At 62.4% G+C, this 449787-nt stretch carries 430 protein-coding genes, 8 tRNA genes and 1 pseudogene (2 of these 439 cut by a window edge); 257 read left to right on the forward strand and 182 right to left on the reverse strand.

All coding sequences use genetic code 11. From position 1 onward, the window contains the following. The 4 genes from lysM to I2H36_RS01765 form a co-directional block, all read left to right on the forward strand. On the forward strand, nt 1-277 hold the 3' portion of the coding sequence (lysM, locus tag I2H36_RS01750; protein WP_196262164.1) for a peptidoglycan-binding protein LysM. The gene continues 170 nt to the left of window position 1, outside the view; the window shows 277 of its 447 coding nt (coding positions 171-447); its start codon lies off the left edge, out of view; the stop codon is at nt 275-277. Between the two features lie 66 nt (nt 278-343). Beyond that, nucleotides 344-661: a rhodanese-like domain-containing protein gene (locus I2H36_RS01755; RefSeq protein ID WP_196262165.1), complete on the forward strand. Its 318-nt coding sequence runs from the start codon at nt 344-346 to the stop codon at nt 659-661. A 137-nt stretch (nt 662-798) separates the two neighbouring features. Further along, nucleotides 799-1236, forward strand: a complete 438-nt coding sequence (locus I2H36_RS01760; RefSeq protein WP_196262166.1) for a c-type cytochrome — start codon at nt 799-801, stop codon at nt 1234-1236. Nucleotides 1237-1430: 194 nt separating this feature from the next. After that, complete coding sequence (locus I2H36_RS01765; protein WP_196262167.1) at nt 1431-2363, forward strand: c-type cytochrome; 933 nt, start codon at nt 1431-1433, stop codon at nt 2361-2363. Nucleotides 2364-2388: 25 nt separating this feature from the next. On the opposite strand, the gene I2H36_RS01770 is transcribed toward I2H36_RS01765, so the two are convergent. From I2H36_RS01770 to I2H36_RS01780, 3 genes are all read right to left on the reverse strand, one after another. Continuing rightward, nucleotides 2389-3006 (reverse strand): helix-turn-helix domain-containing protein, encoded by a 618-nt coding sequence (locus tag I2H36_RS01770; RefSeq protein WP_196262168.1) that lies wholly within the window; start codon nt 3004-3006, stop codon nt 2389-2391. A 119-nt stretch (nt 3007-3125) separates the two neighbouring features. Continuing rightward, on the reverse strand, nt 3126-4169 hold the full coding sequence (locus tag I2H36_RS01775; protein WP_210330888.1) for a DMT family transporter: 1044 nt from the start codon (nt 4167-4169) through the stop codon (nt 3126-3128). Between the two features lie 15 nt (nt 4170-4184). After that, nucleotides 4185-4433: a CBU_0592 family membrane protein gene (locus I2H36_RS01780; RefSeq protein WP_196262170.1), complete on the reverse strand. Its 249-nt coding sequence runs from the start codon at nt 4431-4433 to the stop codon at nt 4185-4187. A gap of 155 nt (nt 4434-4588) precedes the next feature. Between I2H36_RS01780 and I2H36_RS01785 the strand changes: the two genes are divergently transcribed. Continuing rightward, nucleotides 4589-5401: a UDP-2,3-diacylglucosamine diphosphatase gene (locus tag I2H36_RS01785; RefSeq protein WP_196262171.1), complete on the forward strand. Its 813-nt coding sequence runs from the start codon at nt 4589-4591 to the stop codon at nt 5399-5401. After that, nucleotides 5401-6408, forward strand: a complete 1008-nt coding sequence (locus I2H36_RS01790) for a glycosyltransferase family 4 protein (RefSeq protein WP_281432960.1) — start codon at nt 5401-5403, stop codon at nt 6406-6408. Before I2H36_RS01785 ends, I2H36_RS01790 begins: the two co-directional genes overlap by 1 nt. A 142-nt stretch (nt 6409-6550) precedes the next feature. On the opposite strand, the gene I2H36_RS01795 is transcribed toward I2H36_RS01790, so the two are convergent. Next, a complete protein-coding gene (locus I2H36_RS01795) occupies nt 6551-7084 on the reverse strand; it encodes a hypothetical protein (protein WP_196262172.1) in 534 nt (177 codons plus the stop codon). 113 nt (nt 7085-7197) lie between these two features. Between I2H36_RS01795 and I2H36_RS01800 the strand changes: the two genes are divergently transcribed. Next, a complete protein-coding gene (locus I2H36_RS01800; RefSeq protein ID WP_196262173.1) occupies nt 7198-8379 on the forward strand; it encodes an MFS transporter in 1182 nt (393 codons plus the stop codon). Here the strand turns inward: I2H36_RS01800 and dgcA are convergent. Next, complete coding sequence (gene dgcA / locus I2H36_RS01805; RefSeq protein WP_196262174.1) at nt 8349-9332, reverse strand: N-acetyl-D-Glu racemase DgcA; 984 nt, start codon at nt 9330-9332, stop codon at nt 8349-8351. The two genes, I2H36_RS01800 and dgcA, sit on opposite strands and share 31 nt — an antisense overlap. A 121-nt stretch (nt 9333-9453) precedes the next feature. On the opposite strand from dgcA, the gene I2H36_RS01810 reads away from it, so the two are divergent. The 4 genes from I2H36_RS01810 to I2H36_RS01825 are packed head-to-tail and all read left to right on the forward strand — an operon-like array spanning nt 9454 to nt 13638. Then, nucleotides 9454-10563 (forward strand): ABC transporter permease, encoded by a 1110-nt coding sequence (locus I2H36_RS01810; RefSeq protein WP_196262175.1) that lies wholly within the window; start codon nt 9454-9456, stop codon nt 10561-10563. Between the two features lie 4 nt (nt 10564-10567). Then, nucleotides 10568-11374, forward strand: coding sequence for an ABC transporter ATP-binding protein (locus tag I2H36_RS01815; protein WP_196262581.1), 807 nt, complete (start codon nt 10568-10570; stop codon nt 11372-11374). Nucleotides 11375-11376: 2 nt separating this feature from the next. Then, nucleotides 11377-12954 (forward strand): MlaD family protein, encoded by a 1578-nt coding sequence (locus I2H36_RS01820; protein ID WP_246718596.1) that lies wholly within the window; start codon nt 11377-11379, stop codon nt 12952-12954. A 54-nt stretch (nt 12955-13008) separates the two neighbouring features. Next, nucleotides 13009-13638, forward strand: coding sequence for an ABC-type transport auxiliary lipoprotein family protein (locus I2H36_RS01825; RefSeq protein ID WP_246718597.1), 630 nt, complete (start codon nt 13009-13011; stop codon nt 13636-13638). 311 nt (nt 13639-13949) lie between these two features. Here I2H36_RS01825 and I2H36_RS01830 read toward each other — a convergent pair whose 3' ends face one another. Continuing rightward, nucleotides 13950-18731 (reverse strand): apolipoprotein A-IV repeat region-like domain-containing protein, encoded by a 4782-nt coding sequence (locus tag I2H36_RS01830; RefSeq protein WP_196262177.1) that lies wholly within the window; start codon nt 18729-18731, stop codon nt 13950-13952. Nucleotides 18732-19047: 316 nt separating this feature from the next. On the opposite strand from I2H36_RS01830, the gene I2H36_RS01835 reads away from it, so the two are divergent. Continuing rightward, on the forward strand, nt 19048-19368 hold the full coding sequence (locus I2H36_RS01835; protein ID WP_196262178.1) for a 2Fe-2S iron-sulfur cluster-binding protein: 321 nt from the start codon (nt 19048-19050) through the stop codon (nt 19366-19368). Between the two features lie 15 nt (nt 19369-19383). Next, a complete protein-coding gene (locus I2H36_RS01840; RefSeq protein ID WP_196262179.1) occupies nt 19384-19809 on the forward strand; it encodes a universal stress protein in 426 nt (141 codons plus the stop codon). Between the two features lie 63 nt (nt 19810-19872). Here I2H36_RS01840 and I2H36_RS01845 read toward each other — a convergent pair whose 3' ends face one another. From I2H36_RS01845 to I2H36_RS01860, 4 genes are all read right to left on the reverse strand, one after another. Next, nucleotides 19873-20442: a hypothetical protein gene (locus I2H36_RS01845; RefSeq protein WP_196262180.1), complete on the reverse strand. Its 570-nt coding sequence runs from the start codon at nt 20440-20442 to the stop codon at nt 19873-19875. 61 nt (nt 20443-20503) lie between these two features. After that, entirely contained in the window at nt 20504-21679 is a 1176-nt protein-coding gene (locus I2H36_RS01850; protein ID WP_196262181.1) for a vWA domain-containing protein, read from the reverse strand. A gap of 61 nt (nt 21680-21740) precedes the next feature. Next, nucleotides 21741-23534: a cation:proton antiporter domain-containing protein gene (locus tag I2H36_RS01855; protein WP_196262182.1), complete on the reverse strand. Its 1794-nt coding sequence runs from the start codon at nt 23532-23534 to the stop codon at nt 21741-21743. 240 nt (nt 23535-23774) lie between these two features. Further along, on the reverse strand, nt 23775-25061 hold the full coding sequence (locus I2H36_RS01860; RefSeq protein ID WP_196262183.1) for a cystathionine gamma-synthase family protein: 1287 nt from the start codon (nt 25059-25061) through the stop codon (nt 23775-23777). Nucleotides 25062-25165: 104 nt separating this feature from the next. Between I2H36_RS01860 and I2H36_RS01865 the strand changes: the two genes are divergently transcribed. Next, nucleotides 25166-26014: an AAA family ATPase gene (locus tag I2H36_RS01865; protein ID WP_196262184.1), complete on the forward strand. Its 849-nt coding sequence runs from the start codon at nt 25166-25168 to the stop codon at nt 26012-26014. Beyond that, complete coding sequence (locus I2H36_RS01870) at nt 26014-26538, forward strand: SixA phosphatase family protein (protein ID WP_196262185.1); 525 nt, start codon at nt 26014-26016, stop codon at nt 26536-26538. The genes I2H36_RS01865 and I2H36_RS01870 overlap by 1 nt, the downstream gene beginning before the upstream one ends. On the opposite strand, the gene I2H36_RS01875 is transcribed toward I2H36_RS01870, so the two are convergent. After that, nucleotides 26535-27056, reverse strand: coding sequence for a GNAT family N-acetyltransferase (locus tag I2H36_RS01875; protein WP_196262186.1), 522 nt, complete (start codon nt 27054-27056; stop codon nt 26535-26537). The two genes, I2H36_RS01870 and I2H36_RS01875, sit on opposite strands and share 4 nt — an antisense overlap. 150 nt (nt 27057-27206) lie before the next feature. Between I2H36_RS01875 and I2H36_RS01880 the strand changes: the two genes are divergently transcribed. From I2H36_RS01880 to dksA, 4 genes are all read left to right on the forward strand, one after another. Then, nucleotides 27207-28280 carry a hypothetical protein gene (locus I2H36_RS01880; RefSeq protein WP_196262187.1) on the forward strand — a complete coding sequence of 358 codons (1074 nt, stop codon included), beginning with the start codon at nt 27207-27209 and terminating at the stop codon, nt 28278-28280. Between the two features lie 68 nt (nt 28281-28348). Then, nucleotides 28349-29797 (forward strand): YcjX family protein, encoded by a 1449-nt coding sequence (locus I2H36_RS01885; protein WP_196262188.1) that lies wholly within the window; start codon nt 28349-28351, stop codon nt 29795-29797. Next, nucleotides 29794-30780, forward strand: coding sequence for a YcjF family protein (locus tag I2H36_RS01890; protein WP_196262189.1), 987 nt, complete (start codon nt 29794-29796; stop codon nt 30778-30780). Before I2H36_RS01885 ends, I2H36_RS01890 begins: the two co-directional genes overlap by 4 nt. Before the next feature lie 151 nt (nt 30781-30931). Beyond that, nucleotides 30932-31351, forward strand: a complete 420-nt coding sequence (dksA, locus tag I2H36_RS01895; protein WP_036350657.1) for an RNA polymerase-binding protein DksA — start codon at nt 30932-30934, stop codon at nt 31349-31351. Between the two features lie 79 nt (nt 31352-31430). On the opposite strand, the gene I2H36_RS01900 is transcribed toward dksA, so the two are convergent. Continuing rightward, nucleotides 31431-32675, reverse strand: coding sequence for a hypothetical protein (locus I2H36_RS01900; RefSeq protein ID WP_196262190.1), 1245 nt, complete (start codon nt 32673-32675; stop codon nt 31431-31433). 388 nt (nt 32676-33063) lie between these two features. On the opposite strand from I2H36_RS01900, the gene cckA reads away from it, so the two are divergent. From cckA to alaS, 3 genes are all read left to right on the forward strand, one after another. Next, nucleotides 33064-35595: a cell cycle histidine kinase CckA gene (cckA, locus tag I2H36_RS01905; protein ID WP_196262191.1), complete on the forward strand. Its 2532-nt coding sequence runs from the start codon at nt 33064-33066 to the stop codon at nt 35593-35595. A gap of 171 nt (nt 35596-35766) precedes the next feature. Next, nucleotides 35767-36861, forward strand: coding sequence for a recombinase RecA (gene recA / locus I2H36_RS01910; RefSeq protein ID WP_196262192.1), 1095 nt, complete (start codon nt 35767-35769; stop codon nt 36859-36861). 192 nt (nt 36862-37053) lie between these two features. After that, nucleotides 37054-39723, forward strand: coding sequence for an alanine--tRNA ligase (alaS, locus tag I2H36_RS01915; RefSeq protein WP_196262193.1), 2670 nt, complete (start codon nt 37054-37056; stop codon nt 39721-39723). A gap of 59 nt (nt 39724-39782) precedes the next feature. On the opposite strand, the gene I2H36_RS01920 is transcribed toward alaS, so the two are convergent. The 3 genes from I2H36_RS01920 to I2H36_RS01930 all read right to left on the reverse strand — a co-directional run bounded on the left by I2H36_RS01920 (nt 39783) and on the right by I2H36_RS01930 (nt 42163). Further along, on the reverse strand, nt 39783-41066 hold the full coding sequence (locus I2H36_RS01920; protein WP_196262194.1) for a PQQ-dependent sugar dehydrogenase: 1284 nt from the start codon (nt 41064-41066) through the stop codon (nt 39783-39785). Further along, nucleotides 41063-41497 (reverse strand): DUF2231 domain-containing protein, encoded by a 435-nt coding sequence (locus tag I2H36_RS01925; RefSeq protein ID WP_196262195.1) that lies wholly within the window; start codon nt 41495-41497, stop codon nt 41063-41065. The genes I2H36_RS01920 and I2H36_RS01925 overlap by 4 nt, the downstream gene beginning before the upstream one ends. Nucleotides 41498-41692: 195 nt before the next feature. Then, on the reverse strand, nt 41693-42163 hold the full coding sequence (locus I2H36_RS01930) for a GFA family protein (RefSeq protein WP_246718599.1): 471 nt from the start codon (nt 42161-42163) through the stop codon (nt 41693-41695). 173 nt (nt 42164-42336) lie between these two features. On the opposite strand from I2H36_RS01930, the gene I2H36_RS01935 reads away from it, so the two are divergent. After that, on the forward strand, nt 42337-43230 hold the full coding sequence (locus tag I2H36_RS01935) for a hypothetical protein (RefSeq protein ID WP_196262196.1): 894 nt from the start codon (nt 42337-42339) through the stop codon (nt 43228-43230). Nucleotides 43231-43368: 138 nt separating this feature from the next. Here I2H36_RS01935 and I2H36_RS01940 read toward each other — a convergent pair whose 3' ends face one another. Both I2H36_RS01940 and I2H36_RS01945 read right to left on the reverse strand, forming a co-directional pair. Then, entirely contained in the window at nt 43369-44583 is a 1215-nt protein-coding gene (locus I2H36_RS01940; protein WP_196262197.1) for an NADP-dependent isocitrate dehydrogenase, read from the reverse strand. Between the two features lie 109 nt (nt 44584-44692). After that, nucleotides 44693-44938: a phospholipase A2 family protein gene (locus I2H36_RS01945; protein WP_196262198.1), complete on the reverse strand. Its 246-nt coding sequence runs from the start codon at nt 44936-44938 to the stop codon at nt 44693-44695. A 388-nt stretch (nt 44939-45326) separates the two neighbouring features. On the opposite strand from I2H36_RS01945, the gene I2H36_RS01950 reads away from it, so the two are divergent. From I2H36_RS01950 to rpsD, 5 genes are all read left to right on the forward strand, one after another. Beyond that, entirely contained in the window at nt 45327-45614 is a 288-nt protein-coding gene (locus tag I2H36_RS01950; RefSeq protein WP_196262199.1) for a hypothetical protein, read from the forward strand. Nucleotides 45615-45757: 143 nt separating this feature from the next. Beyond that, nucleotides 45758-46492, forward strand: coding sequence for an RNA methyltransferase (locus tag I2H36_RS01955; protein WP_196262200.1), 735 nt, complete (start codon nt 45758-45760; stop codon nt 46490-46492). A 64-nt stretch (nt 46493-46556) separates the two neighbouring features. Then, nucleotides 46557-47759, forward strand: a complete 1203-nt coding sequence (locus I2H36_RS01960; protein WP_196262201.1) for an alpha/beta hydrolase family protein — start codon at nt 46557-46559, stop codon at nt 47757-47759. A gap of 9 nt (nt 47760-47768) precedes the next feature. Beyond that, nucleotides 47769-48641, forward strand: coding sequence for a glutamate racemase (gene murI / locus I2H36_RS01965; RefSeq protein ID WP_196262202.1), 873 nt, complete (start codon nt 47769-47771; stop codon nt 48639-48641). 219 nt (nt 48642-48860) lie between these two features. Continuing rightward, complete coding sequence (gene rpsD, locus I2H36_RS01970) at nt 48861-49478, forward strand: 30S ribosomal protein S4 (protein WP_036350633.1); 618 nt, start codon at nt 48861-48863, stop codon at nt 49476-49478. A gap of 66 nt (nt 49479-49544) precedes the next feature. On the opposite strand, the gene I2H36_RS01975 is transcribed toward rpsD, so the two are convergent. The 5 genes from I2H36_RS01975 to rpe all read right to left on the reverse strand — a co-directional run bounded on the left by I2H36_RS01975 (nt 49545) and on the right by rpe (nt 54181). After that, a complete protein-coding gene (locus I2H36_RS01975; RefSeq protein WP_196262203.1) occupies nt 49545-50132 on the reverse strand; it encodes a Spy/CpxP family protein refolding chaperone in 588 nt (195 codons plus the stop codon). A gap of 96 nt (nt 50133-50228) precedes the next feature. Further along, nucleotides 50229-50780 carry an RBBP9/YdeN family alpha/beta hydrolase gene (locus I2H36_RS01980; protein WP_196262204.1) on the reverse strand — a complete coding sequence of 184 codons (552 nt, stop codon included), beginning with the start codon at nt 50778-50780 and terminating at the stop codon, nt 50229-50231. A 32-nt stretch (nt 50781-50812) separates the two neighbouring features. Further along, a complete protein-coding gene (locus tag I2H36_RS01985) occupies nt 50813-52063 on the reverse strand; it encodes a cyclopropane fatty acid synthase (RefSeq protein ID WP_196262205.1) in 1251 nt (416 codons plus the stop codon). A gap of 74 nt (nt 52064-52137) precedes the next feature. After that, complete coding sequence (gene purB / locus I2H36_RS01990; protein WP_196262206.1) at nt 52138-53451, reverse strand: adenylosuccinate lyase; 1314 nt, start codon at nt 53449-53451, stop codon at nt 52138-52140. 58 nt (nt 53452-53509) lie between these two features. Further along, complete coding sequence (rpe, locus tag I2H36_RS01995) at nt 53510-54181, reverse strand: ribulose-phosphate 3-epimerase (RefSeq protein ID WP_196262207.1); 672 nt, start codon at nt 54179-54181, stop codon at nt 53510-53512. A 213-nt stretch (nt 54182-54394) separates the two neighbouring features. Here rpe and I2H36_RS02000 point away from each other — a divergent pair, with 213 nt between their 5' ends. Continuing rightward, nucleotides 54395-55636 carry an NAD(P)/FAD-dependent oxidoreductase gene (locus tag I2H36_RS02000; RefSeq protein ID WP_196262208.1) on the forward strand — a complete coding sequence of 414 codons (1242 nt, stop codon included), beginning with the start codon at nt 54395-54397 and terminating at the stop codon, nt 55634-55636. A gap of 145 nt (nt 55637-55781) precedes the next feature. Here I2H36_RS02000 and I2H36_RS02005 read toward each other — a convergent pair whose 3' ends face one another. Then, nucleotides 55782-56234: a hypothetical protein gene (locus I2H36_RS02005; RefSeq protein ID WP_196262209.1), complete on the reverse strand. Its 453-nt coding sequence runs from the start codon at nt 56232-56234 to the stop codon at nt 55782-55784. Between I2H36_RS02005 and I2H36_RS02010 the strand changes: the two genes are divergently transcribed. After that, a complete protein-coding gene (locus I2H36_RS02010) occupies nt 56208-56891 on the forward strand; it encodes a hypothetical protein (RefSeq protein WP_196262210.1) in 684 nt (227 codons plus the stop codon). The genes I2H36_RS02005 and I2H36_RS02010 overlap by 27 nt on opposite strands. 3 nt (nt 56892-56894) lie before the next feature. Here I2H36_RS02010 and I2H36_RS02015 read toward each other — a convergent pair whose 3' ends face one another. Continuing rightward, on the reverse strand, nt 56895-57908 hold the full coding sequence (locus I2H36_RS02015; RefSeq protein ID WP_196262211.1) for a P1 family peptidase: 1014 nt from the start codon (nt 57906-57908) through the stop codon (nt 56895-56897). Nucleotides 57909-58004: 96 nt separating this feature from the next. On the opposite strand from I2H36_RS02015, the gene I2H36_RS02020 reads away from it, so the two are divergent. Together I2H36_RS02020 and I2H36_RS02025 are read left to right on the forward strand one after the other, a co-directional pair. Beyond that, complete coding sequence (locus tag I2H36_RS02020) at nt 58005-58733, forward strand: cytochrome c biogenesis CcdA family protein (RefSeq protein ID WP_196262212.1); 729 nt, start codon at nt 58005-58007, stop codon at nt 58731-58733. A gap of 71 nt (nt 58734-58804) precedes the next feature. Further along, the gene (locus I2H36_RS02025) at nt 58805-59272 is read left to right on the forward strand and encodes a DUF1203 domain-containing protein (RefSeq protein WP_196262213.1); all 468 of its coding nucleotides are present in this window, start codon (nt 58805-58807) and stop codon (nt 59270-59272) included. Nucleotides 59273-59274: 2 nt separating this feature from the next. Here I2H36_RS02025 and I2H36_RS02030 read toward each other — a convergent pair whose 3' ends face one another. The 7 genes from I2H36_RS02030 to I2H36_RS02060 form a co-directional block, all read right to left on the reverse strand. Beyond that, a complete protein-coding gene (locus I2H36_RS02030) occupies nt 59275-59688 on the reverse strand; it encodes an ACT domain-containing protein (protein ID WP_246718600.1) in 414 nt (137 codons plus the stop codon). 59 nt (nt 59689-59747) lie between these two features. Then, entirely contained in the window at nt 59748-60875 is a 1128-nt protein-coding gene (locus I2H36_RS02035; RefSeq protein WP_196262214.1) for a branched-chain amino acid ABC transporter substrate-binding protein, read from the reverse strand. Nucleotides 60876-61002: 127 nt separating this feature from the next. Continuing rightward, nucleotides 61003-61365 (reverse strand): DUF6867 family protein, encoded by a 363-nt coding sequence (locus I2H36_RS02040; RefSeq protein WP_196262215.1) that lies wholly within the window; start codon nt 61363-61365, stop codon nt 61003-61005. Beyond that, nucleotides 61365-62141, reverse strand: coding sequence for an ABC transporter ATP-binding protein (locus I2H36_RS02045; RefSeq protein WP_196262216.1), 777 nt, complete (start codon nt 62139-62141; stop codon nt 61365-61367). Before I2H36_RS02045 ends, I2H36_RS02040 begins: the two co-directional genes overlap by 1 nt. Next, entirely contained in the window at nt 62138-62980 is an 843-nt protein-coding gene (locus I2H36_RS02050; RefSeq protein ID WP_196262217.1) for an ABC transporter ATP-binding protein, read from the reverse strand. The genes I2H36_RS02045 and I2H36_RS02050 overlap by 4 nt, the downstream gene beginning before the upstream one ends. Further along, the gene (gene livM / locus I2H36_RS02055; protein WP_196262218.1) at nt 62980-64392 is read right to left on the reverse strand and encodes a high-affinity branched-chain amino acid ABC transporter permease LivM; all 1413 of its coding nucleotides are present in this window, start codon (nt 64390-64392) and stop codon (nt 62980-62982) included. Before livM ends, I2H36_RS02050 begins: the two co-directional genes overlap by 1 nt. 14 nt (nt 64393-64406) lie before the next feature. Then, entirely contained in the window at nt 64407-65327 is a 921-nt protein-coding gene (locus tag I2H36_RS02060; RefSeq protein WP_196262219.1) for a branched-chain amino acid ABC transporter permease, read from the reverse strand. 298 nt (nt 65328-65625) lie between these two features. On the opposite strand from I2H36_RS02060, the gene I2H36_RS02065 reads away from it, so the two are divergent. Together I2H36_RS02065 and I2H36_RS02070 are read left to right on the forward strand one after the other, a co-directional pair. Next, entirely contained in the window at nt 65626-66144 is a 519-nt protein-coding gene (locus tag I2H36_RS02065) for a flavin reductase family protein (protein ID WP_196262220.1), read from the forward strand. A gap of 604 nt (nt 66145-66748) precedes the next feature. After that, entirely contained in the window at nt 66749-68710 is a 1962-nt protein-coding gene (locus tag I2H36_RS02070; RefSeq protein WP_196262221.1) for a PAS domain-containing sensor histidine kinase, read from the forward strand. 224 nt (nt 68711-68934) lie between these two features. Here I2H36_RS02070 and I2H36_RS02075 read toward each other — a convergent pair whose 3' ends face one another. Further along, nucleotides 68935-69783: a formyltransferase family protein gene (locus tag I2H36_RS02075; protein WP_196262222.1), complete on the reverse strand. Its 849-nt coding sequence runs from the start codon at nt 69781-69783 to the stop codon at nt 68935-68937. Between the two features lie 206 nt (nt 69784-69989). Between I2H36_RS02075 and I2H36_RS02080 the strand changes: the two genes are divergently transcribed. Continuing rightward, nucleotides 69990-70259, forward strand: a complete 270-nt coding sequence (locus I2H36_RS02080) for an usg protein (protein ID WP_196262223.1) — start codon at nt 69990-69992, stop codon at nt 70257-70259. 70 nt (nt 70260-70329) lie between these two features. Continuing rightward, complete coding sequence (locus tag I2H36_RS02085) at nt 70330-70926, forward strand: exopolysaccharide biosynthesis protein (RefSeq protein WP_196262224.1); 597 nt, start codon at nt 70330-70332, stop codon at nt 70924-70926. A gap of 44 nt (nt 70927-70970) precedes the next feature. On the opposite strand, the gene I2H36_RS02090 is transcribed toward I2H36_RS02085, so the two are convergent. The 3 genes from I2H36_RS02090 to map form a co-directional block, all read right to left on the reverse strand. Next, complete coding sequence (locus tag I2H36_RS02090; protein ID WP_196262225.1) at nt 70971-71429, reverse strand: PRC-barrel domain-containing protein; 459 nt, start codon at nt 71427-71429, stop codon at nt 70971-70973. A 66-nt stretch (nt 71430-71495) separates the two neighbouring features. Continuing rightward, the gene (gene radC, locus I2H36_RS02095) at nt 71496-72179 is read right to left on the reverse strand and encodes a RadC family protein (protein ID WP_196262226.1); all 684 of its coding nucleotides are present in this window, start codon (nt 72177-72179) and stop codon (nt 71496-71498) included. A 397-nt stretch (nt 72180-72576) separates the two neighbouring features. Next, nucleotides 72577-73386, reverse strand: coding sequence for a type I methionyl aminopeptidase (map, locus tag I2H36_RS02100; RefSeq protein ID WP_196262227.1), 810 nt, complete (start codon nt 73384-73386; stop codon nt 72577-72579). Nucleotides 73387-73530: 144 nt separating this feature from the next. Between map and I2H36_RS02105 the strand changes: the two genes are divergently transcribed. Continuing rightward, complete coding sequence (locus I2H36_RS02105) at nt 73531-74361, forward strand: FkbM family methyltransferase (RefSeq protein WP_196262228.1); 831 nt, start codon at nt 73531-73533, stop codon at nt 74359-74361. A gap of 7 nt (nt 74362-74368) precedes the next feature. Here I2H36_RS02105 and sfsA read toward each other — a convergent pair whose 3' ends face one another. Continuing rightward, a complete protein-coding gene (gene sfsA / locus I2H36_RS02110; RefSeq protein ID WP_196262229.1) occupies nt 74369-75088 on the reverse strand; it encodes a DNA/RNA nuclease SfsA in 720 nt (239 codons plus the stop codon). A gap of 950 nt (nt 75089-76038) precedes the next feature. On the opposite strand from sfsA, the gene I2H36_RS02115 reads away from it, so the two are divergent. The 5 genes from I2H36_RS02115 to I2H36_RS02135 all read left to right on the forward strand — a co-directional run bounded on the left by I2H36_RS02115 (nt 76039) and on the right by I2H36_RS02135 (nt 80805). After that, on the forward strand, nt 76039-76785 hold the full coding sequence (locus tag I2H36_RS02115; RefSeq protein WP_196262230.1) for a competence/damage-inducible protein A: 747 nt from the start codon (nt 76039-76041) through the stop codon (nt 76783-76785). A gap of 38 nt (nt 76786-76823) precedes the next feature. Continuing rightward, nucleotides 76824-77330 (forward strand): xanthine phosphoribosyltransferase, encoded by a 507-nt coding sequence (gene gpt, locus I2H36_RS02120; RefSeq protein ID WP_099511328.1) that lies wholly within the window; start codon nt 76824-76826, stop codon nt 77328-77330. Between the two features lie 18 nt (nt 77331-77348). Further along, complete coding sequence (locus I2H36_RS02125) at nt 77349-78905, forward strand: AMP-binding protein (RefSeq protein ID WP_196262231.1); 1557 nt, start codon at nt 77349-77351, stop codon at nt 78903-78905. Nucleotides 78906-79015: 110 nt separating this feature from the next. After that, entirely contained in the window at nt 79016-79309 is a 294-nt protein-coding gene (locus I2H36_RS02130; RefSeq protein WP_196262232.1) for a hypothetical protein, read from the forward strand. Between the two features lie 275 nt (nt 79310-79584). Further along, a complete protein-coding gene (locus I2H36_RS02135) occupies nt 79585-80805 on the forward strand; it encodes a porin (protein ID WP_196262233.1) in 1221 nt (406 codons plus the stop codon). Between the two features lie 646 nt (nt 80806-81451). Here I2H36_RS02135 and I2H36_RS02140 read toward each other — a convergent pair. Both I2H36_RS02140 and I2H36_RS02145 read right to left on the reverse strand, forming a co-directional pair. Further along, complete coding sequence (locus tag I2H36_RS02140) at nt 81452-81604, reverse strand: hypothetical protein (RefSeq protein WP_196262234.1); 153 nt, start codon at nt 81602-81604, stop codon at nt 81452-81454. A 106-nt stretch (nt 81605-81710) separates the two neighbouring features. Next, a complete protein-coding gene (locus I2H36_RS02145) occupies nt 81711-81899 on the reverse strand; it encodes a hypothetical protein (RefSeq protein ID WP_196262235.1) in 189 nt (62 codons plus the stop codon). A gap of 429 nt (nt 81900-82328) precedes the next feature. Between I2H36_RS02145 and I2H36_RS02150 the strand changes: the two genes are divergently transcribed. Continuing rightward, nucleotides 82329-82724 (forward strand): response regulator, encoded by a 396-nt coding sequence (locus I2H36_RS02150; protein WP_196262236.1) that lies wholly within the window; start codon nt 82329-82331, stop codon nt 82722-82724. 112 nt (nt 82725-82836) lie between these two features. On the opposite strand, the gene I2H36_RS02155 is transcribed toward I2H36_RS02150, so the two are convergent. Next, the gene (locus I2H36_RS02155; RefSeq protein ID WP_196262237.1) at nt 82837-83016 is read right to left on the reverse strand and encodes a hypothetical protein; all 180 of its coding nucleotides are present in this window, start codon (nt 83014-83016) and stop codon (nt 82837-82839) included. Between the two features lie 229 nt (nt 83017-83245). Beyond that, nucleotides 83246-83470 (reverse strand): NepR family anti-sigma factor, encoded by a 225-nt coding sequence (locus tag I2H36_RS02160; RefSeq protein WP_196262238.1) that lies wholly within the window; start codon nt 83468-83470, stop codon nt 83246-83248. Between the two features lie 252 nt (nt 83471-83722). Here I2H36_RS02160 and I2H36_RS02165 point away from each other — a divergent pair, with 252 nt between their 5' ends. After that, complete coding sequence (locus I2H36_RS02165; RefSeq protein WP_196262239.1) at nt 83723-83890, forward strand: hypothetical protein; 168 nt, start codon at nt 83723-83725, stop codon at nt 83888-83890. A 510-nt stretch (nt 83891-84400) separates the two neighbouring features. On the opposite strand, the gene I2H36_RS02170 is transcribed toward I2H36_RS02165, so the two are convergent. From I2H36_RS02170 to I2H36_RS02185, 4 genes are all read right to left on the reverse strand, one after another. After that, nucleotides 84401-85528: a calcium-binding protein gene (locus I2H36_RS02170; protein ID WP_196262240.1), complete on the reverse strand. Its 1128-nt coding sequence runs from the start codon at nt 85526-85528 to the stop codon at nt 84401-84403. 204 nt (nt 85529-85732) lie between these two features. Beyond that, nucleotides 85733-85818 (reverse strand) — tRNA-Leu (locus tag I2H36_RS02175). Nucleotides 85819-85885: 67 nt separating this feature from the next. Continuing rightward, complete coding sequence (locus tag I2H36_RS02180; protein WP_196262241.1) at nt 85886-87073, reverse strand: FAD-dependent oxidoreductase; 1188 nt, start codon at nt 87071-87073, stop codon at nt 85886-85888. Beyond that, entirely contained in the window at nt 87074-87337 is a 264-nt protein-coding gene (locus I2H36_RS02185) for a zinc-finger domain-containing protein (RefSeq protein WP_196262242.1), read from the reverse strand. A gap of 146 nt (nt 87338-87483) precedes the next feature. Between I2H36_RS02185 and I2H36_RS02190 the strand changes: the two genes are divergently transcribed. Continuing rightward, a complete protein-coding gene (locus tag I2H36_RS02190) occupies nt 87484-88248 on the forward strand; it encodes an alpha/beta fold hydrolase (RefSeq protein WP_196262243.1) in 765 nt (254 codons plus the stop codon). 58 nt (nt 88249-88306) lie between these two features. Next, the gene (locus tag I2H36_RS02195; RefSeq protein ID WP_196262244.1) at nt 88307-88798 is read left to right on the forward strand and encodes a class I SAM-dependent methyltransferase; all 492 of its coding nucleotides are present in this window, start codon (nt 88307-88309) and stop codon (nt 88796-88798) included. 2 nt (nt 88799-88800) lie between these two features. Here I2H36_RS02195 and I2H36_RS02200 read toward each other — a convergent pair whose 3' ends face one another. Continuing rightward, nucleotides 88801-89601, reverse strand: coding sequence for an enoyl-CoA hydratase (locus I2H36_RS02200; RefSeq protein ID WP_196262245.1), 801 nt, complete (start codon nt 89599-89601; stop codon nt 88801-88803). Nucleotides 89602-89679: 78 nt separating this feature from the next. On the opposite strand from I2H36_RS02200, the gene cysE reads away from it, so the two are divergent. The 3 genes from cysE (at nt 89680) to I2H36_RS02215 (ending at nt 91409) form a co-directional block, all read left to right on the forward strand. Next, nucleotides 89680-90516, forward strand: a complete 837-nt coding sequence (cysE, locus tag I2H36_RS02205) for a serine O-acetyltransferase (RefSeq protein ID WP_196262246.1) — start codon at nt 89680-89682, stop codon at nt 90514-90516. Nucleotides 90517-90606: 90 nt separating this feature from the next. Beyond that, complete coding sequence (locus I2H36_RS02210; protein WP_196262247.1) at nt 90607-90819, forward strand: DUF3126 family protein; 213 nt, start codon at nt 90607-90609, stop codon at nt 90817-90819. Between the two features lie 59 nt (nt 90820-90878). Further along, on the forward strand, nt 90879-91409 hold the full coding sequence (locus I2H36_RS02215) for a gamma carbonic anhydrase family protein (protein WP_196262248.1): 531 nt from the start codon (nt 90879-90881) through the stop codon (nt 91407-91409). 72 nt (nt 91410-91481) lie between these two features. Here I2H36_RS02215 and I2H36_RS02220 read toward each other — a convergent pair whose 3' ends face one another. Further along, the gene (locus tag I2H36_RS02220) at nt 91482-92165 is read right to left on the reverse strand and encodes a transglutaminase-like cysteine peptidase (protein WP_196262249.1); all 684 of its coding nucleotides are present in this window, start codon (nt 92163-92165) and stop codon (nt 91482-91484) included. Between the two features lie 281 nt (nt 92166-92446). On the opposite strand from I2H36_RS02220, the gene I2H36_RS02225 reads away from it, so the two are divergent. Continuing rightward, nucleotides 92447-93262 carry a rhomboid family intramembrane serine protease gene (locus I2H36_RS02225; RefSeq protein ID WP_196262250.1) on the forward strand — a complete coding sequence of 272 codons (816 nt, stop codon included), beginning with the start codon at nt 92447-92449 and terminating at the stop codon, nt 93260-93262. A gap of 136 nt (nt 93263-93398) precedes the next feature. Then, the gene (locus I2H36_RS02230) at nt 93399-93830 is read left to right on the forward strand and encodes a CBS domain-containing protein (protein WP_196262251.1); all 432 of its coding nucleotides are present in this window, start codon (nt 93399-93401) and stop codon (nt 93828-93830) included. 1 nt (nt 93831) lies between these two features. Here I2H36_RS02230 and I2H36_RS02235 read toward each other — a convergent pair whose 3' ends face one another. The 4 genes from I2H36_RS02235 to folE all read right to left on the reverse strand — a co-directional run bounded on the left by I2H36_RS02235 (nt 93832) and on the right by folE (nt 97222). Next, nucleotides 93832-94842 carry a patatin-like phospholipase family protein gene (locus I2H36_RS02235; protein WP_196262252.1) on the reverse strand — a complete coding sequence of 337 codons (1011 nt, stop codon included), beginning with the start codon at nt 94840-94842 and terminating at the stop codon, nt 93832-93834. Nucleotides 94843-94928: 86 nt separating this feature from the next. After that, nucleotides 94929-96083: an MFS transporter gene (locus I2H36_RS02240; RefSeq protein WP_196262253.1), complete on the reverse strand. Its 1155-nt coding sequence runs from the start codon at nt 96081-96083 to the stop codon at nt 94929-94931. Nucleotides 96084-96166: 83 nt separating this feature from the next. Then, nucleotides 96167-96577: a phosphoribosyl-AMP cyclohydrolase gene (gene hisI, locus I2H36_RS02245; protein WP_196262254.1), complete on the reverse strand. Its 411-nt coding sequence runs from the start codon at nt 96575-96577 to the stop codon at nt 96167-96169. A gap of 9 nt (nt 96578-96586) precedes the next feature. Continuing rightward, entirely contained in the window at nt 96587-97222 is a 636-nt protein-coding gene (gene folE, locus I2H36_RS02250; protein WP_196262255.1) for a GTP cyclohydrolase I FolE, read from the reverse strand. A 180-nt stretch (nt 97223-97402) separates the two neighbouring features. On the opposite strand from folE, the gene I2H36_RS02255 reads away from it, so the two are divergent. The 3 genes from I2H36_RS02255 (at nt 97403) to thrS (ending at nt 100303) form a co-directional block, all read left to right on the forward strand. Continuing rightward, complete coding sequence (locus I2H36_RS02255) at nt 97403-97849, forward strand: iron-sulfur cluster assembly scaffold protein (RefSeq protein ID WP_196262256.1); 447 nt, start codon at nt 97403-97405, stop codon at nt 97847-97849. After that, nucleotides 97850-98179, forward strand: coding sequence for a membrane protein insertion efficiency factor YidD (gene yidD / locus I2H36_RS02260; protein ID WP_196262257.1), 330 nt, complete (start codon nt 97850-97852; stop codon nt 98177-98179). 78 nt (nt 98180-98257) lie between these two features. Continuing rightward, nucleotides 98258-100303: a threonine--tRNA ligase gene (gene thrS, locus I2H36_RS02265; protein ID WP_196262258.1), complete on the forward strand. Its 2046-nt coding sequence runs from the start codon at nt 98258-98260 to the stop codon at nt 100301-100303. Between the two features lie 108 nt (nt 100304-100411). On the opposite strand, the gene I2H36_RS19865 is transcribed toward thrS, so the two are convergent. The 3 genes from I2H36_RS19865 to I2H36_RS02285 all read right to left on the reverse strand — a co-directional run bounded on the left by I2H36_RS19865 (nt 100412) and on the right by I2H36_RS02285 (nt 105247). Next, nucleotides 100412-101794 carry a CBS domain-containing protein gene (locus tag I2H36_RS19865; protein ID WP_246718601.1) on the reverse strand — a complete coding sequence of 461 codons (1383 nt, stop codon included), beginning with the start codon at nt 101792-101794 and terminating at the stop codon, nt 100412-100414. A 107-nt stretch (nt 101795-101901) separates the two neighbouring features. Next, nucleotides 101902-102783, reverse strand: a complete 882-nt coding sequence (locus I2H36_RS02280; RefSeq protein ID WP_196262259.1) for a hypothetical protein — start codon at nt 102781-102783, stop codon at nt 101902-101904. A gap of 19 nt (nt 102784-102802) precedes the next feature. Next, the gene (locus tag I2H36_RS02285) at nt 102803-105247 is read right to left on the reverse strand and encodes a glycosyltransferase family protein (RefSeq protein ID WP_196262260.1); all 2445 of its coding nucleotides are present in this window, start codon (nt 105245-105247) and stop codon (nt 102803-102805) included. A gap of 293 nt (nt 105248-105540) precedes the next feature. On the opposite strand from I2H36_RS02285, the gene I2H36_RS02290 reads away from it, so the two are divergent. Next, entirely contained in the window at nt 105541-106104 is a 564-nt protein-coding gene (locus I2H36_RS02290; protein ID WP_196262261.1) for a nitroreductase family protein, read from the forward strand. A gap of 4 nt (nt 106105-106108) precedes the next feature. Continuing rightward, on the forward strand, nt 106109-106717 hold the full coding sequence (locus I2H36_RS02295) for a flavin reductase family protein (RefSeq protein ID WP_196262262.1): 609 nt from the start codon (nt 106109-106111) through the stop codon (nt 106715-106717). 116 nt (nt 106718-106833) lie between these two features. Here the strand turns inward: I2H36_RS02295 and I2H36_RS02300 are convergent, their stop codons facing one another. From I2H36_RS02300 to I2H36_RS02315, 4 genes are all read right to left on the reverse strand, one after another. Then, the gene (locus I2H36_RS02300) at nt 106834-109311 is read right to left on the reverse strand and encodes an Ig-like domain-containing protein (RefSeq protein WP_196262263.1); all 2478 of its coding nucleotides are present in this window, start codon (nt 109309-109311) and stop codon (nt 106834-106836) included. 312 nt (nt 109312-109623) lie between these two features. After that, nucleotides 109624-110496, reverse strand: a complete 873-nt coding sequence (locus I2H36_RS02305) for an HpcH/HpaI aldolase/citrate lyase family protein (protein ID WP_196262264.1) — start codon at nt 110494-110496, stop codon at nt 109624-109626. Continuing rightward, nucleotides 110496-110975: a MaoC family dehydratase gene (locus tag I2H36_RS02310; RefSeq protein WP_196262265.1), complete on the reverse strand. Its 480-nt coding sequence runs from the start codon at nt 110973-110975 to the stop codon at nt 110496-110498. The genes I2H36_RS02305 and I2H36_RS02310 overlap by 1 nt, the downstream gene beginning before the upstream one ends. A 56-nt stretch (nt 110976-111031) precedes the next feature. Beyond that, nucleotides 111032-111805 carry an NAD kinase gene (locus tag I2H36_RS02315; protein WP_196262266.1) on the reverse strand — a complete coding sequence of 258 codons (774 nt, stop codon included), beginning with the start codon at nt 111803-111805 and terminating at the stop codon, nt 111032-111034. A gap of 49 nt (nt 111806-111854) precedes the next feature. On the opposite strand from I2H36_RS02315, the gene cutA reads away from it, so the two are divergent. Further along, complete coding sequence (cutA, locus tag I2H36_RS02320) at nt 111855-112184, forward strand: divalent-cation tolerance protein CutA (protein WP_196262267.1); 330 nt, start codon at nt 111855-111857, stop codon at nt 112182-112184. Here the strand turns inward: cutA and I2H36_RS02325 are convergent. Further along, a complete protein-coding gene (locus I2H36_RS02325) occupies nt 112181-113167 on the reverse strand; it encodes an MBL fold metallo-hydrolase (protein ID WP_196262268.1) in 987 nt (328 codons plus the stop codon). The two genes, cutA and I2H36_RS02325, sit on opposite strands and share 4 nt — an antisense overlap. A 92-nt stretch (nt 113168-113259) precedes the next feature. Then, the gene (locus tag I2H36_RS02330; RefSeq protein ID WP_196262269.1) at nt 113260-114066 is read right to left on the reverse strand and encodes a TrmH family RNA methyltransferase; all 807 of its coding nucleotides are present in this window, start codon (nt 114064-114066) and stop codon (nt 113260-113262) included. Between the two features lie 164 nt (nt 114067-114230). On the opposite strand from I2H36_RS02330, the gene I2H36_RS02335 reads away from it, so the two are divergent. Next, nucleotides 114231-114407, forward strand: a complete 177-nt coding sequence (locus I2H36_RS02335) for a hypothetical protein (protein WP_196262270.1) — start codon at nt 114231-114233, stop codon at nt 114405-114407. Between the two features lie 385 nt (nt 114408-114792). Here the strand turns inward: I2H36_RS02335 and I2H36_RS02340 are convergent, their stop codons facing one another. After that, nucleotides 114793-115977, reverse strand: a complete 1185-nt coding sequence (locus tag I2H36_RS02340) for a calcium-binding protein (protein WP_196262271.1) — start codon at nt 115975-115977, stop codon at nt 114793-114795. Nucleotides 115978-116335: 358 nt separating this feature from the next. Continuing rightward, entirely contained in the window at nt 116336-116812 is a 477-nt protein-coding gene (locus tag I2H36_RS02345; protein WP_196262272.1) for a MarR family winged helix-turn-helix transcriptional regulator, read from the reverse strand. 192 nt (nt 116813-117004) lie between these two features. On the opposite strand from I2H36_RS02345, the gene I2H36_RS02350 reads away from it, so the two are divergent. Further along, entirely contained in the window at nt 117005-117358 is a 354-nt protein-coding gene (locus I2H36_RS02350; protein ID WP_196262273.1) for a hypothetical protein, read from the forward strand. Nucleotides 117359-117482: 124 nt separating this feature from the next. Here the strand turns inward: I2H36_RS02350 and I2H36_RS02355 are convergent. Further along, a tRNA-Thr gene (locus I2H36_RS02355) sits at nt 117483-117557 on the reverse strand. Between the two features lie 140 nt (nt 117558-117697). On the opposite strand from I2H36_RS02355, the gene I2H36_RS02360 reads away from it, so the two are divergent. Continuing rightward, nucleotides 117698-118003 (forward strand): hypothetical protein, encoded by a 306-nt coding sequence (locus tag I2H36_RS02360; protein ID WP_196262274.1) that lies wholly within the window; start codon nt 117698-117700, stop codon nt 118001-118003. 75 nt (nt 118004-118078) lie between these two features. Here the strand turns inward: I2H36_RS02360 and I2H36_RS02365 are convergent, their stop codons facing one another. Beyond that, nucleotides 118079-119797, reverse strand: a complete 1719-nt coding sequence (locus I2H36_RS02365) for an MFS transporter (protein WP_196262275.1) — start codon at nt 119795-119797, stop codon at nt 118079-118081. Between the two features lie 239 nt (nt 119798-120036). Next, entirely contained in the window at nt 120037-120861 is an 825-nt protein-coding gene (locus I2H36_RS02370) for a TrmH family RNA methyltransferase (RefSeq protein ID WP_196262276.1), read from the reverse strand. A 191-nt stretch (nt 120862-121052) separates the two neighbouring features. Here I2H36_RS02370 and I2H36_RS02375 point away from each other — a divergent pair. From I2H36_RS02375 to rpoC, 14 genes are all read left to right on the forward strand, one after another. Next, nucleotides 121053-121137: transfer RNA gene (locus tag I2H36_RS02375), tRNA-Tyr, on the forward strand. 17 nt (nt 121138-121154) lie between these two features. Next, a tRNA-Gly gene (locus tag I2H36_RS02380) sits at nt 121155-121228 on the forward strand. A gap of 120 nt (nt 121229-121348) precedes the next feature. After that, nucleotides 121349-121879 carry a hypothetical protein gene (locus I2H36_RS02385; RefSeq protein WP_210330891.1) on the forward strand — a complete coding sequence of 177 codons (531 nt, stop codon included), beginning with the start codon at nt 121349-121351 and terminating at the stop codon, nt 121877-121879. 67 nt (nt 121880-121946) lie between these two features. After that, nucleotides 121947-123137 (forward strand): elongation factor Tu, encoded by a 1191-nt coding sequence (gene tuf, locus I2H36_RS02390; protein ID WP_196262278.1) that lies wholly within the window; start codon nt 121947-121949, stop codon nt 123135-123137. A gap of 43 nt (nt 123138-123180) precedes the next feature. Continuing rightward, nucleotides 123181-123257: transfer RNA gene (locus I2H36_RS02395), tRNA-Trp, on the forward strand. 161 nt (nt 123258-123418) lie between these two features. Continuing rightward, nucleotides 123419-123619, forward strand: a complete 201-nt coding sequence (gene secE / locus I2H36_RS02400) for a preprotein translocase subunit SecE (protein ID WP_036350572.1) — start codon at nt 123419-123421, stop codon at nt 123617-123619. Between the two features lie 12 nt (nt 123620-123631). Further along, on the forward strand, nt 123632-124165 hold the full coding sequence (nusG, locus tag I2H36_RS02405; RefSeq protein WP_183450861.1) for a transcription termination/antitermination protein NusG: 534 nt from the start codon (nt 123632-123634) through the stop codon (nt 124163-124165). 172 nt (nt 124166-124337) lie between these two features. Continuing rightward, entirely contained in the window at nt 124338-124766 is a 429-nt protein-coding gene (gene rplK / locus I2H36_RS02410) for a 50S ribosomal protein L11 (protein ID WP_099511377.1), read from the forward strand. 10 nt (nt 124767-124776) lie between these two features. Then, nucleotides 124777-125478, forward strand: a complete 702-nt coding sequence (rplA, locus tag I2H36_RS02415) for a 50S ribosomal protein L1 (protein WP_196262585.1) — start codon at nt 124777-124779, stop codon at nt 125476-125478. A 114-nt stretch (nt 125479-125592) separates the two neighbouring features. Then, nucleotides 125593-125718: a hypothetical protein gene (locus I2H36_RS20270; RefSeq protein ID WP_281432962.1), complete on the forward strand. Its 126-nt coding sequence runs from the start codon at nt 125593-125595 to the stop codon at nt 125716-125718. Nucleotides 125719-126239: 521 nt separating this feature from the next. Beyond that, complete coding sequence (gene rplJ / locus I2H36_RS02420) at nt 126240-126758, forward strand: 50S ribosomal protein L10 (protein WP_196262279.1); 519 nt, start codon at nt 126240-126242, stop codon at nt 126756-126758. 52 nt (nt 126759-126810) lie between these two features. Next, nucleotides 126811-127185, forward strand: coding sequence for a 50S ribosomal protein L7/L12 (gene rplL, locus I2H36_RS02425; RefSeq protein ID WP_196262280.1), 375 nt, complete (start codon nt 126811-126813; stop codon nt 127183-127185). 240 nt (nt 127186-127425) lie between these two features. Continuing rightward, nucleotides 127426-131556, forward strand: a complete 4131-nt coding sequence (rpoB, locus tag I2H36_RS02430; protein ID WP_196262281.1) for a DNA-directed RNA polymerase subunit beta — start codon at nt 127426-127428, stop codon at nt 131554-131556. A 103-nt stretch (nt 131557-131659) separates the two neighbouring features. Beyond that, nucleotides 131660-135835, forward strand: a complete 4176-nt coding sequence (rpoC, locus tag I2H36_RS02435; RefSeq protein ID WP_196262282.1) for a DNA-directed RNA polymerase subunit beta' — start codon at nt 131660-131662, stop codon at nt 135833-135835. A 64-nt stretch (nt 135836-135899) separates the two neighbouring features. Here rpoC and I2H36_RS02440 read toward each other — a convergent pair whose 3' ends face one another. After that, nucleotides 135900-137543 carry a glycosyltransferase gene (locus tag I2H36_RS02440; protein WP_196262283.1) on the reverse strand — a complete coding sequence of 548 codons (1644 nt, stop codon included), beginning with the start codon at nt 137541-137543 and terminating at the stop codon, nt 135900-135902. Between the two features lie 452 nt (nt 137544-137995). On the opposite strand from I2H36_RS02440, the gene rpsL reads away from it, so the two are divergent. The 35 genes from rpsL to I2H36_RS02615 all read left to right on the forward strand — a co-directional run bounded on the left by rpsL (nt 137996) and on the right by I2H36_RS02615 (nt 161276). Next, the gene (gene rpsL / locus I2H36_RS02445; RefSeq protein WP_009764294.1) at nt 137996-138367 is read left to right on the forward strand and encodes a 30S ribosomal protein S12; all 372 of its coding nucleotides are present in this window, start codon (nt 137996-137998) and stop codon (nt 138365-138367) included. A gap of 33 nt (nt 138368-138400) precedes the next feature. Next, the gene (rpsG, locus tag I2H36_RS02450; RefSeq protein WP_036350590.1) at nt 138401-138871 is read left to right on the forward strand and encodes a 30S ribosomal protein S7; all 471 of its coding nucleotides are present in this window, start codon (nt 138401-138403) and stop codon (nt 138869-138871) included. Nucleotides 138872-138890: 19 nt separating this feature from the next. Then, entirely contained in the window at nt 138891-140966 is a 2076-nt protein-coding gene (gene fusA, locus I2H36_RS02455) for an elongation factor G (RefSeq protein WP_196262284.1), read from the forward strand. A 44-nt stretch (nt 140967-141010) separates the two neighbouring features. Then, nucleotides 141011-142201, forward strand: a complete 1191-nt coding sequence (gene tuf, locus I2H36_RS02460) for an elongation factor Tu (protein WP_196262278.1) — start codon at nt 141011-141013, stop codon at nt 142199-142201. Nucleotides 142202-142269: 68 nt separating this feature from the next. Continuing rightward, nucleotides 142270-142578 (forward strand): 30S ribosomal protein S10, encoded by a 309-nt coding sequence (gene rpsJ, locus I2H36_RS02465; RefSeq protein WP_009764298.1) that lies wholly within the window; start codon nt 142270-142272, stop codon nt 142576-142578. Nucleotides 142579-142624: 46 nt separating this feature from the next. Then, nucleotides 142625-143353: a 50S ribosomal protein L3 gene (gene rplC / locus I2H36_RS02470; protein ID WP_196262285.1), complete on the forward strand. Its 729-nt coding sequence runs from the start codon at nt 142625-142627 to the stop codon at nt 143351-143353. Continuing rightward, nucleotides 143353-143973, forward strand: a complete 621-nt coding sequence (rplD, locus tag I2H36_RS02475; protein ID WP_196262286.1) for a 50S ribosomal protein L4 — start codon at nt 143353-143355, stop codon at nt 143971-143973. Before rplC ends, rplD begins: the two co-directional genes overlap by 1 nt. Next, nucleotides 143970-144266, forward strand: coding sequence for a 50S ribosomal protein L23 (locus I2H36_RS02480; protein ID WP_196262287.1), 297 nt, complete (start codon nt 143970-143972; stop codon nt 144264-144266). Before rplD ends, I2H36_RS02480 begins: the two co-directional genes overlap by 4 nt. Before the next feature lie 20 nt (nt 144267-144286). Continuing rightward, nucleotides 144287-145123 carry a 50S ribosomal protein L2 gene (gene rplB, locus I2H36_RS02485; protein WP_196262288.1) on the forward strand — a complete coding sequence of 279 codons (837 nt, stop codon included), beginning with the start codon at nt 144287-144289 and terminating at the stop codon, nt 145121-145123. Nucleotides 145124-145138: 15 nt separating this feature from the next. Further along, nucleotides 145139-145417 carry a 30S ribosomal protein S19 gene (rpsS, locus tag I2H36_RS02490; RefSeq protein ID WP_036352963.1) on the forward strand — a complete coding sequence of 93 codons (279 nt, stop codon included), beginning with the start codon at nt 145139-145141 and terminating at the stop codon, nt 145415-145417. A gap of 1 nt (nt 145418) precedes the next feature. Then, the gene (gene rplV / locus I2H36_RS02495; RefSeq protein ID WP_036352967.1) at nt 145419-145799 is read left to right on the forward strand and encodes a 50S ribosomal protein L22; all 381 of its coding nucleotides are present in this window, start codon (nt 145419-145421) and stop codon (nt 145797-145799) included. Between the two features lie 11 nt (nt 145800-145810). Beyond that, entirely contained in the window at nt 145811-146515 is a 705-nt protein-coding gene (gene rpsC, locus I2H36_RS02500) for a 30S ribosomal protein S3 (protein WP_036352970.1), read from the forward strand. A 24-nt stretch (nt 146516-146539) separates the two neighbouring features. Then, a complete protein-coding gene (rplP, locus tag I2H36_RS02505; RefSeq protein WP_196262289.1) occupies nt 146540-146953 on the forward strand; it encodes a 50S ribosomal protein L16 in 414 nt (137 codons plus the stop codon). Between the two features lie 10 nt (nt 146954-146963). After that, nucleotides 146964-147176, forward strand: a complete 213-nt coding sequence (rpmC, locus tag I2H36_RS02510; RefSeq protein WP_190846515.1) for a 50S ribosomal protein L29 — start codon at nt 146964-146966, stop codon at nt 147174-147176. Between the two features lie 12 nt (nt 147177-147188). Next, nucleotides 147189-147428, forward strand: a complete 240-nt coding sequence (gene rpsQ / locus I2H36_RS02515; RefSeq protein ID WP_099511396.1) for a 30S ribosomal protein S17 — start codon at nt 147189-147191, stop codon at nt 147426-147428. Between the two features lie 163 nt (nt 147429-147591). Continuing rightward, nucleotides 147592-147960 (forward strand): 50S ribosomal protein L14, encoded by a 369-nt coding sequence (gene rplN / locus I2H36_RS02520; RefSeq protein WP_009764309.1) that lies wholly within the window; start codon nt 147592-147594, stop codon nt 147958-147960. After that, nucleotides 147960-148277, forward strand: a complete 318-nt coding sequence (rplX, locus tag I2H36_RS02525) for a 50S ribosomal protein L24 (protein WP_196262290.1) — start codon at nt 147960-147962, stop codon at nt 148275-148277. The genes rplN and rplX overlap by 1 nt, the downstream gene beginning before the upstream one ends. After that, nucleotides 148270-148836: a 50S ribosomal protein L5 gene (gene rplE / locus I2H36_RS02530; protein WP_036352985.1), complete on the forward strand. Its 567-nt coding sequence runs from the start codon at nt 148270-148272 to the stop codon at nt 148834-148836. The genes rplX and rplE overlap by 8 nt, the downstream gene beginning before the upstream one ends. A gap of 39 nt (nt 148837-148875) precedes the next feature. Then, complete coding sequence (gene rpsN / locus I2H36_RS02535; protein WP_036352989.1) at nt 148876-149181, forward strand: 30S ribosomal protein S14; 306 nt, start codon at nt 148876-148878, stop codon at nt 149179-149181. A 13-nt stretch (nt 149182-149194) separates the two neighbouring features. Next, entirely contained in the window at nt 149195-149590 is a 396-nt protein-coding gene (gene rpsH, locus I2H36_RS02540) for a 30S ribosomal protein S8 (protein WP_036352993.1), read from the forward strand. A gap of 36 nt (nt 149591-149626) precedes the next feature. After that, nucleotides 149627-150160 carry a 50S ribosomal protein L6 gene (rplF, locus tag I2H36_RS02545; protein WP_196262291.1) on the forward strand — a complete coding sequence of 178 codons (534 nt, stop codon included), beginning with the start codon at nt 149627-149629 and terminating at the stop codon, nt 150158-150160. A gap of 12 nt (nt 150161-150172) precedes the next feature. Further along, nucleotides 150173-150535, forward strand: a complete 363-nt coding sequence (gene rplR / locus I2H36_RS02550; RefSeq protein WP_196262292.1) for a 50S ribosomal protein L18 — start codon at nt 150173-150175, stop codon at nt 150533-150535. Between the two features lie 64 nt (nt 150536-150599). Next, entirely contained in the window at nt 150600-151169 is a 570-nt protein-coding gene (rpsE, locus tag I2H36_RS02555) for a 30S ribosomal protein S5 (RefSeq protein WP_099511403.1), read from the forward strand. Nucleotides 151170-151183: 14 nt separating this feature from the next. Further along, entirely contained in the window at nt 151184-151390 is a 207-nt protein-coding gene (gene rpmD, locus I2H36_RS02560; RefSeq protein ID WP_183450887.1) for a 50S ribosomal protein L30, read from the forward strand. Between the two features lie 10 nt (nt 151391-151400). Next, entirely contained in the window at nt 151401-151874 is a 474-nt protein-coding gene (rplO, locus tag I2H36_RS02565; protein WP_196262293.1) for a 50S ribosomal protein L15, read from the forward strand. Nucleotides 151875-151980: 106 nt separating this feature from the next. After that, complete coding sequence (gene secY, locus I2H36_RS02570; RefSeq protein ID WP_196262294.1) at nt 151981-153318, forward strand: preprotein translocase subunit SecY; 1338 nt, start codon at nt 151981-151983, stop codon at nt 153316-153318. Nucleotides 153319-153372: 54 nt separating this feature from the next. Next, nucleotides 153373-153954 (forward strand): adenylate kinase, encoded by a 582-nt coding sequence (locus I2H36_RS02575; RefSeq protein WP_196262295.1) that lies wholly within the window; start codon nt 153373-153375, stop codon nt 153952-153954. Between the two features lie 197 nt (nt 153955-154151). Continuing rightward, nucleotides 154152-154520 carry a 30S ribosomal protein S13 gene (gene rpsM / locus I2H36_RS02580; RefSeq protein WP_036353015.1) on the forward strand — a complete coding sequence of 123 codons (369 nt, stop codon included), beginning with the start codon at nt 154152-154154 and terminating at the stop codon, nt 154518-154520. Between the two features lie 78 nt (nt 154521-154598). Beyond that, nucleotides 154599-154988 carry a 30S ribosomal protein S11 gene (rpsK, locus tag I2H36_RS02585; protein WP_196262296.1) on the forward strand — a complete coding sequence of 130 codons (390 nt, stop codon included), beginning with the start codon at nt 154599-154601 and terminating at the stop codon, nt 154986-154988. Between the two features lie 89 nt (nt 154989-155077). Continuing rightward, a complete protein-coding gene (locus I2H36_RS02590) occupies nt 155078-156100 on the forward strand; it encodes a DNA-directed RNA polymerase subunit alpha (RefSeq protein WP_425523264.1) in 1023 nt (340 codons plus the stop codon). Nucleotides 156101-156224: 124 nt separating this feature from the next. After that, complete coding sequence (gene rplQ, locus I2H36_RS02595) at nt 156225-156647, forward strand: 50S ribosomal protein L17 (protein WP_196262298.1); 423 nt, start codon at nt 156225-156227, stop codon at nt 156645-156647. Nucleotides 156648-156792: 145 nt separating this feature from the next. After that, the gene (locus I2H36_RS02600; protein WP_196262299.1) at nt 156793-158199 is read left to right on the forward strand and encodes a Do family serine endopeptidase; all 1407 of its coding nucleotides are present in this window, start codon (nt 156793-156795) and stop codon (nt 158197-158199) included. Nucleotides 158200-158261: 62 nt separating this feature from the next. Further along, nucleotides 158262-159584 carry a replication-associated recombination protein A gene (locus I2H36_RS02605; protein WP_196262300.1) on the forward strand — a complete coding sequence of 441 codons (1323 nt, stop codon included), beginning with the start codon at nt 158262-158264 and terminating at the stop codon, nt 159582-159584. Nucleotides 159585-159587: 3 nt separating this feature from the next. Further along, nucleotides 159588-159974: a fluoride efflux transporter CrcB gene (gene crcB, locus I2H36_RS02610; RefSeq protein WP_196262301.1), complete on the forward strand. Its 387-nt coding sequence runs from the start codon at nt 159588-159590 to the stop codon at nt 159972-159974. Nucleotides 159975-160016: 42 nt separating this feature from the next. Continuing rightward, nucleotides 160017-161276 carry an RluA family pseudouridine synthase gene (locus I2H36_RS02615; protein ID WP_196262302.1) on the forward strand — a complete coding sequence of 420 codons (1260 nt, stop codon included), beginning with the start codon at nt 160017-160019 and terminating at the stop codon, nt 161274-161276. 23 nt (nt 161277-161299) lie between these two features. Here I2H36_RS02615 and I2H36_RS02620 read toward each other — a convergent pair whose 3' ends face one another. Next, nucleotides 161300-161839 (reverse strand): hypothetical protein, encoded by a 540-nt coding sequence (locus I2H36_RS02620; protein WP_246718602.1) that lies wholly within the window; start codon nt 161837-161839, stop codon nt 161300-161302. 259 nt (nt 161840-162098) lie between these two features. Here I2H36_RS02620 and I2H36_RS02625 point away from each other — a divergent pair, with 259 nt between their 5' ends. From I2H36_RS02625 to ftsH, 4 genes are all read left to right on the forward strand, one after another. Continuing rightward, entirely contained in the window at nt 162099-162560 is a 462-nt protein-coding gene (locus I2H36_RS02625; protein ID WP_196262304.1) for a hypothetical protein, read from the forward strand. A gap of 124 nt (nt 162561-162684) precedes the next feature. Next, nucleotides 162685-163275, forward strand: coding sequence for a GNAT family N-acetyltransferase (locus tag I2H36_RS02630; protein ID WP_196262305.1), 591 nt, complete (start codon nt 162685-162687; stop codon nt 163273-163275). Between the two features lie 161 nt (nt 163276-163436). Then, nucleotides 163437-163721: a GNAT family N-acetyltransferase gene (locus I2H36_RS02635; protein WP_196262306.1), complete on the forward strand. Its 285-nt coding sequence runs from the start codon at nt 163437-163439 to the stop codon at nt 163719-163721. Between the two features lie 157 nt (nt 163722-163878). Next, nucleotides 163879-165603, forward strand: a complete 1725-nt coding sequence (gene ftsH, locus I2H36_RS02640; RefSeq protein WP_196262307.1) for an ATP-dependent zinc metalloprotease FtsH — start codon at nt 163879-163881, stop codon at nt 165601-165603. Nucleotides 165604-165891: 288 nt separating this feature from the next. Here ftsH and I2H36_RS02645 read toward each other — a convergent pair whose 3' ends face one another. Both I2H36_RS02645 and I2H36_RS02650 read right to left on the reverse strand, forming a co-directional pair. Then, the gene (locus tag I2H36_RS02645) at nt 165892-166746 is read right to left on the reverse strand and encodes an alpha/beta fold hydrolase (protein ID WP_196262308.1); all 855 of its coding nucleotides are present in this window, start codon (nt 166744-166746) and stop codon (nt 165892-165894) included. Between the two features lie 129 nt (nt 166747-166875). Next, nucleotides 166876-167934: a LacI family DNA-binding transcriptional regulator gene (locus tag I2H36_RS02650; RefSeq protein WP_246718604.1), complete on the reverse strand. Its 1059-nt coding sequence runs from the start codon at nt 167932-167934 to the stop codon at nt 166876-166878. A gap of 261 nt (nt 167935-168195) precedes the next feature. Here I2H36_RS02650 and I2H36_RS02655 point away from each other — a divergent pair, with 261 nt between their 5' ends. The 11 genes from I2H36_RS02655 (at nt 168196) to I2H36_RS02705 (ending at nt 180385) form a co-directional block, all read left to right on the forward strand. Then, nucleotides 168196-169269: an ABC transporter ATP-binding protein gene (locus I2H36_RS02655; RefSeq protein ID WP_196262309.1), complete on the forward strand. Its 1074-nt coding sequence runs from the start codon at nt 168196-168198 to the stop codon at nt 169267-169269. Between the two features lie 66 nt (nt 169270-169335). After that, nucleotides 169336-170595 (forward strand): ABC transporter substrate-binding protein, encoded by a 1260-nt coding sequence (locus I2H36_RS02660; protein ID WP_196262310.1) that lies wholly within the window; start codon nt 169336-169338, stop codon nt 170593-170595. Nucleotides 170596-170673: 78 nt separating this feature from the next. Beyond that, nucleotides 170674-171612, forward strand: a complete 939-nt coding sequence (locus I2H36_RS02665) for a carbohydrate ABC transporter permease (RefSeq protein ID WP_196262311.1) — start codon at nt 170674-170676, stop codon at nt 171610-171612. Between the two features lie 5 nt (nt 171613-171617). Continuing rightward, the gene (locus I2H36_RS02670; protein ID WP_196262312.1) at nt 171618-172469 is read left to right on the forward strand and encodes a carbohydrate ABC transporter permease; all 852 of its coding nucleotides are present in this window, start codon (nt 171618-171620) and stop codon (nt 172467-172469) included. Between the two features lie 12 nt (nt 172470-172481). Continuing rightward, nucleotides 172482-174215 (forward strand): L-arabinonate dehydratase, encoded by a 1734-nt coding sequence (gene araD, locus I2H36_RS02675; RefSeq protein WP_196262313.1) that lies wholly within the window; start codon nt 172482-172484, stop codon nt 174213-174215. Nucleotides 174216-174225: 10 nt separating this feature from the next. Further along, a complete protein-coding gene (locus I2H36_RS02680) occupies nt 174226-175035 on the forward strand; it encodes an HpcH/HpaI aldolase family protein (RefSeq protein WP_196262314.1) in 810 nt (269 codons plus the stop codon). 69 nt (nt 175036-175104) lie between these two features. Next, a complete protein-coding gene (locus I2H36_RS02685; RefSeq protein WP_343234393.1) occupies nt 175105-175944 on the forward strand; it encodes an aldose 1-epimerase in 840 nt (279 codons plus the stop codon). After that, nucleotides 175941-176822: an SMP-30/gluconolactonase/LRE family protein gene (locus I2H36_RS02690; RefSeq protein ID WP_196262316.1), complete on the forward strand. Its 882-nt coding sequence runs from the start codon at nt 175941-175943 to the stop codon at nt 176820-176822. Before I2H36_RS02685 ends, I2H36_RS02690 begins: the two co-directional genes overlap by 4 nt. Nucleotides 176823-176834: 12 nt before the next feature. Further along, entirely contained in the window at nt 176835-177599 is a 765-nt protein-coding gene (locus I2H36_RS02695) for an SDR family NAD(P)-dependent oxidoreductase (RefSeq protein WP_196262317.1), read from the forward strand. 8 nt (nt 177600-177607) lie between these two features. Continuing rightward, nucleotides 177608-179611, forward strand: coding sequence for an alpha-glucosidase (locus tag I2H36_RS02700; RefSeq protein ID WP_196262318.1), 2004 nt, complete (start codon nt 177608-177610; stop codon nt 179609-179611). 3 nt (nt 179612-179614) lie between these two features. Continuing rightward, entirely contained in the window at nt 179615-180385 is a 771-nt protein-coding gene (locus tag I2H36_RS02705) for a sulfite exporter TauE/SafE family protein (RefSeq protein WP_196262319.1), read from the forward strand. A 611-nt stretch (nt 180386-180996) separates the two neighbouring features. Here the strand turns inward: I2H36_RS02705 and I2H36_RS02710 are convergent. From I2H36_RS02710 to I2H36_RS02720, 3 genes are all read right to left on the reverse strand, one after another. Further along, on the reverse strand, nt 180997-182247 hold the full coding sequence (locus tag I2H36_RS02710; RefSeq protein WP_246718606.1) for a Gfo/Idh/MocA family protein: 1251 nt from the start codon (nt 182245-182247) through the stop codon (nt 180997-180999). 198 nt (nt 182248-182445) lie between these two features. Next, nucleotides 182446-182655, reverse strand: a complete 210-nt coding sequence (locus I2H36_RS02715; protein WP_196262320.1) for a hypervirulence associated TUDOR domain-containing protein — start codon at nt 182653-182655, stop codon at nt 182446-182448. A 453-nt stretch (nt 182656-183108) separates the two neighbouring features. Continuing rightward, nucleotides 183109-185592, reverse strand: coding sequence for a glycogen/starch/alpha-glucan phosphorylase (locus I2H36_RS02720; protein WP_210330892.1), 2484 nt, complete (start codon nt 185590-185592; stop codon nt 183109-183111). Between the two features lie 301 nt (nt 185593-185893). Between I2H36_RS02720 and otsA the strand changes: the two genes are divergently transcribed. From otsA to glgB, 4 genes are all read left to right on the forward strand, one after another. Next, nucleotides 185894-187495: an alpha,alpha-trehalose-phosphate synthase (UDP-forming) gene (gene otsA / locus I2H36_RS02725; protein WP_196262321.1), complete on the forward strand. Its 1602-nt coding sequence runs from the start codon at nt 185894-185896 to the stop codon at nt 187493-187495. A gap of 257 nt (nt 187496-187752) precedes the next feature. Further along, on the forward strand, nt 187753-191010 hold the full coding sequence (locus tag I2H36_RS02730) for a maltotransferase domain-containing protein (protein WP_343234383.1): 3258 nt from the start codon (nt 187753-187755) through the stop codon (nt 191008-191010). Nucleotides 191011-191015: 5 nt separating this feature from the next. Next, the gene (treS, locus tag I2H36_RS02735) at nt 191016-194330 is read left to right on the forward strand and encodes a maltose alpha-D-glucosyltransferase (RefSeq protein ID WP_196262323.1); all 3315 of its coding nucleotides are present in this window, start codon (nt 191016-191018) and stop codon (nt 194328-194330) included. Beyond that, nucleotides 194327-196552 (forward strand): 1,4-alpha-glucan branching protein GlgB, encoded by a 2226-nt coding sequence (gene glgB, locus I2H36_RS02740; protein WP_196262324.1) that lies wholly within the window; start codon nt 194327-194329, stop codon nt 196550-196552. Before treS ends, glgB begins: the two co-directional genes overlap by 4 nt. A gap of 3 nt (nt 196553-196555) precedes the next feature. On the opposite strand, the gene I2H36_RS02745 is transcribed toward glgB, so the two are convergent. Beyond that, on the reverse strand, nt 196556-196783 hold the full coding sequence (locus I2H36_RS02745; protein WP_196262325.1) for a hypothetical protein: 228 nt from the start codon (nt 196781-196783) through the stop codon (nt 196556-196558). A 216-nt stretch (nt 196784-196999) separates the two neighbouring features. Between I2H36_RS02745 and I2H36_RS02750 the strand changes: the two genes are divergently transcribed. Further along, a complete protein-coding gene (locus I2H36_RS02750) occupies nt 197000-197356 on the forward strand; it encodes a DUF2934 domain-containing protein (protein ID WP_196262326.1) in 357 nt (118 codons plus the stop codon). Nucleotides 197357-197442: 86 nt separating this feature from the next. Here I2H36_RS02750 and I2H36_RS02755 read toward each other — a convergent pair whose 3' ends face one another. The 4 genes from I2H36_RS02755 to I2H36_RS02770 all read right to left on the reverse strand — a co-directional run bounded on the left by I2H36_RS02755 (nt 197443) and on the right by I2H36_RS02770 (nt 204144). Beyond that, nucleotides 197443-199500, reverse strand: a complete 2058-nt coding sequence (locus I2H36_RS02755) for a S8/S53 family peptidase (RefSeq protein ID WP_196262327.1) — start codon at nt 199498-199500, stop codon at nt 197443-197445. 38 nt (nt 199501-199538) lie between these two features. Next, nucleotides 199539-200747: a phosphatase PAP2 family protein gene (locus I2H36_RS02760; RefSeq protein ID WP_196262328.1), complete on the reverse strand. Its 1209-nt coding sequence runs from the start codon at nt 200745-200747 to the stop codon at nt 199539-199541. Nucleotides 200748-200780: 33 nt separating this feature from the next. Further along, nucleotides 200781-202358, reverse strand: a complete 1578-nt coding sequence (locus I2H36_RS02765; RefSeq protein ID WP_343234384.1) for an adenylate/guanylate cyclase domain-containing protein — start codon at nt 202356-202358, stop codon at nt 200781-200783. A gap of 451 nt (nt 202359-202809) precedes the next feature. Then, on the reverse strand, nt 202810-204144 hold the full coding sequence (locus I2H36_RS02770) for an alpha/beta hydrolase family protein (RefSeq protein WP_210330894.1): 1335 nt from the start codon (nt 204142-204144) through the stop codon (nt 202810-202812). 233 nt (nt 204145-204377) lie between these two features. On the opposite strand from I2H36_RS02770, the gene I2H36_RS02775 reads away from it, so the two are divergent. The 3 genes from I2H36_RS02775 (at nt 204378) to fdhD (ending at nt 208751) form a co-directional block, all read left to right on the forward strand. Next, on the forward strand, nt 204378-205460 hold the full coding sequence (locus I2H36_RS02775; RefSeq protein WP_196262330.1) for a D-TA family PLP-dependent enzyme: 1083 nt from the start codon (nt 204378-204380) through the stop codon (nt 205458-205460). A gap of 154 nt (nt 205461-205614) precedes the next feature. After that, the gene (locus I2H36_RS02780) at nt 205615-207927 is read left to right on the forward strand and encodes an FdhF/YdeP family oxidoreductase (protein WP_196262331.1); all 2313 of its coding nucleotides are present in this window, start codon (nt 205615-205617) and stop codon (nt 207925-207927) included. Next, complete coding sequence (fdhD, locus tag I2H36_RS02785; RefSeq protein ID WP_196262332.1) at nt 207924-208751, forward strand: formate dehydrogenase accessory sulfurtransferase FdhD; 828 nt, start codon at nt 207924-207926, stop codon at nt 208749-208751. Before I2H36_RS02780 ends, fdhD begins: the two co-directional genes overlap by 4 nt. Here the strand turns inward: fdhD and I2H36_RS02790 are convergent. From I2H36_RS02790 to aldA, 7 genes are all read right to left on the reverse strand, one after another. Beyond that, nucleotides 208743-210431 (reverse strand): GMC family oxidoreductase, encoded by a 1689-nt coding sequence (locus tag I2H36_RS02790; RefSeq protein ID WP_196262333.1) that lies wholly within the window; start codon nt 210429-210431, stop codon nt 208743-208745. The genes fdhD and I2H36_RS02790 overlap by 9 nt on opposite strands. A 42-nt stretch (nt 210432-210473) precedes the next feature. Then, nucleotides 210474-211562: a mandelate racemase/muconate lactonizing enzyme family protein gene (locus I2H36_RS02795; RefSeq protein WP_196262334.1), complete on the reverse strand. Its 1089-nt coding sequence runs from the start codon at nt 211560-211562 to the stop codon at nt 210474-210476. Between the two features lie 43 nt (nt 211563-211605). After that, entirely contained in the window at nt 211606-212580 is a 975-nt protein-coding gene (locus I2H36_RS02800; RefSeq protein WP_196262335.1) for an ABC transporter permease, read from the reverse strand. Beyond that, nucleotides 212577-213578 carry an ABC transporter permease gene (locus tag I2H36_RS02805; protein WP_196262336.1) on the reverse strand — a complete coding sequence of 334 codons (1002 nt, stop codon included), beginning with the start codon at nt 213576-213578 and terminating at the stop codon, nt 212577-212579. Before I2H36_RS02805 ends, I2H36_RS02800 begins: the two co-directional genes overlap by 4 nt. Beyond that, complete coding sequence (locus tag I2H36_RS02810; RefSeq protein WP_196262337.1) at nt 213571-215100, reverse strand: sugar ABC transporter ATP-binding protein; 1530 nt, start codon at nt 215098-215100, stop codon at nt 213571-213573. Before I2H36_RS02810 ends, I2H36_RS02805 begins: the two co-directional genes overlap by 8 nt. 71 nt (nt 215101-215171) lie before the next feature. Continuing rightward, nucleotides 215172-216152, reverse strand: coding sequence for an ABC transporter substrate-binding protein (locus tag I2H36_RS02815; RefSeq protein ID WP_210330895.1), 981 nt, complete (start codon nt 216150-216152; stop codon nt 215172-215174). Nucleotides 216153-216229: 77 nt separating this feature from the next. Then, the gene (gene aldA, locus I2H36_RS02820) at nt 216230-217702 is read right to left on the reverse strand and encodes an aldehyde dehydrogenase (protein ID WP_210330896.1); all 1473 of its coding nucleotides are present in this window, start codon (nt 217700-217702) and stop codon (nt 216230-216232) included. 374 nt (nt 217703-218076) lie between these two features. Between aldA and I2H36_RS02825 the strand changes: the two genes are divergently transcribed. Both I2H36_RS02825 and I2H36_RS02830 read left to right on the forward strand, forming a co-directional pair. Further along, nucleotides 218077-218814: an FCD domain-containing protein gene (locus I2H36_RS02825; protein WP_196262338.1), complete on the forward strand. Its 738-nt coding sequence runs from the start codon at nt 218077-218079 to the stop codon at nt 218812-218814. A 105-nt stretch (nt 218815-218919) separates the two neighbouring features. Then, entirely contained in the window at nt 218920-220068 is a 1149-nt protein-coding gene (locus I2H36_RS02830) for a glycerophosphodiester phosphodiesterase (RefSeq protein WP_196262339.1), read from the forward strand. A gap of 65 nt (nt 220069-220133) precedes the next feature. Here I2H36_RS02830 and I2H36_RS02835 read toward each other — a convergent pair whose 3' ends face one another. The 9 genes from I2H36_RS02835 to I2H36_RS02875 form a co-directional block, all read right to left on the reverse strand. Next, nucleotides 220134-220592 (reverse strand): YbaK/EbsC family protein, encoded by a 459-nt coding sequence (locus I2H36_RS02835; protein ID WP_196262340.1) that lies wholly within the window; start codon nt 220590-220592, stop codon nt 220134-220136. 123 nt (nt 220593-220715) lie between these two features. After that, entirely contained in the window at nt 220716-221570 is an 855-nt protein-coding gene (locus I2H36_RS02840; RefSeq protein ID WP_196262341.1) for an oxidoreductase, read from the reverse strand. Nucleotides 221571-221664: 94 nt separating this feature from the next. Next, on the reverse strand, nt 221665-222636 hold the full coding sequence (locus I2H36_RS02845; protein WP_196262342.1) for an isoaspartyl peptidase/L-asparaginase family protein: 972 nt from the start codon (nt 222634-222636) through the stop codon (nt 221665-221667). Between the two features lie 25 nt (nt 222637-222661). Then, the gene (locus tag I2H36_RS02850; RefSeq protein WP_196262343.1) at nt 222662-223696 is read right to left on the reverse strand and encodes a DmpA family aminopeptidase; all 1035 of its coding nucleotides are present in this window, start codon (nt 223694-223696) and stop codon (nt 222662-222664) included. Then, nucleotides 223696-224592, reverse strand: coding sequence for a polysaccharide deacetylase family protein (locus I2H36_RS02855; protein ID WP_210330897.1), 897 nt, complete (start codon nt 224590-224592; stop codon nt 223696-223698). Before I2H36_RS02855 ends, I2H36_RS02850 begins: the two co-directional genes overlap by 1 nt. Nucleotides 224593-224639: 47 nt before the next feature. Then, nucleotides 224640-225395, reverse strand: coding sequence for an SDR family NAD(P)-dependent oxidoreductase (locus I2H36_RS02860; RefSeq protein WP_196262344.1), 756 nt, complete (start codon nt 225393-225395; stop codon nt 224640-224642). Further along, nucleotides 225392-226408, reverse strand: a complete 1017-nt coding sequence (locus I2H36_RS02865; protein ID WP_196262345.1) for a ketopantoate reductase family protein — start codon at nt 226406-226408, stop codon at nt 225392-225394. Before I2H36_RS02865 ends, I2H36_RS02860 begins: the two co-directional genes overlap by 4 nt. Further along, nucleotides 226408-227103, reverse strand: a complete 696-nt coding sequence (locus I2H36_RS02870) for a creatininase family protein (RefSeq protein ID WP_196262346.1) — start codon at nt 227101-227103, stop codon at nt 226408-226410. Before I2H36_RS02870 ends, I2H36_RS02865 begins: the two co-directional genes overlap by 1 nt. Further along, on the reverse strand, nt 227100-228176 hold the full coding sequence (locus I2H36_RS02875; protein ID WP_196262347.1) for a GntR family transcriptional regulator: 1077 nt from the start codon (nt 228174-228176) through the stop codon (nt 227100-227102). The genes I2H36_RS02870 and I2H36_RS02875 overlap by 4 nt, the downstream gene beginning before the upstream one ends. Before the next feature lie 96 nt (nt 228177-228272). Between I2H36_RS02875 and I2H36_RS02880 the strand changes: the two genes are divergently transcribed. The 6 genes from I2H36_RS02880 (at nt 228273) to I2H36_RS02905 (ending at nt 235390) form a co-directional block, all read left to right on the forward strand. Beyond that, nucleotides 228273-229853, forward strand: a complete 1581-nt coding sequence (locus I2H36_RS02880) for an ABC transporter substrate-binding protein (RefSeq protein ID WP_196262348.1) — start codon at nt 228273-228275, stop codon at nt 229851-229853. A 144-nt stretch (nt 229854-229997) separates the two neighbouring features. Further along, nucleotides 229998-230972, forward strand: a complete 975-nt coding sequence (locus tag I2H36_RS02885; protein WP_196262349.1) for an ABC transporter permease — start codon at nt 229998-230000, stop codon at nt 230970-230972. Further along, nucleotides 230969-231880, forward strand: coding sequence for an ABC transporter permease (locus tag I2H36_RS02890; protein WP_196262350.1), 912 nt, complete (start codon nt 230969-230971; stop codon nt 231878-231880). The genes I2H36_RS02885 and I2H36_RS02890 overlap by 4 nt, the downstream gene beginning before the upstream one ends. Next, nucleotides 231877-232896, forward strand: coding sequence for an ABC transporter ATP-binding protein (locus I2H36_RS02895; protein ID WP_196262351.1), 1020 nt, complete (start codon nt 231877-231879; stop codon nt 232894-232896). The genes I2H36_RS02890 and I2H36_RS02895 overlap by 4 nt, the downstream gene beginning before the upstream one ends. Next, a complete protein-coding gene (locus tag I2H36_RS02900; RefSeq protein ID WP_196262352.1) occupies nt 232848-233852 on the forward strand; it encodes an ABC transporter ATP-binding protein in 1005 nt (334 codons plus the stop codon). Before I2H36_RS02895 ends, I2H36_RS02900 begins: the two co-directional genes overlap by 49 nt. A gap of 14 nt (nt 233853-233866) precedes the next feature. After that, nucleotides 233867-235390, forward strand: coding sequence for a carboxypeptidase M32 (locus tag I2H36_RS02905; RefSeq protein WP_196262353.1), 1524 nt, complete (start codon nt 233867-233869; stop codon nt 235388-235390). Between the two features lie 13 nt (nt 235391-235403). Here the strand turns inward: I2H36_RS02905 and I2H36_RS02910 are convergent, their stop codons facing one another. The 11 genes from I2H36_RS02910 to I2H36_RS02960 form a co-directional block, all read right to left on the reverse strand. Next, the gene (locus I2H36_RS02910; RefSeq protein ID WP_196262354.1) at nt 235404-235883 is read right to left on the reverse strand and encodes an opioid growth factor receptor-related protein; all 480 of its coding nucleotides are present in this window, start codon (nt 235881-235883) and stop codon (nt 235404-235406) included. Nucleotides 235884-235928: 45 nt separating this feature from the next. After that, nucleotides 235929-236780 carry a sulfite exporter TauE/SafE family protein gene (locus tag I2H36_RS02915; RefSeq protein WP_196262355.1) on the reverse strand — a complete coding sequence of 284 codons (852 nt, stop codon included), beginning with the start codon at nt 236778-236780 and terminating at the stop codon, nt 235929-235931. Between the two features lie 79 nt (nt 236781-236859). Then, a complete protein-coding gene (locus I2H36_RS02920; protein WP_196262356.1) occupies nt 236860-237579 on the reverse strand; it encodes a DUF1028 domain-containing protein in 720 nt (239 codons plus the stop codon). A 12-nt stretch (nt 237580-237591) separates the two neighbouring features. Beyond that, on the reverse strand, nt 237592-239385 hold the full coding sequence (locus I2H36_RS02925; RefSeq protein WP_196262357.1) for a gamma-glutamyltransferase family protein: 1794 nt from the start codon (nt 239383-239385) through the stop codon (nt 237592-237594). Nucleotides 239386-239408: 23 nt separating this feature from the next. After that, the gene (locus I2H36_RS02930) at nt 239409-240284 is read right to left on the reverse strand and encodes an ABC transporter permease (protein ID WP_196262358.1); all 876 of its coding nucleotides are present in this window, start codon (nt 240282-240284) and stop codon (nt 239409-239411) included. Next, entirely contained in the window at nt 240281-241228 is a 948-nt protein-coding gene (locus I2H36_RS02935; protein ID WP_196262359.1) for an ABC transporter permease, read from the reverse strand. The genes I2H36_RS02930 and I2H36_RS02935 overlap by 4 nt, the downstream gene beginning before the upstream one ends. An 80-nt stretch (nt 241229-241308) precedes the next feature. Further along, nucleotides 241309-242808: an ABC transporter substrate-binding protein gene (locus I2H36_RS02940; RefSeq protein ID WP_196262360.1), complete on the reverse strand. Its 1500-nt coding sequence runs from the start codon at nt 242806-242808 to the stop codon at nt 241309-241311. 38 nt (nt 242809-242846) lie between these two features. Further along, nucleotides 242847-243950, reverse strand: a complete 1104-nt coding sequence (locus I2H36_RS02945; RefSeq protein ID WP_196262361.1) for an ABC transporter ATP-binding protein — start codon at nt 243948-243950, stop codon at nt 242847-242849. Then, nucleotides 243947-245008, reverse strand: coding sequence for an ABC transporter ATP-binding protein (locus I2H36_RS02950; protein ID WP_196262362.1), 1062 nt, complete (start codon nt 245006-245008; stop codon nt 243947-243949). The genes I2H36_RS02945 and I2H36_RS02950 overlap by 4 nt, the downstream gene beginning before the upstream one ends. Beyond that, on the reverse strand, nt 244998-245774 hold the full coding sequence (locus tag I2H36_RS02955; RefSeq protein ID WP_196262363.1) for an FCD domain-containing protein: 777 nt from the start codon (nt 245772-245774) through the stop codon (nt 244998-245000). Before I2H36_RS02955 ends, I2H36_RS02950 begins: the two co-directional genes overlap by 11 nt. Nucleotides 245775-245989: 215 nt before the next feature. Beyond that, complete coding sequence (locus I2H36_RS02960; protein ID WP_196262593.1) at nt 245990-246877, reverse strand: SDR family oxidoreductase; 888 nt, start codon at nt 246875-246877, stop codon at nt 245990-245992. A gap of 209 nt (nt 246878-247086) precedes the next feature. Here I2H36_RS02960 and I2H36_RS02965 point away from each other — a divergent pair, with 209 nt between their 5' ends. Next, nucleotides 247087-248235: an amidohydrolase gene (locus tag I2H36_RS02965; protein WP_196262364.1), complete on the forward strand. Its 1149-nt coding sequence runs from the start codon at nt 247087-247089 to the stop codon at nt 248233-248235. 15 nt (nt 248236-248250) lie between these two features. Here I2H36_RS02965 and uxuA read toward each other — a convergent pair whose 3' ends face one another. Both uxuA and I2H36_RS02975 read right to left on the reverse strand, forming a co-directional pair. Next, nucleotides 248251-249447: a mannonate dehydratase gene (uxuA, locus tag I2H36_RS02970; protein ID WP_196262365.1), complete on the reverse strand. Its 1197-nt coding sequence runs from the start codon at nt 249445-249447 to the stop codon at nt 248251-248253. A gap of 44 nt (nt 249448-249491) precedes the next feature. Then, nucleotides 249492-250220, reverse strand: a complete 729-nt coding sequence (locus tag I2H36_RS02975) for a GntR family transcriptional regulator (RefSeq protein ID WP_196262366.1) — start codon at nt 250218-250220, stop codon at nt 249492-249494. A gap of 123 nt (nt 250221-250343) precedes the next feature. On the opposite strand from I2H36_RS02975, the gene uxaC reads away from it, so the two are divergent. From uxaC to I2H36_RS03005, 6 genes are read left to right on the forward strand one after another with little or no spacing between them, the layout of a single operon-like run. Continuing rightward, a complete protein-coding gene (gene uxaC, locus I2H36_RS02980; RefSeq protein WP_196262367.1) occupies nt 250344-251747 on the forward strand; it encodes a glucuronate isomerase in 1404 nt (467 codons plus the stop codon). A gap of 49 nt (nt 251748-251796) precedes the next feature. Beyond that, on the forward strand, nt 251797-252984 hold the full coding sequence (locus I2H36_RS02985; protein ID WP_196262368.1) for an ABC transporter substrate-binding protein: 1188 nt from the start codon (nt 251797-251799) through the stop codon (nt 252982-252984). A 20-nt stretch (nt 252985-253004) separates the two neighbouring features. Beyond that, a complete protein-coding gene (locus I2H36_RS02990; protein ID WP_196262369.1) occupies nt 253005-254090 on the forward strand; it encodes an ABC transporter ATP-binding protein in 1086 nt (361 codons plus the stop codon). Beyond that, on the forward strand, nt 254090-255001 hold the full coding sequence (locus I2H36_RS02995) for an ABC transporter permease (protein WP_196262370.1): 912 nt from the start codon (nt 254090-254092) through the stop codon (nt 254999-255001). The genes I2H36_RS02990 and I2H36_RS02995 overlap by 1 nt, the downstream gene beginning before the upstream one ends. 4 nt (nt 255002-255005) lie before the next feature. Further along, a complete protein-coding gene (locus tag I2H36_RS03000) occupies nt 255006-255845 on the forward strand; it encodes an ABC transporter permease (RefSeq protein ID WP_196262371.1) in 840 nt (279 codons plus the stop codon). A 7-nt stretch (nt 255846-255852) separates the two neighbouring features. Beyond that, the gene (locus I2H36_RS03005; protein ID WP_196262372.1) at nt 255853-257331 is read left to right on the forward strand and encodes a mannitol dehydrogenase family protein; all 1479 of its coding nucleotides are present in this window, start codon (nt 255853-255855) and stop codon (nt 257329-257331) included. A gap of 74 nt (nt 257332-257405) precedes the next feature. On the opposite strand, the gene I2H36_RS03010 is transcribed toward I2H36_RS03005, so the two are convergent. After that, nucleotides 257406-257849, reverse strand: coding sequence for a RidA family protein (locus I2H36_RS03010; RefSeq protein WP_196262373.1), 444 nt, complete (start codon nt 257847-257849; stop codon nt 257406-257408). A 193-nt stretch (nt 257850-258042) separates the two neighbouring features. On the opposite strand from I2H36_RS03010, the gene I2H36_RS03015 reads away from it, so the two are divergent. Beyond that, nucleotides 258043-258741: a TetR/AcrR family transcriptional regulator gene (locus tag I2H36_RS03015; protein ID WP_196262374.1), complete on the forward strand. Its 699-nt coding sequence runs from the start codon at nt 258043-258045 to the stop codon at nt 258739-258741. 37 nt (nt 258742-258778) lie between these two features. Here the strand turns inward: I2H36_RS03015 and I2H36_RS03020 are convergent, their stop codons facing one another. Continuing rightward, nucleotides 258779-259201, reverse strand: coding sequence for an SET domain-containing protein (locus I2H36_RS03020; protein ID WP_196262375.1), 423 nt, complete (start codon nt 259199-259201; stop codon nt 258779-258781). A gap of 207 nt (nt 259202-259408) precedes the next feature. On the opposite strand from I2H36_RS03020, the pseudogene I2H36_RS03025 reads away from it, so the two are divergent. Further along, nucleotides 259409-260785, forward strand: a pseudogene (locus I2H36_RS03025) (cytochrome P450). 94 nt (nt 260786-260879) lie between these two features. Here I2H36_RS03025 and I2H36_RS03030 read toward each other — a convergent pair. Further along, entirely contained in the window at nt 260880-261263 is a 384-nt protein-coding gene (locus I2H36_RS03030) for a response regulator (protein WP_196262376.1), read from the reverse strand. Nucleotides 261264-262054: 791 nt separating this feature from the next. On the opposite strand from I2H36_RS03030, the gene I2H36_RS03035 reads away from it, so the two are divergent. After that, nucleotides 262055-262642: a cold-shock protein gene (locus I2H36_RS03035; protein WP_196262377.1), complete on the forward strand. Its 588-nt coding sequence runs from the start codon at nt 262055-262057 to the stop codon at nt 262640-262642. Nucleotides 262643-262690: 48 nt separating this feature from the next. On the opposite strand, the gene I2H36_RS03040 is transcribed toward I2H36_RS03035, so the two are convergent. Next, a complete protein-coding gene (locus I2H36_RS03040) occupies nt 262691-263425 on the reverse strand; it encodes a PhoH family protein (RefSeq protein ID WP_210330898.1) in 735 nt (244 codons plus the stop codon). Nucleotides 263426-263836: 411 nt separating this feature from the next. Here I2H36_RS03040 and I2H36_RS03045 point away from each other — a divergent pair, with 411 nt between their 5' ends. Beyond that, nucleotides 263837-264772 carry a ribokinase gene (locus I2H36_RS03045; RefSeq protein ID WP_196262378.1) on the forward strand — a complete coding sequence of 312 codons (936 nt, stop codon included), beginning with the start codon at nt 263837-263839 and terminating at the stop codon, nt 264770-264772. Here the strand turns inward: I2H36_RS03045 and I2H36_RS03050 are convergent. From I2H36_RS03050 to xylB, 8 genes are all read right to left on the reverse strand, one after another. Beyond that, nucleotides 264769-266019, reverse strand: coding sequence for an AGE family epimerase/isomerase (locus I2H36_RS03050; protein WP_196262379.1), 1251 nt, complete (start codon nt 266017-266019; stop codon nt 264769-264771). The two genes, I2H36_RS03045 and I2H36_RS03050, sit on opposite strands and share 4 nt — an antisense overlap. Nucleotides 266020-266036: 17 nt before the next feature. Beyond that, entirely contained in the window at nt 266037-266987 is a 951-nt protein-coding gene (locus I2H36_RS03055) for a carbohydrate kinase family protein (protein ID WP_196262380.1), read from the reverse strand. Nucleotides 266988-267027: 40 nt separating this feature from the next. After that, nucleotides 267028-268638 carry a ribulokinase gene (locus I2H36_RS03060; RefSeq protein ID WP_196262381.1) on the reverse strand — a complete coding sequence of 537 codons (1611 nt, stop codon included), beginning with the start codon at nt 268636-268638 and terminating at the stop codon, nt 267028-267030. Nucleotides 268639-268696: 58 nt separating this feature from the next. Further along, the gene (locus I2H36_RS03065; protein ID WP_281432963.1) at nt 268697-269392 is read right to left on the reverse strand and encodes an L-ribulose-5-phosphate 4-epimerase; all 696 of its coding nucleotides are present in this window, start codon (nt 269390-269392) and stop codon (nt 268697-268699) included. 79 nt (nt 269393-269471) lie between these two features. Then, on the reverse strand, nt 269472-270407 hold the full coding sequence (locus I2H36_RS03070) for an ABC transporter substrate-binding protein (protein ID WP_196262382.1): 936 nt from the start codon (nt 270405-270407) through the stop codon (nt 269472-269474). A 117-nt stretch (nt 270408-270524) separates the two neighbouring features. After that, entirely contained in the window at nt 270525-271556 is a 1032-nt protein-coding gene (locus I2H36_RS03075) for an ABC transporter permease subunit (RefSeq protein ID WP_196262383.1), read from the reverse strand. Continuing rightward, nucleotides 271553-273082: a sugar ABC transporter ATP-binding protein gene (locus I2H36_RS03080; protein ID WP_196262384.1), complete on the reverse strand. Its 1530-nt coding sequence runs from the start codon at nt 273080-273082 to the stop codon at nt 271553-271555. The genes I2H36_RS03075 and I2H36_RS03080 overlap by 4 nt, the downstream gene beginning before the upstream one ends. Before the next feature lie 240 nt (nt 273083-273322). Further along, nucleotides 273323-274792, reverse strand: a complete 1470-nt coding sequence (gene xylB, locus I2H36_RS03085; protein ID WP_196262385.1) for a xylulokinase — start codon at nt 274790-274792, stop codon at nt 273323-273325. Nucleotides 274793-274971: 179 nt separating this feature from the next. Here xylB and I2H36_RS03090 point away from each other — a divergent pair, with 179 nt between their 5' ends. Next, entirely contained in the window at nt 274972-275691 is a 720-nt protein-coding gene (locus I2H36_RS03090; RefSeq protein WP_196262386.1) for a sigma-70 family RNA polymerase sigma factor, read from the forward strand. A gap of 227 nt (nt 275692-275918) precedes the next feature. Further along, the gene (locus I2H36_RS03095; protein ID WP_196262387.1) at nt 275919-276350 is read left to right on the forward strand and encodes a hypothetical protein; all 432 of its coding nucleotides are present in this window, start codon (nt 275919-275921) and stop codon (nt 276348-276350) included. 132 nt (nt 276351-276482) lie between these two features. Here I2H36_RS03095 and I2H36_RS03100 read toward each other — a convergent pair whose 3' ends face one another. Beyond that, nucleotides 276483-276776 carry a hypothetical protein gene (locus I2H36_RS03100; protein ID WP_196262388.1) on the reverse strand — a complete coding sequence of 98 codons (294 nt, stop codon included), beginning with the start codon at nt 276774-276776 and terminating at the stop codon, nt 276483-276485. Between the two features lie 193 nt (nt 276777-276969). On the opposite strand from I2H36_RS03100, the gene I2H36_RS03105 reads away from it, so the two are divergent. From I2H36_RS03105 to I2H36_RS03115, 3 genes are read left to right on the forward strand one after another with little or no spacing between them, the layout of a single operon-like run. Beyond that, the gene (locus I2H36_RS03105) at nt 276970-278679 is read left to right on the forward strand and encodes an ArnT family glycosyltransferase (RefSeq protein ID WP_196262389.1); all 1710 of its coding nucleotides are present in this window, start codon (nt 276970-276972) and stop codon (nt 278677-278679) included. A gap of 7 nt (nt 278680-278686) precedes the next feature. Continuing rightward, complete coding sequence (locus I2H36_RS03110; protein ID WP_196262390.1) at nt 278687-279421, forward strand: glycosyltransferase family 2 protein; 735 nt, start codon at nt 278687-278689, stop codon at nt 279419-279421. Next, nucleotides 279421-279786, forward strand: a complete 366-nt coding sequence (locus tag I2H36_RS03115; protein ID WP_196262391.1) for a lipid-A-disaccharide synthase N-terminal domain-containing protein — start codon at nt 279421-279423, stop codon at nt 279784-279786. The genes I2H36_RS03110 and I2H36_RS03115 overlap by 1 nt, the downstream gene beginning before the upstream one ends. Nucleotides 279787-279804: 18 nt before the next feature. Here I2H36_RS03115 and metC read toward each other — a convergent pair whose 3' ends face one another. Then, entirely contained in the window at nt 279805-281001 is a 1197-nt protein-coding gene (gene metC / locus I2H36_RS03120) for a cystathionine beta-lyase (protein ID WP_196262596.1), read from the reverse strand. Between the two features lie 227 nt (nt 281002-281228). On the opposite strand from metC, the gene I2H36_RS03125 reads away from it, so the two are divergent. From I2H36_RS03125 to I2H36_RS03145, 5 genes are all read left to right on the forward strand, one after another. Continuing rightward, nucleotides 281229-282248, forward strand: coding sequence for an amino acid ABC transporter substrate-binding protein (locus I2H36_RS03125; RefSeq protein ID WP_196262392.1), 1020 nt, complete (start codon nt 281229-281231; stop codon nt 282246-282248). Nucleotides 282249-282383: 135 nt separating this feature from the next. Continuing rightward, nucleotides 282384-283586, forward strand: a complete 1203-nt coding sequence (locus I2H36_RS03130) for an ABC transporter permease subunit (protein ID WP_196262393.1) — start codon at nt 282384-282386, stop codon at nt 283584-283586. A gap of 8 nt (nt 283587-283594) precedes the next feature. After that, nucleotides 283595-284914 carry an ABC transporter permease subunit gene (locus I2H36_RS03135; protein WP_196262394.1) on the forward strand — a complete coding sequence of 440 codons (1320 nt, stop codon included), beginning with the start codon at nt 283595-283597 and terminating at the stop codon, nt 284912-284914. A gap of 78 nt (nt 284915-284992) precedes the next feature. Continuing rightward, nucleotides 284993-285709, forward strand: a complete 717-nt coding sequence (locus I2H36_RS03140) for an amino acid ABC transporter ATP-binding protein (RefSeq protein WP_425523269.1) — start codon at nt 284993-284995, stop codon at nt 285707-285709. A 46-nt stretch (nt 285710-285755) separates the two neighbouring features. After that, nucleotides 285756-285899: a hypothetical protein gene (locus I2H36_RS03145; RefSeq protein ID WP_196262395.1), complete on the forward strand. Its 144-nt coding sequence runs from the start codon at nt 285756-285758 to the stop codon at nt 285897-285899. Here the strand turns inward: I2H36_RS03145 and sseA are convergent. From sseA to I2H36_RS03165, 4 genes are all read right to left on the reverse strand, one after another. After that, nucleotides 285896-286750, reverse strand: coding sequence for a 3-mercaptopyruvate sulfurtransferase (sseA, locus tag I2H36_RS03150; RefSeq protein ID WP_196262396.1), 855 nt, complete (start codon nt 286748-286750; stop codon nt 285896-285898). The two genes, I2H36_RS03145 and sseA, sit on opposite strands and share 4 nt — an antisense overlap. A 29-nt stretch (nt 286751-286779) precedes the next feature. Continuing rightward, nucleotides 286780-287502 carry an alanyl-tRNA editing protein gene (locus I2H36_RS03155; RefSeq protein ID WP_196262397.1) on the reverse strand — a complete coding sequence of 241 codons (723 nt, stop codon included), beginning with the start codon at nt 287500-287502 and terminating at the stop codon, nt 286780-286782. A gap of 102 nt (nt 287503-287604) precedes the next feature. Further along, a complete protein-coding gene (locus tag I2H36_RS03160) occupies nt 287605-289086 on the reverse strand; it encodes a cryptochrome/photolyase family protein (protein WP_196262398.1) in 1482 nt (493 codons plus the stop codon). An 84-nt stretch (nt 289087-289170) separates the two neighbouring features. Further along, nucleotides 289171-289245, reverse strand: a tRNA-Asn gene (locus I2H36_RS03165). A 209-nt stretch (nt 289246-289454) separates the two neighbouring features. On the opposite strand from I2H36_RS03165, the gene I2H36_RS03170 reads away from it, so the two are divergent. The 5 genes from I2H36_RS03170 to I2H36_RS03190 all read left to right on the forward strand — a co-directional run bounded on the left by I2H36_RS03170 (nt 289455) and on the right by I2H36_RS03190 (nt 295316). Further along, nucleotides 289455-289528: transfer RNA gene (locus I2H36_RS03170), tRNA-Cys, on the forward strand. 22 nt (nt 289529-289550) lie between these two features. After that, nucleotides 289551-290213 carry a protein-L-isoaspartate O-methyltransferase family protein gene (locus tag I2H36_RS03175; protein ID WP_196262399.1) on the forward strand — a complete coding sequence of 221 codons (663 nt, stop codon included), beginning with the start codon at nt 289551-289553 and terminating at the stop codon, nt 290211-290213. A gap of 239 nt (nt 290214-290452) precedes the next feature. Then, nucleotides 290453-291811, forward strand: a complete 1359-nt coding sequence (locus I2H36_RS03180) for a TolC family outer membrane protein (RefSeq protein ID WP_196262400.1) — start codon at nt 290453-290455, stop codon at nt 291809-291811. A 156-nt stretch (nt 291812-291967) separates the two neighbouring features. Next, nucleotides 291968-292516 carry a PopZ family protein gene (locus tag I2H36_RS03185; protein WP_196262401.1) on the forward strand — a complete coding sequence of 183 codons (549 nt, stop codon included), beginning with the start codon at nt 291968-291970 and terminating at the stop codon, nt 292514-292516. 91 nt (nt 292517-292607) lie between these two features. Continuing rightward, nucleotides 292608-295316, forward strand: coding sequence for a valine--tRNA ligase (locus I2H36_RS03190; protein ID WP_196262402.1), 2709 nt, complete (start codon nt 292608-292610; stop codon nt 295314-295316). Between the two features lie 129 nt (nt 295317-295445). Here I2H36_RS03190 and I2H36_RS03195 read toward each other — a convergent pair whose 3' ends face one another. Then, nucleotides 295446-296792: an Nramp family divalent metal transporter gene (locus tag I2H36_RS03195; RefSeq protein ID WP_196262403.1), complete on the reverse strand. Its 1347-nt coding sequence runs from the start codon at nt 296790-296792 to the stop codon at nt 295446-295448. Nucleotides 296793-297018: 226 nt separating this feature from the next. On the opposite strand from I2H36_RS03195, the gene I2H36_RS03200 reads away from it, so the two are divergent. From I2H36_RS03200 to I2H36_RS03220, 5 genes are all read left to right on the forward strand, one after another. Then, nucleotides 297019-298995 (forward strand): acetyl/propionyl/methylcrotonyl-CoA carboxylase subunit alpha, encoded by a 1977-nt coding sequence (locus I2H36_RS03200; protein WP_196262404.1) that lies wholly within the window; start codon nt 297019-297021, stop codon nt 298993-298995. A gap of 53 nt (nt 298996-299048) precedes the next feature. Continuing rightward, the gene (locus I2H36_RS03205) at nt 299049-299486 is read left to right on the forward strand and encodes a DUF1489 family protein (protein WP_196262405.1); all 438 of its coding nucleotides are present in this window, start codon (nt 299049-299051) and stop codon (nt 299484-299486) included. Between the two features lie 368 nt (nt 299487-299854). After that, complete coding sequence (locus I2H36_RS03210) at nt 299855-300211, forward strand: hypothetical protein (protein ID WP_196262406.1); 357 nt, start codon at nt 299855-299857, stop codon at nt 300209-300211. A 93-nt stretch (nt 300212-300304) separates the two neighbouring features. Further along, entirely contained in the window at nt 300305-301012 is a 708-nt protein-coding gene (locus I2H36_RS03215; RefSeq protein WP_196262407.1) for a glutathione S-transferase N-terminal domain-containing protein, read from the forward strand. Nucleotides 301013-301095: 83 nt separating this feature from the next. Next, on the forward strand, nt 301096-301806 hold the full coding sequence (locus I2H36_RS03220) for a DnaJ domain-containing protein (RefSeq protein ID WP_196262408.1): 711 nt from the start codon (nt 301096-301098) through the stop codon (nt 301804-301806). 79 nt (nt 301807-301885) lie between these two features. Here I2H36_RS03220 and I2H36_RS03225 read toward each other — a convergent pair whose 3' ends face one another. Next, the gene (locus I2H36_RS03225) at nt 301886-303484 is read right to left on the reverse strand and encodes an SPOR domain-containing protein (protein WP_196262409.1); all 1599 of its coding nucleotides are present in this window, start codon (nt 303482-303484) and stop codon (nt 301886-301888) included. Between the two features lie 256 nt (nt 303485-303740). Between I2H36_RS03225 and I2H36_RS03230 the strand changes: the two genes are divergently transcribed. From I2H36_RS03230 to I2H36_RS03245, 4 genes are all read left to right on the forward strand, one after another. Next, complete coding sequence (locus tag I2H36_RS03230; protein WP_196262410.1) at nt 303741-304073, forward strand: phasin family protein; 333 nt, start codon at nt 303741-303743, stop codon at nt 304071-304073. A 272-nt stretch (nt 304074-304345) separates the two neighbouring features. Further along, on the forward strand, nt 304346-304750 hold the full coding sequence (gene clpS, locus I2H36_RS03235; protein WP_210330899.1) for an ATP-dependent Clp protease adapter ClpS: 405 nt from the start codon (nt 304346-304348) through the stop codon (nt 304748-304750). Nucleotides 304751-304778: 28 nt separating this feature from the next. Then, the gene (gene clpA, locus I2H36_RS03240; RefSeq protein WP_196262411.1) at nt 304779-307241 is read left to right on the forward strand and encodes an ATP-dependent Clp protease ATP-binding subunit ClpA; all 2463 of its coding nucleotides are present in this window, start codon (nt 304779-304781) and stop codon (nt 307239-307241) included. Continuing rightward, nucleotides 307238-307489, forward strand: coding sequence for a hypothetical protein (locus I2H36_RS03245; RefSeq protein WP_196262412.1), 252 nt, complete (start codon nt 307238-307240; stop codon nt 307487-307489). Before clpA ends, I2H36_RS03245 begins: the two co-directional genes overlap by 4 nt. A gap of 20 nt (nt 307490-307509) precedes the next feature. Here the strand turns inward: I2H36_RS03245 and I2H36_RS03250 are convergent, their stop codons facing one another. Beyond that, nucleotides 307510-309522, reverse strand: coding sequence for a PAS domain-containing sensor histidine kinase (locus tag I2H36_RS03250; RefSeq protein WP_196262413.1), 2013 nt, complete (start codon nt 309520-309522; stop codon nt 307510-307512). Between the two features lie 235 nt (nt 309523-309757). Between I2H36_RS03250 and I2H36_RS03255 the strand changes: the two genes are divergently transcribed. After that, nucleotides 309758-310336 (forward strand): NADPH-dependent FMN reductase, encoded by a 579-nt coding sequence (locus tag I2H36_RS03255; protein ID WP_196262414.1) that lies wholly within the window; start codon nt 309758-309760, stop codon nt 310334-310336. On the opposite strand, the gene I2H36_RS03260 is transcribed toward I2H36_RS03255, so the two are convergent. From I2H36_RS03260 to I2H36_RS03270, 3 genes are all read right to left on the reverse strand, one after another. Continuing rightward, on the reverse strand, nt 310333-311508 hold the full coding sequence (locus I2H36_RS03260) for a GNAT family N-acetyltransferase (protein ID WP_196262415.1): 1176 nt from the start codon (nt 311506-311508) through the stop codon (nt 310333-310335). The genes I2H36_RS03255 and I2H36_RS03260 overlap by 4 nt on opposite strands. Nucleotides 311509-311571: 63 nt before the next feature. After that, nucleotides 311572-312324 (reverse strand): glycerophosphodiester phosphodiesterase family protein, encoded by a 753-nt coding sequence (locus I2H36_RS03265; protein ID WP_196262416.1) that lies wholly within the window; start codon nt 312322-312324, stop codon nt 311572-311574. Then, entirely contained in the window at nt 312321-312791 is a 471-nt protein-coding gene (locus I2H36_RS03270; protein ID WP_196262417.1) for a RidA family protein, read from the reverse strand. The genes I2H36_RS03265 and I2H36_RS03270 overlap by 4 nt, the downstream gene beginning before the upstream one ends. Before the next feature lie 125 nt (nt 312792-312916). Here I2H36_RS03270 and I2H36_RS03275 point away from each other — a divergent pair, with 125 nt between their 5' ends. Next, a complete protein-coding gene (locus tag I2H36_RS03275) occupies nt 312917-313756 on the forward strand; it encodes a cell envelope integrity EipB family protein (protein WP_196262418.1) in 840 nt (279 codons plus the stop codon). 17 nt (nt 313757-313773) lie between these two features. On the opposite strand, the gene I2H36_RS03280 is transcribed toward I2H36_RS03275, so the two are convergent. After that, nucleotides 313774-315042 (reverse strand): DNA polymerase IV, encoded by a 1269-nt coding sequence (locus I2H36_RS03280; protein WP_196262419.1) that lies wholly within the window; start codon nt 315040-315042, stop codon nt 313774-313776. Nucleotides 315043-315052: 10 nt separating this feature from the next. Further along, the gene (locus tag I2H36_RS03285; protein ID WP_196262420.1) at nt 315053-315343 is read right to left on the reverse strand and encodes a DUF3572 domain-containing protein; all 291 of its coding nucleotides are present in this window, start codon (nt 315341-315343) and stop codon (nt 315053-315055) included. A gap of 99 nt (nt 315344-315442) precedes the next feature. On the opposite strand from I2H36_RS03285, the gene I2H36_RS03290 reads away from it, so the two are divergent. Both I2H36_RS03290 and I2H36_RS03295 read left to right on the forward strand, forming a co-directional pair. Next, nucleotides 315443-315826, forward strand: a complete 384-nt coding sequence (locus tag I2H36_RS03290) for a response regulator (RefSeq protein ID WP_036353343.1) — start codon at nt 315443-315445, stop codon at nt 315824-315826. A 514-nt stretch (nt 315827-316340) separates the two neighbouring features. Further along, a complete protein-coding gene (locus I2H36_RS03295; RefSeq protein WP_196262421.1) occupies nt 316341-318182 on the forward strand; it encodes an adenine deaminase in 1842 nt (613 codons plus the stop codon). Nucleotides 318183-318279: 97 nt separating this feature from the next. On the opposite strand, the gene I2H36_RS03300 is transcribed toward I2H36_RS03295, so the two are convergent. The 4 genes from I2H36_RS03300 to I2H36_RS03315 form a co-directional block, all read right to left on the reverse strand. After that, complete coding sequence (locus tag I2H36_RS03300) at nt 318280-319401, reverse strand: FUSC family protein (RefSeq protein WP_196262422.1); 1122 nt, start codon at nt 319399-319401, stop codon at nt 318280-318282. Between the two features lie 191 nt (nt 319402-319592). Then, nucleotides 319593-319772 (reverse strand): hypothetical protein, encoded by a 180-nt coding sequence (locus I2H36_RS03305; RefSeq protein ID WP_196262613.1) that lies wholly within the window; start codon nt 319770-319772, stop codon nt 319593-319595. Nucleotides 319773-319842: 70 nt separating this feature from the next. Further along, the gene (locus I2H36_RS03310; protein ID WP_196262423.1) at nt 319843-320217 is read right to left on the reverse strand and encodes an SPW repeat domain-containing protein; all 375 of its coding nucleotides are present in this window, start codon (nt 320215-320217) and stop codon (nt 319843-319845) included. Between the two features lie 10 nt (nt 320218-320227). Further along, nucleotides 320228-320491 (reverse strand): glutathione S-transferase N-terminal domain-containing protein, encoded by a 264-nt coding sequence (locus tag I2H36_RS03315; RefSeq protein ID WP_196262424.1) that lies wholly within the window; start codon nt 320489-320491, stop codon nt 320228-320230. 175 nt (nt 320492-320666) lie between these two features. Here I2H36_RS03315 and I2H36_RS03320 point away from each other — a divergent pair, with 175 nt between their 5' ends. Further along, nucleotides 320667-320930, forward strand: coding sequence for a hypothetical protein (locus tag I2H36_RS03320; RefSeq protein ID WP_196262425.1), 264 nt, complete (start codon nt 320667-320669; stop codon nt 320928-320930). A gap of 20 nt (nt 320931-320950) precedes the next feature. On the opposite strand, the gene I2H36_RS03325 is transcribed toward I2H36_RS03320, so the two are convergent. After that, on the reverse strand, nt 320951-321205 hold the full coding sequence (locus tag I2H36_RS03325; RefSeq protein WP_196262426.1) for a hypothetical protein: 255 nt from the start codon (nt 321203-321205) through the stop codon (nt 320951-320953). 153 nt (nt 321206-321358) lie between these two features. On the opposite strand from I2H36_RS03325, the gene I2H36_RS03330 reads away from it, so the two are divergent. From I2H36_RS03330 to I2H36_RS03340, 3 genes are all read left to right on the forward strand, one after another. After that, the gene (locus I2H36_RS03330) at nt 321359-321739 is read left to right on the forward strand and encodes a response regulator (protein WP_196262427.1); all 381 of its coding nucleotides are present in this window, start codon (nt 321359-321361) and stop codon (nt 321737-321739) included. After that, nucleotides 321736-322320: an SGNH/GDSL hydrolase family protein gene (locus I2H36_RS03335; RefSeq protein WP_196262428.1), complete on the forward strand. Its 585-nt coding sequence runs from the start codon at nt 321736-321738 to the stop codon at nt 322318-322320. The genes I2H36_RS03330 and I2H36_RS03335 overlap by 4 nt, the downstream gene beginning before the upstream one ends. A 254-nt stretch (nt 322321-322574) precedes the next feature. Then, nucleotides 322575-323144 (forward strand): hypothetical protein, encoded by a 570-nt coding sequence (locus tag I2H36_RS03340; protein ID WP_196262429.1) that lies wholly within the window; start codon nt 322575-322577, stop codon nt 323142-323144. A 98-nt stretch (nt 323145-323242) separates the two neighbouring features. Here I2H36_RS03340 and rpmG read toward each other — a convergent pair whose 3' ends face one another. The 4 genes from rpmG to rnr form a co-directional block, all read right to left on the reverse strand. Further along, nucleotides 323243-323410, reverse strand: coding sequence for a 50S ribosomal protein L33 (gene rpmG / locus I2H36_RS03345; protein ID WP_190845683.1), 168 nt, complete (start codon nt 323408-323410; stop codon nt 323243-323245). A gap of 168 nt (nt 323411-323578) precedes the next feature. Then, complete coding sequence (locus tag I2H36_RS03350) at nt 323579-324304, reverse strand: NUDIX hydrolase (RefSeq protein ID WP_210330939.1); 726 nt, start codon at nt 324302-324304, stop codon at nt 323579-323581. A gap of 29 nt (nt 324305-324333) precedes the next feature. Beyond that, nucleotides 324334-324756, reverse strand: coding sequence for a DUF983 domain-containing protein (locus tag I2H36_RS03355; protein WP_246718607.1), 423 nt, complete (start codon nt 324754-324756; stop codon nt 324334-324336). 14 nt (nt 324757-324770) lie between these two features. Next, nucleotides 324771-327080, reverse strand: coding sequence for a ribonuclease R (gene rnr, locus I2H36_RS03360; RefSeq protein ID WP_425523265.1), 2310 nt, complete (start codon nt 327078-327080; stop codon nt 324771-324773). A gap of 516 nt (nt 327081-327596) precedes the next feature. Here rnr and I2H36_RS03365 point away from each other — a divergent pair. Continuing rightward, nucleotides 327597-329483 (forward strand): calcium-binding protein, encoded by a 1887-nt coding sequence (locus tag I2H36_RS03365; protein ID WP_196262431.1) that lies wholly within the window; start codon nt 327597-327599, stop codon nt 329481-329483. A 123-nt stretch (nt 329484-329606) separates the two neighbouring features. Here the strand turns inward: I2H36_RS03365 and parE are convergent, their stop codons facing one another. Further along, nucleotides 329607-331670, reverse strand: a complete 2064-nt coding sequence (gene parE, locus I2H36_RS03370; protein ID WP_196262432.1) for a DNA topoisomerase IV subunit B — start codon at nt 331668-331670, stop codon at nt 329607-329609. Between the two features lie 246 nt (nt 331671-331916). Here parE and I2H36_RS03375 point away from each other — a divergent pair, with 246 nt between their 5' ends. Then, a complete protein-coding gene (locus I2H36_RS03375) occupies nt 331917-332105 on the forward strand; it encodes a hypothetical protein (protein ID WP_196262433.1) in 189 nt (62 codons plus the stop codon). Here I2H36_RS03375 and I2H36_RS03380 read toward each other — a convergent pair. The 3 genes from I2H36_RS03380 to I2H36_RS03390 form a co-directional block, all read right to left on the reverse strand. Next, a complete protein-coding gene (locus I2H36_RS03380; protein WP_196262434.1) occupies nt 332094-332597 on the reverse strand; it encodes an MgtC/SapB family protein in 504 nt (167 codons plus the stop codon). The genes I2H36_RS03375 and I2H36_RS03380 overlap by 12 nt on opposite strands. A gap of 5 nt (nt 332598-332602) precedes the next feature. Then, nucleotides 332603-335311 (reverse strand): type I DNA topoisomerase, encoded by a 2709-nt coding sequence (topA, locus tag I2H36_RS03385; RefSeq protein WP_196262435.1) that lies wholly within the window; start codon nt 335309-335311, stop codon nt 332603-332605. 138 nt (nt 335312-335449) lie between these two features. Further along, nucleotides 335450-337084 carry an isovaleryl-CoA dehydrogenase gene (locus I2H36_RS03390; protein WP_196262436.1) on the reverse strand — a complete coding sequence of 545 codons (1635 nt, stop codon included), beginning with the start codon at nt 337082-337084 and terminating at the stop codon, nt 335450-335452. Between the two features lie 111 nt (nt 337085-337195). Between I2H36_RS03390 and I2H36_RS03395 the strand changes: the two genes are divergently transcribed. The 5 genes from I2H36_RS03395 (at nt 337196) to dprA (ending at nt 341742) form a co-directional block, all read left to right on the forward strand. Continuing rightward, entirely contained in the window at nt 337196-338143 is a 948-nt protein-coding gene (locus I2H36_RS03395; protein ID WP_196262437.1) for an aspartate carbamoyltransferase catalytic subunit, read from the forward strand. A gap of 61 nt (nt 338144-338204) precedes the next feature. Next, entirely contained in the window at nt 338205-338648 is a 444-nt protein-coding gene (locus I2H36_RS03400; protein ID WP_196262438.1) for a DUF559 domain-containing protein, read from the forward strand. Continuing rightward, nucleotides 338645-339940: a dihydroorotase gene (locus I2H36_RS03405; protein ID WP_196262439.1), complete on the forward strand. Its 1296-nt coding sequence runs from the start codon at nt 338645-338647 to the stop codon at nt 339938-339940. The genes I2H36_RS03400 and I2H36_RS03405 overlap by 4 nt, the downstream gene beginning before the upstream one ends. 10 nt (nt 339941-339950) lie before the next feature. Next, entirely contained in the window at nt 339951-340553 is a 603-nt protein-coding gene (gene plsY, locus I2H36_RS03410) for a glycerol-3-phosphate 1-O-acyltransferase PlsY (protein ID WP_196262440.1), read from the forward strand. Nucleotides 340554-340557: 4 nt separating this feature from the next. Then, entirely contained in the window at nt 340558-341742 is a 1185-nt protein-coding gene (gene dprA, locus I2H36_RS03415) for a DNA-processing protein DprA (RefSeq protein WP_196262441.1), read from the forward strand. Here the strand turns inward: dprA and I2H36_RS03420 are convergent. Both I2H36_RS03420 and I2H36_RS03425 read right to left on the reverse strand, forming a co-directional pair. Next, nucleotides 341739-341981 (reverse strand): hypothetical protein, encoded by a 243-nt coding sequence (locus I2H36_RS03420; protein WP_196262614.1) that lies wholly within the window; start codon nt 341979-341981, stop codon nt 341739-341741. The genes dprA and I2H36_RS03420 overlap by 4 nt on opposite strands. A 106-nt stretch (nt 341982-342087) precedes the next feature. Then, a complete protein-coding gene (locus I2H36_RS03425) occupies nt 342088-343014 on the reverse strand; it encodes an AEC family transporter (RefSeq protein WP_196262442.1) in 927 nt (308 codons plus the stop codon). A 157-nt stretch (nt 343015-343171) separates the two neighbouring features. On the opposite strand from I2H36_RS03425, the gene arfB reads away from it, so the two are divergent. Beyond that, nucleotides 343172-343594, forward strand: coding sequence for an alternative ribosome rescue aminoacyl-tRNA hydrolase ArfB (gene arfB, locus I2H36_RS03430; protein ID WP_196262443.1), 423 nt, complete (start codon nt 343172-343174; stop codon nt 343592-343594). Nucleotides 343595-343658: 64 nt separating this feature from the next. Here arfB and I2H36_RS03435 read toward each other — a convergent pair whose 3' ends face one another. The 3 genes from I2H36_RS03435 to epmA all read right to left on the reverse strand — a co-directional run bounded on the left by I2H36_RS03435 (nt 343659) and on the right by epmA (nt 346209). Continuing rightward, nucleotides 343659-344027, reverse strand: a complete 369-nt coding sequence (locus I2H36_RS03435) for a hypothetical protein (RefSeq protein WP_196262444.1) — start codon at nt 344025-344027, stop codon at nt 343659-343661. Nucleotides 344028-344098: 71 nt separating this feature from the next. Further along, nucleotides 344099-345148, reverse strand: coding sequence for a lysine-2,3-aminomutase-like protein (locus I2H36_RS03440; protein WP_196262445.1), 1050 nt, complete (start codon nt 345146-345148; stop codon nt 344099-344101). Beyond that, nucleotides 345145-346209 (reverse strand): EF-P lysine aminoacylase EpmA, encoded by a 1065-nt coding sequence (gene epmA, locus I2H36_RS03445; RefSeq protein ID WP_196262446.1) that lies wholly within the window; start codon nt 346207-346209, stop codon nt 345145-345147. The genes I2H36_RS03440 and epmA overlap by 4 nt, the downstream gene beginning before the upstream one ends. A gap of 141 nt (nt 346210-346350) precedes the next feature. Between epmA and efp the strand changes: the two genes are divergently transcribed. The 5 genes from efp (at nt 346351) to I2H36_RS03470 (ending at nt 351282) form a co-directional block, all read left to right on the forward strand. Continuing rightward, a complete protein-coding gene (gene efp, locus I2H36_RS03450) occupies nt 346351-346917 on the forward strand; it encodes an elongation factor P (RefSeq protein WP_196262601.1) in 567 nt (188 codons plus the stop codon). A 201-nt stretch (nt 346918-347118) separates the two neighbouring features. Beyond that, nucleotides 347119-348303: an aminotransferase gene (locus tag I2H36_RS03455; RefSeq protein WP_196262447.1), complete on the forward strand. Its 1185-nt coding sequence runs from the start codon at nt 347119-347121 to the stop codon at nt 348301-348303. A gap of 228 nt (nt 348304-348531) precedes the next feature. Further along, entirely contained in the window at nt 348532-349539 is a 1008-nt protein-coding gene (locus I2H36_RS03460; protein WP_196262602.1) for a Ppx/GppA phosphatase family protein, read from the forward strand. Then, entirely contained in the window at nt 349536-350246 is a 711-nt protein-coding gene (locus tag I2H36_RS03465) for an SAM-dependent methyltransferase (RefSeq protein ID WP_196262448.1), read from the forward strand. Before I2H36_RS03460 ends, I2H36_RS03465 begins: the two co-directional genes overlap by 4 nt. Before the next feature lie 100 nt (nt 350247-350346). Then, a complete protein-coding gene (locus I2H36_RS03470; protein ID WP_196262449.1) occupies nt 350347-351282 on the forward strand; it encodes a Gfo/Idh/MocA family protein in 936 nt (311 codons plus the stop codon). 141 nt (nt 351283-351423) lie between these two features. Here I2H36_RS03470 and I2H36_RS03475 read toward each other — a convergent pair whose 3' ends face one another. The 3 genes from I2H36_RS03475 to I2H36_RS03485 all read right to left on the reverse strand — a co-directional run bounded on the left by I2H36_RS03475 (nt 351424) and on the right by I2H36_RS03485 (nt 354232). Beyond that, nucleotides 351424-351714, reverse strand: coding sequence for a GIY-YIG nuclease family protein (locus tag I2H36_RS03475; RefSeq protein WP_196262450.1), 291 nt, complete (start codon nt 351712-351714; stop codon nt 351424-351426). 187 nt (nt 351715-351901) lie between these two features. Then, entirely contained in the window at nt 351902-352759 is an 858-nt protein-coding gene (locus I2H36_RS03480) for a dienelactone hydrolase family protein (protein WP_196262451.1), read from the reverse strand. Between the two features lie 36 nt (nt 352760-352795). Further along, nucleotides 352796-354232, reverse strand: coding sequence for a DHA2 family efflux MFS transporter permease subunit (locus tag I2H36_RS03485; protein ID WP_196262452.1), 1437 nt, complete (start codon nt 354230-354232; stop codon nt 352796-352798). A 174-nt stretch (nt 354233-354406) separates the two neighbouring features. Between I2H36_RS03485 and guaB the strand changes: the two genes are divergently transcribed. Together guaB and I2H36_RS03495 are read left to right on the forward strand one after the other, a co-directional pair. Next, nucleotides 354407-355900: an IMP dehydrogenase gene (guaB, locus tag I2H36_RS03490; protein WP_196262453.1), complete on the forward strand. Its 1494-nt coding sequence runs from the start codon at nt 354407-354409 to the stop codon at nt 355898-355900. Between the two features lie 21 nt (nt 355901-355921). Next, nucleotides 355922-356353 carry an MAPEG family protein gene (locus tag I2H36_RS03495; RefSeq protein ID WP_196262454.1) on the forward strand — a complete coding sequence of 144 codons (432 nt, stop codon included), beginning with the start codon at nt 355922-355924 and terminating at the stop codon, nt 356351-356353. Nucleotides 356354-356395: 42 nt separating this feature from the next. Here I2H36_RS03495 and I2H36_RS03500 read toward each other — a convergent pair whose 3' ends face one another. Continuing rightward, entirely contained in the window at nt 356396-356545 is a 150-nt protein-coding gene (locus tag I2H36_RS03500; protein ID WP_196262455.1) for a hypothetical protein, read from the reverse strand. A 123-nt stretch (nt 356546-356668) separates the two neighbouring features. Between I2H36_RS03500 and I2H36_RS03505 the strand changes: the two genes are divergently transcribed. The 4 genes from I2H36_RS03505 to I2H36_RS03520 all read left to right on the forward strand — a co-directional run bounded on the left by I2H36_RS03505 (nt 356669) and on the right by I2H36_RS03520 (nt 362611). Continuing rightward, complete coding sequence (locus I2H36_RS03505; protein WP_196262456.1) at nt 356669-357967, forward strand: RsmB/NOP family class I SAM-dependent RNA methyltransferase; 1299 nt, start codon at nt 356669-356671, stop codon at nt 357965-357967. Between the two features lie 239 nt (nt 357968-358206). Further along, nucleotides 358207-359430 carry a calcium-binding protein gene (locus I2H36_RS20275; RefSeq protein ID WP_196262457.1) on the forward strand — a complete coding sequence of 408 codons (1224 nt, stop codon included), beginning with the start codon at nt 358207-358209 and terminating at the stop codon, nt 359428-359430. A gap of 180 nt (nt 359431-359610) precedes the next feature. Beyond that, complete coding sequence (guaA, locus tag I2H36_RS03515) at nt 359611-361167, forward strand: glutamine-hydrolyzing GMP synthase (protein ID WP_196262458.1); 1557 nt, start codon at nt 359611-359613, stop codon at nt 361165-361167. A gap of 628 nt (nt 361168-361795) precedes the next feature. Then, nucleotides 361796-362611 (forward strand): DNA-methyltransferase, encoded by an 816-nt coding sequence (locus I2H36_RS03520; RefSeq protein WP_196262459.1) that lies wholly within the window; start codon nt 361796-361798, stop codon nt 362609-362611. Nucleotides 362612-362856: 245 nt separating this feature from the next. On the opposite strand, the gene I2H36_RS03525 is transcribed toward I2H36_RS03520, so the two are convergent. Then, a complete protein-coding gene (locus I2H36_RS03525) occupies nt 362857-363120 on the reverse strand; it encodes a YegP family protein (protein ID WP_343234395.1) in 264 nt (87 codons plus the stop codon). Nucleotides 363121-363225: 105 nt separating this feature from the next. Beyond that, nucleotides 363226-363753: a hypothetical protein gene (locus I2H36_RS03530; protein ID WP_196262461.1), complete on the reverse strand. Its 528-nt coding sequence runs from the start codon at nt 363751-363753 to the stop codon at nt 363226-363228. 152 nt (nt 363754-363905) lie between these two features. Between I2H36_RS03530 and I2H36_RS03535 the strand changes: the two genes are divergently transcribed. The 4 genes from I2H36_RS03535 (at nt 363906) to I2H36_RS03550 (ending at nt 365908) form a co-directional block, all read left to right on the forward strand. Further along, entirely contained in the window at nt 363906-364265 is a 360-nt protein-coding gene (locus I2H36_RS03535) for an ArsC family reductase (protein ID WP_196262462.1), read from the forward strand. Between the two features lie 83 nt (nt 364266-364348). Next, the gene (locus tag I2H36_RS03540; RefSeq protein ID WP_196262463.1) at nt 364349-365038 is read left to right on the forward strand and encodes a helix-turn-helix transcriptional regulator; all 690 of its coding nucleotides are present in this window, start codon (nt 364349-364351) and stop codon (nt 365036-365038) included. A gap of 70 nt (nt 365039-365108) precedes the next feature. Then, nucleotides 365109-365480 carry a VOC family protein gene (locus I2H36_RS03545; protein ID WP_196262464.1) on the forward strand — a complete coding sequence of 124 codons (372 nt, stop codon included), beginning with the start codon at nt 365109-365111 and terminating at the stop codon, nt 365478-365480. Next, complete coding sequence (locus I2H36_RS03550) at nt 365477-365908, forward strand: EVE domain-containing protein (RefSeq protein ID WP_196262465.1); 432 nt, start codon at nt 365477-365479, stop codon at nt 365906-365908. Before I2H36_RS03545 ends, I2H36_RS03550 begins: the two co-directional genes overlap by 4 nt. 63 nt (nt 365909-365971) lie before the next feature. Here the strand turns inward: I2H36_RS03550 and I2H36_RS03555 are convergent, their stop codons facing one another. Together I2H36_RS03555 and I2H36_RS03560 are read right to left on the reverse strand one after the other, a co-directional pair. Further along, on the reverse strand, nt 365972-367864 hold the full coding sequence (locus I2H36_RS03555) for a TRAP transporter large permease (protein ID WP_196262466.1): 1893 nt from the start codon (nt 367862-367864) through the stop codon (nt 365972-365974). 36 nt (nt 367865-367900) lie between these two features. Continuing rightward, the gene (locus I2H36_RS03560; RefSeq protein ID WP_196262467.1) at nt 367901-368527 is read right to left on the reverse strand and encodes a TRAP transporter small permease subunit; all 627 of its coding nucleotides are present in this window, start codon (nt 368525-368527) and stop codon (nt 367901-367903) included. A 290-nt stretch (nt 368528-368817) separates the two neighbouring features. Here I2H36_RS03560 and I2H36_RS03565 point away from each other — a divergent pair, with 290 nt between their 5' ends. The 3 genes from I2H36_RS03565 to der all read left to right on the forward strand — a co-directional run bounded on the left by I2H36_RS03565 (nt 368818) and on the right by der (nt 371531). After that, on the forward strand, nt 368818-369408 hold the full coding sequence (locus I2H36_RS03565) for an NnrU family protein (RefSeq protein WP_196262468.1): 591 nt from the start codon (nt 368818-368820) through the stop codon (nt 369406-369408). 85 nt (nt 369409-369493) lie between these two features. Further along, on the forward strand, nt 369494-370168 hold the full coding sequence (locus I2H36_RS03570) for a tetratricopeptide repeat protein (protein ID WP_196262469.1): 675 nt from the start codon (nt 369494-369496) through the stop codon (nt 370166-370168). A gap of 19 nt (nt 370169-370187) precedes the next feature. After that, entirely contained in the window at nt 370188-371531 is a 1344-nt protein-coding gene (gene der / locus I2H36_RS03575; protein WP_196262470.1) for a ribosome biogenesis GTPase Der, read from the forward strand. A 27-nt stretch (nt 371532-371558) separates the two neighbouring features. On the opposite strand, the gene I2H36_RS03580 is transcribed toward der, so the two are convergent. Further along, nucleotides 371559-373937 carry a bifunctional diguanylate cyclase/phosphodiesterase gene (locus I2H36_RS03580; protein ID WP_343234385.1) on the reverse strand — a complete coding sequence of 793 codons (2379 nt, stop codon included), beginning with the start codon at nt 373935-373937 and terminating at the stop codon, nt 371559-371561. Nucleotides 373938-374251: 314 nt separating this feature from the next. Beyond that, complete coding sequence (locus I2H36_RS03585) at nt 374252-375160, reverse strand: DMT family transporter (protein WP_196262472.1); 909 nt, start codon at nt 375158-375160, stop codon at nt 374252-374254. Between the two features lie 104 nt (nt 375161-375264). On the opposite strand from I2H36_RS03585, the gene I2H36_RS03590 reads away from it, so the two are divergent. From I2H36_RS03590 to I2H36_RS03605, 4 genes are all read left to right on the forward strand, one after another. Beyond that, entirely contained in the window at nt 375265-376677 is a 1413-nt protein-coding gene (locus tag I2H36_RS03590) for an aminotransferase-like domain-containing protein (RefSeq protein ID WP_343234386.1), read from the forward strand. Between the two features lie 276 nt (nt 376678-376953). After that, nucleotides 376954-377529 carry a YdeI/OmpD-associated family protein gene (locus I2H36_RS03595; protein ID WP_196262473.1) on the forward strand — a complete coding sequence of 192 codons (576 nt, stop codon included), beginning with the start codon at nt 376954-376956 and terminating at the stop codon, nt 377527-377529. A gap of 401 nt (nt 377530-377930) precedes the next feature. Then, complete coding sequence (locus I2H36_RS03600) at nt 377931-379865, forward strand: ATP-binding protein (RefSeq protein ID WP_196262474.1); 1935 nt, start codon at nt 377931-377933, stop codon at nt 379863-379865. 442 nt (nt 379866-380307) lie between these two features. Continuing rightward, entirely contained in the window at nt 380308-380571 is a 264-nt protein-coding gene (locus tag I2H36_RS03605; protein ID WP_196262475.1) for a hypothetical protein, read from the forward strand. A 66-nt stretch (nt 380572-380637) separates the two neighbouring features. Here I2H36_RS03605 and I2H36_RS03610 read toward each other — a convergent pair whose 3' ends face one another. Then, nucleotides 380638-381207, reverse strand: coding sequence for a calcium-binding protein (locus I2H36_RS03610; RefSeq protein WP_210330900.1), 570 nt, complete (start codon nt 381205-381207; stop codon nt 380638-380640). Nucleotides 381208-381394: 187 nt separating this feature from the next. On the opposite strand from I2H36_RS03610, the gene I2H36_RS03615 reads away from it, so the two are divergent. Then, the gene (locus tag I2H36_RS03615) at nt 381395-382705 is read left to right on the forward strand and encodes an NAD(P)H-dependent oxidoreductase (RefSeq protein ID WP_196262476.1); all 1311 of its coding nucleotides are present in this window, start codon (nt 381395-381397) and stop codon (nt 382703-382705) included. Here I2H36_RS03615 and I2H36_RS03620 read toward each other — a convergent pair whose 3' ends face one another. The 13 genes from I2H36_RS03620 to rpsF form a co-directional block, all read right to left on the reverse strand. Next, on the reverse strand, nt 382706-383479 hold the full coding sequence (locus I2H36_RS03620; RefSeq protein WP_196262477.1) for an SDR family oxidoreductase: 774 nt from the start codon (nt 383477-383479) through the stop codon (nt 382706-382708). It abuts the gene before it with no gap. A 39-nt stretch (nt 383480-383518) separates the two neighbouring features. Further along, nucleotides 383519-384262, reverse strand: coding sequence for an SDR family NAD(P)-dependent oxidoreductase (locus I2H36_RS03625; RefSeq protein ID WP_196262478.1), 744 nt, complete (start codon nt 384260-384262; stop codon nt 383519-383521). Nucleotides 384263-384268: 6 nt separating this feature from the next. Continuing rightward, nucleotides 384269-385756 carry an amidophosphoribosyltransferase gene (gene purF, locus I2H36_RS03630; RefSeq protein ID WP_196262479.1) on the reverse strand — a complete coding sequence of 496 codons (1488 nt, stop codon included), beginning with the start codon at nt 385754-385756 and terminating at the stop codon, nt 384269-384271. 147 nt (nt 385757-385903) lie between these two features. Further along, a complete protein-coding gene (locus I2H36_RS03635) occupies nt 385904-386509 on the reverse strand; it encodes a CvpA family protein (RefSeq protein ID WP_196262480.1) in 606 nt (201 codons plus the stop codon). Between the two features lie 149 nt (nt 386510-386658). After that, complete coding sequence (locus tag I2H36_RS03640) at nt 386659-387675, reverse strand: zinc-binding dehydrogenase (protein WP_196262481.1); 1017 nt, start codon at nt 387673-387675, stop codon at nt 386659-386661. Between the two features lie 183 nt (nt 387676-387858). Next, nucleotides 387859-388986 carry a cadherin domain-containing protein gene (locus tag I2H36_RS20280; protein WP_343234387.1) on the reverse strand — a complete coding sequence of 376 codons (1128 nt, stop codon included), beginning with the start codon at nt 388984-388986 and terminating at the stop codon, nt 387859-387861. Nucleotides 388987-389204: 218 nt separating this feature from the next. Continuing rightward, nucleotides 389205-390614, reverse strand: a complete 1410-nt coding sequence (radA, locus tag I2H36_RS03650) for a DNA repair protein RadA (RefSeq protein ID WP_196262482.1) — start codon at nt 390612-390614, stop codon at nt 389205-389207. Beyond that, entirely contained in the window at nt 390614-391780 is a 1167-nt protein-coding gene (alr, locus tag I2H36_RS03655; RefSeq protein ID WP_196262483.1) for an alanine racemase, read from the reverse strand. The genes radA and alr overlap by 1 nt, the downstream gene beginning before the upstream one ends. Further along, complete coding sequence (locus tag I2H36_RS03660) at nt 391777-393270, reverse strand: replicative DNA helicase (RefSeq protein WP_190848167.1); 1494 nt, start codon at nt 393268-393270, stop codon at nt 391777-391779. Before I2H36_RS03660 ends, alr begins: the two co-directional genes overlap by 4 nt. Before the next feature lie 257 nt (nt 393271-393527). Beyond that, nucleotides 393528-394094 (reverse strand): 50S ribosomal protein L9, encoded by a 567-nt coding sequence (rplI, locus tag I2H36_RS03665; RefSeq protein ID WP_196262484.1) that lies wholly within the window; start codon nt 394092-394094, stop codon nt 393528-393530. A 23-nt stretch (nt 394095-394117) separates the two neighbouring features. Further along, entirely contained in the window at nt 394118-395077 is a 960-nt protein-coding gene (locus I2H36_RS03670; RefSeq protein ID WP_196262485.1) for a DUF2232 domain-containing protein, read from the reverse strand. Nucleotides 395078-395203: 126 nt separating this feature from the next. Beyond that, nucleotides 395204-395464 (reverse strand): 30S ribosomal protein S18, encoded by a 261-nt coding sequence (rpsR, locus tag I2H36_RS03675; RefSeq protein WP_036353512.1) that lies wholly within the window; start codon nt 395462-395464, stop codon nt 395204-395206. 2 nt (nt 395465-395466) lie between these two features. Next, entirely contained in the window at nt 395467-395874 is a 408-nt protein-coding gene (rpsF, locus tag I2H36_RS03680) for a 30S ribosomal protein S6 (protein ID WP_190848164.1), read from the reverse strand. A gap of 547 nt (nt 395875-396421) precedes the next feature. Here rpsF and I2H36_RS03685 point away from each other — a divergent pair. The 5 genes from I2H36_RS03685 (at nt 396422) to era (ending at nt 400168) form a co-directional block, all read left to right on the forward strand. Next, complete coding sequence (locus tag I2H36_RS03685; RefSeq protein ID WP_196262486.1) at nt 396422-397180, forward strand: pyridoxine 5'-phosphate synthase; 759 nt, start codon at nt 396422-396424, stop codon at nt 397178-397180. Continuing rightward, nucleotides 397177-397575, forward strand: coding sequence for a holo-ACP synthase (gene acpS, locus I2H36_RS03690; protein ID WP_196262487.1), 399 nt, complete (start codon nt 397177-397179; stop codon nt 397573-397575). The genes I2H36_RS03685 and acpS overlap by 4 nt, the downstream gene beginning before the upstream one ends. Before the next feature lie 198 nt (nt 397576-397773). Further along, on the forward strand, nt 397774-398550 hold the full coding sequence (gene lepB / locus I2H36_RS03695) for a signal peptidase I (protein ID WP_425523266.1): 777 nt from the start codon (nt 397774-397776) through the stop codon (nt 398548-398550). A gap of 3 nt (nt 398551-398553) precedes the next feature. Further along, nucleotides 398554-399264: a ribonuclease III gene (gene rnc / locus I2H36_RS03700; protein WP_196262488.1), complete on the forward strand. Its 711-nt coding sequence runs from the start codon at nt 398554-398556 to the stop codon at nt 399262-399264. Then, on the forward strand, nt 399251-400168 hold the full coding sequence (era, locus tag I2H36_RS03705) for a GTPase Era (protein WP_196262489.1): 918 nt from the start codon (nt 399251-399253) through the stop codon (nt 400166-400168). Before rnc ends, era begins: the two co-directional genes overlap by 14 nt. Here era and I2H36_RS03710 read toward each other — a convergent pair. Then, nucleotides 400165-401910, reverse strand: coding sequence for a methyl-accepting chemotaxis protein (locus I2H36_RS03710; protein WP_196262490.1), 1746 nt, complete (start codon nt 401908-401910; stop codon nt 400165-400167). The two genes, era and I2H36_RS03710, sit on opposite strands and share 4 nt — an antisense overlap. Before the next feature lie 230 nt (nt 401911-402140). On the opposite strand from I2H36_RS03710, the gene I2H36_RS03715 reads away from it, so the two are divergent. Further along, complete coding sequence (locus tag I2H36_RS03715) at nt 402141-403916, forward strand: adenylate/guanylate cyclase domain-containing protein (protein WP_196262491.1); 1776 nt, start codon at nt 402141-402143, stop codon at nt 403914-403916. Between the two features lie 51 nt (nt 403917-403967). Here the strand turns inward: I2H36_RS03715 and I2H36_RS03720 are convergent, their stop codons facing one another. Then, a complete protein-coding gene (locus I2H36_RS03720; RefSeq protein ID WP_210330902.1) occupies nt 403968-405860 on the reverse strand; it encodes an OmpA family protein in 1893 nt (630 codons plus the stop codon). Between the two features lie 196 nt (nt 405861-406056). Between I2H36_RS03720 and recO the strand changes: the two genes are divergently transcribed. The 3 genes from recO to I2H36_RS03735 all read left to right on the forward strand — a co-directional run bounded on the left by recO (nt 406057) and on the right by I2H36_RS03735 (nt 409573). After that, complete coding sequence (recO, locus tag I2H36_RS03725; RefSeq protein ID WP_196262492.1) at nt 406057-406788, forward strand: DNA repair protein RecO; 732 nt, start codon at nt 406057-406059, stop codon at nt 406786-406788. 66 nt (nt 406789-406854) lie between these two features. Then, the gene (gene parC, locus I2H36_RS03730) at nt 406855-409101 is read left to right on the forward strand and encodes a DNA topoisomerase IV subunit A (protein ID WP_196262493.1); all 2247 of its coding nucleotides are present in this window, start codon (nt 406855-406857) and stop codon (nt 409099-409101) included. Between the two features lie 73 nt (nt 409102-409174). Further along, nucleotides 409175-409573, forward strand: coding sequence for a hypothetical protein (locus tag I2H36_RS03735; protein ID WP_196262494.1), 399 nt, complete (start codon nt 409175-409177; stop codon nt 409571-409573). Nucleotides 409574-409595: 22 nt separating this feature from the next. Here I2H36_RS03735 and I2H36_RS03740 read toward each other — a convergent pair whose 3' ends face one another. From I2H36_RS03740 to hemB, 5 genes are all read right to left on the reverse strand, one after another. After that, nucleotides 409596-410342 carry an arginyltransferase gene (locus I2H36_RS03740; RefSeq protein ID WP_196262495.1) on the reverse strand — a complete coding sequence of 249 codons (747 nt, stop codon included), beginning with the start codon at nt 410340-410342 and terminating at the stop codon, nt 409596-409598. 235 nt (nt 410343-410577) lie between these two features. Continuing rightward, entirely contained in the window at nt 410578-411057 is a 480-nt protein-coding gene (locus I2H36_RS03745; protein ID WP_196262496.1) for an RDD family protein, read from the reverse strand. Nucleotides 411058-411067: 10 nt separating this feature from the next. Continuing rightward, on the reverse strand, nt 411068-412309 hold the full coding sequence (locus I2H36_RS03750) for a threonine ammonia-lyase (RefSeq protein ID WP_196262497.1): 1242 nt from the start codon (nt 412307-412309) through the stop codon (nt 411068-411070). A gap of 29 nt (nt 412310-412338) precedes the next feature. Next, entirely contained in the window at nt 412339-413694 is a 1356-nt protein-coding gene (locus I2H36_RS03755) for a branched-chain amino acid ABC transporter permease (protein WP_196262498.1), read from the reverse strand. A gap of 26 nt (nt 413695-413720) precedes the next feature. Continuing rightward, nucleotides 413721-414764: a porphobilinogen synthase gene (gene hemB, locus I2H36_RS03760; RefSeq protein WP_196262499.1), complete on the reverse strand. Its 1044-nt coding sequence runs from the start codon at nt 414762-414764 to the stop codon at nt 413721-413723. 188 nt (nt 414765-414952) lie between these two features. On the opposite strand from hemB, the gene I2H36_RS03765 reads away from it, so the two are divergent. From I2H36_RS03765 to I2H36_RS03820, 12 genes are all read left to right on the forward strand, one after another. Further along, on the forward strand, nt 414953-416005 hold the full coding sequence (locus I2H36_RS03765; protein WP_196262500.1) for an enoyl-CoA hydratase/isomerase family protein: 1053 nt from the start codon (nt 414953-414955) through the stop codon (nt 416003-416005). Next, nucleotides 416005-416463, forward strand: coding sequence for a DUF6163 family protein (locus I2H36_RS03770; RefSeq protein WP_196262501.1), 459 nt, complete (start codon nt 416005-416007; stop codon nt 416461-416463). The genes I2H36_RS03765 and I2H36_RS03770 overlap by 1 nt, the downstream gene beginning before the upstream one ends. A 268-nt stretch (nt 416464-416731) precedes the next feature. Continuing rightward, entirely contained in the window at nt 416732-418003 is a 1272-nt protein-coding gene (locus I2H36_RS03775) for a L,D-transpeptidase family protein (protein WP_196262502.1), read from the forward strand. Between the two features lie 374 nt (nt 418004-418377). After that, entirely contained in the window at nt 418378-419682 is a 1305-nt protein-coding gene (gene glyA / locus I2H36_RS03780; protein ID WP_196262503.1) for a serine hydroxymethyltransferase, read from the forward strand. Nucleotides 419683-419696: 14 nt separating this feature from the next. Continuing rightward, on the forward strand, nt 419697-420206 hold the full coding sequence (nrdR, locus tag I2H36_RS03785; RefSeq protein ID WP_196262504.1) for a transcriptional regulator NrdR: 510 nt from the start codon (nt 419697-419699) through the stop codon (nt 420204-420206). Between the two features lie 182 nt (nt 420207-420388). Beyond that, entirely contained in the window at nt 420389-421519 is a 1131-nt protein-coding gene (gene ribD / locus I2H36_RS03790) for a bifunctional diaminohydroxyphosphoribosylaminopyrimidine deaminase/5-amino-6-(5-phosphoribosylamino)uracil reductase RibD (RefSeq protein ID WP_281432972.1), read from the forward strand. Beyond that, nucleotides 421519-422154: a riboflavin synthase gene (locus tag I2H36_RS03795; protein ID WP_196262506.1), complete on the forward strand. Its 636-nt coding sequence runs from the start codon at nt 421519-421521 to the stop codon at nt 422152-422154. The genes ribD and I2H36_RS03795 overlap by 1 nt, the downstream gene beginning before the upstream one ends. Before the next feature lie 248 nt (nt 422155-422402). After that, nucleotides 422403-422891 (forward strand): 6,7-dimethyl-8-ribityllumazine synthase, encoded by a 489-nt coding sequence (gene ribH, locus I2H36_RS03800; RefSeq protein ID WP_196262507.1) that lies wholly within the window; start codon nt 422403-422405, stop codon nt 422889-422891. A gap of 2 nt (nt 422892-422893) precedes the next feature. Continuing rightward, on the forward strand, nt 422894-423376 hold the full coding sequence (gene nusB, locus I2H36_RS03805) for a transcription antitermination factor NusB (protein ID WP_196262508.1): 483 nt from the start codon (nt 422894-422896) through the stop codon (nt 423374-423376). Nucleotides 423377-423401: 25 nt separating this feature from the next. After that, nucleotides 423402-424391 carry a thiamine-phosphate kinase gene (gene thiL / locus I2H36_RS03810; RefSeq protein WP_196262509.1) on the forward strand — a complete coding sequence of 330 codons (990 nt, stop codon included), beginning with the start codon at nt 423402-423404 and terminating at the stop codon, nt 424389-424391. Next, entirely contained in the window at nt 424366-425604 is a 1239-nt protein-coding gene (locus tag I2H36_RS03815; protein ID WP_196262510.1) for an MFS transporter, read from the forward strand. Before thiL ends, I2H36_RS03815 begins: the two co-directional genes overlap by 26 nt. A gap of 149 nt (nt 425605-425753) precedes the next feature. Continuing rightward, a complete protein-coding gene (locus I2H36_RS03820; protein WP_196262608.1) occupies nt 425754-427880 on the forward strand; it encodes a sodium-translocating pyrophosphatase in 2127 nt (708 codons plus the stop codon). Nucleotides 427881-427996: 116 nt separating this feature from the next. Here the strand turns inward: I2H36_RS03820 and I2H36_RS03825 are convergent, their stop codons facing one another. Next, the gene (locus I2H36_RS03825) at nt 427997-428458 is read right to left on the reverse strand and encodes an outer membrane protein assembly factor BamE (protein ID WP_196262511.1); all 462 of its coding nucleotides are present in this window, start codon (nt 428456-428458) and stop codon (nt 427997-427999) included. A 101-nt stretch (nt 428459-428559) separates the two neighbouring features. Here I2H36_RS03825 and I2H36_RS03830 point away from each other — a divergent pair, with 101 nt between their 5' ends. The 8 genes from I2H36_RS03830 to I2H36_RS03865 all read left to right on the forward strand — a co-directional run bounded on the left by I2H36_RS03830 (nt 428560) and on the right by I2H36_RS03865 (nt 433661). Continuing rightward, a complete protein-coding gene (locus I2H36_RS03830; RefSeq protein ID WP_196262512.1) occupies nt 428560-429090 on the forward strand; it encodes a ubiquinol-cytochrome C chaperone family protein in 531 nt (176 codons plus the stop codon). Between the two features lie 12 nt (nt 429091-429102). Continuing rightward, nucleotides 429103-429618 (forward strand): YceD family protein, encoded by a 516-nt coding sequence (locus I2H36_RS03835; protein ID WP_196262513.1) that lies wholly within the window; start codon nt 429103-429105, stop codon nt 429616-429618. 140 nt (nt 429619-429758) lie between these two features. After that, the gene (gene plsX, locus I2H36_RS03840; RefSeq protein ID WP_196262514.1) at nt 429759-430793 is read left to right on the forward strand and encodes a phosphate acyltransferase PlsX; all 1035 of its coding nucleotides are present in this window, start codon (nt 429759-429761) and stop codon (nt 430791-430793) included. A 91-nt stretch (nt 430794-430884) separates the two neighbouring features. Next, nucleotides 430885-431862 (forward strand): beta-ketoacyl-ACP synthase III, encoded by a 978-nt coding sequence (locus I2H36_RS03845; RefSeq protein WP_196262515.1) that lies wholly within the window; start codon nt 430885-430887, stop codon nt 431860-431862. A gap of 126 nt (nt 431863-431988) precedes the next feature. Beyond that, a complete protein-coding gene (locus I2H36_RS03850) occupies nt 431989-432300 on the forward strand; it encodes an integration host factor subunit alpha (RefSeq protein WP_009491113.1) in 312 nt (103 codons plus the stop codon). A gap of 20 nt (nt 432301-432320) precedes the next feature. Next, complete coding sequence (locus I2H36_RS03855; protein WP_196262609.1) at nt 432321-432821, forward strand: MerR family transcriptional regulator; 501 nt, start codon at nt 432321-432323, stop codon at nt 432819-432821. A 152-nt stretch (nt 432822-432973) separates the two neighbouring features. Continuing rightward, nucleotides 432974-433050, forward strand: a tRNA-Asp gene (locus I2H36_RS03860). Nucleotides 433051-433232: 182 nt separating this feature from the next. After that, nucleotides 433233-433661 (forward strand): low affinity iron permease family protein, encoded by a 429-nt coding sequence (locus tag I2H36_RS03865; RefSeq protein WP_196262516.1) that lies wholly within the window; start codon nt 433233-433235, stop codon nt 433659-433661. Nucleotides 433662-433730: 69 nt separating this feature from the next. Here the strand turns inward: I2H36_RS03865 and I2H36_RS03870 are convergent, their stop codons facing one another. After that, nucleotides 433731-434633: a hypothetical protein gene (locus I2H36_RS03870; protein WP_196262517.1), complete on the reverse strand. Its 903-nt coding sequence runs from the start codon at nt 434631-434633 to the stop codon at nt 433731-433733. A gap of 346 nt (nt 434634-434979) precedes the next feature. Between I2H36_RS03870 and I2H36_RS03875 the strand changes: the two genes are divergently transcribed. From I2H36_RS03875 to nuoN, 14 genes are all read left to right on the forward strand, one after another. Continuing rightward, the gene (locus I2H36_RS03875; protein WP_196262518.1) at nt 434980-435345 is read left to right on the forward strand and encodes an NADH-quinone oxidoreductase subunit A; all 366 of its coding nucleotides are present in this window, start codon (nt 434980-434982) and stop codon (nt 435343-435345) included. Further along, entirely contained in the window at nt 435336-435920 is a 585-nt protein-coding gene (locus I2H36_RS03880; protein ID WP_196262519.1) for a NuoB/complex I 20 kDa subunit family protein, read from the forward strand. The genes I2H36_RS03875 and I2H36_RS03880 overlap by 10 nt, the downstream gene beginning before the upstream one ends. A 14-nt stretch (nt 435921-435934) precedes the next feature. Continuing rightward, nucleotides 435935-436537 carry an NADH-quinone oxidoreductase subunit C gene (locus tag I2H36_RS03885; RefSeq protein WP_196262520.1) on the forward strand — a complete coding sequence of 201 codons (603 nt, stop codon included), beginning with the start codon at nt 435935-435937 and terminating at the stop codon, nt 436535-436537. Between the two features lie 20 nt (nt 436538-436557). After that, nucleotides 436558-437748 (forward strand): NADH-quinone oxidoreductase subunit D, encoded by a 1191-nt coding sequence (locus I2H36_RS03890; protein WP_196262521.1) that lies wholly within the window; start codon nt 436558-436560, stop codon nt 437746-437748. 292 nt (nt 437749-438040) lie between these two features. Further along, nucleotides 438041-439099, forward strand: coding sequence for an NADH-quinone oxidoreductase subunit NuoE (gene nuoE, locus I2H36_RS03895; protein WP_196262522.1), 1059 nt, complete (start codon nt 438041-438043; stop codon nt 439097-439099). A gap of 14 nt (nt 439100-439113) precedes the next feature. Then, the gene (nuoF, locus tag I2H36_RS03900; RefSeq protein ID WP_196262523.1) at nt 439114-440415 is read left to right on the forward strand and encodes an NADH-quinone oxidoreductase subunit NuoF; all 1302 of its coding nucleotides are present in this window, start codon (nt 439114-439116) and stop codon (nt 440413-440415) included. An 8-nt stretch (nt 440416-440423) separates the two neighbouring features. After that, on the forward strand, nt 440424-442502 hold the full coding sequence (gene nuoG / locus I2H36_RS03905; RefSeq protein WP_196262524.1) for an NADH-quinone oxidoreductase subunit NuoG: 2079 nt from the start codon (nt 440424-440426) through the stop codon (nt 442500-442502). Between the two features lie 12 nt (nt 442503-442514). Further along, complete coding sequence (gene nuoH / locus I2H36_RS03910) at nt 442515-443540, forward strand: NADH-quinone oxidoreductase subunit NuoH (RefSeq protein WP_196262525.1); 1026 nt, start codon at nt 442515-442517, stop codon at nt 443538-443540. A gap of 12 nt (nt 443541-443552) precedes the next feature. Then, nucleotides 443553-444041: an NADH-quinone oxidoreductase subunit NuoI gene (nuoI, locus tag I2H36_RS03915; RefSeq protein WP_183451378.1), complete on the forward strand. Its 489-nt coding sequence runs from the start codon at nt 443553-443555 to the stop codon at nt 444039-444041. 137 nt (nt 444042-444178) lie between these two features. After that, nucleotides 444179-444793, forward strand: coding sequence for an NADH-quinone oxidoreductase subunit J (locus I2H36_RS03920; protein WP_196262526.1), 615 nt, complete (start codon nt 444179-444181; stop codon nt 444791-444793). An 11-nt stretch (nt 444794-444804) separates the two neighbouring features. Further along, entirely contained in the window at nt 444805-445113 is a 309-nt protein-coding gene (nuoK, locus tag I2H36_RS03925) for an NADH-quinone oxidoreductase subunit NuoK (protein WP_027316571.1), read from the forward strand. Between the two features lie 25 nt (nt 445114-445138). Further along, nucleotides 445139-447172 carry an NADH-quinone oxidoreductase subunit L gene (gene nuoL, locus I2H36_RS03930; protein WP_196262527.1) on the forward strand — a complete coding sequence of 678 codons (2034 nt, stop codon included), beginning with the start codon at nt 445139-445141 and terminating at the stop codon, nt 447170-447172. After that, nucleotides 447172-448683 (forward strand): NADH-quinone oxidoreductase subunit M, encoded by a 1512-nt coding sequence (locus I2H36_RS03935; RefSeq protein ID WP_196262528.1) that lies wholly within the window; start codon nt 447172-447174, stop codon nt 448681-448683. The genes nuoL and I2H36_RS03935 overlap by 1 nt, the downstream gene beginning before the upstream one ends. A gap of 7 nt (nt 448684-448690) precedes the next feature. Next, a protein-coding gene (nuoN, locus tag I2H36_RS03940; RefSeq protein WP_196262529.1) for an NADH-quinone oxidoreductase subunit NuoN crosses the window boundary here: on the forward strand, nt 448691-449787 show its 5' portion. Its footprint extends 343 nt past the window's final position; only the first 1097 of its 1440 coding nucleotides appear in the window; the start codon lies at nt 448691-448693; the stop codon falls past the right edge of the window.

A 449787-nucleotide genomic window follows, 5' to 3' on the forward strand; every position in this document is an offset into this window, starting at 1 on the left:
GACCCAGGAGGAGGCCGAGAAGATCATCCTCTCCCTCGGCAACACCTACGGGGTCGCGGAAGTCGATACCTCGGGTCTTCAGGTTCAGCAGCCTTCAGCCGAGTCTACCATGTACACGGTCCAGAAGGGTGACACCCTCTGGGAGATCGCCGAGAAGCATTACGGCAAGGGCAAAGGCGCAAAGTACACGGAGATCGTCAAAGCCAACTCGCCGCCGGTCAAGGATCCCGACATGATCCAGCCGGGCTGGGTCCTGCGGATCCCGCCGCTTTCCTGATCGCTGCCGGATTGCACCCTTCCCTGTCATGCCGCTATGAGACAGCTATGACAGGGAGGATTATTCATGACGGAAGCGCCGCAGGTTATTGATCTCGATCATGAGGCCATCAAGCAGGGGCTGCGCGAGGGCTCCTTTCTGCTAGTCGACGTCCGCGAGCCGCATGAGTTCGCGGCCGGGCATATTCCGGGCTCCGTCTCGCACCCGCTTTCGGTCTTCGATCCCTCGAGCCTGCCCGAGGGCAAGCGAATCGTCTTTTCCTGCGCGGCAGGAGTCCGGTCCGTCCGGGCCATCGAGTTCGCTCAGGCGGCGGGTCGTAATATCCGTGAACACTACAAGGGCGGGTTCAAGGAATGGGCTGCAGCGGGGGAGTCTGTTGAGTAAGGCGCCGTACCTTGGGCGATCACATAGATGTGTTCTAAAGTAGAGTGCTCAAGCTTGTGGAGTTGTGCGCTAATGTCGCCCCGCCGAGGGCGGTTCGTAGGAAAACCGTCTATCGCGCCCACGAGGGAAACACATAGATGAAGCGTACGATGTTTGTCGCCAGCCTTCTGGCGATCGGAGTGACTGCCGCCATTGCCCAGAGCAATGTGGTCGAGCAGCGTCAGGCTCTGATGAAGGAAATGGGTGCGCAGACGCGGCCCGTCGGCGCCATGATGCGGGGCCAGGAACCCTTCGACCTCGCCAAGGTCCAGGCCGGCTTGAAGGTGTTCGCTGAGAACCCCAAGAAGTTTGTCACCCTTTTCCCTGAAAACACGAAGGATGCGCCCAAGACCGAGGCCCTGCCGACGATCTGGGAGAACAAGGCTAAGTTCGAGTCGCTTGGCAACAAGATGAGCCAGGACGCTCAAACTGCGATGGCCGGTATCAAGGACGAGGCCTCCTTCAAGACCGAGATGCCGAAGGTGCTCCAGAACTGCGGCGCCTGCCATAACGAGTTCCGCAAGAAGACCTCCTGATCGAACCTTGCTGAGTCATGGGCGGCCTAAAGCATCGGACCCAAAAGTGGACTTGCACTTTTGGGATCCATCCGATGCTTTCTTCTTGGATGAGAGCATCGTGTGACCGGAAAACCGGGTCCACTTTTCGCTAGCGCGGCCCGCTGGGTCCGCACGATGCTCTAGGCCGCCTATTTCATTTGGGAGAAGAGGCGATGCGTAAGGCGCTCATCGGGCTGGTCGCCCTGATCATTCTCGGCGTGATCGGTTTTCTGGCCCTCACATCGCCATCGGCCTATCGACTCATCCGCGCCGAGGCATCCACTCCTGATACCAGCCGGACCCCCAATGCCGAGAATGGCCGCGTGCTGTTCTTCGCCGGAGGCTGCACCTCCTGCCATGCGGTGCCCAACAATCCCGACAAGCTGCGCCTCGGCGGCGGCTATGCCCTGAAATCCCCGTTCGGCACCTTCCACGTCCCGAACATCTCATCCCACAAGCAGGATGGCATCGGCTCCTGGACCACGGCCGACTTCATCCGCGCCATGCGCGAGGGCCTATCCCCGGATGGGCGCCACTACTATCCGGCCTTTCCCTACACGTCCTATCAGCGCATGAGCCCAGGGGATCTCTCCGACCTCTTCGCCTTCATGCAGACGCTGCCCGCCGTGGAAGGACGCGCTCCCGATCACGAACTGCCGTTCCCCTTCAACATCCGCCGGGGCGTGGGGCTTTGGAAGCTGGCCTTTCTCGACGGAAAGGTCTTCACGCTGGATGCGTCGAAATCGGCCAGCCTGAATCGGGGCGCCTATCTGGTGAACGGACCCGGCCACTGCGCCGAGTGCCACAGCGAGCGCAATGTTGCCGGCGCCATCATCGAGGAGCGCCGCTTTGCCGGCGGTCCCGACCCGGAGGGCAGAGGCATTGTTCCCAACATCACGCCGCACCCGTCGGGGATCGGCGGTTGGACCGCAACTGACCTCACCACTCTGTTGAAGACGGGGGAAACGCCCAACTTCGACACGGTCGGCGGACCCATGGGTGCCGTCGTCGCTAACACGGCCCAACTGCCGGATGCGGACCGTCAGGCCATGGCGGAATACCTTTTATCCCTGGCACCGAAGCAGGGCTTCAAGAAACCTGAGTAAATTTCGGAAAGGTTGAGGACAGGCCTCAATCCATCACGGCTGCTTTGAGGATGCAGACCATCGTGGCGCGGCCAGGCCTGTCGCCGATGCAGCGCACGGAATGGGGTCGGTCGCAGCGGTATCGCAGGCTTTCGCCGGCCTTCGCCTGCTGGACGACGCCGCCGACCTCGACCTCGAACTCGCCCTCGAGAACCGACAGGCATTCCACCGAGCCGCGCTGGTGGCTGTCGGAGTCGAGAACGCCGCCGGCCTCCGACTGCACGTCGTACCATTGCAGCCACTCGATGGTCTTGATCCAGCCGATGATGGCAAGCCGCATCTTGCCGTCTTCGGATACGAGGATCGGCGTGTCGGCCTTGGACGACTTCTCGATGAACGGCTCTTCGTCCCCGGATGCGAGAACCCCCTCGATGGAGACGTCGAGAGCCTGGCTCAGCCGCCAGATGGTGGCCAGCGTCGGGTTGGTCTCGTTGCGTTCGATCTGGCTGATGATGGACTTGGCAACCCCGGACTGCTCGGCAAGCTCCGACAGGGAGAGGTTATAGGCCTTGCGCAGGCGCTGGATTGTCTTGCCCATGTTGCCGGACAGAACCTGTGCGCCTGTTTCCAGCTCCCGGTTCCGTTCTTTGCCCTCGACGCCCATCGCTGCCTCTGTTCTGAAAAACCGTACGCTCGTTCCTCAAAACGGTTGTGGGGTAATCGGCAGGGCGGGTCAAGCGCCGGTGCCGCTGCGGTCTTTGTGTTTTCCCCTTCGCAGCCTTTTCACACGCTGGGCCGCTGAGGTGCGGCCTGGAATTCCTTGGTGCGCAGCAACCCGAGCTGGTGCTCGCGCCAGACGATGAACAGGCCGGTCGCCGCCACGATCGTAGCGCCGGTGAGCACGGTTGCGGTAGGCAGATCCCCGAACACAAACCAGCCGAACAGAAGCGCCCAGATCATGGTGGTGTACTCGAAGGGGGCGATGACGGACGTGTCGGCGAAACGGTAGCTCTGGGTAAGCAGGATCTGCCCAATCCCGCCCAGGATCCCGGCGACCACAAACAGGGCCCAGTCCTGGGCATCAGGCATCCGCCAGCCGAACACGATGGTGCAGAGGGAAAGCGCTGACGCCAGGATGAAGAAATAGAACACGATGGCGCCGGTCTTCTCGGTGGCCGTCAGGCGCCGCACCTGGATCATCGCGCCCGCGGAGCAGAAGGCGCCGGCGAAGGCACAGAGGGCGCCGAGGGTCGGCCCGGCAGCCAGACCGCCGGAGAAGGTTTCGAGTTTCAGATAGGGCGAAAGCATGATCAGAACGCCCACGAGCCCTATGCCGACCGCTGTCCAGCGATAGGCCCTAACCTTCTCGTTGAGGAGAAGGGCTGCCAGGATCACGACGATCAGCGGCGATGCATAGCCGATGGCGATGGCATCATGGAGCGGCAGGTAGGACAGGGCCGCAAAGCCGAGATACATGCCACTCGTGCCGATGAAGCCGCGCTTGAAATGCCCGACAACATTCGTCGTCCTCACCGCGTTGATGAGGTCTCCCTGCCATTTGAGCCATACCAGAAGCGGCAGCAACGCAAAGGCCGACCGGAAGAAGACGACTTCTCCGATCGGATAGCGGACCATCATCGTCTTGAGCGTTGCCGACATCATCGTGAAGACCAGGGCAGACAAGACTTTGAGGGATATGCCTAGGAGAGGTTTCACAGGAGGCGCATCATCACGGGTGGGTCGCTTGGGGGAGGGGATGCAGACAACCACGGTAAGGCGGATCCGTGAAGCCTCATTCGGGGCGATTAGCCCCTGCGCAGGGTGCATGGACCCGCTTCCGCCTCAGACAGTCCGGCCTTTCATGCGCGAGCGTATGTAGCCGAGAGGGGTCAGAACCAGCCACGCGGCTTGGGTCACGAAGGACGCCAGATTGAAATCGAAGATCAGCGAATAGAGGATCAGGAGGGCCCCGAGCGCATTAAGGACTGCATAGCGCAGATCCTCCGCCTTCAGAATTCCCAGTTGCAACAGGCCATAGGCCGACAAATAGGCCACAACTCCGGCCAGTCCTATGATGTCGGGCACGCTCATCCATGGTCTCCGTCTGATCCGCGCCGGAGCCTCTAGGGCAAATCACACCGTCTTGGAACCGGATTTCCGCGCCGTCACAAATCTGCAGGCAAACCGTCATGGGGACGAGATGCGAATCCGGTTGTCTGGAATTCGCAAGCTCGTCGGGGAGGCCCATGGCTCAGGATGCAGATCCCATTCGCGTGCGAACGCTGTTTCTGTCGGACCTCCATCTGGGCACCCGGGGGTGCCAGGCACACGCTTTGCTCGATTTTCTCAAGGCCTACGATGCCGATACCATCTATCTCGTCGGCGACATCGTCGATGGATGGAAGCTGAAAGCGGGCTGGTATTGGCCCCAAGCCCATAACGACGTGGTGCAGAAGCTCCTGCGCAAGGTCCGGAAGGGGGCTCGCCTCATCTACCTTCCCGGCAACCACGACGAGTTCCTGCGCGACTATCTCGGGGTCAATCTTGGCGGCATCGAACTGGCGGATTACGCCCTGCACGAAGCCGCCGACGGCAAGCGCTACCTCGTGATCCATGGGGACCAGTTCGATCTCGTGGTCCGGCACGCCCGCTGGCTGGCACTCCTCGGAGACGGGGCCTATACGGCCGCCCTCTTCATCAACACCCATCTCAACATGATCCGGCGGCGCCTCGGCCTCACCTACTGGTCCCTGTCGTCCTGGGCCAAGCTGAGGGTCAAGAACGCGGTCAACTACATCAGCCGCTTCGAGGAACTGCTCGCCGCCGAGGCCGAGCGCCATCAGGCAGACGGGGTGATCTGCGGCCACATCCATCATGCGGTCATGCACGAGCAGTTCGGCGTGGCTTACGTGAACACCGGCGACTGGGTCGAGTCCTGCACCGCCGTGGTGGAGCATTACGACGGCTCCTTCCAGCTCGTCCGGTGGACGGACGTCCAGCTGGAAAAGGCTGCGGAACAGAATGCCATTATGCCCACGGTCAACGAGAAGGCGGCCTGATGCGCGTGCTGATCGCCACCGATGCCTGGCGGCCCCAGATCAACGGCGTGGTACGCTCATTGGAGCATATGGCCGAGGAGGCGCCGCGCTTCGGCGCCGAAGTCGTCTTTGTAACGCCGGAGCGCTTCCGCGCCTTCCCCATGCCGACCTATCCGGAGATCCGTCTCTCGCTGACCCGACCGGGGGTCATCGCCCGCATCCTCGACGAGGTGAAGCCCACCCACGTCCACATTGCGACCGAAGGACCGATCGGCCTTGCCATGCGCCTCGTCTGCTCACGTCAGAGGCGGGCTTTCACCACCAGCTATCACACGCGCTTTCCCGAATATGTTGCGGCCCGAACGCCGATCCCGGAATCCTGGTCCTACAGGGCGCTCCTGCGCTTTCATCAAAGCGCGCGCGCCATGATGGTCAGCACGCCTTCTCTCGAACGGGAGCTGGCCGGGCGCGGCTTCAGGAACATCATGCGCTGGACGCGCGGCGTCGACACAACCCTGTTCCGGCCGCGCAACGAGCGGGTTCTGGACTCGGCAGTGCCCATCTTCCTCTATGTCGGCCGCATAGCCGTTGAAAAGAACCTGGAGGCTTTCCTGGAGCTGGATCTTCCCGGCACCAAGGTCGTCGTCGGCGATGGCCCTTCTCGCCTGGAGCTGGAGGCGAAGTACCCGGCGGTTCGCTTCCTCGGCCCGCTGACGGGTAAGGATCTCGCGCGGGTCTATGCCTCGGCGGATGTGTTCGTCTTCCCGAGCCTCACCGATACCTTCGGTATCGTCTTGCTCGAGGCGCTCGCCTCGGGGCTGCCGATCGCGGCCTTTCCGGTGACGGGACCCACGGATGTGATTGGCACGTCCGGCTGTGGAGTTCTCAAGGAGGATTTGCGGGAGGCAGCCCTCAAGGCGCTCGACATCCCAAAGGATAGGTGCCGCGCCTATGGGGAGACTTTCACCTGGCAGGAGAGTGCCCGGCAATTCTTCTCGAACATCGAGACCGCCCACGCGGAGCCTTAGCGCATCGTGCGGACCCAGCGGGCCGCGCTAGCGAAAAGTGGATCCGGTTTTCCAGTCCACACGATGCGCCACTCAACGGATTTAGCATCGGACTGATCCCAAAAGTGCAAGTCCACTTTTGGGTCCGAGGCTCTAGCCGTCCCTACATCAAAAAGGCAGGGTGAGGATGGAGGTCCCGGGCCTTCTCACCGTCGAAAGGGTCGGATTCCAGCGAGACCTCAGTGCGCTCGATCTCGACCCTGTCGAGGTCGACCATGTGCTGGATTTGGCCTTCGAGATAGAGCAGCGTCCTGATCATCTGCCGGACGCGCTGTTCGGCGGCCTGCTGAAGCTCCGTTTCCGACAGGTCGGCCAACGCGCTTGCCGGGAAGGATCGCACCTCCTCCATGGTCCGCCGGATGGTGGTGGCCATCTCCTCCAGATGGGCCTTGAGGGGGGCCACGGTGCTGGCGTCGAGCGGCCTGTCCTTCAGCTTGTACAAGGCTTCCAGCACGGCCTGCGTATCCGAGTTGCGGTTGCGCCTGGCATATTCCTTCAGGAACCACCGGCCGCGGGCCGTTTCCATGACGGCGGCTTCGATGGTGTCGAAATCCAGGTCACTGAGCGTGACGTCTGTCTCTTCATCGGGCATGGTGCCGGGATCCATCTGCGCCAGGGTCTGATTCCACTCTCCCATCAGATGGGTCCAAACCGGCTGCACGCTCAACCCCTCTAACGCTTTAGAGAGGGCATCTTGCACCGTATTCTTGTTGATTTAAGCCATTTTTGCCCTGGAAGACCCTGCCTGCGATGCGTCCGATCAGAGCTCTCGAACTTCGGCTGGGCGCCCTTCAGGCCGCCAGCTTCACCAGCCATGGGATGTACCTGCCGTTCTTCCCGCTCTGGCTCCAGAGCAAGAACCTGTCTCCGACGCTCATCGGGTTCGTCGTCGCCATCCCCATCGTGGTGCGCATCCTGGCGACTGCGCCGCTCATGAGCCTCGCCGATCGCACGCTTGGAGCGCGGCGGCTTCTCCTGGCAAGCCATCTCGGCCAGCTGATCGGCTTTCCCCTGTTCCTGCTCAGCGACAGCAGCGTCGCGATCATCGCCCTCGTGGCCCTCGTGGCCGTTGCGCAGTCCTGCATCATCCCTGGCAACGATCTCGTCTCCACCAATGCTGTCCAGAAGCATCCCGGCCTCAACTACGGCCGGATCCGGGGTGCCGGCTCGGTGGCCTTCTTCATCACCAACATCATCGGCGGCTATCTGGTGGGGGCCTTCGGACCGGATGCGGTCATCGTTGCCCTGACGCTCATCCCGATCCTCGGAACCGTCGCCACCTTCACGGTGGTTCCGCGGGATGTCCACGAACATCCGGTCGAGGATGAGCCCAGGACCGACCGAGCCGCCCCGAAGCTGTCTCTCATCCTCTGGATCGTGCTGATTGCAGGTGCCGCGACCCAGGGGAGCCATGGCGCGCTGAATGCTTTTGCCAGCATCTACTGGCGCTCCATCGGGTTCTCGGACGAGGTCATCGGCTATTTCTGGGCCGCTGGTGTGATCACCGAGATCCTGGTCTTCATCTTCCTGGGCCGGGCTGTCGGGCGCGGATCGGGCGTGGGGCTCATTCTGGTCGGATCGGCCGCGGCGGCGATCCGCTTCACGATCATGTCGCTCCAGCCCGGCGTGGAGGTCATGTTCGTGCTCCAGGCCATGCACGCCCTGTCCTTCGCTGCGACCCATATCGGCACCATGGCGGCCCTGACGGCGCTTGCCCCCAGGCAGGCGAGGGGACGGGCGCAGGGAATCTATGGGTCCCTTGCCGCTCTGACGACGGCTGCCTCCACGGTGGTAAGCGGCCTGATCTACAGCGAAGTGGGGGCAGGAGTCTTTGCCGCGATGGCTCCGTTGGGAGCCATCGGAGTCGTCCTGATGCTGGTCGTTATTCGTTTACAGAGGCATCAACCCCAAAGGGCGGGCTCCGGCGGATAGACGATGCTGCCCTCATAGCGCAGGCCCGGCTCCCGGTCCTTGGCCAGCAAGAGCGGGCCGTCGAGATCGACGAAGCGGGAGCGGGGCGCGAGCACCAGGGCGGGCGCCATGGCGAGCGAGGTTCCGACCATGCAGCCGATCATGATCGAGAAGCCCTTGGCCTCCGCCGCATCGGCGAGAGCCAGAGCCTCCGTCAGGCCGCCGGTCTTGTCGAGCTTGATGTTGACGAGATCGTAGAGCCCCACCAGCCGGTCCAGGCTCGCCCGGTCGTGCACGCTCTCGTCCGCCAGGATCGGCACGGGACGGGAGATCCGGCTTAAGTAACCGTCTTCCTTGGCGGGCAGCGGCTGCTCGACCAGGGCGTAGCCGGCCTCGGCGCAGGCGGCGAGGTGCCGCTCGATATTGGCTTCGGTCCAGCCCTCGTTGGCGTCAGCGATCAGCGTCGCCTGGGGAGCGGCCCGGCGCACCGCCCTGATCCGCTCGATGTCGCCGTCGGGAGCCCCGAACTTCACTTTGAGGATCGGCCGCTCCGCGGCCTTCGCGGCAGCCTCCGCCATACCGTCTGGTGTGTCGAGGCTGATCGTGTAGGCGGTCGTCACCGGCGGCCAGCGGGTGAGGCCTGCAGTCACATGGGCGCGGATGCCGGAGCGCTTGGCGTCGAGATCCCATAGGGCGCAATCGACCGCATTCCGGGCCGCGCCAGCCGGCATCAGGCTCTGGAGAGCCTCGCGGGTCAGGCCTTCCTCGATCTGAGGGCGGAGGGCTTCGATGGCCGCCGCCACGCCCTCGACCGTCTCACCGTAGCGTGGATAGGGCACGCATTCCCCGTGCCCGACGGCCTCACCTTCCTTGATCGTGGCGGTGACCACAACGGCCTCGGTGCGGGAGCCACGGGCAATGGTGAACTTCCCGGCGATGGGGAATCGGTCGATGGAAACGGTGAGATGACGCATTCTCTTGGCTTCTCGTGATGAAGTTCGTCTCGACTTGTGGCGCAATGACACGCTATCACCAAGCGGAATCAATGCCGAAAGGACAATCGTGGCGCAGGGCACCCTGGCTCAAGGGCCGGACATGACGATCGACCGCGCAGGCGGGCAGACGACAATCCGTCTGTCCGGCCCCTGGACGGCGCCGCATGCCCAGCGGGTCGAGGCTCTCGTGGGCGAGATCGAGGCGGAAGCCGATCACTTCCCCGTGCTCTTCGATCTCAGCGGCGTCGAGCGCCTAGACACCCTCGGCGCCTGGACCCTCGACAGGACCCGCCATGAGCTCTCGGCCAAGGGTCAGGCCGATTTCGCCAATGCCTCGCCGGAGCAGAAGATCCTCTTGGAGGAGGCGGCCTATCGCGACTTCGAGGGCGAGCCGAAGCCCCGGCATGCCCGGTCGGTCGATTTCCTCGTCGATGTGGGGCAAAGCGTGGCCGGTGCCGGCAAGGATCTGGTCGGTGGCGTCGGATTCTTAGGGGAACTCGTTGCCGCCATGGTGCGCGTGGTCATCCATCCCCGCCGCTTCCGGGGCACTGCGGTGATCAACCAGCTGGAGCAGATCGCTTATCGCGGCGTGCCCATCATCGTGCTGATCTCGTTCCTGGTCGGCTGCATCGTCTCCCAGCAGGGCATCTTCCAGCTGGTCAAGTTCGGCGCGACGCCCTTCGTCGTCGACCTCATCGGCATCCTGGTCCTGCGCGAATTGGGCGTGCTGCTCACCTCCATCATGGTCGCGGGCCGTTCCGGCTCGGCCTTCACGGCCGAGATCGGGTCCATGAAGATGCGCGAAGAGATCGATGCCCTGCGGGTCATGGGCCTCGATCCCATTGAGGTCCTGATCGTCCCTCGCATCCTGGCCCTCATCATCGGCCTGCCGCTCCTAACCTTCATCGCCTCCATCGCGGCGCTGGTGGGTGGCGGGCTGACGACCTGGGTCTATGGCGGCATCAGCCCCGACATCTTCCTTGATCGTCTCAGGGCTGCGGTCGGCATGAACACCTTCCTGGTCGGCCTCATCAAAGCCCCCTTCATGGCAGTGGTCATCGGGATCATCGCGACCCTGGAAGGCATGGCGGTCGCCGGATCCGCCGAATCGCTCGGCCGCCACGTGACCTCTTCGGTGGTGAAGGCCATCTTCATGGTCATCGTGCTCGACGGCCTTTTCGCCATGTTCTTTGCAGCGATCAATTACTGAGATGATGCTCGAGCGCCGCCACCCGGACCTGACGAAGAACCGCGAGGTGATCATCCGCGTTCGCGGCGTGGAGGTCGGCTTCGGGGAAAAGACCATCCTGAAAGGCCTCGATCTCGATGTGTATCGCGGCGAGATCCTGGGCTTTGTCGGCGGCTCCGGTCAGGGCAAGTCGGTCCTGACCCGCGCGATCTTAGGGCTCGTGCGCAAGCGCGCCGGCACCATCGAAGTGCTGGGCCGCAACCTCGACGAGCTGTCCTCGGACGAGCGCCGGCAGCTGGAGCGTCATTGGGGTGTGCTGTTCCAGCAGGGCGCGCTCTTTTCGGCCCTGACCGTCAAGCAGAACATTCAGGTGCCGATGCGCGAATATTTGCACCTGTCGGACCGCCTGCTCGACGAATTGGCCATGCTCAAGATCGAGATGGTGGGGCTCAGCCCCGACGCCGCCGACAAACTGCCCTCCGAGCTATCGGGCGGCATGATCAAGCGCGCGGCCCTAGCCAGGGCTCTGGCCCTCGACCCGGAAATCGTCTTCCTCGACGAGCCGACCTCCGGACTCGACCCCATCGGCGCCGGCGAGTTCGACGACCTGATTGCGACGTTACAGCGGACTTTAGGCCTGACCGTATTCATGGTAACGCATGACCTGGACAGCCTCTACTCGGTCTGCGACCGGATAGCGGCTCTGGGCGAGGGGAAAATCCTCGCGGAGGGTCCTATCGAGGCGATGCTGGCCTCGGACCATCCGTGGCTTCGCTCTTATTTTCATGGGAAACGGGCACGCGCGGTCATGACCGGCGGCGCGCAAGGGTAACGATGGAAACGCGTGCAAATTACGCCTTGATCGGCCTTTTCACCCTGGCGGTGATCGCAGCGGCCTTCGGTTTCGTCTACTGGTTCTCCGGTGGCGAACGCGGTCAGGCGCGCCAGACGATCCGCATCGTGTTTTCCGGCTCTGTCTCGGGTCTTTCTCAGGGCTCTAGCGTGTCCTTCAACGGCCTGCGGGTCGGCGATGTCTCAAGTCTTGAGCTTCTGCCGGAGGATCCGCGCCGGGTGGTGGCCATCGCGTCGGTCAACAGCAGCACGCCGATCCGAGCCGACACCCGCGCCCGCCTGGAATACCAGGGCCTGACCGGCGTCGCGAATGTGGGTCTCACCGGCGGCGAGGCGGGGGCGCCTCCGCTGGTCGCCGGCCCCGGCCAGCCCATGCCGACGATCTTCGCCGACCGCTCCGACTTCCAGGATCTCATCGAAAGCGCCCGCAACATCGCCCGCCGGGCCGATGACGTGCTGGAACGGGTGGGCCGCGTCGTGACCGACAACGAAGGCGCCATCAGCCGTACGATCCAGAACGTGGAGCGCTTCTCTCAGGCCCTGGGCGAGAACGCGGAGGGCATCGACCGCTTCCTGGCCCAGGTCGGGCAGGCAGCAGAGAAGGTCGGGCCTTTGGCCGAGAAGCTCGAGACGCTCGCCACCAATGTGGACGAGGTGGTGCGCGCGGTCGACCCGCAGCGGGTGACGCGCATCGTCGAGAATGTGGAAGGCTTCACCCAGGCCCTGGGCGAAAGCCGGCAGGCGGTCGAGAGCACCCTGCGCAATGCCGATAGCCTCGTGGCTCGCCTCAACGAAACTGCGCCCAAGCTCGACAGCGCCATAGGGGACATCTCGAACGTGGCGAAGGCCATCGATCCAGTCAAGGTCGGCCGCACGGTCGACAAGGTTGAGGAGCTGGCGAACTCCATCGACGGGCAGCGGGTGTCCCGGATCGTCGAGAACACGGACAACTTCACCAGGGCTCTCGGCGAAAACCGCGAGACGATCAACAATGCCCTCCGGGATGCCGCGAGCCTGATTGCGTCTCTCAATGTCACCGCGCCTAAGCTGGACAGGGCTGTGAGTGAGATCACCGAACTGGCCCAGGCCGTTGACCCTGCCAAGGTCGGTCGCACGGTCGACAACATCGACACATTCACCCAGACCCTGAGCCGCCGCAGCCCTGACGTGGACAAGGCGATCCAGGAGGCACGCTCGATCACCGAGAAGCTGAACAAGTCGGCGGACCGCATCGACGGCGTTCTGGCAGGGGCAGAGAAGTTCCTGGGCTCGGCATCCGGCGAGGCAGGCAAGGGCGCCTTCGATGAGATCCGTGCTGCCGCCGTCTCCGTGCGGGAGTTGGCCGACGATCTCAACCAGCGCACTGAGGGCATCCAGGGCGTCTTGTCCGGCGTGGGTCGGTTCACGGATTCGGGCTTGCGGGAATACGAGGCGCTGGCCGTCGAAGGTCGCAGGACCTTGGGCGATATCAGCCGCGCGGTGCGCAGCATCGAACGTAATCCACAGCAGTTTCTTTTCGGTGGCCGTTCGAACCTCCCCGAGTACAATGGACGTCGTTAAGTAACCAGTATGCGTGGATCCTCCGTGTTAACTCCCGTGACTGCACGAGCCTGCATGCTCCGGCGCCTTGCCCCGGTGGCGGTTCTGGCTGCCCTGACGGGCGCCTGCTCGTCGGGCCCTGCGCCCGCGACCTTCGATCTTTCGGCGCCGTCCGCCCGGATCCGGGGGGCTTCCGGCGTTCAGGTTCTGGTGAACGAGCCCGCAGCTCTGCAGCAGCTCTCGACCCAACAGATCCTGGTCAAAGATGCCAGCGGCTCCGTGTCGTTCATCGGAGGAGGGCAGTGGGCCGACAACCTGCCCCGCCTGATCCAGACCCGCCTGATAAACACCTTCGAGAACGCCTCCCAGCTGCGCGGAGTCTCCCGACCGAGCAGCGGTGCGGTGGCCGACGTCCAGCTCATCTCCGAGCTGCGGCGCTTCGAGATCGCGACCCCCGATAATCAGGCGGTCGCCGAAATTTCCGTGAAGATCGTCAGCGACCGCGATGGCCGCATCGTCAATGGCCGGATCTTCCGCACCAGCGTTCCAGCCAGCGCCGTCGACGCCCCGAACGCGGCACGCGCCCTCGACGAGGCGCTCTCCGTGGTCATGCTCGACATCGTCCGCTGGGTGAGCGGCAGCCAGCTGCCCCGCCGCGAGGATCCGGGCACCGCTGCGGCGGGTGAAGACAAGGCACCGGCTTAGAGAGCCATTCAGCACAATATCGACCATTTCGTTTGTCATCACCGGCCTTGTGCCGGTGATCTCGTTTCGGAAGGGCGCATACGCTTTTCACAATCGGGATAGCCGGAACAAGCCCGGCCATGACGAAGAGGGTGTCATCCCCGGCGAGCATCAGCGAGGGAAGGGGATCCATGGCGCTCAGGGTATGACTGAATTCCTTTCCCCTCCGCTGCGCTCCGGCCGGGAATGATTCCGGCGCATTAGCAGACCATCGACAACGAAAAACGCGGCCTTAAGGCCGCGTTTTTCGTATTCAATTGAGTCTAGACGGCTCAGTCGAACCGGCCGCTCGCATGGGCCAGCATGGTGTAGACCTTGCCGGTCTCAGACGTGAGGTAGGTCTTCGTCAGCATGGAGTCGCGGTCGTCACGGGAGACCTCGGCGAGCAGGCGCTCGAACTCTTCCACATACCGGTCCACCGTCTGCCGGAACTCGTCGTCACGGCCGTACTTGCGGCGGATCTCGTCGAAGGTCTGCTGACCCTGCAGCGTATAGAGCCGGCGGGTGAACACGTTGCTCTCGCCGCGGCGGTAGCGGTCCCAGAGCTCCACGGCCGCGTCGTGATCGATCATGCGGGCGATATCGACCGAGATCGAGTCGAGCGACTCGAGGCTGTTGGTGCGGGCGCGATCGGGACGACCTGCAGTGCTGCGTGCCGGCTCCACAGCGTCCTCGCGTGAGGCGCGGTTGAGAAGATCCGACAGCCATCCGCCACGGGCACCAGCCTCTGGGGCGGGGGCCTCCTGACGGCGCGGGGCCGGGCGCTCAGCCGCAGGCGGGGCCTGGCGCACGGGAGCCGGGGCAGGCGCAGGCTTCGGTTCCGCCTGACGCGCCAAGGGAGCCGGAGCAGGGGCGGGCGTCGGGGCAGGCGCCGGAGCAGGTGTTTGGGCGATACGTTGCTCGACCGCGGCGGCGACCGCCGCCATGGTCGCGGCAACCGGGGTTTCGTTGACGGCGGCCTTGCGCGGCTGGGCCGCAGGAGCCGCGTCGACCAGGCGGTTCGAGCGTGACACGAGAGCCGAAAGCTCGTTCAGAGCCTTGATCTGGTCGGCGACGACACGGCGCATGTTGGCGGTAGTTTCCTGGGTCTCCTGCGGCAGCTCGACGACGCCGCGGCGGAGTTCGGCGCGGGTGGCCTCCAGCTCGCGCTGGATGTGGCCTGTCATGCCGCGCAGCTCGCCCATGGCATCGCGGAACTTCGCGGTGGCGTTGCCCAAGGCCTCGGCCATCTCGGCTGTCGCCTGCTCGTAGCTGGCGCGCAGGGCTTCCGCCGTCCGCTCGCTTTCTGCACCGGTGGTGGCACGGATGCGCTCGAACTGCTCGCCGATGGCGGCCGTGGTGGTGTCGGCCGCCGAGGACAGGACCGAGCCGATCTGGCGCGCCTTGGCTTCGGCATTCTGGAGAGAGCCCTCCAGGAGGGTGGTGAAGGAACGGGTGACGGATTCGAGATCTTGCGAGCGCTCGCCGATCCGGGTCAGGAGCTCATCCAGGGCCTGCTGGCGGCTCGAGAGGGCCTCGTTCATGCGCGCTTCCACGCGCTCCAGGGCGGTCGCCGCCTCGGTGAGGGTGCGCATCTGCTCACCTGTGGTGCTGGTGAGCGCTTGGCCACGCTCTTCGAGGCTGCGGGCCAGTTCCAGCGCCTGCTGGATCGCGCTGGACGACACGTTGCGCAGTTCGTCGACCTGTTCGGCCACCTGATCGGAGGCGCGGCCGGTCTGTGTGGCAATCTCGGACAGGAGCGTTTCGATGTGCTGGACGCGCCCGGCGAGACCGTCTTCGACAGCCCCGAGATTGCTGCTGGCAGAAGCTGCCACCTGCTGGAGCATGCGGTTGGCGTCGGTCAGGCGGCCGAGCACGTCGGTGAGTTCACCGCGCAGGCGCTCGTTGGCACCGGTGAGGGCCTCCACCGTCTGCTCGGTTCCCTCGTTGATGGACGCACGCACGGCTTCCGTCGACTGCAGGTAGGAGGCGGTAAGCTCCATCGTGCGCTCTTGGAGCGACGAAAGGAGGGTGGTGCTGCGTTCTTCAAGACTGCGCAAGGTCGCGTCGCTGATGGCGGCAACCTCACGGCCGATGACATCGCCACGGCTGCCTAGGCTCTCGACGAGCGCTGCGCCCTGGGTGTCGAAGATCGAGCGGATCTCGCCGATGCGGCCAGTGAGCGAGCCGAGCACGGCCTGGCCGCGCTCGTCGATGGTCTCGGCAGCGCCGGTCAGGCGGTTGACGACGCTGTCCTCGAGCATAGTGACGCTCTGGTTGAGAGCGGCCGCGAGTTCTTCGGTGCGGCTGCCCAGCGTCGCGGCAATTTCTTCCGCGCGGCTGCCCAGGGTCTGGTTGATCTCGAAGGCACGGGCGCCGAGGGTCTCGGAAATCTCGTCGGCGCGGGTGCCCAGAACCTCGTTGATCGCCGTGATGCGACCGTCGAGGGACTGGCCGATCTGCTCTGCCTTGGAAGACAGGGTGTCGGCAATGGCATTGGTCTTGGCCGTGATCGCCTGGCTGATCTCGTCCACGCGGGCCTGGAGGGCTGTGGCCACGTCGCGGCCGCCTTCGGCCATGACGCGGGCCATCTCTCCGGTGCGCACGACGAGGGCCTCGTTGAGAGCCGTCGAGCGGGCGCCGAGCACGCTGTCGACCCGCTCGACGATGGTGTCGAAGTTGGCCGCGATCTCGGTGGTGCGGCGGGAGGCATGGTCCTCAAGGGCCGAAAGCTGCGTCTCGATGGCGGTGGTCGCCTCGCGGGCACGCTCGGTGAAGGACTCGGCCACGGTGCGGCCCTGTACGGTGATCAGGCGGTCCATCTCTTCGAGGCGACCGGTGATGGTCTCCGTCATGCTGCCCACATCGCGGGAGATGCGCTCGGCCACTTCGCTGCCGCGGGTGGTGACGTCCTCCAGGGCCGTAAGGCGGGCCACAAGGGTCTCTTCCATCTCGCGGGTGCGGGTGTCGACGGTCGTGGACAGGGTCTCGGCCGTGCGGTTGAGGGCCTCGTTGACGCGCGAGCCCTGGCTCGCGATGGCGAGGACGATGTCCTTTGCGGTGTTGGCGAGGCGGGTCTGTGCGTCCTCGGTATGGAGCGACAGGGTCTCGGAGAATTCCTGGCCGCGGTTTTCGAACGCGGAGCGGAATTCCACGACCTGTGTTCCCATGAGGGTCGACAGGCGCTCGCCGGCCTGGGTGAGGCTCGTCTCGAGGGCTTGACCCTGAACAGTGACGGATTCGCTGACGCGCAGGCTGGCGGTCTCAAGCCGGCTGGCGAGATCCTCGACACGGGTGCCGATGGACTCGTCGGCGAGGCGCACGGCGCTCTCCAGGTGCTCGCGCACCTCGCTGCCGCGCTGGCTGATCTCGCGGGTGACGTCGCCGGCCGTGGTCGCCAGGCTCTCGCGGAATTCGTTGCCGCGCAGCACGATCTCGTCGACAACGCCGGTGCCGGTGCTGGCGAGCTGCTCGCGCAGGGAGCTGCCACGGGTGGCAAGCTCTTCGATGAGCGAGGAGGCCGTAAGGGAGAACTCCTCGCGCACGGTGCCGCTGCTGGTGGTGAGGGCCTGAACCAGGGTGGCGCCGGTCTCGGAGAGCTGCTCGCGCACCTGGGTGCCGCGGGTCACGATCTCTTCGCTCACGGAGGTGCCGGCCGCCGCGATCTGGTCGCGCATCTCGGCCGTGCGGGCGGAGATGTCGTCCGCGATCACACCGCCGGTGGCGGCAAGCTTCTCGGTGATTTCGGATCCGCGCTGGGCGAAGCTGTCTTCCAGGGTACGGGCGGTCTGCTCGAAGGCTTCGCGCACGTCGTTGCCCTGCTGGGCGAGGGCGTCGATCACGCCGCGGCCGGTCTCGGCCAGCGTGCGGGTGACCTGGCTCGCACCTTCCTGCAGATGGCGGGTCAGGAGATCGCCGGTGCGCTCGAAGGCGCCGGTGATGTCCTGGGCTTTGCTCTCGAGAGCTGTCGTGATGGTGACGCCCACCTCTGCGATACCGTTCTTGATCTCGTCGCTGGAGCCTGCGAGGCGGTCGACCAGCTCGACGCCGCGGCTCGCCATCTCCTCGACGACACGCTCGCCGGCGCGGCCGAGAGCCTGGGTAATGTGATCGCCCTGCTTCTCGAGCGAGGCGGTGACCTTATCGCCCGCGCCGCTGACGGCGGACACGACGCGCTCGCTGGCGCCGTCGAGATCCTGGATCAGGTTCTGGTGCACGCCGTTGATCGAGCCGCGCACGCGCTCCGCGTTCGACACGATGGCCTCACGCTGTGCCACAAGCTCGTCGATGAGCGAGCGAATGCGGATCTCGTTGTCCGAATAAGCGCGCTCCAGAGTGGAGATTTCGCTGCGCACCAGGGTCTCGAGTTCGCCGGCGCGGGCCAGGGCCCGCTCGACGCCATCGCCCACGGCCGCCACTTCACGGCGCACAGCCTGCGAGACGGAGAGGACCGCATCGGTAGAGAAGCTCTCGGGCTGGGCAAGGCGCGTGGCCACTTCGCCGATTGCGCGGGCCACCATCTTCATCTCCTGCGACCGGACGGTGAGCATGGCGGCGATGAAAAACAGGAAGATCGGCCCGACGAGCCCAACGGCGCCGAGCGCCAGCTGGGACATGGAGAACGTAGCCAGCAATTGCTCGGGCGTGGTGACGCCTCGGGTGTAGACGAGGGCACCGATGCCACCGAGCCAGAGCAGGGAGAGAAGCGTGGCCATCCAGTAGGCCCGACGGGAGGGGCGTACCTGCAGGGCCTGCAGCATCACGCCGACATTCTGGCGGTCGTCATTGGCAACGGCATTCCGGTCAGGGGCGACGAAACCGGAACGGGCCCTATCGTCGAGCCGCGGATCGTGGTCGTCGGCGTGAGCGGAGAGGGAGTCGGAGCCAAGCCCGAAGGGGCCTCTGGTGAAGTCGTGATCGTCGATGTCGGGCAGCTTGGGCTCGTCGCCGAAGGGCTTGTCACCCGGCCGAGACGGGGTGTGGATCACGAAAGTCTCGTCAAGGTTGAGTGCCTGCTCCACAGCCGTGAGGGCTGCTTCAGCCGGGTCCTTCATCTTCTTGTTCTCGGTCGCCATGATCCGCCCTCGTGACGCAACTGATGATTCTGAAGCCGCACTCTCTTCACGAAAAGCAAGGTGAATGCATGGCCACAGCCGCTACGGCCGACCCTAAGAGGGACTTCCGCACGGTAATCTGTCATTTACCAAGCAAGTCTAGCGGCCGATCTGAAACAAGGAAACCAATTGTCCCCTGTCACTTGCGAACGTCGTTAACGGCTTAGTAACCTGCACTACGGGGCACAATGCGGCAAAAAGACGGCATATGCCGCGCCCGTCTCTCGTCTTCCGGCGCAGTCTGGCATAAATATGCGCCAGCAAGCAGAGGCCCGCAATGATCCAGATTACGTTCATCGATAACGAGGGAACCTCCCGCACCGTCGAGGCGGAGGAAGGCGCAACCGTTATGGAAACCGCCATCCGCAATGGCGTTCCCGGCATCGAGGCCGAATGCGGCGGTGCCTGCTCCTGCGCGACCTGCCATGTCTATGTCGCCGAGGAGTGGGAAGCCGCCACCGGCCAGCCTCAGCCCATGGAGGAGGACATGCTCGACTTCGCCTATGATGTGCGCCCCAATTCGCGGCTCTCGTGCCAGATCAGGGTGCGGCCGGAGCTCGACGGTCTCGTCGTTCACACTCCCACCCGGCAGGGCTGAACCTGGAGGCAGATCATGTTCAAGACCATTCTCGTTCCCGTCGATCTCGGCGAAGTCGAAGCAGCCAAGCCTGCGATCGATAAGGCGGTCGAACTCGCCAGGAGTTCAGGCGGCTCCCTGCGGCTGATTTATGTGCGGGCCATTGTGCCGGTCACATACATGGAGTTCATGCCCCCGGCCTTCGACGAGGAGCAGCAGGGCGAGGCGGAGGTCAAGCTTGCTGACATGGCGGCCGGCGTCGCGCTGCCGGCCGAGCGCGTCTCGGCGGTGGTCCGTCTCGGCTCCGTCTACGCCGAAGTCCTGGACGAGGCCGAGCAGACCGGCGCCGACCTTGTCGTGGTCGGCTCGCATCGGCCCACTATGGCAACCTATCTCATCGGCTCCAACGCCTCCACCATCGTGCGGCACGCCCGATGCTCGGTGCTGGTGGTGCGGGCTTAGGGTTAAGCTCCGCTGTCATTCCGAGGCGACCATAGGTCGAGCCCGGAATGACAGGTGCAGAGATTAAGATGCCTTCGGCAGCAGCTCTTCCGGCAGCGCTTCCGAGCGGAAGGGGCGGGGCTTGTTGAGGCGGATCATCGGCTCGATCTGCCAATAGCCCACGATGGCAAGAAGAATTCCCAGCAGCGCCACGGAGGTCGCCCCCATCTGGAACGCCTGCCAGATCAGGTAGGCCATGGCCAGGAGGGATGCGATGGCGAGGCCTGATGTCGGCAGCCACAGGCCCATCGGCTTGCCGGCCACGAACTGGACCTCGGGATTCGCCCGGATGATGGCCTCGCACAGGGTCTTCACGAAGGCGCGGTATTCCTTTGTCATCTCCTGGGCCTCCACGAGGCTCTTCCAGTCGAGGGAGTTGAAGGTGAAGGACTTGCCGTCCTTCATGACCACCTTCGTGCGGTAAGACTTATTGGCCAGCCGTCCGGGCTCGAAGGTCATGCGCACGGTGTCCACCGCGCCGAGCTGGACCTCATGCACCTTGCGGCCGGAATCAACCGTAAGCGTGCTACCCTCCAGGGTGAATGAGATCGGCCCGCCGAAGGGCTTGGGGCTGTGGGTGTAGGTCTGGGTCATGAGGCTTCTTAAACGGGTGCTGTCGTTCCGGCAAACAGGTCCCCGGAATGCGGGCTGATCCCTATCGTACCAGTTCGCGCACGGCGTGGTCGATGCCTTCGAGATTGAGCGGATACATGCGCTCACCGAAGGTCTGCTGGATCAGATTGATTGATTGCGTGTAGCCCCAATGCGGCTGTGGCACCGGGTTCAGCCACACGGCCTTGTGGAAATGGTCGAGGATGCGCCGCAGCCAGACTTGGCCGGATTCCTCGTTCCAATGCTCCACGGATCCGCCGGGATGGTTGACCTCATACGGGCTCATGGAGGCATCACCGACGAAGACCACGCGGTAGTCGGACGGATAGGTGCGGATCACGTCGAGCGTAGAGATCTTCTCGTCGAAGCGCCGGCGGTTCTCCTTCCACACGTTTTCATAGACGCAGTTGTGGAAGTAGAAGTGCTCGAAATGCTTGAACTCGAGTCTAGCTGCCGAAAATAGCTCCTCGGCAATCTCGATGTGCCAGTCCATGGAGCCGCCGACATCGAGGAAGAGCAGCACTTTCACGGCGTTGCGCCGCTCGGGCCGCAGGCGCACATCGAGATAGCCTTTGTGGGCGGTCTCGTGGATCGTCTCGTCGAGGTCGAGTTCCTCAGCCGAGCCGGTGCGGGCGAAGCGGCGCAGGCGGCGTAGCGCGATGCGCATGTTGCGCACGCCGAGTTCGACGCTGTCGTCGAAATCCTTGAACTCGCGCTTGTCCCACACCTTCACGGCGCGGAAGTTGCGGTTCTTGTCCTGGCCGATGCGGATGCCTTCCGGGTTGTAGCCATAGGCGCCGTAAGGCGAGGTGCCGGCGGTGCCGATCCACTTGTTGCCGCCTTGGTGGCGGCCTTTCTGCTCCTCGAGGCGCTTTTTCAGGTTCTCCCAGAGCTTGTCCCAGCCCATCGCCTCGATCTGGCGCTTCTCCTCGTCGGTGAGGTAGCGCTCCGCAAGCTTGCGCAGCCATTCCTCCGGGATCCCGGTCTCCTCGACGGCGCGGCCCATGCTCTCGAGGCCCTTGAACACATGGGCGAAGACCTGATCGAACTTGTCGAAATGCCGCTCATCCTTCACCAGGCAGACGCGGGACAGATAGTAGAACTCCTCCACGCTCTTGTCGGCGAGGTCCAGGTCGAGCGCCTCCAGAAGGGCGAGATACTCCCGGAAGGAGACCGGTACCTTGGCTGCGCGCAGCTCTGTGAAAAACGTCAGGAACATCCGGCCAATGTCGGGCACTGGCTGGCGAGGTCAAGCGCCAATCGCGCTCCCGCCGCAGCGTTCATTTCCCAACGGTCCGGCGCGCCCGGAACTCAGAGCGGTCCGGTTTGCGGGCATTCCTCCTCTTGAGAACCTCCCGGAACTCGTCGCGCCGTTCGTGGATCGAGGCGATCACGAGTCCCATAGGAACGCCGATATCCGCCAGCACCGCTTCGCTCAACTGCAGGGAGGCTTCGATGGTTTCAGGCACCGCATCGTCCACGCCCATGTCGTAGAGCTGGGCCGCATGCTTGTCGTCGCGGGCGCGGGACACGATGGTGATGTCGGCCCGCTCTTGCCGGGCCGCCGTCACGACGGCCCCGATGGAGCTCGGCGTGTCCAGGGTGATGACGAGAGCCCTGGCCTGCTCAATCCCGCAGGCGCGCAGGAATTCGGGATGGGAGCCGTCGCCGAAATAGACCGGCTTTCCGGCTCTGCGCTGCTCGGCCACGCGGGCGGGATCCATGTCGATGGCGAGATAGGGCACCTTGTGGCGTTGGAGCATGTCGCCCACGAGTTGGCCGACGCGGCCATAGCCGGCGACGATGACCCGTCCGCGCTCCTCCGGCGGGGGGAGGACAGCGATGGCAGGATCGACGGGGCGCTTCTTCTCGAGTCGGCGGCTCAGGCGGCGCCCGAGGCGTGCGAAGAACGGGATCGCCACCATGGTGAGCGTGGTGACCAGCAGGAGGTTCTGCCCGACATTGCTAGGGACTAGCCCGGCCACCATGGCGCTGCCGAGAATGACGAGGGCGAATTCGCCTCCGGGGCCGAGGAGCAGCCCCGTCTCGGCGGCTTCGGCCGCATTCAGGCCGAACGGGCGGCTTAGCCAGAAGATAATCGCGCTTTTGACCGCGATCACGAAGGTGGCCACCGCCAGGATCGTCAGAGGAGCTTCCAGCAGGTGGAAGACGTCGAGGCTCATGCCCACCGAGACGAAGAAGACGCCGAGCAGCAGGCCTTTGAAGGGCTGGATCGTCGTGTCGACGGCGCGCCGGTATTCGGTTTCCGAGAGGAGGATGCCGGCGATGAAGGCCCCTAGCGCCATGGAGAGCCCGCTCACGGCCGCGATCAGGCTCGTGACCATCACCACGAGCAGGCACGCTGCCATGAAAAGCTCCGGGCTCCGCGTGGCAGAGACGAGCTGAAAGAAGGGGCGGAGGATGACGCGGCCGAGGCCAATGATCACGACAAGCGCAAGGACGGCCTGAAGCAGCAGCAGGACGAAGGAGGACAGCGTGACATCGGGTTTGCTGGTGTCGAGCACCGCGATGGTGAACAGGATCGGCGCGACTGCGAGGTCCTGGAAGAGCAGCGCGGAGAAGCTGGCGCGTCCGGCGGAGGTATTCAGGCGTTTCTGCTCCGCTAGTACGGGCAGAACGATTGCGGTCGAAGACAGGGCCAGCGCAATGCCGATGAGCACGGCTGCCGTGATGGTATTGACGATCTTCAAGGCAAAAAGGCTCAGGGCCAGGGTGCAGAGCACCACCTGGAGGGTGCCGAAGCCGAAGACCAGCCGGCGCAGGATGCGCAGGCGCTGCCAGGACAGCTCGATGCCGATGGTGAAGAGCAGGAAAACGACGCCGAATTCGGCGAGCCGCGATGTGCCTTCCGGATTGGTGAAGGTGAGCCAGTCCACCCAAGCGTATTCGGGAATGAGGCGTCCAAGGCCGAAGGGCCCCAGCAATGCGCCGGCAGCCAAGAACCCCAGCACCGGGCTGATCCGCAGCCTGTGGAACAGGGGGACGACGATAGCGGCCGTTGCCAGGAAGAGGATCGGTTCCTGATAGGCGTAGAGGTCTATCGCAGCGGCCATTGCTTCCTTCCGGTCGAGGATATTGTCGTTCTAGCCGCGAGGAATGCGCAAGAGGTTAATGCTGCTTGAGGTGGATGGCGGGCGCGACATGAACGCATGGAAGCGGCCATGATGCAGCGGGTGTCATACCCGGCGCGCCGAAGGCGAGGGAAGGGGATCCAAAGCGCCGAGCGCGCGAGTGGATTCCCTTCCCCTCCGCTGACGCTCCGGCCGGGAATGACACGGAGCGTCTAAACATGTCTAACCCAACGTCGACAGCGCCTGCGACAGATCGGCCACGAGATCGTCCGGGTGCTCGATACCAATCGAAACACGGATGGTGGCGTCCGAGACGCCGAGGCGGTCGCGGGTCGCCTTCGGCACGCCGGAATGGGTGGTGGAAGCAGGATGCGAGATTAGGGATTCGGTGCCGCCCAGGCTGACTGCCAGCTTGAACACCTGGAGCGCGTTGAGCACCCGGAAGGCTTCGGCCTCGCCGCCCTTTACGTCGAAGGAGAAAGTAGAGCCGGGGGCGTCGCACTGCTCCTCATAGACCTGACGGGCCCGGGAGCCCTCGGGCAGGTAGGCGAGGTGATGGACCTTCACGACGCTCGGGTGATCGTGCAGGAATTGGGCGACGATCTCCCCGTTGCGGTTCGCCGCGTTCATGCGCAGCGCCAGGGTCTCCAGCGAGCGGCCGAGCATCCAGCAGGAATGCGGATCGAGCTGGGTGCCGATAGAGGAGCGCAGGAGGCGTACGGTCTTCATCAATTCCTTGGAGCCGAGCGCTGCGCCGGCGATGAGATCCGAGTGGCCGCCTACATATTTCGTCAGCGAATAGACCGAGATGTCGGCGCCGTTCTTCAGGGGCTTCTGGAAGACCGGACCCAGCAGGGTGTTGTCGCAGACGATCACCGGCCGGTGTCCCTGAGCCTCGCCGATCTCGTCCGCGACGGTGCGCATGAACGCGATATCTACGAGGGTGTTCATGGGGTTAGAAGGGGTCTCGATCTTGATCACCGAGACACGCCCCTTGGCCATCGCCTCCTTGGCGGCGACCCTGATGCCCGCCTCGTCGACGCCGTCGCCGAAGCCGACGGCTCCGATGCCCATGTTGGCGAGTGTCTTGGCGATCAGGGTCTCAGTGCCGCCATACAGCGGCTGCGAGTGCAGGATCACGTCGCCGGGGCGGGCGAAGGCCAGGATCGTGGTGGCGATGGCCGACATGCCGGACGAGAACAGGAGGCCTGCCTCTGCCTCCTCGTAGATCGCGAGCCTGTCCTCGACGATCTCGGAATTCGGGTGGTTGAAGCGGGAATAGACGAGGCCGGCGGCTTCGCCCTGAGGCGGCTCACGCCTGCCTGCCACGTAGTCGAAGAATTCCTTGCCGTGCTCGGCGCTGTTGAACACGAAGGTGGAGGTCAGGAAGACCGGGGGCTTCACCGCGCCTTCCGACAGGGTCGGATCATAGCCGTAGCCCAGCATTAGGGTCTCGGGCTTCAGCTTATGATTGCCGATGCGGTCCTTGTGATAGCGGTTATGAGCCATAGGTCATTGTCCTCCTGATTTGTTTGTCATGGGCTTAGCCTATGAGGACGATTGCCGAAAGGCCGGGGCAGGACTTAGGGTCTGATAAAGCGAGGAAGAGTGGAATGGCGCGTTTCGCCGGAACCGAATCGTATGTGGCCACCGAGGACCTGACAGTTGCCGTCAATGCGGCCATCACCCTTGAGCGTCCGCTCCTGGTCAAGGGCGAGCCCGGCACGGGCAAGTCGGTCCTGGCGGAGGAGATCGCAAGGAGCCTGAACGCTCCGCTTATCACCTGGCACATCAAGTCCACCACCAAGGCCCAGCAGGGTCTCTACGAGTACGATGCCGTCTCCCGCCTGCGGGACAGCCAGCTCGGCGACCCGCGCGTCTCGGACATCCGCAACTACATCAAGCGCGGCAAGCTGTGGGAGGCCTTTGCCTCGGACGAGCGGCCGGTGCTCCTCATCGACGAGATCGACAAGGCCGATATCGAGTTCCCGAACGATCTCCTGCTCGAGCTCGACCGCATGGAGTTCTTCGTCTACGAGACCGGTGAGACGGTCAAAGCCGCCCGGCGTCCCATCGTGATCATCACGTCCAACAACGAGAAGGAGCTTCCGGACGCTTTCCTGCGCCGCTGCTTCTTCCATTACATCAAGTTCCCCGATCCGGACACCATGGGGCGCATCGTCGAGGTGCATTACCCCGGCATCAAGCACCGGCTGGTCGAGGAGGCGCTCAAGATCTTCTTCGATGTGCGCGAGGTCCCGGGCTTGCGGAAGAAGCCCTCCACCTCGGAGCTGCTCGACTGGCTCAAGCTGCTCCTCTCCGAGGACATTGGACCCGAGCAGCTGCGCGAGCGCGACACCCGCAAGCTCATCCCGCCGCTCCACGGGGCGCTATTGAAAAACGAGCAGGATGTGAGCCTGTTCGAGAAGCTGGCCTTCATCGCCAGACGGGAAGGACGCTGATGCTCCGCCTTCTGCTCCTCCGCCATGCCAAGTCCAGCTGGCCGCCCGGCATCCTCGATGTCGACCGTCCGCTCGCGAAGCGGGGTCAGGAAGCCGCCCTCGTCATGGGCGATTACCTGAAACGGGAGCGGCTCGCGCCCGATCTCGCCATCGTATCCTCGGCCCGGCGCACGCAGGAAACCTGGGAACGTGTCCAGCCAATCCTCGGCGAGATCAAGATGCGGCTGGACGGGCGCATCTATGAGGCTCCCGTCGGGCGACTGCTAGAGGTGGTCCGCGAGGTGAAGCCGGAGATCGGCACGCTTCTGCTCATCGGCCACAATCCAGGCTTCGAGGAACTCGCCAAGCTGCTCATCGGCGAAGGCGACATGGACGGCATCCTGCGGCTCGGCCAGAAATACCCGTCCGCCGGCCTCGCCGTGATCGATTTCAGGCTGGCGAGCTGGAGCGACGTCGCTAAGAAAACCGGTCGGCTCGATCGATTCGTAACCCCGAAATCGCTGGGCAGCGGCGAGGACGATTAGGCGTCTTCGGATTGCGGCAGGTCGAGATAGAGCAGTTCTTCGTCGTAAAACGTGTCGCCGACTCGAAGGGCCTTGCGCTGAACCCCATAGGGCCTGAAGCCGAGCCCGTGATAGGTGCTCCGGGCGCTATCGTTCGTGAGCCCCACCACGGCTTCGAGCATTATTACATGTCGACAGGCGTGGTCGATGACGCACTGAACGAGCCTTTTGCCCACCTGGTGCCCGCGCCATTCCGCCTTCATGTAGACACCCCACAGAACACCCCTATGGCGGGCTTTGACCCGGTCATGGACGGCAAAGCCCGCCACGCCGATGAGAGCGTGATCGGCAAAGGCCCCGAAGACCACGTTCGGGCTTGTGGACAGATGCGCTCGCATCGCCTCAAGCGGTATCGAGGCTTCTTCCTCGTAGCTCGCGCCGAAGGCCTCGGGCGCGACGGTGAGCGCCTCTAACCTCAGGTCGCGAAACGCCTCAGCGTCGGTTTGTTCGAGAACACGGATCAGGACGTCGGAGGTCATGAATACCTGCTGCCGCTGAAGGGGCTACTTGTTAAATACACGATCCTCATGATCAAGAGAGGGGTTTGAGGATGAACCTATCGGCCCCACCATCGTTTGGCCTGAAACCTCATCGATTGTTTCCGGCCGAAGCAGGGGCTGATCCTCACCATGGTGCCTCAAACCTTTTATGCGCTCGTCCTTGCGGCTCGCGCGCTCCTGCCCGGCGACTCAGGTTCCGCCAGCGATACCTTCCGGCCCGATCCGCAGGCCGTTGCCGCCCGATACGAGCCCTCTAGCCGCGAGGTCACCAACTGGCGCTCCGAAGCCATGGACGCTCTGGAGCCGAAGCCCGTGGTGGCCATGGCTGCCCTGTTCCGCGCCGAGCGCCCCTTCGTCGCCCGCTGCGTCAAGCTCAACAATTACTGGTGCATCAAAAGCGCCCGGTGGAACGGGGAGCTCGCCACCGACAGCGAGGGCCATGTGGGTTTCATCTCGGCCGATCACAGCGCCGATGCCGCCGCTACCCTGCTCCGGCGCTACTACCTGGAGTTCAACCGCAAATCCGCGCTGGACATCGTGCGCCGCTGGGCGCCGGCCGAGTGCAACGTGGCGACGGGTATCGGCGGCATGGCGATGCTGGCCGTAAGAGGGATCGGCGGCACTGTCCGGGCTCAATATCTCGCCTCGCGCAGGCAAAAGGGCGGTGCGGTGCGCTACACGGCGAAGGCTGGTCCGGGCGGCAAGCCGGGCCGGGTCTCCATGGTGATCCCGATGACCTCGAAGACGCCCCAATACCGCGTGCCGAGCATCGCCGCTGGCATGGGCGAGAAGCCGAAGCCGGCCAAGCCGCCGGAGCCGCTCGTCGCAACCCGCCGCAAGCCCGCGAAGGAGGCCGCCACCATCGCCTCGGCCGCGCCGAAGCCTGCTCAGAAGGTTCAGGTTGCCGCGGCCTGCCCCTCCGAGGAGCAGCGCCACCGCAACTATGCGGGCCGGATGGTCGAGGGGCTGGGCTTGGGCCCAAGCGACGACCTGAAGCTGTTCGCGGCCGACGGCACGCCCCAGCCCAACCTCACCCAGGTGATGCTTGCCATGTCGGCTTTTGAGCTTGGTACCCTGCGCGCGAGTCCCGAACTCGTTGAGGGAGCGATCGAGCGGGCGATCGCGAAAGTGCAGGAGAATGCGCAGGCGGCTGCGCAGAAGGCCCAAGCGTTCAGGAATGAACCGACGGGCGTGGAGCGCTAGAGCGCCTTGCACGTTAGGATTTCAAGCCCCACCTACGAGCTTGGCTTGAGAGCATTAGGTTCATCTTCGTGTCCGTCATCACCGATCTCGCCTCCCGCGCCGGGTCTGCTGCGCAATCGCTCTGGGAGGCCTCCGGCCAGCTGGTCCAGCCCTCTCTCCGCCTTGGCGTCACGGGTCTTGCCCGCTCCGGCAAGACCGTCTTCACCACCGCTCTCGTGCATCACCTGACCCGTGGCACGAGCCTGCCGGCCTTTCGGGCCTCGGCCGAGGGGCGGATCCGGCGGGCGCAGCTGGCTCACCAGCCGGACGATGCGGTGCCGCGCTTTCCCTACGAAGAGCACATGGCGGCCCTGACGGAAGGCCGCCGCTGGCCGCAATCCACCAATCGGATCAGCGAGCTGCGGGTGGACATCGACTACGAGCGAAAAGGCGGGTGGCGCACCGGGCCGGCAACACTTGCCCTCGACATCGTGGATTACCCGGGCGAATGGCTGCTCGACCTGGCGCTTCTCGATGCGGGCTATGCGGAATGGTCCCGCCAGACCATCGAGGCAAGCCGCAAGCGTGATCGGGTGTCCATGGCAGACCGTTGGCATCAAACGTTGAAAACCCTCGATCCGTCAGGCGCTTCCGACGAGATGCTCGCATCGAAGGCAAGCGAAGCCTTCAAGGAGTACCTCACGGCCCTGCGTGCCGGATCCGAGGCGGTGGCGACGACCCCGCCGGGGCGGTTCCTCATGCCCGGCGATCTTGCCGGTTCGCCGGCGCTCACCTTCGCGCCGCTCGATCTACCCCAGGGCCAGCCCATCGCGGCTGGGAGCTTTGCGGCCCTGATGGAGCGGCGCTTCGAGGCCTACAAAACCCATGTGGTCCGGCCGTTCTTCCGCGATCATTTCCAACGCATCGACCGCCAGATCGTGCTGGTGGACGTGCTCGCCGCCATCGATGCCGGGCCTGTGGCGCTCGCCGAGCTGGAGGAGGCGCTGGATCAGGTGCTCATGGCCTTCCGGACCGGGCGCAACACCCTCCTGTCCCGCCTGTTCTCGCCCCGGGCCGACCGGGTGCTGTTCGCAGCCACTAAGGCCGACCACATCCACCACACCGATCATGACCGGCTCGATGCCATCCTGCGCCTGCTCGTGAACCGGGCCTCGCGCCGGACCGAGGCCGCTGGGGCGCGGGTGGGCACGGTGGCGCTCGCCTCGGTGCGCGCCACCCGGGAGACCACCATCCGCGAGGGACGCGAGACCCTGCGGGCCGTTGCCGGCATTCCCGAAGCTGGCGAGCGCGTCGGCGACGAGGTCTTCGACGGCGAGGCAGAGGCCGCGATCTTTCCAGGCGAGCTGCCGGAAACTGCGGAGGCGGTGTTTCAGGGAGCGGTGCCGCCCGGCTCGTTCCGGTTTCCGCGCTTCCGTCCGCCGAAGCTGCCCGTCGATGCGGCGGGCCGCATGGCCAAGATGCCTCACATTCGTCTTGACCGGGCCCTTGAGTTCCTCCTGGGGGATCGCTTCACATGAGCCGCCAACCTCGCGCCTACCGTCTCGACGATCCGAACATCACTGCCGGCGCCGTACAGGTCACGGAAGAGCCATTCGATGCCATCGAGGCCGCCGACGGCGTCGTGGTGCCGATGGGAGTGAAGCGCCGGGCGCCCTGGGTCGGTATTCTGCTGTCCGCTTTGTCGGGGCTGCTTCTGCTGGGTCTCGGTCTCGCCGTCGAGAACCTGATCGTCGATCTCTACCGGGTCGCGCCATGGCTCGGCTGGGTGGCCCTCGCCCTGGCCGTGATTGCGCTGCTGGCTTTCCTGGCCATCATCGGGCGGGAGGTTTCGGGGATCTGGCGCGAGCAGAAGATCGAGAGCCTGCGCGAGGCCGCGGTCGATGCGCTGGCCGTCAAGGACCACAAGGCCGCCAAAGGCATCGTCCAGGATCTCATCGGCCTCTACGGCGGCCGGGCAGCGGCTGCGCAGGGGAGCGCCCGTCTTAAAGGGCTCACCGACGAGATCATCGATGCCGACGACCGTCTCGCCATTGCGGAGCGCGAGCTGCTCGCGCCTCTCGACATGCAGGCCAAGCGCGCCATTGCCGGGGCGGCCAAGCAGGTCTCCCTCGTGACGGCCGTGAGCCCCCGGGCCATCGTCGATGTGGCCTTCGTGATCTTCGCGGCCGTGCGTCTCCTGCGGACGCTGGCCCGGATCTACGGCGGCCGGCCCGGCTTCCTCGGCTTCCTGCGGCTCGCCAAGGCCGCCTTCAACCATCTTGCGGTCACCGGCGGTGTGGCGGTTGGGGACAGCCTCATGCAGCAGGTGCTGGGTTTAGGTCTCGCAGCTCGAATATCCGCCAAGCTTGGCGAAGGAGTGTTGAACGGGCTCATGACCGCCCGGTTCGGCCTGGCTGCCCTATCGGTCTGTCGGCCGCTTCCCTTCATCCGGGAGGAGGCGCCCAAGATCGGCGATGTCGCCGGGGAGCTCATCAGCCGGGCGGAGGCAGCCGCCTCCTGATGGTGCGACATATCGTTCGGCTTGCGCCTATCCAAGGCTCTTAAGGGGTGCCGGGGCTCATTAGACAAATCGATGACGCTTAATCTCGTTGTCGCGATCCCTCCTTGCCTATATAGGGGCGCCACGGTTCATCGGGGAAGAACGGCTGAACATGACAGATAGCGTGATTGATGAAGGCTACCGTCCGACAGAAGACGAGCCTTTCATGAATGAGCGGCAGAGGGAGTATTTCAGGCGCAAGCTGATCCGCTGGAAGCACGACATCCTCAAGGAGGCTCAGGAGACCCTCGCGACGCTGCAGAGCGAGAACGAGAATCACCCTGACCTTGCGGATCGCGCCTCGTCGGAAACGGACCGCGCCATCGAGCTTCGCGCCAGGGATCGTCAGCGCAAGCTGATCGCCAAGATCGATGCCGCGCTCGCGCGGATCGAGGACGGCTCTTACGGCTATTGCGAGGAGACGGGCGACCCGATCTCCCTCAAGCGCCTGGAGGCCCGCCCCATTGCGACGCTCTCCCTCGAAGCTCAGGAGCGCCACGAGCGCAACGAGCGGGTCTACCGGGACGACTGATCCGGTCCTGCATTGAACATGAAAAGGGCTCCGCTAGCGGAGCCCTTCTTCGTTTGTCGTCAGGGGCAGAGGCCTTGCCTCACCCCTTCTTGTTCGGGTCGAGGGGGCGCCCCAGTAGCCGGGCGAATTCTGCCTCGATATCCTCGACCGAGAACGGATCGGCGGCTTTCTCCGCCGAGGCCGTTTCCTTGGCCTGAGGCGGAAGGGGGGCCGACGCCGGCTGAGGAGGCGCTAACGGAGCGGTCCGGACCGGCTCGACAGGCGGTGCGGGTTGGGCCGGAGCGGGGGCTTCAGGCTCATCGGCGAGATCTTCTTCCTCCGCGGGCTCGTCGAAGGACGTGATGGGCTCCTCGTCGGCCGAGGTCGGCTCGAGAGGGGCGTCTTCCTCGTCGCTGATGTCCTCATGCACTGTCGGAGATGCCATGCTGACGGGAGCCGGCGCAGCAGCCACCGGCGGCGGAACAGGGCTCGCCGGGCGCTTCAGGGCTTCTTCGAGCTGCTTGGCCATATCCGAGAGCAGGGTGGCATCGGGGGCCGCTCGCTCGCTCGTTGCCGGCTCGGGTGGCCGGACGGGCTCAAGCGGTTGCACGGGCGGCGCCGGCGGCACAGGGGTTGCCCGTGACTGGAACGGCGGTGGGGTGAAGGGGGGACGCGGCTCCGGGCGCTCTGCCGGAGGAGGTGCGGGAGGGGTGGGGGGCGTGTTCTGGAACGATGGCGTCCGTGCCTCGGCGCGCAGGCCCTGGATGGCAGGAGATGCGGAGACCGCGACGGCGTCCGGCTTCAGGACCGGTTCGGGATGGGCCGGAACCGGCGCACTGACGGTCGCCACCGGAGAGAGCTCCTCCTCGAGGTCGGATTCCTCCGACGGACGACGCACGAAGGACCCAAGCTGGGCGGCGAGCTGGCTTTCGATGGAAGGCCTGCCGTTGGATTCGACCTGGGGGGCGCGAGGCGACTGATCCAGCGAGGGCTCGAAGCGTTCCGCGCCCATATCGACGGCAGGAGCAGGAACGCGCGCGCCGGAAACGCGGACGATATTGGTCTCGATCACCACGTCGTTAGGCCCTCCGATGAGGAGGAGGTGCTCGACATTGTCCCGACGGAGCAGCAGAAGCTGCCGCTGCCGGTCGAGATCATACACATCCACGATGCCCAGTCGCGGCTGACGGCTGCGGCCGCCACGATCGCTGCCCGGCATGATCAGGCGGCCACCCCAGACCTTGCGCAACACGAGTCCTAAGAGCACGAGCAGGATCAGAATGATCGCGAAGGCGATTGCAAATTGAACTGCCCGCGGTGCTTCGAGACCGAAAAGAGATGACACGATGAACTCTCAAACGTTGACTGGCCTTCGCAGGCCACTTCTGTGTTGGTTGTACCACATTGACCGCCAAAGCCACCGGCAAGGTTAACAGATGGTTAACGCAAGCCTGGCTTCGACATGAGGTCGAGAACACAGGAACGGCTCTCTGTGATCTGTCCAAGATGGTGCTGCCGGCTGTTACATCAAGGAAAATAAGGATTTCCTGTGACGGCTCTCATGGATGAGGCCTGCACAGCCCGGACCGGCGCTTGCATCCGCCGGTGGTGGCACCTTAGAGGTCGATCAATAAATACCGTGTAATATGATCGGAAAAGATCGAGCGGTTGGCTGCAACCCTGCAGCCGATGCCGTGAGGCACATCCGCCTCCGTTGAGGATGTTGATATTCCATGGCTTACGAAGCCGATACGCCAAAGGGTTCGGCCATCGACCGCTCCGACCGTCACGGTCATATCGGATGGGTGCTGCTCCTGGCTGGCCTCATCGTCGGCGCGACGCTGAGCCTGCGTTTTCTCGGCATCGAGCAGGCCCAGCCTCTGATCCTCATGCTGCTCGCGTTCTTCGCCATGGCGGGCGTCTTTTTTCTCTTTGCGATGGCAATCGGCGTCGTTCAGTTCTCCGGTCAAACGGCTCGCAACGATATCACTAAGCTTATGGCAGACACGTCAGGTGACGGACTCGTGGTGGTTGAGGATGATGGGCGCATCACCTACGCGAACGAGGCCTATCTTGCCTTTGCCGGATTGCAGGGCGGCGAGGTGCTGCCGGTCGAACGCCTATTCATTGGTGCGCCCGAAGTGTCGGAGGCCATCTACCGGCTCGCGCAGGCGGCACGCGAGCATCGTACGGGCACGGAGGAGGTCCGCCTGTCGCCCTCGCTCAACAACGCGCGGGAATTCGGCTGGTACCGGGTGCGCGTGCGGCCCGTGCCGCGGCCGAAAGGTCGGCAGGCGGCACTTTGGGCCATTTCCGAAGTGACCCATGAACGCGAGCGCCAGGAGAACGTCTTCCAGGAACTGCAGCATGCCATCGACTATCTCGATCATGCCCCAGCGGGCTTCCTGTCCGTCGATCCCGGCGGCTCCATTGTTTATTTGAACGCGACGCTGGCGTCTTGGCTCGACTACGATCTCGCGCAGGTCGGCTCCGGCGGTTTGAAGTTAACCGACATCGTGCCGGGCAATGTCGCATCGATGATGACGTCGTTCTCCGGCGAGCCGGGCAGCGTGCGCACCGAGACCTTCGATCTCGATCTGCGCCGGCGCAACGGCCAGTTCCTGCCGGTGCGCCTGTATCACCGCATCGCGTTCGGCCAGGACGGTGGCATGGGCGCATCGCGCACGCTCGTTCTCAACCGCTCGGCCGGAGGAGAGATCGACGAGGGACAGCGCGCCGCTGAGGTGCGTTTCGCGCGGTTCTTCAACAACACCCCAATTGCCATCGCGACCGTTAATCGTGCGAGCCGCATCGTCCATGCCAATGCACCGTTCTCCAGGCTCTTCGGCGCGCTGCCACGCACGGGGGAGAACGGGGCGGACGGCCCATCGATCCCCGATGCATTCCGCGAGCGAGAGGCCATCGAAGCGGCCCTCAAGGCAGCGGCCGCGAACAAGGGAGACATCCCACCCCTTGAGTTGCAGACGGTGGCCGAAGGCGGCGGTTCTGTTCGTGTCTGGGTGACGCCCGTCGGCGACACGGGCGCGGACGGGGAGACGGCGATCCTCTACGCCCTCGACACCACGGATTTCCGTAAAGTGGAAGAGCAGCTGGCTCAGGCCCAGAAGATGAATGCTGTCGGTCAGCTCGCCGGCGGCGTCGCGCATGACTTCAACAACGTGCTGCAGGCCATCATCGGCTACAGCGACCTGCTGCTCGCAAACCACCGGCCGACGGATCCGTCCTTCCAGGACATCATGCAGATCAAGCAGAATGCGAACCGGGCCGCCGGCCTCGTGCGCCAGCTGCTCGCCTTCTCGCGCCGTCAGACCCTGCGGCCGGAGGTGCTGAACCTCAACGACCAGCTCTACGATCTTTCCATGCTGCTCAAGCGCCTTCTCGGCGAGCGGGTAGCGCTGGATCTCAATCACGGGCGCGACCTGTGGTTCGTGAAGGCGGATGTGAACCAGTTCGAGCAGGTGGTGGTGAATCTCGCGGTGAATGCCCGCGATGCCATGCCTGGTGGCGGCAAGCTTGCCATCCGCACAGCGAATGTCACTGCGGCCGAGGCGGAGCGGCTCAATGTGAGCGCCATGCCGCCGGCCGAATACGTGATGGTCGAAGTCTCCGATACCGGCTCCGGCATGACGCCGGAAATCATCGAGAAGATCTTCGAGCCGTTCTTCACTACCAAGGAAGTGGGCAAGGGCACCGGTCTGGGATTGTCCACCGTGTTCGGCATCGTCAAGCAGTCCGGCGGCTACATCGACGTGGATTCGACCCCGGGCCAGGGCACGACCTTCCGCATCTACCTGCCGCGGCACATTCCGGCCGTGCAGGAGATGCCCGAGGAAGTGAAGCCGGAGGTGATCAAGAAGCCGGCCGCCGACATGACCGGGCAGGGTACGATCCTTCTGGTCGAGGACGAGGATCCCGTTCGAGCCGTGAATGCCCGCGCACTCTCCGCCCGCGGCTATACCGTGCTGGAAGCGGCTTCCGGCGTCGAGGCCATGGAGATCATCGAGCAGCGCGGCGCGCCGGTCGATCTCGTGGTCTCCGACGTCGTCATGCCGGAGATGGACGGCCCGACCCTGCTCGGCGAGTTACGCAAGCTCTATCCGGACCTCAAGGTGATTTTCGTCTCCGGCTATGCCGAAGAAGCCTTCCGCAAGAACCTGCCCGAAGGGGAAGAGTTCAACTTCCTGCCCAAGCCCTTCAGCCTGCGGCAGCTGGTTGAGACGGTGAAGCAGGTGATCGACCATTAAGTTTCTGTTTTAACTAGTCTTTAATTCTGCGTCATCGTGCCCCGCGCGGGATCTGTGAATTCCCGAATGAGAACGAAAAAAGAACTTGTACGGGGGAACAAAGTGAGTACATATATTCTCTCAACACCGCGTTGAGATTCACTCTTCCTCCTGCCATAAGGATGTTAGGTCATGTCACAGTCCTCCCTGAGACTGGTGGAAAGCTCATCAATGGATAAAGAAAAAACCAAAGCTCTCGACGCGGCGCTGTCCCAGATCGAGCGTGCCTTCGGCAAGGGTTCGATCATGCGGCTCGGCAAGGGCCAGCAGCCGGTTGAAATCGAAACCGTTTCGACGGGTTCCCTCGGCCTCGATATTGCGCTTGGCGTCGGCGGTCTGCCCCGTGGCCGCATCGTCGAGATTTACGGGCCGGAATCCTCGGGCAAGACCACCCTTGCCCTGCACACCATCGCCGAAGCCCAGAAGAAGGGCGGCGTCTGCGCCTTCGTAGATGCGGAACACGCGCTCGACCCGGTTTATGCCCGCAAGCTCGGGGTCAACCTGGACGATCTCCTGATCTCGCAGCCCGACACGGGCGAGCAGGCGCTTGAGATCTGCGACACCCTGGTGCGCTCCGGTGCCATTGACGTGCTCGTCATCGACTCCGTGGCGGCTCTGACCCCGAAGGCCGAGCTCGACGGCGAGATGGGCGACGTGCAGCCGGGCCTCCAGGCCCGTCTCATGAGCCAGGCCCTGCGCAAGCTCACCGGCTCGATCTCCCGGTCGAAGACCATGGTGGTCTTCATCAACCAGATCCGCATGAAGATTGGCGTCATGTACGGCTCGCCGGAGACCACGACGGGCGGCAACGCCCTGAAGTTTTATGCCTCCGTGCGCCTCGACATCCGCCGCGTCTCGACCCTCAAGGATCGTGACGATCCGATCGGCAACTCGGTTCGCGTCAAGGTCGTCAAGAACAAGGTCGCTCCGCCCTTCAAGCAGGTCGAATTCGACATTATGTTCGGCGAGGGCGTCTCGAAAGTGGGCGAGCTCATCGATCTCGGCGTCAAGGCCGGCATCGTCGAGAAGTCGGGTGCCTGGTTCTCCTATGACAGCCAGCGCCTGGGGCAGGGTCGTGAGAACTCGAAGCAGTTCCTGCGCGACAACCCCGAGGTCGCCGACAAGATCGAAAGTCTCATCCGCCAGAATGCCGGCCTCCTGGCCGACCGCATCCTGGATCAGGCGACCCCGACCGCCGACGACCTGGACGAAGGTTCCGCCGACTAAGCTTTGCTCTCCTTCAAGGGCAAAGAAAGGCCGTCGCGAGAGATCGCGGCGGTCTTTTCGTTTGGGGAGTGGCAGGGACGGAGGCAAGCCTGTCCGAAACGCCGCCTCGACAGCGCGGGCGTAGGCAGCTAAAACCGGCCACCATCATACCTTTCGGGCCCTGAAAAGCCCTTACCTTAAGCTTGAGAACCCATGAGCGGCGCCAACGAACTTCGGTCCATCAACGCAATCCGGTCGACCTTCCTCGATTACTTTGCCAAGAACGGCCATGAGGTCGTGGCCTCGAGCCCGCTCGTGCCGCGCAACGATCCGACCCTGATGTTCACGAATGCCGGCATGGTGCAGTTCAAGAACGTCTTCACGGGCGTCGAGAAGCGCCCCTACAGCACGGCCGCGAGTTCACAGAAATGCGTGCGGGCAGGCGGCAAGCACAACGATCTCGACAATGTTGGCTACACGGCGCGCCACCATACTTTCTTCGAGATGCTCGGCAACTTCTCCTTCGGCGACTACTTCAAGGAGCGGGCCATCGAGCTCGCCTGGAACCTGATCACCAAGGAGTTCGACCTGCCGAAGGACAAGCTCCTCGTCACCGTCTATCACACGGACGACGAGGCGGCCGACCTGTGGAAGAAGATCGCCGGGTTCTCGGATTCCAAGATCATCCGCATCCCGACCTCCGACAATTTCTGGCAGATGGGCGATACCGGCCCCTGCGGCCCGTGCTCCGAAATCTTCATCGACCAGGGCGACAAGCTCTGGGGCGGCCCTCCCGGCAGCCCGGAGGAGGACGGCGACCGGTTTCTCGAATTCTGGAACCTCGTATTCATGCAATACGAGCAGATCGAGCCCGGCAACCGCATCGCTCTGCCCAAACCTTCCATCGACACGGGCATGGGTCTCGAGCGCGTCGCCGCGATCCTGCAGGGCGTGCACTCGAACTACGACACGGACCTATTCCGCACCCTCATCGAGGCCGTCGCTCACGCGACCGGCGTGGCGCCGGAGGGCGACCGCAAGGTCTCGCATCGGGTCATCGCCGATCACCTGCGCACCTCGTGCTTCCTCGTGGCCGACGGCGTGCTGCCCTCGAACGAGGGCCGCGGCTACGTGCTCCGGCGCATCATGCGTCGCGCCATGCGCCATGCGCAGCTCCTCGGCGCGCGCCACCCGATCATGTACCGCCTCGTGCCTGCTCTCGTGCGCGAGATGGGACTGGCTTACCCTGAGCTGATCCGCGCCGAGGCGTTGATCGTCGAGACCCTGCGGCTCGAGGAAACCCGCTTCCGCAAGACCCTGGAGCGCGGCCTCACGATCCTCGACGAGGAGACCCGCAATCTCGGCGAGGGGCAGAGCCTCTCCGGCGACACGGCCTTCACCCTTTACGACACCTATGGCTTCCCGCTCGATCTCACGCAGGATGCCCTGAAGCCCCGCGGCATCGGCGTCGACACGGACGCGTTCAACGCCGCCATGCAGCGCCAGCGCGAGAAGGCCAGGGCGGCCTGGTCGGGTTCCGGCGAGGCGGCGACGGAGACCGTGTGGTTCGCCGTGAAGGAGCGTACCGGCGCGACCGAATTCCTCGGCTACGACACCGAAGCCGCCGAGGGCATCGTCCTGGCGCTGCTCAAGGACGGCAAGGAAGTCTCCGAGCTTAAGGCCGGCGAGAGCGGCCTCGTTGTGCTCAACCAGACCCCGTTCTATGGCGAGTCCGGCGGCCAGGTCGGGGATACCGGCGTGATGCAGGGCGAGGGCGCCCGTATGTTCGTCACCGGCACCGAGAAGAAGCTCGGCGACCTCTTCGTGCATCACGTCACCGTGGAGCACGGCTCGTTGAAGCCCAATCAATCGCTGGAGCTGAACGTCGATCACGCACGCCGTGCGGCCGTGCGGTCCAACCACTCGGCCACCCACCTCCTGCACGAGGCCCTGCGCCAAGTGCTCGGCGATCACGTGGCCCAGAAGGGCTCGCTGGTCGCGCCGGACCGCCTGCGCTTCGACTTCAGCCACCCGAAGCCCATCGAGGACGCGGAGCTCACCAAGGTCGAGGAAATCGCCAACAAGGTGCTGCTTCAGAACGAGCCGGTGGTCACCAAGATTATGGCGGTCGACGAGGCAATTGAATCCGGCGCCCGCGCGCTCTTCGGCGAGAAATACGGCGATGAGGTCCGTGTCGTGTCCATGGGCAAGGCCGACGACAACAAGACCTTCTCCATTGAGCTCTGCGGCGGCACCCATGTGAACCGCACCGGCGACATCGGCGTGGTGACTATCGTGGGCGAGAGCGCGGTCGCGGCCGGCGTCCGCCGCCTTGAGGCTATGACGGGCGACGCCGCCCGCCGCTACCTCGCCGAGGAGAGCCGCAAGCTCCGGGAAGTCGCGAACCTCCTTAAGACGCCGGTCGATGATGTCTCGGCCCGCCTGTCCGCGCTGCTCGAGGAGCGCCGCAAGCTGGAGCGCGAACTGGCCGAGGCCCGGCGCAAGCTCGCCATGGGCGGCGGTGCGTCCGGTAGCGGCGATCCGGTCAAGGACGTGGCCGGAATCAAGCTCATGGCCCGCGCGGTCACAGGCGTCGAGATGAAGGACCTCAAGAGCCTCGCCGACGAGGGTAAGAAGCGCCTCGGTTCCGGCGTGGTCGCCATCATCGGCGTTGGCGATGACGGCAAGGCGGGCATCGTGGTCGGCGTCACCGAAGACCTGACCGATAAATACGATGCCGTCAGCCTCGTGCGCGTGGGCTCTGAAAAGCTCGGCGGCAAAGGTGGCGGCGGACGCCGCGACATGGCCCAGGCCGGCGGACCGGACGGCGCCCAGGCCGAAGCAGCGCTCGCGGCCATCGAGGCGGCGCTGGCGGCCGCTTGATGAAATGCGTCATCCCGGACGGCGAAAGTCGATCCGGGATCGCTTGCCGATAAAGGCGCTTAATTCTTCGTCACCCGCCAGATCGTGTTCGACAGGTCGTCGGCCACGATCAAGGCGCCGCGCGGGTCCACCGTCACACCGACCGGACGTCCCCGCGTGTTGCCGTCATCGACCAGGAAGCCGGACACGAAGTCGACCGGCTCGCCGGCGGGTCGGCCGTCGCGGAATGGCACGAAGATCACCTTGTAGCCGACCGGTACGCTCCGGTTCCAGCTGCCGTGTTCGCCGATGAACACGCCATCAGTGAAGTTCGGCCCCATGGCCGGGGTCGAGAAGGAGACGCCGAGCGCTGCCACGTGCGATCCAAGGGCATAATCCGGGCGGATCGCTGCCGCAACCTTCTCCGGATCCTGCGGCTGTGCCCGCGGGTCGACGTTCTGGCCCCAATAGCTGTAGGGCCAGCCATAGAAGGCGCCCTCCTGCACGGCTGTCAGATAATCCGGCACGAGGTTGGGGCCGATCTCGTCCCGCTCGTTCACCACGGCCCAGAGCTGGCCCGAGCCCGGCTGAATGGTGAGAGCCGTGGGGTTGCGAAGGCCCGTGGCATAAGGTTTGTGCGCGCCTGTCTGCGCATCGATCTGCCAGACCATCGCCCGATCTTCCTCAGCGTCCATCCCGCGCTCGGTGATGTTGCTGTTGGACCCGATGCCGACATAGAGAAAGCGCCCGTCCGCGCTGGCGGTCATGGATTTCGTCCAGTGGTGATTGATCACCGCAGGCAGGTCCGTGACCTTCACCGGCGGCCCGCTCGCCTGGGTCTGCCCATCACGGTAATCGAAGCGCACCAGGGCATCCTGGTTGGCGACGTAGATGGCGCCGTTGACCAGCGCGAGTCCATAGGGCGCGTTGAGCTTGTCGGCGAAAACGCCCTGCATCTCGTAGGTGCCGTCGCCTTCCGCGTCGCGCAGCAGCGTCAGCCGATTGCCGCCTTTGACCGAGCTCTTGCCGAGGCTCTTGATGAAGCCCGCGATCAGGTCCTTGGGGCGCTGCGTCGGTGCATAGCCGCCGGATCCCTCGGCCACCAGAATGTCGCCGTTGGGAAGCACCAGGGTCTGGCGCGGGATCCTGAGATCCGTGGCGATGGGTTGAATCTTGTAGCCCTGCGGCACCTTCGGCAGATCGTTGCCCCAGTTGGCCGGCCTCGGGATCTTCATGGAGGGCAGCAGGCCGCGCTGCGGCTCGGGCAGGTTCGGATTGGGGCCGATTTGCGGGAGTTCAGCCTCGTTGTTGCAGGCGGTCAGGGTGATGGCCAGAGCGCCGATCAGGAGAGCCGAGCGGATCATTTCACCTCTCCTGCACGATGAAATCCGGAATAGCCGATCCAGGCGGCAACGAGAGCCAGGAGCGTCGTGATCGCCGAGAGATAGAGGCCTTCCGGCATGGTCGCCCAGGCGTCCTTGGCGTGGACGAGAGCATTGACGAAGCCGAGCCCCCACATGGCGAGAAGCACCACGAAATAGACGGCGAGCCGACCCTTGCTGGCGGTTCCGCGGCGAAACAGGTTGATCAGGGCCCAGAGCAGGGCGAAGCCGCCGCCAAACAGCCCGCCGGCAATGAGCCAGGACGAGAAATTGGCCCACTGGATGTGGAAGCTCGCGCGATAGGCGATGTCGCTGGCCAACGCCCCGAGGAACAGGGGAAGCGGAAAGGCGAGAAGGATAGCATGAAGGGGATGAAGCGGCCTCAGAGCCCCTGGGCTGGTTAGAACAACCACAGCGTCTCCTCCCGTTCCTGACTCGGCCGCAGGCCACCCGGCCGGCAAAGATTCCGACAGGACAATGCATCAAGGGGTTCCAGGTTGCGAAAACAGTCCTGCCTTACTGCATCCGCAGAAAAGCGCACAGGTCTGGAGGTTGCAGGCCCGGGTGCCGCTGTTCGGCCCCGGGACGACGGAGAGGGCCGCGAGCTCTCAATCGTGGTCCGGATGCTGGCGCGAGGCCATCCTCCGCAACTCCTCCGGCGAGGCGCCATCCTCTGTCCGCTCGCCCGGCAGGGTGTGCAGCATTTCGAAGAAGGGAAGTCTGCTCTCGATGCCGTACTGGATCTCGGGCGTGACCCGGCTCGGATCATCGAGGCTGCCGATGGAGACGGTGATCCGGTCGCGCTCCACGTAAGCGAAGGTCAGCGGCGTGCCGCAATCCCGGCAGAACCCGCGCTCTACCGCCTCCGAGCTCTTGAAGATGCTGGGCTCGCCCTTGGTCCAGACCAGATCCTGGCGCGGCACGCCGGTGAGCGGCGCGAAGTAATTGCCGAACGCCTTCTGGCACATGCGGCAATGGCATATGCTGGCATGGGTCGGCTCGGACATCAGCGCATAGCGCACGGCACCGCACTGGCAGCCACCTAACATGACGGCGGAGCGGGTAATTTCCGAGGGCATGGTCTTCTCCCCAATCTGACTTGCCGCTTCCAGGTATAATCGTCTATGTGCGGCTATAACGGTGCTTGATGCCTGTCGTCCTTAGGATGATGGCAGCCATTGCACAGTGCAAGGCAGGATGTGCTCAACCCGCCGACGCCATGTCTTTCCTGTAACAGGAGTGTGCAGAGCCGATGCTGCGGCGATGGTTTCAAAGGCAGGAGGTTTTCAATGCCTTCTGGCATGGCGAGGTGCTGAGCCCCGTCGCCGTCCTCAGCCTGAACTCCTTTGTCAGCCGCGGCTTCACGGTCAATCTCTATACCTATGGCCACGTGAGATCCGTACCCTCGGGCGTCGATCTGCGGCCTGCGGAGTCCATCCTGCCGAAGGATCGCCTCTTCGAGGCGCATGGCGGTTTCGAGCACTTTGCCGATCTGTTCCGCTATTGCCTGATCAGGAAGGTCGGTGGTTGGTGGATCGATACGGATGTTGTCTGCAACACCGATCGAATTTCGCGTGCCGATATCGTCTTCGCGTTCGCCGACAAGGCAGGCACCATCAACAACGGACAGTTCAAGTTCCCCCGCAATCATCCAGTCATAGTACGGGCCGCCAATGAGGCTGCATCCTCCGATCTCTCCGCCTGGGGGGCATCGGGGCCGGACCTACTGACGAGAGCGGTCAAAGACACCGGACTCGACCGGTACCGCTGGGACCAGAATCAACTCTATCCAATTCACTGGGCTGAGACCGCGAAGCTTCTGTTGCCGGAATACAGGAGCGAACTCGAGGAGCGGACGAGAGACTCCGCTTTCATCCATCTCTACGCGGCCATGTTCCGCCTCCAATGCGGTTTCGATCCTCACCGCTTCCTGCCGCCGAGAGGCAGTTATCTGGAGGGGCTATATCATCGATACGGGACGGAAGAAGCGGTAGCCGCCCTGAAGCCCGTCGATGAAGTAGCATTGAGGCAGCAGATCGTTCCGGCCGTGCGGGAGCCGTGGCTTCAGAGCGTTTTAGCCGGCGAGGGCCTGCGCTTCCTGCCTGCCGACGCCTCCGATATCGTGCCCCCAATGCAGCACAGATAGGAAGTCAGCCTCTCTTCCTACGAGGGTCGGGCATTCCACAATTGGGGTGGTTCTCATTTAAGGCTTCATGACCCGCCACAGAATCAGAAGCCCGGCCCAGTGCCGGGCTTCTGATTGGTTTGCAGGCGATGAGCTCAATTAAGCCGCCATTGCCTTCTTAAGGTTCTCGTCGATCTTGTCGAGGAAGCCGGTGGTGGAGAGCCACTTCTGCTCGGCGCCGACGAGGAGTGCGAGGTCCTTGGTCATGTAGCCGGACTCGACAGTGTCGACGCAGACCTTCTCGAGGGTCTGGGCGAAGCGGGCGAGCTCCTCGTTGTTGTCGAGCTTGGCGCGATGGGCGAGGCCGCGGGTCCAGGCGAAGATCGACGCGATGGAGTTGGTCGAGGTCTCCTTGCCCTTCTGGTGCTCGCGGTAGTGGCGGGTCACGGTGCCGTGGGCGGCTTCCGCCTCGACGGTCTGGCCATCCGGCGTCATCAGTACGGAGGTCATGAGGCCGAGGGAGCCGAAGCCCTGCGCGACGGTATCGGACTGCACGTCGCCGTCGTAGTTCTTGCACGCCCACACATAGCCGCCCGACCACTTGAGGGCCGAGGCCACCATGTCGTCGATGAGGCGGTGCTCGTAGTGGATGCCGGCGGCGTCGAACTTCGCCTTGAACTCGTTGTCGTAGATGTCCTGGAAGATGTCTTTGAAGCGGCCGTCATAGGCCTTGAGGATCGTGTTCTTCGTGGAGAGATAGACCGGGTACTTGCGGTTCAGGCCGTAGTTGAACGAGGCGCGGGCGAAGTCGCGGATCGACTCGTCCAGGTTGTACATGCCCATGGCGACGCCGGCGTCCGGGAACTTGAAGATTTCCTTCTCGATGACCGTGCCGTCCTCACCCTCGAACTTCATGGTCAGGCGGCCCTTGCCGGGCACCTTGAAGTCCGTGGCCTTGTACTGGTCGCCGAAGGCGTGACGGCCGACGATGATCGGCTGGGTCCAGCCGGGCACGAGGCGCGGGACGTTCTTGCAGATGATGGGCTCGCGGAAGATCACCCCGCCGAGGATGTTGCGGATCGTGCCGTTGGGCGACTTCCACATCTCCTTGAGCTTGAACTCCTCGACGCGGGCCTCGTCCGGCGTGATCGTGGCGCACTTCACGCCGACGCCGTACTTCTTGATGGCCTCGGCGGCCTCGACGGTGACCTTGTCGTTGGTGGCGTCGCGGTGCTCGACACCCAGGTCATAGTACTTCAGGTCGATGTCGAGATAGGGGTGGATCAGCTTGTCTTTGATGAACTGCCAAATGATGCGGGTCATCTCGTCGCCGTCGAGTTCGACGACCGGATTGGCAACCTTGATCTTCGCCATGATCTCACCTTGCGCTAAAGGGCTGGAAACGGTCCTGCCCGATGGCAGGAGGTTGCCGGGGCTATAGCGCGGTTGAGGCCAGGGGGAAAGGTGGGGGCAGCAAAGGAATTCAGCCCTGTCCCGCCCGGCGTGGCATTTTCCGGGTTTCGGTGCAGACCGCTGCGCTGAAGAGCGAATTCACGGTGGCAGCCTTGCTGCGGATCGTGTCCGGGATCTTGAGGCTTTTGACCAGAGCGGCGGTCGCATTCAGCAGAGCCCTGTCGCACTGGCATGCGCCGCGGCCGAACCGCTCGTAGCAGAGATCGTGGGCGCGGCAGGCGGCATCCAGCGCATCGACGGGGGACGCCCGGTTCATGTCGCCTGCACCGCACCAGTTCCCGTGGAACAAGGGGGCGGCGACCCCTGACGGTCCGGCTGCTAAAGGGGCTGCCGCAGCCGGGACTGCCGACCCAAAGGTCAGGGCCATTACAGCCGCACAAAAACGCAAACGCGGCACCAGGCGACGCGGCGGTTCGGATTGAAAATGTGACGCACTAACATAATTCATGCAGGAAATAAGAGACACTTGTGGGTTCAAGTTCCCGAACCCAGGAAATTAGCCACATCGCGTGTGCTGCCGCACGGAAAGGCAAGCTTAACCGTAGTTCAGATCATTCCGTTCCGGCGGATTTCTCAGGGGCACCCGGCGCAAGGCCGAAACCACAACCCCGTCGGAAACATGGTTCAACATGAAGGAAGCTGACATGCGTCTTGCAATTATTCTCGGAGCGACGGCCTTGGTTCTGGCCGGCTGCCAGACGGCCGAGCAATCCATGAGCAATGCCGAATCCGTCTGCCGGGAAACCGGGCTGAAGCCCGGCACTGCCACCTATACCCGCTGCGTGAATGCGGGCTACCGGAACAACGTCGCGCAGTCGAACGCCGCCGCCAATCAGGCCGCGGCCGGTGCCGCGGTCGGCGTCGTCGGCGGCGCCGTGCTCGGCGCAGCAGCCGCCCGTCCGCATTACTATTGCGGCTGGGGCTGCTGGTAAGCTGCTTGTCTCGCGTGTGCAGTGCCTCCTCGACACAGGTCGGGGAGGCTTTTGCTTTGTATAGGATCGGCACGCCTAGTCGGGGAAGCGCCTTTCGCTGTATGGGAGAGCAACTGACATCGATTGGCTTCTCCTGAACTCCCATGACCCGACCGATCATCATCCTCGTGGAACCGCAACTCGCCGAGAACATCGGCATGGTGGCCCGGGCCATGGCCAATTTCGGCTTGTCGGAAATGCGTTTGGTGTCGCCGCGCAACGGGTGGCCCAAGAAGGGCGCGCATTCGGCGGCCTCCGGGGCAACCCATGTGCTGGAAGGGGCGACGCTCTACGATACGGTGCGCGAGGCCATCGCCGACCTCAACTTCGTCTTCGCCACCACGGCCCGCGAGCGCGGACAGATGAAGCGGGTCTTCGCGCCTGACGCCGCCATGAAGGAGGCGCAGCAGCGATTGGGTGCGGGGCAGGGCATCGGGATCCTGTTCGGGCGCGAGCGCACGGGGCTCGAGAACGATGAGGTGTCGCTGGCCGATGCCATCATCACCTTCCCGGTCGATCCGAAATTCTCCTCGCTCAATCTGGCGCAGGCGGTCCTTCTCGTCTCGTACGAATGGTACAAGCTCGCCACCGGCGGCGCGCTGCCGTTCGAAGGCGGCAGGATCTCGCCGCCGGCGACCCGAGAATCGGTGACGTCGTTCTTCGACTACATCGAAGCCGAGCTCGACGCGGTGAACTTCTATCCGGAAGACAAGAAGCCGATCATGACCCGCAACATGCGCGACATTTTTCATCGCCTCGAAATGACCGAGCAGGAGGTGCGCACCCTGCGTGGGGCGATTCGTGCCCTTGCGGAAGGGCGCAGGTTGAGAAAACCTTAAACAAATCGTGGCTTTATAACGCCCGGGCTCTATCTGCCCGAGTGTAATCGAGTTCGAGACGACGATGCGCCGCTTCCTGCTGCCTGTTCTGGTCCTTGGCGTCTCCCTGGCTGCCCCCTGGGCGCGGGCGGCAACGCCGCCGCAGCAGCCCGAGCAGGGGCCCGGCGGGCGCGACTACAAGGTCGCCGACGTCGTCAAACGCGGGATCGGCACGGCAAGCGCCGGGACCTTCGTGTTCCACGGCAGCGATACCCCTGCGAGACCCCGTCCGGTTGTGATCTTTCTCCACTCCTGGGGCGCCGTGAACCCTGCGCTCTACGGCGGCTGGATCGACCACCTCGCCCGCAAGGGCCATCTCGTGCTCTTCCCGCGCTTCCAGGACGTGAACCGCTCGCGACCCGCCGACGCCACCACCCTGGCCGAGACCCTGGTCGAAGCCGCCCTGGCGGAGCTGGCCAATGATCCGAATGCCAAGCCGGACCGGGAGCGGGTTGCTCTCATCGGCCACTCGGCAGGCGTACCGATTGCGCTCAATCTCGCGGCCGGTGCGGGCACGGGCAAGGTGCCGATCCCGAAGCTGATCTTCGGCCTGATGCCGGGCGGCATCGCTTCCAACGAGAAGGAACGCGGCATTCTCCTGCGCGACCTCTCGACCGTCGACCCGCAGACCGTAATCATCACCATGAGCGGCGACCGGGATTACCTGCCGGCGGACCGCGCCTCGCGGCTCATCCTTCAGCAGGCGAGCGCGGTTCCGACCACCCGCAAGCTCTTCATGCGCGCCGGTTCAGACGACCACGGCTTCCCGGCGATGACCGCAACGCTGGCCTCTCCGGGCTCGCCGAAGGCTGATTACGATGCCGCCGCCATCAAGCTGCCGCCCGATCCGCCCCGCGACCCGAAGCAGAAGAACACCTGGCGCTGGAGCGCCGACATGGCGCTCTCCGGCCCGCAGACCATCCTGACCCAGCTGCTCGGCAACAACGGCATCGACACGCTCGATTACCTTGCCTACTGGAAGACGTTCGACATGGCCGCCGAGGCAGCATTTACCGGCAAGGATGCCGCTGCTCTCAGCCGCGACCCTAAATTCGTCGACATGGGCACTTGGAGCGACGGCTGGCCCGTGCGGCGCCTTTCAGCGCAGATGCCCAAGGCTGAGGCGCAAGAGAAGAAGGAAGAGCCGGCGCCGCGCCGCAAGCTTAACATGGCGCCTTCGGAAACCCAGCAGGGCCTGTCGGACTTCATCAGCAAGTTGCGTTCGTAAGAGTGTGTCATGCGTGTCGATCTTCTGGCAGGGGCGACCTATAATCATGCCGTCATGCCGTCTCCCGTTCCTACCATCCTCGTTTTCGATTCAGGCCTCGGCGGTCTCACGGTCTTCTCGGAGGTCCTGAAGGCTCGGCCGGATGCCCGCTATGTCTATGCAGCGGACGATGCGGGCTTTCCTTATGGGCGCCTGAGCGAGTCGGTGCTGGCGGAGCGGGTCTTAAGCGTCATGGAGCGGCTGATCGTGCTCCATGATCCCGACCTCGTCATCGTGGCCTGCAATACGGCATCCACCGTCGTGCTCCCGCATTTGCGCGAGCGCTTTTCCATTCCCTTCGTGGGAACCGTTCCGGCCATCAAGCCGGCCGCTCAGATCACGCAGACAGGCTACGTCACGGTGCTCGCCACCCCCGGGACGGTGGCGCGGGACTACACCCGCGACCTCATCGAGACTTATGCGGCAGGCTGCCGGGTCAACCTCGTGGGCTCCCGCCGGCTTGCGGGAATCGCCGAAGCCGAGATGGCAGGCGATCCTGTCCCCGATGATGAACTGCTGGCCGAGCTCCAGTCCTGTTTTGTCTCGGACGAGGGCGGGCGGACCGACGTGGTGGCCCTGGCCTGCACCCATTATCCGCTGCTCCTGCCCCGCTTCCAGGCACTGGCGCCTTGGCCGGTCATCTGGATCGACCCGGCCCCTGCCATCGCCCGCCGGGTGACCCAATTGATCGGGCAACCGGTGCCCGGCCATGAGGCGGACGAGAATGAGGCCGTAGCCGTGTTCACCAGCGGGGCCGGGATTAGTGCTGCCCTGCGGGGGGCCTTGCATGACAAGGGGCTGCCCGCGGTAGCCGTCGAGGAGATGCCGCTGCTGGTGGGATGACGAACGTGGCGGCACTCCCTAATTGACTTTCCTGCGCTTTCCGCCTAAACCCCACCCGTTCGCGCGGTCCTCACGGGCCGCGTAACTTTTTACGCTCCCGTGGCCCGGCTCCAAGTCGGCCTGTCGTCCCGTCCCTCGAGATGGCCCTTTGGGTTTCTCGGGAATGAGGGGAAGAGGAGGGCGCGTTCCTCGCAAATTCGACAACAAAGAGGAACAGCGATGTCGAAGCGCATTCAGGCCAAGCACAAGCTTGACCGCCGTATGGGTCAGAATATCTGGGGTCGCCCGAAGAGCCCTGTGAACCGCCGCGAATACGGCCCCGGCCAGCACGGCCAGCGCCGCAAGGGCAAGATGTCCGACTTCGGCACGCAGCTGCGCGCCAAGCAGAAGCTCAAGGGCTACTACGCGAACATCACCGAGAAGCAGTTCCGCCGCTACTATGCGGAGGCGATCCGCCAGAAGGGCGATTCCGGTGAGAACCTGGTCGGCCTGCTCGAGCGCCGTCTCGACGCGGTCGTGTACCGCGCCAAGTTCGTCGCGACCCCCTTCGCCGCCCGTCAGTTCGTCAACCATGGTCACGTTAAGGTCAACGGCCGCCGCGTGAACATCCCGAGTTTCCTCGTGAAGCCGGGTGACGTGATCGAGGTCAAGGACAAGTCGAAGCAGCTCGAAGTCGTCGTGGTGGCGAGCCAGCTCGCCGAGCGCGACGTTCCGGACTACATCGAGGTCGATCACTCCAAGATGACGGCCCGCGTCACGCGCATCCCGACTCTGTCGGAAGTGCCGTACCCGGTCCAGATGGAGCCGAACCTCGTGATCGAGTTCTATTCGCGCTAATCGCTTCGAAAGCTCAGACACAAACGAAAAGGCCGCCCGTTGGGCGGCCTTTTTGCTTTTCCAGGCTTACTGCTGCTGGGCCGGAGTGCGCGGGCCTCCGCGGCCATGCTCCATCATGCCCATACGGTGATGGTCTGCGCGTCCACGGCGACCGCCGCGTTCGTGCCAGCGTGGTCCGTCGTTGTCGACTGCCTCGCGCAGGAGGCGGGGAGCAACCCGCTTCTGATCCTCGGTGAGCGTGTCCCAGAGCGGGCGAAGAGCCGTCGTGACGGCCGTCGAGCGCTGGGCCCGTTCTGTCACCATGGCGCTGCGCCGCTCGAGGCGCTGCATGAAATCCATCGACCGGCGTTCGTCCCGGTCGGGGCGCTCCTGCATGCGGGTGAACCGCTCGCTTGCAGCCGCGCGGATGGCGGTTTCCGCAGGCGCCCAGAGGCGCTCCTGATCGGCGTTCAGCTTCAGACCGGCCTTGATCGAGGCGATGCGGGCATCGACGAGACGGTTGTAGTCGTCCTGGCTCAGACGCGGGCGGCGATCCTGCCGGCCCTGATCCTGCGACGCCGCCGGGGCGTTCGGCGCGGGCGCCGGCTGTGCCAGGGCATAGGTGCCGGAGCCGGCCAGCAGGGCCGCGAGAGCGAAGGTGGCGATCTTTTTCATGCGGATATCCTCCGTGGTGTCGATAAGGACAAGACTACTCCTATCCCGCTCTCGCCCCCATGACTGCCGCATGAACTTTTCGTCATGTAAGGCGCCTCAAAGGCGCTTCAGGAACCCCGCAAAGCGCATGAGCCCCTCGGGCCAGGGGCCGTGGCCGCTTTCCGTGTTGAGGTGGCCGGCATCGCCCGCATCGACCACGGCCGCGCCCCAGGCATAAGCGATGTCCTCCGCCTTGGCATAGTCGCAATGCGGGTCGGTGCGGCTCGCGACGAGAACCGACGGGAACGGGAAGGGATCGCGCGGGATCGGCGCGAACGCGCTGTCGATGGCCGGGATGAAATCGGGCCTCTCCACGTCCGGCATGCTGACCAGAAAGGCGCCCTGGACCTTGCCCGACGGCAGGAGCGGGGCCGCATGGGCGATGGCGAGCACGCCGAGGCTGTGACCGACCAGCACGACAGGCTTCTCGGCGCGCTTCACGTCCTGGGCGATGCGCTCGACCCAGGCGTCCTTGTCGGGAGCGTCCCAGTTCTCCTGCTCGACCCGCCACGCGGTCGAGAGCTGGCGCTCCCATCGGCTCTGCCAGTGGTCCTCGCCTGAATTCGTGTAGCCTGGAACGATAAGGATGTCGCAATCGGAGGTTTTCATGCTTCCCGAGATAAAGGCCGACTGAGGCCTGTTCAAGCGCTCCTCTTCAACTCCATCGCTTCGGCCGCTTTGAGGGCCGCTTCGCGTTCTGCAATGTAGTCGCGGGTCAGTGGCGCCACGTCGTTGCGCCGGGTGAGCTGGACCTGGAACACCACCGCATCCTGCCAGCGGAAGGCCGATTCCGACAGGGCGAGATAGCATTCCCACATCCGGCAGAAGCGCTCGTCGTAGAGCTTCAGGACTTCCTCGCGATGGGCCAGGAAGCGCTCCCGCCAGGCCTGCAGGGTGTAGGCATAGTGCAGGCGCAGGATCTCGATGTCGGTGACGATCAGGCCGGCCCGTTCGATCGCCGGCATCATCTCCGACAATACAGGCAGGTGACCGCCCGGGAAGATGTACTTGGTGATCCAGGGATTGGTCGGATACGGCGTGCCGAAGCGTCCGATGGTGTGGAGGAGCATGACTCCGTCCTCCTTTAGGAGGTTCCGGCAAGTCTGGAAGTACTCATCGTAGGACGGCACACCCACGTGCTCGAACATGCCGACCGAGACGATGCGGTCGAAGGTGCCCGTAGTGGAGCGGTAATCCTGGAGCTCGAAATGGACCCGGTCGAGCAGGCCCGCTCCGGCCGCGCGCCGGCGCGAGGCCTCGAACTGCTCCTCCGAGAGGGTGATGCCCTCGACCATTCCGGCCCCCGCGACCTGGGCCAGGTAAAGCCCCATGCCGCCCCAGCCGGAGCCGATATCGAGCACGCTGTGGCCCCGGTCCACCATCAGCTTGGCCGCGATGTGCCGCTTCTTGGCGAGTTGCGCCTCCTCGAGGCCGGCATCGGGATGGTCGAAATAGGCGCAGGAATACTGCCGGTCGCTATCCAGGAAGAGGGCGTAGAGGCGGCCGTCGAGATCGTAATGATGGGCGACGTTGCGCTTCGCCTTCGCCGCATCGTTCTCGGCCCGGCGCATCATCCAGTGCCGGATCCTGCGAAGGCGCTGAAGCGGCAGTTCGTCGAGCTGGCCATGCGTGTGCTGGAGGAGGAGTTGGAGCAGGTCGAGGATCGTGCCCTGCTCGATGACAAGGCGCCCATCCGTATAGAGTTCGCCGAGCTTCAGTTCGGGATGAAGACACAGGGCCATCTGGGCCGCGGCGTCCGTAAAGCGGATCGAGACCCGGGGTTCGGTTCCGTCTCCGAAGGTGGATCGCTCACCTTCGGCCGTTATCATCTCCAGGGTGCCGTGCTTCACGGCCCGCGTGAAAGCAAGGGAGAGGATCTTCTCCGACAGCATGGCAACAATTCCCGCGCTGTTGATCTCCTGGCGGGAATTGTTGCTTATTCCGGAAAGTATTGCCAGCCCTTCAGCTATGCGGCTCCGGCACCGAATACCCGCGTGAAGATCGTATCCACATGCTTGAAGTGGTAGCCGAGATCGAAACAGGTCTCGATCTCGTCCGGTGACAGGTACTTCGTCACGTCGGAATCGTTCTTTAGCAGGGTCAGGAAGTCGCCTTCGCCGCGCCAGACCGGCATGGCATTGCGCTGGACGAGCCGGTAGGCGTCTTCGCGGGATGCGCCCTTCTGGGTCAGCGCCAGCAGAACCCGTTGCGAGTGCACGAGGCCGCCGAGGCGGTCCAGGTTCTTCTGCATGTTCTCCGGATAGACCACGAGCTTGTCGATGACGTTGGTCAGCCGCGCCAACGCGAAATCCAGGGTCACGGTGGCGTCAGGGCCGATCATGCGCTCCACGGAGGAGTGGGAGATGTCCCGCTCGTGCCAGAGGGCCACGTTTTCCATGGCCGGTATCGCATAGGCGCGCACCATGCGGGCAAGGCCGGTCAGGTTCTCGGTCAGTACCGGATTGCGCTTATGCGGCATGGCGGACGAGCCCTTCTGGCCGGCCGAGAAGAACTCCTCGGCCTCCAGAACCTCGCTGCGCTGCAGGTGGCGCACTTCCGTGGCCAGACGCTCGATGGAGGAGGCGATGACGCCGAGCGTGGCGAAATACATGGCATGGCGGTCGCGCGGGATGACCTGGGTCGAGACGGGCTCGACTGACAAGCCCATCTGCTCGGCCACGTATTCCTCGACGGTCGGATCGATATTGGCGAAGGTCCCGACAGCACCCGAGATGGCACAGGTGGAGATCTCCCGCTGTGCCTCGATGAGCCGGAGCTTGCAGCGTTCGAACTCGGCATAGGCCTGGGCGAGCTTGAGGCCGAAGGTGGTGGGCTCGGCATGAATGCCGTGCGACCGCCCGATGGTCGGCGTCATCTTGTGCTCGAGAGCCCGGCGCTTGATGGCGGCCAGCAGCTCGTCCATGTCGCGCAGAAGGATGTCGGTGGCGCGGGCAAGCTGGACGTTGAACGTGGTGTCGAGCACGTCGGACGAGGTCATACCCTGGTGCACGAAGCGGGCCTCGGGGCCGACGATCTCGGAGAGATGGGTCAGGAACGCGATGACGTCGTGCTTGACCTCACGCTCGATGGCGTCGATCCGCTCCACGTCGAACGTGGCCTTGGAGCCCTTGTCCCAGACCTTCTCAGCCGCTTGCCTAGGCACGACCCCGAGATTGGCGAGCGCCGTGGTGGCATGGGCCTCGATCTCGAACCAGATGCGGAACTTGGTTTCGGGCGACCAGATGGCCACCATCTCGGGACGACTGTAGCGGGGGATCATGGCTGTTCACTTCCACGCGGGGGACATGCCCGCGCGGTAGCACGATAACCCTATGATCTCAACGCGCCTTTGCGGCCGCCTGGCGAATGGCAGCCATGTTGGCGGCGTAAGCGGAAGGGCCGCCCTTGAAGGTGGCGGAGCCCGCGACGAGCACATTGGCGCCGGCCTCGGCCACGAGGGGGGCTGTCTCCGCCGTCACGCCGCCGTCGATCTCGATATCGATGTCCCGGTTGCCGACCATCTCCTTGATCCGGCGCAGCTTGGTGCAGACCGAAGGAATGAAGGCCTGCCCGCCGAAGCCGGGATTGACCGTCATCAGGAGGATCAGGTCGACCTCATCGATCACCGGCTCGATGGAACCTTCATGGGTTCCAGGATTGAGGACGATGCCGGCCTTCTTGCCGAGCGCCCGAATGGTCTGGAGCGATCGGTGCAGGTGCGGGCCGGCTTCCGCATGGATGCTGATGATGTCCGCACCCGCCTTGGCGAAGGCCTCGAGATATGGATCGACCGGCGCGATCATCAGGTGCACATCGAAGACCTTTTGGGTGTGGGGTCGCAGGGCCTTCACCACGTCGGGTCCGATGGTGATGTTGGGCACGAAGTGACCGTCCATCACGTCGATGTGGATCCAATCGGCGCCGGCGGCGTCGACGGCGCGGATTTCCTCGCCGAGCTTGGAGAAGTCGGAGGCCAGGATCGAGGGGGCAATGAGCAGGGGGCGTGTCATGGCCGCGCCGTTACCACGAGCCTGTCCTGGCGGCAACGGGACGTTGCGGCTCGAAGGATGGACCAATCCAATACCACTCACCTGGGGAGAGGTTCGTTTGCAGCAGGAAATCCGTGGACGGCGCCGATCCAAGGGGAGTAAAGATGGCCTCGTTTGAACGATACGAGCGCGCCTTCTCTTAACAGAGGGCGCCTGAGATGGGGCAGGGCCTTCATGCGTAAGGATGTGGTTGTTCTCGGGGCCGGCATCGTCGGCGTGTCCATTGCCGTGCACCTGCAGAAGCGCGGACGGTCGGTCCTGCTGGTGGACAAGCGCAAGCCCGGCGAGGAGACCTCCTTCGGCAATGCCGGCCTGATCCAGCGCGAGGGCGTCTACCCATACGGCTTCCCGCACGATTTCGGCGCGCTCCTGCGCTATGCGCTGAACAACACCATCGACGCCCATTACCATTGGGCCGCGATCCCGAAGCTCGCGCCCTTCCTGTGGCAGTACTGGATGCATTCGCGCCCCGCCCAGCACAAGGCGATCGCCCGGATGTATGCGCCCCTGATCGAGCGCAGCGTCACCGAGCACATGGCCCTGGCCGAGGAATCCGGCTCCACGCACCTGATCCGCCCGACCGGCTGGATGAAGGTTTTCCGGGACGAGAAGAGTCGGGACGAGCAGTTCCAGGATGCGGAAGAGGTGAGGCGGGATTTCGGCGTCAAATTCGACGCTCTCGACACCAGGGCCGTGGCCGACCGCGAGCCGCACCTGAAGGTCGAGACGAAGGGCGGCATCCACTGGACCGATCCGGCGTCCGTGTCGGATCCTCACCTGCTGACCATGGGCTATGTGAGCCTGTTCGAGCGTCTCGGCGGCGAGCTGGCGGCTGGGGACGCCAAAACCTTGGAAGAAACCCCGACGGGCTGGCGCGTCCAGACGGAGAGGGGGCCCGTGGAGGCCGGCACCGTCGTGGTGGCGCTCGGCGCCTGGGCCGACGTGGTGACGACCAAACTTGGCTACAACCTGCCGCTCGCGGTCAAGCGCGGCTATCACATGCATTACAAGCCGCAGGGCAATGCGGTGCTCAACCGGCCGACCCTCGACTTCGACCGCGGCTATTTCCTGGCGCCCATGTCGAAGGGCATCCGCCTCACCACGGGAGCCGAGTTCGCCAACCGTGACGCGCCGAAAACCCCGGTGCAACTCGGCCGCGCCGAGCCGATTGCGCGCGAGTTCTTCCCATTGGGCGAGCGGGTCGATCCGGAACCGTGGATGGGCATGCGACCCTGCACGCCCGACATGATGCCGGTCATCGGCCCGGCGCCCAAGCACAAGAACCTCTGGTTCGGCTTCGGCCACGCCCATCACGGCCTGACCCTTGGTCCTGTTACGGGCCGCCTCCTTGCCGAGATGATCACAGGCGAGCAGCCGGTGGTCGACCCCAAGCCCTATCGGGCCGACAGGTTTTAGACACCTACCCTTCTGCCTTTTCTCCGAATGGCATCTCAAGAAAGCTGTCCTATCCGTTTGGAGGGGAAAAGGCTTGAATGAGAGGTTAGAACGTTTATGATCCGCTCCAAGGTTACAGGGGGCGTGTATGCAAAGGGGCGACCGGTCACTCGTCAGCGACATCTATGAGGCTGCCGTCGTTCCTGACCGTTGGTTCGAAGTCCTCAATCGAATTTCTACCATCGCGGGGGCTGAGGGCGGCTTTGTCGTCGCCGTCAGCGAAAGAGGTGAGCGATCCTGGGTCGCTACAGATTACTACCGTCCCATACTCGATGAGTGGTATTCCGAAGGCTGGCATCTGCAAAATACCTGGGCTCAGCGTGGCCGCGAGCGCAAACGCCGCCATTTCTTTGACGAGACGGATATTTTTGCGCCCGGGGAGGTTGATACCCTTCCCATGTATCGGGACTTCCACCGTCCACGGGGTGGAGGGTGGTCCGCCGGGGCCATCATGGAAGTCCCTAGCGGTGGCTTCGTTTGCATGCGCTTCGAGCGCCCCTACCATCTTGGCCCGATAGGGCAGGATGTCAGGATGAATCTCAACCGCCTTAGATCCCATCTCGCGCGGGCATCTTTCCTGTTTACGAAACTTGGAACGCGGCAGGCCCGTTCGTCTGTCGCAGCCCTGCAATTCATGGATGTGCCCGCTGCTGTGCTCACCCGGAACGGCCGTCTTCTCGCCTGCAATGAGGCTATGGAGTCTCGGCTGTCGCAGGTGAGCGTGGGAGCTGGCGATCAGATCAGCTTCACGGATAAGGAGGCCCAACGCATCTTAAGCGAAAGCCTTGAACGGATCATGGCTGGTCTGTTCGACCAGTTGCGCGGCCCCATTCCTCTCCCGGCTACGGAGGAGCATGGGCCAGCCGTCGCCTACCTGATCCCGATGCGTGGGGCAGCCCAAGATCTGTTCGGCTGCGAGAGCACGCTGCTCATGATCCGACCCGCTGATTCAGACAATCGCCTCATGGATCTGGTCAGAACCCGCTTCGCCATCGATGCTGGAGAGGCTGAACGATGGGGTCGACTGCTTGCTGCTACCTCTCCGCGCCTTGCCGCTGCCCTTCTGGCTTCATCTGAGAATGTTCAAGCAGTGCTCGATCAGACGCTTGGGAGGACCCAAAGAGGGTTGGAAGCCCGAATGGCAAACTTCCTCTGGCGGCTCGGCGAGGATCCGGAATACGCCTGGCAGGCAAGGCGGGCTGCATTCTCATCTTAGTTCTTATTTGTTCTCCCCGGCCCTCGCGAAGCGGTCCCTCCAAGCCGGTTGTGCGCCCGAATAGGGGAGAGCCATTGCTTCATACACGCCGCGCGCGATGGCGCGGGTCAGGCTGTCCGCGGCCAGGGCCGTGATTTCCGTGAACTCCACCGCCTCGTCCCCTAAGGCCTTGCGCCCGGTGGCGGCGGCGAAGATCGTGTCGCCGTCGAACAGGGCGTGCGAGAAGCGTAAGGCCCGGGCGAGTCCGGCATGGGACGCGATGGCGAGGCGCTTGGCCTGGGCTTTCGTCAGCACCGCATCGGTCGCGACCAGGGCGATGGTAGTGGCCGGTTGGGGGCCGCCTTTCCAGATGAGGGAGCGCAACTCGGGGCTGACCAGGGAGGGAAGCCCGAGCCCGCCGAACTCGTCGCCCTCTTCAAGAGCCCCGGCCCAGAAATGCGGGCCGTTCCCGATCACGACCGAGGCAACGGCGTTCACGATCACGATTGCTCCGACTGTGTGACCTGAGGACGTGGTCGCGCTCGCTGAGCCGAGCCCGCCTTTCAGGTTGGCCGTGGTTGCGCCATAGCCGCCGCCCGCGGTGCCGAGGGCGAAGTCGAGCCCGGCCTGTTCCGCGGCCTGATATCCAAGCTCCCGATAGGGCGGATAGCGGCCCCAATCCTTGTTGCCGCCATTCAGAAGATCGAAGCTGGAGGCTTGGCAGACGATGGGGACGAGAGCCTCCCGCACCGCAAAGCCGATCCCGTGTTCTCTCAGGTAAGCCTGAACGCCGCTCGCCGCATCGAGCCCGAAGGCCGAGCCGCCGGAGAGGACGATGCCATGGATGCTGGGCACCATCTTGTCGGGATCGAGCAGATCGGTCTCGCGGGTGGCGGGTGCACCGCCCATGGAAAAGCAGGAGGCGACGGCGGGCTCATCGAACAAGGCCACCGTGACGCCGGAGCCGATGGCCGCGTCGTGGGCATTGCCGACGCGGAGTCCTGCTACGTCGGTGATGAGATTGCGGGCTTGGGACATGATCTCAGCAAACCGCAAATGGCATCCCATCACAAGCTGGAGAAGCGGCGTTTCACCGGCTTTCTAAGACAAGTGCTACAGGATAGAAGGCGGATCATGCTCAGCGTTTCCTTCCCGGCCGCGGCCCTCGGCGGCCTTATCAGTTTCTTGAGCCCCTGCGTGCTGCCGCTGGTGCCGCCCTATCTGTCGTTTCTCGCCGGCACCACCTTCGACCGGCTGAGCGCGGGCGACGACCGCGCTGTCCGCAGGAGGGCGGTCCTGGCGGCGCTGCTGTTCGTGGCGGGCTTCTCGACCGTGTTCGTGCTGCTCGGCGCCACCGCTTCGGCTCTGGGGCAGGTGATCCGGCAATACCTCGATGTCCTGAGCACCGTAGCGGGCATCGCCATCATCATCATGGGCCTGCACTTTCTCGGTGTTTTCAGAATCGGCCTGTTCTACCGTGAGGCGCGGTTCAACGTGACGCGGCCCGTCGGGCTTTGGGGAGCGTATGTGATGGGGCTGGCCTTCGCCTTCGGCTGGACGCCGTGCATCGGCCCGGTTCTGGCGGCGATCCTCACCGTCGCAGGCTCGGAGAACAGCGTGTCCCAGGGCGCCCTGCTGCTTGCTGCCTATTCGGCCGGCTTAGGCATTCCGTTCCTGCTGGCAGCCTTCGCCATGAAGCCCTTCGTGGCCCTCCTCAAGCGGGTGCGCTCCCGGTTCGTCCTGATCGAGAAGACCATGGGCGTTCTGCTCGTCCTGACCGGCATCGCGTTCCTGACCGGCTGGATCACCACCATGTCGTTCTGGCTTCTGGAGACGTTCCCGGCACTCGGGCGTCTTGGATAGGGTTGCACAGGAATCGGGTCGTTGGCCCGTGGTGGCCTTGGCATGCTGGCGATCTCTACAGGAGATCACCCATGACGTTCCACATCCGCGGCCTCGAGGCCGAACCCTTTGCAAAGTTGTTCCAGCTCGACGAAGCCGCCCTCAAAGCTCTTGGAGCCAAGCGCGTCGTTGCCGATGCCCCCGACATGTACCCGTGCAGGATCGCCTTGAAGCGGGTCGAGGAGGGCGAGGAGCTTCTGCTGCTCAACCATGCCCACCAGACCAATCCGGGCTCGCCATACCGCGCGGCCGGACCGATCTTCGTCAGCCGCTCCGCCAAAACCGGGAGCTATCAAGGCGAGTTGCCACCGATGCTGCGGGACCGGCTTTTGTCCCTGCGCGCCTACGACGCCAAGGCCTTCATCGTCGATGCCGAAGTGGGCGAGGGCGGGGAGGTGGTGAGCCTGATCGAGCGCTTCCTCGCCAACCCGGAGGTGGCGCATGTGGATGCCCACTTCGCCCGGCGCGGGTGCTTCGCGGCGCGGATCGAGAGGGCCTGACGTCAGAGGTCAACCTGATGTCCTGCGGCCCGCAGGGCTTCCATCGCGCGATCCGCATCCTGCTCCTTCACCAGGATGTAATCGGTGCTGAAGGTCGAGGTGGCGAAGATGCCGATCCCGGCCTTGGCCAGGGGTCCGAGCACCGAGGCGAGGATCCCCGGCACCGCGAAGTCGAAGCTCTGCATGATCCGGAAGCACCGCCAGGCTGGATCGATTTCGGCCTCAGGCGGCGCTTGGTGGAGCGGGCAGACGAGGGTCGTTTCCTCGACGGCCTGCACCAGGAGCGAGAAGGCTCCTGGCTTCGGGGAGCCGACGGGCGTGCCGGCGGGGAGGCGGCAGACGGCGTAAACGTCTGCAAGCAGCGACAGGGTGAGTGTGGGCACGGTCCAGACCATCGGGAGAGAAGAGGCATTCATGAGAAAACCCGCCCTGTTGCCAGGGCGGGTTTCCGATCGTTCGGCTTGTGGCCGGTCGATTACATGTTCAGCTCGTTGCCCGAGTAGTCGATCTTGCCGTCAGCGCCCTTCTTCCAGACGTACATGATGTAGTCCGGACGGGTGATGTCGCCCTTCTTGTCGAAGGAGATGTCGCCGATGACGGTCTTGAACGGCTTGCCGGACTTCATGGCATCCGAAACCTTCTTGCCATCGGTGCCGCCAGCCTGCTTCGCAGCCTCGGCCAGGATCTGGGCCGCAGCGTAGGAATACAGGGTGTAGGCTTCCGGCTCGAAGTTCTTGGCCTTGAACTTGGCCACGACGTCCTTCGCGTTCGGGTTCTTGCGCGGATCCGGCGAGAAGGTCATCAGGGTGCCTTCGGCGCCCGGGCCGGCGATCGAGGTGAACTCGGCCGACACGATGCCGTCGCCCGACATCATCGGAGCCTGGAGGCCCTGGTCGCGCATCTGGCGGATGATGAGGCCGGCTTCCGTGTGGAGGCCGCCGAAGTAGACGACGTCAACGCCGGCCTGCTTCAGCTTCGACACGAGCGCGGAGTAGTCCTTCTCGCCCGGGTTGACGCCTTCATACACGACTTCCTTCAGGCCCTTTGCGTTCATGGCCTTCTGGGTCTCGTCGGCAAGGCCCTTTCCGTACGGGGTCTTGTCGTGGACGACGGCGACCTTCTTGCCCTTGAACTTGTCGGCGAGGTAGCCGCCGGCAACGAGGCCCTGCTGATCGTCGCGACCGCAGGTGCGGAACGTGTTCCACATGCCGCGCTCGGTGAACTGCGGGTTCGTCGAGGCCGGGGTGACCTGAACGATGCCGGCTTCCTCGTAGACCTGCGAGGCCGGGATCGACACGCCGGAGTTGAAGTGGCCGACGACGAACTTCACGCCTTCAGCAGCGAACTTGTTCGCCACCGACACGCCCTGCTTCGGATCGGACACGTCGTCGCCGACGACGATCTGCAGCTTCTGGCCATTGATGCCGCCGGCTGCGTTGATGTCTTCGACAGCCTGCTCGACGCCGTTCTTCAGCTGGGCGCCGAAGGCCGCGTTCGGGCCGGTGATGGGGCCAGCAACGCCGATCTTGATCTGGGCGCTGGCAGCGCTGGAGAAGGCGAGGCCAAGACCAAGCGCCACGCCGGTCAACAGCATTTTTTTCATGAGGTCACTCCTCTGGGTGGTTTTATAGGCCCCTCTTCCTCGTGGGGCCGGTTTGGCGGGTTCTCCCCGCCATCCGCGTGACATCATGCTTGTTTTTAAGCGAATGTCACGCTGGAATCTTTTCGCCTTAGCCCTTGGTAGCAGAAGCCTTTTCCCGCCAGGAAAACGGCCCGGTCCGCTCGTAGAGCCAGCGGTACTGGGTGGTCATCATGCGGGCCCGGCGGTACTGGAATCCCAAGGCTCCGATGATCAGCAGGACGATCGTGTCGACCGCGTAGTAATGGATCGACAGCAGGGTTCCGCCGAACAGGGCGAAGTGGATGAAGCGCACCGCGGCTCCTAAGATGAACAGGTAGAGGATCAGGGTCCAGAAGGGACGCCAGGTGAGCGCGATGGCCCGGCCGGTCATCCAGGCAGCCCAGCCGCCCATGATCATGGTGATGAGAAGAAAGAGCCAGAACGACGGCTCTTCGTAAAGGATCCCCTGCATCAGTGATGCCCCCCTTCGAGATAGGCCGCTTTGACCTGCGGATCTTCAAGCAGTTCCTTGCCGGTGCCGCTCATGGTGATGTTGCCCGTCACCATCACGTAGCCGCGGTGGGCCAGCTTGAGGGCGTGGTAGGCGTTCTGCTCCACGAGGAAGACCGTCATGCCGTCCTTCTCGTTGAGCTCCTTGATGATCTGGAAGATCTGCTTCACGATCAGGGGGGCCAGGCCCAGGGAAGGCTCATCGAGCAGGAGGAGCTTCGGGCGGCTCATGAGAGCCCGGGCGATGGCCAGCATCTGCTGCTCGCCGCCGGACAAGGTGCCGCCACGCTGCTGCAGGCGTTCCTTCAGGCGTGGGAACAGGCTGCAGACCCGCTCCAGATCCTGTTCGAAATGGGCGAGACCGTTCATCGAGGCGCCCATCTGGAGGTTCTCGTAGACGGTCATGCGCGGGAAGATGCGCCGCCCTTCCGGAGATTGGGCGATCGACAGGCGGGCGATCTCGTGGGTGGGCAGCTTGGTGATGTCCCGGCCCGCATAGGTGATCGTGCCTTCGCGGCACCGCGGATTGCCGAAGATCGTCATCATCAGCGTCGACTTGCCGGCGCCGTTGGCCCCGATCAACGTGACGATCTCGCCCTCGTTGACATCCATGTCCACGCCCTTGAGGGCGATGATGTTGCCGTAATAGGTCTTCACGCCGCGCACGCTGAGAAGCGGCTGGCGGGCGGTGGAAGCCTGGGGATTCTGCATCGCGATGTTTGCTCCAGCGGTGCTCATGCGCCGATCTCCGCTTCGACCTTCTCGACCTCGTCGTCGGCCACGCCGAGATAGGCGGCAATGACCTTCGGGTCGTTCCTCACCTCAACGGGCAGGCCGTCGGAGATCTTGATGCCGTAATCCAGCACGACCACGTGATCGGAAATTTCCATCACCACCGACATGTCGTGTTCGATCAGCAGGATAGAGGTGCCCTGCTCATCACGGATCGAGAGCAGGAGCTGGTTCAGCTCCAGGGACTCGCGCGGGTTGAGGCCGGCCGCCGGCTCGTCCAGGCAGAGCAGGAGCGGGTCGGTGCACATGGCGCGGGCGATTTCCAGACGGCGCTGGTCGCCGTAGGGCAGGTCGCCGGCCGGTTCGTCGGCTCGGTGGATCAGACGGGTCTTCTCCAGCCAGAACTTGGCCTTCTCGATGGCTTCCTTCTCGGCCTTGCGGTAGCCGCCGATGCCGAGGACGCCCAGGAAGGTGAAGCCGGAGGCGATCATCAGCGGGTTGTGCTGGGCCACCAGCAGGTTTTCGAGCAGAGTCATGCCGGAGAACAGGCGGATATTCTGGAAGGTACGGGCAACCTTGCCCTTCCAGTTGATGTCGAAGCCCGGCAGCCGCTCCAGCAGGAGGTGCGACCCGTTCGGCTTGCGCAGGGCGATCATGCCCTCGGTCGGCTTGTAGAAGCCGGTGATGCAGTTGAAGACCGTGGTCTTGCCGGCTCCGTTGGGGCCGATGAGCGCGGTGATCTCGCCGCGCCCGGCCTTGAAGGAGAGGTCGTTGACGGCCACAAGGCCGCCGAAGCGCATCGTGAGATGCTGTACGTCGAGGATGGGATCCTGCAGCCAGCGCATTAGCCGTGTCCTTCCTTCACGAGCGAACCAGAGATGGCTTTGCGCTCTTTCAAGATCACTGAGGGTTCACGTTCCGAGATCAGGCCGCGCGGACGCCAGACCATCATGGCCACCATGCCCATTCCGAAGAGCAGCAGGCGATATTCGTTCGGGTCGAAGCCCGAGCCGAAGACGGACTGGAGGAAGGTGAGATTGCGCAGGACTTCGGGGCCGCCGACCAGCACAATGGCAGCAATGGCCACGCCGATCTGGGACCCCATGCCGCCCATGACCACGATGGCCAGGATGATCGCGGATTCGAGGAAGTTGAAGCTCTCCGGCGAGACGAAGCCCTGGCGGACCGCGAAGAACGACCCGGCGAAGCCGCCGAACATGGCCCCGATGGAAAAGGCCGTCAGCTTGGTGTTCGTGGTGTTGATGCCGAGCGACCGGCAGGCGATCTCGTCCTCGCGCAGGGCCTCCCAAGCGCGTCCCACGGGCAGCTTGCGCAGCCGCATGGTGACGAAATTGGTCAGGAGAGCCAGCGCCAGGATGAGGTAGTAGAGGAAGATCATCCGGTGCATGCCGTTGAACTCGAGCCCGAACGTGGCTGCGAACCCGCCTTCACCCGCCGTGAAGGGCAGGCCGAAGAAGGTCGCGCGCGGGATCGACGAGATGCCGGCGCCGCCATTGGTCAAGTCGACCCAGTTGATGAGCACGAGGCGGATGATCTCGCCGAAGGCCAGGGTCACGATGGCGAGATAGTCGCCGCGCAGGCGCAGCACCGGAAAGCCCAGGATCATGCCCCAGAAGGCTGCCAGGATACCGGCGAGCGGCAGGCAGATCCAGAAGGACAGTCCGAAGGTGGTCGAGAGCAGGGCGTAGGAATAGGCGCCGACCGCATAGAAGGCCACGTAGCCCAGATCGAGCAGGCCCGCGAGGCCCACCACGATGTTCAGGCCCCAGCCGAGCATCACGTAGGTGAGGATCAGGATGCCCAGATCCACCCAGTAGCGCGACTCGTTGAGGCCACCCTGGATCAGGTAGATCAGGATCGGAAAGGCAAGAGCCACCCCGAGGAAGAAGGGAATGGCGAACTTGGAGACGTGCTGGAACGCGTTCGGCGTTGCGCCGACCGGTTCGGTTGCCTGGTGCGCGCTCGGGGTCGCCTTGGCATAGGCCCGCGACGCCGTGAAGGCGTGGAGCACCAGGCGCAGGCCGAACACGATGGCGCAGATGATCGCCACCAGGCCCCACCGGGACGTCAGGAAGAGATCGGCGCCGCTCTGGTTCGTCTTGTAGGACAGGATCGGGATGGACAGGCCGAGGGTGATCAAGGCGGCCTTCAGGGCGTCCTTGGAGGCCGCGGCCAGATCGAAGTTCCTCGATGGGGCTTCGTTCTGGGCCGTTGTGGTGATGGAAGGAGCGTTCATGGGGTCTAGGCTCCTTAAACCTTCTCGACTTCAGGCCGACCGAGAATACCGGAGGGCATGAAGATCAACACGATGGCGAGGATCGAGAACGCGGCCACGTCCTTGTACTCGATTGAGAAGTAAGCCGACCAGAAGGTCTCGATGAGGCCGATGATCAGGCCGCCCAGAACTGCGCCGGGGAGGGAGCCGATGCCGCCCAGGACCGCGGCCGTAAAGGCCTTCACGCCGGGCACGAAGCCGTCGCTGAAGCTCACGACGCCATAATACAGCAGGTACATGGTGCCGGCCACCGAGGCGAGGGCGGCGCCGATCACGAAGGTGAGCGAGATCGTCCGGTCCACGTTGATGCCGAGGAGCGCGGCCATCTTGCGGTCCTGCTCGCAGGCCCGCTGGGCGCGTCCGAGCGACGTCTTCTGGACGACGTACCAGAAGACCGTCAGCAGCACCGCCGTGACCATCATGATGATGATCTGCTTGTAGGAGAGGGCGACATTGTAGCCGCTTGCGCCCTGAAACAGCACGATCACGTCTCCGACCATCGGAGGCGTCGGCTTGTTGCGGGCTCCCTGCGCCACCTGGACGAAGTTGGATAGGAAGATCGACACGCCGATGGCCGAGATCAGAGGCGCCAGCCGGAACGACCCGCGCAAGGGCCGGTAGGCGATGCGTTCGACCGCCCAGCCCCACAGGGAGGTGAGGATCATGGCGATGATCAGCACGAAGAAGAGCGCCAGCACCACCGATGAGATCCCGAGCCATGTGGTCAGGATCAGGAAGAAGATGAGCGAGATGAAAGCTGAGAGCATGAACACGTCGCCGTGGGCGAAGTTCACCATGCCGATGATGCCGAAGACCATCGTATAGCCGATGGCGATGAGGCCGTAGATCGACCCGAGAGTCAGCCCATTGATGAGCTGCTGCACAAAGATTTCCATGTCCTACCCTTGCCCCTCTGGAACGGGGTCATTCTTGGGAAACAATGCAGGAAAGCACGATGCGTGTGCATCGCCAAGCCTGACGTAAGGTGCGGGTGTCTCTAGCAAAACCATTTTCATTCCACAACGTACTGTTAAGATTCCTATCACGCTAAATGATGGAAAACGTGCCAGAGGCTGACTGAATGTGCGGCACGGCGGCCGAACGCCTTGCGCTTCCCTTGCCGGGGCGGAGGAGCCATATGGCATTAACGGCCTTGTGCTCAGCCCAAAAGAGTGGAAGAGGCTTGCTTGGATCATGATCTTGAAGACACAAGCCTCTCCGCATTCCACCTCAGGCTCGGACGCCCTGCTCTTTCGGGAGGGCATGAGCCGGGTCGCCGGTGCCGTTCATGTGGTTACAACAGATGGCCCCTCGGGCCGCGGAGGCTTCACGGCCACGGCCGTAACGCCTGTGACCGACAGCCCGGCCTCGCTCCTGGTCTGCGTCAACACGGGTTCCCGGTCGGCTCAGGCCCTGCTCGCGAACCGGGTCTTCTGCGTGAATACTCTCGCGGCTGCCGACATGGAATTGGCCGATATCTTCGCCGGCCGCGCCGGCCTGCAGGGGGCGGACCGCTTCAGCATAGGGGAGTGGGAAGCCCTGGAGACCGGGTCACCCGCCCTCACGACGAGCCTCGTTTCCTTCGACTGCCGGATCGGCGATGCCCGGGTGGTCGCCACCCACCATGTGATCATTGGCGAGATTATCGGCATCAGGCTCGGCGAACAGAGGCCACCCCTCGTCTACCAGGCGCGGCACTATCACGAGCTCTGAGACACCTGTGGGTAAAAGGGGAAAGGCCTCCTCACCCGTCGTTGCCGACAAATGAGGAGGCCTCCCGGTCCCGAAGGCTCCAGGAGCCCTCATGGTCCCAATGAACGGACCAGGGGAGGGTTTCAGCTTTGCGGCAAATTTTGATGAGAGAGCAAAACAGCAAAAGAGAGGGCCTGCCTGCCGGGAGTAGGCGAGGCGGCCCTGAGTTTGAAGGGCTGTAGGTGAACAGTACCTCCATAGGGGTAACCCTAAAGAGGTGTGTGTGGTTCGCCTCCGCCGCGAAAAATCTCGGATTTCCTAAGATAAAGCCCTTCACGTGGGGGAGCGTGAAGGGCTTTGAGGGTCTCGAAGACCTGGGGGCACGTGGCCTTCGTGGGGAGATAATGCCCTTACGGAACCTTTGGTTCCTTATCCTTCCGGCACTGGGCTGGCTAACCGTCCTGTATCTTCACCCTTGAACCCAAGACCCTGAAGCTTATGTCCTATTGTCACATTGCAACTAAGATCTTCAGGACCGTGAGTGAGGGATGTTGAGCAACTGGAACACATCCGATCCCGCCGCGGACAAAAGATCCTGCCGATTGGCGGAGAGAAGGGCCCCTCCATGAGCGCGGACCTTTTGGAAGGGCAATCGCCCCCGCTCACCGCGCGCGAAGACCTCAGAGTTCCAGCGGCTTCTGCTGCCGTTCCTTGGCTGCAGGGCGGGGGCGAGATGGGGCAGTGCATCCGAGCTCACGATTGGGCGTCGACCTCGCTTGGACCCCTGCTGTCGTGGCCCCAGTGCCTTCGCACCATCGCCGATCTCATGCTCAACTCCCAGCAACCGGTCTTCATCCTCTGGGGAGCCGATCTCACGTTTCTCTACAACGACAGCTTTGGTCCAATCCTCGGCCCAAAGCACCCGGCGGCGCTCGGTAAGTCCTTCAGTGAGGTGTGGCCCGAGACTTGTGATCGGGAGACTTGGGATCGGCAGCGCACAATCATTCAATCGGCTTTGTCGGGCGAGGCGCAGGATGCCGCCGAGCACTCTCCTTCGTCGGGTGAGCGGCTCGGCTGGCCGATCGGGGGCTTCACGTTCTCCTGGGCGCCTGTGAGGAATGAGGCGGGCAAGGTTGCGGGGATTTATTGCTCGGGAAACGAAGTGGTCGGTCGCGCTCCCATGGAGGAGCATCTGAGGCAAGTGAAGGAAGCGGCTCGGATCGGCAGTTTCGAATTCGACCGCGAGACCGGCAAGGCCATCGCCTCACCTGAGTACCTGGAACTGTATGGACTGCCGGATGATCGCTCTGACAGCTTCTCGTATGAGCAATGGTTCGGTCTCCTGCATCCCGAGGATCGACCATGGATCGAGTCCGAAACGCGCAAAGCGGTTATCGATCCCGCCTGCCGCCAGCTCGAATACGATTTTCGGATCATCCGCGCCGATACCGGTGAAATGCGATGGGTCAAGGCGCGCACCAAGCTGATCCGGGATGCGGATGGACGCTTCATCCGCTCCCTTGGCGCTCAGTGGGATATCACCGCCGCTAAGGATGCCGAGACGGCTCTGCGTGAAAGCGAGGAACGCTATCGCTCGTTCATCACGCATAGTTCCGAGGGAATCTGGCTCCTGGAGTTCTCGCCCCCGCTCGACACAAGTTTGCCCGTGGAGGAGCAGGTCGAACTGGCCTACCGCAACGGCCGCTTCGTGGATTGCAACGACGCCATGGCGCGCATGTATGGGCTTGCCCGGGCTGAGGATCTCATCGGCAAAACCCTCGAATTTCCGCTGCCGTCATCCGACCCCGAGGCCAGAGCCTACCTCGCCGGCATCGTCAGCTCCGGCTACAGCGTCAGCGGCGTGGAGTCTGTTGAGCAGGATGCAACCGGCAATTTCAAATATTTCGACAACAGCATGATTCCGGTCATCGAAGACAGCCAGCTGAAGAGGCTATGGGGAATCCAGCGCGATATCACCGATCGCAAGAAAGCCGAGGAGCAGCGCACACTCCTGATCAATGAGTTGAACCACCGGGTGAAGAATACCTTGGCCACGGTGCAGTCCATCGCTTCCCAGACCCTGCGCAACGCCCCGACGATGCAGGACGCCAAGGAGGCCTTTGAGGGGCGCCTGATGGCCCTTGCACGCGTTCACGACGTTCTGACGACGGAGAACTGGGAAGGGGCCGAACTCAGGAACATCGTCGCTCAGGCGCTCGCGCCCTATCGATCATTCGGAGAGGATCGCCTGAGGATCGAAGGACCCGAGATTCGCTTGTCGCCCCGCATCGCTTTGGCCCTGTCCATGGCGCTTCAGGAACTGACCACGAATGCCGTAAAGCATGGCGCCCTGTCGAATGCGACGGGAAGGGTCGATATCGTCTGGAACATCGCACGGGCGGAGCCTGGAGGGCGGCTGCACCTGCGCTGGCAGGAGAGCGGCGGCCCACTGGTCCAAGCCCCTGCACGACAGGGCTTCGGCTCCCGGCTCATCGAGCGCAGCCTCGCGCGCGAGCTCAATGGCGACGTCCAGATCACGTTCCACCCTGAAGGAGTCCTGTGCACTGTGGATGCTCCGCTCGCCTAGAGGATCGGACCCAAAATTGGACTTGCCTTTTGGGTCCGCACGATGCGCTGAGCATTCATGTTGCGGCGATGGACGTATTCTCAGATTGGAACCATCCACCGGAGAAGGCCTTTGATCAGCACGTGGTTTACAAAGGTGATCCGATGCTCAAGCTCATTCGCAACCTCTTCGTCCTCCGTCAGGCCTGGAAGATGATCAAGCGTCGGCGCTAGAGCGCTGGCCGTCTACCCTTGTCTTGCGGACCCCGGCGCGTAGGGACTCCACCCGCCGATCTGCACGAACCCGTCGCGTACCGCGACCACCATGTGCTTGCGGTGCCTGTGGGCGAGGGTCCCCGGCCTGTAACGGTGCGGCTCCTCCCAGCCCCTAGCCTCCCATACGTAGACGTAGCGTGACTCGATTTGGGCAAAGGCTTCGATGGACCCGAAGGCGCGGATGGTGCGCAAAACATCCTGCACGCTGCCGTTCCACGAGACAGTTCTCTGCGCCTGCGTGACCCGGGGCCAGTAGGTTCCTGATCCCTGCGGCCTTGCCGCCGCCCAGAGACGCGGCAGGTCCAAGGCGATCTCCGCCGCGAGGGTCTTCGCGGCCATCTGGCATTTGGACAGCAGGGTGTCGTGGGATTCCGCGCCGGTTAATGCAAAGCGCTGCTGCGCCACGATGGCCCCTGTGTCGAAAGCCGGCTCCAATGCGTGGACTGTCATTCCCCATTCTGACAGGTCGTCGAGAACCGCCTGGAAGAGCGGGTACGGCCCCCGGCCCACGGGCAGGGGCGAGGGGTGGAAGTTGATGGCAAAGGGGATGTAGCGCTCCCATCCGGTGATCAGCCATGGATAGCCCGCGACCACCAGGGTTTCGCAGCCCATGGCCTTCAGACCGGCGAGATCGGGCGGCAGGATGCGCGACATCTGCACCGGCAAGCGCAACGAGCGCGCGCGGGACAAGGTGACGTCATTGAAGTCGTAGATGCTGTCGCACGGCCGGCTGAAGAGTTTGACAGGCTCCCAGCCCCTGGCGAGGAACGCCTCGAAAACATCTCCTAGAAAATCGATTCCCGCGAAGGCGAAGCGCATTCCCGGTGATCTCCTTCCTCGATGCGTCCGTTCAGGCTTTGACCTCAGCACTCAACGAAAGATCGCGTGGATGTGCAAGCCCGTTTACTTGCGGGAACCTGAAAACCCACTCAAGATTTAGCCTTGAGCATAGGGCAGGAGACCGCCTACGCTTTTCGGGTGAACTCCTGTCGACAAGGCCCGTTCGGGCTTGAGAAGGAGGTCGCATGGTATCGAAGGACTTCATCCGCCAGTTGGAAGGCTACGGGCTGACGACCGCCAAGATCCTGTACCGCATGCCGGATCACCCGTCCTTCCTTCAGACCTACGTCTGGCAGGAATATGATCTGGCTCCCCGGTTTCCGGTGCTCATCGACTTCCTCGACTTCTGGAAGCGGGAACTCGCAGGGCCGCTGCACTCGGTCACGGTCACCCATGCACAATTGATCCGTCCTGCCGAGTTCCGGGCAATCGAGGGGGAGATCAACCTTCATTGATACGCCTTGGCCCCGGACGTTAAGTCAGGTAGAGAGGCGCCCTAAGCATTCCCGAACCTGTCAGGGCTTCTTGTTTTCCAACGCGCGCACGTCCCAGATCCTGCTCGCCCTCGCGTCCCAGCCGGGCGAGCGCCTGACCGTGCGCGAGATCATGGCCGTGCTCCAGGACCGGGCCTTTGCGCTTCTTGTCGTCCTGCTGGGCCTGCCCAACTGCCTTCCCATGCCGCCGCCGATCCCTCTGGTGTGCGGCCTGCTGCTGGCGCTCGTCGCCGTCCAGATCGTTTTCGGACGTGAAGCGCCCTGGCTTCCGCGCCAGCTCCTGAACCGCTCCATGGCCCGTACGGACGTAGAGCGGGCCGTCGGACGGGCCGTTCCGGTGTTTCGCCGGCTCGAACGCATCTCCCGCCCCCGCATGACGTTCCTAGACACGCCGCTCGCTATGCGCCTCATGGGCGCGGTGATCCTGATCCTGTCGGTGGGGCTTCTGTTCGCGCCCCCGTTCGTGGGGCAGATCCCGCTGGGCCTTGCCGTGTGCCTTGTCGGCCTGGGACTCGTCGAGCGGGATGGCTTCGTCGTGGTGGGTGGGCTCCTGATCGGCACCATCGGCCTGACCCTGAGCCTGGGCTTCGTCTACGCGATCTTCACCGGAATCGACACGCTGATCTAAATTGAGCCTGCGGCCACTGGAGGGTGGCCGCAGGTTTGTGATGGTTAGTCGTTATCGTCGTCGAACTCCGGGGCCGACTTCAGCTGATCGACAGGCATGGTCACGACGATTCGCATGTCGTCGCTGCTGCGGGTCGTGGACTTTCCGGAGCCCTGAACGGAACCGGTGGTCGCTGCGTCAGGGCCATTCATCTGGATGGCGCTCAGGGGCAGGGCCACCGTGCGGTCGCCGAGGCCCTTATCCACCTCGATGACGACGGCAACGACCTTGCCGCTGCGGTCGAGCACCAGATCTTCCACGTCGCCGATGTCCTTGTTGTCGGCACCGACCACATCCTCATCCATGATCTTGGAAGCGAGCATCTGACCGGCCTCGAGGCGCGTGATGAAGTTCACGCCGGCCGGAGCGCTGGCAGAGGGCTGGGCGGGGGCGGTCTGGGCCATGGCGGCCGAGGCCAGGAGGGTGGAGCCGAGCAGGCCGGCGGTCAGCAGCTTCTTCATCATTATCTCCCATGAACGTTGTTCGTGGTGGTGTAACGCCGTCGGGAGAGGTTGGTTCTGCCGTCAAGTTCAGATCAGGCGCAGGCCCTTGAGGCTCGCGTGACCCTCGCGGCCCACGATGATGTGGTCATGGACGGTGATGCCTAAGGGCTTCGCCACCTCGATGATCTCGCGTGTCATCTTGACGTCGGCGGAGGAGGGCGTGGGGTCCCCTGAAGGGTGGTTGTGGACTAGGATCAGAGCAGAGGCCGAGAGTTCGAGGGCGCGTTTCACCACCTCGCGCGGATAGACCGGTGTATGGTCCACCGTGCCCGATTGCTGCACCTCGTCGGCGATGAGCGCGTTGCGCTTGTCGAGGAAGAGCAGGCGGAACTGCTCCTTGTCCATGAACGCCATGGCGGTGCGGCAATAATCGATGACGGAGGTCCAGGAGGACAGGACGGGGCGCTTCGCCACCTCGCCCTTGGCGAGCCGCCGGGCGGAGGCCTCAACGATCTTGAGGTCCGTCACCACGCTCTCGCCGATCCCGTCCACCTCCATAAGCCGGGCAGGGGCGGCGGCCAGCACCTCGGCGAAGGAGCCGAAACGCTTGAGCAGCTCCTTGGCGATGGGCTTCACGTCCCGACGCGGGATCGAGCGGAACAGCACCAACTCCAAAAGCTCGTAATCCGGCACGGCATCCCCGCCCACATCCATGAAGCGGGCGCGCAGCCGGTCGCGATGGCCGTGATAATGGGGAAGGTCGTCGCTCATGCTTGCCCGTCAGCCAATTCAGACTTCGATGGCCAGAGTATCCGCCATTGAGAGATGAAACGTTACTTTGTAGGATTGGAGCGGTGTCAACGCTAGTGTCAAGCCGACCATGAACACATGAGAATTTTGTATTATGCCAAGCTTACGCTTTTTCTTCTGCTCGCAGCTGTGGGTGGCATGATCGGTGCTGCTTTAAGCGCAATAGCGAGCTTTTTCCTTGCGCCCTTTATCATCGGGCTTGTTGAATCAGTTACGTACAGCCAGGATTTTCCACTCTCAGTCGCAATCTTCAGCGGCTACTGCATTGTAGTCATTAGCTTCGCTTGGTGTTTCGTGAGGTCCTATACCATCCTCGTGCGGACATTCTGGTAAGCGCCGACACATTCGAAGCCGCCGTTTAAGACGGCTTGTCCAGCCCCTTGGGCGAGTAGGTGAAGACCTCCGCGCCCGTCTCGGTCACGCCCACCATGTGCTCGAACTGCGCCGAGAGGGAGCGGTCGCGGGTCACGGCGGTCCAGCCGTCGGCCAGGACCTTCACCTGCGGTCTCCCTAAATTGATCATGGGTTCGATGGTGAAGAACATGCCGGCTTTCAGCTCCACGTTGTAGGCCGGCTCCACGTAGTGGAGGATCGTAGGCGAGTCGTGGAAGACCTTGCCGATGCCGTGGCCGCAGAAGTCGCGCACCACGGAGCAACGCTCGGCTTCCGCATAGGATTGGATCGCCGCGCCGATGTCGTTGGTGGTGGCGCCCGGCTTGACCACCGCAATGCCGCGCAGGAGGCATTCATAGGTGATCTCGCACAGCCGCTGCGCCCGGCGCGGCACCTCGCCTACGTAGTACATGCGGCTCGAATCGCCGTGCCACCCGTCGAGGATGAGAGTCACGTCGACATTCATGATGTCCCCGTCGCGCAGGGGCTTGTCGTTGGGGATGCCGTGGCAGACCACATGGTTGATCGAGGTGCAGATCGTCTTGGTGTAGCCGCGATAGTGCAGGCAGGCCGGATAGGCGCCATGCTGGCGGATGAAGTCGAAGGCCAGCTTGTCGAGATACTCGGTCGTGGCGCCGGGCTTTACATGCTCCGAGAGCATGTCGAGGCACTCGGCCACCATGCGGCCGGCGCGGCGCATTCCTTCGAAGTCCGCAGGGCCGTGGAGCGGGATCTCCGGCGCGCGCCTGCGCTCCACAACATCGGTCTCGGTCATTCTCGATCCTTGATCTGTTGTCCGGAATGTAAGGATCGCCACGCGCGAAGCAAGCCGAACTCGTTATGCCCCGCTTGCGATTGGCGCTTGAGGGTGTCATGAGCAACCCTGTTCATCCGGTTCGCGGCTTTGGATTCCTCGGTAATGAATGAAACCCGCCCCTTCGGGGATTTTGCGCCTTCAGGTCTCACCCGCTGGGTGATCGACCGCACGCGCGGGTTGCCCGAGGGCTGGGCGGGCCGCCGGCTCGCCCTGATGCTGCGTCATCTGGCCATGAAGATGCTCAAGGGCCCGCCGCTCGATCTTGAGACCTTCGGCGTGCGGATGCGGCTTTACCCCTACAAGAATGTCTGCGAGCGCCGGCTCCTGTTCACGCCGCAATATTTCGATGCCGATGAGCTCAAGATCCTGGCCTCGCACATCAAGGAAGGTTTCACCTTCATCGATGTGGGGTCGAATGTGGGCTGGTATGCCCTGTTCCTGGCCCGGGAGGCCGGGCCCGCCGTCTCGACCCGGATCCTGGCGGTGGAACCGCAGCCGGAGATCTTCGACCGGCTGATTTACAACATCCGCCAGAACCCGTTCGGCACGATCAAGGCCGTCGATTGCGCGATCGCCGACAAGACCGGCGAGCTCACGCTCTTCCTCGACCCCCTCAACCGGGGCGAGGCGAGCCTCAAGATCGTGAATTCGAGCCAGACGGATGCGATCCGCGTACCCGCCGTGACCCTGCTCGAACTCCTGAGCCGGGAGGGACTGACCCATGTCGACGCGATCAAGCTCGATGTGGAGGGGGCGGAAGACCTCGTCCTCGGGCCCTTCTTCCGGGACGCGCCGGCCTCGCTCTACCCGTCCGTGTTCATCGTGGCGAACGTGCCGGAACGCTGGCAGGCCGATGTGATCGGCCTGCTCACGGGCAAGGGCTACCGGCAGGTCCTTGAGACCAAGATGAACCTGGTGTTCGAGCGTTCTTGAGCAGCGGTCACCGCGGCGTCACGATCTCCACTGGCCGGTCGATGGTCACCTCCTGGGGCGTGACGCGGCAGACATAGGCGTAAGATTCCACCCCCGCGGCCAGTGCGTGCCGGAAGGCCTTGTCGTAGGCCGGGTCGATGTCGCGGGCGACGTCGAAGCGCTCTGCATCCATCTGGATGACATAGACGAGGGCGGCTCTCGCGCCCTGGGCCTTCATGTCGGCCAGTTCATAGAGGTGCTTGGCGCTGCGGGCGGCGATGCAATCGGGGAACTCGGCAAAGCCCGCCTCACGCATGAGGTGGCAGTTCTTGACCTCCAGGTAGCAGGGCGGCTCGCCGTCCTTCTCCAGCAGGAAATCGACCCGGCTGTTCTTGCCGTACTTCACCTCGGGTCGCACCCGGTCATAGCGGGCAAACGGCGCGAGCCGTCCCTCCCGCAGGGCCTCGGCCACCAGCAGGTTGGGCCGGGAGGTGTTGATCCCGATGAGCTGGAGCGGCCCGCCGCCGGCCGCGATCTCCACGAATTCCCAGTTGTACTTGAGCTTGCGGTTCGGGTTCGTCGCCCGCGAAAGGAAGACCCGGCTGCCGGGCTCCTTCAGGCCCATCATGGCTCCGGGATTGGCGCAGTGGGCGGTGACTATCTCGCCCGTATCGAGCTCCACATCAGCCAGAAATCGCTTGTAGCGCTCGATGAGACGGCCCTCGAGCAGGGTTTCCTGAAAACGCATCCAAACCAGCATTCGATTGTAAAAACCCCTGGTAGCAGGGGAGAAGCCTCGGGTTCAACCCAGCCTGCACTTGTGTCATCCTAAGGCGAAGCGGAGCGAGGGAAGGGGATCCACTCACACGCTAGGCACTATGGATTCGCTCCCGCTCTGCTGTACTTCCCCAGTCCTGCCCACCCTCCGCGTCATCACCGGCCTTGTGCCGGTGATCCCGACGCATGAGGCGCTGCGCTTTTCAGGATTGGGATGACCGGGACGAGCCCGGCCATGACGCCGAGGCGAGGACAATGGCGACAGGACTAATGTTCATCTTTTGTTCTTGACAATTCTCCTAAGCTCGGCTATATCGTTGTGCAGATCTGCTCCTGTCGAGGGGCGCGCTCGCGAGGCGTCGCAGTGTGGGAGCAGACACGGTCCTGTGGTGCAGCCTCGCAAGCCGCATCGACAGGAGGCCCAGGCTGTGGGCCGGTGGTCGGAATCGGTTCCAGGCCCCCGTCGAGCAGACGGGCCACGCCTGGAACGGTCACCGGGCTGGTCTCGCCTGTCCGCCTAAAGAAGCCGTGCGCGAAGAGGCACTCCGGCTCTTCCTTCTCACCATCCATCATCGAGCCGGGCTGCCAGTCGCGCCACCCTCGATCACCGCACAGGCTCGCAGCTCACGCTGCGGGCCTCAAGGCGCTGGCTGTTTGATATCACCACCTCCCGTCATAGGCATTCCCGGAGCAAGTCCGCGCTAACGGTGAGGAGATTGCAAGGCCGGGGATGACGCTCGGATGAACTCTTGCCGGTGCTTGAGAATTGCCGTTTCTGAGGCTAGAGCATCAAACCCAAAAAGTGGGTTCCACTTTTGGGATCCATTTGATGCTCCATTTTGGGACTGCGCATCGTTCGGGGCGGAAAACCGGGTCCACTTTTCCGCACGATGCGCGAGGCCCTCAAAAGGATCGCTGCGCATGGCCGTCTCCGTTACAGCCGCCCTTCTCATCATCGGCGATGAGATCCTCACGGGCCGTACCAAGGACAAGAACATCGGCTACATCGCCGAGTACCTGACCGGGATCGGCGTGGACCTGCGCGAGGTCCGGGTCGTGCCGGACGTGGAGGAGGAGATCGTCGCGGCGGTCAACGACTTGCGCGGCCGCTACACCTATCTCTTTACCACCGGGGGCATCGGCCCCACCCACGACGACATCACGGCCGACTGCATCGCCAAGGCGTTCGGCGTCGGGATCGATCATGACCCACGGGCTGTCGCCATGCTGCGAGAGCGCTACAGCCCGGACGAGTTGAACGAGGCCCGCTTGCGCATGGCCCGGATCCCCGATGGCGCCAGCCTGATCGAGAACCCCATCTCCAAGGCGCCGGGGTTCCGCATCGGCAACGTCTTCGTCATGGCGGGCGTGCCCTCGATCATGCAGGCCATGCTCGACAACATCGCGCCGAATCTGGAGGCCGGGGCGCGTATGATCATCGAAACCATCGAGGCCGAGGGGCTCGCCGAGGGCATCTATGCCGAGGGCTTGAGCCGGATCGCCTCGTCTTTTCCGAGCGTCTCCATCGGGTCGTATCCTTCCTTCTCAACGAGCGGCTTCCGCAATCAGATCGTCGTTCGGGGCAAGGACCCGAAGGCGGTTGCTGAAGCCGCCGCTGCCGTGCGCGATCATCTCGCCCTCCTCAAGGGTGACGGCGCGCCCCTCTAAACGTTATCCTCGCCACCACCGTCAAAAGAGCAAAGCCGATGTCCCCGACCTCTCCCAAAGCCTTCCCCGTCTCCTGGGACCAGTTCCATCGCGATTGCCGCGCCCTTGCCTGGCGCTTGGCCTCGGCCGGCCCGTTCGAGGCGATCGTCTGCATCACCCGCGGCGGCCTCGTGCCGGCTGCCATCGTGGCCCGTGAGCTCGATGTGCGTCTCATCGAGAGCGTCTGCATCGCGAGCTATCACGACTACAAGAACCAGGGCGAGCTGCAGGTGCTCAAGGATATCGCGCCCGCCATCAAGGCGCTGGGCGACGGTACCGGCAAGGGTGTGCTGGTGATCGACGACCTGACCGATACCGGCAAGACGGCAAAGATCGTGCGCGACATGCTGCCCAACGCGCATTTCGCAGCCGTCTATGCCAAGCCGGCCGGGCGCCCGCTAATCGATACCTTCGTGACGGAAGTGAGCCAGGATACCTGGATCTACTTCCCCTGGGATATGGGCTTGGCCTACCAGGCACCGATCCGCGAAGGCTCGGCCGGCTGACCTGTCAGGAGCGCGCCCGTGGCCGAGTTCGATAGTGCGCGGACGCGCAAAACCCTGTTCGGGGCCCTTCTCGATGCCAGGGATCGCTTCGGCCGCAACAAGGTCGCCCTGGAGGATCTGGAACGCCAGCCGATCACCTTCGGCCGCCTCGTCCTCGGCTCGCTGGTGCTCGGGCGCAAGCTCGCGAGCCTGACGAAGGAGCGCGAGCCCACCGGCGTGCTGCTGCCGAACGTGCAGGCGATTGCCGTCACCCTGTTCGGGCTCAACGCCTTCGGGCGCGTTCCGGCTTTCTTGAACTTCACCGCGGGTCTCAAGAATTTGAAAGCTGCCTGTGAGTTGGCCGGGATCGAAACCATCGTCACCTCCCGCCGCTTCATCGAGCAGGGCAAGCTCGACGACATCATCGAGGCTCTGGGAGAGGGTCGCCGGATCCTCTGGCTCGAGGACGTGCGGGCCGAACTGACCAGCCTCGACAAACTGCGTGGGCTTGTGGACTCGTGGATTGCGCGGCGCGTCCATGCCGGCGCACAGACGCAGCCGGACGATCCGGCGGTGCTGCTCTTCACCTCCGGGTCGGAGGGGGTGCCGAAGGGCGTGGTTCTGTCGAACGCGAACCTCGTGGCGAACGCCTACCAGGTGAAGGCGCTGGCGGGTGATATACTGAGGGACGACGACGTCTTCTTCGATCCCCTGCCGATCTTCCACTCCTTCGGCCTCACGGCAGGTTTGCTGACGGCGGTTCTCAACGGCATGAAATCGGTGCTTTATCCGAGCCCGCTGCATTACCGGCAGATCCCGAAGCTCGTGGCGGGAACGCGCGCCACGGTGATGCTCGCCACCGATACCTTCCTTCAAGCCTATGCCCGCGCTGCCGGCGAAAACGACCTGGCGAGCGTGCGCTTCGTAATTGCCGGAGCCGAACGCGTGAAGGACGAGACGCGCCGTCTCTGGGACCGGCACGGCACCGTGATCGTGGAAGGATACGGTGCCACCGAATGCTCACCGGTGATCGCGTGTAACCTTCCCGACGACAATCATCCTGGCACGGTGGGGCATGTCCTGCCCGGCATCGAATGGCGGTTGGAGCCTGTCGAGGGAATCCACGAAGGCGGACGTCTGCATGTGCGAGGGCCGAACGTGATGAAGGGCTACCTCGACGCGACTGCGCCCGGCGGCATCCGGCCGCCGCTGGAGGGCTGGCACGACACCGGCGACATCGTCACCGTGGATGATGGAGTCGTGACGATCCGGGGGCGGGCGAAGCGCTTTGCCAAGATCGCGGGCGAGATGGTGTCTCTGGCGGCCATCGAAGCAACAGTCCAATCTCTCTGGCCCGACAGCAGCCATGTGGTTGTGGCGATTCCGGACCCGCGGAAAGGCGAGCAGATCGTGCTCATCACCGACAAGCCGGACGCGGATCGTGACGCACTCATGGCCCATGCCAGGAACCATGGCTTTCCCGAGCTGTGGGTGCCGCGTTCCATTCTGGTTACGAGCATTCCCGTGCTGGGTTCGGGGAAGACCGATTATGCCGGCGCGGTCGATTTGGCGCGGCGCCTGCAACCGATGCTTTAGCGGCTTCGTGCTCTCTCCGGCCGGGGTGGCTCCGGTAACAAAGCTCCGCTTGAGGCGTTGTTATTCCCAAGATGTGTTCCCCTGGGGCACTCCGTATGAAGGGTATGACGATGCGAAAGACTGCTTGTGTTCTGGCTTTCATGGTCGCGGCATCTAGCGTCCAGGCTCAACCCCGGCCGATGACACCCAATATGACCTGCAACCAGGCTCGCGGTCTCGTCTTCTCGCGCGGCCAGATCGTTCTCGGGACCGGCACCTACACCTATGATCGCTACGTCAGCGATGGACGGTTCTGCCTGCGCGACGAGATGATTGAACCCGCCTTCGTCCCGACCCGGGACACGCCCCAATGCCCGGTCGGGTATGTTTGCCGGGAGTTCGACCTGGACTTCTTCGGAGATTGACCTGTTGAGTTAGTCAGATTGGGGAAGATGGGGCCTGCAGCAGCCGAGCTTCGGTTCATAAGACGAGTGACGCATCGGCAGGGGTTTGCGAGGCTGTTGAGTTTGGGCCACACACCCAAAAATAAAGCTGCAGACCCGCTTAGAATGCCCATCTTTTCGGCAGAGTGCGCGTTGCATGAGCGGATCCGAAGCGAAGCAGTATTGCGTCACACCTAAGCGTAAGTATGGTCACGGTTGTACATGGGTCTCGGACCCTGACTAACTTGGAGACACCCATGAAGCTCGCAAAGAGCCTCTTTCTTGGAACGGTCGCAGGTCTTGCGGCTGTCGCGGGGGCACAAGCCGCCGACCTGCCGGTCGCCAAGGCCGCTGCCGTCGAATACGTTCGCGTCTGCTCGACCTACGGCGCAGGCTTCTTCTACATCCCCGGCACGGAAACCTGCCTGCGAGTCGGTGGCCGCGTCCGCGCCGAGTATCTTTACCTTGAGCCTACGACTCGCGCGAACAACTCGATCGGCTTTCGCGCCCGTGGTCGTGTCGCTCTCGACGCCCGCACCGCTACGGCCTACGGCCTCCTGCGTGCTTACGTCCGCATGGAGATGGACCGCAACACCGGCGTTTACTTCGACAGCACGGGTAGGGGCACCGGCACCTCGCCGAACCTGGCTCAGGCCTACATCCAGTTCGGCGGCCTGACCGCCGGTCGCACGACCTCGTTCTTCACCAACGGCGACGTCGCGAACGAGAACTGGGGCACGCTCCGCTTCTACGACTATCCGGACGTGAATCTGCTCGCCTACACCTTCTCCTTCGGCAACGGCTTCTCGGCCACCCTGTCGCTGGAAGAAGGCGCCTTCGCGACCAACCTTGCCACGAATCTTGCTGGCGTCGGCGCTGGCCAGCGGGCTCCTGACCTCGTCGCTAACCTGAAGTATTCCGGCACCTGGGGTTCGGCTCAGCTTTCCGGCGCTCTGCATCAGCTCCGAACCAACACCCTCGTTGGCGGTGATTACGTCGACAGCGAACTTGGCTGGGCCGCCTCGGGCATGGTCAACGTGAACCTGCCGATGCTGGCTGAGGGCGATGCCCTGTGGTTTGCCGCCACCTACGCCGATGGCGCTCTCGGTTATCTCGGTTTCGATCCCGACAACTCGGTCGGAGTCGCTACGGGAACGGCCGTGGACGCCTATGTGGATCTTGATGGCGATCTCAACACCGGTCGCGGCTGGTCCCTTGCCGGTGGTCTGAACCACTACTGGACCCCGACCATCCGACAGAGCCTGTTCGGCTCCTATGCTCGCGTCGACTACAGCACGGCCGCCCCTGTTGCGGATTTCACCGAGTGGCGCGTCGGTTCGAACCTGATCTGGTCGCCGGTTTCCGGTCTCGACATCGGTGTGGAGGCCCTCTACTCCAACCTCAACCCGCGCGGCATCGTCGGCCAAAATGATGATGATGCTTGGGAAGGCCGTCTGCGCATTCAGCGCGACTTCTGATCGGCTTATTCCAATCCTATGGAAAACCCCGGTGGCGACACCGGGGTTTTCTTGTTTTAACCGCCTTCCTCACGAAGGCTCGTTTTGTCATTCAAGCGGGGTTCGCAGCCAAGGAGTGAAACGATGCCGAAGATGTTTATAGCTTTCACGGCGGTGTGGCTTGCGGTTGGGCTTAGTGGCTGCGTTGGGACGGCCGGGATTTCCACCTGGCAGTACCAATCAGGCCCAGGCTACGAGACCGCACGCGCGCAGGAGAACTTGGTTCAGGTAGATTCAGTCCAGGGTTTCACGCACGAGGCCTGTACGAGCGTGAGCAGACGGCAGGTTGCGGCATCGGGCAGTTTCACTGGAGGTGATCTGACCGCTTGCAGCTCCAATTAGTCTGATGCTTTAGCCAAGGAACGAAGCCTCACCTTGACCGTTGGCATGGGTCAATTCCATTTCGGGAGAGAATCCTCATGAACAACATCATCTGGCTCATCGGTGCAATCGTCGTGGTCCTGGCAATCCTGTCGTTCCTCGGACTGCGCTAAAGGCGAGCGGTGAACCTGCAGGACAGGACCCCGCATCACATGCGCTGTCCTGCAGTACTCGTCTTGTCACGTTTTCCGCCGTGATGTCTCTGACGGCGAGCCAGGACAGCGGTTCAGTGCAGAAGAACGAACACGACTGACACCACGTTCATGGTGGCCAAGAGGCCGATCATGACGGTGAACAGCGGCATGCCCCGCTTGCGCAATGCTTCAGCACCGCTTCCGTCTTCGAGATCCAGCTCCGGATAAGAATCCCTAAAGGTCATCTTCCGTTCGCTCCTCATGCTTACCTTGCGTTAGGCATGACACCATGAGCCTAGTTGAGAGACATTGACGTGCGGCTTCACACAAGCCGGTGGATGAGAGATGCTTTCAGTGGCGTGTCGCGCTCTTCTGGATTTGGAGCAATTGCCCTTCGATCGCCCGCATCCTCGTCATCAGTCGGTCTAGTTCGGAGAGGAGTTGCTTCTCGTCCCGCCGGGCCTCCTCGACCAATTCCAGTGAGGAGCCGTGGCGGATCCGATGCAAAGCATCGGCCAGCTTGCGGTCGAGAAGCCGCATATGATGCTCCAGGTCCAAGAATTCCTGGTGAAGCTGAGTCTCCTTAAACACGGCGAGGATCTCACGTGAGAACAGTCGGCTCAAGCTTAAGCTACAGCTTGGAAGGTGGTTCCTCTAGGTCAAAAACAGCATTCAAGAAAATTTCTCTAAGGCTAAGCTGAAACGGAGCGCTGTCTTCACCGTTCTGTGATGAGGGTATTTGCCCGAACGCGCCCGGCGTTCGGGGTATTTGATTGCTCACGGTCTTGTACAGGCTGCTCTCGAAAGCCTTGGCGCTTTTGATCGCATCCTGAGTTTTGACTGTATCGCACCGGCTGTCCGCATGGCGTTTCCGGAGCCGGATTTTCCCCCGTCAATCAGAGAGCCTGAGGATTGTTGATGCCTCATCGAAGGGCTCCAGGACAAGCAAACCGGAAGAGGAGACGGCTTATGGGACAGAGAATAGAGCCTTATCGCGTGGCCTTGATCGTCGAGGACGATTTCGAAGTCAGAGGCTTGGCGGCAGCTCTTCTCGAGGAAACAGATCTCAAGGTCGTCGAAACTTCCAGCGCGGAAGAGGCCCTGGATTATCTGACTCGGCACTCGGAAGAAGTGGCCTTTCTCTTTGCCGATCTCAGGCTTCCCTGCCTGATGGACGGGTTGGATCTGGTGCGAACCGTGCGGCTGAAATGGCCATGGGTCCGTACCGTCCTGACCTCCGGCAGACCTCTGGACGATGAAACCGGTGATGTTCCCCGTGAGGTCCGCTTCATGCCGAAGCCTTGGAGAGCCCTTGAGGTTCTGATGGAGGCGGAAAGGGCGTCTCAATCCCCTCGGAGGAACTAAAGGCCACTCAATCGAGGACCTTTCCGCGTCGTGTAGGAGGCTGGGTGGAACCTAGGCGCTTGCCGGGAATTGGCGTCAGCAGTTCGAAGAGGATTAACTGATGCCGAACACGTCAATTGCCACCGGATCTTTCCAGTCCCGCAGTGAGGCCAACCAAGCGGTCCAGCGCCTTATCTCGGCCGGGTTTGCCCGCAACAGCATCGAGCTTCATCGTCGCGATGACGATGAAGGCTATGATCTGGAAATCCACACCCGACAGGAAAATGTCAGGAGGGCTGAGCGCCTGATCCATGATGCTTCCATGCCGCTCTACGCCATGCGTCAGACCGCTTCCGGAGTGGTACATACCGCCAAGTCATATCCCTACGTTCTGCTCGGAGCCGGGATTCTGGCAGGGTTTCTGATCTATAGCCTCCTTCCGAAGGAAACGGCCTCAAAAGGCCATTCGCATCCGCGAAACCGTCGCAGACGCTGAGGATCCAATTATATCAAAGGAATGAGGACCATTGAGTTGATTTGGCCTAATGGTCCTCATTCCTTTCATGCAGGTGCAGCCTTTCAAGCCTCTCTAGTAATTGCGTGATGCGATCCGGGGCAGGTTCTTTCAGGATGCTCTGATAACTATGCCGAAGCTGACGTCCGAGATCCTTCAGCAATTCGGATTGTCCGGCTTCTGTCAGGCCATTGGAACCGATGCTCCATTCAGTGTTGCCTCCTGCGGCATAGGGGTGGTGCCGCTTTGGCATCGAAAATCTCCCTGATCTTTGTTGAACATGACCACAAAACGGGCGAGTTCCAGTTGGGTTGCGGCTAAGTTTTTGAAAAAGAACAGCCTTTCATACGTCGCCAAGATTGTCCGTCTGCCTCGAGGCAACGATCCTGTGCACTTCGTGTCGCCTTCTCTAACCCTAGTCTCAGGAGCCGGCGACTGCCGGTCGCATTGGCGTGATCGCCGTCATACGTCAAAGCTCAGCTTCAAGGTGGCTGGGGGCTGCGGGATGCGTGAAGTTCTAATGATATATCTGTGTGGCGTGATCGTGCTCCTCGCAGTCTCGACGATGATCAACGACGAGGAGAAGATCGGTCTTGATCACATTTTGATTGCCGGTTTCGGTTGGCCTGTCCTGACGCCTCTCCTAGCCTTCCGAGCTTGGCACGGCCGCTAGGATCTGCCGGTCCATAAATCTAGGGCGAGCGCACGCCGTCTTATGGACTTGGGAATGCTAGTTTCTTGAGAACGCAGAGCGCGGTACGCATCGGTATCCGATGGGACACTGGGTTGTGTCAGCCGTCGGCACCCATGCCGGATCCAAGGTCTCCCCGCCAGCGCAGGATGCAGAGGATCCGACATAGCGGTCGTAGGTGTAGGCCCCAGTGCTGAGGACAATGGCCCTCTGCGAGGCGACGAGGCCCTGTGCCTGAGCACAGGACATTCTCAAGGTCAGCGGACGGCTCTGCGCCCATGCGCCGGCACTGATCGATAAAAGGATCAGGACGGCAATCGCGCGAATGCGGCGAGGCAAGAAGGAGCCGGGGAGCATCGTTCGTCTCCAAAGATGCTGATCTAAAAGCACGGTTGACCATACCTATTGGCCATAGTGCTTGATGTGCTGGCACGCACAGCAAGCACTTGTGGCCACAGCGCCGGTGCTCCCCAGATTCCTAGATAGTTCTAGTTAGATGATCTGGAAGTCCAGGGATGTGATCCTCAAACCAGCTGAGAGCTTCGCAAACGCAAGCTGTTCGCTCGCGCCAGTACCGTCAGCGTCGTAGTAAAGGACCCCATTGTCGCGATCGTATAGGATGCGATCCGTTGAGTCCCTCGCTTCTTCACTTGTGCGGAACACGCCCGACTTCAATCGGCCTTCGCTTCCCAAACCGGTGAACGCTCGATTGTTCAGCCAGAACGTATCATCGGCAACCGAAAAATCTCGAATTCTGTCTACGCCTTCCAGGCTATCCGGAACGGCATTGTAGACAAAGACGTCCTTACCCGCACCGCCGTGAAAAATGTCTGCCCCTGCCTCGCCATAGAGATAGTCGTTTCCGCTTCCGCCGCTTAAATAGTCATCGCCGGAGCTGCCGTAGAGGCGGTCATTGTCACTGTTGCCGTAAAGAACATCGTTGCCGGCCCGACCTTCCAGGCGGTCGTTTCCGTTCCCGCCATACAGGGCATCATTGCCATTGCTGGCATGGATGCGGTCATCCCCGTCCTCGCCATAGAGGCGGTCGTTTCCATGGCCGCCATAAAGCCGGTCATTCCCAACGCCGCCCATGATCCGGTCGTTGTTCGCAGTTCCGAAGAGGGCATCATCCACATACATATACTGAAGCTGCCCATAGAGCGGAGCGTCGGACCGGCTGACATCATCCGGAAAGCTTGTGCTCAGGTTCAGCCCGACCGAATGAAGCACCGATGCCACGACGGAGTTGCTGTTCAGGTCTCCTCCGGGGGCTTCCCGGATGATGTCGATGCTGTAGTCCAGATCCGCCTTCTCGATGTTGTTGGCGTGCTGGACCATAATCTTCCAGACATCGTTGGCGTCTCTGGTGCCGAGATCGAGGACTTCGCGGTGCCTCTCCTCAGGCGTGTCCGAACCTCTCCTGTCGATGGAGGTCGCCAGATTGGCATCGACCAGAGTCTCAAGATCGCCATTCGATCCTGCGGTGCCGCGGATCACCTTCTCCGAGACGACGCGCCCCTGTTCGTCCATGACGGTCTTGACGAGGTACAGGTGCAAAAAGCCAGTATCGATGCCCTCGAATTCGACGGGCTTGGCTTCAATGGCGATGACGGTCGGCATAGGCGCACTCCTACAGGGGGCCAAGTCGCCCCGGACGCTTCATATCTCCATCAACTTTGCTTGTGGCTTCGCCGTTCCGGTGAAAGCCTTGGAATTCGGCGCTTTGATTGTCGCAGCCGATTCAAGCGAGGATCGGCAGCAGGGCGAATACTTGGAAGAGTTGCGCTTCCCAGGATGGTGCTGGCGATGAATGAAGCGATATCATGGTGCGGACGGCGGGGGTCGAACCCGCACGGGCATAGCCCGAGGGATTTTAAGTCCCTTGCGTCTACCGGTTTCGCCACGTCCGCTTTAGCAATGAGGGTTATCGATCTGCGGGCTTGAGCGCAAGCCCAACCATGCGCGTCGGATCTTCGTTCAGCCCGGAGCTCGGAAGCCGTAGAGCCAATCGTACCGCTTCGTCATGCCCTGGGGGCCGAGATGGCGCATGACCCGGTCGCGCCCGAAGGCCACCAGGGCGCTCGCATGGTAGATGCGCCCGTTCGTGCGCGCTTCCTTCTGGACCCATACCGCGCGCCCCAGGCGCTGCTTTTCATAGGCCGCGAGGATGCCCGAAATGTCGGCCTGTGCATCGCGCAGCAAGGAGGCAAGGGTCGCCGCTTCCTCGATCGCCATCGCGGCGCCTTGAGCTAGGAAGGGCAGGACCGGATGGGCGGCATCGCCAAGGAGGGCGATCCGGCCTTTGGCGAGGCGCTCGGCCGGATGGTCGAAGAGCGACCAGCGCAACCATTCCTGCGGCAAGGCGAGCAGATCGCGCAGGATAGGCGCCGCCCAGGCATAGCGGGCGAGCAGGTCTTCGCGCTGCCCTGGAGCGGCCCAGCCCTCTACGGGAGCGGGATTTCTCTCGATGGCCACGACATTGACCAATCTGCCGCCAGCGATGGGGTAGTGCACCACATGCCCCTGCGACCCGAGCCAGAGACCGGTCTCATCGCCGGCGAGTTCTGCCGGGGCGGCGCTGCGGTCGAAGATGGCCCGCCAGGCAACATAGCCGCGATAGGTGGGTGGCCTCCTGTCGCCGATCTGCTGCCTGACCTTCGACCACAATCCATCGGCACCGACGATCAGGTCGGCCGCCAGGGTCTCGCGCGCTCCGCCGGCGGAGATCCAGGTGAGAGAGGCTTGTGAGGAATTGCTCGCGATGCTCTCCACCGTCCGTCCCATGACAAGGCGGATCGACGGTTCGGACCGGACGGCGTCGAGCAGGATCGTCTGGAGATCGGCCCGATGCACGACCCAATAGGGCGCTTCGAACCGTTCGCGCATGAAGGCGCCGAGAGCCACCTCGCCGATGTGCTTGCCCGAGCGGATCGCACGCACCACGACGCGCTCCGGCTCCGTCACCACGCGACGGAGCGCCGGGCCGAGCCCGAGCTTGATGAGGATGCGGCTGGCATTGGGCGAGAGTTGGAGGCCTGCCCCGACCTCGCTGAAACCGGTCCGGCGCTCGACCAGCGTGACCGCGTGGCCCTGCCGGGCCAGGGCCAGGGCCGCCGTCAGACCGCCGATGCCGGCGCCGACAACTGCAATCGAGAGGGTCGGCACTTAACGGGAAGAGGGGGCAGTCGCGAAATCGGGCTCCCAGACGCATTCGGCCGGGCGGGCCTCGTCAGCCTTCAAGGAAGGATCGTACTTGAACAGGGTCGAGCAGTAGGAGCAGATCGTCTCGCTGTCATAGCCCATGTCGATGAAGATATGGGGATGATCGAAGGGCGGCGTCGCCCCGATGCACATGAACTCCTTCGAGCCCACATGAATGACGGGAACACCCGGATCGTTATGGAAGTGGGGAGTGCCTTTATCAGCCATTGCCGTTGCTCTGAAGCGATGAAATTTGGCGCACCATAATGGCCGATCGGCCATGCGCCTAGAGCAAATTTCCACCGATTGCATCCGGCGATCCGGGTGCTTAGGTTGCGCCTGCTTCCCTTCAGGCTCCAACCCCAGCCGGTCCAATGCGCTATTTCAATTCCAACGGCGTGAGCATCGCCTACATCGACGTGCCGCCCCATGAGGGGGAAGGCGATACGATCCTGCTCATTCATGGCTTCGCCTCGAACCATGCGGTGAACTGGGTCAATACCCTCTGGGTGAAGACCCTGACGCGGGCCGGATACCGGGTCGTTGCCTTCGACAATCGGGGGCACGGGCAGAGCGAGAAGCTCTACGACCCTGAGGCCTACAATTCCTACCGCATGGCGGAGGACGGTGTGCGCCTGCTCGACCATCTTGGCATCGATCGAGCCGATGTGATGGGCTATTCCATGGGCGCGCGGATCACCGCCCACATGGCGCTCACTGCCCCCGACCGAATGCGCTCCATGCTGCTTGGCGGCTTAGGGATCCATCTTGTCGAGGGCGTCGGTCTGCCGCTCGGCATCGCGGATGCCATGGAGGCGCCCTCCCTCGCCGACCTCACCGATCCCATGCAGCGCATGTTCCGGGCCTTTGCCGAGCAGACGGGCAGCGACCTCAAGGCGCTGGCCGCCTGCATCCGCGGGACCCGGCAGGTGCTGACGAAAGAAGAGGTCGCCTCGATCACGCTGCCCACGCTGGTTTCGGTCGGCACGAAGGATGATGTCTCAGGCTCAGGCCCGGAACTCGCCAGGCTGATCCCGAACGCAACGGCCCTCGACATTCCGGAACGCGACCACAACCTTGCCGTGGGCGACAAGGTGCACAAGCAAGGTGTGCTCGACTTCTTGGCGCAACGCCCGTGAGGCGGTTGCCTTTGCTTTAAAAGGCTCCTCCCCATATCCGTGCAGGCAGGAGCAATGAATGACCCGACTCGACTCTGTGATCCGGCGGCTGACCGCCCAGCGCGACCTCCTGAACTGGGCGGCTCAGGAAATCAGCCCCACGGGGTTTGTTCTCGAGCTCGGCCTCGGCAACGGTCGCACCTATGACCACCTGCGGACTAAGATGCCTGGCCGGGAGATCTACGCCTTCGAGCGCTCGCCGGCGGCCCATCCGGATTGCTATCCGCCTGAAGGTTACCTGATCGTCGGGGACATCTTTGAAACCCTCCCGGCCTTCATCAAGAGGTTGGGACATGGCGCGGCAGCGCTCGTTCACACCGATATCGGCACCGGAGACGAGGAGGCGAACCGCCAGCTTGCCCTGCGGCTGTCGCCCCTGCTCGATTCCCTGCTCCAGCCCGGAGGGCTGCTGATCGCGGATCGTGCCTTCGAGATGCCATCCTGCACCGACATCTCGTCCCGGACGAACGTGCCGGAAGGCCGTTACTTCGTGTATCGCCGCAACGCCTGAACCTAGCGCCCGGTGAAGACCGGCCTGCGCTTTTGCAGGAAGGCCTCGCGGCCCTCTACGGCGTCGGCGCTCTCGAAGCACAGATCCGCAAGAGCCATGGCGTCGGCATTCGGGTGCGTCACGCCGACGGCTTCGTCGATGGCCGCCTTGGCGGCCTTGATCGTCAGAGGCGCGTTCTCCGCGATGTTTTCAGCCAGCGCCTGTGTGACGTGTTCGAGTTCTTCATCGCGAACCAATCGCTGGACGACACCCAGGCTGTATGCCTCCTGGGCGTCAAGTCGCCGTGCCGTGAAGAACAGGTCCTTAGCCGCGGGAGCCCCGACGGCTGCGGTCACGAGCTTCATGGCCCCCGGAGGATATCCAACCCCGAGTCGGGCGGCCGGAATGCCGAAAATGGCGTTCTCGGAGGCAACTCGCAGGTCGCAGGAGAGCGCAAGGCCGAAGCCGCCGCCGAGGCAGAAGCCGCGAATCATGGCGATGACGGGCTTTGAGCAGTGGGCCACGGCGCAGAAAGCCGCTTCGTTGGCAGCCTCATAGAGCCGCCCACCTTCGGCATTGGCCCGCACTGTAGCGAATTCGGCGATGTCGGCTCCGGACGTGAAGGAGGCTTGGCCTGTGCCCCTCAGGACAATCAGCCGGACGTTCGGATCCCGGCCGAGAGCATCCATCAACGACGGGAAGGCCTTCCACATCTCCAGGTCCACAGCGTTGTGCTTAAGTACGTTGTCGATGGTCAAGGTCGCAATGCTACCGCTAAGGGAGACGGCAAGCTTGGACGTCGCTGGCGAAAAAGAGTAGATCATGGCTCGTTTGGATCTGTGGTAAGGGCCCAGGCTTCTTATTTATGATTGAGGCATTCGCCTAGCCGGCAGGAGACTACCATGACACAGACCCGCCTGAAGCCGGGATCCCTCGATTCCGTGGCCGGAAAGGTCGATCCGATTTGGGACCGCCTCCGTTCCGAGGCTGAGGCCATCGTCCAGGCCGAGCCGGCAATCGCCGGCTTCGTTCTGAGCGCTATCCTTCATCAGCCGAGCCTGGAAGCTTCTGTGATCCACCGAGTCGCCTCCCGTCTTGGCCATGCGGCTGTGCCGTCTGACATCATCGAGCAGATCTTCCTTGAGACCGTGGAGAGCGACAGCACCATCGGGGCGGCCATGAGGGCGGATATCAGCGCCGTCCTCGACCGGGATCCCGTGGTCACCCGGGCCATCGAGCCCGTGCTCTACTTCAAGGGCTTCCACGCCATTCAGACCCATCGGCTGGCTCATTGGCTGTGGAAGCGCGGCCGGCAGGATTTCGCCCTCTATCTCCAGAGCCGCTCGTCCGAGGCGTTTCAGACCGACATCCACCCGGCAGCGCGCATTGGACGCGGCATCTTCCTCGACCACGCCACCGGGCTCGTGGTGGGGGCCACCGCGGTTATCGAGGACAATGTCTCCATGCTCCAGGATGTGACCCTGGGCGGAACCGGTAAGGAGCGAGGCGACCGGCATCCGAAGATCCGCCAGGGCGTGCTTATCGGCGCCGGCGCCAAGATCCTCGGCAATATCGAGATCGGCCGTTGCGCCAGAATTGCCGCAGGCTCTGTCGTGCTCAAGCCCGTGCCCCATAATGCCACGGTGGCCGGCGTTCCTGCCAAGGTTGTCGGGACAGCCGGCTGCGAGGAGCCGGCACGGTCCATGGATCATTGCTTTTCCGACACCGATGGAATCTGAGGACGGGATCCATCCGGGACCTATCCTCGCTTGCTCGCGTTTGCCGGGCGTGGCAATTGCAGCAAACGTGACAGTAAGAAAGGACCTGTAGTGGATAAAACCGAGATGGCTAAAGTCGAGCGCTACCTGCGCCAGACCTTTGCGAACCACTCGATCCGCATCGTCGGACGGCCGAAGAAGACCGATTCAGCGGAAGTTTACATCGGTGAGGAATTCGTCGGCGTTCTTTTCGTCGACGACGAGGACGGCGACCGCTCCTTCAACTTCACCATGGCGATCCTCGATACGGATCTCGAGGACTAGGCGCTTTTTTGCAGCAGACCTCTTTCGAGGTTCTGCTGCATCTCCCTGCTGGACCATCGATGCCGATCTACAGCCTCGACGACACCGCCCCAATCCTCCCCGAACCCGGTCACTTCTGGATCGCTCCGGATGCCCATGTGATCGGCAAGGTCCGGCTGGGGCGGGATGTCGGCATATGGTTCGGCGCCGTGCTGCGCGGCGACAACGAGCTGATCGACATCGGCGAGGCCACGAACATTCAGGAAGGCGCGCTGCTGCACACGGATATGGGGGCACCCTTGAGCGTCGGTCCAGGGTGCACCATCGGGCACAAGGCCATTCTCCACGGATGCACCATCGGCGAGAACTCCCTGATCGGCATGGGTGCCACTGTGCTCAACCATGTGCTCATCGGGGCCAATTGCCTCGTGGGAGCGAATGCGCTCGTGACCGAAGGCAAGGAGTTTCCTGACAACTCCCTCATCGTTGGTGCTCCGGCCAAGGCAATCCGGGTTCTCGATGAGGAGGCTGTCGAGCGGCTTCGTCTGTCGGCCAGGAGCTATGTGCAGAACTGGCAGCGTTTCGCCAAAAAAATGAGGCGGATCGACTGATCCGCCTGAGGTCTTCTGACATCGATGGTGGAAAGCGACGAAGCCGGCGTTGGTGAATGCCGGCTTTGAGTCTTAGCGGTTGGCCGTGGTGGTCGGCGACGAGACGATGCCGCCCAATGAGACCCAGCCGGTCGCGTCCTGGCTCTCGCGCTTGATGTAGACATAGCCGGTGCGGTGCCAGGGGAGGACCGAGGAGGTCTTGTTGTCGAGGACGAAGTCGCCACGGCTGGTGCGGACCATCAGCACGGCGTGACCTTCGCCGAGTTCATCGATCACGACCGTCATGCGCATCGCCCGGCGGGGCAGGCCCGCCGCCACGAGAAGGCGGCGCTTCAGAAGCTGGAAGTCCTCGCAGTCGCCCTTGCCATCATCCGGGAAGCCCCAAGTGTCAACGACGCCGAAGTGATCCGCGTCCGTCACGGCTTTGATGCTCGAGTTCACGCGCTGATTGACCGACACTATGGTCTTCCACGCCTGAGGCGTCAGGTCGATCTTGTCGGCCTCCGTCACATCGACGGTGCATTCGGACCGGAATTGCTCGCAGAACTGGGACCAGCCGAGGATTGGCTTGGCAACGCCGATGCTTGAAATCGGGGCGCTGTTGACCGGCAGGGATGCCAGGGTTTGGGCGTGAGCGGCGGCACCGCACAGGAGGAGGGACAATCCGAGGAAAACTGTTTTGATGAAACTGCCGGAAAATGCCGACTTCTCATTTGCGCCACAGAAAAGGCCGTTCTTGAAATAATTCTGCCGCATGCCCCACCAGCCGGTAACGTTCTTTTAACCAAACTGACATGGTTACATTTGGGGCTCAAGCGGAAAGTAAAAGGTGAGTTAACGCGTCGCGCTTCGCTCGGTTCCGTTATGGTTAACAAAAAATTATCAGGGTATGGGGCAGGGTCTGTAGGGCTTCCTCTTCGTTAAGCTTGATTGCCGCTAAGTCGTTGGTTTTTCTCGACCGGGAGGCCAAATAGAGATTAGGTCGCATTGGCCTTCCTCCCGAAATTCCCGGCAGCCGTCTTAGACAAAAGTATTGCATGTCCCCACACCCGCCCCGCGTCCGTGAGCCGATCCTCAACCTTCCGGCTGTCATCGCCGTCTGCCTGGTGGCGCTGATCGGCATTCATGCCGTCCGGATGCTCCTGTCCGACGAATCGGATTTCATGCTGATCATCGACTGGTCGGTGATTCCGGCCCGCTGGTCCGTCGCCTTCGGAGGCGTCCAGGTGGAGGACGTCATGAGGCCTCTGCGCGAGGGCGTGGCGGAAGAAACGATTACCCCGCTGATGGCCCTGGCGCAGTATGTCCTGGAAGGCGAGGAGGGCAGGCCGTGGACGGCGTTGACCTACGCCTTCCTGCACGGATCCTGGGCGCATGTTCTGATCAACAGCGTCTGGCTGGCAGCCTTTGGGACACCCATCGTGCGCCGTTGCGGCGCTGGGCGGTTCTTCATCCTGTCGGCGGTGTCCGCGATCACCGGAGCGGCTCTCTACGCCATCATGAACCCTTTGCAGGTCCTGCCGATGATCGGCGCCTCCGGAGCCGTGTCGGGTCTCATGGCGGCAGCCTCCTGGTTCATGTTCGCTCCGGCCTCGTGGCACTGGGAGGGGCGCCTGACGCAGCCCCATGAACGACCCCGGGAAACCCTGGGGCACATGATCCGCAACCGGCAGGTTCTGATCTTCCTTGGGATCTGGTTCGCGGCGAATTACGTGTTCGCCTTCATTCAGCCTTTGGGGATTACGGATGCGAGCATCGCCTGGGAGGCGCATCTCGGCGGCTTCCTTGCAGGGCTCTTCGTTTTCCCTCTGATCGACCCGCTTCCCGCACGGGCCAAGCGCATCTCGGCTTGAAACTGAGGCAGTTTGCGCTGATCATCCAAAGCTGACGTAGGGTTTCCACCCAAAGTCGTGGGTGTCTGACCCAGCATCAGCCTAGCGGATGCGAGGGCTCACGGTCCTTCGCCGTTCGCGTAACGGGAGGGAATCAATGATCGTCAATCGTATTCTTTCGCTCAAGGGTCGCGATGTCGCGACCATCGATCCGGGCCGGACTCTAAGCGAAGCGGCCAAGGTTCTTGCCGAGCGCAGGATAGGTGCCCTTCTCATCGTGGATGGTCAAAGGCCCGTGGCAGGCATCATTTCCGAACGTGACATTGTCCGGGCAGTGGCAAACTACGGTGCCAAGGCGCTGGAAGAGCCCGTCTCCCGCTTCATGACTGAGAAGGTTTTGACCTGTACGGGGGAGACCCCGATCCCTCACGTGATGGAGTTGATGACCCAACAGAAGTTCCGGCACGTCCCGGTCGTCGAGGGAGGGCGCCTTGTCGGGATCGTGTCGATCGGCGACGTGGTGAAGGAGCGCCTCGAAGAGGTCGAAGCCGAGGCCGAGGCGATCAAGGAATACATCGCGACAGCCTAGATTAGCGTGGCTGAGATTCCTGCAGCAGTTCAAGAATATCCGGCAGCGCGCGCTCCGTGGCCTGCCGGCCCAGGGTGATGCATTCCTGTGCTCGGTGGAACTCGAACAGCCCCATCTTGGCGAGTTTCGGCGCCACCATGATGTCCGGCGGATCGCCGGCGAGGCGCGAGCGGGCGATCCGGTCCTGGGTGATGTTGAAGGCGTCCACCATCACGGTCGCCATGCCCGGTGCATTGGGCTTGCGCAGCTTCTCCCCCCGGCCGCCCGGAAAGATGCCCCAGCGCCGCGGGGCCTCCTCGATTACCTCCTCGATCTCCTGCTCGTCGCTCGTCCCGGCATCGTAGGACTGGATGACCGTGCCGCGAACGCGCACCTCGCCGTTGAGGTTCACACAGATGACGATGTCGGCTCCCAAGGCGCGGGCCGCCGTGATCGGAATCGGATTGACCAGAGCGCCATCCATGAGCCAGCGCCCTCCGATGAGGACCGGGTCGAAGACGCCGGGCAGAGCATAGGACGCGCGCATGGCCTGAACGAGGGGGCCGCGCGTCAACCAGATTTCGTGGCCGCTCACCAGTTCGGTCGCGATGGTGCAGAACTTGACCGGCAGTGTTTCAACCCGCCGGTCCGTCAGGTCCCGGTCGAGAAGACTTTGCAGGCGCCCGCCGGCGATGAGACCCGCCCCGCTGAAATGGAAGTCGAGGAGGCCCATGACGCGGCGCTTGGTCAGGGAAAGGGCGAAGGCCTCCAGCTCATCCAGCTTCCCCGCCGCATAGCAGCCGCCGACGACGGCGCCGATGGAGCAGCCGGCAATCACGTCCGGAACGATTCCGGCTTCCTTGAGGGCTCGGAGGACACCGATGTGGGACCAGCCCCGGGCCGCGCCGCCGCCCAATGCCAAGCCGATCCGGGTCCTGGCGCGAGGATCGCGCTCGACAGGTGCCTTGATCTCCGTCACTCCCCCACCGCCCCCTGAACCGGCGCTGCGCCGGGCAATCCCGTCCCACAACATTGATCAACTCCACGGCACTGCGTCCGTTATACCGGCTTCCCATGAAACCCGCGTGAACATGCCCTCAAGTTTCAATTAGGACTGGTTCATGAAAACTGAACAGTGGAGCGCTGAAGAGCTCGCTGCGACATGATGATGATCACGAAGGTGAAGACGACCAGCAGGCCGAGCATCGCTCGCAGGCCAAAGACTTCACCGCCGAAGCCGATCAGCGGCGGTCCCATCAGCAACCCGCCGTAGCCGAGCGTCGCCACCATGGCGACGCCCATGCTGGGCGGAATCCCCTTCATCTGGCCGGCTGTGCTGAACAGGACCGGCACCGTATTGGCCAGACCGATGCCCACGAGGGCAAAGCCGATGGAGGCGGGCAGGGGCGAGGGCAGGATCATCGCCAGGGCAAGACCAGCGGCCGAAAGGAGCCCGCCGAGCTGAAGGGTGCGCGCCCGCCCGAGGTGACGTACCGCGTAATCGCCCATGAAGCGACAGATGGTCATGGTGAGCGAGAAGGCGGCGAAGCCCGAAACGGCCGTTTCCAGGCTCGCACCGGCCACGGTCTGAAGGTAGATCGCCGACCAGTCGATGACAGCGCCCTCGACGACGAAGCAGAACATGGCCAGCACCGCGAGGAGAACGACCGGGCCTCGGGGCCATGCGAAGCCGTGGCCCTCGGTCGCTCGTTCCGTCTCACCCATGGTCCAGAAGCCCGTCACAAGGAACAGAAGCCCCATTCCTGAGCAGGAGATCAGCAGCGTCGGGAAGATCCCGATGTCGGACGCTATGAGAAGGCCGGACAAAGCGGCTCCCGCCAGCCCTCCGAGGCTGAAGAAGGCGTGAAAGGACGACATGATCGCCGCACCCCAGGCCTTCTCGACCACGGTGGCATTCGTGTTCATGGCGATGTCCATGGTGCCGTTGCAGGCACCAGCCACCAGGGAGGCGGCGACGAAGAGCGGAAGGCTCGGCGCGAGACCCGGCACGAGCAGGGCGGCCGCGAAGGAAAAAGCCGCGATGAGGGTCATCGTCCGGCTGCCGACGACGGCGACGGCCCAGCCGATTGCCGGCATGAGGGCGACGGCGCCGAGAGAGAAGGCCAGAAGCCCAAGGCTCAGCTCCCCATCGGAGAGGCCGAGCGACACCTTGAATCGGGGGAGCTGCGCCGCCCAGGTGCCGATGCCGAAGCCGTTGCCGAAGAAGATGGCGCTGGCCGCCACCCGCGCGAGGAGTAGGTCACGTCGTGTCATGCGGCGTACCTATCGCGGATGCGGGAAACGTGCACCCATTTCGTGGCGGAGGGCAGCCCTGTATTTTGGGAGGACTGCCGCTATCAATCTATAACGAGGCGGGCAGCGCCTGCGGATATCTCGACCTTGCGGTAAAAACAGGAGCGGCGCCCTGTATGGCAGCAACCGCCGTCGCCCGCGACCTTCACCTTCAGGAGAAGGGCGTCCTGGTCACAATCGACCCGAATTTCCAGGACAGTCTGGACCTGCCCGCTGGTTGCGCCCTTGTGCCAAAGCTCACCGCGGGAGCGGGACCAGTACCAAGCCTCGCCGGTCTCCAGGGTCTTTGCCAGGGCCTCCTGGTTCATATGCGCGACCATGAGGATCTCGCCCGTCACGGCATCCATGGTGACGCAGGCGACCAGCCCGTCCGCTCCGAAACGAGGGGACAAGATGCTGCCTTCCTCGAGCTCTGTCTTGGAACCGGGAGGCGGAAAGAGATTGGAAAAGGACATGCGAGGGCCTCAGCCCCGGCCGTTGCGCACCAGGGTGAGGAAGCGCACCTGTTCGGCGGGGTCTTCCTTGAAGACACCTGTGAACTGGGTCGTCAAGGTCAGGGCTCCGGCCTTCTGAATGCCGCGCATGGACATGCACATGTGCTCGGCCTCGATCATCACAGCCACGCCGCGCGGGGCGAGCGCCTTGACCATGGCCGAAGCGATCTGAGCCGTCATGGTCTCCTGCGTCTGCAACCGGCGCGCATAGGCGTCCACGAGGCGGGCGAGCTTGGAGAGGCCGACCACGCCCTTGGTGGGGTAATAGGCCACGTGCGCCACGCCATAGAACGGCACCATGTGGTGCTCGCAATGGGAATAGAATGGGATGTCGCGGACGAGCACGATATCGTCATAGCCTTCGACTTCCCTGAAGACCTTGTCGAGGATCTCGGAGGGGTCCTCCGCGTAACCCGAATAGAGCTCGCGGAAGGCTTTGGCCACGCGCTTGGGTGTATCCTGAAGTCCCTCTCGCGTCGGGTCGTCTCCAGCCCAGCGGAGCAGGGTGCGAACGGCCGCCTCAGCCTCTTCCCGGGTCGGGGCCGCAACAGGCTTGTCCGCGGCTGAGTTCAGACGCGTAGACCAGGACTTGACGGCATCACTCACTCGGGGGCCCCTTTCTCAACTCTTCACCTGGGAAGCCTGGCAGCTCCCCGTGTTCGCATGCTTCACCGCCCCCATGCTCGTCGAGACGTTTCTGGGCGGAGTTTTGAGGTACTACGCTGTGTAGTAGATACCCATATAGAGTTAAAGGGTATATTCCCAATCGTAATGTCACATCCCAATATGTTGAACGATATATACAGCCGACGCATCCTTGAGCTTGCAGCCGATATTCCGCATCTTGGGCGTCTGTCCGATGCCGATGCATCCGCGACGGCGCGCTCCAAGCTCTGCGGTTCGATGGTGACGGTCGACGTGAAGCTTGACGGGAACGTGGTGACGGCCTTCGCCCATGACGTAAAAGCCTGTGCTCTGGGCCAGGCCTCGTCCTCGATCATGGGACGCTATGTCATCGGCTCGACAACCGGAGAACTCCATGACATTCGCGAGAAGGCAATGCACCTGCTCAAGGCGGGCGGCGAGGTGCCTCAGGGTAAGTGGGAGGACCTGAAGATCCTGGAGCCCCTGCGGGACTACAAGGCCCGGCATGCCTCCATCCTCCTCACCTTCGATGCCGTCGTGGATGCTCTCAATCAGATTGAAGCGCGGCGTGTTCAAGGCGCGGAATAGATGCCGAGCCCCGTCCAGAACGCCGCTCACTGGGCCATCCGCGGCTACCAGCTGAGCCTGTCCGGGCTCATCGGCCGCCAGTGCCGTCACCTGCCCTCGTGCTCCGAATACACCGACGAGGCGATCCAGCGGCACGGGTTCTGGCCGGGCGGCTGGATCGGCTTCGCGCGAATCTGCCGCTGCGGGCCGTTCGGCACGTCGGGGCTCGATCTCGTGCCTGAAGCGTTGCCCGAGGGCGCCTCCTGGTATAAGCCGTGGGCTTATGGTCGCTGGCGGGGCGTCAATTCTCCCTCGATCATCTGCGAGGCAGCCGAACCTGACGGCGGCTGACTTCGCCTTCCTTTCAGCAAACCGTCGGCCCCCGCTTACCTGCTCCGTTGGCAGGAGTGAGCCAGGAGATACTTTGACATGATTACCCTGACATTTCCCGATGGCGCCCAGCGCCAGTTTGAGCCCGGCATCTCCGGCCGCGAGATCGTGGAAGGCATCGCCAAGTCGCTGGCCAAGCGGACCGTCGCCATGGCGCTTGACGGCACGGTCGCCGATCTCGCCGATCCGATCACCCAGGATGCTAAGATTGAATTTCTCAACCGCGAGGACCCGCGTTCGCTTGAGCTGATCCGGCATGATTGCGCGCACGTGCTCGCAGAAGCCGTGCAGGAGCTTTTCCCGGGGACCCAGGTGACCATCGGTCCTGTGATCGAGAACGGCTTCTATTACGACTTCGCCCGCAACGAGCCCTTCACCCCGGAGGACTTCCCGGCCATCGAGGCGAAGATGCGCGAGATCATCACGCGCGACAAACCCTTCACCAAGGAAGTGTGGGATCGCGACAAGGCCAAGCAGGTGTTCGCCGAGAAGGGTGAGAGCTACAAGGTCGAGCTCGTCGACGCGATCCCGGAAGGCCAGGATCTGAAGATCTATTCCCAGGGCGAGTGGTTCGATCTCTGCCGCGGTCCGCACATGACCTCCACGGGCAAGATCGGCAACGCCTTCAAGCTCATGAAGGTGGCGGGCGCCTATTGGCGTGGCGACTCGAACAACGCGATGCTCACGCGCATCTACGCGACAGCCTGGGCTTCGCAGGAGGAGCTGGACAACTACATCCGCCAGCTCGAGGAGGCCGAGAAGCGCGACCACCGCCGTCTGGGCCGCGAGATGGACCTGTTCCACTTCCAAGAGGAGGGGCCGGGCGTCGTCTTCTGGCACCCGAAGGGCTGGACGGTGTTCCAGGAGCTGATCTCCTACATGCGCCGCCGCCTGAAGGGCACCTACCAGGAGGTCAACGCACCGCAGATCCTCGACAAGGCCCTGTGGGAGACCTCCGGTCACTGGGGCTGGTACTCGGACAACATGTTCGCGGTAAAATCGGCATCCGCCTTCCTGCGCCCGAACGATCCAGAGGCGGACCAGCGCCTCTTAGCTCTCAAGCCGATGAACTGCCCGGGCCACGTACAGATCTTCAAGCACGGCTTGAAGTCCTATCGTGACCTGCCGCTGCGCCTCGCCGAATTCGGCAACGTGCACCGCTATGAGCCGTCCGGCGCGCTTCACGGGCTGATGCGCGTGCGCGGCTTCACCCAGGACGATGCGCATATCTTCTGCACGGAAGAGCAACTCGCCGATGAGTGTCTGAAGATCAATGATCTGATCCTCTCCACCTACGCCGATTTCGGCTTCGACGAGATCGTCGTGAAGCTCTCCACGCGTCCTGAAAAGCGCGTCGGCACGGACGAAATGTGGGATCATGCGGAAGACGTGATGACCCGCGTCCTCAAGCAGATCGAGGATCAGTCGGGCGGGCGCATCAAGACCGCAATCAACCCGGGTGAGGGCGCTTTCTACGGTCCGAAGTTCGAGTATGTGCTTCGCGATGCCATCGGCCGCGACTGGCAGTGCGGCACCACCCAGGTGGACTTCAACCTCCCGGAGCGGTTCGGCGCCTTCTATGTCGATGCCGATGGTCAGAAGAAGACTCCCGTCATGGTGCACCGCGCGATCTGCGGCTCCATGGAGCGCTTCACCGGGATCCTGATCGAGCACTTCGCCGGCCATTTCCCGCTCTGGCTCGCGCCGGTGCAGGCGGTGGTCGCCACCATCACGTCCGAGGGCGATGGATACGCCATGGAGGTGGTGCGCGCCGCCGAAGCTGCCGGCCTTCGCGTCGAGGCCGACCTGCGCAACGAGAAGATCAATTATAAGGTCCGTGAGCATTCGCTCGTGAAGGTGCCGGTTCTTCTCGTAGTGGGTCGGAAAGAGGCCGCCGAGCGTACGGTCTCCATCCGCCGCCTGGGCAGCCCCGAGCAGAAGACCATGACCCTCGATGAGGCCTTGAAGGCGCTCGCCGCCGAGGCGGTCACGCCGGATCTTAAGCGAGTTGCGAAAGCGGTCTCGGAGCCGGAAGGCCACGCGACGCTCGACGGGCATCACGTGGTCGAGCGGACGGTCGCTTAAATTTCTCCTGAACGGAAAAAGGCGGCGCTTCCCAACAGAAGCGCCGCCTTTCTTTGTTGCCAGCAAACTCAACCTTTTCAGGATGAGTGCAGAGTTAGATGAAAGGCCTCAGCTCGTCTGACGCTGCCGCCCGCTGGTGCGGCCATCGGGTGCGGTGCCGGCTGTCGTCCCCGCTGTTCCACTGCCGGGATTGCCGGTCGCTGCGCCTGCATCGCCGGCTTCCGTGCCGGTGGCGTGTTTGTCCTGGCGTTGTCCGACCCTCAAGTTGTTCTGCACGTGGGCCACACCGGAGACGGCCTCCGCAAGGTCTTCGGCCAGACGCCGCTCATTGCGGTCGCGCACAGTGCCGGTGAGGGTCACTTCCCGGTTCTGCACCTGCACCTCGATCTCCGAGGCATCGATCATCGCATCATCCATGAGACGCTCGCTGATATCCTCGCGGATGCGTTCATCGGAGCGCTGGTAACCCTTCGGGCCACGGCCCTGGTGCTCGCCTCGGCGGACCTCGCCGCGGCTGGCGGTGGCGTCGTTGCCGAAGCGGGTGTTGCCGGGGCCCATGCCGTAGTTGCTGTGGTCACGCCGCTCGTTCACGAGGCTCCAAGTGCGTTCGCGATCCTGCATGCGGCGATCATCCTCGCTGCTGTCGTCTCCCGGACGCGCTCGCCCGCCCGTGATGGTCGAAGCGCCATAGCGCGGCGGTTGAAACCCTCTGCCGGCGGAGCCGCGGCCTGCGAACTCGTCGCCATAGCTCTGATAGCCATCGCCCCCGAAGCCGCCACGCATGCGGGAGTCGCGGGCGCCCTCCTGGCCGGGATAGCCGAAGCTGCCGAAGGCGGCACGAACGTCGTCCTCTTCGCGGAACCGGAACTGTTCGCGTCCTGGCCTGCGGGTGTTGTCCGTGGATCCGCGACTGCCTCTGTCGCGGTAGTCATTCGGGCGGTGCCGGAAAGTGTCGTCGCGGCTGGCGTCGTTCATGCGGCGCTCCAGCTCGCGGCGCTCGTCGGCCGTCAGGCGCGCCTGTCCACTGCCCCGGGTCTGGTCGGCACGGGCGCTCGTGGGCGTGCCGGAGCGGTCGGGCTCCGACGGGGTTGAAATGCGATGCAGGGCGTGGGTGGCCTCGCCCTCGACATCGGTCGCTAGATCACCAAGCGCCACAATGCCGACCAGGTGCTTATCGTGGTCGACCACAGGCAGGCGGCGGATCTGATGGTCACTCATCAACTGAACGATATGGTTCACGTCGTCATCGTCGAAGCACCACCATACATTGTCGGACATGATATCCCGCACGCGGGTGGTATCTGGCGCGAGGCCTGCAGCCGTGGCCCGGACGGTAATGTCGCGGTCCGTCACCATGCCGCGCAGCCGCCGCCCATCGCAAACAGGCAGGACACCGACATTCATTTCATCCATGAGCCGTGCTGCTTCCTGGATGGTCCCGTCTGGACTCACCACACGCACGTTGCGGGTCATGATCTCTGCGACTTTCATGGGCTTCCTCTCCTGCAAGGTCACGCCTTGGGAGTACGGGCTCATGCGTGGCGCGACCTGTCATTGGTGTTCCGTCAATGCCGCGGGGCCGGAAAGGTTCAGGGCTGTCAGGGCTTGGCGAGAACCTCGATATCGCGGTCGAGTCCGCTCTCGATCTTGAACTCGCGGGTATAGACCTTGCCCTCATGGCGGGCGATCAGAACATATTCGCCCTCGGCCAGGGTCACGGACGGGAAGGCGCCGATGGCCTCGCGGATCACGTCACCGCCGGGGGTGAGCACGCTGAAGGCCGTGCCGGCAAAGGCTTCGCCGCCTGCGGATGCCACCAGCTTCATAGTCACGGTGGCAGCGCGATGGTTGAGGGTTGCCTCGGTGACGCGGCCCGATTCCACCTTCAGGTCACTACGCATGATGGCGTTGGCGTCGCCGTAGGTGGAGACGACGTGATAGGTTCCTTCGGGGAGGCGGATCATGTCGTTTGCCTTGGCTTCGGCAATCACGAGCCGTCCTTCCGAGTTCTGCGCCTCCGGCACATAGACCGAGAAGGTGAGGCGGTTGGCTGGAATGGGGCTCCCGCTGACCGCTCCTTTGAGCTGAAGCGCGCCTGCATTGATTGCGAGACGTTCGTTGAGATTGCCGCGCTGCACGCTGATGCGCTTCGAAGCGCTCGCAAACCCATAGGCCACGTGAATGACGTAGTTGCCGGGCGAGAGGGTGAAGCTCGGCGCAGGGCTGGTGGAGCGGGCGACGATCACCGGCTGGGAGGCATCCCCGCGATCCTCATAGATCCGCCAGACGAGGCCTGAGCGGATCGGTTCATTGCTCCCGGCAAAGGTCGCGCCCGCATTCACAGTCACCTGCCCGATGGAGATCGGGGGCTGGTTCTGGGACATGGACGGGACAGCAGGAGACTGGGCCGAAGCCGCAGATGCTGCCAGGAGCGCCAAAAAGCTGAAGATTGAAGAGCATGGGTTCACGGAAAATAACATCGTTCTGAAAAATCGCCCGTTACCGGAGCGGGGAGGCGACGGCCGTTTGAATAGGCTCTTCCTCGCTCTTCACGATATCGGAAGCGGCTGCAACAAGATTTTCCAGGGACATGGGCCGGAAGTGGAACTCGACCCGATGACGCCCCGGACCGACCTCGACGCCGCGGAACAGGAGGTTGGCCCGCAGGATTGGGCGGCGATCGCCGTCCACCCAGGCCTCCCAGCCCGGATAGTGGATGTCGTGCAGCACCAGCACGCTGTTGGAGCTGCTTTCGACCTCGATCGTGACCGAGTTCCGCTGGTAGCTAATGATGCGAGCCTCACCCTTGGCGTGTTCCGGCTTCGATCCGGCCGGAGAGTACCGGGCCTTGAGGAGCGGCAGGCTTTCGTAGTCGATGAGGGCTTCCGTCTCGCGGTTGAACTCCGGCAACTCCTCCTCACCAAGCACGGCCTCGGAATCCACCGGGCTCACATGGTGAGCCACATAGGCGCGGGGGCCTGAGGAGTTGAGGCGGTAGATCCACATCCGACCGGTGCCGTAGACGACCTCGGCATCGGCCAAGCGCGGGAAGTGACGCGGCAGCTTGTCGGCAGGGCGATCAAGAACGATGTAGTCGAGCCCTAGCAGGCTCGCGAGTTCGCATTCATAGCCGCGGAAGCTGGTCGGGAACTGGCGAAGGTTGGGGTCTTCCGCGTTCTCCCCCGGACCGATGGCCCGCTCATAATCGGCGAGACGCAAGGGATTGTAGCCAATGATGTCCTCGATGCCGAGTACCATGGAGGCGTTCTGCCAAGCTCCTTTAAGGCCGAGAATTTCCACCCGGGGATACTCGCCACGGGCGTTCCGCTCGGCGAGTTCACGCTTGAGGATCTGAAGGCCCTGCAGCTGTTCCGGCGGCAGCTTGGTGAAGACCGTGTAGCGCTCGGCCGGCTCCGCATTGAGGGCTGACGCCGCATGGCGGCCGATCAGTTCCGCGCCCGTAAACGTCAACAGCACGAGCGCCATGGCTCCCCGCCAGCGTGGAGTGCCGCTCAGCTTTGCAATCACCAGAACTGCTGCGGCCGCTGCTGCAAGGCTCACGCCGATCTCAATGAGAGCCGGGGCAACATGCCCGCCTTTCATGGCGAAGGACAGGGCGCTGGCAATGGCTGCGATCACAAGCCCCAGGGCGAGCAGGGGTTGGAAGGCCCAGAAGCGGCCGAGGACGGCGCGGTTGCAGCGCGGGAGCCCTTCTGCCGCATAGCGATGCACGAGATAGCCGCCCGCAAAGGCGAGGGCGATGTTGATGAGGAAGGTGGCGTCTGCCGGCCTTCGGTAGAGGTTCACGCCTGGCATGTGGTCAAAGATGACCTCGAAGCCAGGAGTGTAGCGCCCAAGGGCGTAGAGCAGGGCGACAACACCCATCACGAGGAAGAACCTGAATTCACGCGCAAACAGGCGCCCGCCGGCGACACCGTGCCAGATCAGCAAGAGGGCCGGGATCGTGCCGATGAACAGGTAGTTCGTGGCCCGGTCGGTCCAAGTCCCTTCCGCGAGGCTGTGCCAGTCTGGCCCCCAATAGTCATAGGTCCAGCGCAGGGAGCCGAAGACATTGCCGAAGAGCACCGTCGCCAGGCTCTCCGGAGGCAGGGACCCCATGGCGGCCACGCCGAAGCCGAAGGAGGGCCGCGTCGAGGTGGCGAGGAACTGCATCGTTAGGACAACGGGCACGGCCATAAGCACTGCGCCGATCGCCCCCATGGTGATCAGAAGTCCCAGCCGGGGCCGGAGATAGGCGATCGACTGGGGAGCGGTCCAGATCCGGTGAACGGCAACCACGATAAGGGTCAGGGCGCAGAGGAAGGCGACCTGATCTCGCCCGATGACCATCATGACCGCGCTCAGCGCGAACAGGATCCCATAGCGGTAGGAGCGGCGGTCGAGCGCTTCTTCCAAGAGCCAGAAAGCAAGGGGAAAGAACCCGTAGCTGAAGATCATGCCCGTATGCTGGAGCCGCGCCGTGGCGGAACCGCCGAGCATAAAGATGAGCGCGGCCACCACGGCCCCGGCCGAGTGCCAGCCGCGTTGGCGGAAGATCGGCACGAAGGCGAGGGCGCCTGGGAGGAAATGGGCGAACACGACCACGTCGAAAACCTGCATGGACGGCTCGGGCATAAGCCAGCCGAACAGCAGCATGGTGGGCGTGAAGAGAAGGGACTGGGGATCGGCCGCCGAGGGGTGGCCGCCGAAATGGTAGGGGTTCCAGAGGGGCAGCTCCCCATGGGCCAGGGCGGTGCCGAGGTAGCGCAGGGTCGGGTAGAACTGGTTTTTGGAATCCCACGGAACAACCGTTCCGGTCAGGGGCCAGCACGAGACGGCCAGCGTCCAGGCGGCCAGGATGAGGCCAAAGGCGATGAGCGTCTCGCGCCTCGACCAAGCGTTGGGGGAAGCGGAACTCTCGGGTCCGAAAATGGATCTCTGCATTGCTTTCAAGCGGCGTCCCGCCGGCTGGCCTTAACCTCAGACAGCGCCCCTCAGGCCTGCTTGTGCAGGCTGCCGAGTCCGCCAGGGCTGAAACCTGCTTGGCGTCTGACCGCACTCCCCCTATACATCCGCTGCTGTTTCTTCTGTGGCAGCGGCCCGCCCTTAGGACGCCTGCGCTCCCTCAAGCGCATCAAGACGGCGAGACGATGGCAGGCCTGAGGCCTACCCTGCTCGCAGACTTCGTGAGCATCCACCTTCATTGTTTCACATTATCCACGCCGGATGAAGAGCCCATGAATGACAGCCTTTCCCGCCTTCTGCAGCGCCGTTCCGTCCCGTCGCGCTGGCTGGGCGAACCGGGGCCGAGCGAGCCGGAAATCGAAACCCTCCTGACGGTGGCCTCCCGGGTGCCGGACCATGGCAAGCTGGTTCCCTGGCGCTTCATCCTCATCCAGGGCGATGCCGGCCAGCGGCTCGGCGAGGTGCTGGCCTCGGTCTTTCAGGCCGACAACCCCGAGGCCGGAGAGGACAAGATCGCCACTGAGCGGGAGCGCTTTGCCCAAGCACCCCTGGTTGTCGCGGTGGTGTCCCGCGTCGTGCCGCACGTGAAGATCCCCGATTGGGAGCAGGTTCTCTCAGCCGGCGCCGTCTGCATGAACCTTCTGAATGCCGCATCTGCCCTCGGCTACGGCGCCTCCTGGCTCACGGGCTGGGCTGCCTTCGACCGGCGGGTGCTCGACGCATTGGGGCTGAAGCCCGAGGAGCGGATTGCCGGATTCATCCATATCGGCACGGCCAAGGAGACGCCGGGCGACCGGGATCGGCCCAGCCTCAACGACATCGTGACGCGGTTCTAATGTGATGTTCTACGAAACCTCCACCAACGCTCACGGCCTGCCGCACGACCCGTTCAAGGCCATCGTCACGCCGCGTCCCATCGGCTGGATCAGCGCCATGAGCGCGAAGGGGGAGGTGAACCTCGCGCCCTATTCATTTTTCAATGCGGTCTCCGAGCGGCCGCCCATGGTGGCCTTCTCCTCGGCGGGCAAGAAGGATGCTCTCACCTTCATCGAGGAGACGGGCGAGTTCGTCTGCAGCCTGGCGACCTATGACCTGCGGGACAAGATGAACCTCACCTCAGCACCTCTCTCTCGCGGCGAGAACGAGATGGAGCACGCGGGCCTGAAGGCCGCACCGTCCCGTCTGGTGAAGCCGCCCCGGGTTGCCGAGGCGCCAGCAGCACTCGAGTGCAAGTGGCTCCAGACCGTGCCGCTCACCCCCATAGGCGGCGGAGATCCGTCTTACTATCTCGTGATCGGACAGGTGGTCGGGGTCTACATCGACGACCGCTACATCATCGACGGCCTCGTCGACACGGCTGCCATGCGCCCCATCGCCCGATCCGGCTACCGCGACTACTTCGTGGCGACCCCGGAGACGAAGTTCTCGATTACCCGGCCTGGGGGCTGAGCGGCCTCGTCGCAGGTGGCAGAGCCGGCACGATTTAAGTCAGCAACAAGAAAGCGGCCTACAATGGTTTCTTATCGCGGGCCGCTTCATCTTTCAGGCTTTGATCGTCATCAGACTTAGATGACGAAGAAATCCTTGTAGGTCATGGCGAGCTTCTTCGAGAGCTGAGCGATCTCAATCGCCTTGCCCTTGCCCGAACCATCGGCATCGTAGGCAAGCACGCCCTTCTTGCTGTCATAGATCATGTAGTCGTTTTTTTCCTTGGCCTTGGAGCCTTTGACGAAGAAGTCCTTCTTCAGCTGCGTCGGTTTGACTTCAGAACCAGCCTTGCCGAGCTTGGTGAAGATCTTGTTGTCTAGCCAGATGCTGTCGTCCTTCACGGAGAAGTCGGCGATCTTGTCAAGGTTGCTCTTCTTGTTCGGCTTCGTGTCGAATACGAAGATGTCCTTGCCCGATCCGCCCGTCAGCTGATCGTTACCAAGACCGCCCCAAAGCCTGTCGCTGCCTGAGCCGCCCTTGAGTAGATCCGAAGAGGGTGAGCCGGGAATTCTCTCGTCCGTATCGTCATTCACCTGGATGACGAATGTCTTCTGGTAATTGGCATTGTACCCATCCTTCACCTGGATGATCAAAGTGTGCGCGGTCGCTTGCTCATGGTCGAGCCTGACACCGTCCTTGACCACAAGCTGGCCGTCGCTGATCGCAAAGCGCCCGCCAGCATCGTCCACCAGAGAGAACGCTAGCGCGTCACCATCGACGTCAGATCCTGTCAGCGTGTCTATAACCGTTCCAGCTGCGGCGTTCTCGTCAACACGGGTCTCTGAAAGAACGATGTCATGCGGTCTATCGTTGACCGAGTTAACGGTAATTACGAAGGTCTCCGGCAGGCTCTTTGCGCCTTCGGTATCGATCACTTGGTATTGGAACGTCACTGTACCATTGAAGTTGGCTGCCGGCTTGTAACTGAAGGTTCCATCGTTATTGAACGTCAGGCCTGGGACAGGCTGCACCAGCGCATAGGTCAGCTTATCGCCATCGATGTCGGTGCCGGAAGGGACTTGCCCGTCAATTTCCGTGTCTTCGAGGCCAGATAAGGTGTTGCCCACTTGTGAAGCCTCGGGGGCATCGTTTTGCCCTCTAATTGTGACCGTGACGGTCATGGTCGCACTTCCATCCAGGGATTCGACCGTCAGATTCTGATGAATCTGCTGGCCCTCCTTCAACGATTGCACGGTGCTGTTAAGCGTGAAGCCCCACTCGCCGGTCATGCTGTTGAAGGCAAATGTCCCATACTCTTTCTGAAGCCCGCTTTCTCCGACAGCCTTGAATCTGTTTTCACCCCAGTCGCCATCCTCGACTGTGATCAGGCCGCCGACGCTGAGTAGGTCACCCTCGTTCATGAAGCCCGAATTGGTACCGGTGATTACAGCATCGTAGGTAGCATCAATGGCTCTGTCGACCATGTCGAGCGCGGCGATCAAGGCATCAATGTCGAGAAATGAACCGCCCTGGCGTATCATCTGCATCCTTGCAGCCAGTTCCGCCAGATAAGCCTCATCGTCGAGATGCGAACTGACTTCGCTCAGGTTGACTGTATAAGCTTCGTCTTCAAGCTCATCCGCGCGGGCAATCGCATCCAGATCGCCGCTGTCGCGCCATTCAGCGATCAGATCCTGCCGTTGTTGATGAAGGCTTGCGACATGGAGGCTCAATGCTTCCGCCAAAGTGCCGGCGTTTTCTGAGCCGTTGATGACCAACAGAGCTGAGAACTGCCCATGGCCGATGTCGATCATTTTCTCGACGGCTGATGTGATTTCCTCATGCGAGATGAAGTCTCCAAACAATGTCCTGATCTCTGCCACTCCAAGCCCGATAGCGTGCTCATAGCTGCCGTCAACAATGAGCTGAGTGAGCTTGGCGAGGTGATCTGGATCGAGCAGGGCTGATGCATGGTCCTTGATCGCGGCGAGCATCGCCTCCCAATCTGCTGCTTCGTTGAAGGACGCCATGATGCTCTCATATCCGAGTACATCAGTTGCATCACCGAGAGCTTGGACGAGACTGTCGAGATCGTCGAACGCTCTTTGGGCTGACCACATTTCCGCCGCGAGGTCGTCGAGGTAAGCTCCATCGCCAATACGAGCAGCGATATTCCTGAAAACGATTGTATAGGACTCGGTGGCGAGTTCGGCCGCTCGTGCTCTGACGTCGGGATCATCGCTCAAAGACCATTCTTGAATGACGCTCTCGCGGTCATCGTAAAGCGACTGCACCCGCTCAAGTCCGGCACGCATATCCTCCACACTGGACGCTGTCTCAAAGGCCAAGACAAATTCCCACTTGGCATATTCCACATCGATCTGCCGCTCTACGACAGCCTTGATTTGCGGGAGGGATGTGAAATTCCCGAACAAGGACTTGATTTCATGGACGCCAAAGCCGAGCGCTTGCTCGCGGTCTTCCTCGTCGGCCAGATAACCTAGTTTCTCGATGTGAAGTCCATCGAGCAGTGCCTCGGCATTGCTCTTGATGGCGATTAAGGCCTCATCCCAAGTAGCCGCTTCGTTGAAGGCCTCAACAATACTATCGGACATCCCACATCCCCTTTGCCTGTCGGCGTGGCGTCTTTTGACGATGCCAGGAACATTTCACTCGCGATCTGTCATCTATGCAGCTCAGGAGTGTAGATCCCAATATATCGATAGGGGGCGGAGCGATTGTCGACTATCTGTTTGAAGAGGATTGGTGCCGTTTCTATCTCTTAGAAAGAAGTTTGTTTATCAAATATTGCCAAGGCCGAAGCTAAATTGCTGGTTTAATAACTTTAAATTGTCGAAACTAGGGTGTTCTACTTAAAGTTATTGTAATTAACGTGGGGCTCTGTTTGGGTTCTAAGGCGGGTCCCATTACCGCTTGCCGGCACGCCGGAGGAGGCGCTCAGCGCGTAGCAGGTGCGGTCGATCCAGCATCTCGCCATTGACGCCGACAACGCCTGTTCCAGGATTGGCTTTGAAAGCCTCGATGACGGCTTGGGCCCGTTCCACCGCTTCCTGCGAGGGCGTGAAGGCTTCGTTGATGATCGGCACCTGCGCCGGATGAATCGCCATCTTGGCCGCGAAGCCATCACGGCGAGCCTTGCGGCATTCCATTTCCAGCCCTGACATGTCGCGGAAGTTGGTGAAGACGGAATCCACCGCATCGACACCGGCTGCCGTGGCGCCCAGGAGGGTTAGGGAGCGGGCGAGGCGGTAGGGGTCCGTATAGGCGCCGTCAGCACTACGGTTCGTCTCGGCGCCGAGATCGGCCGACAGATCCTCGCCACCCCAGGCAATGCCCATGAGGCGATGGCTCGCGCCGGCGAAGGAGCCGAGCGCAAAGACGCCTGCGGCATTCTCCGTCGCGATGGCAAGGATGCGCGTGACGCCATCCTCCAAGCCGAATTCGGCTTCGCGCACAGCGAGCTTGGCGCCGAGATGCGCCACGTCTGTGCCGCCGATCGTCTTCGGCAGCACGATTCCATCGGGGCCCGCCTGCATCACGCCGTCGAGGTCCGCGTCGATAAGGCCTGTGGTCAATCCGTTGACACGTACGAAGAGACGCGGGCGCTCGGCCTTCGTGCGTTGCTGGTCGAGAAAATCCGCAGTGACGCGGCGGGCTTCTTCCTTGGCGGATAGAGCGACCGAATCCTCAAGGTCGATGAGAAGGACATCGGCTCCGGAGGTCAGGCCTTTCTCGAGTTTCCTGGCGCTGTCGCCCGGAACGAAGAGCAGGGAGCGCATCAGGCGTTCCTCTTGCGCATGAAGGCTTGACGGCGACATTCGGCCACGAGAGTGCCGTCCTGTTTGTAGGCCCTGTGAATGAACTCCACGATTCCGGCGTCCGAACGCGACTTTGACTCGCGCTTGGCCACGATCTCAGTCGTCGCATTGATCGTGTCGCCCTCGAAGAGTGGAGCCGGGAATTTCACATCCGTCATGCCGAGATTGGCGATGGTGGTGCCCACCGTCGTGTCGTTGACGGAGATGCCGATGAGCAGGCCTAGAGTGAACAGGGAATTCATGAGCGGCTTGCCCCACTCCGTCTCCGTGGCGCAGAAATGCGCATCGATGTGGAGCGGCTGCGGGTTCAGGGTCATGTTGGAGAACAACATGTTGTCCATCTGGGTCACCGTCCGGGTCAGGCGGTGATTGATGATGGTGCCGACGGTGAAATCCTCGAAGTAGAGGCCGCCTCTCGGATGCCTGCTTTCATCGCTCATGATGGTGACCTCTGATTCTCAAGCCAGCACGTTGAAGCCCGTGCCTTCTGCCATCGTCAATAGCCGAACTGCTCCCGAAGGATGCGCTCGTCAAGGCTGTGGCCGGGATCGTGCAGCATCACAAGATCCACGCTGCGGTCCATAGAGACATCCACCCGGGAGACATTGCGGAATTCGGTGTGATCGGCAACCGCGCTTACCGGGCGATTGCCGGCCTCCAGAACCTCGATCTGGATCTTGGCATAGTCGGGAAGAAGGGCGCCGCGCCAGCGGCGCGGACGGAAGGCCGAAATCGGCGTGAGGGCGAGCAGCGGGGCGTTCAGCGGCAGGATCGGCCCGCCGACCGAGAGATTGTAGGCTGTCGATCCAGCAGGGGTCGCCACCAGGATGCCGTCGGCACTGAGTTCGGGGATGCGCACCCGGTTGTCGACGCTCACCCGCAGCTTGCCCGCCTGATAGGTCTGGCGCAGCATGGAGACCTCGTTGATCGCCCGCGCGGTGTGAGCCACACCGTGCACGTCCCAGGCCACCATCAGGAGTGGGTGAACCACGCTTCGGCCAGCCGCTTCGAGACGGTCGAACAGGTCCTCCTCCCTGAAATCGTTCATCAGGAAGCCGACTGTGCCCTTGTTCATGCCGTAGATGGGTTTGGCCGTTCCCATGAACCGGTGGAGACTCTGCAGCATCAGGCCGTCGCCACCGAGGGCTACGATGACGTCCGCCTGCTCAGGCGCAACGTTTGTGTAACGATCCTGCAAGGCTTTGAGCGCGCTCTGCGCGTCAGGCGCGGCACTGGCCACGAATGCGATGTTGTTGAAACGGCGGGCCATGCCCAGTTACCCTCGCTGCGTCCGGTCGGATGCGGAGGAAAGGCATAGCATGGATCGCCCACTTCTCGTCTATACGACCTTTCCCGATGTGGACATCGCCTTGTCGATCGGGGAGGGGCTGGTCCGAGACCGGCTGATTGCCTGCATCAATGTGCTGCCGGGGATGCGGTCCGTCTATGCCTGGGAGGGGGCCGTCGAGCAGGGGCAGGAGGCTGTTGCCATCCTGAAGACCCGCAAGGGCCTTCAGGATCAGGTTCACCAAGCGCTGAAGGAACGCCATCCTTATGAGACGCCGGTCGTCCTCTTCATCGAGCCGACCGGCGGGGATGCGGCCACCCTGGAGTGGCTTTTTGCGGAGACGGCTGCAAACCGTGCCTAGACGGCCGGATTCCACTGCACCGGTACGAAGCGGAAGCCGTTGCCATCCTTGGCGATGTGGCCTGTGGCCGGGAAGGGGGCATGGTAGAAGGCGACCTGCGCCCGCTCGGATGCTGCCATGTCGAGCATCCGGCGGCGGGTGGCCCGAGCCTGGTCGGCGTCCATGTCGAACACGGCCGCCCAATCCGGATTGCGCACAAACAGGGCCGGGTGGTTCGTGACGTCGGACATGATCATCAGCTTGCCGTTGCTGGAGGAGAGCATGTAGGCCGTGTGGCCGGGCGTGTGTCCCGGTGCTGCCACAGCGGTCAGGCCCGGCACGACCTCCTTGTCCATCTCGTAACGCTTCACGTTGTTGGCGATAGGCCCGAAGACGCGGCGGACACCCTGGAAGGCGCCCTTCATGCCCTCTGGCGCCTGGTTCATGCGCGCATCGTCCATCCAGAAGGTCCACTCGGCAGCCGGCACCATCACCTCGGCATTCGGGAAAACGGCGGTGCCATCTTTCAGGCGCAGGCCGTTGATGTGGTCTCCATGGAAATGGCTGATCACGACCGTGTTCACCTGGGCTGGATCGAACCCGGCAGCACGGAAGTTCGCCATCCAGCGGCCGGAGGTCGGCGCGCCCATATCACCGTTGCCCGTATCGATCAGCGTCAGACGCCCGCCATTGTTGAGCACGAGCGTGTTGAAGGTGATTGGCAGTGCGTTGCCAGGGATGAACGCCTCCTGCATGGCCTGCTGGACTTGGGACAGTTCCGCATTGCGGACGAAGCCTTCGAGGGGGCGTTGGGCGAAGCCGTCATTGATCGCTGTGACCTCGATGTCGCCGACCTTATAGCGGTAGAAGCCGGGGGCCTGGCGCGAGCCGGACCCTTGAGCGGGAGCGGGTGTCGAGGGTGAAGTCTGGGCCAGGGCAGGCCCGGCAACGGGAGTGATGGCAAGGGCAGTGCTGGCAAGAATGGTGCGGCGTGTGATGGTCATGAGCGTCTCCAGGCTTGGGACCAAGACCCTAGAACGGCCCCGCTTGCATGCAAGGGCACATGCTTTCACAAGTCAGCGAGCGCGAGAGCGCTTCAACCCTTATTTGCCTGCGTGAGATGGTGCAGGGCGATGCCGCTGGTGGTGGCGACATTCAGGGAATCGAAGCCGCCGCTCATAGGGATCGACACGGCCCGGGTCCGCGCCAAGAGCTCCGCAGGCAGGCCAGGGCCCTCCGCTCCCAGGAGCAGGGCCATGCGGCGGGAAGGCTGGACCCTAGAGAGGGTTTCCGCTCCGGACGGGGAGAGAGCAATCACTTCAAAGGAAGCCTCTTCAAGCGCCCGCACCAAGGCATCGGCTGATGAAGTTCGTGTGAAGGGGACCACCAAAGCTCCGCCGACCGACACGCGGATCGCTTTGCGGTAGAGCGGATCGCAGGTCTCCTGGTCGAGCAGGATTGCATCCGCCCCGAACGCGGCCGCATTCCGGAAGATCCCGCCGACATTGTCGTGGTTGGCAAGGCCGACCATTCCGACCACCAGGGCTGTCTCCGGCAGATTGGCGAGGAGGACGTTGATCGGAGGCAGCATTGGACGCCGGGCGACGGCGAGAATGCCACGGTGAATCGGGAAACCTACGATCGCGTCCATCACCTGCCGGTTCGCGACGTAGACAGGCACCTCGGATGGCAGGACGTCGAGCGCAACGCTCAGGCCCTCCACGCGTCCTTCCCCTAAGAGAAGAGATTCAACCTCGAAGCGGGACTGCTGCCTCAGCAGAACTCTCAGGACCACCTCACCCTCGGCGATGAAGCGGTGTTGGCGTCCCAGGAGATCCCGCTCACGCACAGCCCGGTATGCTTCAATTCGCAGGTCGTCAGGATCTGAGATGGCAGTCAGCATGGGTTCCGATCAGTGAAGCGGGCGTTTGTCGGCATTCTGCCTGTCTAATGCCGGAACTCGGCTTTGCCTATGCGTCGTTGCCGAGCGGAACAACGGGTTTGCATTCCGGTTAGCCCTGCAAGGACAGTCGAGGCCGCTTTAGGCGGCCCTTCGCATGGAGCAGGATGATGTGGGATATAGCCGATGGTTGGGTCTGGGGACTGGTGATAGTCGGCGGCCCGCTGCTGATCGGCATCTTCATGGCCGTTGCCAGCAGTCGACGCCGCAGACTTAGCCGAACCGAGCAGAAGGTCTCTGATGAGGTCGCGCACAAGAATTGGGGCAAGGAGCAGATACGCTGAGGACTGGAGCTTCAGTCCGTGTGATGCTCTAGCCGGTGTTGCCTCGGCTCATCGGCTGTGATTTGTTGCTCAATCGATTTGACGCCTGTGGGGCTTTGAGACCTCCAGACGGCTGTCACATGAACGGGCGATCTCTCGTGACAGACGCGTACTCATCACTCCGGCAATGACCGCAGAGGCAACTGCAGCCGAGCCCATCACGTTCAGCAGGAATACCTCCATGAATGCCTCCATACAGCCCGAGGCAGCTTAGGTATGGGCATGGAAAAACTCCGCATGGGCAGGTGGGCTACCCCGCTGGGTGCAAGATTCTCGAAAAGGGTCGGGAAAGTCCCAGCATTCACGGGCACCAAATACCTCCAGCCTGCTGGGCTAAAGTACCTTTCTAGACGATGTAAAAATCCTTGTTGGTCATAGCAAGTTTCTTCGAGATTGTTGTGAAGGCTGTCGATGCTCCCTTTCCTGAACCATCGGCATCGTAATACAGAACGCCACTGTCCTTATCGTAGATAATGCGATCATCCTTATCGTGTGCCTTACCCGAATTGTTGCTCCAGAAGGCATAAGATTTGAGGGTGCCGTTCGCCCCGACTTTCGTGAAAACGGCATTGTCCAAGCGAATGGTGTCGTCGATGACCCTGAAGTCCTTGATGGCATCCTTGTTGGTGTACTTGTTGGCTTTGGTGTTGAAGACGAAAGCATCCCTGCCTGTGCCGCCGTATAGGACATCGTTTCCATTGCCGCCGTACAGATGATCATTGCCTCCCTGGCCGTAGAGCTTGTCATTTCCCCCGTAGCCCTTGAGGATATTGCTGCCGGATGTTCCATAGAGAGTGTTGTTGCCTGCATAAATGGCTTCTGCACTTGCAGGAGACGACGGAGGCAAGGGTGAAGATGGAGGCGGTACGGGGAGCAGGCTGGAGAGGCTGAAAGTTCCGTCGTCAAAGTAGAAGGCTTCAACGCCATAGACGACGTCGACGCCCCACCCACCCGTTCTGTCTATGATCGTTACCGATCCGTCAGCATTGGTGGCAAAGGTGTAGTTGGTGCTGACACCACCGAAACTGGCAGTGTCATAGCCATTTCCTCCGACGAGGAGGTCATCGCCGCCTCCGCCACCTAAAGTATCATTTCCTTCGTTACCATAGAGGGCGTCATCGCCGAGATACCCAACGACCAAGTCATCCCCGTAACCTGCCTTTATGACATCAGCATAGTCATTGCCGTAAAATGCGTCGTGTCCCGGATTGAGGCGGACGTACCATGCTGCAGAATTCAGATCAGAGATAGTCGTTTGAATGTTGACATCATCAATTTTGAGAACAGCTTCGCCTCCTTGGAAGTAATACATATCTTCGAGAAGAAGCGTGTTGTTGTCATTATATAGAAAGTAGTTGACGCCTAAGGCGTCAAACGATGCATATCCATAAGCATCGAAGATTATAGTGTTGTACCCTTGATAAAGAGTCCCGGTCAGCCGGTCGGCGGGCATGTAGCCCCAGCCCTCGTCTGTATAACCGGACATATCAAATCCGGCTCCCCAGGAATTCGAAATATCGAAGACGGCCATGTTTTCTCTCTATATGATGCAAGTATCCAGGCTAATGTTTGTGCCTGTTGCGTCAATAATAGAGTTATTGGCTCTTCAATGAAGAAGGATTACTACTTTGATGCTCAAAAGAACTACTTGAAGTGAGGATTTGATCTTTTTTGCAGCAGAATACTCAATAGGATTATACGCGAGAGAAATATTCCTCCATTGGGACCGTTCGCATTCTTGGGCAGACTCCACCGATTGGGTACAGGAAGAGCATTGAGGCAACGCTAGGCAAGAAGTCCTTCTCTTTCGCTTTGACAAGAGGCTGAAGCGCAAAAGATGAGGGTGCAATCTATCGCTTGGGGGAGGCGCTTGACCTCCAAGATGCTAATTACCGCTGCTGTCCCGGGTGAGCGTTTAGACTCTCACGGAGTGCGTTGAGCTGATCCATAAGGACTTTGAACTTCTCAGCGTCCAAGCCAGTCGCGCACACGACCTCGTTCCAGACCTTCAGCGCTGGTGCCTTAAGGTCATGGCCTTGTTTGGTCAGGCTTACCCGAACCTGCCGTTCATCATGAGGGTCGCGCGTCCGACGGACGATTCCGGCGCTCTCAAGCCTCTTTAGGAGTGGCGTAAGCGTTCCGGAGTCGAGGTGCAGGTGCTGACCGATCTCTTTGACGGTCACGTTGTCTCCCTGCCACAGGACGAGCAGTACAAGGTACTGCGGGTATGTCAGGCCAAGGGGATCAAGTAGGGGCTTATAGACACGGTTGAAGGCATGAGCCGTTGCATAGGTTGCGAAGCATAGCTGGCTTGAAAGCTCCAGGATTGAATCTGAGCCGCTGTGAGGCGGATTCTTTGTGGTCATGACAATCACCTGATCATTGCGTCAACGCTTTTATATTGCGTGCAAGATAATTGTTCAATATTTGGATTGCGCACAATATAATTGTTCGCTACAAAGACGAGGTTGGTGCGTCTCGTCTTGGACTGCCGCCCTCTCAAAGCGCCGGTTGAAGTGACCGGGCCTTGAGGCGCCATTTGGATCATGGAGAAGATAATGTCGCAGCCTTGTACGACGCTCGGCGATGCCGAAGCGCGACCGCCCCCCTGTCGTGACTTCGTTGAGCAACAGATTGTCCGAGCCTATGTCCGGCTGATGTTTACCCCAGATCAGGGCAACGGTTCTCGGACCATCACCATCATGCGGATTGGCAGCCTTGATGTACGGTTGACCGAGCACCACCAGAATTATGATTTGCCGACTTTTCCGCCATTGTGGGTGGAGCTTTATTCCCCAGAGAGCAACTCAATCATTGCCTATTGCGGCTGCTATGAGTTTGACGAGGACGAGCTTGATAGCGCTGTAGAATTGGCGTTGTCGGCATACGCACGGCTTGCGAGCTTGCAATGATGCGGCAAGGCCCGACAGGAAATTAGCAGGAGCGTTGGGAAGAAGTGTAGTCTCATGTGTGGGAGTGAGACACGCGTTAAGTGCTTGTCTTACCTCAAGGTATTGACCTTCAACGAGGAAGGGATGGTGCCGGTGGAGAGGATCGAACTCCCGACCTTCGGTTTACAAAACCGCTGCACTACCGCTGTGCTACACCGGCCGACTTCATTGGGCTGAGGTAGCAGTACGCGGAGCCGGACGCAAGTTCCATGCAAACGGAAATATTAAGTGTCCCAGCGCACCGAAACCAACCTCCAATTCTGGGATTGTAAGGCAAACAGCAATCACGGAGTTGGTGCCATGAAGGCCTCAGGGGCTTCTGTTCAGTGGAGGATCCCGCCGCAAGGCGGCCTCAAGCTTCTCGCCGTTCTCACGATTTTTGCCGGTGCAGGCCTGCTCGGGGCAGCTGAAGCTGCCCCGGCGAGCCATGGCGTGGCAGCAAAGCCTTCCAAGGAGGCGGTGACATCCGTTTCCGCTAGGGATGTGGAGACCACGTCGTCAGTCCAGCCCATCACGGGCAGCGATGCTTATTGCGACATCTCTCGCAAGCGTATGTTTGTTGAGGGTGAGGGTTGGATCGTCCGCCGCGTAACCACCTGCTACTGACGGACGGCGTTTGCCCAACGAAAAGCCCCGCCGTTCGGCGGGGCTTTCCTGTTTGGTGAGCGGGTCGTCGGAAGCTTAACGCCTCACGCCGGCACCCTCGTAGGTCATGATATCTCGGTCCTTGGTCTCTGGCACGAAGAGCAGGCCGACCACGAAGGTCACCAGGGCAATCACGATCGGGTACCACAGACCGTAGTAGATGTCGCCGGTAGCCGCCACCATCGCGAAGGCCGTGGGAGGCAGCAAGCCGCCGAACCAGCCATTGGCGATGTGATAGGGCAGGGACATCGCGGTGTAGCGGATACGGGTGGGGAAGAACTCCACCAGGGCGGCGGCGATCGGGCCGTAGACCATCGTGACGTAGATCACGAGGATCGTCAGGATGCCGATGGCCTTCAGAGCCTGAGCATTGCCGAGGGCATCGAAGAAGCCGCCGACCTTCAGGATGGTCGGATCGCCTGCCTTCGGATAGCCCGCTTCGCCGGCCGCGGTCGTAAAGGCCGTGATATTGGCCGGAATGGCCGGAGCGATCGGAGTTTCCTTGCCGTTGAACGTGACCTTCGCGGGCGAGCCTGCCGGAGCAGGGACAAGCTCATACTTGACCGCAGCGCGGGCGAGCGAGACACGAGCGACATCGCAAGGCGCGGTGAAGGTACGGATTCCCACCGGGTCAAACACCGAGCCGCAGGTTGCAGGATCAGCCACAACCTGGACTTTCGCGGTCTCGAGAGCCTGATTGAGGCGTGGGCTGACCACGCTCGTCAGGGCCCCGAAGAGCGGGAAGTAGGTGATCGCCGCGATCAGGCAGCCGCCGAGAATCACCGGCTTACGGCCGATCTTGTCCGACAGGGCACCGAAGAACACGAAACCGCCTGTGCCGAGGATCAGCGACCAGGCGATGAGCACGTTTGAGGTGAGCAGGTCGACCTTCAGGATGCTCTGGATGAAGAACAGGGCGTAGAACTGGCCCGTGTACCACACCACGGCTTGGCCGATCGCAAGGCCGACCAGGGCGATGAGCACCATTTTGGCATTGCCCCACTGACCGAAGGCTTCCTTCAGCGGAGCCTTCGACTGTGTGCCCTCGTCCTTCATCTTCTTGAAGGCAGGCGATTCGTGCATCTGGAGACGGATCCAGACCGAGATGGCAAGGAGCACCACGGAGAGGAGGAACGGGATGCGCCAGCCGGCAATCGGCCAGCCTTCGCCTGTCTGGAAGCCCTGCTCGCCCATCCAGGTGCGCAGCACGAGGATGACAACAAGGGACAGCAGCAGACCGACGGTTGCCGTGATCTGGATGAAGCTGGTGTAGAAGCCGCGACGGCCCACCGGGGCATGCTCGGCCACATAAACCGCAGCGCCGCCGTACTCGCCGCCGAGGGCGAGGCCCTGGAGCATGCGCAGCGCGATCAGGACGACAGGAGCGATCCAGCCGATCTGGTTGTAGCTGGGCAGCAGGCCGACCATGAAGGTCGAGAAGCCCATGATCAGGATCGTCACCAGGAAGGTGTACTTGCGGCCGACGAGATCGCCGATGCGCCCGAAGAAGATGGCGCCGAACGGGCGCACCAGGAAGCCAGCCGCGAAGGCCAGGAGCGCGAAGACATTACGGGTCGTCACGTCAAAGGCGGAGAAGAACTGCGCGCCGATGATCGTGGCGAGTGAACCGTAGAGATAGAAATCATACCATTCGAAGACAGTGCCGAGGGAGGAGGCCAGGATGACCTTCCTCTCCTCCTTCGTCATCGGCCGCGGCGCGGCGGCCGAATGCGGCGTGGTTGCTGCTGTTGCCATAGGGTTCCCTTCCATTCATGTGCCCGGTCTGATTCCGGGTTCTGGGCCGCAAGCCCGAATGTCGAGCTTTGAGCCGAGGCATCATGACTGCTCCACGCAGCCAAGAATCCATCGAACGGGAGGCTACCTCCGGGCTTTCTTTCCACAATTCCCAATTGGTATTTGCGACTTCCGTCTAAGAAGTTACGGGCGAGTCGATATTATTTAAATTATTCAGTCTCTTAGATGAATGGCCGGCCCTATTTGTTAACGTTGCGGAATGCGCCTTTGACCACAGCGAAAAGGGAAATGGCGGCGGCATTCGAGACGTTGAGGCTTTTGATAGCGCCAGGCATGTCCAAGCGTCCGATCACGTCGCAACATTCCCGGGTCCTCTGCCTCAAGCCTTTTCCTTCGGAGCCGAGCACGAGAACAACCGGCAGGCGGATGTCGATCTCATCCAGATTGGCCTCGCCCGAGGAATCGAGCCCGATTCTCTGATAGCCGCGCTTGCCAAGGGCTATCAGCGTGTCGCTGAGGTTGCGGACGATCATGAAAGGGACATGCTCGAGGCCCCCTGACGCGGATTTGGCCAGAACGCCGGTTGCGGCGGGGCTGTGCCGGGCCGTCGTGATGATGGCTTCAACATCGAAGGCCGCTGCCGTGCGGAGGATGGCGCCCACATTGTGCGGATCGGTGATCTGGTCGAGGGCCAGCACGACGCGCTTGCCGCTCAAGGTATCGACCGATGGAGAAGGTAGAGGATCGGCCTCGGCATAGAGCCCCTGATGGACCGCATCCGGCTCCAAGAGACGATTGATCTCGTCAGGCCGGACAATCTCGGGTTCGATGGGCAACAACGTGCCAAGCTCCTCGCTCAGGCGGCGGGCGGAGTTCTCGGTCGCCAGAAGGCGGCGAATCGTGCGCTTGCCGTTACGCAAGGCCTCGAAGACCGGATGCCAGCCATAGAGGATGGTCGTGTCGATCTCGAAATTCGGCCGCCAGGCTTTGGGATCTCGGCGGGCCTGTTTCCCATGACGGCGCTGGAATCGGGGCTTGCTGGAGGGGAAGGGGCGCTCGCTCATGCTCTTTGGATCTCACGTGTTATCCGGACGCCATAGCACAAGGAGCGGCCATTCACGACCGTCCGATTTCGGTGCGCTTTGAGGTTGACACCGGCCATCCACCTCACCATAAGAGCGCCACGGAGCGCCGAGCCTAAGGCGAAGCGGTCCGCGGAACAGCCTCGGCGTTGTGCGTTCGGGTTGGGTTCTAAGGGGGAATGTCCCGAGCGGCAAAGGGGGCGGACTGTAAATCCGCTGGCTATGCCTTCGTAGGTTCGAGTCCTACTTCCCCCACCACCCAATCAAACTGGCATGCGGGTGTAGCTCAATGGTAGAGCAGCAGCCTTCCAAGCTGAATACGAGGGTTCGATTCCCTTCACCCGCTCCAATCCCCTAATCCATCAAATCTTCTCTTCCGAACCTTGGTGCTTTTATGTTTCTCAGATGCATCGTTGTAGCGTTAACATGTGCATTTCTGGGTGGATGTCTTTCCGTCCCGCCCCACGATTTGGCTGCCCAAGATCTTGGCCGATACAGGATCGTCGAGGTTGCTGTGGAAGGTGCGGAGAGCATCCGGTCGTGGCCCACGGAGGAGGAGCGTTTCGTTCAATCCGGCGTTGTCGATGCCGCCACGGCTGATCGGATCAGATCTGAGCCTGCCACGAACTTTCCGCAACTGGGAGCGCATTTCAAGCAGGTATTGACGGCGCGGCTGAAGGACGAATTTATTGGCCTAACCGCGCCGGTCTTTGCCGGAAATCAGCCGGCTACTGCGGTGGTTCGTGTGAAGACATTCGACATTCCGTCCATTGCGCGACGTGCCTTCGTCGATAATACGGCCAAGTTCCAGGCCGATATCGAGATCCGCGACAAGGCAACCGGGCGAGTTATTTTGCGATACGATGGACGCTTGCAGACGAAACCGCTGATTGGCGGCGTGGCGACGGGTATCGCTTTGGCTTTCGAAGGTCCAGATCTTGGTTATTCAATGATCACCGATTATCTGTCCGCCTATCGAAACTGGCTCTTGCGTAACTGAGCAAAGAGCCCTATTGGGCGGCACGAGTTTGCCGTTCAGGTATCAAGCGTGTCGAGGATCTAAGGACATGGCGAAGGAAAAGTTTGAGCGCAATAAGCCGCACTGCAACATTGGGACGATTGGTCACGTGGACCATGGCAAGACGTCTCTGACGGCGGCGATCACGAAGGTTCTGGCGGAGTCGGGCGGGGCGACGTTTACGGCCTACGACCAGATCGACAAGGCGCCGGAAGAGAAGGCGCGCGGGATCACGATCTCGACCGCGCACGTGGAGTACGAGACCAAGAACCGTCACTATGCCCACGTGGACTGCCCCGGCCACGCCGACTACGTGAAGAACATGATCACGGGTGCGGCCCAGATGGACGGCGCGATCCTGGTGGTGTCGTCGGCCGACGGCCCGATGCCGCAGACCCGCGAGCACATCCTGCTGGCCCGCCAGGTGGGCGTGCCTGCTCTCGTGGTGTTCATGAACAAGGTCGACATGGTCGACGACGCCGAGCTGCTTGACCTGGTTGAGCTCGAGGTGCGCGAGCTTCTGTCGAAGTACGACTTCCCGGGCGACGACATTCCGATCGTGAAGGGCTCGGCTCTTTGCGCTCTGGAGGACCGCCAGCCTGAGATCGGCCGCGATGCGGTGCTCAAGCTGATGGCCGAGGTGGATGCCTACATCCCGCAGCCGGAGCGTCCGATCGACCAGCCATTCCTGATGCCGATCGAGGACGTGTTCTCGATCTCGGGCCGCGGCACGGTGGTGACGGGTCGCGTGGAGCGCGGCATCGTGAAGGTCGGTGAGGAAGTTGAGATCGTGGGCCTGAAGGCCACGGTCAAGACGACGGTCACGGGCGTCGAGATGTTCCGCAAGCTGCTCGACCAGGGCCAGGCGGGCGACAACGTGGGCGTTCTGCTGCGCGGCACGAAGCGCGAGGACGTGGAGCGCGGCCAGGTGCTGTGCAAGCCGGGCTCGATCAAGCCGCACACGAAGTTCAAAGCCGAGGCCTACATCCTGACGAAGGAAGAGGGCGGTCGTCATACGCCGTTCTTCGGCAACTACCGTCCGCAGTTTTACTTCCGCACGACGGACGTGACGGGCGTGGTGACGCTGCCGGAAGGCACCGAGATGGTGATGCCGGGCGACAACATCACCATGGAGGTGACGCTGATCGCGCCGATCGCCATGGAGGAGAAGCTGCGCTTCGCCATCCGTGAGGGCGGCCGTACCGTCGGCGCCGGCGTCGTCGCCGCCGTGATGGACTAAATGAGATCCAGGTGGCGGGTTTCCGCCACCTGTTGACCGCCGGAGGAGTGTAGCTCAATCGGCTAGAGCACCGGTCTCCAAAACCGGGGGTTGGGGGTTCGAGTCCCTCCACTCCTGCCAGCGGTCGACAAAGCGGACGTTTTGCTCTAAAGAGCGGTCCGCAGATGGTTTGAACAGGTGGCGCGAGGCTTGAAAACAGCCTCGCGCCCCTTCAATTTGGGCACAAGCGTGCCTCAGAGGACGTTCGTCGCCGCTCTAAAAGGTGGCGCGGGCGCAGAAAAATGGCGAAGACGAACCCGTTCGATTTCATACAGCAGGTCCGCTCGGAAGCCGCGAAGGTGACCTGGCCGACGCGCAAGGAGACCATGATCACGACCGCCATGGTGTTCGTGATGGTGGTGCTTGCCAGCATCTTCTTTCTGGTCGTCGATCAGGCGATCGGCTGGGGCGTTCGCTCGGTGATCCTTGGGCTTGGCGGTTAAGGGGTGGATGCAATGACGAAGCGTTGGTACATCGTCCACGCCTATTCGAATTTCGAGAACAAGGTCGCCCAGTCGATCAAGGATCAGGCTGCCCAGCGTGGTCTCGAGGACAAGTTCGACGAGGTCATGGTGCCGACCGAGAAGGTCGTCGAGGTGCGCCGCGGCCGCAAGGTCGACACCGAGCGCAAGTTCTTCCCAGGCTATGTCCTGGTGAAGTGCGACCTGACCGACGAGGTCTATCACCTCATCAAGAACACCCCGAAGGTGACGGGTTTCCTGGGTGCCGACAAGTCCAAGCCGGTTCCGATCCCGGATCGTGAGGCCGAGCGGATCAAGGGCCAGGTGGCCGAGGGTGTCGATCATCCGAAGCCTTCCGTGAGCTTCGAGATCGGCGAGCAGGTCCGCGTCTCCGACGGGCCGTTCGCCTCATTCAACGGTGTTGTCGAGGAAGTTGACCACGCCCGGGCCCGCCTCAAGGTGGCGGTGTCCATCTTCGGCCGCGCGACGCCGGTCGAACTCGAATACGGTCAGGTCGAAAAGGTCTGATCGGCGGGAAGTGGCACTTTATTGGTGGCACTTCTCAGGTCCTCTGAGAGGACCTTTCATCCGCGGGAGGTCTGCCCGGTCGCCAGCCGGGCCTTCATAAGGCCGCACCGCGATCTGCAACTGCCACTTTGCTCGGTTGGCTCCGGGCGAGTGGTCCAATAGGAGCAGTCCTATGGCAAAGAAAATATCGGGCTACGTTAAGCTTCAAGTGCCCGCAGGCGCAGCCAACCCGTCGCCGCCGATCGGTCCGGCGCTCGGTCAGCGCGGCCTGAACATCATGGAATTCTGCAAGGCCTTCAATGCGAAGACCGCGCAGATGGAGAAGGGCACCCCGATCCCGGTGATCATCACCGCGTATCAGGACCGTTCCTTCACCTTCGAGATGAAGCAGCCCCCGGTCTCGTACTGGCTCAAGAAGGCCGCGAAGATCGACAAGGGTTCGCAGACCCCCGGCAAGGGCGGCAATGTCGGCCGCGTGACCCGCGACCAGATCCGCGAGATCGCCGAGAAGAAGATGGTCGATCTCAACTGCGACACCGTTGAATCCGCCATGGCCATGATCGAGGGCTCCGCGCGCTCGATGGGCATGGAAGTGGCATAAGGAGGGCATGATGGCTGTGAAAGAAGGTAAGCGCATCCGCGCCGCCCGCGAGGGCGTTGATGCCACCAAGCTCTACCCGATCCAGGACGCGGTGAAGCTGATCAAGGAACGCGCCAAGGCGAAGTTCGACGAGACCATCGAGATCTCGATGAACCTCGGCGTCGATCCCCGCCACGCCGACCAGATGGTCCGCGGCGTCTGCAACCTGCCGAACGGCTCCGGCCGGACGGTTCGCGTGGCCGTGTTCGCCCGCGGCGCCAAGGCCGACGAGGCCAAGGCTGCCGGAGCCGATATCGTGGGCGCCGAGGAGCTGTTCGAGACCGTCAACGGCGGCACGATCGAGTTCGACCGCTGCATCGCCACCCCGGACATGATGCCGCTCGTCGGCCGTCTCGGTAAGGTTCTTGGGCCCCGCGGCCTGATGCCGAACCCGAAGGTCGGAACGGTCACCATGGACGTCAAGGGCGCCGTCGAGGCTGCCAAGGGCGGCGCCGTCGAGTTCCGCGTCGAGAAGGCCGGCATCGTCCATGCCGGCATCGGCAAGGCCTCCTTCGACGAGGGCAAGCTCGTGGAGAACATCAAGGCGTTCGCCGATGCGGTGTCCAAGGCCAAGCCCACGGGCGCCAAGGGAACCTACATCCAGCGCGTCGCCGTCTCCTCGACCATGGGCCCGGGCGTGAAGGTCGATCCTTCGTCGGTGCTCAACGGCTAATCATCCGGTCGGTCAGACTTTGAGAAAGCCCGGCGTCCGCGCCGGGCTCTTTAGTACAGGGCTATTGCCTACGAGGTTCTTGGCTATCACATTGTTACGGTGAGGGTCGTGGGCATGTATGCCATTCTAGACATGATCAACTTTATTGCCGATCTAGGGCAGGTGGTCAGTGCGCTTTGTGCCATCGTTCTCGTCTTCGTGGGCAGGTTGACCATCCGGAACTTTCTCGGGAAGCTCTGAGGGTTATATAGTTCCATCCGCGCTAGCTGATCAGCCTCCGAGCAGCCGCTGCACTTAGCCCAAGGCCAGGGCGACCACGAAATCCTTAAACTTATCCTACCCTGCCCCTTGGCAAGAGGGGGAAAAAGGATTATAGGGTTTCTTTGAGTTTCCAACATAGGCCGAGGCTCCGCTTTTGCGCGGGCGTTAGGCTGATAATCCGTCCCGGAGACGGGACGGTGACAGGCCGGCGAGCCAAGAGGCAACTTTTGGCGCGTTCCGGCTATGTCCTGTCCAAGACTGCAGGTGCCGGCTTAGCCGGTTTAATTCGAAAGGGCCTGCATAGACGGGGAAGCCGAGTTTACAATCTGCTTAACGCAGGTGACGGGAGTCGGTTCGAACCATCTCACCCGGTGCGCCGCCAGGCGTCATTTGGGGGACAGGGCTTGCGAGAGCGTCGTTCAGGATGCCTCGGATGCAAGTCCGGGCCTTGAACGGCAAATGCAACCGGCGGATATTTTCCGCCAACCGGAGAGAGCCCAGTGGAAAGAGCAGCAAAGCGCGAGCTCGTCTCGACTCTCAACGACGTGTTTTCGAGCACGAGCGTTGTCGTCGTCGCCCACTATGCTGGCCTCACGGTCGCCGATATGCAGAAGCTGCGCGCGCAGATGAAGCAGGCCGGCGCCACCGTGAAGGTCGCAAAAAACAGCCTCGCCAAAATCGCTCTCGAAGGCAAGGACGTCGCGTCCATCTCGGGCCTTATGAAAGGTCCGACCCTGATCGCTTATTCGAGCGATCCGGTCGCGGCGCCCAAGGTCGTTGTTGATTTCGCCAAGGGGAACGACAAGCTCGTCATCCTCGGTGGCGCAATGGGCACGACCGCCCTGAACGTGGACGGAGTGAAGGCACTTGCCACTCTGCCGTCCCTTGATGAACTGCGCGGCAAGCTGGTCGGCCTTATCCAGGCTCCGGCTACCAAGATCGCTCAGCTCAGCACTGCGCCGGCGGCGAAGCTCGCCCGCGTATTCGGGGCCTATGCCAAGACAGGCGAAGCGGCGTGAGGCCGTACCTCAAAACCATCAATCGTTCGAACTGAACCTAAGGAACTAAGACATGGCTGATCTTGCCAAGCTCGTTGACGATCTTTCGTCGCTGACCGTTCTCGAGGCCGCTGAGCTCTCGAAGATGCTCGAAGAGAAGTGGGGCGTTTCCGCCGCCGCTGCTGTTGCCGTTGCTGCTGCTCCGGGCGGCGCTGCTGCTCCGGCTGCTGAAGAGCAGACCGAGTTCACGGTCGTTCTTGCCGCCGCCGGCGACAAGAAGATCGAGGTCATCAAGGAAGTCCGTGGCATCACGGGCCTGGGCCTCAAGGAAGCTAAGGACCTCGTCGAAGGTGCGCCGAAGCCCGTCAAGGAAGGCGTTTCCAAGGACGAAGCCGAGAAGATCAAGGCGACCCTCGAAAAGGTCGGCGCCAAGGTCGAGCTCAAGTAATTTTGCGGCCTTCATGGCCGCAGGGTTACCCCCGAGAAATCGGGGCTCAAAGCACACGGTCCCAGGCGTTTTTGCCTGGGGCCGTTGTGTCGTCAAAGAGGCCGGGCTTCTTTGATGATGTTTAGAAGGGCTCCCTGAGAGCCCGGATTGGTTCGAAAACCGGCGCTTTCCGCCGGGCGGCTGCTCCAGAGGCCCGATCCCGGGGTTCTCGATTAGCCGTGTATGAGGAACGAGGTCCAGATGGCCAACACACTGATCGGCCGGAAGCGCATTCGCAAGTTCTTCGGAAAAATCAAGGAAGTGGCGGAGATGCCGAACCTCATCGAGGTTCAGAAGGCATCCTACGACCAGTTCCTGATGGTCGAAGAGCCAAAGGGTGGCCGGCCGGAAGAGGGCTTGCAAGCCGTCTTCAAATCGGTTTTCCCGATTTCGGACTTTTCGAATACTGCCCTGCTCGAGTTCGTGAAGTACACGTTCGAGCCGCCGAAGTATGACGTGGACGAGTGCCGCCAGCGCGGCATGACCTTCGCTGCGCCGCTGAAGGTGACGCTGCGCCTCATCGTGTTCGATGTGGACCCGGATACCGGCGCCCGCTCCGTGAAGGACATCAAGGAGCAGGACGTCTACATGGGCGACATGCCGCTCATGACCGACAACGGCACCTTCATCGTGAACGGCACCGAGCGCGTGATCGTCTCGCAGATGCACCGTTCGCCGGGCGTGTTCTTCGACCACGACAAGGGCAAGACGCACTCCTCCGGCAAGCTGCTGTTCGCCGCCCGCATCATCCCGTATCGCGGTTCCTGGCTCGACATCGAGTTCGACGCCAAGGACATCGTGTATGCCCGTATCGACCGCAAGCGTAAGCTTCCGGTCACGTCGCTGCTCTACGCCCTCGGGCTCGACGGCGAGGAAATCCTCACCACCTTCTACAACCGCATCTCCTACACCCGTGACGGCGACGCTTGGTCGGTGCCGTTCGATGCGGAGCGCATGAAGGGCTTCAAGGCTTCCGTGGACCTAGTTGACGCCAAGTCGGGCGAGGTCGTGCTCGAGGCCGGCAAGAAGCTGACGGCGCGTGCCGCCCGCCAGCTGGCCGAGAAGGGCCTCAAGAATCTGCGCGCGACCGATGAGGACCTCTATGGTCAGTATATCGGCAACGACCTCGTCAACCCGTCCACCGGCGAAATCTACGCCGAGGCCGGCGACGAGATCACCGAAAAGCTGCTGAAGGGCCTGGACGAAGCCGGCTTCACCGAGATCCCGGTTCTCGACATCGACCACGTCACGATCGGCCCGTACATCCGCAACACGCTGGCCGTCGACAAGGCTTCCTCCCGCGAGGACGCCCTGTTCGACATCTACCGCGTCATGCGTCCCGGCGAGCCGCCGATCCTGGACACGGCGGAAGCCATGTTCAACTCGCTGTTCTTCGACGCCGAGCGCTACGACCTCTCGGCCGTGGGCCGCGTGAAGATGAACATGCGCCTCGACCTCGACGCCGAGGACACCGTGCGCACCCTGCGCCGTGAGGACATCCTTGCGGTCACGAAGGCGCTCGTGGACCTGCGCGACGGCAAGGGCGAGATCGACGACATCGACCACCTCGGCAACCGCCGTGTGCGTTCGGTCGGCGAGCTCATGGAGAACCAGTACCGCCTGGGCCTGCTCCGCATGGAGCGCGCGATCAAGGAGCGCATGTCGTCGGTCGATATCGACACCGTCATGCCGCAGGACCTGATCAACGCGAAGCCCGCGGCTGCCGCCGTGCGCGAGTTCTTCGGCTCCTCGCAGCTCTCGCAGTTCATGGACCAGACCAACCCGCTCTCCGAGGTCACGCACAAGCGTCGTCTCTCGGCGCTTGGCCCGGGCGGTCTGACCCGCGAACGTGCCGGCTTCGAAGTGCGCGACGTGCACCCGACGCACTACGGCCGTATCTGCCCGATCGAGACGCCGGAAGGTCCGAATATCGGTCTGATCAACTCGCTGGCCACCTTCGCCCGCGTGAACAAGTACGGCTTCATCGAGACGCCGTTCCGCCGCGTGCGCGACAGCCGCGTGACCGACGAGGTGATCTACCTCTCGGCCATGGAAGAGGCGAAGTACAACATCGCCCAGGCCAACTCGCTGCTCGACGGCACCGGCACCCTCACGGAAGAGCTCGTGATCTGCCGCCGCGCCGGTGACAACATCGTCGTTGCTCCGGACCGCGTGGACCTCATGGAGGTTTCGCCGAAGCAGCTCGTGTCGGTTGCGGCCGCGCTCATCCCGTTCCTCGAGAACGACGACGCGAACCGCGCTCTCATGGGCTCGAACATGCAGCGTCAGGCCGTGCCGCTCGTGCAGGCGGACGCTCCGTTCGTCGGCACCGGCATGGAAGCTATCGTGGCCCGTGACTCGGGCGCCGCTATTGCGGCCCGCCGCACCGGCGTCGTCGACCAGGTGGACGCGACCCGTATCGTTGTCCGCGCCACGGAGAACACGGATCCGACCCGTCCGGGCGTCGACATTTACCGCCTGCAGAAGTTCCAGCGCTCCAACCAGTCGACCTGCATCACGCAGAAGCCGCTGGTCCGCGCCGGCGACCTCGTGCGCAAGGGCGACATCATCGCCGACGGTCCGTCGACCGAATACGGCGAGCTGGCGCTCGGCCGGAACGTGCTCGTCGCGTTCATGCCGTGGAACGGCTACAACTTCGAAGACTCGATCCTGCTCTCCGAGCGGATCGTGAAGGAAGACGTCTTCACCTCGATCCATATCGAGGAGTTCGAGGTGATGGCCCGCGATACGAAGCTGGGTCCTGAGGAAATCACGCGCGACATTCCGAACGTTTCGGAAGAGGCGCTGAAGAACCTGGACGAAGCCGGCATCGTCTATATCGGCGCCGAGGTTCATGCAGGCGACATTCTCGTCGGCAAGATCACGCCGAAGGGCGAGAGCCCGATGACGCCGGAAGAGAAGCTTCTGCGCGCCATCTTCGGCGAGAAGGCTTCCGACGTTCGCGACACCTCGCTGCGCGTGCCCCCGGGCGTGACCGGCACCATCGTCGAAGTCCGTGTCTTCAACCGTCACGGCGTCGACAAGGACGAGCGCGCCCAGGCCATCGAGCGCGAGGAAATCGAGCGTCTCGCGAAGGATCGCGACGACGAGCAGGCGATCCTCGACCGCAACACCTATGCGCGTCTGGCCGAGATCCTCTCGGGCAAGAGCGCCGTTGCGGGCCCGAAGGGCTTCAAGAAGGACACGAAGATCACCCGCGAGCTCCTCAACGAGCACCCGCGGTCGCAGTGGTGGCAGTTCGCGGTCGAAGACGATGCTCTGATGACCGAGATCGAGGCCATGCAGAAGCAGTACGACGAGTCGAAGAAGCGCCTTGAGCAGCGCTTTCTCGACAAGGTCGAGAAGCTGCAGCGCGGCGACGAGCTTCCTCCGGGCGTCATGAAGATGGTCAAGGTCTTCGTCGCCGTGAAGCGCAAGATCCAGCCGGGCGACAAGATGGCCGGCCGTCACGGCAACAAGGGTGTCGTGTCGCGCATCGTTCCCATCGAGGACATGCCGTTCCTCGAGGACGGGACGCACGCGGACATCGTGCTCAACCCGCTGGGCGTGCCGAGCCGCATGAACGTCGGTCAGATCCTCGAGACGCACCTCGGCTGGGCTGCTGCCGGTCTCGGCAAGCAGGTCGCCCAGGCGGTCGATGCCTATATGCGGTCGGGCCAGTCCAAGGGGCTTCGCGATCAGCTGGTGTCGATCTACGGCAACTTAGCCGAAATCGAGCAGGCTTCCGACGAGGAGCTGGCCGAGCTTGGCAACAAGCTGCGCCGCGGTGTTCCGTTCGCCACGCCGGTCTTCGACGGTGCGAAGGAATCGGACATCGAGTTCATGCTGCAGAAGGCGGGCCTCGACCCGTCGGGTCAGGTGACGCTCTATGACGGCAAGACCGGCGAGCCTTTCGACCGCAAGGTGACCGTGGGCTACATCTACATGCTGAAGCTCCACCACCTCGTGGACGACAAAATCCACGCCCGCTCCATCGGCCCCTACAGCCTCGTTACCCAGCAGCCGCTGGGCGGCAAGGCCCAGTTCGGCGGCCAGCGCTTCGGCGAAATGGAGGTGTGGGCACTGGAGGCTTACGGCGCCGCCTACACCCTGCAGGAAATGCTCACGGTCAAGTCGGACGACGTGGCCGGCCGTACGAAGGTCTACGAAGCCATCGTTCGTGGCGACGACACCTTCGAGTCGGGCATTCCGGAGAGCTTCAATGTTCTCGTCAAGGAAATGCGTTCGCTCGGCCTCAACGTGGAGCTGACCAATTCCAAGAAGGCCGCCAACGAGGCGGGGCAGCTGCCCCCGTCCGAGGCTGCCGAGTAAGAGACCGCTCAACTATGACGCTTGGCCGCGGCGATGATGCCGCGGCCCCATGCAATTGCCGGTGAGGGTGCTTATCTAGCGCCCTCCAGCCCAGGAGACGGCGATGAATCAAGAGGTCATGAATCTCTTCAACCAGACGGCCCAGCCGCAGAGCTTCGATCAGATCAAGATCTCGATCGCGAGCCCTGAGAAGATTCTGTCCTGGTCCTACGGTGAGATCAAGAAGCCGGAGACCATCAACTACCGTACGTTCAAGCCCGAGCGCGACGGCTTGTTCTGCGCGCGCATCTTTGGCCCGATCAAGGACTACGAGTGCCTGTGCGGCAAGTACAAGCGCATGAAGTACAAGGGCGTGATCTGCGAGAAGTGCGGCGTCGAGGTGACGCTGGCCCGCGTCCGTCGCGATCGCATGGGCCACATCGAGCTCGCCGCGCCCGTCGCTCACATCTGGTTCCTCAAGTCCCTGCCGAGCCGCATCGGTCTGCTGCTCGACATGACCCTGAAGGATCTGGAGCGCATCCTCTATTTCGAATCCTACATCGTCGTCGATGCGGGCCTCTCGCCGCTCAAGGAACGTCAGCTCCTCTCCGAGGAGGAGTACATCCGTGCTCAGGACGAGTTCGGTGAGGACACGTTCACGGCCATGATCGGCGCGGAAGCCATCCGCCGGATCCTGCAGGAGCTTGATCTCGAGAAGACCGCCCAAGAGATCCGCGAGGAGATCGCGGTCACCACGTCCGAGCTGAAGCCCAAGAAGCTCATGAAGCGCCTCAAGATCATCGAGGCCTTCGTCCAGTCGGGCAACAAGCCCGAATGGATGATCATGACGGTCGTTCCGGTGATCCCGCCGGACCTGCGCCCGCTCGTGCCACTGGACGGCGGCCGCTTCGCGACCTCGGACCTGAACGACCTCTACCGCCGCGTCATCAACCGCAACAACCGCCTGAAGCGGCTCATGGAGCTGCGCGCGCCGGATATCATCGTCCGCAACGAGAAGCGCATGCTCCAGGAGGCGGTCGACGCCCTCTTCGACAACGGCCGCCGTGGCCGCGTCATCACCGGCGCCAACAAGCGTCCGCTGAAGTCGCTCGCCGACATGCTGAAGGGCAAGCAGGGCCGGTTCCGTCAGAACCTGCTCGGCAAGCGCGTGGACTACTCGGGCCGCTCGGTCATCGTGGTGGGTCCCGAGCTCAAGCTGCACCAGTGCGGCCTGCCGAAGAAGATGGCGCTCGAGCTCTTCAAGCCGTTCATCTACGCCAAGCTCGACGCGCGCGGCCTCTCCGCCACCGTCAAGCAGGCGAAGAAGCTCGTCGAGAAGGAGAAGCCCGAGGTTTGGGACATCCTGGACGAGGTCATCCGCGAGCACCCGGTTCTCCTGAACCGCGCTCCGACGCTGCACCGTCTGGGCATCCAGGCGTTCGAGCCCACCCTGATCGAGGGCAAGGCGATCCAGCTGCACCCGCTCGTCTGCGCCGCGTTCAACGCGGACTTCGACGGCGACCAGATGGCCGTTCACGTGCCGCTCTCGCTCGAGGCTCAGCTTGAAGCCCGCGTGCTGATGATGTCGACCAACAACATCCTGCACCCGGCCAACGGTCAGCCGATCATCGTGCCGTCGCAGGACATCGTTCTCGGCCTCTACTATCTCTCCATCGTGTCCGATGGTCAGCCCGGACAGGGCAAGGCTTTCGCCGACATGGGCGAGATCGAGCATGCCCTGAACGAGAAGGTCATCACGCTCCACACGAAGATCCGCTACCGCTGGGAAGGCCTCGACGAGGACGGCAAGCCGGTGTCGAAGATCGTCGACACCACGGCCGGCCGTGTCATGCTCTCGCGCCTCCTGCCGAAGCACCCGATGCTCCCCTTCGACGTCGTGAACAAGCTCATGACCAAGAAGGAGATCTCCAACATGATCGATGCCGTGTACCGGCATTGCGGTCAGAAGGAGTCGGTGATCTTCTGCGACCGCATCATGGGCCTCGGCTTCTACAATGCGTTCAAGGCCGGCATCTCGTTCGGCAAGGACGACATGGTGATCCCGGAGAACAAGTGGGAGATCGTCGAGGAGACCCGTGCCCTCGCGAAGGACTACGAGCAGCAGTACCAGGACGGCCTCATCACCCAGGGCGAGAAGTACAACAAGGTTGTCGACGCCTGGGCGAAGTGCTCGGACCGTCTCGCCGGCGAAATGATGAACCGCATCTCCACGGTGCAGAAGGACGAGAACGGCCGCGATAAGCCGGTCAACTCGATCTACATGATGTCCCACTCGGGCGCTCGTGGTTCGCCGGCTCAGATGAAGCAGCTCGCTGCCATGCGTGGCCTCATGGCCAAGCCGTCGGGCGAGATCATCGAGACGCCGATCATCTCGAACTTCAAGGAAGGCCTCGACGTTCTCGAGTACTTCAACTCGACCCACGGCGCCCGTAAGGGTCTGGCCGACACCGCGCTCAAGACGGCGAACTCGGGTTACCTGACCCGCCGCCTCGTCGACGTGGCGCAGGACGCGGTCATCCGTGAGCCGGATTGCGGCACCGAGCGCGGCATCAAGATGCGTGCCATCATCGATGCCGGCCAGGTGGTCGCGTCGCTGGCGTCCCGCATCCTCGGCCGCTCAACGGCAGAGGATCTGCTGGCCCAGGACGGCGCCGTCATCGTGCCCAAGGGAACGATGATCGAGGAGCATCATCTCGAGGGGATTGGCGCTGCCGGTATCCAAGAGGTGAAGATCCGCTCCGTGCTCGTCTGCGAGTCGAAGAACGGCGTCTGCGCCACCTGCTACGGCCGCGACCTGGCCCGGGGTACCCCGGTCAACCACGGCGAGGCTGTCGGGGTCATCGCCGCGCAGTCCATCGGCGAGCCGGGCACGCAGCTCACCATGCGTACCTTCCACATCGGCGGCGCGGCCCAGATCGCCGACTCGTCCTTCATCGAGTCGAGCTTCGAAGGCACGATCGGCTTCCGCAACAAGAACATTGCGCGCAACTCCGACGGCGATCTCGTCGTCATGGGCCGCAACGTGGCTGTTGTGATTATCGGCCAGGACGGCACCGAGCGGGCGGTTCACCGCCTGCAGTACGGCTCCCGCCTGAAGGTGGACGAGGGCGACACGATCAAGCGCGGTCAGCGTATCGCCGAGTGGGATCCGTACTCCCGTCCGATCCTCACGGAAATCGACGGTACGGTGGGCTACGAGGACCTCGTGGACGGCGCATCGATGATCGAATCGATGGACGAGTCGACCGGCATCGCCAAGCGCGTGGTCATCGACTGGCGCGGTTCTCCGCGGACAGCCGACCTGCGCCCGGCGGTGGTCATCCAGGGCGCCGGCGGCAAGGTGGCGAAGGTCGCCCGCGGCGGTGACGCCCGGTATCTTCTGCCCGTGGATGCGATCCTCGCGGCCGATCCGGGCTCGAAGGTCAAGGCCGGCGATATCCTCGCCCGTGTCTCGACCGAGAGCGCCAAGACCCGCGACATCACGGGCGGTCTGCCGCGCGTGGCGGAGCTGTTCGAGGCCCGTCGTCCGAAGGATGCGGCCATCATTGCGGAGAAGTCCGGCACGATTCAGTTCGGCCGCGACTACAAGAGCAAGCGTCGTCTGACGCTGAACCCGCACGATGGCTCCGAGCCGGTGGAGTACCTGATCCCGAAGGGCAAGCACATCCACCTGCAGGATAACGACGTGGTCGAGACCGGCGATTTCATCGTCGACGGCAACCCGGCTCCGCACGACATCCTGGCGATCAAGGGCGTCGAGGAACTCGCGGCCTATCTCGTCAACGAGATCCAGGAGGTCTACCGTCTCCAAGGCGTGCTCATCAACGACAAGCACATCGAGGTGATCGTTCGCCAGATGCTTCAGAAGGTTGAGATCACCGAGGGCGGCGATTCCGAGCTGCTCACCGGTGAACAGGTGGATCGTCTCGAGTTCGAGGAGATCAACGAGCGTCTGGTGTCTGAGAAGAAGAAGCCCGCCGTTGGCGTGCCGGTTCTCCTCGGCATCACCAAGGCCTCGCTGCAAACCCGCTCCTTCATCTCGGCGGCGTCCTTCCAGGAGACCACCCGCGTCCTCACGGAAGCGGCGGTCAACGGCAAGGTCGACACCCTCGAGGGCCTCAAGGAGAACGTCATCGTCGGCAGCCTGATCCCGGCTGGCACGGGCGCACTCACCGCTCAGATCAAGGCCGTTGCGACCCATCGCGACGAGCTGATCCTGCAGCAGAAGCGCTCCGAGTCCCAGGCTCAGGTCAGCGAGCTGCCTCCGGCCGCCGAATAAGCTGCGACGGCATCACGAGAATGAAAAGGCCGCCTCCGGGCGGCCTTTTTCGTGGGCGGTTGGCTTAAGAGTCAGTTTTGAGAAGCCCGAGCTTCGTCAGCCATAGGAGGGCTCTGACGGCCAGGGCCGCCGAGGTGTTCTGGTGCGTGGCAAGGACATCCCGGACTGTCGCTCCGTGGCCGCCAGCCACCTTCCACACCGCCAGGAGGAAGGCTGCGGAGATATCCGGTGATGCATTCACTAAGGACATCTTCAGACTAAGCCGCTCCTGCACCTCGGTCTCAGCAATATCACCTACCTGCGAAAAGACCTTCTGGCTCGAAAAGGGGATCGACGGGAAGCTCGCGAAGAGTTCGAACGGATCGGGACGAGACGGCCAGAAACCAAGCTTAGCTTCAGGGGAGGGCGCTGCCTGTCCGGCATTCCTCAAAGCAGCCAGTTCCTGCCACAGCTCTTCATAGGCTTTGACGATGACCTCCCACTCGAAGCGCTCTCTCGCACGGGCCTTCCCGTTGGCGCCCATGCGTCGCCGTAGGTCCGGATTGGCCGCAAGGCGCTCGAAGGCAGCCGCCGTCGCATCCACGTCCACGGCGACCGCAGTCGAGGCTTGGCCGATATAGGAATCGTAAGTGTCGATCTCGAGCGCATGGCGCGTGGCAAGATGCTGTCCCGCTCCTGGCGGTGCAGCCACAGTCGGAATGGCAAATCCGTCGATGCCGTTCCTGACGGTATCTTTATACCCGTCCCAATCCGTCACCACCACGGGCAGCCCGGCCGCCATGGCCTCGATAGGGGTGAGACCGAAGGTCTCCTGAATGTTGTCGGACAGAGAGCAGAACACGTCTGCCGCCGCCCAGGCTCTGTCGCGCACCTCATTGACGCGGCCATCGAGCACGATGGATCGGACCGATGGGCAGAGCTTGGCCCTCGCTTCCGAGAAGGCCTGAGCGATCTGATCGTTGGCCGTCCAGCCGCATTCGATCAGGACGACCCGATGACGGGCGGCCAAGCGCTCCAGGGCCAGATACATGGGAGCCGGATTTGCCTTGGCGTGGAAAGACAGCCGTCCGAGAAACAGGACGACGAAATCACCCGGTTCGACGCCGAGGGAGGCGCGCGCCTCGCCCCTGCGCTCCGAACGCCGGGCCTGAGTCTCACAGTTCACACCAAGGGGAATCACCGGAAGTTGCGGCCTGACGAAGCGGCTCGCACCCAGGCGACGCGACAGATGATCCTCCTGGCGCGCAAACAGAGTTTCGATGACCGCACGGGAGGCCGTCGATGTGCAGATGATCGCATCCCAAGGCTGCACTGCAGCCGTGAGGAGGCCGGTTAGCCCGTCCATGGCCCGGGCGGACGACAGGGTGTGATTCACCCCGCATAGGCTCCAGGACCTCGGCCCGTGAAGTTCCCTCTGCCAGGTTTGCGCGGCATTGATCGGGCTGGGTGTAAAGAGACAGCCGACCTGCCTCAGGGCTCCAGCCTTGGCGGTCACGATGTATTGCGGTGAGCTTACAGGGCGGAAGCTCTTGATGAAGCTGCTGAATTCAGCGCCGATCTTGGCATTGCCGACATACCCGATCGGATCCTTATGAGACGAATACCGGGCGTAGGCCGAGAGGAAGCCGTGACCGGCGAAATGGCGGTCCATTGGTTTCCCATGGGTCACATCGAAGGCTTCTGTCTCGAAATGGATCGCCGCCGTCACCGTTCGTCCCTCAATGCCGTTGCTACTTCATAACCTTGTGCCGGGTGGAGGAAAAGCCTATGGAAGGGACAGGCCCGGCTGGATCCCGTCGTTTAGGGAGCGCCTTTCTGGATCGTTACCGAAAAGTGTTGACTTTGCGCGACTCGGACGCTAGAGAGACCGGACTTTCCGGCTGGCCGTAGGTTTTCGCCAGTCGAGGCGCCTAGCTTCGACGGATGCCACCTAAACGCTGCCGAACTCAACCTTGACTGACACTTGTCAGATTTAGGGCACGACCGCGGTCACCAGATCGTGGTCCTCTGCAATCGCACCGCGCCAGGGGCTTACCCAAGTCAATGGCGTGGCTTCGTTTTGTGCAACCTAAATGGGTCCGCAGAAGCGAAGGGCGGCGTTCAACCGTTGAAGACACATTCATGGCCACCTGTCGGGTGGCCGGTCAAAGAGGGCACAGGATGCCAACGATCTCTCAGCTGATCCGCAAGCCGCGGACTGCGCAAAAGAGCCGGAATAAGGTTCCCGCGCTTGAGGCCTGCCCGCAGAAGCGTGGCGTGTGCACGCGCGTTTATACGACGACCCCGAAGAAGCCGAACTCGGCTCTGCGTAAGGTCGCCAAGGTTCGTCTGACGAACGGGTTCGAAGTCATCGGGTATATCCCGGGCGAGGGTCACAACCTTCAAGAGCACTCCGTGGTCATGATCCGCGGCGGTCGCGTGAAGGACCTTCCGGGTGTCCGTTATCACATCCTCCGCGGTGTCCTCGACACCCAGGGCGTGAAGAATCGTAAGCAGCGTCGTTCGAAGTACGGCGCGAAGCGGCCGAAGTAAGCCGTCAACTGTATTTGAGGTCGGAGCTAGCTCATGTCCCGCCGCCATAGCGCCGAAAAGCGTGAGATCATCCCGGACGCGAAGTTCGGCGATATCGTCGTCACCAAGTTCATGAATTCCATCATGTACGACGGCAAGAAGTCCGCAGCCGAAAGCATCGTCTACGGTGCGTTCGACAGCATCGAAAGCCGTGCCAAGGCGAACCCGCTCGAGGTCTTCAAGCAGGCCCTCGACAACGTCGCTCCGGCGATCGAGGTCCGTTCCCGCCGCGTCGGCGGTGCGACCTATCAGGTCCCGGTCGAAGTTCGTACCGAGCGCCGTCAGGCTCTCGCGATCCGCTGGATCATCCAGGCGGCTCGCGGGCGCAACGACAAGACCATGATCGAGCGTCTCTCCGCTGAGCTGCTCGATGCCTCGAACAACCGCGGCAATGCCGTGAAGAAGCGCGAAGACACCCACCGTATGGCGGAAGCCAACCGTGCGTTCTCGCATTACCGCTGGTAAAGGTCTGAGGAGCTGAGCGATGCCCCGCACGCACGCGATTGAGGACTACCGCAACTTCGGCATCATGGCCCACATCGATGCCGGCAAGACCACCACGACCGAGCGCATCCTTTACTACACCGGTAAGTCCCACAAGATCGGTGAAGTGCACGAGGGTGCCGCCACCATGGACTGGATGGAACAGGAGCAGGAGCGTGGCATCACGATCACGTCCGCTGCGACCACCTGCTTCTGGAACGACAAGCGCCTGAACATCATCGACACTCCCGGCCACGTCGACTTCACCATCGAAGTTGAGCGTTCGCTGCGCGTGCTCGACGGCGCCGTCTGCGTTCTCGACGGCAACCAGGGCGTCGAGCCTCAGACCGAGACCGTGTGGCGCCAGGCCGACAAGTACGACGTTCCCCGTGTCGTGTTCGTCAACAAGATGGACAAGACCGGCGCGAACTTCTTCAACTGCGTCGCAGACATCATCAAGCGCGTTGCCGGCAAGCCTGTCTGCCTTCAGATCCCGATTGGAGCGGAGAGCGATTTCCGCGGCATGGTCGATCTGATCAAGATGAAGGCCCTTGTCTGGTCCGGTGAGGCCCTCGGCGCCAACTTCGACGAAGTCGAGATTCCGGCGGACCTGAAGGATCAGGCCCTCGAGTATCGCGGCAAGCTCGTCGAAGCTGCCGTCGAGATGGACGACGAGGCCATGATGGCCTACCTCGATGGCCAGGAGCCGGACGAGGCCACTCTGCGCCGCCTGATCCGTACCGCTGTGCAGCGTCGCGCCTTCCACCCGGTGCTTTGCGGCTCCGCGTTCAAGAACAAGGGCGTTCAGCCCCTGCTCGACGCCGTCGTAGACTTCCTGCCGTCCCCGGCAGACCGTGAGGCTATCCAGGGCATCGACTTCAAGACCGAAGAGCCGACAACCCGTCTGCCGAAGGACGACGAAGGCTTCTCCATGCTCGCCTTCAAGATCATGGACGACCCCTTCGTCGGCACGATCACCTTCTGCCGCGTCTATTCCGGCAAGGTGAACGCTGGTGAGACTCTGCTCAACTCGTCTCGCGACAAGAAAGAGCGTGTCGGCCGCATGCTGCTGATGCATGCGAACAACCGTGAGGACATCAAGGAAGCCTATGCGGGCGACATCGTCGCTCTCGCCGGCCTCAAGGAAGTCCGCACCGGTGACACGCTCTGCGATCCGGCTAAGCCCGTGATCCTCGAGCGCATGGAGTTCCCGGAGCCGGTGATCGAAATCGCCATCGAGCCGAAGTCGAAGGCCGACCAGGAGAAGCTGGGCCTTGCCCTGTCGAAGCTGGCTGCGGAGGACCCGTCCTTCCGCGTCTCCACCGACCAGGAGTCGGGTCAGACTATCCTGAAGGGCATGGGCGAGCTTCACCTCGACATCAAGGTCGACATTCTCCGTCGTACCTACAAGGTCGATGCGAATATCGGTGCTCCGCAGGTCGCCTACCGCGAGACGGTCACGAAGAAGGCTGAGATCGACTACACCCACAAGAAGCAGACCGGCGGTACGGGCCAGTTCGCCCGCGTCAAGATCGTCGTTCAGCCGAACGAGCAGGGTGCAGGCTTCGCCTTCGAGTCGAAGATCGTCGGCGGTGCGGTGCCGAAGGAGTACATTCCGGGCGTCGAGAAGGGCCTGCAGTCGGTCGTGGGTGCTGGCGTGGTTGCCGGCTTCCCGGTGGTCGACCTCAAGGTCGAACTCGTCGACGGTGCCTTCCACGAAGTCGACTCGTCGGCCCTGGCCTTCGAAATCGCCTCCCGTGCGGCGCTCCGCGAAGCCCTTCAGAAGGGCGGATCGGTTCTGCTCGAGCCGGTGATGAAGGTCGAGGTCACGACCCCGGAAGACTATACGGGTTCGGTGATCGGCGATCTGAACTCTCGCCGTGGCCAGATCCAAGGCCAGGACATGCGCGGCAACGCCGTGGTCATCAACGCGATGGTCCCGCTCGCCAACATGTTCGGCTACGTCAACACCCTGCGCGGCATGAGCCAGGGTCGTGCGAGCTACACCATGCAGTTCGACCACTACGAACAGGTGCCGTCGAACGTGGCTGCCGAGGTTCAGGCGAAGTACGCCTGAACCCACTAAGCGAAATTTGAACGATCAAAGGAACGGGTGCCACGATGGCGAAGGAAAAGTTTGAGCGCAATAAGCCGCACTGCAACATTGGGACGATTGGTCACGTGGACCATGGCAAGACGTCTCTGACGGCGGCGATCACGAAGGTTCTGGCGGAGTCGGGCGGGGCGACGTTTACGGCCTACGACCAGATCGACAAGGCGCCGGAAGAGAAGGCGCGCGGGATCACGATCTCGACCGCGCACGTGGAGTACGAGACCAAGAACCGTCACTATGCCCACGTGGACTGCCCCGGCCACGCCGACTACGTGAAGAACATGATCACGGGTGCGGCCCAGATGGACGGCGCGATCCTGGTGGTGTCGTCGGCCGACGGCCCGATGCCGCAGACCCGCGAGCACATCCTGCTGGCCCGCCAGGTGGGCGTGCCTGCTCTCGTGGTGTTCATGAACAAGGTCGACATGGTCGACGACGCCGAGCTGCTTGACCTGGTTGAGCTCGAGGTGCGCGAGCTTCTGTCGAAGTACGACTTCCCGGGCGACGACATTCCGATCGTGAAGGGCTCGGCTCTTTGCGCTCTGGAGGACCGCCAGCCTGAGATCGGCCGCGATGCGGTGCTCAAGCTGATGGCCGAGGTGGATGCCTACATCCCGCAGCCGGAGCGTCCGATCGACCAGCCATTCCTGATGCCGATCGAGGACGTGTTCTCGATCTCGGGCCGCGGCACGGTGGTGACGGGTCGCGTGGAGCGCGGCATCGTGAAGGTCGGTGAGGAAGTTGAGATCGTGGGCCTGAAGGCCACGGTCAAGACGACGGTCACGGGCGTCGAGATGTTCCGCAAGCTGCTCGACCAGGGCCAGGCGGGCGACAACGTGGGCGTTCTGCTGCGCGGCACGAAGCGCGAGGACGTGGAGCGCGGCCAGGTGCTGTGCAAGCCGGGCTCGATCAAGCCGCACACGAAGTTCAAAGCCGAGGCCTACATCCTGACGAAGGAAGAGGGCGGTCGTCATACGCCGTTCTTCGGCAACTACCGTCCGCAGTTTTACTTCCGCACGACGGACGTGACGGGCGTGGTGACGCTGCCGGAAGGCACCGAGATGGTGATGCCGGGCGACAACATCACCATGGAGGTGACGCTGATCGCGCCGATCGCCATGGAGGAGAAGCTGCGCTTCGCCATCCGTGAGGGCGGCCGTACCGTCGGCGCCGGCGTCGTCGCCGCCGTGATGGATTGATAGATAGAGGATCAAAGGACAGCGGCCGGGTCACGGCTCGGTCGCTTCCCTTGCTGAATGGATAAGCCATGAACGGTCAAAACATTCGTATTCGCCTTAAGGCGTTCGACCATCGGATCCTCGACGCTTCGACACGGGAAATCGTGTCGACCGCGAAGCGGACCGGCGCTCAGGTTCGCGGGCCCATCCCGCTGCCGACGCGCATCGAGCGCTTTACGGTGCTTCGCTCGCCGCACATCGACAAGAAGTCGCGCGAGCAGTTCGAGATGCGCACTCACAAGCGTGTTCTCGATATCGTGGACCCCACCCCGCAGACGGTTGATGCCCTTATGAAGCTCGATCTTGCTGCTGGTGTGGACGTGGAAATCAAGCTCTAAGCCGTTAGGCTGGAGCTTTCGGTAGACACGCCGAGAGGATACGCACATGCGCTCAGGCGTCATTGCACAGAAACTAGGGATGACCCGCATCTTCACGGATGCCGGCGAACACATCCCCGTCACGGTTCTGAAGGTCGACAGCTGTCAGGTCGTCGCCCACCGGACCAAGGAAAAGAACGGCTACACCGCGCTGCAGGTCGGCGTCGGCAAGGCCAAGGTGAAGAACGTTTCGAAGGCCGAGCGCGGCAACTTTGCCATCGCCAAGGTCGAGCCGAAGCGCAAGCTCGCGGAATTCCGCGTCTCCGAGGATGCTGTCATCCCGGTCGGCGCCGAGATCACCGCTGATCACTTCATTGCCGGTCAGTTCGTGGACGTCACGGGCATCACCACCGGTAAGGGCTTCGCCGGCGGCATGAAGCGCTGGAACTTCGGCGGACTGCGCGCCACACACGGCGTCTCGGTCTCACACCGGTCGATCGGTTCGACCGGCGGACGCCAGGATCCGGGCAAGACGTTCAAGAACAAGAAGATGCCGGGTCACCTGGGTGTCGAGCGCGTCACGACGCAGAACCTGCGAGTGGTGTCGACCGACGTCGAGCGCGGTCTGATCCTCGTCGAAGGCGCCGTTCCTGGCGTTGCCGGCGGCTGGATCTTCGTCCGCGATGCGGTGAAGCGCAAGCTGCCTGCAGAGGTGCCGATGCCCGGCGCATTCCGCACGGCCAACGACTCTGCGCCGGCCGTCCAGGCTGAGCAGGCCCAAGAGGAGAATGCGTGATGAAACTTGATATCACCACGCTTGAGGGCAAAACCGCTGGTTCTGTCGACCTGAACGAGGCCATCTTCGGTCTCGAGCCGCGCGCCGATCTTCTGGCCCGCTGCGTCCGCTGGCAGCTCGCGAAGCGCCAGGCCGGTACGCACGCCGTGAAGAACCGCTCGCTCATTGATCGGACCACGAAGAAGGTCTACAAGCAGAAGGGCACCGGCGGCGCCCGCCACGGCGCCGCGAGCGCTCCCCAGTTCCGGGGCGGCGGTCGTGCCTTCGGCCCGCAGGTCCGCAGCCATGCACACGACCTGCCCAAGAAGGTTCGTGCCCTCGCTCTGAGGCACGCGCTCTCGTCCAAGGCTAAGGACGCTTCGCTCGTCGTGATCGACGACGTGACGCTCTCCGAGCCTAAGACGAAGGCTCTCGTCGAGCGCTTCGGCAAGCTCGGCCTCGGCAACGCCCTGATCATCGGCGGCGCTGAAATCGAGACGAACTTCCAGCGGGCTGCTCGCAACATCCCGAACATCGACGTCCTGCCGGTGCAGGGCATCAACGTCTATGACATCCTGCGTCGCGAGAAGCTCGTTCTCACGAAGTCGGCTGTCGATGCGCTGGAGGCGCGCTTCAAATGAGCCTGGACCCGCGCCATTACGATGTAATCGTGAGCCCGGTCATTACCGAGAAGGCCACGGCCCTGTCCGAACAGAACAAGGTCGTCTTCAAGGTTCGACTGGATGCGACGAAGCCGCAGATCAAGGAAGCGGTTGAGAAGCTGTTCGATGTCAAGGTGAAGAGCGTCAATACGATCCTCACCAAGGGCAAAGTGAAGATGTTCCGCGGCACCCGCGGCCAGCGGTCGGACGTGAAGAAGGCGGTTATAACCCTCGCTGAGGGCCAAACCATCGACGTCACGACGGGCCTCTGATCGGTTGAGAGAGTGATCCGATGGCTTTGAAAACATTCAAACCAATCACCCCCGGCCTACGCCAGCTGGTGATCGTGGACCGCAGCGAGCTCTACAAGGGCAAGCCGGTCAAGAAGCTGACGGAGGGCAAGAGCTCCTCCGGCGGCCGTAACAACCTGGGTCGCGTGACCGTCCGCTTCCGTGGCGGTGGTCACAAGCGAACCCTGCGCCTGGTCGACTTCAAGCGTCGCGGCCGTATGGGCGATGTGGCGACCGTGGAGCGGATCGAGTACGATCCGAACCGCACCGCCTTCATCGCGCTCATCGGCTACGCCGACGGCGAGCAAGCCTACATCCTGGCCCCGCAGCGTCTGGCTGTCGGCGACCAGGTGTCGGCCGGCGAGCAGGTCGACATCAAGCCGGGCAACGCGATGCCGATCGGCAACATGCCGGTGGGAACGATCATCCACAATGTGGAGCTGAAGGTCGGCAAGGGTGGCGCACTCGCCCGCTCCGCCGGCACCTACGCCCAAATCGTGGGTCGTGACCAGGGCTACGTGACGGTCCGCCTGAACTCCGGCGAGCAGCGTCTGGTCCATGGCCAGTGCTTCGCCAGCGTCGGTGCGGTGTCGAACCCTGACCACATGAACACCTCGATCGGTAAGGCTGGTCGTAACCGCTGGCTTGGCAAGCGTCCGCACAACCGCGGCGTTTCCATGAACCCGATCGACCACCCGCACGGTGGTGGTGAGGGCCGTACGTCCGGTGGTCGCCATCCGGTGTCCCCATGGGGCGTTCCGACCAAGGGCAAGAAAACCCGTTCGAACAAGCGGACCGACAAGTTCATCGTGTCGAGCCGTCACGCTCGGAAGAAGTAAGGATAGAGGCACGTCATGGCACGTTCGCTTTGGAAGGGTCCGTTCGTCGACGGCTACCTCCTCAAGAAGGCCGAGGCTGCCCGTTCCTCGGGCCGCAACGAGGTTATCAAGATCTGGAGCCGTCGCTCCACGATCCTCCCGCAGTTTGTGGGCCTCACGTTCGGGGTCTACAACGGTCAGAAGCACATTCCCGTCAACGTGAGCGAGGAAATGGTGGGTCACAAGTTCGGCGAGTTCTCGCCGACCCGCACCTTCCACGGCCACGCGGCGGACAAGAAGGCGAAGAGGAAGTAAGATGGGTAAGGCCGCGACTCCTCGCGCACTGAGCGACACAGAGGCACAAGCCGTCGCTCGCATGCTGCGCGTCAGCCCCCAGAAGCTCAACCTTGTTGCGGCCCTTATCCGCGGCAAGAAGGTTTCTGCGGCTCTCGCCGATCTCGAGTTCTCCCGCAAGCGCATCGCTCGCGACGTGAAGAAGTGCCTCGAGAGCGCCATTGCCAACGCCGAGAACAACCACAATCTCGATGTGGACGATCTCGTCGTCAGCCAGGCCTTCGTCGGCAAGGCGCTTGTCATGAAGCGCTTCCACGCCCGGGCCCGTGGCCGGGGCGCTCGTATCGAAAAGCCGTTCTCGAACCTCACGATCGTGGTTCGGGAAGTTGCCGAACAGGCATAAAGGAGAACCAGATGGGTCAGAAAGTTAACCCGATCGGTCTTCGGCTCGGCATCAACCGGACCTGGGACTCGCGCTGGTTCGCCGGCAAGGGCGAGTACGCCAAGCTGATGCACGAGGATATGGCGATCCGCGAAGCGCTGATGAAGCAGCTGAAGCAGGCCGCCGTTTCGAAGATCGTCATCGAGCGTCCGCACAAGAAGTGCCGCGTCACCATTCACTCGGGTCGTCCGGGCGTGGTGATCGGCAAGAAGGGTGCCGACATCGAGAAGCTCCGCAAGCTCGTCGCCAAGATGACCGACGCGGATGTGGCGATCAACATCGTCGAAGTCCGCAAGCCGGAAGTCGACGCGACGCTGGTGGCCGATTCCATCGCCCAGCAGCTCGAGCGCCGCGTTGCATTCCGCCGTGCCATGAAGCGTGCCGTTCAGTCGGCGATGCGTCTGGGTGCCGAGGGCATCCGTATCAACTGCTCGGGCCGTCTGGGTGGCGCTGAAATCGCCCGCCTGGAATGGTACCGCGAGGGCCGCGTTCCGCTGCACACCCTGCGTGCGGATGTGGATTACGGAACGTCCACGGCTTTCACGACCTATGGCACCTGCGGCATCAAGGTCTGGATCTTCAAGGGCGAAATCCTTGAGCACGATCCGATGGCCCAGGACAAGCGGATGAACGACGAAGGAGGCCGCTCCGGTGGCCGCCGCGAGCAAGCGGCGTAACCGAGAGGTCAGGAGAGGTTTGCCATGTTGCAACCGAAGAAAACCAAGTTCCGTAAGCAGTTCAAGGGCCGCATTTCCGGCACCGCGAAGGGCGGCACGGACCTCAACTTCGGCCAGTTCGGCCTGAAGGCGATGGAACCCGAGCGTGTCAACGCTCGCCAGATCGAGGCGGCTCGCCGCGCCATCACCCGCGCCATGAAGCGCGCGGGCCGGGTGTGGATCCGTATCTTCCCGGACGTGCCGGTGTCGTCTAAGCCGACCGAAGTGCGTATGGGTAAAGGTAAGGGTGCTCCCGAGTTCTGGGCGGCCAAGGTGAAGCCTGGCCGTATCATGTTCGAGATCGACGGCGTGTCAGAGGATATCGCTCGCGAGGCCTTGCGCCTCGGCGCTGCGAAGCTTCCGATCAAGACGCGCTTCATCCAGCGCATTGCCGAGTGAGGAGGGAATCATGAAGACCAAGCAGAGATTCTCTGACCTTAAGGCAATGTCCGCTGACCAGCTGTCGGATGAGCTGCTGAACCTGAAGAAGGAGCAGTTCAACCTCCGCTTCCAGCGCGCCACGGGCCAGCTCGAGAACACCGGACGCGTCCGTGAGGTCCGTCGGGACGTCGCCCGCGTCAAGACACTGCAGCGCCAGAAGGCTGCTGCGGCCAAGGCTTAAGAGGAAATCAAGATGCCAAAGCGCGTTTTGCAGGGCGTCGTTGTCAGCGACAAGCAGGACAAGACGGTCGTTGTGAAGGTGGAGCGTCGCTTTACGCACCCGGTCATGAAGAAGACCGTGCGTAAGACGAAGAACTACCACGCTCATGACGAGAACAACACAGCCAAGGTGGGCGACACGGTCTTCATCGAAGAGACCAAGCCGCTCTCCAAGCTCAAGACCTGGGTGCTCGTCGACCAAGCGAAGGCCTAAAAAGCCTTCCCTAGGGGTTGTCATTCGAGGGCGGCTCGTGTATACGGCCGCCTTTCTCGACATATGAAGGGCAGGGGACAAGAGATCCCCGTCAGGCGTAGTCCGGGGGGCAATCCTGCCTTGGCCCGGAAACCTGTCTGAAACAAAGGAAAGGATCAAAGCCATGATCCAGATGCAGACGAATCTTGACGTCGCCGACAATTCCGGCGCCCGTCGCGTGATGTGCATCAAGGTTCTCGGCGGTTCGAAGCGTAAGTACGCTTCCGTGGGCGATATCATCGTCGTATCCGTGAAAGAAGCTATCCCGCGCGGCCGCGTGAAGAAGGGCGACGTCATGAAGGCGGTCGTCGTGCGCACCGCCAAGGACATCCGTCGCGCTGACGGTTCGGTCATCCGTTTCGACCGCAATGCCGCCGTTCTTATCAACAATCAGAAAGAGCCGGTCGGCACCCGTATCTTCGGCCCCGTTCCCCGCGAACTGCGTGCCAAGAACCACATGAAAATCATTTCGCTTGCGCCGGAGGTGCTCTAATGGCCGCGAAGATCAAGAAGGGCGACAAGGTCGTTGTCCTGACCGGTCGCGACAAGGGCAAGACCGGTGAAGTTGTCCAGGTGCTCCCGAAGGAAGAACGCGCGGTCGTCCGCGGCGTGAACGTCGTGAAGCGCCACCAGCGCCAGACGGCAAGCCAGGAAGCGGGCATCATCTCGAAAGAGGCTGCCATCCACCTGTCGAACCTGGCCTACGCAGACCCGAAGGACGGCAAGCCGACCCGGGTTGGTTTCAAAATTCTCGAAGACGGCCGCAAGGTCCGTTTCGCCAAGCGTTCGGGGGACCTGATCGATGGCTAAGGCTCAGGTGGACGGCTACACGCCGCGGCTCAAGAAGCACTACGAGGAAGTGGTGCGTCCGAAGCTGATTGAAGAATTCGGCTACAAGAACCCCATGGAAGTGCCGACGATCGAGAAGATCGTCCTCAACATGGGCGTTGGCGAGTCGACCGCGGACTCGAAGAAGGCTTCGGTTGCCGCTGCCGATCTCGCGCTCATCGCCGGCCAGAAGCCGGTGATCACGAAGGCCCGTAAGGCTATCTCGCAGTTCAAGGTTCGCGAGGGTATGCCGATCGGTGCCAAGGTTACGCTGCGGAAGGCTCGCATGTACGAGTTCCTTGACCGCTTCGTGACCATCGCGCTCCCGCGCGTCCGCGACTTCCGGGGCCTGAACCCGAAATCGTTCGACGGCCGCGGCAACTACGCAATGGGTATCAAGGAGCACTTGGTGTTCCCTGAGATCAATTACGACAGGGTCGAGCAGGTTTGGGGCATGGACGTCATCATCACCACTACGGCGAAGACTGACGACGAAGCCCGCGCACTGCTACGTCACTTCAACTTCCCGTTCCGGCAGTGAGGATAACTGTCCTCAAACGCGGACACTGGAGATAAAAGCATGGCTAAGAAAAGCGCTATTGAGAAGAACAAGCACCGTCGCGAGCTGGTGAAGAAGTTCGCCGGTCGCCGCGAGCGCCTCCTGGCGGTCGCCAACGACGAGTCGAAGAGCATGGAGGAGCGCTTCGAGGCGCGCCTCAAGCTGGCCGAGCTGCCGCGCAACGCGAGCCCGACCCGCATCCGCAACCGTTGCGAGATCACGGGTCGTCCCCGCGCTTACTACCGTAAGCTCGGCATGTCCCGTATCGCCCTGCGCGAGCTCGGCAACAAGGGCCTGATTCCGGGCCTCGTGAAGTCCAGCTGGTAAGGGAGGGCATCATATGATCAACGATCCGTTGGGCGATATGCTCACCCGTATCCGCAACGCGCAGATGCGCCGTCGCGGTACTGTTTCCACCCCTGGCTCGAAGCTGCGTGCTCGCGTTCTCGAAGTTCTCAAGTCCGAGGGCTACATCCGCGACTACTCGCAGACGGAGTTCGGCAACGGCCGGACCGAGTTCTCGATCGAGCTCAAGTACTATGACGGGCAGCCGGTGATCCGCTCCATCGAGCGCGTCTCCAAGCCGGGCCGCCGCGTGTATGCTTCCGTCGACACCATGCCGCGCGTGGCCGACGGTCTGGGCATCACCATTCTCTCGACGCCCCAGGGCGTGATGGCCGATCACGAGGCCCGTGAGAAGAACGTGGGCGGCGAAGTGCTCTGCAAGGTCTTCTAAGGCCAGGCACTCGCACAGAACCACGAGGATTCGAAAATGTCACGAGTAGGCAAGAAGCCCGTTCCGGTTCCGTCAGGTGTGACGGCGACCGTCGACGGTCAGATGGTGAAGGTTAAGGGCTCGAAGGGCGAACTCTCGTTCCTCGTTCCCGAAGAAGTGCTGGTTGCTCTTGAAGACGGCGCCGTGGCGGTGAACCCGCGCGACGAGTCCAAGACCGCCCGTGCGAAGTGGGGCATGTCCCGCGCCCAGGTGGCAAACCTGGTCGAAGGCGTGTCCAAGGGCTTCGAGAAGCGTCTTGAGATCAACGGCGTTGGCTACAAGGCCGCCGTTGCCGGCAAGGTGCTGAAGCTGTCGCTGGGCTACAGCCACGACATCGACTACGCGATTCCGGCGGGCGTGACGATCACGACGCCGAAGCCGACGGAAGTCATTGTCGCTGGCATCGACAAGCAGGTCGTTGGTCAGACTGCCGCCGAGATCCGCGAATATCGCGGTCCGGAGCCCTATAAGGGCAAGGGCGTCAAGTATGCCAACGAGTTCATCTTCCGCAAGGAAGGCAAGAAGAAGTAAGGACGACGTATCATGGCTGAGAAGAAAGGCGCTGAAGATCGCCGCAAGGCTCGTGTGCGCCGTGCGATCAAGAAGGCAGCGAATGGTCGTCCGCGTTTGTCGGTCTTCCGTTCGTCCAAGCAGATCTACGCCCAGGTTATCGATGACGTGCGAGGCCATACGGTCGCGGCGGCTTCGACCCTCGAGGCTGACCTGAAAGGCAAGCTCAGGACCGGCGCCACCGTCGATGCGGCAAAGGAAGTGGGGAAGCTCGTAGCTGAGCGCGCGGTTGCTGCCGGCGTGAAGCAGGTCATCTTCGACCGTTCGGGCTACCTCTATCATGGCCGCGTCAAGGCTCTGGCCGACGCTGCCCGTGAAGGCGGTCTGGATTTCTAACGGCGGGTATAATCCAAGCAACCCTTAGCGAGCGGGCCCGCCGCCCGCGCAAGTGAGAGGTCTCATGGCTAGAGAACCAAGAGAACGTGCTGATCGCGAAGAGCGCGACAGCGAATTCGTGGACCGCCTGGTCCACATCAACCGCGTCGCCAAAGTCGTGAAGGGCGGCCGTCGTTTCGGCTTTGCTGCTCTCGTCGTCGTCGGCGACCAGAAGGGCCGCGTCGGCTTCGGTCACGGCAAGGCCCGTGAAGTGCCGGAAGCCATCCGTAAGGCTACGGACGCTGCCAAGCGCTCCATGATCCGCGTTGCTCTGCGCGAAGGCCGCACCCTGCATCACGACGTGAACGGTCGCCACGGCGCCGGCAAGGTCGTGCTCCGTGCTGCTCCTCAGGGTACCGGCATCATCGCCGGCGGCCCGATGCGCGCCGTCTTCGAGGTGGTTGGCATGCAAGACGTGGTCGCCAAGTCGCTCGGCTCGTCGAATCCGTACAACCTCGTCCGCGCGACCTTCGATGCGCTCAAGAACGAGGATAGCCCGCGTTCGGTCGCCGCTCGCCGTGGCCTGAAGGTCTCGACGCTGCAGGCTCGCCGCCGTGACGCTGACACCAGCGAAGCTGCTGGCGCTGAAGCGTAAGGGAGGCTGTAACCATGGCAAAGAAGCCTGCTACGGCAGCATCCACCGTCACCGTTGAGCAGATCGGTTCGCCGATCCGCCGCGAGGCCAAGCAGCGTCAGACGCTGATCGGTCTCAAGCTCAACAAGCTTCACCGTACTTCGACCTTGGAAGACACGCCTGCGGTTCGCGGCATGATCGAAAAGGTCAAGCACCTCGTGCGCGTTGTCGACGGGCAGTGAGGAGAGCGTCATGAAACTCAACGAAATTCGTGACAACGAAGGTTCTACCAAGAACCGCATGCGTGTCGGCCGTGGTATCGGCTCCGGCAAGGGCAAGACCGGCGGTCGTGGCGTCAAGGGACAGACGTCCCGTTCCGGCGTAGCGATCAAGGGCTTCGAAGGCGGTCAGATGCCTCTGCATCGTCGTCTACCGAAGCGCGGCTTCAACAAGCCGAACGCCATTGATCTCAACGAGGTCAACGTCGGCCGCATCCAGCAGGCCGTCGAAGCCGGCAAGCTCGACAAGGGCACTGCCGTCACCGTCGAGTCGCTGGTCGCTGCCGGGGTGGTCTCCAAGCCGCGCGACGGCGTGAAGATCCTCGGCGTCGGCGAACTCAAGACGAAGCTTTCCTTCCAGGTCCATGGCGCGTCCAAGTCGGCCGTCGAAGCGATCGAGAAGGCCGGTGGCTCTGTCACCCTGCTGGGTGGCGTTGCGCAGGCGTGAGCCAGCGCCCACATTGACTAAGATCCAAGCGGCGGCCCGCGTTATGATCGCGTGGCCGCCGTTTGCGTGATAACCGTCACGGTTCAAGTATTTCGGGGACACCACTATGGCCTCAGCAGCCGAGCAACTTGCGGCAAACATCAATTTCGGCGCCATTGCCAAGGCCGATGAGCTGAAAAAGCGCATCTGGTTCACCTTGGGCGCCCTCATCGTCTATCGTCTCGGCACTTACATCCCGCTGCCCGGCATCAACCCGGAGGCCCTGGCGCAGAGCTTCCAGAACGCCAGCGGAGGCGTGCTCGGCCTTTTCAACATGTTCTCAGGCGGCGCCGTGGAGCGCATGGCGATCTTTGCCCTGAACATCATGCCGTATATCTCGGCCTCGATCATTGTTCAGCTGCTTACTTCCGTTCTGCCCTCCCTCGAGGCGCTGAAGAAAGAAGGCGAGGCCGGCCGCAAGATCCTGAACCAGTACACCCGCTATCTCACAGTGATGCTGGCGCTGTTCCAGTCTTGGGGCATTGCGGTGGGCCTTCAGGGCTCCGGCAACATCGTGGATGCGCCCGGTCCGTTCTTCCTGATCTCGACCGTGATCACCCTCACCGGTGGCACCATGTTCCTCATGTGGCTCGGTGAGCAGATCACCTCCCGCGGCATCGGCAACGGCACGTCGCTCATCATCTTTGCCGGGATCGTGGCGAACCTGCCGACTGCCATTGCCGGCACCCTCGAGCTTGGCCGCCAGGGCGCGATCTCGACAGGCCTGATCATCGGCGTGATCGTGATGGCAGTCGCCATCATCTACTTCGTGGTGTTCATGGAGCGCGCCCAGCGGCGTCTTCTCATCAACTACCCGAAGCGCCAGGTCGGCAACCGCATGTATGAGGGCCAGACCTCCTTCCTGCCGCTCAAGCTGAACACCTCGGGCGTGATCCCGCCGATATTCGCCTCCTCGCTGCTTCTGCTTCCGGCGACTATTGCCAGCTTCCAGACCAATGCGGACGGCACGGGCTTCATTTCCACGCTGACTGCCTATCTCGGCCACGGCCGCCCAGCTTACATGTTCCTGTATGCGGCCCTGATCGTGTTCTTCGCTTTCTTCTATACGGCCATCGTGTTCAATCCGACGGAGACGGCCGACAACCTGAAGAAGCAGGGCGGCTTCATCCCGGGCATCCGCCCCGGCGAGCGGACGGCGGATTTCATCGATCAGGTTCTGACCCGCATCACGGTGCTTGGTGCGATTTACCTGGTGATCATCTGCCTGATTCCCGAACTCCTGGTGTCTTATGCGGCGTTGCCATTCTACTTTGGCGGGACTTCGCTTCTGATCGTCGTGTCTGTTACCATGGACACGGTTGCTCAGGTGCACGGTCACCTGCTTGCTCATCAGTATGAGGGCCTCGTCAAGAAGGCGAAGCTCAAGGGTGCGCGCAGACGCTAACAACAGATGCCTCGCCTGAAGGCGAGCAATCTCGACGAAGTCAGGGGGACGTCGATGAGGATCATCCTGCTGGGGCCGCCGGGGGCCGGTAAAGGCACTCAGGCCGTGCGTCTGGTTGAGCGGCTGGGGATTCCTCAGCTGTCAACCGGCGACATGCTCCGCGCAGCCGTGGCCGCCGGCACGCCGGTCGGCCTCAAGGCCAAGGCTGTCATGGACCGGGGTGACTTGGTGTCGGACGACATTGTTGTCGGCATCATTGCGGACCGGATCGAGGAGCAGGACGCCAAGGGCGGTTTCATCCTCGACGGCTTTCCCAGGACTGTCGCGCAGGCCGACGCTTTCGACCGGATGTTGGCGGACAAGGGCCTGAAGCTCGATGCCGTCATCGAGTTCAAGGTCAACCAGGCCGAGCTGGTCGAGCGTATCGTCAGGCGGGCCAAGGAGACGGAAGCTCGAGGAGAGCCCGTCCGCAAGGATGACAATCCGGAGGTCTTCAAGACCCGGCTCGACGCCTACAAAAATCAGACGGCCCCTCTCTCGGCTTACTACGAGCGCACGGGCATGCTGAAGACCGTCGATGGCATGAAACCCATCGATGACGTAACCCAGGCAATCAAGGAAATCCTCGGTCGCTGACGGGCGGGGGCTTGACGAACGGGTTAATTTCCGTTAGGGGCAAGCTCTTGCACAAGAACCTGCATATCCAGAGGGCTTCATAAGAGGCCGCTCTGGATTGTTGTGTTTTCGCATAAGGAACCCGCGCAGGGGCCGGCCTCCACCGGACGCGCGATAATCATAACCCGAAGCTTTTGCTTCCCACATGGAGACGGACGATGGCCCGTATTGCAGGCGTCAACATCCCGACTGCCAAGCGCGTTGTGATCGCGCTTCAGTATATTCACGGCATTGGGCCCAAGAAGGCCCAGGAGATCGTCGAGAAGGTCAACATCCCGGCCGAGCGCCGCGTGAACCAGCTGACCGACGCCGAGGTTCTGGCCATCCGCGAGACCATCGACCGCGATTACATCGTCGAGGGCGACCTGCGCCGCGAAGTGTCCATGAACATCAAGCGCCTGATGGACCTCGCCGCTTACCGTGGCCTGCGCCACCGCCGCAGCCTCCCGGTCCGCGGTCAGCGCACCCACACGAATGCCCGCACCCGCAAGGGCAAATCGAAGCCGATCGCCGGCAAGAAGAAGTAAGGTTTTGCGGCCGCCCCTGGTGGGTGGCCCTTTCTCCCGAGCGCCTGGCATAACGGGCGCGCTTGAAGGATCTTTGGAATGGCTAAAGAAACTACCCGCGTCCGCCGCCGCGAACGCAAGAACATCGTTTCCGGCGTGGCGCATGTGAACGCCTCGTTCAACAACACCATGATCACCATCACCGACGCCCAGGGCAACACGATTTCGTGGTCTTCCGCCGGTGCGATGGGTTTCAAGGGTTCGCGTAAGTCGACCCCCTATGCGGCTCAGATCGCTGCCGAAGATGCGGCCCGCAAGGCTTCCGAGCACGGCATGCGTACCCTCGAGGTCGAGGTGTCCGGTCCCGGCTCCGGCCGTGAGTCCGCCCTGCGCGCCCTTCAGTCGGCCGGCTTCACCGTCACATCGATCCGTGACGTCACGCCGATCCCGCACAATGGCTGCCGCCCGCGCAAGCGTCGCCGCGTCTAAGGTTATCCGGCACGTGGGTCCAAGGCCCACGCGCGTTCCGGTTTAAAGGGCTGGCCCTGCGCCTCCCTTCAAGCCGTACCTCATGAGGTGTGGTTGTGATCCAAAAGAACTGGCAAGAGCTGATTAAGCCGAACAAGCTCGAAGTCTCCCCGGGCGACGATCCGAAGCGCATTGCGACGGTCATTGCGGAGCCGCTCGAGCGTGGCTTCGGCACGACGCTCGGCAACTCCCTGCGTCGCGTCCTGCTGTCGTCCCTCCAAGGGGCCGCTGTTACGGCGGTCCATATCGACGGCGTGCTGCACGAGTTCTCCTCTATCCCGGGCGTCCGCGAGGACGTGACGGACATCGTCCTCAACGTGAAGACGATCGCCATCAAGATGCAGAGCGAAGGCGCCAAGCGCATGACGCTCCGCAAGACCGGCCCTGGCGCCGTGACGGCTGGCGACATCAACACGGTCGGCGACGTTCAGATCCTGAACCCCGAGCTCGTGCTCTGCACCCTCGACGAGGGCGCCGAGATCCGCATGGAGTTCACGGTCGACACCGGCAAGGGCTATGTTCCCGCCGAGCGCAACCGCACCGAGGACGCGCCGATCGGCCTGATCCCGGTCGATTCGCTCTACAGCCCGGTGAAGAAGGTCTCCTATCGTATCGAGAACACCCGTGAGGGCCAGATCCTCGACTACGACAAGCTGATCATGACGGTCGAGACCAATGGCGCCGTGACCCCTGAGGATGCCGTGGCCTATGCCGCCCGTATCCTGCAGGACCAGCTCCAGGTCTTCGTCAACTTCGAAGAGCCCCGCAAGGAAGAGGCCGCCGCCGCTGCGCCGCAGCTGCCGTTCAACCCTGCGCTCCTCAAGAAAGTCGACGAGCTCGAGCTGTCGGTCCGTTCGGCAAATTGCCTCAAGAACGACAACATCGTCTATATCGGCGACCTGATCCAGAAGTCGGAAGCCGAGATGCTTCGTACCCCGAACTTCGGTCGCAAGTCGCTTAACGAGATCAAGGAAGTTCTCGCCGGCATGGGCCTGCATCTCGGCATGGACGTGCCGGGCTGGCCGCCAGAGAACATCGAAGATCTCGCGAAGCGCTTCGAAGAGCACTACTAAGAATTCCGAAGCCGCTCGTCATTCTTGATGGGCGGCTTCGATCAAGCCCCGCCGGAAACCGGCGGATCAAAAGAGAGACGGTCCGTCCCTTGGCACGGCGGCCGGAAGATCTAGGAGAAAGCCAATGCGTCACGGATTCCGTGGTCGTCGTTTCAACCGTACGACCGAACACCGCAAGGCCATGTTCGCCAATATGGCGGCTGCGCTGATCAAGCACGAGCAGATCGTTACGACGCTCCCGAAGGCCAAGGACCTGCGTCCGGTCGTCGAGAAGCTGATCACGCTGGGCAAGCGCGGTGACATGCATGCCCGCCGCCTCGCCATGTCGAAGCTGCGCGACCAAGCTATGGTCAAGAAGCTTTTCGACGTTCTCGGCAAGCGCTACGGCGATCGCAACGGCGGCTACACCCGCGTCCTGAAGGCCGGCTTCCGCTACGGCGACAATGCCCCCCTGGCCGTGATCGAGTTCGTGGACCGCGACGTGGATGCGCGCGGCCAGGATTCGGGCCCGACCATGAAGGAAGAGATCATCGAGGCTGCCGAGTAACCCTCGGCTCCCGCGATCCCATTAAGGGCGGCTTTCAGGCCGCCCTTTTTCTTTGCGCATGCGTCTCCCCATATTCCCGGTAGAGCTTGGACTTTCGTGCACGGCGCTTTATCGAAGGGCATCGCTGAACGAGGGATTCTTGGCCATGCGCTTCTCGCTGCTTCGCTTTGCCGTGACTGTTGCCGCGCTCGCTCTTGGAGTTGGTGGGACGCAGGCCCAGACGCAACGGGTCGTGCCCGAGAACAAGGCCCAGGTCCAGCTCTCCTTCGCGCCCATCGTGCGCCAGACCGCAGGATCAGTCGTCAACGTTTACGCCAAGCGGAACGATCGCCGGCAGAACGCGGCTATCGATGAATATTTCCGCCGCTTCTTTGGCGACAACGCGCCTGGCGTTCCCCGCGGACGATCCCAGAGCTCCCTCGGTTCGGGCGTCATCGTCGATGCCTCGGGCCTCGTGATCACGAACAACCACGTGATCGAAAATATGAACGAGGTGAAGGTGGCCCTGGCCGATCGCCGCGAATTCGAGGCCGATATCCTGTTGCGCGACTCCCGCACGGATATCGCCGTGCTCAAGCTGAAAGATGCCACCAACCTCCAGGCCGTTGAGCTGGGCGACTCGGAGGCTCTGCAGGTGGGCGACATCGTGCTGGCTATCGGCAATCCGTTCGGTGTGGGCCAGACGGTGACGCAAGGCATCGTGTCGGCCCTGGCGCGGACCCAGGTGGGCATCTCCGACTACCAGTTCTTCATCCAGACGGACGCGGCCATCAACCCCGGTAATTCGGGCGGTGCCCTCATCGACATGAACGGCCGCGTTGTCGGCATTAACACGGCCATCTATTCCCGCTCCGGTGGCAGCATCGGCATCGGCTTTGCCGTGCCGTCCAGCATGGTCCGTGTGGTACTCAATTCAGCCAGGGGTGGCGCCAAGAATGTGGTCCGTCCCTGGCTCGGCGCTCGCCTCCAGCCCGTCGACGGCGACATCGCTACCGGGCTAGGCCTGGAGCGCCCAACCGGCGTTCTCGTCACGTCCGTCTATGATAAGGGCCCTGCCGCGGACGCAGGACTTAAGCGTGGCGACGCTATCCTGGAGGTCGACGGGCAACCGGTCGATAACCCGGATTCCTTCGGCTACCGCTTCACTCTCAAGGGTACTCAGGGGCAGGCGCCTCTGACTGTTCTGCGCGGCGGCAAGCGGAGCACGATCCAGGTCAAGCTCATGCCGCCGCCCGAGAACCCGCTGCGGGATCCGGTACGCAGCCGCGGACGGACGCCATTTGCCGGCGCGACCCTCGTCAACATGTCGCCGGCGGTCGCCGACGAACTGCAGATCGACGTGGCAGATGATGGCGTCGTGGTGGCCGACTTGGAGGAGCGCAGCGTCGCCGCCAGCGTCGGGTTCGAGAAGGGCGACCAGATCGTCGCCATCAATGGCGATCGGGTTGCGAATACGCGGGATGCAGATAGCCTGATCAACCGCAATGGCGGCTATTGGGAGATCACCGTGAGCCGCGGCGGGCGTACCTTCACTACGGTACTCGGCCGTTAAGCGCGACGGCGGCTTATGGATCGGTTATTGATAAGGGACAAGATTTTGAGTCCCTGTGCATCATGAGTGACCTGTTCTCCTCCGCCGGCCTCGACCAGAACGCCCCCCGTCCGCTGGCGGACAGGTTGCGGCCTACCAAGCTCTCCGAAGTGGTCGGCCAGGACCATCTCGTGGGGCAGGATGGCATCCTCACCCGGCTCATCGCCTCGAAGTCCCTCGGCTCCCTGATTTTCTGGGGACCGCCCGGCACCGGCAAGACCACGGTCGCCCGGCTGATGGCCTATGAGACGGATCTGCATTTCGACCAGATCTCGGCGATCTTCTCCGGCGTGGCGGACCTCAAGAAGGTGTTCGAGGCGGCACGTCACCGCCGATCCATGGGCACGGGGACACTGCTCTTCGTGGACGAGATCCATCGCTTCAACCGCGCCCAGCTCGACGCCTTCCTGCCGGTCATGGAAGACGGCACGATCACCCTGGTCGGGGCGACCACCGAAAATCCATCCTTCGAGCTGAATGCAGCGCTCCTCTCCCGGGCTCGCGTGCTCCTGTTCAAGTCCCTCTACGAAGAGGCAATCCAGAAAATTCTGCTTCGTGCCGAGGAGATCACGGGCAAGAGCCTTCCGCTCGACGAGGAGGCGAGAGCTTCCCTCGTGCGCATGGCGGATGGTGACGGGCGGGCCGTGCTGACGCTTGCCGAGGAGGTCTGGCGCTCGGCCAAGCCCGGCGAGACTTTCGATGCTGAGCAGCTGCAGGAGATCATCCAGCGCCGGGCCCCCATCTACGACAAGGGGCAGGAGGGGCATTACAACCTCATCTCCGCCCTGCACAAAACCATCCGCGGCTCCGATCCGGATGCGGCGCTCTATTACCTGACCCGAATGCTGGACGCTGGCGAAGACAGGCTCTTCATCGCTCGCCGACTGGTGCGGGCGGCTGTGGAGGACATCGGCATGGCCGATCCGCAGGCGCTCGTCATCGCCAATGCGGCCAAGGACGCCTTCGATTTCCTCGGCTCGCCGGAGGGGGAACTGGCCTTGGCCCAAGCGGCGGTCTACCTCGCCACCGCGCCGAAATCGAATGCCCTCTACACCGCCTACAAGTCCGCCACGCGGATTGCGAAGGAACACGGCTCCCTCATGCCGCCGAAGACGATCCTGAACGCCCCGACTAAGCTCATGAAGCAGATCGGCTACGGCGAGAGCTATGCCTATGACCACGATGAGCCGGATGCCTTCTCGGGCCAGGATTACTGGCCGGACAAGCTGGGGCGGCAATCGTTCTACGAGCCCGTGGACCGCGGCTTCGAGCGGGAGATCCGCAAACGTCTGGATTGGTGGGAGAGACTGCGCCGGTCTCGACGCGGCGAAGGTGGCGAGGATTAGTCTGTGAAAGCCTACCTCCTCGTCTTCCTCGGCGCCGGCATCGGCGGCGCCCTGCGCCATGGGGTGAATGTCGGCTGTGTACGCCTGTGCGGGATGGCGTTTCCATGGGGGACGCTGACGGTGAACATCGTCGGTTCCTTCCTCATGGGTGCCATCGCGGCTTGGCTCGCCTTCAAGGCCGGTGAGGGGTGGAGTCAGCCCCTGCGGCTCTTCCTGACCACGGGCATTCTTGGTGGCTTCACCACCTTCTCGGCCTTCTCCCTCGATGCGGTATTAATCTGGGAGCGGGGGCAGGCAGGTCTTGCATCGGCCTACGTGGCCGCTTCGATTGCGCTCTCAATTGCCGGATTGCTCGCTGGCTTGGCGTTGGTCCGAACGCTCACGGCTTAAACCCCGATTGCCGCCCGCGTGGCGCTCTGGTACCCACGGATCATGAGAAAAAGTGGTTCAGGACAGAATGGTGCCCGTGGCGGGCGGAAGGAATCTCGGCAGGGTTTTCGCTCCCGGGAGGATAAGCCCGCGCGCAAAGCCCCGGCGAAGCCGCGCGGCGTGAAGTCGGCTGCAGCCAAGACGCGGGCACCCGCGGTCGCGCGTGAAAAGCCCGCCGCGGCACGGCCGCAGGCAAAGGCCACGGTCGCAGAGGCTGCGCGCGGGCCTACGCGGGCTCAGGCTAGGGCAGCGGCCCAGGAGGTTCTAGCAACGGGCGTGCAGACCCTCGTGGTCGAGCCTGATGAGGCCGATATGCGTGTCGACCGCTTTCTGGTTGCGCGGTTCCCGCAGCTCGCCTTCACGCATATCCAGCGCATCGTCCGCAAAGGCGAGCTGCGCATCGACGGCAAGCGGGCGCAGCCCAACGAGCGGCTCGTAGCCGGCCAGAAGGTTCGGGTGCCGCCGCTGAAGCTCGACCAGCAGCGTCCGGTCTCCCGCAGCCCGGCCAAGGATCAGGACGAACGCGATTTCCTGAAATCGATCACGCTTTATGAGGACAAGGATGTCCTCATCATCAACAAGCCGATGGGACTTGCCGTCCAGGGCGGATCCGGCACCAAGCGGCATGTGGACGGAATGCTCAATTCCCTCACCGGCGAGGATGGCCAGAAGCCGCGTCTCGTGCACCGTCTCGACAAGGACACGGCCGGCTGCCTCGTGATCGCCAAGACACGCTTTGCAGCGTCCACCATGGCAAAATCCTTCCGCGCTCGCACCACGCGCAAAATCTATTGGGCTCTGGTTGCCGGCGTGCCACGCGTGCGCCAAGGCAGGGTCTCGACCTATCTCACGAAGGAAGGTGACGAGGGCGATGCTCGCATGAAGGTGGCCCAGCACGGCGACGAGGGGGCAAGCCATGCGCTGACCTATTACGCGGTCATCGATACAGCGGCGCAGAAGCTCGCCTGGCTCTCTTTGAAACCGGTCACCGGGCGCACGCACCAGCTGCGTGCGCACGCGGCGCATATCGGCCATCCCATTGTCGGCGATCCGAAATATTTCGATATCGAGAACTGGGAGCTGCCCGGCGGCATCCAGAACAAGCTGCACCTCCTGGCCCGCCGCATCGTCATCGCCCATCCGCGGACGGGTAAGCCCATCGATGTGACGGCACCGCTGCCACCGCACATGCAGCAGAGCTTCAATCTGCTGGGCCTGGATACCAGCCAGTACGACCCTATCGTCGAGGCGCCCGAGGACTAGGGCGTCGCTTCGATAGTCCGTATCTATGGCGCTGCGCCTGCGAAAGCGGGCTCCTGCGCGGCTTTCCGGAACAGCCAGGCCGACAGGAGCCATAGGGCGGAAAAGAAACCGGTCAGGACCACGATCACCCATGGCCAGTTTCCCCCGGTGGAGCCTAATCCGGCGCTCAGAGCGATGATTCCGACCAGTGTTTGAGCGAGCGCCGTTGCGACCAAGACCTGCGCCATGCCATGAGGCTGTAAACGTACGATGAAGCCGCCAAGAACCGCGATGGCGAGCACACCGCCATACATCAGGTTGGCCGGGTAATCCTCAGCCCCGATGATGCCAACGGCAAGGCTCATCCAGATGAGGATGAAGGCCGCTACGACCGTAACGCCGACGGCGGCTCGATAGGCGATACCCCCAGCCACCTTTTCGGCAAGCTCGTAGGTGCCGCAGGCGCCGAGCAGCATGGTGCCAAACACGATGAAATCAGTCTCACCCCAGTTCGCTTCATCGGTGAACATCATGGCGACTAGCGGCAGCAGCCAGAGGAGCGCTGCGACAATCCAGGGCGCCATCCGCCACAAATGCCTGCCCCGTCTACCGCTATTGTCCGCGCTTGCCGCCATAGCCCTGCTCCGTGCACGCGTGAGACTTCCAAACTAACTCAAGGCTGGCCGATTTCCCATCCTGTCGCACTTTCGCCGCGCGGCCGGCGCAGCATCGGTCCATCTCACTCAGCCATCCGGTTGTCTGAGCATTGAGGACTGAGCATCGGAGGAAACCCGGAGGTGCACGTCCACTTTCGGGCCCACTGCTCGGCAAGGAGGGAGATCGATGGAACACAAGCATCTTGATCAGCTCCGTAGCGTAGCCGACATTCAGCCAAGATCATTATCCCGCGAGGAACGACTTCAGCGTTGGATCGACCTGCTCGAACGCGATCCGAAACGCTCCCTGAACTCCCTTGGCGAAATCGAGTACAAGCCGCCGGCGGAGAGGGCGTTGATCCGAGAGGACAACTCTCCACTCACAGTCGCTTATGAGGACCCGATTCTGCGCGCCGATGGCCTTGCAGGCGACAGGCTCGGCGATGCCATGCGCTATTTCGCGCTCTCCGACGGTCAGGCCCATTACGCCCTCTGCTCGTGCCTCAGCGGGCGCACGATGGACGCCTCGACCTGCGCGCAAAGGTTGCGGAACGCGACCGGCAATGTCGCCTGGGAATCAGCAGTAGGTGCTTGGGCCCTGGCGGCTCTCGCGGTGAGCCTGCCGGGTCTCGTCTACCTGCTGGGCTGACGCGGGCGGCACCGGTTGCCGACCAACACATCAGGAGACTGATCGTCTCCTGATGCTGCCTTCGCCATTGCGGGCTTGCTCTGAATCGGAGACAAAGCTGCAGATCGGATAAGGCACCTTCCTCATGCTTCATATCGAGCCCGTAATCCTCTCGACAGACCGCCTGACCCTGCGCCCCTTGAGCCCTGCCGACGTTCCGGGTCTCGGCGAGGCTGCCAGCGATGGTGAGCTCTGGGAGAAGAAGACCACGACCGTGCCGCGGCCGGAGGGCTTCGATGCCTATGTGCAGAAAGCCTTGGAACTTCAGGAAGCTGGCCTTGCGCTGCCCTTCGCGACTGTCGTGAACGAGGGCAATCAGGTTATCGGCTCGACGCGGTTCATGAACATCGATGCCGCCAACCACCGGGTCGAGATCGGCACCACCTGGATTGCGAAATCCTGGCAGCGGACCTTCGTCAACACCCACGCAAAATTCCTCATGCTGCGGCACGCTTTTGAGGTGCTGGGCTGCAACGCAGTGGAACTGCGAACCCATCGCCTCAACGACCAGTCCCGCGCCGCCATCGAGCGCCTCGGGGCCAAGCTCGATGGAATCCTGCGCCAGCACATGATCATGCCCGATGGGCATATCCGTGATACGGCGGTCTACAGCATCATCCGGGACGAGTGGCGTGAAGTGAAAGCCAAGCTCGAACGGAAGATGGCTTTGGATTGAGAACAGCGCATTAGATGAAGCTCCATTCGCGGAAACTTCGGGTAAAGGAGGCCGCGCTTCAGTTGTGAATGGCGACGCCGACCCCAAGCTTGGCCGCTTGCGGAACGCCGCCCGGAGGATCACGTTGCACTTTCGATAATGTTCATCAGGTGGGTTGAGCCATGAGCAGCGACATTCGGGATAATGTGAACCGCCGCCGGTTCGAGTTGGAGCGCAATGGGCAGATCGCCTTCGCGAACTATGAGCGGCGCGGGTCCGAACTGGTGATCCGGCATGTGGAAGCAGCCATCCCCTTACGCGGAACGGGGGCTGCCGGCGATCTCATGCGGGGCGTGGCGGAGATTGCCCGCTCCGAGGGACTGAAGATTACGCCTCTGTGCGGCTATGCATTTGCCTGGATTCGTCGCCACAAGGAATACGGCGATCTCCTGAACCGAGGGTCTTAATCCCCTCTATCCGGTGGGTGTGCCCATTCGCCGTACTGCGAACTGCGTCAAAATAAACTAAACAGCGGCTCCTCCAAAAAACTCAAACTGCGCTATGGGGGCGCCGCCGGTGACAAACGTTCTCGAAAAAGCAAGACAGCTCTTGTCCAGGAAAAGCGTGGCCGTTTCGGCCGCCATCTTTGCTCTGATCATCGCCGCGGCTGCCTTCCTCGCCCCCCGATATTTGGCCCAGCCGGTCGCCGAGATCTCCTATTCGGATTTCACGCGCGAGCTGACCCAGAAAAAGGTCCAGAGCGTCGTGATCGAGAGCGGCGGCCTGTCCGTCTCGCTAGCGGATAGGGATGTCTTCGTGCGCATGCCGAACGGCCTCGTGAGCGCCGACTATATCGAGCGCATCACCGCCTCCGGTGCCGAGGTCGATTTCAGGAAGCCTGGGTTCGATGCGGCCCATATGGCGAGCATCGTCGTGCCCATCGTGCTGGTTCTGGCTGTCCTCGCCATGCTAGCCATCCAGACCGATTTCAAGCCGACCTCCCGCTGGCCCAAGGTGGTTCGCAGCATCCCGAACCGCTTCGACGACGTCGCGGGTCAGGAGGAGGCCAAGGCCGAGCTACAGGAGGTCATCGCCTTTCTGAAGGACGCGGGCGCCTTCACCAAGGTCGGAGCCCGCATCCCCCGTGGCCTGCTGATGGTAGGTCCTCCGGGAACGGGTAAGACCCTGATCGCCAAGGCCTTGGCCGGCGAGGCGGGCGTCTCCTTCATGGCAGTGTCGGGAAGCGATTTCTCGGCGCCTCTCATCGGCATCGCCAAGGGCCGCGTGTCGAAGCTCTTCGAACAGGCACGCAAGAAGGCCCCGTGCCTGATCTTCATCGACGAAATCGACGCCATCGGCCGCAAGCGCGGGGGCGGGGGATCGGCCGCGGACCGGGAGTTCGAGGCCACCCTGAACCAACTCCTTGTGGAGATGGACGGCTTCAACACCACGGCAGGCGTGATCGTCATCGGCGCGACGAACAGGGTTGACGTTCTCGATCCCGCGCTGCTGCGCCCTGGCCGCTTCGACCGCCAGGTTCATATTGGGCTGCCGGACATTTGCGGCCGCGAGGCGATTCTGAATGTTCATGCCCGCAACGTCCGGCTGACGAACGGCGTGAGCCTTGCCTCCATCGCCAAGGGCACGCCCGGCTTCTCGGGTGCCGATCTCGGCAACCTCATTAATGAGGCGGCGATCTTCGCTGCTCGCGAAGGAGCCGAGGAGGTCACCCGTGAGCACCTTGAGGCTGCCCGCAACAAGATCATCATGGGTCTCGAGCGCCGCTCTCTTGTGATCAGCGATGAGGAGCGCCGACTTGTGGCCGTGCACGAGGCAGGGCACGCGCTCTGCGCCAGCCTGCTGCCTGCGTCCGACCAAGTGCACAGTGCTACCATCATTCCCCATGGCCAAGCGCTTGGCCTCGTCATGCGCTTGCCGGAGCATGATCGGTTCTGCATCCCGGTGGAGAAGCTCGAGGCGGATCTCATCGTTGCCATGGGCGGCCGTGCGGCCGAGGAGGTCGTGTTCGGTCCTAAGAAGGTTACGACGGGCGCCGCCAGCGACATCGCGCACGCCACCAACATCGTGACCCGGATGGTCACCGAATGGGGCATGAGCCCGGCCATCGGCATGGTTCGCGTCACCCGTGCGGGCGATAATCTTCCGCGCGAAGTCGAGCAGGAAATCCGGCGCATCATCGACGATATGTATGAGGCGGCAAAGACCTGCATCAAGGACAACCGCGATGCACTTGATTCTCTGACAGAGGCCTTGCTAGAGCACGAGACGATCGATGGGGATGAGGTCCGCCGGATCGTTCACATGCAGCAGGCGAGACTGGCGGCCTGAACCGGCCGCCTCTCACGGCAGCACGGCTGCGAGACCGCGCTTGAGAATTCACTTTACTGGCGGCAGGACATGTTCTCCCATAGGTGGGCCGCATCTGGGAGCTCCACATGAAACAACTCGTTCGCGCCGCTTTCGTCATCAGCATCGGTTTTCTGGCTACGGCCTGCGATAAGTGCGGGAACTGGAACATTAACACCCCACAGGTCTGCCACGGGACAAAGCCGCAAAGCTGATCGTCAATTGATACCCATATGGCAGTGTGTGGTCTGACAGGAACGCCGGGCGCTCCTATCGCGCCCGCAACTCTCCGTCGCTCCAGCTTTCTCGGGTAACGGGTAGGCCCAGTTGCTCTTCGAGCAGGGCTACATAGAGATCCGGCCGCGCCACATAGGGAAAGTGCCCGCCCCATTCGAAACGATAGGCGATTGAGGGTTTCAGGCGCGCTCTAACGGCTTCGCGCATCGACGGCGGAATGAGAGGGTCGTCTGCGCTCTCGATCGTTGCAATCTTGTCCCGCGGCAGGTTGAGATGTGGCAACTCCGGCCCGCGCTTCAGAGCGTTCAGCCGTGCGCGCAATTCTGGCTCCGGGATCCGCCCTCCGACTTCAGCCATGAGAAGATCGATGAGTTCCGCCTGCTTCGGATGAGCGTCCCGCCAAGCGCCGAGGCCGCGAATGAAGCCGGCGCGGAGTTCGCCGATCGGTGCCTTATTGAGATCGGAGGAATAGGGCGGTCGGGACGCGATTCCTTCAACCGAGTGCAGGGTGTTGGCCGCGATAAGCCTCTCGGTCATGTGCGGATATGTTGCAGCGAAGTATTGTGCCAGATATCCTCCGAGAGAGGAGCCGAGCACCGTAACGTGGTCAAGGCCGTTCCTGCCACAAAGCTCCGCGAGATCGCTCGCCCATTCGGCCACGCCACCGTTCTTGGGATAGGTCACGGCAATAATGCGGGCGCGGCGTTCCAGGGCTTCGATCTGCTGCCAAAAAATGTCGCCGCGGCCTAGCGTTCCAGGAATGAGCAGCAGTGACGGACCAGCATCTCCTACGGCTACATAACCCCATTCGCGGTCATTGATCAGGATCCGCTGCTCGGGGTGAAGAGCCGCGAAACGGTCTCGGGCTGCGATTAGGCGATTGGCCATGCGAACAACTCCTCCACATTCAGACCGACGATGGATCGCGGCGCGTTCAGGCTGCCGCAGATGGCACATGAACACCAGGGGAGAGGTGATGTGACCTTGGTGAAACGTCTTCGAGCAATGCGGGTCTGATCAGGTGCTTCGCCGTTCGACCAGAACGTGGCCGGTGTCGATGATGCGGGAGGCGCCTGTAGGGTGTTCGCCATGGATGCCGGCGAGAATCAGGCGCGCGACTTCCTTCCCTATCAGGTCCCCGGACGGGCGGATCGTCGTCAGGGAGGGTATGCACGAAGCACTGAAGTCGAGGTCCCCAAATCCCACCACGGCAATCCTGTCTGGCACGTCGATGCCCCGACGCTGGCATTCGAAGAGTGCACCTAAGGCAATTAGATCGTTCGAGCAGGCGATACCGTCGAGGTCAGGAATCTGTTGTAGGGCACGGCTCAAGAGGAGCGATCCGGCCTCGACCGTGGCTGCTCCCGGATGATTGATGATCTCACAGGTTACGTGCTCCGCCGCGCGCTTGGCCTCCTCGGCGAAGCCGCTCGCCCGCTTGGCTGCACGATGATCCTCTTGCATGCGGGCGCCGAGGAACGCGATGGAGCGGCCCTCCTTGGACAGGAGGTGCCGGGCGGCGGAGGCACCGACCTGCGGGTGTGAAAACCCTACAGCCATGTCGATAGGCTTCCCGCCGATCTCCCACATCTCGATGACCGGAACGCCACTCGCCTGTAAAAGCTTACGGGTCCCGGTGCTGTGCGACAGGCCCGTCAGAACAACGGCGGCCGGGGCCCAGGAGAGGGCGGTTCGAACCAGGGCCTCCTCCTGATCCTCTCCATACTCGCTGTGACCGAGAATGACCTGCAGGCCCTCCGCAGCCAATTCGGCCTGAAGGGTCGACACCGTTTCAGCAAAGAATGCATTGCGGATCGAGGGTACGATGATGCTGACGACTTTTGAGGAAGCTGCTGCAAGCCCTCCTGCCACCAGATTGGGAACATAGCCCAGTGTCGAGATCGCGCGGGCGATTTCCTGGCCTGCAGCAGGGGAAACGGCAGCGGGCTTTCGAAGGTAAAGGGAAACCGTGGAAGGGGAGACCTGAGCGAGCTTGGCCACGTCCATCATGGTCACGCGCTGCATCTTGCGGCGCTTCCGGGGTACGCGATCCTGCAAGCTGCTGTCAGCTTCCATCAGCTATCCTTTTCGTAGCGCTTCGAGAGAATTCTTTCCGTCAGTATAGTGTCAGTGATTCGATTTTACAAAGGGTTATAGATTTCCCTATCCAAAAGCCTCGTTCCGGCAATGGAAATCGACCTCTTAGAAAGTCACTTGCTTAGAATTTATCGTAGCGCTATTATGGGCGCAATGAGCCGAGAATCCTGAGACTCGTCGCAGGGGCGGATATGCAGGCGCGCCGGATTTGAGTGCGCCGCAAAGCAACAGGGAGGGAGCATGTCATCTGTCAGCTTCCGCAAGCTTGAGAAGACCTACGGTGCCCTGAAGATTGTAAAGGGCATCGACCTCGAAATTGCCGACCGCGAGTTCGTGGTGCTCGTAGGGCCATCCGGCTGCGGCAAGTCGACGACCCTGCGCATGCTCGCAGGCCTTGAAAGCATCAGCGGCGGTGAGATCCGCATTGGCGAGCGGGTGGTGAACAAACTGCCGCCTCGCGAGCGCGACATCGCTATGGTGTTTCAGGATTACGCGCTCTACCCGCACAAGACCGTCTATGAAAACATGGCCTTCAGCCTCAAGGTGCGGGGGATTGCCTCTGCCGAGATCAAGCCACGCATCACGCAGGCGGCCGAGATGCTCGGAATCACCCAGCTTCTCGAGAGAAAACCGAGCCAGCTCTCCGGCGGCCAGCGCCAGCGCGTCGCCATGGGCCGCGCCATCGTACGCCGCCCACAGGTGTTCCTGTTCGACGAGCCGCTTTCAAATCTGGATGCCAAGCTGCGCGGCCAGGTCCGCACGGAGATCAAGCGCCTTCATCAGGCCATCGGCACCACCATCATCTACGTGACCCACGATCAGGTGGAGGCGATGACGCTCGCCGACCGCATCGTCATCCTTAGAGGGGGCGAGATCGAGCAAGTCGGCACCCCGGACGAGGTTTACAACTCACCGGCCAGCGTTTTCGTCGGCGGCTTCATTGGTTCGCCTGCCATGAATTTTGCCAATGGCACGATTCAGGGTGGGCAGATGATGTTCGACGGTGGAGCCAGCCTTCCTCTCCAGAGCCACTCCGTCGGGAAAGCCGCTGCCCTTGAGGGGCGCGACGTGATCGTCGGCATTCGTCCGGAGCACTTTGGGCCGGCCGGTGAAGGTCATGCCTTGTCGGGCCGGGTGCAGGTCGTCGAACCGCTCGGCTCCGATACGCTCATCCACTTCACCCTCGGCTCGTCCACGCTGACGGCGCGCGTTGCGCCGGAGATGCGTCCAAGCCCCGGCGAACACCTTACCATCGGTGTCGATCCTTCGCGGATCCACCTGTTCGATGCGGCAACGGAACGGGCCCTCGCCTGATAGGCGCAGGTCAATAAAGGGATGCCGGCAAGGAACCGGCATCGTCAAACTTCCATGGAGGAAACGATGACTTTGAAGAGAACCATGACATTGCTTCTAGCGGGTGCGGCTGTGACTCTGTCGGCATCCGTTGCGATGGCGCAGACGAACCTGCGGGTTTTCGTATCGAGCCAGCACCGCCCTGATGTGTGGCGCAAGGCCTTCGACATGTACGAGGCCAAAAATGCGAACGTAAAAGTGATGATTGAGACGGGCGGCAACACCTCCGAGCAGCAGGCCCAGTATCTCAACACCGTCATGACAGCGAAGGATTCCTCCCTCGATATCATGATCCTCGATGTGATCCGTCCGGCACAATATGCGGCGGCCGGCTGGACCGTGCCCTTCAACGACGTGCTCGGCAGCGATGCAGCCAGCGCCATGAAGCGCTATCTCCCAGCTTACGCCGAGGCCAATACGGTCGACGGCAAGGTCGTGGCGCTGCCGGCTTTCGCCGACGCCATGTTCCTCTACTATCGCAAAGATCTTCTCGAAAAGCACGGTATCCAGCCGCCGCAGACCTGGGACGAACTCGCCGCCGCCGCCAAAAAGGTTGCTGACGCCGAGAAGGATCCGAACCTTCAGGGCCTGTCCTTCCAGGGCAAGGCAATCGAAGGTGCCGTGTGCACGTTCCTTCTGCCATACTGGAGCATGGGCAAGCAGCTCGTGTCCGACGGCAAGCTCTCCTTCGACAAGGAGGCGGCCGTGAAATCGCTGAAGCTTTGGAAGGACTTCGTCGATCAGGGTGTCGCCAAGAAAAACATCGCCGAAGTGGCGACCGACGACACCCGCAAGGAATTCCAGGCCGGCAATGTACTCTTCGCGGTGAACTGGTCCTACGCCTGGGGTCAGTTTCAGGGCGCTGAATCGGCCGTGAAGAACAAGGTCGGCGTCGTGAAACTGCCTGCGGTTCAGGGTGGACAGCCGGCTTCCTGCCTAGGCGGTTGGGAATGGGGTGTATCCGCCTATTCCAACAACAAGACGGAGGCGCAGAAATTCGTCCAGTATCTCTCGAGCCCCGAAATCTCGGAGTTCATGGCGATCAATGCCGCACTGCTTCCGCAATTCCCCGAAGTCTACACCGATGCGGACGTGACCAAGGCTGTGCCGTGGTTCGCGAATGCCAAGCCCGTTGTCGAGACGGCAAAGGCTCGACCTGTGACGCCGCGTTACAATGAGGTGAGCGAGATCATCCGCACCACCGTCAACGGCGTTCTGGCCGGCCAGTCGACCCCTGAGGAAGGCGCCACGCAGATGGAAGGCCGCCTGCGCCGCGTGCTGCGCTAAGGCACGTCGCCTTCGATGTTTGACGGACGCCCAAGGGCGTCCGTCACCCCAACGTTGCAACCGGGCAGGATGATCGTGATGGCAACGGCCAGCGAAACGACCCTAGTGACCACGCACAATGAGAGCGGCACCAAGTGGTGGACGCGGTTCCTCGATCCGAGCGAGCGCACTCTGGCCGTGCTGCTGCTGATGCCGGCAGCGCTCCTGCTGACGCTCATCATCGTCTATCCGGTTTGCCGGCTGATCTGGACGAGCTTCCAGAACCTTTCGCTCACCTCCGGTGTTCCGGCGACCTTCGCCGGGCTTGAGAACTATACCCTTGTGCTGGAGGATCCTGTGTTCTGGGAAACGACCTGGAACACGGTTCTCATCACGCTCATCACCGTTCCAGGCGCACTCTTAGTGGGTCTCGCTCTCGCTTTGATGGCCAACCTGCCGTTCAACGTGAAATGGCCGGTTCGGCTCTCGCTTCTGATTCCCTGGGCGCTGCCGCTCTCATTCGCCGGCCTCATCTTCGCTTGGTTCTTCCATTCCGAATATGGCGTCGTGAACGACGTGCTTCGGCGCCTAGGCATTGAGGGGGTGATCTGGTTCAACTCCGCCAACTGGGCTTTTGCCGCGATCTGCCTGACGATCATCTGGAAGACCTCGTCCTTCATGGCGCTCATCATTCTCGCCGGTCTCCAGACAATTCCGCGCTCCCTCTATGAGGCGGCAGATGTCGATGGGGCAGGGCGCCTGAGGCAGTTTTTCGAGATCACGCTTCCGCTGCTCAAGCCTGCCATCGTCGTTGCTCTGATCTTCCGCACCATCACGGCGCTTCAGACCTTCGACATACCCTTCACGATGACACGCGGCGGTCCGGGCACCTCCACATCGACGCTCGCCATGTATATCCACCAGAACACGGTCGATTTCCTCGATCTCGGCTACGGTTCGGCGCTCGCAGTCGTCATGTTCGCCCTCTCCATGGGCGTCACGGCGGTCTACCTGCGCATGATCCGGGCCAAGGGGTGACAGCCATGAGCCACGATACGACCGCTAACCGCTCGCTCTTCTCCGGTAAGCCGCTGCGCATCCTGATTGGCTTCATCCTGGTCGTGAACGGCATGTTCCCGGCCTTGTGGATCCTGTTCACATCGCTCAAGACGGAAACCGAGCTGACCTTGAAGCCGATTACCTGGCTGCCTCACGCGCCGACGATCGCAAACTACCTGCGCGCCTTCACGGACCAACCCCTCCTGCTGTTCCTGTTCAACAGCTTCATGGTGGCGATCCTTTCAACCGCGCTGACGCTCTTCATATCCGTGCTGGCGGCCTATGCGCTCGCCCGGCTTCAGCTGCGGGGGCGGGATCTTATCCTGTCAGCCATCATCGCCGTTTCGACGTTCCCGCTCGTCACGCTGCTGGTGCCGCTCTTCGAGATCATGCGGGCTCTTGGCCTGCTGAACACCTGGGTGGCTCTGATCCTGCCCTATACGGTGCTGAGCCTGCCGGTCTGCACACTGATCTTGGTCTCATTCTTCGAGGGCATTCCGCGCGATCTTGAGAACTCAGCCATGATTGACGGATGCACCCGCATCGGGGCGCTGTTTAAGGTTGTCGTGCCGCTCTCGGCGCCGGGCGTGTTCACGGCAGGCATCCTGGCCTTCGTGAACGCCTGGGACGAGTTCCTGCTCGCGCTTTCGTTCAATTCCAACCCAGCCCTGCGCACGCTCCCCGTGGGCATCACGCTCTATCAGGGCGAGTTCGCTTTCCCCTGGCCGGTGATCTCGGCCGCGCTTGTCGTTGGCATCGTGCCCGTCGCGGTCCTGATCGTGATCTTCCAGGAACGCGTCGTGTCCGGCCTGACCTCCGGCGGCATCAAGGGATAAGGATCGTTTGATATGACACGCCGAACAATCGGAGAACTGCGGAGTCAGCGCTGGTTTGCCTCCGACGACATGCGCGGCTTCGCCCATCGCCAACGCACGCAGCAGATGGGCATGCGCCGGGAGGAGTTCCTCGGCAAGCCCGTCGTGGCGATCGTCAACACCTGGAGCGATCTCAGCCCCTGCCACTCGCATCTGCGCGACCGCGCCGAGGCGGTGAAGCGCGGTGTCTGGCAGGCAGGCGGTTATCCGGTTGAACTGCCGGCTCTTTCCGTTGGCGAAGTAATGGTGAAGCCTACCACCATGCTCTACCGCAACTTCCTCGCCATGGAAGTCGAGGAGCTTCTGCGCTCGCACCCCATCGACGGCGCCGTACTTCTCGGCGGCTGCGACAAGTCTACGCCCGGCCTTCTCATGGGGGCGATCAGCATGGACCTTCCGGTGATCTACTGCCCTGCGGGACCCATGTCGAACGGGCAGTGGCGAGGGCACAAGACCGGAGCCGGCACCCACACGAAGAAGTATTGGGACGAACTTCGCGCCGGCAACATCACGCAGGACGATTGGGTCGATCTCGAAAGCCGAATGACCCGTTCCATCGGCACCTGCAACACCATGGGCACGGCCTCCACCATGACGTCCATCGTGGACGCCATGGGCTTCACGCTTCCTGGCGCCTCCTCTATCCCAGCTGCCGACAGCGGCCATCCGCGCATGGCCTCGGCCTGCGGCGAGCGCATCATCGAGATGATCTGGGAGGATTTCAAACCCTCCCGCTTTCTCGATGCGAGAAGCTTCCGCAATGGTCTAGTCGCCTATATGGCGCTCGGCGGCTCGACTAACGCCGCCGTTCACCTGATCGCCATGGCGCGTCGGGCCGGTGTCGATCTCACCCTCGACGACATGTCCGATATGGCAGGCCGGGTGCCGGTCTGCGCTAATCTCTTTCCCTCGGGCGAGTTCCTGATGGAGGACTTCTACTTTGCTGGTGGGCTTCTGGCGCTACTCAAGAAGCTGGAGCACCATCTCGACAAGGATGCCATGACCGTGAACGGCAGGACGCTCGGCGAAAACATCGCCACAGCCGAGTGTTGGAATAACGAGGTCATTCGTGGTGAGGACAATCCGGTCGTGCCTCTCTCGCAGGGCAAGACCCTGGCCGTGCTACGCGGTAACCTCGCTCCCAACGGCGCCGTCATGAAGTCCTCGGCGGCCAATCCGAAATTCCTGAGGCATGTCGGGCCTGCCCTCGTCTTCGACAGCCCCGCCGAAATGAACCGCACCATCGACGACCCCGACCTCGACATCACGGAGGATACGGTCATCGTCCTGCGCAATGCGGGCCCGGTCGGCGCGCCTGGCATGCCGGAATGGGGCAATCTTCCGATCCCGAAGAAGCTCCTGACAAAGGGCGTGCGCGACATGGTGCGCATCTGCGACGGGCGCATGAGCGGCACCCATTACGGCACCTGCATCCTGCACGTAGCGCCAGAGGCGGCAATCGGCGGCCCTCTCGGTCTCCTCAAGACCGGAGATCTCGTGGAACTCGACGTGGAAGCCGGGCGCCTCGATATGAAGGTAGACGAGAAGGAACTGGAGCGCCGCCGCGCCGAGTGGAAGCCGGGAGCCCTGCGCTACGAACGCTCCTTCGCGGCCCTCTATCAGCGCCACGTCTCCCAGGCCGACGAAGGCTGCGACTTCGATTTCCTGTCCACCCGCGACCTCGTGGCCGAGCCGTCCATCTTTTAGAGGTTTCGTTATGATCAGCATCGAGAACCGCTTCAAAGGCTGGCTGAAAGGGCAGGGTCCCAAGCCGCCACTTGGCACCTGGCTCATGGCAGCAGCGCCCGCGACGGCCGAGGCCATGGGCTACAGCGGCTTCGACTTCCTCGTCGTCGACATGGAGCATGTGCCGATCGAAGTGTCGGATCTGGCCCATATCCTGCGCTCCATCGGCTGCACGCCGGCTGATGCGGTGGTGCGCCTCGCTTGGAACGATCAGGTTCTCGTCAAGCGCGTGCTTGATGCGGGCGCCCAGACAATCATGCTGCCTTTCGTCCAGACGGCCGAAGAGGCTCGTCAAGCCGTCGCGTTCGCCAAGTATCCGCCGGAGGGCGTACGCGGCGTTGCCGCTGTACATCGCGGCTCGCGGTTCGGCCGCGTGGCGGACTATCTCAAGCGGGCCAACGATCAGGTAGCAGTCATCGTCCAGCTCGAGACGCCTGAGGCGATAGAGCGGCTGCCGGAGATCGCCGCCGTTCCAGGAATCGATGCCCTGTTCGTCGGCCCTGGTGACCTTGCCGCCGCCATGGGGCATATCGGCAACATCGCGCATCCCGATGTCCAGGCGCTGATCGAGAAAGCCGCCAAGATGGCACGTGAGGCCGGCAGGCCGGTGGGCATCGTCGGCCCTAATCCGGACATGGTGCGCCGCTTCATCGGTTACGGCTACAGCTATGTGGCGGTGGCCTCCGACATCGCCATGATGACAAGCCGCGCCTCCGAGTGGCTCGGCGACTTGAGGGGCGAGGCCGTGCCTGCTCCTGTTGCGCCCGCCGCAGCCTACTAAATCATTGAGGAGGTTACCCTGATCGTCACGCTGAGGAGCGATGCGCTGAAGCTCGATCTGGCGCCATCCATTGGCGGCGCTATTGCTGGCTTCTGGCATGGTGATGTGGCTCTCATGCGAGAGACCTCTGAGCACGCATTGCGTGACGGATTGGTGCGCCAGACCAGCTGCTATCCGCTGATTCCCTACAGCAACCGCATCGCACATGGGCGCTTCTCGTTCGATGGCATCGAGCATCGGCTGGCACTGAACTTCGGCGATCACCCGCACTCTATCCATGGCAACGCCTGGCAGAAGCCCTGGCAGGTTGCGGAGGCTGATGGGACACACTGCCGTCTCGTTCTCGTTCATCGTCCGGAGGGCGGCGAGGCGAGAGGCTGGCCCTTCGCCTACCGTGCCGAGCAGCTCTTAACGCTGTCTCCCAATGGACTGACGCTGACATTGTCGCTCAAGAGCGAGGATCATCGCGCAATGCCGGCCGGGCTGGGGCTACACCCTTTCTTCCCAAAGCGCTCAGGAGTTCGCTTGCAGTTCGCAGCCGAGCGCGTCTACCCGAGTGGCAGTGACTCGCTGCCGATGGACGGTATTCCAGTCCCAGCGGGTTGGAGCTACCGCAGCATGCGCGAGCTGGGTGAGCCCCGTCTCGACAACTGCTTCGCAGGCTGGGATGGCAAGGCTCGCATCGTCTACGATCAGGAGAAGATTGCCTTGCGCGTCGACGCTGATCCGCTGTTTGGTCATCTCGTGGTGTATGTTCCTCACGGACGGGATTTCTTCGCCGTCGAGCCTGTGAGTCACCTGAACAACGCCATTAACCGGCCCGACCTGACCGGTCACGGCCTCAAGGTTCTCAAGCCGGGTGAGCGCGTGACGGCGCAGGTGCGGTTTGACGTGGAGGCCCTGTCATGAAGCTCACGGTGGCGCTGGATGTCCGAGCCGAGCTCGGCGAATGCCCTGTCTGGTCCGTCGAGGAGCAGGCGCTTTATTTCGTCGACATCAAGGGTCGGGCGCTACACCGTTTTAAGCCTGAAACTGGTGCGCACCGAACCATTCCCATGCCGGAGGAGATCGGCTGCATCGGCGTTCGCAAAGGCGGCGGCTTCATTGCAGGATTCCGCTCAGGCCTGTGGTTGCTCGACGCTGGTGGAAGCCGGCTGCAGAAGCTCGCCGACAATCCGGAAGATCAGCGCACGAGCCGGTTTAATGATGGGCGTGTCGATCCGGCCGGGCGCTTCCTGGCGGGCACAATCGACGAGCCCAAGGACGGCGGCAAGGCACATCTCTATCGCTATGACTCCCGCGGGTTGGAACCACTCGCTGCGGGTCTTCTGACCTCCAACGGCGTTGCCTTCTCGCCCGATGGCCGCACCCTCTATCACTCGGACACGCCCACCTTTACGGTCTGGCGCTACGATTATGATGCTGCATCGGGTGAAGCCACGGACAAAAATCTGTTCGTGCGTCTCCAGCCCACGGAAAACGACCGCGGCCGTCCCGACGGCGCGGCGGTGGATGCGGAAGGCTGCTACTGGACAGCTTTGTTCGAAGGCGGACGGATCCAGCGCTATTCGCCGGACGGGCTCCTGCTGGCGGAATATCCCATTCCGGCTCGCTGCCCCACCATGATCTGCTTCGGCGGTCCCGATCTGAAAACGCTCTACGTGACATCCGCCCGCACTAGTCGTTCCGAAAATGAGCTGGCGGCCTTACCACATTCCGGCAGCCTGTTCACCATGCCGGTCGATGTGCCGGGGCTGCCTGAATATCAACTCGACCTTTCCGTTTAAGGCTGCATTGCCATGTCGTTCGATTATACAAGCGCTCAATACCGTTCCCTTGCGGGCAAATCCATTGTCGTCACTGGCGGTGCCTCCGGAATCGGTGAGGAGATGGTTAAGGGCTTTGTCGCTCAGGGTGCGCGTGTTTCTTTCATCGACATCGCAAAGGAACCAGGGGAGGCTCTTGCAAAGGAAACCGGTGCGAGCTTTTACTCTTGCGATGTTACCGACATTCCAGCTCTCCGCGAGGCGCTATCCCGAATAGAGGACGATCATGGCCGTGTGGATGTCCTCGTCAACAACGCCGGCAAGGACGACCGGCACGACATGGGAGAAGTGGAGCCCGATTACTGGCGGCGCGCGCTGGCTCTCAACCTGGATCACCAATTCTTCGCAACGCAGGCAGTGTCCAAGGGCATGGCGGCACGTCGTGGTGGATCGGTCATCATGATGGGCTCCATTTCCTGGATGCGCGGGCGTCCCGGCATGGTGGGCTATACGACCGCCAAGGCGGCGATCAATGGGATGACGCGTACGCTGGCCCGCGAGTTGGGCCCTGGGGGTATTCGGGTGAACTGCATCGTGCCGGGCGCCATTCTCACCGAGCGGCAAAAGAAGCTCTGGCTGACACCTGAACTGAACCAGCAGTTCCTTGACCTGCAAGCACTCAAGTTCCGGCTCGACGCCAGCCATGTGGCCCGGATGGCGCTCTTCCTTGCTTCCGACGAGAGCGGCGGCTGCACGGGAGCAAACTTCATCGTCGACGCCGGCCTGACGCAGAATTGAGTTAATCCATGAAGATCCAGACGACTTCCAACGGTTTCGACCTCGTTCTCGAAGGCACGTTGATCCTGCGCCACCGCGGCGATGCCCCATGCCTGTTTGTCGGCCAAGGCGATGCACGCATGGACATGTATCGCGGCAATTTCGACATAGAGGACTACGTCATTGAGCGCACGCCGCTGGCCCATGCGGTCGTGTCCGATTCAGAGATCGTATTTTCGGCTGCGCCAGGACAGCCGGCTCGCCTGACCCTGCAGGTCTCGGGCGACGATCGAAACGGTGCCATCGCGTTTCGGACCAATGATGTTGCCATCAACCGGCTCTGGATCCGCATCGCGGCGGAACAGGGCGAGCATGTCTGGGGCGGCGGCGAGCAGATGTCATATTTCGACATGCGCGGCCGGCGCTTTCCCCTCTGGACATCCGAGCCTGGTGTTGGCCGCGACAAGACCACCGAGATCACCTTCAAGGCTGACGTTACAGGCAAGTCGGGCGGCGATTACTGGAATACCAATTACCCACAGCCCACCTATCTTTCCTCCCGCCACTATGCGCTGCACGTGGAAACAACGGCCTATTCGGCTTTCGACTTCCGACGCGACGACTTCCACGAGATCGAAGTCTGGGCGGTGCCGGAACGGATTGAACTGACAGCCCGCCCGACATTCATTTCTCTCGTGGAGGCGATGGCCGAGCGCTTCGGCCGCCAACCGCCCCTGCCGGAATGGGTCTACAATGGCGCGATTATTGGGATCAAGGACGGGGCCAGGTCCTTCGAACGGCTCGAACGCATCATCGCGGCCGGTACAAAGGTCTCAGGACTCTGGTGCGAGGATTGGGTGGGGCTGCGCCACACCTCTTTCGGCGCGCGTCTCTTCTGGGATTGGAAGGCAAACGAAGATCGCTATCCCGGATTGCGCCAGCGAATCGCCGAGCTGGAGGATCGCGGCATCCGCTTCCTCGGATATGTAAATCCCTACCTGGCCGTTGATGGCTCCCTGTTCCCGGAGGCAGAGGCTGCAGGCTATTTCGCGACGGACGGGAACGGCAAAACGGCTCTGGTCGATTTTGGCGAGTTCGATTGCGGCGTCGTTGACTTCACGAACCCGGAAGCCTCCGCCTGGTTCGCCGAGCGCGTCATCGGCCAGAACATGATCGATTACGGGCTCTCCGGCTGGATGGCCGATTTCGGCGAGTACCTCCCCATCGACGTGAATCTCGCCAACGGTATCGATGCCAAGGTGATGCACAATGCCTGGCCGACACTGTGGGCGGAGGTGAATGCCCGCGCCATCGAGAGCAGGGGAAAGACCGGTGAGGCTCTTTTCTTCATGCGGGCCGGCTTCACAGGAGTTCAGCGGCACTGCCCGCTGCTCTGGGCGGGCGATCAATCGGTTGACTTCACCCGTCACGATGGCCTCGTGACCGTCATCTCCGGAGCGCTCTCGTCCGGACTCCTCGGCAATGCCTACCACCATTCGGATATCGGCGGCTATACGAGCCTCTTCGGCAACGTGCGCACGCCGGAGCTCATCATGCGTTGGGCCGAGATAGGAGCCTTCACGCCGGTCATGCGCACGCACGAGGGCAACCGCCCGCGCGACAACCTCCAGATTGACCAGGATCCGCAGGTGCTGGCCCATTTCGCCCGGATGACGCAGGTCTATGTGTATCTTGTGCCGTACCTGAAATCTCTTGTTGAGGAGGCGTCCACGCGAGGTCTGCCGATACAACGTCCTCTCTTTCTGCATTTCGAGCACGACACCCGAACCTATAACATCCAGGACGCTTATCTTTACGGCGCGGACCTTCTCGTGACTCCCGTCTCGCAGGCCGATAAGACCGAGTGGAGCACTTATCTTCCTGCGGGAGCAGAGTGGGTCCATGTCTGGACGAACGAGACTTTCGCCGGCGGAAGCGACGTGACCGTACCGGCGCCATTCGGTCAGCCGCCGGTGTTCTACCGCGCTGACTCACGTTTCGCAGAGCTGTTCGCCAGCCTGAGGACACTCTGAGCGATGTCGGTTGCGGAACTCATCGGCTTTCTTCTGCTGGCTGGTGCCGCAGCCTATGCCCAGACTCTCACCGGCTTTGCCTTCGGGCTTATTACCATGGGCGGGGTTGGACTGACAGGTCTCCTGTCGTTGCCTGATGCCGCTATGATTGTGAGCGTGCTGACTCTGGTGAACGCCACGCAGATGTTGCTGAAGGGCTGGCGCGATGTGGCGTGGCGAGAGTTCGGCTTCGTCATGGCCGCCAGCATCCCGATGCTTTTCGGCGGCTATTGGTTGCTGGAATGGCTTGCTGGAACCCGTGCCGATATTCTGCGCCTGATCCTGGGCATCGTGATCATCATCTCAAGCGTGCAACTGGCGCGAAAGCCGGAGCCGCTTGCGAAGCAGTCAGGTGAAGGATCGTTCCTCTTCTTCGGCTCCATTGCCGGCCTGATGGGAGGGATGTTCTCGACCGCAGGGCCACCGCTCGTCTACCATTTCTACCGCCAGCCCATGCCATTGGTGAAGATCCGGGAAACTCTCGTGACTGTATTTGCGCTCAATGCGGTCTTTCGTATCGGCCTCGTGGTGCTCTCTGGCGATCTACCATCTAGCTCGAACCTCACAGGGCTTCTGGCCATTCCGGCGGTCATGGGCGCGACCTATACAGCGCGTCGCTGGCCACCTCCGGTGCCAGCAGCGGCGATGCGCCGTATTGTGTTCATTCTGCTCTTTCTCTCGGGTGTATCTCTGAGTGCACCTGCCGTCGTTCATCTCTTGCGAACCCTGCCATGACCCTTGCTGGGGTGTAGAGGACGAAAGCCCGGTTCAGCCGGGCTTTCCCTGATTGAGGGTCACGGACGCTGTCAGCCTCTTGCTCGGAGTAAAAAGGAACCAGGTTCGACAAAACTATCCCTCAGCGCACCCCTCGGGATACAGAACGGGAGGGTCAGATCGGAACCATTAATTGGGAGAGCCACTGCTTTGTAAAGCTTGCTGGAGACTCCAATGCCCGATGAGAAGATTGATCAGAAACGCCCATCGGATGCGCAGAACGAGCACAAACCAGTCTAGCAGCGGCATGTGGATGACACGCTCGTCGCCTCCGCAGGAGCATCCTGTTGCCGCTCTGGTCGTCATCGGAGCCTTTGGCTGTAGATTGGGATGGATGGTGGGTCGGCGCACATCCGGCGCTCCGCCCACACGGCTTTGGCATGCGAGATCCAATAGGCGTCCCAGAGAGGCGCAGGCATGACGCCCGGCGCCCCGGTCACCGTACGAATAAGGTCGCTTCTCTGCTCGAGATAACGTCGAGGCAGCAAGCCACACGAATAACAGCTTCTGATGAGCTTGATGCGGATATTTCAGTGCCGAACCTTTGACTGCGGTCTGACGGCCGAAATCGTTCAGCGCAATGAACCCGTCGCGTCGAGAGCGATAGGCTTACCTTCCTGCGCGCTGCGATAGATCGCCTGCATGATGCGGATATCGCGCAGGCCTTCCTCGCCTGGAGTCTTCGGTTCGCGGTTGTCTATCACGCTTTGCGAAAAGTGGTCCATCTCAGCCGCGAACTGGCTCTGCTCCTTCATTTTAACTTCCTGACGACCCTTCTCGGTCCGGAGCGTGAGCTTATTACTCTCGTATTCCGTGGCCGCATCGAGGATGAGAGAGCCCTTCTCGCCAAAGGCCTGGATGCGTTTCACGGATGATGTGGAGTATGAAGAGGACAGGTTGGCGATCGCTCCCGACGGGAAACGCACTTGGAACGCCATCCTATCCTCCACCTCACGAAATCGCGGATCGTCCTTCTTGTTGACGATCTGGCCGAAAACCTCCACGGGCTCTTCGCCGGTGAGGTAGCGTGCAGCCTGGAGCGAGTAGATGCCGATGTCGTAGAGCGATCCACCTCCAGCCAGCGACTTCACCATGCGCCATTGATCCGCAGGATCCTTCGGATCGAGAATTCGGCCGTGATCGCTAGTCACTAGGTGAAGCGCTCCGATCTCACCTTCGCGCACCCGGCGAATGGCCTCCACATTATGCGGCTCGAACTGGGCGCGATAGGCCACCATGAGCTTGCGCCCCGCTTCGCGTCCGGCACGGATCATGGTCTCGCATTCCTCGACGGTCACGGCCATGGGCTTTTCACAGAAGACGTGCTTGCCGGCCTTGAATGCCCTAACCGTGTACTCCGCATGGAGCGCATTCGGCAGAATGACGTAGACGACATCCACCTCCGGGTTATCCGCGATTCGGTCGAAGCTTTGATAATCGTAGAGATTGTGGGTCTCGACGCCATAGCGCGGGGCGACCTGCTCCGCCTTCTGCCGATTGCCTGAAACTAATGCCACAAGCTTGGACGAGCGGCTCTCGCCGAATGAGGGGAGGATCTGGTTGAGGGCAAACTTGCCGAGGCCGACCACAGCCCATCCAAGCCTGCGCCCAGGCTCGATCGGCATCTCCCGTTCCATTTCCGGAATAGGCGGTCCTGTCGGCTGAGATGGCGGCAGTTCCCGTACTGGCCCGCCGCCGCCTCCTTGGGCAAAGGCCGACCCGATCAGGCCTAAGCCGGATCCTAGCATCAGGCCGCCTCCCGTGCCACGCAGAAACACGCGTCGCGACAGATCGGGGCTGCCGTCTTTCTCAAACAAGGTCATGTTGGTCACCATCAGACAGGAAGGCCGTGAACCGCAAGACCAACGCCGAGCATGAGCGTCGCGTGAAGAGGAGCGGAGCGCATGGAGCCTCCTGTGGGATGTAGTGGAGGGGAGGTGCCGCGCACAACTCCCATGGCCAACAACCGGGCGAGGCTCCTCTCGTTCCGCTGGGGGGCTCTCACCCTGCCGCTCTGGCGTTCACGCTTTCTTGAGTCCGCTTGGTTTGTGAGCCGCGACCTTTCCCGATTTGTCGCTCTTCACGATGTATTCGGGATTGTCTTTCGAGGCCGCAACCTTGTGACCCTTGATCTGGGTGGGACTGGTCTGCTTCTTCACCACTTTGCCGGTGCTGTGGCCGCCTGATGAGTCCCAGGATACCTTGTCGCCGGCCTTCAGTGACTTCGCCATGGAGATCTCCTCTCATCGGATTGGCTCCATCGGCAACTCAGACCTGTAAACTCTGTTCCACAACAGGCATACCCGGGAGAAGTGCCCTTTCGGCCATTAAGAGGAGTGCCCGAATTGAGCCCTCGTCTCCTGAATTTCCGAGGCCGCGAACCATAGACTTGGCTGATGATCATCAGGGACTTCAATCTGGGACCCGCAAACGACGCAAGCCACACCGCTTTTCATACCCTGAACCCAATGTTGCGGCTCATAAGAGGTGAGAAGGAACTGCTTTACGACGACATAAGTGTTCCGCCTCGACCGCACAGGGTTCGCCGGACTACTGACTGGCCGACTTCGAAGTTATGGATTATGGCAGGCTCCATGAGCCTACCAGCCAATATCCTCGCCCCCTGACGAGGGTTCGAGGCCTTAAACTAAGATCCAGATCAAAGTTCCATGCTTGGGTGTCGCTCAGACAGGAACCTTCCAGATTTCATCGGCATATTCGCGGATCGTGCGATCGGATGAGAACCAGCCAACCCTGGAGGTGTTCAGTACGCTGGCGCGGCTCCACGCGGAAGGCTGCTGCCAAAGCTCATCAACCCGGCGCTGGGTTGCCCAGTACGAGTCGAAGTCAGCCGCCACCATAAACGCATCGTCGGATGACAGGGCATGCGCCAGGGTATCAAACCGGTGCGGATCATCCGGCGAGAAGATGCCTGACGTCATCAAGTTGATGGCTCTTTCAAATCGAGGCGACCATCTTGACCGGTCGCGGTGCATCTGTGCTTTGCGGTAGGTCTCGACCTCCTCGGCAGTCATTCCGAAGATGAAGATGTTGTCCGCTCCGACGCATTCCCGGATTTCGATGTTCGCGCCGTCGAGGGTGCCGATTGTGAGGGCGCCGTTCAGGGCAAGCTTCATGTTGCCGGTGCCGGACGCCTCCATGCCGGCGGTCGAGATCTGCTCGGACAGGTCTGCCGCAGGGATGATCACTTCAGCCAGGCTGACATTGTAGTTGGGAAGAAAAACGACCTTCAGGCGGCCGGATGCGGCAGGATCGGAATTGATGATTCTGGCAACGTCGTTTGCCAGCTTGATGATCAGCTTTGCACGGTGGTAGCTGGCAGCGGCCTTGCCTGCGAAGATCTTGACCCGCGGCACCCAATTCCGCTCCGGCTCTGAGCGAATGGCGTCGTAAAGTGCGATCACTTCCAGGATGTTGAGAATCTGGCGCTTATATTCGTGGATGCGCTTGATATGAACGTCGAACAGGGCACCCGGGTCGATCTGCACACCCGTTCTTTCAGCTACGATCTTGGCCAGATTGACCTTCGATGCGTGGCGCTGGTTTCTGAAGCAATCCTGGAAAGCGCTGTCGTCTGCCAGCCTCTCAAGTTTAATCAAGGCTCCGGGATCGTCCAGAACCGCTTCGCCGAGTTCCCGCGTTAGGAGATGCGTCAGTTGCGGGTTCGCCTGATGAAGCCATCGACGGAAGGTGATGCCATTCGTCTTGTTGACGATGCGATCCGGGTAGAGCGCGTTGAGATCGCGGAACACGGTCTGGCGCATCAACCCGGTATGGAGTGCCGACACGCCATTGACCTTGTGGGCGCCGATGAACGCCAGATGGCCCATCCGCACATAACGGCCCTGGCTCTCGTCGATTACTGAGACGGCCTTGATGAGCTCGACATCGGCGGATCGGCGGATCAACGGCTCCAAGTGCAGCCAGTTGATATGATAGATAATCTGGAGATGGCGCGGGAGAAGGCGCTCCATTAACGACACGGGCCAACGCTCAAGAGCCTCAGGCATGAGGGTGTGGTTGGTGTAATTCAGCGTCCTGGTTGTAATGGACCAAGCCTCGTCCCACGCCAGAGCATGCTCATCGATCAGAAGGCGCATCAGCTCCGCCACGGCGAGGGCTGGGTGGGTATCGTTCATCTGGATCGCCGCGTGATCCGGCAGAGTGTTGAGATCCCCATGCAGCCGGGTGTGCCGGGCCAGCAGATCCTGCAGCGAGGCCGAGGTGAAGAAGAACTCCTGGCGCAGGCGCAACTCCCGGCCCGCCTCGGTCTCGTCGCCGGGATAGAGCACGCGGGAAATCGCTTCAGCCTTGGTGCGGTCGGCCAGGGCACCCACATGGTCGCCCGAGTTGAAGGCATCGAGCCGCAGCGGCTCGGCGGCCCGGGCGGACCAAAGCCTCAAGGTGTTGACGTGGCGTCCACGCCAGCCGACGACGGGCGTATCGAAGGCAGCCGCCTGAACGGTTTCGGCAGGCCTCCAGACAAATCCTGTCGGCCCACCAGATGTGGACATCTTCTCGATAGAGCCGCCGAACGGTACCTGATAAACCAGATCCGAGCGCTCGAACTCCCAGGGATTTCCTCGAACGAGCCAGTCTTCGGGAAGCTCTTGCTGCCATCCATCGCGGAGGCCTTGGCGGAACAGACCATGCTCGTAGCGGATACCGTAGCCGTAGGCCGGGAGCTCCAAGCTGGCCATGCTTTCCATGAAGCAGGCAGCGAGCCGACCGAGGCCGCCGTTTCCAAGGGCGGCGTCCGGTTCAATCGCTCGGATCCGATCAAGATCGACGCCGAGTCCGGCAAGAGCCTCTCTCACGCAGTCAGTCAGGCGGAGATTGTTCAGGGTGTCGGACAGAAGCTGCCCGATCAGGAACTCGAGCGAGAAATAGCAGATATGTTTGTGGCCTGCCTGATTGAATCCTTTGGAGACCATCCAACGGTCCATGACGCGGTCGCGCACTGCCAGGGCCGTTGCGGTGAACCAATCATGATCGGTCGCATGAGCCGGGTTCGTGCCGACGTTATAGGTCAGCTTCGCCAGGATCGCCTGCTGAAATACTTCGGCTCCGTTGCCCTCTGCTGGCTGCGCCGTCTCGCTCGCCGCAAAAGTGATCTCAGCCTCGTCATGTTGAATGGAGGCGGGCAATAGGCTTTGATCGAAACTCTCCACAGGCAACCCCTAGTCTGCAATGATCAAGCAAGAAGCAATCTCGCCTGTATTGTGTCGGCACTCTTTTAATAGACCGATAGCAACTTCAGAATGATACTCAACAATAGTTATCAAATTACCCAGAGAGCGTGACGCCTCGCCGCAGTTCGAAGTGAAATTTTCTTTCAAGTCAAGGTTGTTGTGAGCAGACGTGAAGGTTCGACGGCTTATTTTACAGCTGCGGGAACTGCCTCTGGCCCGGATGGTTTAACCTTCACCGTTCGTTCAAGGTCAGGCCATGGCCGACATCCCAGATATCACGCGAGAAGCACAAGATCGGGCGATTCCGGCTCCTTTGGAAAGCCGGGTTGACGCGCCGGGTTCCCCTCCGGATAAGGCCAAACGGCCACTCGGGTCGGTTCGGAGCAAGAAACAACCCTCGTCATCTCATCAGCAGCGTCTGGTTGTGGTTTCGAACCGCGTGCCCGTGCGCAGGGACGGCGCGAGTAAAGCAGGCGGGCTTACTGTCGCTCTTGAGGGGGCATTGAAGCGGAGCGGTGGCCTGTGGTTCGGCTGGTCCGGCGAGACGGTCGATAATCCCTCAGACCAGGCAAAGGTCTCGCAAGCTGGCAATATCACCTTTGCGGTTCTGGATCTCTCCCAGCAGGATTACGACGAGTATTATGCAGGCTTCGCCAATCGGGCGTTATGGCCTGTCTGCCACTACAGGCTCGATCTAGTGCAGATCGAGCGGCAGGAACTGGATGGATATTTCCGGGTCAACCGCGCCTTTGCGGCTTCTCTCGCCCCATTGCTGCGGCCCGATGACGTGATCTGGGTTCACGATTACCATTTCATTCCTCTGGCTGCGGAGCTCCGTCGGCTGGGTTTCAAGAACCGCATCGGCTTCTTCCTGCACATCCCATGGCCACCCTCAGACGTCGCCAGTGCCTTGCCGGCTTACCAGCAACTCCTTCAAGGCTTCGGCGCCTACGATCTCGTCGGCTTTCATACGCCGCAGGACGCGGAGAATTTTCAGCGCTGCCTCATCCGCGAGAACATCGGATCTCCGATCGGAACGGGGGAGCATCAGATTGAAAACCATAAGGTTCGGATCGGTGCCTTCCCAGTGGGGATCGATACCGAAACCTTTGTCCGTGCCGCCGCCAATGCCGAACGGAATGCTCTCGTGCGTCGAACCAAGGCCAGCCTTGGGGATCGGGACTTGATCATCGGGGTAGACAGGCTCGACTATTCAAAAGGTTTGAAGCAGCGTATCGAGGCGTTCTCTTGTTTCGTCAAGTCCAATCCGGACTTCCGCAACCGCGTTACTTATATTCAGATCACCCCAAAATCGCGCTCGGATGTTCCTGAGTACCAGCGCATGCAGCGCGAGATCGCTGAGCAGGCAGGGTGGACCAACGGAAGCCTCGGTGAGGTCGATTGGACCCCTGTCCGGTACGTCAACAGGACGGTCGGGCATGCGGCCCTTGCTGGGTTATACCGTATGTCTCGGATCGGCCTCGTGACTCCATTGCGTGATGGGATGAACCTCGTTGCAAAGGAGTTTGTCGCGGCTCAGCAACCGGACGATCCTGGCGTCCTGATCCTGTCGCGCTTTGCAGGCGCAGCGCACGAGCTCGATGGCGCCATTCTCGTCAATCCTTATGATACGGAAGCCTGCGCAGCAGCGATTGCACAGGCTCTCCGGATGCCTTTGGAGGAAAGACGAGAGCGGTGGGATTCAATGATGGCCCGATTGCGGACCAACACCGTCGAAGCTTGGTGCCAACGCTTCCTCTCCAGCCTGAGCGACGCTTCTGATGCGGGTTTAGAACCGCACATCTCCACAAACTTGGAGAAGGGACGGTATCCGTTCTCCGAAGTTGCGCCGGCTTAGGATCGCTCTCATCGTTCCCGTACCATGACCATGGTCAGAACAGGTTTCGTTAAGCGGGCCTCAAGCGATCTGGGTTGGAACAGGAACCAAAGCCAAGGGGGCTTGTTTCTGACAGGGAGGCTCTGCTGGTCAACCCGGTCTTTCCGGTGCCGGTGGTGGGCTCGCCCTAGGTTGATCCAATCGAATAGCGACAGGGCCGAACCGTGTCACCAGCAGACAGTCTCCTCGCAAGCTCCCAGATCGCGCGGATGAAAGAGGTGAGCCGCAAGGCTCCGCGGATTTACTACGTGCACCCGCTGCTGGCCGGACCTCTGGACAACTGGGATGAGATTTTCGATCACGCCGCCGCCCTAGGCTTCGACACCATTCTGATGGCTCCGCCATTCGAGCCGGGACAGGGCGGCAGTATCTTCCTGCCAAGGGACATGACCCGGCTTCACCCGAGCCTCGGTCGCGACAAGGCGGTCGATGGTCTTGCGCGGCTTGCCGAAAAGGCCAGTGCTCGCAACCTCTCCCTGGCGCTTGATCTCGTTGTCGATCGCGTAGCCGCCGATAGCGCCTTTGCCCGCGAACTCGGCCTCGCTGCCTCAGGCACGGACATCCTCGATCCACGGCAGGACCCTGCTGAAAGGGAGGCCGTCATCGTTCCGTTCGATGGTGACGATCATGCACATCTGAGAATCCTGGCCGAGCACCTGCGTGCCCTCGTCGCTGCGGGGATCACCGGCTTTCGCTGTCTGCACTGGGACACGGTGCCCGCATCCGCTTTGAGGCGCTTTATAGCGGATGCCAGAGGAGATAGGCCCGAGATATGTTTTCTTGCCTGGACCCCCGGGACCAACCTCCCATCAAGGCAGGCGCTGCGCGGCGCCGGCTTCGACGGGACGTTTTCCTCGCTGTGCTGGTGGGACCTGAAGGAAAGCTGGATTGCCGACGAGCACGAACAGCTGAGAGGCATCGGCTACGAAATCGCCTTTCCTGAGGTTCCCTTCGACAAGCGCATCACCCATGAGGTGGAGCCCTTGGATGTGCTGAAACGGCGAGCAACCCGCGCATTGCGGCTTGCCGCGTCCGTCGGTGACGGTCTTCTCGTTCCGATGGGCTTCGAATTCGGTTCCCGGGAGCGGTTCGACCCGACCCGGGGCAATGGAGCGGGGCTGAGGGGATTGCGAGAACGCGGCAGCTTTGAACTCACGGCAGAAGTCCGTGCGGCGAACCAGTTGCTCGCTCGCAATGGTAAGAACTTCGCCCGCAAGCCTGTGCATCTCGTCGTGGGGCATGCGTCCCAGGTGACCGCCTTGCTGAGAACCGACGCGGAGGATGTGCGGCAGAGCAAGGCAGCGCGCCTGATCATCGCAAACTCCGATCTCCGGCGAACTGCACAGGCTACCGGTGCGTTCCTGGCGTCCGAGAGCGGCGCCCAGTTCATGCCGTTTCGCGAAGTGGGTGAGGGTGGCCTCGAACTCACTCCGGCATCGACGGTGAGACTTGATCCAGGCGAGGTCCGGATCCTCGAAGGATACCCACCGAGGCCGATCCGAGGGGCGGTTTTGGTGTCGGCGGTCGAGCAGGCTCTCTTGGCACCTCGGCTCGTCATCGAGAATGTGACGCCCGCCGTCGATGGCGGTGAGTTCCCGGTCAAGCGGATCGTCGGCGAAGTGGTCAGGGTGGAAGCCGATATCTTTGGCGATGGGCACGATCCTCTGTCGGCCGTTCTGGCCTGGAGGGCCGTCGACGAGGGGCAGTGGCGCGAAACCCGCATGACGTTCCTGGTCAACGATCGCTGGAGCGCGGAATTCCCGCTGGAGCGGCTCGGTCGGCATGAATTTGCCGTCCTGGGCTGGCGGGATCCCTTTGCGATCTTCCGATCGGAGCTGGAGAAGAAATACACCGCCGGTCTCGACGTGACCTTGGAGCTGGAAGAGGGGCGCCTTCTGGTTGAGGAGGCAAGGGCTGAAGCCAGGGGAGGCGTCGCAGACCGCGTCCATGCTCTGGCCGACAGCCTCGTCGATGCGGACTACGACGCGCGGCTTGAAATCCTTCTGGCGTCGGACACATCGGAGATCATGACGGCAGCGGACAGCCGGCCTTTCATCGTGCGCTCCGAGGCAATCCCCGTCGATGCCGAACGAACGGCGGCCGGATTCGCGAGTTGGTACGAGTTGTTCCCGCGCTCGATGAGCGACGATCCCCATCGCCACGGCACGTTCGACGATGTGATCCGCAAGCTGCCTTACATCCGCGACATGGGGTTCGACGTTCTCTACCTGACGCCGATCCATCCCATCGGTCGAACGCACCGGAAAGGACGCAACAATAGCCTGACAGCCGGTCCGGATGACCCAGGAAGTCCCTATGCCATCGGCTCCGAGGCTGGCGGCCATGATGCGATCCATCCCGAACTCGGCACCTTCGAGGCTTTTCGGCGTCTCGTCACTGCTGCAGCCGAACACGGCCTGGAGCTGGCGCTCGATATCGCCGTTCAGGCATCCCCGGATCACCCTTGGCTGAAGGACCATCCGGACTGGTTCGACTGGCGGCCAGACGGATCGATCAAGTACGCCGAGAATCCGCCCAAGAAATACGAGGACATCGTCAATGTGGATTTCTATGCCAGGGGCGCGATGCCGTCCCTGTGGCTTGAGCTGCGCGACACCATTCTGCTCTGGGTCGAGCAGGGCGTAAAACTCTTCCGCATCGACAATCCCCATACGAAGCCATTCCCCTTTTGGGAGTGGCTGATTGGGGAAGTGCGCCGCGACCACCCGGAGGTGGCCTTCCTATCGGAGGCTTTCACGCGGCCGAAGATCATGTACCGACTCGCCAAGATCGGCTTCTCGCAATCCTACACCTACTTCACGTGGCGCAACGAGAAGGGGGAGATGGCGGAGTACCTGACCGAACTCTCGCAGACGGCGCCGAAGGATTTCTTCCGGCCGCATTTCTTCGTGAATACACCCGACATCAACCCCGACTTCCTGCAGAATGCCCCTCGATCTGCCTACCTGATCCGCGCAGCTCTTGCGACGACGCTCTCAGGGCTCTGGGGCATGTACAGCGGGTTTGAGCTCTGCGAAGGTCGGCCCGACATCAAGAAGAAGGAATACGCAGACAGCGAGAAGTATGAGATCCGCGCCTGGGATTGGGACCGACCCGGCAACATCATCCGGGAGATTTCGATTCTGAATCGGATCCGGCGCGACAACCCAGCCCTGCATTCCCATCTCAACGTCTCGTTCCTCGATGCTTGGAACGACAAGATCCTCTTCTTTGAGAAAGCGATACCAGGGCGTGAAAACGTTCTGCTCGTGGCCGTCAGCTTCGACCCTTACAATGTACAGGAAGCCGACGTGGAGCTGCCTCTCTGGAAGTTCGGTCTGCCGGATCACGGTTCCTTGGCGGTCGAGGATCTCGTGCGTCACCACCGCTTCACATGGTCTGGCAAGCATCAGCGCATCCGATGCGATCCGGGTGAAATTCCTTTCTCGATTTGGCGCATTGGCCCTAAGGACTGACAAGAATGCTCAAGAAGAACGATACGTCCCTCAAGAGCGAAACCTCCCTTGGTGCCGATCCGCTCTGGTACAAGGATGCGATCATTTACCAGCTGCATGTGAAGTCGTTCTTCGATGCCAACAATGATGGCATCGGCGACTTCGCTGGGCTGCTCGCCAAGCTGGACTACATCGCTTCGCTCGGCGTCAACACCATCTGGCTGCTGCCGTTTTACCCATCGCCTAGGCTCGATGACGGCTATGATATCGCCGAGTACCGCAACGTCAGCCCCGACTATGGCAGCTTGAAGGAGTTCAAGACCTTCGTGCGGGAAGCCCACGCCCGGGGGCTGCGCGTCATCACCGAACTGGTCATCAACCACACTTCTGATCAGCATCCCTGGTTCCAGCGCGCCCGTCACGCGAAGCCGGGCTCCCGCGAACGCGACTTCTATGTCTGGTCCGATTCCGACCAAAAGTACCCGGAAACCCGGATCATCTTTCTTGACACCGAAAAATCGAACTGGACATGGGATCAGGCGGCGGGGGCTTATTTCTGGCACCGCTTCTATTCGCATCAGCCGGATCTGAATTTCGACAATCCGCGTGTTCTCAAAGAAGTTCTGAGCGTCATGCGGTTCTGGCTCGATATGGGCATCGACGGGCTGCGCCTCGATGCCATCCCCTATCTGATCGAGCGGGAGGGCACTAACAACGAGAATCTTCCGGAGACCCACGTGGTTCTCAAGAAGATCCGGGCGGCGCTCGATGCCGCCTATCCGGTCCGGATGCTGCTTGCGGAGGCCAATCAATGGCCGGAGGACACCCAGGAATATTTCGGCGACGGCGACGAATGCCACATGGCCTTCCACTTCCCGCTGATGCCGCGCATGTACATGGCCATTGCGAAAGAGGACCGCTTTCCTATCACCGATATTCTGCGCCAGACACCCGAAATTCCCGAGAAATGCCAATGGGCGATCTTTCTCCGCAACCATGACGAGTTGACGCTTGAGATGGTGACCGATGAGGAGCGCGATTATCTCTGGAACACCTATGCGGCAGACAAGCGGGCTCGCATCAATCTCGGCATCCGCCGCAGGCTGGCACCTCTCATGCAACGGGATCGCCGGCGTATCGAGCTGATGAATGTGCTCCTCCTGTCCATGCCCGGAACGCCCGTCGTCTATTACGGCGACGAGATCGGTATGGGCGACAACATCTATCTCGGCGATCGTGACGGCGTCCGCACCCCGATGCAGTGGTCCCCGGACCGTAACGGCGGCTTCTCCAGGGCCGATCCGGCAAGCCTCGTGCTCCCGGCGATCATGGACCCGGTCTACGGCTTCGAATCCGTCAACGTGGAGGCGCAGAGCCGAGACCAGCATTCGCTCCTGAACTGGATGCGCCGCATGCTGATGCTGCGCCGCAATCACCATGCTTTCGGTCGCGGTACGTTCCGGCTTCTGTATCCGGCCAACCGCAAGGTTTTAGCCTACCTGCGCGAGCACGAGGGCGAGACGATCCTGTGCGTCGCGAACCTGTCGCGGACGCCGCAGGCTGTCGAGCTCGATCTGTCGGCCTTTGCCGGTAGGGTACCCGTCGAGATGACGGGCCCGTCGCCGTTCCCGCCGATTGGCCAGCTGACCTACCTGCTGACCCTTCCGCCCTACGGCTTCTACTGGTTCCAGCTCACGACAGAGGTTGAAAGCCCGCAATGGCGGACGGCCCCGCCCGAGCAGCTGACCGAGTTTGAGACCTTGGTTCTGCGGGGCGGCCTGCAGGGAGGCTTGGAGGACCGGCACAAGCAGCTGATTGCCCAGAACATCCTGCCCAGCTACCTGCCGATCCGGCGTTGGTTCGCCTCCAAGAACGAGGCGCTTCACGAGGCGCGCATTCCATGGACGGTGCCCATGCCGTTTGCAGAGGATGTGCTGATGGCTGAGGTCGAGGCGCGCGTTGGCAAGCGCACGGAGCGCTACTTCATGCCCCTCGGCATTGCATGGGAAAGCGCCGGTGGACTGCCACTGCCGCAGCAGCTTGCCCTAGCCCGGGTCCGCAGGGGCGCGCGTGTGGGCTTTCTGACCGATGGTTTTGCCGTCGATCAGTGGGCGCATGCGGTTCTGCAGGCCCTGTGCCAGAGATCCACGCTCAAGACGCCTGACGGAGAAATCCAGTTCGAAGGCACTCCCGAACTTGACTGCATGCAGATCACGACGGATGCTCCAATCCGCTGGCTTTCGGCCGAGCAATCGAACAGTTCGCTGATCATCGGCGACCTCGCCATGATCAAGCTCGTCCGTCGCGTTTTTGGCGGCACCCATCCTGAAGCGGAGATGACGCAATACCTGACGAAGGTCGGATACCAGAATTCCGCCCCGCTCCTCGGAGAGGTCCTGCGAGTGGCCGGCGACGGGACGCCCCATACGCTTGCAATCGTTCAGGGCGCCATCCGCAATCAGGGCGATGCCTGGAACTGGGTGCTCGAGAACCTGAAGCGGACCCTTGACGAATACGAGTTGATCGAGAACGAAACGGTCCCGGATGAAGGGATCTTCACCACCCTCGAGAACTTCGCCGAGGTCGTTGGGAAGCGCCTCGGTGAGTTGCACGTGGCTTTGGCTGCACAGACGGACGATGATGCCTTCGCACCGATCAAGGCCGGTGCTGAGGACGTAGAGGTCTGGAAAACGAGAGCTCATGAGCAACTCATGTCTGCTCTCGATATTCTGAATGGGGCCCGAGGCGATTTGGATCCCGAGACCGGTCCGCTCGCAGATAGCATCCTTGAGCGACGTGACGAGCTGATCGCGGCGGTCGACCGGCTCGCGGAGTCCGGCCTCGGGACGTTGTTGACGCGGATCCATGGCGACTTCCATTTCGGTCAGGTTCTGGTCGCGCAGGGCGATGCCTACATTATCGACTTCGAGGGCGAGCCGGTGCGCGAGCTGGAAGAAAGGCGCGCAAAGACAAGCCCGCTCCGGGACGTAGCTGGATTGCTCCGCTCCCTTGACTACGTGGCCGTCACGGCGTCGATGCCTGATGAAGATATCTCCTCGGCCCAGTTCCGCGACATCCGGGGCTCTTTGCTCAGGAACTTCTATGCGGGAGCTCAAAAGGCTTTCCTGGATGCTTACTGGGATGCTACTGCTCAAGCTCCACAGCTCGGGCTCTCGCCTGACAGGCACCGTTCGCTCCTTGATCTGTTCCTGCTTGAGAAGGCTGCCTACGAGGTCCAGTATGAGGCTTCCAACCGCCCGAAATGGTTGGCGATCCCCCTCCGAGGCTTGTCCGATATTGTGCATCGCCTCGCAGAAGCGGGCCGCGGAGGACATGAATGACGCCCGGACGTGACGATCTCCTCGCTGGTATAGAACCAAGCAATGTTCAGGCTCTGGTCGAGGGACGATACGGGGACCCATTCTCGATCCTCGGGCAGCATGCTGCAGGCAGCTGGAGCATTATCCGCGTCTTCATGCCGGGTGCGAAGTCCGTGGAGGTTCTGCGACGGGGGACAGATGGAGAGCCTGACCGACTCCATCTCGTGCATCCGGATGGGTTGTTTGCCGGCCGCCTCAATCACCAAGGTGCCTATAAGCTGTGTGTCCACTGGCCCGACACCATTCAGGAGATGGAGGATCCTTACAGCTTCGGCCTGCTCCTCGGCGACCTCGACCTGCATCTGATCGGGCAGGGCACTCACTACGAACTCGGCTCGGTCCTCGGCGCACAGCCCATGAGCATCGACGGCGTGGCCGGAGTACGATTTGCCGTTTGGGCTCCCAATGCCCGTCGTGTCTCTGTTGTGGGAGACTTCAACAGCTGGGATGGACGGCGCAATCCCATGCGCCTGCGTCGGGAAGCGGGGATCTGGGAACTCTTCATTCCCCGCCTTGGACCCGGCGAGCGCTACAAATTCGAGGTGGTCGGGCCACACGGGCAGCTGCTGCCGCAGAAGGCTGATCCCATCGCGCGTGCGGCCGAGCCTGCGCCCGGTTCAGCATCCGTCGTCGCCCGGTCGGAGCCCTTCGGGTGGACGGATTCCGAGTGGATGGCGGCAAGGGCTGCGCGCCAGACTGAGAGTTCGCCTATCTCGGTCTATGAGGTCCATGCAGGCTCCTGGATGCGGCTGGAGCAGGAAGGAAACCGCAGCCTCGACTGGACTGAGTTGGCGGATCGCCTGATCCCCTATGTTTCTGGCCTGGGATTCACCCATATCGAGCTCCTGCCGATCACGGAATATCCGTTCGGAGGTTCCTGGGGTTATCAGCCCCTCGGCCTCTTCGCCCCTACCGGCCGTTATGGGACGCCGGAGGACTTTGCCGAATTTGTGAACCGTTGCCATGAAGCTGGCTTGGGCGTGATCCTCGACTGGGTTCCGGCCCATTTCCCGACCGATATCTGGGGGCTCGCGCAGTTCGATGGGACGGCGCTCTACGAGCATCAGGATCCCAGGGAGGGGTTCCACCAGGATTGGAACACCTTGATCTACAACCTCGGCCGCAGCGAGGTGAAGGGTTTCCTGATCGCGAGCGCGCTTCATTGGCTGGAGCGCTTCCACATCGATGCCCTTCGGGTGGATGCCGTCGCGTCGATGCTGTACCGCGACTACAGCCGCCAGGCGGGCGAGTGGATTCCGAACAAATACGGAGGGAGGGAAAACCTCGAATCCATCGAGTTCTTCAAGCATCTCAACAGCATCGTTGCCCATCGCTGCGGCGGTGCGATCACCATCGCGGAGGAATCCACCGCATTCCCAGGCGTTACCAAACCTGCGGAAGAAGGTGGGCTCGGGTTCACGTTCAAATGGAATATGGGCTGGATGCACGACACGCTCCATTATATGGAGCAGGACCCCGTCTACCGAAGCTACAACCACGGGGCTTTCACGTTCGGCATGGTCTACGCCTTCTCCGAGCGCTTCATCCTTCCCCTGTCGCATGATGAAGTTGTGCACGGGAAAGGCTCGCTGATCCGGAAGATGCCGGGTGACGAGTGGCAGCGCTTTGCAAATCTTCGCGCCTATTTCGGATACATGTGGGCGCATCCTGGCAAGAAGCTCCTCTTCATGGGAGGCGAGATCGCGCAGGAACGGGAGTGGAACCACGATGCCTCAATCTCGTGGGAGTTGCTGGACAACCCGCGGCACGCTGGAATTCAGAGGCTCATCCGGGATCTCAATCGCATCTATGCGGTCGAGCCGGCCCTCCATGGCACCGATGCCGACTCCGGCGGTTTCGAATGGGCAGTGGCGGATGACACCGGAAATTCCGTTTTTGCCATGCTGCGGCTGGCAAGGGATGGGAAATCGATTATCCTTGCCATCAGCAACATGACTCCGGTTCCGAGAATAGCTTATCGCATCGGTGTGCCAAAGGCAGGGCTCTGGCACGAGATCCTCAATACCGATGCGGAGATCTATGGCGGCGGCAACATGGGGAATGCAGGCGCTCTGCAAGCCGAAGAGATTTCATCCCATGGACACCCTTTTTCCTTGAGCCTTGTGCTACCCCCGTTGAGCACGACTCTGCTGCGTTGGGAGTATATAACCTTTGGCTCCTAATCTTCAGAAAACATCGTCCTTCTTGAAGCAGGGAACCGCCCCTTCGTGTTCGTGGAATGAGAACGTGCAACGGTGTTCGAGCGCGAAGTCGGCAATGTAGCTGAGGGGCTCATGGGAGTCGTATGAGAGCGTAACCTCCCCGAACATCTGTGCCAGCGTATCTTCCGGAACCATGAAGGTTGCTCCAGGATCCATATGGTCAAGCTTCTGAGCCAGATCCTCTTTGGTCATTCGAGCCTCCATCTCAGCCCACTAGAATACCAACTTTTCGATTGAGGAGTTAAAACTGGGTTGGGGCAGGCTTTTGTTCCGTTCAGCGCGCCATGCTCGGCAACTTGCCCCGCAACGGCGCAGTTTCCTGGACTGCTGAGATGCATAGGGTCACCGTTCGTGAGGAAACATGTTCCCATACCGGGCATTGACACCGTCTGAAGGAGAGGAGCCATCATGACCCAGGACAAAACCGGACCAGATGCAACGCCTCGCATCGGACCCGATCTCGGTCGGCATATTTTCGATGACCCGGATGGTGGTCACCAGAAGAGTCAACCGTCGGGCGCCGACGAGGAGAGCATCCGCCGGAGGGCTTACGAGATATGGGAAAACGAGGGGCGAGCAGGCAACCCACACGATCACTGGTACAGGGCGGAGCGGGAACTGAACGCAAGCCAGTCGGAACAATCCTTTGCACCAGTCGAGAACGCACCTCCTTCCGCAGCCGCTGAGGCCAAGGCAGCCGTGAGTGAACAGCGTGCCGGTGAAGGAAGCAGCCCGAAGAAGCCTCGGCGCAAACGCACCTCTTGAACCAGAACCTGACCTCAGGGGCCTGTTGCTCAGGTTCGTCGAATTTGCTGGCCTTGAGCATTCTGTCATCGGAACCGACGAGTTCCTTATCTTTCAACCTTGGATGGCCGAACGCGCGGGAGCGGTGCCCGTCCCGCCCCGCCTCTCTCCGGAGAGGGCTCTGGAGGGGGGAGCGCAGTTTCTTTGTCATAGGCCAGTTTCCAGACGGCTCTCCTGTTCCCACGGCGCTTGGCCGCGAGCTCCCCGGCAATCCACCGGGTGATGTGAGGCGCGGCAACGCTCGTGCCGTTCATGGCTACGACAGAGCCACTGCGTGTCCCGGCCGCGAGTACGCCGGATTGGACGATGGAGTCGTCACTTACCGTCAGCGCATCGGGTCCGCAGCGATGGGGTCTAGCGGCGCCGGCCGGCGTCGTGATCGCCCCGCCTGCGGAATAGGCAGGCGGCCGCAGTTCCGTGCGTAGCAAGCCGCCCATCACGATTGTGTTCTTTCCGGTGGCGATCGCGTTGATCGAGCCCGCGCGCTTCACGGGGCATGCCGGATCGTCCTCTTCAAGAGGCCTGCCGTCATGGCCGTAGATCTCGTAACTGGGAACATCGAAGTAGGATTGCCGCCCTCGACGCGGATAGCCCACAGGCGCATCGTCCCGTTGAACCCAGGCTTCAACGCACTCTTTTGGTAACAGTCCAAGATTGTTCAGAGTCAGCTTCCACAAGCCTGCCGGAACAACCGGATCAGTCGGGACAGGAGAGTTCTCGGACTCGATCCGAATGGTCGGCTGCAGTGAGATCAGGAACATGCCGCGCGCCGTAGGCGCGGAAAAGAAATGGTATCGTGCCTCGCAGAGCACCTTCCCGGCAACCTCGTATTGGAGAATGGAGCTGTCGTTTTCCTCCAGCGGGGGGCTCACGTCGCCCTGCGGGGTCGCGATGGTCAACTCGACCCGGTTGCCCACAGCGGTGGCAGGCGGGAGCCAGATCTCGACGAAGCTCGGTGTGAGATCGTCAGGTAGCACTCGCAGGGGCAGGACTGCTTGGTCGCCTTTAGCCTGGAATGAGACTGACGCATGAGCGCGTGCCAAGTGACTGTTACCCGAGGGGATGACGACCCGCATCGGCTTTTTGCCGGGAGTAGTGTTGTGCTCGCGGAGGATCCTGTCGAAAGCCAGTTCGATCACATGGGTGCCGTCATGGGGCCCGGCGAGCAGACCATAGCTGAAATTGATTACAACCGGCAGAGTCTGGCCTTTCCCGGCAATGGCTTGGGCCCTGTCGCGGATGTACTCCAAGGCTTTGACGGCATAGGGGGCCAGACTGGCGCCGGACGAGTCAGCCGTTATTGCAGTCGGCAGCTGAACGCAGATAATCCGCCAGTCCGGCGCCTCATTCGGATCCCATCCACAGGCGAGGTCCATCACATGGGCGCCATGGGAGGCGTGCCATGCCAGGGTCTTGCGACCTTCAAGTGTGAAGTCGGCGATGCCGGCGCGACGGTAGATCTCGTCCTCGTCGATGAAATCTCCCTGCCGACAAGTCAGGAGATAGTTGTCGATATCCACTTTGGGGATCTCGAATCCGTTGTCGAACCCGATCGGTAGGTTGCTTGACGAGCCGTACTGCACCCACACGGACTCGATGCGGGTTGTGCCGTCGATTTTGCGGAAGCGCTCGTGGGCAAAGGGAATGCCGTCGTCGATGATTCCGATGATGACTGTGTCCCGCGTCACGCCCGATGATGGAAATTGGAGCATACGAACGTCCTTACGCCCATGGGAGATCACGGACGAGGAGGGCAGGGGCGGGCCAATGGTGAAGCGCTCCAGGCTCTCGAAAAACCGTCGAGATTTCGGGTCTTCGATTAACCGGAGAGCTTTTGTGAGAGGCAGGAACCTGACGTCGAAGGGTTGAGCGTCATGAGGCGGCCGCTCCGGCATGTCGGGGTCTTCAGCGGCGTCCCGCCAGAGTGCCCAGGCCTCTCCATCCCACTTCTGTGCCTTATGGCGCAGGAGGATCGGAACGCTCTGTTCGGCGATCGACGGCAGCCGGAAGTCCTGTAAACCTGGACCCAGGGCCCAGTAGGAATAGGGATCGACGACAGATCGAGAAACAGGATCGATCATCGGTATAATGCGCTTCCAGGCCATGGGGCGCTCCTGCTTTCAAACTATGCGAGAACCTGTCCTCATTCCCATTCCGCCTTCGCCTTCTCCCAAAGCCAGGCGAGCGGGTAGGACTGGTGCTGTGGGTCGATCGCCTGGTCTTTGGCCGCATATTCCACGGAGTAGGCTGTCGCACCTTGCATCGATATGAGCGTCTCGTTCGTCACGTCATATAAATCGTGCCAGATAAAGTCGGCGTTCTCGGGATACTTCTCGCCTTCGAAACGCCATGCCCTGTATCCGCCTGCACCGGAGCAGCGGTTGACGAGATACTGGCCGAGCGTCAGGCCGAGCACCGCGCCAGCGGCACTGTCGACGGGAAAGTGGACGCCTGCAACGGTCCGGTTGATGGCAATCCTTGCCGCGAGGCGAAGAAGCTGGGTACGCCAATCAGAACTGTCGTACCCAGGTCTCCCAGACGCTTTGATCAATTGCCACAGCACGAGAGCCACTGCGAAGGACTCCGTCGCATGCCCGCTCGGCAAGGCTCCATGGGCCGGCGTGACGATCATGGGTTGGATCTGTGGGGAGTATTCGAGCGGTCGCCGACAGGCGAGGCCCTGCTTCACGCGCAGGTGCACGAACAGCGCGAGCCGCAGGACGGCTGCAAGAAGCTCCAACGTATGGGGCGTCCGATCCGGATGGAGCTGGGCGACGGAGCTCAGAAAAGTGATGCCGCCGCCGATCTGCGCCAGAATTTCGTTTTGCCGGTCCGTACGGAGTTCGGCATAGTAATTCATCAGTGTCAGCTGTGCCTCAAAAATGTCCTCCGTCGGTCGGGCCATCAGAATGAGGGGCTTGTATGTCGGCGCGGGCGCACTGCCTCCAGAAGGTGCCGGAACCTCAAGATGCCAGACCGTCATATGTCGCGGAGCCATGGTGGCATCTTCCAGGGTGAAACCCAGGCGCGAGACCATCTCCGCATCGAAGATCGCGGCACGGACCCAGGGAGACCAGCGATCAAGATTGTCCGGATCTTCCACGTCGAGCGGACCAGGGGCAGCCGCAGGTGCGCGCCATTGCCCGACAATTCCGTCACGGCTGCGGATCAGGGCATCGCTCATGAGGGGCGAGTCATAGACGGTACCACCAACCCCACCGACGCCGCCCACTCCTCCAACGCCACCTACACCCCCGACGCCACCAACCCCTCCCACGCCCCCGACACCGCCTACGCCACCAACTCCACCGACCCCGCCAAGGGGGCCAATCCCCGCCGATAAGTAGCTCATGTTGGTGCACTCCCTCGTTGTTGAAGCTCGCCGCTATTCAGGCACTCCTGCTTGATGCAGCACGGATGCCCATTCCTCTCCAATTTTGTATCCGGCACTCGGCGAGCGCTCCCGCCAACTGCGGATGGTGAGATGCGGCTCCAGTTGCATGAGCCTTCCCACAGTGTGGCGAGCTTCGTCATGATGCCCGAGCTCCCACTGCGCGATTGCCATGGCGCGTAAGGTAGAGGTGTGAGTGCAATTGGACTTGAGCGAACGCTGCGCGAGTTTCAAGGCGCGATCAAATTGATGGGCCGCCAAGTGAGCGGTCGCGGCTAGCGAGTCATAGAAATAGCGGTGAGGGTCGAGCGGGGACAGCCTACGGGCCCGTTGCGTACAGCTCACAGCCTGTTGCCCCTCGTCCTTGAACGCGTGAAGCGTACCTTTGAGCAGCCAGGCAAGGGAGTCGTTCGGATTGTTCAGGAGCGCGAGATCATAGCGGTCCATGGCTATGTCGAGCTTCTTCAAAAGGTTTGTATGAACGAAGCCGTCGATGGCAAGCGCCAGGGAACATTGCGGATCGGCATCCAGGGCCTGCTTCGTGCAGCGCAAGGCGATTTGTGCATCCTGATGTGGATCGTCCGACCAGCCCTGCTGAACCCGCAGGACATGCCACTTGGCAAGCCAAGCGCGGGGAATAGCCTGGCGCGGAACACGCTCGATCAGAGCCTCGAGAAGCCTGTGTGCCTCGCCGAAGTCGTATGGCGAAAGGCGGTGCATCAGGGCGACTGCGGCAAGCAGCAGGGTATAGCTTTTCAGGGTCGGCAAAGCCTGAGACTGGGCCCGCTGCAGCTCGCTCACCATGATCGCAGCATTCACATTCGCGGCAATCTCATCAATCAGGTCGCGGTTTCCCGAAATGATGCCGCTCAGCTGGCCCTTGTAGCGGGCGCCCCAGGCAACCTGTCCGGATTTTGCTTCGGCGAGCTCGGCTTCCACGATGACTTGCTTGTTCTGAACCCTGTAGAAGCCGGAAAGAATATAGTTTGCGTTGAGGCTGGCGCTGACCTGGGTCAGGGACGCCTCCCTGCCGCGGAACACGGTTGTCGATAGGCGCGATATAACGTGCAACTCGGGGGAACGTGAGAGGTCCTGAATTAGCTCCTCTGCAAGGACCTCCCCTAGGATGTGATGCTCGTCTTCGGAATCGCGCGTTGTGAAGGGGACGACCGCCAGCGTCGGAAGCAAGCCTTCCAGGGCATAACCGGTCTCGATCACGGGGTGCGGTCCCGGTGGCCCGACGCGGTAAGCTCTCACAGGCTGTGGCATGTGCTTGAGGTAGCACTCGCCGAGATCCTCGATGTCCGCATCGAGATCAGCCGTGAGCTGATCGCGTACATTGGCCGAGATGACGATTTCGCCAGGGCCCGCAAGGGTGAGAATTCGTGCCGCCCGACTGACGCCACGCCCGTAGAGATCGGCGTGATCGATGATCACGTCGCTGATCTCAATGCCTATCCTGAGCATAATCTGCTGGGCTGGCGGAAGGGCTTGGTTCTGCCGATTGCGCTCCTGCTGGATCGAGAAGGCGGCTGAAACGGCAGATCGGACATCATCGAAGTCCAACAGCATCCCATCACCCAGACCTTTCGTGAAATGGCCGTTGTGATCAGGAAGGATGCGGCTCCGGACGTGTTCAACGAAGGCTAGCCAATGGGAGATGAACTCCGTCTCGTGCTGCTCAACGAGACGGACGGATTCGACCACATCGAGTATCAGAACCGCCCGCTTCGCCCGTATGGCGACTGGGAAGGGATCTGCTGATTGCTGGCCGATCTGCATTGAAAAAAACTCGCAACATTGTTCCTGCCCACGGAGTGGCTCAGCTGGGATAACAGACGATGTTGAGGAGTCCTTTTTTGTTTAATCCTAGCGCATTCGGTCTCAGTTTGACAGCCTAGGAGTAAGTACCCAACCTACCTTCCGAAGGCGCCTGAAAAGTTCTTGGGGAGCTATCTGCTTATGGAGTCCTGCCAACAGAAAAGGCCCGGCTGAAGCCGGGCCTTTTCTTCGTGAGCAATGATCAGTTGGCGTTTCGTGTGCCACGTTCCAGGATCAGGCCTACGGCTGTTCGGGCCGGGAAGCCTTTCCAGTAGGTATGCTCGGGCTTGAAGGAGCCATCCTTGTTGGCTGCGAAGACGCCTTCGCTCGCACGCTCCACGGGCACATCCATATAGCTGCCGAGTTCCGGGTCCGCCTTCACGTAGCGCCCCAGGAAAGCGGTGACGAAATGCTGCGTGATGTTGTTCATGCGCACCGTGTCCCATACGGGATCCGCATAGTGATTGAAGGGCGTCGCGTTTCCGCCCTCCGGAGTCTGCCAGCTTTCGACCGGGGCCGGGATGGGTGCTGCAGCATTGTGGTTGGCGTTCTCGAAGGTCAGCATGTAGCGGTCAGCGTTGACGGTGCCGCTGTAGAGTGCGCGGACACCCTTTTCGTAGCCTGACACATCATCCTTGCTGCCGGCGACGTAGAGGATCGGTGTCGTTATCCCGGGGAGCCCATCCTGGTTCCAGAAGCCGCGCTGCATGCCCCAGGGTGCGATGGCGACCACGGCCTTGATCCGTTCGTCCCGTAGCTTCTTGTGGGATTCGGATCCGGCCAGGTGCACGGACAGCATGCCCGCCGGCACGCCTGAGTCGTAGGCTACGGCTTCCTTGGTGACACCAGCCCCGGCGGTGATCACCGCGCCGTAGCCGCCCATCGAATAGCCGATGAGACCCGTGCGGGAGGTGTCGATCAGCCCGTTCAGGAAATGCCCGTTCTCTTTCGACAACTGATCGACCGCGTTGAGCACGAACACTTGGTCGAGAGGCCGGTTGATCAGGGTCGAGCCGAATTTGCCCTGGTCGTTGTAGGTGGAATCCGCATGATCGATGGCCACCACCGCATAGCCTTTGGTGGCGAGGTTTTCCGCCAGGTGGCTGAGCAGGAAGCGATTGCCCGGATAGCCGTGGCTGACGATCACCAGCGGGTAGGGGCTGCCAGCGGGCTTCTTAGGTTGGGCGTCGCGCCCAGCTTTACCATGAAGCGTGACCTGGGTCTTGCCATCCCGCAGATACACACCAGGGTAAGCGCCCTCCTGCTTGCCACCTGTCTCCGCCGGGTACCAGACTTCCAGAGTGAGCTTCCGGTCATAGCGTGGGGGCTCCTGGCCGGCTGCCGCCTTCACAACGTCGATCTGATTTTTGTTGATCACTTCAATCGTGCGGACGCCGATCGCGTGCTCGCTATGTTTGGCAAGGGCAGGGGCATCGGGGCGGATCAGGTCAATGCGATTGTCGTGAGTCATGTCCTGTGCGGATGAAAGGGAGGGAATAGCGAGCACGATCAGGGTCGCCAAAGCTGCACTTCTCACGAGGATTCCTCCTAACGTCTAGGATGTCTGGTGAAGAACTGGCTGGAAGGTCTCTTCCGGGGCTCTTTTGGTCTTGGACATCGCCACATATAGCGGCATTCTGCCCGGAATTAAGAGAGGGGCAGCGACGAAAGCGGGGCCCGAAGGTAAGATGTTGCTGCTCTCGGCAAGGCAGGACAGCTCCGCCGCGATTGTCTATTGTCGCTCCAGGTATTTTGGGATGGATCGGTAGAATGAGCATTGAGGACCTCAAGGCCAAGGTCGCGCGCGAATTCGGGACACCTGCGGTCGTTGTCGACTTGGATGTGGTCGAACGCAACATTGCTCGTGTTCAGGGGCTGTGTGATGCGGCTGGCGTCGCCAATCGGCCACACATCAAGACCCACAAAAGTCCTGTCATCGCATCCATGCAGAGGGATGCCGGTTCTCGTGGCATTACCTGCCAGAAAATCGGCGAAGCGGAGGTCATGGCCGAGGCGGGGCACGAGGACATCCTGATTTCTTACAATATTCTTGGCGAGGAAAAACTCGACCGGCTCGGCAGACTTCTATCCCGGACGAAGGTGACCGTCGCGGCCGACAACCCCGTTGTGGTGGCGGGTCTGCCGCAAGCCGCTGCCATCGCCGGGCGGGACTTGGGTGTGGTGGTGGAGTGCGATACCGGGCGCAAGCGGGCAGGGGTCGAGACGGTCGCAGAGGCCGTGGCGCTGGCGAAGGACATCGCCTCGCGCCCAGGATTGTCCTTCGCCGGGTTCATGCTGTACCCGCCGGAACACGCCATGGAGGAGACGCAGGCCTTTCTGGATGCCGCCCTTGAGGGGGTCCGTGGCCTGGGTCTTGAGCCGGAGATCGTGTCATCCGGCGGGACACCCAACCTGCTGAACTTGGGCAAGATCAAAGGTGTGACCGAGCATCGAGCCGGAACGTCGGTGTTCAACGATCGAATGATGCTGGCAGCAGGTGTTGCGCAACTGCAGGATTGTGCGTTGACGGTCTATGCCACCGTGGTGAGCCGGGCGTCACCGGAGCGGGGTATTCTCGATTCCGGATCGAAAACCCTGACGAGCGATACCGGCGGTCTGGAGGGGCATGGCATGATTCTTGAACACCCACAGGCGAAGATCGCCCGCTTTGCGGAAGAGCACGGGTTCTTGGACCTGTCGGGCTGCAATGATCGCCCGAACATCGGGGACGTCGTTCGGATCATTCCCAATCACGTGTGTGTCGTGGTCAACATGGTCGATCGCCTTGTCGCAGTGCGCGGCCATGAGCTCGTCGGCGAGCTTCCGGTTGCAGCCAGAGGGCGCCTGACATGACAGAGCCATGAGCATGATGAGGTTCGCACCCATGAGGTGAAGCCTAATGAGCTGCATCTGGGCCAAGTCTACTTGAAGGGCCACGCCTCCCGATCATTTAAGTAGGTTCTATCGAACGCCGCCCATGAGCGGCGGTATGCGGGAGGCTGCCCCCATGAGCGACGAGCCAAAGATCAAACCCTATCCGGGCCCTGCAGGTGGGTGGGGCTCCGTCCGCTCCGTCGAAAGCATCCTGGCCAAGGAGGGGCGACTGGTCAGCGGCAACGCCATTCTACTTAAGCAGAACAAGCCTGACGGTTATGCCTGTGTCAGCTGCGCTTGGGCCAAGCCAGCCGACCCGCATCCCTTCGAGTATTGCGAGAACGGCGCTAAGGCAACCGCCTGGGAACTCACCACGAAACGGGTGACGCCCGAGTTCTTCGGCAGGCACACTCTTCCCGAACTGCGGACGTGGTCGGATCACGATCTCGAGGAGGCTGGCCGCCTGACCCACCCCATGAGGTACGATAGTGCTTCTGATACATACGTCCCCGTCAGTTGGGACAAAGCCTTTCAAGAGATCGGCCAGGAGCTGAAAGGATTCGATCCGCGTCAGGTAGTGCTCTACGCTTCAGGTCGTGCCTCGCTTGAGACATCCTATATGTGGGCGCTCTTTGCCCGGCTTTATGGCACCAACAACCTGCCTGATTCCTCCAACATGTGCCACGAGACCACCTCTGTGGCGCTGCCGGAGAGCATCGGCGTTCCTGTCGGTACGGTAATTCTCGACGATTTCGAGCTGACCGACTGCATCCTATTCTTTGGCCAGAATGTCGGCACCAACAGCCCGCGCATGCTGCACCCGCTCCAGGAAGCCTCCAAGCGCGGTGTGCCCATCATCACCTTCAATCCCCTGAAAGAACGTGGCCTGGAGCGCTTCACCAATCCGCAGGCGCCGACCGAGATGTTGACCGGGTCGGAGACTCGCATCTCGTCGCAGTATCATCAGGTGAAGATCGGTGGAGACGTGGCGGCTCTCATGGGCCTGGCCAAGATCTTGATCGAGTCCGATGACAAGGCGCGCGCCACAGGAGGCAGGCCCGTTCTCGACCATGCCTTCATCGCCGAGCATACCCACGGCTTCGAGGAATTCGCGCAGGCCGCCCGGCAAGCGCAGTGGCCCGAGTTGGAACGCCGTTCAGGTCTTTCCCGCTCAACCCTGGAAGCTGCGGCGACAGCCTATTCCCGCGCGAACGCCGTCATTGGCATCTACGGGATGGGCCTCACCCAGCACAAGGCGGGCGTCGAGAATGTTCAGATGGTGGTCAACCTGCTGCTCCTGCGCGGGAATATCGGCAAGCCGGGTGCCGGCATTTGCCCGGTGCGCGGCCATTCCAACGTTCAGGGCCAGCGCACGGTCGGTATTGCAGAGAAGCCCGAACTCGTGCCCCTCGACAAGCTCAATGAGCAGTATGGCTTCGAGCCGCCGCGCTGGAGGGGCATGACCACGGTGGAGGCCTGCGAAGGCATCATCAAGAATGAAGTCAAAGCCTTCGTCGCGCTCGGCGGAAACTTCGTGCGCGCCGCTCCGGAAACGGCAGCCTTGGAAGAAGCTTGGACGCGTCTGCGCTTGTCAGTACAGATTTCCACCAAGCTCAATCGCAATCATCTGATTCCAGGCGAAGTGACCTACATCCTCCCGTGCCTCGGTCGGATCGAGATCGATGAACAGGCAACAGGACCTCAGGCCGTGGCGGTTGAGGACTCGACCGCCTGCATCCACGGTTCCAAGGGCATTGCGAAGCCTGCAAGCCCTGATCTCCTGTCCGAGCCGCGTATCGTGGCCGAACTCGCAAAGGCGACCCTGCCGTCCAATCCCAAGGTGCCATGGGACGAATGGGTGGCCGATTACGCCCGCGTCCGGGATGCCATTGAGAAGACCTATCCGGAGGATTTCCGCGCCTTCAACGGGCGCATGTGGAAGCCCGGCGGCTTTCATCGCCCGATCGCAGCGCGTGAGCGCCGCTGGAAGACGAAGACCGGCAAAGCGAACTTCGTTGTGCCGCAAAGCCTTGAGGCCGATCTCGGGATCGCCGAGAATGACCGCGACATTTTCAAGCTCATGACGGTGCGTTCCAACGACCAGTTCAATACGACGGTTTACGGCTATTACGACCGGTTCAGGGGCGTCCGGGGCACGCGCATGGTGCTCTTCATGAGCCGCAACGACATCGCCCGGCTGAGCCTCCAGGAGGGAGACATGGTCACCCTCACGACGGCTGTCGACGATGGCATCGTGCGTCAGGTGAACGGATTGAGAGTCACGCCGTATGATATCCCCGAAGGATGCTGTGCGGCGTATTATCCCGAATGCAATCCCCTGATCCCGGTCTGGCACCATGCCGACAAGAGCAAGGTGCCGGCGGCGAAGTCGATCCCGATCCGCATCACGCTGCAGCAGAAGCAATTGCCAGAGGCTGCCGAATGAGCCTTAACCTGGAACCGGTCATCCGCCTGCCGCAGACCAGCGTGGACAATGGGGTGTTCGTCGCCGGGGAGCGGGCGCTGCCGGAAGAGACGCCTGTGGCGCTCACCTATAACGGGTCCACCCACGCGGTGATGATGGCCAGCCCCGCTGATCTGGAGGATTTCGGCCTCGGCTTCAGTCTATCGGAAGGAATCATTGCCGATCCGGAGGGCCTGACCTCCATGGAGATCGTCGAGCACGATCTTGGTTGCGAGGTCAGAATGTGGCTGCAGGAAACCTGCCGAGGTGCCTACCAGTCTAGGCGGCGTGCCATGGCTGGGCCGGTCGGCTGCGGATTGTGCGGGGTAGAGTCTCTAGCGGAGGCTGTCCAAACAGTGCCGAAGGTCCTCGGCGCTCTTCAATTGCCTCCGAGCGCAATTGCCGCCGCCATGGCGGACTTGTCCAATGCGCAACGGCTCAACAGAGAAGCGAGAGCCATTCACGCCGCAGCTCTCTGGCGCCCTGGGCAGGGTTTGATTGCCATCCGTGAGGATGTCGGCCGGCACAACGCCCTCGACAAGCTTGCCGGATCTCTCGCAAGAGCCGGTGAGTCGTGTTTCGCCAGCATGGTGCTTCTGACGAGTCGCGTGTCGGTGGAGATGGTGCAAAAGGCAGCCCGCATGGGAGTTCCGATCATCGCCGCGATCTCGGCTCCAACAGCCTTGGCTGTCAGGGTTGCCGATGAATGTGGACTCACCCTGGTGGCCGTGGCGCGAGAAGACTCCTTTGAGGTCTTTACCCATCCCAAACGCATCCAGCGTCTCGGTGCCTGTATCTCAGCTTAGTGTCGCGACGCTCATGTCACCTTGCTCGGAAAGGCGCGGCCCGAATTGAGAGGTGCTGGTAGTCGGAAGACCGGTGATGAGTTCTGCGCAACGGCTTCCGAGCATCATTGCAGGTGCGTTCGTGTTGCCCGCATTGATGTTGGGCATGGCCGAGAGGTCGCAAACCCGCAGGTTTTCGATTCCGCGGACGCGCAATCTGGAATCCAAAACGGCCATACGGTCGCTCGCCGTGCCCATCCGGCAGGTCCCACTTGGGTGATAATTCGTTTTCACGAAGCGGCGACAGTGCTTCATGGTTGCTTCGTCACTGATGTCGCCAGGATCAGGAATCGATATGCGCTCGATCCGCTCAGCGAGGGGAGTGGTCTGGAAGGCTCGGAGGAAGAACCGCTGACCATCGATCATTGCCCGAGCATCATCGGGATGGCTCAGCAGATTGGGCGAGACGAGCGGCATGTCGTCCGGATTAGCCGATTTTAGGCGAACATAGCCACGGGACTTAGGCTTCACCACGACTGTGGTGATTGTCAGTCCATAGGTATCCTCGACGAGGTTGAGGGTGTCCCGATCCAGGTAAACGATTGGCACGCAGAATGCCTGGATCGTCGGTTCGGCGTCGGGATCGGTCGGGTTGACGAAGGCGCCGGCTTCGACCCCCGCCGATAGGATTGGCCCCGAGCCGAATAGCCGGAAATGAATACCGTTCAGGAGCATGCGCCAGCCGACCCCCTGTTTATAATAGCCATAGGGTCCGTTGGCTTTCGCAATCAGCGGCACCTCCGGATGGTCGATAAGATTTTCACCGACGCCAGGAAGATCGGTGATGCAGGGGATCCCGTGCTTCCGCAACTGGTCGGCTGGTCCGATGCCGGACAGCATCAGAAGCTGTGGTGTCACGAGAGCGCCGGATGCCACGATCACTTCGCCGTCTGCATAGACCTGATGCTCGACATCCTTTGCATCTCGATAGGTGACACCCACAGCTCGCCCATTCTCGACATCGATCTTTCTCACCCGTGATTGCAGGCGGATGACGAGGTTCGGATTATCGGCGAGTGGTGCCAAAAAGGCGTAAGCCGCGCTGCTGCGCCGGCCTCGCCGGTTCATGAACTGGTAGAACCCCACGCCGCGCTGCTTGGGACCGTTAAAATCGGGATTGAAAGGTTCGCCCAGGGCCTGAACCGCCTGTACGAACCAGCGGGACATGTCGTTGATGTGCCCGGGATCCGACACCAGCAGCGGTCCATCGGCGCCATGCAACTCGTTGAAGAACCTGTTGTTGCCTTCCATGGTGCGGAAGTGGGGTAGGACGTCAGCCCAGCTCCAACCGGGATAGTCATTCTCTCCGTGCAGCAACTCGTGCCATTCATCATAATCGGACGGGCGCCCCCGCATGTAGACCTGCGCGTTGACCGAGGATCCGCCGCCAAGGACATTGGCCTGTGGGATATCGTGCACACGCCCGTCCAGATGCTCCTGCGGCACCGTGTGATGGTAGCGCATGTACTTGCTGCCGTTGATCATTTTGAAGATGCCCGGCGGCATGTCGAGGAGCGGATGGCGATGGGAATAGCCACCTTCGAGGAGCAGGACGCGCCTACCTTCATTGACGAGCCGCGCGGCTGCCACGGAGCCGGAAGACCCGCCGCCCACCACGATGTAGTCGAAACGCTCTTTCATCCCTGCATCCTGCTTGAAAAATTCCGGAGGAACTCCGATGCCTCAGGCCCTGATCTGATCGAGGCCGCTCCAGTCGAAAGCGATGCCGTGACCAGGGCGTTTCGGCGCCAGGGCGAAGCCTTCCTGAATCTCCAAGGGCTCAGCGATGTAACGCTCGAGTCCGAAGCCATGGGCTTCGAGGTAGGAGCGGTTGGGGCAGGCGGCGAGGAGATGCACGGTCACGTCATGGGCGCCATGGCTGGTGACCGGCAGATTGAAGGCCTCCGCCAGATGGGCGATCTTCATAAACGGCGTGACGCCGCCACAATTGGTGACGTCAGGCTCAGGATATGTGACCGCGCCGCCAGCGATGTAGAGCTTGAATTCCCAGAGCGTTCGGAGATTTTCACCGGCGGCAATCGGCAGTCCACCCTCTCGCACGATCCGGGCGTGGCCTGCTGGATCATCTGGGATTGTCGGTTCCTCAAGCCAGGTGAGGTCGAAAGGTTGAAGCGCCCGCGCAGCACGGATTGCGCCATCGACGCTCCATTTCATGTTGGCATCAACCATGAGCGGAAAGCCGGCGCCGAGATGCTCGCGCATCGCCTTCACGCGCTCCACATCCTCGAACAGATTGGTGCGACCGACCTTCATCTTAATGGCGCGAAAGCCTTTTCCAAGATTGTCGTCCGTCTGGCGCAAGAGCTTGTCGAGAGGCAGGTCAAGATCGATGCCACCGGCATAGCAAGGCACTTTGGGATCAAAGCCGCCAAGTGCCTTCCAGAGTGGGAGATTGGCGCGCTTGGCCTTGAGGTCCCACAGGGCCATGTCGAAGGCGGAGAGCGCCAGTACCGTCGGACCGCCGCGGCCGCCGTAATGGAGCGCCCACCAGGCTTTGTGCCAGAGGCGCTCGATTTCATCGGCTTCTTCGCCATCCATGATCTCGGGCAACTCGCGGGCAAGGATCGTGTCAATGGCCGCACCGTTGCGCCCCACCGTGAAGGTATAACCGACGCCCTCAGCGCCATCGGAGTCGCGGATGCGCACCGTGTTGAGTTCGAACGTGCGCATCTCACCATGCATGGAGTCGGTCAGAACCGTCGGCAGCGGGATGCGGTAGAAGCCGGGTTCGATGGAGGTGATCCGGGGCATAATTATCCTTCGTCCTATTGATTGTCCAATATGCGGCTAGCTCTCAGGCCGTCTCTTGAGCGCGCATGCTCAACCGTGCTTGGATGGCGACAACGAGCAGCAAGAACGCACCGCGAATAACGGATTGCCAATAGGCTGAGAGGCTGATCCAGCCGAGACCGTTCTCGAAATTCAGGATGTTGAAGATCAGGCCGAGGAGAAGTACGCCGGCCAGCGTCGAGCCGACGGAGCCAACGCCGCCGGTCAGCAGCGTGCCGCCAACCACGACGGCCGCGATTGCGAACAGCTCCCAGCCGACACCCTCGATTGGCTGACCAGCGCCGAACTGCGCCGCCAGTATCACACCTGAGAGGCCAGCGAGGCCGCCGCTCGCCAAGTATACGAGTGCTTTCACCCGCTGGGCTGGCAGCCCCATGAGACGGGCCGCGTCCTCGTTGCCCCCAATCGCGAGCACAGAGCGGCCTAATGAGGTAAAGTTGAGAATGAGAGAGCCGAGAAGATAGGCGATGAGCGCGATCCAGGCTGGAATGGGAAAGCCCAGGAAATCACCCTGGCCGAGTTCCACAAAGCCGGTCTCATAGGACACAGAAACCGATTGATTATTGGCTAGCAGCAGCGCACAGCCGCTTGCCGCCAGCATGGTTGCGAGCGTGGCGATGAAGGGCAGGATATTCAATCGAGTAATGATGAAGGCGTTGTAGGCCCCGACTACCAATCCAGCGGCCAAGCCCCCGAGCAATCCTGGCATTACGCCATAGGGCGAGAGCAGGGCGGCCACGACGCTTCCGAAAGCTGCCGTTGAACCCACCGAGAGATCGATACCGCCGGTGATAATGACGAAGCACATCCCGAGCGCAACCAGGGCGAACATGCTGTTGTAGCGCAGCACCGAGAGCACGTTGAAGGCGCCGAGAAAGTTCTCATAGCGCACCCAGCCGAACAGGATAAGAGCGAAAAGGGCGAGGAGCACCCCGTAACGTCCTGTCCCTTGAAAAAGCTTGAGCGGGATTGAATTCATCGGCGACCCTGCCGTTGCAACCAGACGGCCAGCACGATGATGGCAGCCTTCGCCACGAGGGCAGCCGCATCAGGGACGCCGTTGGCGAGAAGCGTGTAGCGGACGAGCTGGATTATGAGCGCCCCGACCAGGGTGCCGATGACCGTGGCGCGGCCGCCGGTGAGGAGCGTTCCGCCCACTGCTACTGCCGCGATGGCATCGAGCTCCATGCCGAGGCCGACGAGATTTGCATCTGCGGCAGAATTGCGGGCGATGACGATCAGACCCGCGATGCCGGAGAGAAGACCGCTGATCAGGTAGACCCGCTGCTTCACGGACGCGACGGGAATTCCGGACAGCCGGGCGGCCTTCTCATTGCCTCCGATGGCGAGGATCTGACGTCCGAATACGGTCCGCTTGAGCATCCAGGCTGCTGCCGCCACGATGACGATCATCAGGACTGCCTGGAAGGGGATGCCGAAGACTCGCCCGAGGCCGATGAACTGGAAGCTCGGAAGGTTGAACACCTGCAGATTGCCGTTGGTGAAGACCTGGGCGATCCCGCGCCCTGCAATGAAGAGCACGAGTGTGGCGATGATCGGCTGAATGCGAAGGCGCGTCACGAGCCAGCCATTGAACCAGCCGAGCGCCGCCGCCGCCAGAACCGGCACGATGAAGGCCAGCGCCACGCCAATGGCCGGGTGGGGCAGGAGAAAGAGCTTGCCGAGAAAGATCAGCGGCGCCAGCGCGCCGGCAATCGCCATGAGAGCGCCGACCGAGAGATCGATGCCGCCCGTGGCGATGACGAGGGTCATCCCGACACCAACGATGACGATGGCGCAAACCTGGGTGAGATTGACGTTGAGGGTCTGCCACGTGGCGAAGTTCGGCGTGATGGCAAGGTTGACTAAGATCAGGAGCGCCAATGCAATCCAGGCGCCATAGCGCGTGAGAATGGTTCTGACATCGAAGCGAGGCGCTCCATGCGCCGGGGGCAGGGTGGTCGCCGTATCAGCCATGGGCAGCCTCTCGGGCGCTCTCGTGCCCATGAGCCATGGCAGTCATCACACTCTGCTCGTTCACGGCATCGCCCCTCAACTCGGCAGCGGTGCGGCCATCGCGAAGGACAAAGATGCGGCTGGCTGCCTCCACCACCTCCTCCAACTCCGACGAGATCATCAGGACGCCGAGGCCCTGTCCAGCCAGCTCTCGGATCAGGCTGAGGATCTCGGCCTTGGCGCCGACATCGATGCCCCGGGTCGGCTCGTCCAGGATGAGGAGCTTTGGGTTCATGCAGAGCCAGCGGGCCAGCAGCACCTTCTGCTGGTTGCCGCCGGAGAGTTCACGGATCCGCTGTTCCGGACCGGTGCAGCGGATGCCCAGCCGCTTGATGAAACGGTCCACGATCTCTCGGCTGCGAGCCTCATTCACGATGCCGCGCCGGGCCAGTTGCGGCATGAGTGCGAGCGTCAGGTTCTCGCGCACGGACATGTCGGGGATGATGCCCTCGAGCTTTCGATCCTCAGAGCAAAAGCCCATACCGGCCCGGATGGCATCCGAAGGTGTCGCTATGGCATTCTCGCGCCTTGCAAAGTCGATTGTGCCGGCATCCGGCCTGTCGGCTCCAAACACGGCACGAACGGATTCCGTTCGGCCTGCCCCAAGCAGACCGGCGAGGCCGACGATTTCGCCAGGCCTGACATCGAAGCTGACATCGCTGACCTTGCGGCCGACAGAGAGGTTTTGGACCTTCAGCACATGTTCACGTGCCTCGCCTGCCGCATCGGCCATGCCATGACCTTCGTGCAGAACCTGCGACAGCTCGCGCCCGAGCATGGAAGTGACCAGATCGAGCCGGGAAAGTTGGGTCATCGGGGCGACCTGCACGGTGCGGCCGTCGCGCATGATGGTGACCCGATCGCACACGGCATAGAGTTCGTCGAGCTTATGGCTCACGAAGATCACCGAAACTCCAGCCTCCTTAAGCTGGCGGATGACACCGAACAGCACCCCCACCTCACGTTCGTCGAGAGAGGAAGTGGGCTCGTCCATGATGACAAGCTTGGCTTCGAAACCGATGGCGCGTGCGATGGCGATCATCTGCTGCACGGCCGTGGGATAGGCCATGAGCGGGCGGCGCACGTCGATACCGATCTTGAAACGGGCGAGGAGGGCGCGCGCCTCCTCGTGCATGGCGGACCAGTCGAGAAGACCGAAGCGGCGCTTTTCCCGCCCGAGGCAAATGTTCTCCGTGACGGAACGATAGGGTACGAGATTGATCTCCTGGTAGATCGTGCTGATGCCGGAGCGCTGCGCATCCTGTGGAGAGGAGAACTCCACGGGCTTACCGTCAAACAGGATCTCACCGGCATCCTTCCTGTAGTAGCCGGTCAGGATCTTGATCATCGTGGACTTGCCGGCACCGTTCTGGCCGATCAATGCATGGACCTCACCTCTCTCCACCACGAGCTCGGCCGAGCGCAGAGCCGGTATGCCGGCGAAGCGCTTGTCGATGCCATGCATGGAAAGAAGTGGCGCCATGGAAGCTCCATTCATGTGTTCAGTTACACAAGAAAGGTGCTGCCCAATGTCATGGGCAGCGCCTTTGCGGTTCAGTAGGCGTCCGCAATGAGCTGTGTCGCATTCGACTTGTCGAAGAAGCGGTCGGTGTTCACCACCCACGGCTCGATTTGCTCGCCCTTGGCGTAGCGGGCCAGGGTCTCGAAGGCTTTAGGTCCGAATTTCGGATTGCACTCCACTGTCGCGAGCATCTTGCCGTCGATGATGGCCTGCAGTGCGTCACGGGTGCCATCGATCGAGACGACGATCACGTCCTTGCCGGGCTTCTTGCCAGCCGCTTCAAGGGCCGCGATAGCACCGATCGCCATTTCGTCGTTGTGTGCGTAGATGGCGGTTGCATCGGGGTGCGCCTGCAGAAGCGTTTCGGCTACCTGGCGGCCCTTGTCACGTGCGAAGTCGCCCGACTGAGAGGCCACGACCTTCATGCCGGAATGGGCCTTGATGTAATCCTCAAAGCCCTTGCGGCGATCATTGGCCGGCGAGGAGCCCGTGGTGCCCTCGAGCTGGATGATCTTGGCATTGCCGTTCATGGCCTTGGTCAGAGCCTCAGCGGCGCGCTTGCCTTCATCAACGAAATCGGAGCCGATGAATGTCACGTAGTCACGGCCAGCCTTGGCCAGGCTCTGGTCTACGTTTCGATCAAGAAGGACGACTGGAATGCCTGCTCTCTTGGCGGCCATGACGGCCGGGATCAAAGGCTTTTCCTCTCGTGGGGCGAGGAAGATCAGGTCAACGCCTTGGGCGATCATCGAATTGACATCTGCCACCTGCTTGGCGGCAGACCCGGCAGCATCCGTGTAGACGAGCTGATGACCGAGCTTGGCGGCCTCCGCCTTCATGCTCTCCGTCTGCGCAATGCGCCACGGGTTGTTCGACTCGGTCTGCGCGAAGCCGACCTTGTACTTGTCCTTCTGCTTCAGCTTAGGCAACTCCTGCGCGGACACGCCGCCAAGTCCTAGACCAATGGCAGCAACACCAGTCGCGAGGGCAAGGAAAGTCCTTCTCAGCATCATCTTCCTCCATCAGGTTTTTTATGCCCCGTTGTCGGGGTTCTTAAGCTATTGCCGCGATCCTTTATGGCTGCGGGTCGTCACCAGCGGACGTAAGTTGTCTGCTTCCGCAGGTATCCGTCGAAACCGTACTTCCCGTCCTCGCCGCCGAGGCCGGAATGCTTCCAGCCGCTGTGGAAGCCTTGAACAAGCTCACCGCAAGGACGGTTGACATAAAGCTCGCCGAAGGAGAGCTCGCGTGAGAGCCGCATCACCCGGCGCAGGTCGTTGGTGTAGACATAAGCCGACAGGCCGTAGCTGCTGTCGTTAGCGAAACTCAGCGCCTGCTCGAAGCTGTCGACCGTCATGACCGGAGCAACCGGACCGAAGATCTCCCGCTGCATGACGGATGCCTTGTTGGTATCGACCCGGAGCACCGTAGGCTCGAACCAATGACCACGGGAGAAGTCACCTTCCGTCAGACGATGCCCGCCTGCGAGAACCTCGGCACCGGCCGCAATGGCGTCGTTCACGATCTCCTCGACCTTGTCGACTTCAGGTCGGTTCACCTTCGGGCCCATATCGGGGTTGGTCATGGGATCGGCGAGGCGCATCTGCTTAACGCGGGATACGAACTTGTCGAGGAAAGGCTCGGCGATGGCCTTATGCAGATACATGCGCTCGTTGCAGGTGCAGATCTGACCGCAATTGGTGAAGCGCGAGACAATGGCCGCCTCTACGGCCGCTTCGATATCGGCATCATCAAGAACGATGAATGGCGCCTTTCCGCCCAGTTCAAGGCGCACGACCTTCAGATCATGGGCGCCTGCCGCATAAATCTCCCGTCCTGCACGGACGCTGCCCGTCATGGTGATCATGGCGCTGATCGGGGAGCGTACCAGCGCATCACCCACCGTGCGTCCGTCGCCCGTCACAACATTGAGCACGCCCTTCGGGATGCCGACCTCATGCGCAAGGCGGGCGATCTCAAGCGCCGACAGGGGAGTAGACTCGTGTCCTTTAACCACCATGGTATTGCCGGCAACGAGAGCAGGGCCGATCTTGCGAGCAGCCAAAGCCGCGGGGTAGTTCCAGGCCGTCAGGCCGACGACTACGCCGAAGGGGACCCGGCGGATCCAGACTTCCTCATTCTGGAAGTCTGAAGGGAGAATGTCGCCCTCAATGCGGCGTGCGCTCTCGGCAGCGAAGGTTAGGAAGGTGATAACGGCATCGATTTCGCCTTCGGCCTGGTTCAGAGGCTTGCCCTGCTCCAGCACCACGACGCGTGCGAGATGCGCTTTGTCCCGTTTAACCGCCGCTGCAAGATCGGACACATAGCCGGCACGAATGATCGGCGGGAGGGCAGCCCATGCGGGCTGTGCGCGACGCGCTGCCTCCAGAGCATCAATCGCGTCCTCGGCTGTTCCCGCCGGGACGGAGGCAAAGACAGCCTCGTTGGCTGGGTTCTCGACCTCGGAGCGTCCTGTTGACCGGCCATCGGTCCAAACCCCGTCGATATACATCTGGTAGTGGGTCACAGCCTCTTGGTGGCCAACCTGAACCGAAGTGGTCATGGCCGGTCCTCGCCAAATTCCCTCCAGGGAATCTGCGGGTCAGAGTTCGACAGCGGGGTGCCTTGGGATGGCGTCACCAGTCTCTCTCCCTGTTTGCTCAAGCGGAGCAATGTCAAACCAAACGTCAGTTCGTGATCTATTTGGTTCGACCGAATTTAGGATGGTCAGACAGTCGTGAGCTGTCAAGGCCTATCGTTCTCAGCCTTCTCAATCTGATGCTATGGATTTGCTGATTAATTCTGGCGGATATTAGGCGCCTCAATCATAGGTCCATGGATTTTGGTCGGACCATATGCTACGTTCACCTGCCTGCAGATCAACTCTACCACGCGTAGAACGCGCGCCAGGGACTGAATGACAAGAACGAGGGGAGCATGGACCAGAGCGAGAAGCTGCATGGCCACGCCGCGACAGAGGCAGGCACCCGGCGGTCGGATGCAGTGGCAGCCGAACTGGTACGAATGATTGAAACAGGCGGCCTTCAGGAGGGTGAACGCCTTCCGGCCGAGCGCGACCTGATGCAGCGCTACGGCGTGAGCCGGGCGGCTATTCGGGAGGCGATAGTCTCGCTCGCCAATCGCGGCCTCGTTGAAACGCGCCTCGGGCATCGCCCTATTGTCCGTAAGCCTGATTATGAGGTCGCTGTCGACAAGGTGGGCAATCTCGTCGGTCATCTCATGATTGATCGGAAGGGCGTCTGGAATCTGTTCGAGACCCGGATTTTCATGGAGACCACACTGGCGCGCTGGGCCGCGAAGCACGCGCGGCGTGACGATCTCGAAGATCTCCGGGCGGCGCTCAACGCCAACCGAGAGGCGATCGGCAATCCGGTTCTGTTTGATGAGACCGACGCTGCATTTCACGCAGTCCTTTATCGGATTCCTGGAAATCCGATCTACCCGGCGATCCACAAGGCTTATGTGGATTGGTTGACTCAGCATTGGCGCTCAATGAAGCGCGGTGCAGGCATCGACCAGATGAACTGCGCCGGGCACGAGGCCATCTTCGAAGCCATCCTTGCCCGTGATCCCGACAATGCGGAGGAGGCCATGCGCCGCCATCTTGTTGCAGCATGGGAGTTCGTGAGGTCCACCTTTCCGTCGGATAGTTGAATCAAGCCTTGTTACATCGAATAACGACTGCGATCGTTGCAGCGATGCGATGGTCATCACGGCGTCACAGAAACGCCTCTAGAGACCTGTTCAGGAGGAGAGACCATGAACTATCTTGCACTGATCGGATCCGTAACTGTCATTCTGCCTGTGATGATCGGATCATCACAGGCTCAGGAAAGAACGCTGACCGGTACACCGACCATTGTGGTCGCCCACCGCGGAGCCAGCGGCTATCTGCCAGAGCATACGCTTGAAGGCTACAAGATGGCCGTTGAGATGGGAGCTGATTTTATCGAGCCCGATCTCGTCGTCACGAAAGACGGCGTGCTGATCGCTCGGCACGAGCCGATGCTGAGCGGTACCACCGATGTGGCGAACCGGCCTGAATTCGCCTCCCGCAAGACGACCCGCAAGGTCGACGGCGTCGATACGAGTGACTGGTTTGCCAGCGACTTCACCCTCGCCGAGATTAAGCAGCTCCGCGCCAAGCAGGCCATGGCCGACCGCGATCAATCGAAGAATGGTCAGCTTCAGATTCCGACCCTGCAGGAAGTGATCGACCTGGCCAAGAAGGAAGGCGTTGCAAGAGGGAGGGCTGTCGGCATTGCTCCGGAGACCAAGCATTCGACCTTCCATGCCGCTCTCGGTTTACCAATAGAAGACCGGCTGGTGAACGTCCTGAAGGAGGCCGGCTGGGCTGACGCATCCGCGCCTGTGGTCATTCAAAGCTTCGAGGTAGCTAATCTGAAATACCTTGACACGCGGATCGACGTGAAGCTGGCGCAGCTGCTGGATGCTGAGGACGTGGACAAGGACGGCAACATCGTCCTCAGCGCGCCCTATGCCCAACCCTATGATTTTGTGGTGGTTGGCGACAAGCGCACCTACAAGGACCTTCTGACGAAGGAAGGCTTGGCTGAGGTTAAGTCCTATGCTGACATCCTCGCGCCGTGGAAGCCCTACATCCTCCCGACCAAGCAGGTTGACCAGAACAGCGACGGCAAGGCGGACGACCTGAACGGCGACGGAAAGGCCGATGAGCAGGATCGTGTTCTCGCTGAACCATCCAGTGTTGTGAAGGACGCCCATGCTGCGGGCCTCCAGGTGTTCACCTGGACCTTCCGCAACGAGCCTAAGCGCCTAGCCTCGACTTTCAAGGGTGATCCGGCGGCCGAGTACAAGGCGTTCTATGCTCTCGGCGTTGATGGCCTCTTCAGCGACTTCCCCGATACCGCCGTGAAGGCGCGTTGATCATCAGAATATTCTAAGAGCTACCCGGCATCATCCGATGCCGGGCTTCTTGTAAGTGCAGAGCTTTATCGACATACATCCACCCAGTCGGCGCTGACAAGATCGGCCATGCGCTGCGGATGAATGCGTACGGCCGTGTGGATGGAGCCCGCAGCAGGGACAACTTCGTCGAACGCTTTCAGCGAGATGTCGCAATAAACGGGCAGGGGCGTTGCCAAGCCAAAGGGGCAGACCCCGCCAACCGGATGGCCTGTCAGCGCCTTGACCTGCTCCGCATCCAGCATCGAAGCCTTGCCGCCGAAGGTCGCCTTCACCTTCTTGTTGTCCAGCCGTGCAGTGCCGCTCGTGACGACGAGAAAGCTTTTCTCGCCAACCCTTAGGGACAGAGTTTTGGCGATTTTCTCTGGCCCAACACCATGAGCTTCCGCAGCTTGCGCGACAGTGGCGGTGCTCGTTTCCATTTTGATGATCTCGAGGTCCGGTGCGTTCTGGGCGAGAAAGGCGCGAACGGATTCAAAGCTCATGGCCGGATGACTCCCTTCAGAATGGCGGGGATATGTGGGAGCGTCTCAAAGACAGGCGTCCCTCACAGGTGCAAGGACTGCTCTTATGATAGCCGCCAGCCTGCCAGGAAGGCAAACTCTGCCCTAGCGATCACCCTCGGGATAGTCCGCCCCCCTGCTCGTTTCGGCCCAGACCTCGATCTCGGCCAGGGTTTCCTTCAACTTGTTCCGGACGCCTTCCAGGGCGATGGAGCCCAGTACCAGATGCTTGGGCGGGTTTTCCGCCTCGACCGCTTTGATGATGGCCTCCACGGCTCGCACAGGGTCACCTGGCTGCTTGCCGCTGTAACTGGCGGTAGCCTCAAGCCGGGTTCCGACTGTGCCTTGATAATCGGCAATCATCGGACGCCGCTGCTGCAAAGATCGACCGGCCCAGTCGGTTCGGAATGGGCCAGGCTCGACACAGGTCACCTTGATGCCGAGCGGCGCCACTTCGCGGGAGAGCGAGTCGGACAGGCCCTCCACCGCGTGTTTGGTCGCCGCGTAGTAACCGGATCCCTCGAAGCCAATGAAGCCAGCCTGTGAGGAGATGTTGACGATATGGCCGCGGCGACGGGCCCTCATGCCTGGCAGCACGGCCCGGGTCATGGCTGCCAGGCCGAAGACATTGGTGTCGAACTGGGCGCGAATCTCGGCATCGTTGCCTTCCTCGATGGAGGACTGGTACCCGTAGCCGGCATTGTTCACCAGGACGTCGATGGATCCGAAGCGGTCCTCGGCCGCTTTCACGGCTGCCGCGATCTGATCAGGCTTGTTGACGTCGAGTGACAACGGGAGCGCGTTTTCCTCATGTCCCTGTGTCAGGTCCTGCACCCTGCCGACGTCGCGGGCTGTGACCACCGCGCGCCAGCCCCGGCGCAAGACCAATTGAGCGAGCTCCCGCCCGAACCCGGTGGAGCAACCTGTAATAAACCAGACGGGATTGTCGTTCAGTGGCATGTGCGGTCTCCTCTGCTCGGACGGATGCGGCAAAGGCATATAGGGCCGGATCTAGGGCTGTGAACCGGCTTTCTCGCCTCCATACTCAGCGAAGCTAAGCCATCTGAAATTCGATGAGCGGCTCGTCATAGATTCCGGTAAGGAGCCTGCCATCCCCTCTAACGACACCGCGATACATGCCCGAGCAGTTGAAGGGCAGGGACACGTTGCCAGCACGATCCACGGCAATGATGCCCCCCGAGCCTCCTGCCGGAGCAAGCATATCAATCACGACCCCGTGCGATGCCTGGTCCAGGGTCTGGCCCGTATAACGCATGCGGGAAGCGATCTCGTGGGCTGCTGCATAGCGGATGAAAATCTCGCCATGGCCGGTTGCTGATATGGCACAGGTCTCGTTGTCAGCCCAGGTTCCGGCGCCAAAGACAGGGCTGTCGCCCACACGTCCTGGGGATTTTGCCGTCATGCCGCCAGTGGAGGTCGCAGCAGCGAGATTCCCGTGCCGGTCGCGAGCCACTGCCCCGACGGTGCCATGCTTGCGCGACTCGTCCTGATCGTCCGCGCCGCTCTGGCGCATGGCAAGCGTCTCCTGCAGGGCCTGCCAGCGTTGTTCGGTGAAGAAGTAGGATGCCTCCTCGAAAGCAAGACCCTGACGGCGACAGAACTCCATGGCGCTTTCGCCGATGAGCAGCACGTGGCCGGAATGCTCCATCACGGCGCGGGCGGCAAGAATGGGATTGCGCGGGCCGCAGATCCCGGCAACAGCTCCAGCGGAGCGGTCACGCCCGTCCATAACGGCAGCATCCATCTCCTGCTTGCCAGCCGATGTGTAAACCGCGCCACGTCCGGCATTGAAAAGCGGCTCGTCTTCGAGCGCCATTACGGCGGCGGTGACCGCATTTAGCGCGCTTCCACCGTCGGCGAGAACGATGCGTCCCGCGTCGAGGGCACGGCGCAGGCCCGCATGATAGGCAGCTTCCCGCTCGGGCGTCATCTTGCTGCGCAAAATCGTTCCTGCGCCGCCATGGATTGCAAGGGCGAAGTCGTTACCGGATGCGCTGCTGGTCATAAGGGCAGGTGTCCTTTGAAAAGGGTTACAAAGCGTCGGTCAGGGCTGGACGGTGATGTCCTGCGCGGCCGGTCATGGAACCGGCGGCGACGAGGGCGTCGATAACGGCTTCCTGCGTAGCATCGGCTACCGCCTCGAAGAGCAGATCGATACGATTCTCGTTCAGGATGCAGATATTCACCAGGGCTGCCTTCTCGTCGTGGGAGAGGACATTGGCCGTCGTAAAGCCGAGTGCAATGTCGCCGCTGCCGTGGCCCCAGAACGATCCGAGGCGCGCGAGTCCGACACCAGAGCGGCGGATGACGCGCTTGAGTTGCCGGTCGTTCAATGGGATGTCCGTAGCCGCAATGATGATGATCGACCCTTTCTCAGTGGCATATCTCTCCATCTGAGTCTCAGGCTGAACGACAACCCTGCCATCGGGAAGACGCAAGTCGCCAGCCCGTCCAAAATTGGAAAGGACGAGTACGCCTAGGTGATAGCTCCGATCATCTAGGTCCAGACGCCGGGATGATGTGCCGATGCCACCTTTGAAGCCGAAGGTACTCATGCCGCAGCCGGCGCCCACTGAGCCGACATCGAAACGAGAGGAGGCGTTTGCCAAAGCGGTGCGTGCGTCCTCTTCGGTGACGGCAAGTGCCTGGATGTCGTTCAGATAGCCATCGTTGCACTCGAACACGACAGGATTAACCGTGGCAGTTTCTCGGCCGATATCCGGGTTATGCTCAATCGCGTGTCTCACCAGCGCAGTGCAGCATGTGCCAACCGCGAGGGTGTTGGTCAGAAGAATAGGGGTCTCGATCGTGCCCAGTTCTTCTACCTGTATCAGACCCGCGCTTTTTCCGAACCCATTCAGGACATGTACGGCCGCTACCGGCTTCTCGCGATATAAATTGCCGCCATAGGGAACAATAGCCGTTACCCCGGTGCGGATATCTCCATCCACCAGCGTATGGTGGCCGACTCGAACACCCTGCACGTCCGTGATGCTGTTCAACTCACCTGTCGGCAGATTGCCGCAGGCGAGGCCGACGTCCCGAGCGCGGGCAGTGCGTTGCATCAGAGACCTTGCTCCTTCACGAAATCTGCGATTTCCGCGTGGGTCGCTACCCAAACGTCCGATCGTTGTGCGATTTCCTCGAGAAGCTTTTCCAGAATCCAGATGCGTGATCGATAGCCCGTCACATGAGGGTGCATGGTGAGGAGGAACAAGCCGCCTTCTTCGTAGGCTCGCTCGAATTCTCGAAAGAAGATATCGTAGACGGCGGTCGGCGGTGTGTGCGGGCGCAGGCCGTTGAATCGGTGCATGTTGAAATAGACCGCGTCATCCCTGATCCATTCAACGGGAAGCTCTACGATTCCGGTTGGCTCACCCTGTTCGAGCAGTTCATAAGGATCGTCGTCCGCCATTAGAGATGAATCATACAGCAATCCGAGTTCGCGCTCGATCCGCAACGTGCTGGGGCTGAAATCCCAGGAAGGCGTGCGCATGCCGACCGGACGCACCCCGGTGATCTTTTCTAGGGTATCGGATGCTCGGAACATCAAGTCGCGTTCGATGTTGTACGGCAGTTGGCTGTTGAGCTCGTGAATCCAGCCGTGAATGCCGATCTCATGGCCTTCTGCTATCACCCGACGTTGCTCGTCTTCATAGAGGAGGGCAGCGACGGCCGGGACGAAGAAGGTTGCCTTGGCATCATACTTGGCGAGAGCACTCAGGATACGCGGCACGCCCTGGCGGTTGCCATACTGGCCCTGAGACATGCGGCCGATTGATTGTCCCCCATCGCGCAACTCGTTCGTCTCGTGGTCGGAATCGAACGACAGCGCGACGGCGCAGCGAGCACCATTTTTCCATTTGGCGGGCTTCAGAGAGGGACCAGCGCGCACATGCTCCACCTTGCTGCGCCAGGTTTGCTCATCCCATCCCCAGGGCGGGCTGCTCATCTCGTCCATAGTGCTCTCAATTCCTTGTCTGCGTAATCTAAGGGGCGGCAATGAAGTCAGGAGCGGCCACCGTCAACTGAGATAATCTGGCCTGATACCCAAGCTGCCGCGTCCGATGCCAGAAACATCACAGCGTTGGCAATATCCTGGGGATAGCCAAGGCGACGAGTATGGATGCTCTCCACAAGTCGCGCCTGGCCCTCCGGCCCGTAACTCTCCCATTGGCGCTGCGTGGCAGGGTTCGAGAGCACGAACCCGGGTGCCACACTGTTCACCGTTATGCAGAAGGGGCCGAGCTCGAAGCTGAGCTGCTTCGTCAGACCGACCAACGCATGCTTGGAAGCTGTATAAGCTTGAATGCCCGTGAGGCTCGGTCGCAATCCCGCTCCGGACGAAATGTTGATGATGCGTCCGAACTTGCCCTGCTTCATATGCGGAGCCGCTGCCTGCGAACACCAGAAGGCGCCATGCACATTGGCCTCGAACAAAACAAGCCAATCCTGCTCGCTCACTTCCTCGACGGGCCTCGCCACTTGGCCGCGAACGCCCCCTGCACAGTTCACGAGGATGTCGATCCCACCAAGTGTCTCGGCCATGTCGGCGAAAACGTCAGCTACAGCGGCACGATCTGCAAGATCGAGGGTGCGGGTTGCCTTGGCGCCGGCTTCGGCAGCAACCCGGAGGCCAGCTTCATCCAAGTCAAGGGCCCACACATGGGCACCCTCGGCTGCAAGACATTGGACGATACTTCGTCCGATGCCCTGTGCAGCGCCGGTGACGGCAACACGACGGCTGGTGAAGTCAAGTTTCATAGGTTGAGCATCTCGTCGAGCGTAGACCAGGATTGTTCGCGGCGGCCATCCTCGATGTCATGGATCAGGGCGACCAGCTTATTGATGGCAGGCGTGGGTATGCCGGCCTCTTGGCCCACAGCACCAATGATGGCGATCTGCGCATCGACCTCGGTCTTGCGCTTGCGCACAGCGAGATCGCGCCAGATGCCGGAATGAGTCTTGGCCGTATGCCGGTTGAACTCGGCCATGTTGGCAACAGAACGCCTTGCTGCAGCTTCATCCGCTCCCGGCATGAAGGCGTCGGGATCAAAGCCGTTGAAGCCCAATAGCTTCACGTTGCGAGTCTTCGCGACGGCCATGACTTCCCGGCCTAAACGCTGGTAAACTGGGAAGTGCCGCTCCGACGCCAGGTTCTCGGACATGGAGGCGTTCGTCAGTGCCGTCGCGAAGAGCAGGGAGCCGTAGCCGAGCTTGCCCCAGAGATAGCCCCAGATGTTGTCAGTGAGCACGGCCTTCGGCTCGAAGATCGAGAGCAGGCGGTGATAGTCGCGCACCGAATCCGACGCCTGACCATCGAGTCCGCCGACTGCGACGGCGGCGCGGTTGCCAAAAAGAACGCGTCCGGGTTCGAGCCAGTCTGCGCCGAAGTTGACGAAGCATCCAATCGTGCGCTCGGCACCGATTTCTTCGGCTATGATGATCTCGTTCAACCCGTTCTGCGCGGAGAGGACGGTGCCGTCCTCAGCTAAATGGGGCTTGAGAGCCCGAACGGCATCGCGGGTATGGTGAGCCTTGACCGCGAGGATGATGCGCTTGAACTGCCCGGTCACCTCACTAGGCAACACGGCCTTCACCGGTTGGCGGAAGGTTTCCACAGGGCCTTCGATGAAAAGACCTTCGCGCTTCATCGCTTCCACATGCGGCTCGACGATGTCGACGAGCAGCACATCCTCGCCAGCACGGGCGAAATAGGCGCCGAGGGTACCGCCGATGGCACCGGCGCCCCAGATCAGGATCGTGTTCTCGTTCATTACCAATTCTCGATCAGGGTGCGGGTCTCGTCGATGGCCACTGACCAGATGACGTTCATGTCCTCGTCGGACCGCTGGAAGTATCCACCGAAATTGCCGTCCTGCAGGATCTCACGGACACCCTCCGGACCGAAGGTCCGCATACGCTCCAGATCGACCATGGGTTTCTGATGTGATGGCTGCTCGATGTCGGGCAGACGCGTCCAGGGGAAGTTCTCCATCCAGGAGGCATGCGAGGCAACCGGATCGATCTCCTTCACCTTCTCGAAGGTGCGCGGAGCGTTCCACCAATTGTGGAATTTCACACGGCATTCCTGATTGGCTCCCATCCATTCGATGGCTGCTGTATGGCCCGGTGTATTCCCACCGTGCCCGTTTACGAACAGAATGCGGCGGAAGCCCGTGCGCTTTAGGGAATCGAGAATGTCCGTGATGATCCGCAGGTAGGTGTCGGCCTTCAGCGAGACCGTGCCGGGATAGGCCATGAAATAGGGTGTGATGCCGTAGGCCTGAACCGGGAAGACCGGAACCCCGGTCGGTGCGGCTGCTTCAGTGGCCACACGTTCCGCCAGGATGCTGTCGACGGAGAGACTCAGGTAGGCGTGCTGCTCCGTGCAGCCCAATGGGACAACGGCGCGATCATCTGTCTTCAGGTATTCTTCCACCTGAAGCCAGTTCATCTCACTGATTTTCATGAAGGCTCTTCCTCTTGAGAAACGTTTGCCGAGCGCAGGCGCTCGAGGACGGGCAGCAGCGTAGCGCGGATCGCATGCGGGTCCGGCACATAGCGGAATTCCAAAGCCTGTCGGCCTGCCGGCAGAAGCCTCTTCACAGTCGCCTCGGCACCGCTGGCATAGATTGCCACATCAATTTGGGTCAGAAAGGCTGCGAGGTCAGGGGCCGTGATCAACCGAACATCGACCGTCGACACGTGAGGTGCAAATCGCAGGACGCCGGGCTTCATCAAAGCGGCGAATTCGGGAAAGATCGACACGAGCCCAACCTGTGCCATAGGATCAAGCAGCGCGAGCTGAGCCCGCGTCTCCTCAGCGGGAATGAAGCTCAAGCCGACGACCGGGATACCGCTTGGCACGAGATGCTCGACTTCGCCGCGGCGATGCGCCAGCGTCACGCAGATGTCGCAGGGCAGGGGAAAGGCCTCCCCTGCATGCAGGGAATCTACTGTCGTGACGGCGATGGTATCGTCGGAGCCAAGATGGTCCTGAATTCGATTGGCATATTGCTGGGTCGTTTCAATGAAGTTGCCCACCATGACCAGCCGCAGCGGGCGCGTGGGCGTTGGACCACGTGCGGCGCGGGCATTCACGAGCGACGATACGACGGATGGGGCGAGACCCAGCTGCTCGGCCTCGTTGAAGAGCACCTCGACCCGGCGTTGGATCTTGCGAATCGCATGGGAGCGCAGGCCGTCGCTGTTGTGCCCGTCTCCCACATAGGTGCCGGCCCCCGGCTTTGCCTCGATAAGTCCTGACTCGCGCAGTTCTCGATAGACTGTGGCCACAGTCATGTGCGCGATCCCAGCCCGCTCTGCCAACTCACGAACGGAGGGCAGACGTTGGCCGGTGGGTAACTCGCCCAACGCAATTCCGAACTCGATCAACCCACGCAATTGCGTGCCAAGCGAAACAGGGAGCGTGCGGTCGAGTGCCCCTGCGAGGTTGGCAAGAATGCGCTCGTCGGGGCTCTGTTCCGTGTCACTATAACGGCTGCCCTCATAAGGGTCAGATGCTGGTTGGAGTTTAGGCAAGGTGCTGTTGACTTTTCGTGTTCAGAGGGCCTACCGTTCTAATCGATAAGAACACCTTGGACGAAAAGCCAGGGTCTTAGCAAGAGGGGAAGTGAATTGAAACAAAACTTCAAGCTGGGTGGATCACTCGTCGCAGCTCTCGTTCTTGGCACCGTCCTTAGCGGTGGCGTATCAGCCCAAACTCTGACCATGGGTCTGCGGGCTGGCCCCGACTCCATCGACCCGCACTGGTCAACCCTGGGCAGCCAAGCAGAGGCTCTGCGTCATATCTTCGATACGGTTGTCATGTCGGACGAGAACCTGGGTCTGAAGCCCGGTCTTGCGACCTCGTGGAAGCCGATCGATGAAACGACCTGGGAGTTCAAGATTCGTGAAGGCGTGAAATTTCACGACGGGTCGGAACTCACTGCTGAGGACGTGAAGTTCTCGATCGACCGCATCCCGGTCGTCACCGGTCCAATGAGCATGACGATCTACACGAAGCAGGTTGCGGAGACGAAGGTCGCCGACAAATACACCCTGCACGTTAAGACCAAGGCTCCTGCGCCGACCCTGCCGAACGACTTCATCCGCCTCTTCGTCGTGTCGAAGAACGTCGGCATGGAAGCCCGCAACGAGCAGTTCAATTCGGGCAAGGCTGCCATCGGGACTGGTCCTTACAAATTTGTATCTTGGGAACCTAAGGGCGACCTCGTCCTGGAGCGCAACGACAACTACTGGGGTGGCAAGCAGCCCTGGCAGAAGGTGGTTCGTAAGGAAATCCCGAGCGATCCGGCCCGCATGGCGGCGATGAAGTCCGGTCAGGTGGATCTCGTCAATTATGTGCCGGCCACCGACTATGCTGCGATGCAGAAGGACAAGTCGGTCGACACTTTCGTGGCCGACTCGGTCTACTTCCTCAACCTTACGCCCAACGTGAAGGAGACCCTGCCGAAGAAGGTCAAGGTCGACGGCAAGGAGATTGACGCCAACCCGCTGCGAGACCCCAAGGTTCGTGAGGCCATGGATCTCGCAATCGATCGCAAGACGCTCGTGCGCGTTGTGCTTGAGGGCCTCGGTCGCCCGGCTAACCAGCTGATGCCCGCCAGCTTCTTCGGCGGCAACAAGAACCTGCCCGAACGCCCGTATGATCTGGCGAAGGCAAAGCAGCTTCTTGCCGATGCGGGCTACCCGAAGGGCTTCGAAATCGACTTCCACTGCACCAACAACCGCCTCCCGGGCGATGCGGCGGTGTGCGAGGCTCTCTCGCAGATGTGGGCTCGAGCTGGATTGAAGGTGAACGCTAACGCCCTCAATGGAACCGTGTTCTTCCCGGCGCAGCAGAAGGGTGAATTCTCCCTCTGGATGAGCGGCTGGGGCACGCTGACGGGTGAGGCGAGCTATACATACGGCTCGCTCGTTCACACGGCAGACCCGCAGGTTGGTCTCGGCGCATTCAACAAGCAGGGTTATTCCAACCCGGAGGTGGACAAGCTGCTTCAGGAAGGCGCCCGCACCATGGACGACACGAAGCGTCGCGCTCTCTTCGAGAAGGTGACGGAAATCTCTATGAACGACCGTGCCCTGATCCCGACCGTGCAGATCCAGACGGTTTGGGCCGCCAAGAAGGGCATGCTGACCATCCCGGCTCGCGTCGATCAAGAGACCCTAGCCTACGAGATCAAGCCGAAGAGCTGATCCTGACAAAGTCAGCCGGATTTCTCCGGCTGATCTCTTCCGGAGGGAAAGCTATTTTCCTCCGGCTTTTTCATTGGTGATATTCGTGGAATGCCGGACGGCAATCGTCGGGCTCCCCGGATTGATGTCCATTCACGAGACAGCATGATCGGTTTTCTCATCCAACGCGTCCTGCAGGCTCTCATGGTCGTGATCGCCATGTCGATCATCGTGTTCCTGGGCGTTTATGCCATCGGCAACCCCATCGACGTCATGATCGATCCGGCCTCCGACCAAGCGCTTCGCGCAGCGCTGATTCAGCGCTACGGCTTCGATCGTCCTCTGATTGAGCAGTATTTCATCTTCATGAACAACATGCTCCACGGAGATCTTGGAGAGTCTTTCATCTATCGGCTGCCGGTGTTGAACCTGATCCTATCGCGCCTGCCGGCAACGCTGGAACTCGCGCTGACAGCGATGATGATTGCCACATGTCTTGGAATTCCGCTTGGCCTGTGGGCCGGCTACAAGCCTGAATCATTATCCGCGAAGGCCATCATGGGCTTCTCAGTGCTCGGCTTCAGCGTGCCAAGTTTCTGGGTTGGGCTGCTGCTCATCATGGTATTCGCCGTCGAGCTCGGCTGGTTGCCCTCCGGTGGGCGGGGGCCAACGACCGAAGTTCTCGGCATGAACCTGTCGATTACCTCGCTGGAAGGCTGGAGCCACATCCTCCTGCCAGCGCTAAATCTCGCATTGTTCAAGCTCGGCCTTCTCATTCGTCTGACGCGTGCGGGCACCGTTGAGGTGATGAGCTCAGACTATGTGCGCTTTGCCCGCGCCCAGGGCCTATCTGAGGGCAAGGTCGTGGGCCTCCACGTGTTGAAGAACATCTCGATTCCCATCGTAACGGTATTCGGCCTTGAACTCGGCTCGACGCTGGCCTTCGCTGTGGTCACTGAGACTGTCTTCAACTGGCCCGGGATGGGTAAGCTGATTATCGACTCCATTACCGTGCTCGACCGCCCCGTGATGGTCGCCTATCTTATCCTCGTGGTGTTCCTCTTCGTCATGATCAATCTCGTGGTCGATCTCATCTACGGCCAGCTCGATCCGCGTATTCGCGTAAAGGCCGCTTCATGAGCAGTTCTCCCGCACTCACTCTACCGGCCGAGACAACCTGGAGCCGATTCGCGAACTTCTGGTCCGACTTTCGGCAGAGCCCTGTGGCCATTGCCGCTCTGATCGTGGTGGTCGTTGTGGTTCTCATGGCCATCCTCGCGCCTTTCGTGGCACCGCAGGACCCATACAACCAGGAGGCTCTCGACCTGTTCGATGCGCGGCTCGAGCCTGGCGAGACCGGTTCTGGCGGCTATGTCCATTGGCTCGGGACCGATGCAGCCGGTCGCGACATCTTTTCCGCCATCCTCTACGGTCTGCGGACCAGCCTGATCGTCGGCGTCATGGCGGGCACTCTCGCACTGGTCCTTGGCACTACGGTGGGGCTCATCGCGGCTTATTATGGCGGCCGAGTCGAAGCTCTCATCATGCGCGTCATCGACCTTCAGCTGTCTCTTCCCGCAATTCTTCTGGCACTGGTTCTGGTCGCGTTGCTGGGGCAGGGGCTGATGCAGCTCGTTGCCGCTCTAGTCGCCGCGCAGTACGCCTACTTTGCGCGCACGACCCACGGGGCAGCGAGTGCGGAGCGACGCAAGGACTATATCGAGGCTGCTCTCTCCACCCCGCTCCCGGCGCGTCATGTTCTGTTCCGCCACCTCCTTCCTAACGCATTGCCACCCCTGATCGTCGTGGCGACGGTGCAGGTGGCAAATTCCATTGCGCTCGAAGCGACACTGTCCTTCCTAGGACTCGGTTTGCCGATTACCCAGCCTTCGCTTGGCTCACTGATCTCCAATGGCTTCCAGTTCCTGCTATCTGGCCGCTACTGGATCTCGATCTATCCGGGCATTGCCCTCATGCTGACGGTCGTTGCCATCAATCTGGTAGGTGACCAAGTTCGCAGCGTTCTGAATCCGAGGAACAGCCGATGAGCGATGCGGTTCTTCGCGTCAACAATCTCCAGACGCAGTTCCAGACGCGGGGCGGCGTTCTGAAAGCGGTCGATGGCGTCAGCTTCGAGGTTGCCTGTGGACGCATACTCGGCCTTGTCGGCGAGTCCGGTTCAGGTAAGAGCGTGACCGGCTACTCGATTCTGGGACTAATCGAAGCCCCCGGCAAAGTCGCAGGTGGCGAAATCATTCTCAATGGTAAGGATATCACTCGCCTCAAGGGCGATGCCATGCGTCAGGTCCGTGGTGCTCAGATCGCCATGGTCTTCCAAGACCCGATGATGACTCTGAATCCGGTTCTCAAGATCGGAACGCAGATGATCGCGGCCGTGCGGGCGCACGCGAAGGTCTCTCGCAAGGCAGCTCGTGTTAAGGCACGCGATGCCCTGGCCAAGGTCGGAATTCCGAGCCCGGATGAGCGTCTCGAGGCCTATCCGCATCAGCTCTCAGGAGGGATGCGTCAGCGCGTAGCCATTGCGATTGCGCTTTTGCACAGCCCTGCGGTCATCATTGCCGATGAGCCGACCACAGCGCTCGACGTCTCCATTCAGGGGCAGATTCTTGCCGAAGTGCGACGCCTCGCGGATGAGACCGGTACCGCCTTCGTCTGGGTCACCCACGACCTCGCCGTGGTGTCGAGCCTCGCCGATGACATCTGCGTTATGTATGCGGGACGTGTGGTCGAAAGCGGCCCCGCCGCGGACGTCATAGCGTCGCCGCGTCATCCCTACACGGCAGGGCTTCTCGCATCAGTTCCGGCCGAGCATGAGCCCGGCACGAAACTCCCACAAGTTCCCGGGTCCACGCCATCCCTGGCGAATCTGCCTCAGGGTTGTGCCTTTGCGCCTCGTTGCGCCAAGGCGGGACCTGCCTGCACCACCACACCGCCTGTCCAGCATTTCGAGGGCGGGCGTACCGCCCTCTGCCATTATCCAATCGAGCCCGTTTCATGCCAGCCGCTCTCCTTGACATCGACCACGTATCGAAGCGCTTCGTAAAGCGCCCTAATATTGGGGAGCGGATCGCGGGACTTCTCGGTGCGGGCCGGTCGACCGAGATCGTGCGCGCGGTGACGGATGTCAGCCTCAGTGTCGGCAAAGGCGAGGTCGTTGGCCTCGTCGGCGAGTCCGGCTGCGGAAAGTCGACGCTCGGGCGTATGATCGCCGGTATCTACACCCCGAGCGACGGCAAGATCCTCTTCGGTAATGCACCCGTGGCCAAGGAGCAGGGGCGGCGCACGCAGAAGCTGACCACCCGTGTCCAGATGATCCACCAGGATCCCTTTGCCAGCCTTAACCCGCGCATCCGGATCGGTGACACGGTGGCCGAGGGACCGGTAGCCCACAGCATCGTCAAAGGACGCGAAGCGGATTCTTATGTAGCTGACATGCTGGGTCGCGTAGGTCTCGATCCGAGCTACCGCAGGCGCTTTCCACACCAATTCTCAGGCGGGCAGCGGCAGCGCATCGCCATCGCCCGCGCGCTGGCCATGAAACCGGACCTCCTCGTACTCGACGAGCCAGTGGCCTCCCTCGATGTGTCCATCCAGGCGCAGGTGCTGAACCTATTCATGGACCTGCGCCGCGATCTCGATCTGACAGGGATCTTCATCAGCCACGATCTCGGTGTGGTGCGGCACGTCTCCGACCGAGTGGCAATTATGTATCTCGGGCGCATCGTCGAACTCGCGCCGACGGCAGAGCTCTATGCTCATCCGAACCATCCGTACACCCGAGCGCTCTTCGAAAGTGTTCCTCGTGTAGGCGTTGGCCGAAAGAACTTTCGGCCCATTGCCGGTGAAATCCCATCTCCGCTCAATCCTCCGAGCGGATGCCATTTCCACCCGCGTTGCCCCTTTGCCGGTCCGCGCTGCAAGCGGGAAGCTCCGCCGCTGGCTGCCATAGGGCCCGGCCGCTTCTCCGCCTGTCATCTCAACACCGGCGGTACGGACTAACATCAGAGAACGAAATGACCCAACAATCTTCCCTCGCGGCGCTCCAGGAGCGCATTGCCGCCGTCAATGATGTCCTGAACGCAACCTCCCTGCTCACCTGGGACTCCCGTACGATGATGCCCACGGGTGGTGCGGAAACCCGCGGCCATCAGATTGCGACCCTGACCCGCATTGCACGCGACCTTCTTCTCGCATCCGAGACCGAAAGGGCGCTTGAGGAGGCCGAGCGGTCTCTTGAAGGAATGCCGGCGGACGCGGCCGGGCGGCGTATGGTCGAGCAGACGCGCCACGCGGTCGAACATCATCGCAGGGTTCCGGCATCCTTGATCCAGGAACGGGCGGCTCTTCGCACCGTCGCGCAATCTGCCTGGATTGAGGCGCGGTCGAAGAGCGAGTTCTCGATCTACGAGCCTCATCTCGCTAAGACCGTCGAGATGTCGCGTGCCTATGCCGATTGCATCGGCTGGGGGGCACACCCTTACGATGCCATGGTGTCGATCTATGAACCGGGGGAGACCGCTGCGAGCCTCAAGTCTCTGTTCTCGACGCTTCGGGACGGATTGCTGCCGATCTTGGAAACCGCCCGATCGCGACCCCAGCCTCGTTCAGATTTCTTGTTCCGTGACTTTCCCGAAGCGGGGCAGCGGGCCTTCGGCCTGAGTCTTGCCAAGAAGCTTGGTTATGATCTCCAGCGCGGACGTCTCGACACCACCGTGCATCCGTTCGAGGTGTCATTCACCCGCAACGACGTGCGGATCACCACACGCTATAACCAAAATTATCTTCCGGCCTCCATCTTCGGCACCGCCCACGAAACCGGGCACGGCCTCTACGAGCAGGGCGTCGACCCGGCCTATACCCGCACGAGCTTGGCAACAGACCTTGTGGGGCTTTATGCGGTCGGCGGCACCAGCTTCGGGGCGCATGAGTCCCAGTCTCGCCTCTGGGAGAACCATATCGTTCGCAGCCGCAGCTTCTGGGAAAGGCATTTCCCGGATCTGCAGCAGCATTTTCCAGGACAGCTTGGCGATGTGAGCGCAGAGGAATTTTATCGCGCCGTCACCCGAGTCGAGCCCGGCTTCATTCGGGTCGAGGCGGATGAACTCACCTACGATCTTCACATCATGCTCCGCGTCGATCTCGAATGCGCGCTCATGGACGGCTCGCTCCCTGTCTCGGAATTACCCGGCGCGTGGAATGCGTCCATCAAGCGCGATCTAGGTCTGACTGTCCCGAATGACGCTAAGGGCGTTCTGCAGGACGTACACTGGTCGACCGGCTATATCGGCTCATTCCCGACCTACACTATTGGCAACGTCATGGGTGCTCAGGTGATGGAGACTCTGCGCCAGCAAAACGGGTCCCTCGACGCCTCCATTGCAGCAGGTGACTACGGTATTCTTGCTGAGGAACTCCGTACTAGGATTTGGCAGCATGGCCGCCGCTTCATGCGCGACGAACTGCTGGAGCGCGAGACAGGCCGACGTCTCCATCCGGCACCCTATCTTACCTATCTGCGGAACAAATATGCTGCCTAAGCAGCTTGGCCGCTCAGGGACCGACATCGCCCGCAGCTTTTGCCCAGAAATGCAGGCTGCGGGTGTTGACGGGGGCTCCTGCTGCCTCATGCAGTGCGAGGATCGCCTTGTGAAAAGCTATGGCCTCATCAGGTCCGACGAGAAGCCTTAGGCTATGGAGGATCCGCGTAATCCGCAGATGATTGTGATCGTGCGAGATTAACCACCATTGCGTGTCTCGGTAAAAGCGTAACAATCGTTCAGTTGCCGCCTTGAGGGTAGCGACAGCACGTGGATCAGCTCTGATCGCCGCGATCTCATCCAGCGTCAGAATGGGGGAGTGCGGCTGTGCCGCGCTGCGGCTTTGGAGCGGGAATAGCCACTGAATGTAATCGTGAACTGCCTCGAGGTCGCAGTCAGAGAAGTTGAGTACATCGACAGCCAGACGCCCGCGCCCGTCCTGCCCCACACCCGCAAGAAAAGCATGAAGGGGCCCTGCCGTTGACTCTGCCATGGAGCGGCCTCCTCTTCGGCTTCGCAGATTGGAGCTGCCAATAGCTCAGGTGACAAGGCTGGCGGCGAAGCGGGCGCAGACGAGCAGCAGGAAGATGCCGAAAGCCACCTCGAGCCGACGCTTGGAGAGGCGGTGCGCGAGGCGGGCACCCACAGGCGCCATCCAAGTGCTAGTGGGGATGAATAGCACGAAACCGAGAAGCGATACATAACCAAGCGCCAGCGGCAGCTGGAAGGCGACTACGTTAGGGTAGTCGGCCATGTGCGGCCATCCGGCATAAATGTACCCGATGGCGCCCGGGATCGAGATGAGAAGCCCAAGACCCGACGAGGTTGCCACCGCCTGATGGATCGGGCGGTTGTAGAAGGTCATGAACAGATTGGAGAGCTGGCCTCCGCCAATGCCCATCAGGGCCGAGAGAATACCGATGAGCCAGCCATAAGCGATCATGATGGGCTTTGCCGGCATGTCGAGACCGAAGCGCCAAGTATCTTTGCCGAAGAGCAAGCGAATGGCCGAGATGCCGGCTACCACGACGAAGACAGTTTTGAACAGGTCGGCGGGGGCGTAGCGGGCAATGACGCTGCCAACGACGACGCCAAGCACCACCGGGACGGCCCAGACGCGCAGGATCGTCATGTCGACCGCACCTTTAGCCTTATGTGCAGAGAAGGAACGCAAGGACGTAGGGATGATGATAGCCAGGGACGTGCCGACGCAGAGCGGCATGCGGACTTCCTCCGGCACCTCCAGGATGCGGAACAACTCATAGAGGATTGGCACGGCCACGGCGCCTCCGCCGACGCCGAACACCCCTGCCAGCAGGCCAGTAATGGCTCCAGCCGCCAGCAGTGCCACCATGAGCCAAGCCAGATCGAAAAGGGGTATGCCGAGCATCGGAAGATCCACCGTATAAAAGTAGAAGGACCGTAGAGGCTTTCGACGCTACGGTAAGTTAAGCTGATGCAAAAGCGCGTTACGTGCGGCTAGCCAGACGGGCCTGATACTCGCTCGCCCTCTGGTCGATCCAGGAACGGTCTGTGACTCCGCCAGGGTTGGAGCGGGTCGCCATGGCGTCCATGAAGGCGAGGAAGCGCTCGTGAGCAACGCCATGGAGTCGGCGCAACTCCTGTAGCGGCTCAGGGTGATCGTCAACACGTAAGTCGAGCATGGGATAGGGCTCGTCGCGCCAGACTTTGAGTGCAGCCGATTGCTTGCCGCGTTTGTCACCGCCCTCGCTCTGTCCGGCATCGAGGGCTGCGAGGAGACGGTCGGCGAAAGGCAGGTCGATACGTCGCTTGTAGGTCTCGAGGGTGGCTTCGATCACATTAGGACCCGCCAGCATATTGCCGGCAACCGACACACCCTTATCCGTCAGGTGTCCGCACCAGTCGATGCAGTCCCGGCCCGTGTGGGCCGCGGTTCTGCCATCCCGGTCGATGACGTGAAGCTGGCGGGATTCGCGCCCAGGATCCTGGGCGATGAGCACCGCTACGATTTCCTCGGCGCTTCGCCCTTCCGCCAAAAATCGCATCCCGTCTATTCCATAAAGCGGATTGACCAGTGCCTGTGTGGCAAGCGCGCCGATCTTGGCCGTGCCATGGGGGCAGAGTGCTCCCACGGCGAAGAATTTAGTGGTGACGGCAACTCCGAACGAGCCGGTCTCGGAATCCTTCGCGATGATCGACCAAGTCATGATCCGGGCTCCTCAGCGGCCGACCGCATAGGCCTGCATGAGGCGCGGCGTAGCGGCCCCGTGCAGCAGGCCGTCCTTGTCACGGCTCGCTGCCACGAGACGACCAACTGTCCAGGCCGGCGCGACCTCAACCTCGTGACCACGGGCGCGCAAGTCGTCGAGAACCTCAGCACCGTAGGTTTCCTCCGCCATGAGGTGGCCGGGTTTCTGCTCGCGCGGATAGAAGGAAGAGGGGAAATGCGCCGTGTGCGACATTGGCAGGTCGATGGCTTCCTGCAGGTTCAGCCCATGATGAGCGTGGCGCAGGAAAAGGAGCATCTGCCATTGCTCCTGTTGGTCGCCGCCGGGAGAGCCGAACACCATGTAAGGCTCTCCATCCTTTTCCGCGAGAGTTGGTGTGAGCGTCGTGCGCGGACGCTTGCCCGGTTCGAGGCTCGCCGGCAGGTTCTCCTCGAGCCAGAACATCTGAGCCCGGGAATTGAGCATGAAGCCGAGCTGCGGAATAACCGGCGAGGATTGGAGCCAGCCGCCAGACGGCATAGCGGCGATCATGTTGCCGAAACGGTCAACCACATCGATATGCACGGTATCCCCACGCCGCGCCGAGCGCATGGAAGCCAGGGTCGGCTCGCCGCCGGAAACTTTCTTGTCCGTGGTGGAGAGCTCACGCAGCGCTTTCAAGGTACGCTCGACCTGGGCTTCATAGCCTTCGACGCGGCCAGGGCGGAGTTCAAAGGATGCCTTGTCGGTGATCAGCTTGCGGCGCTCATCGTTATAGGCGTCCGACAGCAGCGTTTGGATCGGCACGTCGACGAAATCCGGATCTCCGTAATAGGCCTCGCGGTCGGCGAATGCGAGCTTCATGGATTCGACAACGGTATGGATGAATTCGCCGCTGGTCGGGCCCATGGCAGCAAGATCGAACTCCTTCAGGAGCGCCAGCGTCTGCAGGAAGACGGGTCCCTGGCCCCAGGGTCTGATCTTATTGACCCGGAAGTTGTGGTACTCGTAGGTCTGCGGCGCGTCGTAGGACGCCTGCCAGTTTGCCATGTCGTCGGCGGTGAGCACGCCGCGATGGCGGGACCCACTCTGATCCATCACTTCCGTGTTGCGAACGAATGCATCAATGGCCTCGGCCACGAAGCCCTTGTAGAAGGCATTGCGAGCACCTTCGATCTGCGCCTCGCGGTCGGTTCCCCTGGCTTCCCCTTCGCGGATGATGCGCTTCCAGGTATCGGCGAGTTGCGGGTTGCGGAACAACTGGCGGGGTTTCGGAACCCCACCACCCGGCAGGAACACGGCAGCCGAGGTCGGCCACTCGGTCTCGAAAAACTCCTTTAGGCCCTTGATGGTATCGGCAACGCGCGGCAGGAGCGGATGTCCCTGCTCGGCATAGTAAATGGCGGGCTCGAGGACCTCCCTCAAGGACAGAAGTCCGTGGTCGCGCAGCAGCAGCATCCAGGCATCGAACGCACCAGGGACCACAGTCGCCAGCAAGCCATTGCCGGGAATGAGCTTGAGGCTTTCGCGCTTGTAATGCTCGATGGTGGCACCACCCGGTGCCGTTCCTTGGCCGCAGAGCACTTCGACCTTCTTGGTCTTGGCGGAGTAGAACACGGCCGGGGCCTCGCCTGACGGACCAACGAGGTGCGGCTCGACCACTTGGAGCACGAAAGCGGAGGCAACGCAGGCGTCGAAGGCGTTGCCTCCCTTTTCCAGCATCGCCATGCCAGCAGCAGAGGCCAGCCAGTGGGTTGAGGTGACGATGCCGAAGGTGCCGAGGATCTCGGGCCGAGTCGTAAACATGTCTCTTATCCAATGTTTCGAGTTTATTGTTCGCGGGGATCGAGGGCGTCGCGCAGGCCGTCGCCGAGAAGGTTGAAGCCGAGCACGATCAGGAAGATGGCCGAGCCTGGAAAGATCGACATCCAGGGTGCCTGATCCATGAAGTTCTTGGCCGTGTTGAGCATGGAGCCCCAGGAAGGGTTCGGTGGCTGCTGGCCTAGTCCAAGGAAGGACAGGCTCGCCTCTGCAATGATGGCCGTAGCGATGGTCAGCGTGCCCTGGACCAGAATCGGCGGCAGCACATTCGGGAGAATGTACCGAGCCATTATCCAAAAGTCCGGGAGACCGATGGCCCGCGCGCCTTCCACGAAATCCTCCGCCTTGACGGTCAGCACTTGTCCGCGGGTCAGGCGGATGAAGATGGGCATTGCTGAGAGACCAATAGCGATCATCGCGTTGGTGAGGCTCGGACCAAGGAAGGCGGCGAGCGCGATGGCGAAGATCAGGAAGGGAATCGCCAGCATGGCGTCAGTGGCCCGTGAGATCGTGGCATCGATCCAGCCGCCGAAATAACCGGCGAGGAGCCCGAACGGCACGCCGAGCACAATGGCGATGAAGACCGAGACCACGCCGGCCATGATGGAGGCGCGAGCACCCCAGAGCATACGGGAGAGCATGTCGCGCCCCAATTCGTCGGTGCCAAACCAGAACAGCACCGATGGTGCCTTGCGGATGCTCGTAAAGCTCGGCTTGATAGGATCGTAGGGCGCAAAATAGGGCCCGACGATGGCAGCCAGAATGAAGAACAAGACAATGGCTCCGCCCACGACGGCGCTCTTGTTCTTCAGGAATTTCGAGAGCACCCGGCTGCGCTTCTTCGGCAGGGCGACCTCATCGGCAACTACGGCTGTAGCGGTCATGCTGAATGCCTCAGGCGGGGGTTGACGAGAACATAGAGGACGTCGGCCAAGAGGTTCATGAAGATGAAGCCGACAGCTGTGCAGAGAACTACGCCCTGCACCACGGCATAGTCGCGGTTGAAAACCGCATCCACGATGAGCTTGCCGAAGCCCGGGATCGTGAAGATCTGCTCGGTCAGAACGGCACCGGCAAGGAGTTCGCCGAACAGCAGGGTTGACAGCGTTACGATGGGGATCAGCGCGTTACGCAGGGCATGCTTCAGGATGACCTTCCGCGACAGGAGGCCTTTGGCGCGGGCCGTGCGGATATAATCGGACCGCATGACACCGAGCATGGCGCTTCGGGTATGCCGCATGAGGCTCGCGGCAAGGCCCGTGCCGAGTACGAAGGCCGGCATGATCATGGTCTTGATGTTGAGCCACAAATCCTCGGTCGGAGGCACATATCCGGAAGCCGGCAGGAGTTGCCAGCGCACCGAGATCAGCATGATGAGCATGATGCCGAGCCAGAAGTTCGGGATCGACAGGCCCGATAGCGCGATCACGTTGGCGGCGTAGTCGACGGTCGTTCCCTTCCTGACGGCCGAAATGATCCCGGCTGGGATACCGATGGCCAGCGCCACGATCATAGCCATGATGGCGAGTTCGAGGGTGACCGGGAGCTTGCTCATGATGAGATCGAGGACTGGAATGTCGGTGCGCAGCGAGATTCCGAGATTGCCCGTCAGGGCCGAGCCGATCCAGGCGAAGTATTGAACCGGAATCGGGTCATCCAAGCGGTACTTCTGGCGCAGGTATTCCAGCACCTGCGGGTCGCGCTCCTCGCCTGCCATGGTGAGGACCGGATCGCCCGGCAGGAGCTTCTGCAAGGCGAAGACCAACAGCGACACGATGATTAATGTCGGGATGGCTATCAGTATTCGTCGTCCGATGTAGCGCAGCATCAGCCTAAGCAACCCGCATCAGAAAAGGGAAAGGACGTGCCCGATCGAGAAGACCGGGCACGCAGTTTTTTTTTGATCGATCAGGAAGCGAACTTGACGCCCTTCAGACGGATCATGCCGTCCGGATAGGGCTTGAAGTTCTGAACCTTCTTCGAATGAACGAAGGGCCACGGCTGATAATAGGTGTAGATGATCGGCAGATCCTGCTTCAGGATTTCCTGAGCCTGATCGTAAAGCTGCTTGCGCTTGGCCTCGTCGTTGATAACGCGGGCATCATTCAAGAGCTTGTCGACCTGCTCATTGCAGTACTTGCCATCATTCAGGGCGCCTTTGCAGGTCACGAAAGGATGGATATTCCCATCGGGATCGACGCGCCCGGACCAGCCGATCACGTTCACGTCGAAGTTGCCAGCCTGGGCCTCCTTCTGCATCGCCGCGAACTCGGTCGGGCGCAACGTGATGTCGAAGCCGGTCTCGGCCGCCATCGCCTGGATGATCTCGGCGATCTGCTGAGCCGTCGTCCCGGTGCCGAAAGTCAGTTCAAACTTCACCCGATCGACGCCAGCCTCCTTAAGAAGCTGCTTCGCCTTAACAACATCGCGCTGGTTGGCCTTGAACTTCGGATTGTTGTACGGGCTCGCCTCTGGGAAGGGCTGTCCCGCCGGCGGATAAATGCCTGCGCCGACCACTTCGTTGATCACGTTGCGGTCAATGGAGAGCTCAAGCGCTTGCCGGACGCGCTTATCCTGGCCGAGCTTGGACTTGGCGCGTTCACCGTTGTTGGTGTTGATGGTCAGGCCCTGGTAGCCGATCCCGGAGACAGGAGCGAAGACCAAATTGGAATCGCCCTTGGCAGCCGGAACGTCGCTGGGAGCAAGGCGCTCGATAAGATCGAGGTTGCCGGAGCGCAGGTTGGCGAGGCGAACGGTCGTGTCCGGAATAGGCTGGAACACAATACGCTCGAAGTTGAAGTTCTTCGCGTCCCAGTGATCGGCGAACTTCTCAAGCACGATTCGATCGTTCTGCACGCGCTCGACGAACTTGTATGGACCCGAGCAGACAGGCTTCTGGCCGAAATCGGCGGAAGCCAATGCTTTCGGCGACATCATCATGCCGGCACGGTCGGAGAGCTGCGACAGCAGGGTTGCGTCGGCGCGGGAGAGATTGACCTTCACGGTCAGGTCGTCAACGGCTTCGACGTTGTCGACAGAGGTGAGCTCGCTCTTGCGCAGCGAGTCCGGCAGAGTGCGGGCGCGCTCGATGTTGGCTTTCACGGCAGCCGCATTCATAGGCTCGCCATCATGGAACTTGACGCCGGGGCGCAGCTTGAAGGTCAACGACTTGCCGTCATCGCCCCATTGCCACTCGGTGGCGAGCTCCGGGGTGAATTTCAGGTCCGGGGTGATGTCGACCAGCTTGTTGCACAGTGACGTGAACACGATGCGGCCGACGAAGGTGCGGGCGCGATGGGGATCGAGCACGTCCGGATCTTCGTTCAGGCCGATGCGCAGCGTTTGCGCGGAGGCGGCGGTACTCACCAGGAGCCCGGCAGCCATGGCTAGGAGCAGTCTTTTCTTCATTGTGTCGTCCTCCGATAGTCCTCTGGATTAGTCTTCTTTCAGGGGCTCGTCGCGACGGGCTTATCCTGCCGTTCACGCCAAGTTTGGTAGAGCGCCAGCCGCTTGGCGAGCGCTGGGCTCGGGGGCGGTGCGCTGATGGATCCCGCGCCCGCTCCCTGGATCTCGCGCCAGAAATGGCAGGCAACCCGGCGGCCGTCGGGTGCAGCTTCAAGAGCCGGGTGCTGTTCCTTGCAGATCGCCTGCGCATGAGGGCAGCGGGTATGGAAGCGGCAGCCGGATGGTGGAGCCGCGGGGCTCGGAACATCGCCTTGGAGCAGGACCTTAGGCTGCCTGTTCGCAGGGCTCGGAATTGGGATCGCCGCGAGGAGCGCCTGGGTATAGGGATGTAGCGGGTTGTCGAAGAGCGCATCTGTCTCCGACAGTTCCATGATCTCCCCAAGATACATGACCGCTACCCGGTCGCTCATGTGCCGGATCACAGCAAGATCATGCGCCACAATGACGAGGGTGAGGCCGAAGCGATCCTTTAAATCCTCCAGCAGGTTGATGATCTGCGCCTGAATCGACACGTCGAGGGCCGAAACCGGCTCATCGCCAACGATCAGCTTCGGATCTCCCGCCAATGCCCGAGCGATGCCGATGCGCTGGCGTTGGCCGCCGGAGAACTCGTGCGGGTAGCGATCCGAGTGGGTCGGAAGGAGGCCCACAGTGCGCATCAGATCCGCAACACGCTCGCGCTTCTCGGAGCCGCTCGCCAGGTTATGCAACCAGATCGGCTCCGCAATGATGTCACCAACATTCATGCGTGGGTTGAGCGAAGCATAGGGGTCCTGGAAGATGATCTGGAGTTCGCGACGTAACCCGCGCAACTCGCTCTTGCTGAGCTTCAGGATCGAGCGGCCTTCATAGCGCACGTCCCCGGCAGTCGGCTCGATCAGCCGGAGGAGGAGGCGCCCGAGGGTAGACTTGCCGCAGCCGGATTCGCCGACGATCGCGAAGGTCTCACCACGCCGAACATCGAGGGACACGCCATCCACCGCCCTGACGACAGTCGGGGACGACAGCAAGCCTCCGCCGCCGAAATGCTTTTTGAGGTCAACGCCTTCAAGGATGACGTCGCTCGTGGGTGCCATCACGCTCATGCGGCTGCTCCCCGCTTTTGTTCGAGAGGTGCGTACCAGCACCGGGCCAAGTGGCCTGGTCGGATCTCCCCGAGGGGCGGAAGTTCATTGCCGCAACGGGCGTCCGAGAACGGGCAGCGCGGCGTGAAGCGGCAGCCTTTTGGCATCAGCTCCGCCGGGGGCACGGTGCCGCGGATCGTCGCGAGCCGCCCCTGGCGGCGACCAAGAGACGGAACGGAGCCCATGAGGCCAATGGTGTAGGGGTGTTGCGGATCCTCGAAAATGGACTGAACCGGTCCGCTTTCGACGACATGCCCGGCGTACATCACGGCCACCTCATCGGCGACTTCGGCCACGACACCAAGATCGTGCGTGATAAGGATCATCGCCGTGCCGGTCTCCTCCTGCAGGCGCTGGATGAGGGCGAGGATCTGCGCCTGAATGGTCACGTCGAGCGCCGTGGTCGGCTCGTCTGCAATCAAAAGCTCCGGATCGTTGGAAAGTGCCATCGCGATCATCACGCGCTGGCGCATGCCGCCTGACATCTCGTGCGGATAGGCGCGCAAACGCTTTTCCGGTGCGGGAATGCGCACCTTCTTGAGCATGTCGAGCGCCCGCTCCATAGCCTCGGCCTTGGAGACCTTGCGGTGCCGGACGATACCTTCGGCAATCTGGTCACCAATGGTGAAAGCAGGATTCAGTGAGGTCATCGGCTCCTGGAAGATCATGGCCATCCGGTCGCCGCGCAGATCCGCCCGCTCACGCTCGGTGAGCGTCAGCAGATCTCGTCCGTCAAAGGTGGCAGAGCCTGCGACGATCCTCGCCGGAGGGGTCGGCAGAAGGCCCATGAGGGCCAGCGAAGTCACGCTCTTGCCGCAGCCGGATTCGCCGACAATGCAGAGAGTCTTGCCCTTGCGGACGGAGAAACTGACGTCATCGACGACGTTCACGCCCTTCGGGGCTCCATCGAACCGGACGGACAATCCTTGAACGCTAAGGAGCGGCGGCTCAGAGGTCACAGCGGCATTACCGATCTCATGAACGTCTGCACTTGGTTGTCGGAGGGCCTCACGTCCCATGGCGTATCTCTTTTTTGGTGTTTGCTGTGACGGGTTGTTCCGCAGTCTGTCTGTCCACCTGGTCGGGCATAGGGCTGGTCATGACCTTCAGGAGGCCTTCGCGCACGAGTTCGAGATGCTCGCGCATGGCGTGCTCGGCTGCATGGGCCTCACGCTGGGCAATGGCGGCGATCACACGACGGTGCTGTTCGATATAGATCTGCTGACGCTCACCGGAGCGTGCCCGCTCCCGCAAGAGACGCCACGCGGTGTCCTGGCGAATGCGATCGACCATGTCGAAAATCGCAAGGAGCAGGGAGTTGCCCGCCGCCTCTGCAATGGTTCGGTGCAAGGCGCTGTCCCAGAGTTCGCGGCCATCCGCATCTGAGGATAGGGCCGTTTTCTCGGCCAAGCGCAGAAGTCGCTCAATGTCGCCGTTCGTAGCCCGCATGGCAGCCAGCCGGGCCAGAGCCGGCTCGATCTCCAAGCGCACGTCCATGACCTCGAGCGGATGCGTACGCTTCGACAGTTCCTCAAGGCTGGTTGGCGTATGGACCGGTCGCGGACCCACGAAAGTTCCCTTGCCTTGGTGCCGCCAGATCCGGCCTTCGGCCTCTAGCACCTCGAGCGCCCGTCGCACGGCGCGGCGTCCTATCCCAATCTGAGCGGCGAGCACCCGTTCAGACGGGAGGCGCTGTTCCCCCTCAGGAGAACTCTCGTCCAGGAGAGCTCGCAACCGCCCGAGAGCAAAGTTGGAGCTATCTGCCGAAGAATCCGGGTTGGACACCGAAAAGCCAGCTCCCTGTAAACCAATCTTGCTGCCGGGCGAGCAGCAACGACGTCTTGTTGCGCCTCAAGGGGCTTCAACGAAACAAGGCTAGCCCGATACCGAACCAATTTGCAAGTGGTTCGATGATGGTTCGATAGTCGATAGTGCTGCTTTAATGATCAGTGGGTCGTTTTGGGCCTGAGCAATACTCCGACAGAAGCTTCACCTTGTGCCTAATGCTTGCGCGCTGAAGGAGCTTCACCTGCCTGGAATAGCCTCTGGAGCCCGTCCCGAAACGTCGGGTACCGGAGCCTCACGCCAAGTTCCGACTTGATCCGCGTGTTGCGAATGCGTTTGTTATCTTCGTAGAAAGCACGTGCCATAGGCGTCTGATCGGCTTCTTCGAAAGGGATTTCGGGCGGGGGTTCCTGGCCAAGAAGCTCTGCGGCATAGGCAATAACATCCTGAGGAGGCCCGGGCTCGTCATCCGTCACATTGTAGATGGCATTCCGGCTCGGCTTGTCCATGGAAGCCATCAGGACCTGCGCGATATCCTCGGTGTGAATCCGGTTGAAGACCTGTCCAGGCTTGACGATACGTTTGGCAGTGCCGTCTGCGATTTTTACAAGGGCGTTTCGACCGGGCCCATAGATGCCTGCGAGCCGGAAGATCTGCACCGCAAAAGAAGCGCTCGCACCGAGTTCGAGCCATTTCCGTTCGGCCTCAATCCGCCGGCGTGCGCGGGCTGTCGCCGGATTGGGTGGGGTGCTCTCATCCACCCATGCGCCGCCCGCGTCGCCATAGACACCGACTGTCGACAGATAGCCGACCCAGCGTAGGCGAGGGGCGTGAGCAAGCGCTTCGGAAAATTGTTCCAGGACCGGATCTTGCCCTTCTGCCGGCGGTGCCGAGATCAGGAGAGCCTCCGTGTGCTCAAGATGCTGGAGAATGGCGTGATCGAAGTCCTTTCCGTCGAAGCGGCAGGTCTGAATTCCCGCTGCCCCAAGCGCCTTCGCTTTCTCTATAGACCGGACTGTTCCGCAAATACTTGTGAATCGATGACCCTGAAGGTGAATGAACTGGAGGGCGGTGTAGCCCAGGCCGAAGACGAACAGGTTCATGATATCGTGGAGCCTTGAAGTACCTATGAGCAACTTAGCGACATAGAAGCGGCGCAGCAATGAACGATGAGGTGCGCTCCCATCCCTCGAAGGCGCTGTCGTCTGGGTTGATCATACTCTGGACTCACGCCATAAATCTGTGCCGAAACATGCTTGGTGCCGTGACGCCTGCAGCTTGGCTCTCATATTGTCGCCCTCGGAGGTGATGCATGGTCCTGACCAATCAAGACATGGTCGAGCTGGTGGCCTTCCGGCGCAAGCTCCACAGCATGCCGGAACTGTCCAGACAGGAGGAGCAGACGGCCCGTGAGGTTCAGGCTTTTCTCAAGGCGACACATCCCGACTGGACCCTCGCTGACCTTGGCGGCCATGGCGTTGCTGCCGTCTACGAGGGGCGGGAACAAGGGCCGACCGTGATGGTGCGTGCCGAACTCGATGGTCTGCCGATCCAGGAAATTTCCGATGCGCCTCATCGCTCGGCTACGCCGGGCAAAGGTCATCTGTGCGGGCATGACGGCCACATGGCGATTCTTGCGGCATTGGCGCGGGAGCTCGGCCGGCAGCGACCGCAACGGGGTCGTGTCATCCTGATGTTCCAGCCGGCGGAGGAGGATGGTTCTGGTGCGGCAGCCGTCGTGGCCGATCCGCGCTTCCGCCACATCGCGCCGGACTTTGCCTTCGCTCTGCACAATGTGCCGGGCCTACCCTTCGGCCAAGTGGCGCTCACGGAGGGGCCGGTCAACTGCGCCTCGCGGGGCATGCGAATCGTGCTCACGGGAAAGACTGCCCATGCCTCCATGCCTGAGACCGGCCTCTCGCCCGTGAAAGTTGTTGCGCAGCTGATGCCGCAGCTTACGGCCCTCGGCAGGGGAGGGCCAATGGAGGAAGGCTTCTCAATGGTTACGGTGACACATGCTAGGATCGGCGAGCCGGCCTTCGGCGTTGCCCCATCTCATGGGGAGATCTGGGCCACTTTGCGAACGCTTACCGATTTAGGAATGGAGGAACTCTGCGCAAGCGCCGAGCAATTGGTGTTGACCGCCGCCCGTGAACAGGGGCTGAGTGTGGAGATTTGCTATGACGACATCTTCCACCATTGCGAGAATGCCCCGGAAGCAGTCGCGCATCTGCGCACTGCACTGGAAGCCGAGGGCGTGCCTTATGACCGGGGCGATCTGCCGATCCGGGCCTCTGAAGATTTCGGCCGTTTCGGCCAGAAGGCGCCTGCGGCCATGTTCTTCCTTGGTGCCGGCGAGAAGCATCCCAGCTTGCACAATCCGGATTACGATTTTCCTGATGACCTGATCCCTATTGGGGGGCGCGTGTTCATGCGGACGATACGCAATCTGCTCGGATAAGGCTTCCCTCAATCCTCAAAGCGGCAAGTTGCGCAGGGCTGAGACGGCTGTCATCACGCCGCGAAGTTCGGCAAGGCCGCGCAAGCGGCCAATGGCGGGATAGCCCGGGTGGGTCGGCTTGCCCACATCGTCCAGAAGCTCGTGGCCATGGTCGGGGCGCATGGGTATGCGCCAGTGCGCGTCTCCGGCATCCTTGCGGCGCTTCTGCTCTTCCAGCAGAATCGTGACCAGAGCCACCATGTCGGTATCGCCGCCGAGGTGATCCGCCTCCATGAAGGAGCCATCCGGCTCCTTGGCCACATTGCGCAGGTGGGCGAACCAGATGCGGTTCGCGAACCGCTTGGCGATCGCCGGAATATCGTTGACAGGATTAGCCCCGAGGGAGCCGCTGCAGAGGGTAAGGCCATTTGCAGGCGAGTCGACTGCCCCAAGGATGAACGCGATGTCATCCGCATTGGACACGATGCGGGGGAGGCCCATGAGCGGGCGCGGCGGATCATCGGGATGGATGCACATGCGGATGCCGACTTCCTCCGCCGTCGGGATCACCTCACGCAGGAAGCGGGCGAGGTTCTCGCGCAACGCCGTGGCATTGATGTCTCGATAGCGGTCGAGCATGACGCGGAGACCCGGAATATCGTAGCGATCGTAGGCGCCTGGCAGTCCAGCCATGATGTTCGACAGAAGTTGGCGCCGGTCCGCTTCCGACGAACGATCGTACCACTCCCGTGCCCTTTTCAGCACTTCAGGCAAATGGTCCGCCTCTGCACCCGGTCGCTGCAGCATGAGGCAGTCGAAGGCGGCGAATTCATGCGCGTTGAAGCGCAGAGCCGTGCCGCCGCCGGGAAGAGGGTAGGCGAGTTCGGTACGGGTCCAGTCCACGACCGGCATGAAGTTGTAGCAGATCGTGGTGATGCCGCACTGGGCCAGATTGCGCAGCGACTGCCTGTAGTTGTCGAATAAAGGTATCAGGTCGCCTTCGCCGATTTTGATGCTCTCATGGATCGGCAGGCTCTCAACCACGCTCCAGCGCAGGCCGAGTGAGGGATCGGCGGCGATGAGCGCCTTGCGCTTTTCGATTTCCTCGATGCTCCAGACGACTCCGTATGGAATGTGGTGCAATGCCGTCACGATCCCCATCGCGCCGGTCTGGCAGACATGGGACAGCTTGATGACGTCTTCAGGGCCGAACCAGCGCCAAGCTTGTTCCATGGGTTTGCCTCTTCAGATTTGAGCCAATTGTAAATTCGTGGGTCTCACGCGCTGAGCGCCTCTGCGACAGCATCGTGTTCCGGTTCGAATAGGTCAGGATATTGTGCAGCCAGTTCCGGCAGCGAGCGTAGAATTTCGCTCAAATGCTGATGCATAGCCTTTTCCGCCGCGACAGGATCGGAAGCCTTTATGGCGTCGACGATCAACGCGTGCTGCGCCACGATGGTATGGCGCGGCGTGGCTTGCTTCACGTCCAGGTATCTCACCCTGTCCATCTGAGGCTTCACATCCTCGATCATGCGCCAAGCTGCCGGCCGGCCGGCAGCTTCTGCCAGGAGGCGATGAAACTCCTCATCGAGGGCCATGAAGTCCTCCGACGAGGTGGCGCGCTGGGCCCGGCGCTGTCGCGCCAGGCTGGCATTCAATTCGGCGAGGAGTATCGGCGTAGACCTGAGAGCGGCTTCGCGTACGACTGCACATTCGACAGCCAGGCGGATGAAACGGGCATCCTCAACCGCAGCCCGTGAGATTTTGACCACCTGGGTGCCGCGCTGGGGCAGAACCCGCACAAGCCCTGCTTCGCTCAGCTTGATCAGGGCCTCGCGCACGGGTGAGCGACTGACACCGAATCGCTGCGCAAGATCTTGCTCTGACAGCATTTCGCCAGGCGAAATCTGCATGCTGACAATGGCTTGGCGCAAGGCGCGCGTGACCTGCCGAGCCATGGGCTCGCGGCTGAGATCGAGCTTTGCAAGAGGGCTTCTCTCATTCATAAGTGACACACTACCATACTAGTAGACCATTGCAAACGGTTCTGGATCGTCTTATGGTCTCCCGCAATGAGGCGCTCGGAAGTCGTCGCAAACGGCTTGCCTGACGCGCCAAGGGAGAACGCTATGCTGATCCATTCGGACCGGCTTTTTCCGGTAGAGCCCGCTGCACGAGAGGTGGCGCGCAGGCTCTATGCGGAGATCAAGGACCTGCCTATCATCTCCCCGCATGGGCATACGGATCCGCGCTGGTACGCGGAGAATGAGCCTTTCCCCGATCCTGCGACGTTGTTCGTTGTCCCGGACCATTACATCTTCCGCATGCTCTATAGCCAAGGCGTGCGTCTTGAAGATCTTGGAATTCCGGTGAAGGATGGAGGTGCTGTCGAGCGCGATCCACGTGCGATCTGGCGCCGCTTCGCTGCTCACTACCATCTCTTTCGCGGCACGCCGACGCGCGCCTGGCTCAATCATACTTTCTCGACGCTCTTCGGCTTCACGGAGCGCCTCTCGTCTGCGAACGCAGATGCTTACTATGACCGGATCAATGAGGCCCTGCGCACGCCGGAGTTTCTGCCGCGCGCGCTCTTCGAGCGGTTCAGGATCGAGGCAATAGCCACGACGGAGAGCCCTCTCGATCCCTTGAAGCATCACGAGACCATCCGGCAGTCCGGTTGGAAGGGCAGGGTGGTCACGGCCTATCGGCCCGATCCGGTCGTTGACCCCGAGTTCGAGGGTTTCCGGCAGAACCTTGCCCGCTTCGGTGAGATCACGGGGAGCGACACCTTCTCTTGGAACGGGTACCTTGAGGCACATCGCAGACGGCGGGCGTTCTTCCGGGAATATGGTGCGACCTCCACCGACCACGGCCACCCTACGGCTCGGACGGCTAATCTCTCCCAAGGGGATGCGGAGGCCTTGTTCCGACGCGTTTCAACCGAGAGCGTGAGTCCTGAGGATGCGGAGCTGTTCCGCGCCCACATGCTCACCGAGATGGCGGCCATGAGCGTGGAAGACGGCATGGTCCTGCAGATCCATCCCGGTTCCTTCCGTAATCACAATGAGTTGCTGTTCCGTCGCTTCGGCCGCGACATGGGCGCCGATATTCCTTCGCAGACGGATTACGTGCACGCTCTCAAACCGCTTCTCGACCGTTTCGGCAACGAGCCGAACCTGACAATCATTGTCTTCACGCTCGATGAGACGAGCTATTCCCGCGAATTGGCCCCCCTCGCCGGGCATTATCCGGCCCTGAAGCTCGGCCCAGCTTGGTGGTTCTTCGATGCTCCTGAGGGGATGCGCCGCTTCCGTGAGCTTACGACGGAAACGGCAGGCTTCTACAACACGGTCGGCTTCAACGACGACACGCGGGCCTATCTCTCCATTCCGGCCCGGCACGATGTCGCCCGCCGGGTCGACTGCGCCTATCTCGCCAATCTCGTGTTGACGCACCGCCTCGAAGAGGATGAGGCGCATGAGATGGCCTACGATCTCGCCTATCGCCTCGCCAAAGAGGCCTACAAGCTGTGATACGGGACATGGCGAAAAGAGCCATGTCGCACAGAACGGGAGGAAGAACATGACGAACCTGATTACCAGGCGGACTTTCGTCGGCAGTGTCGCCGGCGCCGCGGGCGTTGCTGCTCTCGGTGGCACGAGCTTTGCTCAGGCCAATCTGCCGACGAGCCCTGTGACTCTCAACATCATCGATGTCGCCGGCAATCTCGCGCTGACGCAGAAAGCCATCGAGAACTACCGCAAGGCAAAGCCGAATCTCGTCTCGCGCATCAGCTTCACCAAGGCCACTGCGCCGGAACTCGCAGGCAAGATCAAGGCGCAGCAGGATGCAGGCCGCGTCGATATCGACCTCGTGCTCACAGGCACCGATGCGCTCTCCGCCGGTATCGAGCAGAAGCTCTGGGTGGATCTGATCCCGGGCCATGCCAACGCTCTGCCCACGCTCGATGACATCTATCTGCCGGCTGCCGCGAAGATGCAGGGGCTGGCCAAGGGGCAGGGCGTTGTCGTAACCTATTATCCCTCCGGTCCGCTGCTCGAGTACATGCCGGACAAGGTCAAGACCGTGCCAACCACGGCCGAGGAACTGCTGGCCTATACCAAGGCCAATCCGGGGCGCTTCATCTATGCGCGCCCTGCAAATTCCGGCCCGGGCCGCACCTTCATCATGGGCCTTCCTTATATCCTGGGCGACAGCAACCCGCAGGATCCCGCCAAGGGCTGGGACAAGACCTGGGCCTATCTGAAGGAACTGGGGCAGAACATCGAGTACTACCCATCCGGCACCGGTGCGGTGATGAAGGAACTGGGCGAAGGCTCCCGCGACATGACCGTGTCGACCACCGGCTGGGACATCAATCCGCGCGTCCTCGGCGTCGTGCCGAAGGAGGCCAAGGTGGCGGCGCTCAAGGGCTTCCACTGGGTGGCGGACGCACACTACATGTGCGTGCCCAAGGGGCTGTCGAACGAGAAGGTCGCAGTGCTACTCGATCTCATGAACTTCCTGCTCACCAAGGAGCAGCAGGCCTATACCTACGATGAGGGCTACTTCTATCCGGGCCCAGCCGTGAAGGGCGTGACTCTCGACATGGCGCCGCCTGAGAGCCAGGCCGCCATAAAGGAATTCGGCCGTCCCGAATACGAGAAGTGGATCGCCGAGAACCCGATCGAACTGCCGCTTCAGCCCGAGCAGATGGTCGTCGCCTTCCGCATGTGGGACGAGCAGGTCGCCGGCGGCAAGCGCAAGTAAATCGAAAGCAAGGACCCGCGATGACCATAGCCCTTTCACAATTCGACGAAGTCCGGCTCGATCGTGTGAGCCGCGATTTCGGGGCACTCAATGCCTTGCGCGACGTCTCCCTCACCATCCGTCGTGGCGAGTTCATCGCCCTGCTCGGCCCTTCGGGCTGCGGGAAGTCGACGACATTGAACTGCATCGCGGGTCTTCTTCCTGTAACCGGTGGAGCGATCTGGCTCGACAAGAACCGGGTCGACACCCTGCGCCCCGAGGAGCGCGGGTTCGGCATGGTGTTCCAGAACTATGCGCTCTTTCCCCACCTCAACGTGCGTCAGAACATCGGCTTCGGCCTGAAGATGCGCGGCCGGCCGAAGGCTGAGATCGACCGCAAGGTCGACGAGGCCTTGAACCTCGTCCGCCTTCAGGGGCAGGAGAACAAGCTGCCTGGCCAGCTCTCGGGTGGCCAGCAGCAGCGCGTGGCGATTGCTCGCGCCATCGTCATCGAGCCGCCCCTGGTGCTGATGGACGAGCCGCTGTCCAACCTCGATGCCAAGCTGCGTATCGAAATGCGGGCAGAGATCCGGCGCATTCACAACGAGCTTGGGGCCACCACCATTTACGTGACCCACGATCAGGACGAAGCCCTGTCCCTCGCCGACAGGATCGTCGTGCTGCGTGACGGCGTGGTGCGCCAGGTCGGGGCACCGAAGGAGCTCTATGAGACACCGGCCCACTTTGACGTGGCCGACTTCATGGGCTTTCGCAACAAGCTGAAAGGCAAGGTTGTCGCCATTGAAGGCGACCGTACCATCCTCGATGTTGAGGGTGCCCGGATCAGCGGCGTCGCCCGTGAACGGGTTTCCGTTGGTTCGACAGGCTATGCCGCCATCCGGTCTGACGATCTTGAGGTCGGCGAGGCCGGGCCGAACGCCATCGCCGCTACCGTCGACACCATCGAGTACCGTGGCCGCGAGTTCGTCGGGACCGCCCATTCCGCTGGCGGGCTTGATTTTGTGTTCCGTTCTCATGTGTCGGTGGAGCCGGGGTCCCGGATTCATCTTCGGACAGAGGACAAACGCATTCTCGTCTTCGCCGAGCCGGTTCAAGGGAGACAGTGATGGACGCCGTTGCTCACGCATCTGCCGTCGAACAAGGGCCGAACTTGCGCCAGCGCCTGGCGGCTCGCGGTTTCGACGCGGTGACCCTCCTGGTCGTTCCTGCCGCCATCTTCAGCCTGCTGCTGTTCGTCTATCCCTTTGCCTTTGGTTTCGTCCTTTCCTTTGAGCCGAAAGCGGGAGGCGACTGGCTCGCCAATTACCGGCGCTTCTTTTCGGATCCGTTTCTCTATGAGACAATTGCCAATACCCTCTGGCTTGCGATCCCCGTCACGCTCGTCAACCTGCTCCTGGCCGTCCCGATTGCCTTCCGGGTCCGTCTCATGCGCAATCAGCGCCTGCTGACGACGATCCTCGTTCTGCCGATCACCCTCGGCACGGTGCTCGTAGCCGAAGGTCTGCTGAACTATCTTGGCCCTCAGGGTTGGTTCAATCGCACCCTGATGACATTTGGTCTGATCTCACAGCCGCTGAAGCTGGTTCACAATTACTGGGGTGTCTTCGCATCACTTGTGATCACGGGCTTCCCATTCACCTTCCTCCTCACCCTGTCCTATGTGACCGGTATCGATCCCGCACTGGAGCAAGCGGCTGCAACTCTTGGGGCCAGCGCGTGGCAACGGTTCCGCCATGTCTACCTGCCGCTGCTGATGCCCGGCCTTGCCATCACCTTCTGTCTTTCCTTCGTGCAGGCGTTCTCGGTCTTTCCCTCGGCGGTGCTGCTCGGTGAACCGGCGGGCTCGACCCGCGTCATCTCCATCGCGGCCGCACAGGCGGCTTTCGAGGAATATGATTATTCCATGGGCTCTGCGATTGCGATGATCATGGGCTTAGTCCAGCTCGGCATCGTCGTTGCGGTGCTCGCCTCGCGCGGGCTGTTCTACCGCGGTCCTGCCTCCGGCGCGAAAGGGTAAGCCGATGATCCGCGACACCACCCTTGGAGCCAGGCTCTGGGCCGCAGCCGTCTGGACTACGGTCGGATTCTTCGTCATCAACCTCATCGCCATGATCGCCACCGTGGTGACGAGCTCTTTTGCCACCCGCTGGCTCGGTACGTGGCTGCCGGCCGGCTGGACCACCCGCTGGTACACCTCCGCCTGGAGTGAGTTTCAGCTCTGGGATGTCCTGATCGTCACCTTCCAGGTGATCGGCGCGGTGGTGGTCATTTCGGGGGTGTTGGGCGTCACCGCCGCCTACGCGCTTGCCCGACGCGAATTTCGGGGCAAGCGGCTTCTCGTGCTGCTATTCCTGCTGCCGCTGATGATTCCGTCGATGACGTTCGGCATCCCGCTCGCAACGGTGCTCTATCGGACCGGTCTTGCGGGCACCTTCTGGGGCGTTGTGGCGGCAAACCTCGTGCCGACCGTGCCTTTCGTCATCCTCGTCATGATCCCGTTCATCGAGCAGATCGACCCAAAGGTCGAAGCGGCCGCTCGTGTATTTGGGGCCAACACCTTCAAGCTCTTCCTCTATGTGCTCCTGCCGCTGCTCCTGCCGGGCATCCTGGCGGCGCTGCTGCTGGTTCTGGTGCGCACCATTGCCATGTTCGAGCTGACCTTCCTCGTGGCAGGCCCGACTAGCCAGACTCTCGTGGTAGCACTCTACTATGCTGTCTTTGCAGCCGGCGTGCGCGCTGTGCAGTCCATCGATGCCATGGCGGTGATCTACATGGTCACGACCCTGATCTGGCTCATCATAGCCCTGCGCTTCGTGAATCCGACGCAGATCGTCACCCGTGCAAAGCAGCCGGCGCATTGAGGATCCGATGTCAGATCGCCTGAACGACGATACGCTCTTGGAACTGGCCCGGGACGTTCGACGCCCTGCCTATGACCGAAGAACTTTGAAGACAGGCATCGTTCATCTCGGTGTGGGCGCATTCCACCGTGCGCATCAGGCCGTCTACACGGACGATGTTCTGGCACAGGATCCGCGTTGGGGCATCGTCGCCGCGAGCCTGCGGAGTCCTGATACTTACGACGCGCTGCAGCCGCAGGACGGGCTCTACACCCTGTCGGTGCGCTCGCGGGAAGGCGAAGCGCTGCGGGTCGTCGGCTCGATCCGACGCGTCATCGTGGCGCCTAGTGAGATCGAGGACCTTCTCAATGTGATGGCGGCTCCTCAGACACGGATCGTGACCTTGACCGTTACTGAGAAGGGCTATTGCCACGATCCAGCGACGGGCGCCTTGAACGAGGCCCACCCGGACATCGTGCATGATCTCGCTTATTCGATGAACCCGAAATCGGCCCCGGGCTTCATCGTCGAGGCCCTGCGGCGGCGGCGCATGAACGGCGTGCCGCCCTTCACCGTTTTGACGTGCGACAACCTTCCCTCAAACGGCCGCACGGTAAAGCGCGTTCTCACCCGCTTTGCTGAATTGGTCGATCCGGAACTCGGCCGGTTCGTTGCGGACGAGGTCTCCTGCCCCTCGACCATGGTCGACAGGATCGTGCCGGCCACGAGCGATCAGGACCGAGAGCGGATCGGTGAGGCGCTCGGCCTGACGGATGCATGGCCCGTCGTTACCGAGCCCTTCACACAATGGGTGATCGAGGACAGCTTCCCGCATGGACGTCCGGCTTGGGAGAAAGCCGGCGCAGAGTTCGTGAGCGATGTGGAGCCTTACGAGCACATGAAGCTCAGGCTGCTCAACGGGAGCCACTCGACGCTCGCCTATCTCGGCTATCTCGCTGGCTATGAGACCGTTGCCGATACCATGTCCGACGAGGCCTTCGTCCGACTGATCCGCGGCCTCATGGACGAGGAGGTCACGCCGACGCTGCACATGCCGCAGGGTGCCGATCTAGAATCCTACAAGGGTGCTTTGATCGAGCGGTTCAAGAACCCCGCTCTGAAGCATCGCACCTGGCAGATCGCCATGGATGGATCGCAGAAGCTTCCTCAGCGCCTTCTCGGCACGATCCGCGACCGTCTGAGTAGCCATGCGCCGATCGGGCGGCTGTCGCTCGGGGTCGCGGCCTGGATGCGGTATGTGGCCGGCACCGATGAGAAGGGTACGCCAATCGACATCCGTGATCCGATGGCGGCGCGATTGAGGGAGGTGGCGAACGGGGCAGGGCGATCAGGCGAGAACCTGGCTCACGGCCTGTTCGCCATCCGTGAGATCTTCGGAGATGATCTTCCGGCTGACCCCCGCTTTACAGGTGTGGTCGTATCACACCTGATGCGGCTTTATGAGATCGGAGCGAAGCGCACGGTCTCCGAATTCAAGGTGGGCTGAACCTCGCACGAGCTAAGGTCAGGGCGCATTTTCCGTGCCAGATGATAACTGTCGTGCCTGATCCGTCGCCACCATTATTCCAGCATGACAACGGCTTCGACCTCGAAGAGCATGGGGTCGATGGCAAGCTTGGGGACGGGAACCAGGGTCTGTGCCGGCAGCGCTTTGCCGAACATCGCCTTGACGTTCTTCGTCAGCACCTCAAGCTTGGACATGTCATGGTCAACCACGTAAATCGTAAGCTTGGCGACCTGATCCAGCCTTGCCCCGATTCCCTCGATGGCATTGCGCAAGTTTGCGTAGGCCTGCTCAACTTGGACAGTGAAGTCGGGCGACAGGCCTCCCGTGCGGTCCTGGCCGCCCTGGCCTGAAATATAGGCTACCCTGGCTCGACTGGGCACGATCACCGCAGTGCTGTAGCCATTCGGTGTCGGATCGTAGAGGTTCTGTGGATTGACGATGGTCAGCTTGAGATCATCTTCATTCGCTGTCGTTGCAGTGGGAATTCCCATGGTCATAATGATTAGCCCTCCAAACAGCAGATGCTTGCACGTGACACGATATTCTCGACCCCGAGGAGCGCGAGCGACGGACCCTCAAGGCCTTTTGGATTGACCTTCAGCTCATCGCTCATATGATCGAATCGTACGCTGTACGAGTAGTCACATCGTACGGCGTACGAGTCAAGCATCCCATCAGCGGGAAAAAATAATGACAGCCAAACCAAAGGGCGCTCGGAACAAGCGGTCTCAGGGGACCGATGTGTCACCAGCGTCCGAGAAGGGCCCGAACAGCGAACCGCCTCTCTCTCTGGAGCGGATCGTTACGACCGCAGTAGAATTGCTGGACGCTCATGGGGTCGATGGACTGAAGATGCGTCAGTTGGCCGATCGCCTCGGGTCGGGCGCGATGAGTTTATATTGGCACGTCGACAATAAGGAGCAGGTCTTTGATCTGGCGCTCGACTCGGTGCTCAAGTACTGCGGGCCACCGCAATCGGTACAGTCTCAAGACTGGCGCGGGGATGTGATTCACATGCTTGAAGACTGGCGCGCCAGCATGCTGCGCCATCCTTGGTCTGCATCTCTGTTGCCGCGCCGGGCTCTTGGTCCGAACATCCTCGGTCGTCTGGAACTGCTGAGCAAGACCTTGTCCAGAGCCGGTGTCACGGATGCGGATCTGAACGTCGCCATTTGGTCGCTCTGGAACTATGTGATAGGCGCTACCATCACCCGGGCGAGCTTCGATCTTTCGGACGACGACAGGGCTGCCGCGCAGCAACGCCTTACAGGTCTCAGTGAGCAGTACCCGACAATCGAGCGCTCTCGTCTACTGATGGACAATGATTGGGACGGCGCTTTCAGAAAAGGTCTCGACTTCCTGCTCGATGGCCTTGCTCCGAAACAATGAATATTCTTTGTTTTCTTATTATTCATGGAGCCTGATCCTAACCGGCAGCTTCCCTTTCACGCCTCTTCTGGCATGAGCGGCACCGACAGCCATGCGGCTTGATGAAGGTCTCGAAATAATTCTTCCCATAGTTGTAAGTGATTTCTTCGCCGGGCTTGATGCGCTTAATCGCCTTGATGCGGATCTTGCCCCGCGCGATCGTCGCCTGGGCGTTCGGGCGGCACGCATGGTTGATATAGCGCGCGGTGTTCCAGCGCGGCGCGCCGTCGATGGTCCAGCGGCTGTTGATCTCGAACAGGTAGCGGGTGTTCCGGCGCCTTTCGACCTCTTCGCTCGTAATCCGCGGCCCTACATATTCGACGATGAAGCTTCCCTTCTCGATGAGATCCGTCGCGAAGAGCCCAAGGCCGGTTTCCGAACGCCCGATGCGAAAAGGACCTTCCGGCCGCTTGCTACTCATATTCACCAAGAACTCCGCGATATCCAAGAAACGTTGTGGGTTCCATGACTGGAAATCACCGGTTGATCAAATGGGTCATCAGGCGATGTCCGCCAGATCCAAAATCCCGTTTCTGCGTTCTGTCTCTAGATGCTTCGCCAGCCCCGGACAATCAACGTTCTGCCCGGCACATCAATGTGTGCCTGATTTGTCTTGAAAAGGAACTGCATGAGCCTCGATGCCCTTCTCGTGCTGTCGGAGCAGAGCCCAGGCATCACGGTCAGCCGCCGCTCTCCGCTCTCCGTCCTGCCCGCGCTGGTTCGGGATCCGCTTCAGGCGCTGCCGCCGGAGGTCTATTGGGAACCGCTCGTCTATTCACGGGTCGCCAACCGGGAGAGGGTCTTCCTGCTGGACCCTTTACTCATTCAGGAGGCCTTGGTTCGGAACGCCGATGCCTTGTCGAAGGGAGAGGATGTGCGGCGGGCGCTCGGCCCGGCTCTGGGCCAAGGCCTGTTGACGGCAGACGGTGCCCATTGGCGCTGGCAGCGCCAGTCAGTAGCGCCGGCGTTCCGGCACGAGAAGCTCGTCGGGTTGCTTCCCGCGATGATCTCAGCGGCGGAACGAACCCGCGACCGGTAGCTTACCGCCGGCTCCGGCGCGAAGGTCAGGATCGGCCATGAGATGATGCGAACGACCTTCGACATCATCGTGAAGACCATGATGTCGGGGCCCGGCGGGATCGACGTGGTTCGGGTTGAGCGGGGTATCACGGACTATCTGAAGCCGACCGGCTGGATTTTCGCGCTGAGCATTCTCAACGCGCCCGACTGGGTTCCGTACCCGGGACGCAGTCGGGCGAGGGCTGCGACAGGTTACCTTCGCTCCGCCATCACCGGTATGATCGCCCAACGCCGACGCGGCGGGGAGGCGCGTGAGGACCTGGTTGCGTTGCTCCTCGCGGCAGCCGACCCCGTGACCGGTCGGGTGATGACGGATGAGGAAATCGCCGACAATCTCCTGACCTTCATCACGGCCGGGCATGAGACCACGGCCCTTGGCCTTGCCTGGACCTTTCTCCTTCTGGCGCACCATCCCGAGCATGAGGTGAAGGTGCTCTCGGAAATTGACGCGGTTACGGCCGATGGTCCCGTTCGCCCGGAGCATATTTCCGAGCTGACCTATACACGGCAGGTCTTCTCGGAGGCCATGACGCTCTACCCGCCGGCTCCCATCATTACCAGAACGGCAACAAGTGCCTTTCCGCTCAGTGGGTTCATGGTTCCGAAAGGGGCTGTTATCGTTGTTCCCATTCATGCCGTGCACCACCATGCAGCAATTTGGGAGCAGCCTGAGCGGTTCAATCCCGGACGCTTCGCGCCGGAGCAGGCGAAGGGGCGGCATCGTTACGCCTATATGCCTTTCGGCGCAGGCCCGCGGATCTGCATCGGTAGCGCGTTCGCTCAGATGGAGGCGCTCGCCATTCTGGCTGTCATGCTGAAGGCCGCTCGTCTGCGGACAAAAGCAGGCTCCATGCCGGCACCCATCATGAAGGTGACGTTGAGGCCGAGAGCGGATGCCGAGATGCTGGTTGAACCACGTTCCTGAATGAACGGCCGTTCAGGATTGCGCGCCTGAATGGCGTTGGCCTTTTTTTGACCGTCGAATGTCTGAAGCATCGTGCCTACTTGCACCATTCCAATCAGACGGCTGCTCTAATCTCCGGAACTGCGAGAGCAGTTTGCAGCGTATCGGCGAAGTTCTGGTAGGAGAAAGGCTTCGACAAGCTTGGGCAATCGCGGAAACGCTCCGGGAGAGAACGGAAGTCGTAGCCTGTCGAGAAAATGAAAGGAATTTTGCGGAAGCGCAGAACGTCCGCGACCGGAAAAACGACCGATCCATCCACATTGATGTCGAGAAGGCCGATGTCAATTTCAGCCTGGAGGGCAAGGGTAAGAGCGTGATCCAGACGCGCCGCAGGTCCTACGACTTGGCAACCGAAATCCAGAACCATATCCTCGATGAGCATCGAGATCATGGCCTCGTCTTCAACGATCAGGACCCGCTTTCTGCGATCTTCAAGCATAGCCCCTCCTGGCCAGATTCCACCTGATGCAGCACCTTTTGGCGTCATTATACGAATCAGTTGCAATCACTCTAATCTTTACGTCGGTTCCGTTCTCTATCTTATGTTATTAAGACTTCTGAAAGGTATCGTAACCCTGCTGACAAGCTAAAGTAAATACCTGGTTCCATGCTTCTTTTGCGGCCTTTCTAGAGGCGATTTCTGCGCGAGTGACTGACGCAACCTTGGTCCTTTCGAGGTCTGGAGAGCATAATCTGTATCGACGGCTAGAACCCGTGGAAATCGCAAAGTCTTGCATTGTATAGGTGGGAGGCCATCGAAGCGCCCAGCGAACCAACGGCTGCCCAGAAACGCGACGCAAGCAGGGAAAAGCCCGGCATCCAGGTCATCTCGGCCGCGTCCTAGTGGTCAAGCTGAGCCGGCGGACGGCCACTTTGCCAATGCTCGGTCTCCAACAGGTATTAGAAAGTGCGGTTTCCGCCACTTTGCAGGCTCGGGTGGAGATTCATCCTAAAAGCTTGAAGAAGGGCCGGAATTCCCGCCGCGAACCCCGAGAATCCGCCCAGATCACCTTTTTGGGACCTTGCGTGAAACGTTTAGGTATGAGTAGTTATCTCCTTGCCCTCAATGGTTGGGGGCTGTACGCCTATGGGCGTTTAGGAAACATGAGACTTTAGAAGGCAGTCCTGATGGGCCGGGGAAATGATCACCGTGATCGCCGACGTCAATTTGGCGGTCAACCCGAAGATCACTGGGGCGAATTCGCTCCGCCAACATCTTTTGAACGGCCCATGCGGCAACAGACATCCTACGGCTCTTCAGCCGCAGGACCCGAGACTGAAGCACGGGTGAAATGGTTCAATCCCGACAAGGGCTTCGGCTTTGTCGAGATGACCGATGGATCGGGCGAGGCCTTCCTGCACGTCCGGCAGGTCGAGGCTGCGGGACACTCCGCTCTTGAATCCGGCACGACCCTGGTTATCAAGGTCGGCACGGGTCAGAAGGGACCGCAGGTCCAGGAAATCGTCAGCGTGGACACCAGCACGGCCGAGCCGGAGCCGCCGCGCGGTGCCCGTCCGGCGCGTCCGGCGCGTGCGGGTGGGCCAGGCGGCCAATCCGGCGGGTTCTCCCGTCCGAGCGGCGGCCCCAGCGCACGTCCCGTGAGCGGTCCGCCGGAGGTGCCGGCCACCGTGAAGTGGTTCGACTCCGTAAAGGGCTACGGCTTCGTGTCCGTCGAGGGAGAGAGCAAGGACTTGTTCCTTCACATCTCCGTCGTGGAGCGGGCCGGTCTCGGCCAGCTCGACCAGGGTCAGGCGGTTCGCGTCGCGATCGTCGAGGGCCGCAAGGGCCCCGAAGTCGGCGCCATCGAACTCGCCTAAGAGGCTCTGCCTCCTTCGCGCTGAGTGAAAAGATTTGGGTCCACTGCGTCAGCAGTGGACCTCTTCAAATGCGCGTACCCACATCTCGCAGACACCGGACCGCACGATGTCGTTGAGGGTGAACTCAACGATGGGCACCGGCAGCATCTGCGATTTGATCAGGTGAAGGACCGTGCGGAGACCCGATGTCTCGCGCAGGTCGCACTGGCTCACATCCCCGTTGATCACTACTTTGCATTCCTCTCCGATGCGGGTGAGGAATGTCTTCATCTCGGCCGGCGTCGCATTCTGCGCCTCATCGAGAAGGATGAAGGCGTCACGCCATGAGCGTCCTCGCATCACCTCGAACGGCACCATCTCGATGTCGCCGTTCTTGATCGCGATGTCGAAAGCCGCTGTGCCGATGCGTTCCTTGATCGCCTCGATGACGGGTGCAGCCCAGGGGCCGAATTTCTCTTCAAGGGTGCCGGGAAAGAAGCCGAGGGATCGGCCGCTCGGCACGTTGGGGCGGGTCAGAATGATCTTGCGGATGCGCCGTTGACGAAACAAATCCGCCGCGTATGTCGCTGCGATCCAGGTCTTGCCGGTGCCTGCCGGCCCGAGGACCACAACCTGAGAGCTGTTCTTCAAAGCGTCGAGATAGTCATCCTGTGTGGCATTGAGCGGTTTGATCGGCGGAAGGCTGCGCTCTCCCTGAAATTTGGATCCCGTGAGGTCGAAAACCTGCGCTGTTTCAAGGGAGCGGCGGGTCTTGCGTCTCTGCTTTTCATGATGCTTGCTCAATGACCAACTCCGGGGTTGAACTGCGCACACCAATCATCCAGGCACCGCGCAGAGGCGTCTGGAGAAAAACTTGCGAGCGAAGTGGGAATACGAGAGCGCGTCGTTGCGGGCGGTGAATGTCCGCGATCCAGAGTGAGAGGATCAGCCTGCCTGCCCATCAAAGCCTATCTTTATCTGCCAGTGGCAAACTATCTTTGATTCTGATGACAGTTTACCGCTGCTACGCCTACCTGCGAGTCAAATGTTGAGTCAGGCTGCTTGGTTCCAAGGCATAATTCCTCTGCGATACGGAGAGGGGAAATAAGCTGTGGATGGCTCCCAAGACGTCCCAGAGCCCTAGCGATCTCTTGCATTCCTGTTCCAGCCGGGTGACGGACAGTCAGGAACAGGCATCCAAAAAGGTACAGGCGCATGATCGTGATCTTCGGTTCCATCAACATGGATCTCGTCGCGCGGGTGCCGCGCATCGCCAGGCCCGGCGAAACCGTTCTTTCTCGCCGGGCCGATAGCTTTTTCGGCGGCAAGGGGGCCAATCAGGCCGTTGCGGCTGCGCGGATTGGGCATGGCGAACCCGGCAGGGTCGCCATGGTGGGGGCCGTCGGAAATGATCCCTTCGGAGCGACTTGCCTGAAGAACCTTGAAGACAACGGCATCGATGTCCAGGCCGTTCGGGTGGCGGACGATCCGACAGGCTGTGCCTTCATCACGGTCGACGAGACCGGCGAGAACGCCATCACGGTGGCGAGCGGCGCCAACATGGCCCTGCGTTCCATCGATCTCCCGGATAATCTCCTCACGAAGGCCTCCGTGCTGGTACTCCAGATGGAGGTGGACTTGGCCGCCAGTCTCGATGCTGCTGCCTGTGCCCGTCGTGCTGGGGCAAAGGTGATCTGGAATTTCGCCCCCGTGCCACCCTCAAAAGAGCGCTCAGCCATGGCCGAACTGTTGCAGGCAACGGATGTGCTGGTCGTCAATGAGCACGAGGCGCTCGCCATCGCCGAGATCGTGGGCGTGCCGGCAGGCGACGATTATCTTCGGGCCGCCACTGCCGTAGCCAAGGATTTTGGCCCAACCTGCATCGTAACGGCGGGTGCTCGCGGAGCTTATGCCATTTCACGCGATGGCACCCAGATCCATGCCACGGCCCGGCCGATCACCCCGGTCGACACCACAGGGGCGGGTGACACCTTTGTTGGCGTGCTGGCTAACGGCTTCGCAGAGGGCCTGAAAATCGGCCCAGCCATGGAACGGGCCTGTGCCGCGGCATCCCTGTCGTGCCTGACGCCGGGAGCGCAGGCCGGAATGCCCCAGCGGGAAGCCTTAGAGCATTACCTCGCTCAGGCCTAAGCGCTGGCCTCCGGGATTACCTTGGTCAGGCTGCCGGTGGCGGGGAACAGCGGGATCAGGCAGGCTTGGAGCGCGTGGTAGAGATCCGGCTTGCCGGTGAACACGGTCGCGCTCGGCGCCAGTTCTTCATTCAGTTCAGGGCGCCAGCCGCCGTGGCGATGGTCGATCAGGTAGCTGTCTGTGAAGCCCCAGAGGGTGCGGTACCATTGCTCGTGGAAGTCGCTTGGGCTGTGCTCAGCGAGAAAAGCCGCCGCGCCGATGGCTTCCGCGCAGGGCCACCAGAGCTTCAGCGGCAGCCTCGGTCTGTCGTCCCAGTCAAGGGCATAGAAGAAACCGCCCCTGTGCTTGTCCCATCCCAACTCGATGGATTGCCGGAACAGTTCACGGGCCGCCTCCGGCATCCAGGCATGACGCTGCCCGCCAAGGGACCAGAGCTGGAGGAGGAGCCTTGCCCATTCCAGCCAGTGGCCGGGTGTCGTGCCGTAGGGGCGGAACATGTCGTCGCCACGATATTCTCGGTCGAGGCTCCAATCCGCATGGAAATGCTCGGCCACCCGGTAGCCGTGGGAGGCGGCATGCCGGCCGATGATGAGGCTCGCGATCCGCTCCGCCCGGGCGAGATGGGTACGGTCGCCCGTAGCCTCGAAGGCAGCCATCAGGGCTTCGGTCAGATGCATGTTGGAATTCTGGCCGCGATACTGGCTCAGAGGGTGCCACTCGCGCGTGAATTCCTCGGCGACGGCTCCGTGCTGCTCCTCCCAGAAACGCTCCTCGAGGATCTGTGTGATGTCTTCCAGCAATCGATCCGCAAGCGGATGTCCCACCACCTTCGCGCTGGAGGCCGCCAGCAGCACGAAGGCATGGCCATAGGCCTGCTTGCTGTCGTCCCTCGGGCCATCGTTATCCAGCGACCAGACATAGCCGCCGTTCTGCGCGTCCCGATGGGTATTCCAGAGGTAGCTCATGCCATGATCGATGATAGCGCCGCTGCCGGGGCGGCCGAGCAAGGTGCCAATGGCAAAGCAATGCACCATGCGGGTCGTGTTGTGGATCTGCCGGACCGGATTAGTGGCCTCGATAGGCTGGCCCGTATCGTCAAGATCGAAGAAGCCGCCAGACGGATTGATGAGATTGGGCTGAAAGAAATCGAGCAGGCTGCTGGCCTGCTTGAACAGCCATTCACGGTGAAACCGGTTGGAGCGCCAGTTCGGGCCGAGGGGAGGTAAGACGGGCTGGGAGTTCGTCATGATCTGTTCCGTTGCGCTCAGGTTCGGGTGGCCATGAAGTGTTCGACTTCGCTCCAGGAGGGTGGATTGGCGCCGCGCCGGGTGCACACGATGGCGGCTGCCGCAGCGGCGAAATCAAGGGCCGCCGTGACCTGGGTTTCGCTCAGGCCGGCAACTTTTTCAGGAATGAGGAGAGTGTTGGCATCGAGCCAAGCCAGCAGACCGGCGTGGAACGTATCGCCCGCACCGACGGTATCGATTACGTCTATCTTGGGAGCAGGGCGCTCCAGGACCTTATCACCGAAAGCCGCGAGGAGGCCCTTTTCGCCACGTGTGATGATGACGAGCTTTGGTCCGCGCCGAAGCCAGGGTCGTGCGGCGGATGCGAGGTCGTGCGTCCGATAGAGCAGTTCGATATCCTCGTCGCTTGCCTTCACGATGTCGGCATAGGCGAGCAGACGCTCGAAGCGCTCCCGATAGGCGTTGAGGTCGCCCACGACGCGCGGCCTGACATTCGGGTCGAGCGAGATCACGCGCGCTCCAGCCTCCCGACGCAGCAGGGTCTCGATGGCGCTGGCGATGGGTTCGACGCCGAGCGCATAGGATCCTGCCGCGATGGCGTTTACGTCTGCGGGCAGTTCGGCGGGCAGCGCCTCCGGCGTGAGGGCGCGGTCGGCGCTGTCGGGTGCATAGAAGGAATATTGCGGCTGCCCCGATGGGCTGGTGGCTACGACGCTCAGCGTCGTGACGTTCGGCAAGCGCTGAATGTAGGCTGAGCTCACGCCGGATTCGGCAAGCTTTTCGGCCAGGAACGAGCCGAAAACGTCATCCGACAGGGTGGACAGGAAGGCGGCAGGCCGGCCAAGGCGCCCGATTCCGATCGCGACATTGAAGGGCGAGCCGCCAGCAATGGCTTCGGCGGGAAAGCTAGCGGCCCCCGGGGCACCGATGAACAGATCGATCAGGGCTTCGCCGGAAACCAGAATCATATGAAGGCTCCTGACAGGATCATGACCGCATCCAAAGGGTTCAGACCGGCACGCGTTCGGCAATGTCCGACGGAGCGGGCTCCGAGGATAGAGCCGCGATCCGCTTGAGGTCGCGCAATACATGGTCGAGTGACACCGGTCCAGAGATGCCGCCGAAGCCGAAGTAAAGGGTTCTGAAGTGCTGGAAGAGCTGTTCATAGACCGCATGCGCAGCAGGATCCGGCTCGAAGGTGCGGAACGGCAGGCAAATCGCCCTCTGAGCACTGTCGAGATCCGGGTGCGACCCGGCCGCAAGGCTCGCGAAGATGCTGGAGCCGAGACCGGTCGGTACACCGTTCGGCACCAGCACAGGGCGGCCGAGCACATTGGCATAAACCTGGTTCAGCACGGCATTGTGCTGCGGGATGCCGCCGGCATTGATCACCCGCTTCACCGGCACCCCGCCCTCGGCCATGCGCTCGAGAATGATGCGGGTGTGGAAGGCGGTGCCTTCGATGGCGGCAAACAGCTCGTCCTGCGCCGTGTGCAGCAGATTCCAGCCCAGGGTGATGCCGCCGAGGTCCGCTTTGACGAGAACCGTCCGGTCGCCGTTGTCCCAGGTGAGCCGCAGGAGCCCCGTCTGGCCGGGACGATACTGCTCCAGACCCTTTGATAGCTCCTTCACATTGGTATTGGCCCGGCGCGCAATCGCCTCGAAGATGTCGCCGGTTGCCGAGAGCCCGGCTTCGATGCCGACGAGACCCGGGTCGACGCTGCCCGGCACGACGCCGCAGACGCCCTGGATCAGGCTGGTGTCCTGTGCCATGGCAATGATGCAGGTGGAGGTGCCGACCACATTCACTACGTCCCCGACCCGGCAACCCGCCCCGATGGCATCCCAATGAGCATCGAAGGCGCCGACCGGGATCGGAATGCCTGCTTTGAGGCCGAGACGCTCCGCCCAGTAAGAGGTGAGACGGCCTGCAATCACATCGGAGGTGGCATACTCGCCAGCGAGCTTGTCGCGGATCCCATCGAAGAGCGGATCGACCTTGGACAGGAACTCCTGCGGGGGCAGGCCTCCCCAGCGCGGATTCCACATCCATTTGTGGCCCATGGCGCAGATGCTGCGCTTCAGCCGGCGCGGATCGGTGACGCCGATGAGGGTTGCCGCCACCATATCGCAATGCTCGAGCGCCGTGACCAGCCGGTCGCGCTTCTCCGGATTGTGGCGCAGCCAGTGCAGGAGCTTCGAGAAGCCCCATTCGTGCGAGTAGACGCCGCCGCACCATTGGATGGCCTCAAGGCCTTCCTGATGGGCAAGGTTGGTGATCTCCTCGGCTTCGGATTTGGCCCGGTGGTCGCACCAGAGGTAATATTCGCCGAGCGGCTCAAGGCCTTCGCCGACCATCACCACGCTGGAGCCGGTGGTGTCGATGGCCAGCGCCGCCACGTCCTCACCCTTCACACCGGCCGATTCCAAAGCGCCGCGCATGGCGCGCGCCAGGGCATTCATGTGATCGGCGTGGGCCTGGGTCGCGTAGTCCGGGTTCTCACGCGTGCGGTGAAGCGGATATTCCGCCGTAGCAAGCCCGAGGGGTCCCTTGCGGTCATCGACGAGGGTGACCCTTACGCTCAGAGTGCCGAAGTCGACACCTGCTACAACGGCCATGGATCTCTCCCGAATGAGGGTATCGACTGAGGGTATCGACGACTGAACAGATGGCGCGTTACTTGTCTGTCTGGCCATAGGTCGCGCCTGCGCCGTGCTTGCGGAAATAGTGCCGGTCCAGAAGGGCCTGCGACACACCTTGCGCATCAGGCCGCAGCGAGAACGTATACATGGCCATGCGGGCCACGGCCTCAAGCACGACGGCATTGTGCACGGCATCGTCCGGTGTCCTGCCCCAGGCGAACGGACCATGTCCGGCGACCAGGGCGGCAGGAGCCTCCATGGGATCACGATTGCCGAAAGCTTCCGTGATGGCGACGCCGGTGGCGCGAACATAGTCGTTCTTGATCTCGTCCGGCGTCAGCTCCCGGGTGATCGGAACCGGGCCGTAGAAATAATCCGCGTGGGTGGTGCCGAGGGGCGGGATCGGACGACAGGCCTGCGCCCAGGCGGTGGCGTGCTCGGAATGCGTGTGCACGATGCCGCCGATCTCGGGAAACGACTTGTAGAGGTGAAGATGCGTGTCGAGATCGGAGGAGGGCCGCAGCTCGCCCCAAACGATCTTGCCAGCAAGATCCGTAATCACGATGTCGTCCGCCTTCATGCGCTCATAAGGAACGCCGCTCGGCTTGATGGCGACGAGGTTGTCCGCCCGGCTGATGCCGCTCACGTTGCCGAAGGTGTAAAGCACGAGGCCGCGGCGCACCACTTCCAGATTGGCCTCCAGAACCTGTTCGCGCAGCTGCTTCAACATCGGGGCGCCTCCTGATGGCCCATGAATGGAAAACAGCGGCCACGGCTCGCGCCATGGCCGCCGCAGGTCAAGCTAAGGATCAGCGGACCGCCTGCCAGCCCTTGTAGTCCTTGATGTTGTCGGCTGTGATCAGCTTCGGCTCGAGAAGGATCACGTTCTTCTCGGGCTTCTTGCCGTTCACGATGCCGACGGCGAGCTCATAGGACTGAGCCGCCATGATGTAGGGATCCTGCGAGGCCGAGGCCTTGATCAGGGAGGTGCCCGACTTCAGCTCGGTCTCGATGTCCGGAGCACCGTCGACGCCAGTGATGATGAACTCGTTGCGGTTGAGCTGCTTGGCGGCCAGGCTGATGCCGATGGCGGTCGGATCGTTGATTGCGAAGACCGCATCGATCTTCGGGAAGCGGGTCAGCAGGCTCTGGCCGACGGCGAACCCGCCCTCGCGGGAGCCCTTGGCATCCTGGTTGTCCGAGAGGACCTTGATGTCCGGATACTTGGAGAACACCTTCTTGCAGCCCGTGACACGGTCCACGATGGAAGAGACCTGAGGGCCGTTGATGATAAGCACGTCGCCTTTACCCTTGAGATGATCGGCGATGTATTGGCAGGAGAGCTCGCCGGCCTTCACGTTGTCGGTCATCACCGTCACGTCGGCACCGGCCGCTGCCACGTCGAAGGCGGCAACCACCATGCCGGCGGCCTGAGCGCGCTTCACGGAAGGCTCGATGGCCTTCGGATCGACGGCATTGATCATGACGATGTCGGTGCCGGCCGCCGAAAAATTGTCCATCTGGGTGAACTGCTTGTTCAGATCGTAATCCGCTGACACGGAGGTGATCTTCGCAGCCGGCGTGATCTCCTTCGCCTTGGCCTCGATGCCCTTGATGGTTGCGACGAAGAACGGGTTGCCGAGCAGGCCGACCGAGATGCCGACGTTCTTCACGTCCTTGGCATAAGCCGGGGCTGCCAGAAGGGCGGCGACGGCAACGCTGAGTGTGAGACGGGAAAGTGCCATAGGATCCTCCAAAGTCTTGATTGCAGCTATCTGATTTAGCCCCGCGATCCCCGGAGACTGTTCTGCTTCCGGGATCTCGCATATACAAGCGCCCGAACCGGACGCAGGTATCTTGCGTCAGGTGCGCGCCGATCCCTTGAGGCGGTAGCGGTCGAGCGCCACGGCCCCGATGATCACGAGCCCCTTGATGATGAACTGCCAGATGTCGGACACGCCCACGAGAATGAGCCCGTTCGTCAGGATGGCAATGATGAGTGCGCCGATCAGCGTGCCCCAGATCGACCCGATGCCGCCGACGAAGCTGGTGCCGCCGAGAATGACGGCCGCGATGGCATCGAGTTCGTAGGACTGACCGAGCTGCAAGCCGTTTGCTGCGAACAGGCGAGCCGCCGACATGACGCCGCCGAGGCCCGCTGCGAGGCCGGAGAAGGCATAGACGAAGAGCAGCACCGCCCACACCTTGATGCCTGTGAGCCGCGCCGCATCGGGATTGCCGCCGACCGCATAGATGTGAACGCCCAGGACGGTTCGCCTGAGGATGAACCAAGAAATGATCACCACCGCGAAGGCGATCCACACCAGCCACGGCAGGCCGAACAGGGTGCCGTTGCCGATGAAGGCGAAGGGGAGCTGCGGGTTGAATTGGGTCGTATCGCCGCCGAGCAGGCGCGCAACGCCGCGCACGGCGGTGAGCGATCCGAGTGTGACGATGAAGGGCGGCAGCTTCGCGAAGGCGATCAGCGCGCCGTTCAAGAGTCCGAATCCGAGGCCAGCCAGCAGAGCTGCCGGAATGCCGAGCATGCCCCAGTCGGGAATGAGCGACCCCAGGATCGCCACCATGGCGGCCGCTGCCAGGATCGAGCCGACCGAAAGATCGATGCCACCCGTGAGGATGACGAAGGTCATGCCTGCGGCGAGCACCGTGTTGATCGAGGCCTGCTGCATCACGATCGACAGATTCTGGAAGCTCATGAACCGGCCGGACATCAGCTCGAACACGACACCGAGGATGATGAGCACCGGCAGCATGCCGATGGCCTGCAGGGTTGAGCGCCAGGCGAGGCGGCGCTGCTTGCTTTGAGATGCCGCATCGACGCCTGCGGCTCCGGTCGCTTGGATAGATGCGCTGGTGTCATTCGGGGATGTCATTCGGCCGCTTCCCTTACGCCTGTCGCAATGCTGATGATGTTTTCCTGAGTCACCGGTGGGTGACCTGTGCCGCCGACCTCGCCCTCGATCCGGCCCTCGCGCATCACCAGCACGCGATCACAGATGCCGACGATTTCCGGCAGCTCGCTGGAGATCACGATGACGCCCACGCCGTTTCGGGCAAGGTTGTCGATGAGGCGATAGATCTCGGATTTGGCTCCGATATCGACGCCGCGGGTCGGCTCGTCGAGAATGAGCACCTTCGGCTTCGTCTCCAGCAGGCGCGAAAGAAGAACCTTCTGCTGGTTGCCGCCCGAGAGACTGCCCACAAGCACGCCGTCTCCAGCCACCCGGATGGCGAGTGCCTTGATGGCGGCGGCAGCCCGTTCCTTGGCAGACTTCAGGTTGAGCACGCCGCCCATGCGGGCATCCCGCCCGAGCACGTTGACGTTCACGTTCTCGCGCACCGTGAGGTCCAAGAATAGACCGAGATGCTTGCGGTCTTCTGTCAGATAGACGACGCCGGAAGCGATGGCATCTTCAGGAGCATTGATCGAGAGCCGCTTGCCCTGCAGCAGGATTTCACCGCTGGCTCGCGGGTCAGCCCCATAGATGAGGCGCGCCAGTTCCGTGCGTCCTGCGCCGACGAGACCGGCAATGCCCAGGACCTCACCCTCGTGCAGCTGGAGCGAGCAGTCGCGCACCCGCAGGCCATCGCCCATATTTCGCACCTCGAACAGGACCGGACCGCGGCTCTGATGAGCATCGTGTTCCTTTTTGTAGAAGGAGGACAGATCGCGGCCGACCATCATCTGAACGAGCCGCTCGGCGGAAATCTCGTCGGCCACGAGCGTGCCGACATAGGACCCATCCCGAAGCACCGACACACGGTCGGCGAGCTCATAGATCTCCGCCATCCGGTGGCTGATGTAGATGATGGCAAGGCCCTCCGCGCGCAGCTGGCGCACGAGAGTGAACAGCACTTCCGTCTCACGGGAGGAGAGGGAGGTCGTGGGCTCGTCCATGACCAGGATGCGCGAATTCGCAATCAGGGCACGGGCGATCTCCACGAGTTGCCGCTCGGCCATCGATAGTTCGCTGACCTTCGTCGTGGCTCTGAAGTGTACGCCGAGCCGTCCGAGAACGTCCTGGCACGCCTTTTCCATAGAGCGGCGGTCGACCATCGGGCCGGATGTGTGCTCGCGCCCGAGCAGCATGTTCTCTGCCACCGTCAGGTTGGGGGCGAGGGAAAGCTCCTGATAGATGATGGAGATGCCGTGTTGCCGCGCCGCGAGAGGCCCATCGATGGTGACGTGCTGGCCGTTGATGCGGATCTCTCCGCCGGGATCCGCTTGATAGGCGCCGGACAGGATCTTCATCAGCGTGGACTTGCCGGCGCCGTTCTCCCCCATCAGGGCATGAATTTCGCCGGGATAGATGGTGAGAGAGACGTTCGTGAGCGCTTTGACCCCAGGAAAGGTCTTGGAGATGTCCTTCATCTCAAGGATCGGGGTGGATCCTGTCATAGGCGCTCCCCTAAAGGTGCTTCATCGAAGCGGCACTGATCTGTTCGAATCCAGCCAAGTGGTCGGGTCGATCAAGCGGCTGGATGAGCAGGTGTTATGACTGCCGTAAATGCTTCATGCCAATCGGTTTTCAATCCCTCGTTTTCTCCCTCTGACGGGAGTCCACAACTTTTCCCGAGCGGTTCTTTCTGAATGCGCATTTGCTCTCATCAATCGTGTAACACTCTTGCCGAATTCGTTTCAGGAACGTGTGAATTCGGGTTTCAGCGCACGGTAGAGGCTGCGGAACGATTCGATGCGCGGACGGTAGAGTTCGGACAGCTGTGGGTCCGGCTCGACAGTCTCAAGAACGCTCGGGGCTATGCAGACGTCTTCCGGGGCCTCTCCGGTGACAGCTAGGCGTGCCAGACGCGCTGCGCCAAAGGCCGGTCCCTTGTCGCTGCCTTGGTAACGGATGATTGGAATGTTCAGCACGCTGGCGAAGATCTTCGTCCAGAACTGGCTTTTCGAACCTCCCCCGATGATACCGGCCTGCGTCAGAGGCGTGCCGGCCTGCTCCAGTGCCCGCTTCGCATCCGCAAAACTGTAAGCCACACCTTCGAGAACCGATTGTGCCATGTCCGTCTGCTGCGTGTCGGGCGAAAGTCCGAAGAACACGCCACGCGCATGAGGGTCGTTGTGCGGCGTCCGCTCGCCGGCGAGATATGGCAGGAAGAGAATGTCGGACGGCTTGCGATAGGCGGCTTCCGTCTCCCTCAAGAGCTCGCCAATATCCCGCTTCAGAAGATTGGCCGCCCAGGCAAGGCAGCTTGCGCCGTTCAGCATGGCGGCCATCTGAAACCAACGGCCGGGCACCGCATGGCAGAAGGAATGCACCAGGGCCTCGGGAGCCGGGCTGAAGTTCTCAGTCGTCACAAGAAGCTGGCCGGAGGTTCCTAAGGAGATGAAGGCCGATCCATCCCGGATCGCACCCATGCCGACGGCTCCGGCCGCCGCATCGCCTGCACCACCGGCGACAACGACATCGCTCCGTATGCCCCATCGCCGAGCGATCTCTGGTTTGACCGTGCCGGAGGCCTGCGAGCCCTCCACGAGAATTGCCATGTGATCGCGGGTCAGGCCCGTCGCCGCAAGCGCCTCGTCCGACCAATCCCGCTCGGCCTCATCCAGCCACCAGGTGCCTGCCGCGTCGGACATGTCCGTGACAATGGCGCCGGTGAGCTGGAGGCGGATGTAGTCCTTCGGCAGAAGCACCTTGCGGACAGCGCGGAATGTCTCGGGCTCGTGCCGTGCAAGCCAGACGAGTTTCGGTGCCGTGAAGCCGGGCATCGGGATGACGCCCATGGCGCGCGCGAGTGCCGGATGCTGTGTACCAAGCTCCTGTGCCTCCCGGTACGAACGCCCATCGTTCCAGAGAATGGCCGGGCGCAGAGGCCGGTTGGCCGCATCGAGCAGCACCGCCCCATGCATCTGCCCCGACAGGCCGATGGCGCGCACATCCGCGAGGGCCGCTGCATCCTTGGCATCAAGGTGATCGAGGCCCGTCTGCACGGCCTGCCACCAGGATTCGGGATCCTGCTCCGACCAGAGGTCCTGCGGACGGGAGATCGGCAGGGAAACATCCGCCTCTGCGATCGTCGTCTGCCGCTCATCGACGAGAATCGCCTTTACCGCCGATGTGCCGACGTCGATGCCGAGATAATGAGGCATGCTGCGTTCTCCTTAATGGCTGCCGGCTCATGGCTTGGCCGACGTGACCAGCCTATAGCTCAGTCGCGTCCATTGGGCACGGGGACGACAAAATCCAGAGGCCGGGGCATGAAAAAATCTCATGGTCGAATTGTCGCCAGGATATTTAAATGCCGTGGGCATGCCCCAAATAATGCTGCATGCCCGAGAAATCGAAAAATCAGTCTCAGTCGACCCATTCTGATGCGCCTTCCCCGGCGGCCGCGCTGAGCGGCGCCGTCCGGCTGCATCTCGGAAAGCAGCTGCGTGCCCTCTACGGCGATCCCGCAGAGGACAAGCTACCGCGCGATCTGGCGCGGCTGGCCGATCGCGTCGCCCAGGTCATCCGGGCGCATACGGAGCCTGTGGATCAGGACTTCGTGAATGGCGTGATGGATGCGCTGCCGAATCTGCGTGCCTTTGCGCTGTCATTGACCGGAAAGGTCGATCAGGCCGAGGATCTGGTGCAGGACACGGTGCTCAAGGCCCTGACCAAGCAGGATACCTTCGAGACCGGCACCAACCTCCAGGCCTGGCTCTTCACGATCCTGCGCAACGGCTTCTACTCGACCCACCGCAAGACCAGTCGCGAGGTTGAGGACGGGGACGGGACGCATGCTGCGAGCATGATCGCGATCCCCGACCAGGAGGACAAGCTCGCGCTCCAGGACCTCTCCTCCGCGCTCGACAAGCTGCCCCAGGAGCAGCGCGAAGCCATCATCCTCATCGGCGCCGAAGGCATGTCCTACGAGGACGCCGCCGAGGCGCTTGGCGTGAAGGTCGGGACGATCAAGAGCCGCGTGAACCGCGCCCGCAACCGCTTGGCGGAGCTCATGGGCACGCCCAGGACGGCCGATCACGATCACTCGGCGACCGCCTGACGAACATTATGGATTATATGCCCGATGCCTCTCCGGCGTCGGGCCTTTCTCTATATTTCCCGTATTATCACGCTTGCTTCGCATGCGGCCTCAGACAGTCTGCAGAGACCGGACCTGCCCAAAATATCAGCGGCGTTGCACCGCCTGTTCCTCGAACTTTCCCAGGGCTCCAAGGTTGAGCTTGTAGCTGGGTGGCTCGAAACCGCTCTTCCGCCAAGGAGGGGAGCATGGAACACAGGCCTCTGTCCGAACTCAGTAGCGTCGCCGACCTGAAGATCCCTGAAGACGTACAAATTCCGGTTCTGTCGAAACGGGAGCGCCTGGATCGCTGGATCGATCTCCTGGAGCAGGAGCCCGACCGGGAACTCAAGACCCTCGACGAGATCGAATGGAAGCCCAAAGCCCAGCGCGTTGCCATGCGGGCCGACGGATCCGCCCTTACGGTGGCCTATTCCGATCCCATGCTCCGGCAAGCTGGGCTGCGCAGCGACACATTCGGGGATGCGGTCGATTTCTTCCAGATCTCCGAGCACGATGCCCATATCGTCCTGTGCTCATGTCACGGCGGCGAGCTCATGCGGGCTGATGAGACAGCCCGCCGGGTACGCGGGATCCGGTCGCCGAGCCTCTGGGGGCTTTATTTCGGCTGGTTCCGATAAGGCTGCGGCCCTGGCCGAGGACAATCCTTGTAGGGATCGAACTCGCCGGGGCCTGCCACAGTGACGGCGAAAGGCTGGAGAGTATGCTCGCCATAAATGCGGGTATTCGCCGGCGCTTCTGTCTCCTCAAGCTCAAGGGCGATTGTTGTAGCGCTCGCGCAGGCGCTCGACCTCGCGTTGCAGGGCGTCCAAGCCGCGCGCGATGTCCCGCCCCATGTTCTCAACGACACCTGTGCTGGCGGCCACGTCTGGACAGTCGAGGGTCCCGTCCCGGCGGTGCCGGGGCGTGATGCCACCCTGAGGGGTGAGCAGATAGGCGCAGCCGGTATCCTCGTCGCGCCAGACGACGGGCCGGTCGAGGGCCATGACCGGATTCGCCAACAGCACAAGAAGGGCAGCGGCGTACCGGTGGACGGACCTGTTCATGGCGTCACCTCCAGGGTTGAACCTGCTCTTTCAGGCAATGCCGGCTCGAGCGCGCGTGTTCCTTGAAGGGCATGCCGCTACCTTCCGTCGATTTGACTTCCCGCCGGGTTTGGAGGACATCACGCGGTTTGACGGCCCTGTGCCTACGGGAGATCCTCCCGGCACGACGGCTTTCCCGCCTCCGGAGTGATTGATGGACGGTTCTGTCCCCCAGCAGCGGATGTCCCTGCGCCACCTCTCCGTGGCCCAGCTCACGAGTGTCGTCGAGCGGAGCCATGCGCGGCTCTGCGCCGTGCTCGTGCTGCTTTCACTCGTCTGCTTCCTACCGGGCTTCACCACGCTCCAGCCCATGGACCGAGACGAGCCGCGCTACGCGCAGGCCTCCAAGCAGATGCTGGAGACCCGGGATTTCGTCGATATCCGGTTCCAGGATGAGGCTCGCCACAAGAAGCCTGTCGGTATTTACTGGTTGCAGAGCGCCAGCGTCGCTCTCGGCGAGGCTCTGGGAGTGCCGGAGGCGCACACCAACATTGCGCTTTACCGGATTCCGTCCTTGTTCGGGGCCATCGCCACGGTCCTGTTGACCTATTGGGCAGCCCTGGCGTTCTTTGGCAGGCGAGGGGCCTTCCTGACCGCGGCCCTCATGGCAACCTGCGTTATCCTCATGGTCGAGGCGCGCCTCGCCAAGACGGATGCGATGCTCACCGCCTGCTCGGTGGCCGTTATGGGAGGACTTGCCCGGGCTTACCTGAGCCGGGGCGCCGGCGTCCTGCCGCGGCGGGCGCTGCTGATTTTCTGGACCGGCTTTGCCCTGGGGATCCTGATCAAGGGGCCTCTGGTCATCATGTTCGCCGTCCTCGCGGCCGCGGTTCTCTCCTATAAGGAGCGCTCCGCCCGCTGGCTGCTGACGCTGAGGCCCTGGCTCGGCCTTCTCTTCACCTTGGCGGTCGTCCTGCCGTGGTTCGTCGCCATCGCTATCAAGAGTGGCGGCGAGTTCTTTGCGGCCTCGGTCGGGAAGGACATGCTGGGCAAGGTCGGCACAGCACAGAAGTACCACTGGGCACCGCCGGGCTTCTATTTGCTATCCTTCTTCGCGACCTTCTGGCCCGGCGCCATCCTGGCCGCCATCGCGGTGCCCTTTGCCTGGATTCACCGACGGGAGGAGCCCGTCGCCTTCGCGCTTGCCTGGATCGTCCCGTCCTGGATCGTCTTCGAGGCCGTCCCGACGAAGCTGCCGCATTACACGATGCCGCTGCTTCCGGCGGTGGCGATCATTACGGTGATGGCGATCGCCCGGCACTTCGTGGGGCCGCATCGGCCAGCCGCAAAACTTGCGACGGTGCTGATCCCGTTCATCCCAGTGGGCCTCACCGTTGGCCTGTCCGCTGTCGGCTGGTCTTTCGATGGCTTCCTGCCTTTCAGGGCGCTGCCGGCGCTTGTCGTATCTTCGGGCCTTGCCCTTCTGGCCTGGTGGCTGTTCGTCAAGAACCGGATGGTGCCGACCCTCTGGGCCGGGTTTCTGTCCTCGGCCTTCCTCGCCATCGGCGTGTTCGGCTTCGCGCAACTCGATCTGCGGTCGCTCAAGGTTTCGGATCGCCTTGCAGAAGTGGCCCGCAACGTGCCCTGCAGCGATCCGCAGGTTGGGACCCTCGGCTATCGGGAGCCAAGCCTTGTCTTCCTGACGGGCACGAACCTCGACATGCTCGACAGCGGGGCCGACGCCTCCCGGTTCCTGCGCCAGGGCGGCTGCCGCGTCGTCTTCGTGGATAAGCGTTTCGAGAGCGACTTCCAGGCCGAAAACGAGCGCCTTCAGCAGAAGCCCGTGCTCTCGACCAGGGTTCAGGGATTCAATATCAACAGCGGCAAGCGTGTGGACATAGCAGCCTACGCGACCGGATTCTAGAGTACGGATGACCGACCTTTCCACAAGCCCGCGCATCAGCGTCGTGGTGCCCGTCAAGAACGAGGCGCTCAACATTCTTCCCCTGGTGGAGGAGATCGAACGGGCCTGCGCCGCTCTTGCGCCGTTCGAAGTGGTCTATGTGGACGACGGCTCGACCGACGAGACGGGTCAGCAGGTTCTAAATGCCCGCACGACGCGGCCGTGGCTGCGTCTCATGCGCCACGAGGCGAGCTGCGGCCAGAGCGCTGCCGTCCGGACCGGGGTTCACGCGGCCCGCGCGCCTGTGGTGATCACCCTGGACGGAGATGGGCAGAACGACCCAGCCTTCATCCCCCAGCTTGTCGCTGCCATCGACGATCCGGCCGTTGCCCTTGCGGCCGGCCAGAGGGTCGGCCGCAAGGACGGCGCTTACAAGAAGTGGCAGTCCCGCATCGCCAACGGCGTTCGGGGACGCATTCTGAAGGATGGCACGCGGGATACGGGCTGCGGGCTCAAGGCCTTCCGGCGCGACGTCTATCTGCGCCTGCCGTATTTCGATGCCCTGCACCGCTTCATGCCGGCCCTCGTCAAGCGCGAGGGTTACCGGATCGCCCATGTGGATGTGGTCGATCGGCCCCGCCATGCGGGACGATCGAATTATGGTATGTTCGACCGGCTGTGGGTCGGCATCCTTGATTTAGCCGGAGTCTGGTGGTTGATCCGCCGCCGGCGCCGTGTTCCCGCCGCTCAGGAAATTGTCTGATGTTGATGCGTCTTTCCCACGATTTGGGACTTTATTTCTACGATTTGGTCGTTGCCCGATTTGATCTGTGGGCCGCTTTCGGCGTGCTGGCCCAGTTCGTCTTCGGAGCCCGCTTCATCGTGCAGTGGATTGCCAGTGAAAAGGCTGAGAAGAGCGTCATTCCGGTCGGGTTCTGGATCCTGTCGATCTCGGGCGGTCTGATGACCCTTGTCTATGGATTTGCCCGCAGCGATATTGTCATCATTCTCGGCCAAGCTTTCTCGATCTTCATCTATATCCGCAACCTGATGCTGATCGCGAAGGAAAAGAAGAAGGCAGACGGCTCGGTTATGTCCGGTTCAGAGGTTGAGGCTTCGGCAGGATAGCTGCCGAAGCCTGGTTCGTCAGGCGGCTCGAGCCTCTGTCTCCAAAAGCCTGCCGAAGCCCGCGTCGAGATCTCGCTTCAGATCTTCAAGATCTTCCAGCCCGATATGGAAGCGTAATGCGTGTCCTCCCGGCTCCCAGCGGGTCGCGGTGCGGTAGCTGGCGCAGTTGAACGGGATCACGAGGCTCTCGAATCCGCCCCAGGAATAGCCCATGCCGAAGAGGGCAAGACCGTCGAGCATGGCGGCGAGCGCCCGGTCCGAGCAGGGTTTGAGGATGATTGAGAACAGACCTGACGAACCCTTGAAGTCCCGCTTCCAAATCTCGTGGCCGGGATAGCTCTCGAGCGCCGGGTGGAGTACCCGTGCCACCTCGGGGCGGGCCTCGAGCCAGCGGGCCATGTCAAGGGCCTGCTTCTCATGCTCGCGCAGGCGCAGCGCCATGGTGCGCAGGCCTCTCAGGCCCAGAAACACGTCCTCGGGTCCCGGACACATGGCGAATGAATCATAGGTGTCGCGCAGAGCCTTGAAGCAGCGCTCATTGGCCGAAACCAGGCCGAGTAGCAGGTCCGATCCGCCGCTGAGATACTTGGTGCCGGCTTCGATGGCGATATCCACACCGCGCTCGTGCGGCGGAAAGAGCAGGGGAGTCGCCCAGGTGTTGTCCATAAGGACCACAGCCCCATGACGTTGCGTCACCTCGGCGATCGCCGGGATGTCCTGCATCTCGAACGACTGCGATCCCGGTGCCTCCGTGAACACGGCCGTCGTGTTCGGACGGAGCAGGGCCTCGATCCCAGGGCCGATCTGCGGGTCGTAGTAGGTGGTTTCCACACCAAATTTCTTGAGCATTCCGTTACAGAAATGCCGTGTCGGCAGATAGACCGAATCCGTCATCAAAAGGTGGTCGCCGGCCTTGAGGCAGGACAGGAGGGCCACGGTGACAGCGGCAAGACCTGAGGGTGCCAGGACCGTGCCCGCGGCACCGGCCAGCTCAGTCCAGGCCGTTTCGAGGGAATTGGTGGTCGGAGTCCCTTTCGTTCCATAGGAATAGCGCCCGCGCCTGTGTAGCAGGTCATCGGTCGTGGGGTACAGGACCGTGGAGCCGCGATAGATCGGCGTATTCACAAATCCGTGCTGCTCGAAGGGCTCCCGTCCGGCATGGACGAGGCGGGTGCGTTCCGAGAGGTTCTTGGGCTTTGGTGGGAGTTTTGACATCGCTTCAAGGGCTTGCTGAGGGGGGCTGATCTGAAACTGCGCAGCCCCTGCCGTCAAGTCAGCCACGAATTGCCTCCTATCAAGACTTGACCCGTGATCAATCATTGAATTTGATGGATTTCGATGCCGTCTCGATCGAGGCGGCGTGGAACGGTCTAACCGGGGCTCGGCTGGGGGTACAACCAGGTCCGTCGAGTCATGCGGAACTATTGGGAGAACATACAAATATGAAAAAGGCTCTCGTATCGATTGCCTTCGGTCTGACGGCCAGCCTGCTTGCCACGGGCGCCTCGGCCCAGGCGACGCTCAACAGCGTCAAGCAGAAGGGCTTCCTGACCTGCGGCTCGAACACGGGTCTCGCCGGCTTCGGCCAGCCTGACGCCCAGGGCAACTGGACCGGCCTCGACGTCGATCTCTGCCGCGCCATCGCGGCCGCGATCTTCGACGACCCGACCAAGGTCCGCTACATCCCGCTCGCCGCCAAGGACCGCTTCACGGCGCTCCAGTCGGGCGAGGTGGACGTGCTGTCCCGCAACTCGACCGCGACCATGTCACGCGACACGCAGCTCGGCCTCGACTTCCCGGCGATCAACTACTTCGATGGCCAGGGCTTCATGGTCCGCAAGAAGCTCGGCGTCTCCTCTGCCAAGGAGATGAACGGCGCCTCGATCTGCACCCAGCAGGGCACCACGACCGAGCTGAATCTCGCCGACTACTTCCGTGCCAACAACATGAAGTACGAAGTGGTGGCCTTCGCGACCTCGGACGAGACCTTCAAGGCCTATGACGCCGGCCGCTGCGACGCCTTCACCACCGACGCCTCGGGCCTCTACGCCGAGCGTCTGCGCGCGTCGGCTCCGGACGATCATATCGTTCTGCCCGAGATCATCTCGAAGGAGCCGCTTGGCCCGGCAGTCCGCCACGGCGACAACAACTGGGGCGATATCGTCCGCTGGACCCACATGGCCATGCTGAACGCCGAAGAGCTCGGCGTCACCAAGGCCAATGTCGACCAGATGAAGACCTCCGACAACCCGGAGATCAAGCGCCTGCTCGGCACCGAGGGCAAGTTCGGTGAGGCCGTCGGCCTGACCAACGATTGGGCCGTCCGCATCATCAAGCACGTGGGCAACTACGGAGAGTCGTTCGAGAAGAACGTTGGCGAAGGCTCGCGCCTGAAGATCAAGCGCGGCCAGAATGCGCTCTGGACCAAGGGCGGCCTGCAATACGGCATCCCGGTTCGCTAAGCGATCCAAGACCAGGGCGTCCGGATTGTCCGGGCGCCCTTTAAGAATACGCCTCAACAATAAAAAAAGCCGCTTGCCCCGGGCACGAACAGGGGAGGACGGCCGGGTATCGAGAGCCGTCAGAGGATAAACTCAGTGCAGACCGCTGTCAGTCAGACATCGCCCCCCAAGAAATCCTTTCTCTACGATCCCAAGGTTCGTGGAGCGTTTTATCAGGTCGTTCTCGTCGCCGCGATCATCTTCCTTTTCTATATCGCTGCGACGAACGCCATCGACAACCTGCAGCGCGCTAAGATCGCCTCAGGCTTCGGCTTCCTCAACAACACGGCCGGCTTCGACATCAGCCAGACCCTGATTCGGTTCAGCGCGGCCGGCGGCACCTATGGTGACGCCTTCATCGTCGGTCTTCTGAACACCCTGGTGGTCTCGGCGATCGGCATTTTCTTCACAACGTTCCTTGGCTTCCTCATCGGCATCGCTCGCCTGTCCAAGAACTGGATGGTGGCGAAGGTCGCCATGGTTTATGTGGAGACGCTGCGCAACATCCCCCTGCTGGTCCAATTGCTGTTCTGGTACATCGCGGTTCTGGGAGCCCTGCCGCAGCCGCGTAATTCCCTCGAGATGGGCGCAGGGTTCTATCTGAATGCCCGCGGCCTGTTCATGGCCAGGCCCCTTTGGGGAACGAATATCGGGTTGCTGGTCGCAGCGCTCGTGATTGGACTCGTCGGCACGTTCATCTATCGCCGCTGGGCCAAGCAGCAGCAGGAACAGACCGGCAGGCAATATCCCGTCGGCAAAGTGACGTTGGCTCTTGTCCTTGGACTGCCGATCTTGACCTGGATCATTCTCGCATTGATCGGCGCCAATCCCATAACCTTCGAACTGCCGCGCAAGGGCACTTTCAACCTGACAGGCGGTATGCAGGTCCTGCCGGAGTTTGTGGCGCTGCTCCTCGGCCTCGTTACCTATACGGCAGCCTTCATTGCCGAAGTGGTGCGCGCCGGCATTCTTGCGGTGTCGAAGGGGCAGACGGAAGCAGCTGGCTCGCTCGGCCTCACGCCAGGCCAGACCCTGCGTCTCGTGGTGATCCCGCAGGCCATGCGAGTGATCATTCCTCCGCTGACAAGCCAATATCTCAACCTGACGAAGAACTCGTCGCTTGCCGTCGCCATCGGCTATCCCGATCTGGTTCAGGTCTTCATGGGAACCGTTCTCAACCAGACAGGTCAGGCCATCGAGGTCGTCGTCATCACCATGGGCGTGTATCTTACGATCAGCCTGCTGACCTCGTTCATTATGAACGTCTACAACCGCCGTGTGGCGATCGTCGAACGGTAGGAGATCCTGTGAGCACCGCCGTCGACTTTCCTCATTTCGTTCGCGCCAATCAGGTGGAGGCTCTGCCGCCACCCAATTTGGCCCGCGGTCCCATTGCCTGGATCCGGGAGAATCTCTTTTCCGGTGTCTGGAATACTCTGCTGACCCTGGTGGTCTTCTACCTCCTGTATATCAGTGTCCCACCCCTGCTGAAATTCTTGGTGATCGATGCGGTCTGGACCGGCACCGACCGGGCTGCCTGCCGCGCCGACACGGGCGGCAGTGAGGCCGGCGCCTGCTGGGCCTTCATCTGGGACAAGCTCAATTACTTCATCTACGGCTCCTACACGATTTCGGAGCGCTGGCGGGTCAACATCTTCTTCGCCCTCCTGGCCATCGGCGTCGTGTGGCTCTTGTGGCTGAAGGCGCCACGCCGGGATCTGGGAGCAGTTTACTTCTTCTGGGTATTCCCGGTCGTTTCCTATATCCTGCTGACGGGTGGCAATGAGAGCTTCAGCGGCCGCTTCTGGATCGGCTTCCTCATCTTCGGCGCGCTGGTCATATCGCTCTTCGCCTTCTTGGCGGCGCTGCTGAAGACCTCGATCCGCCCGGCGCTCATCCTGGGTGGCGGTATCGTGGCGGTGATCGGCATTACGCTGGCCTTGGTCGACCTCGATTTCGGTCTCGCGCATGTGCCCACATCCTTGTGGGGCGGCGTCCTCGTGACCCTGCTGGTGGCAACAGTGGGCATCGTGGTCTCGCTGCCGTTCGGCATCGTGCTGGCCCTCGGGCGACGCTCGAAGCTGCCGATCGTCAGGATGGCCTCGGTGATCTTCATCGAGTTCGTGCGTGGCGTACCGCTGATCACGGTTCTGATCATGGCCAACACCATGCTGCCGCTCTTCCTGCCGGGTGACATGACGGTGGATCGCCTGCTGCGGCCGCTAATCGGCACTGCGCTCTTTGCCTCCGCCTACATGGCCGAAGTGGTGCGCGGCGGTCTCCAGGCCATGCCGAAGGGGCAATATGAAGGTGCCATGTCGCTGGGCCTCAACTACCCGCAGATGATGTCCCTCATTATCCTGCCGCAGGCCCTGCGCATCGTGATCCCCGGCATCGTGAACACCTTCATCGGCCTGTTCAAGGACACCTCCCTGGTGGCCATCGTGGGCATCTTCGATCTGGTCAAGACCATCGAGGCGTCCCGCATCGATCCGGCTTGGGCGGCGCCTACCATCGGCATCACCGGGTATGCTTTTGCGGCCCTGTTCTACTTTGTCTTCTGCTTTAGCATGTCGCGATATTCTCTTGGGGTCGAGCGCCGCCTTGCGGCTGGTCAGAAACGGTAAACATTCATGGCAACGACAATGTCTGCTCAGCATATCCCTTCCGCCGCGATCGACCCGAAGGCTCAGCCGGCCATCGAGATGATCGACGTTCACAAGTGGTTCGGCGAGTTCCACGTCCTGCGGGACATCAACCTGAACGTGAAGCGCGGCGAGCGCATCGTGATCTGCGGCCCGTCAGGCTCCGGCAAGTCCACGATGATCCGCTGCATCAACCGCCTCGAGGAGCATCAGAAGGGCCGCATCATCGTCGACGGTGTCGAACTGCTGGACGACCTCAAGCGCATCGACGAGGTGCGCCGGGACGTCGGCATGGTGTTCCAGCACTTCAATCTCTTCCCGCACCTGACCATCCTGGAGAACTGCACCCTCGCGCCGATCTGGGTGAAGAAGATGCCCCGCAAGGAGGCCGAAGAGGTCGCCATGCATTACCTGACCCGGGTCAAGATCCCGGAGCAGGCCAACAAGTATCCGGGTCAGCTTTCGGGCGGCCAGCAGCAGCGCGTGGCCATCGCCCGTTCGCTCTGCATGAGCCCGAAAATCATGCTGTTCGATGAGCCGACCTCGGCGCTGGACCCCGAGATGGTTAAAGAGGTGCTCGATACCATGGTGGGCCTTGCCGACGAGGGCATGACGATGCTTTGCGTCACCCACGAAATGGGCTTTGCCCGCCAGGTGGCGGATCGGGTGATCTTCATGGATTACGGGCAGATCGTGGAGATGAACACGCCGGAAGAGTTCTTCAAGAATCCGCAGCACGAGCGCACCCGCCTCTTCCTGTCCCAGATCCTGCACTGATACACACTCTCGCAACAAAAAGGCCCCGAGTCTCCTAGGAGCCTTTTTGTTTGGCTTGATTGACCTCTCCGTCATGGCCGGGCCTGTCCCGGCCATCCCGATCTTGAAATGCGCCGTGCTTGCCGGTCGAGATCACGGGCGCGAGGCCGGTGATGACGAGGGGCACTTAGGGCACGATGACCTGAACTAATCTCTCTTCGCCGGCCCTGTCGCGACCGGCAAATCCTCCCGGGCGCCCCATTCGGCCCATGAGCCGTCATAGATCGCCTTAATCGGGCGGCCTGCGGCCTCGAAGGCGACCCCGAGAATGGCAGCCGAAACGCCGGAGCCGCAGCTTGTGATCACGGGCTGGCTAGGATCGATGCCTGCCTCGGCGATGGCCTTCTCAAGTCCCTCCCTGTCCTTCAAGCGGCCATTCTCGACGATCCGGTCAAAAGGCAGGTTGAGGCTGCCCGGGATGTGTCCCATGCGAAGGCCGGGTCGCGGTTCGGGAGCCTCGCCGTTGAAGCGGTTGGCCGGCCGGGCATCCACCACCTGAGCCGCCTTCGATTGCAGAAATTCCTGCACGGTTGAAGCATCCGCAACAACGGAAGCATCGAAAGTCGGCGTGAAGGTCCGGGGAACGCGGGTCTTCTCCGGTCCTGTCTCTACCGGTCGTCCTTCCGCCTTCCAGGCAGGAAAGCCGCCGTCGAGAATCGAGACCTTGCGCGCGCCGAAGGCCTGGAAGGTCCAGCGGACACGCGGGGCCGAGAAGAGGCCGGCGCCATCATAAACCACGATAGTCATGTCTTCGCTGATCCCCATCGCACCAACGGCCTTCGCGAAATCGTCGGGCAAGGGCAGCATGTGGGGGAGGGACGACGAGGTGTCCTTCACGGTGTCGATGTCGAAGCGGACCGCGCCTGGAATGTGACCCGCGATGTAGTCGGCCTGCGGATCCCGATTCTGGGTCGGGAGATACCAGGAGCCGTCCACGACCACGAGGTTCGGATCATCGAGGTGCTCCTGCAGCCAGGCGGTCGACACGAAGGGCTGGGACATGACCATTCCTTTCGAATGGAGAACAGGGTTCAGTCGGTAAGGGACAGGCGAACACGGCGGTTCTGCTTGCCCTTCTTTTCGATGTCGGTGATGACGACCGTGCCGATCTCAGACGTCCGCCGTACATGGGTGCCGCCGCAGGGCTGAAGATCGATCCCTTCGATCTCCACCAGACGCACCCGTCCGGATCCACGCGGAGGCTTCACCGACATGGTCTTCACAAGACCGGGATTGGCATCGAGCTCCTCGTCCGTGATCCACCGCTCCGTGATGGGGGCGTCGCGTGCAATTAGGGCGTTCAGCTTGTCCGTGATTTCAGCTTTGTCGAGGCCTGCATCCGGAATGTCGAAATCAAGGCGCCCGTCGCCATCGCCAATGGCGCCGCCGGTGACCGGGTAGGGCAGCACGACGCTGAGAAGATGAAGCGCCGTGTGAACGCGCATGCGCTTGAGGCGCCGCGGCCAATCGAGCTGCAGGGTGACGGTCTCGTCCTCCGTCAGCCGGGATGCTGCCTCCGTTCCGACCAGATGCGCCACCTGCGAGCGATCAGCGCCGTAGACGGTGTTGGTGATCTCGATCCTGTCGCCATTGGCTATCACGAGTGCACCCACATCTCCCGGCTGCCCGCCGCCCTGGGCGTAGAACACCGTGCGATCGAGAATGACGCCGCCCTCCGGCGTGGTTCCGAGAACCCGGGCTTCGCAGGAGGTGGCATAGGCGTCGTCGCGGAAAAGCAGTGTCGTGGCGGTCATGTGCGTCTCAATAGATGGGGGCGGAGGACCCTTGTCGGAAAGGCGAGGGGCGATGCTGACTGCAATGGGCGCGACGGGTCAAGCCATTCTCTTCGTCGGATGTCAGGCAGTTGGTTCGGATGCCAAGCCCCGCAGACTGCGAAAGGCCTCAAGGGCACGCTCCCGCGCCGGGCCATGTGGAACGATGGGTTTCGGATAGGTTTCGCCCAGAACAACGCCCGCTTCACGAAGCACTGCGGGCGGAGCCTCCCAGGGCTTATGGACGAAGCCTGGAGGAAGTTGCGAGAGTTCGGGCATAAAGGTTCGAATGTAATCTCCCTCGGGATCGAACTTCTCGCCCTGCGTCACCGGGTTGAAGATCCGATGGAAGGGAGCCGAGTCCGGGCCGGAGCCTGCAATCCACTGCCAGCTGAAGGCATTGTTGGCGGGATCCGCATCAACGAGCGTGTCCCAGAACCACGCCTCGCCCTGTCGCCAGTCGGTCAGCAGGTGCTTCACCAGGAAGGATGCGGTTATCATGCGCACCCGGTTGTGCATCCAGCCGGTCTGCCAGAGCTGGCGCATGCCGGCATCGACGATCGGATAGCCGGTGAGACCTTTCTGCCAGGCCTTGAGGGATGGGCGATCCTGAATCCAGGGAAAGTTATCGAACCGGCTGCTATGCGGTTTGTCCGGCAGATGCGGGTGGAAATGAAGCAATTGGTAGGTGAAGTCGCGCCAGGCGATCTCGCTGAGGAACTTCTCTGCATCCGGCCCGAGGCCGGGCTCAGCGGCAACCGCATTCATGACCGCGTGCCAAACCTGCCGCGGGCTGATTTCCCCGAAGCGCAGATGCGGTGACAGACGCGAACTTCCTTCCTGCGAAGGCAGATCCCGCCGCTCGGCATAGCCTTTCAGGCCTGTCTCGATGAACCGGGAGAACCGAGCCTGAGCTGCGTGCTCACCCCGTTCCCACACCTGCCTCATACCGCCGGCCCAGTCGGGGAATGAGGGTTCAAGGCCAAGCTCCGTCAGCGGAATGGCCCGATCAAGGATCGATCGCGGCCAGACGCCACCCTTCAGCCGTCGCGGTGCCGGAAGCGGAGGCTTGATGGACCGGGCGTTTACGGCCCGAAGATATGGGGTAAAGACCTGGAATGGCTTGCCGGCCTGGTTCGTGATCTCCCAGGGCTCGTGCAGCAGGCGGCCGCTGCAGCTGTGAACCTTGATACCTGCATCCGACAGGCGTTTCTTAATGGCGCTATCCACGGCGATCTCGGCCGCGCCATAGCGGCGGTTCCAGTAGACCGCCGAGGCACCAGTTTCCCGCACCACGCTCTCAACTAGGTCGAGAGCCGAGCCTTTCAGGATAAGAAGGCTGGAGCCGGCGCGCTCCAAAGTCTCACTGAGCGCCTTGAGCGATCCATGGAGCCACCAGCAGGCGGCGGCTCCAAGCGGGCGGATCCCTTCCGATTCATCATCGAGCACATAGAAGCATAGAACCTGCGATCCGGTTGCCGCCGCCGCAGACAGGGCAGGGTTGTCGCTCAGGCGATGATCGTCACGGAACCAGACGAGGACGGGCTTTTGTGAATCGCTGCTCATGGCGGCACAATACAGCCGCGCTTCGAACGCGCGACAACTGAGTGCACAGATCGACAAGTTTTGATGGGGGAGGAGAGGTAAGGTTGGCTCCGGCGGTAGGATTCGAACCTACGACCAACGGATTAACAGTCCGCTGCGCTACCGCTGCGCCACGCCGGAATAAGCCTAACCTCCAAAGAAGCTGAAACAGGAGCTTCTCGAGCGCCGGGGTGTCTTCGAAGACCGTTCCCGGCGAGGTGGGAGGCATATAGCATGGGTTTCGAGTGTTGCAACCCCCTTGTTGGCGCACCCGAGTTTAAAAGGGGCTGTTGCTCTTTGGGGGGACGCTTGCTATGGAGCAGCCGTCGCGTTCGCGGCACGCCCCGGATGGCCTCGTGGCGGAGTGGTTACGCAGAGGACTGCAAATCCTTGCACCCCGGTTCGATTCCGGGCGAGGCCTCCAACAATTTCTAAAGGCACTGTCGATGGTCGATTTCGCTCAAGCGCGCCGTATCATGGTTGATGGCCAGCTGCGCACTTTCGATGTGAACGACATCCCTCTTCTGGACGCCATGGATGCTGTGCCGCGCGAGCTTTTCGTGCTTCCGGGTCGGGAAGAGCTTGCCTATATCGACCAGGACGTTCTCGTCAGCGACGGGGCCGAACGGCGCTACATGCTCTCCCCGATGATCCTCGGGCGCCTGGTCCAGGCTCTCGGGATCGAGAAAGGCGACCGGGTTCTCGACGTGGCCTGCGGCCGCGGTTACGCCTCGGCGGTGTTCAGCGAGCTTGGCGCTCAGGTCACGGGGCTTGAGGCCGACGATGCGCTTGCCGGTGCGGCGCGACAGAGCCTGAGCTCGGCTGGTGCAGGAAATGTTACTGTCGTGACAGGACCCCTGGAGCAGGGCCATGCCGGCAATGCGCCTTACGATGCCATTCTGATCAACGGCGCTGTCGAGGTTCGCCCCGAGGTGCTGCTTCATCAGCTGGCGGAAGGCGGGCGTCTTGCCTGCGTGAAGGGCCGCGGGCGCGCAGCCCGGGCAACCCTCTATGTCCGCACGGGTGATGCCATTGGCGAGCGTGCCCTGTTCGAGGCGGCCGCACCCCTGCTGGCTCCTTTCGTTCAAGTCCCCGGCTTCACGTTCTGATCCTTTCCAGATCCTTAATTTCTATGGTTCGCGGTGTCGCTTTTTTGCGCCACCCCAGCGCAAAAATGGAATTGAGCGCAGCGCGTTGTTGCCGACTCGGTTCCCATGGTTATTGTTGCGCTTTGAGTCGGAACGATTTCTAAAATGGCCTCGATGGCGGTCGACGGCTTTGAATCGGTGGGCAGGTGCGCGTGAACGAAAAGAATTCCAAGAAAACGTATCGCTTGCTCTTTGGGGCGATGACCTCGGTGTTTGTGCTGATGGGGGCTAGCGGCGCGTCGGCAGAAACCTTGGAGAGCGCCTTGGCGCGCGCCTATGGCAACAATCCCGAGTTGAACGCCCAGCGGGCCAGTGTCCGGGTCCGGGACGAGGACGTCGCACAGGCGAAATCGGGCTATCGCCCCAGGATCAATGCAACGGCGGATTACGGCCAGACCTATTCAGACGCCAGTCGACAGGGCGTGTTTGGGGGAGCTACTCGAAGCAATAATATTATTACCCCTCGAGGCTTTGGAGTTGAGATCAATCAGTCGATCTTCGACGGGTTTCAGACCAGCAACCGCGTTCGAGCAGCAGAGTCCGGTGTGCTCGGCTCGAGAGAACAGCTCAACACGAGCGAGCAGAGCGTGCTGCTCGATGCCGCGACCGCCTATATGGATGTCCTGCGAGATACGGCCATCCTCGACCTGCAGCGCAACAACGTCGAGGTCATCGACGAGCAACTGCGGCAGACGCGAGACCGCTTCAATGTCGGCGAAGTGACCCGGACAGATGTCGCCCAGGCGGAAGCGCGCCTTGCGGCGTCACGGTCCGAAGCGAGCTTGGCCGAGGCCAACCTGCGCAACAGCATCGCCGTCTATCGCCAGGTCGTCGGGGTCGAACCTCAGCAGCTGGCGCCTGGACGCCCCTTGGACACCCTGACGCCGCGGTCGGTCGATGCAGCCGTGAGGGTCGCCCTGAACGAGCATCCTGCGATCAAGGCGCGTCAGCATGCGGTGGATGTGGCCGAGCTGCAGGTGAAGGTGGCCCAGGGCGCACTTGCACCGCAACTGGGCGTGGCTGGTTCCGTGGACCAGCGCTATTCCAGCCAGTCGGCTGGAGATCAAACGTTTTCCGCCTCCGTAGTCGCGCGACTGACGGTGCCGATCTACGAGGGCGGTCAGGTTTACGCTGCTACCCGGCAGGCCAAGGAAGAAGCCGGACAACGTCGTCTTGAGGCCGATTCAGTCCGTGACCAGGTTCGCGCTGCCGTGCAGTCGTCCTGGGGTCGTCTGGAAGCGGCCCGCGCTCAGATCCAGGCCGCCCAGGCTCAGATCGACGCCGCCGAAACGGCGCTCAGCGGCGTGCGCGAGGAGGCCCGTGTGGGTCAGCGCACGACCCTTGACGTCCTGAACGCCCAGCAGGAACTTCTCACCGCCCGTGTGAACCTCATCCAGGCTCAGCGCGACCGGGTGGTTGCCTCGTACAGCCTCGTCAATGCCATGGGGCGGCTCAACTCCCGCGCGTTGGCTCTGAAGGTGAATCACTACAGCCCGAAGATTCACTACGATCAGGTCAAGGATCTTTGGATCGGTACATCGACGCCTGACGGTCGTTGATAAGTTTCGGGGCCAGGGCTTTTTAGTTCTGGCCCCGCTTGTTTTCTTAATACTTCAGTAAAATACTGAACGAACATTCTTGAGAATGTGATTCTTGAAGTTTTTGATTTGGATGCGGCTATGGGTTCATCGAGCCTGAAAGTTAACGAGCCATCGATGGAAGATATTTTGGCTTCCATCAGGCGGATCATCTCCGACGACCAGGAGGTTTCGCCATCCTCCGACCCCCAGGAGCCGAGTTCCTCACCCCTGAAGAATGTGCTGGACATTGCGGAACTGCATGTGTCGCCGCTCATCGGCACGAGTCCCAATGAGCCTCTTCTGGGGCCCTGGAGCCGAGGGGATGCTGCCTTCGTCGATCCTCGGTCCGACGCGGAGTCCAGTTTGGACTGGAGGGCCTTCGATGCACCGGATGAGCCTGGGCTCGAGCCCATCATAGTGCCTAAGCCCGTTCTGAAGGCTGCGGCCAGACCCGCCCCGCCCGCTGCCGATAGTCTCCTCTCCAGCGAGACCAGCGCCTCGGTGTCCGGTGCCTTCAGCCGCCTGAATGAGACGGTCAAGCCCGCTCAGCCGCAGACGGTCGAGGACCTGATGAAGGAGATGCTGAGGCCCATGCTGAAGACATGGCTCGACGACAATCTTCCTTCCCTAGTCGAGCGCTTGGTCCGAACCGAAATCGAGCGGGTAACCCGCGGCCGGGGCTGAGATTGTCCCGCGTCTGTTGACTTCGGCCGGTCGGTCCGGTTTGTAGCCGTCTTGCTTGCGCGTTGTTCGCGCCAACAGGCCGGTAACTATCATGATGGACAAGACGTTCGATCCCTCCGCTGTCGAAGCACGCATTTCCACCCGCTGGGAGGAGGCCGAGGCCTTCAAGGCCGGCCGTGAGGATCGCAAGGACGCCGTACCCTACACCATCGTCATACCGCCGCCGAACGTGACCGGCTCGCTCCACATGGGGCATGCCCTCAACAACACGATCCAGGACATTCTCTGCCGCTTCGAGCGGATGCGGGGCAAGGACGTGCTCTGGCAGCCGGGCATGGACCATGCCGGCATCGCCACCCAGATGGTCGTGGAGCGCAAGCTCGCCGAGCGCCAGATCCAGCGCCGCGACCTCGGCCGCGAGGAATTCATCAATCGCGTCTGGGAGTGGAAGGACGAATCCGGCGGCAAGATCAAAAGCCAGCTCCAGCGCCTCGGCGCCTCCTGCGACTGGTCGCGCGAGCGCTTCACCATGGATGAGGGCCTGTCCCAGGCCGTGCTCAAGGTCTTCGTGGACCTCTACAAGCAGGGCCTGATCTACAAGGACAAGCGCCTCGTGAACTGGGACCCCAAGTTCCAGACGGCGATCTCCGATCTGGAGGTCATGCAGGTCGAGGTGAAGGGCAATCTCTGGCACATCCGCTATGCCATCGACGGCCAGCCCGACCGCTCCATTACGGTCGCCACTACGCGCCCCGAGACCATGCTCGGCGATGTCGCCGTGGCCGTGCATCCGGAGGACGAGCGCTACAAGGACCTGATCGGACAATTCGCGATCCTGCCGCTCGTCGGACGCCGCATTCCCATCGTGGCGGACGAGTATTCCGACCCTGAGAAGGGCACCGGTGCGGTGAAGATCACGCCGGCGCACGACTTCAACGATTTCGAAGTCGGCAAGCGTCACAAGCTGCCGCTCATCAACATCTTTGGAACGGAGGCGCAGCTTGCGCTCAGCGGCAACGAAGACTTCCTCGATGGGCTCACGCAGACGGATGATCTCAAGGCCGTTCTAGCCCTCGATGGACTTGATCGCTTCGAGGCACGCAAGCGCATCGTCGCGATGCTGGAAGAGCGCGAGGTCCTCGTCGAGATCGAGCCGCACGCCCACACGGTTCCGCACGGCGACCGCTCGAACGTGGTGATCGAGCCCTACCTCACGGACCAGTGGTACGTGAACGTGAAGCCGCTGGCCGACCGCGCGCTCGACGTGGTGCGCAAGGGCCAGACCAAGTTCGTGCCTGAGAATTGGGAGAAGACTTACTTCCAGTGGCTCGAGAACATCGAGCCCTGGTGCGTTTCGCGCCAGCTATGGTGGGGTCACCAAATCCCGGCCTGGTACGACGACCAGGGCAATGTCTATGTCGCCATGAGCGAGGAAGAGGCCAAGGCCGAGGCGCGCACCAGGCACGGCAAGGACGTTCCGCTCAAGCGTGACGAGGACGTGCTCGACACGTGGTTCTCGTCGGCACTGTGGCCGTTCTCGACCCTCGGCTGGCCGGACGACGCGCCGGAGCTGAAGCGCTACTACCCGACCAACACGCTGGTCACGGGTTTCGACATCATCTTCTTCTGGGTCGCCCGCATGATGATGATGGGCCTGCACTTCATGGACGAAGTGCCCTTCGACACGGTCTACATCCACGCTCTCGTCCGCGACGAGAAGGGCGCCAAGATGTCGAAGTCCAAGGGCAACGTCATCGATCCCATCGAGGTGGTCGATCAATACGGCGCCGATGCCCTGCGCATGACTCTTGCGTCGATGGCCGCGCAGGGACGCGATATCAAGCTCTCTGTCCAGCGCGTGGAGAACTACCGCAATTTTGCGACCAAGATCTGGAACGCCGCGCGCTTCGCCGAGATGAACGAGTGCAAGCGCGTTGCCGGCTTCTATCCGAAGGCCGTGCAGGAGACGCTCAACAAGTGGGCGCTCAGCGAATGCGCAAAGGCGATCAACGAGGTGTCGGCAGGCATCCAGGCCTACAAGTTCAACGAGGCGGCGCTCTCGGCCTATCGCTTCGTCTGGAACGTGTTCTGCGACTGGACGCTCGAACTCGCCAAGCCGGTGCTGCAGGGCGCCGATTCTGCGGCGAAGACCGAGACCCGCGCAACGATCGCGTTCATCTTCGACGAGATCTGCAAGCTCCTGCACCCATTCATGCCCTTCCTGACGGAAGAGCTGTGGGCGATCAAAGGCGAGGACGGCCCGCGGCGCGAGACGATCCTGGCGCTTGCGCCCTGGTCCAACCTCGAACACCTCGTCGACGGGAAGGCCGAGGCCGAGATTGGCTGGGTGGTGGACCTCGTCAACGAGATCCGCTCCGCCCGCTCGGAGACGAACGTGCCGGCAGGGGCGCAGATCCCGCTGGTGCTCGTGGCATCCTCTGCCGACGTGCAGACTCGCGCCGGTCGCTGGGGCGATATCGTAAAGCGCTTGGCGCGTATCTCGGACATTTCCTTCGCGGATGCCGCTCCGAAGAGCTCGATCCAGCTCCTCATCCGCGGTGAGACGGCGGCGCTTCCGCTGGAGGGCGTGATCGACCTCGATGCGGAGCGCGCCCGCCTCGCCAAGGAAATCCAGAAGCTCGATGTGGAGGTCGGCAAGATCGACGCGAAGCTCGGGAACGCGGATTTCCTCAAACGTGCGCCGGAAGAAGTGGTCGATGAGCAGCGCGAGCGCCGTGAAGAGGCCCTGACCCGCAAAGCGAAAATGGAAGAGGCCCTTGGGCGCTTGAAGGACGCTTGAGACGGTCTTTCATCCGCTCGTCATCACCGGCCTTGTGCCGGTGATCCCGATTGCATGGAGCGCGATGCTTTCCTTATCGAGATGGCCGGGACAAGCCCGGCCATGACGTGGATGAGAGGTTGAGACCTCTCACCCCAGCACGAAATCCACAAGCAGCTTCACGTTCAGCACCACGATCACCACTGCGATGAGGCTGGCGACTGCCGTGAGCCAGCGCGGGGTGACGAGGGCTCCCATCTTGGCTTTCGAGGCGGTCATCGTCACCAGCGGGATGATCGCGAAGGGGAGTTGGAGGCTCAGGATCACCTGACTCAGGATGAGCAGTTTCGCCGTGCCGCTTTCGCCGTAGGCGATGGTGACGGCGGCTGCCGGGATGATCGCTATACCGCGGGTGATGAGGCGGCGCATCCAGGGTTCCATCTTGAAGTTGATGAAGCCTTCCATAACAATTTGGCCTGCCATTGTGGCCGTCACGGTAGAGTTCAGCCCGCAGCACAGGAGCGACAGGCCGAAGAGCATCGGTGCGACGGCGCTGCCGAGCAGGGGCTGCAGCAGTGTATGAGCCTCGCCGATCTCGGCGATCTCCGTGCGGCCGGTCCCATGAAAGGCCGCAGCAGCCAGAATGAGCAGGGAAGCGTTGATGGTGAGCGCGAACATGAGCGCGATGGTCGAGTCCATCGTGGCAAAGCGCAGGGCCTCGCGTCGCTCCTTCAATGTATCGCCGTAAGCGCGCGTCTGCACGATGCCGGAGTGCAAATACAGGTTATGCGGCATCACCGTCGCGCCGAGGATACCGAGCGCCAGGTAGAGCATGTCCGGATTTGTGACGATCTCCGTCGTCGGCGCAAAACCGGTGATGACGCCGGACCAATCCGGATCGGCCATGGCGATCTGAATGCCGAAGCAGATTGCGATCACGCCAAGCAGCGTGATGATGAAGGCCTCTACCCAGCGGAAGCCGAGATTCTGGAGGTAGAGGATCAGGAATACGTCCAGCGCCGTGATGATGACGCCGATCTCGAGCGGAATGCCGAAGAGCAGGTTGAGGCCAATGGCAGTGCCGATGACCTCGGCGAGGTCAGTGGCGCAGATTGCAAGCTCCGCCAACAGCCACAGCCCCCAGGCGACGGGTCGGGGATAAGCGTCGCGACAGGCCTGGGCGAGATCGCGGCCGGTGGCTACCGCCAAGCGGGCACAGAGCGACTGCAGGATGATCGCCATGATGTTGGAGATCAGCGCGACGGAGAGCAGGGCATAGCCGTATTTCGAGCCGCCGGCGAGGGAGGTCGCCCAGTTGCCCGGGTCCATGTAGCCCACGGCCACCAGATAGCCCGGCCCGAGGAAGGCTGCTGCCCGTCGCCACGTCGACCCCGGCCGCACGGCAATCGAGCGGTTGACCTCCGGCAGGGAGGGCAGGTCCGAGGGGCGCCGCCATGCGGCCTTCTGCACGAGGGAGACGGGAGCCGGTTGATCCATGGTCACTTTCTGCAGTTGCAAATTATTTGCAAGAGAAGGCTAGCGTGGAACAAACGTCCCGGCAAGGGGAGAGTTGCATAAGGTTGCATTGGGAGTTCCGCTTTAGCCCCAATGGATCACCAGCCTGTTGGAGGTGGAAGCCTCTAGACGGTTCCTGCGTGACAAGTCCCTTGAGGTTTGCTCTAGCTTTCCCAAAACCTGAACGGACACAAGATAAGGGATGGACATGCTCGAGAGCGTCCTGATTGCCAATCGCGGCGAGATCGCGTGCCGCATCATCCGTACCGCCCAGAGGCTGGGGATGCGCACCATCGCGGTTTATTCGGAAGCCGATGCGGATGCGCTTTTCGTGCAGATGGCGGACGAGGCGCATCCCATCGGCCCGCCGCCCGCCCGCGAGAGCTATCTCCAGATAGACCGGATCATCGAGGTCGCCCGGCGTACGAAAGCCGCCTCCATTCATCCCGGCTATGGCTTCCTGTCCGAGCGGGCGGAGTTTGCCGAGGCTTGTGCTGCGAACGGCATCGTGTTCGTCGGACCGCCTGCCTCCGCCATCAAGGCCATGGGCCTGAAGGATGCCGCCAAGGCCCTCGTGCAGCAGGCCGGCGTGCCGGTAGTGCCCGGCTACCACGGCGCCAAGCAGGACCCGGATTTCCTGCGCCAGAAAGCCTATGAGATCGGCTACCCGGTTCTCATCAAGGCGGTCGCGGGCGGCGGCGGTAAAGGCATGCGGCGGGTCGAGAAGGCGGCCGATTTCGATGCGGCCCTGGAGAGCGCCCAGCGCGAGGCCTCGAGCGCCTTCGGCGATCCGCGCGTGCTGGTGGAGAAGTACATCCTCTCGCCGCGCCACATCGAGATTCAGGTCTTCGCCGACAGCCATGGCAACGTGGTGCATCTCTTCGAGCGTGACTGCTCGCTCCAGCGCCGCCACCAGAAGGTGATCGAGGAAGCGCCGGCTCCGGGCATGCCGCCCGAGATGCGCGACGTGATGGGCCGAGCTGCTGTTGAAGCCGCCCGGGCGGTCGGCTATGTGGGCGCCGGCACTGTCGAGTTCATCGCCGACGGGCGCGAGGGCCTGCGGCCCGACCGTTTCTACTTCATGGAGATGAACACCCGCCTTCAGGTGGAGCATCCGGTGACAGAGGCGATCACGGGGCTTGACCTGGTGGAATTGCAGTTTCGCGCGGCGTCCGGCGAGACCCTGCCGTTCGCCCAGGAAGATCTTATCATCGACGGCCATGCCGTCGAGGCGCGGCTCTATGCGGAGGATCCGGAGAAGGAATTCCTGCCTTCGACCGGAAAGCTCTGGGCCCTGGAATTCCCGAAAGGCGAGGGCATCCGCATCGATACCGGCGTCGAGGCCGGATCGGAGGTCACGCCTTATTACGATCCGATGATCGCCAAGGTCATTGCGTATGGTGCAACCCGTGAGGAAGCGCTGGACAGGCTAGCTGAGGCGCTCGGGCAAACCATTGTCGCCGGCCCGAAGACCAATGCGGCTTTTCTCAAGAGGCTCTGCGAGGCGGAGGGTTTCAGGGCAGGGCAGTTCGACACCGGCTTCATCGACCGCAATCTTGATGCACTCGGCGTGGGACCTCAGCCGCGCGACGATGTCGCAGTCTCGTTCGGCGCGGCAGCGCTGATCTCGCGGGAGATCGAGCGGTTGCGCATGGCCGAACTGCAGAAGAGCGACGAGCCATCCTCGCCCTGGTCCAACCCGGATGGCTTCCAGCTGCTCGGAGCGCGCAGCGTCGGCGTGCCGCTTCTTGTGGATGGCGAGCGGGTCGATGCCCGCGAGGTGTTCAGCGCGGTGCATCACGGCGCGAGCACGGTGGCATTCGGCGAGAGCGACCCCTGGGCCGATGAGGAGATCGACCAGGAGGTCGAGGCGCCGCATGGCGTCTACATCCTGCGCAATGGACGCCAGACGCTGGTGCAGCCTTACGATCCCTTTGATGTGGATCTCGAACACATGGACGAGGGCGGCTCCATCAAAGCTCCCATGCATGGCAAACTGATTGCGATTTTCGTGCAGCCGGGGGACCGGGTCGAGAAGGGGCAGCGGCTTGCCATCGTCGAAGCGATGAAGATGGAGCACGTGCTTGTGGCTCCCACCGATGCGAAGGTGGCGGAGATCGCTGCTGAGCCTGGCGCCCAGGTGGCCGAAGGGGCGCGCCTGATCGTGCTCAAGATGGAGGAATAGCCTGCGGCGCATCGCCGGATGTCTGATCCGCGATGCTCATGGTTGAAAGCAACATGGCCCTTCACTTGATCAAACTCTGCGTCGGCTGCGACTCGATTACAGATCTCGAAGAATGGATCGAGGAGAATCGTGCGGTTCATCGCCGGCTCGGGCGCGACTATGAGCAGACGCATACGACCCGCATGGTGCCCAAGCGCGTGGAAGAGCTTTTGGGCGGCGGTTCGCTGTACTGGGTCATCAAAGGCCAGGTCGCGGCACGGCAAACTCTTCTCGATGTCCGCCCCTTCACCGATAGTGATGGCATCGGACGCTGCCGGCTGGTGCTGGACCCGAAGGTGATCGCCGTGGAGCCAAGGCCCTACAGGCCCTTCCAGGGCTGGCGCTATCTCGTTGCCAAGGACGCTCCGCGTGATATCGATGGTCGGGAAGGCGATCTCGCCAAGATGCCCGAGGACATGCGCCGGGAACTGGCTGAACTCGGTCTTCTGTAACTTATGTGAATCCGAGGAGGCGTTGCGATGAAGCTCCCTGTCATCTTCTCCCTGCTTCTGATTGCCTCAGCTGGATCAGCGCTTGCGAAGGATTGCCGCACGCCTCACTTGCCGCCCGGCATGGAGGTGAGACTGCCGCCCGGCTGCGAGGAGCCCCTCCCGGCGAGTGGTTTAAAGGCGGAAAGGCGTGACGGCCTTAGGGCAGAGCAGGGCTTCATCGATCTCGGGAACGGCACACAGGTGCGGATCAGCGGCAGCGTCCGGACTGAATTCGGGATCTCTCGTTAGACTTTTTTGCTGGGGCTCGTCCTGGAACCTCGCTGCCTCGATCCGCATTGGCTCAGCAGTTCAGTTGAGTGGAGGTTCCGATGCTGATGTGTGCATCCGAAGGCCGGCACTGGCGTTATGAGGTCTGTGAGCATGATGACGGGTATCTCGTCCAAATGCGCGACCTGACGACCGGGGAGCTGGATGAAGAATTCTCCACCATCTTCCGCACCCTGCCGGTCGCATTCGCCTATGCCGAAATGTCAGCCGCCTACGAGCGCTTCGCGGCCTGTGAGCTGGAGCAGTCGGAAGACGAGCAGATCGAGTTCGATGTGGAAGCCACCGAGCGTCACTTCATCGATCTGAGCGACAGACTGCACGATTCCGGCATCAATGGCGTCGTCGTCCAGGCTTGGGAGCGCGAAAGCCAGCGCGGCGCGGTCCGGCTTCTGCACTGAAACTTGATCGAAGGGCAGCGGCTTCGCGTTTGCAAGCCGCTGTCACCTCTCTAGCATCGCTCCACCACGACTCACGTCGATGATGGAGTTCTCATGGCCGATCTGTCCGCTTTCCCGATCACCAGCCGCTGGGCGGCTCAACACCCTGACCGCATCCAGCTCTATTCCACCCCCACACCCAACGGCGTGAAGGTCTCCATCATGCTGGAGGAGACCGGGCTGCCTTACGAGCCGCATTTCATCAACATCGGTGAAAACGAGACCTGGGGTCCGGAATTCCTGTCCCTGAATCCGAACGGCAAGATCCCGGCGATCATCGATCCCAATGGGCCGGAGGGCAAACCATTCGGCCTGTTCGAGTCGGGGGCCATCCTCCTGTATCTGGCTGAGAAGACCGGCCAGCTTCTGCCCTCTGACCCGGTTCGTCGCTACGAGACCATCCAGTGGGTGTTCTTCCAGATGGCCGCTGTCGGCCCGATGTTCGGCCAGCTCGGATTCTTCCATAAGTTCGCCGGCCGCGAGATCGAGGACAAGCGTCCGCTGGAGCGATATCGCAACGAATCCAAGCGCCTGCTGGGTGTGCTCGAGACCCGGCTCGAAGGCCGCGACTGGATCATGGGCGAGGAGTACACCATCGCCGACATCTCCCTGCTGGGCTGGGTGCGCAACCTGATCGGCTTCTACGGCGCGGGCGAACTGGTCGAGTTCGACAGCCTCAAGCGGGTGCCTGCATGGCTGGAGCGGGGCTTGGCCCGTCCGGCTGTTGAGCGCGGCCTCGCCATTCCGGCGCGCCCGGCCTGAAGTCGGGGACTCCCGCGTTCTTCCCAGCGGCGATTTACATCTGCCCCATCCCGGCCCACATGTTGGGGTGGGGACGTAAAACAATGATGCTTCTTTTCGGAATCGCCGCAGTCGCCTTTCTGTGGTGGCTGGGCAAGACATACACGCGCACCGACCCGAAGGCTTTGGCGAAGGCCGTTAGAACCATCGGTGGCGTTGCCGCCCTCGGCGCGGCCGTGTGGGTGGGGGCCAAAGGCCAACCCGGCGTTGCGCTTCTCATCGGCGGGCTCGGTGCCTGGGCGCTGGGATGGAACGTTCTCAACCTCACCGGGCCCTGGAACCGATCTCAGCCCCAGCCGGGCCGCTTTTCCCGCATCCGCTCGGCCATGATCGAAATGGAGATCGACCACGCGACGGGCGCCGTGGAAGGCAGCGTTCTAGTCGGGGCCTTCGCCGGAAGGCGCCTTTCGAGCCTCGACCCGGCGAGTCTGCGCCGCCTCTTTGATGAATGCAGCGCCCACGACCCGCAGGGTGTCCCTCTGCTAGAAGCGTATCTTGATCGCCGGTTTGCCGGCTGGCGTGAAAACGCTCAGGGAGATCGTGACACGCGGACGCGCACTCATGCGCAGTCGGGCGTAATGACGAAAGAGGAAGCCTATCAGATCCTGGGGCTTCAGCCGGGTGCGAGTCTGGACGAGGTCCGAAAAGCGCATCGAACCCTGATGAAGAGGCTCCATCCCGACCATGGGGGCACGGCGTATCTTGCGGCTCGTGTGAACGAGGCGCGAGAAGTCCTGCTGGGCCGACATCGCTGATACTCCACGCGCGATCCGGTTGTTGTCAGACCGAGACGGTGCAAGCACACGCACCGTCTCAGGGTTCTTCAATCCTGCTTCAGGCGCGGGAGGCGAAGCAGTTCACGCCGCTCTTCTTGAGCTGCTTGCAGGCTTTGGAGGCATCGTCCGATTCCGAGAAGCCGGAGAAGCGGGCGCGATAGAGGGTGCTGCCGTCGACGGTCACCTTCTCCGTGAACGGCGCGGCTTTGCCGAGCACCTTGCCGAAGCGGCTGCGGGCCGAGTCGAGCATCTCTTTGGCCTTGGACTCGTCATCCGTGGCGCCGAGCTGGATCACCCATCCGGACACGGCCGGACGCTCGACCTTCTTCGGCTCGGGAACATCGACCTTCAGCGAAGCGGTCTTGATCGGAGCCGAGGCTGCAGGAGCTGCCTCGACGGGCTTCGCTTCGATCTTGGCCACCAAGGCAGCTTTCTGTGACGCCGGGATCTGGGCCGGGGCCGCCTGCGGGGGCAGGGCGGCATAGGCCTGAGCATTCAGCGGCAGAGGCTCCTGGCCCTTCTGCCAGCGCACCGAGGAGGTGGAGGAGGGCGTCGTGGTGGAGCTTGCGCCGGTTGCTGATGCCACGACCGGGCGAAGCGTGTTCAGATCGAGAGGCTTGCGCTCGGGGGCAGGTTGCGGCGTCGTCGCCTGGGCCATCGGAGCCTCCGGGGTGGCGGAGGCAACCCTGATCGGGGCCTGCACGGGAGCCGGCTCGACAGGACGCGGAGCGGGGGCCTCGGCCACCATAGTGGGCTGGGCGGCACCTTCGACCACCGGCGGCGCGATGCGGGCGCCGGCATAGGCGCGGGGCAGTTGATCGTCGATCAGGCTGGCCATCTTCTGGTCGCGGGAGGCGCCGGAACGGCCGCCGAGCACCACGGCGACGATGCTGCGGTTGGCGGTGTTGACCGAGGTCAGCAGGTTGAAGCCGGACAGGCGTGTATAGCCGGTCTTGATCCCATCCACCCCCTCAACCTTGCCCAGGAGCCGGTTGTGGCCGCGGATCGTGCGCTTGCCATACTGGAAGGAGCTGGTCTGGAAATAGGCGAAATATTTCGGGAAGCGGTCCTGAATCGCCCGGCCAAGCACCGACAGGTCGCGCGCGGTGGTGATGTTCGGCGGATCGTTCGGCAGGCCATGCGGGTTGTAGAAGGCGGTGGAACTCATGCCGAGCTCCCTCGCCTTGCGGGTCATCATCCGAGCGAAGTCTTCTTCCGAACCGGCAACGTTCTCGGCAACCACGACGGACACGTCGTTAGCCGAGAGAGTGACCATCGCCTTGATGGCGTCGTCGACCGCGATGGTCGAGCCCGGACGCAGGCCAAGCTTGGTCGGCGGCTGGCTGGACGCATAAGACGAAACTGTAAGGGGGGTATCGAGGGTCATCCGGCCCCGCTCAAGCTGCTCGAAGAGCAGGTAGAGGCTCATGACCTTCGTGATGGAGGCGGGAATGCGGGGCGCATCGATATTCTCGCCCTGCAGAATCTTCCCTGTCTTGGCATCGACGACGATGGAGGCACTGGGAGGGCCATAGCCGCCGCCAGCCGGAGCCTTGCGACGCGCTGCCTCAGCGGGAGAGGTGATCGTAATGGCAAATGACGCGACGATACCAACGAGAGCCCATGCCTTTCGGTGTCCTGTCCAAACCGAATTCATGCTGAAAAATCCCTGTTTCGTTTGGTTCTTAGGCCCTTGCGCCCGGCTCTCTAAAAGGAACCGTTGCCGGCGCAACACATGGTCTGACGGTAAGGGGTTGCGGTTACGGGGGGGTTAACAGGGAGGATTCTCTCGGATGGGTTATTGTGCAATGCACAATAAAACTTGACAACTTTTTGTGCATTGCACATAAAGGACTCCGTCAGCTGCTTAGCAGCGCTGACCATCATTAAACGCGTTATTGTCGAGGTTCACAATGCTTCAGCCGTTCACCCAGATTCAGAAGCTCGGCCAGGACAACCTGGATGCCACCATGAAGGCGCTCGGCGCTTTCTCCAGCACCTCCCAGGCGATCGCCACTGAGGCGGCCGAGTTCGCACGCAAGTCGTTCGAGCATACCTCCTCCACGGTTGAGAAGCTGCTCGGCGTGCAGACCCTGGACAAGGCGGTCGAGATCCAGACGGCTTACGTGAAGGGCGCCTATGAGAACCTGGTCAGCCAATCGACCAAGTTGGGCTCGCTCTACTCGAGCCTCGCCACCGAGACGCTGAAGCCCTACGAAGGCCTCCTGTCCAAGACAGCTGCCTGAAGCAGCCAAGTCTCTATCCGTTCGGATGAAGCGCCCGGCCTCGTGCCGGGCGCTTTGCGTTGAAGGGCAGAGCGCCCGGGCGCGCGACCCGGTCGACCGGGTCGCGAAGGCGTGACCAAGATGTCGCTCTTTTCATCCATCCTGCGACCACCCATCTGGTTGATCTGGCGAACCGAATGGAGCGACTATAGATTTGGCTGTGTGCTTTGGTCCAAACCGAGATGTGGCCTATGGCCGGGGCCAAGACGAGAAGAAGGGGCGGACGTCCGACGATGCTGCGGTTAGCTTACGGTACTTTGACTCTGTCGGGGCAGTCTCCGATTTCGGCTGCCGGCGGGTCTCAGCCTCCTGGGGGAGATCCTGGAGGCGAGGATGGTGGTCGCTCGAACACGGCCATCATTACGAAAACCAAGCCGCGCACGAAACGGCCGAACCTTTACCGCGTTCTCCTCTTGAACGATGATTACACCCCGATGGAGTTCGTGGTGCATGTGCTGGAGCGTTTCTTCAACAAAAACCGGGAGGATGCGACCCGGATCATGCTGCACGTACACCAGAACGGCGTCGGGGAATGTGGAGTTTTTACCTACGAAATTGCCGAGACCAAGGTGACCCAGGTGATGGATTTCGCCCGCAAGCACCAACACCCTCTGCAATGTGTAATGGAAAAGAATTAGCCGAGCCCTGCTCATAAAGGACAAGCCGTTGCCGAGCTTTTCTCGCAGTCTTGAACAAGCCCTTCACCGAGCCCTCGCTCTTGCCGGCGAGCGCCGTCACGAATACGCAACCCTCGAACACCTTCTCCTGGCCCTGATCGACGACCAGGATGCGGCTGCCGTCATGCGGGCCTGCAATGTCGATCTCGATGTTCTCCGCCGCAACCTCGTGGACTATGTCGACAGCGAACTTGCCAACCTTGTCGCGGACGGACGCCAGGATTCCAAGCCGACGGCCGGTTTCCAGCGCGTGATCCAGCGGGCCGTGATCCATGTGCAGTCCTCTGGTCGGGATGAAGTGACAGGCGCCAACGTGCTCGTCGCCATCTTCGCCGAGCGGGAGAGCCATGCGGCCTACTTCCTGCAGGAGCAGGATATGACCCGCTACGACGCGGTCAACTACATCAGCCATGGCATCGCCAAGCGTCCGGGCCTCACCGAGAGCCGCTCCCCGCGCGGTTCCGAGGAGGAAGCGCCGAACGAGCGTCCGACCCAGGACGAGAGTGATGCGCGCACCAAGAAAAAGGGCGATGCCCTCGAGGCTTACTGCGTCAATCTCAACAAGAAGGCGAAGGAAGGCCGGATCGACCCGCTTATCGGCCGTGAGTCCGAAGTCCAGCGCACCATCCAGGTCCTGTGCCGCCGCCAGAAGAACAACCCGCTCCTCGTCGGCGATCCCGGCGTCGGCAAGACCGCCATCGCGGAAGGCCTTGCCCGCAAGATCGTCCAGGGTCAGGTGCCTGAGGTTCTGAAGGGCGCAACCGTCTTCTCCCTCGACATGGGCACGCTGCTCGCCGGCACTCGCTATCGCGGCGACTTCGAAGAGCGCCTGAAGCAGGTGATGAAGGAGATCGAGGCCCATCCGAACGCCATCATGTTCATCGATGAGATCCACACGGTGATCGGTGCCGGCGCCACCTCGGGCGGCGCCATGGATGCCTCCAACCTGCTGAAGCCCGCCTTGGCCCAGGGCAGTCTCCGCTGCATCGGCTCGACGACCTACAAGGAATATCGCCAATATTTCGAGAAGGACCGGGCCCTTGTGCGCCGCTTCCAGAAAATTGACGTGAACGAGCCGTCGGTGCCGGATGCCATCGAGATCGTGAAGGGCCTGAAGCCCTATTTCGAGGACTTCCACAAGCTCAAGTACACCAACGACGCCGTGAAGGCGGCGGTGGAGCTGTCCGCCCGCTACATCAACGACCGCAAGCTGCCGGACAAGGCGATCGACGTGATCGACGAGACCGGCGCGTCGCAGATGCTTCTCCCTGAGGGCCGTCGCAAGAAGACCATCGGCATCAAGGAGATCGAGGCGACCATCGCCACCATGGCCCGGATTCCGCCTAAGACCGTGTCGAAGGACGACGCGGAGGTGCTCGCGCACCTGCAGGACACCCTCAAGCGGGTCGTTTACGGGCAGGATAAGGCCATCGAGGCGCTGTCCTCGGCGATCAAGCTGGCCCGCGCCGGCCTGCGCGACGCGGAGAAGCCCATTGGCTCCTATCTCTTCGCCGGTCCCACGGGCGTCGGCAAGACCGAGGTTGCCAAGCAGCTTGCCACATCGCTGGGCGTTGAGCTCCTGCGCTTCGACATGTCAGAGTACATGGAGCGGCATACAGTCAGCCGCCTGATCGGCGCACCTCCCGGGTATGTGGGCTTCGACCAGGGCGGTCTCCTGACCGACGGCATCGACCAGCATCCGCACTGCGTGCTCCTGCTCGACGAGATAGAGAAGGCGCACCCGGATCTGTTCAACATCCTGCTCCAGGTCATGGATCACGGGAAGCTGACGGACCATAACGGCAAGCAGGTCGATTTCCGCAACGTGATCATCATCATGACCACGAATGCGGGCGCCGCCGACATGGCTCGCCCGGCCTATGGCTTCACCCGCACCAAGCGGGAGGGCGACGACACCGAGGCCGTGAACAAGCTGTTCACGCCGGAGTTCCGCAACCGTCTCGATGCCATCATCTCCTTCGGTCACCTGCCCAAGGAAGTGGTTCAGAAGGTCGTCGACAAGTTCGTTATGCAGCTGGATGCCCAGCTCGCCGACCGCAACGTGTCGATCGAGCTTACGGACGAGGCCCGCGACTGGCTGGTCGAGCACGGCTATGACGAGGCCATGGGCGCCCGCCCGATGGGCCGTTTGATCCAGACCACCATCAAGACGCCCTTGGCGGACGAGGTTCTCTTCGGACGCCTCAAGGACGGCGGGGCGGTCAAGGTCGTAGTCAAGACCGACGAGATCGGCCTTCAGAGCCTGGGCTTCGAATACGTGGAAGGCCCGGTGAAACCAAAGCCCGAGAAGGTTGTGACCAACGCGAAGAAGAAGCCGAAGGCGAAGCCCGCATCCACGAAGGCGAAAAAGTCGGTGAAGCCGAAAGGATCAGATGGTAATGGAGGCGGAGGTGTCCGCACCGTTCCGAAGGTTCCATTGGTTAGAGCATGACGAGCGAAATTCACGAGGGGCCGCTGCAGGCCTCCCACACCCTGGACGCTCCGGCGAAGGTCTCGTGGCGCGAGAAGCGGTACCAGCGCCGTCGCCGGCGCGTCTGGCTTGAGGAAATCCTCGGCTGGATCCTCGTGCCGGTGATCATTCTTGGCTGTTATTGGTTCCTGGAAGTGGGCCTGGGAGCTCTTGGCACGTCGCCGGCAGCGATCATGGAAGGCATCGAGGCTATCCTGGCCACACTCTGAGGTCGGCTCTTCAGCCGAGCTTATTCAGAGCCGTACCGGATTACCGTCCGGTACGGCTTTTCGTTATTCGCTCGGGCAATAGGTGCATCGACAGTGCAGACGATGCCAGTGGGGGCAAAGTCGATTGTCGCTTTCCCGTGGAGATCGTGAGCAAGGCTGCGCTCGATCAGCCGGGTGCCGAAGCCCCGGCGTTTTGGAACCTCGACTGGCGGGCCGTTCATCTCGGACCAAGTCAGCTGCAAGCGCTTTTCCGAGGCGCCGCTCACAGACCAGGCAATCCGCACATCGCCGCCCTCGTTCGACAAGGCACCATATTTCACCGCGTTCGTGGCGAGTTCCTGGAAGGCCATGGCGATGGCCAGCGCCATCCGTGGCGACAGGCGGATATCCGGTCCTTCCATTTGGATGCGCCTCTCCCTCTCGTGCCGATAAGGAGCCATGGCTTCCCTAACGATCTCGAGGAGGCCTGCGCCTTCCCAATTCTCCCGCGTCAGCACGTCGTGAGCACGGGAGAGGGCGAGCAGGCGCGCCTCCATGGCGGAGCGAGCCTCCTCCATGGCGTCGGCATTGCGAAGACTCTGGGACGCGATGGACTGGACGGTAGCGAGGGTGTTCTTCACCCGATGATTCAGCTCGTGGATGAGAAGCTCGCGGTGCTCCTCCGCCCGCTTCCTCTCCGTGATATCCACCACGATGCCGGGAAACCGAACCGGCTTCCCTGCCACGAAATAGCAGCGGCCTTGCACGTAGACCCAACGGACCTGTGCGTCTCGGCCAATGGCGCGGTATTCGGTAGCAAAGGGATCGCCGGTTCGTACCGCCCGCTGGATCTGGGCCTCGATCCGGCGCCGGTCGTCCACGTGGATGCCGCTGATGAAGCTGGCGAGCGGTGCTCCCGCCTTGGCTATCGCAGGATCGACGCCAAAGATCTCGGCGAAGCGCGCATCGGCGTAGACAAGATCAGACTGGATGTCCCAGTCCCAGGTGCCGACGACGCCAGAGGCTTCAATGGCGAGTTGGAGACGCTCCTCGCTCTTGCGTAAGGCCGCCTCCGTGCGCACCCGTTCGACGGCATCCCATGTCCGCTCCGCTACGTCCTCGATCAACTTGACGTCGCTATCACTCCAGAGGCGCGGCGTTCGATTGTGGACGTAGAGGGCTGCCACCATGCGCCCGCGTTTGATCAGGCTGCAGGTGACGACTGCACAAAATTCCAAGGCGGCAAAGGCAGCAAGATGGTCCGGAGAATTGGTACGGGGGTCCTGCGCAGCATCATGGACCACCAGAGTGTCACCGCGGATCAGAGCACCGTGGATCTCCGGTCCAAAGGCGGCCAAATCATGAGTGCCGGTCTGGTGCGCGACGGTACCGTCGGTCCAATTGCTTTCCGTAGTGAAATAACGCTCAGTCTCCTCGACCTCGCCATAACCGACCCGGCTCGTCCTCAGATGTTCGCCGAGCATCTCCTGAGCGGCGGAGATCACCTGAGTCGGCTCATGAAGCCCGCGCAGACGGTCGCTCAAGCGAACGAGGAAATCGAGGCGTTGCTCGCCCTGCACCTTTCCCGTCGTTTCGTGAACGATGCAGACGATCCCCCCAACGTCGCCAGCCTCTTCGTGAATTGGGCTGTATGAAAAAGTCCACCAGGTTTGTTCAGGATAGCCGTTGCGCTCCAGAATGATTGGCAGATCCTCGAAGTAGCTGGCCTGCCCCAGAAGAGCTTTCTCGGCGATTGGGCCGACCGTTCCCCAGGCCTCTGCCCACACATCGCGAAAGGACTGACCCAGCGCTTCCGGCTTCGAACCGAGCATCGGTGCATACGCATCATTGTAGAAGCTCGTCAGCTCCTGTCCCCACAGCATGTAGATGGGGAATTTCGAGTGGAGCATCATGCTCACAGCTGTGCGCAGGGAGGCCGGCCAGGTCTCGATGGGGCCGATCGGAGTTGCCGACCAGTCGTAATCGCGGATTCTCTCACCCATGCGTCCGCCGTTGGCGAGAAAATCAGGTTGTGGCTTGAAACGTTGATGCATCAAGCGTTCTCGCACGAGGGCATAATCAAGGGTGGCATGGGTGTGGGAAAATCCCGCGGAAGGGCTGGAGGTCCATAGTCCACATATGAACCGATGTCGTGCATTTTCTAGAGCACGACTTGAGGCTCGCTGACGCGGTCCGTCCGTTGCTCAACACTTTTCCACCACATGATTTGACTTGTCTCTCCCGAAGCCTAGGCTCTCACGAGCAATCCAGGCAGGAAACGAGGTCCCCATGACGAAACTGATCGGTCTGTCGGGCAGCCTGCGGCAGGGCTCGTACAACACCGCGCTGCTTCGCAGCGCGGCCGGCATGATGCCGGCTGGTTCGGAACTCATCGTCGAGACTATCCGGGGCATTCCGCTTTACGATGCGGATCTGGAGGCCGAAGGAATCCCAGAGAAAGTGACCGCCCTGAAAGATGCCATTGCCGCTGCCGACGGCCTGCTTCTGGTCACCCCCGAATACAACAACTCGATTCCGGGCGTGTTCAAGAACGCCATCGACTGGCTTTCCCGCCCGGATGCGGACATCAAGCGCGTTTTTGGAAACAGACCTGTGGCCGTGATCGGCGCATCTCCCGGCGGTTTCGGCACCATTCTGTCCCAGAATGCATGGCTCCCGGTGCTGCGCACCCTGAAAGCCGACTTCTGGGCTGATGGCCGCCTGATGGTGTCGCGGGCCGGAGCGGTCTTCAATCAGGATGGCAGCCTGACGGATCAGAAGATCGAGGACCAGCTTCGGAAGTTCCTTGGAGGCTTCGTCGTCTTCGCGCGTGCTGCGCGGCAAGGTGCACCTGCTGACAGCGCCTAGTCCTCTTCCCGATGCTTGAACGGGGTCGCCTCTTCCAGTTCCTCGGCCGCCTCAGACACGTAGAGGCGCTCCTGCTCGAGATAGGCCTGCACTGCGTGGCGAAGCCCAGGATCGGCGATGTCGTGTGCCGATGAGGTGAGCACAGGCCTGTAGCCCCGCGCCAGCTTGTGCTCGCCCTGTGCGCCCGCCTCCACCCGGTCGAGGCCGCGGGTGATGGCGAACGCGATAGCCTGATAGTAGCAGACCTCGAAATGCAGGAACGGATGATCCTCGATGCAGCCCCAGTTGCGTCCATAGAGGCGCTTGTCCCCGATGAAGTTGATGGCGCCTGCGATGTAGCGGCCGTTCCGCTTGGCCATGACGAGCAGCACCCGGTCAGCCATGCGCTCGCCGATGAGCGAGAAGAAGAGGCGGTTGAGATAGGGACGGCCCCATTTGCGGGAGCCGGTATCCATGTAGAAGGCAAAGAAGGCGTCCCAATGCGCCTCGGTGATATCCTTGCCCGTCACCCACTCGATGGTGATGCCGTTGGTAAGAGCATCGCGCCGCTCGCGCCGCATCGCCTTGCGCTTGCGCGAGGCAAGCGCCGCCAGGAAGTCATCGAAGCTGCCATAGCCTTCGTTGAACCAATGGAATTGCTGGTCATTCCTGACCAAAAACTCTTCAGTCGTGAAGGCTTCGAGATCGTCCTGCTGCAGGAAGGTCGCGTGGATGGAGGAGGCGCCGGTCTGATCCCGCAGCGCCCGCAGGCCGGCGATGAGGTATGAGCGGGTCTCTGCCGCCTTGGGGCCGTTCGGCACGAGAAGACGAGGGCCGGTGGCAGGTGTGAACGGTACCGCCACCTGGAGCTTAGGATAATATCGCCCACCGGCGCGCGTATAGGCATCCGCCCATGAATGGTCGAACACGTACTCGCCCATGGAATGGGACTTGAGGTAGCAGGGCGCGGCGGCGAGCAATTTCTCGGTCTCGTCCTGGACGAGAACATGCAGGGGCGCCCAACCGGTTTTCGCGCCGACGCAGCCGGAATCCTCAATAGCCGAGAGGAAGGCGTGGGTGACGAAGGGATTGACCGGATCGTCATCGCCGGATCCCACCCTTAAGGCACAGGCATCCCAGTCGGCGGCAGGAACCGCCTTCAGGTCCTGGGCGATTTTGACTTGGAAGCTCACTGGGTGGAAGGACCCCGCCGTTAGGGATTAAGAGCTAATCACTCGACGGGATCCTTGCAACTATCAGGGCAGAAACCCTTCGAACACCATCTGGTCCGCATGTTTCTCGGCGCGGGCGCGATCCTCGGGATTGCGCACGGTCCAGGTCATGACGGGCAGGTTGCCCAAGAGCCTGCTCAGATGGGTCGAAGCGCAGGGAATGTCCTTCACGCGCCAAGAGAGGAAGTGCGGCTGCGTCTCCCCGAAATGGAGCAGGTTGGCCATCCGGTGCTTCTGCTCCTGCGTCAGGAAGCTGTCGGCCTTGGATGCATATTCCAGCTCACCGATGAACCCGCGCGTGATGGTGGGAGCATGTTCGCGCAGATGGGCCACGATGTCCGGATCGAAGGACTTCACCACGAAGGGACCGGTGTAATCCTTGAGAATCTCGATGACCCGCTTCGTCAGCCGCATGTCGCCATTGAACTTGCTCTTGATCTCGACGACCAGCGGCGTGCGCCCGGCGATGGTGCCGAGATAATCCTTGAACGAGGGAATCTTGTCTCCGCCGATCGTACCGGAGATGTCGATCCGGGTCAGCTCGGAGAGCTTGCGATCCGCTACCGTGCCCGTCTCGCCGGTGAGGCGGTCGAGCTCGAAGTCGTGAAACACGATGGCTTCGTTATCGGCGGTCAGCTGAACGTCGAGCTCGATGGGAAAACCGCGCGCGATGGCGGCTTCCGCGGCCGAGATCGTGTTCTCGATAACACCCCCGGATTTGTTGTGAAGGCCGCGATGGGCGATGGGCTTTGCGACGAGCCAGGCAGGAATGCTCATTGGACTTCGAACATCCCTTCGACTTCGACGCAGGCATCGAGCGGCAGTTCCGCCACGCCGACGGTGGAGCGGGCATGCCGGCCGGCGTCGCCCAGCACTTCGACCATCAGGTCGGAGGCGCCGTTCATGACGGGAGCAAGCGCCGCAAAGGTCGGCACGGCGTTGATGAACCCGCCGAGGCGCACACAGCGCGTAACCTTGTCGAGATCGCCGACAGCAGCCTTGAGCTGGGCGAGAAGATTGATGGCGCAGAGCCGTGCCGCCGCCTGGGCGACCTCAGCCGAAACCTCTGCGCCGACCTTGCCCTTGTGGGCGTCGGCCATCTTGCCGTCGAGCCCGAGGCAGAGCTGCCCGGAGATAATGACCAGATTGCCGGTTCGCACGAACGGCACATAATTCGCAACCGGCGCCGCCGGGGTCGGCAGGGTGATCCCCAGATCCTGAAGTTTCTTGTCGACTTTGCTCATGGAGGCCTCGATGTGTCACATCATCCGGACGGAGTAGTGGCGGATGAGCCGGAAGGACGCAAGCGGGAACATTGCCCTGTGGGCAGGAGCGGCCTATCTTGGCTGCCGTTGCGTCGGGAGAAGATATGCGTTTGTTCGTTGCGGCCTTCGGTCTGTCCATCGCCTCGCTGACGCCCGCCGTCGCGGAAACAGCCAAGGCCCCGGTTCAACTCGCGCCCCATCGGGCCGTCTACGATCTGTCGCTCCTGCGGGCCGGTGGCTCCAACGGGGTCGAGAATGCGAAGGGGCGCATCGCCATGGAATTCGGCGGCGATGCCTGCGACGGCTACACTCTGAAATACCGACAGGTGACGATCCTTACTGGCAGCGAGTCCGGTGCCAACACCATGGACGTCCAGACCGCCACCTATGAGACCGGCGACGGTCGCACCATGCATTTCAAGTCCACGTCGGTCCGGCAGGGCATGATCAAGGACAGCGAGGTCGACGGCGACGCCAAGATCGGCCCGGACGGCATGCTCAATGTCGACCTCAAGCAGCCGAGGAAGACCGCGTTCGGCGCTACCGGCGAGACGGTGTTTCCGACCGAGCATCTCAAGCGCCTCATCGAGGCCGGACGCCGGGGCGATACGACGCTGTCGGTCAGGGTCTATGATGGCTCCAACAAGGGCGACAAGGTTTACGACACCCTCGGGCTGATCGGCCGCAAGATCGAGCCCGGAACGGCCCTAACCTCACTGGAGGAGGCCGTCCGGAAGGGAGATCTCGCCTCCTTGGCGCGCTGGCCGATCACCATCAGCTATTTCGAGGACGGCAAAGGGGACCGGACGCCCGTTTATCGGATCTCCTTCGAACTCTTCGAGAACGGCATCAGCCGGGACCTCAGGCTCGATTACGGCGACTTCTCCCTCAAGGGCGAGCTGAAGAGCCTCGATGTCCAGAAGACGAGCGGCTGCGCACGATAGAGTGTGGTCTCTCCCCCCTAAGGCTTGCGCAGCACGATTCCCTTCTGCAGGGCACCTGCGCCGAACTTGTCGCGGATCTTGTCGATGGCGGCCTCCATATGGGCCTGCCGCACAACGGACTGGTCCGCCAGGTCGCCCTTGTCCGCGTCCGCCGCATCGCACAGATCGGCGGCGCCGATTCCGATAAGGCGGAAGGCGGTACCGTCACAGGAGGCTTTGAGGAGCTGCCGGGCCGGGTCGAACAGCCGGGCGGCGAGCTGCGTCGGGGCGAAGCCGGAGCGGGTCCGGGTGAGCAGCCGGAAGTCCTTGTCCTTCAGTTTCAGGGTCACGCTACGCCCGGCGAGGCCCGCCTTCTTGAGCCGGCGCGAGACTTTCTCGGAAAGCCGCCAGAGGATCGGTTCGAGTTCCTCAAACGAGCGCAGGTCCGTCTCGAAGGTGGTTTCCGCCGAAATGCTCTTGGTTTCCCGCTCCGGCGTCACCTTCCTATGGTCCTCGCCCCAGGCCAACCGTGACAGGCGCTGCGAGTCGCGGCCCAGAGCCTCGAACAGGGTTCTCAACTCTACGTCCCGCAGGTGCACGATTTTAGTCACGCCCACCTTGGAGAGACGGGCTTGAGCTGAGCCCCCGATGCCGGGAATGATGCCGACCGGCTTGTCGGCAAGGAAGTCGGCGGCTTCCTCCCGGCCGATAATCGAGAAGCCGCGCGGCTTTTGGAGATCGGACGCGATCTTGGCCAGGAACTTGTTGTAGGACAGCCCGACTGAGATCGAGATCCCGATCTCGTTCTCCACCTTGCGGGCAAAGCGCGCCAGCGTCAGGGCCGGGCTCCCGTGGTGCAGCCGTTCTGTGCCGGTAAGGTCCAGGAATGCCTCGTCGATGGAGACCGGCTCCACCAGCGGCGTCAGCTCCAGCATCAGCTGGCGCACCTCGCGACCCGCCTTGCTGTACTTCTCCCCATTGGGCTTGATCACCGTCGCGTGCGGGCAGAGCTTCAGCGCCTGGAACATGGGCATGGCGGAGCGTACCCCGTAGATTCGCGCCAAGTAGCAGGCGGTCGACACGACGCCGCGCTTGCCGCCGCCGATGATCACAGGCTTATCAGCAAGGCTCGGATCGTCCCGTTTTTCCACGGCGGCGAAGAAGGCATCGCAATCCACATGCGCGATGGAGAGGCTGTCGCGCTCCTTGTGCCGCAGCAGGCGAGGGGACCCGCAGGCCGAGCACCGTGCCGCCAGGGGGCTGGCGGACAGCGTCAGGCAGTCACGGCAGAAGGGCGCGTCGCTCATGGGGGTGAGGCTATTCGAACTCGGAGGGCGAGAGGGTCCAGCGGGCGCTCATGATGTGCTCAGGCTTGGTGTTCAGCTCCTTGGCCAGTGCGATCAGCAGCGGCTCGTCGGAAACCACATAGTCGAGAATGCCAGCAAAGAAGCCGGGCGACGACGCGGCCGAGCGGATGGTGTCCGGCCCCAGCCCTGAGACGGCTAGGAACCGACCGAGGCGCTCCTCGTCGCTCGTGATGAAGCCAAAGGCCCCCACTGCGACATTTTCGGCCTCCTCGCGGGTAACTCTTTTTAAGGGTGTGTTCATGCTGTCAGTTTGCATTTCATCAATAGGTTTGGACCTAACTATACCATCAGACGAAAATTCGGGCCGGTGAAGTGCGTTTTGGGCCCCGGGATAGCGCCAATGAAGAAGACCGTGCTCATTGTTGAGGATAACGAACTCAACATGAAGCTCTTCAACGATCTCCTTGAGGCGCATGGCTATGCGACTCTCAAGACCAGCCATGGCATCGAGGCCATGGAACTGGCCCGAGCCCACAAGCCGGATCTGATCCTCATGGATATCCAGCTGCCCGAGGTCTCCGGTCTCGAGGTGACCCGCTGGCTCAAGGCCGACGAAGAGCTCAAGTCGATTCCCGTCATCGCCATCACGGCTTTTGCCATGAAAGGCGATGAGGAGAGGATTCGGGAAGGCGGCTGCGAAGCCTATATGTCCAAGCCGATCTCGGTGGCCAAGTTTATCGCGACCGTGAAAACCTACCTTGAGGCCGACAGCAAGCCGGCATGACTTAGGGAAATCCTTAGCCGGCGTGAATCCGACACCTGAGCAAGCGGATTCATCTCCTTGAGATACATTGGCTTTAAATTTTCTGGGAAAATGCCGCTTTTTGGCCACATGGGCGCTTGCAACGCCCTGTGTTTCCTATACGTTCGACCATAGTTTCCGCTCGACGCGGAAGAAATGCCCTACGGATGCTCAGGTCCGCCGCATCTCCTGGGACTTCGTGGGCTCGGCCAGCCTGGGAGCAGATCGTTGCCTCCTCAACGCTGCTCCCGGCTGGCCACCAACTTTTTCCAATAAGGCGCCGCAAGGCGCCTTTTGTTTTGGCCAGATGGTCTCTCAGGCGGGTTCGGGTCGAACCTCCTGTTTCTCCAAGCGAATCAGCTACATATCTGTTTAAGCCAAGCTTGGCCTTTAGGGAATATGCCCTTAGGTGAGCCTTCCTCCCATGCGATGCGGGATGCGGTTCCGATCTCGCCCTGCTAGCTTGAGCCGACGCTTTCCAACGGGATGAGGGATCATGGACCACCGCACACCTTCCTTGCCGCCAAAATCGGCGCTGACCCGCTTTTCGCTCTCCCCTCTGTCCACCATGACCCGGCGTCTCGCCGATGTCGCGTCCGGCCGCGCAGCCGCCGATCTCGTGATCAGCGGCGCCCGGGTGTTGTCCACCTACAGCGAGCGCATCACGCCAGAGCGCGAGGTCTGGATTGCTGGCGGGCGGATCGCCGCCGTGAAGCCGGCGGGTTCCTATAAGCAGGTCGCGGGTGCGCCGGGGCGGGTCTACGACGCCAAGGGCGGTATCATCGCGCCGGGACTGATCGATCCGCATATCCATATCGAGAGCAGCATGATCACCGCCTGCGCCTATGCGGAGGCGGCTTTGCTCAACGGCACCACGACAATCTTCTGCGACAGCCACGAGATCGGCAACGTCATGGATGCCGCCGGCATCGAGATGATGCTTGAAGATGCGCGCCATGCTCCCCTGTCTATCTTCCTCACGGTTCCCAGTACGGTCCCAGCCACCACGCCAGATCTTGAGACGGCAGGTGGCGACCTGACGCCCGAGAAGATCGCAGCCTTGTTCGATCGCTGGCCTGAAGCGGCAGCGCTCGGCGAGAAGATGGATTTCGTGCCCGTCACCATGGGCGACGAACGCAGCCACGCGATCCTCGCGGCGGCGCTGGAACGCGGCAAGCCGGTGTCGGGCCATATCTACGGGCGTGAGTTCGTGGCGGCCTATGCGGCCAGCGGCGTCACCGACACGCATGAGGCCATCGACCGGGACATCGCCGACGATCTCCTCGATGCCGGCGTGTGGATCTTCCTGCGCGGCGGACCGCCCACGACGCCTTGGCATTCGCTGCCCGAAGCGATCAAGACCATCACGGAACTCGGCTCCTCGCACAAGCGCATCTGCGTCTGCACGGACGACCGCGATGCGGACGATCTCATGATGTTCGGCATGGATTGGGTCACGCGTGAAGCGCGTCGCGCCGGCATGAGCCGCGAGCAGGCTTGGAGCATGGGCTCGCTACATCCCGCTACGCGCTTCGGCATGGATGGCGACATCGGCGGCCTCGGAGGCGGACGCCGTGCCGATCTCGTGCTGCTCAACGACGACCTCGACGTGCATAACACTTGGTACGGCGGCGAACTCGTGGTCGAGGGCAAGAGGATCACACCCGTGCTCGATCAGGCGCTCTCCAACCGCTACCGCTATCCGGACGAGGCCTATCACACTGTTCACATTCCGAGCGTCCCGAAACTGATCCCCGACCTGCCGATCGAGGCTTGCACAGCCAACGTGATCCGCGTGGCGCTGCCGGGCATCGTACTCTTCCACGATAAGGTGCAGTTGCAGAAAGAAGAGAGCTGGGATGCTCTGCTGGCGAGAAACGACCTCACCTTCGTGACGGTGATCGAGCGCCACGGCCACACGGGCGGCAAGGGCGTGGCGCATGGGTTTCTCAAGGATTTCGGCCTGAAGAGCGGCGCGGTTGCGAGCAGCGTCGGGCACGACTCGCACAACGTGATCGTGGCTGGCACCAACGAGGCCGACATGCGGCTGGCGCTTGAAACGCTCATCGAGAGTCAGGGTGGTGTCTGCGTGGTCGATCAGGGTCAGATCGTTGCCATGGTGGCGCTGCCCATCGCGGGGCTTCTCTCCGACAAGCGCGTGACGGAAGTGGCCGAGGAGACGCGTGTACTCAAAGCCGCATGGGAGAAAGCCGGCTGCAAGATCCCCTACATGGGTTTCAACCTCATCCCGCTCTCGGTAATCCCGGAAATCCGCATCACCGACAAGGGGCTGGTGTTAGTGCCGGAAATGGAGTTGGTGCCGCTCTACGAGGGATAAGACTGTCCCTCAGTCATTATCCTGAGGACGACAGGTCACTGACCGTCTCAAAGGAGGGTCCAGCGCTCTCTGGATTCTCCTTCGAACTACAGGCAGATCAACTCCCCAGCGACGTTTTGGTGCGCCCGGAAGCCAGCTCGTCGGTGCGGGCTAGAAGGTCGATCAAGTTCTTCTGGAACTGCTCGAAAGCAAATCCCAGGGCGAAGACCTGTCCGAACGCCTGTGCGGGCAGTTCGTGGACAAGCACATCAGCCCGCAGCGCGTCCGCCTCGCCGGTGAATGCCTCCAGGGCCGCACGGAAGGCTTCGGCGTCCGGCGGCTTCCTGCGCTGCCGGAGAGAATCGGACAGTTTCAGGAGCAGCGCACGCGTGGCCTGATGCAGCGCCGTGAGCGAAGGCTTGAGCCGGTCGAGGACCGGATCGGGCAGGGGGCTGGACGCCGCGCGGCCGATCATCACGAGATCATGGCGCACCCGGTAGAGGGTGCGAATGAGCGGCTCTGGATCGGGAGCCTCGGTGAGGTGGGTCCGGCGCTCCCGCGCGGCTTCATCGGCGGCCGCTTCCGCCTTCTTGAGAGCGGAGCGAATTTGGGGATGGATCTTCTGCAGCGCTGGGCGATCCGTTGGCCCGGCGGTCAGCTCGTCGATGAAAACAGTCACGAGGTCCGCGTTGAGCGACACGACCTTGGCGGCGGCCTCCGTCATCAGGGTGTGGGCCCGGGCTGGTAGCACGAACAGGGAGACGAGCACGCCCACGACGTTGCCAAGCGTGATCTCCAGTACCCGGTCAATGGCGGAGGCGAGGGGGCCGATGGCCTGTCCTGTCGGTGGCAGGAGCATGATGAGCGAGGTGATCGGAGCCACACGGAAGGCCGGTTTGACGGCCGCAAGCAGCGCCAGCGGGAACAAGGCCACGATGATGCAGATCCCGAGGGTCAGAGCCGAACCGTGCGGGATGAGGGCGGCGATGACGCCGCCGTAAATGGCTCCGGCGAGGGTGCCGCTGAACCGCTCGATCGCGGCCTTGAGGGAGCCGCCGACGCTCGCCTGCATAACGACGACGGCGGTGATGACCGCCCAATAGCCCTGCGGCATGTCGAAGAAACGGGTGACCGCATAGGCAAGGACGCCCGCGATGGTGACCCGAAATGCCAGTTTGAGTTCCGCACCCCGCGCGCCGATGCGTTCGCCTGCCCGTTCGATCCACCCAGACAATGCCATGCGATTCTCCTAGCGCATCGTGCGGAAAAGTGGTCCCGGTTTTCCGCACCGAACGATGCGCAAGTCAAAGAGTGGAGCATCGGATTAATCCCAGAAGTGGAAGCCACTTTTGGGTCCGATGCTCTAGCGCCGAGCATAGAGGGTGCTTCGAGGAGTTTGCTACGGGGATGGCGTTTGGCCGAGCGGGCCTATCAGCGGGGCAGGACCACCAGATCCGCCCCGCAATCGTCGCAGATGCCGAGGCTGGGCGAAGCGATCATCTCGGCCGTGCCGCATTCCGGGCAGCCTTTCATCGCCATCCTGAGGGAACCCACCATGTGATGGGCGTTTTCGCGATGGGCTTCACTTGCCTGGACGATGCTCTCGAACATGGCTGCCTCCCTTGCGGCTCCATGATGCTGCGCCTCACGGGGAGTCCCGTCAACAAGGCTTTCTGAGTATTTAGGCCGGCTCCCGGTAGCCCGTCGTCAGCATCGGTTCGAGATGTGTGACAAGGCACGCGACCATGGAGAAAAGGCCAAAGAGCATGTGCGGCCAGAGCACCTGGTCGGCAAATCCGAACAGGAACGGAGAGGCTGCCAGCACGATTCCGCCAAGCCCGTCGAGGATCAGATGCATGGGCATCGGGAGGATTTTCACAAGTCCGAGCTCGTAGGCTGTGAAGGCGGAATACAAGATCGCTCCTGCGCCGAACACAATGGCCACCCAAGTGGCGGCCGGCACATCGGCAAAGCCGAAGAACCATGGGCTTGCCATGAGAGCAATGCCCCAGAGGTAGTCGATCGCGCCATGCGCACGGGTGGGAAGGAAGCGCATGAGACCAATCTCACATCCGGGCAGCGCCTTTCGCATCACCAAGATTCTGGTCGAGCCATTTGATGATGTCCCGGCTCTCCAGGATCGGCTCTCCGTCGGCGACGAGGCAGGGTACCTGGGTCTTTCCGGTCAGCTGAGCGAGCCGATCTTTCGCATCGTCCGTCTCAGTGACTTCCGTGAACGCGATCCGGTCCTTCAATCCGCGCTCTTCGATGTAATCGCGCACGCGGGCTGAATAGGGGCAGGCCCATTTGTGGATGAGTTCGAGCTTCAAGATCGCGTCCTTTCTAGTCTATCGCTTGAGAAAACGGCGCCGCCTACCACCGATCTCTCCCTCAGGGTCTGTTCGCCAACGTGGAGCGAGCGCCCCTGTTCCGCGAGGGCTTGGCCTTGTGCGGGCATTCATCCGCTCTAGTTCGCCGGTCATCACCGAGAGGACGCGGCAGCGCATGAGCAGGATCGAATGGCGGCAGGATCAGGTGGCCGGCGTGCCGCTCAACCGCCATGTCGGCTTTGTCGGTTCTGTCGAGGTGGGCAGCGTAGACTATGACGGCAGCAACCGGTTCTGGATCTGGTCAACGCCCTTGCAGGAGGACGTCTGGGGTTATGGCCCCACGGAGCAGGCCGCCAGGACAGCCCTCGAGTTGTGGCTTGCATCCTGGCTGGAGAATTTCCGGCCGTTCCTTCAGGCCGGCGGCGAGCCGCCAGCCTGACCCATCGAATGCGTGCTCCACTAAACTCGCGTGCTGCGACCGCGGCCGAGGAAGTAGTAGAGCAGGGCCGCGATGACGACCACCGCGACGATGATCCAGATCCAGTCCATGCCTTCCCCAGCAGCAGCGCCCGGAGTGGCGCCAGTTGTTCCAGGAGAGGTCGTTCCACCGCCCGGTGTACCAGGCGTACCACCCGGCGATGTCTGGGCCATGGCGATGGCGCTCCAGACGGACAGCATCATAGTCAGCAGGGATACCTTGAGCGTTTCGATCATTTGATCTCTCCTCGGCCCGAGATCGAACCGAGGATCAACGTCCGCCTGTGATAGCCCGTTCCGGGATGGCGGCAGAGAGACTGCACCGGAACAAGGGAAGCTCGCCCTCGGTTATCGCGGCACCCTTTTGCTCATGAAACGGGAAGTAAGCTGGTGCCTTCGCAAGACCAACATTCGGTGATCGTTCTGGTGGATGAGGAGCGGACCATCCGGCAGGCCACCGCCCGCCATCTGCGCGAGGCAGCCTTTAAGGTCGTGGAGGCAGCGGCTTCGGACGAGGCCCTGAAGCACCTCGAGAGTTCGTCCACGGTTCATGGCCTAGTGACCGATGCGCACCTTCCCGGCAGGATCAACGGCCACGAACTGGCAAGCTTGGCGCGCAAGCGCTGGCCGGACCTCGCCGTAGTAATGATGTCCGGGCATTCCGATGCCACTTCGGGGCCCGTGCCGCCGGGCGGCGAGTTCGTCGCCAAGCCCTATGTGACGACCCACCTCGTCCCAGTCCTGAACAGGCTGCTCGGGAGAGGCTCATGACCCACGTGGTCCTGCTCGGCGACAGCATCTTCGACAATGGCGCCTATGTGAGGCGTGGCGAGCCGGACGTGATCAAGCAGGTCCAGGCGAAGCTTCCGGGCGGCTGGAACGCCACTCTCTGCGCGGTCGACGGCGCCGTCACGACCGGGGTTCTGAGCCAGCTGTCCCGGCTGCCCTCCGACGCGAGCCATCTTGTGGTGAGCGTCGGCGGCAACGATGCCCTGCGTCACAGCGGAATCCTGCGCGAGGGGGCACGCTCCGTTGCCGAGGTGATCGAAAGATTCGCGGCCGTGCAGGACGACTTTGCTCGCAACTACCGCGCCATGCTGGACCACGTTCTCGATCAGCGACTGCCGACCGCTGTCTGCACGATCTACGATGCCCGCTTCGCGGATCCCCAGGAGCAGCGCCTCGTCGTGACGGCTTTGTCCATCTTCAACGACGTTATCACCCGCGAGGCCTTCGTCCGCAGGCTCCCCCTGATCGACCTACGCCTCATCTGCGACGAGTTGGACGACTACGCCAATCCCATCGAGCCCTCCGCGAAGGGTGGCGACAAGATTGCTGCAGTCATCGCCTAGGCGATGGCCGGGAACACCATTTTTCCTCGCTCGCAGGTCTACGCGCAGTGAGCTTTCAGGCCTCGCGAGGGGCTGAAAGTTTATGGTCTCATGACTTCCGTTGCTTCAGAGGTCGGGCAAATCTGAACAAATTTTCAGAAAACCGTGATTTTACCAAGAAAGATAAGGGTTTGGCAGCCAAGCTGTGAACCAAAACTCAAGTTCTGAATTGATTTTGCATTGAAGGGTATTTGCTACTTCTCACGAGGTTGATCATGAAGAAGTTCGCGTTACTGGCAAGTGTCGCCGTCATGACTGTCGGAAGCGTGGGGACGGCTGACGCTCAACACCGCTACTATCACCGGCATGGTGGGTGGAACAACGGTGGAGCCGTTGCGGCCGGGCTGATTGGCGGCGCCGTTCTCGGTGGCCTGCTGACCGCGGCGGCCACTCCGTCCTACGCGTATCCTGGCTATGGCTATGGATATCCGGCGTCTTATCCGGCCTACGGTTATCGCCCCACCTACAGCTATGGCTACGGTTACCCGGCAGCCTATCCGGCCTACAACTACCCGGCTTATGGCTATTACTCGGCGCCGGCGACCCGCGTCGTTTACCGGCCTGCTCCCGTCTATCAGACCCGAGTGGTCTACCGGGAGCCGCGGGTCGTGAACCGTGTGGTCTATCGCGAACCACGCTACCGCACCCGAGTCGTCTATCGTGATCGTGATCGTCCGCGGGTCGTCCGTGCCTATCGCCGGGATGTGTCGAACACCGGCTCCATCTGGCGCGAGCGCCAAGGGGATCGTGTCCGCCGCATGGAAGACATGCGCTCGAGTCGCTAAGGGGAGGACAGCCCATTAAGCCGTCCTTCCTTCGCAGAGAAACGAAAAAACCGCCCTTTCGGGGCGGTTTTTGATGAAGTTGCTCGTGCAGAAGCCGATTACTTGATCTTGGCTTCCTTGAACTCGACGTGCTTCTTCGCGACCGGATCGTACTTCTTGAAGTTCATCTTCTCGGTCATGGTGCGCGAGTTCTTCTTCGTCACGTAGAAATAGCCCGTGTCGGCGGTGGAAACGAGCTTCACTTTGATCGTTGCGGCTTTGGCCATGGTCGGACCTCTTGTTCGGTTCGGGCGCTCGGTTGGCCTTGAGGCATCGCCGAAACGCAAAGGCCGGGCGAACCCGGCCGGAAAATCGTGCGGTTCCCATGCCTGATTATCGGGAGCCCGTCAAGGGTGAAGGGGATGGGGGAGGTGCAATTCCTGCCTTGGAAAGCCCTACAGCAACTCCCGCACGAAACGGCCACGCTGCTGATGGAAGAAGGGGACCGGGAGCCTGTGGGCGAAACCAGCCGCGATGCGGGCCTCCAGCTCGCCGAGGATCACCGTGGTGATGGGTGGCAGGTCCAGGGCCTTGGCCTGATCGATGGTGACCCAGGCCAGTTCCACAAGCTCGGCTTCCGGCCCGATGACGCCCCCGACCTCGTGCGCAATGCCGGTGCGGTCGACTGCAAAGAAGCGGGTGTCGAAGCGCCTCACGCGCTTGGGTGGCGTGATGGCCCTTCCGATGAAATGAAGTTCCTCCAGATCCGGATGGACGCCCCGCTCCTGAAACGCCGTCCATGCGGTGCCGGCCGGGGCGCGCTCCGGGCTGCCGTAATCCTTGGTGCCGAGCATCAGCCCGGTCTCCTCGAAGGTCTCCCGGATGGCGGCGAGCGCCAAAGCCCGGCAGCGTTGAGACGAGGGACGCGTCACCCGGGCCATGAGGGCCTGCTCAGCGCGGGGGTGGAGGGCGCCGGTGACCGTCATGGAGCGGTCGCCGGCCTCAATGCGCCCGCCGGGAAATACAAACTTCCCCGGCATGAACTTGAGTCCCGCATGGCGCTTGCCCATGAGCACCTTCGGGGTCTTCGACTTGCGGTCGATAATGATGAGGGTTGCTGCGTCGACGGGTCGGAGAACGGGAGCCTTGGGATTGATCTCAGCGGAAACGAGGCGATCCATCTTCGCCAGGGTTTCGATATCCGTCACGTTCAGTTGTCCTCGTCGTTCTTCTTGACCCGGGCCGCCCCGAAGCCATGCATACCTAGCGCGTATTGCAGCCCCACGACAGCGCCTTTCATGGGCTGAAGCAGCGCGAGGCAGAGGATCAGGGTCAGCGCCGGCCAAGTCGCCAGATGCACCCACATCGGCACCTCGAGCTTAGTCTCTGACATCAGGATGCCGTAGCCGACGATATGGCCGACAACGAACATCACCAGATAGGGCGGCAGGTCGTCGGCCCGGTGATGGTGAAACTCCGTCCCGCAGGATTCGCAATGATCCACGACCTTGAGGAAGCGCCCGAAGAGGCGCCCGCGGTTGCAGGCCGGGCAACGGCCCAGGAAGCCGCGTCCCATGGCGGGAACGACCTTCACCTCATCCGCATCGGCGGCACTCTTGATCGTCAAAGACATATCTCGTCCTTACCTCAGGCGCGCCCGCGCCGCTTGACCTTCACCCGGGTCGGGGAGCGGGCGGAGGCCTCAGTCGCCTTGGCCCGGCGGGCCGGCCGCTTGCCGCCCTTCCGCCCGCCACCACCGGTCTTGCCGGTGAACCGGCCCTTGGTGAGGAGCTCGAACCGAAGTGCCCCGGCCACAGGCGCCGCTTCCACCAGCTTCACCTCCACCTTGTCGCCGAGGCGGTAGGTCTCGCCGGTATCCTCCCCGCGCATCGAGTGGGTCACCTCGTCGTAGCGGTAGTAATCGTCGCCGATGGTGGCCGCCGGGACGAAGCCGTCCGCGCCGGTCTCATTCAGCTTGATGAAGAGCCCGGCCTTCGACACGCCCGAAATCTGCCCCTGGAATGTGGCCCCGATCCGGTCGGCGAGGAAGTGTGCGATCAGGCGGTCGATTGTCTCACGCTCCGCCGCCATGGCCCGCCGTTCGGCGGCCGAGATCTTGGCGCTGATCTCGATCAGCTCCGCCCGGGTGGTGCTCGCGGGCAGGCCGTCCTTGCCGAATTTCAAGGCAGAGACGAGAGCCCGGTGGACGATGAGGTCCGCATAGCGCCGGATGGGCGAGGTGAAGTGGGCGTAGCGCTTCAAGTTCAGGCCGAAATGGCCGTAATTCTCCGCCGCATACTCGGCCTGGGATTGGGAACGCAGCACCACCTCGTTGATGAAGAGCTGGTGCTCGGAGCCGTCGACGCTGCGCAGGATCCGGTTGAACAGCTCCGGCCTGATCGGCCCCTGTCCAGGGATCTTGAGGCCGATGGAGGCGAGCACTTCGCTCAAAGACCGCATCTTCTCCAAGGAAGGCTCATCGTGAACCCGGTAGATCAGGTCGGACTGCGCCTGCTCCAGGGCTTCCGCCGCCGCCACGTTGGCGAGGATCATGAACTCCTCGATGAGCTTGTGCGCCTCCAGCCGCTGGGGCACGAAGACCCGGTCCACGGTACCGTCGGCTTTCAGCACGATCTTCCGTTCGGGCAGGTCGAGAAAGAGCGGCTCGCGGATGTCGCGCGCCTTCTTCACAAGCTCGTAGGCGGCCCAGAGGGGCTTGAGGATCGTATCGAGGATCGGCGCCGTAACCTCGTCGGGCCTGCCGTCGATGGCTTCTTGAGCCTGCTGGTAGGAGAGCTTCTCGGCCGAGCGCATCATCACCCGGTGGAAGCTGTGGCGGATCTTCCGCCCGTCGGGGCCAATCACCATGCGGACCGCAAGGGCAGGGCGATCCTCCCGCGGCCGCAAGGAGCAGAGATCGTTGGAGATCCGCTCCGGCAGCATGGGCACGACCCGGTCGGGGAAATAGACCGAGTTGCCGCGCTCCTGCGCCTCGCGGTCCATAGCGGAGCCGGGATGGACGTAGGCCGACACATCGGCAATCGCCACGGTGACGATGAAGCCGCCGGCGTTGTTCGGGTCGTCATCCGGCACTGCATGTACGGCGTCGTCGTGGTCCTTGGCGTCCGGCGGGTCGATGGTCACGAGGGGCAGGGTGCGCCAATCCTCGCGGCCGTCCAGGGTGGCGGGTTTCGCAGCCGCCGCCTCGTCGAGCACCGCCTTCGGGAATTCGTTGGGAATGTTGTGGGCGAAGATTGCGATGAGGCTGATAGCCTTCTCGGACTTCACCGAGCCGAGGCGCTCCTTCACCTTCGCGGTCGGCAGGCCGAAGCGGCCGTGCTTGACGATGGAAACGGCAATCAGATCGCCGTCCTGCGCCTCGCCTTCGTCGCCGGGTCTGATCTGCAGTTCCTGATCGCGCGCCTTCTTGTCGACGGGGATGAGGCGGCCGCCGCCTTCCGGCAGGCTGCGGAAGATGCCCAGCACCTGGGCCTGCTTCTTGGCGATGATCTTGGTCACACGGCCGGAATAGTGGTGAATGTCGCCGGGCTTCAGCGGCTCGACCCGCAGCAGCGCCCGGTCACCCACGCCGGCAACCGGCATCCCCGGCCGCGGCTTGCGCGGCGATACGATGATGATCGTCGGAACCGAGCCGTGCTCCTCGTCCCATTCCGTCGGCACCGCAATCAGTTCGCCGTCCCGGTCCCGCTTGGTGATGTCTGCGAGCACCATTGGAGGCAATTGGCCGGCCTTGTGAACCGTCTTGCCCCGGCGGTCAACAACACCCTCGATCTCCAGATCCTTGAGGATCTGCTTCAGCCAGATGCGATCGTTGCCCTTGATGTTGAAGTGATGCGCAATCTCCCGCTTGCCCACCTTGCCCTGGGCCTGGGTGATGAAGGAGACGACCTCCTCGCGGGAGGGCAGGCTGGTCTGAGAGCTGGGACGTTTGGCCAAGGGAGAAACTCGTTTGGTTGACCAGGCCTTGTCGCATGCAAGCTTGGCCGCGACCAGCCCGGCAGCTGTCATTGTCATGACGCATGGAAACGCCAAGAGATCCATGCCGCAGCAAAGAGCCGTTCAGGCAAAAAATAAGGCTCCCGATGGGGAGCCTTGAGGGACCGGCCCGTGGGGGCAGATTGAGCCGGTGAACTTGTACAACGAGTTTGTCGGAGGATGGTTCCAAAGTTTTTCGAAAAATTCTCTACATTTGAAATCCTGAATATTGTTTCATAGTGATCTTCGTGCCAAGCAGTTTTCGCTAAATGTCACTCATTCACAATGTTTGGCGATCTCTTTTTTCCTTGGTTCAGTTCTGATCAGCGATGTGCGCCAAAGCACATGATCAGAGGGTGATGATCAGTGCTAAGCCATTGTCGCAACGGCATTCTCTCCATTCATGGAGTAGGCGCATAATCCTCAGATCACTACTGAATCGTCCCTGTTGAAAATCCATAGCCCAGGGGCACTGAGATGTACGCTAGTAATATCTTGCAAACCGAACTCGAAAGAATCATGGGAGGCGCGCTGCCCGGAGGGGCATATGGCGGCACCCAAGTGGTTGTTACTCCAGTGACAGGCGGCACAGGTTCAGAGGGGAGTAGTGGAAGTAGTTCGAGTTCTTCATCCGGAAGCGGGTCGATTGAAATCAGCGATATCGGATTGGGGACATTCATTGCGGGGATTAATTATATGCCTTGGCAGGACATGGGTGGTGATAACAGCATTTTTTTAGGTTTTGGAAATGGAGACCTAAGTCTCACGATGTGGGAAGTAGACAATAACTTTATGATTGCAGGATATGAGAACCCTGAATTGGAAATGTGGATTGAAGAGACTATAGAATCACTGACGGATGGCCTTAAATTAACAGTCGAATTCGCGGGATTTCACTATACTCTTATCTTTGATGCAACAAATGGAAAGTATATTCAGTTCATAGAAGGTATGAATGAGAACGACTCCATCAAAGCTGCAGGTGTTCTCAGTGGAAAAGGCGGGAATGACCATCTCATAGGCCTTTCGACAAACGATACTCTCCTTGGCGGCGAGGGTGACGATGTGCTGGTAGGCGGAGCTGGGGCGGACCAGCTTGTAGGTGGGGCCGGCGAGGATTGGGTATCCTATGCTGACGCAGCGCAGGGCGTAAGCCTCAGTCTGGCTGATGGGCGCGGCTATGTCGGCAGCCTTAATGGCGGGGCCGAGGCCAATGGTGATACTTACCACAGCATCGAGAACGTCGAGGGCAGCAATGGCGGTGATGTGCTCACCGGGAATGCTGGAAATAACCTGCTACGCGGCCTGGGATCCGACGATATCTTGAATGGCGGTGAGGGAGCCGACGGCCTAAATGGTGGTGCCGGCTTCGATTGGGCCTCGTACATCAATTCAAAAACCGGTGTCGTAGCGGACTTGGCAAATCGGTCCGCAAACACGGGTGAGGCTGCAGGCGACTACTACAACTGGATCGAGGGCCTGCAGGGCTCAAACCACGGTGACACCTTGGCCGGTGATAGCATCGGGAATGCCTTATCGGGCCTGAACGGCAACGACGTACTCGCTGGCCGGGGCGGCAACGATCACCTCAATGGCGGGGCCGGCGACGACATTCTGCAGGGCGGGGCCGGGGCCGACATGCTGATCGGAGGCGGTGACTTCGACTGGGCCTCGTATGCCGATGCGACGGCAGGCGTGACGGCCGATCTGTCGAATAGCTCTCTCAACATCGGTGACGCGGCAGGCGACACCTATGTGGATATTCGTGGTCTGCAAGGCTCGAACCACAACGATGTGCTCACCGGCGACACCACGACTCTCGGCAATGCTCTGTCGGGACTGGATGGAGATGACGCTCTGATAGGCCAAGCTGGAAATGACCATCTCCATGGCGGGGCAGGGAGCGATGTTCTCTACGGTAATGGTGCCAATGACATCTTGATTGGCGACCTCGGCAACGATCAACTCATCGGCGGAGCCGGTGCGGACTATCTTACAGGAGGTGCGGGCCGAGACGTGTTCCGGTTCGACTGTACGCTGGGCTCAGGAAATGTCGACACTATTGCCGACTTCAGCACGGCGGAAGGCGACCGGATCGAACTGGAAACGCATGTCTTTCGTGCATTCCCAGATGTGGTCTATGAAGTTGACGACGGCTATGTGCTCAACGCCAATTTGAAGAGCGCAGCCTTCAGCATCGGCGCTGCAGCTACGTCGTCCTCACATCGGATTATCTACAACAGCAGCACCGGTGCACTCTTCTACGATGCAGACGGTACAGGGGCGTCAGCCCAAGTGCAGTTCGCACAGTTGAAAGCAGGGTTGGCGCTGAGCGCTGCCAATTTCGGTCTCTACACGCTTTAAAGGGAAGCTTGCTAGGCTCTCAAACAGAGAAGGGCCGGCGATTTTTCGCCGGCCCTTCGTTAATATGAAAGAGATGGCTTTAAGTCGCGAATAAACGCTCCCTCTCAAGCCTATATGCTTGCTCTAGATATCCAAATCCGCTTCATCCGCAAACGCCGCGCGTTCCTGGATGAATGCGAAGCGGGCTTCGGGCTTGTTGCCCATCAGGCGCTCCACGACATCGCTGGCGTCCAGCCTCTCCTCGTCGGCCACGATCACCTTCAGAAGCAGGCGCTTCTTCGGGTCCATGGTGGTTTCCTTCAGCTGTCCCGGCAGCATCTCGCCCAGGCCCTTGAAGCGGCTGACCTCGACCTTGCCGCTGCCCTTGAACACCGTCTTCATCAGGCGCTCCCGGTCGGCCTCATCCCGGGCGTAGGCCGATTTCGCACCCTGCGTCAGCCGGTAGAGCGGCGGGACGGCCAGGTAAAGGTGGCCATTATCGATCAGCTTCGGCATCTGACGGTAGAAGAACGTGATCAGCAGGGTGGCGATGTGGGCGCCGTCCACGTCCGCGTCCGTCATGATGACGACCTTCTCGTAACGAAGATCGGCTTCTCGGAACTGGGAGCCCTGGCCGCAGCCGAGCGCCTGGACGAGGTCCGAGATCTGCTGGTTCTGGTGCAGCTTGTCCTTTCCGGCCGAGGCCACGTTCAGGATTTTTCCACGCAACGGCAGCACGGCTTGCGTGGCGCGGTCGCGGGCCTGCTTGGCGGATCCGCCGGCCGAGTCGCCCTCGACCAGGAAGAGCTCGGAGCCCTTGGCACCGGCGTTGGAGCAATCCGCCAGCTTGCCGGGCAGGCGCAGCTTGCGGGTCGCGGTCTTGCGGGCAACCTCCTTCTCCTGGCGCCGGCGCAGGCGCTCCTCGGCCCGGTCGATCACCCAATCGAGCAGCTTGTTGGCCTGCTGCGGCGAGGCGGCGAGCCAGTGATCGAAGGTGTCGCGGATCGAATTCTCGACGATGCGACCGGCCTCGACCGTCGCCAGCTTGTCCTTCGTCTGGCCCTGGAACTCCGGCTCGCGGATGAAGACCGACAGCATGGACGCGCAGGTGGCCATCACGTCGTCGGTGGTCACCTGCGCCATGCGCTTGGCCTGGTTCACGCGCTCGGCATGCTCGCGCAGTCCGCGGAGCAGGGCGATGCGCAGGCCGTTCTCATGCGTGCCGCCTTCAGGGGTGGGCACCGTGTTGCAGTACGAGGTGGAGAACCCGTCCTCGTTCGTCATCCAGGCGACCGCCCATTCCAGCGAGCCGTGGCTTCCGGGCTTGGTGATCTTGCCGGAGAAGAGCTGGTCCGTGACCAGCTCCTTGCCCTCGATGTCGTGAAGCAGGTAGTCCTTCAGGCCGTTCGGGAACTTGAAGGTCGCTTCAGCCGGAACGTTGGCGACACCCTCGACCAGCGACGGGGCGCATTTCCAGCGGATCTCGACGCCGCCGAACAGATAGGCCTTGGAGCGGGCCATCTTGAACAGGCGGCGGGGCTGGAAAAGAGCTTCCTTGCCGAAGATCTGCCAGTCGGGCTTGAAGCGCACCTTGGTGCCGCGCCGGTTGAGCACGCGGCCCACGGTCTCGATCTTACCCTGGGGAATGCCGCGGGAGAAGATCTGCCGGTACAGGGTCTGGCCACGGGCGACCTCGACCTCGAGAATCTCCGACAGGGCGTTCACCACCGAGACGCCAACGCCATGGAGGCCGCCGGAGGTCTCGTAGACCTTCGAGTCGAACTTGCCGCCCGCGTGCAGGGTGGTCATGATGACTTCGAGCGCCGACTTCTTCGGGAATTTGGGATGCGGATCGACCGGGATGCCGCGCCCGTTGTCGGTCACAGACAGCCAGCCGCCTTCCTCCAACTCCACCTCGATGAAGGTCGCGTGGCCCGCGACGGCCTCGTCCATGGAGTTGTCGATCACCTCGGCGAAGAGGTGGTGCAGGGCCTTCTCGTCCGTGCCGCCGATATACATGCCCGGCCGGCGGCGGACGGGCTCCAGCCCCTCCAGCACCTCGATGGCCGACGCGTCATAGCCGGCCTCGTCCGGCGTGCCTTGCTGAGGCGGCGCCTGGCGGGAAACCTTGACGGCGGCATTGCGGGCCGTGGCAGGCGCGGCACGCTTGGCAGCGCTGCCCCCGAAGAGATCGTCGTTGTCTGTCATTGGGACCTTGGTCCGGGATGATGATTCGCGCTTCTTTACACTATTTCTCATCCCGTTTTTATACGAGAACAAAACGGAAACGTGAAGGCAGATTTTTCAGTCGCAAGCCACAAATGTGAGGAGGAACTTAGTCCATAAAGGTTACCGGCGAATTCCCCTAAAGGCTGTCTTACGGATGTCATCCGGAACTGTTTAAATTGTATTCACGTTGAATGGTTAAGCATGAGCTTAACGGGAGATTTGAGCGTGACCACGCGGACGACTTTGGCGCCAGCCCAGAAGCTTCACCTTGACCGCGCGGCACGCAATGCAGGCGAGGCCTTCGCCTTCGACGAGCCCGACGCCACGCCGGCCGCCTCGCGCTCCTATGGCTCGAGCCTCATCTGGCTCGGCATGGCGGTTGTGGCCTTGGCAGGGCTCAGCTTAGTCCTGTAACTTATCGTTAGCATCCGGATTCCCTCCGAAGAGGCGAACCAGCCGATCCTCGAGCCGCTTGCCATAGGTCAGCAGGAACAGCGTGGCCAACGTGCCGCTCAAGGTGATGAACCAGGCGCCCAGTCCCGCCGTGACACCGAGGCTGGCGGCGATCCAGACGGTAGCAGCCGTTGTCAAGCCATGGACCTGCATCCGATCGCGATCCCGCAGGATCACACCGGCTCCGAGAAAGCCTAAGCCCGTCAGGATACCCTGCACGACGCGGCTGACGGCGTCCTGCCCGAAATGTAAGCCCTCATAGACGGAGCCCGACAGGATCACGATGGCCGAACCGAGGGAGACGAGAGCCAGGGTCCGCATCCCGATGGGCTTGTTGTGAATGTCCCGGTTGAGGCCGACAACCATGCCGGCAATCGTCGCCATGAGCAGCCTCAGCGAGATCTCAACCTGGTCGCCGTATTCCTCCTTTAGCCAGAACACCCACTCGTCCATCGCGGTCAGCCTGCCTTGGCCGTCTTCTTCGCGGCAGCGGTCTTGGTGGCCGCTTTCTTCGGAGCCGCCTTCTTGGCAGTGCTCTTCTTGGCTGCGGTCTTGGACGCGGTCTTCTTCGAGGCAGGCGCCTTAGCGGCTGCCTTCTTGGCCGGAGCCTTGCGGCCGCGGGCGGGCTTCTTCGACGGGCCGGCCGCTCGGCGCGCCTTCAGGAGCTCGACCGCATCGGCCAGGGTCACCGCCTCCGCGGCCATGGCGCGCGGCAGGGTCGCGTTGGTTTCGCCGTCGGTCACGTAAGGTCCGAAGCGCCCGGCCTTCACCACGATGGGCTTGCCCGATTCCGGATCCTCGCCCAGGGGGCGGCCCGGATCGGCCGCGCCACGACGGGCGCCGCCTCCGCCGCTCTCCTTGGTGACGATCAGGTCGATGGCCCGGTTCGCGCCGATCTCCAGCACGTCGTCGCCCGCGCCCAGATTGGCGTAGGTCTTGCCATGCTGAACATAAGGCCCGTAGCGGCCGATGCTCGCCAGGATCGGCTCGCCCGATTCAGGGTGGACAGCCACCTGACGCGGCAGCGCCAAGAGCTTCAGGGCCTTCTCCAGGTCGACCTGCGCTGGCGTCGTGCCTTTGGGCAGGGAGGAGCGCTTGGGCTTCTCGCCTTCGCCGAGCTGCACGAAGAAGCCGAAGCGACCGTCGCGCAGGGTCACTTCCAGGCCCGTCTCCGGATCCTGGCCCAGCACCTTCACACCCGGCTGGCCGCCGTTCTCTGACAAGCCCTCACCGTCGGCCGCGACGCCGGTGGCCGCGAGCTGGCGGGTGAACTTGCACTCGGGATAGTTCGAGCAGCCGATGAAGGAGCCGAACTTGCCGAGCTTGAGCGACAGCTGGCCTGTGCCGCAGGTCGGGCAGGTGCGCGGGTTGGAGCCGTCGCCCTTGTCCGGGAAGATGTGCGGGCCGAGCAACTCGTTGAGGGCATCGAGCACCTCGGTGGTGCGAAGCTCCTTGGTCTCGCCGATGGCGGCCGAGAAGTGTTGCCAGAACTCGCGCATCACCTGCTTCCAGTCGATCTCGTTGTTCGAGACCCGGTCGAGCTGCTCCTCGAGGTCGGCCGTGAAATCGTATTCCACATAGCGGCGGAAGAAGCTTTCCAGGAAGGCCGTGACGATGCGGCCCTTGTCCTCGGGGACAAGGCGCTTCTTCTCGATCTTGACGTATTCACGATCGCGCAGGGTCTGGAGCACGGCGGCATAGGTCGAGGGACGGCCGATGCCGAGCTCTTCCATGCGCTTGACCAGCGAGGCTTCCGAGTAGCGCGGCGGCGGCTCGGTGAAGTGCTGGGTGGCGGCGATGCGGCGACGCTCCAGGGGATCGCCCGCCTTCATCGGCGGCAGACGGCCCTCGTCCTCGTCCGCCTCGTCGTCCTTGCTCTCGTTGTAAAGCGTGAGGAAGCCGTCGAACTTGATCACCTGGCCGGTGGCGCGCATGTCGAGCTTGCGCGGGCCCACCTGGGCCGTGATGTCGGCCGTGGTGCGCTCCAGCTCGGCCGATTCCATCTGGCTCGCGATGGTGCGGGTCCAGATCAGGTCGTAGAGGCGGGCCTGCTCGGGCTCCAGGTACTTCGCTATGGATTTCGGCAGGCGGCCCATATCCGTCGGACGGACGGCCTCGTGCGCCTCCTGGGCGTTCTTGGCCTTGGTGGTGTATTTGCGCGGGGCGCCGGGCACGTAGCGGTCGCCGTATTCCTTGCCGATCACCCGGCGGGCCGCTTGCACGGCCTCCGGCGCCATGTCGACGCCGTCGGTGCGCATATAGGTGATAATGCCAACCGTCTCGCCGCCGATGTCCACACCTTCATACAGACGCTGCGCAATGCGCATGGTCTGGGCCGGCGCCAGACCGAGCTTGCGGGAGGCCTCCTGCTGCAGGGTCGAGGTGGTGAAAGGCGGGTAGGGGTGTCGCTTGGCCGGCTTGGCCTCGATGGTCGCCACCGAGAAGGTGGCGAGCTCCAGGTCCTTCTTGAAGGCTTCCGCGTCCTTGCCGTTGCCGATGTCGAGACGTGTGATCTTCTTGCCGTCGGCACCCACGAGACGTGCGTCGAACACGCCGCCGTCCTTGGTAGCAAGCGTGGCGATCAGCGACCAGTATTCCCTGGGCTTGAAGGTCTCGATCTCAAGCTCGCGGTCGCAGACGAGGCGAAGCGCCACCGACTGGACACGGCCGGCCGAGCGGGCGCCGGGGAGCTTGCGCCAAAGGACCGGAGAGAGGGTGAAGCCCACGAGGTAATCGAGGGCACGGCGGGCGAGATAGGCGTCGACCAAGGCCTGATCGATCTGGCGCGGATTACGCAGTGCCGTCTGGACCGCGTCCTTAGTGATGGCGTTGAAGGTCACACGCTCGACTGGCAGGTCCTTCAGCACGCGCTTCTCGCGCAGAGCCTCCAGAACGTGCCAGGAAATTGCTTCGCCCTCGCGGTCCGGGTCGGTGGCCAGGATGAGCTTCTCGGCTCCCTTGATCGCCTTGGCGATGTCGGACACCCGCTTCGAGCCCCTGTCCTCGAGCGTCCAGATCATGCGGAAATCGGCATCCGGGTCGACCGAACCGTCCTTGGCGGGCAGATCGCGGATATGCCCAAAGGAGGCCAGGACCTCGTAATCCTTGCCGAGATACTTGTTGATCGTCTTGGCCTTGGCAGGCGACTCGACGACGAGGACTTTCATGAACGATTTCCTAAGCGCGGGAGCAGACAAACGCCCTGCTGCCAGGGCGTGACCGGCGGTCAGCCCATGACCGCCGCGGGGCGGGAATAAGTGGTTGATGATCGCAGACAAGTCAAATCGGACCCATCCGCACCTTTGTCATATGGCCATGAAGGCCCGCTCCAGCAAGGGATTCACGGCAGGCCCGAGATCGTTGGCGCCGATCATCCGGGCTGGTGATGCGAGGCGGGTGAGGGCATAAGCCTGGGTGATTTCAGGAGGCGCGAAGCGGGCAAGCGCCGCCGTCGCGGCCAGGAGGAACAGTCGCTCGGCGATGGACCGGGCCCGTGCTTCGGCCTCGGGCGAGTGGAGCGCCATGACCATGTCCCTGGCCGCGTCCGATGCGCCCGGAAGGTCCCGGATATCGGCCATGAGGCGCTCCAGCACGGCGGTGGCGACCTCAGGCTCACGGGTCTCGGCGCGCAGGATGTCGAGGGCGATCACGTTGCCCGAACCCTCCCAGATCGCGTTGACCGGCGCTTCCCGGTAAAGCCGGGGCAGGGCGCTCTCCTCCACATAGCCGTTGCCGCCGAGGCACTCCATGGCCTCGTAGAGCAGGCGCGGGGCCGACTTGCAGATGCCGAACTTGGCCGCTGGCGTGACGAGGCGCGCGTAAGCGGCCTCGTGGTCGTCCGCTTGCTGGAGGTCGAAGCTGTGGGCCACGCGCAGGCCCAAGGCCGTCATGGCCTCGCTCTCCAGGGCGAGGTCCGCCAGCACCATCCTCATAGCCGGCTGGTCGATGAGCTTCTTCTGGAAAACGCCGCGATGCCGGGCGTGGTGCATGGCCAGCGCCAGCCCCATCCGAACGAGGCCCGCCGAGGCCACGGCGCAGTCGAGGCGGGTGAGTTGCACCATCTCGATGATGGTGCGGACCCCGTGCCCCGCCTCGCCGATCCTCCAGGCGAAGGCGTCGTGGAGCTCGACCTCGGAGGAGGCATTCGAGCGGTTGCCGAGCTTGTCCTTCAGGCGCTGCAGGCGAAGGGTATTGAGGGAACCGTCGGGCCGGAACCGTGGGACGAGGAAGCAGGTGAGCCCGCCGGGCGCCTGGGCCAGCACCAGGAAGGCGTCGCACATGGGCGCCGACATAAACCATTTGTGGCCGGTGAGCGCATATTCGTCTCCCGTCTTGGGAACGGCCTGGGTCGTGTTCGCCCGAACATCCGTCCCGCCCTGCTTCTCCGTCATGCCCATGCCGAGGGTGACCGCACTCTTCTCCCAGAACGGGATGACGCGGGAATCGTAAGCCCGCGAGCGGATCTTTGGCAGCCAGTCGGCAAGCCGGTTCGGAGAGGCGGCGAGCGCCGCTGCGGCGGCATGGGTCATGGTGATCGGGCAGATATGGCCGCTCTCGACGCCCGCCGCCGTGTAGATGCGCGCGGCGCGTGTCACATGGGCGTGACCTGACCGGGGCTCGTCCCAGGTCGAGGCGTGGAGCCCGTCCTCCATGCTGGCGCGCATGAGCACGTGGTAGGCCGGGTGGAACTCGACCGCGTCGATCCGGTAGCCTCGCGCATCATGGGTGCGAAGTTTCGGCGTGTTCTCATTGGCGAGACGCCCGAGGTCGAGCCGCTCCGCCGAGCCCCAGGCGGCCCCGAAGGGAATGAGTTCCTCCGCCTCCGGGTCGACGCCATTGGCCTTCAGCGCGTCGAGCAGGGGTTGATTGATTGCAATGAGGTTCACATCCCCGAAGGGTGGCGTCTGATTGAGAACGTCATGGGTTTCGAACGGGAGCATGGCCGCCGGCCCTCGCGCTGTGTTCCTTGTATATTCTAGCGCGGAATGACCTTAGGCGAAGAGAGCCTGCTTGCCGCCGTTTCCCGGAGCGCCTATAGCCATCGCTTTAAGATGACAGACGCCCCCCGATCCGTTTTTCCCCACCGGCATCTCCTCGGCATCGAGGGGCTGTCTCCCTTGGACATTCAGGCGCTGCTCGACCTGGCCGACGAACAGGTCGAGGTGAGCCGGCAGATCGAGAAGCGGAAGACGACCCTCCGGGGCCGGACGCAGATCAACCTCTTCTTCGAGGCCTCCACCCGCACGCAGTCCTCCTTCGAGATCGCCGGCAAGCGGCTCGGCGCCGACGTGATGAACATGCAGGTCGGGTCGTCCTCGGTGAAGAAGGGCGAGACCCTGGTCGACACGGCCGTGACGTTGAACGCCATGCGGCCCGACATCATCGTGGTGCGCCATCATTCGGCGGGCGCCGTGCATCTCCTGGCCCAGAAGGTGGACTGCTCGGTGGTGAATGCCGGCGACGGCGCCCACGAGCACCCGACCCAGGCGCTCCTCGACGCGCTCACCATCCGGCGCAACAAGGGCCGCATCGAAGGCCTCACGGTCGCGATCTGCGGCGACATCCTGCATTCGCGGGTGGCGCGCTCCAACATGATCCTGCTCGCCGCCATGGGCGCGCGGGTGCGTCTCGTCGCGCCGTCGACCCTGATCCCGCCCGGGATTGCACGGCTCGGCTTCGAAACCTTCACCAGCATGGAGAAGGGATTGAGGGACGCCGATATCGTCATGATGCTGCGCCTGCAGCGCGAGCGCATGAACGGCTCCTTTGTGCCCTCCGTGAAGGAGTATTTCCGCTTCTATGGGCTCGACCAGGAAAAGCTCAGCTTTGCCAAGCCTGACGCGCTCGTGATGCATCCTGGTCCCATGAACCGGGGCGTCGAGATTTCCTCTGATGTAGCCGACGGCGCGCAGTCGCTCATCCGCGAACAGGTCGAGATGGGCGTCGCCGTGCGCATGGCGGTGCTGGAGGCTCTGGCGAGCCATCTGCCGAATCGGTGAGGAGAAAAGAACCCTCTCCCCTCTGCGGGAGAGGGTGGCCCGAAGGGCCGGGAGAGGGGCCGTGGACACAACGCGCAAGAACCAAGTCGCTCCAAAACTCCGCTCCTTTGCCAAGGAGCAGCGATCGATCCCGACCCGTGCGGAGGATCTGTTCTGGCAACAGGTACGCGCCGGCCGCTTTCACGGCTACAAGTTCAAGCGCCAGGTGCCGATTGCACCATACATTGTCGATTTCCTCTGCGCTGAGGCCAGGGTAATCGTGGAACTGGATGGGGCTCCTCATGAACGGCCGGAGCAGCGGGCGCACGACGAACGACGCGACGCCTTCCTACGAGGCCAAGGCTTTCGCGTCCTTCGCTTTTCCAACGACCTGATTCTAGGCAACGGCAATCTGGTTCTTGACTCTGTGCGCCAAGCGATTGAAGCCGAACTCCGCCCCTCTCCCGACCTGCTTCGCAGGCCACCCTCTCCCGCAGAGGGGAGAGGGCAAGAAGGTGCATCATGACCGCTGAACGTCCCCTGCTGCTGAAAAACGCCCGCCTCATCGACCCCGCCAGCGAGCGCGAGGAGCGTGGCAGCGTGCTGGTGCGCGATGGCGTGATCGAGGCTCTTGGCCCGCAGGTCGCCGTTTCCGACGACGTCCAGGTGATCGATTGCGGAGGCCAGGTGCTGGCCCCCGGCCTCATCGATATGCGCGCCTTCATAGGCGAGCCGGGCGGACCCTATCGCGAGACCCTGAAGAGCGCTGGCGAGGCGGCGGCGGCGGGCGGCGTCACCACCGTGGTGTCGATGCCGGACACGAGCCCGGCCCTCGACGATCCGGCTGTGATCGACTTCATCGTGCGCCGAGCCCGTGACACCTCCATGGTCAATATCCTCCCGGCTGCGGCCCTCACGAAGGGGTTGCAAGGTGCCGAGATGGCGGAAATCGGTCGTCTGAAGGAGGCCGGCGCCATCGCGTTCACGGACGGGGGGCGCTCCGTCACCAACGCCCAGGTGATGCGCCGCGCGCTCACCTATGCCCGCGACTTCGACGCGCTGATCATCCACCATGTTGAGGATCCGGATCTCGTCGGTCAGGGCGTGATGAACGAGGGTGAGTTCGCCTCGCGGCTCGGGCTGCCGGGCATCCCGCGCGAGGCCGAGACGGTGATGCTGGAGCGCGACATCCGTCTCGTGCGCCTCACGGGCGGACGCTACCACGCGGCCATGATCTCCTGCGCCGACTCGGCCGAGATCGTGCGCACTGCCAAGGCGAAGGGGCTGCCCGTCACCTGCGGCGTGTCCATCAATCATCTGGCGCTGAACGAGAACGACATCGGCGATTACCGCACCTTCCTGAAGCTCTCGCCGCCGCTGCGCCACGAGGATGACCGGCAGGCGATGATCGAGGCGCTGGCGGACGGCACCATCGACGTGATCGTCTCGGATCACAATCCACAGGATGTTGAGAACAAGCGCCTGCCCTTCGCCGAGGCGGCTGATGGCGCCGTGGGGCTTGAGACCCTGCTCTCGGCGGCCCTGCGCCTCGTCCATGCGGATCGCATCTCCCTGCCGCGACTGCTGCGGGCTTTGTCCACCAAACCTGCGGAAATCCTAGGATTGCCCGGCGGGCGGCTCGCGGTCGGTGCGCCGGCCGACCTGATCGTGTTCGACCCGGACGCGCCGTATGTACTCGACAAGCGCCAGCTCAAGTCCCTGTCCAAGAACACGCCCTTCGACGAAGCGCGCCTTGAAGGCCAAGTGAGCATCACGATGGTGGCGGGCCGGGTGGTTTTTCAGCGCGAAACGATGTAACGAGAAATGAATGTCTGACGAGGCCAATCTCCTGTACCTGCTGGCGGCTCTGTTTTTCGGCTATCTCCTGGGCTCGATTCCGTTCGGCCTGATCCTTACCCGCATGGCCGGCTTGGGCGATGTGCGGAAGATCGGGTCGGGCAATATCGGCGCCACCAATGTGCTGCGCACGGGCCGCAAGGGTTTGGCGGCCGCAACGCTCATTTCCGATGCCCTGAAGGGCACAGCCGCCGTGCTCATCGCCGCGCAGTGGGGTCCGCAATTCGCCATCATGGCTGCCCTCGGGGCCTTCCTGGGCCACCTCTTTCCCGTTTGGCTCGGGTTCAAGGGCGGCAAGGGCGTTGCCACCTTCATCGGGGTCCTGATCGGCCTCAAGCCACTGGCGGCGCTTATCTTCTGCCTGATCTGGCTCGGGGTCGCGTTCGCATCCAAGTATTCCTCGCTCTCGGCCTTGGTCGCCAGCGCAGCGTCACCGATCGTCCTTTGGCTGCTGGGTGAGCCTGGCATGGCCGGGATCGCCGTGGTGCTGGTGGCGCTCCTGTGGTGGAAGCACGGGCAGAACATCAGCCGCCTCCTTGCCGGAACAGAAGGCAAGATCGGCCAGAAGGGATGATCTCATGATCCTGACGGATGAGCAGCGTCTCGACTGGCTTCGCCTCATCCGCTCGGAAAACGTGGGCCCGCGCACCTTCCGCGCCCTGATCAACCAATATGGCGGGGCCGGGGCCGCACTGGACGCCCTACCGGACCTTGCTCGTCGTGGCGGGCGCCTGCTGCTTAAAGTTTACAGCCGAGCCGAGGCCGAAAAGGAGATGGCCGCCGCCGCGCGCCTCGGCGTGCGCTTCATCGCCATGGGCGAACCGGATTACCCGAAGACCCTCCAGGCCATCGACACCGCCCCACCCCTGATCGGGCTGCGAGGCAGCGCAGCGGCGCTGGCCAAGCCCTCCGTCGCCATCGTCGGCTCGCGCAACGCTTCCGCGTCCGGCCTGACTTTCGCCGAGCGCCTCGCGCGCCAGCTGGGCGATGCGGGTTATGTGGTGGTCTCTGGTTTGGCGCGGGGCATCGACACGAAGGCGCACAAAGCGACCCTTGAGACCGGCACGGTGGCGGTTCTAGCAGGCGGGCATGACCGGATCTACCCGTCCCAGAACGAGCCGCTGCTGCAGGCGATCCTCGATCAGGGCGGTGCGGTGATCTCCGAAATGCCCATGGGCTGGGAGCCGCGCGGCCGCGATTTCCCGCGCCGCAACCGCATCGTCTCCGGCCTGTCCTACGGGGTTGTCGTAGTGGAGGCGGCGCGACGCTCCGGATCGCTGATCACCGCGCGCTTTGCTCTGGAGCAGGGCCGCGAGGTCTTTGCCGTGCCGGGCTCACCCCTCGATCCTCGCGCCGAGGGCACCAACGATCTCATCCGTGACGGCGCTACCCTCTGCGCCGGAATCGAGCATGTGACGAGCGTGCTGGAGCCGCTAATTGCCTCAGGCCCTCGCCTCGACCGAAGCGCCGAGGAGCCACACTACAGTCTTGGGTCGGAAGAGCTTTGGGACGAGCTCGATCTGCCCGACATCGCCCGTGCACCAGTACGGCCCGTCATGCCGGATGCCGGGATCGAGGACGAGGCGGAGGAGAGCCCGGCCGATCTGATCACGTTCCTCGGACCGTCGCCGGTGGCCATTGATGATCTCGTCCGGCAAACCGGCCTGTCGATCCGGTCGGTCCAGACGGCTCTGCTGGAACTTGAGATCGCCGGGCGGCTTGAGCGGCACGGCGGTAACGCGGTGTCGCTGCTCGGGTCCTAATCGCTCTTATCGCCTGACTGCACCGCCCGAATGGCTTCCAGCCGTGCCATGTCGAGAAGATAAGCCAGAAGATCGAGATTGGCCTCACGGGCGAGGTAGGACAGCTCCGCCGAGAACTCGGCCACGTACTGGGCCGTTTCCGCGGGGCTCATCTTGCGACCGGGGCGGTCGCTATCCTCAGCGCCCGAAACGTCATTCGCCGACGGGTCTTTTCCGGAAGGGCGCAGGGCTTTGGTCATGAGGAATGACGCTGTCTCACTGTTGCAATTCGCCTAGTTAGCAGCACAACCGGTAATAAGACAAGCCGTCATATTATACCTTGAATTGCAAGTCGGCGGTTCGCGATCAACCCAGGAGGGAGATCAGCACCGGCATGGACAGCAGGGCGAGCAGGGTCTGCAGTGTCAGGATTTCCGCCATGAGCCCGGCATTGCCTCCCATCTGGCGCGCGAGCACGTAGGCTGCGCTGGCCGAAGGCACCGAGGCGGCGACGATGGTCACCGTCATGTCGTCTCCGGTCACACCCGCGAAGCGAGCCAGGGTTCCGGCCATGACCGGCAGGAGGACGAGCTTAAGGCCAGTCGACAGGGCGTGGGGCAGGCCGGGACGGGCGAGGCGACGGATGTCGAGCCCCGCTCCGACGATCAGGAGGCCCGCGGCGAGCGCCGCCCGGCCGATGATGTCGATATAGATCGCGACCGGCTTCGGCAGCGGCGGCGCCAGAAGGTTGAGGGCAAGCCCCACGGCGCAGGACCAGATGAACGGGTTGGTAACGAAGGAGCGCAGGATGTCGAAAGGACTGCGCCGGGGCTGGCCGGCAAAGCGGATGAAAACGTAGAAGGCGAGCAGGTTGAGGAGCGGCACCATGGCGGCGATGGCGACCGCGATCAGCGCGATGCCGCGCTGGCCGAACAGGCTGCCGGCGACGGCGAGGCCCACGAAGGTGTTCCAGCGCGTCGCCCCCTGAAATATCGACGTGAAGCTTGGGCCGTCGATGCCGAAATGGCGCTCCAGCACGGGGCGCAGCGCCAGCACGATTACCGCCATGATGAGGATCGCGCCGACCAGCGCGCCGCCGACGCCGAGAACCGGCACGGAGGAGAGGTCTGCCCTCGACAGGGTGTCGATAATGAGCGCCGGGAAGAAGATCACATAGGTGACGCGCTCGAGCCCGGACCATTGCTGCTCGCCCACGAAACCCGTGGTGCGGCATAGCCAGCCGGTGGCGATGATCAAGAAGGTCGGGATCAGGCTGGCGAAGACGGCCGACATGGGGATCCGGAGCGGGAGAGAGCAGGCAACCTGGCAAAAGCAGGGTGCATGAGCGGCTTAAGGCTTGCGGGTACGCTCGACAAGCGCCGGATAAGCTTGCATTGGATTTCGCTCCCGGTACTCCACTTGTCTTTGTCTGCGTCCCGCCAGAGGCCCCATGATCCAGGTGACGAATTCCATCGCGCTCGATGAAGCAGAACTCCAGGAAAGCTTCATCCGCGCCTCCGGGCCGGGCGGGCAGAACGTCAACAAGGTGGAAACCGCCGTCCAGTTGCGCTTCGACGTCCGCAACTCGCCCTCGCTGCCGGATTACGTGAAGGAGAAGCTGGAACGGCTCGCCGGCAGCCGCCTGACCAATGACGGCGTGCTGATCATCACGGCGCAGCGCTTCCGCTCGCAGGAGCGCAACCGGGAGGATGCGGTGGAGCGCCTCGTCGAGTTGGTCCGTCAGGCGACCGAGCGGCCCAAACCGCGCCGGCCCACGCGGCCGACACTGGCTTCCAAGAAGCGCAGGCTTGAGTCGAAGGGCCGGCGCGCCGAGATCAAGAAGGGCCGCAGCGGCAAGCCAACCTTCGACTAGCCCATCGTGCGAAAAAATGGATCCGGTTTTTCGCGAAAGCGATACGCTCATCAAAGAATGAGCCTTACCCTTGAAGAACGATGCCGCCGAAGCCGAGAAGATCTGCAAAGACGGCAAACACAACCCCAAGACCGACGAAGATGAGCCCGGTCAGGAAAAACCGGACTGAGCGGTTGTACCGCTTGAGTTGGAGCGAGGACACCATAAGCAGATCGGCCAGCGCCTTGACCTGCAGGGCCAGCCCCAGAGTGATCAAGACGACTGAGACGAGATCCGAACGGGTCCATTCGCCGGGCAGCGCCGCCCAGCGGCTCAGGAATCCCAGAGAGAAGCCGACAACGACGCCGATCGCCGTAATGGAACCGCTGCGGAAGATCGAGTCGATGCGCTGCTGCTCGTCGCGCTGGGCAGGTTCAACCGCATCATTCGCCATAGCCGGCTCCAATCCAGAGCTTTCGTGGGCGATCTTACATCAGGCTATGGTTGGTGCCGATACCGCTTTCGTTACTCTGACGGGGGATAGACGTGCTCGCCACCTCTGAAGTCCATGACCGTGTGGCAGCCTCCGTTTTCCCGGATGGCGTCCGGGCCGATCACGGCCTTTCCGTGCCCGCCGGGGATGTCGAGGATGTAGGTCGGCTGGCACAGGCCCGAAATCCGACCGCGTAAGGTCGCCACGAGAGCGCGGCCTTCCTCGATGGAGAGGCGGAAATGGCTCGTGCCCGGTGCGAGATCGGGGTGGTGAAGGTAGTAGGGCTTCACCCTCGTCTCGACGAAGGCCCGCATCAGGTCGGCGAGCGTATCGGGATCGTCGTTGACGCCCTTGAGCAGCACCGACTGGCTGATCATCACGATGCCTGAATCCACCAGCCGGGCGCAGGCCGCGCGTGCCTCAAGGGTCAGCTCGCGCGGGTGGTTGGCGTGAAGCGCCACATAGGCGGTCTTGCCGCTGCACTTAAGGGCCGCGATCAGTGCCTCGTCGATCCGCTCCGGCTCCACCACGGGCACGCGGGTGTGGAAGCGGACGATCTTCACGTGACCGATGGCGGAGAGCCGCTGCATGATCTCGGTCAGCCGACGCGGCGAGAGAACCAGCGGGTCGCCTCCGGTGAGGATCACCTCCCAGATCTCCGGATGATCCGCAATATAAGCGAAAGCCTTGTCCATAGCCTCGGGCGAGAGGGTGCCGAGCCCCTGCGGCCCCACCATCTCGCGGCGAAAGCAGAAACGGCAATAGACCGGGCACACATGCACGGCCTTGAGCAGCACCCGGTCGGGATAGCGATGGACGATGCCCTCGACGGGTGAATGCGCCAGATCGCCGATAGGATCTTCCCGTTCCTCGGGCGTGGTGGTCAGTTCTGCCGCGTCGGGCACGAACTGGCGGGCGATGGGATCGCTTGGATCGTTGGGATCGATGAGAGCAGCCATGGCGGGGCTGATGGCGACGGCATAACGCTCAGCGACTGCCTCGATACTGGCGATTTGTTCGGGCGCAACGAGACCGGCTTCGACCAGTTCGGCCGGATTGCGTAAGGGGCGGATCGCATTCACCGGCCCGTCTCCGGCACAGGAGCCCAGAGCACCTGATCGATGCGCGACGCCCCGGTGACGAGCATCACCAGCCGGTCGAAGCCGAGCGCGATGCCGCTGGCTTCCGGCATCTGGGCGAGCGCCGCCAGGAAATCCTCGTCCACCGGGTAGCTTTCTCCATAGACCCGCATCTTCTCACGCATCTCGGCCTCGAAGCGGCGGCGCTGCTCGGCAGCGTCCGTCAGCTCCCCAAAAGCATTGGCAAGCTCGACGCCGCAGGCATAGAGCTCGAACCGCTCCGCCACCCGCGCGTCGCGGGCGGTCGGGCGGGCGAGGGCTGCTTCGGCAACCGGGTATTCGTCCAAGATCGTGGCGCGGCCGAGGCCGAGATTCGGTTCGATCCGCTCCACGATGACGCGGCTGAACAGGTCCGCCCAGGTGTCGTCCTCCGCCACTCGCAGACCCGCCGTTTTGAGGCTGGCAGCCAGGTGCGCCTTATCGGTTTCGCCGTCCTCGTCGATGGAGGCGAGGAGATCGATGCCGGCGAAGCGCTGGAAGGCCTCGGCGACGCTCAGGCGCTCAGGCTCCCGGAACGGATCGCTTTCGCGGCCGCGAAAGGTGAGGGTGCGGGTGCCGGCGGTCTCGGCGGCCAAACCCAGGATCTCGCCGCAATCCTTCATCAGCGTCTCGTAGCTTTCGCCGGTCCTATACCACTCAAGCATGGTGAATTCCGGGTGGTGCAGGGGGCCGCGCTCCCGGTTGCGGTAGACGTGGGCGAAGCACGCGATCCGGGGCTCGCCCGCCGCCAGCAGCTTCTTGCAGGCGAATTCCGGCGAAGTGTGGAGGTAGAGGGGGGTGCGAGAGCCGTCGAGGCCGATGGCCTCGGTCGCGAAGGCATGGAGATGCGCCTCGTTGCCGGGCGAGATCTGGAGCGTGGCGGTGTCGACCTCTACGAAGTCCCGTTCCGCGAAGAACCCGCGCAGGGCGGCCTGAATCCGGTTCCGCGCCATCAGGAAAGGGCGGCGGTCGGCGTGGACATGGGGTATCCACCAGGGGGAGGGAGCGGTGAGAGGCTTATCCATTCCAAAGGGTTCCGTGAGGTCGGACTGGCGAATTGCGCCAAGATAGGCTACTTGCGGCACCGAAAGCGTTTTCGGTGCCACTGGGGCTCGGGCGACCCGACCCTCACGACGCGCCTCTATCTGTCACAAGGAAAGCCTCACGTGAAGGTCATCGCCTCTACGCTCCGCAAAGGCAACGTCGTCGATATGGACGGCAGGCTCTATGTGGTTCTCACCGCCCAGAACATCCACCCTGGCAAGGGCACGCCGGTCACCCAGCTCGACATGCGCCGGATCTCCGACGGCGTGAAGGTCTCCGAGCGCTACCGCACCACCGAGCAGGTCGAGCGCGCTTTCGTGGAAGACCGTGAGCACACCTTCCTCTACCAGGACGGCGAGGGCTTCCACTTCATGAACCCCGAGACCTACGATCAGGTCGTGGTGCCGGAAGACATCATCGGCGACCAGAAGGCCTACCTCCAGGAAGGCATGGCCGTGATGCTCTCGATCCATAACGGCATCGCCATCGCCATCGAGCTGCCGGCGCGCATCACCCTCGAGATCGTTGACACCGAGCCGGTGGTGAAGGGCCAGACGGCCTCCTCGTCCTACAAGCCCGCCATGCTGTCGAACGGCGTGCGCACCCTGGTGCCTCCCCACATCCAGGCCGGCACCCGCGTGGTCATCATGACGGAAGACGGCTCCTACGTGGAGCGCGCGAAGGACTAAGGGCTCTCTTCTCGCCCGTCATCACCGGCCTTGTGCCGGTGATCTCGATTGGAAGAGCGTTGAGCTTCACAGGATCGGGATGGCCGGGACAAGCCCGGCCATGACGACAGTGAGATCAATCATACCTTGCAGGGCAGGCGATTCCGGTGAAGGCTCACCGGGCGTCCTGCCCTTTCTCATTTTGCGGAGTCGAACGGTTTCATGACGAGCGGTCCTGCCCATTCCATCAATCCTCTCGTGGCCGATGTCGGCAGCCCTCCGATCCCGGAGGCGCAGGCGTGGACCAGGCGCTATGACGGGTCATACGGGCCGCTGATCAACCTCTCCCAGGCCGTGCCGGGCAATGCGCCCCATCCGGAGCTGCTGGAGCGGATGGCCGCCATCGCCGGCTCACCCACCGGCTCGCAATACGGCCCGATCAACGGCGATGCGCCGCTTAAGGAAGCCTATGCGGCCGAGCTGTCCCGCATCTACGAAGGCCGTATTGAGCCAGACGACACGGCGGTGACGGCCGGCTGCAACATGGCCTTCTTTGCCGCCATGATGCTGCTCGCCCATCGCGGCGAGGCGGTGTTGCTGCCGACCCCCTGGTACTTCAATCACCAGATGAGCCTGGACATGCTCGGCATCGAGCCGCGCCCGCTGCCGTGCCGGGCGGAGAACGGATTCGTGCCGCGCATCGAGGACGCCGAGGCGCTGATCGACGACAAAGTCAGGGCCATCGTGCTGGTGACGCCCAACAACCCGACCGGTGCCGTCTACCCGGCGCATATGATCGAGAGCTTCGCCCAGCTCTGCAGACGGCGCGGCATTTACCTTGTGATCGACGAGACTTACCGGGACTTCCTGCCGCAAGGCATGAACCGCCCCCATGGGCTCTTCACCGGTGATAACTGGCGCGACACCATCATCCAGCTCTATTCCTTCTCGAAATCCTACGCGATCCCAGGTCACCGGACCGGGGCGATCACGGCGGATGCGCAACTCATTGAGCAGATCGCCAAGATTCTCGACTGCATCCAGATCTGCCCCCCGCGTACCGCTCAAGGCGCGCTGCCCTGGGCCATCGACGGATTGCGCGACTGGCGCGAGGACAACCGGGCCGAGATCAACCGCCGTGCACAGGTATTTCAGGATGCGCTCGCGCCGCTGCCGGAATGGACGATCGAGTCGGTCGGTGCTTACTTCGCCTATCTGCGCCACCCATTTCCGGAGCGACAAGCACAGCGGGTCGCCGAGAAGCTCGCCACGGAAAGGGGCGTCCTGTGCCTGCCCGGAAGCTATTTCGGGCCCGGCCAGGAAAGGCATCTGCGGGTCGCCATCGCGAATGTCGGCGCGGACGTTTTGAACGGCCTGACAGAGCGCTTTCGCAACCTTTCTCTGTGATACCTCCTCGGAGGCAAAACCATAAACTCCAGGGGGCACCCTTGGCAGGAGGGTGGAGCGATGGTTACTCTCTTGGTCAAACAGGCAACCGAACCGGGTGCCGCGGGGACTTGAGTTTTGACCGTCAAAGCGGACGTGACAACAGAAGGTGACCGGCTTGCCGAACCGCTCAGCGGCTCGGCACATGGCGCCGCCTGGGTGGCTGACCGTTCTGCGGACGCGGTCAGAATGGAGACGCGGCGACGCTCGTCGAGAAGCTATGCCGCGCTCGATCTCGGCACGAACAATTGCCGTCTTCTCATTGCGGAACCTGCGCATTTCGGCTTCCGGGTCGTGGATGCCTTCTCGCGAATCGTGCGGCTCGGCGAAGGCCTTGGCCTCGGCAACCGGCTGAGCGACGGCGCCATCGTTCGCACCCTCGATGCCCTTCGGGTGTGTCGCGAAAAGATGGCCGCTAAGGACGTGAGGCGCGCGCGCCTCGTGGCAACGGAGGCGTGCCGACTCGCCGAGAACGGCCCGGCCTTTATCGAGCGCGTTCGCGACGAGCTCGACCTCGATCTCGAGATCGTCGACCGCAAGACGGAAGCGTATCTCGCCGTCACCGGCTGCGCGTCACTGGTCGATCCCAAAGCGCAGTCCGTCATCGTGTTCGACATCGGCGGCGGCTCCACGGAGATCGCCTGGCTCGACGGCCGGGCGCCGCACGCCTTCGCCGATCCGTGCAAGCGCATCCGGGCATGGGACTCGCTGCCCGTCGGCGTGGTAACGCTGGCCGAGCGCCACGGCGGCATCGACGTCACACCCAAGATCTTCGAGGGCATGGTCGAGGAGGTGTCAGAGCTTCTGATGGATTTCGCCCTCGTGGCGGCTCCGGCGGGACGCGCTCATAACTTCCATCTTCTCGGGACCTCAGGAACCGTTACCACGGTCGGGGGCATTCACTTAGGGTTGGCGCGCTACGACCGGCGTCGGGTCGACGGGATGTGGATGCGCAACGGAGAGATCTCGGCGGTGATGGATCGGTTGTTGCATTCCGATTTCAGTCAGCGGGCCGAGAACCCCTGCATCGGCAAGGAGCGGGCCGATCTGGTTCTGGCGGGCTGCGCCATTTTGGAAGCGATCCGGCGGGCCTTCCCGTCGGAGCGCCTGCGCATCGCGGATCGCGGTCTGCGCGAAGGAATTTTGATGAACATGATGCGAGAGGACTCCGTGTGGCGAGGGGGCAGCCCGAGGTGAGTGCTAAGTCCAGTTCGGGGTCCGGTTCGGGTGTCCGCAATCTCAAGCAGCGCGTGAAAACCGCCAACAAGCGGTCCCTCTCTTCCCAGAAATGGCTGGAGCGCCAGCTCAACGATCCTTACGTCGCCCGCGCCAAGCGCGAGGGCTATCGGTCGCGCGCGGCCTTCAAGCTGCTGGAGATCGACGAGAAGTACCGCATTCTCAAGCCCGGTCAGAGAATTGTCGATCTCGGTGCCGCCCCCGGCGGCTGGTCCCAGATCGCCGCCAAGGTAGTGGGCCCTAAGGGCAAGGTGGTGGGCATCGATCTTCTGCCCATCGATCCGATGCCAGGCGTCGAGTTCATCGAGCTCGACTTCCTGGACGAGAGCGCTCCGGGCCGGCTGATCGAGATGCTGGGCGGGCCTGCCGACGTGGTCATGTCCGACATGGCGGCCAACACCACCGGCCACAAGAAGACCGACCACCTGCGCATCATCGGCCTCGCCGAGGCGGCGATCTACTTCGCCCGCGAGATCCTGGCCCCCGGCGGCGCCTTCATCGCCAAGGTGTTCCAGGGCGGCACCGAGAACCAGCTACTGGCCGATCTCAAGCGCGACTTCGCCGTAGTTCGCCACGTGAAGCCTGCCGCCAGCCGCACCGACTCGGCGGAACTCTATGTGATGGCGACCGGTTTTCGGGGACGGGCGGACGAAACGCCTGAAGCCTGACAGACTCTAGAATAGGATCATCGGATCAGTCCCGAAAGTGCCCTCCACTTTTGGGTCCGGTGCTCTAGCCTCAAGCCTCGGATACCAGGGAGCCACGACCATGGCAGTGCACCGCATCGGGATCATCGGTCTCGGCAAGATCGCGCAGGATCAGCATCTCCCGGTGATCAAGGCCAACCCGGATTTCGAGCTTCTTGCCGTGTCGAGCACCCGCGGGCTCTCGCATGAGGATGCGAAATACACCTTCCAGGATTACCGCGAGCTCCTGAAGCTCCCGGACCTGGACGCGGTCTCGATCTGCACGCCGCCGCAGGTCCGGCATCAGATCGCCCGCGAGGCGCTGCTCGCCGGCAAGAGCGTGCTGCTGGAAAAGCCCCCAGCCGCCACTTTGAGCGAGCTCGAGGATCTGAAGGCGCTGGCCGCCAAGATGGGCAAGGTGGTCTTCACCACCTGGCACGCCCAGTACAACAAGGCGGTCGAGGAGGCGAAGAAGGCGCTCGCAGGCTGGTCGATCAAGCGTCTTCTGGTGACCTGGAAGGAGGATGTGCGGCATTGGCATCCGGGCCAGCAATGGATCTGGGAAGCGGGCGGCTTCGGCGTGTTCGATCCCGGCATCAATGCGCTCTCCATCGTGACCCGCATCATGCCAGAACCGGTTTTCATCAAGTCATCCAGCCTGGAATTCCCGGCCAACCGCGACGCTCCGATCGCCGCGAACCTGACGTTCTCTATGAGCCACGGCCAGGGTGATCTCCAGGCGGTGTTCGACTGGCGCCAGACCGGCCCGCAGACCTGGGACATCGAGGTGGAGACTGAAGCCGGCTTGAGCCTGAAGCTCACCCATGGCGGCAGCTGCCTGGAAATCGGTGGAAAGCTCATGGTTCAGGAGGAGCCCGCCGAATACCAGGGCATCTACCGGTGCTTTGACGCATTGCTGACCATCGGCCATTCCGAGGTCGACGACGCCCCGTTCCGCCTCGTGGCCGATGCCTTCATGGTCGGCAAGCGGGTTCAGGTGGATGCGTTCGAGGATTAGCCTCAACTCTAAACGTCACCCCCAATAAAGAAGGTCAAACCTCTCCCGTCATGGCCGGGCCTGTCCCGGCCATCCCGGTTCCAAGAGTGCCGCGCCTCACTGGTTGGGATTACCGGCTCAAGGCCGGTAATGACTTAAGAGTTAGGCATTCAACTCTTCATAGAGATCGCGCCATGTCGGGTTCATCTCAAGGATCAGCTTTGTCTTCCAAGCACGGGGCCAGCGTTTAATCGATGTCTCGCGCTGGATAGCATCCGCAATGCTTGGATAGCTCTCGGAATAGACGAGCCGGTCAATCTTATAGCGCCGTGTATGATCGCTACCGCGTCCGGTCTTATGCTCCCATATTCGTCGTGCCAGCGCGTTGGTGACGCCTACATAGAGAGCACCGCCAGGTCGACTCGCGAGCACATAGACGTAATACAGTCTCATGAGTGGAGACTGATCCAATCCTCTTATGAGAGCAAGCCGTTACCGCTCCTCCACGTCATGGCCGGGCTTGTCCCCGCCATCTCGACATGGAAAGGTGAGACGCTTCAGTGATCGGGATCACCGGCACAAGGCCGGTGATGACGAAGCGGGCGATACATGGCGCTTTGGATGAATGTGACGTAAACATTCAACCTAAATTCTTCTTCAAAAACGCCACCGTCCGCTTCCACGCCGTATCCGCCGCATCCTTGTCGTAGCGTGCAGCGTTGGTGTCATTATTGAAGGCGTGGTTGGCGCCTTCGTAGACGTGGATCTCGTAGGTCTTACCGGCTTGCTTCAACGCCGCCTCGTAGGCCGGGATGCCGGCATTGATGCGCTCGTCGAGGCCGCCGTAATGCATCATCATAGCGGCGTTGATCTTCGGCACGTCCTCCGCCTTCGGCTGGCCGCCGTAATAGGCCACGCCGGCATTCAGGTTCGGCTCGTTGACCGCGAGGGTGTTCACTGCGCCGCCGCCCCAGCAGAAGCCGGTGGCCCCGACCTTGCCGTTGCTGTCCGGGCGGCCTTTCAGATAGGCCACGGCCGCTTTGCCGCCGGCGATCACGTCGGGCTGCTTCAGCTGACCGATCATCTCGCGGCCTTTGTCCTCGTCGGCGGGCGTGCCGCCCATGGGCGATAAATAGTCGACGCCCAAAGCGATGAAGCCTTCCGCCGCCATGCGGCGGGTCACGTCCTTGATATGCGGGTTCAAGCCCCGGTTCTCGTGGATGACGATCACGGTCGGCAGCTTTCCGGCAGCATCCTTCGGCTTCACCAGATAGCCCTTGAGGCCCTGCGCGCCGGGGATGTCCACGGTTTCCGCCGTGATGCGTGGGTCGGTCTCCGGCACGGTCTGGGCGTGGGCGTAGTTGTTCTGCAGGATCGGCAGGATGGCCGCTGCACCGGCCGCGCTGCCGGCGAGAGCCGCCAGCTTGTCGAGGAAGGAGCGGCGGCTCATGCCGCCATGGGTGAAGTCGTCGTAGAGATCGATGATGCGCTGGTCCATATGTCCTCCCGGTCTTTACAGGGATGCTAGCGCAGCTTAGCGGCCGGACATACCGTCCCCGAGGCCCGTGGAGGGTGGCCTGTCCTTCACAATCTTGTGTCCAGACATCTCGGCACCGGCATTAGGGGACAGGCGTGTGAAGACAAAGCCGGACAGGGCCGAGATGGTGGCGACCGCCCAGAAGGCAGGACCGAAATCGGCCGCCGTGATCCCGGGCGTGCCGTCGTAAGTGGAGGCCATTTCCAGCACGAAGGCACCGAAGGCCACGCCGATGCTGAGGGAGACCTGCTGCAGGGCGCTCGACAGGCTCGTGGCGTAGCTCATCTCCCGGTTGGAGATTTCCGCGTAGCCGATGGCGTTGAGGCTGGTGAACTGCAGCGAGCGGAAGCAGCCGCCGACCAGCAGGATCACCATGATGAGCCAGTGCGGCGTTTCCGGCGTGAAGAAGCCGTTGGCCGCGACGAAAGCGGCCCCGATGAAGGCGTTGATCGTCAAGAGCCTGCGGAAGCCTGTGCGCTCGAGGATGCGCTTGGCCATGGTCTTCATGAACAGCGCGCCCACGGCCGCGATGAAGGTGAGCGAGCCTGACGCCAGCGGCCCCAGGCCGAAACCCACCTGCAGCATGAGCGGCAGCAGGAACGGGATCGCCCCGATGCCGATACGGAAGAGGGAACCGCCCAGGACGCTGGCGCGAAAGGTCGGTACTTTCAGAAGTCTCAGTTGCAGCACCGGATAGGGCGTGCGCCTGGCGTGGAAGATGTAGAGAGCCAGGCTGATGGCGCCGATCACCGTGCATCCGAGCGAGATCTCGGTCGGGATGAGATGCTGGCCGCTGGTGGAAAAACCCAGCATCAGCAGAGAGAAGCCCAAACCGGTCAGAAGGAAGCCGATGAAGTCGAGGGGCGGGGTGTCGTCTTCCCTGATATTGGGAACGAAGATCGTGGCGAGCACGATGCCGAGAATCCCGATGGGGATGTTGATGAAGAAGATCCAGCGCCAGTGGAAATATTCGGTGATGAAGCCTCCGAGCGGCGGTCCGATGATGGGGCCGATGAGCGCCGGGATCGTCAGGGTCGCCATCGCCTGAACGACCTCGCTGCGGGCGACGCTGCGCAGCAGCACGAGGCGGCCCACCGGCACCATCATGGCCCCGCCCGCGCCTTGAACGAAGCGGGAGAACACGAAGCCTTCGAGGGAATTGGCGCCGGCGCAGGCCAGCGAGCCCGCCATGAACACGCCGATCGCCACCGTGAAGATGGTCCGGGCCCCGTACTTGTCGGCCATCCAGCCCGAGATCGGAATGAAGATGGCAAGGCTCACCAGATAGGAGGTCAGGGCCAGCTTGAGGGCGATGGGCTGCGTTCCCAGGTCTTGCGCGATCATCGGCAGGGACGTGGAGATCACGGTCGAATCCATGTTCTCCATGAACAGGGCCGTCGCGATGATCAGCGGGAGAAGGCGGGATTGACGCATGACCGCCGGACTTAGCGCTCCACAGTGTCATTGCAAAGGGCAAACTGGCGCAATGCAGATCTTCTGGGGATGCGTCTCTCAACCCTTTGCGAAAACGAAACGCCGTGCTACGGACCCGTGCCAACTCGCCAAAGCGTTATTTTCTCATCCGCGCAGCTGTCTAAGGAGTTGGCCATGGCCTCTGTATTCGCCGATAAGATCATCGAGGGACTTACCTTCGATGACGTGCTGCTCCGACCCGGCCGCTCCGAAGTTCTGCCGAGCGACGTGGACGTTGCCACCAAGCTGACCAAGACCATTCGCCTCAACATGCCGATCATTGCCTCCGCCATGGACACGGTGACGGAAGCCCGCATGGCCATTGCCATGGCCCAGAACGGGGGCTTGGGCGTGATCCACCGCAACCTTGAGCCCGAGGTTCAGGCCGAGCAGGTGCGTCTCGTGAAGCGCTACGAGTCCGGCATGGTGATGAACCCGATCACCATCCATCCCGACGAGACGCTCGCCGACGCGCTGTCGATGATGAAGCACCACGGCATCTCGGGCATCCCGGTAGTCGAGCGCGGCCCCGGCGGCGCCAAGGGCAAGCTCGTCGGCATCCTGACCAACCGCGACGTGCGCTTTGCCAGCAATCCGGGCCAGAAGGTCTCGGAACTGATGACCAAGGACCGCCTGATCACGGTCCGCGAGGGCGTGAGCCAGGATGAGGCCCGCCACCTCCTGCACCAGTTCCGGATCGAGAAGCTTCTGGTCGTCGACGATCATTTCCGCTGCATCGGCCTGATCACCGTGAAGGACATCGAGAAGCAGGTGGCCTACCCGAATGCCGCCAAGGATTCGCAAGGGCGCCTTCTGGTGGCTGCCGCCACCACCACGGGCGAGCAGGGCTTCGAGCGCGCCGAGCGGCTCATCGATGCGGGCTGTGACGTGGTTGTGGTCGACACCGCCCACGGCCATTCCGTAAAGGTGCTGGAGAGCGTCACCCGGGTGAAGAAGCTCTCCAACGCGGTTCAGGTCATTGCCGGCAACGTGGCGACCCGGGAAGGCGCCCAGGCGCTCATCGATGCCGGCGCGGACGCGATCAAGGTGGGCATCGGGCCGGGCTCCATCTGCACCACCCGCATCGTGGCGGGCGTGGGCGTGCCCCAGCTCACGGCTATCATGGAGGCAGTCGAGTCGGCGGCACAGGCCGACATTCCGGTGATCGCCGACGGCGGCATCAAGTTCTCGGGCGATCTCGCCAAGGCACTCGCCGCCGGGGCCTCCTGTGCCATGGTGGGATCGCTACTTGCTGGCACGGACGAGACCCCGGGCGAGGTGTTCCTGTACCAGGGCCGCTCCTACAAGTCCTATCGCGGCATGGGCTCGGTGGGCGCCATGGCCCGCGGCTCGGCCGACCGCTACTTCCAAGCGGAGGTTCGCGACACCCTCAAGCTCGTGCCGGAGGGCATCGAGGGCCAAGTGGCCTACAAGGGGCCGGTGGCGGGCGTGCTGCACCAGCTCACTGGGGGACTACGCGCCTCCATGGGCTATGTGGGTGCCGCGACCCTGCTGGAATTCCGCGACAAGGCCCAGTTCATCCGCATTACCAGCGCGGGTTTGCGCGAGAGCCACGTTCATGACGTGACGATCACGCGCGAAAGTCCTAACTATCCGACTCGCAGCTAAGCTTTAAGCGAGTCAGAGTCCATGAGCATCTCCGCCATCATCCTGCCCGTCCTCGTCCTGGTCGGGCTCACCCTCATCCTGCTTTTCGCCCTCGGCAGGTCCCGCCTGGGCGTCCTTCGGGCCGGCGAGGTGAAGGTCGGGGACATCGCCCTCGGCGAGCGCAACTGGCCCAAGCGTATTCTGCAGCTCCAGAACGCGTATCATAACCAGTTCGAGCTTCCGGTGCTGTTCTATGTCTTGGTGGTTCTGGCGCTGATCACCCGCAAGGCGGACATGCTCTTCGTGGTGATGTCCTGGATGTTCGTGGTGAGCCGCCTGGTTCATGCGGGTATCCACGTCACCTCAAACAAGCTCTCAAGGCGCTTCATGGCCTTCGTGGTCGGTGTGCTTATCCTGGCGGCGATGTGGATCATCTTCGCCGTCCGCATCTTTGCCGCGGAGACCGGCGTTTAAGCAAGGACGGGATGGGCGCAGCGTCCATCCCGCTCAAGTTTTTTAGTAACGGCGGCCGCTCTCGAGCTGCGTCTTGGCGTCGAGCTGCTTCATCGGAGGCGGCTGGATATCGGCGGCCGGGGCCGTGGCGCAGGCGGCGATCGCGAGGGTCAGGCCGAGGGCGACAAGGCCGCGGGTCAGGCGGGTCAACATTAGGTTGGTCTCCAGAACAGGAATCGTGCGGAATGCACGTACTCTCTCAAGTCACGTCCGAACGCGACGGAAAATAGGAAACTTTGTGTCGTATCTACGGCCAAGCTCGAGTGTGCTTTTCTCATGACACCTGCTGCCCGCATCTCCGCCGCCATCGAGGTTATGGCCGATATCGACGCCCGGCGCCGTCCGGCCACCGACGCCCTCAAGGATTGGGGTCTGTCGCACCGCTTCGCCGGGTCCAAGGACCGGGCCGCGATTGCGAGCCTCGTCTACGACGCCCTGCGCCGGAAGGCTTCCGCCGCCTGGGTCATGGGTGAGAATACCCCCCGGGCCGTGGTGCTCGGCATGCTGCGCCTGCAGCGCGGTCTTGATGTGGGTGCCATCGCGGCCCTCTGCTCCGGTGATCGCTTTGCGCCGGAGCCGCTCTCAGGGCTTGAGCGAGAGCGGCTGGACAAGGCCGATCTCTCCGGCGCTCCCCCTCATGTGGCAGGTGATTTTCCGGACTGGATCGAGCCGTCGCTCCAGAGGCTCCTCGGCGATGAACTCGTGCCTGAGATGCAGGCGCTTGCCACCCGTGCGCCGCTGGACCTGCGGGTGAACACACTTAAGGTCTCCTCCCGCGAGGAGGCGCACGATGCCCTGCCGCATCTGAACGCCGTCGAGACGCCGCTCTCGCCGCTGGGTTTGCGGATCATGCCGGGCGAGGACGGGCGCGGACCCGCCGTGCAGTCCGAGCCGGAATTCCTGAAGGGTTGGATCGAGATCCAGGACGAGGGTTCGCAGCTCGTAGCGCTGCTCTCCGGTGCCAAGCCCGGCGAGCAGGTGGTGGATCTCTGCGCGGGCGGCGGCGGAAAGACCCTCGCGCTCGCAGCCCTGATGGAAAACCACGGCCAGATCTACGCCACCGACAACGACGCCCGCCGTCTTGCGCCGATCCACGACCGGCTGACGCGGGCGGGTGTGCGCAACGTCCAGGTTCGCACGCCGAGGGCCAAGGCCGATGCGGTGACCGATCTCGATGGGCGGATGGACTGCGTTCTCGTGGACGCGCCCTGCACGGGCGTGGGCACCTGGCGGCGCAACCCCGATGCGAAATGGCGCCTGCGGCCCGGCAGCCTGGAGGTTCGGCGCAACGAGCAGGCGACGGTGCTCGACCGGGCGGCAGGCCTTGTGAAGGCGGGCGGCCGCATCGTCTACATCACCTGCTCGATTCTTCCCGAGGAGAACGATGACGCGCTCTCAGCCTTCCTGGAGCGCCACAAGGGCTTCAGTCCAGTCTCCCATGACGACCTGGTCGGGACATCAGGGCTCGGCTTCCTCAAGAACGCCACTCGTCGGACGGCCTATGGACTTCAGCTGACGCCGCTGCAGACCGGCACCGACGGGTTCTTCATCGCGGTTCTTCGGCGAGACTCCTAGCCCAGAGCTAGCTCTCTTGAATTAATCCCGAAGGAGTGATGCAGCTAGATAACGACAGTATTCATGTCAATCATGCTGTCCTATGAGAAGCAAATCTGCTGCACGAGCGTATTTACCTAAGAGTATTTCATGCTTTCGCCTATAATAAACATTAATAGATATTGATGCGCTTCCAGATGCATCTAAGCTTCCTGCGATAGAACACTTGAAAGCGGGGGCGACTGCCAGGGAGGACAGCAATGGCGGTACGCATAGGCACAAATCGCGGCGATGCACTGCGCGGGACGAGGGCGAGCGACACACTCACGGGTCTCGGAGGGGACGACACCATCGTCGGCGGACGGGGGCACGATATTCTCAACGGTGGGCTGGGCGACGACCTTCTTCGTGGTGGACCCGGGCGTGACCGTCTCATCGGCGGGCTTGGTGAGGACTGGGCCGACTATCGGGATGCGGCGACTGCCGTGACCGTGAGCCTCAGCAGCCCAGCTCGGAATACGGGCGAGGCCGCTGGAGACCGATACTCCTCCATCGAGCGTTTGCGAGGCGGCCGTTTCGACGACAATCTCACCGGCAACTCCCGGGACAACGTTCTTGAGGGCGTAGCCGGTGCGGACATTCTCAACGGAGGTCGCGGCTTCGACTTCGCCCGCTACAAGGGAGCTCCCGTGGGTGTGACGGCCAGCCTTGCAGACCCGTCGGTGAACACGGGCCATGCGGCCGGAGATACCTATGTTGCGATCGAAGGGCTCCAGGGCAGCGACTTCGCCGACACATTGATCGGTGATGCCAACAGAAACGTCCTTGTCGGCGGGCGAGGAGCAGATGTTCTTAACGGCGGCGACGGGTTCGATTTCGCCCGGTACGACGTGTATCACAATGGCCGCCTCGGCGTGACAGCGAACCTGGCGGATTCCACACTGAACCAGGGCCGCAATGCCGCCGGCGATAGCTATGTCTCCATTGAAGGGCTTGTCGGCACCCGCTTCGCGGACCGCCTCACAGGCGACGACGCAGCGAACAACCTGCAGGGGCAGGCCGGAAACGACAGGCTCAGCGGTGGATCCGGCAACGACACGATCATCGGGGGCTCCGGGAACGACCGCCTGAATGGCGGCGAGGGCAACGATCGGCTCAACGGAGAGGCGGGGCGGGACATTTTCATCTTCGATACTGCCCTGAATGCGGCGGAGAACGTCGACACCATCCGCAAATTTTCGATCAAGAACGACACCATCCGCCTCGATGACGCGATCTTCACCGGTCTGACGGCAGGGACGCTCGCCGCTTCCGCTTTCTACAGAGGGGCGGCGGCTCACGACACCAGTGACAGGATCATCCACAACCGGTCGACGGGAGCCGTGTATTTCGATCCTGACGGAACGGGAGACCAGGCGCAGATTCAGTTTGCACAGGTCGATCCCCGGCTGAACCTGAAGAACCTGGATTTCTTCGTGTTCTAGAACTTAGGCCCGCCCCAAATGTGATCCAAACCCCTCGACCGGATTGTCCGGTTGAGGGGTTTGTGCATTCTGAATCGGTCGGGCCGTTGGAAGGGACTCAAAAGGCATGACATCCGGGGCGATATGGGGGTAAAGCACGGGGGCTTTCCGCTCCTTCCCTCCGGGCCTACGCGAGAGACCATGACCCAGAACCACGACAAGATCCTCATCATCGATTTCGGCTCCCAGGTGACGCAGCTCATCGCCCGGCGCGTGCGCGAGGATGGGGTCTATTCGGAAGTGGTGCCGTTCCAGAAGGCCGCGGAAGCGATCCGGACCATGAAGCCCAAGGGCGTGATCCTGTCGGGCGGGCCGGAATCGGTGACGACGGATGCATCCCCGCGGGCTCCCAAGGAGGTCTTCGAGGCCGGCCTTCCGGTCTTCGGCATCTGCTACGGCCAGCAAACCATGGCGGCGCAGCTCGGCGGCGAGGTCGAGGGCGGTCACCATTCCGAGTTCGGCCGGGCCGAGATCGAGATCCTCACCGAGAGCCCGATCTTCCAGGGCGTCTGGAAGGTGGGCCAGAAATATCCCGTCTGGATGAGCCACGGCGACCGGGTCACCAAGCTGCCCGAGGGTTTCGAGGTCCTGGCGGCGTCCGAGAACGCTCCCTTCGCGGTGGTGGCCGACGAGGAGCACAAGTTCTACGGCGTGCAGTTCCACCCGGAGGTGGTGCACACTCCCCAGGGCGCGCAGCTCATCCGCAACTTCGTGCGCGACATCGCTGGCTGCCGGGGCGACTGGACCATGAAGGCCTTCCGCGAGGAGGCCATCGAGCGCATCCGCGCTCAGGTCGGCACGGGCCGGGTGATCTGCGGTCTCTCCGGCGGCGTCGATTCTGCCGTGGCAGCCGTGCTGATCCACGAGGCCATCGGCGACCAGCTCACCTGCGTGTTCGTCGACCACGGCCTGCTACGCGCAGCGGAAGCCGAGCAGGTGGTGACGCTGTTCCGCGACCACTACAACATCCCGCTCGTCCACGTGCAGGCGCAGGACCTGTTCATCGGGGCGCTCGAGGGCGTGTCCGATCCGGAGGTCAAGCGCAAGACCATCGGCCGGCTCTTCATCGACGTGTTCGACGAGGAGGCCAAGAAGATCGGCGGCGCCGACTTCCTGGCGCAGGGCACGCTTTACCCGGACGTGATCGAGAGCGTCTCCTTCACGGGCGGGCCTTCCGTCACCATCAAGAGCCACCACAATGTGGGCGGTCTCCCTGAGCGCATGAAGATGAAGCTCGTGGAGCCCCTGCGCGAGCTGTTCAAGGATGAGGTGAGGGTGCTCGGCCGCGAGCTCGGCCTGCCCGACGCCTTCGTGGGCCGCCACCCGTTCCCAGGTCCGGGCCTCGCCATCCGCGTGCCCGGCGAGATCACGCGCGAAAAACTCGACATCCTGCGCAAGGCCGATGCGATCTATCTCGAGGAGATCCGCAATGCCGGCCTCTACGATGTGATCTGGCAGGCCTTCGCCGTGCTCCTGCCCGTGAAGACCGTGGGCGTCATGGGCGATGCGCGCACCTACGACCACGTCTGCGCGCTGCGCGCCGTAACATCCATCGACGGCATGACGGCGGATTTCTATCCCTTCGACATGGCCTTCCTCGGCCGCGTCGCCACCCGCATCATCAACGAGGTCAAGGGCATCAACCGCGTGACCTACGACATCACGTCGAAGCCGCCTGGGACGATTGAGTGGGAGTGAAGGGAAATATTCCTATTAAGTCAGGAATACCTCATAGAAAAGCACAGTATTGAAGTCAAGCCCGCAGAATCGCGGGCTTTTTTCATGTCTAGCAGTCACTGATCTGAAAGTGCCGGCAGCGAGTAAAACCAGGTAAAACGCGAAGGAGGCCGAGTTTTTCTTGGCAGTATTGATGGTACGGGATTCTACGCCCCCGCCAAATGTGCTTGATACCATAACGCCTAAAGTACAGCGATCATGGTATCGGAAACGCGCAAAGCCTTGCCGAGTAACGGAATCACACTCGTTTTCGCGCGTTTTCAAATCATGGTATCGCGGGTCGATCGGATTCCCCGAAAAATCAGGAATAGCGAAGCGTCTACAGATACTTGGGGCGGTTTCCGGGTTCTGACGCCGTTGACGATGTGGCCGCATCATCAATGAGCCTGTGGTTTCAAAATTGAACCGAACTTTCCGATAGGGAAAATCAATCACACGTTCGTAGTTGCCTTGATATAATATTCTGGCTCGCGCGTGCTCAGGCTTCCGCGCGAATAAGTCTGTGAATAATTCGCCTGTCATTTGATGCCAGCGCAGGTCGGCGGCACGCTAAAACTAATTTCAATTCAAAAATATGAGCCAAACGAACATGTCGGGCGATCTGAAGAAGGTCACGATTGGAGCTGCAACGCTGTATCTTGGGGACTGCCTGGATGCGCTAACCTTGCTTGATAATGGCGTCGCCGACGCTTTCGTGACTGACCCGCCTTACTGCTCTGGAGGCGTAAGCGAGGCATCAAGATCGGCAGCGAAAGGCCAAGGGCTGCGATCCGAGAACATTTCAAGGTTCGGCTGGTTTGTTGGCGACAACATGGGAACCGCCGGCTTGGTCTTCCTGCTTCGCTCCATCGGATTTGCTGCGACCAAGATCATGAAGCCTACTGGCTCCATGTTGATGTTTTGCGACTGGAGAATGCTTCCGAACTTGGCGCCGGCGGTGGAGTCGAGTGGCCTCCGCTACCAGAACATGGTCGTGTGGGATAAGCAGATGATGGGCCTTGGCACCGGCTTTCGGGCGCAGCACGAGGTCGTGATGCACTTCACAAACGGCTCGCCAGAGTACCACGACAAGGGGACATCTAACGTCATCAGGTCGAAACGTGTTTCGCATACTGACCGCGAGCACCAGACCCAGAAGCCAGGGGATCTTATGAGCGATCTCATCAAGGTAGTGGCTCCGAAGGGCGGGGTGGTTGTCGACCCATTCATGGGCTCGGGCAGCACCGGCGTGGCTGCGGTGCGACTCGGTCGTAAGTTCATCGGCATCGAACGAGACCCAGCGTACTTCGAGATTGCCTGTCGTCGGATGGAGGAGGCGCAAAGCCAACTCGACATGTTCGGCGCTGTAGCCACAGACGCTGGAACGACCGAAGCGGCTGCCGGTCTTTTTGAGGCGGCCGCATGAGCCACCTCGACGAGATCCTGCGCGTCAGTTCCGACGACATCCTCTACCGCTTGCGCCAGGAGGTGGCTAAATCACCTCGGAATCGCGTTTTCCAGGCATGGCACTTTTCATGGTAGCTTGTCCACAGCATCCCTATAAGGCACTGAGAAATATGAGTATTTTCTGGCCGGAAACAATGGAGTGGGAGTAATACTCAATAATATGACAGGCCCAGCAATGAATGCCGGGCCTGCTACTACTGCTTTCTATGCGGCGTTGAGAAGTTCTGCAGGCATCCAAACGGGGCTGTTAGTAGATGCCTTCATGATCTCAATACTACGCTCACAGTCCCTGCGACTCTTGTAGCCTTCACTGCTTACCGCAATGGGTTCGCCATTTCGGGCTTCATATGTCCAGCGCCATTCATTGCGGGTATCTTTGTACATCCAATAGGATGGGTACACACGATTTGCCATTAAGGTTCTCCAAGGTCCTGAGTTGACCGGAGTGCAGCATCGCAATAAATACATGCTGTCCAAGCGAAGTATCCTTCGGATGCTGAGCCCCGACTACGACGGAGGACCATTTCCGTCGAAGTTCGGAACTAACGCCCCGCTCTCCAGCGGGGCGTTAGTTTAGAATGGTATGTCCTCGTCAAGATCATCGAATCCAGAACTCACCTGATCGGATTGAGGGTTGCTTGATAGAGAAGGTGCGCTTCGGCTAGCGTGTTCTGCTCCCATTGAGCGGATGCCAGTAATAGTTAGCTGCCAACCTGCACCGCGCACAAATTCCACACGGTCGTCTCGGGATAAGTAGCCCGCTAAGGTGGCATTTCGATTTTGGCCTGCAATGGAAAGGCCATCTATCTCGATCAAATCCGCTAGTGCGGCGATCTCAAGAGGGCGCTTCTTAAGAAACAGAAGCTCTACAGCTTTATCCACAATGTCTCGGGAGCGGCTGCCTCTTGCTTGTGACTTAGCAAACGGGATGCTTGCTGAGTTAATGCCAAGGTACCTCTCTAGAGTTTCGATGAAGCCGCGGAGTTTGATCTGCTCTTCCCGTGCCTTTTCGAGAGCTTCAAGAGCACGAACCTCGGCCATCTCTTGCTTAGCAAGATCGGCTCGCGCTCGCGCTATTAGCTCTTCAGGGTTATCGACCATTTGGCACCAGATAGCTGCTCCATAGTTACTAAGAATCCATACAATTCACTTCACGTCAATAGTGCTGTGATGAAAAGTTATAATTTGAAGTGAATAAAACCTTTGGGTGTAAAAATTAACGAAACACGCCCTGATTGGTGGGATGAGAAGCTATGGAATCTAAGTCAGAAGTCACCCTCTACGGCATCAAGAACTGCGACACGATGAAGAAGGCGCGTGCCTGGCTCGATGCCAAGGGTGTGCCTTATGCTTTTCACGACTACAAGGCCGCAGGCATCGACCGCGCACGGCTTGAAGGCTGGGCGCGCAGCGTCGGCTGGGAGGCGCTGCTCAACCGCTCTGGCACGACCTTTCGCAAGCTTCCCGATGCCGACAAAACAAGCCTCAACGAGGGCAGGGCGCTCGCGCTCATGCTCGATCAGCCCTCCATGATCAAGCGCCCCGTGATGGAACTCGGCGGCAAGCTGCTCGTCGGCTTCAAGCCAGAGCTTTACGAGGAGGCGGTCGGATAATCGCCTGAAACCGGAAGCCCAATCTGACCTACCGCCGAACGGATCCGGTGATAGAGTGAGATCGAGGAAAAGGATCCCGCTTCTTGTCGCGCGCCGCACGCCTTCTCGATCTCATTCAGATTCTCCGCCGGCACCGCCAGCCGGTGAGCGGGCGTGCGCTCGCCGATGAGCTTGGGATCAGCATCCGCACGCTTTACAGGGACATCGGCACGCTACAGTCGCAAGGGGCGCCCATCGACGGAGAGCCAGGGTTGGGCTACATCCTGCGCCCCGGTTTCACATTGCCGCCCCTGATGTTCTCGGAGGAGGAGATCGAAGCCCTCGTCCTCGGTTCCCGATGGGTCGCCCAGCGGGGCGACGAGCGGCTTGGAGCCGCGGCCCGCAACGCGCTTGCCCGCATTGCCGCGGTGCTTCCGGATGCTTTGCGTCGTGAGGCTGAGGCGTCCTCCCTCCTGGTCGGGCCTGGGGAGGCGATTCCCGCCGGCGATGTCGAGCTTCCTGCCATTCGACAGGCCATCCGGTTCGAGCGGAAGCTCGAAGTCGCATACCGGGACGGTCATGCCGCCGAGACCCGGCGCATCATCTGGCCTTTCGCCATCGGGTTCTTCGATCGCGCCCGTGTGGTCGTGGCGTGGTGCGAATTGCGCCAGTCGTTCAGGGCCTTTCGCACAGACCGGATCGTGGCTCTCACCCCGACGGACATCCGCTATCCGCGCCGGCGCCAGGTGCTCATCAAGGAATGGCGCGAGCTTGAGGCTATTGCGCCCCAATAGGTTCACTGCTGCCACAAACTGACAGCAGTCTGGTCGATAAGGGCTCGCACCCATAAGGAGTGAGCACCCCATGAACCCTTCGAACCTTTTCATTCTCTTCGTCGATAACCCCGTCGCCAGTGCGGCCTTCTATGCCGATCTGCTCAAGCGGCCGGCGCTGGAAGCTTCGCCCACCTTTGCCTTGTTTGCTTTGGAGTCGGGGGCCATGCTTGGGCTCTGGTCCCGGCACACGGTGGAGCCCGCAGCGACGAACTGGGGGATCGGCAGCGAACTTGCCTTCATGGTTGCCGATGCGGCCGCTGTTAAGACCCTCCATGAGGATTGGCGCGCACGCGGCCTGCGCATCGCCCAGGAGCCGACGGAGATGGATTTCGGCCATACCTTCGTGGCCCTCGATCCGGATGGCCATCGCCTGCGGGTATTCTCGGGAGCGGCATCATGACCGGGAGCTGGATTGCCGTTGCCTCGGCGGAGCATGTCCGGCGGGGACGCGCGGGCGGCTTCATGCAGGTCTGTCACGGCAAGGCGGCGCCCCTGCGGCGAATCCGGCCCGGTGATCGGGTCATCTATTACTCACCGACGATCACGTTCGGTGGCAAGGACAAGTGCCAGTCTTTCACGGCCTTTGGCTTCGTGAAGCCCGAAGGTCCTTACCAGTTCGACATGGGCGGAGGCTTCGTGCCGTTTCGGCGGGACGTGACATGGCTGGAGAGCACGGAGACGCCCATCCGGGCACTCCTCGACAGGCTCGACTTCACGGCCGGTCAACGGAATTGGGGCTATCAGTTTCGCTACGGCCTGTTCCCGATCAGCGATCATGACGGCGATCTTATCGCTGGCGCCATGGGAGCCCGGGTTTCGGCAATCTGAAAGCCTTTCAAAGACAAAGGCGGGCTCTAAAGCCCGCCTTTGTCTTGTCTCGCGTGAACCGCCTTACTGGATCTTCGGCGGCGCGTCGAAGTTCAGGCCGGGGAGGCCGCCCGGATCGCCCGGGGCGCCGAGGCCGGGGACCAGCAGCTCGTCGAGCTTCTTCTGCACGGCGGCCGGATCGACGGCCGGACCTGCCGCCTTGTAATGCATCACGATGTTCGGGAAGAGCACGACGATCGCCACCATGATGAGCTGGATGATCACGAAGGGAATGGCGCCCCAGTAGATCTGGCCCGTGGTCACCGGCTCCATGCGCTTGCCCGTGAGGCGGTCGGTATACGGCACCTTGGGAGCCACCGAGCGCAGGAAGAACAAGGCGAAGCCGAAAGGCGGGTGCATGAACGAGGTCTGCATGTTCACGCCCAGCATCACGCCGAACCAGATCAGGTCGATGCCCAGCTTCTCGGCCGCCGGGCCGAGCAGCGGCACCACGATGAAGGCCAGCTCGAAGAAGTCGAGGAAGAAGGCCAACAGGAACACCAGGATGTTGACCACGATCAGGAAGCCCACCTGACCGCCCGGGAGCGAGGTCAGCAGATGCTCGACCCAGACGTGCCCGTTCACCCCGTAGAAGGTGAGCGAGAACACGCGGGCGCCGATCAGGATGAAGAGCACGAAAGCGGAGAGCTTCGCGGTCGCTTCGGTCGCCTGACGCACAATGGTGAAGTTGAAGCGGTTCGGGTTGTTGTCGAGCTTGCGCTTGATCGCCGCCAGGATGACGGAGCCCAGCGCGCCCATGGCGCCGCCCTCGGTCGGGGTGGCCAGACCGATGAAGATGGTGCCGAGCACGAGGAAAATCAGCAGCAGCGGGGGCACCATGACGAAGGTGGTCTGCTGCGCCATGTTCGACATGAGGCGGAGCCCGGTGAACCGTTCGACGATGCCGACGATGAGCGCATAGACCGCGCCGGCAATCACCATCTCCAGCGTGAGCGCCAGATTTTCATGACCCTGCTGGTTCAGGACCACATAGGCGACCACGAGGAGGACGGTCAACACGGCGGAGATCACGATGCGCTTGGCGCCGAGCATCTTGTTCATGAGGGCGCAGATGAGCGCCACGACGGTCGCGACGCAGATCGTCAGGATCACGAAATCCGCACCGGCCTTGGTGTTCGTCTGCGACAGCACGTAATAGCCGACAAGGCCCGAGAACACGACCAGGATGCCGAGCTGCCACACGCCGCGGGAGCCGTTGGGCTCCCTGAAGCCCACGGCTTCCAGCGGCAGGCCGGGAGCGGCCTTCGGGTCGATGAGCGAGGCGATCAGCACCCAGCCGGCATAGAGGCCTGCGAGGATGAGGCCAGGCAGGAACGCACCCTCGTACATGTCGCCCACCGAGCGGCCGAGCTGGTCGGCCATGACGATGAGAACCAGCGAGGGCGGGATGATCTGAGCGAGCGTGCCGGACGCCGCGATCACGCCCGAGGCGAGACGCCGGTCATAGCCGTAGCGCAGCATGATCGGCAGGGAGATGAGGCCCATGGAGATCACGGAAGCGGCCACGACGCCCGTGGTGGCGGCAAGCAGCGCGCCCACGAAGATCACCGCATAGGCGAGACCGCCGCGCAGCGGCCCGAAGAGCTGGCCGATGGTGTCGAGCAGGTCTTCCGCCATGCCCGAGCGTTCGAGGATGTAGCCCATGAAGGTAAAGAACGGGATCGCGAGCAGCACCTCGTTCGACATGGTGCCGTAGATGCGGTCCGGCAGGGCCTGCAGGAGCGGCCATGACAGGTTGATGTTGTCCGACGCATAGGGAGCAAGCTCCACCGCGATAAAGAAGAACAGGAGGCCGTTGGCCGCCAGCGAAAAGGCGACCGGGTAGCCGAGGAGAAGGAAGATCACCAGCGCGCCGAACATGATCGGTGCGAGGTTCTGGGCAATGAATGCAGCCATGGGCGAGACTCCGGAATTCAGATCGGGCGAGGGGCGTCAGCGCAGGACGTCGCCCGGAGGCTCGCCGCCTTTGGTGGTGCTGGTATCGGCCAGCTCCGCGATCAGCCGCTCGGCCTCGGCCTCGACGGCGTTGTGGCCGGCGGTGTCGTGCTCGTCCACCAGCTGACCGTTCATGATCGCCACTCGCTTGATGAGCTCGCTCAGCCACTGGAAGGCAAGGGAGATGAAGCCCAGCAGGATGAGGCCCTTGGCCGGCCAGATCAGCAGGCCGCCTGCATTGGAGGAGACCTCGCCGGAACGGTAGGAATTGAAGAAGTAGGGGAAGGCCAAGTAAAGCATCAGGGCCACGAAGGGGAACAGGAAGAACAGGTGTCCGATCAGGTCAATCGTGTCGCGCCCCCGCTTCGTGAGCCTGCTGGAGATGATGTCGATGCGGATGTGCTCGTTGGCCTTCAGGGTCCATGCGGCGCAGAGCATGAACACGGCACCGAACAGGTACCATTGCAGCTCGAGCCAGGCATTGGACGAGACGCCGAAGATGCGCCGGATGATGGCATTGATGGCCGAGACCAGAACGGCGACCACAATGGCCCAGGCGGCCACCTTGCCGATGCGTTCGTTGATCGAGTCGATGACACGGGATAGCCCAAGAAGTGCCGTCACCTGTCTCCCCCTTAGAACCTGTTGGTTGAAGTCTTGCGGCCTAGCTAACGGACTTGAAGCGGCCGTGCTAGAGCCGCTTTAGTCCAACGCAAGGTTTTGACGGGTCCTAGCGGGGAAATTTTCGTGCCGCAAGAGGTGCCAATGTTAAAAGTTTAGGCAGGGCAACACTTTATGATGAGTTGGAAACTTGCGGGATAAGGTTCTTGGGCTTTTTGTCTCTCCCCTCCATTCACGCAGCTTGGCTTTTCCACCCTGGAACGACTATAAGGTTCTAACTTCTGGGGGTGAACGTGACGCTGCTCGTTCTTGGCCTTGTGATCTTTCTAGGCACTCATTCCTTCAGCATGGCGCGGGAACGCCGCGCTGCACTCATCGGCAGGATCGGGGAGGGGCCATACAAAGGGCTTTATTCCCTCCTGTCGCTCGCCGGCATCATCCTGATCGCCATCGGATACGGGCAGTACCGAGCCAACGGCTATATCCCAGTATGGGACCCACCGGTCTGGACGCGGCACCTCGCGCTCCTCCTAGTCTGGATTGCCTTCATCCTGTTCTACGCCGCTTATGCCCCCGGCCACATCAAGGCCCGGCTCAAGCATCCCATGCTGGCGGGCGTAAAGATCTGGGCCTTCGCCCATCTTCTCGCCAACGGCGATCTCGGGTCGATCCTCCTCTTCGGCTCCTTCCTCGTCTGGGCAGTGCTGGCCCGCATCAGCGTCAAGCGCCGGGACGTGGCGGTCCAGCATGGCGGCACGGCGGCGCCCGCCGGCTGGCGCAACGATATCCTGGCCGTCACCATCGGCACCGTGGTCTACCTGGCCTTCGTGTTCTGGCTGCATCCCTGGCTGATCGGCGTGCCGGTTCTCCCCATGCGGGCATGAAGCCTCTCGCCATGTGCGGTTGTCTATGTTAGGCGACCCGCTTGGATTGCAGGAGGCGGCCGCTTGAGGCCGCGTGAGAGACACGATGGCTCAGAACGACGAGTTCATTCGCGAAGTCGATGAGGAATACCGCCGCGACCAGCTCGCCAAGGTCTGGGAGCGCTACAACGGGATCATCATTGCAGTGGTCGTTCTGGTGGTGGCCGGCGTCGGCGGCTGGCGCTTCTGGCAGCACAGGCAGCAGAGCCTCGCCCAGGAAGCGGCCGTCCGCTACGAGGAGGCGCTGCGCCTGTCCTCCGAGGACAAGGGCCAGGAAGCTCAAGGCGCTCTTGAGACCGTCGTGAAGGAAGATGCCGGCACGGGCTATGCCATGCTGGCCCGCTTCCGGCTTGCCGCCGAACTCGGCAAGCAGAACGCGGAGAACGGCGCCTCGGCCTATGATGCGCTCGCGAACGATTCCGCCATGCCTGCGCTCTGGAAGGATCTGGCCCGCCTGCGCGCCGCCTGGCTGCGCCTCGACACCGCCGAACCCGCCGACCTGCGCAAGTCCATCGAGCCGCTCGCGGCTCCCGCCAATGCGTGGCGCCATTCCGCCCGGGAACTCTTGGGGCTATCCGGTCTTAAGGCCGGTGACATGGATTATGCCGGCCGCTGGTTCGACCAGATCGCCGCCGACCGCGAGACGCCTTCTGCTCTGAGGCAGCGCCTTGCCGTCTATACGGCTCTCGTGGCGGGCGGTCCGGTTCAGGTGACGCAGTAAGAAGTAGATAGGACAAGACATGACGCCCACCGTCGCCATTGTCGGGCGGCCGAATGTCGGCAAATCGACTCTGTTCAACCGTCTCGTCGGCAAGAAGCTGGCGCTCGTGGACGACCGCCCGGGCGTGACCCGCGACCGCCGCGAGGGCGAGGCGCGCCTCGGCGATCTCGAATTCCGCATCATCGACACGGCGGGCCTGGAGGAGGCGACGGAAGAGTCGCTTCTCGGCCGCATGCGCGCCCAGACCGAGGCCGCCATCGTTGATGCCGACGTGATCCTCTTCGTGATCGATGCCCGCGTGGGCATTCTCCCCGCCGACCGGCCCTTCGCCGAGATGGTGCGCCGCTCCGGCAAGCCCGTGATCCTCATCGCCAACAAGGCGGAAGGCGCGGGCGGCCTGGCGGGCGCCTACGATGCGTTCTCGCTGGGGCTTGGCGATCCCGTTCCGCTCTCCGCCGAGCACGGCGAGGGCATGGCCGATCTCTTCGAGGCCCTGATGCCTCACTTCCCCCATCCGGACGAGATGGAGGACGAGGACGATCCGAACAAGCCCCTGCAGGTGGCCATCGTCGGGCGCCCCAATGCGGGCAAGTCCACCCTCATCAATCGGATGGTGGGCGAGGACCGTATGCTCACCGGCCCCGAGGCCGGCATCACCCGCGATTCCATTTCGCTCGATTGGGAATGGCGTGGGAAATCAATCAAGCTGTTCGACACGGCGGGCATCCGAAAGCGCGCCCGGGTCGAGGACAAGCTCGAAAAGCTCTCCGTGGCCGATGCCCTGCGCGCCGTGCGCTTCGCCGAGGTGGTGGTCATCCTCCTCGACGCCACGATCCCGTTCGAGAAGCAGGATCTCACCATCGTCGACTTGGTGGAGCAGGAGGGCCGGGCTCTCGTGATCGGACTGAACAAGTGGGATCTGGTCGCCGACCAGAAGGGTCTGCTCGCCGACCTGAAGGAGAAGGCCACCCGCCTGCTGCCGCAGGTGCGCGGTGCGCCTGTCGTTCCCCTGTCGGGCCTTGCTGGCAGCGGCATCGATCCGCTCATGAAGGCGGTTCTGCACGTCTACGAGAAGTGGAACACCCGCATCTCGACCGCGCGGCTCAACCAATGGCTTTCCGAAGCCATCGACGCCAATCCGCCGCCCGCCGTGTCCGGCCGCCGGATCAAGATCCGCTACATGACGCAGATCAAGGCGCGCCCGCCGCATTTCGCCGTCTTCGGCAACCAGCTCGATGCCCTGCCGAAGAGCTACACCCGCTACCTCGTCAACGGCATCCGCGAAGCCTTCGACCTGCCAGGCACGCCAATCCGCATATCCCTGCGCATGGGGTCGAACCCGTTCGACAAGGAGCGGAAGTAGCGGCGGCGCTTCCCTGTCTCGTCCTGCTTAATCACCGACTGCTCGCAAGAGCGGTTTCGGAAGCGCCACGACATTGTTCGAGAGCAGCGGCACGAATTCCCCAATCGGAGCAGGACGGCCGAAGAGATAGCCCTGAGCCTCGGTGCATCCCTCCGAGCCCAGGAAGCTGAGTTCCTCGGATGTCTCGACACCTTCGGCAATGACGGGCAGCCCAAGGCCGCGTCCGAGCCCGAGCACCGCCCTGACGATCGCGGCAGCCTGCGGATTGTCGTGGACCTCATGGATGAAGGAGCGGTCGATCTTGATCTTGTCGAAGGGGAAGGCCCGCAGATTCGACAGCGACGAGTAGCCGGTCCCGAAATCGTCCATGGCAAGGTTGACGCCGATGGCCTTCAATTTCTGCAGGGTCAGAAGTGCACGGTTCGGATCGCGGATCAGTGCTGTCTCAGTGATCTCGATCTCCAGCCGTTCGGGGGGAAGCCCGGTATCCTCCAGGGTCCTTCGGACGAACTCTACGAAGCCGTCGCTGGTCAGTTGAAGGGCCGAAACATTGACCGCGATCGCGAGCGGCCGCATCCAGTTCGCGGCCTCACGGCAGGCCTCATGCATCACCCACTCGCCGATCTTCAGGATCGACCCGCTTTCCTCCGCGATGGGAATGAAGGTCGACGGCGAAACTGGACCTCTGGTCGGGTGGTTCCAGCGCAGCAGAACCTCGAACCCGTTCACCTCGCCGGTGTCGACCTGCGCCTGGGGCTGATAGGCGAGGCTCAGCTCCCCGTTCGCGATGGCGCTGCGCAGATCATGCTCCAAGCTGCGGCGCTCCCGGATCTGCGCTCCCATGGCGGCCTCGAAGAAGCGATAGGTTCCCTTGCCTTCGGTCTTGGCGCGGTAGAGAGCCGTATCGGCGCTGGACAGAAGTTCCGTGCGATCCTTGGCGTCGGAGGGATACAGGGCGATACCGATGCTGACCGACACGAGATTGGTCGGTATGCCCGTCTCATCGGCACTTTTCAGGCTTTTCAGCAGGGTTTCGGCAAGCTGGCCCACATGGGCAGGATCGGTGATCGAGGGCACGATGACGGCGAATTCATCTCCGCCCAGGCGCGCGATCATCTGATCCTCGGCAAGAGCCGTGGACAGGTTCTTGGAGATGTCCTTGAGCAGCTGATCGCCTGCCGCGTGGCCATGGAGATCGTTGACGTCCTTGAAGCCGTCGAGATCGAGGCACAACAGCGCCAGCTGCCGGCCGCTTCTCCCGTGCAGGCTGATTTCGCGGTCGAGCCGCTGATCGAAACTCGCGCGATTGCCGAGGCCGGTCAGTGGGTCATGATGCGCCAGGAACCGGATCTGCGCCTCCGCATTGCGGCGGTCCCGCAGATCGCGGACGGCGATCACGGTGTGCGGCTCATCCTTGTAGTTGATCGGCCGAGCGATCAGCTCGACGGGAAGCAGTGTGCCGTCGCCATGCCGCAGCTCGGTTTCAACGGCCTGTCCCGGAACGGCGAACAGCATCTCCCGCTTCTGGGTATCCTGAAGCCAGGCGGCTAGGTCCTGGCCGCCGATCTGCTCCACCTTCAGGCCGGTCAGTCGCGCGAAGCTCTGGTTCACGGTCACGATGGTCGCGCCCGCGCAGAGGACGAGGCCTTCGAGCGCCGCATCGGTGAGATCCCGCATGCGCTGGATTTCGAGCCCGATGCGCCGGCGTTCCCTGACATCGAGGATCAGGGCCATGAAGGCCAGCAGCAGGATGGCGAGGGAGACGACAGCCACGCCGAGCGCCAGCCACTCGGCGGGAATGGCCGAGGACGAGAGGGCGATGGAGGGATCGGGCGTGACGCTGACCGCACCCATCGCGGTGAAGTGGTGGCTGCAGATCGCAAGCGTCAGCAGCAGCGCGCCGGCGATCTTGCTGGCCAGCGTGGCTCTGTGCAACGCCACCGCGACCGCCGCAGCACCGAGCAGGCCCCCGAGCAGGATCGATGCCGCCACCATGGTCGGATCCCAGGCGAGGGTGCCGGCCACTTCGAAGGCGGCCATGCCGGTATAGTGCATGACGGCGATGCCGCCGCCGACGGCTGCTCCTCCGATCCATCGCGATGCTATGAGCCCCGGGAGGAGAGCAATCCCGAAGCCCAAGCCGGTCAGCACCACGGCGGCGATCAGGGAGATGGCCGTGAGGGCGATATTGTAGGCGGTGGGCAGGGCAGGCGAATAGGCCAACATCGCGATGAAATGGGTCGACCAAATTCCGAAGCCCGTCGCGGCCGCGGCAACCGTCAGCCAGATGCCCCGGCTCATGCTCTCGAGGCGCAAAACGTGATGGAGCAGGTTGACCGCCGTCAGGGATGCCAGAGCGCAGACCAGGGCCGCGAGGGCGACGAGCCGGAGGTCGTGCTCGGTCACAATGCAATCATAGACGGTCAGCATAGGGAGCCTTTGCAGCATCCCCGTCGCATGGTGCGGCGCTGCTTGCGACGACGGACGGGGCGGTGCGGAATCGGATGTTCGGGAGACGGAATCCGGCCTTGCACCGGTATGGCGGGGCGGCATCATGCCTTTGGATCTGCATCACCTCGGTGACTGGTCCAATCCGCCATCAATTATGGGAGAACAACCCAAGCAGGAATTTGACCCATCGGCCTCGCAAGTCAACGAATGGCGCCCGGCTTGCGGCGTCTTATCCCGTCACAGGGTTAACGGAATGCGGGGCGAGGGCGTTAGGCATCAGCGCATGACGGTTCCGAGCGACGTCCTGCTGCCCCAGGCGTTGCGAAACGCTTCGCCCCCGCCACGCAGGCGATCACCGCGACGTTGACCGCGACCATCCCCCAGCCTACGGCCTCATTGAGAAGCAGTGCTGCCAGCATGAGCCCGAAGAAGGGCTGGAGCAGCTGGAGCTGCGACACGCCCGCGATGCCGCCGAGCGCCAGGCCGCGATACCAGAACACGAAGCCGATGAGCATCGAGAACAGCGACACATAGGCAAGCGATAGCCACGCGGGCAGGCCGATCCCGCTCCATGAGGCGGGCAGGTTGAGCAGCATCAGGCCGGCCGTCAGCGGCAGGGAGAGAACGAGCGCCCAGGAGATCACCTGCCAGCCGCCAAGTTTGCGCGACAGCCTCGCGCCCTCCGCATAGCCAAGTCCGCAGGCCAGGATGGCGCCGATCATGAGAAGGCTGCCGATCGGGGAGGCGGAGCCTCCCTGGAGCAGGGCGAAGCCCGCGACAAGGGCGCCGCCGAGTCCGGAGAAGATCCAGAAGGCGGGCCTCGGCCACTCGCCGCAGCGCAGGATGCCGAAGATGGCCGTCGCCAGCGGCAGCAGGCCGACGAAGCAGATGGACTGGGCCGAAGTGATGTGCTGCAGGGCCAGCGCCGTCAGCAGCGGAAAGCCCACCACCACCCCGAGCGACACGATGGCGAGCGGCAGGAGATCGGCTCTCGCAGGCCGCTTCTGGCGCAGGAGCATGAGCAGGGCCGCGCCCAGAAGCCCGGCGATCGTCGCCCGCGCCACGGTCAGGAACAGCGGGTCGATGTCGAGCACGGCGATGCGGGTCGCCGGCAGCGAGCCGCTGAAGATCAGCACCCCGAGAAAACCGTTGATCCATCCCTCAGTCGTCCTGTCCATGCGCAAACCTCCGCCGCGCCGCAATCTCACCGGGAACGGCATGGCCTTTCCAGAGACGGTGCAGTACGGTTAAGCCGAACTGTCATGGAACGGCGGGCGGTACAGTGGACGATCTCACCTTCACCCATCGCGACGGAACGCTCGTGGAGCACGTCATGGCGGCGATCCGCCACCGGATCGCCAGCCGCGCCCTGCCGCCGGGCGGCAAGCTCCCATCCATCCGGGCGCTCGCCCAGACCATGCAGGTGTCGAAATCCACCGTGGTGGAGGCCTATGACCGGCTCGCGGCCGAAGGCGTCATTCGCTCCCGGCCGGGCTCCGGCTTTTTCAGCGCGGCCAGTCTCGCGCCCCTGTCCTTGGCGGAGCTCGCCCCGCGCCTCGACCGGGCGGTCGATCCGTTCTGGGTCTCGCGGCAATCCCTGGAGGCGCGGGGGGGAGTGCTGAAACCCGGCTGCGGCTGGCTGCCGGATTCCTGGATGCCCGAGGACGAGATCCGCCGGGCCCTGCGTGGCCTGGCGCGCACGAAGGACGCAACGGGCCTCACCGATTACGGCACGCCGCTTGGCCTGGCCGCCTTGCGCGGCTTCCTCTCGCGTCGCCTCGCGGAGCAGGGTGTCGAGGCCGCACCCGACCGGATCCTGCTCACGGATTCCGGCACGCAGGCCATCGATCTCGTGTGCCGAATGCTGCTCCAGCCCGGCGACACGGTGCTGGTGGACGACCCCTGCTATTTCAACTTCCTGGCGCTGCTGCGCGCCCATCAGGTGAACGTGGTGGGCGTGCCGATGACCCCGACCGGCCTCGATCTCGGCGCCTTCGCGCAGGCGCTCGCCGAGCACGAGCCGCGCCTCTACATCACCAATTCCGGCCTGCACAACCCGACCGGCGCCACCCTCTCCGGCGTGACAGTGCACCGCCTCCTGAAGCTCGCCGAGCAGCACGGCCTCACGGTCGTCGAGGACGACATCTTCGCCGATTTCGAGCACGAGCCCGCGCCTCGCCTCGCGGCCCTCGATGGCCTTGAGCGTGTGGTGCGCATCGGCAGCTTCTCGAAAACCCTCTCGGCCTCGTTCCGCTGCGGCTACATCGCCGCGAGACCCGACTGGATCGATAAGCTCACGGATTTGAGGATCGCCACGGGCTTCTCCAGCAACCGCCTCGCGGAAGAGTTGGTGCTCGGCGTTCTCGGCTCAAGCGGCTATCGCAAGCACCTGGAGTCCTTACGCACGCGGCTTGCAAAGACCATGGCCTCCGTCATCCCGCGCCTGGAGCGGCTCGGCATCACGCCCTGGATCGTGCCGAAAGCCGGCATGCTCCTCTGGTGTCACCTTCCGCAGGATCTCGACGCCGCCGTTGTCGCGCGTCACGCGCTGAACGACGACGTGGTGCTCGCGCCCGGCAACGTGTTCAGTCCCGCGCAGACGGCCAGGAGCTCCATGCGCTTCAACGTGGCGCAATGCGCGGACGAGGGCGTGTTCGCGGTGCTGGAAAAGGCGATGAAGCTGGCGCAGTCATGAAACCCTCGTCGTCATGGCCGGGCTTGTCCCGGCCATCCCGATGCTGTCGATCTCAGCGCTTCAAGTCATCGAGATCACCGGCACAAGGCCGGTGATGACGTGCGGATGTCGGTTAGTCCTTTATAGGCCAGCCTCTCAGGATGAGGACGGATCGATGAACCAACGTGGAGACCCGGGGCAAGAGCTGCGGTCCATGATCAATCCCAGACCCGGCGCGTGCGCTAATGGCAGCGACGCGGCCTTTCGTGCACCCGTCTCATTGCCCTACATTGAAGCATGACCGAGACAAAGCGAATCCCGATATCCTTTCAAGACGCGACGGCCCTTGGCGATTGGCTGTCAAAGCATCATGACAGCGCCACTGAGCTTTGGGTCAGGATCTTCAAGGCCGGCTCCGGCAAGCCATCCGTGACGTGGACCGACTGTGTTGTCGAGGCGATCCGGTTCGGCTGGATCGATGGCCAGAAGCAGCCGCTCGACGCCGAGTCTTATCTCCAGCGCCTCACGCCTAGGAAGCCGAAGTCCAACTGGTCGAGCAAGAACCGCGAGCACGCGATGCGCCTGATCGCCGAAGGGCGGATGATGCCGGCCGGCTTAAGACATGTGGAGGCGGCAAAGGCGGATGGCCGGTGGGAGAGCGCCTATGCGGGCTCAGCCGGGATGACCATTCCCCAGGACTTTCTCGACGCGCTCGCATTGATGCCCGCCGCCAAGGCGTTCTTCGACACCCTCGACCGCAAGAACCTCTATCCGATCTACTATCGACTTCACACGGCAAAGCGACCTGAGACGCGAGCGAAGCGAATGGCCCAGATCCTCGCCCAACTCGATCGCGGCGAGCGGTTTCACTGAGCGCTCAGATCCTAAAGGCGGCGACGGCAAGGGCCGCAGCGCTTCAAAGACGTGTGTCCCCGGAACAAGTTCGGAGATGACGGGCAGGGCTGTTCGATCCGCTGCGGTTACTATCCGCCAAGAAGTGTGCGAAGCGAAATGCCGGAAAGTTCGAGGCTCAACTCGCAGCGGATCCCGTCGTTGGCCACATCGAGATGCGGTCAGTAATCCGGATAGCCCCCTGTAGCTCGGACGAGACCCGCCATGAACTCACGCAAAAGTTGAGTATAAATTCCGTTTTAGTTCTACTAACTTGGTCGTAACACGGGGTAGGCAAAATGCTTAAAACGAACTTACGGGGCCAAGTACGTCAAACAGTGTTGCCGAAATGGAGGCCGTTGCTTCCGCTTTTTGAGGCTGTGATGAACGCCCTTCAAGCGGTTCAAGACGCCCCAAAGCGTTTTCATAAGGTGGTCATCGATATCCATCGCGATCCGGAGATTCTGAGTGATGAACTCGCACCTATCAATGGATTTACAGTTTCTGACACAGGAATTGGCTTCGATGACGATAACTTTGACTCCTTCAACACTGCCTTCTCGGAATATAAATCTTCGCGTGGTGGCAAAGGGCTTGGAAGATTCATTTGGTTGAAGGCGTTCGATCGTGTTGAGGTTGATAGTATCTTCGAGGACTCAAACATCTTAGTTCAGCGGAAGTTTGTATTTGACGGGGACTACGATCCTGAAAAGGCACCTTGCCAAGAGATTAGTTCGGGTCGCGTAGGGACTGTGGTCCGCCTCATTAACTTCAAAGAGCCGTATAAGTCAGAGTGCCCGCGAAATTCGGAGCAAATTGCTCAAAGGCTCATAGAACATTTTCTGTTGGTATTCCTTCAAGATGAGTGTCCAGAAGTAGAAATACATGATCTGGGTAAGCGGATAATTCTCAATGACATATTTATAAGAGAATTCAAATCCACGGCGACATCATTTAAATTCAAAATCAAAGGGACAGAGTTTAGCTTACACGGTTTTAAGTTAACCACCCCGCGTGTATCAAAGCACCGGTTGATATATGCTGCGAACCATCGTGGAGTAGTAAGTGAAAAGCTCGAGGATTATATACCGAATCTTACTGGGCGGCTGCCCTTGGAGGATGGAAGCTCTTTTGTTTACCTAGCTGTCGTTCAGAGCGACTATCTCAATCAGCGAGTGAACCATGTCCGAACTGACTTCGAGATGGCGTCTGCAGATGATTCCGAATCCGAGCAGGCCACATTCTTTGACGATGAGATTAATCGCTCCGACATTCGAGAAGAGTGTATTTCGAATATATCGAATGATTTGAGAGATATAATATCAAGCATAAACGATTTGAAAGAAGAAAAGATTTTTAGGTACGTTCAGGAGGATGCTCCACAATACAAAGTTTTGCTGAAGTATCGAAGCGAATTTATAGATAAAATCTCTCCAACGGCTTCAAAGTCAGAACTTGAGGCAGCTCTTCATCGCGAACTCTATCAGCGTGAGGTCAAGCTTAAGCAAGAGGGTTCTCGTATCATCAAAGAAGCAGAGAAAATCGATGATTACGAAGGCTATCAAGAACGTTTGTCTGACTTCATGACTAGATATAACGAGCTTGGCGTTTCAGCCTTGGCGCAACATGTGGCGCATCGAAAGATCATCCTAGAGTTTCTAGATCGAGCCATATCGCGTATGCCGGATAAAGAGCAATATCCACTTGAGAGGGCGGTTCACAACATAATATTCCCAATGCGTACAACATCTGATGACGTGCCGTACGACCGACATAATCTATGGATTATAGATGAGAAGCTTACCTATCATTCGTTCATCTCGTCCGATAAGCCATTAAGTAGCATTGAGCATATAGAAAATGCCTCTTCTAAGAGGCCTGATCTGTTCATATTTGACAGGCGGGTCCTCTTTTCTGAGGGAGGTCAGCCGATAAACTCTATTATCGTTGTGGAGTTTAAGCGTCCAATGCGTGATGACTACAAGAGTGATGATAATCCGCTAACGCAGTCATTTGAAGCGATTGAAGATATTCGTGCAGGAAAATTTAAGAATGAGAAAGGAAGACCGATTTCTGTCGCGACCAGGGAGATTCCAGCTTTCTGCTACGTCATTTGTGACATCACGGATAGCTTGAGGAATGTGATGATGGATATGGAAGGGGCTCAACTTATGCCTGATAATCAAGGCTACTATGGCTACCACTCCCGTCGCCGTATCTACTATGAGATTATGGACTACAATAAGCTGCTCCGAGACGCAGAGAGGCGAAATCGCATCTTCTTCGACAAATTGAATATCCTCGGCGAGCACCGTTAGAAGGTGGTTGTTCATCTTTTGTTCTTGACATTTATCCTAACCTCGGCTATATCATTGCCCTAGATCTGCTCCTATCGAGGGGCGCGCTCGCGAGGCGTCGCAGTGTGGGGGCAGACACGGTCCTGTGGTGCAGCCTCGCAAGCAGCACCGACAGGAGGCCCAGGCTGTGGGCCGGTGGTCGGAATCGGTTCAAGGCCCCCGTCGAGCAGACGGGTAACGCCTGGAACGGTCACCGGGCTGGTCTCGCCTGTCCGCCTAAAGAAGCCGTGCGCGAAGAGGCACTCCGGCTCTTCCATTCACCTTCCATCATCGAGCCGGGCTGCCATTCGCGCCACCCTCGATTGCCTCAAAAGGCTCGGAGCCGAAACGGCTCCTGGGCCCGCAGGGTCATGCCTATGTTCCCGATCTTTTCATTCAGCTCTTTCATGCACGAGGTTTCAGCATGAGCCGTGTTCGCACCATCCTGTCCCAAATGCCCGATGCCGACGATGCCTTAAGGCGCCTTGCCGACGTGATCCGGGTGCCGTCCACCTGCCGCCGGCGCCGGTGCCGCGAGCAGGCCTGCTGCCAGGGCGGCTACGGTCCGCCGTGCTATTTCGAGGATCGCAAGCGCTTCGCCGATGCGGTGCTGGAGGACATGCACCAGCACCGGGAGTTCTGGATCGCCCAGCGCGCCAGCTTCGAGGCCATGCTGCGGCGGCACTAGCAGCGGCTACAACAAAAAAGCCCCTCCGTCGCCGGAGGGGCTTGGTCTGCACAGGCAAAGACGGGCTCAGAAGGCGATCACGAAGTCATCATAAGCGAGAGTGACCTTGTTTGCGATGGTCGCGAACTTGATCTGCGCCGTGCCACCCTTGCCGTCCGCATCGTAATAGAGCGAGCCGGTCTTCTTGTCGTAGATGATGCGGTCGTCCTTATCGTGGGCCTTCGTGCCCGCATAGAAAGCTGCTTCCTTCAGCACAGCCCCGGCCTTGCCGACCTTGCTGAAGGGCGAGCGGGCCAGCTCGATGATGTCTTCGTTCGGCTTGAAGTCCATGATCTTGTCGACATTGGTCTTCGCATTCAGCCTGGTGTCGAAGCGGAAGTGGTCGGAGCCGGAGCCGCCATAGAGCTTGTCGTTGCCTGCGCCGCCCATGATGGCGTCATTGCTGCCATAGCCGTAGATGGTGTCGTTCCCGCCGAAGCCAGGGATACCGTTGACGCCGTTATCGCCCTTCAGCACGTCGTTGCCGGGTGTGCCGAACGGGGGAGGCTTGAGGGCAGCCGCGCCCCACAGGGCATCCTGCTTCTCGCCGACGCCCGGCATGCTCCAACTGCCCTTCGACGTGTTCCTCGTGCTCATGTCATCGCCCTCCAGTTTGGTCTGCCCCGATCTCGAATCGGGTTGAATGAAAACAGACACGGATTAACACAATGCTATTACCTAACGATAGGTATGTGTTCCGGCGCACAGAGCGGGCCATTGACAGACAGGGCCCCAGCTTCGAGCCTCGGGGTTGAGGAAACCCGAGACCGAGAGCCCAAGGCCCATGAACCTGCACCCATTGCTCCGCCGCCGCGTCGAATCCGGCCATCCCGTCCGCGTGGCGCTGATCGGGGCGGGAAAATTCGGCTCCATGTTCCTCGCCCAGGTGCCGACCATTGTCGGGCTGGACGTTGCGGTGATCGCCGATCTCGACCCGGATCGGGCCCGGGAGGCGTGCCGCACTGTCGGCTGGGACGACGTGCGGATCGGCGCAACCCGCTTCGTGGCCGATGGGATTGAGGCCTGCCGGGCGGATGACGTTGAGGTGGTGATCGAGGCGACCGGGCATCCTGAGGCGGGCATCCGCCATGCGCTCACCGCCATCGAGGCGGGCCGGCACATCCTCATGGTCAACGTGGAGGCGGATGTGCTGGCGGGGCCGCTGCTCGCCGACAAGGCGCGGGAGCGCGGCGTGGTTTATTCCATGGCCTACGGCGACCAGCCGGCGCTCGTGTCCGAGATGGTCGACTGGGCCAGGGCTGCGGGCTTCACGGTCGCGGCCGCCGGCAAGGGCACCAAATATCTGCCGCACTTCCATCAGGTCACGCCCGACGACGTCTGGACCCATTACGGCCTCACGCCCGAGCAGGCGAAGGCCGGGGGCATGAACCCGCAGATGTTCAACTCGTTTCTCGACGGCACCAAATCGGCCATCGAGATGGCGGCCATCGCCAATGCGTGCGATCTCGATGTGCCGGAGGAGGGCTTGCGCTTCCCGCCCTGCGGGGTCGATGACCTCGCCCAGGTGCTGCGGCCGAGAAACGTCGGCGGGCAATTGGATCACGACGGCATGGTCGAGGTGGTGTCGTCCCTGGAGCGGGACGGGCGGCCTGTGTTCCGCGACCTGCGCTGGGGCGTCTATGTGGTGCTGAAAGCCCCCAACGATTATGCCGCCGCCTGCTTCAGGCAATACGGTCTGCCGACCGACTCAACGGGCCGCTATGCCGCCATGTACAAGCCCTTCCACCTGATCGGCCTGGAGCTGTCGATCTCCGTGCTGAGTGCGGCCCTGCGCGGCGAGCCGACAGGCTCGACCCGCGGTTGGCGCGGCGACGCGGTGGCGGTCGCCAAGCGGGATCTTAAAGCCGGCGAGATGCTGGACGGAGAGGGCGGCTACACAGTCTACGGCCGCTTGGCGCCGGCCTCCCGCAGCAAGGCCGGGCGCATGCTGCCCATCGGTCTTGCCCACGGCGTACGCCTCACCCGGGATGTCGCCGCGGGGTCGGCCGTGACGGAGGATGACGTGGCGCTCGATGGAGAACGGCTCGCCGTCCGGGTGCGCCGGGAGATGGTTGATCGGTTCGGAGAGGGCTGATCAGAGGACGGCCAGCATACCGCCGTCGACGTAGATGATCTGGCCGTTCACATAGGCCGAGGCGGGCGACGCCAGGAACACGGCAACCCCGATCAGATCATCCGGCATGCCCCAGCGGCCGGACGGCGTGCGGCCCCGCACCCAGGCGTCGAACTTGGCGTCCTCCACGAGGGCCTTGTTCATGTCGGTAACGATGTAGCCGGGGCCGATGGCATTCGCCTGAATGCCGTGCACGGCCCATTCGGCCGCCATGGAGCGGGTCAGCTGCTTGATCCCGCCTTTCGCCGCCGTGTAGGGCGCAACGGTTGCGCGGGCGACCTCGCTCGTCAGCGAGCCGATATTGATGATCTTGCCGCCCTGGCCCCGGGCGATCATGCGTCGGGCGGCCTCCCGGCCGACCATGAAGGCGCTGGTGAGGTTGGTCTCGATCACCCGCCGCCATTCGTCGGCGGCCAGATCCACCATCGGCTTGCGCAGCTGGATGCCGGCATTGTTGACGAGAATGTCGATGTTCGTGCCGGCGCGGTCGAACCCGTCGAACGCAGCCATGATGGCCGCTTCATCGGACACGTCGAAGCTGCTGGTCGTGACTTGGTGACCGGCTGCCGCCAGAGCTTGCGCGGCAGCGGCAAGCTTGGCCTCGTCGCGCCCGTTGAGGATGACGGCCGTGCCCGCCTCGGCGAGGCCGCGCGCCATCGCCAGACCCAGGCCTCCGGAGGAGCCGGTCACAAGCGCCGTCTTCCCGGTCAGATCGAACAAGTCGCGTGCAGACATGCTTCACCTGATGATGAGGCCGGAAGGCGCAAGAGCGCCTCAGGCCGGCGGCTGCGGCTCGATGACTTTGCCGTCCTGCGTGAAGTCGTAGATCTTGCCGGTCTGGCCCCAGGCGGGCAGGGCGAGCTTCACGATGTGAGGCGCGAGGTCTTCCGGCGTCTTGAGGGTCAGCGGATCCTCGCCAGGCATGGCGGCGCGTCGCATGCTTGTGCGCAGCGGACCGGGGTTGAGCAGCATGACCTTCACGGGCGTCGTCACCGTCTCGGCCGCATAGGTGCGCACCAGGGCCTCCAAAGCGGCCTTCGAGACCGCATAGACGCCCCAATAGGCCTTGTGCTTGTGGGCGGCGCCCGACGTGATGAAGATCGCGCGGCCGGCGTCGGAGGCGCGCAGCAGCGGGTCGAGGGAGCGGATCAGGCGGTAATTGGCCGTGACGTTCACCGCCATCACCTCGTCCCAGACTGGCTGGTCGATATGGGCAAGCGGCGCCAATTCGCCGAGCTGGCCGGCATTGCCGAGGAGGATGTCGAGCTTGCCCCAGCGCTGATGGATCGCGGCGCCCAGGCGGTCGAGGGCCTCGAGGTCCTTCAGGTTGACCGGCACCAGGGTGGCGGAGCCGCCCTTGGCGCGGATCTCGTCATCGAGGGATTCGAGCGCGCCCTGGGTGCGGGCCAGCGCGATCACATGCGCGCCGGCTTCGGCCAGAGCAAGGGCGGCGGCGCGTCCGATGCCGCGCGAAGCGCCGGTGACGACCGCGACGCGGTTCTGAAGAGGCTTGTCCATGGTTCCTCAGTCGGCTTCGGCGAGAACCGCGAGACGGCGCGGGGTGGCGACGGTGAGGTCGGTCAGCGGCGTCGGGTAGTCGCCCGTAAAGCAATGGTCGGTGAATTGCGGCTGGGCCGGGTTGCGGCCCGTCTCGCCCATGGCGCGGTAGACGCCCTCGATGGACAGGAAGGCCAGCGAATCCGCCCCGATATACTGGCGCATCTGCTCCAGGTCATGGGTGGCCGCGAGCAGCTTCTCCTTCTCCGGTGTGTCGATGCCGTAGAAGTCCGGGTGCGTGATCGGCGGGCTGGAGATGCGGAAGTGAACCTCCTTGGCGCCGGCCTCGCGCATCATGCGGACGATCTTCACCGAGGTGGTTCCGCGCACGAGGCTGTCGTCCACGAGGACGATGCTCTTGCCGGCGATGGCCGCCCGGTTGGCCGAGTGCTTCATGCGCACCCCGAGCTCACGCACCGACTGGGTCGGCTGGATGAAGGTGCGGCCGACGTAATGGTTGCGGATGATGCCGAGCTCGTAAGGCAGCCCGCAGGTCTGGGCATAGCCGAGCGCCGCCGGCACGCCGGAATCCGGCACCGGGATCACCACGTCCGCATTGGCCGGGGATTCGAGGGCCAATTCACGGCCCATCTTCTTGCGGATCTCATAGACGCTGCGACCGTTCACGACGGAATCCGGTCGGGCGAAGTAGATGTATTCGAAGATGTCCGGGCGGGGCGCCACTGCCGGCGCGTAGCGGAAGGACTCGATGCCCTCATCCGAGATCACCACGCATTCGCCATTCTCGATGTCGCGGACGAAGCGGGCGCCGATGATGTCGAGCGCGCAGGTCTCGGAAGCGAGGATGTAGCGGCCGTCGAGCTCGCCCAGCACCAGCGGGCGAATGCCCAGAGGATCGCGGGCGCCGATCAGCTTCTTGTTCGTGAGCGCCACCAGGGCGAAGGCGCCCTCGATCTTCTGGATCGCCTCGACGAAACGGTCGATGACCCGGTCCTTGCGGCTGCGGGCGACCAGGTGGACGATCACCTCCGTGTCCGTGGTGGACTGGCAGATGGCGCCGTCACGGATCAGGTTCCGGCGAAGGGTCAGGCCGTTGGTCAGGTTGCCGTTATGGGCCACCGCGAAGCCGCCGCCGTCAAGCTCGGCAAAGAGCGGCTGGACGTTGCGCAGCACCGTCTCGCCGGTGGTCGAGTAGCGGGTATGGCCGATGGCCGAGAGGCCCTCCAGGCGCTCGATGGTGGCCCGGTCGGAGAAGTTGTCGCCCACGAGGCCGAGCCTGCGCTCGGAATTGAAGACCGAGCCGTTGAAGGTGACGATGCCGGCCGCCTCCTGGCCCCGGTGCTGCAGGGCGTGGAGGCCAAGCGCCGTGATGGCCGCCGCGTCCGGGTGCCCGTAGATGCCGAAGACGCCGCATTCTTCGCGCAGGGTATCGCCGTCGAGGTCGAGGTTCACCTGTTTCGGGGTGACCTGCCACGTCTCAGACAAAGCAGCCATCGATCATACCTTTGGGATTCGCGCCCGCACCGGCGCCGCCCCTATGTAGTCATCCTCGAGCCAAACGCCAACGTCTATTCTGAGGCTGCCAGACGCTTGGCGCATCGGCTTGGCCCCAAAAGTGCATTCCACTTTTTGGGCCGATGCTTAGCTGCGCCGCTGGGGCGGCTGCGGTGCTGCGGGCGCGGCAGGGGCTGTCGGGCGCTGCGGATCGGGCTCGGCCGGCTCGGCTTCCGGCGCGGCGTCCTTGTTGCGCAGGCGCTGGATCAGGGCCTCGGCATTCTCCGGCAGCATGGCGATGATGTTGTCGCGGGTGTTCTCCATGGCCGGGCGGGTTTTGGAGGCGGTCGCCCATTCGGGCTCCTTGCCCTGCAGCAGCCAGCCCAGGAAGGCCCAGCCGATCACGCAGATCAGGAAGCCGCGGGCCGCGCCGAAGAACAGGCCGAGCGTCCGGTCGAGAGCGCCGATCCGGGAATCGAGGATGAGGTCCGAGATCTGCACTGTGATGATCGACACGATGATCAGGGTGATGACGAAGATCGCCCCGATGGAGGCCACGAGCGCCACCGTGCCGCTGTTGATGTATTGCTGGGCGATCGGCAGGGCGGTCGGGTGTAGGTACCAGGCGGCCGCGGCCGCCACCACCCACGCCACGATGGCGAGCACCTCGCGGGTGAAGCCGCGCACGGCAGCAAGAAGAGCCGAGATCAGGACGATACCGATAACGACGAGGTCCAGAACGGAAAAGGGCATGGGCCGGGCCTACGCAGATGAACAGGAATGGAGCCGCCTTTGCGGGTTCGAAGCCTGGCTCTATAGCGTTAAGAAAGGCTTTCGTCACCCCGGGGAAGTTGAGCCAGCCCGGGAAAGGCGGCGGCTGCCGCCTCCCGCAGGATGTGGGCTCAGGCGACCTCGACGATCAGCTTGCCGAAATTCCGGCCCTCCAGAAGCCCGATGAAGGCTTCCGGCGCGCTCTCAAGGCCCTGGACGATGTCCTCCTTGTGTTTTACGCGGCCATCGGCGATCCACCCGGCCATGTCCTGGTAGAAGGCGGGACGCTGGTCGCTGAACTCGCGCTGGATGAAACCGCGGATCGTCAGGCTCTTGGTGAGAACGTCGCGCATGAGGACCGGCAGGCGGTCCGGCCCTTCGAATGCTCCCGTGGCGTTGTATTGCGCGATGAGGCCGCAGACCGGAATGCGGGCGAAGGTGTTGAGCAGGGGGAAGACCGCGTCCCAGACCTTGCCGCCGACGTTCTCGAAGTAGACGTCGATCCCGTCCGGACAGGCCGCCCGTAGATCCTCCGCGAAAGTGGGCGAGTGGTGGTCCACTGCCGCATCGAAGCCGAACTCATCCCGCACCAGAGCGCATTTTTTAGCACCGCCGGCAATGCCGATGGCCCGGGCGCCCCTGATCTTCGCGATCTGCCCGACGGCCGAGCCGACAGGTCCGCTCGCTGCGGCCACGACCACGGTCTCGCCGGGCTTTGGCTGGCCGAGGGTCAACAGGCCCGCATAGGCGGTGAAGCCCGGCATGCCGAGAACGCCGAGCGCGGTCGTGAGGGGCGCCTGGTCCGGATCGAGCTTGCGCAGGGCGTTGGCATCTGCAACCGCATAGGACTGCCAGCCGGAATAGGACAGGACCATGTCGCCGGGCTCATAATCGGGATGCCGGCTCTCCAGGACCTCACCGACCGTGCCGGCCTCCATCACTTCGCCGATCTCGACCGCAGCCGCATAGGATTTCGCGGCGCTCATCCGACCGCGCATGTAGGGATCGAGCGAGAGATAGCGGATTTTCAGCAGCACCTGGCCTTCGCCGGGAACAGGAATGGGCGTCCGCACAAGTTTGAAATTATCGGGGGTCGGGCGGCCGGTTGGACGCGAGGCGAGGAGGATCTGCAGGTTCTGTTCTGTCACCGATGAGACTCCTAAGGTGGCGCTCGCACGCCACTCTGCCTTGGGCGTGCTCCTATCGTCCCATTAGGTCGATGCGCCATCCTGCTCCGTCAAGTCTCAGCTGTTGTCTTCAATGGGTCGTAAAGAAAAAGAAGGGCTCCGGCGTTGCCGCCGGAGCCTCTCGGGCTTTGCAGTTAGACGAGCTTAGATGAACAGGAAGTCGTCGGCGGTGAGCATGATGCCGGGCTTCACCTTGAGGATCTCGATGCCCTTACCTTTGCCCGACCCGTCTACATCCAGGTAAACGAAACCGTTCTTCTTGTTGTAGAAGATGTAGTCGTTCGATCCGTCCGGAGTGTCGTCGAGCTTGGTGCCGACGTTGAAGAACTTCTTCTGGAGCTTCTGCCCCTTCACGAAGAGCTTGTCGAAGCCGACCGTTTTATTGCTGCCGCCCTTGTCGTCGGGCTTGCCGCCCTTGTCGTCGTCCGCGCTCTTCTTGGACAGCACGTCGCCCTTCTTAGGGCCCTTGACCTTGAACGCCTTCAGGGCTGCCAGGCTGATCTGGATCGTGTCGTCGGACGGCTTGAAGTCCATGATCTGGTCGAAATGGCCCTTCTTTACGGGCGTGTCGAACACGAAGGTGTCCTGGCCGTCGCCGCCGTAGAGCTTATCCTTGCCCGCGCCGCCGTTGATCGTGTCGTTGCCGGCCAGACCAAAGAGCGTGTCGTTACCGCCGAGGCCGCTGAGGATGTCAATGTCGGTGGTGCCGGTGAGACGGTCGTTCTTGCCCGTGCCGATAGCTGTTTCGGCGGAGTTCGTGACGGTGATCGTCACCTCTTCCGTATAGGAGAGGCCGTTGGAATCCGTCACTTTGACGCGCAGCTTGTGCGTGCCGACCTGGTCGTTATCGACACCAGCTTTCAGCTTGATGCTGCTGCCGTCGATCGTGAAGTAGTCGTTGTAAATGTTTGTACCGTTGCCATCGACCAGATTGTAGGTGAATGTCTCGCCAAGATCTTGATCGACCGCTGCCAAGGTCGCAACCGTCGTATTAACCGGCGCGTCTTCAGCGATTGTGCCGCCCGTGACGAGGATGTCCGTGGGGGCCTCGTCGACGTCCGTTATGTTAATTGTAATCTGCGCAGGAGTGATTCCGGTTGCAGTGATCGTCAGATTCAGCGACGAGGCCTGCTCGAAATTCAACAGATTGTCCCCTACCAGGAGAAGCTCCCAATACTCGTACACGTCGTTGTATGCGATTTTAAAGCGCTTATCAGAGACTTCGAACTCGAATTCTTCGCCAACTACGCCACCAGTGACCTCGAAAGCCACGACAGCATCTGCGTCGGCGCCGGCGTCTTCTGAGAGACTGCGAGGTGAGGGTAAGAACTCGATTGTAGCTGGCATTGCTGTCCCCTGGAGACTTATCCGACCTTATATCTCGGTCGAGGTAAATCGATGGTATAACCAAAACTTGCTAGAGCGTTATAGAATTGCATTGACCTGTCAAGTTGAGCTTAAGGCATAGGCAGTTTGGCTGATGGACTGGGTTAAGAGGCCTTCCGCCGGCGGGCTGCGATATTAGCAACCAGGTCGGTGATATGGCCGATGGACGATGTGGCGAGGGGCAGACGCTCACTCTTGCCTTTGGACTTGTCCAGCCTCGGCTGAGGCGAGACAGCACTCGAGAATCCGAGTTTCGCCGCTTCCTTCAGCCGCGCCTGCTCCTGAGCCACCGGCCGAATGGCGCCGGAGAGGCCCATCTCGCCGAAATAGACTGTATCGGGCGGCAGGGGATTGCCTGAGAGGGAAGAGACCAGGGCTGCGGCTGCCGCAAGATCCGCTGCAGGCTCCGTGATGCGCAGGCCGCCGGCGACGTTGAGATAGACATCGTGCATGCCGAGCTTCAGGCCGCCATGGGCCTCCAGCACGGCCAGCACCATGGACAGACGGCTCTGATCCCAGCCGACCACGGCGCGGCGCGGCGTGCCGAGGGACGATGGGGCAACGAGAGCCTGAATCTCGACGAGAAGCGGGCGCGTGCCTTCCATGCCGGCGAACACCGCCGTTCCCGCCGTCGCCATGTCCCGGCCGGCGAGAAACAGCTCGGAGGGATTGGGGACCTCGCGCAGGCCTTGATCGGACATCTCGAAGACGCCGATTTCGTCGGTGGGGCCGAAGCGGTTTTTCACCGCGCGCATAATGCGGAAATGATGGCCGGTATCGCCTTCGAAGGAGACCACGGCATCGACCATGTGCTCGACGACGCGGGGGCCGGCGATCTGGCCATCCTTGGTCACGTGTCCCACGAGGATGACGGCCGTGCCGGTGGTTTTGGCGAAGCGGATGAGCGCCTGGGCCGAGCCGCGCACCTGGGTGACGGTGCCGGGGGCGGATTCCACCGTCTCGGTCCACATGGTCTGAATCGAGTCGATGATCGCGAGTGCCGGGGGACGGCCCTGGCTCAAGGTCGCGATGATATCCTCGACATTGGTTTCGGAGGCGAGCTCGACGGGCGCTTGGCCGAGGCCGAGCCGCTCGGCGCGTAGGCGCACCTGGGCCACCGCCTCCTCGCCCGAGATATAGGCGACGCGTTCACCGCGCATGGCCAGCGCAGCGGAGGCCTGCATCAGGAGGGTGGATTTGCCGATGCCGGGATCGCCGCCGAGCAGGATGATCGAGCCATGCACAAAGCCGCCGCCGGTGACCCGGTCGAGTTCGGCGATGCCGGAGGGCGTGCGCGGGGCTTCCTTGGTCTCGCCCTGAAGGCCCTCAAGCGGAAAGATGCGGCCTTTGGCCCGAGAGGGGCGGGTGGCCACGGGGCCGGCCATGGGGCTTGCGGAGCCTGCTTCCTCGACGATGGTGTTCCAGCCGCCGCAGGCCTCGCACTTGCCTTTCCAGCGGTTATAGACCGCGCCGCATTCCTGGCACACGAAGGCGGGGTGACGCTGCTTGGCCATCAGCCTTCTCCTCCGCGATAGATACGAGCGTAGCGCGCGCCGAGATTGGTCAAGATCTCGTAGCCGATGGTGCCGGCGCGGTGGCCGACCTCGTCGATGGTGAGTTGGCCGCCGATCAGCGTGACCGTGTCGCTGCGCTTCACTTGCGTCTCCGGCACATCCGTCACGTCGATGGTGATCAGGTCCATGGAGACGTTGCCGGCGAAGGGGCAGGATTGGCCGGCGACGATTGCCATGCCGGCCAGCAATTCTTCGCCGCTCTTGCCTCGTGCGCTTGATGAGCGCGGATAACCGTCCGCATAGCCCACGGAGAGCGTCGCGATGCGGCGCTTGTCGAGCGCGAGCCAGCGGCCGTTATAGCCCACGGTGTGCTCCGCCTCGATCCAGCGCAGCTGCACGATGCGGGCCTCTAAGCCGACGACTGGACGCATCGGGTTGTCGGTACTCGGCGTCGGGTTGCCGCCGTAGAGGGCATAGCCGGGTCGCACTAGATCGTAGCCAGGCTTGTCGCGCAGGAAAATGCCCGAGGAGTTGGGCAGCGAAGCCGGAATGCCAGGCAGCGACGCACGGATGGCCTCGAAGGCCTCGATCTGCTGAGCGTTCAGCGGGTTGTCGCTCTCCTCGGCACTCACGAAATGGCTCATGAGAAGGGCCGTCTCGAAGTCCTTCAGCTCCGCGCGATCCTTGAGCGTCAGTCCCTGCGGCACCGTGAGCCCGAGGCGGTTCATGCCGGTATCGACATGGATCGCGGCCTTGAGCTTCTCCGATTGCGCTCGGCAGAAGCCGGCCCACTCCTCGATCTCCTCGGAGGAGCCGAGAACCGGGCGCAAGTCGAATTCCGCATAGGTCGGGCAGGTGCCGGAGAAGAGTCCGTTCAGCACATAGATCGTTGCATCAGGAGCTACAACGCGGGCACGGATCGCCTCACTCAGATGCGCCACGAAAAAGGTGCGGCAGCCGGCTGCGCTGAGAGCGGGGACGGCCTTTTCGATGCCGATGCCATAGGCATTCGCTTTGACGACAGACGCCGTCTCCGCGCCGCCCGCATGATCGCGCAGGCTGCGCCAGTTGGAAGCAAGAGCGTCGAGGTCGATATGGAGGATGCCGCCGGCGGCGTTTTCAGGAATGCTGCCGTTGTTGCTGGTCTGAGAGGTATGCTTGGTCAATCGCCAATCCGTTCGGGAAGTTTGTCTTCATCCGCAAGGTCGGTGAAGCGGGTGATGTCGGCCTGGAAGGCCAGCTGCACGGTGCCGGTCGGTCCGTGACGCTGCTTGCCGATGATGACCTCGGCCTTGCCGTGGACCTGATCCATTTCCGACTGCCACTTGAAGTATTCTTCGGTGCCGGGTTTCGGCTCCTTGTTCTTCAGATAGTACTCGTCGCGATAAACGAACATGACCACGTCGGCGTCCTGCTCGATCGAGCCCGATTCACGAAGATCGGAGAGCTGCGGCCGCTTATCGTCGCGGGATTCCACCTGGCGGGAGAGCTGGGACAGGGCGACCAGTGGTACCGACAATTCCTTGGCCAGCGCCTTGAGGCCGGTGGTGATCTCGGTCAGTTCCTGCACCCGGTTCTCGCCCTTCTTGGACGAGCCGGAGAGGAGCTGCAGGTAGTCGACGATGAGGATATCGAGGCCGCGTTGGCGCTTGAGACGGCGCGCGCGAGCCGCGAGCTGGGCGATGGAGATGCCGCCGGTCTGGTCGATGTAGAACGGGATCGACTGCATCTCGCGGGCGGCTTCGGTGATCTTGTAGAAATCGTCTTCGCGCATGTCGCCGCGGCGGATCTTATAGGAGGGCACGCCCGACTGTTCGGCGATGATACGGGTAGCGAGCTGCTCGGCCGACATTTCAAGCGAGAAAAAGCCCACGATGCCGCCATTGACCGTTTTCAGGTTGCCGTCTTGCTGCTTCTCGGCCCGGTAGGCCTTGGCGATGTTGAACGCGATATTCGTCACCAGCGAGGTCTTACCCATCGCAGGACGTCCGGCGAGAATAACAAGGTCGGAGGGCTGCAGGCCGCCGAGGGCCTTATCGAGGTCCTTCAGGCCCGTGGAGATGCCCGACAGGGCTCCCTCGCGCTTATAGGCCGCCGCCGCCATGTCGATGGCAGCCGTGAGCGCATCGGAGAAGCGTTGAAAGCCACCGTCGTAACGGCCGGTTTCGGCAATCGCGTAGAGGCGTCGCTCCGCCTCCTCGATCTGTTCGCGAGGCGAGGAATCCACAGGCGCGTCAAACGCGACGTTCACCATGTCCTCGCCGATATTGATCAGGTTCCGGCGGATCGCGAGGTCGTAGATGGCGCGACCGTAATCCTCCGCGTTGATGACGGTGGTCGCCTCGGCGGCCAGACGCGCGAGATATTGCGAGACCGTGATGCCACCGAGATCCTGGTCCCCTAAGAAGGTCTTCATGGTGATCGGGGTCGCGACTTTGCCGGCCTTAATCAGGCTCGTAGCCACCTCGTAGATGCGCCGGTGCAGGTCCTCGATGAAATGAACGGCTTCGAGGAAGTCGGAGACGCGGTAGTAGGCGTCGTTGTTGACCAAGATCGCGCCCAGCAGGGCCTGTTCGGCCTCGATGTTGCTGGGGGGCGTCCGAAACTGCGGCTCGGCAGTCTCGAGACGGGCGATTAGGGCATTGGCGGTGGCCATCCGGCGCTCCGGGAAACAGGAGAAGGGTTAGAGTCTCTTAGACCGCAATTGGTGTCCTAAAGGTTGCCGTTCGGACACGAAGTCCGACTCCGTTCGAACTGTCCTCGCTGTCCTCGATTCTCACACCGTCCATCTTTTCGCATGCGTCTTGGCTTGACTCTCCCACAAGCCCGAAACCCAAAGAAAAAACGCTCTCCATCGAATCGACAGAGAGCGTCATTTTAGAACAAAGCAAGAACTAGGGCAACCGCTCCAGCTTAGAGCTCATCGTCGCCGCCAGCTTCGGCGAGGGCCGCGCCGACCTCGAGGCCGAGGTCGTCGAGGTTGGTCTCCTCGCGGGTCGTGACAGCCTCGCCGCGCGCCTGACGCTCGGCTTCCTCGGGGCTGCGGGCGACGTTGATGGTCACTTTGACCTCGACCTCTGGGTGGAGGGCGACCGGCACGCTGTGCAAGCCGATGTTCTTGATCGGCTGGTTGATGGCAATCTGGTTACGGTCAACCGTGAAGCCGTTCTGGGTCATGATCTCGGCGAGGTCGCGGGTGGAAACCGAACCGTAGAGCACGCCGGTCTCGCCAGACTGGCGCAGGATGATGAAGCTCTGGCCATTCAGCTTCTCGCCGACGGTCTCTGCTTCCTTGCGGCGCTCAAGGTTGCGGGCCTCGAGCTGGGCGCGCTGGGCGTCGAAGTGCTTCTTGTTGGCCTCGGTGGCGCGCAGAGCCTTGCCGCGCGGCAGGAGGAAGTTTCGGGCATAGCCGGAACGGACCTTCACGGTCTCGCCCATCTGGCCGAGCTTTGCGACGCGCTCGAGAAGAATAACGTCCATGGTTGTCTCCTTTAGGTTCGTGATCAGGTTGAAAGGGTAGGCGGTGGGGTCGGTCGCGTGCCGAAGCGGCGGCGCAGGCCGAAGGTGGAATCGGCAATGCCGAAGAGAGCCAGGGCAACCATCAGGATACCCTGGGTGACGAAGATCAGGACATAGAGGGCGCTCAGGAGGAACGAGCGGCCCGAACGACCTCGTGTGCGGTCGTGGATGGCAGCCAGGCCCTGCAGGGCAAAGGCCATCAGGAAGGCGCCCGACAGAGCCATGCCCAGCGCGCCGGCGAAGCCGCCGAAATTCGCCAGGATGAGTCCTCCGATCAGGATCAGCCCGGCGGAGCGCGGCATCATCAGTTCCGGCACCGATGGCCAGGGCCGCGGCAGGCGCTTAGACGCCAGGACAATCCGGGCGGCGGCCCAGAGATAAAGGGCCAGCACGGTGACGAAGCCTTGGGCCGAGAGGAACGACGTCAGACGCGTGAAAATGGCGATCAGCTGCTCGCGGGTGTCGGCATCGAGCCCCTCGGGTCCGGTTGCGAACTGGGCGTTGACGAAGGCTTCGGCCACCTCGCGGGTGTTCTGCTCGAAGGCGCCGTAATCGCCGCCTGTCGAAATCACGCCGGCGGCGATGATGGTCAGCGCAGCCGTCGCTGCGGCCCAGGCCAGAAGCCGTCCGACCGGATACCACTCCATGGTGCCGTCAGGTCCGGGGCGGCCGAGCAGGGACAGATAGGCCAGCCACCACGCGGGCAGGGCGGTGATGAGTGCAAAGCCGAGGCCGCTCAGCGGCGACAGGATCAGCCCGATGGCCAGGCCGCCGACGAGGGCGGCCACGAGGCCGGAGCGGTGGTCCCAGCCGAGGGACACGATCAGGACGGGAATGGGGGCAAGCAGATACAGCATGGCCGCCAGCGGGGTCGCCTTGACGATCACCGCGGTCAGGAGGGCCGATACGAGCCCAGCGCCTATGCCTGTTGCTACAAAATTCATCGTCTCGCTGTCCCGCTGCTCATTGGCAGGGTTAGAGGCATCCGCCTCAACTGACCCGGCGGGATTTCACCGCTGGGCGATTATCGTCAGGATGCGGGCCGCGCGTGGCGGCCCGCAAGGTCTTGCTTAGCGGATCACGTAGGGCAGCAGGCCCAGGAAGCGGGCGCGCTTGATCGCCTGGGCGAGCTCGCGCTGCTTCTTAGCCGACACGGCCGTGATGCGGGACGGAACGATCTTGCCGCGCTCGGAGATGTAGCGGGACAGGAGCTTCGTGTCCTTGTAGTCGATCTTCGGAGCGTTCGGTCCCGAGAACGGGCAGGTCTTGCGACGACGGAAGAAGGGGCGACGACCACCGCCAGCGGCCCCACCAGTAGCACCAAATGCCATGATTAAGCCTCCTCGCCTTCGTTGCCAGCGAACCCGACACCGTCGGTGTCGCGCTCACGGCGCTCGCGGTCCTTGCGCTCGTCGCGGTCACGCTTCTGCATCATCACGGACGGCTCGGTCTCGAGCTCTTCGACCTTGATGGTCATGAAGCGAAGGATGTCTTCGTTGATGCGCATCTGACGCTCCATCTCGGCCACGGCCGGAGCCGGAGCGTTGAGGTTGAACATCGTGAAATGCGCCTTGCGGTTCTTCTTGATGCGGTAGGCGAGGGACTTCACGCCCCACATTTCGGTCTTGTCGACGCTGCCGCCGTTCTGCTCGATGACGCCCTTGTACTGGTCGACCATAGCCTCGACCTGCTGCGGGGTGACATCCTGGCGAGCCATGAAGATATGCTCATAGAGAGGCATAATGGGCCTTTCTCAGGGTTTGAGGACAAGCCTTGCACTGTTTTGACGAGTGTCTCGGCCGTTTCGCGCATCCGATCGGCGCCAAGCCCTTCGAGCCTGCAAGGCCCGAGCGATTGTCGAAGGCGGAGACACGGGACGACGGGTTCGTTAAAACCCTGCATGGCCAAGCCATACCGTCCGTTCAGCCCCCGGCCGGAGCGAACGCGAAGCGGGGGCTATAGGCGATTTGGGCTGGGAAGGCAAGCGCGCAGGAGTCTGCAATTTCCCACGTCATCACCGGCCTTGTGCCGGTGATCCCGGTCCAAGAAGCGCTGAGCCTCACATCATCGGGATGGCCAGGATGAGCCCGGCCATGACGTGGCGGGTGCCTTCTCCGGCGGTCGCTGGTTGGGAGGGGGACCCATGGCGCTGAGCGTGTGAGTGGATTCCTTCCCCCTCCGCTGACGCTTCGACCGGGAATGACGGTGCGCGACGATTTGCCGTTGATAGGGCTCTTCGGCCGCAACACAACTCTGGTCAGCGGCTTACACTAGGCTAAAACACCCTTATGAACGCTCCTCCTTTGCGCCTCGGCGTCAACATCGACCACGTCGCCACCGTGCGGAACGCCCGCGGCGGTACCCATCCGGATCCGATCCGGGCTGCCCATCTGGCGGTTCTGGCGGGGGCCGATGGGATCACAGCCCATCTGCGCGAGGACCGGCGGCATATCCGGGATCAGGACATGGAGCGGCTCAAGCGCCAGCTCTTCGTGCCGCTCAACTTCGAGATGGCGGCGACCTCGGAGATGGTGGGCCTCGCCACCAGGCTTCATCCCCACGCGGCCTGCCTCGTGCCCGAGAAGCGCGAGGAACGCACCACCGAAGGGGGGCTCGACATCATCGGCGCCCATGCCCATCTGCGTCCGGCGATCAAGGAACTGAAAGGCGAGGGTATCCGCGTGTCCCTCTTTGTCGAACCGGAGATTGAGGTCATGGACGCCGCCTGCGACCTGCAGGCGCCTGTGGTTGAACTCCATACCGGCACCTATTGCGAAGCCGTTGTCGAAGGTGACGAGGCGAGGGTTGCCCATGAGTTGGAGCGCCTGCGCCGGGCGGCCGTGCACGGGGCGAAGATCGGCCTCGAGATTCATGCAGGCCACGGGCTCGATCTCAGCTCGGTCCGGTCTGTCGCGGCTATCCCGCAGATCGTGGAGCTCAATATCGGCCATTCCCTCATCGGCGAGGCCATCTTCGTGGGTCTTGAAGAGGCCGTGCGGGCCATGCGCGCTGCCATGGACATGGGCCGGGCGCAGGTGCGGGCATGATTCTCGGCATCGGATCCGACCTCTGCGACATTCGCCGTATCGAGAAGTCCATCGAGCGCTTTGGTGACCGCTTCACCCACCGCATCTACACGGAGGGTGAGCGGGCCAGGAGCGACCGGCGTGCCGCCCGAGCTCCCTCCTACGCCCGCCGCTTCGCGGCCAAGGAGGCCTGCGCCAAGGCCTTGGGGACGGGCCTCAGTCATGGCGTTTTCTGGCGCGACATGGAGGTGGTCAACCTTCCCGGTGGACGCCCGACCATGCGCCTCACGGGAGGTGCCCAGGAGCGCCTGCAGGCCATGACGCCTGCAGGGCATAAGGCCGTCGTCCATGTGTCCCTGACGGACGATCCGCCCATGGCACAGGCCTTCGTGATCATCGAGGCGCTGCCGGCGTGAGGCGGGGCTGCGTTGCGGCAGGGCGCGGCTTAGGCTAGAGCATGGCGCGGCAAAGCGGCCTTCCCGGTCGCAATCCGATGCCGAAACGACGATATCGAGAGAGGCTTGCACCCGGGGCTGAGTGCAAACCCCTCTCGACTGTCACAGCAGAGGCAGGCGGCAGAAGCTGCCCTGTCCAAAGAGCATAGGTCGAGTGACGTGAGCGAAAAAACCGGCAAATACGTAGGTAGCACCGTGAAGAACGAAGAAGGCGGCCTCTGGGAAACGATCAAGGTCATCATCCAGGCCCTTCTGATCGCCGTGGTCGTGCGCACCGTGCTGTTCCAGCCTTTCAACATCCCGTCGGGCTCTCTTATCCCGACCCTGCTGATCGGCGACTACCTGTTCGTCTCGAAATATTCCTACGGCTATTCCAAGCACTCGATTCCGTTCAGCCCGGGCCTCTTCTCCGGACGCATCTTCGGCTCAGAGCCGAAGCGCGGTGAGATCGCGGTGTTCAAGCTGCCGAAGGACAATTCGACGGATTACATCAAGCGCGTGATCGGGCTTCCCGGCGACAAGATCCAGGTGATCAGCGGCGTGCTGCACATCAACGGCCAGCCGGTCCAGCGCGAGCGTGTCGAGGATTACAAGACCACCGACCTCTATGGTCGCACCGTCAGCGTTCCCCAGTTCCGGGAGACCCTGCCCGGCGGCGTGTCCCACTTCGTGATCGAGCGCGACAACGATCGCGGCTACTGGGACAACACCAACGTCTACACGGTGCAGCCCGGCCACTTCTTCATGATGGGCGACAACCGGGACAACTCCACCGATTCCCGCGACGAGGCGAGCGTCGGCCAGGTGCCGTTCGAGAATCTCGTGGGCCGCGCCGAGATCATCTTCTTCTCGATTGACGAGAGCGCGTCTCTCTGGCGGCCCTGGGAATGGCCGCAGAAGATCCGCTGGAACCGTCTCTTCGAGGGGATCCGCTGACCCGTGGCACGCCGCAAGCCGAACCTCGATGAGCTTCTGAACAAGCTCGGCTACCGCTTTGAGATACCTCAGCTCCTGGATGAAGCGCTGACCCATGTCAGTGCCCCCAAGGCGGACGGACAAAGCTATCAGAGACTGGAATTCCTTGGGGATCGGGTGCTCGGTCTCGCCATCGCAGACCTGCTCTTCCGCACATTTCCGGGTGCGCCCGAGGGCGAATTGTCCCGGCGTCTGGCGGAACTGGTGCGGCGCGAGAGCTGCGCCGAGATCGCGATCTCGTGGGACGTCGGGCCTTATCTCAAGCTCGGCGCCGGCGAGGCCCATGCGGGCGAGCGCCGCAACCAGACGATCCTGGCGGATGTGTGCGAGGCGATCATCGGAGCCGTGTTCATGGATGGCGGCTACGAGGCCGCCAGCAGCGTGGTCGAGCGCGCGTTCCAGCCGCTCCTCGAGGCGCCCCGCCGTCCGTTGCGCGATCCCAAGAGCGCCCTGCAGGAATGGGCGCAAGGGAGAGGCTTGCCGCCGCCGACCTACTCGATCGTGGAGCAGACCGGGCCGGACCATGCACCTAGGTTCCGGGTGGTGGTGAAGGTCAAGGGCGCCGAGAATGAGTTCGGTCAGGGAACATCGAAGCGGATCGCGGAACAGGCGGCGGCGCGGAGCCTTCTCTTGAGAGAGGGCGTCTGGACGGAGGAAGAGCATGGAACAGCCTGAGCAAACCACCACAAAGGCCGGTTTCGTTGCTCTCATCGGGGCCCCGAATGCCGGCAAGTCGACGCTGCTGAACTCGCTCGTCGGCTCCAAGGTGTCCATCGTATCGCGCAAGGTGCAGACCACAAGGGCGCTGGTGCGCGGCATCGCCATCGAGGGCGAGGCGCAGATCGTGTTCGTCGACACACCCGGCATCTTCAAGCCGAAGCGCCGTCTCGACCGAGCCATGGTCACCTCGGCCTGGGGCGGAGCAGGAGACGCGGACGTGATCGCCCTCCTGCTCGACGTGCGCAAGGGCATCGACGAAGAGGCCGAGGCGATCCTCGCCAAGCTGTCCGAACTGAAACGTCAAAAGGTCCTGATCCTCAACAAGATCGATCTGATCGAGCGTTCGAGACTTCTTGAGATGGCCGCCAAGCTCAACGAGCAGGTGCCGTTCGCCCACACCTTCATGATCTCGGCCCTCAAGGGCGACGGCATCGAGACCATGAAGCGCCAGCTCGCGCAGATGATGCCGGAAGGGCCATGGCTCTATCCGGAAGACCAGATTTCAGACGCGCCCCTGCGCATGCTGGCAGCCGAGATCACCCGCGAGAAGATCTACGAGCGCCTGCACGAGGAACTGCCCTACGAGTCGACCGTCGAGACCGATCAGTGGCAGGTGCGCCCCGACGGGTCGGTGCGTATCGAGCAGACCGTGTTCGTGGAGCGCGACAGTCAGCGCAAGATCGTGCTCGGCAAGGGCGGCCAGACCATCAAGGCCATCGGCCAGGCAGCCCGCCGGGAGATTGCCGAGATCGCCGAGACGCCCGTGCACCTGTTCCTCTTCGTGAAGGTGCGCGAGAACTGGAGCGACGATCCCGAGCGCTACCGCGAGATGGGCCTGGAGTTCCCGCGGGGAGGCTAGGCGCGGTACGCCGTCCGCAAGCCGCCCCAGTGGCGGCCGAGCACGCGGATCGGCGCGTCCACCTCCTGCATCATCACGATCTTCCCGCCGCCCATGTCGCGGGCATAGGCCTGCACGATGAAGGGCCGCGTGGACCGTGCCGCCGTAATGCCGGCACGGTCGTCGAAGATCCTCTTGTTGCGGGCATTTCCGGCGTTCCACACCGGATCGCCAGCCCGCTGGGCTTGAGAGTAGATCCGGTTGTGAACCGGGATATAGCCATTGCGGTCGATGGCGAGGCAGAAGGCCATCGTCGAGTCCGTGGCCAGCACTGTCTCAATGACGGTGGGCAAGAGCTTCTCGAAGACAGGTAGATAGGCCGTGCCGTACTGAACCGGGTCAGTGCCTGAGATGGGCCGATAATCGGTGTCGAAGACATCGTCCCGCGAGACCCGGCCGTCCGCAACGGCCTGCTCGATCAATGTCTCCACCTGACGGGCGGTTTCCTGCGCCAGCAGGATGCGCGGCCGGTAGCTTGCCTCCACCTGCGCCACGAAGCTGTCGATGCGGATGCGGGCTTCATCGTTGAGCCTGTCGAAGCAGCAATGGATGCCCATAGGGCTGAGCGCGACGATCGTGGCGGTGACACGGCCGAGGTGCTGGACGTCGATCTCCACCGGCAGGCCGGGTCTTGCATCAAGGCTCGCAACCACGGCCATGAGAAGCCCACCGGCGCTGACGTCGATCAGCCGCGAGGAGGCGCTCCGCTGAGAGATCCACAAAGTCGCCGCGCGTTCGACCGGAAACCGGTCCGCCCGGCGCCTGTCGCCGATCTCGCTTTGGCGGATGACGGTGACGAAACGCTGTCCGAGGGCCTTTGCCAGCCCGTCCGCCTTCCGGGTGGCCTGATCGGCCTCATGGGCCCTGGCGCTCGCGCTGAGGGAGATGGAGTCCACGTCACCCGCACGCTCGCTCACCTTAGCGACGCTGGCGGAGGTCACGCCGGCAAGGCGTGACGCCTCGCTGATGGCGGAATTCTGCTCCCCGACGGCCCCGCGCACCGTGTCGAAGACGGGGCGGACGCCCTGGACCGCCTCCACTACTTCCGTCACGGCGCCGGTCGAGGCCTGGGCCGTCTCGCGCAGGCGGTCGATCCGAAGGCGGATGTCGTCGGCGGCTTTGCCGGTCTGGGTGGACAGCACCTTCACCTCGCTCGCCACCACGGCGAAGCCCTTCCCGGCCTCGCCGGCGCGCGCCGCCTCGATGGTGGCGTTCAGCGCCAGCAGGTTCGTCTGGCGCGCCACTGCCGAGATCGTATCCACGATGCCGACGATTTCCGCCGTAGCAGTGGACAATTGGATGATCAGGTCGCTGGCCTTCTGGGCGGCCTGGATCGCACTGTCGATCCGTGCGCTCGCATGCTCCATCGAGCGGCCGATCTCAGCCGATGTAACGGCGAGCTCCTCGGTCGACGATGCCAGCGCAAGGCTCTCGGCCGATGCGGCTTTGCCCGATGAGGCCAGCTCGCCGGCATGGCTACGGATCTCGGCCAGATCCTTCTCCACGGCGGCCACGTCGGATGCCGCGACAGCGATGGCCCGTGTGACGCCCTCGATGGCTTTCAGAACATCCGCCTCAAGCGAGTCCACCACCTCGGTGTCGAGGCGGCTTTCGCGGGAGGCCGGGGGCGTTTCCTCCGATGGGACCTGAACCGCCTCGTTCAGGGCATCTGCTTCCGGAGAGCGCCGCAGAATACCAAACATTGCCGGGCTTCCATTCTCTTCGTGCTTAACCAAGCGTCACCCGGAAACCTTAACGAAGCGACAACGATCATAAAAACCTTTGATTTACATGGATTCATGCACGTTCAGGACGCAACCAGATGACCCTCAGGGCTTTATCCTGGGAGGTGAGGGAAAGCCGGTTCGACCCCGGACTCAGCCTTCCTGACGTTGCGTTCCAGCGGTATCAGCGTCGACGTCCTGGAGAGGCCATGAACAGCCCTTCTGATCACACGGCGCAAAGACGTCTTGCAGCCGTGCTTGCCGCGGACGTGGTAGGCTATTCCGATCTCATGTTCAGGGACGAGGAAGGGACGCTCAGCCGCCTCAGAGACCTTCGGCGCCAGGTCATCGAACCTCGGATTAAGTCCCATCATGGGCGGCTGGTGAAGACGATCGGGGATGGATTCCTGATCGAGTTTGCAAGCCCTGTGGATGCGGTGCGCTGTGCTGTCGAACTTCAAGAAGCGGTTGCCAGTCCTCAAGGCAAGGCTGATGCCAAGCCCCTTCAACTCCGCGTCGGCATCAATCTCGGCGACATCATGGTCGAGGACGATGGCGACATTTTTGGCGATGGCGTGAACGTTGCCGCCAGATTGCAGAAGATGGCGCTGCCGGGCGGCATCTGCCTTTCGGGAAAAGTCTACGAGGAGGTGAAGGGCAAGCTTTCCTATGCGTTCGAGGATCGCGGAGAGCAGCGTTTCAAGAACATCGGGCAGCCGATCAGGGTCTTCTGCCTCTTGGAAGGAATGGACACGATGCAACGCTCGCCAGAGCGCCGGCCCTCCGGTTCTCATCCGGAAGGACCCTCCATCGCCGTTCTGCCTTTCGTCAATATCAGTAAGGAACCAGAGCAAGAATATTTCGCCGACGGCATCGTCGAAGACATCATCGCAGCCCTGTCGCGCTTCAAGTCGTTCTTCGTCATCGCGCGGAACTCGACCTTTGCGTATAAGGGCCGCTCCATCAGCGTCGAGCAGATCGGCCGGGAACTCGGCGTCCGCTATGTGCTGGAGGGCAGCGTCAGGCGCTCGGGTCCGAGGATTCGGATCACGGCGCAGCTGGTCGATGCGAGCACCGGAATGCATCTCTGGGCCGAGCATTACGACGGCGTCGTCGAGGATGTATTCGACCTTCAGGATCAGATCACGGCCAGTGTCGTGGGGTCGATCCAGCCATCGATCCGAACGGCCGAGATCGAGCGGGCCAGGCGCAAGCGACCTGAAAATCTCGATGCCTACGACCTCGTGATGCGTGCGCTCCCCTATGTCTGGGCCCTGGAATACGAGGCAAACAAGGAGGCGGCCCGGCTCCTGGACAAGGCGCTTCTCCTAGACCCGGGTTATACGCTCGCCATGGCCCTGGCCGCTTGGTGCCGGGGTCAGCGGGTCGTCTACAACTGGTCGAAGAACCTTCAGGAGGACAAGCGCGAGACCCTCCGCCAGGCGCAAGCCGCAGCGGCCTTGGCCTACGAAGATCCCTTCATCCTCACGGTGCTCGGTGCCGCCCTGACGATCACGCGGGAATTCCAGCGCGCCACATCGATGCTTGAGCGTGCGCTGTCGCTGGATCCGAACTCGGCCTGGGCCTGGAACCGCAGCGGGTGGCTGCACAACTATCAGGACGACCCGGAGGTCGCGATCGAGCATTTCGAACGGTCCCTCCGCCTGAGCCCGTTCGATCCGATGGCGTTCAATTGCGAGATTGGCATCGGCTGCGCCCACTTCATCGCGCGGCGCTACGATCTTGCTGCGCAATGGCAGGAAAAGGCGCTTACGAGCAAGCCCAGGACCGCCTGGATCCATCGCACCCTCGCGCCCGCCTATGCCCTCGCGGGAGACTTAGATAAGGCTCGGGAAAGCGTCGACGAGTTGGTGAAAAGCTATCCCGGAATCCGGCTCGCTGACATTGTCCAGGCGTTGGCCTTCAGCATGGAGGCAATGAGCCGGTTTGCGGAGGGGCTGCGGCAGGCAGGCCTGCCCGAGTGAGAATGTTGAAACGAAAACCGGGAGAGTGGGGACCCTCCCGGTATTTCGGTGTTATTGCTGCTGGTTCTGGCCCTGCAGCAGCGGGGTGATCCGGCGCAGGGTCACGCGACGGTTCTGCTGCTCGGGGGCCTCTGTCGTCACCTTCAGATACTGCTCGCCGTAGCCCTGGGTGGTCAGGTTCTCGGCCGGGATCTGGAAGCGCTGCGTGAGGATCGTGGCGATGGTTTCCGCACGCCGATCGGAGAGAGTTAGGTTGTCCTCATCCGCCCCGACCGCATCGGTGTGGCCCTCGACGAGGAAGATCTCGTTCGGGTTGCGGGAGATCGCCTCACGCAGGCCCTCGGCAATCACTCGCAACTGGTCGATCTGATCCGGGGGCAACTCCCAGGATCCGAACTCGAAGGTGATCGTGTCGAGGTCGACCCGTGGCATGCGCTGGCGCAGCGGCTGGCTGCGGCGGATCTCGTCGAGGGTATAAGCCCGCTCGACCCTCTCCACCGGCGGTGCCGTAAAGGCCTCGACGATGTCGGCCCGCGAGGCGCGCTCCGTCTCGACGATGTAGCGCTCGCGCGGGATACGCACGTTCGGGGGCGGCAGGCGGACGACCTCCTCCTCCATATAGCCGTAGCCGGGGCGGCGCTCGATACCGCTGCGGCGATTCTCGATTAGCACGACCTCACGTCCTGCGGGCTCGCGCCGCACGCGGCGGATCAGGTTTCCGTCCTCATCGCGCACGGTCAGGATCTCGGAGCCGTCAGGGCGGCGCACGATCGTGACCTCCTCGTTGCCGCCGCGCCGCTCCACGCGGATATCGGCGTCTCGATAGGTCCGGCGGAAGCGTTCGGTCTCATCGCTGCGGATGATCACCTCATTGCCTTGGCGAACGATCGTGCGGTTGCCCGGCTCCTCGATGATCACCCGGCCGCCCTCACGACGTTCCCGCCGCTCGCGGCGCAGATCCTCGATGCGGACGCGGGACGCATCGAGCGGCTGGGTCGTGGCGGGAGCCGCCTGCTGAGGTGCCGTTTGGGCCGGTGCCGTGGGCTGGGCTCGCGTTTCGGGAGCAGGAGCCGCGGGAGCTGTCGGAGCGGGCTGGGTCCGCGTTGCCGGAGCCGTTGGCGCGGACGCCGGAGCAGGTGTCGGAACAGCGGGTGCCGCAGGGGCGGCCGTTGGTGCCGAAGGTGCGGGAGCCGTCGGGGCTGTGGTCGTAGTGGGTGCGTCCTGGCTAGGACGCTGGTCACGGGCGCGCTGGCGGTCCGGTCGCTCCGTATCACCTGGCCGGGCCGGTCGCTCCGCATCGGTTGGTCGGGGCGCACCTGCGGCAGGCCGCTGTTGGGCTGGAGCCGGAGGTGTGGCGGGCTGAGCCGCCGGAGCGGGCGTGCTCGGCGGTGTTCCGGCGGCAGGTGCCGGCGGTCGCGGACGCTCACGCTCCTGGGCAGCCGGGCGAGCTGGTCGTTCGGGTGTCTCGGCGGAAGGCCGGGGGCGTTCTGACGGCGTCTGCTCTGCAGGGCGCGCAGGGGTAGCCGGTACTGTGCCAGAGGGCGGCGTCGGCCGCTCGGCGGGTTGTGCCGCGCCGCGGCGCGGGGGCGGGGAATCCTCGGAATCGGTTGCGCGAGAGCCGCGCGGCCCATCGGGCCCACCACGTTCCGCCGGGCCTGCGCCTCGCGGCCCTCGCGGGCCTGCATCTTCGGAGGCGCCGGGGCCGCCGGCATCCTGGCCGCCCTGCCTGCGCTCCTGGCCTTGGCCGCCACGACGGGGTCCGTCGCCGTCCTGCTGGCCCTGCCGCCTCGGGCGTGCGCCGGGTGGGAGTTCTTCCTGGGCGCTCGGTCCGGCCTGAGCGACGACAATGGGTGCTGTGGCTTCCGGCTGGAGCGCCGACACGTTCGCCGGCAGCAGCATCAGGGGAAGGGCGGTGCTCGCAAGAAACAGATTGGAGAGTTTCATGATCCTCAATTCATCACTAGACACACTAGGGTGTTCGACAATGTGAAGGGGGAGGTTTGGTTCCCCTCCGGGCGAATTCCGCTTCTGCAACAGAATATTAGAAGTTGCCGGATATGGTTGAAGACCATGGCTGAATGCCCCCTGAATGCTTACATAAGAGATCCGGCAGATATCTTTTCGAGGGCCACCGCGTCCGATGCATTGGACTGACGAAGGCGTCGTTCTCGGCGCCCGCAAGCACGGCGAGTCGAGCATCATTCTCGAGCTGATGACGCGCGAGCACGGCCGGCACATGGGACTGGTTCATGGTGGGCGCTCCAAGACCCTTCAGGCGGTTCTCCAACCCGGAAACACCGTGCAGGCGACTTGGCGTGCTCGGCTCGATGAGCATCTGGGCACCTATCAGGTGGAAGGACTGAACCTGCGCGCCGCACGGCTGATGGGGTCGTCGATGGCGCTCTACGGGCTGTCGACGCTCGCCCATCTTCTGCGCTACTTCCCGGAGCGCGACCCGCATTTCGCCCTCTTCGAGACGCTCACTGTTCTGGTCGATCACCTGGACGACCCCGATCTCGCTCCGGCTTTGTTCGTGCGCTTCGAGCTCGCCATGCTGACCGAGCTCGGTTTCGGCCTCGATCTCACCAGCTGCGCCGCTACCGGGACGGAGCGCGACCTGACCTACGTGTCGCCCCGGAGCGGGCGGGCCGTGTCGGCCGAGGCCGGTGAGCCTTACAAGGACCGGCTGCTTAAGCTGCCGGGCTTCCTGATCGGCCAGACCCGAGAGAATCGGCCCAGGGAAGAGGACATCCGGGCCGGATTTGCGCTCACCGACTTCTTCCTGCATCAGAACGTCTTCGGCCCTCAGGGGCAGCGGGCCCCGGACGAGCGGGCGCGTTTCGTCGCACTGGTCACGGCTGAGGACGAATGAGGTTTGTTTCTGTTATGTTCTCTTTTCAAATGGTAAGAAGCGATTCGCAGTTAAGGATTTCGAGTTATGGGTAAGCCGGTCAATCCGCCGTCAGGGGGCGAGATCGAGAACATCAATCTCAAGGACGCCCTGGAAGAGCGCTATCTCGCCTATGCGCTCTCGACCATCATGCACCGGGCGTTGCCGGATGCACGCGATGGGTTGAAGCCGGTCCACCGGCGCATACTGCACGCCATGCGGCTCCTGAGGCTCGATCCGAAGTCGGCGCCGAAGAAATGCGCCCGCATCGTCGGCGACGTGATGGGTCAGTTCCACCCGCACGGCGACCAGTCGATCTACGAGGCCCTGGTGCGCATGGCGCAGGACTTCGCCCAGCGCTATCCGCTGGCGGACGGGCAGGGCAATTTCGGCAACATCGACGGCGATGGCGCCGCCGCCATGCGCTACACCGAAGCGCGCATGACGGAAGTGGCGCGCCTGCTGCTCGAGGGTATCGACGAGGATTCAGTCGATTTCCGCGAGACCTACGATCAGGCCAACGAGGAGCCGGTGGTGCTGCCGGCTGCCTTCCCGAACCTGCTGGCCAACGGCTCGCAGGGCATCGCGGTCGGCATGGCGACCTCGATCCCGCCGCACAACGCCGCCGAACTCTGCGACGCGGCCCTGCACCTGATCGCGAAGCCGACCGCCACGTCCGAACAGCTGATGCAGTACGTGCCGGGACCGGACCTGCCCACCGGCGGCATCATCGTCGACACGCCGGCCGCCATGGCCGAGACCTACCGCACGGGCCGCGGCTCGTTCCGCGTGCGCGCCCGCTGGGCCAAGGAGGATCTCGGCCGCGGCAACTGGCAGATCGTCGTCACCGAAATCCCTTACTCCGTGCCGAAGTCGCGCCTGATCGAGAAGATCGCCGAGCTGCTGCAGGAAAAGAAGCTGCCGCTTCTGGCCGACGTGCGCGATGAATCGGCGGAAGACATCCGCGTCGTTCTCGAGCCCCGCGCCAAGACGGTCGATCCGATCATCCTGATGGAATCGCTGTTCAAGCTTACCGAGCTCGAGAGCCGGGTTCCGATGAACGTGAACGTGCTCGCCGGCGGCAAGGTGCCGAAGGTCCTGAGCCTCGCCGAATGCCTGCGCGAATGGCTCGACCATCGTCGCGAGGTGCTGATCCGCCGTTCGGGCTTCCGCTTGGCCGCCATCGACAGGCGTTTGGAAATCCTGGGCGGCCTCCTCATCGTATATCTAGACCTCGACCGGGTGATTAAAATCATCCGCGAGGAGGACGAGCCGAAGCAGGAGCTGATGCGCGTCTTCAAGCTCACTGAGGTGCAGGCCAACGCCATCCTCGATACGCGCCTGCGCTCCTTGCGCAAGCTCGAGGAGATGGAGCTCAAGCGCGAGCAGAAGAACCTGCAGGACGAGAAGGCCAAGATCGAGGAGCTGCTCGGCTCCGAGAAGGTGCAGTGGAAGACGATCTCGGCCGAGATCAAGGAGGTGCGCAAGACCTTTGGTCCCGATACCGCCCTGGGCAAGCGCCGCACCACCTTCGCCGAGGCGCCGGACACCTCCGACATCGACTTCGCGGAGGCCATGATCGAGCGCGAGCCGATCACGGTCATCGTGTCCGAGAAGGGCTGGATCCGCGCCATGAAGGGCCATCAGGCCGATCTCTCCGCCGTGCAGTTCAAGGGCGACGATGCCCTGAAGACGGCCTTCTTCGCCGAGACAACGTCCAAGATCGTGGTGGCGGCGGACAATGGCCGCTTCTTCACGCTGGAAGCCTCCAAGCTCCCCGGCGGCCGCGGCTTCGGCGATCCGATCCGTCTCATGGTCGATCTGGAGGAGGGCGCCGACTTCATTGCGGCCTTCCCATACCGTGCCGGCTCGAAACTGCTCGTCGCGGGCACCGACGGCCGCGGCTTCATCGTGCCGACGGACGAGATCACGGCGAACACCCGCAAGGGCAAGCAGATCCTCAACCTCGATGTGCCCGCCAAGATGGTGGTCTGCACCGAGGCTGAGGGCGACCACGTCGCGATCATCGGCGAGAACCGCAAGCTTCTGATCTTCCCGTCGAAGCAGGTGCCGGAGATGACCCGCGGCAAGGGCGTGCGCCTCCAGCGTTACAAGGACGGCGGCGTCTCCGACGCCAAGGTCTTCAAGCTGAAGGAAGGCCTGACCTGGAAGGACACCTCCGGCCGCACCTGGACGGTGGCCAAGGAGGACCTGCGCGACTGGATGGGCGACCGGACGGAAGCCGGCAGGTTGCCTCCGAAGGGCTTCCCGAAGTCGAACAAGTTCGGGGAGTGACGCGCTTCCCGCTTCCTGTCGAAACCCTCCCCATCAGCGGGAGGGTTTCTTTTTATCTGAATGAGGAATCAGCATGCGGGCCATCGCAGCAGGGGCTCTCTACTTTGCCGTCATCTTCGCACTCGGTTTCATCCTTGGCGCCGCCCGCGTCCTGATGATCGCTCCGCGCCTGGGAGAGACAGAGGCGGTGCTGGTTGAGCTGCCGATCATGTTGACGGCGTCGTGGATCGCATGCGGCTGGGTTCTGCGGCGGCTTCGCGTCGGGCTTAGCTTGGAAACGCGTCTCGCCATCGGCGGGGTCGCCTTTAGTCTTCTGATGCTCGCGGAACTCGGCGTCTCGGTGCTCGCCTTCGGCCGCACGCCGGCTGAGCATCTCGCCACCTACGGATCGGCCAGCGCGCTCGTTGGACTTGGCGCTCAGCTTATCTTCGCGGCCATGCCCCTCCTGCGGCGAACGAGATCCCAAGTCTGATGACCTCGCGCCTCAGCTCGAGTCACTCCACCCGCGCCCAACCGTTCGCCAGCAGCCGCTCCTGAGGCTTGAATCGGGCCTTGTAGCCCATCTTCTTCGAGCCCTCGACCCAGTAGCCGAGATAGAGATACGGCAGGCCCATCGCCCTGGCGCGGCGGATGTGGTCGAGGATCATGAAGGTGCCGAGGCTGCGGTGCTGCATCTCCGGAGCGTAGAACGAATAGACCATGGAGAGGCCGTCGCTCATCTCGTCGGTTAGGCAGACGGCGATCAGATCGCCCGAGCCCTTGCCGGTGATGCCGCTGTCGATGCCGCGCCGGCGATACTCGATGAGCTTGGTGTCCACATGGCTGTCCTCGATCATCATGGAATAATCGAGCACCGTCATGTCGGCCATGCCGCCATCCGCGTGGCGGTTGTCGACGTAGTGGCGGAACAGGGAATACTGCTCTGAGGTGGGACGGTTGGGCAGGGCGTTGCCGATGAGGTCGGCGTTGTCCTTCAGCACGCGCTTGAGATTGCCCGAGGGCTCGAACTCTTCCACGAGAACCCGCACCGACACGCAGGCCCGGCAGGTGTCGCAAGCGGGCCGGTAGGCGATGGTCTGCGACCGGCGGAAACCCCCTTGCGTGAGGATTTCATTCAGCTCCCGCCCGCGCCGTCCCACGATATGCGTGAAGACCTTCCGCTCCTCCTTGCCCGGCAGGTAAGGACATGCGGACGGGGAGGTGAGGTAGAACTGCGGGGCGTCGCGGGGTTGGCTCGTCAATCGGGAAAGCCTTGTGGAGAAACCTTGAGCGCTTCATCAACGCTTGAAGGATAACATTGGTGTCCCGTACGTCCAGGAAAAGAGATCGGTTGTCACAGGGGTGTGTTTTCGAAACCCGCTCCTCGATGTCATCCCCGGCGTACGAAGTGCGGGAAGGGGATCCATAGCGTCGAGCATATGGGTGAATTCCCGTCCCCTCCGCTTCGCTGCAGCCGGGAATGACAACCGCAATACCTTACGCCCTGACCACCATCATGCCCGTGAGCAGGTCGCGGATGAAGCGCCGGTCGTCGCGGACGAAGCCGACGAACACGTCGCAGGCCCAGAGCAGGAAGGTTGAGATCGCCACGTAGAAGAACAGCGCGTGCACGGCGGCCGACAGCGGGGACGGGCCCCGGCCGGTGCGCGGGTCGATCACGCGCAGGCCCATGTAGCGCATGCCCACCGTCGCCTGGGCGGCACCGCCGATGGTCACCGCGTTGTAGACGATGAAGATCAGCGCCGTGAGCGGCAGTGCGAAGAACAGCCCCCAGCCGAGGCCGAGCGTGATGATGCCGAGGAAGAAAATGCCGATGGAGATCAGCACGACCCAGAGGGCGATCACGACGAGGTCGATCAAATAGGCCCAGAAGCGTCGGCTGATGACGCCCTCCGTCACCCGGTCGACCTCGTAGGACGGGTAGTTCAGGGTCGGCGGGTAGGGGCGGTTGACCATGGGTTTCTCCTCAGAAGGCGGTCGCGGGCAGGCTTCGGGAGACGATCCGTTGCGGAGCGAGTCCCTCGGCCGCCAGAGCCTCGAACACCTCCAATGTATGTTGTCTGTCGCGCGTTTCGATAGTGATGTCGATGGAAACGCCCTTCGCCGGCACGTCCAGGAACAGGCGGCCGTGCGACACCTCCAGGATATTGGCCCCGAGCTGGCCAAGCAGGCTCGCCACGCGCCCCAGCAGGCCCGGCCTGTCATTGGAGGTGATGCGGAACGAGGTGATGCGGTCGTCCCGTTCCAGCTCGCGCACCATGACGGATGCGAGGATCCGGGCGTCGATGTTGCCGCCGCAGAGCACGAGGCCGACCCGCTTGCCCTCGAAGCGTTCCGGCTGCGCCATCATCGCGGCGAGCCCGGCCGCGCCCGCGCCTTCCGCCATGGTCCGCTGCAGGGTGGCGTAGGCGTTGACGGCGCGTTCGATCAGGGGTTCCTCGACGGCGATGATGTCGGACACGAGATCGCGCACAACGGGCAGGGGCAGCTGCCCGACGGTCTTCACCGCAATGCCTTCAGCCAGCGTCGCGCCGCCGATGGGCTGGTTCTGGCCCAGGATGGCATTGCGGAAGGAGGGGTAGAGGGCAGCCTCCACGCCGATGATTTCGATGCTGGGCTTGAGCGCCTTCACGGCCACCGTGATGCCCGAGATGAGCCCGCCGCCGCCGATGGGCACGATGATCTGGTCGAGATCGGGTGCATCCTCCAGCATTTCCAGGCCGATGGTGCCCTGGCCGGCCATCACTTTCGGGTCGTCATAGGGATGCACGAAGACGAGGCTCTCGGCCTCGGCGATCTCGCGGGCGCGGGCGGCGGCCTCATAGAGCGTTTCGCCGAAGAGGATAACCTTGGCCCCGTAGGAGCGGGTGTTCTCCGCCTTCACCAGGGGCGTACCCTCCGGCATGACGATGGTGGCCGGGATGCCGAGGCGCCGGGCGTGATAAGCCACGGCCTGGGCGTGGTTGCCGGCCGACATGGCGATGACCCCGCGGGTGCGCTCGTAGGGTTTGAGACTTTCCAGCTTCGTCACCGCGCCGCGCTCCTTGAAGGAGCCGGTCGGCTGCATGTTCTCGTGCTTGACGCAGACCGTGGCGCCGGTGAGCTGCGACAGGCGAGGGGCGGGAACGAGCGGCGTGCGCAGCACCTGGCCCCGGATCGTCTCCGCAGCACGGGTCACATCGTCGATGGTGATGGCGTAGTTGGCCACAAACTCCTCCGGAGAGTTATTATACGCTTTTATACAGGCCTTGGCGTCGGATCCTTGAAACCCAGCATGCCGCCGGGCCGGAAGATCAGGAACACGACGAGCGCCGCGTAAAGCGCCATGTCGCGCACCTCGATGGGCAGATACGCCGACCACAGGGTCTCGAACAAGCCCACGGCGAAACCTCCTAACATCGCGCCCGGGATGGAGCCAATCCCTCCGATGATGGCGGCGATCAGCGCCTTGAGGCCGTACTGGAAGCCTCCCGCGAAGCCGAGGCCGCCATATTGCGCCACGATCAGCATACCCGAGAGCCCCGCCATAGCGCCAGCCAGCGCCAGAGTCTGGATGAGCAGGCGGGGTCCGTTCACGCCCATGAGGGCTGCCGCTTTCGCATCATCCGCATAGGCCCGCCAAGCCCGTCCAAAGCTCGTTGCCTGGACAAGCCAGAGGAGGCCAAGTGCCGCGATCAGGCCGATGCCGGCCGTGATGGCCGTGATCGGCGTGAGGCTGACAAGAAATTCCTGTGTACGGGCAAGCGGCCAAGCCTCGGACCAGATCGGCGGCAGCCACACGGTCACGGGGCTCTGCACGATCCGCAGGTACTCCATGAGGAACAGCGACAGGCCGACTGTCGCGATGAGGCTCGGCTGGGTGCTCTCGGCGGTGATGCGGCCGATGGTGAAATATCCGCCGACCGCGCTGTGGATTGCACCGGCGAAGAGCGCGGCGACAAGGCCTGCCGCCAGCCCGAGCACGGGCGCGCTGGCGCCCGAGGCCAGAACGACGGAAGCCCCGGCGATGGTGGCCGCCGACCCGATGGCGGCAAGCTCCCCGAAGGCAAGATTGATCCGTCCGCTCAAGCCGAACACCAGAGCGAACGCGGTCGATAGCAGGGCATAGATGGCGGTTCGCGGCAGGCTCACGAGGATCTGCTGCAGCCAATAGGCGGCCGCCATCGGGACCTCAATCACATCCGCATCGACGCGACTGCCGGGATCGCCCGCTGCGCCTTCCGGCGTGTCGAGGTAGTAGCGCTTGAGCATGTAGAGACTGGCGCCGGAGAGCGGGCCTTCTTCGGTGCCCAAGCCCGTCAGCTCCGCCTTGTTGGGTGAAAGCCCCTCGGCGGCGAACTGGCAGATGGCGAAGCGCTCCAGCATCGGTCGGTCGGGATACTGGGCGATGTAGTCGATCCGCAGGCTTCGCGCGACCGGCCCCGCGCGCACCCGCTCTACGGCGATGACCGCGCCGGGATTGAGCGCCGGCAAGGTCAAGCGGCAGACCCGCGCCTGCTCCGCATCGATGGTGATGCCGCAGGCGGATAAGAGGCTCAGACTCCACAAGAGGACGGCGAGCCGCCGCACCTTGACGAGTCCTGAGCCTGACATGTGGGAGCCTGAATTGTCGGTGCCGCTCAGCCCTGGCTCTTCAGCTTCTCGGCGACCTGCGGGGCGAAGTAGGTGAGAATGCCGTCTGCGCCTGCACGCTTGAAGGCCAGAAGGCTCTCCATCATCGCCCGCTCCCCGTCGATCCAGCCATTCGCGGCCGCGGCCTGGATCATGGCATACTCGCCGGAGACTTGGTAGGCGAAGGTCGGGACCGCGAAGGTGTCCTTGGCCCGGCGCACAATGTCGAGATAGGGCATGCCGGGCTTGACCATGATCATGTCGGCGCCTTCCTCGAGGTCGAGGGCGACCTCGCGCATGGCCTCGTCGGAATTGGCCGGATCCATCTGGTACGTGCGCTTGTCGCCCACGAGGCAAGCGCTGGTGCCGATGGCATCGCGGAACGGGCCGTAGAAGGCCGAGGCGTATTTGGCCGCATAGGCCATGATCTGCACGTCTTGGAACCCAGCCCCGTCGAGGCCTTCGCGGATCGACGCGACGCGGCCGTCCATCATGTCGGAGGGCGCGATGATGTCGGCTCCGGCCTCGGCCTGGAGCAGGGCCTGCCGCACCAGCAGGGCCACCGTCTCGTCGTTGAGGATCCGCTCGCCCTCCAGCACGCCGTCATGGCCGTGGCTGGTATAGGGATCGAGGGCCACGTCGCAGATGATGCCGATGTTTGGCACCGCCTTCTTGATCTCGCGCACAGCCCGGCAGACGAGGTTGCGGCTGTTGAGCGACTCAGATCCGGTCGGATCGCGTAAGGACGGGTCTGTATACGGAAACAGCGCGATCGCCGGGATGTCGAGCGATGCCGCCCGCTCGGCTTCCCGCACGGCCTCTCCGATGGTGAGGCGCTCTACGCCTGGCATGGAGGCGACCGGTGTGCGGCCGCTTGCGCCCTCGACAATGAAGATCGGCCAGATCAGGTCGTTTGCCGTGAGCACGTTCTCGCGCACCAGCCTCCGCGCCCACTCGGCCTTGCGGTTGCGCCGGAGGCGATGGGACAGGCTTAAGGAAGACGATTGGGCTTCCTCCGGGGAGGGGCGGCGGAACGGCGACAGCTTCGACATGGATCCTCATCCGACCCCGGCTTCGCTGCGCCGGCGGCTTTCGAGAGGGTTAGCACATTTAAATCGCTCTAAAAAAGGGTTCGAGGTCGCAGTTCCGCAGGATCCATGGAAGATTGGCCTCAACCCAGCCATGCATTGACGGCCGGCCCCGGCCTTGTTTTAAGCCGCACGAGATGAAGGAGTGGTCCATGGACGAGAGCGTCGAAGTCGTCTGCGAGAAGCAGGGGGAGGCCGGGCTCATCACGCTCAACCGTCCCAAGGCGCTCAATGCCCTCAACCTCGCCATGGTCCGCGAGATGCGCCGGGCGCTCGATGCGTGGGAGAAAGATCCCGCCGTCACGCGGGTCGTGGTTCAGGCCGCCGGCGAGAAGGCCTTCTGCGCCGGCGGCGACATCCGGCAGCTCACCGAAGATCTGAGGGCCGGAAAACGTGAGGAGGCGCTCGCTTTCTGGCGCGAGGAATACCAGCTCAACATCCGCATCAAGCGCTACCCGAAGCCCTACATCGCCCTCATCGACGGCATCGTCATGGGCGGGGGCGTCGGCGTTTCCCTGCACGGCTCGCACCGGGTAGCAGGCGAGCGCTACCTCTTCGCCATGCCTGAGGTGGGCATCGGCTTCTTCCCGGATGTGGGCGCCACCTACGCCCTGCCGCGCCTGCCCGGAGAGACGGGCATGTATCTTGCCCTTACCGGGGAGCGGGTGAAGCGGGCCGATGCGGTCATGCTGGAGCTTGCGACGCACTCGGTCGCAAGCGCGGGTATTCCGGCATTGCGCCAGGCGCTCATCGCCGGCGAGCCGGCGGACGAAGCGGTGGCCCGAGCCGCCGTCGATCCCGGCCCGGCGCCGCTGGAAGCTCACAGGGCCGAGATCGATTCCTGTTTCTCGGCCGGCAGTGTCGCCGCCATCCTGCAGCGCCTCGACGAGGCTGCCGCAAGAGGTTCGGACTTCGCCGCCAGGACGGCCGCCGGCATGCGCACCAAGTCGCCGACGAGCATGAACCTCGCCTTCGAGCAGGTGCGCCGGGGCGCCTCCCTCGATTTCGAGGAGGCCATGAAGGTCGAGTTCCGCATCGTGTCCCGCATCGGCGACGGCCATGACTTCCGCGAGGGCGTCCGGGCGGTCATCATCGACAAGGACAACCAGCCACGCTGGCAGCCTGCCTCCCTTGAGCAGGTGGACAGGGCCGCGATCGAGCATCATTTCGCAGACCTCGGGTCGCACGAGTTGGAGACCGCCTGATGCCCCACAGAGGCAGCCAGCCGTCCAGCCACGCGGCACGGGAGTACCTTTCGGACCGGATCGAGGAGCGGCCCGCACCCCAGGGCTTCATGCGCTGGAGCTTCGTGCTCACCTGCTTCATGCGCATCCTGGCCATTCTCTGGATCATGAAGGGCCTGAGCGCCTGGGCGGTGATCCTCGGGATCTGGACCCCGGTCGGCCAGTTCGAGGCACGCTCCATGGGCTACCAGGCCACCACCATCTACTTCGCCCTAATTGACCTGATCGCCGCCGTGGGCCTCTGGATGGCGAGCACCTGGGGTGGAATCATGTGGCTTCTCGCCCTCATGAGCCACCTGATCCTGGCGGCCTTTTTCCCCGGGATCCTCGCCAGCGGCGTGATGACCGTGACGTTCTTCCTCACGCTCATGGCTGTCTACCTGGGCATTTCCTGGCTGGCGGCCCGGGAAGGGCACTGACCCGTCGCCAAAGGCGAAGCCCGCAGCCAAGCTCCTCACGTAGAAGTGTATCCTCAAGACAACAGTTCAAGGTTACATCGCCCTGAAGAGAGGTTCCGAAGCGCGAGGAGCGGCCCATCAGCCGGATTGCCATAAAACGGCCCCGATGTTCCTCGTTTTCGATACCGTTCTTTAATCCTATCCCGGCACTTATCGCCAGGAGAGGGGGAGCCGGCGTCTGTCCGTCACTCCCGCCATGACCACACCTAACCGGGAAGAGCCTGCGCTCATGTTGTCTCGCCGTACCCTTCTGACTGGATCGCTCGCCCTGATCTTCACGCCGGCCACCGGAGCCCTGGCGCAGCAATTTGCCCAGAACCAGGCCGAGTGGTCGCAGAATTACGAGGCGGTCTCCCGCACCCGCGTCCAGCGGACGTCGACCCCCATGCTCTCGGCCGAGTCGCTCGCCGCCACCGAGCAGATGATCGAGTATTACCGCAACATCGCCGCCCGCGGCGGCTGGCAGCCCGTGCAGGGCGCCCAGGGCCTGCGCGTCGGCTCCAAGAGCCCGGCTGTCGTGGCCCTGCGCCAGCGTCTCATCGTCACGGGCGACCTCGATCAGGCCGCCGGCGAATCGCCCATCTACGATTCCTACGTCGAGTCGGCCGTCCGCCGCTTCCAGGCCCGCCACGGCATCAGTTCCACGGGCACCATGACGGGCCCGACCGTGGTCGCCATGAACGTGCCGGTCGACCTGCGCATCCGTCAGCTCGAGATCAACGTCGCCCGCCTGCGCAGCCTCGTCGGCACCGGGCTCACCAACCGCTATGCGGTCGCGAACATTCCCGCGGCTCTCGTGGAGACGGTGGAGGGTGGCGTCGTTCACACCCGCCACGCGGCCGGCGTCGGCAAGATCGACCGCCAGTCGCCTCTGCTGAACTCGAAGGTGGTCGAGGTCAACTTCAACCCGTTCTGGACGGCTCCTGCCTCGGTGGTCAAAAAGGACCTCATCCCGAAGATGCAGAAGGAGCCGAACTACCTGAGCGAGAACAAGATCCGCATCTTCAATGCGGCCGGCCAGGAGGTTCCCTCCAGCCAGATCAACTGGTTCTCCGACGAGGCGACCCGCTACCGCTTCCGCCAGGATCCGGGCGGCGACCTGAACTCCATGGGGTTCGTGCGCATCAACATCCCGAACCCGCACGGCGTCTACATGCACGACACGCCCTCCAAGGGCATCTTCGGCGACGACTTCCGCTTCGTCTCCTCCGGCTGCATCCGTATCCAGAACGTGCGCGACTATATCGAGTGGCTGTTGAAGGACACCCCCGGCTGGAGCCGTGAGCAGATCGACGCGACCTTCCGGTCCGGCGAGCGCATCGACGCCCGCCTGGCCCAGGCCGTTCCGATCCACTGGATCTACGTCACCGCCTGGGCGACCCCGGACGGCCTCGTGCAGTTCCGCGACGACATCTACAACAAGGACGGTCTCGGCAACGCGATCCCGGTCGCGAGCCGGGTGCCGACTGAGCCGGACCAGGAAATGTTCCTGCAGAACTGATCTTGCAGAGCCAGCTTCAAACTTTACGTCATCACCGGCCTCGTGCCGGTGATCTCGTTTCTGAGAGGCGCGGTGCATTTCTGATCGGGATGGCCGGGACAGGCCCGGCCATGACGTGGCGGGTGTCATCCCCGGCGGCCGCAGGCCGGGAAGGGGATTCACTCGCACGCTCAGCGCCATGGATTCCCTTGCTCCGGCCGGGAATGACACTGGAATCGGCCTCTGCCTTCTATCCGGGCCTGCCGTTGCATTCCTAGAGCCTAGTGGGCATGTCTCCGGAGCAGTTGGCGTGGTGAAGCCCGCCATGATAAAGGCCAGTACAATCAGGATTCAGCGGCCCGTGTCGGCGGGCTCACAGGAAGGCGAGGGTACCCATGAGCGCCAGTGAAGCGGCACACAGCCATCTTTCCAACAGCTTCTTTTCGGCAAGCCTCGTCGACAGCGATCCCGAGATCGCCCGCGCCATCGGGCTGGAGCTCGGCCGCCAGCGCGACGAGATCGAGCTGATCGCCTCCGAGAACATCGTGTCCCGCGCCGTCCTTGAGGCGCAAGGGTCGGTGATGACCAACAAATACGCGGAAGGCTATCCGGGCCGCCGATATTACGGCGGCTGCCAGTTCGTCGACATGGCCGAGGAGCTCGCCATCGAGCGCGCCAAGCGCCTGTTCGACTGCAAGTTCGCCAACGTGCAGCCCAATTCCGGCTCCCAGGCCAACCAGGCCGTGTTCATGGCGCTCATGAAGCCCGGCGATACCTTCATGGGTCTCGACCTCGCCTGCGGCGGCCACCTGACTCACGGCTCTCCGGTCAACATGTCCGGCAAGTGGTTCAACGTGGTGAGCTACAAGGTGCGCGAAAGCGACCAGATCATCGACATGGACGAGGTCGCCCAGCTGGCCCGCGAGCACAAGCCGAAGGTGATCGTCGCCGGCGGCTCGGCCTATTCCCGGTTCTGGGATTTCGCCCGCTTCCGCGAGATCGCCGACGAGGTCGGTGCCTTCTTCATGGTCGACATCGCCCACTTCGCCGGACTCGTGGCGGGCGGCGCCCATCCGTCGCCGTTCCCGCATGCGCATGTGGTCACCACGACCACCCACAAGACCCTGCGCGGCCCGCGCGGCGGCATGATCCTCACCAATGAGGAAGATCTCGCCAAGAAGTTCAACTCGGCCATCTTCCCCGGCCTCCAGGGCGGCCCGCTCATGCACGTGATCGCGGCGAAAGCCGTCGCGTTCGGCGAGGCGCTGCGCCCCGAGTTTAAGCTCTATGCCCGTTCTGTGGTCGAGAACGCCAAGGTGCTGGCCGACACCATGCTCGCCAACGGCTATGCCATCGTGGCCGGCGGCACGGACAACCATCTGATGCTGGTGGATCTCCGCCCGAAGAAGCTCACTGGCAAGGCCGCGGAAGCAGCTTTGGGCCGCGCCCACATCACCTGCAACAAGAACGGCGTTCCGTTCGATCCCGAGAAGCCGATGGTGACCTCGGGCGTGCGCCTCGGCACCCCCGCCGCCACCTCACGCGGCTTCGGCGTGGCCGAGTTCAAGAAGGTCGGCGAGCTGATCGTCGAGACCTTGGATGGCTTGGCGAAGAACGGCGACGAGGCCAATGCTTCGGTCGAGGAATCGGTCAAGAACCGGGTTCACGAGCTGACCCGCCGCTTCCCGATCTACGGTTGAGATTCGGCTGATCCATGCGTTGCCCTTATTGCGGGAGCCTGGACACCCAGGTGAAGGATTCCCGCCCCACGGACGATTCCTCGTCCATCCGCCGCCGCCGCATCTGCCCGGATTGCGGCGGTCGCTTCACGACCTTCGAGCGCGTGCAGCTGCGCGAGCTCACGGTGTTGAAGCGCTCCGGCCGGCGCGTTCCCTTCGACCGGGACAAGCTCCAGCAATCGGTGGACGTGGCCCTGCGCAAGCGGTCGGTCGATCCCGAGCGCGTCGAGCGTATGATCAACGGCATCGTGCGCCAGCTCGAGAGCATGAGCGATGGCGAGGTGCCGAGCGAAACCGTGGGCGAACTCGTCATGGAGGGGCTGAAAGGCCTCGACGACGTGGCCTATGTGCGCTTCGCCTCCGTCTACAAGAACTTCCGCGAGGCCAGGGACTTCGAGGAGATTCTTGGCAAGCTGGCCGAGGGAGAGACCGAGGACGAACTGCCGCCGCCGCCGAAGAAAAAGCGCGCTCCGAGCGAGTCATGAACGGGCCCAGCGCCAGCGGGCTGCCGCCTGACCATATCTCTCCGGGGCTGGCCGATAAAGAACATAGCGCGAGTGTCCCTCCCCCTTGTGGGGAGGGTCAGGGTGGGGGTGTGAGCACCATTCCGTCAGAAGGTGGCGCCAGCACCCCCACCTCCAACTCCTCCCCACAAGGGGGAGGAGGGCTGCCGGAGCGTCATACACCAAACCATCAGGACGAGCGCTTCATGCGCCTCGCGATTGCGCTCGCGTCGCGCCATCTCGGGTTGACCTGGCCCAACCCGTCGGTGGGAGCCGTGCTGGTCGATGAGAGCGGTGACGTGCCTGTCATCCTCGCACAAGGCATCACCCAGGCGGGTGGCAGGCCACATGCGGAGCGCATGGCGCTGGAGGCCGCCGGAGAGCGCGCCCGTGGAGCAACGCTCTACGTCACCCTCGAGCCCTGCGCCACCCGCAGCAGCCGGGCTCACGGCCCATCCTGCACCGACCTCATCGTCGCCGCTGGTATCGGCCGGCTGGTGGTCAGCGTGGCCGATCCGAGCCCGCACGCCGCCGGCCAGGGACCGGAGCGCTTCGGCCGTGCAGGAATTCCGATGAATGTCGGCTGCCTGGCCGAGGACGGCGCGAGGCTTCATCGGGGGCACATCACCCGCGTCACGAAGGGACGGCCCGCCGTGACCGTGAAGCTCGCCCGGAGCACGGAAGGCTTTGCCGGATCGCGCCACGGCCCGCGCCTGATGCTCACGGGCGAGATCGCCAACGGCAGGGTCCACCTGATGCGCGCCCATGCGGACGCGATCATGGTCGGTGTCGGGACGGTGCTGGCGGACGATCCGCTGCTGAATGTGCGCCTTCCCGGACTGGAGAGCCGCTCGCCTGTTCGCATCGTCGTCGATTCTCAGCTCAGGACGCCGGTGACATCGCGAGTTGCAGCCGGTGCGCGGGAGATCCCGACCTGGATCGCAACGACAGTGAATGCCCCGGTGGATGCCGAAAGAGCACTGACAGCGCTGGGTGTCGAAGTCCTGCGGGTATCGAGTGATGTATCCGGCCGCGTCTCGCTGTCCGAGGCTTTGCAGCTTCTCGGTACACGCGGCATCACGCAGGTGTTTTGCGAAGGCGGACCGGATCTGGCGGACGCGCTGGCGACAGCCGATCTCATCGACGATCTGGTCCTGATCACCGGCCGCTCCGCGCGGGGCCAGGGCGACGTTCCGGCGCTCGGCGCATCGCTGCAGGACCGCATGGACCATCTCGAGTTATGGGCCGAGCAGCAGATCGGCCCCGATCTTTCCATGCTCTGGGAGAGACCCTGATGTTTACGGGTATCGTCACCGATGTCGGTGAAGTGGCGGTGGTGGAGGGGTCCCAAGGCACCCTCAAGCGCCTACGCATCCATTCATCCTATGATCCTGCCACCATCGTGCTCGGCGCCTCCATCGCCTGCGGGGGGCCGTGCCTCACGGTCGTTGCCTTTGGCGAACGCGATGGTGGGTGCTGGTTCGACGTGGATGCCGCGGCCGAGACGCTGGAGCGCACGACGGTGGGTGAGTGGCAGGCGGGCACGCGGGTGAACCTGGAGCGATCCCTGAAGATCGGCGACGAGCTCGGCGGTCATATCGTGACCGGGCACGTGGACGGTCTGGCCACCATCGTGGCCAAGGAGGCGATCACCGCCGGTGACGATCCCTGGGGGCCGACGGCCCGCTTCACCCTCAAGGTGCCGCCGGCGCTTGCCCCGTTCATTGCCGAGAAGGGCTCGGTCTGCCTCGATGGCACGTCGCTTACCGTGAATGCGGTCAACGACGACATGTTCTCCGTGCTCATCATTCCGCATACGCTCAGTGTGACCACCTGGGGCGACCGGCAGGTGGGCGACAAGCTCAACCTGGAGGTCGACCTCATGGCCCGCTACGCGGCGCGGCTTGCGGATGCGCGCCGGGCGGGGTAGGGGAACGCCCAACGTTTCCCGTATTCCATACGCAGTCCTCATCTTTGAGCCTAGCCGAAAAGGTCTAGCGCGGGGTTTCCCTCCCCCTTGTGGGGAGGGATTAAGGGTGGGGGTGTTGGCGTCAGACCTGCATAGGCTATCGCTCACACCCCCACCTCTAACTCCTCCCCACAAGGGGGAGGAGAACTGCCGTCGCCTCTAGTCCTGGCACTCAGAATGAAGGCTGACACTAAAGGTGTTCGAGACCTATGGTCGCCCATTCCGACAAGCCGAAAAGCCCCCGCCCGCCGGTTCCCGGTGCCCGCATCCTCGTCGTCGAAGCCCGCTTCTACGACGACATCGCCGATGAGCTTCTGCGCGGGGCGCAGGGAGCCGTCGAGGCGGCGCAGGCCAGCATGGATGTGCTGACCCTGGACGGTGCCCTCGAGATCCCGGCCACCATCGCCATCGCGCTCGATGCGGCCGAGAGGGCCGGCAAGCCCTACGACGCCGTTGTGGCCCTGGGCTGCGTGATCCGCGGCGAGACCGGCCATTATGATATCGTTGCCGGCGAGAGCGCCCACGCCCTCATGGACCTGTCGGTCGAGCGGCGCATTCCGCTCGCCAACGGCATCCTGACCGTCGAGAATGATCAGCAGGCCTGGACCCGCGCGAGCGTGAATGAATTGAATAAGGGCGGGGGCGCGGTCGAGGCGGCGCTCGCCGTCCTGCGCATCAAACAGAAACTGGAGGCCTGATCATGACGAAGCCAGCAGAGCGCTCGGCCGCTCGCCTCGCTGCTGTCCAGGCCCTCTACCAGATGGACATCTCCGGCAAGACCGTTGTCGACGCGCTCGCCGAGTTCGAGACGTTCTGGATCGGTCGCGAGGTCGAAGGCATCGCGTTCCAGCCGTCGGACAACACCTTCTTTCGCGATATCCTGTCGGGCGTGGTCAAGAACCAGCGCGACATCGACGTCAGGATCGACAACGCGCTCGCCACCGACTGGCCCCTCAAGCGCATCGAGGCCGTGCTGCGCGCCATCCTGCGCGGCGGCGGCTATGAGTTGATGTTCCGCAAGGACGTGCCGGCCCGTGTCGTCATCACCGAGTACGTGGATGTGACCCACGGCTTCTACGGCGACGACGAGCCGGGCCTCGTCAATGCGGTGCTCGACAAGGTGGCCCGCGAAGTGCGCCCCGGCGAGCTCGAGAAGAAGGCCGCCGGCCAGGGCGGGCGCTAACGCGAGCGGGCAAGGTGATCGGCCGATGAGTGCGAGCGAACGCCCGAGCGAGGACAGCCTCATCGCGCGATTCTTCGCTCCCATTGCCGGAGAGGGCGCCTTAGGCCTCAAGGACGATGCAGCCCGGCTGACGCCGAAACCCGGCCACGACCTGATCCTCACCACGGACGCCCTCGTCGCGCGCGTCCATTTCCTGCCCGAGGATTCTCCCGGCTCCATCGCCCGCAAGGCGCTCGGCGTGAACGTTTCTGATCTCGCTGCGAAAGGCGCCGATCCGGCCGGCTTCCTCCTGAGCCTCGCCCTGCCTGACGACTGGACCGAAGATTGGCTCGCCGATTTCGCCGACGGTCTCGGTCAGGCGTCGCATGATTTCTCCTGCCCGCTTCTCGGTGGCGATACGGTGAAGGCGAGGGGACCGCTGACCCTGTCGGTCACAGCTGTGGGCCAGGTGCCGACCGGCCGGATGGTCCAGCGCACCACGGCGCAGGTTGGCGATCTCATCTGCGTCACCGGCACCATCGGCGATGCAGCCCTGGGGCTCAAGCTCCGCTCGGCCCCCGCCTGGAGCGAGAGCCTGTCGCCGGACGAGAAGGCGCATCTTGCCGACCGCTATCTCCACCCCCGGCCCCGCCACCAGCTTGCCGCCACCCTGCGCGACCACGCCAGCGCCGCCATGGACGTCTCGGACGGGCTTGCGGGCGATCTCGCCAAGATGATGATGGCCAGCGGCGTATCGGCCCTGGTAGAGGCGGATCAGGTTCCGCTGTCGGCTGCGGCCGCCGAGGCGGTCCAGGCGTCGTCGGAGCTGTTCGACCTGGCGCTCACCGGCGGCGACGATTACGAGATTCTCTGCACTGTCCCGCAAAAGTCCCTCGACAGTTTTCGCCAGGAAGCCGATAGGATCGGGATCTCTCTGTCCGTCATCGGCCGAGTCGTCGCAGGACACGACCGGCCGGTCTTTCGGATGAACGGTCTCGAAAGACGTTACGATGTCGGCTCCTACCAGCATTTCTGATACCTCCTTCCAGGCACCTTCCAGCGACAGCGTCGCCAAGCACAATGCCATCGTGCTGGCCGTCGCCATGGCGCTCGGTGGGTCGAGCCCCGCCATCGTTGTGTCGCTCGGCGGCCTCGTGGGTCAGGCGCTCGCCTCGAACAAGGAGCTGGCGACCCTTCCCGTGAGCCTGCTCAATCTTGGGCTGGCCCTCGGCACGATCCCGGCCGCCATGCTGATGCGCAAGGCGGGGCGCCGCATCGGTTATATGGTCGGCGCGGGCATCGGCCTCGCCGGCGGCTGCATGGCAGCTTTCGGCATCGCCTCCTACAGCTTCGTGCTCTTCTGCCTCGGTACTCTCATCATCGGCAGCTACGGCTCCTTCAACCAGAGCTACCGCTTCGCCGCCACCGATGCGGCCTCCGAGGCGTTCAAGCCAAGGGCGATCTCCTGGGTTATGACTGGTGGGCTGATCGCCGGAGTCGTCGGACCCCAGACCGTCATCTGGACCCGGGATGTCGTTGAGGCCGCTCCCTTCGCCGGAGCCTTCCTGGGGCAGGCGACACTCGCATTCCTGTCGATGATCGTCGTGTGGTTCCTGCGGCCTGCACCGGTAAGCATTGCCTCCACCAAGATGGGAGGCGGCAGGCCTTTGCTCGAGATCGTGCGGCAACTGCGCTTCATCGTAGCGGCGGTCACAGGCCTGGTGTCGTACAGCCTCATGACCTTCATGATGACGGCTGCTCCCTTGGCGATGATCGATTGCGGTCATTCGGTCGGCGTCGCCGCTCTCGGTATCCAATGGCATATCCTGGCCATGTTCGGCCCGAGCTTTTTCACCGGCCGCCTGATCTCACGTTACGGCAAAGGGGCGGTGACAGCCGCAGGGCTCGTGCTGATCGCCCTCTCCGCCGTGATCGGATTGTCGGGCATCACCGTCGCCCATTTCTGGATCACGCTGATCCTGCTCGGCCTCGGCTGGAACTTCGGCTTCATCGGGGCTACGGCTCTCGTGACCGACTGCTATCGTCCGGAAGAGCGGGCTAAGGTCCAAGCGGCCAACGACTTTCTGATTTTCGGTTCAGTCGCGGTTGCTTCGTTCTCGTCAGGGAAGCTCCTAAGCGCCAGCGGGTGGGAGAGCGTGAACTGGCTGGTCTTCCCGCCGGTCGTGATTGCCCTAGCTCTTCTGGCTTGGCAGCAGAGAACAAAGGTGAGCGCACCCGCTAAAGTATAAAGGGCTTCCTGTGGGTTCTTACTGCAGGATTGTTGCGAACTGCCTAGTTTTTTGCCACCAAATATGAAGTTCGCTGGGGGTAGGGGCCACTCAAGGCCAGAAAATGAGCCTTGAGGAGCGGTTTTCTGCTTTCCCATAACAAGGATGGCATAATGGCACTCACCCTAATTGTCTTGGGCGGGCTTCTTTCGATCGCGTATGGCTTCTGGGCCATCAGCGACGTGATGAAGCGGGACGCCGGTTCTCAGCGCATGCAGGAAATCGCCGGGGCGATTGCCGAAGGCGCAAAGGCTTACCTCCGCCGGCAATACCTCACCATCGCCATCGTCGGCGTCGTCCTGTTTGCCGTGATTGCCTATTTCCTGGGTGTCCGGGTTTCCATTGGCTTTGCTATCGGCGCCATCCTCTCGGGCATGGCCGGCTTCATCGGCATGAACGTGTCCGTCCGTGCCAACGTCCGCACGGCCCAGGCCGCAACCCAGTCGTTGGGTGGAGGCCTCGACGTGGCCTTCAAGGCAGGCGCCGTGACGGGAATGCTCGTTGCAGGTCTCGCTCTTCTCGGTGTGGCTCTCTACTACGGCTATCTCACCCGGATCGACGGGTTGGCTCCTTCTGACCGTGTGGTTATCGACAGCCTCGTGGCATTGGGCTTCGGCGCCTCGCTGATCTCCATCTTCGCCCGTCTCGGTGGCGGCATCTTTACCAAGGGCGCCGACGTGGGCGGCGATCTCGTGGGCAAGGTCGAAGCCGGTATTCCGGAGGACGATCCGCGCAATCCCGCCACCATCGCCGACAACGTGGGTGATAACGTCGGAGACTGCGCCGGCATGGCGGCCGACCTGTTCGAGACCTATGCAGTGACTGTCGTCGCGACCATGGTTCTGGCAGCGATCTTCTTTGCCGGACAGGCAAATCTCGACACCATGCTGATGTACCCGCTTGGCATCGGCGCGGCCTGCATCGTCACCTCGATTATCGGTACTTTCTTCGTCAAGCTCGGTCAGAACGAGTCCATCATGGGCGCGCTCTACAAGGGGCTCATCGTGACCGGCGTTCTGTCCGCCCTCGCCATCGGTCTTGTGACCTGGCAGATGATCGGCTTCGGCGCTATCGCGGGAGCGAAGTTCACGGGCCAGGACCTGTTCTGGTGCGCCGTCATCGGCCTTGCCGTGACGGCTCTCATCGTGGTCATCACCGAGTACTACACTGGCGTCGGCTTCCGCCCCGTGCGCTCCATCGCCCAGTCGTCGGTGACTGGCCACGGCACGAACGTGATCCAAGGCCTCGCGGTCTCGCTGGAATCCACCGCGCTGCCGACCGTCGTGATCATTGCGGGCATCATCGTTGCCTTCAAGCTGGCGGGCCTGTTCGGCATCGCCATCGCGGTGACAGCCATGTTGGGTGTTGCGGGTATGATCGTGGCTCTCGACGCCTTCGGTCCGGTCACTGACAACGCGGGCGGCATCGCCGAAATGGCCGGCCTGCCGAAGGAGGTCCGCAAGTCCACGGACGCCCTCGACGCGGTCGGCAACACCACCAAGGCGGTCACGAAGGGATATGCCATCGGCTCCGCGGGTCTTGGTGCCCTGGTGCTCTTTGCCGCCTACACCTCGGACTTGAACTACTTCACCCAGAACGCAGCCCAGTACCCGTACTTCCAGGGCGTGGCCCCGAACTTCTCGCTGACCAACCCCTATGTGGTGGTCGGTCTCCTGTTCGGCGGCCTTATCCCGTTCCTCTTCGGCGGCATCGCCATGACGGCGGTGGGTCGGGCAGCCGGTGCGGTCGTCGAGGAGGTGCGCCGTCAGTTCCGCGAGAAGCCGGGCATCATGGCCGGAACGGATCGTCCCGATTACGGACGCGCCGTCGACATGCTGACCCGGGCGGCGATCAAGGAAATGATCGTGCCGTCGCTCCTGCCCGTGCTGGCGCCCATCGTGACCTACTTCGTGGTCTACTGGGTGGCAGGCAAATCCGAGGCCTTCTCGGCTGTCGGTGCCATGCTGCTGGGTGTGATCGTCACGGGTCTCTTCGTCGCCATCTCGATGACCTCGGGCGGCGGCGCGTGGGACAACGCCAAAAAGTCCTTCGAGGATGGGTTCACGGATGCCTCCGGCACCACCCACCACAAGGGCTCGGAGGCTCACAAGGCTTCCGTGACGGGCGATACCGTCGGCGACCCCTATAAAGACACGGCAGGCCCTGCCGTGAACCCGGCGATCAAGATCACCAACATCATCGCCCTGCTTCTCCTGGCTATCCTAGCTCATTCTTAGCAGTAGCGATCCTGAATGCACAAAACCCGCGGTGAGAGCCGCGGGTTTTTCATGAGCCGTTTGATATGAAAATGGCCGGGACAGGCCCGGCCATCGAGGTTTCCAGAAGTTTTGGATCAAGTCCCGAACGGGTTGAAGCTGCTTGCGCCGCGGAAGATCTGTCCGATGAAGCTTGCTTCCTCGCCGCCGGCAGGGGTGGTGCGGCTGATGAAGTCGAATACACGGCCATCCTGAAGACCATATAGGGCAACACGCTCGACCCGGAGACCCTTGTCGAAATAGACCGCCGTCACCCGTTGGTCCACGACCTGCTCACCCATGAACTGAAGGGAGCGGCGGGATTTCTGGCTGATATAGTACCAGTTCCGGTTGCCGACGGTGGACACGGTTGAGGGGGTTCCGAGGGTCTGCAGAACCTGCTCGGCACTCATGCCCTTCTTCACCTGAGAGATGGCTTGCTCATCCACCACGTAGCCACGCTGAAATTCCTCGCCTACGCCGTTGCAGGCGGCGACGGACGAAGCGAGAACGGTTGCTGTAGCCAGGCGCACCAAAAGAGGATGATATCGACGCATCATACGGTTCTTCCAGAAAATGCGGCGCGGATAAGCTTGCGCCTATGGACCGTGATGGCGTAACCCGAGGCTACGATTTTGACAAGCTTTGGAAGGGCAGGGCTGTGATCTTCAGTCTCTTCCGCAAGGATCCCCGGCGCACGATCATCGCAACTCTCTACAAGAAGGTTGCGACGGCATCCCGTGAGCCAGGCCTCTATGCGTCACTCGGCATCCCGGACACCCTTGAGGGACGGTTCGAGGCTCTGTCGCTCCACATGATCCTGGTGCTCCGGGCCCTGCGCGGAATGGCGTCGCCGGCCGATGAGGTCGCCAAGGACCTCACCGATGCTTTCTTCAGGGACATGGATGCTTCCCTGAGAGAGATGGGGGTGGGCGATACGGTCGTCCCCAAGCGTATGAAGAAGGTTGCGGAATCCTTCTATGGAAGAGCTCAGGCCTATGATGGGCCGCTCAACGCCTCGGACGATGTGGGCCTTGCATCGGCTCTTGGCCGGAACGCCTATGGCGCCGAGGCACCCGCCACTGCCCTTGCGCGTTATGCCCTCGCGGCCGATCGCGAGTTCAAGACGGTCAGCCTCGACGTGTTTCTGGAAACAGGGCCCGTCTTCCCCATGCCCGAAGCTTTCGCATAAGGAGGGAACCCCATGACACCTGAAACCGTGGGTCCATTGTCGCGGCTCGTCGACGTCATGAGAATCCCGCCTCGCGGGCAGGACGTGCATGTGGAAGCGACGGCCGAAGAATGCGCAGCGCTTGCCCGGGACTTCGGGCTTCCAGGGATCCAGTCGCTCAGTGGCGACTATCACCTGAAAACCTCGGCCAAGGGGATCAATGTGACAGGGGTCGTCAAGGCCTCGATCACCCAGATCTGCGTCACAACCCTTGAGCCCTTCGACTCCGCCGTCGAGGAAGAGGTTGAGGTGGATTTCGCCGAGTCTTCGGGCATGCCGGCCGAGCCGCCGACCGACATCAATGAATATGAGCCTCCGGATGAGATCGTGAACGGTCAGATCGACCTGGGCGCCCTCACGTCCGAGTTCCTGGCGCTCGGGCTTGATCCTTACCCGCGGAAACCCGGTGTCGACTTCGACTATCGGGATCCCTCGGATGAAAAGGATTCGCCCTTTGCGGCCCTGAACAAGCTCCGGGAAGGCAAATAGAGGACGGTTTGGACGTCCTTGCGTCACCCTTTTCGTCCCTGTCAACGGCTTCCCGGCAGTTCAGAATTCAGTTGCGGAGCCCCCGCAAACCGCTATTTTCCGCCCCCTGTTGAATGACTTAAAAGAAAGAACAACCGTTCATGCCGAAGCCGGTGCGAATTTCGCTTGATGCGATGGGGGGTGATCACGGTCCGTCCGTTGTAATCCCGGGCGCTGCCTTGGCCCTGGAGCGCCACCCCGACCTGCGCTTCCTGATGTTCGGCAACGAAACTGTGATCGCGCCTCTGTTGAATGCACATCCCCGGCTGAAGGCCGCCACGGAACTGCGTCATACAGAGATGGCGATTTCTATGGACGAGAAGCCCAGCCAGGCCATCCGGATGGGACGGGGAAAGTCCTCCATGTGGCGCGCCGTGCAGGCAGTTCGCGACGGGGAGGCTGATGCCGCGGTGTCGGCCGGCAATACCGGTGCCCTTATGGCGACCGCCAAGGTCTGTCTCAAGACCATGGCACATATCGAGCGTCCGGCGATCGCCGCCATGTGGCCGACCATGCGGGGCGAGAGCATCGTGCTCGATGTCGGCGCAACCATCGGCGCCGATGCGGGGCATCTGGTCGATATGGCCATCATGGGCGCAGCCATGGCCCGGATCGTCTTCGATCTTGAGCGCCCGAGTGTCGGGCTCCTCAACGTGGGCACCGAGGAGATCAAGGGGATCGAGGCAGTCAAGGAGGCCGGCCGGATCCTCAAGGAGACGAGCCTCCCGAACCTCGAGTATCGCGGCTTCGTCGAAGGCGACGACATCGGCAAGGGCACCGTCGACGTGGTGGTGACAGAAGGTTTTACGGGTAACATCGCCCTGAAGACCGCGGAGGGCACGGCCAAGCAAATCGGCCAATATCTCCGCTCGGCCATGAGCCGGACCCTGATGGCCAAGATCGGCTATCTCTTCGCGAAACAAGCTTTTAACGCTCTCCGGGACAAGATGGACCCCCGCAAGGTCAATGGCGGCGTGTTCCTGGGCCTTGAGGGTGTTGTGGTGAAAAGCCACGGCGGTACCGACGATCTCGGCTTCGCCAGCGCCATCGACGTCGCCTATGACATGGCGCACTTTGAATTGATGAACACAATCCGGAGCATGCTCGATCATGATCCGGTCGGGCAGACTGCTTAGAGCATGACATGCTCTTAACTTTTTGGAATAGCACGATCTTTTCGGGCAAGTGGGAACCGCTTGCCTGGGGCATGCTGTAGGAAGGCGCATCTTGAAACGCACCCGTTCCATCGTACGCGGCATCGGCTCCTATCTGCCGAGGCGCAAGCTGACGAACCAGGATCTCGAGAAGCTGGTGGATACCTCGCACGACTGGATCGTGCAGCGGACCGGCATCGAAGCGCGGCACATCGCCGAGGACGACGAGACCACGTCGGTTCTCGGCATCAAGGCGGCTGAGGCGGCCTTGGCCGATGCCGGGCTGACCGCCAATGACATCGATCTGGTGATATGTGCCACCTCGACGCCAGATTACACTTTTCCGTCGACAGCGACCATGATTCAGACCGGCATCGGCATGACGCATGGTGCCGCGTTCGACCTGCAGGCGGTCTGCACGGGCTTCGTCTATGCCGTGGCTACCGCGGACAAGTTCCTGCAGTCCGGATCGCACAAGCGCGCTCTCGTGGTAGGGGCCGAGACTTTCTCGCGGATCCTCGACTGGAATGACCGCACCACCTGCGTGCTCTTCGGCGATGGCGCGGGTGCCCTCGTACTCGAAGCCCAAGAGGGAGAGGGGACCTCCGCCGACCGGGGGGTCCTCACGTCCCATCTTCGTTCCGACGGGCGTTACCGCGACAAGCTCTATGTGGATGGCGGTCCAGGGTCCACGAAGACCACCGGTGTCCTGAAAATGGAGGGCCGCGAGGTCTTCAAGTTTGCCGTCGGCATGGTGGCGGACGTGGTGCAGGACGCCTTCAAGGCGACCGGCACGAGCGCCGAGGAATTGGATTGGTTCGTGCCCCATCAGGCCAACCGGCGGATCATCACGGCAAGCGCCGACAAGCTTGGTATTGCCCAGGAGAAAGTGGTCATTACCGTGAACAAGCACGGTAACACCTCGGCGGCCTCGATCCCGCTGGCTCTGGACGCGGCCCGAAAGGATGGTCGTATCAAGGACGGGGACCTCGTGATGATCGAGGCGATCGGGGGAGGCTTCACCTGGGGAAGCGCCTTGATCCGCTGGTAGGATCAAGGCAATTCAACTCTGGTGGTATCGACGGATCACACCTTGGCGGTTGACCGTAGGGAGCCATCTGCATAGCGTCGTCAAACGATAACAGGACCAACGAACTCAAGTGCGCTGGGGAGCTCAATGGCTGGCAAAACGATAACGAGAGCGGATCTGAGCGAGGCGGTCTACCAGAAGGTGGGCCTGTCGCGGACGGAATCAGCGGAGCTGGTGGAGCGGGTTCTGGCCGAGATCTGCGACTCTCTGGCTGCTGGCGAGACGGTGAAGCTCTCCTCCTTCGGCTCGTTCATCGTGCGCAGCAAGGGCGAGCGCGTCGGACGCAATCCCAAGACCGGTGTCGAGGTTCCGATCGATCCACGCCGGGTCATGGTTTTCAAGCCTTCGAATGTCTTGAAGGCGCATATCAACGGTGAGACCTTCGAAGGCGAGGATTGATCCGGATGGCGAGCGGCGTCATGGACAAGAGCCCCGACGCGTTCCGCACGATCAGCGAGGTCGCCGACGATCTCGACGTGCCGCAGCATGTGCTGCGCTTCTGGGAGACCCGGTTCAACCACATCAAGCCTCTCAAGCGCGGTGGCGGGCGCCGCTACTACCGTCCGGATGATGTCGACCTGCTCAAAGGCATCCGCCACCTCCTTTATGGCGAAGGCTATACGATCAAGGGGGTCCAGCGGATCCTGAAGGAGGAGGGCGTTCGCTTCGTCCAGGGGATAGGCCGGGGAGAGCAAACGCTTGCCGAGCTTGGTCCCGAGCGCGACGTTGCTCATCCCGATGAGGACGGTTCGGTCTCCGAGAGCTTACTGCCTGAAGAAGATGATGTCCCTCTGCAGCCGCAGCACGAACTGTCGCCAGAAGCACTTCGCAGGCTTCAGGGAGCCCTGGATGAACTGTATGAATGCGACCGGGTGCTGACGTCCTTGCGAAGCCCCGGAGACGCTGCGGCCGTGGAGTAGTGGCCGTTAGAATCCGCAATCCGGCTATGGGCTGCGATGAGGCCTGCGTTGGGCCCGTTTTGGCAAAGCCCTCGAGAATGAGCGCGCTGCACCCTTGACAGGGGGATGGGCGGCTCTTAAACCGCATCCACACCGCTTCGGCGGTCCGATGCGCGGGCGTAGCTCAGTCGGTTAGAGTGCCGGCCTGTCACGCCGGAGGTCGCGGGTTCGAGCCCCGTCGCCCGCGCCACTTCTCCCAAATGAAAATCGCAAGACATGATAACCCCACTGGGGTTCATATGCTCGGCCGCGCGTCAGTTCGATGGGTTGCTCCCATTCTGCACTTTCGGCTTGGCAGTGTATTCTCCTTCCAGCTTGGAATTGTTTGCGAAAGCTGGACGTTATCAAGGGGAAAATGCGAGGCCTTATTCTATGTCGACGTCCAGATGGTTCACCAGTTTCTCCAATTGGGTCGCCCAGGTCACTGGCCGGCCGATCACCTTCGGGTTCTGCCTCCTGGTGATCCTGGTTTGGGCATTCTCGGGCCCATTCTTCGGGTTTTCCGACACTTGGCAGCTCATCGTGAACACAGGAACGACCATCATTACCTTCCTGATGGTGTTCCTAATCCAGAACACTCAGAACCGGGATGGGGCTGCGATCCAAGCCAAGCTTGACGAGCTGATCCGGGCCAGTGCCGCCCAGAACGTGTTTATCGGTATCGAACACCTGACCCAGGAAGAGTTGGACGAGATTCGGGCTAAGTGCGAAGCCAAGGCCAAGGCAGAGACGGCCGCCAGCCGCGCAGAGGCCGCAGCCAACCGAAAGGCAGAAAAGGCCGCTGAAAGAGCGACCTCTTGATGGAGATGGATCCGGACAGCGAACTTTGTCGCGAGCCTAGCTTAATCCAGGATTCAGTCGCAGCGATCCTTAATCTCGCACAAACCGCCAGGTAAGAGTGCCAGTCATGGGGGCAACGGTCTGGCCTGAGTTGTGGGACACGATGCCTGCCTTCTCAAACCTGCTCTGGCCCGTCCACGACGGTGAGCTGATATCGATATTCTGGTCAAGAACCTCGAATTCGCTCTGCCCTTCCAGGAACAACACCGATTTCTCGGATGTATAGGCTTGGCCCGACATTTGAACCGGAACGGGAATGTTAAGCCCTTTCAGGCGGAGGCTCAGGAGGCCGGCCTGACGATCAACCGAGATTTCTACTTGGCATACTTTGTCCATAAACTCCCTATCTTGGTTCGAAAGCTCTAGCCTGCCGGTTCTTTTGAATCTGTAAGGTTTGACGGGATCGGGCGGGGAGATATTCATGCCGTCGCCTTCGTCCTGCACGACCAGGGTGCCTGTTGCACAAGGGCCGCGATGGTCAGCCATCCAGTTTTCAAAGCGGGTATCGTCCTGCTTCATGGAGCCCATGGCTTGAGGATTCGCCATCATCTGCTGGCCGAAGCTCATCATGGCTTTTCTCTGGCACTCTTGGTCACCCTTGCAGGGCTCAAGCACCTTCGCCATGGCGGCCATGCCCGGAGCCATCGGGGCATTATTCTTGTCGATCCCGCCTACTTTGACGATCGGGGTAGGGCTTTTCACCGGCACCAGCATGGCGAGTTCAAGCTCAAGCTTTCGGCTGGACGTCAGGCGGTACCACTCGACCTTGTTAGGAAGATCCTTACGCCCTGAGCCCTTCAAATCGATCGTCAGGAAGAGACGGCCTTTTGGCGCTCCGGCAAAGTGATCACGCTTCATCTCCTGGGCGCCCGCGGTCCAGAGTGAAAGGCACACAAACGCTAAAGTCGTTATGGGATAAGAGATTTTACGCATGTTTCTTCTGCACGGTAATGATAAGTCGTTACTTTACCCTGACTCGCTCTGATGAGCTAGGCTTTGGTCCTCAGACGGCTTTGCTCCTGCACTGGAAACATGGCCTGCCTGCCTTGAGAGCGGGCATCGCCGAAAAATCCCGTAAAATAGATGGTCCCGCAGGCCAAAGTCACTTTGGAATGATTCTTTTTGCGGCAGTGCAAACACTTGTCACGGAAGGGGATCTCCGGTAAGCCTCCCGCGCAATCAGCGTGATGTCGCAGGGGACTGTTTTAGACCTTTCTGAGGCTTAAATGCGTTGCAGATTGCCGGCCCTGGGCCGGATTCCTGTCCTTCTAGGTGTCGTATGACGAATCTCCTCGCCGACTACCTGCCTCTTGTCATCTTTATCGGCGTATCGCTCCTGATCGGAGTGGCGCTGCTCGTGGCGCCGTTCATCGTCGCCTACAGCCGTCCGGACCAGGAGAAGCTGTCCGCCTATGAGTGTGGGTTCAATGCGTTCGACGACGCCCGCATGAAGTTCGACGTGCGGTTCTATCTCGTGGCCATTCTTTTCATCATCTTCGACCTCGAAGTGGCGTTCCTGTTCCCCTGGGCGATTACGTTCGGGAATCTCGGCTGGTTCGGCTTCACCTCCATGATGATCTTCCTTGGAGTCCTGACGGTCGGATTCATTTACGAGTGGAAGAAGGGAGCCCTCGAATGGGATTGATCTCCGACAACCAGTCGACCCTGGTCGCTCCCGCTCCGCGCGGCGTCATTGACCCGAATACCGGCAAGCCGGTCGGCTCGACGGATCCTTACTTCGTCTCCATTAACGAGGAATTGTCCGACAAGGGCTTTCTCGTCACCTCGACCGAGGATCTCATCACCTGGGCGCGCACCGGCTCGCTCATGTGGATGACCTTCGGTCTGGCCTGCTGCGCCGTCGAGATGATGCAGATGTCCATGCCGCGGTATGACGTCGAGCGCTTCGGTTTTGCGCCGCGCGCTTCGCCGCGCCAGTCCGACGTGATGATCGTGGCCGGTACGCTCACCAACAAGATGGCCCCCGCGCTCCGCAAGGTCTATGACCAGATGCCGGAGCCGCGCTACGTCATCTCCATGGGGTCCTGCGCCAATGGCGGCGGCTATTACCATTATTCCTATTCCGTGGTCCGTGGCTGCGACCGCATCGTGCCGGTCGACATCTACGTGCCGGGCTGCCCGCCCACGGCCGAGGCACTCCTCTATGGTGTGCTGCTTCTGCAGAAGAAGATCCGCCGCACCGGCACCATTGAGCGCTGAGCAAAGGTCATTGTATGAGTGCTGAGCTCCAAGCCCTGAGCGACCATATCGCCTCGTCCCTCGGCGAGGCGATCGAGGATCGGGCCATCGCGTTCGGCGAGCTGACGATCGTCTCGCGCCGCGAGGATATCATTCGGGTTGCGTCTTTCCTTCGCGACGACCCGCAGTGCCGCTTCGTCTGCTTCATCGACATTTGCGGCGCCGACTATCCGGCCCGTGAGAACCGCTTCGATGTGGTCTACCATTTCCTGACTCCTCACCATAACCGCCGCATCCGCGTGAAGGTGATGACGGACGAGGTGACCCCGGTCCCTTCGCTTGTCAGCCTCTGGCCGGCGGCGAACTGGTTCGAGCGTGAGGCATATGACCTCTACGGCATCCTGTTCTCGGGCCATCCGGACCTGCGCCGGATCCTCACCGATTACGGCTTCGAGGGGCATCCGCTCCGCAAGGACTTCCCGATGACGGGCTACGTCGAGGTTCGCTATGACGACGGGCAGGGCCGTGTGGTCTATGAGCCTGTAAAGCTCAACCAGGAGTTCCGGAACTTCGACTTTCTCTCGCCCTGGGAAGGCACGGATTACGTGCTGCCTGGCGACGAGAAGGCCAAGGCTTAGAGGAGCGGAAAGGGCGACCCATGGGCGAGCATAACATCCGCAACTTCACCATCAATTTCGGCCCCCAGCATCCGGCGGCGCACGGCGTTTTGCGCCTCGTCCTGGAGCTTGATGGCGAGGTGGTCGAGCGCGTCGATCCGCATATCGGGCTGCTCCATCGCGGCACCGAGAAGCTGATCGAGTACAAGACCTACGTTCAGGCCAACCCCTATTTCGACCGGCTCGACTACGTAGCGCCGATGAACCAGGAGCACGCCTATTGCCTGGCGATCGAGAAGCTCCTCGGCATCCAGGTTCCCCGGCGCGCCCAGCTGATCCGTGTTCTGTTCTCCGAGATCGGGCGCCTTCTCTCGCATCTCCTCAACGTGACCACGCAGGCCATGGACGTCGGCGCGCTCACACCCCCTCTCTGGGGCTTCGAAGAGCGCGAGAAGCTTATGATCTTCTATGAGCGCGTCTCCGGCTCGCGGATGCACGCCAACTACTTCCGGCCCGGCGGCGTCAGCATGGACATCCAGCCGGAGCTGATCGACGACATCGAGGCCTTCTGCGACCCGTTCCTGCAGGTGCTGGACGATCTCGACACCCTCGTAATCGGCAACCGCATCTTCAAGCAGCGCAATGTCGATATCGGCGTTCTCACGCTGGACGACTGCTGGAAATGGGGCTTCTCGGGCCCGATCGTCCGCAGTTGCGGCGTGGCCTGGGACCTGCGCAAGTCGCAGCCCTACGAGTGCTACGAGGAGATGGACTTCGACATCCCCGTGGGCAAGAACGGCGACAACTACGACCGTCAGGTCATCCGCATGGAAGAAATGCGCCAGAGCGTGCGGATCATGCGCCAGTGTCTCGACAAGCTGCGGGCGCCGGATGGGCATGGACCCGTAGCCACGCTCGACGGCAAGGTCGCTCCGCCCTCGCGCAAAGACATGAAGCGCTCCATGGAAGCGCTGATTCACCACTTCAAGCTCTACACGGAAGGCTTCCACGTGCCGGCGGGCGAGGTCTACACAGCCGTCGAGGCTCCGAAGGGCGAGTTTGGCGTCTACCTTGTGTCAGACGGCACCAACAAGCCCTACCGCTGCAAGATTCGTGCCCCGGGCTTCGCCCATCTGCAGGGCATGGATTTCATGTGCCGGGGCCACATGCTGGCCGACGTCGCAGGCGTCCTGGGCTCCATCGACATCGTGTTCGGCGAGGTCGACCGGTGAAATCTATAGCCACAATCGCTAAGATCGGCGGCGTGGCAGTCACAGTGGTAATGTCCCTTTTCATGAGTGGCGCTATCGCTTGGGCAATCACCTACTTTCAGATCGATGGTTCTGAGCCAGAAAATCCCGGAACTGATCTGGGGGCAGGTATGGCCTTTCTAGGGCTGAGCCTCTTGTTAGCTCCGATTGGAGCGATTGGGGGTGGAGCATTAGGTATAAGGCTCTTGTTTAAGAGCAAGGAGAAGGGCGGGCAGGATACAATGCACGCCAACCTTGCTAGCACGAGGTAGAAATGGCCGTTCGCAAGCTCGCGCCTGAAGACATGCAGCCCGAGATCTTCGTTCTCTCCCCGGAGACCGAGGCTTTCGCTGACAAGGAAGTCGCCAAGTATCCGCCAGGCCGGCAGGCTTCGGCCGTGATCGCTCTCCTGGGCAAGGCTCAGGAGCAGGCGGGCGGCTGGCTGCCGCGCAAGGCCATCGAGGCGGTGGCCGCGAAGCTCGACATGCCGGTGATCCGCGTGATGGAGGTGGCGACCTTCTACACGATGTTCAATCTCGAGCCGGTCGGAAAGTACTTCATCCAGTTCTGCGGCACGACGCCGTGCATGCTCCGCGGTGCCGGGGACATCAGGAAAGTGCTGGAAAGCCGCGTCGGCGAGCAGAACCATGTCAGCCCCGATGGCACGTTCTCCTGGCTCGAAGTCGAATGCCTTGGAGCCTGCTCCAACGCCCCGATGGTTCAGATCAACGATGACTATTACGAGGATCTGACGACCGAGAACTTCGAGAAGCTCCTCGACGACCTCGCCGCAGGCCGCCCTGTGAAGAAGGGTTCGCAGATCGGCCGCAACCGCTCCGAGCCCCATCAGGCCGTGAATACCCTGCAGGATCCTGCGCTCTATGACGGCTCGCTCGTCGGCGCCTGGCGCAACCGATTCGAGGAGCAGGCGAAGGCTGCCGAAACCGGTGAAGCCGCGGCCGCTGTCGCGAGCGTCCCTGAGCAGGCCAAGGCGGCCAAGCCCACGGCAGGACGCCCGATTGAGAGCGACGCCGCCGATACGCCGGCCAAGCGCGCGAAGGAGGGTGAGACGCCGATCAATCCGGTGGATCGCAAGGAAGCCGCCGACCCGTCGACGGCCACCAAGGGCAAGTCGCATACGGAAGAGGGCGCAAGGCCTGCACCGCAGAGCAGCAAGTCCTACGTGGCATCGCCAACGAAGGACGGCGAGGCTGTGCCCAACAGCCCGACGACTCCGGAGGCCGGTACGCCTCCTGCCCAAGCCGAAACACGCCGCGACGGGAGCGAGAGCAAGCCGGACGTGGTCGTGACCGAAGACAACAAGACGTCCTGATGGAGTGATCGGGAATGCTTCAGGACAAAGATCGTATCTTCACCAATCTCTACGGCTTCCACTCGCCGGATCTTCAGGCCGCGAAGATGCGCGGCGCCTGGGACGGAACCAAGTTCCTCCTGGAGCAGGGCCGCGACTGGATCGTCAACGAGATGAAGGCGTCCGGCCTGCGCGGCCGTGGCGGCGCGGGCTTCCCCACGGGCCTGAAATGGTCCTTCATGCCCAAGCAGTCGGACGGCCGTCCGCACTATCTGGTTGTGAACGCCGACGAGTCGGAGCCGGGCACCTGTAAGGATCGCGAGATCATGCGGAATGATCCGCATCTTCTCGTCGAGGGCTGTCTCATCGCCTCCTTCGCCATGGGGGCGCATGCGGCCTACATCTATATTCGTGGTGAGTACGTGGCCGAGCGCCATGCGCTTCAGCGGGCGGTGGACGAGGCCTACGAGGCCAAGCTCATCGGCAAGGACAACATCTACGGCTACCCCTTCGACCTCTATGTCCACCACGGCGCAGGCGCTTACATCTGCGGAGAGGAGACGGCTCTCATCGAGAGCATGGAGGGCAAGAAGGGCATGCCGCGCCTGAAGCCGCCGTTCCCGGCTAATATGGGCCTCTACGGTTGCCCGACCACGGTCAACAACGTCGAGTCCATTGCGGTCGCCGGCACGATTCTGCGCCGCGGCGCCTCCTGGTTCTCGGGCATCGGCAGGCCGAACAATGTGGGCACGAAACTCTTCTGCGTTTCGGGTCACGTCAACAAGCCCTGCAACGTGGAGGAGGCCATGGGCCTCACCTTCCGCGAGCTGATCGACCGTCATTGCGGCGGCATTCGCGGCGGCTGGGACAACCTGCTCGGCGTCATCCCCGGCGGCTCGTCGGTTCCGATTGTTCCGGCCGATCAGATCGCCGATGCCTACATGGATTTCGACACGCTGCGGAACCTGAAGTCCGGCCTCGGCACCGCTGCCGTGATCGTGATGGACAAGTCCACCGACATCGTCCGCGCCATCGCCCGCCTCGCTTATTTCTACAAGCACGAGAGCTGCGGCCAGTGCACTCCGTGCCGCGAGGGCACGGGCTGGATGTGGCGCGTGCTCACCCGCATGGCCGAGGGCCGCGCCCAGAAGCGCGAGATCGACATGCTCCTCGAAGTCTCGACCCAGATCGAAGGCCACACCATCTGCGCGCTCGGCGACGCGGCGGCTTGGCCGGTCCAGGGTCTGATCCGCCACTTCCGTCACGAGATCGAGAAGCGGATCGACGATTACGCGGCGAACCCGCATTCCGAATCCGTCATGATCGCGGCGGAGTGAGATTGAAGATGGCGAAAATCATCGTTGACGGCGTCGAGGTCGACGTTCCTGCGGAATACACCCTGCTCCAGGCCGCCGAAGCAGCCGGGGCGGAGATTCCGCGCTTCTGCTACCACGAGCGGCTCTCGATTGCCGGCAACTGCCGCATGTGCCTCGTCGAGGTGAAGGGCGCGCCGAAACCGGTTGCCTCCTGCGCCTGGGGCGTGCGCGACTGCCGCCCGGGCCCGAATGGCGAGCCGCCGGAGATCTCCACCAAATCACCGACGGTCAAGAAGGCGCGCGAAGGGGTGATGGAGTTCCTCCTCATTAACCATCCGCTCGATTGTCCGATCTGCGACCAGGGCGGTCAGTGCGACCTGCAGGACCAGGCCATGGCCTACGGCGTCGACACCAGCCGCTTCCACGAGAACAAGCGCGCGGTGACCGACAAGTACCTCGGCCCGCTGGTGCGCACCTCCATGAACCGGTGCATCCACTGCACCCGCTGCGTGCGCTTTTCGGCCGAAGTGGCCGGTGTGCCTGATCTCGGCGCCCTGTGGCGCGGCGAGGACATGGAGATCACGAGCTATCTCGAGAAGGCCCTCGGCTCCGAGCTGCAGGCCAACGTGGCGGATCTCTGTCCGGTCGGCGCCCTGACCCACAAGCCAGAGGCCTACCATTACCGTCCCTGGGAGCTCACCAAGACCGATTCCGTTGACGTGATGGATGCGGTCGGCTCCTCGATCCGCGTCGATTCCCGCGGCCGCGAGGTCATGCGCATCCTGCCACGCGTGAACGAGGCAGTGAACGAGGAGTGGATCACCGACAAGACTCGCCAGATCGTGGATGGCCTGCGCCTCCAGCGCCTCGACCGCCCCTTCGTGCGGGAGAACGGCCGCCTGCGTCCTGCATCCTGGCAGGAAGCCTTCGCCACCATTGCCAACCGCGTGAAGGGTACGGACCCGAAGCGCATCGGCGCCATCGTGGGTGATCTCGCTGCTGTCGAAGAGATGTACGCCCTGAAGCTCCTCATGGAGAGCCTTGGCGTCACCAACATCGATGCCCGCCAGGACGGCAGCGTGCTGACGCCGGTTTATGGCCGTGGCTCCTACCTGTTCAACACTACCATCTCCGGTATTGAGGATGCGGATGCGATCCTGATCGTGGGCTCGAACCCGCGCATCGAAGCCTCGCTCGTCAACGTTCGCATCCGCAAGCGCTGGCGCGCGGCTCCGCCGCCGATCGCCATGATCGGCGAGCATGCTGACCTGACCTATCCTTACGAGTATCTCGGCGCCGGTCCCGAGACGCTGTCCGAGTTGGCCTCCGGCCGCCTCAGCTTCATCGAGAAGCTCCGCGGTGCCGAGCGTCCGCTGATCATCGTGGGGCAGGGCGCTCTCTCCCGGCCGGACGGTCTGGCGGTGCTCTCCACCGTGGCTCAACTCGCCCGCGATGTCGGTGCGGTGAAGGACGGCTGGAACGGTTTCTCGGTTCTGCATACCGCCGCCTCCCGCGTCGGCGCCCTCGATCTGGGCCTCGTGCCGGGCGAGTGGGGCCTGAACGCCCAGACCATGGCGCAGGGCGAAGTGGACGTGCTGTTCAATCTCGGCGCTGACGAGATCGACATCGCTCCCGGAACCTTCGTCATCTACCAGGGCACCCATGGCGACCGTGGTGCGCACCGTGCCGACGTAATCCTGCCGGCCGCAACCTATACGGAGAAGTCCGGCACCTACGTGAACACGGAAGGCCGGGTGCAGCTCGCCAACCGCGCTGCGTTCGCCCCAGGCGAGGCTCGTGAGGACTGGGCGATCCTGCGCGCGCTCTCCGACGTGCTGGGCCATCGCCTGCCGTTTGACTCGCTCAATGCCCTGCGGGTGAAGCTCTATGCAGCCTATCCGCATTTCGCTGCGGTGGAGACGGTTCAGCCGGCTGACAGCTTCGCGGCCATCCAGGCGCTCGCCAATGTCGGCGGCACCCTAGGACGCGAGCCTTTCGTGAGCCCGGTGAAGGACTTCTACCTGACGAACCCCATTGCCCGCGCCTCCGGCGTCATGGCCGAGTGCTCTGCGCTCGCCCGTGAGCTGAAGCTCGAGGCGGCTGAGTAAGAGGAACGGATCATGGAATTTGGGGACATCCTCCTCGCCGTCGCGATCATGCTGGGCAAGAGCTTGCTCATGCTGGTCGCGCTTCTCATCTTCATCGCCTACGCACTCTATGCCGACCGTAAGGTCTGGGCAGCCGTTCAGCTCCGCCGCGGCCCGAACGTGGTCGGGCCCTGGGGCTTGCTCCAGTCCTTCGCCGATCTGCTGAAGTTCGTGCTGAAGGAGCCGATCATTCCGGCACCGGCCAACAAGGGCATGTTCCTGCTGGCGCCGCTGTTGATGTGCACCCTGTCGCTCGCGGCCTGGGCGGTGATACCGCTTAATGCCGGGTGGGCCATCGCCGACATCAATGTGGGCATTCTCTATATCTTCGCGATCTCGTCGCTCGGCGTCTACGGCGTCATCATGGGCGGCTGGGCCTCGAACTCGAAATATCCGTTCCTCGGCGCGCTCCGCTCGGCGGCGCAGATGGTCTCCTACGAGGTCTCCATCGGCTTCGTGATCGTAACCGTGCTCATGTGCGCCGGAACCTTGAACCTGTCGGCCATCGTGGAATCGCAGAACACCCGCCTGGGCATCCTGGGCTGGTACTGGCTGCCGCTCTTCCCGATGTTCGTGGTATTCTTCATCTCGGCCATGGCCGAGACGAACCGCCCGCCCTTCGACCTGCCGGAGGCCGAATCCGAGCTCGTGGCCGGATACATGGTGGAATACTCCTCCACGCCGTACCTGCTCTTCATGCTCGGTGAGTACGTGGCCATCATGACCATGTGCGCGCTCGGCACGATCCTGTTCCTCGGCGGCTGGCTCTCGCCGATCCCGTTCGCGCCCTTCACCTGGGTGCCTGGCGTGATCTGGTTCGTGCTGAAGGCGAGCTTCCTCTTCATCCTCATCGCCATGGTGAAAGCCCTGGTTCCCCGCTACCGCTACGATCAGCTCATGCGTCTCGGCTGGAAGGTCTTCCTGCCCCTGTCGCTCGCCATGGTCGTCATCGTGGCGGCTATCCTGATGGCGACCGGCAATGCGCCGGGCGTCCGCTAAAGGAGACTGGCCATGCAGCTGGACCGCATTGCCCAATCCCTCCTGCTGAAGGAGTTCATCTCAGGCTTCATCCTGACGGTGAAATACTTCTTCAAGCCGAAGGCGACCCTCAATTATCCGTTCGAGATGGGCCATCGCGGGCCTCGCTTCCGCGGTGAGCACGCCCTGCGGCGCTATCCCAACGGAGAAGAGCGCTGCATTGCCTGCAAGCTCTGCGAGGCGATCTGCCCGGCCCAGGCCATCACCATTGAGGCCGGTCCGCGCCGGAACGACGGCACCCGCCGCACCACCCGCTATGACATCGACATGGTGAAGTGCATCTATTGCGGCATGTGCCAGGAGGCCTGCCCGGTGGACGCCATCGTTGAGGGGCCGAACTTCGAGTTCTCCGTAGAGACCCGCGAAGAGCTCTACTACGACAAGGCCAAGCTTCTCGAAAACGGGGAGCGCTGGGAGCGCGAGATCGCGAGAAACCTCGCGAAGACAGCCCCCTATCGGTAGAACGCCTCTGGCCCGGCGAAGGCAGGGGCAAGCAGCTCCGGCGGGTTGTCCCCGCTGGATTCGGAATTTATAGACAGGCCGCCGGGTTGTCCGGGGCCACGTCGGAAGGGGCCGCTTTTCAGCGGCTTGAACTGAGCATGACGGTAACCGCCGCCTTCTTCTACCTGTTCGCGACGATCACGATCGCCTCCGGTTTCATGGTGATTGCCTCCCGCAATCCCGTGCAGTCGGTGCTGTTCCTCATCCTGGCCTTCGTGAATGCCGCGGGGCTGTTCCTGCTGATGGGAGCCGAGTTCCTGGCGATGATCCTGGTCATCGTCTATGTGGGCGCGGTCGCGGTGCTCTTCCTCTTCGTCGTCATGATGCTCGACGTGGATTTCGCGGCGCTCCGCCAGGGCTTCCTGCAGTACCTGCCCATCGGTGGGTTGATCGGGTTGATCCTGCTGCTGGAACTTGTCCTGGTGGTCGGCACCTACACCATCGACCCGGGTCTCGTCCGGTCTCCGCAGGTTCCGATCCCGTCGGCGGACGTCATGACCAACACCGAGGCCATCGGCCAGGTGCTCTACACCCGCTACTTCTACTTCTTCCAGGCCGCCGGCCTGATCCTGCTGGTCGCCATGATCGGCGCCATCGTCCTGACCCTGCGCGAGCGGGTCGGCGTTCGGCGCCAGGATATTTCCAGGCAGAACGCCCGGACGCAGGAAACCGCCGTCGAGGTGCGGAAGGTTCCCTTCCGCCAGGGCATCTAAGGAGGCACGCCATGGTTATCGGACTGGGTCATTACCTCACCGTCGCCGCCGTGCTCTTCACGCTCGGCGTGTTCGGCATCTTCATCAACCGGAAGAACGTGATCGTCATACTGATGTCCATCGAGCTGATCCTGCTCGCCGTGAACATCAACATGGTCGCTTTCTCGACCCACCTGAACGACATCGTCGGCCAGATCTTCGCCATGCTGATCCTCACGGTTGCGGCGGCGGAAGCAGCCATCGGGCTGGCCATTCTGGTGGTCTTCTTCCGCAACCGCGGCTCCATCGCGGTTGAAGACGTCAACATGATGAGGGGCTAACGCCCGAACGGCGAAGTAAAAGACCATGTATCACGCAATCGTCTTCCTGCCGCTCGTCGGCTTCCTCATCGCCGGCATCTTCGGTCGTGTGCTCGGCCCGCGGCCGAGCGAGATCATCACGACCGCGCTGCTCTTCGTGGCGGCCGTCCTGTCCTGGGTGTCCTTCATCCAGGTTGGCTTCGGCGACGGCGCCACCCGGGTCCAGGTGGCCCATTGGATGTCGGTCGGCGACCTCCAGGTCGATTGGGCGTTCCGGATCGACACGCTGACCGCCATGATGCTGGTGGTCGTCAACACCGTCTCGGCTCTCGTACATCTCTACTCCATCGGCTACATGCACGAGGATCCGCACCGTCCGCGCTTCTTCGCCTACCTGTCGCTCTTCACCTTCACCATGCTCATGCTGGTGACCGCCGACAACCTGGTCCAGATGTTCTTCGGCTGGGAAGGCGTAGGCCTCGCGAGCTACCTGCTCATCGGCTTCTGGTACCAGAAGGATTCGGCCAATGCGGCGGCCATGAAGGCCTTCATTGTCAACCGCGTCGGCGATTTCGGCTTCCTGCTCGGCATCTTCACCGTCTTCGTCCTGTTCAACGGTGTGACCTTCGACGCGATCTTCCCGCGTGTGGCTGAGTTGGCGAACGCGAACTTCACCTTCCTGGGCATCGAGTGGCATGCCCTGACCATCGCCTGCCTGCTGCTCTTCATGGGCGCCATGGGCAAGTCGGCGCAGTTCCTGCTCCACACCTGGCTGCCGGACGCGATGGAAGGCCCGACCCCGGTCTCCGCCCTCATCCACGCGGCCACCATGGTGACCGCGGGCGTGTTCATGGTCGCGCGCCTGTCGCCGATCTTCGAATACGCACCGGCTGCGCTCACCGTCGTCACCGTCATTGGCGGCATCACGGCCTTCTTCGCAGCGACCGTGGGTCTGGTCCAGAACGACATCAAGCGCGTCATCGCCTATTCGACCTGCTCGCAGCTCGGCTACATGTTCGTGGCGCTCGGCGTCGGGGCCTACAGCGCGGGCGTGTTCCACCTCTTCACGCACGCCTTCTTCAAGGCCCTGCTGTTCCTAGGCGCCGGCTCGGTGATCCACGCCATGCACCATGAGCAGGACATGCGCCACATGGGCGCCCTGCGCCGCTATATTCCCCTCACCACGGCCATGATGCTCATCGGCAACCTGGCTCTGACCGGTTTCCCGTTCACGGCGGGCTACTACTCGAAGGATGCGATCATCGAAGCAGCCTATGCGGCCCACTCGACCGCAGGCTCCTTCGCCTTCCTGGCGACGGTCGTGGCTGCATTCATGACGTCGTTCTACTCCTGGCGTCTGTTCTTCCTCACCTTCGAAGGTTCTGCCCGCTGGGGACACGGCCATCATGGACATGCTGCGCATTCTCATGAGGGCGTAGAGCATGACGATCACAACCGGGATGTGGAGCCTGCACATCATGCGCAGCATGAGCATGGCCATCACGGGGACCACACGCCCCATGAGAGCCCGCTGGTGATGCTGCTGCCGCTCATTGTGCTCGCCATCGGCGCTGTCATTGCTGGCTACGTGTTCCACGAGGCATTCCTCGGCCATGGCTACGAGGAATTCTGGAAGGGTGCCCTGTTCACCCGGCCTGAGAACCACATCCTGGAGGAGATGCACCATCTCCCCGGCTGGGTGCCTCTGCTTCCCACGGTCATGATGGCTCTGGGCTTCGTGCTGGCTTATTACATGTACATCGTCGACGCCAAGCAGCCGGCGAAGCTCGCGGCCGATCATCCGATCCTGTATCGCTTCCTGCTCAACAAGTGGTACTTCGACGAGCTCTATGACGCGATCTTCGTGCGCCCCGCCATGGCTATCGGCCGGTTCTTCTGGCGCACGGGCGACCAGCGCATCATCGACGGGCTCGGTCCCGACGGAATTTCCGCCCGCGTCCTCGACGTGACGCGCGGGGTTGTGCGGGTCCAGACGGGCTATGTCTATCATTACGCCTTCGCGATGCTGATCGGCGTTGCGGCTCTCGTGACCTTCTATCTCTTCAGGGGAGCCCACTAATGCTCGGCTTCGGCATCCTCTCCGGCCTTCTGGTCCTGCCGCTCGTTGGAGCGGCCTTCATCCTGACCCTGCGCGGCGACAGCGAGGCTGCTCGCTCTAACGCACGCTGGGCGGCGCTTGCCACGACGATCGCGACCTTCCTCCTGTCGCTCGTCGCCTGGGCACGGTTCGACACGGCCACGGCTTCGTTCCAGCTCGTGGAAAGCCATGTCTGGCTGACCGACACCATCCGGTTCAAGCTCGGCGTCGACGGCTTCTCCATGCCGCTGATCCTGCTCACCACATTCCTGATGCCGTTCTGCATCCTGGCCTCGTGGGAATCGATCGGGCATCGGGTGAAGGAATATTTCGTCGCCTTTCTGGTCCTCGAGACCACGATGATCGGTGTATTCTGCGCCCTCGACCTCGTGCTGTTCTACCTGTTCTTCGAAGCGGGCCTGATCCCGATGTTCCTCATCATCGGCATCTGGGGCGGCAAGCGGCGCATCTATGCCAGCTTCAAGTTCTTCCTTTACACGCTGCTCGGCTCCGTGCTGATGCTGCTCGCCATCATGGCCATGTACTGGCAGGCAGGCACGACGGACATCCCGACGCTTCTGGCGTTCAACTTCCCGTCGAACCTGCAGACATGGCTTTGGCTTGCTTTCTTCGCTTCCTTCGCGGTGAAGATGCCCATGTGGCCGGTCCACACCTGGTTGCCGGACGCCCACGTGGAAGCGCCGACGGCAGGCTCGGTGATCCTGGCCGGCGTCCTGCTGAAGATGGGCGGCTACGGCTTCATCCGTGTGTCGCTGCCAATGTTCCCGGAGGCGTCTGAGTATTTCGCTCCCCTGGTGTTCGCTCTGTCGGTCATCGCAATCGTCTATACCTCGCTGGTTGCCCTGATGCAGGAGGACATCAAGAAGCTCATAGCCTATTCCTCGGTGGCGCATATGGGCTTCGTGACCATGGGCCTGTTCAGCATGAACGAGCAGGGCATCCAGGGCGCCATGTTCACCATGATCTCGCACGGCCTCATCTCCGGCGCGCTCTTCCTGAGCGTCGGCGTGATCTACGACCGGATGCATACCCGCGAGATCAAGGCTTATGGCGGCCTCGTGAACCGGATGCCCATGTATGCGGTGGTGTTCCTGATCCTGACCATGGCCAATGTGGCCCTGCCGGGTACCTCGGGCTTCATCGGCGAGTTTCTGACCCTCATGGGTGCTTTCCGGTCCAACACCTGGGTGGCCTTCTTCGCCACCACGGGCGTGATCCTCTCGGCCGCCTACGCGCTTTGGCTCTATCGTCGCGTGGTGTACGGAGAACTCGATAAGCCGGCGCTCCAGACCATCACCGACCTGAACCGCCGCGAAATCATCACCTTCGCGCCGCTCATTCTGCTCATCATCTATTACGGCGTGCAGCCAGGTCCGATCCTCGACGCCTTCGCGGTGCCGACGGAATCGCTTCTCAACAACGTTCAGGCCGCGCTTGCCACCGTGAAAACGGCCGCTGTCGTCGCACACTGAGGTCACGATGAACCCCGCCCTCACCATTCCCGCTTTCGGCCCCCTGCTGCCAGAGATCCTCATGGCGGCCGGAGCCCTCGTCATGGTCCTGTTCGGCGCCATCCGCGGCGAGCGGCCGGGCTACGGCATGAACATCATCGCCTTGGCGCTTCTGGCCGTCACCTTCGTGGCGGTGCTGATGCTGCCGAGCGAGCGTGTCGAGACCATGGGTGGCTCCTTCGTGATCGACGGCTTCGCCAAGTTCATGAAGGCCCTGACGCTTATCGCATCCGCCGGCGGCGTGATCCTATCGTTGGACTACATGCGCCGGGAGGGTATCAGCCGCTTCGAGTATCCGATCCTGATCGTCCTCTCGACCATCGGCATGATGATGGTGATCTCGGCCAATGACCTGATTGCCCTTTATATCGGCCTTGAGTTGCTGAGCCTGTCGTCCTACGTGATTGCCGCCTTCGACCGTGACAACGTGCGCTCGACCGAGGCCGGCCTGAAGTACTTCGTGCTCGGCTCGCTCTCGTCCGGCATGCTGCTTTACGGTGCGTCCCTCGTCTATGGCTTTTCCGGCAGCATTTCCTTCCCGGTGATCGCCACGGCCCTGCAGGGCAATGTCGGCATTGGTGCCATTGTCGGTCTCGTTTTCGTGGCCGCCGGCATTGCCTTCAAGATCTCCGCTGTGCCGTTCCATATGTGGACGCCGGACGTTTACGAGGGCTCGCCCACGCCGGTTACCGCCTTCTTCGCCGCTGCTCCCAAGATGGCCGGCATGGCCATGGCCACCCGCGTGTTCATCGATGCCTTCCCGGGCATCCTGGTGCAATGGCAGCAGATCATCGTCTTCATCTCGATCGCCTCCATGGCGCTCGGCTCTTTCGCGGCCATTGGCCAGCGCAACATCAAGCGCCTGATGGCCTATTCCTCCATCGGCAACGTGGGCTATGCGTTGATCGGGCTCGCAGCCGGCACGGCTGAGGGCATTCAGGGCGTCATCGTCTATATGGCGATCTACCTTGCCATGACGCTTGGCACCTTCGCGGTCATTCTCGGCATGCGCCGCGGCAACGTGATGTACGAGACTGTGGACGATCTCTCCGGAATGGCGCGTAC

It is taken from the genome of Microvirga terrestris, from assembly GCF_015694425.1.
Lineage (GTDB): Bacteria > Pseudomonadota > Alphaproteobacteria > Rhizobiales > Beijerinckiaceae > Microvirga > Microvirga terrestris.

What these genes read in the sequence shown, in the direction of transcription:
- I2H36_RS03030 (WP_196262376.1), bottom strand. Translation starts at nt 261,263, where the DNA reads ATGCTTGAAGATCGCAGAAAGCGGGTCCTGATCGTTGAAGACGAGGCC.
- thiL (WP_196262509.1), top strand. Translation starts at nt 423,402, where the DNA reads ATGAGTGCGAGCGAACGCCCGAGCGAGGACAGCCTCATCGCGCGATTC.
- nuoL (WP_196262527.1), top strand. Translation starts at nt 445,139, where the DNA reads ATGTATCACGCAATCGTCTTCCTGCCGCTCGTCGGCTTCCTCATCGCC.
- I2H36_RS03875 (WP_196262518.1), top strand. Translation starts at nt 434,980, where the DNA reads ATGACGAATCTCCTCGCCGACTACCTGCCTCTTGTCATCTTTATCGGC.
- I2H36_RS02195 (WP_196262244.1), top strand. Translation starts at nt 88,307, where the DNA reads ATGACCCGACTCGACTCTGTGATCCGGCGGCTGACCGCCCAGCGCGAC.
- thrS (WP_196262258.1), top strand. Translation starts at nt 98,258, where the DNA reads ATGATTACCCTGACATTTCCCGATGGCGCCCAGCGCCAGTTTGAGCCC.
- rpsQ (WP_099511396.1), top strand. Translation starts at nt 147,189, where the DNA reads ATGCCAAAGCGCGTTTTGCAGGGCGTCGTTGTCAGCGACAAGCAGGAC.
- I2H36_RS02890 (WP_196262350.1), top strand. Translation starts at nt 230,969, where the DNA reads ATGAGCAGTTCTCCCGCACTCACTCTACCGGCCGAGACAACCTGGAGC.
- I2H36_RS02795 (WP_196262334.1), bottom strand. Translation starts at nt 211,562, where the DNA reads ATGCCCCGGATCACCTCCATCGAACCCGGCTTCTACCGCATCCCGCTG.
- I2H36_RS02985 (WP_196262368.1), top strand. Translation starts at nt 251,797, where the DNA reads ATGACGAACCTGATTACCAGGCGGACTTTCGTCGGCAGTGTCGCCGGC.
- I2H36_RS02835 (WP_196262340.1), bottom strand. Translation starts at nt 220,592, where the DNA reads ATGAGCTTTGAATCCGTTCGCGCCTTTCTCGCCCAGAACGCACCGGAC.
- I2H36_RS02900 (WP_196262352.1), top strand. Translation starts at nt 232,848, where the DNA reads ATGCCAGCCGCTCTCCTTGACATCGACCACGTATCGAAGCGCTTCGTA.
- rpsD (WP_036350633.1), top strand. Translation starts at nt 48,861, where the DNA reads ATGTCGAAGCGCATTCAGGCCAAGCACAAGCTTGACCGCCGTATGGGT.
- I2H36_RS03110 (WP_196262390.1), top strand. Translation starts at nt 278,687, where the DNA reads ATGACCGACCTTTCCACAAGCCCGCGCATCAGCGTCGTGGTGCCCGTC.
- rplK (WP_099511377.1), top strand. Translation starts at nt 124,338, where the DNA reads ATGGCAAAGAAAATATCGGGCTACGTTAAGCTTCAAGTGCCCGCAGGC.
- rplF (WP_196262291.1), top strand. Translation starts at nt 149,627, where the DNA reads ATGTCACGAGTAGGCAAGAAGCCCGTTCCGGTTCCGTCAGGTGTGACG.
- rplO (WP_196262293.1), top strand. Translation starts at nt 151,401, where the DNA reads ATGAAACTCAACGAAATTCGTGACAACGAAGGTTCTACCAAGAACCGC.
- I2H36_RS02825 (WP_196262338.1), top strand. Translation starts at nt 218,077, where the DNA reads ATGGACCAGAGCGAGAAGCTGCATGGCCACGCCGCGACAGAGGCAGGC.
- glyA (WP_196262503.1), top strand. Translation starts at nt 418,378, where the DNA reads ATGAGCGCCAGTGAAGCGGCACACAGCCATCTTTCCAACAGCTTCTTT.
- rpsK (WP_196262296.1), top strand. Translation starts at nt 154,599, where the DNA reads ATGGCTAAAGAAACTACCCGCGTCCGCCGCCGCGAACGCAAGAACATC.
- I2H36_RS02325 (WP_196262268.1), bottom strand. Translation starts at nt 113,167, where the DNA reads ATGACCATCACACGCCGCACCATTCTTGCCAGCACTGCCCTTGCCATC.
- I2H36_RS03180 (WP_196262400.1), top strand. Translation starts at nt 290,453, where the DNA reads ATGACCTCGGTGTTTGTGCTGATGGGGGCTAGCGGCGCGTCGGCAGAA.
- plsY (WP_196262440.1), top strand. Translation starts at nt 339,951, where the DNA reads ATGTCTGACGAGGCCAATCTCCTGTACCTGCTGGCGGCTCTGTTTTTC.
- I2H36_RS02930 (WP_196262358.1), bottom strand. Translation starts at nt 240,284, where the DNA reads ATGACCGCTACAGCCGTAGTTGCCGATGAGGTCGCCCTGCCGAAGAAG.
- I2H36_RS01985 (WP_196262205.1), bottom strand. Translation starts at nt 52,063, where the DNA reads ATGCTGTCGGAGAAGATCCTCTCCCTTGCTTTCACGCGGGCCGTGAAG.
- I2H36_RS01930 (WP_246718599.1), bottom strand. Translation starts at nt 42,163, where the DNA reads ATGCCCTCGGAAATTACCCGCTCCGCCGTCATGTTAGGTGGCTGCCAG.
- I2H36_RS03505 (WP_196262456.1), top strand. Translation starts at nt 356,669, where the DNA reads ATGACACCTGCTGCCCGCATCTCCGCCGCCATCGAGGTTATGGCCGAT.
- I2H36_RS03015 (WP_196262374.1), top strand. Translation starts at nt 258,043, where the DNA reads ATGACAGCCAAACCAAAGGGCGCTCGGAACAAGCGGTCTCAGGGGACC.
- topA (WP_196262435.1), bottom strand. Translation starts at nt 335,311, where the DNA reads ATGAAAGTCCTCGTCGTCGAGTCGCCTGCCAAGGCCAAGACGATCAAC.
- I2H36_RS01920 (WP_196262194.1), bottom strand. Translation starts at nt 41,066, where the DNA reads ATGATCCGCTCGGCTCTCCTGATCGGCGCTCTGGCCATCACCCTGACC.
- I2H36_RS03850 (WP_009491113.1), top strand. Translation starts at nt 431,989, where the DNA reads ATGGCTGGCAAAACGATAACGAGAGCGGATCTGAGCGAGGCGGTCTAC.
- I2H36_RS02135 (WP_196262233.1), top strand. Translation starts at nt 79,585, where the DNA reads ATGAAGCTCGCAAAGAGCCTCTTTCTTGGAACGGTCGCAGGTCTTGCG.
- rplL (WP_196262280.1), top strand. Translation starts at nt 126,811, where the DNA reads ATGGCTGATCTTGCCAAGCTCGTTGACGATCTTTCGTCGCTGACCGTT.
- nuoF (WP_196262523.1), top strand. Translation starts at nt 439,114, where the DNA reads ATGCTTCAGGACAAAGATCGTATCTTCACCAATCTCTACGGCTTCCAC.
- glgB (WP_196262324.1), top strand. Translation starts at nt 194,327, where the DNA reads ATGACGCCCGGACGTGACGATCTCCTCGCTGGTATAGAACCAAGCAAT.
- I2H36_RS03200 (WP_196262404.1), top strand. Translation starts at nt 297,019, where the DNA reads ATGCTCGAGAGCGTCCTGATTGCCAATCGCGGCGAGATCGCGTGCCGC.
- I2H36_RS01780 (WP_196262170.1), bottom strand. Translation starts at nt 4,433, where the DNA reads ATGAGCGTGCCCGACATCATAGGACTGGCCGGAGTTGTGGCCTATTTG.
- I2H36_RS01860 (WP_196262183.1), bottom strand. Translation starts at nt 25,061, where the DNA reads ATGGCTCATAACCGCTATCACAAGGACCGCATCGGCAATCATAAGCTG.
- I2H36_RS01790 (WP_281432960.1), top strand. Translation starts at nt 5,401, where the DNA reads ATGCGCGTGCTGATCGCCACCGATGCCTGGCGGCCCCAGATCAACGGC.
- era (WP_196262489.1), top strand. Translation starts at nt 399,251, where the DNA reads ATGGAACAGCCTGAGCAAACCACCACAAAGGCCGGTTTCGTTGCTCTC.
- nuoK (WP_027316571.1), top strand. Translation starts at nt 444,805, where the DNA reads ATGGTTATCGGACTGGGTCATTACCTCACCGTCGCCGCCGTGCTCTTC.
- rpoB (WP_196262281.1), top strand. Translation starts at nt 127,426, where the DNA reads ATGGCCAACACACTGATCGGCCGGAAGCGCATTCGCAAGTTCTTCGGA.
- I2H36_RS02635 (WP_196262306.1), top strand. Translation starts at nt 163,437, where the DNA reads ATGAGCAGCGACATTCGGGATAATGTGAACCGCCGCCGGTTCGAGTTG.
- I2H36_RS02975 (WP_196262366.1), bottom strand. Translation starts at nt 250,220, where the DNA reads ATGAATGAGAGAAGCCCTCTTGCAAAGCTCGATCTCAGCCGCGAGCCC.
- I2H36_RS01975 (WP_196262203.1), bottom strand. Translation starts at nt 50,132, where the DNA reads ATGAAAAAGATCGCCACCTTCGCTCTCGCGGCCCTGCTGGCCGGCTCC.
- I2H36_RS02170 (WP_196262240.1), bottom strand. Translation starts at nt 85,528, where the DNA reads ATGCCGACCGTCATCGCCATTGAAGCCAAGCCCGTCGAATTCGAGGGC.
- I2H36_RS03555 (WP_196262466.1), bottom strand. Translation starts at nt 367,864, where the DNA reads ATGGCTGCATTCATTGCCCAGAACCTCGCACCGATCATGTTCGGCGCG.
- I2H36_RS03290 (WP_036353343.1), top strand. Translation starts at nt 315,443, where the DNA reads ATGAAGAAGACCGTGCTCATTGTTGAGGATAACGAACTCAACATGAAG.
- rpsF (WP_190848164.1), bottom strand. Translation starts at nt 395,874, where the DNA reads ATGCCTCTCTATGAGCATATCTTCATGGCTCGCCAGGATGTCACCCCG.
- I2H36_RS03855 (WP_196262609.1), top strand. Translation starts at nt 432,321, where the DNA reads ATGGACAAGAGCCCCGACGCGTTCCGCACGATCAGCGAGGTCGCCGAC.
- I2H36_RS01870 (WP_196262185.1), top strand. Translation starts at nt 26,014, where the DNA reads ATGCTCCGCCTTCTGCTCCTCCGCCATGCCAAGTCCAGCTGGCCGCCC.
- I2H36_RS03230 (WP_196262410.1), top strand. Translation starts at nt 303,741, where the DNA reads ATGCTTCAGCCGTTCACCCAGATTCAGAAGCTCGGCCAGGACAACCTG.
- nrdR (WP_196262504.1), top strand. Translation starts at nt 419,697, where the DNA reads ATGCGTTGCCCTTATTGCGGGAGCCTGGACACCCAGGTGAAGGATTCC.
- I2H36_RS03265 (WP_196262416.1), bottom strand. Translation starts at nt 312,324, where the DNA reads ATGAGCATTCCTGCCTGGCTCGTCGCAAAGCCCATCGCCCATCGCGGC.
- I2H36_RS02575 (WP_196262295.1), top strand. Translation starts at nt 153,373, where the DNA reads ATGAGGATCATCCTGCTGGGGCCGCCGGGGGCCGGTAAAGGCACTCAG.
- I2H36_RS20275 (WP_196262457.1), top strand. Translation starts at nt 358,207, where the DNA reads ATGGCGGTACGCATAGGCACAAATCGCGGCGATGCACTGCGCGGGACG.
- dprA (WP_196262441.1), top strand. Translation starts at nt 340,558, where the DNA reads ATGATCCTGACGGATGAGCAGCGTCTCGACTGGCTTCGCCTCATCCGC.
- I2H36_RS03715 (WP_196262491.1), top strand. Translation starts at nt 402,141, where the DNA reads ATGAACAGCCCTTCTGATCACACGGCGCAAAGACGTCTTGCAGCCGTG.
- rpsC (WP_036352970.1), top strand. Translation starts at nt 145,811, where the DNA reads ATGGGTCAGAAAGTTAACCCGATCGGTCTTCGGCTCGGCATCAACCGG.
- I2H36_RS02990 (WP_196262369.1), top strand. Translation starts at nt 253,005, where the DNA reads ATGACCATAGCCCTTTCACAATTCGACGAAGTCCGGCTCGATCGTGTG.
- I2H36_RS03530 (WP_196262461.1), bottom strand. Translation starts at nt 363,753, where the DNA reads ATGGTCGATAACCCTGAAGAGCTAATAGCGCGAGCGCGAGCCGATCTT.
- I2H36_RS02605 (WP_196262300.1), top strand. Translation starts at nt 158,262, where the DNA reads ATGAGTGACCTGTTCTCCTCCGCCGGCCTCGACCAGAACGCCCCCCGT.
- rplR (WP_196262292.1), top strand. Translation starts at nt 150,173, where the DNA reads ATGGCTGAGAAGAAAGGCGCTGAAGATCGCCGCAAGGCTCGTGTGCGC.
- aldA (WP_210330896.1), bottom strand. Translation starts at nt 217,702, where the DNA reads ATGACCACTTCGGTTCAGGTTGGCCACCAAGAGGCTGTGACCCACTAC.
- I2H36_RS03155 (WP_196262397.1), bottom strand. Translation starts at nt 287,502, where the DNA reads ATGACCGCCACGACACTGCTTTTCCGCGACGACGCCTATGCCACCTCC.
- I2H36_RS02030 (WP_246718600.1), bottom strand. Translation starts at nt 59,688, where the DNA reads ATGAATGCCTCTTCTCTCCCGATGGTCTGGACCGTGCCCACACTCACC.
- I2H36_RS03485 (WP_196262452.1), bottom strand. Translation starts at nt 354,232, where the DNA reads ATGCGTCAATCCCGCCTTCTCCCGCTGATCATCGCGACGGCCCTGTTC.
- I2H36_RS03605 (WP_196262475.1), top strand. Translation starts at nt 380,308, where the DNA reads ATGAGCCGTGTTCGCACCATCCTGTCCCAAATGCCCGATGCCGACGAT.
- I2H36_RS02995 (WP_196262370.1), top strand. Translation starts at nt 254,090, where the DNA reads ATGGACGCCGTTGCTCACGCATCTGCCGTCGAACAAGGGCCGAACTTG.
- nusG (WP_183450861.1), top strand. Translation starts at nt 123,632, where the DNA reads ATGACGAAGCGTTGGTACATCGTCCACGCCTATTCGAATTTCGAGAAC.
- I2H36_RS03685 (WP_196262486.1), top strand. Translation starts at nt 396,422, where the DNA reads ATGAACGCTCCTCCTTTGCGCCTCGGCGTCAACATCGACCACGTCGCC.
- I2H36_RS02040 (WP_196262215.1), bottom strand. Translation starts at nt 61,365, where the DNA reads ATGCAGGGGATCCTTTACGAAGAGCCGTCGTTCTGGCTCTTTCTTCTC.
- I2H36_RS02295 (WP_196262262.1), top strand. Translation starts at nt 106,109, where the DNA reads ATGTTCTACGAAACCTCCACCAACGCTCACGGCCTGCCGCACGACCCG.
- I2H36_RS03420 (WP_196262614.1), bottom strand. Translation starts at nt 341,981, where the DNA reads ATGACCAAAGCCCTGCGCCCTTCCGGAAAAGACCCGTCGGCGAATGAC.
- rplI (WP_196262484.1), bottom strand. Translation starts at nt 394,094, where the DNA reads ATGGACGTTATTCTTCTCGAGCGCGTCGCAAAGCTCGGCCAGATGGGC.
- I2H36_RS01820 (WP_246718596.1), top strand. Translation starts at nt 11,377, where the DNA reads ATGGAAACGCGTGCAAATTACGCCTTGATCGGCCTTTTCACCCTGGCG.
- secY (WP_196262294.1), top strand. Translation starts at nt 151,981, where the DNA reads ATGGCCTCAGCAGCCGAGCAACTTGCGGCAAACATCAATTTCGGCGCC.
- I2H36_RS02225 (WP_196262250.1), top strand. Translation starts at nt 92,447, where the DNA reads ATGTCCCCACACCCGCCCCGCGTCCGTGAGCCGATCCTCAACCTTCCG.
- I2H36_RS03020 (WP_196262375.1), bottom strand. Translation starts at nt 259,201, where the DNA reads ATGAGTAGCAAGCGGCCGGAAGGTCCTTTTCGCATCGGGCGTTCGGAA.
- I2H36_RS01835 (WP_196262178.1), top strand. Translation starts at nt 19,048, where the DNA reads ATGATCCAGATTACGTTCATCGATAACGAGGGAACCTCCCGCACCGTC.
- I2H36_RS03825 (WP_196262511.1), bottom strand. Translation starts at nt 428,458, where the DNA reads ATGATGCGTCGATATCATCCTCTTTTGGTGCGCCTGGCTACAGCAACC.
- rpmC (WP_190846515.1), top strand. Translation starts at nt 146,964, where the DNA reads ATGAAGACCAAGCAGAGATTCTCTGACCTTAAGGCAATGTCCGCTGAC.
- I2H36_RS02870 (WP_196262346.1), bottom strand. Translation starts at nt 227,103, where the DNA reads ATGAAAATCAGTGAGATGAACTGGCTTCAGGTGGAAGAATACCTGAAG.
- I2H36_RS03775 (WP_196262502.1), top strand. Translation starts at nt 416,732, where the DNA reads ATGTTGTCTCGCCGTACCCTTCTGACTGGATCGCTCGCCCTGATCTTC.
- recA (WP_196262192.1), top strand. Translation starts at nt 35,767, where the DNA reads ATGTCACAGTCCTCCCTGAGACTGGTGGAAAGCTCATCAATGGATAAA.
- I2H36_RS02000 (WP_196262208.1), top strand. Translation starts at nt 54,395, where the DNA reads ATGCGTAAGGATGTGGTTGTTCTCGGGGCCGGCATCGTCGGCGTGTCC.
- I2H36_RS01810 (WP_196262175.1), top strand. Translation starts at nt 9,454, where the DNA reads ATGACGATCGACCGCGCAGGCGGGCAGACGACAATCCGTCTGTCCGGC.
- I2H36_RS03395 (WP_196262437.1), top strand. Translation starts at nt 337,196, where the DNA reads ATGACAGACGCCCCCCGATCCGTTTTTCCCCACCGGCATCTCCTCGGC.
- I2H36_RS02075 (WP_196262222.1), bottom strand. Translation starts at nt 69,783, where the DNA reads ATGCGCTTCGCCTTCGCGGGAATCGATTTTCTAGGAGATGTTTTCGAG.
- I2H36_RS03075 (WP_196262383.1), bottom strand. Translation starts at nt 271,556, where the DNA reads ATGACATCCCCGAATGACACCAGCGCATCTATCCAAGCGACCGGAGCC.
- I2H36_RS03460 (WP_196262602.1), top strand. Translation starts at nt 348,532, where the DNA reads ATGGAGACGCGGCGACGCTCGTCGAGAAGCTATGCCGCGCTCGATCTC.
- I2H36_RS02815 (WP_210330895.1), bottom strand. Translation starts at nt 216,152, where the DNA reads ATGATGCTGAGAAGGACTTTCCTTGCCCTCGCGACTGGTGTTGCTGCC.
- I2H36_RS02240 (WP_196262253.1), bottom strand. Translation starts at nt 96,083, where the DNA reads ATGACACGACGTGACCTACTCCTCGCGCGGGTGGCGGCCAGCGCCATC.
- nusB (WP_196262508.1), top strand. Translation starts at nt 422,894, where the DNA reads ATGACGAAGCCAGCAGAGCGCTCGGCCGCTCGCCTCGCTGCTGTCCAG.
- I2H36_RS02105 (WP_196262228.1), top strand. Translation starts at nt 73,531, where the DNA reads ATGAATGAAACCCGCCCCTTCGGGGATTTTGCGCCTTCAGGTCTCACC.
- I2H36_RS03035 (WP_196262377.1), top strand. Translation starts at nt 262,055, where the DNA reads ATGCGGCAACAGACATCCTACGGCTCTTCAGCCGCAGGACCCGAGACT.
- I2H36_RS03585 (WP_196262472.1), bottom strand. Translation starts at nt 375,160, where the DNA reads ATGGACAGGACGACTGAGGGATGGATCAACGGTTTTCTCGGGGTGCTG.
- I2H36_RS03660 (WP_190848167.1), bottom strand. Translation starts at nt 393,270, where the DNA reads ATGGCCACCGCCAATGCCCTAATCGCCCGTCTCGAGACTGCCGAGCCG.
- rplQ (WP_196262298.1), top strand. Translation starts at nt 156,225, where the DNA reads ATGCGTCACGGATTCCGTGGTCGTCGTTTCAACCGTACGACCGAACAC.
- treS (WP_196262323.1), top strand. Translation starts at nt 191,016, where the DNA reads ATGCTCAAGAAGAACGATACGTCCCTCAAGAGCGAAACCTCCCTTGGT.
- gpt (WP_099511328.1), top strand. Translation starts at nt 76,824, where the DNA reads ATGTCCCCGACCTCTCCCAAAGCCTTCCCCGTCTCCTGGGACCAGTTC.
- I2H36_RS03475 (WP_196262450.1), bottom strand. Translation starts at nt 351,714, where the DNA reads ATGAGACTGTATTACGTCTATGTGCTCGCGAGTCGACCTGGCGGTGCT.
- I2H36_RS02690 (WP_196262316.1), top strand. Translation starts at nt 175,941, where the DNA reads ATGAAGCTCACGGTGGCGCTGGATGTCCGAGCCGAGCTCGGCGAATGC.
- I2H36_RS02115 (WP_196262230.1), top strand. Translation starts at nt 76,039, where the DNA reads ATGGCCGTCTCCGTTACAGCCGCCCTTCTCATCATCGGCGATGAGATC.
- I2H36_RS02935 (WP_196262359.1), bottom strand. Translation starts at nt 241,228, where the DNA reads ATGCTGCGCTACATCGGACGACGAATACTGATAGCCATCCCGACATTA.
- I2H36_RS03365 (WP_196262431.1), top strand. Translation starts at nt 327,597, where the DNA reads ATGTACGCTAGTAATATCTTGCAAACCGAACTCGAAAGAATCATGGGA.
- I2H36_RS03710 (WP_196262490.1), bottom strand. Translation starts at nt 401,910, where the DNA reads ATGTTTGGTATTCTGCGGCGCTCTCCGGAAGCAGATGCCCTGAACGAG.
- I2H36_RS01875 (WP_196262186.1), bottom strand. Translation starts at nt 27,056, where the DNA reads ATGACCTCCGACGTCCTGATCCGTGTTCTCGAACAAACCGACGCTGAG.
- I2H36_RS03065 (WP_281432963.1), bottom strand. Translation starts at nt 269,392, where the DNA reads ATGTTGAAGCAGCTGCGCGAACAGGTTCTGGAGGCCAATCTGGAAGTG.
- rplE (WP_036352985.1), top strand. Translation starts at nt 148,270, where the DNA reads ATGGCTAAGGCTCAGGTGGACGGCTACACGCCGCGGCTCAAGAAGCAC.
- I2H36_RS01890 (WP_196262189.1), top strand. Translation starts at nt 29,794, where the DNA reads ATGAGCCGCCAACCTCGCGCCTACCGTCTCGACGATCCGAACATCACT.
- rplP (WP_196262289.1), top strand. Translation starts at nt 146,540, where the DNA reads ATGTTGCAACCGAAGAAAACCAAGTTCCGTAAGCAGTTCAAGGGCCGC.
- I2H36_RS02765 (WP_343234384.1), bottom strand. Translation starts at nt 202,358, where the DNA reads ATGCTGTTGGACTTCGATGATGTCCGATCTGCCGTTTCAGCCGCCTTC.
- I2H36_RS02750 (WP_196262326.1), top strand. Translation starts at nt 197,000, where the DNA reads ATGACCCAGGACAAAACCGGACCAGATGCAACGCCTCGCATCGGACCC.
- I2H36_RS03045 (WP_196262378.1), top strand. Translation starts at nt 263,837, where the DNA reads ATGATCGTGATCTTCGGTTCCATCAACATGGATCTCGTCGCGCGGGTG.
- I2H36_RS02670 (WP_196262312.1), top strand. Translation starts at nt 171,618, where the DNA reads ATGAGCCACGATACGACCGCTAACCGCTCGCTCTTCTCCGGTAAGCCG.
- I2H36_RS03205 (WP_196262405.1), top strand. Translation starts at nt 299,049, where the DNA reads ATGGCCCTTCACTTGATCAAACTCTGCGTCGGCTGCGACTCGATTACA.
- nuoI (WP_183451378.1), top strand. Translation starts at nt 443,553, where the DNA reads ATGCAGCTGGACCGCATTGCCCAATCCCTCCTGCTGAAGGAGTTCATC.
- I2H36_RS03335 (WP_196262428.1), top strand. Translation starts at nt 321,736, where the DNA reads ATGACCCACGTGGTCCTGCTCGGCGACAGCATCTTCGACAATGGCGCC.
- I2H36_RS03670 (WP_196262485.1), bottom strand. Translation starts at nt 395,077, where the DNA reads ATGAATTTTGTAGCAACAGGCATAGGCGCTGGGCTCGTATCGGCCCTC.
- I2H36_RS03435 (WP_196262444.1), bottom strand. Translation starts at nt 344,027, where the DNA reads ATGGCGAATGATGCGGTTGAACCTGCCCAGCGCGACGAGCAGCAGCGC.
- I2H36_RS03270 (WP_196262417.1), bottom strand. Translation starts at nt 312,791, where the DNA reads ATGAGCAAAGTCGACAAGAAACTTCAGGATCTGGGGATCACCCTGCCG.
- der (WP_196262470.1), top strand. Translation starts at nt 370,188, where the DNA reads ATGACGCCCACCGTCGCCATTGTCGGGCGGCCGAATGTCGGCAAATCG.
- I2H36_RS02230 (WP_196262251.1), top strand. Translation starts at nt 93,399, where the DNA reads ATGATCGTCAATCGTATTCTTTCGCTCAAGGGTCGCGATGTCGCGACC.
- I2H36_RS02855 (WP_210330897.1), bottom strand. Translation starts at nt 224,592, where the DNA reads ATGGACGAGATGAGCAGCCCGCCCTGGGGATGGGATGAGCAAACCTGG.
- I2H36_RS02045 (WP_196262216.1), bottom strand. Translation starts at nt 62,141, where the DNA reads ATGAGCACCGCTGGAGCAAACATCGCGATGCAGAATCCCCAGGCTTCC.
- I2H36_RS02220 (WP_196262249.1), bottom strand. Translation starts at nt 92,165, where the DNA reads ATGCGGCAGAATTATTTCAAGAACGGCCTTTTCTGTGGCGCAAATGAG.
- I2H36_RS02480 (WP_196262287.1), top strand. Translation starts at nt 143,970, where the DNA reads ATGAGCCTGGACCCGCGCCATTACGATGTAATCGTGAGCCCGGTCATT.
- I2H36_RS03300 (WP_196262422.1), bottom strand. Translation starts at nt 319,401, where the DNA reads ATGGCATTGTCTGGGTGGATCGAACGGGCAGGCGAACGCATCGGCGCG.
- I2H36_RS03770 (WP_196262501.1), top strand. Translation starts at nt 416,005, where the DNA reads ATGCCCCACAGAGGCAGCCAGCCGTCCAGCCACGCGGCACGGGAGTAC.
- purB (WP_196262206.1), bottom strand. Translation starts at nt 53,451, where the DNA reads ATGATCCCCCGCTACAGTCGTCCCGAGATGGTGGCCATCTGGTCGCCC.
- I2H36_RS02340 (WP_196262271.1), bottom strand. Translation starts at nt 115,977, where the DNA reads ATGGCCGTCTTCGATATTTCGAATTCCTGGGGAGCCGGATTTGATATG.
- I2H36_RS03815 (WP_196262510.1), top strand. Translation starts at nt 424,366, where the DNA reads ATGTCGGCTCCTACCAGCATTTCTGATACCTCCTTCCAGGCACCTTCC.
- I2H36_RS02625 (WP_196262304.1), top strand. Translation starts at nt 162,099, where the DNA reads ATGGAACACAAGCATCTTGATCAGCTCCGTAGCGTAGCCGACATTCAG.
- rpsN (WP_036352989.1), top strand. Translation starts at nt 148,876, where the DNA reads ATGGCTAAGAAAAGCGCTATTGAGAAGAACAAGCACCGTCGCGAGCTG.
- I2H36_RS01775 (WP_210330888.1), bottom strand. Translation starts at nt 4,169, where the DNA reads ATGCACCCTGCGCAGGGGCTAATCGCCCCGAATGAGGCTTCACGGATC.
- I2H36_RS02190 (WP_196262243.1), top strand. Translation starts at nt 87,484, where the DNA reads ATGCGCTATTTCAATTCCAACGGCGTGAGCATCGCCTACATCGACGTG.
- I2H36_RS01795 (WP_196262172.1), bottom strand. Translation starts at nt 7,084, where the DNA reads ATGGGAGAGTGGAATCAGACCCTGGCGCAGATGGATCCCGGCACCATG.
- rpoC (WP_196262282.1), top strand. Translation starts at nt 131,660, where the DNA reads ATGAATCAAGAGGTCATGAATCTCTTCAACCAGACGGCCCAGCCGCAG.
- rplV (WP_036352967.1), top strand. Translation starts at nt 145,419, where the DNA reads ATGGGTAAGGCCGCGACTCCTCGCGCACTGAGCGACACAGAGGCACAA.
- dksA (WP_036350657.1), top strand. Translation starts at nt 30,932, where the DNA reads ATGACAGATAGCGTGATTGATGAAGGCTACCGTCCGACAGAAGACGAG.
- I2H36_RS02810 (WP_196262337.1), bottom strand. Translation starts at nt 215,100, where the DNA reads ATGGCGCCACTTCTTTCCATGCATGGCATCGACAAGCGCTTCGCCGGC.
- I2H36_RS02150 (WP_196262236.1), top strand. Translation starts at nt 82,329, where the DNA reads ATGGGACAGAGAATAGAGCCTTATCGCGTGGCCTTGATCGTCGAGGAC.
- I2H36_RS01800 (WP_196262173.1), top strand. Translation starts at nt 7,198, where the DNA reads ATGCGTCCGATCAGAGCTCTCGAACTTCGGCTGGGCGCCCTTCAGGCC.
- I2H36_RS03765 (WP_196262500.1), top strand. Translation starts at nt 414,953, where the DNA reads ATGGACGAGAGCGTCGAAGTCGTCTGCGAGAAGCAGGGGGAGGCCGGG.
- plsX (WP_196262514.1), top strand. Translation starts at nt 429,759, where the DNA reads ATGCCGAAGCCGGTGCGAATTTCGCTTGATGCGATGGGGGGTGATCAC.
- rpsG (WP_036350590.1), top strand. Translation starts at nt 138,401, where the DNA reads ATGTCCCGCCGCCATAGCGCCGAAAAGCGTGAGATCATCCCGGACGCG.
- I2H36_RS03520 (WP_196262459.1), top strand. Translation starts at nt 361,796, where the DNA reads ATGTCGGGCGATCTGAAGAAGGTCACGATTGGAGCTGCAACGCTGTAT.
- I2H36_RS02065 (WP_196262220.1), top strand. Translation starts at nt 65,626, where the DNA reads ATGATCTTGAAGACACAAGCCTCTCCGCATTCCACCTCAGGCTCGGAC.
- I2H36_RS02800 (WP_196262335.1), bottom strand. Translation starts at nt 212,580, where the DNA reads ATGAATTCAATCCCGCTCAAGCTTTTTCAAGGGACAGGACGTTACGGG.
- otsA (WP_196262321.1), top strand. Translation starts at nt 185,894, where the DNA reads ATGGCCGACATCCCAGATATCACGCGAGAAGCACAAGATCGGGCGATT.
- I2H36_RS03325 (WP_196262426.1), bottom strand. Translation starts at nt 321,205, where the DNA reads ATGATCGAAACGCTCAAGGTATCCCTGCTGACTATGATGCTGTCCGTC.
- I2H36_RS03070 (WP_196262382.1), bottom strand. Translation starts at nt 270,407, where the DNA reads ATGGCACTTTCCCGTCTCACACTCAGCGTTGCCGTCGCCGCCCTTCTG.
- I2H36_RS03405 (WP_196262439.1), top strand. Translation starts at nt 338,645, where the DNA reads ATGACCGCTGAACGTCCCCTGCTGCTGAAAAACGCCCGCCTCATCGAC.
- tuf (WP_196262278.1), top strand. Translation starts at nt 141,011, where the DNA reads ATGGCGAAGGAAAAGTTTGAGCGCAATAAGCCGCACTGCAACATTGGG.
- rplC (WP_196262285.1), top strand. Translation starts at nt 142,625, where the DNA reads ATGCGCTCAGGCGTCATTGCACAGAAACTAGGGATGACCCGCATCTTC.
- I2H36_RS03570 (WP_196262469.1), top strand. Translation starts at nt 369,494, where the DNA reads ATGGCTCAGAACGACGAGTTCATTCGCGAAGTCGATGAGGAATACCGC.
- I2H36_RS02155 (WP_196262237.1), bottom strand. Translation starts at nt 83,016, where the DNA reads ATGGATCAGGCGCTCAGCCCTCCTGACATTTTCCTGTCGGGTGTGGAT.
- I2H36_RS01935 (WP_196262196.1), top strand. Translation starts at nt 42,337, where the DNA reads ATGCTGCGGCGATGGTTTCAAAGGCAGGAGGTTTTCAATGCCTTCTGG.
- I2H36_RS03100 (WP_196262388.1), bottom strand. Translation starts at nt 276,776, where the DNA reads ATGAACAGGTCCGTCCACCGGTACGCCGCTGCCCTTCTTGTGCTGTTG.
- I2H36_RS01770 (WP_196262168.1), bottom strand. Translation starts at nt 3,006, where the DNA reads ATGGGCGTCGAGGGCAAAGAACGGAACCGGGAGCTGGAAACAGGCGCA.
- I2H36_RS03210 (WP_196262406.1), top strand. Translation starts at nt 299,855, where the DNA reads ATGCTGATGTGTGCATCCGAAGGCCGGCACTGGCGTTATGAGGTCTGT.
- rpmG (WP_190845683.1), bottom strand. Translation starts at nt 323,410, where the DNA reads ATGGCCAAAGCCGCAACGATCAAAGTGAAGCTCGTTTCCACCGCCGAC.
- I2H36_RS02965 (WP_196262364.1), top strand. Translation starts at nt 247,087, where the DNA reads ATGGTCCTGACCAATCAAGACATGGTCGAGCTGGTGGCCTTCCGGCGC.
- I2H36_RS02940 (WP_196262360.1), bottom strand. Translation starts at nt 242,808, where the DNA reads ATGAAGAAAAGACTGCTCCTAGCCATGGCTGCCGGGCTCCTGGTGAGT.
- I2H36_RS02945 (WP_196262361.1), bottom strand. Translation starts at nt 243,950, where the DNA reads ATGAGCGTGATGGCACCCACGAGCGACGTCATCCTTGAAGGCGTTGAC.
- guaB (WP_196262453.1), top strand. Translation starts at nt 354,407, where the DNA reads ATGGCCTCTGTATTCGCCGATAAGATCATCGAGGGACTTACCTTCGAT.
- I2H36_RS03495 (WP_196262454.1), top strand. Translation starts at nt 355,922, where the DNA reads ATGAGCATCTCCGCCATCATCCTGCCCGTCCTCGTCCTGGTCGGGCTC.
- I2H36_RS02850 (WP_196262343.1), bottom strand. Translation starts at nt 223,696, where the DNA reads ATGCAACGCACTGCCCGCGCTCGGGACGTCGGCCTCGCCTGCGGCAAT.
- uxaC (WP_196262367.1), top strand. Translation starts at nt 250,344, where the DNA reads ATGCTGATCCATTCGGACCGGCTTTTTCCGGTAGAGCCCGCTGCACGA.
- I2H36_RS03425 (WP_196262442.1), bottom strand. Translation starts at nt 343,014, where the DNA reads ATGTCGGCCGTCTTCGCCAGCCTGATCCCGACCTTCTTGATCATCGCC.
- radA (WP_196262482.1), bottom strand. Translation starts at nt 390,614, where the DNA reads ATGGCCAAGCAGCGTCACCCCGCCTTCGTGTGCCAGGAATGCGGCGCG.
- I2H36_RS01815 (WP_196262581.1), top strand. Translation starts at nt 10,568, where the DNA reads ATGCTCGAGCGCCGCCACCCGGACCTGACGAAGAACCGCGAGGTGATC.
- I2H36_RS01945 (WP_196262198.1), bottom strand. Translation starts at nt 44,938, where the DNA reads ATGAACCGGGCGTCCCCCGTCGATGCGCTGGATGCCGCCTGCCGCGCC.
- araD (WP_196262313.1), top strand. Translation starts at nt 172,482, where the DNA reads ATGACACGCCGAACAATCGGAGAACTGCGGAGTCAGCGCTGGTTTGCC.
- fusA (WP_196262284.1), top strand. Translation starts at nt 138,891, where the DNA reads ATGCCCCGCACGCACGCGATTGAGGACTACCGCAACTTCGGCATCATG.
- rpmD (WP_183450887.1), top strand. Translation starts at nt 151,184, where the DNA reads ATGGCAAAGAAGCCTGCTACGGCAGCATCCACCGTCACCGTTGAGCAG.
- I2H36_RS01840 (WP_196262179.1), top strand. Translation starts at nt 19,384, where the DNA reads ATGTTCAAGACCATTCTCGTTCCCGTCGATCTCGGCGAAGTCGAAGCA.
- I2H36_RS03060 (WP_196262381.1), bottom strand. Translation starts at nt 268,638, where the DNA reads ATGGCCGTTGTAGCAGGTGTCGACTTCGGCACTCTGAGCGTAAGGGTC.
- I2H36_RS02840 (WP_196262341.1), bottom strand. Translation starts at nt 221,570, where the DNA reads ATGCCACTGAACGACAATCCCGTCTGGTTTATTACAGGTTGCTCCACC.
- I2H36_RS01940 (WP_196262197.1), bottom strand. Translation starts at nt 44,583, where the DNA reads ATGGCGAAGATCAAGGTTGCCAATCCGGTCGTCGAACTCGACGGCGAC.
- dgcA (WP_196262174.1), bottom strand. Translation starts at nt 9,332, where the DNA reads ATGCGTCATCTCACCGTTTCCATCGACCGATTCCCCATCGCCGGGAAG.
- I2H36_RS03190 (WP_196262402.1), top strand. Translation starts at nt 292,608, where the DNA reads ATGATGGACAAGACGTTCGATCCCTCCGCTGTCGAAGCACGCATTTCC.
- I2H36_RS03885 (WP_196262520.1), top strand. Translation starts at nt 435,935, where the DNA reads ATGAGTGCTGAGCTCCAAGCCCTGAGCGACCATATCGCCTCGTCCCTC.
- I2H36_RS01785 (WP_196262171.1), top strand. Translation starts at nt 4,589, where the DNA reads ATGGCTCAGGATGCAGATCCCATTCGCGTGCGAACGCTGTTTCTGTCG.
- rpsL (WP_009764294.1), top strand. Translation starts at nt 137,996, where the DNA reads ATGCCAACGATCTCTCAGCTGATCCGCAAGCCGCGGACTGCGCAAAAG.
- I2H36_RS03500 (WP_196262455.1), bottom strand. Translation starts at nt 356,545, where the DNA reads ATGTTGACCCGCCTGACCCGCGGCCTTGTCGCCCTCGGCCTGACCCTC.
- I2H36_RS03125 (WP_196262392.1), top strand. Translation starts at nt 281,229, where the DNA reads ATGAAAAAGGCTCTCGTATCGATTGCCTTCGGTCTGACGGCCAGCCTG.
- I2H36_RS02830 (WP_196262339.1), top strand. Translation starts at nt 218,920, where the DNA reads ATGAACTATCTTGCACTGATCGGATCCGTAACTGTCATTCTGCCTGTG.
- I2H36_RS02145 (WP_196262235.1), bottom strand. Translation starts at nt 81,899, where the DNA reads ATGCGGCTTCTCGACCGCAAGCTGGCCGATGCTTTGCATCGGATCCGC.
- I2H36_RS02305 (WP_196262264.1), bottom strand. Translation starts at nt 110,496, where the DNA reads ATGCGCTCCCTGCTCTTCGTTCCGGGCGACAGCGCCAGGAAACTCGAG.
- I2H36_RS02745 (WP_196262325.1), bottom strand. Translation starts at nt 196,783, where the DNA reads ATGACCAAAGAGGATCTGGCTCAGAAGCTTGACCATATGGATCCTGGA.
- I2H36_RS03295 (WP_196262421.1), top strand. Translation starts at nt 316,341, where the DNA reads ATGGACCACCGCACACCTTCCTTGCCGCCAAAATCGGCGCTGACCCGC.
- tuf (WP_196262278.1), top strand. Translation starts at nt 121,947, where the DNA reads ATGGCGAAGGAAAAGTTTGAGCGCAATAAGCCGCACTGCAACATTGGG.
- cysE (WP_196262246.1), top strand. Translation starts at nt 89,680, where the DNA reads ATGACACAGACCCGCCTGAAGCCGGGATCCCTCGATTCCGTGGCCGGA.
- I2H36_RS02805 (WP_196262336.1), bottom strand. Translation starts at nt 213,578, where the DNA reads ATGGCTGATACGGCGACCACCCTGCCCCCGGCGCATGGAGCGCCTCGC.
- I2H36_RS03390 (WP_196262436.1), bottom strand. Translation starts at nt 337,084, where the DNA reads ATGCTCCCGTTCGAAACCCATGACGTTCTCAATCAGACGCCACCCTTC.
- murI (WP_196262202.1), top strand. Translation starts at nt 47,769, where the DNA reads ATGCGTGTCGATCTTCTGGCAGGGGCGACCTATAATCATGCCGTCATG.
- ribH (WP_196262507.1), top strand. Translation starts at nt 422,403, where the DNA reads ATGGTCGCCCATTCCGACAAGCCGAAAAGCCCCCGCCCGCCGGTTCCC.
- I2H36_RS01850 (WP_196262181.1), bottom strand. Translation starts at nt 21,679, where the DNA reads ATGTTCCTGACGTTTTTCACAGAGCTGCGCGCAGCCAAGGTACCGGTC.
- I2H36_RS02370 (WP_196262276.1), bottom strand. Translation starts at nt 120,861, where the DNA reads ATGAGCGAGCGCCCCTTCCCCTCCAGCAAGCCCCGATTCCAGCGCCGT.
- I2H36_RS03340 (WP_196262429.1), top strand. Translation starts at nt 322,575, where the DNA reads ATGAAGAAGTTCGCGTTACTGGCAAGTGTCGCCGTCATGACTGTCGGA.
- I2H36_RS02215 (WP_196262248.1), top strand. Translation starts at nt 90,879, where the DNA reads ATGCCGATCTACAGCCTCGACGACACCGCCCCAATCCTCCCCGAACCC.
- parC (WP_196262493.1), top strand. Translation starts at nt 406,855, where the DNA reads ATGGGTAAGCCGGTCAATCCGCCGTCAGGGGGCGAGATCGAGAACATC.
- I2H36_RS03835 (WP_196262513.1), top strand. Translation starts at nt 429,103, where the DNA reads ATGACACCTGAAACCGTGGGTCCATTGTCGCGGCTCGTCGACGTCATG.
- I2H36_RS03350 (WP_210330939.1), bottom strand. Translation starts at nt 324,304, where the DNA reads ATGGATCGCCTCGTTTCCGCTGAGATCAATCCCAAGGCTCCCGTTCTC.
- I2H36_RS02185 (WP_196262242.1), bottom strand. Translation starts at nt 87,337, where the DNA reads ATGGCTGATAAAGGCACTCCCCACTTCCATAACGATCCGGGTGTTCCC.
- rpsR (WP_036353512.1), bottom strand. Translation starts at nt 395,464, where the DNA reads ATGGCATTTGGTGCTACTGGTGGGGCCGCTGGCGGTGGTCGTCGCCCC.
- I2H36_RS03455 (WP_196262447.1), top strand. Translation starts at nt 347,119, where the DNA reads ATGACGAGCGGTCCTGCCCATTCCATCAATCCTCTCGTGGCCGATGTC.
- I2H36_RS02090 (WP_196262225.1), bottom strand. Translation starts at nt 71,429, where the DNA reads ATGATGAAGAAGCTGCTGACCGCCGGCCTGCTCGGCTCCACCCTCCTG.
- I2H36_RS19865 (WP_246718601.1), bottom strand. Translation starts at nt 101,794, where the DNA reads ATGAAAGTCGCAGAGATCATGACCCGCAACGTGCGTGTGGTGAGTCCA.
- I2H36_RS02005 (WP_196262209.1), bottom strand. Translation starts at nt 56,234, where the DNA reads ATGGGATCTAAGGCGGTTGAGATTCATCCTGACATCCTGCCCTATCGG.
- I2H36_RS03550 (WP_196262465.1), top strand. Translation starts at nt 365,477, where the DNA reads ATGACCGGGAGCTGGATTGCCGTTGCCTCGGCGGAGCATGTCCGGCGG.
- rplN (WP_009764309.1), top strand. Translation starts at nt 147,592, where the DNA reads ATGATCCAGATGCAGACGAATCTTGACGTCGCCGACAATTCCGGCGCC.
- I2H36_RS02845 (WP_196262342.1), bottom strand. Translation starts at nt 222,636, where the DNA reads ATGACCAGCAGCGCATCCGGTAACGACTTCGCCCTTGCAATCCATGGC.
- I2H36_RS02310 (WP_196262265.1), bottom strand. Translation starts at nt 110,975, where the DNA reads ATGAGCGATGAAAGCAGGCATCCGAGAGGCGGCCTCTACTTCGAGGAT.
- I2H36_RS02235 (WP_196262252.1), bottom strand. Translation starts at nt 94,842, where the DNA reads ATGTTGTGGGACGGGATTGCCCGGCGCAGCGCCGGTTCAGGGGGCGGT.
- I2H36_RS03005 (WP_196262372.1), top strand. Translation starts at nt 255,853, where the DNA reads ATGTCAGATCGCCTGAACGACGATACGCTCTTGGAACTGGCCCGGGAC.
- I2H36_RS02165 (WP_196262239.1), top strand. Translation starts at nt 83,723, where the DNA reads ATGCGTGAAGTTCTAATGATATATCTGTGTGGCGTGATCGTGCTCCTC.
- I2H36_RS02360 (WP_196262274.1), top strand. Translation starts at nt 117,698, where the DNA reads ATGAAGGCCTCAGGGGCTTCTGTTCAGTGGAGGATCCCGCCGCAAGGC.
- I2H36_RS02695 (WP_196262317.1), top strand. Translation starts at nt 176,835, where the DNA reads ATGTCGTTCGATTATACAAGCGCTCAATACCGTTCCCTTGCGGGCAAA.
- I2H36_RS02255 (WP_196262256.1), top strand. Translation starts at nt 97,403, where the DNA reads ATGTTGAACGATATATACAGCCGACGCATCCTTGAGCTTGCAGCCGAT.
- I2H36_RS02290 (WP_196262261.1), top strand. Translation starts at nt 105,541, where the DNA reads ATGAATGACAGCCTTTCCCGCCTTCTGCAGCGCCGTTCCGTCCCGTCG.
- I2H36_RS03470 (WP_196262449.1), top strand. Translation starts at nt 350,347, where the DNA reads ATGGCAGTGCACCGCATCGGGATCATCGGTCTCGGCAAGATCGCGCAG.
- I2H36_RS02365 (WP_196262275.1), bottom strand. Translation starts at nt 119,797, where the DNA reads ATGGCAACAGCAGCAACCACGCCGCATTCGGCCGCCGCGCCGCGGCCG.
- I2H36_RS02060 (WP_196262219.1), bottom strand. Translation starts at nt 65,327, where the DNA reads ATGGAAATCTTTGTGCAGCAGCTCATCAATGGGCTGACTCTCGGGTCG.
- I2H36_RS03600 (WP_196262474.1), top strand. Translation starts at nt 377,931, where the DNA reads ATGAACGCCCTTCAAGCGGTTCAAGACGCCCCAAAGCGTTTTCATAAG.
- I2H36_RS01955 (WP_196262200.1), top strand. Translation starts at nt 45,758, where the DNA reads ATGACCCGACCGATCATCATCCTCGTGGAACCGCAACTCGCCGAGAAC.
- I2H36_RS02705 (WP_196262319.1), top strand. Translation starts at nt 179,615, where the DNA reads ATGTCGGTTGCGGAACTCATCGGCTTTCTTCTGCTGGCTGGTGCCGCA.
- I2H36_RS03865 (WP_196262516.1), top strand. Translation starts at nt 433,233, where the DNA reads ATGTCGACGTCCAGATGGTTCACCAGTTTCTCCAATTGGGTCGCCCAG.
- I2H36_RS02300 (WP_196262263.1), bottom strand. Translation starts at nt 109,311, where the DNA reads ATGTCCGATAGTATTGTTGAGGCCTTCAACGAAGCGGCTACTTGGGAT.
- I2H36_RS02160 (WP_196262238.1), bottom strand. Translation starts at nt 83,470, where the DNA reads ATGCCAAAGCGGCACCACCCCTATGCCGCAGGAGGCAACACTGAATGG.
- I2H36_RS02130 (WP_196262232.1), top strand. Translation starts at nt 79,016, where the DNA reads ATGCGAAAGACTGCTTGTGTTCTGGCTTTCATGGTCGCGGCATCTAGC.
- I2H36_RS02680 (WP_196262314.1), top strand. Translation starts at nt 174,226, where the DNA reads ATGATCAGCATCGAGAACCGCTTCAAAGGCTGGCTGAAAGGGCAGGGT.
- rpsS (WP_036352963.1), top strand. Translation starts at nt 145,139, where the DNA reads ATGGCACGTTCGCTTTGGAAGGGTCCGTTCGTCGACGGCTACCTCCTC.
- rplX (WP_196262290.1), top strand. Translation starts at nt 147,960, where the DNA reads ATGGCCGCGAAGATCAAGAAGGGCGACAAGGTCGTTGTCCTGACCGGT.
- I2H36_RS02865 (WP_196262345.1), bottom strand. Translation starts at nt 226,408, where the DNA reads ATGAACGAGAACACGATCCTGATCTGGGGCGCCGGTGCCATCGGCGGT.
- I2H36_RS20270 (WP_281432962.1), top strand. Translation starts at nt 125,593, where the DNA reads ATGTATGCCATTCTAGACATGATCAACTTTATTGCCGATCTAGGGCAG.
- metC (WP_196262596.1), bottom strand. Translation starts at nt 281,001, where the DNA reads ATGTCAAAACTCCCACCAAAGCCCAAGAACCTCTCGGAACGCACCCGC.
- I2H36_RS01960 (WP_196262201.1), top strand. Translation starts at nt 46,557, where the DNA reads ATGCGCCGCTTCCTGCTGCCTGTTCTGGTCCTTGGCGTCTCCCTGGCT.
- I2H36_RS03175 (WP_196262399.1), top strand. Translation starts at nt 289,551, where the DNA reads ATGGTCGATTTCGCTCAAGCGCGCCGTATCATGGTTGATGGCCAGCTG.
- I2H36_RS02950 (WP_196262362.1), bottom strand. Translation starts at nt 245,008, where the DNA reads ATGGGACGTGAGGCCCTCCGACAACCAAGTGCAGACGTTCATGAGATC.
- I2H36_RS03245 (WP_196262412.1), top strand. Translation starts at nt 307,238, where the DNA reads ATGACGAGCGAAATTCACGAGGGGCCGCTGCAGGCCTCCCACACCCTG.
- nuoE (WP_196262522.1), top strand. Translation starts at nt 438,041, where the DNA reads ATGGCCGTTCGCAAGCTCGCGCCTGAAGACATGCAGCCCGAGATCTTC.
- rplB (WP_196262288.1), top strand. Translation starts at nt 144,287, where the DNA reads ATGGCTTTGAAAACATTCAAACCAATCACCCCCGGCCTACGCCAGCTG.
- I2H36_RS03535 (WP_196262462.1), top strand. Translation starts at nt 363,906, where the DNA reads ATGGAATCTAAGTCAGAAGTCACCCTCTACGGCATCAAGAACTGCGAC.
- I2H36_RS03090 (WP_196262386.1), top strand. Translation starts at nt 274,972, where the DNA reads ATGCCCGAGAAATCGAAAAATCAGTCTCAGTCGACCCATTCTGATGCG.
- I2H36_RS03160 (WP_196262398.1), bottom strand. Translation starts at nt 289,086, where the DNA reads ATGAGCAGCGATTCACAAAAGCCCGTCCTCGTCTGGTTCCGTGACGAT.
- I2H36_RS03620 (WP_196262477.1), bottom strand. Translation starts at nt 383,479, where the DNA reads ATGTCTGCACGCGACTTGTTCGATCTGACCGGGAAGACGGCGCTTGTG.
- I2H36_RS02600 (WP_196262299.1), top strand. Translation starts at nt 156,793, where the DNA reads ATGCGCTTCTCGCTGCTTCGCTTTGCCGTGACTGTTGCCGCGCTCGCT.
- rplA (WP_196262585.1), top strand. Translation starts at nt 124,777, where the DNA reads ATGGCTGTGAAAGAAGGTAAGCGCATCCGCGCCGCCCGCGAGGGCGTT.
- I2H36_RS03250 (WP_196262413.1), bottom strand. Translation starts at nt 309,522, where the DNA reads ATGCATCAACGTTTCAAGCCACAACCTGATTTTCTCGCCAACGGCGGA.
- I2H36_RS02330 (WP_196262269.1), bottom strand. Translation starts at nt 114,066, where the DNA reads ATGCTGACTGCCATCTCAGATCCTGACGACCTGCGAATTGAAGCATAC.
- I2H36_RS02775 (WP_196262330.1), top strand. Translation starts at nt 204,378, where the DNA reads ATGAGCATTGAGGACCTCAAGGCCAAGGTCGCGCGCGAATTCGGGACA.
- I2H36_RS02700 (WP_196262318.1), top strand. Translation starts at nt 177,608, where the DNA reads ATGAAGATCCAGACGACTTCCAACGGTTTCGACCTCGTTCTCGAAGGC.
- I2H36_RS03625 (WP_196262478.1), bottom strand. Translation starts at nt 384,262, where the DNA reads ATGGACAAGCCTCTTCAGAACCGCGTCGCGGTCGTCACCGGCGCTTCG.
- I2H36_RS03080 (WP_196262384.1), bottom strand. Translation starts at nt 273,082, where the DNA reads ATGACAGGATCCACCCCGATCCTTGAGATGAAGGACATCTCCAAGACC.
- I2H36_RS02315 (WP_196262266.1), bottom strand. Translation starts at nt 111,805, where the DNA reads ATGGCCCGCCGTTTCAACAACATCGCATTCGTGGCCAGTGCCGCGCCT.
- I2H36_RS03285 (WP_196262420.1), bottom strand. Translation starts at nt 315,343, where the DNA reads ATGAACACACCCTTAAAAAGAGTTACCCGCGAGGAGGCCGAAAATGTC.
- I2H36_RS02285 (WP_196262260.1), bottom strand. Translation starts at nt 105,247, where the DNA reads ATGCAGAGATCCATTTTCGGACCCGAGAGTTCCGCTTCCCCCAACGCT.
- I2H36_RS02860 (WP_196262344.1), bottom strand. Translation starts at nt 225,395, where the DNA reads ATGAAACTTGACTTCACCAGCCGTCGTGTTGCCGTCACCGGCGCTGCA.
- I2H36_RS03380 (WP_196262434.1), bottom strand. Translation starts at nt 332,597, where the DNA reads ATGGACGAGTGGGTGTTCTGGCTAAAGGAGGAATACGGCGACCAGGTT.
- I2H36_RS02655 (WP_196262309.1), top strand. Translation starts at nt 168,196, where the DNA reads ATGTCATCTGTCAGCTTCCGCAAGCTTGAGAAGACCTACGGTGCCCTG.
- I2H36_RS03280 (WP_196262419.1), bottom strand. Translation starts at nt 315,042, where the DNA reads ATGAGCGACGCGCCCTTCTGCCGTGACTGCCTGACGCTGTCCGCCAGC.
- I2H36_RS03635 (WP_196262480.1), bottom strand. Translation starts at nt 386,509, where the DNA reads ATGCCCTTTTCCGTTCTGGACCTCGTCGTTATCGGTATCGTCCTGATC.
- parE (WP_196262432.1), bottom strand. Translation starts at nt 331,670, where the DNA reads ATGACAGACAACGACGATCTCTTCGGGGGCAGCGCTGCCAAGCGTGCC.
- I2H36_RS01755 (WP_196262165.1), top strand. Translation starts at nt 344, where the DNA reads ATGACGGAAGCGCCGCAGGTTATTGATCTCGATCATGAGGCCATCAAG.
- I2H36_RS03755 (WP_196262498.1), bottom strand. Translation starts at nt 413,694, where the DNA reads ATGTCAGGCTCAGGACTCGTCAAGGTGCGGCGGCTCGCCGTCCTCTTG.
- I2H36_RS02915 (WP_196262355.1), bottom strand. Translation starts at nt 236,780, where the DNA reads ATGCTCGGCATACCCCTTTTCGATCTGGCTTGGCTCATGGTGGCACTG.
- I2H36_RS03310 (WP_196262423.1), bottom strand. Translation starts at nt 320,217, where the DNA reads ATGCGCTTCCTTCCCACCCGTGCGCATGGCGCGATCGACTACCTCTGG.
- I2H36_RS01825 (WP_246718597.1), top strand. Translation starts at nt 13,009, where the DNA reads ATGCTCCGGCGCCTTGCCCCGGTGGCGGTTCTGGCTGCCCTGACGGGC.
- I2H36_RS02350 (WP_196262273.1), top strand. Translation starts at nt 117,005, where the DNA reads ATGTCGCAGCCTTGTACGACGCTCGGCGATGCCGAAGCGCGACCGCCC.
- livM (WP_196262218.1), bottom strand. Translation starts at nt 64,392, where the DNA reads ATGAACGCTCCTTCCATCACCACAACGGCCCAGAACGAAGCCCCATCG.
- I2H36_RS03105 (WP_196262389.1), top strand. Translation starts at nt 276,970, where the DNA reads ATGGACGGTTCTGTCCCCCAGCAGCGGATGTCCCTGCGCCACCTCTCC.
- I2H36_RS02645 (WP_196262308.1), bottom strand. Translation starts at nt 166,746, where the DNA reads ATGGCCAATCGCCTAATCGCAGCCCGAGACCGTTTCGCGGCTCTTCAC.
- I2H36_RS02615 (WP_196262302.1), top strand. Translation starts at nt 160,017, where the DNA reads ATGAGAAAAAGTGGTTCAGGACAGAATGGTGCCCGTGGCGGGCGGAAG.
- I2H36_RS01980 (WP_196262204.1), bottom strand. Translation starts at nt 50,780, where the DNA reads ATGAAAACCTCCGATTGCGACATCCTTATCGTTCCAGGCTACACGAAT.
- I2H36_RS01855 (WP_196262182.1), bottom strand. Translation starts at nt 23,534, where the DNA reads ATGGCCGCTGCGATAGACCTCTACGCCTATCAGGAACCGATCCTCTTC.
- I2H36_RS02010 (WP_196262210.1), top strand. Translation starts at nt 56,208, where the DNA reads ATGAATCTCAACCGCCTTAGATCCCATCTCGCGCGGGCATCTTTCCTG.
- I2H36_RS03305 (WP_196262613.1), bottom strand. Translation starts at nt 319,772, where the DNA reads ATGTTCGAGAGCATCGTCCAGGCAAGTGAAGCCCATCGCGAAAACGCC.
- I2H36_RS02920 (WP_196262356.1), bottom strand. Translation starts at nt 237,579, where the DNA reads ATGACTTGGTCGATCATCGCGAAGGATTCCGAGACCGGCTCGTTCGGA.
- I2H36_RS02895 (WP_196262351.1), top strand. Translation starts at nt 231,877, where the DNA reads ATGAGCGATGCGGTTCTTCGCGTCAACAATCTCCAGACGCAGTTCCAG.
- I2H36_RS03525 (WP_343234395.1), bottom strand. Translation starts at nt 363,120, where the DNA reads ATGTATTTATTGCGATGCTGCACTCCGGTCAACTCAGGACCTTGGAGA.
- I2H36_RS02660 (WP_196262310.1), top strand. Translation starts at nt 169,336, where the DNA reads ATGACTTTGAAGAGAACCATGACATTGCTTCTAGCGGGTGCGGCTGTG.
- I2H36_RS02015 (WP_196262211.1), bottom strand. Translation starts at nt 57,908, where the DNA reads ATGTCCCAAGCCCGCAATCTCATCACCGACGTAGCAGGACTCCGCGTC.
- I2H36_RS03225 (WP_196262409.1), bottom strand. Translation starts at nt 303,484, where the DNA reads ATGAATTCGGTTTGGACAGGACACCGAAAGGCATGGGCTCTCGTTGGT.
- alaS (WP_196262193.1), top strand. Translation starts at nt 37,054, where the DNA reads ATGAGCGGCGCCAACGAACTTCGGTCCATCAACGCAATCCGGTCGACC.
- I2H36_RS02910 (WP_196262354.1), bottom strand. Translation starts at nt 235,883, where the DNA reads ATGGCAGAGTCAACGGCAGGGCCCCTTCATGCTTTTCTTGCGGGTGTG.
- I2H36_RS02345 (WP_196262272.1), bottom strand. Translation starts at nt 116,812, where the DNA reads ATGACCACAAAGAATCCGCCTCACAGCGGCTCAGATTCAATCCTGGAG.
- I2H36_RS03355 (WP_246718607.1), bottom strand. Translation starts at nt 324,756, where the DNA reads ATGTCTTTGACGATCAAGAGTGCCGCCGATGCGGATGAGGTGAAGGTC.
- I2H36_RS03010 (WP_196262373.1), bottom strand. Translation starts at nt 257,849, where the DNA reads ATGACCATGGGAATTCCCACTGCAACGACAGCGAATGAAGATGATCTC.
- clpS (WP_210330899.1), top strand. Translation starts at nt 304,346, where the DNA reads ATGCTGCGGTTAGCTTACGGTACTTTGACTCTGTCGGGGCAGTCTCCG.
- hisI (WP_196262254.1), bottom strand. Translation starts at nt 96,577, where the DNA reads ATGTCCTTTTCCAATCTCTTTCCGCCTCCCGGTTCCAAGACAGAGCTC.
- cckA (WP_196262191.1), top strand. Translation starts at nt 33,064, where the DNA reads ATGGCTTACGAAGCCGATACGCCAAAGGGTTCGGCCATCGACCGCTCC.
- yidD (WP_196262257.1), top strand. Translation starts at nt 97,850, where the DNA reads ATGCCGAGCCCCGTCCAGAACGCCGCTCACTGGGCCATCCGCGGCTAC.
- I2H36_RS03870 (WP_196262517.1), bottom strand. Translation starts at nt 434,633, where the DNA reads ATGCGTAAAATCTCTTATCCCATAACGACTTTAGCGTTTGTGTGCCTT.
- I2H36_RS02665 (WP_196262311.1), top strand. Translation starts at nt 170,674, where the DNA reads ATGGCAACGGCCAGCGAAACGACCCTAGTGACCACGCACAATGAGAGC.
- map (WP_196262227.1), bottom strand. Translation starts at nt 73,386, where the DNA reads ATGACCGAGACCGATGTTGTGGAGCGCAGGCGCGCGCCGGAGATCCCG.
- I2H36_RS02035 (WP_196262214.1), bottom strand. Translation starts at nt 60,875, where the DNA reads ATGAAAAAAATGCTGTTGACCGGCGTGGCGCTTGGTCTTGGCCTCGCC.
- purF (WP_196262479.1), bottom strand. Translation starts at nt 385,756, where the DNA reads ATGGCTGCTTTGTCTGAGACGTGGCAGGTCACCCCGAAACAGGTGAAC.
- I2H36_RS03215 (WP_196262407.1), top strand. Translation starts at nt 300,305, where the DNA reads ATGGCCGATCTGTCCGCTTTCCCGATCACCAGCCGCTGGGCGGCTCAA.
- I2H36_RS02050 (WP_196262217.1), bottom strand. Translation starts at nt 62,980, where the DNA reads ATGCGCTGGCTGCAGGATCCCATCCTCGACGTACAGCATCTCACGATG.
- I2H36_RS03185 (WP_196262401.1), top strand. Translation starts at nt 291,968, where the DNA reads ATGGAAGATATTTTGGCTTCCATCAGGCGGATCATCTCCGACGACCAG.
- epmA (WP_196262446.1), bottom strand. Translation starts at nt 346,209, where the DNA reads ATGGATAAGCCTCTCACCGCTCCCTCCCCCTGGTGGATACCCCATGTC.
- I2H36_RS01765 (WP_196262167.1), top strand. Translation starts at nt 1,431, where the DNA reads ATGCGTAAGGCGCTCATCGGGCTGGTCGCCCTGATCATTCTCGGCGTG.
- rpe (WP_196262207.1), bottom strand. Translation starts at nt 54,181, where the DNA reads ATGACACGCCCCCTGCTCATTGCCCCCTCGATCCTGGCCTCCGACTTC.
- I2H36_RS01830 (WP_196262177.1), bottom strand. Translation starts at nt 18,731, where the DNA reads ATGGCGACCGAGAACAAGAAGATGAAGGACCCGGCTGAAGCAGCCCTC.
- I2H36_RS02335 (WP_196262270.1), top strand. Translation starts at nt 114,231, where the DNA reads ATGATGTGGGATATAGCCGATGGTTGGGTCTGGGGACTGGTGATAGTC.
- I2H36_RS02905 (WP_196262353.1), top strand. Translation starts at nt 233,867, where the DNA reads ATGACCCAACAATCTTCCCTCGCGGCGCTCCAGGAGCGCATTGCCGCC.
- I2H36_RS02140 (WP_196262234.1), bottom strand. Translation starts at nt 81,604, where the DNA reads ATGACCTTTAGGGATTCTTATCCGGAGCTGGATCTCGAAGACGGAAGC.
- I2H36_RS02630 (WP_196262305.1), top strand. Translation starts at nt 162,685, where the DNA reads ATGCTTCATATCGAGCCCGTAATCCTCTCGACAGACCGCCTGACCCTG.
- I2H36_RS03275 (WP_196262418.1), top strand. Translation starts at nt 312,917, where the DNA reads ATGCGTTTGTTCGTTGCGGCCTTCGGTCTGTCCATCGCCTCGCTGACG.
- I2H36_RS03220 (WP_196262408.1), top strand. Translation starts at nt 301,096, where the DNA reads ATGATGCTTCTTTTCGGAATCGCCGCAGTCGCCTTTCTGTGGTGGCTG.
- I2H36_RS02960 (WP_196262593.1), bottom strand. Translation starts at nt 246,877, where the DNA reads ATGAACCTGTTCGTCTTCGGCCTGGGCTACACCGCCCTCCAGTTCATT.
- I2H36_RS03000 (WP_196262371.1), top strand. Translation starts at nt 255,006, where the DNA reads ATGATCCGCGACACCACCCTTGGAGCCAGGCTCTGGGCCGCAGCCGTC.
- rpsH (WP_036352993.1), top strand. Translation starts at nt 149,195, where the DNA reads ATGATCAACGATCCGTTGGGCGATATGCTCACCCGTATCCGCAACGCG.
- I2H36_RS03320 (WP_196262425.1), top strand. Translation starts at nt 320,667, where the DNA reads ATGAGCAGGATCGAATGGCGGCAGGATCAGGTGGCCGGCGTGCCGCTC.
- I2H36_RS02755 (WP_196262327.1), bottom strand. Translation starts at nt 199,500, where the DNA reads ATGGCCTGGAAGCGCATTATACCGATGATCGATCCTGTTTCTCGATCT.
- I2H36_RS02080 (WP_196262223.1), top strand. Translation starts at nt 69,990, where the DNA reads ATGGTATCGAAGGACTTCATCCGCCAGTTGGAAGGCTACGGGCTGACG.
- I2H36_RS03140 (WP_425523269.1), top strand. Translation starts at nt 284,993, where the DNA reads ATGATCGACGTTCACAAGTGGTTCGGCGAGTTCCACGTCCTGCGGGAC.
- I2H36_RS03615 (WP_196262476.1), top strand. Translation starts at nt 381,395, where the DNA reads ATGAACCTGCACCCATTGCTCCGCCGCCGCGTCGAATCCGGCCATCCC.
- sseA (WP_196262396.1), bottom strand. Translation starts at nt 286,750, where the DNA reads ATGTCCCAGCCCTTCGTGTCGACCGCCTGGCTGCAGGAGCACCTCGAT.
- I2H36_RS03745 (WP_196262496.1), bottom strand. Translation starts at nt 411,057, where the DNA reads ATGGTCAACCGCCCCTACCCGCCGACCCTGAACTACCCGTCCTACGAG.
- hemB (WP_196262499.1), bottom strand. Translation starts at nt 414,764, where the DNA reads ATGTCGAAGCTGTCGCCGTTCCGCCGCCCCTCCCCGGAGGAAGCCCAA.
- I2H36_RS01950 (WP_196262199.1), top strand. Translation starts at nt 45,327, where the DNA reads ATGCGTCTTGCAATTATTCTCGGAGCGACGGCCTTGGTTCTGGCCGGC.
- I2H36_RS01865 (WP_196262184.1), top strand. Translation starts at nt 25,166, where the DNA reads ATGGCGCGTTTCGCCGGAACCGAATCGTATGTGGCCACCGAGGACCTG.
- I2H36_RS02020 (WP_196262212.1), top strand. Translation starts at nt 58,005, where the DNA reads ATGCTCAGCGTTTCCTTCCCGGCCGCGGCCCTCGGCGGCCTTATCAGT.
- I2H36_RS02790 (WP_196262333.1), bottom strand. Translation starts at nt 210,431, where the DNA reads ATGAAAGAGCGTTTCGACTACATCGTGGTGGGCGGCGGGTCTTCCGGC.
- I2H36_RS02710 (WP_246718606.1), bottom strand. Translation starts at nt 182,247, where the DNA reads ATGACCTTGTTTGAGAAAGACGGCAGCCCCGATCTGTCGCGACGCGTG.
- I2H36_RS03720 (WP_210330902.1), bottom strand. Translation starts at nt 405,860, where the DNA reads ATGAAACTCTCCAATCTGTTTCTTGCGAGCACCGCCCTTCCCCTGATG.
- nuoH (WP_196262525.1), top strand. Translation starts at nt 442,515, where the DNA reads ATGGAATTTGGGGACATCCTCCTCGCCGTCGCGATCATGCTGGGCAAG.
- xylB (WP_196262385.1), bottom strand. Translation starts at nt 274,792, where the DNA reads ATGCCTCATTATCTCGGCATCGACGTCGGCACATCGGCGGTAAAGGCG.
- I2H36_RS02200 (WP_196262245.1), bottom strand. Translation starts at nt 89,601, where the DNA reads ATGATCTACTCTTTTTCGCCAGCGACGTCCAAGCTTGCCGTCTCCCTT.
- I2H36_RS03055 (WP_196262380.1), bottom strand. Translation starts at nt 266,987, where the DNA reads ATGATTCTGGTTTCCGGCGAAGCCCTGATCGATCTGTTCATCGGTGCC.
- I2H36_RS03795 (WP_196262506.1), top strand. Translation starts at nt 421,519, where the DNA reads ATGTTTACGGGTATCGTCACCGATGTCGGTGAAGTGGCGGTGGTGGAG.
- I2H36_RS03935 (WP_196262528.1), top strand. Translation starts at nt 447,172, where the DNA reads ATGCTCGGCTTCGGCATCCTCTCCGGCCTTCTGGTCCTGCCGCTCGTT.
- I2H36_RS01880 (WP_196262187.1), top strand. Translation starts at nt 27,207, where the DNA reads ATGGTGCCTCAAACCTTTTATGCGCTCGTCCTTGCGGCTCGCGCGCTC.
- sfsA (WP_196262229.1), bottom strand. Translation starts at nt 75,088, where the DNA reads ATGCGTTTTCAGGAAACCCTGCTCGAGGGCCGTCTCATCGAGCGCTAC.
- I2H36_RS01845 (WP_196262180.1), bottom strand. Translation starts at nt 20,442, where the DNA reads ATGACCCAGACCTACACCCACAGCCCCAAGCCCTTCGGCGGGCCGATC.
- I2H36_RS02025 (WP_196262213.1), top strand. Translation starts at nt 58,805, where the DNA reads ATGACGTTCCACATCCGCGGCCTCGAGGCCGAACCCTTTGCAAAGTTG.
- I2H36_RS03050 (WP_196262379.1), bottom strand. Translation starts at nt 266,019, where the DNA reads ATGACGAACTCCCAGCCCGTCTTACCTCCCCTCGGCCCGAACTGGCGC.
- uxuA (WP_196262365.1), bottom strand. Translation starts at nt 249,447, where the DNA reads ATGGAACAAGCTTGGCGCTGGTTCGGCCCTGAAGACGTCATCAAGCTG.
- arfB (WP_196262443.1), top strand. Translation starts at nt 343,172, where the DNA reads ATGATCCAGGTGACGAATTCCATCGCGCTCGATGAAGCAGAACTCCAG.
- I2H36_RS02280 (WP_196262259.1), bottom strand. Translation starts at nt 102,783, where the DNA reads ATGTTATTTTCCGTGAACCCATGCTCTTCAATCTTCAGCTTTTTGGCG.
- I2H36_RS03255 (WP_196262414.1), top strand. Translation starts at nt 309,758, where the DNA reads ATGACGAAACTGATCGGTCTGTCGGGCAGCCTGCGGCAGGGCTCGTAC.
- I2H36_RS03195 (WP_196262403.1), bottom strand. Translation starts at nt 296,792, where the DNA reads ATGGATCAACCGGCTCCCGTCTCCCTCGTGCAGAAGGCCGCATGGCGG.
- I2H36_RS03610 (WP_210330900.1), bottom strand. Translation starts at nt 381,207, where the DNA reads ATGAGCACGAGGAACACGTCGAAGGGCAGTTGGAGCATGCCGGGCGTC.
- I2H36_RS01760 (WP_196262166.1), top strand. Translation starts at nt 799, where the DNA reads ATGAAGCGTACGATGTTTGTCGCCAGCCTTCTGGCGATCGGAGTGACT.
- fdhD (WP_196262332.1), top strand. Translation starts at nt 207,924, where the DNA reads ATGAGCCTTAACCTGGAACCGGTCATCCGCCTGCCGCAGACCAGCGTG.
- I2H36_RS03880 (WP_196262519.1), top strand. Translation starts at nt 435,336, where the DNA reads ATGGGATTGATCTCCGACAACCAGTCGACCCTGGTCGCTCCCGCTCCG.
- I2H36_RS02620 (WP_246718602.1), bottom strand. Translation starts at nt 161,839, where the DNA reads ATGGCGCCCTGGATTGTCGCAGCGCTCCTCTGGCTGCTGCCGCTAGTC.
- I2H36_RS02885 (WP_196262349.1), top strand. Translation starts at nt 229,998, where the DNA reads ATGATCGGTTTTCTCATCCAACGCGTCCTGCAGGCTCTCATGGTCGTG.
- cutA (WP_196262267.1), top strand. Translation starts at nt 111,855, where the DNA reads ATGGATCGCCCACTTCTCGTCTATACGACCTTTCCCGATGTGGACATC.
- I2H36_RS03735 (WP_196262494.1), top strand. Translation starts at nt 409,175, where the DNA reads ATGCGGGCCATCGCAGCAGGGGCTCTCTACTTTGCCGTCATCTTCGCA.
- guaA (WP_196262458.1), top strand. Translation starts at nt 359,611, where the DNA reads ATGACCCAGAACCACGACAAGATCCTCATCATCGATTTCGGCTCCCAG.
- I2H36_RS03115 (WP_196262391.1), top strand. Translation starts at nt 279,421, where the DNA reads ATGTTGATGCGTCTTTCCCACGATTTGGGACTTTATTTCTACGATTTG.
- I2H36_RS02760 (WP_196262328.1), bottom strand. Translation starts at nt 200,747, where the DNA reads ATGAGCTACTTATCGGCGGGGATTGGCCCCCTTGGCGGGGTCGGTGGA.
- acpS (WP_196262487.1), top strand. Translation starts at nt 397,177, where the DNA reads ATGATTCTCGGCATCGGATCCGACCTCTGCGACATTCGCCGTATCGAG.
- I2H36_RS03595 (WP_196262473.1), top strand. Translation starts at nt 376,954, where the DNA reads ATGACCGAGACAAAGCGAATCCCGATATCCTTTCAAGACGCGACGGCC.
- recO (WP_196262492.1), top strand. Translation starts at nt 406,057, where the DNA reads ATGCATTGGACTGACGAAGGCGTCGTTCTCGGCGCCCGCAAGCACGGC.
- radC (WP_196262226.1), bottom strand. Translation starts at nt 72,179, where the DNA reads ATGAGCGACGACCTTCCCCATTATCACGGCCATCGCGACCGGCTGCGC.
- I2H36_RS03920 (WP_196262526.1), top strand. Translation starts at nt 444,179, where the DNA reads ATGACGGTAACCGCCGCCTTCTTCTACCTGTTCGCGACGATCACGATC.
- rplD (WP_196262286.1), top strand. Translation starts at nt 143,353, where the DNA reads ATGAAACTTGATATCACCACGCTTGAGGGCAAAACCGCTGGTTCTGTC.
- I2H36_RS02780 (WP_196262331.1), top strand. Translation starts at nt 205,615, where the DNA reads ATGAGCGACGAGCCAAAGATCAAACCCTATCCGGGCCCTGCAGGTGGG.
- I2H36_RS03095 (WP_196262387.1), top strand. Translation starts at nt 275,919, where the DNA reads ATGGAACACAGGCCTCTGTCCGAACTCAGTAGCGTCGCCGACCTGAAG.
- rpsJ (WP_009764298.1), top strand. Translation starts at nt 142,270, where the DNA reads ATGAACGGTCAAAACATTCGTATTCGCCTTAAGGCGTTCGACCATCGG.
- I2H36_RS02715 (WP_196262320.1), bottom strand. Translation starts at nt 182,655, where the DNA reads ATGGCGAAGTCACTGAAGGCCGGCGACAAGGTATCCTGGGACTCATCA.
- I2H36_RS02070 (WP_196262221.1), top strand. Translation starts at nt 66,749, where the DNA reads ATGAGCGCGGACCTTTTGGAAGGGCAATCGCCCCCGCTCACCGCGCGC.
- I2H36_RS03545 (WP_196262464.1), top strand. Translation starts at nt 365,109, where the DNA reads ATGAACCCTTCGAACCTTTTCATTCTCTTCGTCGATAACCCCGTCGCC.
- I2H36_RS03480 (WP_196262451.1), bottom strand. Translation starts at nt 352,759, where the DNA reads ATGGACCAGCGCATCATCGATCTCTACGACGACTTCACCCATGGCGGC.
- I2H36_RS02650 (WP_246718604.1), bottom strand. Translation starts at nt 167,934, where the DNA reads ATGGAAGCTGACAGCAGCTTGCAGGATCGCGTACCCCGGAAGCGCCGC.
- I2H36_RS02925 (WP_196262357.1), bottom strand. Translation starts at nt 239,385, where the DNA reads ATGTTTACGACTCGGCCCGAGATCCTCGGCACCTTCGGCATCGTCACC.
- rpsM (WP_036353015.1), top strand. Translation starts at nt 154,152, where the DNA reads ATGGCCCGTATTGCAGGCGTCAACATCCCGACTGCCAAGCGCGTTGTG.
- rpsE (WP_099511403.1), top strand. Translation starts at nt 150,600, where the DNA reads ATGGCTAGAGAACCAAGAGAACGTGCTGATCGCGAAGAGCGCGACAGC.
- I2H36_RS03890 (WP_196262521.1), top strand. Translation starts at nt 436,558, where the DNA reads ATGGGCGAGCATAACATCCGCAACTTCACCATCAATTTCGGCCCCCAG.
- nuoG (WP_196262524.1), top strand. Translation starts at nt 440,424, where the DNA reads ATGGCGAAAATCATCGTTGACGGCGTCGAGGTCGACGTTCCTGCGGAA.
- secE (WP_036350572.1), top strand. Translation starts at nt 123,419, where the DNA reads ATGGCGAAGACGAACCCGTTCGATTTCATACAGCAGGTCCGCTCGGAA.